Raw genomic sequence first — 461,373 nt, 5'->3', positions numbered from 1 at the left:
TTTGGTTACGATCTTTTACAGATTCTCCATCAAAACCTGTGAAATCAGATAAGTTATCACCGAAGAATAAGACAATATCATGAGTTTGAGAAACGAGTTCACGGCGTTTTTCTTTTCCTTTTTCTTTCGGATCTTGTAGTAATATATGTTCTTTCGTTGCTTGAGGAGCACCTACACGCTCAAGATTTTTAATTGTTGCATCTAGTTGATTCGTTTTACGATTTGAGATGTAGTAAATATCTACACCTTTAGACTCTGTATATTTTAAGAAATCAATTGCGCCTGGAAGGGCTTCAGCCTCAGCTTTGTTAATCCAATCATCCCATTTGTAAGGATAGCCTTTGCCTGTTTTTACGCTCATTGCCTGATGAGGACTGTTATCTAAAACAGTTTCGTCTAAATCAAGCACGATAGCAGGTTTTTTCTCTGTCCCTTTTGCAAGAATTGCATCAAGCTTTAATTGACCAATGTTGTACCCTTGGTAGTAAAGTGCTTTCGTTTCACCGGCTGTTTGATACCATAAATCAGCCATTAATTGTTGTTCTGTTAATTTTACTTTCTCTTCTTTTGCCACTGTTTTCTCTGGTGTTCCTGAACATGCTACAAGTGATGTAGATAGAACTGCTACAGATAATAAAGTGGTAATGCCCCTCTTCATCTTCATATGTATCCTCCTTGATGTTAGAAAATCATTTTATATTATATATTAAAATATAATATTTTTATATGAACATTTGCATATTGTCTTTTGTATATATAGTAGTATGTCCTATATTAGAAAGATGAGCAAAATAATAATAGTTGTTTTGACAAGTTTTATTGTCGTAATGACAATTATAATTGACAAAAAGAACTTTTTTATTTACAATTTTAACTAAATAGAGAAAATGATGGATTCATGACGATGTTTACATATAAGAGGATGAAGCGTGGTGCTATATTTTGTCTTGAATAAACATAGTCTTTGAAAGAGAGTACGAATGATACTAAAGGGGAGGCTTTATACTTGAGTTTACAAATTCAAAACTTAACGAAACAATTTGGGGAATCAAAAGCAGTTAACGGTTTGCAAATTTCGTTACCAAAAGGTGAAGTACTAGGGTTACTTGGACGAAATGGTGCAGGGAAAACAACAACAATCAAAATGCTTCTCGGATTATTAACGCCTAATGAAGGTTCGATTACATGGGATGGAAAAGCATTTGGAAATAGTGGTGTAACAATTGGGTATTTACCAGAAGAAAGAGGTTTATATACAAAAAGTAGAGTAATAGATCAGCTGCGATATTTTGGTAGATTAGAAGGAATATCGAAGAAAGAAGTAGATCATGCTATTGATCACTGGTTAGAGCGTTTAGCGATACCAGAATATAAATTTAAAACGGCTGGAGAGCTTTCAAAAGGGAATCAGCAAAAAATCCAATTAATTGCTGCTCTTCTTCATAATCCGGAACTTCTCATTTTAGATGAACCATTCAGCGGCCTTGATCCAGTTAATGCTGGGATGTTAGCTAGTATTATTGAAGAACAAGTACAGAGCGGAAAGACGATTATTTTATCAAGTCATCGTATGGAACAAGTAGAGGCCTTTTGCCAACATGTATGTATTTTGAAAAAAGGTGAAGCAGTCGTAAAAGGACAGCTAAGTGATATTAAGAAAGAATACGGTTTCCGTAATTTAACGATTGAAGATACAGTAGAGAATGAAAAGGGATTAGAAGCTATACATGTATCGTATGAAAAACAACAAGGCCTTCTTTATGTGAAAGTACAAGACGATGCGGAAGCTCTCAAGATTTTGCAACAGTTGCAAGAGCAAGGTGTTAGCTTACGACAATTCAAAATGTTAGAGCCGACGTTAAACGAAATCTTTGTAGAGAGGGCGAAATAACGATGCGTAAATTTTCTCACGTATTTTCATTTTATTTTAGGGAAGCATTTTTATCTAAAAAATCATTAATTACGAGTGCGATTTTATTTTTAGTTGTGTTTGGGATTTTTGCATTTAATCATTTTACTTCAGGCGATGATAAAAATAAGGATAAAGATAAAATTGCAGTTGTAGTAGAGAGTTCCACATATAAAGTACAAAAAGATGAGCTAAATAAGCTATTGCCATCAGCAAAAATAACAATTGGTTCAAAGGATGATTTTGATAAACTGCATAAGCAAGTAGAAGAAGGCGATTTAGATGGTCTATTCCATGTGACGGAAAAGGATGGGGCTCCATCGATTACATATATGTATAATGGATTTCCAAGCCAAGCAACTTCTGCAATTATGGCAGGATATTTAAAGCAACAATATACGATGGTGACGATTGCCAAAAATAATGTTTCAACAGAAATTGCACAGCAATTACAAACAGAAATTCAAGTAAAGCAAGAAGCGATAAAAGATCGTACATCTTCTTTCGGAATTGCCTATTTCTTTACATTTGCTTTATATATGTTTATTGTAGCGTTCGGAAATACAATCGCAATGAATATTGCATCTGAAAAGGCGTCACGTGTAATGGAAGTAATGCTTCCGAAAGTGAAGCCTCTTACGATGATGTATGCGAAAATTTTAGCGGTTGTTTCAACGGCGTTATTGCAACTTGTCATATTGGCGTGTGGTTATCTTATTCCATATTTGTTAGGTTGGGTCGATTTAGAAAGTGCCTCACTATTTGGTATTCCAATTGACTTTACGAAATTAGATGCAAAGGTTATCAGCATGTTTCTTGTTTATTTCATTACGGGATATTTACTTTATGCGATGATGTATGCTGCTGCTGGAGCTGTCGTGTCTAAGACGGAGGATTTACAAGCTGTATCTTTCCCGGTAATGATTTTAATTATGGCTGCATTCTTTATTAGTATTAAATCATTAAGTGATCCGAATAGTACTATCGTCGTTGTAAGTTCTTACGTTCCATTTTTTACACCGATGGTTACCTTCTCACGTATTGTAGCTGGTGAAGCAGGTATGCTAGAAATTACGATAACATTAGCAGTCTTATTGGCGACAATTGCGGTATTAAATGCTGTTACAAGCCGCATTTACGTAAACGGCGTAATGAATTACTCAGATAAAGTGAAATTTAAAGATTTAGCGAAATTTATAAAGCGTCAATAATGAGAGAAAAGCATGATTTCCTATTGAAATCATGCTTTTTCTTTATGTATAAATTAAAAATAGTATATAATGATAAGAGTCGTCTTTTAATAGAATGAATAAAAAGGAGGGTGTGCAGATGGGGATTAGTAGTCGTTTTACAGTAGGTGTTCATATGCTGACATTACTTGCGATAGATCGAAACTCTCGCTGTACCTCTGAATGGATTGCCGGTAGTGTGAATACAAATCCAGTTGTGATTCGTCGCATTACAGGAATGTTGAAGAGAGCAGGACTTGTTGATGTACAAGCTGGTAAAGGTGGTACGACACTTGCTCGAGATTTAGAAGAAATTACATTACTTGATGTATATAAAGCAGTGGAAGTTGTAGAAGAAGGACAGCTATTTTCCTTCCATGAAAATCCCAACATTGAATGTCCAGTAGGAGCTAATATTCAATCAGTATTAGAAATTATTTTAATGCAAGCGCAAGAAGCGATGGAAAACGTACTTGCAAATGTAACGGTAGATCAATTAGTTACAAATTTAAAGTCTAAAATGAAAGAATAAAAAAAGCGAGCTTCCTCATAATGAGGGCTCGCCTTTTTTTATTCAGAAATATTGAAAATTCTATTTTTCAGTATTTAAAATGAATTTACCTACGATAGCTGCGAAGATACCACCAAGAATTGGTGCTACGATGAATACCCATAGTTGAGAAAGTGCTTCTCCACCAACAAATAAAGCTGGTGCGATACTACGAGCTGGGTTAACAGATGTTCCAGTTAACGGAATTCCTAATAAGTGAATTAAAACTAATGTGAAACCAATTACTAGTCCAGCTAAAGAAGAACTTCCTTTTTTACCTGTTACAGCAACGATAACTAAAATAAATACGAAAGTTAAAATGAACTCAACTAAAAATGCTCCAGATAAACCAAGAGTTCCGAAACCATTTTGTCCTAAATTATCTAAAGGTGTTTTAGCAGATTTTAAAATTGTTACTAACGTTGCAGTTCCTAATAAACCACCTAAAATTTGAGCTAATACATAATAACAAAGTTCCATAGCGTTCATTCGTTTGTTGATGAACATAGCTACTGATACTGCTGGGTTAATGTGACATCCAGAAATTGTTCCGATGCTATATGCCATAGCTACAATAGATAGACCGAAAGCCATAGCGATTCCTAATGTTCCAATTCCTTCAATTCCGCCGCCAGTGACAGCTACTCCAGTTCCGAATAATACAAGTACAAATGTACCAATAAATTCAGCGATTGCTTTTTTTAACATAATTTACCTCCTATTAATGCGCATGAAACGTATTATAACATAAGTTTTAGTATAAGCAGCCAATGAAATACTATTCTGATAAGGCGAAATAGGGGGACAATAAAAAAGAGTATGGTTCATCTCTATAGAACCATACCCTTTTTTTATGCTGATTTTTTCTGTTTAACGACTGGAACAGAACGGTTTAAAATACTATTTGCAACCATTCCTAACATGATAATAATCATTCCGATGAGAGAAAGTCCTCCAGGGAGTAAACCATTTAAGAAAATGATTTCTCCAAGTACGGTAAAGACCATCGTTCCAGCTTGTGTTGCTTCAACAGCTCCAAGTAGAGCGAGGTTATCTTTTGCTAAGTCAGTAGCAAAGAAAAATGTCATCGTTGCAATAACGCCGGAACATAATGCTAACAAAAATCCTTGAAGCATTTGGTTGGATGTTGGAATGCCAGTAGTAGAAAATCCGTATATACCAAGCAAGATTGTTATAGGAAGACTTCCAATTGCCATTCCTAATACACGTTGGAACGTATCAAGGCGTCCACCAACAAGCTCCATCATTTTTCGGTTACCGAACGGATATAAGAAAGCGGCTAATACGACAGGTAAAAAACCTGAAATGAACTGAGTCATTGTAATATGGCCTGCGGCAGTTGCTTGCATACAAATTACACCAAGTAAAATAAATAATGCAACATATAAGCTACGAAGTGGAATTTTTCCACGTACAAGTTTCGTACCTGATTTTGTTTCTATTTTCACGAAAAATAGTGGTGATAGTAGTAAACCAGCTAAAATCGTAACTTGCCAAGTTCCAGCAACGAGCCAAGCTGGAGAAAAGACAGCTGCGAAACTTAATAAAGAATAAAAACCAATACCGGCAACAGAACCCCATCCGATCCATGCCAATGGATGTTTTTTTAACTCTTCCCATAATCCCCTAAAGTTTTTGCGAAATAAAACGATAAGGAATAAAATAGGAAGAGCAAATAAAAAACGGAAGGAAGCTGTCCAAGCCCAGCTCGTTCCAGATACATTCATTGCTCTATTAATAATAAAGGTTGCAGAAAAAAAGGCCGATGATAAAAGACCTAATAAAATTGCGCGCATGAAGTATAACACTCCTTTCGAAAATAAATAATTATGTATATTATGATATACTTTTAATTATTAAAAGTAAACTATTTTATACTTTAAGGTGGTTTTATATATGAAAGAAAATGAAGATATGCAAACGAAAGAAGTCATTCAACAAGTTGGACAGTTATTGAGACAAATTCGAAATGAACAGAAATTAAGTTTAGAAGAATTAGCTCATAAAACAGGAGTTAGTAAATTAACATTAGGAAAGATCGAAAGAGGGGAAACAAATCCGACACTAGCTGTCATTTGGAAAATAACGAAAGGGTTATCAATTCCTTTATCCAGATTAATGGTTGTTGGAGAACCTGTAGCTGTTGCGCGCTGTGGAGAAGGATTTGCAGTAGATGAAGGACAAGCGTGGCATTTAGAAACGATGTTCCGTTATACGAAAGAAACAGGGATGGAAATGCACCGTGCTTGTTTACGATCAAATAGTATATATGAGCCAGAAGCTCATCATGAAGGTGCGATTGAGCTTGTAACGGTAATGAAAGGGAAAGTGTCTATTCAAGTGGAGAATGATGTATACGAATTAAATGAGTTTGATTCCATTCAATTTGAAGCGAATAAGAAGCATATTTATAAAAATGAAGAAGAAGAAGTAGCGATATTACATTTAACGATGAAATATTCTTCATGAAAAAATCACCTATAGGATTCTATAGGTGATTTGCTCTTCTTAAGTATGTGAAATAATGCCGTTAGTACGAACGTGGCATAAGTAATAAACAAATGAAATAAACTAAAAATCCTGTCCCAAAACATAAAACAGCAATAACCCAAATGATACGAATAAGAGTAGAGCTAATATCAAAATATTCTCCTAAACCACCACATATACCAAATAGCATTTTATCAGTTTCGGATTTACATAACTTTTTTGACATATTCCAATCAACTCCTTTTTATATCAAACTGCATACTTTTATTCTATATGGAAATTTATGAGAAGACTATGGGGTTGTATTACATTTTTTTGTGAGAAGTGATCGTATTAATTGTCTTAATTTTCAGTGGATATTAAACTTGTAGTTATGAGGTGATTTTTAATAAAGGGTGGGGAAATAGAGATGACAGTATATTGGTTGACTAACGTAATGCTTGAATCAGGATATACATATGAAGAAGAGAGAATTTCACAAACAGAAACAGAATTATGCAGTTTACTTATTGAAGATGGTCGAATTAAAAAAATTATAAAAGGGATTGTTCAAGAGGAAGATATAGTAACTTTTGATGCTAAGAACTTATTAATGTTGCCAGCTTTCAAAGAGATGCACATTCACATTGATAAAACATATTATAGTGGCCCATGGAAAGCTTGTATGCCAGCAGAAAGTATTTTTACACGTTTTAATGAAGAAGAAAAAATTTTACCAAAGCAATTAGCGACTGCCCAAAATAGAGCGGAAAATATGCTAGAGTTACTACTGCAAAATGGTGCAACGAATATTAGAACGCATTGTAATGTCGATCCGATTATTGGGCTTGGTAATCTGGAGGCGACGTTAGCGGCATTAGAAACATATAAAAATCGAGTGTCTAGTAGAATTGTTGCGTTTCCGCAACATGGATTATTGCGCAGTAATTCTGTGCAACTCGTGAAAGATGCGATGCGTATGGGTGCTCATCTAGTCGGAGGAGTAGATCCAGCTACAGTAGATAATGACATTGAAAAGTCATTACATACAATTATGGATATCGCAGTAGAATTTAATGCGGATGTTGATATTCATTTGCACGATGCGAATAATCTTGGAACGTTTACGATGAAGAGATTGGCAAGTTTAACAGAAGAAGCAGGATGGCAAGGCCGTGTAACGATTAGTCATGCACTTGGACTTGGTGGTGTTACTGATAAAGAGGCTGAAGAAGTGGCAGAAAGACTCGCAAATGTAAATATTGATATTACTTCAACAGTGCCAATTGGTAAACAAGTAATCCCAATTCCGTTATTAGATAAAAAAGGTGTTAAGGTTGCATTAGGCAATGATAACATTACAGATCATTGGTCACCGTTTGGAACAGGTGATATGCTTCAAAAGGCGAATCGATTAGCAGAGCGTTTTGGGTGGAGTGACGAAAGGTCTTTAGGAAAAGCACTCCGCTTTATTACAGGAGGAAAAGAAACGTTAAATAATGAAGGGAAGCGAGTATGGCCGAATGTAGGGGATGAAGCGAGCTTTGTTTTGACGAATGCGACATGCGCTGCTGAAGCAGTAGCGCGTCAAACAGAAAAACGTTTAGTCGTGTATAAAGGAAATATTGTTGTTGGAAGTTTAAATGAGGTGGAATTAAATAATCTTGTGTAGAAGAATCGTTTAAATATTTTGAGGAGGGTTCTAATGGTGAGTATAGAACTCTTCTTTTTTATTCTTACAATATATTTTTATAGGAAAGCTAGAAGGGATGAAAAAATTGGACAATCAACATAACCAAAATCATATTATGGGAACTTTGCAATGGTTTATATTTTTATTAGCAAATTCAATCGCACTACCAATTGTCGTTGGCGGATTATTTCATCTTACGACGGAAGAAATATTTTATTTAATGCAGCGTACGTTTTTTATAGTTGGTATATCTTCTTTTTTACAAGGGTGGCTTGGGCATAGACTGCCAATTGCGGATGGGCCGGCTGGATCTTGGGTTGGTGTATTTACCGTACTTGCTTATGCAACGGCCGGACAGGATCAATTACATAGTACACTGCAAATTTTAGAATTAGGAATGATAATCTCCGGTGTTATTTTAATAGGATTAGGAGTAACTGGTTTTATAGGACGTATTTTATTTTTATTTACGCCGCTTGTGACAGGGACGTTTTTACTTTTATTATGTTTACAATTAAGTGGTGTATTTTTAAAAGGAATGTTAGGAATTACAGCTACTATTTCTCAAATCGACGGATTTACAGCAATGATCGCGTTTAGTATATTTCTGTTCGTTATTATACTATCTAATTTTGGAAAAGGCTTTGTCAAAAGTTATGCAGTTTTAATAGGATTAATTAGTGGGTGGATTATTTTTCTCATTGCAGGAAAAGTGACAATCCCATCTCAAGTAACTCATTTTGTGCAACTTCCACATATATTTGCTTGGGGACTTCCAAAATGGAATACAGGTATGGCTGTATCAAGTTTCGTTATGGTATGTATTTTAGTTTCGAATACGGTGGCAGCTATTATAGCAATTAATCAAGCAACTATTCATAAAGCGACTATTGAACAAAAACAGTTGAAAGATGGAACATGGGTTGGGGGGATTTCACATCTCATCTCTTCTGTATTTTCAACTGTAGGTGTCGTTCCGTTACCAGCAACGGCAGGATTTATACGTTTAACAAAACAAAAGTATATACGATCGTTCTTAATGGCATGTGCGTTACTAGTCGTAATGTCTCTTTTTCCAAGTATTATTCGTTACTTAGCATCTTTACCATCAGCTGTTGCATCGGCTGTTTTAATGGCTTCGTTCGTACAGTTAATTGGAATTGGATTTAATAATATAAAACAAGTGCCGATGAGTGAAAGGAATGTAACGATCTTAGGCGTTGCAGTATTATTTGGCAGCGGCGTAATGTTTTTACCGTCTGGAGCACTCCAATCCTTGCCGTCTATTATGCAATATATATTCGGTAATGGTTTATTTGTAGGTACGGTTGTAAGTATATTGCTAGAACAAATATGGCGCGTTGGAAAGTAAGTGGATAAAAAGAGTGTACGCACTGTATAAAAGTCTAAAATAACATAGGAAATAAAGCCCATTTTTATTCACCACCTGCACATTTCGTTCATACAATATCTTGACTAAATAAACACCCAACTTACACATACACAGCTCTGGCTTAAGCAAGGAGGGTTATACCAGTTGAAGGAAAAAGCGTATCAATCTAAACCTTTACTCACAAAGAGAGAGAGAGAAGTATTTGAATTGCTGGTTCAAGATAAAACAACGAAGGAAATTGCAGGTGAACTTTTTATAAGTGAAAAGACAGTTCGCAACCATATCTCAAACGCAATGCAAAAGCTAGGGGTTAAAGGACGTTCACAAGCAGTTGTGGAGCTTCTTCGTATGGGAGAGCTCGAATTATAAGAAAGCAGCCGACTTTTATATAAAAGTCGGCTATTTTTTGTTTGCTTCACTTGCTATATGAATGATAAGAACACTCCATACATAAATAGGTAATAAGGAGGGGATATGTTGAAAAGGATACTGTTAGTTTCAACAAGTGCTCATGATATGAATGGACACCCGACTGGTTTGTGGCTGGAAGAGCTCGCAGCTCCTTATCATGTATTTAAAAAGGCTAAGTTTGATGTTGATATTGTGTCAATAAAAGGTGGGAGAGTACCTATAGATAGAGTGTCTATTCCGAATGGTATACCTCGCGAATTCAAGCATGTAGCTTCTTTATTGCAAAATACGAGGCCGATTTCAAATGTTCATTTTTCGGATTATGATGCGGTTTTATTTGGTGGTGGGCACGGGGCGATTGTAGATTTTCCAGGTAATCCATATGTAGTAAATTTGATTGAGAATATGTATAACAATAACCGGATTGTAGCGGCTGTTTGTCACGGAGTAAGCTCCTTAGTCGGTGTGAAAAATCAGGATGGCTCGTTTTTTGTTGCGGGTAAGCGTATAACAGGTTATACAAACGATGAAGAAAGAGCTGTACATTTAGAAAAGTGTGTTCCGTTTTTGCTAGAAAGTAAGTTGAAAGAAGAAGGAGCTTTGTTTTATGTAGCCCCCAATTTTACGCCGCATGTAGTAGTAGATGGTCATTTAATTACAGGACAAAATCCACAGTCTAGCGTGGAAATAGGTAAGGCTATAAAAAGGGCTGTAAATAAATTATCGTCATTTTAATTTCTGCTCATTTCTTCTTATTAATGGGAATGTCTTCTTTTCAAAAAAAGATGGAGCAATGAATATGCACTTTATATAGAAGAAACCGACTTTCTTATAGAAGGTCGGTTATTTTTCTATCTTGCAAATTACGAAAAAAAGGAGCAAAATAAAAAAGGTCCTAGTCTATACATGGGCAAATGAAAATTTTCATACAGAAGCATTTGAAGTGAGCGAACTTAAAGTGTGTAAAATATAATGATAAACATAAAAGATGATGAATGAGAAAACGGGTGATGAAGTTGAATAGAGCAATCGGTGTTATCGATTCAGGAGTTGGCGGTTTAACAGTAGCGAAGGAATTAATTCGTCAGTTGCCGAAAGAGCGTATCATATATTTAGGAGATACAGCACGTTGTCCTTATGGTCCACGTTCTCGAGAAGAAGTACGTCAATTTACGTGGGAAATGACGGAGCATTTACTAGATTTAAATATTAAAATGTTAGTTATTGCGTGTAATACAGCAACTGCAGTTGTATTAGAAGAGATGCAAAAACAATTACCAATTCCAGTAGTAGGAGTTATTCACCCAGGATCACGTACAGCTTTAAAAGTGACAAACACGTATCACGTTGGGATTATTGGAACGATTGGAACGGTGAAAAGTGGTGCATACGAAGAGGCGTTAAAGTCTATTAATAACCGTGTTATGGTAGAAAGTTTAGCTTGTCCACCTTTCGTTGAACTTGTAGAGAGTGGGAATTTCGAAAGTGAAATGGCGTATGAAGTTGTAAGAGAAACGCTGCAACCACTGAAAAGTACCGATATTGATACACTTATATTAGGTTGTACACATTATCCGATTTTAGGACCTGTTATTAAAAAAGTAATGGGAGATAAAGTGCAACTAATTAGTTCTGGTGATGAAACAGCACGTGAAGTAAGTACAATCTTATATCATAGTAAAATGTTGAATGAAGGAGAAGAACAAAGCGATCATCTCTTCTTAACAACAGGAAAAATAGGCTTGTTTAAAGAAATTGCATCAAAATGGTTTGGTCAACCGATTGAAAATGTGAAGCATATTCATTTAGAAAAAGAATAATAGTAGAATTTATATAAGTGAGCTCCTGAGAAATCAGGAGCTTTTGTTTTATCTTGCTATTTGCTGGGTAGTAAGACCCCTGCTGATTAAAGTTTCAATTTATAAGAGGCACAGCTTGTTCTAAAACGTGAAACAGCTCGTATACATAATAGTACAAACTTAGATTTTAGGGGGGAATGGCATGCCTAAATCCACTTTTAAATGGGTTATTGGTGCTACTGTGAGCGCTGTTTTACTAACAGGGTGTGGCTTTATAAATCAAGAGAAAGCAACTGAACAAATTGATCCGCCAAAACAAGTTACGTATACAGAGGGTGGGAAGAAAGAAGTAGCTAAAAAAGATAAGCAAGGGCAAATGGTAAATAGAGAACTATACCTTGTTGATAAAAATGGTTATGTTGTACCACAAACGTTAGCTATACCTACTCCGAAAGCAAATGAGACTGTGAAGCAAACGTTAGAATACCTTGTGAAAGATGGACCGGTAACGAATTTATTACCGAATGGGTTTCGTGCAGTCATTCCGGCGAATACAACGATGACCTTAGATTTGAAAAAGGACGGAACGGCAGTTATTGATTTCTCTAAAGAAATGAAAAACTATGCGAAAGAAGAAGAGCGTCAAATCGTTGAATCTATAGCTTGGACGTTGACGCAATTTACAGAGATAAAACAAGTGCAGTTCCAAATAAATGGTGAGAAATTGGCAAAAATGCCGGTTGGTGGTACACCGCTTGGTGAAGGAGTGAGCCGTGCAAATGGTATTAACTTCGATGATGAACAAGTAACAGATGTAACAAATACAAAACCAGTCACACTGTATTTTATGGCGCAAAATAATAATAAACAGCAATACTACGTACCAGTCACACGCCGCGTTGCAGAAGGTAAAGAAAATGACTATGCAGCAATTATAGATGAGCTTGTAAAAGGCCCGATCCATCAATCGCTCCTAAATGATTTTAATCCAGGCGTTAAGCTTATTACGAATCCGAAATTACAAGACGGAAATCTTACATTAAACTTTAATGAAAATATATTTGTAAACCCAGATAAAAATATGATTTCAAATTACGTATTGAAGTCGTTAGTTTTATCTTTAACAGAAAAGAAAGGTGTGAAAAATATTTCTATTGAAGTAAATGGAAAAGCAAATCTTATAGATGAAAAGGGCGGAAAGTTAATAAAACCTGTAGATCGTCCAGAAAACGTGAATACAGGTAGTTTTTAATCGTCAATAATTTGATATACTTAAGTAAGAAAGAGGAATTGCTTTTTGGGTTCCTCTTCTTTTATTGTATACATATCATACATTTAAATTTGGCTATACTAACAAGTAGTTATGAGGAGGTTATTTTTATGCGAGTAGATGGTAGAGAGAAAACAGAATTACGCCATATACATATTCATACGAATTATTTAAAACATCCAGAGGGATCTGTATTAATTGAAGTTGGGGATACAAAGGTGATTTGCTCAGCAACAATTGAAGAGCGTGTCCCGCCATTTATGCGTGGAGAAGGAAAAGGCTGGGTAACAGCTGAATACGCGATGATTCCGCGTGCAACAGAACAACGTACGATTAGGGAGTCAAGCAAAGGGAAAGTAACAGGACGTACAATGGAAATTCAACGTCTAATTGGACGAGCATTACGTGCGGTAGTTGATTTAGAAGCGCTTGGCGAGAGAACAGTTTGGATTGACTGTGATGTCATCCAAGCAGATGGTGGAACGAGAACAGCTTCTATTACAGGTGCATATGTAGCGATGGTATTAGCTTTCGAGAAATTATTACAAGCAGAAAAAGTATCTAAAATTCCAGTAAAAGATTATTTAGCAGCAACGTCAGTAGGAATTGTTGAAGAGCAAGGTGTTGTTTTAGATTTAAACTATGCAGAAGATTCTAAAGCAGACGTTGATATGAACGTGATTATGACTGGAAAAGGCCAGTTTGTTGAGGTGCAAGGAACTGGAGAAGAAGCGACGTTTAGTAGAGCGCAGTTAAATGAACTACTTGATGCTGCGGAACAAGGCATTTTCCAACTGATTGATATGCAAAAAGAAGCTTTAGGTGACATCGTATCTCATATAGAGTAGAGGTGGAAAGTATGAAACAAGTTGTTGTAGCGACAAAAAATATGGGTAAAGTACGTGAGTTTGCTGAGTTATTTGAGAGATTTGATTTAGAAGTGAAATCATTACACGATTTTCCGCATATTGAAGAAGTCGAAGAAACTGGTGAAACATTTGAAGAAAATGCGATCTTAAAAGCGGATAGTTTGAGTAGACAGTTGAATGCAATTGTAATTGCGGATGATTCAGGTCTTATTGTAGATGCGTTAAACGGGAAACCAGGCGTGTATTCAGCTCGTTTTGCTGGAGAGCCGAAAGATGATCAAGCGAATATTGATAAAGTTTTACAAGAATTAAATGAAGTAGCGTTTGAAAAGCGTAAAGCTCGTTTCTATTGTGCATTAGCAGTTGCTTTCCCTGAAGGTGATAAAAAGCCTGTCATTGTAAACGGGACATGTGAAGGATTTATTTTAGAACAACGCCGCGGAGAAAATGGCTTTGGATACGATCCGATTTTTTATGTGGAAGAATATAAAAAATCGATGGCGGAACTAAGTTCAGATGAGAAAAATGCTATTAGCCATCGTGGCCGTGCTCTTCGTAAATTAGAAGAAAAAATCCCGGAATGGTTTTTAGGAGAATAAGGGAGAGAGAATGATGAAAGCTTTAATCGTAAGTGATAGTCATAGCTCTGTGAAGGAATTACAGCAGTTGAAAGAGAAATATGAAGGGAAAGTAGATATCATGATTCATTGCGGTGATTCAGAGCTAACGCCTGCTCATGAAGAACTGCAAGGTTTCCGTGTTGTAAAAGGAAACTGTGATTATGCTAACTTTCAAGATGAAATTGTAACTGATGTAGATGGAATTCGCTTCTTAGTTGTGCATGGACATCGCCATAATGTGAAAATGACATTACAAACGCTAGCGTACCATGCTGAAGAAGTGGGAGCGCAAGTTGCATGCTTTGGACATTCTCACGTATTAGGTGCGGAATTAATCGAGGGCGTTTTATTTATTAATCCAGGCAGTATTTTATTACCACGTCAGCGTGTAGAAAAGACATTTTCTTTATTAGAAATGGATGAAAATCAAATGGAAGTTCGTTTTGAAACGTTAGACGGACAACTAGTTGAACAAGCAGTTTTTAAAAGAGGATAAGAAAATTTATCCTCTTTTAAAAAAGGTGTTGACTTTATGTGTGGTTATACATATAATAAATATTGTCGATAGGGCAACGGCGCTAACGAAGAAAAGAAAATAACATATGCGGGTGTAGTTTAGTGGTAAAACAAGAGCCTTCCAAGCTCTGGTCGAGAGTTCGATTCTCTTCACCCGCTCCATGTCCCAGTAGCTCAGCCGGATAGAGCATACGCCTTCTAAGCGTACGGTCGGGAGTTCGAATCTCTCCTGGGACGCTAAAAAAACCTTGTTATCTTTTGATAACAAGGTTTTTTGTTTGTCTAAAATTTGATGTTTGGGTTATAGGTGTAGTTCATTCTTAATATTTGCGACCTTTCCTTTGATATTAAGCAGTTGCATATGTACTTCTTTTTCTTAAATAAAAAGAGCGCCATTTATGCGCCCCATTCCTCTTATTTAATTTAAAGAATCAATAGGTTTATGATGGAACTCAAATCCAAATTCAGATTCTCTTAATTGTTTACTTACAATATTATAAAACTCTTTACCATTCTAGTACGATTGAGCAGCAGTTATCGGAACTTATTCTCGGTAGTGTGTTACAATTAATAGAAGCGGAAAACGAGAATCTCCAATTGACTGGACCTGTGATTGGTTAGATAGTTTAAGAAGGTCGTATAAAAAAGGGAGATGGCGCAAAGATGGCGAGATCAAATGAGAATGATTTAACGGAGAAATTGGCAGAAGGTCACCGAAAATATGGTGATGGCAATTTTACAGTACAGAACATCGGTGATGAAACTAACCCGAATTGGACTGTCGTAAAAAATGTGAGAAAGGGATCGGCAGGCATTCGCGAAGGAGAAGATATATTAAGACTGCGATCAAAATATATAAAATAGTACGGAAATGGGCGGAGCGGGAGTTCGAATCTCTCCTGGGACGCTAAGAAAACCTTGTTATCTTTTGATAACAAGGTTTTTTGTTTGTTTTAAATTAGTTGTTAATAAACTTCTCAAAGACAAAACCATAATCTTTCACATTATATTGTTTCTTCGTATCAACGAGCCAGTTAAAGGCAATCTCGTTCATCTCTTTAAATTGCTCTGCTAAGTTTACTTGTGCGTTTGAAATACGGCTGAAAGCGTTAGATGCCATATCTAAACTTTTGTGTGCATATTGTAATGTAATATCGTTGTCGTATGAAATTTCTTCGATTTTAAGTAAAGCCTTATATAAATCTTTTAATTCTTCAATATGTTTTTTATGAACATCAATTGAGTAATGCTCATCGCCCATTTGAAACTTAATTTCTACATCTAAATCAATCGTTCCCGCAGTTTCAAGCGCTACGTTTTTAATTTGATATTTACTATAGCTAAAGCGGCGTAGTGTACGTTTTTTACTTGTTGCGCTTGTACCGTCTAAGTGAATTAACCCTTTGTTTGTGAAGCAATATTCATCTGATTTCGATTTAATTAGAAAGTAAATTTTCTCCCCATCTTCATGCATTACATAATCATCGGCATCGACCTTATCATAGTCTTTAGGTGTAATAACAGAACCTACATCGCTTAGTCCTAATACATCTGCGGCCATTTTTTTAAACATATATAATCCCCCTTGTAAATTAAATTCTTAATTGTACAAAAATATATTAACATGATCTTCATCCTTTGTTTTCTTGTAATACGAAAATATCTGAAGGTAAGTTAAGAAAAGTAATGAATAATTATTTTGATTCTAAATTATTTAGTAAATCTATTAGTTTAAGAGTGGATTCTCCGAAAAATAACCAAGAGAAAAAGTTAATTTTGCAAGTGATTATAAATAAATTCCGTGAAAGCACCTCAAGCGATATGAGGTGTTTTTCAATCTCTTTTTGAAATCTTACAATTCTGTAAGGTAACTGTAAGGTAGTTCGATGGTAAGAAATTGCTAATCTTTTATAATGAAGATAACAACGATAAAACGAGGAGGCAGAAATGATGAAAGGATTAGTTGTAACGGGCTTGACGGTTGCTTTTGGATTTGTAGCGTATGAGAAATTAACGTATGTAGTTGATGTTGTGAAACATTTGATTGCTTAGAGAAAACAGCCATGAGAGGGAAAGGGAATGAGTGAATGAATGGAATGGTTATTTGGAATTATAGGTACTTGTAGTGTAGTGTTATTGTTCTTTGTCCCAAGTGGTATACTTAGTTCGACAACAAGTTTGTTCTTCTTAAGTTTGTTTGCTTGTACGATGCTTATTATTATGTTTTTAATGAAGCGAAGTAAACCAATCTTCTATTTTAGCATGATTGTTATGGCAATTATTGTTCTCCAAATTATTACCCTTGTAATATACCCCACAATTATAAAAGCTTTCCATTAATGATGAATCCTCTGCGTTTGTTGCTGGGGATTTTTACTTGTACAATTTTAATTTTTAGTAGAGATTTATTTGTATTGGAATGTAAAAATTAAATATTTTCATATTTCAAACAAATAGTTTTGGGATGTTGTGTTCTCATTACGCATTTGATATATTTACTTTGAACATAATTAAAATCAAGAAAAAGAGGCGGACGTATGGATAAAAAAGAAAATACGGTCGTATTGTTTCCGCAGCTATCAGAGCGCTATATTGATGAAGGTTTTTTAGCGCTGAAAGAGCGGAAGTTCGAAGATGCATTGCGCTGCTTTGAAATATTACGTCAGTATAATGCGGAAACGGAACAAACGGAATTAGCTTCAGTTATTTGTTTACTCGAATTAAAACGTATGGAAGAAGCGAAAGACAAATGTGAACAGTTGCTTAAAACAGGAGTTGTCTTATTTGGTGATATTCTTGAAACGTACGTGACTATTTTAGTTCAAACAAATGATTATGAAGGTGTTATTGAAACTGTTGAAAAGGTTTTACAAACGAAAGATATAATGCCTGATCAAAAGGAAAAATTAGCGCAGCTTGCTTTATTTGCAGAAGGTATGCTAAATGAGGGAGACGCATCGCTAGTGGATTCAAATTTTGAGTTGGATGAGTTTACTAATGAAATTTTTGGAGAAAACTTTGGACAGAAGCTAAGAGCGATTCAGCGACTTTCGTTAAAAGACTTAGATCTTGCATTACCTGTTTTAAAGAAATTTTTAATAGACGAAGAGCAACACCCCTATTTGAAAACTTCTATTTTGTATAAAATGATAGAAAGTCAGGTAGAAGAGGAAATAGAGGTAGAAAAGTTTGGGAATACGATTAAGGTAATTCCAGCATTTACAGGTCATAATGAGGAGCAATCCAATAACATTATACATAAATTATCAAGTCGATTAGAGCAAAATTATCCGGATATATTTGAAGCGATGGTTACATATTGGAAAGAATTGCAAATTAGCATTTTCCCATTCGCTCTATTAATGGATAAAGAAGAGATTTGGTCAGCTGTTTTAGAGAGAATTGGAAGAAAGCGTTTCGGATTGGCTATTGATGAAGAAGAGCTTATGGCAGCATACAATATCGAATTGGAAGAGTTTCATATTGCCTATCAATGGTTATTACGTGTTGAAAGAGAAGGATATTTGCCCGTATAATTATGAAAAAGAATCGTTCAGTTCTTGAAACGAGCATATTCTATGTTATAATGTAAGGGTTGCAAAAGGCAGAAAACTGCCTGTTTGTAAGAGAAGAGAAGTGTAATTCTCTTACTTAATATGTTTCATATTATTCTCGAACAAAATATACCGTAGTTGTCTTCTGGGCAATTAGTAGATTGGAACATTATATCTGAAAGCTTTTGCTAGAGGATTATTTGTGTATTTGTTATTTCAAAAAAGAGATAATGAAGATCTTAATCTATAGAGGTATGTGCATACATTATTATAGTTGGAGGGAAAGAATAAATGTCTACAAAATGGGAAAAATTAGAAGGTAACGTTGGCGTTTTAACAATCGAAGTTGATGCTAAAGAAGTAAACAACTCTATCGACGCTGCGTTCAAAAAAGTAGTAAAAACAATTAACGTACCAGGTTTCCGTAAAGGAAAAATGCCTCGTCCATTATTCGAACAACGCTTTGGTATTGAATCTTTATACCAAGATGCTTTAGATATCATTTTACCAAAAGCATACGGTGAAGCGATTGAAGAAGCTGGTATCTTCCCAGTTGATCATCCTGAAATCGACATCGAGAAGTTCGAAAAAAATGCTAACCTTATCTTCACTGCAAAAGTTACAGTGAAACCTGAAGTTAAATTAGGTGAGTACAAAGGTTTAGCAGTAGAAAAAGTTGAAACAACTGTAACTGACGAAGATGTAGAGAACGAATTAAAATCTTTACAAGAGCGTCAAGCTGAACTAGTTGTTAAAGAAGAAGGAACTGTTGAAAACGGTGATACAGCTGTAATCGACTTCGAAGGTTTCGTTGATGGCGAAGCATTTGAAGGCGGAAAAGGCGAAAACTACTCTCTAGCAATCGGTTCTGGTACATTCATCCCAGGTTTCGAAGAGCAAGTAATCGGTCTTAAATCTGGTGAGTCTAAAGACGTTGAAGTATCATTCCCAGAAGAGTACCATGCTGCTGAATTAGCTGGCAAACCAGCAACATTCAAAGTAACAATTCATGAAATCAAAACAAAAGAACTTCCTGAGTTAAACGACGAGTTCGCTAAAGAAGCAGACGAAGCGGTTGCAACTCTTGATGAATTAAAAGCAAAACTTCGCACAAACTTAGAAGAAGGCAAAAAGCACGAAGCTGAGCACAAAGTACGTGACGAAGTAGTAGAATTAGCTGCTGCTAACGCTGAAATCGAAATTCCAGAAGCTATGATCAACACTGAGTTAGATCGTATGGTTCGTGAATTCGAGCAACGTTTAAGCCAACAAGGTATGAACCTTGAGCTTTACTACCAATTCACAGGTACTGACGCTGACAAATTAAAAGAGCAAATGAAAGAAGATGCACAAAAACGTGTAAGAATCAATCTTGTTCTTGAAGCTATCATTGAAGCTGAAAACATCGAAGTTACTGAAGAAGAAGTAACTGCAGAAGTTGAAAAAATGGCTGAAATGTACGGTATGCCAGTAGACGCTATCAAGCAAGCTCTTGGAAGCGTAGACGCTTTAGCTGAAGATCTTAAAGTGCGTAAAGCTGTAGACTTCTTAGTAGAAAACGCTGCATAATAAAATAACAAGGCACGATTAAAATCGTGCCTTGTTTTATAAATATAGAAATATATTTATAAAACTTTTCGATGGAGAAGGAAAAGTTCCTTTACAAGTCGAATATACATATTTCAAAAGTTTTAAAAATTTTTTATTTGTACATAACTAGTCATATTATTTGTATTTCTCGCCACGTAGTGACATAATATGTATTTACATACGATACATTTATCGTGTACATACGAAGGCAAGAGGTTAGCACTTTGTAAGGGGTGTGAAAATATGTTTAAATTTAATGATGAAAAAGGGCAATTAAAATGTTCTTTCTGTGGTAAAACACAAACGCAAGTTCGAAAGTTAGTGGCAGGTCCAGGTGTTTACATTTGTGACGAGTGTATCGAACTTTGTACTGAAATTGTACAAGAGGAGCTTGCGAAGGACGAAGAAGTAGAATTCAAAGATGTACCGAAACCGGTAGAAATTCGTGAAATCTTAGATGAGTATGTCATCGGGCAAGATAGCGCGAAAAAAGCACTAGCGGTAGCGGTATATAACCATTACAAACGCATTAATTCTAACAGCAAAATTGATGATGTAGAATTAGCGAAGAGTAATATCGCACTTATCGGGCCAACAGGTAGTGGTAAAACATTACTTGCACAAACGTTAGCGCGTATTCTAAATGTTCCATTTGCAATCGCGGACGCAACATCTTTAACAGAAGCTGGATATGTTGGTGAAGATGTAGAAAATATCTTACTAAAATTAATTCAAGCAGCTGATTATGATGTAGAGAAAGCGGAAAAAGGAATCATTTATATTGATGAGATTGATAAAGTGGCACGTAAGTCCGAAAATCCATCAATTACACGTGATGTATCTGGTGAAGGTGTGCAACAGGCACTTCTGAAAATTTTAGAAGGTACTGTAGCAAGCGTTCCACCTCAAGGTGGTCGTAAGCATCCGCACCAAGAGTTTATTCAAATTGATACAACGAACATCTTATTCATTTGTGGTGGAGCGTTTGATGGCATTGAGCCGATTATTAAACGTCGCCTTGGTGAAAAAGTAATTGGATTTGGTTCTGAGAAGAAAAATGCTGATGTAAATGAGAAGCATGTTTTATCTCACGTATTACCAGAGGATCTTTTAAGATTTGGTTTAATTCCAGAGTTTATCGGTCGTCTTCCAGTTATTGCGAACCTAGAGCCACTTGATGAAGATGCTCTTGTTGATATTTTAACGAAACCGAAAAATGCACTTGTTAAGCAATTCCAAAAACTATTGGAGCTTGACGATGTTGAGTTAGAGTTTGAAGAAGGTGCACTAATCGAAATTGCGAAAAAAGCAATTGAACGTAAAACGGGTGCTCGTGGACTTCGTTCTATTATTGAAGGCTTAATGCTTGATGTAATGTTCGAACTTCCATCTCGTAAAGATATCGAGAAGTGTATTCTTACAAAAGAAACAGTAGCTGATAATGAGCCGCCAAAATTGGTGTTACAAGACGGTACTGTACTTGATACAAAAACATCTGCATAATGCGAAAGGGAAACAGCAATTTTTATAATTGCTGTTTTTCTTTATGTTTAGCTACGTTCCTCCGCGGAAATACTAAGAGATAAAATATTGCGGGAGGAAATAAATAATGAGCTGGACAAATATATTTTTAGTTGTTCAACTTGTTTTTGGTGTAATTGTCGGATTGTATTTCTGGCATTTACTTCGAAATCAACGAACACAAAAAGTTTCAATTGATCGAGAATCGAAAAAAGAATTAGAACAACTTCGTAAAATGCGTGAGATTTCTTTAACAGAGCCGCTAGCAGAAAAGGTGCGTCCTACAACCTTTTTAGATATTGTAGGGCAAGAGGACGGGATTAAGTCGTTAAAAGCGGCTCTTTGTGGTCCGAATCCGCAACATGTAATCATATATGGCCCACCAGGTGTTGGGAAAACAGCGGCAGCACGTCTTGTATTAGAAGAAGCGAAACGAAATCCTAAATCTCCATTTCGTACGAATGCAACATTTATTGAACTTGATGCGACAACAGCTCGGTTTGATGAACGTGGTATCGCAGACCCTTTAATTGGTTCGGTGCATGATCCGATTTATCAAGGTGCTGGGGCGATGGGGCAAGCAGGTATCCCGCAACCGAAAAAAGGGGCTGTAACAGATGCACATGGTGGTATTTTGTTTATTGATGAGATTGGCGAGCTCCATCCGATTCAAATGAACAAAATGTTAAAGGTGTTAGAAGATCGAAAAGTATTTTTAGAAAGTGCGTACTATAGTGAAGAAAATACAATGATCCCAACATATATACATGATATTTTCCAAAAAGGCTTACCGGCAGATTTTCGCTTAGTTGGAGCAACGACACGTTCGCCAGAGGAAATTCCTCCTGCTATTCGGTCACGTTGCTTAGAAGTATTTTTCCGTGAATTAGATACGGAAGAAATTCAAAAAGTAGCGAAAAATGCCGCGGAAAAAGTGGAAATGCAAATAGGTGAAAATGGTATTGAGATGATTGGGATGTATGCAAGGAATGGACGAGAAGCGATTAATCTCGTGCAAATCTCTGCGGGTATGGCGATAAATGAAGAACGTTCTTTCATTAAGGATGAAGATATAGAGTGGGTTGTTCACTCAAGTCAGCTTACACCGAAATATGAAAAGCGCATTTATCCGATTCCAAGGATTGGTCTTGTAAATGGTCTTGCTGTATACGGACCAAATACAGGTGCGTTATTAGAAATTGAAGTAACAGCAATTTCGGCGAAAGATAAAGGATCGGTAAATGTTACCGGAATTGTGGAAGAAGAAAGTATTGGTAGTCAAACGAAATCGATTCGTCGTAAAAGTATGGCGAAAGGCTCTGTTGATAATGTATTAACAGTACTTCGTTCTTTAGATGTGTTGCCAGAAGGATACGATATACATATTAATTTTCCAGGTGGTATCCCAATTGATGGCCCTTCTGCAGGAATCGCTATGGCAACAGGTGTATATTCTGCGGTGCATCGCACGTATGTAAATAATGAAGTAGCGATGACAGGTGAAATAAGTATACACGGAGAAGTAAAGCCTATTGGTGGCGTATACGCAAAAATAAAAGCTGCGAAAAAAGCGGGAGCTAAGAAAGTCATTATTCCTGCTGAAAATATGCAACCATTTTTGTATACGATCAAGGGAATTGAAATTATTCCTGTTCGTAAGTTAAAAGAAGTATTTGAGTTAACGTTTATGCAAGAAAATATGCATAGAGAGCTAGATGTACATACTCACGTAGACGAAACAGATGCACAATCTATGTAAAAATAAACAATAATAAAATTTGCCAGACTTCGTTTAAGTTTGTATGCTTAATCGGAGTCTTTTTCTTTTCGTGAGGTAGAAAAACAAGCTATTTACAATTGCGCGGAATCTCAGCAATTGCATCTAGGTGTATTGTAATATAAAATAGTTGAACAGGAGTTTAATTTATTATGGAGGTGCTATGTCTAGTATGAATACGAACGAAAGAATCGTGCCCCTCCTACCATTAAGAGGCGTTCTCGTATATCCAACGATGGTTTTGCATCTTGATGTAGGACGTGATAAATCGATACAAGCACTAGAGCAGGCGGCAATGGATGAAAATATCATCTTTTTAGCAATGCAAAAAGAAATGAATATCGATGATCCGAAAGAAGATGACATATATAGTGTAGGTACAGTGGCGAAAGTGAAGCAAATGTTAAAATTGCCGAACGGTACGCTTCGTGTCCTTGTGGAAGGTTTACATAGAGCAGAAGTAATAGAGTTTATCGAAGAAGAAAATGTAGTACAAGTTTCTATTAAAACGGTAACTGAAGAAGTAGAAGATGATTTAGAAGAGAAAGCTTTTATGCGTACGTTACTGGAGCATTTCGAACAATATATTAAAGTTTCGAAAAAAGTTTCAAATGAAACTTTTGCAACGGTAGCTGATGTGGAAGAACCAGGGAGATTAGCTGATTTAATTGCTTCTCACTTGCCGATTAAAACGAAGCAGAAACAAGAGATTTTAGAGATTGTATCTGTAAAAGAACGATTACAAACACTTATTTCAATTATTCAAGATGAACAAGAGTTACTTAGCCTAGAAAAGAAAATTGGGCAAAAAGTGAAACGTTCCATGGAGCGCACGCAAAAAGAATATTTCTTACGTGAGCAAATGAAGGCGATTCAAACTGAACTTGGCGACAAAGAAGGCAAGGGCGGAGAAGTAGAAGAACTTCGTGAGAAAATTGAACAGTCAGGAATGCCGGAAGAAACAATGAAGGCGGCCCTGAAAGAATTAGATCGTTATGAAAAGTTACCAGCAAGTTCTGCGGAGAGTGGTGTTATTCGCAATTATATTGATTGGTTATTAGCGCTTCCGTGGACAGAGGCAACAGAAGATATAATTGACCTTGCTCATTCGGAAGAGATTTTAAATAACGATCATTACGGTCTTGAAAAAGTGAAAGAGCGTGTACTTGAATATTTAGCTGTACAGAAGTTAACGAATTCATTAAAAGGACCTATCCTTTGTTTAGTAGGCCCTCCTGGGGTCGGCAAAACTTCGTTAGCGCGTTCAATTGCAACATCATTAAATCGTAACTTCGTCCGTGTATCTCTTGGTGGTGTGCGTGATGAATCTGAAATTCGTGGTCACCGTCGTACATATGTTGGAGCAATGCCAGGACGCATTGTTCAAGGTATGAAAAAGGCGAAAACAGTTAATCCAGTCTTCTTATTAGATGAGATTGATAAAATGTCTAACGATTTCCGTGGAGATCCATCAGCGGCATTACTTGAAGTATTAGATCCAGAACAAAACCATAACTTCAGTGATCATTACATTGAAGAACCATATGATCTATCAAAAGTTATGTTTGTAGCAACTGCTAATACACTTTCAAGTATTCCGGGTCCATTACTTGACCGTATGGAAATCATTTCGATTGCTGGCTATACAGAACTTGAAAAAGTACACATTGCTCGTGAGCATTTGTTGCCGAAACAATTAAAAGAACATGGCTTACGAAAAGGTAATTTACAAGTGCGTGATGAAGCGCTTCTTGAGATTATTCGTTATTATACACGTGAGGCTGGTGTTCGTACGCTAGAGCGCCAAATTGCAAAAGTTTGCCGTAAAGTAGCGAAGATTATCGTTACAGCAGAACGTAAACGTATCGTTGTGACAGAGAAAAAGATTGTTGATTTACTTGGTAAACACATATTCCGTTATGGGCAAGCTGAAAAAACAGACCAAGTTGGTATGGCAACAGGTCTAGCTTACACAGCAGCAGGCGGCGATACACTTGCCATTGAAGTTTCTGTAGCGCCAGGAAAAGGGAAACTAATTTTAACAGGGAAACTTGGGGATGTTATGAAAGAATCAGCACAAGCTGCGTTTAGTTATATACGTTCTCGTGCAGAAGAGCTTCAGATCGATCCGAATTTCCATGAGAAAAATGATATTCATATTCACGTTCCAGAAGGAGCAGTTCCAAAAGACGGACCGTCAGCAGGTATTACGATGGCAACGGCACTTATTTCTGCGCTAACAGGTATTCCTGTAAGTAAAGAAGTGGGTATGACAGGTGAAATTACACTTCGTGGTCGTGTATTACCAATTGGTGGTTTAAAAGAAAAAACATTAAGTGCTCACCGCGCAGGCTTAACAAAAATTATTTTGCCAGCAGAAAACGAGAAAGATTTAGATGATATTCCAGAGAGCGTAAAAGAAAACCTTACGTTTGTGCTTGCATCTCATTTAGATGAAGTATTGGAGCACGCATTAGTAGGAGTGAAACAATGAAAGTAACAAAAGCAGATATTGTAATTAGTGCTGTTAAACCAGAACAATATCCAGACAGTGATTTACCAGAAATTGCATTAGCAGGTCGTTCAAATGTGGGGAAGTCTTCCTTTATAAATAAAATTTTAAATCGTAAAAAGTTAGTGCGTATTTCTTCTAAACCAGGAAAAACGCAAACGCTGAACTTTTTCTTAATCAATGAGATGATGCACTTTGTTGACGTTCCAGGTTATGGATATGCGAAAGTATCTAAATCCGAGCGCGCTGCATGGGGGAAAATGATTGAAACGTACTTTACAACGCGTGAGCAATTAGACGCAGCTGTATTAGTAGTTGATTTACGTCACCAACCAACAAGTGATGACGTGATGATGTATGATTTCTTAAAGCATTATGAAATCCCAACAATTATTATTGCGACGAAAGCCGATAAAATTCCAAAAGGGAAATGGCAAAAGCATTTAAAAGTTGTAAAAGAAACGCTTGCTGTTGAAATTGGCGATGAAATTGTTCTATTCTCTTCTGAAACAGGACTTGGAAAAGAAGAAGCGTGGAAAGCAATTCATAAATTTACAAAAACAAAAAACGCGTGACGAATGTCGCGCGTTTTTGTTTTGCTAAATTTTTTAGCGTACGTTTAATGTAACTTCAATATTTCCTCGTGTTGCTTTCGAGTAAGGACATACACCGTGAGCCGCTTCTACAAGTTCTTGTGCTTCGTTATGTGAAACGCCAGCCACATGTACATCAAGTACAGCAGATAGGCCGAAACCACCATCTGTATCTTTTCCGATAGAAACGTGAGCAGTTACTTCTGTACTTTCTACTTTCACACGTTTTGTACGAATGACAAGTTGTAATGCACTATCGAAACAAGCTGCATAACCAGCTGCAAATAGTTGTTCTGGATTTGTTGCTTCTCCGCCTGCACCACCTAGTGCTTTCGGCATTTTTACATCAAGATTTAATATGCCATCATCTGAAACTACTTTCCCATTTCTTCCACCTGTTGCTGTTACTGAAGCAGTATATAATTTATCCATATTTATTCCCCTTTTCCATCATTAATTGTTTTCATTGTGTCAATTAGTTTATTTAGCTGAATTAATAAAGAGCGATATTCTTGCTCTGTAATTCCTAAGTTTGTAGCCATCGTTGTCGGTAATGAACAAGCCTTTTCCTTTAAATCTTTGCCTTGTTCTGTTAATTCAATACAAACTTTTCGCTCGTCTTCTTTGGAACGAACACGTTTTACAAGTTTTAATGATTCCATGCGTTTTAACATAGGTGTTAACGTACCAGAATCTAAAAATAGACGTTCTCCAATTTCTTTTACTGTTAGTCCATCTTGCTCCCATAGTACGAGTAAAGTAATGTACTGGGGATACGTAATACCCATTTCTTCTAAATAAGGTCGATAAAAACGAGTAACCTCTCTAGAGCAGGCGTAAATAGAAAAACAAAGTTGGTTATCTAGATGCAAAGAGTCCTCTGTCATAAATAACTCCCTTCTAATTAAGTTGTGCACAATTTAATTTCGTAAAACCAATATAACGAAAAAGAAATACAATGTCAAATACATTGTATTGAGAAAGTCTTTGTTGCATTTTGGAACAATCATACATATTTTCCTTCATGATGAAAGAAGATAGGGAAGATGATGTTATAATTTATATGGAATAGTTTCCATCACTTGATTATGAGGGCTTTTTTTGGTAACGTACAAATAGAGTTATTAATTTATAATCATTATAAAGTAGAAGTTTTTTTATTAGTGTTACTGAATCTCCTTTATTACATACGGAGAATAATTAAAAAATAATCAGTTGTTCACACGATTGTCAGATTCATAAGAGGAAAGTTGTATTATGATAGTAGATAAAGTGATAAAACGGGTGAAGGGGGACATGCTGCGTGCATATTCTTGTTGTTAGTGTAAATTATCGAACAGCCCCTGTAGAATTTCGTGAGAAACTCACATTTCAGGCAGCAGAACTAGAGCGAGCGATGACTACATTACAAAATCAAAAGAGCGTGTTAGAGAATGTCATTGTATCAACTTGTAATCGCACTGAGATTTATGCTGTTGTCGATCAATTACACACGGGACGGTATTATATTAAGAAGTTTTTAGCTGATTGGTTTCAGCTTGAAATAGAAGAAGTCGCGCCATATTTAACTATTTTTGAACAAGATGGTGCAATAGATCATTTATTCCGCGTAACGTGCGGTTTAGATTCTATGGTAGTCGGAGAAACGCAGATTTTAGGTCAAATAAAAGATAGCTTTTTAGAAGCGCAACAAGTTAAAGCAACAGGCACAATTTTTAATGAATTGTTTAAGCAAGTCATTACATTAGCAAAACGTGCCCACTCAGAAACAACAATCGGGGAAAGTGCGATGTCTGTTAGTTATGCTGCTGTTGAGCTTGGAAAGAAAATATTTGGCGAGTTAACAGATTGTCATGTGCTTATTCTTGGTGCTGGTAAAATGGGCGAACTTGCACTGCAAAACTTATATGGAAGTGGTGCTCGTAAAGTAACAGTTATGAATAGGACCCTTTCGAAAGCAGAAGTAATGGCTGAGAAATATATGGGACATGCAAAATCGTTAAGCGAATTACAATGTGCATTATTAGAAGCAGATATTTTAATTAGTTCAACTGGTGCATCTGAGTATGTCATTACGAAAGAGATGATGACAAAGGTGGAGAAAATGCGCTCTGGTCGCCCTTTGTTTATGGTTGACATTGCAGTGCCACGTGATATTGATCCAGCGATTGATGAGCTAGAAGGTTCTTTCTTGTATGATATTGATGATTTACAAGGAGTAGTGGAGGCAAACCGTGCTGAGCGTTTGAAAGAAGCAGAGAAAATTCAATTTATGATTGAAGAGGAAATTGTTCTATTTAAAACGTGGTTAAGTACACTTGGTGTTGTTCCATTAATATCAGCTCTTCGTGATAAGGCACTTGCAATCCAAAGTGAAACGATGGTAAGCCTAGAGCGAAAAATACCAAACCTTAGTGATCGTGAGAAAAAAGTTATTAGTAAGCATACGAAAAGTATTATTAATCAATTATTAAAAGACCCAATTTTAGTAGCGAAAGAAATAGCTGCTGAAGAGGGAGCGAGCGAAAAATTAGCGTTATTTGCGAAGATTTTCGATTTAGAAACGGAAGACGTAGAGAATTGTGCGGAAGAAGTAGAACATAAAAAAGTGTGGACACCATCCGTTCCATCTTTATAATTTGGAAGGATGATCGGATGAGTTTTTTAAATAACAGTATTATTTATCATATTGCAATTATTCTATATGCTTGTAGCATTAGTTTATATTTTATAGATTATTTCCAAAGTAACCGAAAGGCGAACCGATTTGCTTTTTGGTTACTTTCGATTGTATGGGTCCTGCAGTCTATTTTTATGTTACTTAGGGCTACAGATTCAGAAACGAATCCTATTTTAACTTTATTATCAGGGATATATTTTTATGTTTGGTTATTGATTACGATGTCGTTAGTCATTAATCGATTTATGAGAATTGACTTTTTAGTCTTTTTTACAAATGTTGTTGCATTTGGCGTAAGCGCTTTTTCTATTTTTACACCGCTCGGAAAGATGTCGCCAGTACTTGCGGAACAATTAGTTTCAGAACTTGTATACGTGCATGTCGGTATGGCAATTATTTCTTACGCAACGTTTACTGTATCGTTCATTTTTTCTATTATGTACTTATTACAATATCGCCTATTAAAAAAGAAAAAATGGAATGCGAGATTAAGAAGATTAGGGAATTTACCGAAGCTAGAATCTATGTCTTACGGATTAAATTTATTTTCTGTTCCATTTTTCTTACTAGCAATTTTATTGGGATGTATATGGGGATATACAAAATTGGACAATTTCCATTGGTATGATACGAAAGTAATCGGATCTTTTGTCGTTCTATTTGTGTATTGCACAGGTTTATATTTACGAGCGGCAGATGTGTTGCAAGGTAAGAAAATTGTACAGTGGAATATCGGATCGTTTCTCGTAATGCTAGTAAACATTTTTCTATTAAGCAGTTTATCCAATTTCCACTTTTGGTATTTATAATGAGGAGAGAGAATTATGCGCAAAATTATTGTAGGATCACGAAAGAGTAAACTAGCATTAACGCAAACAAACTGGTTTATTGATCAGTTAAAAGCCCTAGGTCTACCATATGAATTTGAAGTGAAAGAAATTGTCACAAAAGGTGATGTTATTTTAGATGTTACTCTTTCAAAAGTAGGCGGCAAAGGCTTGTTTGTAAAAGAGATTGAACACGCGCTACTTACGAAAGAAATCGATATGGCTGTACATAGTATGAAAGATATGCCAGCCGTACTTCCAGAAGGTTTAATGATTGGCTGTACACCAAAGCGTGTTGACCCTCGTGATGCTTTTATCTCAAAAAATGGAGCATCGTTTAAAGAGTTAGCGGAAGGTGCTATTTTAGGTACGAGTAGTTTAAGACGTAGTGCACAGCTACTCGCTGCGAGACCAGATTTACAAGTGAAGTGGATTCGCGGGAATATCGATACACGTTTACGTAAATTAAAAGAAGAAGATTACGATGCGATTATTTTAGCGACAGCTGGATTACAAAGAATGGGCTGGGATGATGAAGTTATTACAGAACATTTAGATGAAACGTTATGTGTACCTGCTGTAGGACAAGGTGCATTAGCGATTGAGTGTCGTGAGGATGATAAGGATTTATTGCAGTTGTTAGCGCATATTAATGATGCGATAACAGAAAGAACAGTGGCGGCGGAGCGAGTATTTCTTCATAAACTTGAAGGTGGATGCCAAGTTCCAATCGCTGGATATGCAACCCTTACAGAAAACGATGCAATCGAATTAACAGCTCTTGTCGGCTCTATGGATGGCTCTGTTTTATTAAAAGAGACAGTAGTGGGTACTGATCCTGAGGAAGTAGGATTAGAGGCCGCGGACCGTTTAATTAAGCAAGGCGCCAAAGAACTCATTCTTGCTGCAAATAAGGAGCAACAATAAATATGAACGCTCTCGCTGGAAAAACGGTATTGATTACACGTGCCCAGCATCAAGCGAAACAAATGAGTGTAGCAGTGAAAGAAAAGAGCGGAATTCCATTGGAAATTCCGCTTTTGCGTATGGAAGGTATGTCTCATAGGCAAATTCAACATATTGAAGAGCAGCTACATTCATACGACTGGGTTATTTTTACGAGCAGAAATGGTGTAGCTTTTTTTCTAGATAGTTTAAAAAAGAAACTACCACTAACCATTAAAATCGCTGCGGTAGGTGTGAAAACAAAATTAGAGTTAGAAAAAAGGGGCTATCAAGTTCATTTTGTTCCGACTTCATTTGTTGCAGAAGCATTTGCAGAAGAGTTTCTAAAAGAATTAAGTGGAAATGAACGTATTTTATTTCCGAAAGGGAATTTAGCAAGAGAGGTAATTCCGGTTGCACTTCGGGAAATTGGTGTTTCTCTAGATGAGCTAACCGTATACGGTACGAAAGTGAATATAGAAAAAAAGCAAGAGCTTATAGCGGCATTGAAGTTAGGGAAAGTAGACATTATTACATTTACGAGCCCTTCAACTGTTACTAGTTTTGTTCGTTTACTTGAGGGTACAAACTGGAGAGAATGGACAAAAAAATGTACAATTGCTTGTATAGGACCTATTACGGAAAAAGAGGCAAGTCTTTATTTTCCGTCTGTTATTGTGCCGAAAGAGTACACTGTAGAAGCATTACTACAATATGTTTGTGAATCTATAAAATGAAAGAATGGGGATAGAAATCTATGAACTCTTTACAATTTAATCGTCATCGTCGTTTAAGACAAAGCGGGGGCATGCGTGCGCTTGTGCGTGAAACGTTTTTACATACGGAAGATTTTATTTACCCTATTTTTGTATTAGAAGGTGAAAATGTTCGTAATGAAGTTCCTTCTATGCCAGGCGTATATCAAATGTCTTTAGATTTATTGCAAGCTGAAATGCAAGAAGTTGTTGATTTAGGTATTCGTTCTGTTATTGTATTTGGTTTACCTGCTGAAAAGGATGAAGTTGGATCATCAGCATATTGTGATCATGGAATTGTACAACGTGCTATTCAGCAAATTAAAGGTGATTTCCCTGAGCTAGTAGTAGTTGCAGACACATGTTTATGTCAATTTACAAGCCATGGTCATTGCGGTGTAATTGAAGATGGTATTATTTTAAATGACGAGTCTCTTGCAGTTCTTGCGAAAACAGCTGTAAGTCAAGCGAAAGCAGGAGCGGACATTATTGCGCCATCAAACATGATGGACGGCTTTGTAACAGCAATTCGCCATGCATTAGACGAAAATGGTTTTGGACACGTGCCAGTTATGTCGTACGCTGTGAAATATTCATCAGCATTTTATGGACCATTCCGTGATGCTGCGCACGGTGCACCGCAATTTGGTGACCGTAAAACATATCAAATGGATCCGGCAAACCGTATGGAAGCATTCCGTGAAGCAGAATCAGATGTAATGGAAGGTGCAGATTTCTTAATCGTAAAACCAGCTCTTTCTTACTTAGATATCGTTCGTGATGTGAAAAACAACTTTAATTTACCAGTTGTCGCTTATAATGTAAGTGGTGAATATTCGATGATTAAAGCGGCAGCGCAAAATGGTTGGATTAATGAAAAAGAAGTTGTTCTTGAAAAATTAATTAGTATGAAACGTGCAGGAGCAGATTTAATTATTACGTATCATGCAAAAGATGCAGCAAGATGGTTACAAGAAGGAGGCGCTAAATAATGAAAAAGTTTGATAAGTCAATTGCAGCGTTTGAAGAGGCGCAAGACTTAATGCCTGGTGGCGTAAATAGCCCGGTTCGTGCCTTTAAGTCTGTTGGGATGAATCCGTTGTTTATGGAGCGTGGAAAAGGCTCTAAAGTATATGATATCGATGGGAATGAATACATCGACTACGTATTATCATGGGGTCCTTTAATTCATGGTCATGCAAATGATCGTGTTGTAGAAGCGTTAAAATCTGTTGCTGAAAGAGGTACAAGCTTCGGTGCACCAACAGAAATTGAAAATAAATTAGCAAAACTTGTTATTGAGCGCGTGCCATCAATTGAGATTGTGCGTATGGTTAACTCTGGAACGGAAGCAACAATGAGTGCACTACGTTTAGCTCGTGGTTATACAGGTCGTAATAAAATCTTGAAATTTATCGGTTGTTACCACGGTCATGGTGATTCGTTATTAATTAAAGCTGGTTCTGGTGTGGCGACTTTAGGTTTACCAGATAGTCCTGGTGTACCAGAAGGTGTAGCGAAAAATACGATTACAGTAGCTTATAACGATTTAGAAAGCGTAAAATACGCGTTTGAACAATTCGGTGATGATATTGCTTGTGTAATTGTAGAACCAGTAGCAGGAAATATGGGGGTTGTTCCTCCGCAGCCTGGATTTTTAGAAGGTCTTCGTGAAGTAACAGAACAAAACGGTGCATTGCTTATTTTTGATGAAGTAATGACAGGGTTCCGAGTAGCTTATAATTGTGGCCAAGGTTATTATGGCGTAACGCCTGATTTAACATGCTTAGGTAAAGTAATCGGTGGTGGTTTACCAGTAGGAGCATACGGTGGTAAAGCGGAAATTATGCGCCAAGTTGCGCCAAGCGGACCAATTTACCAAGCTGGTACTTTATCAGGTAACCCACTTGCAATGGCGGCAGGTTATGAAACGTTAGTGCAGTTAACGCCAGAATCATATGTAGAATTTGAGCGTAAAGCTGAAATGTTAGAAGCTGGATTACGTAAAGCAGCTGAAAAACATGGCATTCCGCACCATATTAACCGTGCAGGCTCTATGATTGGTATTTTCTTTACAGATGAACCCGTTATTAATTACGATGCAGCAAAATCTTCAAACTTAGAATTCTTTGCGGCTTACTATCGTGAAATGGTAGAACAAGGTGTATTCTTACCACCATCTCAATTCGAAGGTTTATTCTTATCGACAGCACATAGTGATGCAGATATTGAAGCGACGATTGCAGCAGCTGAAATTGCAATGTCAAAATTAAAAGCGTAATGTATTAGAGAAAATCGCTCTCCATAAGGGGAGCGATTTTTTTTATTCATAAAGTAAGCTTTCCGCACATAAATCTGTAATGACATATAGTTTGGGAGGGGGAAAAGAAGTGGCTGCAGATCATTCATTACGATTTTCATTAAAAGAATCTGTGTGGTTCCAAAAAGGACAGGAAGTCGAAGAACTTTTGTCAATTTCGTTAGATCCAGACGTTGAGATAGAAGAGCTTGATCATGAAGTAATCGTGAGAGGACAATTAGATTTAACGGGAGAGTATGTTGCACGAAAAGATGATTCGGCGTATTCATTAAGAGAACTATCGCCAGCAAAGTCAATTGATTATGTAGAAACAAGAGAAGATGGGGTTAATGAACTTGTTCATTCCTTTCCACTTGAAATATCAATTCCGAGAAATCGAGTGAAAGTAATTGAAGAGCTATATGTATCAATCGAGGAATTTGATTATGAATTAAAGGAAAATGGTTGCTTACAATTATTAGCGGATATATCTATTACCGGTTTGTGTGATGAAGAGAGAGGCGAGGATGAAGTTGAAGAGGAAGAAACGGTGTATGCTGAGTTAGAAGAAGATTCAGCGCAAGAGGATGAAAATAGACCGGCGCCGCATGTAGAAGAACCGGCATATAAGGAATCAGATGAGTGGGAAGATTACGCATTTGAACCGTTCCAATTAGAGGAAAGAAAAGAGCAGGAATTAGAAGAAGAGAAAATAGAAGAACATGAATTTGTGGAACGTGAAGAGGAGCAAGAAACAACGCCGCAATTTGAACTGTTCGGACGAAAAGATTTCAAGAAAGAAAAAGCGAAAAAGCAGGAAGAACAAGAAGAAGAGTACTCACAGCGAGATGAAAATGCGCTTTATTTAACAAAACTATTTACGAAAGAACCGGAAGAAGAATTTACAAAGTTAAGAATGTATTTCGTGCAAGAAGGAGATACAATTGAATCTATTGCAGACCGTTATGAAACGTCTGTACAAAATTTATACCGTGTTAATCAAACAGAAGATATATTTTTAAATACAGGGCAAATTATTTATATTCCCGTTTCAAGGGTAAAGACGAAATAAGGAAGTGAGTGTTTTCACTCACTTCCTTTCTTAGAGGCTATGTTTTGAATAGAAAGGGTTATTCGTATGGATATTGAGTTGCGAAATCACTATGAACCTATCGTGAGGCAATATAGATTGGATACGCAGCATATGGAAGAGCACGGAAATGTAATGAAAATTTATACGAATCAAGGTCCATATGCACTCAAGAAAATAGAAGGCAGAAAGTTAGAGCGGAATAACTTTCTGCATCATATTCAATATTTGAAGGAGAAAGGTTTTTCAAATTATGTACCTATATATCATGCGACGGATGGAAGTTATATTTTAAGTGACGGGACGTATAATTATTATTTAATGCCTTGGTTAGAACGTGCAGAAGGAAACGGTGAGGACAATGATCAATACCATAAAATGTTTCAGACACTTGGAACGTTGCATCAAAAAACTGTGAAGGAAGAAACGTATACGGAAGAAGATTTAGAAAAACATTATACAAGTATATCCGATCGTTGGGAAAATGATGGTGAGATGTTAGAAGAGTTTCTCGTAGAATCTGAATCAAAATGGTATATGTCCCCGTTTGAATTGCAATATTGTACGTACTATCATCATGTAATGAGAGCGCGTGAATTTGCAACGAAGCAATTAAATGAGTGGAACGATGCGATGAAAGAAAAAGAGAAAACGCGTATTACTTTTGTGCATGGTAATGTGTCACTTAATCATTTTTTATTTGACTATGAGCGGAATGGCTATTTTATTAGTTTAGAAAAATCGAAGTTTGCAACGCCTGTGCAAGATATAGTAGGTTTTTATTCACGGTCTTTAAACACATATCCAATCGCAAGAAGTGATCGGTTTGAATGGTTTCAAATGTATCAAAAAAATTTCCCTTTTACGAAAGAAGAGCAACTACTTATGTTTGCGTATATGACGTATCCATCGCAATTTATTCGGCAAATCCAGTCCTATAAGAAAAGAAGAGATAATCGCAACGAGGAAAATGAACTGCGCGGAGTAAAGAGTTTGCAACAATCGCATTGGCTCGTTAGCAATATAGAATATTTCCTGTCACAATTACAAGCTGCCCAGCAAGGGAACGGATAAAGTAAAGGCATTCCCCGCTGATGATTAGCCTTCACCAATTGGGCGTTTACGGGCAGCAGGGCTCCCATCTAACTTCTTTGATTCAGCTGAGTTTTGAGGTGGAGGTCTTACTGCCCGCAAATAGCGGGGTAAAGAAGATAAGTAGAGGATTCTACTTATCTTCTTTTTTGGCACGAAAAGCTGTAGTTTTAAATTTATCTTGACGAATAAGGTTTCGTTTTTTACACTATTGTATATAATAATTAACAATCATATAAATGCCTTGAAGGGGAAGAGTATAACATGAAACGTCTTCAGAGAGGAGAATCATTAGCTGGGAGATTCTCTAGATAGTTATGTTAGAAGGTAGCCCTGGAGCATCTTTTCTGAACGGAATAGTTCTTATTAGGAAAAGACGGATTTGTCCGTTATCAAATTAAGAGTATAAGCAAATTATGAATTTGTTTGTAAATAAAGGTGGTACCGCGATGTCCCTCGTCCTTTTTGGATGAGGGACATTTTTTATTTTAAGGAGGGAAAATAATGTCAAACACGGAAAAGAATTTACCAACTAAATATGATCATATGTCCGTTGAAGAAGGCCTTTATCAATGGTGGCTTGAAGGCAAATATTTTGAAGCAACAGGAGACGAGAAGAAACAACCGTATACAATTGTAATTCCACCTCCGAACGTAACTGGTAAGTTACACCTAGGTCATGCTTGGGATACAACTCTTCAAGATATTTTAACTCGTACGAAGCGTATGCAAGGATACGATGTGCTATGGCTTCCAGGAATGGACCATGCTGGTATCGCAACACAAGCGAAAGTAGAAGGAAAACTTCGTGAAGAAGGTATTTCACGTTACGATCTTGGCCGTGAAAAATTCCTTGAAAAAGCTTGGGAGTGGAAAGAAGAGTACGCTTCTCACATTCGTCAACAATGGGGAAAAGTTGGTTTAGGACTAGACTATTCTCGTGAACGCTTTACATTAGACAAAGGTTTATCAGATGCGGTTAATAAAGTATTCGTTCAATTATACGAAAAAGGCTTAATTTACCGTGGTGAATATATCATCAACTGGGATCCAGCAACACGCACAGCTCTTTCTGATATTGAAGTAATTCATAAAGAAGTTCAAGGTGCATTCTACCATATGAACTATCCGTTAACAGATGGTTCTGGTCACATTCGTCTTGCGACAACTCGTCCAGAAACGATGCTGGGTGATACAGCAGTAGCAGTTCATCCCGAAGACGATCGTTACAAACATTTAATCGGAAAAACAGTTACACTTCCAATCGTAGGCCGTGAGATTCCGATTATTGCTGATGAGTACGTAGAAAAAGATTTCGGAACGGGCGTTGTAAAAATTACACCAGCTCATGACCCGAATGACTTTGAAGTAGGTAACCGTCATGACTTACCACGCATTTTAGTAATGAACGAAGATGGAACAATGAACGAAAAAGCTGGTAAGTATAACGGTATGGATCGTTTCGAATGCCGTAAAGAATTAGTGAAAGACTTACAAGAAGCTGGCGTATTAGTAGAAATCGAGCCACATATGCATTCAGTAGGTCATAGTGAGCGTAGCGGTGCAGTTGTTGAGCCTTATTTATCAACACAGTGGTTCGTAAAAATGGCTCCACTTGCTGAAAAAGCAGTAGCGCTTCAACAAAAAGAAGAAGAAAAAGTAACGTTCGTACCAGAGCGTTTTGAAAACACATATTTACGCTGGATGGAAAATATTCATGACTGGTGTATTTCTCGTCAATTATGGTGGGGACACCGTATTCCAGCTTGGTACCATAAAGAAACTGGTGAAGTATACGTAGGTACAGAAGCACCAGCAGATATTGAAAACTGGAATCAAGATAATGACGTACTTGATACATGGTTCAGTTCAGCGTTATGGCCATTTTCAACACTTGGTTGGCCAAATGAAGATTCAGCAGACTTCAAACGTTACTATTCAACAGATGCACTAGTAACGGGTTATGATATCATCTTCTTCTGGGTATCTCGTATGATTTTCCAAGGTTTAGAGTTTACAGGAGAGCGTCCATTTAAAGATGTATTAATTCACGGTTTAGTTCGTGATGAGCAAGGTCGTAAAATGAGTAAATCTCTTGGTAACGGTATTGATCCAATGGATGTTATCGAGAAGTACGGTGCAGATGCAATGCGTTTCTTCTTATCAACAGGAAGTGCACCAGGTCAAGATTTACGTTTCAGCATGGAAAAAGTAGAATCTACTTGGAACTTCATTAATAAAATTTGGAACGCATCACGTTTCGTATTAATGAACATGGATGATATGAAGTATGAAGAAATCGATTTAACTGGTGAAAAATCAGTAGCAGATAAGTGGATCTTAACTCGCTTAAACGAAACAATCGAAAGCGTAACACGTAACATGGATAAATATGAGTTCGGTGAAGCTGGTCGTTCATTATACAACTTCATTTGGGACGATTTCTGTGATTGGTATATTGAAATGGCGAAACTTCCACTATACGGTGAAGATGAAGCAGCTAAGAAAACAACTCGTTCTATTTTAGCTTACGTATTAGATCAAACAATGCGTCTATTACACCCATTCATGCCATTCGTAACAGAGAAAATTTGGCAACATTTACCGCATGAAGGCGAGTCTATTACAGTAGCTGCGTGGCCAACAGTTCGCGAAGATTTACAAGATACGGAAGCTGCGGCAGAAATGCACCTTCTAGTTGATATCATTCGCTCTGTTCGTAACATCCGTGCAGAAGTAAATACGCCAATGAGCAAAAAAGTTCAAATGCAAATTAAAGCAAAAGATGAGGCTGTACTTGCTCAACTTACGAAAAACAGCTCTTACATTGAGCGTTTCTGTAACCCAAGCGAATTAACAATTCAAACGGACTTACAAGCGCCAGAAAAAGCAATGACTGCAATCGTATCAGGTGCAGAGTTATTCTTACCGTTAGCTGATCTTATCAATCTTGATGAAGAGAGAGCTCGTCTTGAGAAAGAACTTGAGAAGTTCGATAAAGAAGTAGAACGTGTACAGAAGAAACTTTCTAACCAAGGTTTCGTAGCGAAAGCTCCTGCAGCGGTTATTGAAGGAGAGCGTGCGAAAGAGCAAGATTACCTAGAAAAACGCGAAGCAGTTCGTCAACGTCTAGCAGATCTTGAAAAGTAAAAATGTTTTTAGAGACTCACTATATTGGTGAGTCTCTTTTCTTTGCGTATAATAGAACTATGAAAGTTGTCTTTTGAAAGGGGAAAAACATACGTGATACATACATACGAAGAAGCGATAGGGTGGATCCATAGCCGATTGAAATTTGGAATTAAGCCAGGATTAGAAAGAATGAGATGGATGTTAGAAGAACTTGGAAATCCAGAGCGTCATATAAAATGTGTTCATCTTGCTGGTACAAATGGAAAAGGTTCAACGTTAACATATATGCGTTACATGTTAGAAGGCGCGAAATATAAGGTAGGAACGTTTACCTCTCCTTACATCGAATCATTTAATGAACGCATTAGTGTGAATGGAACACCAATTGCAGACGAAGAGATTACTGAACTTGTAAAGATGGTAAAACCAGTCGTGGAAAAACTAGATGAAACGGATTTAGGGGAAGCGACAGAGTTTGAAATTATTACTGTTATGGCGATTTGCTATTTCGGTAAAGTCAATTTCTGTGATGTTGTTTTATTTGAAACAGGGCTTGGTGGACGTTTTGACTCTACCAATGTCATACACCCTGTTCTCACGATTATTACGAATATCGGTCACGATCATATGCATATTTTAGGAAATACACTAGGGGAAATTGCATATGAAAAGGCAGGGATTATTAAGTCTGGCGTGCCGGTAATTACTGGTGTACAAGATGAAGAAGCTTTGCAAGTCATTCAAAATGTTGCAAAGGAAAATCATGCAAACTTATACGAACTTAGCAAGCATTTTACAGCGTTACATAAACAGTCTAATGAAGATGGGGAACAGTTTGATTTTACTTGTCCTTTTTCCGCATTTGAAGATTTGCAAATCTCAATGAAAGGCATTCATCAAGTAGGAAATGCAGCGTTAGCACTTATGGCAGTAATGTATGTAAAAACATATTTATCATTTTTAATTGAGGAAGAGGAAATAAGAACGGGATTACTGGAAGCATATTGGATTGGGCGCTTTGAAAAGCTACAAAGTAACCCGGATATTATTATAGATGGTGCTCATAATCCAGAAGGTATCGAAAGCCTTGTGAAAACAGTAGAAGCGCATTACAAAGATAAAAATGTAATAGTGTTATTTACTGCCCTTGGTGATAAACAATTACATAACATGGTAGGCCAATTAGAAACCATTGCAGATGAAATTATTTTTACAACATTCGCCTTTGATCGTGCTATTTCTGCTGACAAGCTTGCATCATATTCACAGAAAGAATCAAAATTAGTTTTTGAAAATTGGAAAGAGGCAATTGATACAAAAGTTGAAAAGATAGCAGAAAATGATGTTTTTATCATAACAGGTTCTCTTTATTTCATTTCTGAAGTACGAAAATATATTCGCGAGAAAAACTAGATAGTCTTTGCTATCTAGTTTTTTTGTTCTACAAATGAAGTCAAATGCATACATATAAGATAAATATATAGGGTTATTTGGCGAATTCCTCTGACAAATATCTCGTTTTTTTATGAAATGAATATGATATGATGCGGACAACGATAAGAGGTGAGGTGTGAGTGTATGGACAAGCAATCACGAACGATCTCAGTGAAAGTGAATGGAACAGAAGCGAAGTATGAGGAAAAAAAGAAAGATGAATTTGAATGGATGGTAGTAGAAAGTGAACGACCGAAAAATGTTGTTCCGTTTCAAAAAGCGAAATCAATGTCTGTGGAAAAATACCGAAAGAAGTGGAGTAATACATTAATTGTAATCGTTGCAACTGCAATCATTATCGGTACAGCTTTTGGAATGGGGATGCTTCATTTACTTACTGGACAAGGAACGACAGGAGGAAGTGAAGTGACAGCTTCAAGGCCGACTGGAAATGGAGAATCAAAGGTGGGTGGAACGGCAGAACAAACACCAGCACCGAAAGAAGAAAAACAAAAAGCACAGGCAGGAACGTCATTGGATCCGATGAAATTATTTTTTGTTCAAGGGGGGCTTTATTCTTCTGAAGAAAAGGGACAGGCAGCTCTTGAAGAATGGAAAGGCAATGGGGGCATTGGTGCTTTGAGACCGAGCGGTGATAAGTATGCAATAGTTGTTGGTATTGCTAGCGATGAACAGTCTATAAATCAATTAATGACTAAGTATAAAAATGATGGTGTCTCCGTTTTAAAAAAGAGCTGGGATATAACAGATAAAGCATTGCTGAAAGATGATAAAGAAGTAGGGACATTTTTAACAAAAGTGCAGCCATTATACACTCATTTAGCAAAATATGCTTCTAGCGTACAAGTTGGTGGAAAAAGCAGCCAAAAAGATATAGAAGCAATTGAAAAAGAATGGAAAAAGGTTGAAAAAGAAGGGGAAAGTATGAAACGAGAAGAAGCAAAGAAACTGTATATGTATACGTCGGTAGCTGTACAAACAGTAAAAGATGGGAAGGTGGATAAGGAATCTTTGGCGAAATTAAATCAAGTTATTATTGATGGTTTACTCTCGTATGAAAAAATTGTTTCGTAGAAAGTGAAATGATAGGATAATAAAATGAGTAAGAAAGAAGTACATGTACTTCTTTCTTTTCTTTTGAATTTAGAGCAAAGTGCTTTCTCTATGACGGGAATATAATCGTATGCAATAAAGAAGTTTTATTTTAGTTAGAGAAATTAATATTTCTTTCATTTGTGGGCAAACTATTCCTTTGATACGATTAATATAAATTGTTCTGCTTCATGTGAGAAAGGAAGGAGAAAATATGAGAAAAATAATTTTAGCTTCAGGATCACCTCGGAGGAAGGAATTACTTGAGTTAGCTAGTGTGCCATTTGAAATCGTTGTAAGTGAAGTAGAGGAAACAATTGGTGCATATTCATCGCCTTCTGATATTGTAATGTCGCTTGCCTTGCAAAAAGCATCAGCGGTGGCAGAAAATAATAGTGATCACATTGTGTTAGGTGCAGATACAATTGTTACATATGAGTCGCGTATTCTTGGTAAGCCTTCTAATGAGGATGAGGCGAAAGAGATGTTACAATTACTATCAGGGAAAACACATGAAGTGTATACAGGTGTTGCGATTATAGCAAAAGAAAAAACGGTTACTTTTTATGAGCGTACAGAAGTTACATTTTGGGAGTTAACAGAAGAGGAAATTGATACATACGTCGCGTCGAAAGAACCTCTTGATAAAGCCGGTAGTTATGGGATTCAAGGTAAAGGATCTATTTTCGTTCAAAATATTCAAGGGGACTACTATAGTGTAGTTGGCTTACCGATCGCACGCCTCGTTCGGGAATTAAAACAATTTGATATTGATGTAACCCATGCGTAAAATTGCATGGGGTTTTCTTTGAGAGAACAAATAAAGGGGTGGAGAGATGAACGGTATTCGTGATGTTGTAAGAGAAGAACAGCCACGGGAGCGTTTATTATTAGAAGGTGCTGGAAGTTTATCCAATCGAGAGCTTCTCGCAGTGTTACTCAGAACAGGTTCTAAAGAAGAAACAGTTTTAAAGTTGTCAGATAAAATTTTACACCAATTTGATGGCTTACGTATGTTGAAAGATGCAACATTAGAAGAGCTAATTAGTATACATGGTATTGGGATTTCAAAGGCATCGCAACTTATGGCAGCCTTTGAACTAGGCAGAAGAATGGTACGTTTAGAATATCAAAATAGATATAGTATTCGAAGTCCAGAAGATTGTGCGAAATACATGATGGAAGAAATGCGTTTTTTACAACAAGAGCATTTTGTTTGTTTATATTTAAATACAAAAAATCAAGTTATACATAGGCAAACGATCTTTATTGGAAGCTTAAACACGTCAATTGTACACCCGAGGGAAGTTTTTAAAGAAGCCTTCCGTCGTGCAGCAGCCTCTATCATATGTCTTCATAACCATCCCTCAGGAGATCCCTTAAATGTAGTAACCTAAACTAGAGTACTCTAAGTATTCTAAGTTTAGGTTTTTTTAATTTCGATGCTTTAATGATTGAATATATAAAGGTAATATTTATAGTAGTTAAAGTATTTAAAGGTGGTGGAGGAATGAAAGTTCAGAAAGTAATTGTGGAGGAAAAAACATATCCGTTATACATACTGTTAGATAAAAATTTTGAAGTGGTAGAACCGGTTAAGAGATTTATAAAGTACTTGGATAATACTGGGAAAGCTCCGAATACGATTAAAACATATTGTTATCATCTCAAACTTTTCTACGAATTTATGAGACAAAGCGGAATCCGCTTAGAAGATTTACAATTTGAGGATTTAGCAAATTTTGTAGGATGGCTAAGAAATCCTACAGGGAATTTAAAGGTAGTAGATTTACGACCAAAAAAGGCTAAAAGAGAGGAGACATCGGTAAATTCCATACTTAACGCTGTAACTAGTTTCTTAGAGTATTTAAATCGTACAGAAGATTTTAAAGCTATAGATATGTCTAAAGAGGCAAGGGGAAGAAACTTTAAGGGATTTCTTCATCATATTACTAAAGGTAAATCCTATAATAAAAATATTTTAAAGCTTAGGATAAAAAGGAAACTTGTACAAGTATTAGAACATGAACAAGTCAAAGCGATAATTGATGCATGTCATACCAAAAGAGATAGGTTACTTATTATGCTAATGTATGAAGGGGGACTTAGGATAGGAGAAGTATTATCCCTTCGTATTGAAGATATTTCTACATGGGATAACCAGATTAACATTAGACCAAGAGATCACAATGAAAATGGAGCTTATATTAAATTAAAAAAAGAACGAACTATCGATGTAAGTAAGGAAGTAATGGCTTTATATATCGATTATTTAGTGCATGAATATGGGGAAGGTTTAGAGCATGATTATATATTTATCAATCTTAAAGATTCTTATTTCGGGCACCCTCTAAAATATCAAAGTGTGTTAGACCTTATAAGAAGATTGGTAAAGCGGACAGGGATTACCTTCACCGCTCATATGTTACGTCATACACATGCTACAGAGCTTATTAGAAGTGGATGGGACGTTGCATACGTACAAAAAAGATTAGGGCATGCCCATGTACAAACAACGCTTGATACGTATATCCATCTTTCTAATCAAGATATGAAAAATGAATATAACAAGTATCTTCAAGGGAGAGAAACATGACAATGAAATTTCCAAGTGTACCAACTAATCGAAAGCTTATTACTAGTACACAGATTAATAAAAAAATAACTAATATGACAAGTGTTTTAAAGGGATTTTGGGCAGCAGATAGATGGGATATAAGAATTTGTCCACATCCTAGTGCAGTTGAGTTAAGTAAGAATTCATCAGTAAGAATTCGTTGGGTAAATTTCGATAAGGTGGAAAATATCTGGTTGAAAACAGAATTAAAATATTTTTATTACCTTCACTTGAATAATGGAGTTTGGAATGCACAATCCGTTTGGATTAGAAAGGGAACTGTGATAAGTCGAATGATGGGATTTTTAAATTTAAAATATCCTAAGATTACATCGATAACTGAAGTGCCTATAAAAAAAGCTTTGACAGAATACCGAACCTACTTAGCGGAACAAAAAGTAAAAACTACGACTACTAATTACAAACTTGATGCAAATCAGCAGAAAGTTGCTGTACAAGGGAATTCCTATTATGTTACTCATCTTAAGCAGTTTATGGAATTTTATGAGGACTTCTATTTTGATGGGGAAGAATGGGAAAAAGATGTTTGGAATCGAAGAAAGCTATCATTACCAGAAGATAAGGTAAATCCAACATCCTACGAATATACAATTAACTTTAAGGGGTTTGAAAATAATTATTTTAAAGAAATAGTTAAGCGATATTGTAAACTAATGTTAAATACAGCCAGCTTTTCTCACGTAGTAGATGTAGCTTCAAAATTAAAAGAGTTTTTTAATTTCGTGAACAAAAATTGTGAAGGGATACGAAGGATTCATCAATTAACTAGAAATGAAATTGAGCAATATTTAAATTATATTAATTTAAAAGGTTTAAAACCTAGTACAGTAACTGGAAGAATATCTGCTTTAGACGTTTTTTTTACTACAATTCAAAGGTATGACTGGAAGGATAAAACCTCCAAAATTCTTATTTTTCAAGAAGATTATCCTAAAGTGCCGAAGGCATTACCACGTTATATTGATGAACATATACTCGAACAATTAAATAGGAAATTAGATAAATTGGAACCTTATATTGCTACAATGGTCATGGTACTTCAAGAATGCGGAATGCGTATCAGTGAACTTTGTACATTGAAAAAAGGGAGCATCATAACCGATAAAGAAGGTGATTGCTTTTTAAAGTATTATCAGTGGAAAATGAAGAAAGAGCATATCATTCCTATTTCTAAAGAAATTGCTGCATTGATATTAGTTCAAGAGCAAAGAGTAGTTGATGAAGTGGATGATGGATGTGTATATGTATTTCCCCGAAAAGATGGATCACCATTGAAGCAAGATACCTTTAGGGTCAAATTAAATAGATTAGCTTATGAAGAAAATATAACGGACAGCAAAGGAGAAATCTTTCGATTTCATGCTCATGCCTTTCGACATACAGTTGGCACTAGAATGATAAATAACGGGGTGCCACAGCATATTGTCCAGAAGTTCTTAGGTCACGAATCACCAGAAATGACGGCAAGATATGCACATATTTTTGATGAAACACTAAAGAGAGAATTTACAAAATTCAAAGAAACTTTGGTGACGAGTAACGGTAGTATTCTGGATCTAGGTGAGGAAAATACTGAAGCTGACAATACAGATCTTCAATGGTTTAAAAAGAATATCAATGCACAAGCGCTTCCTAATGGTTACTGTCGTTTACCAGTAATTGCTGGACCTTGTCCTCACGCAAATGCTTGTTTAGATTGTACGAATTTCTGTACAAGTAAACAATTTCTAAATGAACATGAAGAGCACTTAAACCGAACTAAAGAAATACTAAATAGGGCTAAGCAGAACCAATGGCAACGCCAGGTTGAAACTAATGAACGTGTTAAAATTAGATTAGAGCAGATTATTCATTCGTTAAAGGAGACGAATTAAGATGACTAGAAAGAGTAACACAACTGCTATAATTCAACTATCAAAAGAAAAATCGGAGAAAACAAGAAGTAGAGTTGAAAAGACAATATCAGAGATGGCATTGAAAAAAGAGAGAATTAATTTTAATTCCGTTGCACACAAAGCAAATGTTTCAAAGTCATGGCTTTACAAGCAAAAAGACATTAGAACTAGGGTGGAGACATTAAGAGGGATGCAAATAAAAGAGGTGGTTCCTCGTAAATCTAGTAAAAGTCCCCGTTCAGAGGATGTATTAATAAAGACCTTAAAAAGCCGCATAAAGGCGCTAGAAGAAGAGAATAAATGTTTAAAGAATCAGGTTCAAAAATTATATGGTAAGCTGTTTTAGCGGTTTTGTGTTTCTTATAATTAAGAGTGTATTCAAATTACCATGTTCTTGCTATAGGTATGTATTAAAATAAAAATAAAAATTAGAATTTATGAGATTGTTTTTCGACAATCGGGCCATTTGATGTAGGATGGACCTGTTTACCAATAAATAGGGGGGATTCGTTTAATAATATATAATAAAAGTAAGAATAATGAGAAATAAAATATTGTAATTTAATAGGAGAGAGAAATGAAAAGAACAATTACCATTTCAGGTCTTAATCATACAGATCCAATTTCTAAGCAGGATGAACATCATAGCGATACAATCAATATTGAAGATGAAGAAGTCATCGCTTGGGACAACTTGACCCTTTTTAATGATTTGCCGAAAAAACATGGAGTGTACATGATATATGATCATACTAACACTGTTATTTATGTAGGAAAAAGTTGGGATAAAAACGGATTTAATGGTCGTTTTTATAGCCATATGACTGATTCCGATGGTTACTTCCCTTATTGGCAATATACAGCTAAAAATATAAGATTTTATTATATAAATAAAAGGTTAGAGATGTTAACATTAGAACGCTTGAAAATCCAACAACATGAACCATCATTTAATAAAGAAGATGTGGGTTCAGCCCCATCAGATGGCCAAAGAAAGAAGATAAAGAAAGAACTTCAAGGGCAGCTCGATGTTATAAAAGACATGTTTTATGATGAGCTTCCAGTGAGTGACAAATATCTAAAATTACTTATGGTTACTGCTGGTTTCCACAAAATAGAAGAGTGGATACTTGAAGAAGCTTCTAATCCCAGATACTTAGAAAAACAGTTTTATGAGATAGATAAACCACTTAAAGCAACTAAAAAACTTCAAACAACATCAAAAGAATACAGTCGTGGATTATACGAATTTATTAGTGATTAACCAACAATATAATCACAAGAATACAAAAAGAAAAACCTAAGAATAGAATACATAGTGTCGTTGAGTGTGCGATCGATTATGAGATAATAAGATTGTATAAAAAGAATTAATTGAATTAGATTCCCCTTCAAGTCAATAATCATTCGGGAACTAAAAGGCTATGGTAGTTAAAAAGCTTATTGCCGCAATCATAATTATTATCTTGATTTTCCTCAATCGCGCGTTATTTTTTGAATAAATCTTAGATTTTTAAATTACTTTATTGTTATGTGTTTGAATACAGTGAAGTATCTTATATTAAAAATTAAACAACTATATTTTAACCGTTAGACATGTGAAAAAAGTAATTGATCATATGGCTAAGTTATTAATTGGAAATTTAATGTATTTAGAAGAGGTGATAAGAATTGAGTATTAAAGGTGTTGATAAGCTGTTTAAAGAAAAATTAACAATGTACCCTCATTTAAAAGTAATCAGAGATAATCTATGGTCTAAAGATGGCAAAAGTCGTGTTTCAGTAATGGTTGGCGCAGGTTTTAGTTTGAATGCAACTAAGATAGAGGACAATTTTTCTGGAATGGCTTTATGGAATGACTTAAAATGCATGCTGACAAAAAATTTGAATCATCATCTAGATATAGAATACAAGGATGTTTTAGAAATTGGACAATTATATGAAGAAGAATATGGAAGAGCAAGTTTAGATGAAATATTAAAAGAAGCTATACCGGATGAAAATTATGAATCTGACTTATTACATCATAAATTATTAAATCTTCCTTGGGCAGATATATATACTACCAATTATGATACTTTGTTAGAACGTACTAAAAGAAATATATATGAACGCAATTATCAAGTTATTTACGGAATCCATGATATACCTAATTCAACATCGCCTAGAATTGTAAAATTACATGGTAGTTTCCCATCTAATAGACCATTTATATTTACTCAAAATGATTATGACAGATATCCAGAACAATTTAGTCCATTTGTCAATATGGTTCAACAATCTATTATGGAAACTACCTTTGTTTTATTGGGCTTCTCAGGGGATGATCCAAATTTTGAAAGGTGGACTACTTGGGTTAAAGAAAATTTAGGTGAGCAGATGCCTAAAATATATATGATTGGTTATGGTCAAAAAAACAGACTAGGATACTTGAAATCTAAAGGGATTACATTAATTGATTTTGAAGAAATATATTCATCTAAAGAAAGACCTTATCAAGAAATGTTTACAGACCTATTTTCTTTTCTTTCTTATGAAGATAGAAAAGAAAAGACTAAATGGCCTTTTAAAAAATACTCAAAATGGAATTTGAGCCTAGAAGATTTAAAAGATAATAGAGAAAGCTTTCCAGGTTGGATAATAATGCCTAACGATATAAGGCGTTCTAATGCTGAAAGCATTAGATTTCTTTTTAATAGAAAAATAAATGATATAAAATCTTTAAAAAACAAAACTGATCTCGAGTTTATAAATGAGATTATATGGTGTTATGAACATTTTCATATTCCTTTAGATGTCCAAACGCATCTGAGACTGAAAGGATTAGTTGATGAAATAAGTGGGGATCTTAACAAAAACAGCAACGATATTTTGTTATTGTTATTAAAAGAAGCACGGTTAGATTGTAATAAAGAAGAATTTTATAAATATAAGGACTTGCTAGAAAAAACAGGCTTAAACAAATTACAATATCATAAAATAACTTTTGAAGAAATACTGTTTGATTTAGCTTTCAATAATATCGACAAAGTTAAAAGGAAATTACATATATGGCAGGTTGGGGAAAAGGAAATCGAATGGGGTATAAAAAAAGCTGCTATACTTATAAAAATAATGAGCAGAGCAGAAGCAAAAGAAATTCTTAAAGGATACTTGCAAACTATCAGAAGTTTATTAGCGATACAGATTGATGAATATAGATTGCTTTCTTTGGAAAGTATTGCATTAAATCTTTTGAGAGAAATTAATAATGAGAAAGACTACGGTTATGATAGACTTAGAAGTTTAAATTTGAAAAATTGTAACGCCAATAAAGAATACGAAAATACGCTAATATCAGTAAAAAAATATGAATATGAATTAGGCACTAAAGAAAACCCTGGTTTTGACCCAGGCGAAGGTAAGATTTCTTCGAAAATGGGAGATTATTTTAAGCGAGAACTTTTAGATTCATTTGCTGTTTTACAAATTGAAGAATTATTTAATCTTACTATGAATGATAAATCACAATATGAGTTAGCCTTAAAAAATTTAGAAATTCAATATCCATTATATTCTCAGATTAAGCGAATCCACTATTTATCTGTTAAAGAAATTGATGAATTCTTTTCAAGAGAATTTGTTTATAAGTTAGATGATTATAATTTAGAAATTTTATTGGAAATGTTAAGAGACACTATGGAAAAGGAATCAAAATCAATTATCAACAGAGATGTAGCGATAGAAATAATTTCACGTATTTATTTTGCTTTACCTCAAGAAGTAAAACTAGAATTAGATTCAAAAATTATTTGTTTTATGAACAACATAGATAATCTTAAAGCTGATATAAAAAAAGTTTTAATAAAATTAATTAAAAGAATGGTATTTGATAAAAACAGGGATGAAAAAAAAGTTTTTTGTGAAAAATTAATTGAATTAAATATTTTTAGTCAATGGGAACAAGATGAAAGTCTATACGGGCGTGAATTTTTTGAGCCAATCCTATGTATTTTTTCTAAAATAGAAGATATTGGTGTTTTGTCAGTTTCTGAAGATAAAATTTCAGAAATGCTTAGTTATTTAAAAGAAGATGGCGATCAAAGTTTAAAAGAATCTGCATTGATAAGATTAGCTTTTCTTGCTCAAAGAAATAGTCTTTCTAAAGTAAATAAGGAAGAATTTATTAAAGCTCTAAAAAGGTTAGAATTAGAAGGAAAAAGAGAACAAGGAATAAGTGATTTTATATTCAGTGTTGTGTTTGATAAAATAATTAATTCAAGTCATGAAATTAGCAATGAGGGAATAGAACTATTTTTAGGTAAGGATATTCCTAAATTTTACAACTACGATGAAACGCTTAAAGGTATGGCGTATTCTGATAATAGAAAAGTGCTCAATTATTTTAATGAAATGTACGGAGCATTTCCTGATTATATTGAAAAGAGAACAAAAAAGATACCTGGAAATGACTGTTATAAAACATGGCTTAATAAATTTTATAAGTGGTGGGATCATCAAGAAGATGGTTTATTACGTGATAGAAAAGACAGAATAGGACTTTTACCATTGCGAGATTATTTAGAAATAGTGGTTGTTCGTTTGAAAAATAACATATTGTCAGTTGCTCCCTTAGAGGTTTTTGATGATAAAGATATTGAAAAGTTAAAGTTAATTTTTAAGAAGATAGATGAAAAAAGACCAGATTTATCTTTCTACTTAGTTCCAAGTTTTACACGTTTAAAAATATCTAATCAATACTCCTTTAGAACTATATTAGATAATTTAAAATCAAAAGAAAGTTCTAAAGTAAATAAGGCACTTCATTGTGTACATGAATATTTAGCTTTTATAGACAATAAAGAGATAGAATTAGATAGTAAGGTTTTGAAACAAGAATTATTTAATATGTTATATTACTGTACGGATGATATTCTTAAAAGTACTGTGGATACTCTAACACATTGTATTAAAGGTGTCCCTACTATTTTTAATGAAGATGACTATACTTTATTATTAGAGTTCCTTAATAAATTTTTGATACTTATCAAAGATAAAATAATTAATATTTCATCGTTAAAAGATTTTGAATTGTTATCATCTGTTTCAGGATTAGTAGCTTATTTATTTCAGAATGCAGAGATGAAAATAAAGAGGGACTTAGGAGAATGGGCTGAGTATATTAAGTGGCACCGTTTACCAGAAGTAAGAAAATACAGTGATTTAATGCAGTAAAATAAATTGGTTGTGATTAAACTTTATTGTAAAGCTAAAGTTGAACAGAAAGTAAAAGAAATTCGTTTAAGTATTAATATCAGAACGGAAATGAACAAGTGTTGAAATATATATGTATAATGCACCTAAACCTCAGAAACAAGAGTTTCTGAGGTTTTTATTTTAAGCAATTATTTCGTTTTAAATGTTAGAGGTTGTAAAACATTGAATTGATATTATGTAATATTTTAAAAGAAAACAATAATTGAAGAATAACTATGTTTTTAAAACAGCTTTAATAAACATTTAACAAAGTGATTAATATATTTTGTCTTGGAATAAAGTTCGATAATTTTAAATAAAGATTGATAATTTATAGTAAAGTTTGATAATTTTAAATAAAGATAGTGGAAATGTTTTCTAGGTTTCAAAAGAAAAAGATAAAAGAGGATTGATTATTAATATGTCTATTGAAGAGGTTTTGTTAAATAAAGTTTTAGACGCGAGCTCTAATACAATTTGGGATGAATTGAAAAAGATAAGAGAGTCTTCAGAAAAAGATAAAAAGACTATTAGGCGTAGATGGATATGGGAATTAATTCAAAATGCATCAGATTGTACACCTAAAGGTAAAAAAATAGATATAAAAATCGATTATTCTAATAATCAAATTATATTTAGTCATAATGGAGTGCCATTTTCATTTGAAAATCTATTAGATTTAATCACTCAAATCTCCTCTAAACAGAGTTCAGAAGAAAAGAAAACAGGCAAATTTGGAACGGGTTTTATGTCAACTCATTTATTATCTGAAATTGTAAAGATTGAAGGGTCGTTTATTCAAAAAGATAGTAAGTACACAAAATTAGAGTTCACTGTTGATAGATCTGGAACTGATTATGGCGATATTAAGAATAAAACAAAAGTTATGTTAGAACAATTAGACCTTTTACGAAAAAATCAAGAGGAACTACAAGAAAAATATGAGAATACAAAATTCATTTATTCAATAGAGGATGATGACATAAGAGAGGCTGTAGAGAAAGGGATAGTGGATTTAAAAGAGACTATTCCTTATGTGTTAACTTTCAATGAGAATATCAACTCTATTACATATAATGGTGATTGTTACAAGAAGGGAAATGAAATAACCTCTACTAAAAATGACAAGCTAAAAATTGTCCAAATTAACGCTTCTGGTAGTAGTCAAGAGTTGCTAATATTAAATGAGAATAATGTAACTATTGGCTGTACTATTGAGTATAAAAACGATAAGTTATATTTCTTACCAATTTCCAGTACTATGCCGAAAGTTTTCTGTGAATTCCCCCTATTAGGAACTGAAGAATTTAGTTTTCCTATAGTGGTTAATTCAAATTTATTTGAAGTGGAAAGAGATAGAAATGCTATTAGAGATAGCAATCCAGTAAATAATGAATTAATAAGGGTAGCTGTCTCATTATACAAGAAATTAATAGATTTTTGTTCAGAAAGCGAAATGACAAGTGATGAATATAATATTTGTATTTTAAAACCCTCCAATTCTTCAAGCATCCAAGCTTATAGTTATAAAGAAATTAAAGAATATATTGAGAAGAGTGCAATTGTTCCTATTAATAATCAATTGGGAGGTTTAAAGCGATTAGCATTTAAAGACAATACCGGTACTGTGAGAATAGGTATACCAAAAACAAAAAAAGGCATACATAAGGACCTACTTTGGGATATTTTATCTAATTATAACGGGTTACCGATACCAACTAAAGATACTTATTTAGGTTGGGCTGCAGTTTTTCAAGAGAATGTTGGATTTTCATGGATAAACGATATTTTTAAAGATTCAAGCATTGATAAATTAGTAGTTTGGTTGAAAGATAAAAATGCATATGCAGATTGGTTAAATTCATTTTATTCTCTTTGGATTAGGGATGAAGGTGTTGAGGAAGTTATAGAATCGGCACTTGTACCAAATCAAATTAATGAATTTGTAAAATTCGATAATATTTATCTTGATAAAAATATAGATAATGAACTCAAAGAGATCTTAACATTATTGGGTGGGAAAATTAAAGAACAGCTATTAAGCCAAGATATTATTTCATTTGAAGACTATTTTGAAAAACAACCAACTAAAATTAAGACTAATGAAATATGCTCTGATCAAATTGATATTAAAGTATCACACCTTTTAAGTAAGGAAGCTATTGACAGAGTAGAAAGGAAAGAATCTACTCAAAAAATATTTAATAGATTAACTAATTGGTTTCTATCACATCCAGAAAAATCAAAAGAGTGGTTTGAAAATTTATATTCAAAGAGAATGATGTTATCATCTCCAGAAGAAAATTTAAGAAGATATAAAATAGCAGAAAAAATAGAAGAAAATAATATTAAGTATGAAGAATTAGACGAGATTATTAATAACCGAGATAAGGTAATGGAGATTATTAATAACTCCGATTTGAGTAAAGAAGATATCATCAACCAATTAAAACATGTTGTTAACTCATCCGAAGAAATGAAAAACTATGTTGATAATTTACTATGCAGAAGTATAGAAAATGTTTTTAAGTATTTAAGTAGTAGTAAAGATTATACACTTCCAGCAACTTTAGAAGAATGGAGGAATGAAAAGTATTCTGATACGGTATTTCCAGCTAAGTATAAGGGGAATGACATTAGAATCATTATTCGTCCAAGTGATTATCAAAAAATAATATTTTATTATGATGAAGAATTAGAGGCTTTAGATGACTACGCCTATCAATTGTGGACAGATAATGGAGAAAAACAAGGGATGGTCACTTTAGGCGATTTGCTTAAAACAACAGGTATATCTAAAATCCCATTAACCAAGATATAAGCGAGGTAATTTCTAGTGTTTAGAACAATTAAAGACATTGAAAATGCAATAAGTAAAAATAGTAGAGAGAATATAACATATATACATCCAATTGCGAGTCATAAAGAGATAGCGAAATTTATTGCGGCATATTCGAACTGTAATGGTGGAGATATCATTTTAGGTATAAAGGATGATGGTATAACACTAAGCATTAAAAAATTCGCTTTTAAACTTAATATAGGTGATATTCTAGATTTATTAGATGGTTCAGTGAAAATAGAATGTAGCCGCTTTACATTTAGAGGTAATAATCTCTTTCACATTTCTATTGATAAATCAGATGAGTTAGTAAAAGTAAATAATATACCTTATAAAATTAATGAAGATGGGGATGTAGAAGAAATGACAATAAAAAAGGTCTTTATTTCATATACACATAAAGATAGTGACTTAGTGGATATTCTAGAAGAAGAATTAAAACAATATGAAAATATAAAAATAACTCGTGATATAAAAGTTACAACATACAGAGATAGTTTGGACGAATTTATGAAGACTATTAGGGAACATGATTTTGTGATTTCAGTAGTGAGTAGTGCATATATCAAATCGTTAAATTGTATGTATGAAGTTATGAACTTAATGAAAGATAAAGATTATCAAGAAAAGCTATTTTTTATTATTGTTAGTAAAGATGATGTGAATTATTATAATGAAAAAAATAGATATGATGGCTTTGAAGCAAAAATTTATGATGTTATGGATAGATTAAAATATATTACTCATTGGAGAGATAAAAAAGCAGAATTAGAGCAAAGTATTAATGAAGCCGCACTTTCTCCAGATTTAATGGCCAATCTAGCAGTTGATATGCGAAAGTTAAATTCTGTAATACCTTCAATGGATGATTTCATTATGTTGTTGAGCGATAAAGTAGGCAGATCATTTAAAGACATGTATGAGGATGATTTTAAAGAAATAGTAGATACAATTAAGGGGTAATTATAATATAGCTCCCATGTATCTATGTGAGGTGATTTTAGGATATTCTATTCTAAAAAATGTTCAATCTCTTTTAGAAAACTTCACTCAACAATAAAATTAAACCCACAAATTTTGATTAAACTTTGTTCGAAATTTGTGGGTCTTTTCTCTTGAAAAATCAACACTTGTAGCTGTCCATTCAAGTTAGATTATTATTTGTTCATATTACTTCGAATATATGTATTCAAAGTGAAAAGATTGATTTTAATGAGTTATGAAAAGAATACTATTGATAAGACCCAACGCCGAGCCGTGAAGATATTGAAGTAACCAAACGCTTAGTAGAATGCGGCCAGATTATCGGAATTGAAGTGCTTGATCATATTATAATAGGTGACCATAAATTCGTGAGTTTAAAGGAAAAAGGTCATATTTAAGACTATGCTTTTTACTTATTTTGTTTTATAATGTGATTTATGAGTTTTTTGTAGAAATTTATCTACAAAAAGGATAAAGATATAAAAAACGTACTGTTTTTATAATATAAATTAAGAAAAAATGAGTCCGTGAAAACAAGAAAGGAAGATAAATAATATGTTTGGATTTGGTGGATTTACTCGCGATCTTGGAATAGACTTAGGAACTGCGAACACGCTTGTATATGTAAAAGGAAAAGGTGTAGTTTTACGTGAACCTTCAGTAGTGGCGTTACAAACTGATACGAAACAAATCGTTGCTGTAGGTAGCGACGCAAAACAAATGATTGGTCGTACACCAGGGAACGTTGTGGCACTTCGCCCGATGAAAGACGGTGTAATTGCTGATTACGAAACAACTGCAACAATGATGAAATATTACATTCAACAAGCTCAAAAATCAAACGGTTTCTTCTCACGTAAGCCGTATGTAATGGTATGTGTACCATCTGGTATTACAGCTGTAGAAAGACGTGCAGTAATCGATGCGACTCGTCAAGCGGGTGCTCGTGATGCTTATCCTATCGAAGAGCCATTTGCAGCAGCAATTGGTGCAAACTTACCTGTTTGGGAACCAACTGGTAGTATGGTTGTTGATATCGGTGGTGGTACAACAGAAGTTGCAATTATTTCTCTAGGTGGTATTGTAACAAGCCAGTCAGTCCGTGTTGCTGGTGATGATATGGACGATTCAATCATTCAGTACATTAAGAAAAGCTATAACTTAATGATCGGTGAAAGAACAGCTGAAGCATTAAAATTAGAAATTGGTTCTGCAGGCGAGCCCGAAGGTATCGAGCCTATGGAAATTCGCGGTCGTGATTTAGTAAGTGGTTTACCAAAAACAGTACTAATTCAGCCAGAAGAAATTGCAGATGCATTAAAAGATACAGTAGATGCGATTGTAGAATCAGTTAAAAATACGTTAGAAAAAACTCCACCTGAATTAGCGGCTGATATTATGGACCGCGGTATCGTATTAACAGGTGGCGGGGCATTACTACGTAATTTAGATAAAGTAATTAGTGAAGAAACGAAAATGCCAGTTCTTGTTGCAGAAGATCCATTAGATTGCGTAGCAATTGGAACAGGTAAAGCATTAGACAATATCGATCTTTTCAAAACTGCTGCTCGATAATATTGCAAAATAAAAATCAGTGAAATTAAGAGGGTGTGAACGTGCCACAGTTTTTCTTAAACAAAAGATTAATTGTTTTGTTGGTTAGTATTATTCTTCTCGTGGCATTGATTGGAATCTCATTGAAAGAACGGAACAGTTTAACATGGCCAGAGCAGTTTGTTAAAGATACTGTCGGTGTTGTAGAACGTGTATTCCAAAAGCCAGCGAAATACGTAGCTGGATTCTTCGAAAATGTAGAGGATGTAAAGCGCACGTATGAAGAGAATAAAGAATTAAAAGCAAAATTAGATAATTATGCAGGTCTATCAGGGAAAGTAAAACAATTAGAAGATGATAACAAGAAGCTACAAGAGCTAACTGGTAAAAAAGAGTTAAATAGCGGGTATACTGAAATTCCAGCTACTGTTGTTTCTCGTAATCCAGATAAATGGTACGATTTAATTGGAATTGATAAAGGGGCACAGCAAGGAATTAAAAAAGATATGGCTGTAGTAACTTCACAAGGGTTAGTTGGAAGAGTGAAAAGTGTATCTCAGTTTACATCATCAGTAGAATTACTAAGTTCTATGAGCCGAACAAATCGCGTTTCTGCTATTGTACAAGGGCAAGAGAAAATCTTTGGATTGATTGAAGGTTATGACAAAGAAAAGCAATTACTTCTTTTCACAAAGATTGGCTCTGATGCACCGGTAGAGAAAGATCAACTAGTTGTAACATCTGGACTGGGTGATATTTTCCCGAAAGGTCTTGTAATTGGAAAAATCGTTGAAGTTCAGCCGGATGCATATGGCTTAACAAAAACAGCTTATGTAAAACCTGCCGCTGATTTAAATGACGTAGAGCATATTACGGTTGCTAAACGTGCAACACCTTCAGCGCCATTAGAATAGGAGGAGAAGAAGAGATGATGAAGATATTAAAAAGAGCAGCTCTTCCTCTTTTGCTCCTTTTTGTGTTTCTATTTGAAAATATGTTTGCTACTGTTGTTCCAACGGATGTGTTTTGGAAAGACAGCATAGCAGCACCGCATTTCTTTATAATCGTATTATGTTTTATTACAGTGTATTATAGTCCGGTCCAAGGGATTTATTACGGACTATTATTTGGCTTCTTATTTGATACCGTATACACAGAACTTGTCGGGATATATATTTTTGCTTATCCGATTTTAGCTTATTTAGTATATAGTGTGATGAAAGTACTACAATTGAATTTATTTATTGTTGTTTCTATCATATTAGCTAGTGTTGTAGCACTAGAGTATTATGTGTATGGATTCTTAACTTTATTAGGACGTACTCATATGCCAGCGTATGTCTTTTTCACAGATCGTCTCCTTTCTACTTTATTGTTAAATGCTATTTTCTTATTGATAGTTTGTTTCCCACTGAGACGATATATAGTGCGTCTTTCAAAAGCGATGGAAGAAAAAGAAAAAAGGATTTTCTAATTTTATGTCGAATTGAATCGGTGGGGTGAACTTTAGTGGAAGAAAAAAAGCAACAAAATGTAACGATAAAAGGGACAAAAGATGGGATAACGCTTCATTTAGATGATTGTTGTTCATTCTCAGAATTATTGGTGGAATTAGACGAAAAACTTTCTACACATTACTACGATGGTGATGGACGCTCTCTAATTGAAGTGCATGTGAAAGTAGGAAATCGTTATTTAACAGAAGTCCAACAAGAAGAGATTCGTACGTTAATTCGTAATAAAAAGAATCTTGTTGTGGATTCAATTGAAAGTGATGTTATCACTAAAGCAGAAGCAATAGCTTGGAAAGAAGAAACAGAAATTGTCCCTATTTCCAAAATTGTTCGCTCTGGACAAGTTTTACATGTAAAAGGAAATTTGTTGTTAATTGGAGATGTTAATCCAGGCGGAACGGTTATCGCTGGGGGGAATATTTTTGTCGTAGGATCATTAAGAGGAATTGCACATGCTGGGTATTATGGGGATTCGGATGCTGTAATCGCTGCATCTGTTATGAACCCGATGCAACTTCGAATTAGTGATGTGGCAATGCGGGCTCCGGAAGAGAAAGAAGACGGAGCGGAGGCGGCAGAATGTGCGTATATTAATGAGAACAATCACATTGTTGTCGATCGCCTGCAACTTCTCACTCATCTTAGACCTAATTTAACAAAGTTAGAAAGGGGAATTGTATAGCTGTGGGAGAGGCAATAGTAATTACATCTGGAAAAGGCGGAGTAGGTAAAACTACTACATCTGCGAACATTGGTACGGCCCTAGCGTTATCTGGAAAGAAAGTGTGCTTAATTGACACAGATATCGGTCTTCGAAATTTAGACGTAGTAATGGGGCTGGAAAATCGTATTGTATTTGATCTTGTTGATGTCGTTGAAGGGCGTTGCCGTTTACCTCAGGCTCTTATTAAAGACAAACGTTTTGATGATCTTTATTTATTACCTGCAGCACAAACGAGTGATAAATCAGCGGTAACACCTGAACAAATGGATGAATTAATACAAGTATTACGTCAAGATTATGATTACATATTAATCGATTGTCCTGCGGGGATTGAGCAGGGATTTAAAAATGCGGTAGCTGGTGCGGATAAAGCAATCGTTGTTACGACTCCAGAAGTATCCTCAATGCGCGATGCGGATCGTATTATTGGGCTTTTAGAAAAAGAGGATATTGAACCACCGAAACTTGTTATTAACCGTGTACGTAGTCATATGCTTCATGAACAGGATATGTTAGATGTTGATGAAATTGTACGTACATTGTCAATCGAGCTTCTTGGTGTTGTCGAAGATGACGATGAAGTTATTCGAGCTACAAATACAGGTGAACCTGTGGCGTTGCAACCAAGCGGAAAAGCAGCGTTGGCTTATCGTAATATTGCAAGACGCTTGTTAGGTGAGAATGTACCATTACAAGCATTTGAACAAGAAAAGGTATCGGTATTTGCAAAGGTGAAAAACTTCTTTGGAATCCGTTAAGAGCACTTCGCACATATGCGAGGTGCTTTCTTTTTTCTTCACACGAATATCTTTCTTTCTTAGCTCATACATATGTACAAACTGTATACAACTGTTTCTAATGAAATTAGCTTAACGAAAGAAAGGAGACAGTATGAAGAATAGACGCGTAGAAGAAATTAAAAAGCGGATTGCAAAAAGGAAGGCCGAGCAAGAAAGGATGGAGGAAGAGCAGTATTTTAACGGAGGGAATTTTGATAGTGAAGCGGTATTTATTGAAGATGGAGAAAAGGAAATGCATCCTTTATTTCGAAAGGAAGTCTTTTTCTTCAAAGTTTTATTATCAGCAATATTAGTTCTTTCGGTTGCTATTTTATATAAGAATGCTCCTTCTTCATTCAATGGAGCTAAAGCTGTTACAGAAAAAGTGATGAAAGAGGAATTTCAGTTTGCTACTGTAGCGAAATGGTACGAAAAGCAATTTGGAAAACCGCTCGTATTCTATTCGCCGAACGAGAAAAAAGAAGGAAGTATTCAGCAAAAAGATTATGCAATTCCTGCTTCTGGAAAGGTAATGCAAGGGTTTCAAAAAAATGGCCAAGGTGTATTTGTCCAAACAGCTACAAATGCAAAAGTGGAGTCAGTAAATGAAGGGTTAGTTGTTTTTGCAGGCAAGAAAGAGGAACTTGGAAATACAGTTCAAATTCAACATGCAGATGGTACGGAGTCATGGTATGCAAACTTAAACGATATGTCAGTGAAATTATATGATTACGTTTCAAAGAAACAAAAAATTGGAACGGTGAGTAATGATACAAATGATAAAAATGGAAAGTTTTATTTCGCGATAAAAAAGAATGAAAAATTTATTGATCCGATCCAGGTGATATCATTTGATTAAATATAGGGACGTTTTAACGAAAATTTCCGTGCATCCATTATTTTGGGTTATTATTGTCATTGGTATTTTTACTGCGCGTTTTAAAGAGTTACTACTGTTATTTTGTATTGTTCTTATTCATGAACTTGGGCATGCTTTTGCAGCAGCACACTATAATTGGCGTATAAAAAGAATTCAGCTTTTGCCGTTTGGTGGCGTTGCCGAGCTTGAGGAACATGGTAATAAGTCATTGAAAGAGGAACTTGTTGTCGTAATTGCAGGACCGATTCAACATGTTTGGATGATGCTGGTAGGTTACATGTTGTTCGAAGCCGGTTGGCTGAATACAGATTTATATTATTTCTTTATGTGGAATAATATAATTATTTTAGCATTTAATTTACTCCCTATTTGGCCGTTAGATGGCGGGAAAGTATTGTTTAATGTATTATCATATCGTTTCCCTTATTTACAAGCACATGAAAAGATGATGCAATTGTCATGTGTTTTTTTTGGTGTAATATTAGGATGGCAGTTACTCTGGAATAGTAACAATATTATGATGTGGGTACTACTCATATTTTTAGCAGTGTCATTATATCAAGAGTGGAAACAAAGACGGTATGCATTTATGCGTTTTTTATTAGAACGTTATTATGGAAACAAAAGAGGAATCGAAAAGATTGCACCTATTGAAGTGCAAACGGAAGATCGTTTATATACGATCTTCACAAAATTTCGTAGAGGATATAAGCATTCTATTATCGTCCGTGGAAAATATAAAGAGCATTACACATTGGATGAAAATGAATTGCTCTATGCATATTTTACTGAAAAACGAACAACTTCATCAGTTGAAGAATTAATCGGTTAGTGTTGACGATAGCACTAACCTTTTATTATTGTAAAAGCAAAGAAGATTATAAAGTGAGGAAATAATTTTGAAAACGTTATATGTGAATTACGCTGGTTCGGAAAAGCGGGTTGCAATTGAAGAGAAGAAAAAAATTGTTGAGTTTTTATGGAAACGTAATGAAGAGCAAGAGATTGTTGGGCATATTTATGTTGGACGTGTCGTAAGAACAATTGCTGGAATGAATGCAGCTTTTGTAAACATCGGTTTAGAAAAACATGCTTACCTTTCATACGATGATGTACCATCTTCTTATCGTATACATGAAGGGCAAGCGATACTCGTACAAGTTGTAAAAGAGGCAATTGATACGAAAGGGCCTAAATTGACAGCGAATATAGAATTTACCGGGAAATATGTCGTTTATATGCCGTTTGATGAGATGCGCGCTGTTTCTCGAAAAATAAAAAATAATAAAAGAAGACAACAGTTACTCCAAATTGAAATAGAGGGAACGGGGGGATACATTTTCCGTTCTGCTTCTGAAAAAGGAGCAATTGAAGAAATACAAGCTGAAATGCAAGAGTTACAACAGTTGTATGAAGCGTTAAAAAGAAAAGAGGGCCAAGGAAAGGCGCCGTTATTACTTCATCGACCGGCGACCTTTTTAGATCGTGTATTTCAAGAGAATCCAATTGAAACCATTGAAAAAGTAGTTGTAGATACAAGAAGTATAGTAAAAGAATTAGAAGACAAAGTTGGAAAAGAAAAAGTATCTTTTTATAATGAAAAGTCTTCGATGTTTAACCATTTTGGAATAGAGCGTGAAATTGAGAAAGCACTCCAAAAAATTGTGTGGCTTCCAAATGGTGCTTATTTAATTGTAGAACAAATGGAGACGATGACTGTAATTGATGTGAATACGGGCAAGTTTACGGGAAAACAAAATTTACAAGATACAGTACTTCGCACAAATGAGATGGCAGCTGAAGAAATTGCACGCCAATTAAGACTTCGTGATATTGGTGGTATGATATTAATTGATTTTATTAATATGAAAAAAAGAGAAGATAAAGAAAAGGTAAGAGAATGTCTCATAGCTGCTATGCAAGATGACCGCACATATACAAGGGTGCTCGGCTTTACGGAGCTAGGGATTTTGGAAATGACACGTAAACGTAAAAAGCATTCTTTACGGGACGTATTATTAAAAGAGTGTGTACCTTGCAAAGCGACGGGTTATGTGATGTCGCATGAAACAATTGCGTATGAGTTAGAGAGAGAACTAATCACATATGGCAATATAGAAGATGAAGCGGTATTAATCGCTGCGCCTAAAGAACTGCAAAAACAGTTTTTGCAAAAAGAATTACAAAAAAATATTCCATTTGAAATTTATTTCAAAGATGATAATATCGAAAAGTATGCTATCGTTCGTTTTGGAAGTAAAAAAGAAATTGTAGAGCGGAAAAAATAGTTAGCAGAACATTTATTGACAACCGTCTATGATTCATGATAACATCTTTATGTTATAGTTTATAGCACCTAAACGGCTATATGCTACAACCGCACAAGACAGGTTCCCTAAAGGCATTTATGTCTACCTCGTTTTTGGCGAGTCTTAGTAATTAAGAGGAGGTGCAAGTATGTACGCAATTATCGAAACAGGTGGAAAACAAATTAAAGTTGAAGCTGGTCAAGCAATCTACATTGAAAAATTAGATGTTGAAGCTGGTGAAACTGTTACTTTTGACAAAGTTCTTTTCGTTGGTGGCGAAAACGTTAAAGTTGGTAGCCCAGTTGTAGAAGGTGCAACAGTTACTGCGAAAGTTGAAAAACAAGGTCGCGCTAAGAAAATTATCGTTTTCAAATACAAAGCGAAAAAGAACAATCGTAAGAAACAAGGTCATCGTCAACCTTACACTAAGCTAGTTGTTGAAGCTATCAACGCTTAATTCTGGTTAACATGATTAAAATTACGATAAGTCGCACGAAATTAGGAAGTATCCAATCATTTAAAATGACTGGACATGCCGATTATGCGCCACATGGACAAGACCTTGTCTGTGCTGGAACTACAGCGGTTGTGTTTGGTTCTATAAATGCAGTGGAAGAACTTTGTAATGTGCAAGCAACTATTGAACTCGGAAGTGATGGCGGATTCTTAACGTATGAATTGCCTAATGATTTAGACGTTCATACAGCAGAAAAAGCACAAACGCTTTTAGAAGGATTAGTTGTTTCGCTTAAGACGATCGAACTTGATTACGGAAAGTATATCCGTTTAATAGAAAAAGTGCAGGAGGTGTAACGTATGTTAAGATTAGATCTTCAGTTTTTCGCATCTAAGAAAGGTGTAGGTAGTACAAAGAACGGTCGTGACTCTCAGTCAAAACGTCTTGGTGCTAAACGCGCAGATGGTCAAACGGTTACAGGTGGTTCAATTCTTTACCGTCAACGCGGTACAAAAATTTATCCAGGTGTTAACGTTGGTCGTGGTGGCGATGACACTTTATACGCGAAAGTTGACGGCGTAGTACGCTTTGAGCGTCTTGGTCGTGACCGCAAACAAGTGAGCGTATATCCTGTTGCTCAAGAAGCATAAGAACTCACGGAAAACTCTAACCTGAGTGCAGGTTAGAGTTTTTCTATATTAAGGGGTATCTAAATGAATGAAAAATGGACAATTATAGATGCATTGCGCCATTCAAGACATGATTGGCTCAATCGTATGCAGATGGTGAAAGGAAACCTTTCCCTTGGAAAAGTGGAAGAAATTCATAGTCTCATCGATCGTTTTGTCCAAGAAGCGAGACAAGAATCCAATCTGATGGGGCTATCAATGCCTTTATTTTCAGAGTGGATTTTAACATATAATTGGAAACAGCAGCCGTGCTTATTGGAGTACGAAGTATTAGGGAAATTACATAACTTATCTCACTTAGATGAGACTGTATGTACATGGACGAATCAATTTTTCTCGATGCTTCAGCATAGTTTAGACGTATATGTTGAAAATTATGTTTGTATCACAATTGAATGTGACGCGGATAATGCTCGTTTCTTTTTTGATTTTCGTGGTAAGCTAACGAGTGTAGAAGAACTACAGAATTGGCTTGCGATCCAAAACAATAAATGGTGTTCCATTTCTTATACAGTGCGAGACGAAGAAGTCTCAGTTATATTACAACCAATTGAAAAAAGTGTGGTGAAATAATGTTTGTAGATCAGGTCAAGATATATGTAAAAGGCGGCGACGGTGGTAATGGTATGGTTGCGTATCGTCGTGAGAAGTATGTACCAAAAGGTGGCCCAGCAGGTGGCGACGGTGGTAAAGGTGCAGATGTTGTTTTCGTAGTTGAGGAAGGCTTACGTACATTAATGGACTTCCGCTACCAACGTCATTTCAAAGCTGATCGCGGTCAGCACGGAATGAGTAAAGGTCAGCACGGACGTAAGTCTGAAGATTTACTTGTAAAGGTTCCGCCAGGAACAGTAGTAAAAGATGAAAAAACTGGTCAAATTCTTGCCGATTTAGTAACGCATGGACAAACTGCTGTAATTGCAAAAGGTGGCCGCGGTGGCCGTGGTAACTCACGTTTTGCAACAGCTACGAACCCAGCGCCAGAAATCGCTGAGAACGGGGAACCAGGTCAAGAGCGTGATGTTATTCTAGAACTTAAAGTACTAGCAGACGTTGGACTTGTTGGATTCCCAAGTGTAGGTAAATCTACATTATTATCTGTTGTATCATCAGCGCGTCCGAAAATTGCAGAGTATCATTTCACAACAATCGTTCCAAATCTTGGTGTTGTTGAAACGGGTGATAACCGCAGCTTCGTTATGGCTGACCTTCCAGGACTAATTGAAGGCGCACATGCTGGCGTCGGACTTGGACACCAATTCTTACGTCATATTGAGCGTACACGTGTAATCGTGCATGTTATTGATATGTCTGGTTTAGAAGGCCGTGATCCATATGAAGATTACGTAACGATTAATAATGAATTAAAAGAATACAATCTTCGCTTAACTGAGCGTCCACAAGTTGTTGTTGCAAACAAAATGGATATGCCAGATGCAGAAGAAAACTTACAAGCATTTAAAGAGAAAGTGGGAGACGAAGTAAAAATCTTCCCAATCTCAGCTGTAACAAGACAAGGTGTTCGTGACTTACTGTTTGAAGTAGCGAACTTAATAGAAACAACACCAGAATTCCCAATACATGAAGTTGCGGATGAGTCTGATACAAGTGTAATGTACAAATTTGATACTGAAGGTGTTAAATTTGAAATTACACGTGAAAGTGATGGCACGTTTGTTATCTCTGGTTACGATATTGAGAAGACATTCAAAATGACAGACTTCTCACGTGATGAATCTATACGTCGTTTCGCTCGTCAAATGCGCGGAATGGGTATTGATGAAGCGCTTCGTGCACGTGGTGCGAAAGACGGAGATATTGTAAAAATTCTTGAATATGAATTTGAATTTATCGATTAAGACTGCCGAAATACGGCAGTCTTTTTTTATATCGTAAAAATCGGATTTATATAGGAAAAAATCCCCACTAATTAAATTTTCAATTTATAATAAAAAGGGGAGTGGTTTTAGAAGAATTTTTTTATGGGGAGAAAATGAACATGTATAAAATATTAATTGTAGAAGATGATGAGAAAATCGCGGGAATATTAGAAGAGCATTTAGAAAGATATGGCTATCAATCATTTAGAGCAAGTGATTTACGTCAAATAAAAGATGAGTTTGTAAAAGTGAATCCTCATCTCGTGTTACTTGATATTAATTTACCGTACTTTGACGGTTTTTATTGGTGTCGTCAAATTCGTACTGTATCGAATGCACCAATTATTTTTGTTTCTGCAAGAACAGGAGAAATGGATCAAGTAATGGCGATTGAAAATGGCGGCGATGATTATATTACGAAGCCATTCCATTTAGATATCGTAATGGCAAAGGTGAAGAGTGCACTTCGCCGTGGTTACGGAGAGTATGCTTCTGCCGCTGAGAGTGATTGTTTAGGTGTAAATGGACTGTTGTTATTCCCGTCTCAGCATATTGTTGAGTGGCAAGGACAACAAACTGAACTGACAAAAAATGAGTTTTACTTATTAGAGTGTTTAATGAAACAGGTGAATCAATATGTAACGCGTGAAGAACTGTTAGAAGCTCTATGGGATGAAGTAGCATTTGTGGATGATAATACATTAACCGTAAATGTAAAGCGTGTAAGGAAGAAACTAGAGGAGTTAGGCATTAAAAATGCAATTGTAACGAAACGTGGATATGGTTATGCGCTTTTTACGGAGTGGGGCGAAGGGCATGAAGGTTAAAAATTACCTTATGGACCGCTTTTCTTTAATTCTTTCTTATATTGTTAGCCTTTGTTTATTTGGGCTCGTTTTACAGCTGCAAAGTCTTTTAGAAAAGAAATCCATTGATTGGAGTACGTGGTTATATGGACTTTTATTAGGAACAGTTGTGTTTACTGTATACCTCATTTACGATTACCGAAAACGGAGTGTGTTTTTAAAGAGGATCGAAAAGTATGTTACTGGTGGAAATACATTACATGACTCTTTACTTATTGATGAATCTTATACATCAGAGCAAGAAATGGTCGTTGAATCTTTTACGTTATTAAGACAGCAATATATGAATGAAGTTCATAAACAGCATGCGAAAGAGCAACAGCAAATGATATTTATGAACCAATGGATTCACCAAATGAAAACACCAGTATCTGTTATTGAATTATTGCTGCAAAAGTTTGGCAAAGAGCATCGTGAGGCAAGGGCAACAGTTGAAAGTATTCGTGAAGAAAATAACCGTATACTAAATGGTTTAGATTTAGCGTTACATATGGCAAGACTAGAGCAGTTTGCGAAAGATTATAAGGTAGAAGTAGTAAATGTTATAGATGTCGTGCGAGGGATTATTAATGAAAATCGGAAATCCTTTATTCAATCGTCTGTATTTCCGAAAGTGATGTTTGAAGAAGATACTTGTATGGTTGCATCTGATAGAAAATGGCTGAGTATTGCTATAGGTCAAATTGTTGTAAACGCAATCAAGTATACAAAAATTTCAGCGGCAGAGAAAAAAGAAATTCAATTTCAAATTGAAGAGAAAAATCAAAAGGTGTTATTACATATTAAGGACAATGGAATTGGTATTCCAGAGCAAGACGTAAAGCGCATATTTGATCCATTTTTTACGGGAATAAATGGACGTAAAACGAGAGAAGCGACTGGGATGGGCTTATATATTACGAAGGAAATTTGCGATAATTTACATCATGGAATGTATGTCCAATCGGCTGAAGGAGAAGGGACAACATTCACGTTCCAATTTGCAAAAGATGAAGAATATCATACATTGATGAGAAAAATGACAAAACTGTAAGATAACAAAACGTTTTGTAAGGGAAATCACTCGTTTCTTTTTCTTATTTTTCTTATAGTAAATGTAAGAAGAAAACACGTAGGGGGATTAGAAATGAGTGTTCTTGAAGTAAAAGGATTAACGAAGGTGTACCAATCAAAAGGTTCAGTAGCGACGACTGCTTTAAACGATATAAATTTTAAAATAGAAGAAGGCGAATTTGTAGGGATTATGGGTCCTTCAGGAAGTGGGAAAACGACGCTTTTAAATTTATTAGCAACAATTGATAAGCAAACTTCAGGTCATGTGCTTGTAAATGGTGAAGAAATTAATCAAATGCGTGCTGCAAAATTAGCGGAGTTTCGCCGTACACATTTAGGGTTCATCTTCCAAGATTTTAATTTACTTGATACGTTATCCATTAAAGAAAACATTATTTTACCACTTGTAATGGCGAAGAAATCTGTAAATGAAATTGATGCGAAAGTACTGGAAATTGCGAAGTTTTTAAACATCGAAGAAATTTTAAATAAAAAAGTATACGAAGTATCTGGGGGACAACAACAACGTGCAGCAGCAGCGAGAGCAATCATTCATGAACCGACGTTAATTTTAGCAGATGAGCCAACTGGAAACTTAGACTCGAAGTCAGCAAAATCGCTAATGGGCGCTCTGCAAGATTTACACGAGCAAAAGAAAGTAACGATTGCAATGGTTACGCACGATCCAGTAGCGGCTAGTTATTGTGAACGTATCCTTTTCATACGCGATGGAGAAATTTTCTCGGAAATACATAAAGGAAGAACGAAACAAGCCTTTTTCCAAGAAATTCTGGACGTACTTGCGATGCTAGGAGGAGAATATCATGAACTTTCGCCAGCTCGCGCTTAATAACGTAAAAGGAAATTGGCGTAACTATAAAGCGTTTCTTATAAGTAGTTGTTTATCAATTGTCGTATTTTTCATGTATGCTTCTTTTATTTATCATCCAGATGTCGTAAGCGGTAATATTAGTATGAGAAAGATGATCACAAAAGGATTAGAATCGATGAATTATATTGTGGTCATCTTTTCGGCACTCTTTATTTTATATGCAAATTCAACGTTTTTACGAGCAAGAAAAAAAGAGTTTGGTCTACTAACATTAATAGGCGGAACGAAATCGCAGCTCGGCCGAATGATTATATTAGAGCAACTGATGTTAGGTAGTATTGCAATTGTAGTTGGTATTGGGGTTGGGATGCTTTGTTCAAAATTATTTTTCCAAGCGTTAAGCGTATTATTAAAAATAGATAAGACACTTCCACTTGTTTGGAATAGTAAAGCAGTTCTTATTACAGCTGGTGTATACTTTATTCTATTTTTAATCCTATCATTGTTTAGTGTTTGGACAGTAGGACGCTTGCAAATTATTGATTTATTAAGAGAGGCAAGAAAGCAAAAAGTAGAGCCGTTTGCATTTACATGGTTATGTGTAGTTGGTATAGGATGTATTATTGTTGCATATGTACTTAGCTTCCAAGTAACGTTTCTGAATTTCCTCATCCTCTTTTTACCGGTGGTAGGACTGACAATTGGCGGAACGTATTTACTATTTACACAAGGTAGTACAGTCGTATTAAAGGTGTTACAAAAACGAAAAAAATCTTTTTATACATATCCAAATATGTTCGTCCTTAGCAACCTTATTTATAAAATGAAAGATAATGCTCGTTTTCTATTTGTAATTTCTATCATTACGGCGGTAGTATCTTCAGCGGTGGGTACACTGTACGTATATTTTGAAAATATGAGTGCGAAAACGGTAGAACTTACACCACATGCTATTTCATATGAGGAAAAGGGGTTAAATACGCATAACCTTATTAATGAAGAAAAGGTACAGGAGCTTGTGAAGAGACACGGGTTTGAAGATGCGCGAAAAGTAACATACGTTAAACTACCGGCAACACAGAAAATAACGTTGTTTAATAGTGAACATGAAGTACCGATGACGATTATTTCAGAAAAAGAATATAATGCAGAAGTGCGCAAACAAAAGAGAGAGCAACCTACAGAAGTTCATAATGCACCAGGTAGTGCAACGATGGTTATGGTTGATATGTCAAATGAACTGATGAAGATAGATCGTACGAAACCGTATGAATTTATAATTGACGGACAAAAGCAGTCTGTTCAATTAAATGCCCCAACGCAGTATTCTGTTTTTAATGATAGTGAATATCTCATTGTAAATGATCAAGATTTTGAGAAATATGCAACACTCGTACCAGATGAAGAAAAGACAAAATATTATGGTTATTATATTGAGGATTGGAAAAGTACAGAAGATCTTGTATTAGATTTGAAAAATGAAATTGCACCAGAAAAGCAAGGGGAATTGAGAAATTCAGTGTTTGCGTATAAGGATATAAGAGAAGGTGGAGCAATTACAATGTTCATCGGTTTCTTCGTAGCGGTACTGTTCTTCTTCTTCGCTTGTAGTATGACATACTTTAAATGGTTTAACGATAAAGAACAAGATCGTATTCAATTTAAATCGTTAAAGAGAATTGGTATGACAGATAAAGAAATTCGCAAAATTGCGATTCGACAAATGGGAGTTATCTTCTTTATCCCAATTTTAATCGGTTCCATTCATAGTGGATTTGCTCTTCATACGTTAGGGAAAATGCTTTATATTAATTTATGGAAATCAGGTGCGCTTGTAATTGGAGCATACATTTTAGCTTCTGCCATTTACTTTATGATCGCGCAAAGAGGATATTTAAAACACGTAAAAAGCTAGGGGAACCTCTAGCTTTTTGCCTATGTAGTAAGTTACAGGAGGACGATAGATGAACATTCGGCAACTAGCGCTGCAAAATATAAAAGGAAATTGGCGTAATTATAAAGTGTTTTTCTTAAGTAGTTGTTTTGCAATATTTGCTTCTTACGCATATATGTCTGTCATTGTGCATCCATATATGCAAGAGACGATGTGGTATCAAAACGTACGCTGGGGACTTATTATATGTAATGTTATAATCATTTCTTTTTTCGTCATATTTATTTTGTACTCTACTTCTATTTTCATAGAAGCACGTAAGAAAGAATTAGGGTTATATATGTTAATGGGAGCAACGAAGTCTAACGTAATAGGAGTGATTATGACCGAGCAAATTTTAATCGGGGTCTTCGCGAATATTTTCGGTATTGGGCTTGGTATGATATTTTTAAAACTCTTTTTTATGGTATTTAGTATGTTACTGGGGCTTCCGAAAGAACTCCCTGTCATATTTGACGTAAGGGCGATTGGTGTAACATTTATTACATATATGGTCGTTTTTATTTTGTTATCTTTTATAAGTGCTTTACGTATATGGAATATAAAAATCATTCGGTTATTGAAAGAATTTCGAACAGATAAAAAAGAGAAGAAAACATCAAAGTGGCTCTGTTTATTCGGTTTTGCTTGTTTAGTGGGCGGGTATGCATTGGCGCTACAAGTGACGATGGCTACGATAGCGATATACTTTTTCCCTGTGTCTATACTTGTCTTTTTTGGAACGTACTTTTCTTTTACACATGGAGCTACCCAAATGTTAGAAATAATAAAGCGAAATAAAAAGATTATGTATACATATCCGTATTTATTTATAGTGAATCAATTGTCACATCGAATGAAGGAAAATGGTCGCTTTTTCTTTCTGATGTCTATGGCAACGACGTTTGTAGTTACAGCAACAGGTACGGTGTTCTTATATTTTTCTAGCATGCAAGATATGTGGCGAACTGGAGGGGTACACTCGTTTTCGTACATAGAAAAAGGTATTTCTACTCATGAAGTCTTTGAGGAAGGTGCGGTTGAAAAATTACTGCATCAATATGGGTATGACGATTTTCAATATATGAGTTTTGTTGGAGTGTATGCATCCTTTCAGTCTAGTAAAGGAGAAACAACAATAGTACCGCTTATAAAAGAAAGTGAATATAACCAAGAAGCAAGGAAACAAAAACAGAAAACGTATCGTCCTAAAAAAGGTACAGTGACACTCGTTTATTATAATAAATACAATAATTCGAATGTATATAATCAAAAAGAGATTCAATTGCAAGTAATGAATCAACCATATCAATTCGTATTTAACGGTCAGAAAGAAGGGGTTCAATTTAACCATCACCCTTCGTACATTAATGGTCTGTTCTTTGTTATGAATGATGAAGATTTTGATAGTATAGCAAATCAGGTTCCTGATTCTGAAACAATGATATATAGAGGCTACACATTACCAAATATCGAAAAGACGAAGAAATTAAATGAAGATTTACGGAAACATATGAAACAAGATAATAATAATGCATTTCGAAGCAATATGGAGTTGTATGTAAATATGAAAGAAGGCGGTGATATTACTCTATTTGTAGGCTCATTTATTAGTATATTATTCTTTCTTACTTCATGTAGTATCGTTTATTTTAAATGGTTCCATAATATTGCATCGGACCGAAAGCAGTATGGTGCACTCTCTAAACTTGGAATGACGAAGGAAGAAGTATGGAAAATTTCTCGTTGGCAATTATGTATGCTATTTTTTGCGCCAATTATAGTAGGGAGTATGCATAGTGCAGTTGCGTTATATACGTTTCATAATACGCTTTTTATGGATGGATCATTAAGAAAAGTAGGTTTGTTCATTCTGTTTTATATTGCAGCATGTATCATTTATTTCTTCTTCGCTCAAAGAGAATATAAGAAACATTTAGACTAGCGAACGCTAGTCTTTTTTTTAATATTCGAAATTTACATAGAAGAATATTAAAAAGTATGGTATAACAGTAAGAAAACGAAAAAGAGGGGAAAAGACGATGATTCGAGTAGGTTATTTAGGACCAGAAGCAACATTTACAAATATGGCGGTGAGTCGTTTTTTTCCGGAAGCAGAGCATGTACCATATCGAACGATTCCAGATTGTATAGATGCAGCTGCAAATGAAAATGTAGACTTCGCAGTTGTACCGTTAGAAAATGCAATAGAAGGTTCAGTGAATATAACGGTTGATTACCTTGTACATGAGCAGCCGCTTTCCATTGTAGGAGAAATTACAGTACCAATTCAGCAGCATTTACTTGTACATCCGCAGTATGCAGAAGTGTGGGATGAAGTATATGCAGTGCATTCTCATCCGCATGCCATTGCACAGTGCCATAAATTTTTAAATGAAGAATTAAAAGGAGTAACTGTTCGAGATATGACATCTACAAGTGCTGCTGCGCAATATGTGAAAGAACATCCTGAAGAGAAAATTGCCGCTATTGCAAATGAAGCGGCTGCAGAAAAATACGGATTAACAATTGTGAGACGTAGTATTCATACGCATAAAAATAATCACACACGTTTCTTGGTACTCCATAAGAAAAAGAAAGCAGTACTCCCGAATAACGGAGAGAATCGCGGAGAGAAAACGACGCTTATGATAACGTTACCTGCAGATTATGCAGGTGCCCTATATCAAGTGTTATCAGCTTTCGCATGGAGAAAATTAAACTTATCAAAAATCGAATCGCGTCCGATGAAAACAGGTCTTGGAAATTACTTTTTCTTAATCGATGTTGATAAAGCATACGATGACGTATTATTGCCAGGCGTAACGATGGAACTTGAAGCACTCGGTTTTTCTGTTACTGTGCTGGGGAGTTATTCTTCTTATTGGTTGTAGAGGGGAGCTGTTGTTAAAGTTGTTTGAAATGAAAAGCTGTTTCTCGGTTTGAGGCAGAGTAAGCTATCGATTCTATTGAAGTAAGTGATTAATTAAGCTAGCAAAATAAAGAAGCCGTCCTAAAAGATATTTAGGACGGCTTCTGTTAGGAATAGATAACTCTTTTGTCGGGTTTTTAGTACGCATCATTACAACTATTATAATAATAGGATTCATCATTGTTCGAATTACTGCAGCAAATACAATTCGTTTGTTGTATTAATAGATTGAGTGTAGATGGAGCTACAGTATCTGAGAAAGTAATACTCTCAACATCTTCTACTAAAAATGTTTTAATATCTCCTGGTATTAAGGTAAATGTAAGTGGAGAGCGATGGTTTAATCTTGCGATTGTTAATCTAATCGTTGTTGCAAATGCAGGACTGAAACTAAATTTAATAAGTGTCTTATTATGATTTTTAGTGAAGTTTTCAAATACAGTTCGAGGAATTCCAGTTGTTATATCAAGATCTTGAGGGGTATTTCCCGTACCGAAAATAGTATAGTTCTGTATAAAACAGTTATTTGAATCTGAATTTGAAGAATTACATGGACGATCATTTTTCTTATAATATTTTTTTCCATTTTTTAAGAAGTAATCCGCCATAATTAATCACTCCCTTCACATATAAGAATTAAAGGTTGTCCATATATAATATGAAATATATTTTTATATGTTTGGACGTGAAGGAAGAGAAAATAAAAAGAGTCCATCTGGTATGATGGACTCAATACTGTTTTACCTGGTGTGATTCTTTATTTTAACTTCGCAAGACGATCTTCTAACTGACCACGCCAAATATCAGCTAGTTCTGGAACGGCAAGAATTTTTTCAATACCATCTTTATCTTTTCTATTATGAAAATAAATTTCGTTAGAGAACAAGACAGAAACATTGCTCGGTTGACGTTCTAGTAATGTAATTTTAGAATCTTTACGTACAGTACCTTCTTGAAGAACGCGGCATAGGTAGCCTGTAAATCCAGTTGCTACAATGCGTGGCAGTATGCCAGGGATGCCAAGACGTTTTGAAATTGTGCTACAAGGTACTCTTGCTTGTGTCACTTGAATGATTGTTTCACCTAGTTGATATGTATCTCCGATGCAAACATCACGCTCTAACATATTTGTTACGGTAATGTTTTCGCCAAATGTGGAAGCTGGAAGCGTAGTTTGAAATTCCTCTTCCCATAGTGCGTAATGCTCGTGTGGGTACACACAAACAGCACGATCAGGACCGCCGTGATGTTTTAAATCCGCTACGTCATCACCACGAAATCCGTCTTTTGAGAGAAAGGCCTCTTCTGTAGGGTCTTTACATATACCTGTTATCATTTCTTTATCTTCGCCATATTTCATTTGTTTCGGTTTGCCAATGCTAAAGTGAACGAGTTCAATTCCCATATTTGATCTCCTTTACGATTGATTACAATATTATAGCATTAAAAAAGCACAGAGAATGATAAAAACTCTGTGCCTTACATTAATAAACGAGAAATCCTGCTTTATCTAACGCCTCACAAGCAGCATCTAACTTTTCTTTAGAATCTGCCTCAATTGTATGTAAGTGAATACCATCTGTTAGTTGTGAAAGATAGGAAGCATTTGTGTTTTCGATTTTTTGTAAATATTGCTCTACATCAAAGCGATTGCTTACCATGATGGATGCTGTTAAGTCACCGTATACAGGATGCTCAACTTTTACATCTTTAATCGTAACGCCATGGTCAACAAGCATTGTAAGTTCTTGACGTACTTCTGCTGGTTTGTGCTGGCATACGATTACGCGTTCAAAAGCTTGTTGTTTCTCTTGTGGTTTTAAATATAAATAGCCTTGGGCAGTCGCAATAATTGGTTCGTTTCGTGCTTTAAGCAAGGAAATATCTTGCACGATAACTTGTCTACTTACGTTTGTCTTCTTCGATAGTTCATTCCCAGATAACGGCTCATTTGCAGCGAGAAGCCACTGAAGGATAAGCTGTCGTCTTTCTTCGCCTAAAATCTTTTTTTGGTCATTTTGTTTCATTATGATTTAACACCTCTATAAAATTGATTTCCAATTGTGTGTAGTGCATGAATAGTAGTATCAATTTGATCTTTCGTTGTTTGTTGTCCGAAAGAGAAGCGGACATATTGTTTGGCCTCTTCATACGTTTTTCCAATTGCAAGCATAGTTTTCGAAGGTTCTTGTTTACCGACTTGGCAAGCACTTCCGGTGGAAATAGCGATACCATGGCGATTACATTCTAGCATAGTATATTGACCTTCTATTCCTTTTATTGTAACCCCAACAATATGTGGTAAACAAGAAGTAGAATGACCTTCTACTTCAATTTCTAGCGGAAGTGTTTGTATTTGCCCTAAAAAGTAGGAGCGTAACTCTTTAAAACGTAAACTTTCTTCCCATTGAGTTTTTAATATATTTTCAGCAGCTGTTAAAAAAGATGCGATGCCGGGAACGTTCACTGTACCTGGGCGAAATCCTTTTTCGTGAGAAGTTCCCGGAAATACTTGCTCCCAGCGAGATTGCGGATTTATGTAGCAAGCGCCGACACCTTTTGGTCCGTATATTTTATGTGCTGAAACAGAAAGACTATCAATGCCCATCTCAAAAACATGGATAGGCAGTTTACCAAACGTTTGCACACAATCTGTATGAAATAAAACATTATATTTTTTTAAAAGTGCCCCGATTTCTGTAATGTTTTGAACGGTTCCGATTTCAGAGTTTCCATGCTGTATACTTGCTAGCACAGTATCTTCTGTAATAGCTGCCTCTAAATCTACTAAACAAAGGAGTCCGCTTTTATCAACAGGAATTTCAGTGATCGTATAGCCTTTTGATTTTAGAGATTGAAAATAACTTCGAATGGATGCATGTTCCATAGGTGTCGTAATAATATGCTTCTTAGTTCGGGCATTTAGAAGTGATTGAATCGCAAGATAGTTTGATTCCGATCCGCCACTTGTGAAAAATACTCCTTGTTCTTTTCCTCCAATCATTTCCGCAAATGTTTTTCGGCAAACTTGTAATAAAGAAGCAGCTGTTCCTCCAATATCATGTAAACTTTGTTCATTTCCGAAGTATTGCGACGCTGCTTTCATATATGTTTGTAACGCTTCCTCGCTCATAGGTGTAGTAGCTGCATAGTCAAGATATATCATCATGTAAGTTCCTCTCTCTAGTAAGAGTTACAGTTCTTTTACTTTTTAAATGGTAGTGAAAATAAGAATTATAAAAAAACTCTTGTCATTATTTTAAAACTATGTAAATATAGGTGTCAAGACAGTTGGAAAGTGTAAAGTAGGAGGCAACAATTATGCCAAGTGCAGATGTCTTAATTATTGGAAGTGGTGTTGCGGCACTTCGTGTTGCAAAAGAGATTTGTCACGAAAAGAATGTGATTATTATCACAAAGGAGACGAAACGTAATAATAATACACATTTAGCTCAAGGTGGAATTGCCGCAGCGGTAGCTACATATGACAATCCTAATGATCATTTTGAAGATACATTAGTAGCAGGGTGTCATTATAACAATGAAGAAGTGGTCCGTTATTTAGTCGAGGAGGGACCGAAAGAAATTAATAACCTTATTGAAAGAGGAATGAAATTTGATGGAGATGAAACAGGTCCTCATCTTGGAAAAGAAGGAGCGCATCGAAAACGTCGTATTTTACATGCAGGTGGCGATGCAACAGGAAAGAATTTATTAGAGCATCTTATTCAAGAAGTAGCTCCATACGTTACGGTAGTGGAACAGGAAATGGTGCTCGATTTTATTATAGAAAAAGATAAATGTGTTGGGGCTTTAACTCGCAACAATAAAGGAGAATTGAAACGTTACAATGCAGATTGTACGGTGTTAGCTTCAGGCGGTATTGGCGGTTTATACGCCTTTACTTCTAATGATGAGACGATTACAGGCGATGGACTTGCAATGGTGTACCGTGCAGGCGGAGAGCTTGTAGATTTAGAGTTTATACAATTTCATCCGACGATGTTATACGCGGGTGGGCGTTGTTCCGGCCTCGTGTCCGAAGCTGTTCGCGGAGAAGGAGCTGTCCTTATAAATGGAAAAGGGCAGCGTTTTATGATGGATATACATTCCGAACAGGATCTAGCACCTCGTGATGTAGTCGCACGGGCTATTCATGAACAGCTACTTGCGGGTGAAAAAGTGTACTTAAACATCGAAATGATTCAAAACTTTGAACAACGCTTTCCGACCGTGTCATCGATATGTAAAACAAATGGAGTCGATATAAATAAAAAACTTATTCCAGTCGTGCCTGGTACTCATTTTCACATGGGCGGCGTGAAAACGAACTGTGATGGAGAGACGTCTATTCCGAACTTATACGCAGTCGGTGAAGTAGCTTGTAACGGAGTTCATGGTGCAAATAGATTAGCGAGTAATTCATTATTAGAAGGTCTTGTGTTTGGAAAAAGAATCGGACGACACATTTTATCTAGAGAGACAAAAGAAAAGGTGAACATGCTAGCTGAAAAGGAAGAAAAGTTTATCGTTCTGAATCATTTACCGACAAAAGAAGAAATACAAAAATGCATGATGAAATATGTTGGGATTGTGCGAACAGAGCAAAGTTTATCTTATGCGAAGAGATGGTTTAGTAAGTATGGTGTTCGAAATATGATATTACAACATGATGTTCTTACGAATGAAGAGATAACGCTTATTAATATGTTAACGGTTTGTGAGCTTATAGTTGTGTCAGCCTTGCAAAGAGAAGAAAGTATTGGCGGGCATTACCGGAGTGATTATCCAGATAGAAATATAGGAAAGAAAGAGATTGTTCGAGTAAAGAGAAAACTACAACTTGTGTGATGAGGGGAAGAGGGGCTTTATGAACACGATAAAAGTTAAAGAAGCATTAAACCGATTTTTTTTAGAAGATATAGGAGAAAGAGATGTAACATCTCAGCTTATTTTTCCAGATAACTTGCTTTCGAAAGGAACGTTTCTTGCGAAGGATACAGGGGTCTTTGCAGGATGTTTAGTAATTGAATCAGGATTTAAATTAATTGATGAGAGAATTGAAATAGAGCTTCATAAAAAAGATGGGGATCTTGTAGAAAAAGGAGAAATTATTGCAACAGTGCAAGGTCCAATCGCATCGTTATTAACAGCAGAGCGCGTTATATTAAACGTTATTCAGCGTATGAGTGGAATAGCGACGATGACGCGTAAAGCGGTTCTTGCTTTAGATAGTAGTCATACTCGCATTTGTGATACGCGAAAAACGATGCCAGGACTACGTATGTTTGATAAGTATGCAGTCGTGTGCGGCGGTGGATTTAATCATCGCTTCGGTTTATATGATGGTGTCATGATTAAAGACAATCATATTGCTTTTGCTGGTTCTATTACAAAAGCTGTTACATCAGTAAAAGAAAAGTTAGGACATATGGTGAAGGTAGAAGTGGAAACAGAAACTGAGGAACAGGTGAGAGAGGCTGTCGCTGCTGGTGCGGATATTATTATGTTCGATAATCGTACGCCAGATGAAATCCGGGAGTTTTCAAAGATTGTACCAAGTGCCATCGTTACGGAAGCTTCAGGGGGCATCACAATTGAAGATTTATCGAAATACGGAAAAACAGGGGTAGATTATATTTCACTTGGAGCGTTAACACATTCAGTGAAAGCACTTGATATTAGTTTCAATATTGAAGAGTAAGGAAAGTGGCTTAGAGGGGGAGAAACGTATATGAGTATTTTAGAAAAAGTACAGCCGATTGAAACGATGTTACCAGAGCGTTATTACACAATGTCAACGGAAGATATGGAAAAGCGTGTTCGTGAAATTAAAGAGAAAATGGGGAAAATGTTATTCATTCCAGGGCATCATTATCAAAAAGATGAAGTGGTACAATTTTCAGATGCAGCAGGGGATTCACTTCAACTTGCGCAAGTTGCAGCGAGCAATAAAGACGCAAAATACATTGTGTTTTGCGGGGTACACTTTATGGCGGAAACAGCAGATATGTTAACTACAGATGATCAAGTTGTCATCTTACCAGATATGCGTGCAGGTTGTTCGATGGCGGATATGGCAGATATTGAACAAACAGAAAGAGCATGGACAGAGCTCACTAAATTATTTGGAGATACGATGATTCCGTTAACATATGTGAACTCTACAGCTGCAATTAAAGCGTTTTGTGGTCGTAACGGAGGAGCAACAGTAACTTCTTCTAATGCAAAGCAAATGGTATCTTGGGCGTTTACTCAAAAAGAACGTCTCGTCTTTTTACCAGACCAACATTTAGGGAGAAATACAGCGTACGATCTAGGTATCCCGTTAGATAAAATGGCAGTATGGGACCCGCACACAGATTCATTAGAGTACGATGGGGATATAGAAGAAATTCAAGTGATTTTATGGAAAGGACATTGTTCTGTTCATCAAAATTTTACAGTGAAGAATATTGAGAGTGTACGAAAAAATCATTCTAATATGAATATTATTGTACATCCAGAATGTTGCTATGAAGTTGTAGCTGCTTCAGATTATGCAGGCTCAACGAAATATATTATTGATATGATTGAATCAGCGCCATCTGGTAGCAAATGGGCGATTGGTACAGAAATGAATTTAGTGAATCGAATTATTCAGCAACATCCAGATAAAGAAATTGTTTCGCTTAATCCATTTATGTGTCCGTGCTTAACGATGAATCGAATAGATCTGCCTCACTTATTATGGACACTTGAAACGATAGAAAGAGGAGAAGAAATTAACGTTATTAGCGTAGACAAACAAGTAACGGCAGAAGCAGTTCTTGCATTAAATCGTATGTTAGAGCGTGTGTAAAGCAACGGTATTCCCGTTGCTTTTTTTCATACATATAATCATAACGAGAACGAAATGGGCATACATTGTTTTGAAGAAATCATTGTGGTTCTTTATGCTTATTCCACTTCGAATGATATTGAAAATCGAAGAAGTGATAAAAGTAAAAAGAAGTTAATGTTATTTAGAAAGAGTTACTTCATGAGATTTGTTACTTATAGATAAGTTATACAGGAGGGGGAAAATTTGAAAATTCATATCGTGCAAAAAGGGGATACCCTTTGGAAAATTGCGAAAAAGTACGGAGTGGATTTTGACACGTTGAAAAAAACAAATACACAACTTAGTAATCCAGATTTAATCATGCCAGGTATGAAAATTAAAGTGCCATCAAAGAGTGTTCACATGAAACAACAGGCTGGAGCAGGTTCAGCGCCTCCAAAGCAATACGTAAAAGAAGTGCAGCAAAAAGAATTTGCAGCAACACCAACTCCGCTTGGAATAGAAGATGAGGAAGAAGTTACGTATCAATCAGCACCAATTACACAGCAGCCAGCTATGCAACAAACACAAAAAGAAGTGCAAATAAAACCGCAGAAAGAGATGCAAGTAAAGCCACAAAAAGAAGTACAGGTGAAACCACAGAAGGAGATGCAGGTAAAGCCGCAAAAAGAGGTGCAAAAAGAACAGCCAATTCAAAAAGAAAAACCAGTTGAAAAACCGTCTGTTATTCAAAAACCACCTGTGATAGAAAAACAAAAACCGGCGGAAAAAGAAAACACGAAGTTTTCGGTAAATGTATTACCGCAGCCGCCACAACCACCAATAAAACCGAAAAAAGAATATAAAATTTCAGATGTAATAAAAAAAGGAAGCGAGTTAATTGCTCCTCAAATTAGTAAAATGAAACCTAACAATATCATTTCTCCGCAAACGAAAAAAAATAATATAATATCGCCGCAAGTGAAGAAAGAGAATGTAGGGAATATAGTGTCACCACAAGTGAAAAAAGAGAATGTAGGGAATATAGTGTCACCACAAGTGAAAAAAGAAAATGTAGGAAATATAGTGTCGCCGCAAGTGAAAAAAGAAAATGTAGGAAATGTAGTGTCGCCGCAAGTGAAGAAAGAGAATGTAGGGAATATAGTGTCACCACAAGTGAAAAAAGAAAATGTAGGAAATATAGTGTCACCACAAGTGAAGAAAGAAAACGTAGGGAATATAGTATCGCCAAATGTATCGAAAGAAAATGTAGTTATTCCACAAGTCATACCACCAAATATTCAAATGCCGAATATAATGCCAATTATGGATAACAATCAACCACCGAATATAATGCCAATTATGGATAACAATCAACCACCGAATATAATGCCAATTATGGATAACAATCAACCACCGAATATAATGCCAATTATGGATAACAATCAAATGCCGAATATGATGCCAATTATGGATAACAATCAAATGCCGAATATGATGCCAATTATGGATAACAATCAAATGCCGAATATGATGCCAATTATGGATAACAATCAAATGCCGAACATGATGCCAATTATGGATAACAATCAAATGCCGAATATAATGCCGATTATGGATAATAACCAAATGCCGAATATGATGCCAATCATGGATAACAATCAAATGCCGAATATAATGCCAATTATGGATAACAATCAAATGCCAAATATGATGCCGATTATGGATAACAATCAACCACCAAATATGATGCCCTATCAAATGCCGTATCAACAGCCCATGATGCCGCCGAATCCGTATTATCAACAACCAAATCCATATCAAATGCCATATCAGCAAGGAGCGCCGTTTGAACCGCAACATACGTCTATGCCAAACCAGAATATGATGCCAATGGATAATAACATGCCGCCGCTTGTGCAGGGTGAGGAAGATTGTGGATGCGGAGGAGAAAGTAGACTATATAGTCCACAACCAGGCGGTCCGCAATATGCGAATCCTTTATATTATCAACCAACTCAGTCTGCATATGCACCACAGCCAGGAACGATGTATTATCAACCAGATCCACCAAATGTATTTGGAGAGCCCGTTTCAGAAGAAGAGGACGAAGAAGAAGTTTAAAAAGGCGGGAGTATTCCCGCCTTTTTTGCATTCTTGTTGATTAAGAAAATGCAGTTTTTTTATGAAGTGCTAGAAAATTCCCAGTGAAATATTAACAGTGTAAAAACCTTCTCTGTTACTCATCATAAGAGGGAGCTTTTCAGTAGAGAAGCTCATTCTAACAGAGGGGGTTTTTGTATTGAATACGAAAGTAAAAGTGATTGCTGCTTCTTTGTTAGTTACTAGTGCATTAGCTGCATGTGGTACACCAAAAAACAATGCAATGGATGGACGTAACTACAATTACGAGCGTACATCTTATAATGATACACACCAGTATCGTGATAATGTGACGCGTAATGATCGTTATACAGATTATGTAACATATAGAAATGGTCGTAACGATACAGGATACAATTATTACCGTGATGTAAATTACAATGGACAAATTGCTAATCCGCATCCAACTCGTAATATTACAATGAACAATTCATACATTAACAATGATGGTAAAACAGCTGAAAGAATAACAAATCGTGTGAAACGTATGAATAACGTAGACCGTGTGTCTACAGTTGTATATGGAAACGATGTAGCGATTGCGGTAAAACCACGTAACACAGTGACAAATGAAACGGCGATGGCGAACGAAATTCGTCAAGCTGTTGCAAATGAAGTTGGAAACAGAAACGTATATGTTTCTGTAAGAAATGATATGTTTACTCGTGTCGATGCAATGAGTACGCGTCTACGTAACGGTACAGTTACAAACGATTTTAATCGTGATATAGGAAATATGTTCAGAGACATTCGTTACGGTTTAACTGGTACAGTGCGATAGCAAAACAAAAGAGGAAGGGGGAGCCCTTCCTCTTTATTCATCTTCGTCTTGTAAACGACGTTTTTTAATGAAATAACTAACGGAATAAGAACCTAAAAAGCATATGAAGAGAATACCACCTGTTAAAATAGCTTCAAATAGGGGGCTTTCTGGACTGAAAATGATATAAATAATAGCCATAACGATTCCTACAATAAGAGAGCGTAAAACAATTTTGTAATAAGGAGTTAATTTTATCTCCTTTTCACTTTCTTCTACATCAATTGAAACACTTAACTGTAAATAACTAAGGATCATACTCGTAAGAATAAATACTAGCCATAATGGAGATTTCGTAATTTGATCTATTCCTTCAGTGAATCCGATATAGCCTAAAATACCGATTATACCAAGTGATTGAAAAAGAAAAGCAATACGTACGTTTTTTAACGTTTGCAGAATGAGACGTTCATCCTTTATTTTTTTCACACTACCCATCTCCTGTTTATTATAATTTCGCTGTTACATTAATTGTAACATATATATTACATTTATCAATTTATAATTTACATATAATTTGTTTAGATGAAAGAGGAAATAAAATATTTTTATAAACATGTTGCACTTATACTTTATTAATGTTATATTAGCAAAGCGATGAGCTAATTTACGTAAGACGAGAGATATGCTTAAGTGCTAAACACGCGAATGTGGTCGCCTGGTCTCTCGCCGTAAACGCATCAAGACGCCTGCTTTGCAGGCGTCTTTCATTTTATATAAAAGTAAATGATACATGCAGATGAGGTGAATCCTTATCTGCATTTTTTATATTTTCGAAAGAAATGTAATATGGATAAAACCCCCATTTCCGGAAAAACTACTAATGAAAGTATGATCTTGCCTAAAAGAGGTGAACGGAAATGAAATGGATACTGATTGCGATGCAAGCTTTCGTTATGATGTTTTGTTTCGTTTATGAAACGAATGTGAAGGCGGAAGGGCCAGTACCAAAAGTAACGAAAAAAGAACCTGAGGTTACAATTTTATTAGAGCGTATGTATGTTGATGGCGAAGTAAGCGAAGAAATACTTACAGAAAAAGTGACGGATTTAGAAAAGTTTTTACAGCAGTATAAAGAATGGCAGCTCGTTGATCGTGATGATGTACAAATTGTATTGCAAAAGAAAGTTGATGATATTTCTCCGTTATTGAAAACGAGCGGGTATTTTGGTGTTTCAGAGGAAGGGATATTACAAATTTTCAAAGGTGTGCCAAAAAATGATAATGCGATCCATTCTTTCTTTCAAATTGATATGAAAAAGCTTGAGAGCTATGAACGTGCGAAATTGAAACGTGGCATTCGTATTAAATCAAAAGAAGGTTTTGTGAAGACGATTGAAAAAATGAAGCAATACGCAGTTCAAAGTAAGAAAAAAAGCAGCTCATGGTGAGCTGCTTTTTTTCTTATTTATTTTTAGCTAAAATTTCTTTTGCGATTTCATCAATTAGCATATCTTTTCCGATTGGATTGAATGCTTTCGTATTGAAGACTTCATTTGATACTTCATATACGTGATTATTTTTAACTGCTTTATTGTCTTTCCAAACGGCACTGTTTTTGTAGTCTTCGTAAACTTTATCAGCTTCGCCGCCGAAGTTTACAATAAACATTTGGTCAGGCTGGAATGCAACTAGACCTTCTAGTGATACTTGCGCCATCGTTTGTTTTAAATCCGTACCTTTTGTTGCTGGAAGTTTTAAGTCATTAAAGATGATGTCACCGTATCCGAAGCTACCGTATACACGGAAGTTTTGTGGTGTAACTGCAACGAACATAAAGTTCTCATCTTTTGTTTTCTCTTTAATTTTTTTAGATAAAGAGTCTGCTTTCTTATCGTAGTCTGCAATCCATTTGTCTGCTTTCTTCTCTTCGTCAAATAGCTTACCTACTTCTTTAAACTTACCACGCCAGTCTTCTAAGTTTGTTTCTAGAACAACTGTAGGTGCAACCTTTTCTAGTTGATCATAAATTTTTAATTGACGGTTGTTTAAAATAATTAAGTCTGGTTTTAAAGCAGTAACAGCTTCTAAATCAACTTTAGGTGCCCAGTACCAACCTACTGCTTTTACTCCATCTAACTTGTCTGTTAAGTGATTTTGGATTTTATCTTTATATGTATTTGCTGTACCAACAGGTTTATGTCCAAGAAGTAATAGTTCTTCTGTTGATCCAGATAAGTCAACAATTCTCTTTGGATTTACTGGAATTGTAGCTTCACCTTTAGCATGTTTTACAACTTTTGTTTTCGGTTGTTCTTTTGCTTTCGATTCTTCTTTTTGAGAAGAACAGCCAACGATAGAAAGAACAACAAGCATAATAGTAAATAAAATAAATAGCTTACGTTTCATCCTGATGTAACCCCTTTAATTAGTATTGATAATCATTATCGACTTCTGTATATTAAGGTGCTTTAACCTTTCTGTCAATGGAAAATAACAGAAGTTTCAAGTGGAGAACATTTGTTGGGGCAGTCTCGCTTTTCTATCATTAAATATGTTAAAATGGAATACATGATTTAAGAGGGAGAGATCGTATTTTGTTTGAATATGTTACAGGTTACGTGGAGTATGTAGGGCCGGAATATGTCGTAATTGATCATAATGGAATTGGTTATCAAATTTTCACACCAAATCCGTATGTATTTCAAAGAAGTAAGCAAGAAATCCGTGTCTATACATATCATTATGTGAGAGAAGATATTATGGCACTTTACGGTTTTAAAACACGTGAAGAGCGTTTATTATTTACAAAGTTGTTAGGCGTGTCTGGCATTGGGCCAAAAGGCGCTCTTGCAATTTTAGCTTCTGGTCAAACAGGACAGGTCGTTCAAGCGATTGAGCATGAAGATGAGAAGTTTTTAGTGAAATTCCCAGGCGTCGGAAAGAAAACAGCACGCCAAATGATTTTAGATTTAAAAGGAAAACTAGCAGATGTCGTACCAGATGCATTTGTTGATTTATTCTCAGACACAGAACGTTTTGATGAGAATAAAGGTTCATCAGCTGAGCTTGATGAGGCACTGGAAGCTCTGCGCGCACTTGGATACGCAGAACGCGAAGTTTCTCGTGTTGTACCAGAGTTATTAAAAGAAGCATTAACGACGGATCAGTATATTAAAAAGGCACTTAGTCTTTTACTAAATGGTAAGAGGTGAGTATAATGGACGAACGTCTCCTTTCAGGGGAATCTGCATATGAAGATGCGGATTTAGAATATTCATTACGGCCACAGACGCTCCGTCAGTATATTGGCCAAGATAAAGCGAAACATAATTTAGAAGTATTTATTGAAGCGGCGAAAATGCGTGAAGAAACGTTAGATCACGTGCTTTTATATGGACCACCAGGTCTTGGTAAAACGACGCTTGCGAATATTATTGCCAATGAGATGGGCGTTAATGTTAGAACAACTTCAGGTCCCGCAATTGAAAGACCAGGAGATTTAGCTGCTGTATTAACAGCGCTTCAGCCAGGTGATGTATTATTTATTGATGAAATTCATCGTTTGCATAGATCAATTGAAGAAGTATTGTATCCTGCGATGGAAGACTTTTGCCTTGATATTGTAATTGGAAAAGGGCCCTCAGCACGTTCTGTACGCCTAGATTTACCGCCATTTACATTAGTTGGAGCAACAACACGTGCTGGAGCATTATCGGCACCGCTTCGTGACCGCTTTGGTGTACTTTCAAGGTTAGAGTACTACACAGTAGATCAGCTTTCTGCGATTGTTGAACGTACAGCAGAAGTATTTGAAGTTGAAATCGATTCGTTAGCTGCATTAGAAATTGCAAGACGTGCTCGTGGTACACCTCGTATTGCGAATCGTCTTTTAAGGCGTGTACGTGATTTCGCACAAGTTCGTGGTAATGGAACGGTTACGATGGAAATTACACAAATGGCATTAGAGCTACTGCAAGTAGATAAATTAGGTCTAGATCATATTGATCATAAATTACTGCTTGGTATTATTGAGAAATTCCGTGGCGGTCCAGTTGGATTAGAAACGGTTTCAGCAACAATTGGAGAAGAATCTCATACGATTGAAGATGTGTATGAGCCGTATTTATTACAAATTGGCTTTTTACAACGAACGCCGAGGGGCCGAATTGTAACGCCGCTTGCGTATGAACATTTCGGAATGGAGATACCAAAAGTATGACGGAGATGCCAAAGCTGCTTATTACAGCCGGGATCTTACTCATCGTTGTTGGATTAGCTTGGAAGTTCATTGGAAGGCTTCCAGGCGATATTTTTGTGAAAAAAGGAAACGTTACCTTTTATTTTCCTATCATTACATGTATTGTGTTAAGTATTGCATTATCTTTTATTATGTATATAATAAATCGATTTAAATAAGAAATAGGTGGATATAGCTATGGATATAAATCTGTTTGATTTTCATTTACCAGAAGAACTTATTGCACAAGTCCCGTTAGAAGAGCGTGAAACATCAAGATTAATGGTGTTAGACCGTGAAACAGGTGATATTGAGCATAAACATTTTACGGATATTCTTTCTTACTTACATGAGGGGGATTGCTTAGTTTTAAATGAAACGAAAGTTATGCCTGCTCGTTTGCACGGTGTGAAAGAAGATACAGGCGCGCACATTGAAGTACTTCTTTTAAAACAAGAAGAAGGTGATAAGTGGGAAACGCTTGTAAAGCCAGCGAAACGTGTAAAAGAAGGAACTGTTATCTCTTTTGGCGAAGGGAAATTAAAAGCAACTTGCACAGGAACTGCAGATCAAGGTGGACGTCAGCTTGAATTTTCATATGACGGCATCTTCTATGAAATTTTAGATGAACTTGGGGAAATGCCACTTCCTCCATATATTAAAGAGACGCTAGAAGATCGCGATCGCTATCAAACAGTATATGCGAAAGAAATCGGTTCAGCAGCAGCGCCGACTGCGGGACTTCACTTTACAGAAGAGTTACTTGAGAAGTTAAAGCTAAAAGGCGTTCAGTTAGCATTCATTACACTTCACGTAGGACTTGGAACATTTAGACCAGTTTCTGCAGACACGATTGAAGAACACCATATGCACGCAGAATATTATCATATGTCTGAAGAGACAGCGGCATTATTAAATCGTGTGAAAGAGAATGGTGGACGTATTATTACTGTAGGTACGACATCAACTCGTACGTTAGAAACAATTGCAACAGATCATGAAGGTAAGCTTTGCGCCGCTTCTGGATGGACAGATATTTTCATGTATCCGGGATATGAATTTAAAGCAATTGATGGTTTAATTACAAACTTCCATTTACCGAAATCAACATTAATTATGCTTGTAAGTGCATTTGCAAATAGAGATAATGTACTTCATGCTTATAATGAAGCAGTAAAAGAAAAATATCGTTTCTTTAGCTTCGGTGATGCAATGTTCGTTGCATCTCACGCTAAAATGAGAAACAAATAAAAGGAGTAAGTTATGACAGCAATTCGTTATGAATTTATTAAGACATGTAAACAAACGGGTGCCCGTTTAGGTCGTGTGCATACGCCGCACGGTTCATTTGATACACCAACATTTATGCCAGTTGGTACACTTGCAACAGTTAAGACAATGTCACCAGAAGAATTAAAAGCAATGGATTCTGGCATTATTTTAAGTAATACGTATCATTTATGGCTACGTCCAGGTCATGAAATTATTCGTGAAGCAGGCGGTTTGCATAAATTTATGAACTGGGATCGTGCAATCTTAACAGATTCTGGTGGTTTCCAAGTATTCAGTTTAAGTGACTTCCGTCGTATTGAAGAGGAAGGCGTTCATTTCCGTAATCACTTAAATGGAGATAAATTATTCTTATCACCAGAAAAAGCGATGGAAATCCAAAATGCATTAGGTTCAGATATTATGATGGCATTTGATGAGTGTCCACCATTCCCAGCTACTTTTGAATATATGAAGAAATCTGTAGAGCGTACGAGCCGCTGGGCAGAACGTTGCTTAAAAGCGCATGAACGTCCGCAAGATCAAGGTTTATTCGGTATTGTACAGGGGGGAGAGTACGAAGAGCTTCGTCGTCAAAGTGCGAAAGATCTTGTTTCAATGGACTTCCCTGGTTACGCTGTAGGTGGTTTATCTGTAGGTGAACCGAAAGATATTATGAACCGTGTACTTGAGTTTACAACACCACTTCTTCCAGATAATAAGCCTCGTTACTTAATGGGTGTAGGTTCTCCTGACTCGTTAATCGATGGCGCAATTCGTGGTATTGATATGTTTGACTGCGTACTTCCAACTCGTATCGCTCGAAATGGTACATGTATGACAAGTGAAGGTCGCCTCGTTGTAAAAAATGCGAAATTCGCAAGAGACTTCGGTCCGCTTGATCCAAACTGTGATTGCTACACATGTAAAAACTACTCTCGTGCGTACATTCGTCACTTAATGAAATGTGATGAAACGTTCGGAATTCGTTTAACGTCTTATCACAACCTTCATTTTCTGTTAAACTTAATGGAGCAGGTGAGACAAGCTATTCGTGAAGACCGTCTTGGCGATTTCCGCGAAGAGTTCTTTGAACAGTATGGCTTTAATAAACCGAATGCTAAAAACTTCTAATACATAATTTAAAAGGAGGAACAAAAGATGAATGCAGGTATGATGAATATCGTTATGATCGTTGCGATGTTTGCGATTTTCTATTTCTTATTAATTCGCCCGCAACAAAAACGTCAAAAAGCAGTTGCTCAAATGCAAAGTGAGTTAGCAAAAGGTGATGCTATCGTAACAATCGGTGGTTTACACGGTACAATCGAATCAGTAGATGAGACGAAAATTGTTATTAAATCTGGTGGTTCACACTTAACGTTCGATCGCAATGCGATTCGTGAAGTTGTGAAAAACTAATTTGGAAGGCCCTGCATGAAATATGCAGGGCCTTTTTTAGTTACTTTGCTTTGACATATTTACACCGAAAATACCACCGAGTGTACTCGCCCCCATTAATGCTAATTGATAAAGTAATTGTGAGTTCGATAAAGTTTGAGAAAAGCCTAAATAGTTAACTAGAAAAACGAGTATAGTGAACGTGAGACCTGTTGTGAAACCTACTAGCCAACCTTTTCCTTGAGCCTTTTTGCCGGCAGTAAATCCAGACATAAGCATAGATAAAAGAGCGAGTATAAAAATAGTAACGGTTAATGTCCCTTCGTTTATATTCGTAAACTTTAATAAAAGAGCCATAATCATACTAGTAATAGATGCGAGAATTAGTAGTGTAACAATACCGAAGCCAATTGCAGTTGATAATTTTTTCGTTCCATCCATTTATGCATTCCCCCTTTTTAATACAAGCATATTTTCCTTTTGTCTAAGTTAGACTAGTTTCTTTTTTATAGGGGAGTCTATACGTAAAAAAGGAGATGTAGAAATGGAATGGATATCAATAATTGGACGGACAATGCTTTTATATATCATCATCTTAATTATTTTTCGTCTTATGGGTAAACGTGAGATAGGAGAGCTAAGTGTATTAGATTTAGTCGTATTTATTATGCTTGGAGAAATGGCTGTAGTGGCAATTGAAAATACCGATAAATCACTTTGGCATCAATTAGTTCCGATGACTTTTCTTATGTGCATCCAAATTATTTTGTCAGTCATTTCCCTAAAGTATCAACGCTTTCGGCATTTAATAGAAGGTGAGCCGGCTATTCTTGTAAACGCGGGAAAGATTGATGAAAAGAAGATGAGAAAGCAACGTTATAATATAGATGATTTAATGATGCAATTAAGGGAACAAGGAGTTGGAGATATTCGGGATGTAGAATATGCTATTTTGGAACCGTCTGGGAAGTTATCTGTCTTTCAAAAACAAAAAAATAAACAAGATACATTGCAGTTTACGCTTCCTCTTATTATTGATGGAGAAATTCAATCTAGTCATTTACAAATGATTGAACATACAGATGCATGGCTTATTGAGAAATTAAAAAACTTAGGTTATAACGATGTAACACAAATTTTATACTGTAGTTTTCAAAACGGAAAATTTTTTGTTGATGTAAAAGAAAATTAGAGACTTATTCTTTGAAAGAGTAAGAATGATTAGTGTAACTAATAATCAGTGGAGATTACCCCACTGATTAAAGTTTCACCTTATTTCAAAAATGAAAGTTTACGAATGATAGGGAGACGACTTAACTCTTCTTTTCGAATGAGTTTGAAAGTGAAGAGAAGTACGATATAAACAATTGTTGTTAAAGTGATTTCCCATAATGTTTGTATGCCAATGGCATGAGAGAAAATAATATATTTATGAAGATAAAAACCGAAGGCGCCTGCGATACCGATGGCAAGTCCGCCGAAAATATAGTCTTTTGCGTAAATGGTAAATGTAATCTTTTTTAAAACAGTAGCGTAGTGAAGAAATGTTACTGTTACAATATTTGCTGCAATAGCGAGAGCAACCCCCATCATTTGAAATTCTGGCCTTGATGCTAGTACAAAAATAACGATTAATTTCACGATGGCTCCAATAAATGTATTCATCATTGCAGCTCTTGCTAAGTTTAAAGCTTGCAAAACAGAGGTAAGTGGACTTTGGAAATAATGAAATAAAAAGCAAGGCGCAAGAAGTTGAATGAATGCTGTTGCGCTGTCTGATCCATACATAAGAGTTAAAACAGGAGAAGCGAATACGTATAATATAACGACAGACCATCCGCCGGTAATTAATGAAATTCGAAGTGCTTGTTGTAAACGGTGCTCCACTAATTTATGTTGTCTTTTTGCCATTGCTTCACTAATAGAAGGGACGAGCGCTGTAGAGAGAGCGTATGTAATAAAGGCGGGTAGTGATAGAAGCGGGAATGCATAACCGTTTAATATACCGTATTGCTGGGTTGCAACAGAAGCAGCGACACCAGCGATTGCTAAGCTTTGCATAACGACAATAGGTTCAAAAAAATATGAAACGGAGCCGATTAAACGACTTCCTGTAGTTGGAAGGGCAATATCCATCAGAGAATAAAATGTCCCTTTGCTTTCCTTTACAGTAGTGAAAAATCCAGAGCGTATTGATAAATGTTTTTCTCGCTGAAATAACGTGAGTAAAAATAATAACGATGCAACTTCACCGAGAACAGCTGATAACATAGCGCCGGCTGCAGCGTATTCTATGCCGTAAGGTAAAAATAATTGAATGCATATAGCGATAATGGTAATGCGGACGACTTGTTCTAGAACTTGCGCATAAGCGCTAGGTTTCATGTTTTGTTTCCCTTGAAAATAACCACGCAAAACAGAAGAAACAGCAATAACAGGAACAACGGGCAAAATGGCCATTAATGGATAGTACGTTCTTTCGTCGGTTAATAATGTTTTTGCTAAAATAGGTGTGAGGAACATAATTCCGATTGTTAAAATGATACTAATAACGGATGTAACAGCTAGTGATACGGTTAATATTTTTTTAACTCTTTGTTTATCGTTCACAGCTTCCGCTTCTGCTACAAATTTTGCGATTGCGACAGGAAGACCAATTTGTGTCAATGTAATTGCTAAAATGAATGTAGGAACGGCCATCATATAAAGACCAACGCCTTCTTCTCCCAAAATACGTGCCATTACTATGCGGTTGATAAAGCCGAGTATTTTTGTAATAAAGCCGGCTATCATTAAAATAAATGCGCCTTTTAAAAAGCTTTGTCTCGTCATGTTCTTCTCCTACCTTCTCAAAATCAATGGAATGATTTACAATAATTTATATGCACGTACGAGACAAGAATGACAAGCATTTAAGAGAGTGAAATATGATAGTGCTCTTGAAAGTAGTTATTGCTGTCCATTAGAGCGGGAATAAAAGCGACTTTTCGTGCGAAATAAGAAGGAGATGTTATAGATGTTAGATAGAGAGGCTTTGGTAGAATCATACCGCGGACAGTTACAAGTCGTTTTAGAAAGTAAAGTAGAAGAGTTTCAAATGTTCGGCTACGACAGAGTGACAGATGATGACATTTGGAAGTTTCTTAAAGTGAAAAAGTGGAAGAAGATAGACAGCGATGTTAGATTGTATGAATTAGTTAATGACGTATTAACAGTAAGTGCTAATGAATATATGACATATTTAACTGTTGAAGCATATCAAGCGCCACTTTGGTCATTTGATGAATATGAAAATAAATAACCGACTGCAATTGGTTTGTTCTTCCTTTTGCAGTATAATGATAGGTATTGATAATCAGGAAATAATTATGTCTAAGATCATATATAAAGGAGGTAGTGAAGAGAGAAAACAAATAATGAAAGTGCAGGTATCGTGAAAACGTACCGGCACAGCTAGTGATGAGCTAGCAAAATTATAGAAAGGAAGTCTACTAACTAGACGTATGCACACGTGTAAAAGTGAATCGTAAGAGATTTATTTAAAGTGTTAGTAGCGGAAAGAGGGTACATATGGCAAAGCGTGGTACGAGAATTGCCGCCTTTTTCCTCATCGTTTTATTAATCGGTGGAGTAATTGGTGCGGCAGGAAAAGACATAGCAAAAGGAATTAGTCTAGGACTAGACCTTCGCGGTGGTTTTGAAATTCTGTATGAAGTAAAACCAGCCAAAAAAGGTGACAAAATCGATCGAGACGTACTTGTAAGTACAGTAGGTGCTCTTGAGAATCGTGTCAATGTTCTCGGTGTAAGTGAGCCGAACATTCAAATCGAAGGGCAAGATCGAATTCGTGTACAGCTTGCTGGTGTACAAGATCAGCAAAAAGCACGTGAAATGTTATCAACACAAGCGAAATTAACATTCCGTGATGTAGATGATAATCTTCTTATGGACGGAACGGATTTAAAAGGCGGCGGAGCGAAGCAAACATTTGATGAGCAAGGCCGTGCGAGCGTAGGTCTTACACTAAAGAGCGCTGAAAAATTCCGTGAAGTAACTGAAAAAATTTCAAAAATGCCACCACCAACGAATTTAATGGTAATTTGGCTTGATTTTGAAGAAGGAAAAGATTCGTACAAAGCAGAATCTGCAAAACCGAATCCGAAGTTCTTATCAGCAGCAACAGTAAACCAAGTATTTAACCAAGCTGAAGTATCTATCGTAGGTGGAAACTTCACAGTTGAAAGTGCGAAACAACTTTCATCTTTATTAAATGCAGGTGCACTTCCTGTTGATTTAAAAGAAATGTATTCAACATCTGTTGGAGCGAAATTTGGTCAACAAGCGTTAGAGCAAACGATTTTCGCTAGTGCGATTGGTATCGCTCTTATTTTCTTATTTATGCTTGTATTCTACCGTTTACCAGGACTTGTAGCGGTTATTATGTTAGGTTTATACATTTTCGTTACATTACTTGTCTTTAACTGGATGCATGCAGTTCTTACGTTGCCAGGTATTGCGGCGTTAGTGCTCGGAGTAGGTATCGCAGTTGATGCGAATATTATTACGTACGAGAGACTGAAAGAAGAGTTGAAAATTGGTAAGTCCATGATGTCGGCATTCCGCGCTGGTAACCATCGTTCATTAGCAACAATTCTAGATGCAAACGTTACAACTCTTGCAGCAGCTGGTGTGTTATTCGTTTATGGTAATAGCTCTGTAAAAGGATTCGCAACAAGTTTAATCGTAAGTATTTTAGTTGGTTTTATTACGAACGTATTCGGTACTCGTTTCTTACTAGGTTTACTTGTAAAGAGCCGTTACTTTGATAAAAAACCAGGATATTTTGGTGTGAAACAAAAGGATATTATTCCATTAACAAAAGGGGTAGTACATCCGCCAACGAGATTTGATCGTATTAATTTCGTAAATATCGGTCATAAATTCCTTATCTTCTCGATTGTAGTTGTAATTGCGGGTGCAATTATCTTACCAATTTTCAAATTGAATCTTGGTATTGACTTTGCGAGTGGTACACGTATCGACTTGCAATCAAAACAAGCCGTTACTGTGTCTGATGTTCATAAAGATTTTAAAGAATTGAACATTGATGTGAAGGAAGAAAATATTGTACCGACTGGAGATGACAATAAAGGTTTCGCAGTTCGTACATTAGGTGTTTTATCAAAAGATGAAATTGCGAAAACAAAAACATTCTTCCACGATAAATATGGTACAGATCCAAACGTAAGTACAGTTTCACCGACAATTGGTAAAGAAATTGCACGAAATGCATTTATCGCAGTATTAATTGCTTCTGCGGTTATCATTTTATACGTAAGTATTCGTTTCCGATTTACGTATGCGTTATCTGCAGTGCTTGCATTATTACATGACGCATTCGTTATGATTGTTATGTTTAGTATTTTCCAACTAGAGGTAGACTTAACGTTTATCGCTGCAGTACTAACAATCATCGGTTATTCTATTAATGACTCGATTGTTACATTTGATAGAAACCGTGAATTATACAAACAGAAAAAACGAGTGCGCGATATAAAAGATCTAGAAGAAATCGTAAATGCAAGTATTCGCCAAACGCTTGGTCGCTCGATTAACACCGTATTAACAGTGTTATTCCCAGTAATTGCACTGCTTATCTTCGGTAGTGAGTCACTACGTAACTTCTCGTTTGCGTTACTTGTTGGATTAATTGTAGGTACGTACTCTTCTGTTTTCGTTGCCTCTCAAATTTGGTTAATGCTTGAAAACCGTCGTTTGAAAAAGGGAAAAAACAAGAAGAAGGTTGAGAAAGTAGAATCTGAACCGCAAGTATAGAAAAGATGATGTCTCTTTATGAGGCATCTCTTTTTTCGTTTGTGGATACAATAAGATAGCAACTTTTTAACAGAAAGAAGATTGAAGAAAGTGGTGGTATTATCGCTGTTTTTGTTAAAATAAAAAGATAGGTTAAGAAAAGAAGGGATTTTAATGATGGAAAAAGATGAACGTTTTAAACAGGCTGAGTTTGGTGCTATTGTCGGGATCGTTGGTAATATTATATTAGCGATTGTAAAGGCAATAATTGGTTATATTGGGAACAGTAAAGCACTGTTAGCGGATGCGGTGCATTCTGCATCAGATGTAATTGGTTCGCTAGCTGTACTTTTTGGATTGCGAGCGGCAAAGCAGCCACCTGATGAGGATCATCCATATGGTCATGGTAAAGCGGAATCGATTTCAGCGATTATTGTTGCGGTATTATTATTTATTGTGGGACTTGAAATCGCGATTTCGTCTATAAAAGCTTTTTCGCAAGAACTAGAACCACCGAAAGGAATTACGATATTTGCTGTTGTTCTTTCAATCGTCGTGAAAGAAGGAATGTTTCAATATAAATTCCGATTAGGGAAAAGGGTAAATAGTGATGCAATTATTGCAAATGCATATGAGCACCGTTCGGATGTATTTTCTTCAATTGCAGCTTTAATCGGTATTTGTGCAGCTATACTCGGTGGTAAGCTTGGTATAGACTGGCTTGTATATGCTGATCCGATTGCAGGATTAGTTGTTTCGCTTCTTGTTGTAAAAATGGCATGGAGCATTGGAGCGGAAGCAATTCATGCAACGCTTGACCATGTTCTTCATGAGGAGGATGTTATTCCGCTTAGAGAAGCAGTTCTTCAAGTAGATGGTGTGAAAAAAATTGGTTCTTTATATGCACGGGAGCATGGTCATTATGTTATTGTCGATATTAAAGTGTCTGTAGATCCATACATTACTGTAGAAGAAGGACACCGTATTGGAAAACATGTGAAAGAAATACTTATGAAACAAGATAATGTACAAAATGTATTCGTACATATAAATCCGTATTCTCCAAATTAAACATCATTAACATTTTAGTATATAGATATTGCATCGTAGTTTGCATTATATTGTCACCCCTTAATCTGTCTTGTATAATGAACAGGTTAAGGGGTGATTTCGTGTTACAACCGAAGACGCGTTGGAAAGAAAAAGAATATAATGACGAGCGAGTGAGTGAATTAGCAAGTAAATTACAGTTATCGCCACTTGTCGTTTCATTATTCCTCGGTAGAGGACTAGATACAGAAGATAAGATTTTAGATTTTTTAAATACAGAAAATCAAGAATTTCATGATCCATTTTTATTAGAAGGAATGGATAGAACGGTAGAACGTGTAAATAAGGCGATTCAAAATGGAGAGCAAATATTAATATTTGGTGATTACGATGCGGACGGAGTAAGTAGTACGACGGTTTTATATCTTGCTCTTCAAGAATTAGGTGCAGAAGTAGAATTTTACATTCCAAATCGTTTTACAGAAGGGTATGGACCGAACGAAGAAGCGTTTCGTTGGGCGCATAGCGCAGGGTTCTCACTGATTATTACTGTCGACACTGGCATCGCAGCAGTACATGAAGCGAATGTAGCGAAAGAGCTTGGAATAGATCTAATTATTACAGATCACCATGAGCCACCGCCAGAATTGCCAGAAGCGCTTGCGATTATACATCCGAAATTAGAAGGTGGCGTATATCCGTTTCACTATTTAGCTGGTGTAGGTGTTGCGTTTAAAGTTGCGCATGCACTATTAGGCCGTGTACCAGAACATTTATTAGAGATTGCAGTAATCGGTACAGTAGCCGATTTAGTATCACTTCATGGTGAAAATAGGTTGCTAGTGAAACGCGGTTTAAAACATATGCGTATGACGAGAAATATTGGTTTGAAGGCATTGTTTAAAGTTGCTAACGTTTCGCAAAGTGAAATTACAGAAGAGAGTATTGGCTTCTCAATTGCACCTCGTATTAATGCGGTTGGGCGTTTAGAAGATGCTGCGCCGGCTGTACACCTTTTATTATCAGATGATCCAGAGGAAGCGAAAGAGTTGGCCGAAGAAATTGATGAGCTGAACAAACTGCGAAAAGATATTGTAAAGCAAATTACAGAAGAAGCTATCGCTGAAGTTGAAAATAAATTCCCGCCAGAAGAAAACAAAGTATTAGTACTTGCAAAAGAAGGCTGGAACCCAGGGGTAATTGGAATTGTTGCTTCTAAATTAGTTGAACGTTTTTATCGTCCGACGATTGTATTAAGCATCGATCCTATAAAAGAAACAGCAAAAGGCTCAGCACGTAGTATTGCAGGATTTGATTTGTTTGCAAACTTATCAGATTGTAGAGAGTTATTGCCACACTTCGGAGGGCATCCGATGGCAGCGGGAATGACGCTACATATGAATGATGTAGATGAATTACGTCGCCGATTAAATGAACAAGCAGATGCGATTTTAACAGAAGAAGATTTTATTCCAATTACAGCAGTTGATGTTTTTTGCAAAGTAGAGGATGTAACGCTAGCGGCAATTGAAGATATGCAAAAACTAGCCCCGTTTGGTATTGGAAATCCGAAACCACGTATTGCAGTAAAAGATGCAGAGTTAGAAAGCATTCGCGCAATCGGATCAGATGGTTCTCATTTAAAAATGGCTCTTCGTGATGGACAAGCAACACTGGATACAATTGGATTTGGTTTTGGTGCATATGCGAAAGAAATCTCTCCAGTTGCAAAAGTATCTGTAATAGGAGAAGCATCCATCAATGAATGGAATAATTTTAAGAAGCCACAACTAATGGTACAAGATATTGCTGTAGAGGCGTGGCAATTATTTGATTGGCGTAGTATGCGTAATGCAGAAGCAAATTTAGCAGAACTTCCGAAAGAAAAAATAACAATGGTGTATTTTTCTGAAGAGGTATTGAATAAATTTTCTTTAGAGAGCTATAAAGAAAAGCTCATGCATGCTTCAGAAGTAACGCATTTAGATGATCAATATATCGTGTTACTTGATTTACCAAAAGGAACCGATGAATTACGTGAGTTATTTAAGGCAGGATTCCCAGCGCGAATTTATACGCTATTTTATCAAGAGAATAACCACTTATTTAGTACAGTTCCGACGAGAGAACACTTTAAATGGTACTATTCTTTCTTAAGCCAAAAAACACCATTTTCTTTAAGACAATATGGAGAACAACTATGTCGTCATAAAGGTTGGTCAAAAGATACAGTAAATTTTATGACACAGGTGTTTTTTGAGTTAGAATTTGTTACAATAAAAGATGGCGTCATTTTTATGGCAGACAAAAAACAAAAGCGTGATTTAATTGAATCGAACACATATCGTGAGAAAATGAACCACTTACAATTAGAAAAAGAATTGGTTTATAGCACATATCAGCAACTATATACATGGTTTGAAACGATTCGTAATCATAAAGAAGTAGAACAGTTAGGGTAAAGGATTTGTATTTACAAACCTTTTAGATCTGAGGAGGATTCAGAAATATGGATTTCAAGCAACATATCGCAATTGTACCGGATTATCCGAAAGAAGGTATTGTGTTTAAAGACATTACACCTTTAATGAATGACGGTAAAGCATACAAAGCAGCAACAGATGCAATCGTTGAATACGCAAAAGAAAGAGATATCGATGTTGTAGTAGGACCAGAAGCTCGTGGTTTCATTATCGGTTGCCCAGTTTCTTATGCGTTAGAAGTAGGATTTGCGCCAGTTCGTAAATTAGGAAAATTACCACGTGAAGTAATTACAGTTGACTACGGTAAAGAATATGGTAAAGATGTTTTAACAATCCATAAAGATGCAATTAAGCCAGGTCAACGCGTATTAATTACAGATGACCTATTAGCTACAGGTGGAACTATCGAAGCGACAATTAAGCTAGTTGAAGAACTTGGCGGAGTTGTAGCAGGGATTGCATTCTTAGTAGAGCTTACTTACTTAGATGGTCGTAAAATGTTAGATGGTTACGATGTATTAGTATTAGAAAAATACTAATCACTATATAGGTAAAACTACGGTGATAAAAAGTACCCGTGAATCTCTTGGAGAGGAGCGGGTACTTTTGTATAATTGAACAAAAAATTATGGTGAAATGTCAGTAAAATCTTTTCCTTTTCACAATTCACAATCATTGGGTTATAATGATAGAATATAATTTATTCTATTAAATAAAGATAAAGTCAATTTTCAATAAAAGGTGATTCGATGGCAAATGAGCAGGTACTAACAGCTGAACAGGTACTCGAGAAAGCAAGTCAATATTTAGTGGATGAAGATATTGAGCTAGTAGCACGTGCCTATGAATATGCACGCGATGCGCATAGCGAACAATACAGGAAATCGGGTGAACCGTATATTATTCATCCAATTCAAGTTGCAGGTATTTTAGTTGATTTACACATGGATCCAGCTACGGTATCAGCAGGTTTCTTACATGATGTAGTGGAAGATACAGAGATTACGTTAGAAGATATTGAACGGGAATTTAACAAAGAAATTGCTATGCTTGTTGATGGTGTTACGAAGCTTGGGAAGATCAAATATAAATCTCACGAACAACAACAAGCAGAAAACCATCGCAAAATGTTTATTGCAATGGCTCAAGATATTCGAGTTATTTTAATTAAACTAGCTGATCGTCTTCATAACATGCGTACATTGAAACATTTGCCTCAAGAGAAGCAGCGTCGCATAGCGAATGAAACGCTAGAAATCTTTGCACCTTTAGCACATAGACTCGGAATTAGTACTATTAAATGGGAGCTAGAGGATACGTCACTTCGCTATTTAAATCCACAACAATATTATCGTATTGTAAATTTAATGAAGCGTAAACGTGCAGAACGTGAAGAATACTTAGACGAAGTAATGACTGGTATTCGTGAGAAATTAAAAGAAGTTGCAATTCAACCTGAGATCTCTGGAAGACCGAAACATATTTACAGTATTTATCGTAAAATGGCACTGCAAAATAAACAGTTCAATGAAATTTACGATTTATTAGCTGTACGTGTCGTTGTAAATAGTATCAAAGATTGTTATGCAGTGCTTGGAATTATTCATACGTGCTGGAAGCCGATGCCAGGTCGTTTTAAAGATTATATTGCAATGCCAAAAGCAAATCTATATCAATCTCTTCATACGACTGTAATTGGACCGAAAGGTGATCCACTTGAAGTGCAAATTCGTACGAAAGAAATGCACGAAATTGCAGAATTCGGGATCGCTGCACACTGGGCATACAAAGAAGGAAAAACAGCAGAAACAACAGGTACATTAGAGAAGAAACTCACGTGGTTCCGTCAAATATTAGAATGGCAAAATGAAGCTTCTAATGCAGAAGAATTTATGGAGTCATTAAAAATTGATTTATTCTCTGACATGGTATTCGTCTTTACACCGAAAGGCGATGTAATGGAATTACCACTTGGATCGGTTCCAATTGATTTCGCGTATCGTGTCCATTCGGAAATTGGGAATAAAACAATTGGTGCAAAAGTAAACGGGAAAATGGTGACGCTGGATTATAAATTAAAAACAGGCGATATCATTGAAATTTTAACGTCGAAACATTCATATGGCCCAAGTCAAGATTGGGTAAAACTTGCTCAAACATCTCATGCGAAAAATAAAATTCGTCAATTCTTTAAGAAACAACGTAGAGACGAAAATATTGAAAAAGGCCGTGAACTTGTTGAAAAGGAAGTACGTGGTCTAGAGTATGAGATGAAAGAAGTATTAGCGCCTGATAACTTAAAACGCGTCGCTGAGAAATTTAACTTTGCAAATGAAGAAGATATGTTTGCAGCAGTTGGATATAGCGGAATTACAGCTTCGCAAATTGTTACGCGACTAACGGACAAGTTCCGCAAGCAACGCGAAGAAGAAGAAATTGTTGAAGTTAAAGAAGTTCGTAAACCGATGAAAATTCGAAAATGGGATTCTGGTGTAAAGGTAAGCGGTGCTGATAATTTATTAATCCGTTTATCGAAATGCTGTAACCCAGTTCCGGGCGATGATATCGTTGGGTATATTACGAAAGGCCGAGGTGTATCGATTCACCGCCGTGATTGTGTAAATGTTCATACAGAAGAAGCTGTAGAACGATTATTAGAGGTAGAGTGGGAAGGTAGCCCTGAAAAAGAAATAGAGTATAACGTTGATATTGAAATTTCAGGTTACGATCGCCGCGGTTTATTAAATGAAGTACTGCAAGCTGTTACAGAGACGAAAACATACATTTCAGCTGTTTCTGGTAGAAGTGACCGTAATAAGATGGCAACAATTAATATGTCAATTTCGATTCGTAACTTACAACACTTGAAAAAAGTAGTAGAACGCATTAAACGAGTTCCAGAAATTTATGCAGTACGACGCATGATGCATTAATAGGGAGTGTAGAAAGATGAGAGTTGTTTTACAACGATCAAAGAAAGCGTCTGTCACAGTAGACGGTGAGATCGTAGGACAAATTCCGTTCGGTTTAACATTACTAGTTGGCATTACGCACGAAGATACAGAAAAAGATGCAACTTACATTGCGGAAAAAATTGCAAACTTACGTATTTTTGAAGATGAGAGCGGAAAGATGAATCATTCTGTACTTGATGTAGAAGGACAAGTTCTATCTATTTCGCAATTCACATTATACGGAGATTGCCGCAAGGGAAGACGTCCAAACTTTATGGATGCTGCGAAACCTGATTATGCAGAGCGTTTATACGATTTCTTTAATGAAGAAGTTCGTAAACAAGGATTACATGTGGAAACAGGGAAGTTCGGAGCAATGATGGATGTTTCTTTAATCAATGATGGTCCGGTGACCTTAATTGTAGAAAGTAAATAGTGTTGATAAAAAAGAGAGGGTTATATAATCCTCTCTTTTTTATACATTGTTGTATGTTTTGTTCATTTATTTGGAATCAATAGCAGTTTCGGTTATGTATAACTCTCCCATCAATATGGAACAATAAAAAGTAAAACATCCATATTGAATGTGAGGGATATACGTATGCGTATGAATGAAAAAGGGCATTCTGTTACAAATGGTGCAAATCAATTATTTAACGTGAATTTTCATGATTTTATTTCAAAAGAGCAAAACAATACTTCAATGGAGCTTGCTTCCGAGTTTGGGATTTCTCTTCAAGATGTAAAGCGTTTAAAGAAGCAGATTGAACGTTCTTAGAGCACTTGACAATCCTACTTAACAAACGTATAGTAATTTTATATTTACATATGAATATAACCGTTGATAGAGAAGAGTAAATGAGACACACATGGAAAGAGAAGAAATGTCTTAGGCTGAAAACATTTCTACATGATGACTGATTGAATGACACTCTAGAGGTTTCAACTTGAACGGCATATACGCTTAGTAGGGATGAACGCACATTTAAGCGTTATTAAAAAAGTGGAAGCATACGTGCTTCAATTAGGGTGGCACCACGGGTATAATACTCTCGTCCCTACTGTTTAAACAGTAGAGGCGGGAGTTTTTTTATTTTTATTAAGATTAAAACAATTTGAGGAGGAACTGAATATGTCTATTCAAATCCCACGCGGAACGCAAGATATTCTTCCAGGCACTGTTGAGTTATGGCAGTATATCGAAGGGCAAGCACGCGAAATTTGCCGTCGTTACAATTATAAAGAAATTCGTACACCAATTTTTGAGCACACTGAGCTATTTTTACGCGGTGTTGGTGATACGACAGATATCGTACAAAAAGAAATGTACTCATTCCAAGATCGTGGAGAGCGCAGCTTAACATTACGTCCAGAAGGTACTGCACCTGTTGTACGTTCTTACGTTGAAAATAAAATGTTTGGTGATGCAACACAACCAACGAAATTATACTATATTGGTCAAATGTTCCGTTATGAAAGACCACAAGCAGGTCGCTATCGTCAATTCGTACAATTCGGTATCGAAGCAATCGGCAGTAATGACCCTGCAATTGATGCAGAAGTAATTGCACTTGCTGTTGAATTTTACCGCGGCATGGGCTTGAAAAATATTAAAGTTGTATTAAACAGTTTAGGTGACGCGGCGAGCCGTCAAGCACACCGTGATGCGTTAATCGCACACTTTGAGCCACGTATCGATGAGTTCTGTTCTGACTGTCAATCTCGTTTAGAAAAGAATCCTCTTCGTATTTTAGATTGTAAGAAGGACCGTAACCATGAATTAATGGGAACAGCACCATCTATTACAGAATACTTAAATGAAGATTCAGCAGTATACTACGAAAAAGTTCAAGAGCTATTAACGATGATGGATGTTCCGTTTGAAAAAGATCCGAACTTAGTGCGTGGTTTAGACTACTACCAACACACTGTTTTTGAAATTATGAGTGAGGCAGACGGTTTCGGTGCGATCACTACATTAAGCGGTGGTGGCCGTTATAACGGACTTGTACAAGAAATCGGTGGACCAGAAATGCCAGGTATCGGTTTTGCAATGAGTATTGAACGTTTAATTATGGCGCTAAAAGCTGAAAACATTGAATTACCACTTGAACATAGTATTGATTGTTACGTTGTGGCGCTTGGCGAAAAAGCGAAAGACCATGCTGCAAAAGTTGCGTTCGATCTTCGTAAAGCTGGATTGTCAGTTGAAAAAGATTATTTAGATCGTAAAATGAAAGCACAATTTAAATCAGCAGATCGTCTAAAGGCGAAATTTGTAGCTGTATTAGGAGAAGATGAGCTAGATAAAGGCATCATTAACTTAAAAGATATGGCAACAGGTGAACAAGAAGAAGTAGCGTTAGATGTATTTGCTTCATACGTAGCAGAGAAATTAATATAGGGGGAACTTACAGTGGCTGAAAGAACACATGCATGTGGAAAAGTAACAGTAGAAGCTGTTGGACAAACAGTTCAATTAAAAGGTTGGGTACAAAAACGCCGTGACTTAGGTGGATTAATCTTTATCGATTTACGTGACCGTACAGGTATCGTACAAGTTGTATTTAACCCAGAAACATCAAAAGAAGCGTTAGAAGTAGCAGAAACAATTCGTAGCGAGTACGTATTACACGTAGAAGGTACAGTTGTTGAACGTGGTGCAGGCGCAATTAATGACAATATGGCAACTGGTCGTATTGAAGTACAAGCAACAAAAGTAAATGTACTAAATGCAGCGAAAACAACGCCAATCATCATTGCTGATGATACAGATGCATCAGAAGATGTGCGTTTAAAATATCGTTATTTAGACTTACGTCGCCCAGTAATGTTTAACACATTCAAAATGCGTCATGACGTAACGAAAACAATTCGTAACTTCTTAGACACAGAAGAGTTCTTAGAAGTAGAAACACCAATTTTAACGAAAAGCACGCCAGAAGGAGCTCGTGACTATTTAGTACCAAGTCGTGTGCATGATGGTGAATTCTATGCACTACCACAGTCACCACAGTTATTTAAACAGCTTCTTATGGTCGGCGGATTTGAGCGTTACTATCAAGTAGCACGTTGTTTCCGTGATGAAGATTTACGTGCGGATCGTCAACCGGAATTCACGCAAATTGATATCGAAGCTTCATTCTTAACACAAGATGAAATTTTAGATATGATGGAGCGTATGATGACGAAAGTTATGAAGGATGCAAAAGGTGTAGAAGTTAGTGCGCCATTCCCTCGTATGAAATATGCTGATGCAATGGCTCGCTACGGTTCTGATAAGCCAGATACACGCTTTGAAATGGAACTAACAGACTTATCTGAGTTTGCAGCAGGTTGTGGCTTTAAAGTGTTTACAAGTGCTGTAGAAAGCGGCGGACAAGTAAAAGCAATTAATGCAAAAGGTGCTGCAAGTAAATATTCTCGTAAAGACATCGATGCATTAACTGAATTCGTGAAAGTATACGGTGCAAAAGGTCTAGCTTGGCTTAAAGTTGAAGAAGACGGCTTAAAAGGACCGATTGCGAAATTCTTCGGTGAAGAAGATGCAAATGTGTTAATGAGCACATTAGAGGCTACTGCTGGCGACTTATTACTATTCGTAGCAGATAAGAAGAGCGTTGTTGCAGATAGCTTAGGTGCACTTCGCTTACGTCTAGGTAAAGAGCTTGAGTTAATTGACGAAAGTAAATATAATTTCCTATGGGTAACGGATTGGCCACTTCTTGAGTACGATGAAGATGCAGATCGTTACTTCGCAGCTCACCACCCATTCACAATGCCATTCCGTGAAGACGTTGAGTTACTAGAAACAGCACCAGAAAAAGCACGTGCACAAGCATATGACCTTGTATTAAACGGTTATGAGCTTGGTGGTGGATCACTTCGTATTTACGAGCGTGACGTACAAGAAAAAATGTTCAAAGCACTTGGATTCTCACAAGAAGAAGCGCAAGAGCAATTCGGATTCTTATTAGAAGCATTCGAATACGGTACACCACCACACGGCGGTATTGCATTAGGTTTAGATCGTCTTGTTATGCTGCTTGCAGGCCGTACGAACCTTCGTGATACAATTGCATTCCCGAAAACAGCAAGCGCAAGCTGCTTATTAACAGAAGCTCCAAGCCCAGTTGCAGAAGCACAGCTTGAAGAGTTAAACTTAAAATTAAGCTTAAAAGAAGAGAAGTAAGAATAGGGTCTAGATGGTTATACTATAACCGTCTAGACTTTTTTTGAGAGGTTGTTTAAAAAGTCCGGTTTAGATAACTGTCGCATCTCATCGTTGCTTCGCCAGTCCGGTGCTCGAGTAGTATTTCTACACTGCGCTCCTCCTGGCTTCAGCGCCTCGATCTGCTCGGTTCTCTGAATCCTCTTTTTTAAACGTGTATTTAGGAAGAAATGAAATTCTGGTCTATGTTTTCATTTTTGAAATATGTATTTTTAGGAATTCTATAACTTTTTCTATACAAATAGTCGGAAAAACGCTAGAATACATGGTAGACCATTTTTGTAATAGGAGTGTAGAGCTGAATGTTACATCAATTTTCACGTAATGAATTAGCCTTCGGTAAAGAAGGACTTGAAATATTAAAAAATAGTACAGTCGGTATTTTAGGAATTGGCGGCGTAGGTTCATTTTCAGCTGAAGCGTTAGCGCGTTCTGGAGTAGGACGTCTTGTATTAGTTGATAAAGACGTTGTAGATATTACAAACGTAAACCGTCAAATTCACGCTTTAGTATCTACTGTAGGACGTTCAAAAGTAGAATTAATGAAAGAGCGTATCGCAGACATTAACCCAGAGTGTGAAGTAATTGGACTAGAAATGTTTTATACAGATGAAACATATGAAGAGTTCTTTAAGCACGGTTTAGATTTCGTAGTGGATGCATCTGATACGATTACGTTCAAAATCCATTTAATTAAACAATGTTTACGTCGTAAAATTAAAATTATCTCATGTATGGGTGCAGCAAATAAAATGGATCCAACTCGTTTCCGTATTGCGGACATTTCTAAAACACACACAGATCCAATTGCGAAAGTCATTCGTACGAAGCTTCGTAAAGAGGGTATTAAAAAAGGTGTAAAAGTTGTCTTCTCTGACGAAAACCCAATCGTAATTCGTGAAGAGGTACGTAAAGAAATCGTACCAGACGAAAATGCAAAAATTCGTAAAGCGAAATTACCGCCTTCATCAAATGCATTCGTACCATCTGTGGCAGGCTTAATTATGGCAAGTCACGTTGTACGTGAACGTATTAAAAATGTAGAAGTGAAACGTGTAGGGCAAGAATAAAAGAAAAGCATATATCCATTTTGGATATATGCTTTTTTACATGTATTAAAGAAATATGGATATTTGCATTACTACTAGTTCAAATGTAAGTAAGGTTAGTAAGTAAAAATCATATTTATCTGATTTATAGGCGGATGTCTTTTTTAGACTGTTAATGGTGAAAAGAGCTAAAGTCAGGACGAGAAGGCCAAGAGTTATTTTGAAGATTATTAATGAAATAGCAACCATCCCCCTTTAAAGGTATATGTTTATAATATCATTTTAGTAAAAAATATCTAATCCGTTTTAGGAGTTTCCTTGTATGACAAGGAGGAATGTTATTGTCAATCTTTGTCGTTAAATCGTTGATATATTGCAAGTTACGATAGATATATTCGAAAAATCGTTGATATAATTTCATTTACCGACATGTATATATATGATTTACCGAAAACAAACAGGGATGTCACTCAGTCAAAAAAGTGACATCCCTGTTTTTAATTCTCAGCAGAATAAATAATATCTAAATTCCCGTTTTGATCGGTTTTGAAAATCGGGGCAATTTGCTCTTCTTGCTCTTCGACCGAAACAAGTTTTCGAGCACGATCCATAATTCGAACAAGCATCGCGTAATCTTCTTCGATTGCTTGTTGTTTTTTTGTGAGTACCGCTAATTTCGTTTCAAGTTCATGATTCGTTTTTTGCAGAGAAGTGAGCTGAGCTTGTAATACATCATTTTCAGTTTGCAACTTTGCGAGTGAAGGGTTATTATGCTCCAAGTTTTGCAAAAATGAGATGACATTTTGCATCGTAAGTTCTTGTTTACTTGGCGTAATATCTTCAGAAAACTCAGCATCGATTACGAGTTGTTTCGTTTTCGTGAACTGATTTTTTTCTATTTTAGCTTCAGAGCGCTTTAATTCTTTACGTTGTTTCTTCGCAAGCTGCACAGCATCTTCGTAATTCGGCCTTACTTCAGCATTCCATCTAAAGCCGCAAGCTGCTGAAGTCCGGTTCAACGTATCGCCGACTTCATCAAATGCTTTTATTTGTGTACTTCCGCTGCGAATATGTCGTAAAACAGTTTCTGCTAAAAGGAGATCATCTTCTTTTGTCCATGCATCTTGACGTGTTTTCATAAGCGAAGCCTCCATAATGGTGACGTTTTCGTTTATGTTACCCTTTATTTTTCGTTTTATTCGAAGTTTGTAATCTTTCATAAACAGTAGAAAGTGCTTGCTCAAATTTCCCTGTCGTTTTCGGTTTATAATATTGCTTGTTTTTTATTTTATCAGGTAAGTATTGTTGCCTTACCCAGCCGTTTGGATGGTCGTGTGGATATAAATATCCAATGCCTCTTCCAAGTGATTCTGCGCCTTTGTAATGACTATCTTTTAAATGGCTTGGAATGTCACCTGTTTGACCGTTGCGTAAATCGTGTAATGCAGCATCAAGTGCTTTATAAGCTGAATTTGATTTTGGTGATAAGCATAGCTCGATAACGGCATTTGCAAGTGGGATGCGTGCTTCTGGGAATCCAACTCGTTCAGCTGATTCAATTGCAGCTAGTGTACGTGGTCCAGCTTGTGGGCTAGCAAGTCCAATATCTTCATAAGCCATAATAAGAAGGCGTCTGCCAATACTTTGTAAATCACCTGCTTCAATAAGGCGTGCTAAATAATGGAGCGCTGCATTTACATCACTTCCGCGCACTGATTTTTGAAATGCTGATAATACGTCATAATGAGCATCGCCGCCTTTGTCGTGAACGAAGCTCTTTTTTTGTAAGCATTCTTCTGCAATCTCGAGTGTGATTTCAGCCGCTTGATCGTCTGTAGTAAAGCTAGATAATACAGCAAGCTCAAGTGCGTTATAAGCAGAACGCATATCACCACCAGAGGCATTTGCAAAGTGATGTAGTGCTTCATCTGTTACCGTTACAGCATATTCTCCAAGGCCTTTTTCTTTATCTTCTAAAGCTCTTTTTAACCCAATTAAAATATCATCTTCTGTTAGTGCGTGTAATTCGAAAATTTGACACCTGCTTCGAATAGCGGAGTTTATTGCATGGAATGGATTACTTGTCGTTGCGCCAATTAAAGTAAGAAGTCCGCTTTCTAAGTGAGGTAATAGAAAGTCTTGCTTTGCTTTATCTAGACGGTGAACTTCATCTAAAATTAAAACGAGGTGTCGATGCATCTTCGCTTCTTGCACGACAACTTCCATATCTTTTTTATTGTGAGTAACAGCATTCAATAGACGAAACGGGGTACCGGTACTTCCAGCAATTGCACTGGCAATGGATGTTTTTCCTGTACCTGGAGGACCGTATAAAATCATAGATTGAAAATGATTGGCTTGGACCATTCGCCATAAAATCTTTCCTTCACCAACTAAATGTTGTTGCCCAATAATTTCTTGAATATTTGTAGGGCGCATTCGATGTGCGAGTGGTTGTTTCATTTGGACCGTCTCCCTTAATATATAATCTCGTTCTATCGTATCATTTTTTTCTACGAAATTTGAAATAGGATGCTGTTTTATGGGAAAAATAAAGGATAATATTTTCATTTTTCTTTCAATTGTAATAATTCCCGAGTTTTTCAATGTGATTTTATGTTATCATTTTGATACACAAGTTGAAATTTCTTATAATACTATATTATGCTATAATTTCATAGGATTTTAAATTGTGTTCTTTTTATAAATAAGATATAACCAATAGAAGTGAAAATTTGAAAAGAGGTGCAAAATAGATGAAAATTTCAACGAAAGGCCGCTATGGCTTAACAATTATGATTGATCTTGCAAAAAAGTTTGGTGAAGGTCCGATTTCATTAAAATCAATTGCGCAGGCGCATGACTTATCCGAGCATTACTTAGAGCAATTAATTTCACCACTTCGTAACGCTCGTCTTGTAAAGAGTACGCGCGGGGCATATGGCGGATATGTATTATCTGATCAACCGGCTAACATTACAGCTGGGGATGTAATCCGTGTATTAGAGGGACCGATTAGTGTTGTAGAAATGATAGAAGAAGAAGAGCCAGCGCAGCGCCAGTTATGGATGCGTGTTCGTGATGCGGTGCAAGAAGTGTTAGATAGTACAACGTTAGAAGATTTAGTACGTTATGAGGAAGAAAATCACGGGGGCTATATGTTTTACATTTAATTCCTTGTGAAACGATTTGGAAAGAAGGAGATTTAATGGAACGCATTTACTTAGATCATGCTGCGACATCTCCGACTCACCCAGAAGTGGTCGAAAAGATGATTCCATATATGACAGAAATATTCGGGAACCCGTCTAGTATTCACTTTTATGGACGTCAAACTCGTCACACAGTAGATGAGGCGAGAAGAGTGTGTGCACGCAGCATTCATGCGAATCCGAATGAAATTATATTTACGAGCGGTGGTACAGAAGCTGATAATTTAGCGCTTATCGGTGTAGCACGTGCGAACCGTCATAAAGGTAACCACATTATAACGACGCAAATTGAACATCATGCGATTTTGCATACGTGCGAATTGTTAGAGCGTGAAGGGTTTGAAGTGACATATTTACCTGTCGATGAAACAGGGCGCATTCAAGTTTCTGACATACAAAAGGCATTAACAGAAGAGACGATTCTTGTATCTGTTATGTTTGGGAATAATGAAGTAGGGACGATGCAACCGATTGTGGAAATAGGAAAGCTGTTAAAAGAGCATCAAGCGTATTTCCATACAGATGCGGTACAAGCTTACGGTTTAGTAGAAATTAATGTGAAAGAGTTTGGTATTGATTTATTATCAATTTCAGCTCATAAAATTAACGGGCCAAAAGGTGTAGGTTTCTTATACGCTGGTGCAAATGTGAAATTTGAACCGTTATTAATAGGCGGAGAGCAAGAAAGAAAACGCCGTGCTGGTACGGAAAATGTGCCTAGTATTGCTGGGCTTCAGTATGCAATTCTTATAGCTGAAAAAACTCGTGAGCAAAAAAATGCCCAATATGAAGAGTTTAAAGATATAATGGTATCTGTCTTCAAAAATGAAGGCATTACTTTCGAGGTAAACGGAAACTTAGAACATCGCTTACCGCATGTACTTAATGTAAGTTTTACAGGAATGAACATTGAACCTTTCCTTGTGAACTTAGACTTAGCTGGCATTGCAGTATCAAGTGGTTCTGCTTGTACAGCTGGTTCGATTGATCCATCACATGTATTAGTAGCGATGTTTGGAAAAGACTCCGATCAAATACGTTCATCCGTACGCTTTAGTTTTGGACTTGGAAATACGAAAGAGCAAATTGAAAAAGCGGCGTACGAAACAGTGAAAATCGTGAAGCGATTAACACAAAATTAGCATGGGAGGTGACATGATGAACAAACTACCTCACGAAACACGCGTTGTCATCGGAATGTCCGGTGGCGTCGATTCATCTGTAGCAGCACTTTTATTAAAAGAGCAAGGTTATGATGTAATCGGAATTTTTATGAAAAACTGGGATGATACAGATGAGAATGGTGTCTGCACAGCAACAGAAGATTACAATGATGTAATTGAAGTGTGTAACCAAATTGGTATTCCGTATTATGCAGTAAACTTTGAAAAACAATACTGGGATAAAGTATTTACGTACTTCTTAGATGAGTACCGAGCTGGTCGTACACCAAACCCAGATGTAATGTGTAATAAAGAAATTAAATTTAAAGCATTTTTAGAGCATGCAATTGCGCTTGGTGCGGATTATGTGGCAACAGGCCATTATGCACGCGTTGCTTATATGGACGGCGAATATAAAATGCTTCGCGGTGTTGATGACAATAAAGATCAAACATATTTCTTAAATCAATTAAGCCAAGAGCAATTATCAAAAACAATGTTCCCATTAGGTGAATTAAAGAAACCGCAAATTCGTGAAATGGCGAAAGAAGCTGGCTTAGCGACAGCGGCGAAAAAAGATAGTACAGGTATTTGCTTCATTGGTGAGCGTAACTTTAAAGATTTCTTAAGTAACTACTTACCGGCACAACCAGGTGTAATGCAAACATTATCTGGTGAAGTGAAAGGGAAGCATGACGGTTTAATGTATTATACAATTGGACAACGTCATGGCCTTGGAATTGGTGGTAATGGTGATCCATGGTTTGCTGTTGGGAAAAATCTAAAAGAAAACATTTTATATGTTGATCAAGGATTCCATAACGAACTTCTATATGGTGATGAAGTTATTGCTACGAATGTAGGATGGGTAAGTAACAAAGAAAAAGAAACAGAATTTAAGTGCACGGCGAAATTCCGTTATCGTCAAGAAGACAATAAAGTAACGGTTCAAATCGTTGATGAAAATACAGTTCGTATTCTTTGTGATGAGCCAATTCGTGCAATTACACCAGGACAAGCAGTCGTTTTCTATGATGGAGATGAGTGCTTAGGCGGTGCTACAATTGATGAAGTGTACCGTAGTGGTAAGAAATTGGATTATTTAGGATAAATGAGAAGCCTCTGCCGATTAGCGGTTAGAGGTTTCTTTTACATAAAGCGAATTTTCGTTCGCTTGGAAAATACATTCTTTGTTATAATTTGTTGTAGAGGTGAAGGACATGTCAAACAAACTTGAAACAGGTATTCAATATATGCAAGAAGGAAACTGGGAAGAAGCAGCTAAAAATTTTACAGAAGCAATCGAAGAAAATCCGAAAGATGCGCTTGGGTACATTAATTTTGCAAATTTATTAGACGTATTAGGTGATAGCGAGCGAGCGATTTTATTTTATAAACGTGCACTAGAGTTAGATGATAAATCTGCAGCAGCCTATTATGGTTTAGGAAATGTATATTATGGCCAAGAGCAATTTACTGAAGCGAAAGCTGTATTTGAACAAGCAATGCAAGCTGGATTACAATCAGCTGATGTAACATTTATGTTAGGTATCACACATGTACAGCTTGGAAATGATCGTCTTGCACTACCATTCTTACAAAGAGCAACAGAATTAGATGAAAACGATGTAGAAGCTGTATTCCAGTGCGGACTTTGCTTCGCGCGATTAGAACACGTTCAAGAGGCGAAACCTTATTTTGAAAAGGTATTAGAAATGGATGAGGAGCATGCAGATGCGTATTACAATTTAGGTGTTGCGTACGTATTTGAGGAAAATAATGAGAAGGCTCTCGCTTTATTTAAGAAAGCAATTGAAATTCAGCCAGATCACTTTTTAGCGGGTAATGGCGTTCGTTTATTAGAGCAAGAAGCTGAATAAGATAAAAATATAGTTTAATGGGTAGTTATCCCTCATCTAAAAAGGTGGGGGATGTACTGCTCATTAAAGTGAAAATACTGGAAAGGAGAGGAAAAATGGGAAATCAACATGCAATGGATTTGTTTGAGGAAGAGAAAAAGTTTATAAAAGCGCAAGTTCTTCATACCATTTTCCACAACGAAGAAAACCTCTATTCCGTTGTCAGTATGAAAGTCATTGAAACGAATGAAACGTATGACGAAAAGAAAGTAATGATAAACGGTCATTTTCCCCGCATGCATGAAGATGAAGTGTTTACATTGACAGGTCATTTTAAGGACCATCCAAAGTATGGAAAACAATATATGGTTGAAACATTTAAAAAAGAATTGCCGCAAACAAAAGCAGGTATGGTGCAATATTTAGCGAGTGATTTATTTAAAGGGATAGGAAAGCGTACAGCTGAAAAAATTGTGGACCATCTCGGAGAACATGCTATTTCTAAAATTATGGATGACCCTGAGGCATTAAATGGTGTTGTTAATAAACAAAAGGCTCAGGAAATATATGAGACAATTGTTGAACATCAAGGGCTAGAGAAAGTAATGAGCTTTTTAAATGGCTACGGTTTTGGAACGAAGCTTTCTATTAAGATTTACCAGCAATATAAAGAGATGACATTAGAAGTGATTCGTAATAATCCGTATCAACTTATCGAAGAAGTGGACGGGATTGGTTTTGGAAGAGCGGATGATATAGGGCGTGCGTTAGGGATATCGGGTAATCATGACGACCGTGTACGCGCAGGATGTTTTTACACATTAGAGAATGTCTCATTACAACTTGGTCACGTTTATATGAGGAAAGATCAACTTGTAAGAGAAACGATGTCACTTTTAAACAATCAAGAAGGAAGAGTGACTGAGGAAGATATTATAGGTTGTATTGAAACGATGCAAAGTGAAGGGAAAGTCATCATAGAAGAAGAACGAGTGTATTTAGCAACGTTATTCTACTCTGAGAAAGGTGTTGTAAAGTCTATTCGCAGGCTTATGAATCAAGAAGAAACACCTTCATTTCCAGAAGCAGAAGTGTTAAAAACGTTAGGTGAAATTGAAGAACAACTGAACGTACAATATGCACCGTTTCAGCAAGAAGCAATTCAAACGGCACTTCATAAACCGATGATGTTATTGACAGGTGGACCAGGAACAGGGAAAACAACAGTTATTAAAGGGATTGTTGAAATGTATGCATCACTACACGGGTTATCGTTAAATCCGAATGAATACAGTGATGATAATCCATTTCCAATACTATTAACAGCTCCAACAGGAAGAGCAGCGAAGCGGATGAGTGAATCGACAGGACTTCCAGCTTGCACAATTCACCGTTTACTTGGTTGGACGCCAGAAGGATCTTTCCAGCGTAATGAAACGGATCCTGTCCAAGGTAAGCTCCTTATTATCGATGAATTTTCAATGGTTGATATTTGGCTTGCAAATCAGCTATTTAAGTCGTTGCCGACGAACATTCAAGTTATCGTTGTAGGTGATGAAGATCAGTTGCCATCTGTAGGACCTGGACAAGTATTAAAAGATTTATTAAATGCAGGCGCAGTTCCGACAGTGAAGCTTACTGAAATTTATCGTCAAGCGGAAGGCTCATCAGTGATTCAACTTGCCCATGCGATAAAAAATGGAACTCTACCACCAGATTTAGCACAAAATCAAAAAGATCGTTCATTTATCGGCTGTACAGGAGCTCAAATTGTTGAGGTTGTGAAAAAAGTTTGTGAAAATGCTAAAACAAAAGGCTTTAGCGCAAGAGATGTACAAGTATTAGCACCGATGTACCGCGGGCCTGCTGGTATTAATGTATTAAACGAAGCGCTGCAACAAGTATTTAATCCGAAGAGGGAAAAGAGTAAAGAAATTGCTTACGGTGATGTTGTGTACCGAAGAGGCGATAAAGTACTGCAACTCGTGAATCAGCCGGAGAGCCAAGTGTTTAATGGTGATATTGGGGAAATTGTTTCGGTGTTTTATGCGAAAGAAAACGTTGAGCAACAAGATATGATTATCGTTTCATTTGATGGAATTGAGGTAACGTATACGAAGCCCGATTTAAATCAAATTACGCATGCATATTGTTGTTCCATTCATAAATCACAAGGTAGTGAATTTCCGATTGTTATTATGCCAATCGTGAAAAGTTACAACCGTATGTTACGTCGTAATTTAATTTACACGGGCATTACAAGAAGTAAGAAGTTCCTTATTATTTGCGGAGAGGAAGCAGCTTTCCAATCTGGTGTAAATCGCCTTGATGATGCAATGCGTCAAACAACCTTAGCTAGTCGCTTGCAAGAATCACAAGGAGAAGTACAGATGGTCACAGTTAATGGCGAGGAAATGGACGTGGAAAACATTTCACCGTATGATTTCATGTAACAAGGTGAAATTATATAGTGAAACTTTCAAACGCATAGCGTTGAAAGGCTCCAGTAAAATGTATAAATGAATGCAGTTTGGACATAATGGCGAATAGAATCTGGGAGACTGTAAGGAGATGAAAGCCATATGTTTATTTGTCCAAATTGCAAAGGGAAAGACATTGGAAAAATAGGTGTCAACCAATTTTATTGCTGGAATTGTTATATCGAATTATCGGTTTCAAAGGGGAAAATCCATACGCATCAAGTTGAGGAAGATGGTTCACTAAGCTCTCTTGATGATTTATTTGATGAGAATGAAAGAACGATCGGATAACGAAAAGGGGGATTTACTTTGAATCTACGCAATTCATTAATCGCATTAGGTGTTGGAGCTGCAGCATATCAATATGCTCGTAAGCAAGATGTATTTTCAAAACGCAATATGAAAAAAGCACGTAAGATGATTAAGTCTTACTTATAATCATTTCGATAAAGTGAAAAACTCCCTTGTAGACAAGGGAGTTTTTTTATGCACCCATATGCAAATAAAAAAGTCCGATCTCTGAGAAAAGATAAGATAGACCGTAGCAGCCAACGCCAAGTATTCCATACTGCCATAATTGCTTCGCTTTTTCTTTACGTGAGGAATGAATAAAGAACCCCTTCCAAATACCGAACCCGATACAAATCCATTCAAGAATCATAAAAAGTGCTGATAATCCAAGCATAAATAAAACCATAATTAGCCCTCCTGATTATATTAATTCATGCTGTATTCTCAGGGGTGGTTGTCCTTGTTATGTTATTTATATGTACGTCTTTAAAAAACAGTATGGTCCGTATGAAAAGATTTTAAAAGTTTCGCACATAACCTACCCCATTTATTTTCAAAATAAAGGTGGAGGAGGTTTTTCATGTGAAGAATCTTAAAATCATTTGGATATATCGTTTAGGATTATTGTTACTTGTTTTTCTTTGTCTGCTCGTCTTTTTAAAAATTAAGCCGCTATGGGCACCGATTATTTTTGTATTTAAAGTAGCAATCACGCCGTTTCTTATCGCGTGTTTTATTGCGTATTTATTGCACCCTTTAATTGAAAAAATTCATAAGGAAGGGATGCCCCGTACACTTGCCATTTTGCTCATTTATATCCTTTTCTTTGGCGGAATTGGTTATGGGATTTATAAAGGAACACCAGTCGTTATTAAACAGTTACAAGAGATTAATGAACAATTTCCGCAGTTTACAAAAATGTACGATTCGTGGATGGATGGCGTTACAGAACAAACGGCGAATTTCCCTTCGTTCATTCATGAAAAGGTGAAACAACTTTTTGTGGGTGTGGAAACGAAGATTCAAGCGCTTTTAAATAAAGTGATGAGTACAGCTCGTGGTGTACTCGATTCATTGCTCATTATTTTCTTAATACCGTTCATTGTATTTTACATATTAAAAGATTATGGTGAGTTTTATCATATCTTTTGGAAACTAGTCCCAAGTAAATGGCGAGGTACGGGGCAAATGCTTGCGAAAGAAATTGATAAATCACTTGGAAGTTATATTCGAGGACAGTTATTTGTTTGTTTAGTATTAGGGGGAGTATCAGCTCTTTCTTTTTGGTTTATCGGTATGAAATATCCATTATTGCTTGGCATTATTATTGGGGTAACGGATATAATCCCGTACTTCGGTCCTATTTTAGGAGCAATCCCGACGTTAATGATTGCAGCAACAGTATCAACGAGTTTACTTATTAAGGCGGGGATCACAATTGCGATTTTGCAATTTGTGGAGAGTAACATTTTATCGCCTTACATCGTTGGTAAGTCACTTCGTATGCATCCCGTTATTATTATGCTTGCCTTACTAGTTGGGGGAGAGGTAGCTGGGATTGTAGGGTTGCTAATATCGGTTCCGATTTTAGCAGTTATTCGCACTGTCATTGTTCATGTGAGACCGCTCTTGAAAAAAGAAGATGTGTAAGTATAGAAGCCCTCTATGTAAGAAATAGAGGGCTAATCATATATTTATTTAGAAAGCTGCTCGTGTATCTTTTGAACGAGGGAGCTCACATCATTTGTTTGAATATGTTTTATTTTTTTCCATTCGTTATCATACATAAATACAATTTGATTGTTGAAAAGACGCTTTTGTTCTTTTAGATTAGAAATTTTTGCGAAAGAGTACTCTTCAAATATTGGATTCTTACTTACATCTGGCCCATAAAAGAATAGCCTTTTGTTCGTTAAAATTAGCAATCCTGGCCTTGCGACGGAACGATAAATAAATATGTCTAATGAACATGCTGCGTAAAATAATATCGTTTCGTCAGTCGCTAATATGTTTTTAGCTTTGCTAAGTAAGGTTGTCATTGTGATCGCTCCTTTATTTTATTAACAATAATTTAATTATAACAAAAAGGTAATATTTAGAAATTTTTATAAATTATTCTTATAAGGAGATTCCGATTTATTAATAAATGCATACTATATGAAAAGGCTGTTAAGAATGAATAGTAGAATACTTATGATTAATAAGTAATTAATCCAATATAAATGATTATCTACATTGACAAACTTAAGAGAATTCTATTATATTTAGTCATATAATACATTAAATCAATGACGGAACAAGTACGTTACAGTCCATTTATAGAGAGAAGCTTCCATATGGCTGAAAGAAGCTTTAAATGAAGGGTAACAGAAAGCTAATCCTGAGAGCAGCTAATCACTGCCGTCTTGCCACGTTACGGCACCATGAGGTGATGAATTGATTGTTATTGTAATCAATTCATAATTAGGGTGGTATCGCGAGTTAACTCTCGTCCCTTTTATAGGGACGGGAGTTTTTTATATTTAAGGAGGAAAATACAATGAAACAACTAACAGGCGCACAAATTCGTCAAATGTTTTTAGACTTTTTCCAAGAAAAAGGACATGCAGTAGAACCTAGTGCATCACTAGTTCCGCATGAAGATCCATCTCTTCTATGGATTAATAGTGGTGTAGCTACATTAAAAAAATATTTTGATGGACGTGTAATCCCACAAAATCCACGTATTACAAATGCTCAAAAATCAATTCGTACAAACGATATTGAAAACGTAGGGAAAACAGCTCGTCACCATACATTCTTTGAAATGTTAGGAAATTTCTCAATTGGTGATTACTTCAAAGAAGAAGCAATTACATGGGCTTGGGAATTCTTAACGAGCGACAAATGGATCGGATTCGATAAAGAATTACTATCAGTTACAATCCATCCAGAAGATGAAGAAGCATTCACAATTTGGAATGAGAAAATGGGCGTTCCAAAAGAGCGTATTATTCGCTTAGAAGAAAACTTCTGGGATATCGGTGAAGGACCAAGTGGACCGAATACAGAGATTTTCTATGACCGTGGAGAAGCTTACGGTAATGACTTTAGTGACCCAGAATTATATCCAGGCGGAGAAAACGAGCGTTACTTAGAAGTATGGAACCTTGTATTCTCTCAATTTAACCATAATCCAGACGGTTCATATACACCACTTCCTAAGAAAAACATCGATACAGGGATGGGTCTAGAGCGTATGACATCTATCGTTCAAGATGTGCCTACAAACTTCGATACAGACCTATTCATGCCGATGATTGGTGCAACAGAAACAATTTCTGGTGAAAAATATCGTAATGGCGATTTAGAAAAAGATATGGCATTCAAAGTAATTGCTGACCATATCCGTACAGTAACATTCGCTGTTGGTGACGGTGCTCTTCCATCTAACGAAGGCCGTGGTTATGTATTACGTCGTTTATTACGCCGCGCTGTTCGTTATTCGAAGAAATTAAACATCAATCGTCCATTTATGTTTGAATTAGTACCGGTTGTTGGAGAAGTAATGAAAGACTTCTATCCAGAAGTACTTGAAAAGAAAGATTTCATTGCGAAAGTTGTGAAGAACGAAGAAGAGCGTTTCCATGAAACACTTCATGATGGTGAAGCGATTTTAGCTGAAGTAATTGCAAAAGCAAAAGAAGAAAAAACAACTGTTATTTCTGGAGTAGATGCGTTCCGTCTATATGACACATACGGTTTCCCAATTGAATTAACAGAAGAATATGCAGAAGAAGCTGGCATGACAGTTGATCATGAAGGCTTTGAAAATGAAATGGAAAAACAACGTGAGCGTGCACGTGCTGCTCGTCAAGACGTTGATTCTATGCAAGTTCAAGGTGGTGTCCTTGGAGAAATTAAAGTAGCGAGCGAATTCGTTGGTTACGGTACAGTTGCAACAGAAAGTAACGTTGTTGCACTTGTGAAAAATGGCGAATACACAGACAGCTTACAAGCTGGTGAAGAAGGACAGTTAATTCTTGATGTAACACCATTCTATGCTGAGAGCGGTGGACAAATTGCAGACCGTGGTTACCTTCTTGCTGATGGCGTGAAAGTTCTTGTAAAAGACGTACAAAAAGCACCAAACGGCCAAAACTTGCATAAAGTTGTTGTTGAAGAAGGAACATTAACGAAAGATGCGGCTGTAAAAGCTATTATCGATACGAAAAATCGTAGTAGCGTTGTAAAAAATCACACAGCAACTCATTTACTACATCAAGCATTAAAAGACGTACTTGGAACACACGTTAACCAAGCAGGTTCTCTTGTAACTTCTGAACGTCTACGCTTTGACTTCTCTCACTTCGGTCAAGTACAAGCTGACGAATTAGAAAAAATTGAGCGTATGGTAAACGAGAAAATTTGGGAAAGTATTGATGTTGAGATTTCTCAAAAAGCAATCGAAGAAGCGAAAGAAATGGGTGCAATGGCATTATTCGGTGAAAAATACGGTGATGTTGTACGCGTTGTACAAGTTGGCGATTACAGCTTAGAGCTTTGCGGCGGTTGTCACGTTGATAACACAGCTTCTATCGGTATTTTCAAAATCGTTGCTGAGTCTGGTATCGGTGCAGGAACTCGTCGTATTGAAGCAGTAACTGGTAAGTCTGCATACGAATTAATGAACGATCAAGTAGGTTTATTAAAAGAAGCAGCAGGAAAAATGAAAACAAATCCGAAAGATATTTTAACAAGAGTTGATGGTCTATTTGCTGAAGTGAAACAACTGCAAAAAGAAAATGAATCTCTTGCTGCGAAATTAAGCAATATCGAAGCTGGAAACTTAACTGATTCTGTAATGACAGTTGATGGTGTGAATGTATTAGCAGCGAAAGTAAATGTTGCAGATATGAATAACTTACGTACGATGATGGATGATCTGAAAAATAAATTAGAGTCAGCAGTTGTTGTATTAGCGTCTGTTAATGACGATAAAGTAAACATCCTAGCAGGTGTAACGAAAGACTTAATTAGCCAAGGTTACCATGCTGGTAAACTTGTGAAAGAAGTAGCTTCTCGTTGCGGCGGTGGCGGTGGCGGCCGTCCTGATATGGCACAAGCAGGCGGTAAAAACCCAGCTCAAGTCGAAGAAGCTTTAGCATTTGTACAAGAGTACGTTAAATCTGTTTCAAAATAAAGAGATAGTAGTGTACAATGGTAGGGAGAGGAGAAGTTCTTCTCCCTATACTTACTATATAAGTGAGGTGCTTGAAATGGACGGTTTTGATAAAACAATGAAGTTTAGCATTCAAGATGAAAAACAGAGTGTCCATGTAAATGATGTACTTTTAACTGTGTATGATGCACTTCAAGAAAAAGGCTATAATCCGATTAACCAAATCGTCGGTTATTTATTAAGTGGAGACCCAGCATACATACCTCGCCATAAAGATGCACGTAGCATCATTCGCAAGCTTGAACGTGATGAGTTAATTGAAGAGCTTGTGAAGTCTTACTTGAAACATCATCGTGAGGAGTAGTTTATGCGGATATTAGGTTTAGATGTAGGTACAAAAACAGTCGGAGTTGCAATTAGCGACGAAATGGGCTGGACAGCACAAGGATTAGAAACAATTAAGATTAACGAAGAACGAGGTCACTTTGGTTTTGATCGTATTTCTGAGTTAGTAAAGCAGTACAATGTGGACAAGATAGTAGTAGGTTTACCTAAAAATATGAATGGTACAATTGGCCCGCGTGGTGAAGCGTGCCAACAATTTGCAGAAAACCTACGAGAGCTGTTACAATTAGACGTTGTAATGTGGGACGAGCGTTTGTCAACAATGGCAGCGGAACGTCTGCTCATTTCAGCCGATGTAAGCCGTAAGAAGCGAAAGCAAGTAATTGATAAGATGGCTGCAGTCGTAATCTTACAAGGATTTTTAGATAGTAAATAAGAGGTGACCAAAATGGAAGAAAATCAAATTACAATTGTAGACGAAAAAGGTAACGAACATTTATGTGAAATTATTTTCACTTTTGACGCTGAAAAATTTGGAAAAAAATCATACGTAGTCTTCTCTCCAATCGGTGAAGTAGACGAAGATGGAGACCAAATTTATGATGCAATGGCTTATGAGCAAAATGAAGAAGAGGGCGGAACTTTACTTCCAATCGAATCTGAAGAAGAGTGGGAAATGGTACAAGAAATGTTCAACACTCTAGCTGATGAGCAAGAAGCTGAATAATAAGTACTGAAAAGATGGACGACATACAGTCCATCTTTTTTTGTATTTATATGTAAAATGAAAGATTTTTTGTCGAAACTGTGTAAGTCTTTGTAGTATAATGAGACGGATTGTAGAAAAATAAAGTGTCAATTAAAAAAGATAAGTGAATTTTTAGCGTTTTTACATCGTGCTGTATAGAAAGGTGTACATACGGTCTACAATTAAGTAAGGAGGAAATGTTTTGATAGAGAATCAAGTGAAAAAGAAGCGTAGACGCATCTTTTTATTTTCGATTATTGCACTGCTTTTAGTTTGTGGTTCAGTCTATGCGTATATTTCATCCGCATTAGGACCAGTTGATAGCGGGAATAAAAAAGAGATTGAAGTAGAAATTCCGAAAGGATCATCTACAAGTAAAATTGGAGAAATTTTAGAAGAAAAAGGCGCTGTAAAAAACGGTACAGTTTTTAGTTTTTATACAAAGGCTAAATCGAAAAGTTTACAAGCAGGTACATATTTATTAAATCCTTCAATGAATGCTGAAGATGTGATCGAACAAATGTCATCTGGCAATGTGCATCGTCCGGCTCTTTATAAAGTGACGATTAAAGAAGGGGCGCAAGTAACTGAAATTGCAGAAACGATTGCGACAGAACTAAAGTGGAATAAAGATGATGTTACGCGTCAATTAAACGATAAAGCATTTATTCAAAAAATGCAGCAAAAGTATCCGAAGTTATTAACGGATAAAATCTTTGATAGCAATATTAAATACCCATTAGAAGGTTATTTATATCCTGCAACGTATTCGTTTTATAAGAAAGATACGACGTTAGAAGAAATTGTAATTCCAATGCTTGAGAAAACAAATGCAATCATTGTTCAAAATGAGGCGAAAATGAAAGCGAAGAATTGGGATGTTCATCAGCTTTTAACATTATCTTCACTTATTGAAGAAGAGGCAACTGGTTTTACAGATCGTCAAAAGATCTCTAGTGTCTTTTATAATCGTTTAGCAAAAGGTATGCCGCTTCAAACGGATCCAACGGTATTATATGCACTTGGAAAGCATAAACAACGTGTATTATACGAAGATTTAAAGGTCAACTCACCGTACAATACGTATGTTGTAAAAGGATTGCCGGTAGGGCCGATCGCAAACTCTGGTAAACATTCAGTAGAAGCTGCGTTAGAACCTGCGCAAACAGATTATTATTATTTCTTAGCTGCACCAAGTGGTGAAGTGTACTATGCGAAAACATTAGAAGAGCATAATGCATTAAAGCAAAAATACATTACGAAAAAATAGTGAAATGGGGAGGGATAGCGAAAAAAGTCGCACATCCCTCTTTTTTGTGGTAAAATATATCGGGTTAAAAACTGGCAGAAGAATCGTTTTTAATATCAAAACGGGACGTACAAGCTAAGGATAAAGCTGGCTTGTATTTTTATTGCATTCTATGTGTGAAAAGACGTCATAGAGGCACTTCTCCATGTAAATAAGGAGGACCATTTATGGAGGATGCAGTTAACGAGTACCTATTATCATTTATTGATCCGAAAGATAAATTAATTCTTGAAATGGAAGAATATGCAACAGAAAATCATGTGCCGATTATGGATCGACTTGGAATGGAATTTATGCTGCAATTTTTACGTTTAATTGGACCGAAAAGCATTTTAGAACTTGGAACAGCAATCGGTTATTCTAGTATTCGTATGATGCAAGCTATTCCAAATTCACGTATTGTGACAGTTGAGCGCAATCGTGAGCGATATGAAAAAGCACTTGAATATATAGAACGTTCCCCAGTAACAGATCGTATTTCAGTTATTTACGGTGATGCGTTAGAGACAGGTGAACAAGTAAAAGAACACGGGACATTTGACGTTATTTTTATTGATGCAGCAAAAGGACAGTATCGTCGCTTTTTTGACTTATATGAACCGTTATTAAATCCTGGTGGCGTAATTATTTCAGATAATGTTATGTACCACGGTCTTGTAACGACAAAAGAGAAAATTGAAAACAGACGTACACGTGGTTTAATCCGTCGTATTAAGACGTACAATGAGTGGCTTATGAACCATGAAGGATATGATACAACGATTTTCCCAATTGGTGATGGAGTAGCTGTTAGTAAAAAGAGAGGGTGACCAAGGTATGAAGAAACCTGAATTGTTAGTAACGCCAAGAGCGGTGGCGGATATCGAACAACTTGCGAAAGCAGGAGCAGATGCGGTAATGATCGGTGAGCAAAAGTTTGGTTTACGTTTAGCAGGGGAGTTTTCACGTGAAGATGTAAAACAAGCTGTGAAGATTGCACATGAAAATGGTGTGAAAGTATACGTAGCCATGAACGCTATGTTCCACAACGATAAAGTAGAAGAATTAACAGATTACGTTTCATTTTTAAACGAAGTAAATGTAGATGCAATTGTTTTCGGAGATCCAGCGGTATTAATGGCTGTTCGTGAAGTAGCACCAAATATGCAGTTGCACTGGAATACAGAAACGACAGCAACAAACTGGTTCACTTGTAATTACTGGGGACAAAGAGGATCAAAGCGTGCTGTATTAGCTCGTGAGCTTAGCTTAGATGAAATTGTTGATTTAAAAGAAAATGCTGAAGTGGAACTGGAAGTACAAATTCACGGTATGACTTGTATGTTCCAATCAAAGCGTTCATTAGTAGGAAACTACTTTGAGTATCAAGGACGTAATCTTGACATTGAAAAGAAAAAATATGAAGAGAATATGTTCTTATATGACCCAGAGCGTAACAATAAATATCCAATTTATGAAGATGAAAATGGTACTCACATTATGAGTCCGAACGACATTTGTTTCATCGATGAATTAGAGGAACTAATCGATGCTGAAGTTGATAGCTTAAAAATCGACGGTGTACTAAAAAGCTCTGAATACATTATTGAAGTAACGAAGAAATATCGTCAAGCGATTGATTTATGCGTAGAAGATCGTGATGCATATTATGACGTGAAAGATGATCTATATAAAGAAATAGAAGAAATGCAACCAGTAAATCGTCCGTTAGATACAGGATTCTTCTTTAAAGAAACGGTTTACTAAACGAGGAGGGTGTAGGAAATGACTGTACAAGAAATTTCACGAGTGATCGATGGCAAACGTGTTATTGTGAAGAAACCTGAACTGTTAATCCCTGCGGGTAACTTAGAAAAATTAAAAGTAGCTATCCATTACGGGGCAGATGCTGTATATTTAGGTGGACAAGAATTTGGTCTTCGTTCGAATGCAGGTAACTTTACGCTAGAAGAAATGGCAGAAGGCGTTGAGTTTGCAAAGAAGTATGGAGCAAAAATATACGTAACAACAAATATCTTTGCACATAATGAAAATATGGACGGGCTAGAGGAATATTTAAAAGGGATTGAAAAAGCTGGCGTAACGGGAATTATCGTTGCTGATCCGCTTATCATTGAGACTTGTAAACGCGTAGCGCCTTCTGTTGAGGTGCATTTAAGCACACAGCAATCACTATCCAACTGGAAAGCAGCACAGTATTGGAAAGAAGAAGGTTTACATCGTCTTGTATTAGCTCGTGAAGCAAGCTATGAAGAAATGAAAGAAATTAAAGAAAAAGTGGATATTGAAATTGAAGCGTTCGTCCATGGTGCAATGTGTATCGCATATTCAGGAAGATGTACATTAAGTAACCATATGACAGCGCGTGATTCTAATCGTGGTGGTTGTTGCCAATCTTGCCGCTGGGATTATGATTTAGTTCAAACAGTATCACAACATAAAGATGCAAAAGAGCTTCCTCTATTCCAAGAAGGAGATGCTCACTTTGCGATGAGTCCAAAAGATTTAAATTTAATTTTATCAATTCCAAAAATGATTGAAATCGGAATCGATAGCTTAAAGGTAGAAGGACGTATGAAATCAATCCATTACGTAGCGACTGTAGCAACTGTATATCGTAAAGTAATTGATGCGTATTGTGCGGATCCAGATAACTTTGAGTTTAAACAAGAATGGTTAGATGAGCTTGATAAATGTGCAAATCGTGATACAGCTCCTGCATTCTTTGAAGGGGTTCCAGGACATCAAGAGCAAATGTTTGGAAATCATAGTAAGAAAACAACGTATGATTTTGCTGGTTTAGTGTTAGATTATAATGAAGAAACGGGCATCGTAACGATTGAGCAACGTAATCATTTCAAACCAGGACATGAAGTGGAGTTCTTTGGACCAGAAATAGAAAACTTTACGCAAACGGTGGAGAAAATTTGGGATGAGGATGGAAACGAATTAGATGCAGCGAGACATCCGTTGCAAATCGTGAAATTCAAAGTGGATCAACGAGTGTATGTGAATAATATGATGCGCAAAAGCATACTTCAATAAGAAAGAGTGATAGTCGAATGGGGACGAATAAGCCTGTTGTAATTGGAATTGCTGGTGGTTCGGGATCAGGTAAAACGAGTGTAACGAAAGCGATTTTTGACCATTTTAAAGGTCATTCTATTTTAATCTTAGAGCAAGATTATTATTACAAAGATCAAAGCCATTTACCAATGGAAGAGCGTTTAAAAACAAATTATGATCATCCGCTTGCGTTTGATAATGATCTGTTAATTGAACATTTGCAGCAGTTGCTTGCATATGAGCAAATTGATAAGCCTGTATATGACTATACATTGCATACGCGTTCAGAAGAAATTATTCCGGTTGAGCCGAAAGATGTAATTATTTTAGAAGGAATTCTTATTTTAGAAGACCCACGTCTTTGCGAGTTAATGGACATTAAATTATTCGTTGATACGGATGCTGACCTTCGTATTCTGCGCCGCATGCAACGTGATATTAAAGAGCGCGGTCGTACGATGGATTCTGTTATCGATCAGTACGTAAATGTTGTACGTCCAATGCACAATCAATTTATTGAGCCTTCTAAGAAATTTGCGGATATTATTATCCCTGAAGGTGGACAAAACCACGTTGCAATTGATATTATGGTGACAAAAATTGCAACAATTCTTGAACAAAAAGTAAATTTGTAATAGCATAGTAAAAGATATACGGTAGGAAGGGATTTTTTCCCTTCTTATCGAATACAATGAAACATGCAACCTCATCTATATATAGGTGAGGGCATATTTATATCAACTTTCCATACATATCTTCTTTATATAAAGAAGAATTGGAAATACGGGGTTGTATGTGACAACTCCGCTAGTGCAAGGGTACTAGAAACCTCCGCTAACAATGGAAGCGGAGGAGTTTTCATATGGAACTCCTCTTTTTTTTCGGGGGATTGGTATATAAAAGGAGTGGAAAATATGTCAACAGAAAAAACATACCCTATGACGCAAGAGGGTAAGCAAAAACTAGAGAACGAACTTGAGCAATTAAAAACAGTAAGACGTAAAGAAGTAGTAGAACGTATTAAAATCGCACGTAGCTTCGGGGATCTTTCTGAGAACTCTGAGTACGATGCAGCGAAAGATGAGCAAGCGTTCGTAGAAGGACGTATTACACAATTAGAAAATATGATTCGTAACGCAGTTATCATTAAAGATACTGGCGAAATATCTACTGTTGTTACATTAGGTAAAACAGTAACATTTAAAGAATTACCAAACGGAGATGAAGAAGCGTATACAATCGTAGGTAGCGCGGAAGCTGATCCATTCGAAGGAAGAATTTCTAACGATTCTCCAATCGCAAAAAGCTTATTAGGTAAGCAAATTGGTGAGAAAGTAACAATCCAAACACCAGGCGGAGAAATGCAAGTAGAGATTGTCTCTGTAAAATAAAAAAAAGATTCTCCTATCGGGAGAATCTTTTTTTTATCCCGCTATTTGCCAGACAGTAAGACCACCATCTCAAAATTCAGCGGAAGCAAAGAAGTTAGGTGGGCGTCGGACTGCTCGTAAACGCCCGCTTGGTGAGGGCTAATTAAAGTTTCTTTTTATCTGTAGAATAGAAAAATTTGTGTAAACCTTAGAGTAATTCGACAAAAAATGTCAAAAAAACATTTTAAGCTTTGATATCATAATTAGAGACCATAGTTTTTAAAAGGGAAAAGGGGCTAATTATGAAACATAAAATCTTTACAGGATTGGTTTGTAGTATCTCTATATTAGGACTTGCTGCATGCGGAACGAATGAAGAAACTACATCATCAAAGGGAGAAAAAGTAAAGCAAGAAGAAAAAAAGGATATTAAAGCAACTGAGAGTTCAAAAGCCTTAGAAAATCCACAAGATAAAAAGGAATTTAATGATTTTGATGTAGCGTATCAATTAGCAATTGTCATGAAAATATTTCAAGATGTAACGATTAAGTATGATTACGCAATTGGGAATCCAGATTATTTATTGCGAGATTCGATGGATCAAAAAACAATAGATGATATGAAGAATATGTTACAAGAACAGGCGAAGAATAATGATAAAATTTTAAAAGATGAAGTGAATCAAGCATATACATATTTAAAACAATCGAAAGTAAGTAATAAAGATGATATTCAAAAAATAATAGATGCACAAAATAATTATTTACATATTGTAGATGAGATGATTACTTGTATTGATTCTGTAACAGTTGAGAATGCAAAAGAAAAAAGAAATGAAATGGATAATCTTAGTAAGGATTATTTAAAAATAGCGGCTAATGTAACAACCACTGTAATTGAAGTTGCTAAAAACACTGGAGTGAATGAAACTGAATTTAGATCGCTTCTTATGAAATTTTTAGAGGAGCCAAAGAAACAATAATAGCCTTATATAATATCTGTTTTTGTTTTGGAGATTGTATAAATAAAATAGTACCTCGTCTAAACTACAATAGACGAGGTGTTTTTTATGAAAATAAAACGGAGAATTACAATTGTTTTAATTTGTTTTATGAGCGTTATGTTTGTATTGCTTTGTCGTTTAATCCAAATTCAAATTATAGATACAGAATCATTTACTGATCGCAAAATAAATTTAATTGAAAAAAGTGTTACGCAACGCACACAATCCATTACAGTAGACGATGGACGTGGGCAGTTTATAGATCGTAATGGTAAAAAAATAGGTGAGGAAAAATATCCTGTTTTAATTATTTTTCCATTTTTACAAATAAAAAATGACATGTTAGAGAAAATCGCGCATATCATTGGTGTGTCGAGACAAGAGATTAGAAGACAAATGAAAAATAATAAAAATGCATTTACACTACAAGGAGAAACTGCTCCATTTCGAGTGACACGAGAGCAGATGGAGAAGGTAAATGAATTACATGTATTAGGTATTGTAGCAGCTGAAGTGCGATTAAAACAAACTGGAGAGATAAATCATTTAATTGGTGATGTAGGGGAGAACGAAAGGGAGTTTCAAAAGCGATATGGAGAATTGAAAAGAATCTCAAAACAAACGCCGATAGGTATTTCAGGATTACAGCAATCATTTGATGAATTTCTATTGACTGATGGAGAGGCAAAAGTATTATATCAAGTAGATCGGCAAGGAGAACCAATTTTCGGAAAGCAAGCGAAATACACTTCACCAGGAAATCCATTTTATCCAGTTAGGATTCAAACTACTTTACATAAAGAGTTGCAGCAAAAAGCAGAAGAAGTGATTGAAGCGAATGAAATAAAGAAGGGGGGACTAGTATTACTTGATGTAAAGACAAATGAAATATTAGCGATGGCTAGTAAGCCGTCTTTACAAGTAAGGGATGAGAATTTATATAAAACTACACTTGAAAATCAAATGTTAACGCCACATTTTCCAGGCTCTGTTTTTAAAACAGTAGTTGCAGCTGCAGTCATTGATCAAAAAGTAAATTTGTTTAATCGGACATTTAACTGTAATAAAGATTTATATGGTGAAAACGACCCGCAAGTTAGGATGGGTACACTTAACTTTAAAGAGAGCTTTGCTAGGAGCTGTAACAGGACATTTTCCGAGTTAGGTAACGAGCTATTACAAAAGGATAAGACGGTGCTAGAAACATACGTAGCAGCTTTAGGAGCAAATGAAAAGGTTGGATGGAAAGGTTCTGTATTTCATACACCTCATTTTGAGCAAATGCCAGAAGAAAAGGGTACTACTATTTGGGGGAATGAAGAAAATAAAAATAGTAAAAAAGCGGTAGAACAAACAGCAATTGGACAGAAAGATGTACGTATATCACCTCTAGCAATTGCAAATATGATGGCGACGATTGCGAGGAATGGAGAAAAGATGGAAGTGAAAGCAGTTGAAAAAATAGTATATAAAAATGGAGCGGATTTTTTTACATTTGAGAGCCATACGTTAAATGGAAAACAGCTTTCGTATGAAACAGTGAAAACATTACAAAAGTTATTAAGAGGCGTTGTAACAAGGGAGAAAGGAACAGGAACGGCATTCCGTTCGTTGCCACTAAGTGTCGCTGGAAAATCTGGGACAGCGCAAACAGGGAAAGGGACGAGGGTGAATCGCTGGTTTGCAGGTTATTTTCCGTATGAGAATCCAAGATATGCTTTAGTTGTTGTTGATCTAGAGACTGATAGCAAAGTGAATAAAGTTACACCTATTTTTAAAGATATGGTAGGAGCAATCTATCAATTGGAGAATGAAAAGTAATCTTGCAATTTATAGTGAAATGTCTTCATTTCATGAAAATATCATTGTAAATGTTCAACCTTTCTAGATTTAATGTTACAATAGCAATTAGGAAAAACTGCATGGAGGTTTGGAGAATGGCAGGAGGATCAAGATTCCAACAGAAACAACAAAAACGTCGTCAAAACGGTGTTTTAAATATTGCAATCGCTATTGTATTACTATTAGTAGCTATTGTAGCATATCAATTGTTCGTTCCTAGTACGAAAGAGCAAGCATCTTCTACTGATAAGAAAGTCTCTCAACAAACAACAAAGAATGAGAAAGCTGGAAAATCAGAAGATAAAGAATCTGCTAAGAAAAAAGAAAAAGAACAAGAGCAAGCAGAAGCTAAGAAAAAAGCTGAAGAAGAGAAGCTAAAGGCTGAAGAAGAACAGAAAAAAGCTGAAGAAGAAGCGAAAGCTAACGAGAAAGTATCAGCTGAGAAAACTGTATCTAAGGCAAAAGAGGCGTATACAAAACCTTCTTGGAAAGCTGTAGGAACAGAACAAGGTTCATCACCAGCGATGACGTTTAAACAGGGTTCATCAGATTGGAATGAGATGCAAAGTGCAATTGCTGCAGGTGTTGAAGTACCGAAAGAGCAATTAGTATTCCATTTTGTTGGAAGAGACAAAACTGGAAAGAGCAAAGCTTATGGTGATGTTCAAGATAAGCAAAGTGGGAAAAGATATTATGTAAATATTGATTGGGTAGACAATGAGGGCTGGAAACCAGTACTTGTTCAAACTCTAAACTAAAAAAGAGAGGCTCCTTAGGAGCTTCTCTTTTTTGTTAACGCAATTTCTTTAATTTAAAATGAACAACCGCGCTATAATACGGTCTTTTGCTTTCAGGATCCATAACCATTTGATGTGAGATGTGATGAACTTCAAGCATAAGTGCTTTATTATTATCAATTTGTTCACTAATTTTTCGTTCTAAAGAAGCTAAGTCTCCCGCTTCAAAAAACTCTACTTTATCTTCTAACATTTCAAAGGTAAATGACATGAAGACGGCCCCTCTCCTATGTAATCAACTATAGTGTAACAAAGAAAAGAAGGAAATACCATGTACATTTCAATTGACATTTTTAGAAAGAGGGAATATCATACTGATAAAACCGATAAGAAAAAGGGGAATTTTTATGGGTACAGAATTTAATGGTTTATTTGATGAGTGGGCTCATACGTACGACTCATTTGTACAAGGCGAAGATATACAATATAAAGAAGTTTTCGCCCATTATGAGGACATTCTAGAGGATGTAGTTAACAAGTCATTTGGTAATGTATTAGAATTTGGTGTCGGTACAGGTAATTTAACAAATAAATTATTACTTGCTGGCCGCACAGTTTACGGTATAGAACCGTCGCGTGAAATGCGCATGATTGCAAAAGAGAAATTGCCAAAAGAATTTTCAATTACAGACGGTGATTTTCTTTCGTTTGAAGTTCCAAATTCAATTGATACCATTGTAAGCACCTATGCATTTCATCATTTAACAGATGATGAAAAAAATGTAGCGATTGCGAAGTATAGTCAATTGCTAAACAAAGGTGGTAAAATAGTGTTTGCTGATACGATATTTGCAGATCAAGATGCATATGATAAAACTGTTGAAACAGCAAAACAAAGAGGTTTCCACCAGTTAGCAAACGATTTGCAAACGGAATACTATACACGTATTCCAGTTATGCAGACTATTTTTGAAAACAATGGCTTCCATGTAACGTTCACGAGATTAAATCATTTCGTTTGGGTAATGGAGGCAACTAAGCAATAGAAAGAGGGATTAGATTGAGAATTGCTGTAATTGGAGCAATGGAAGAAGAAGTACGTATTTTACGTGACAAATTAGAACAAGCAGAGACAGAAACGGTTGCAGGTTGTGAATTTACGAAAGGGCTATTAGCAGGGCATGAAGTAATCTTGTTAAAGTCTGGTATTGGTAAAGTAAACGCAGCGATGTCAACGACAATTTTATTAGAAAAATATAAGCCTGAAAAAGTAATTAATACTGGTTCAGCTGGTGGATTCCATCATTCTCTAAACGTTGGTGATGTAGTTATTTCCACTGAAGTTCGTCACCATGACGTAGATGTAACAGCATTTAACTATGAATATGGTCAAGTACCAGGAATGCCGCCTGGATTTAAAGCTGATGAGGCGTTAGTTGCATTAGCTGAGAAATGTATGCAGGCTGAAGAAAATATTCAAGTTGTAAAAGGTATGATTGCAACAGGTGATTCATTTATGAGTGATCCGAACCGCGTTGCAGCCATCCGTGATAAATTTGAAAATCTTTATGCGGTAGAAATGGAAGCAGCAGCTGTTGCACAAGTATGCCACCAATATGAAATTCCGTTTGTTATCATTCGCGCACTTTCTGATATTGCTGGTAAAGAGTCAAATGTTTCATTTGATCAGTTTTTAGATCAAGCAGCTCTTCATTCTACAAACTTTATCGTAAAAGTGTTAGAAGAGTTAAAGTAATGTAACAAAAAGGCAACTGTCTCATATAAAGAAAATACATACAGTTGCCTTTTCTTTATTGGCAAACAAGGGGGAGAACACGATGAATGTATATCGTGGAGTTCATGAGTTAATTGGTCATACACCAATTGTAGAAATTACTCGTTTTTCACTTCCGAAAGGAGTCCGTTTATTTGCAAAGCTTGAATTTTATAACCCAGGCGGAAGCGTTAAGGATCGTTTAGGAAGAGAATTAATCGAAGATGCGCTAGAAAAAGGGCTTGTGACCCAGGGTGGAACAATTATTGAACCGACTGCTGGGAATACTGGTATTGGACTGGCACTTGCAGCATTAGAACATGATTTACGTGTTATTGTTTGTGTACCAGAGAAATTTAGTATTGAAAAACAAGAATTAATGAAAGCACTAGGTGCAACGGTCGTGCATACACCGACTGAGCAAGGAATGACCGGTGCAATTGCTAAAGCAAAAGAGTTAGTAAATGAACTACCGAATTCATACTCTCCAAGTCAGTTCGCAAATGAGGCAAATCCTCGTGCATATTTTAAAACACTAGGACCTGAACTGTGGGACGCATTGAATGGAGAGATTAACATATTTGTTGCTGGAGCAGGAACTGGCGGTACGTTTATGGGGACTGCATCTTATTTGAAAGAAAAAAATATAGATATTAAAACAGTTATCGTAGAGCCAGAAGGATCTATTTTAAATGGTGGTAAGGCTGGTTCACATGAGACCGAAGGAATTGGACTGGAATTTATCCCGCCATTTTTGAAGACATCTTATTTTGATGAAATTCATACGATTTCTGATCGAAATGCATTTTTACGAGTGAAAGAATTAGCGCAAAAAGAAGGACTTCTCGTTGGGAGCTCTTCAGGAGCAGCATTTCATGCGAGCTTACTGGAGGCCGAGAAGGCAGCACCAGGTACAAATATTGTAACGATTTTTCCTGATAGCAGTGAGCGCTATTTAAGTAAAGACATATACAAAGGATGGGAATAAAAAATGAGAGCAAAGACAAAGTTAATTCATGGTATTCGCATAGGAGAACCTTCAACTGGATCTGTAAACGTACCGATTTATCAAACAAGTACGTACAAACAAGAAGCAGTTGGTAAGCATCAAGGATATGAATATTCACGTACAGGTAACCCAACACGTGCAGCTTTAGAAGAAATGATTGCTGTATTAGAAAATGGGCATGCTGGATTTGCATTTGGTTCAGGAATGGCTGCTATTACAGCGACAATTATGTTGTTCTCAAAAGGTGACCACGTTATTTTAACAGATGATGTTTATGGCGGAACATACCGCGTTATTACGAAAGTATTAAACCGTTTCGGTATTGAGCATACATTTGTAGATACAACAAACTTAGAGGAAGTTGAAGAAGCGATTCGTCCAAATACGAAAGCAATTTATGTGGAAACACCAACGAACCCACTACTAAAAATTACTGATATTAAGAAAATATCTACTCTTGCTAAAGAGAAAGACCTATTAACAATTATTGATAACACATTCATGACGCCATATTGGCAGTCGCCGATTTCTTTAGGAGCAGATATTGTGCTTCATAGTGCAACGAAATATTTAGGAGGTCATAGTGATGTAGTTGCAGGTTTAGTAGTTGTAAATAGCCCACAACTAGCAGAAGATCTTCACTTTGTACAAAACTCAACAGGAGGTATTCTTGGGCCACAAGATAGCTTCTTACTACTTCGCGGTTTAAAAACATTAGGAATTCGTATGGAAGAACATGAAACGAATTCACGTGCTATTGCTGAGTTCTTAAATAATCATCCAAAAGTAAATAAAGTATATTACCCAGGTCTTGAATCACATCAAAATCACGAATTAGCAACAGAACAAGCAAACGGGTTTGGTGCTATTATCTCATTTGATGTAGATAGTGAAGAAACATTAAATAAAGTACTTGAGAAACTACAATACTTTACACTTGCTGAAAGCTTAGGAGCGGTAGAAAGTTTAATTTCTATTCCATCTCAAATGACACATGCATCAATCCCAGCTGATCGCCGCAAAGAATTAGGAATTACAGATACATTAATTCGTATTTCTGTCGGTATTGAAGATGGTGAAGATTTAATTGAAGATTTAGCACAAGCGCTAGCATAATAAAATATGCACTGCTCTATATTAGCAGTGCGTTTTTTTATTACGTCTATTTTGTGAAACATTTCACAAAATAGACATACACAAACGAAATGATTTCATGTATATTGAATTCAGGAAACGTTACTCACGAACAAACTTGTGAAACGTTTCACAAACAATGAAATTCATGTAGGAAAGCATCTCTATTTTTTTATGTTAATTGGGACTTATTTTGACCTATAGGGACATATAAGGACCGTGATAGTAGAATAGGAGGAAATTTACATGGTAGTCAAAGAGAAAGTTGTAAATGAAATGCAGGAAGTAAAAAAGATGATTGATACGCTAGTAAATAATGGTCAACAAGCTTTACAAGCATTAGAAAGTTTTACACAAGAGGAAATTGACAACATTGTTCATGAAATGGCATTAGCAGGTGTTGATCAACATATGCCGCTAGCAAAATTGGCAGTTGAAGAAACTGGCCGTGGTGTATATGAAGACAAATGCATTAAAAATATTTTTGCCACTGAATATATTTGGCATAGTATAAAGCAAGATAAAACGGTAGGGATTATTCACGAAGATCCTCATGAAGAAATAATAGAAATCGCGGAACCTGTCGGTGTAGTAGCTGGAGTAACACCAGTAACGAATCCAACGTCGACAACAATGTTTAAAGCGTTAATTGCGATAAAAACAAGAAATCCAATTATTTTCGCATTTCATCCTTCCGCACAAAAATGTTCTGTGGCAGCAGCAAAAACCTTATATGATGCAGCGATGAAAGCTGGTGCACCAAAACACTGTATTCAATGGATTGAAAGACCGTCTGTTGAAGCGACGAAACAATTGATGAACCATGATGGTGTAGCACTCGTTCTAGCAACTGGAGGCGCTGGTATGGTGAAATCAGCTTACTCTACTGGAAAACCAGCGTTAGGCGTTGGTCCTGGTAATGTACCGTGTTATATAGAAAAATCAGCACATGTAAAACGAGCTGTTAATGATTTAATTTTATCAAAAACATTTGATAACGGTATGATTTGTGCATCGGAACAAGCAATCATTGTCGATAAAGAAATTTATGATGATGTTAAAACAGAAATGATTGAAAACAGTTGTTACTTTGTAACAGAAGAAGAAAGAAAAAAATTAGAAAAGCTTATTATAAATGAAAATACATGTGCAGTAAATAGTGATATTGTAGGGAAATCAGCACAGTATATTGCCGATTTAGTTGGGATCACTGTTCCTGGACATACAAAAATGCTTGTAGCTGAAATTCAAGGTATCGGAGCAACATATCCGTTATCCCGTGAGAAACTGAGTCCAGTATTAGCTTGTGTGAAGGCAAATTCATTAGAAGAAGGATTTACATATTGCGAAGAAATGTTGAACCTCGGTGGTTTAGGACATTCAGCAGTTATCCATTCTACAAATAAAGATGTGCAAAAGCAATTTGGGTTACGTATGAAAGCTTGCCGTCTCATTGTAAATGCACCTTCATCACAAGGTGGAATAGGGGATATATATAATGGATTTATTCCATCACTTACACTTGGTTGTGGTTCATACGGAAAGAATTCAGTTTCCCAAAATGTAACAGCGACTCATTTATTAAATATAAAAAGGCTGGCAAATAGAAAAAAGAATATGCAGTGGTTCAAACTGCCACCAAAAATTTATTTTGAAAAACATGCTACAGCTTATTTAGCAAATATGCCTAACATTTCACGTGCATTTATTGTAACGGACCCCGGAATGGTTGAACATGGCTATGTCGATACAGTCGCGCACTATTTAAACAAGCATGCAAATGATGTGAAAGTTGAAGTTTTCTTTGAGGTCGAACCAGATCCATCAGATGAAACTGTTTTTAAAGGTGCGGAAATGATGAAAAGCTTTAAGCCAGATGTAATTATCGCACTTGGTGGTGGTTCAGCTATGGATGCAGCAAAAGGAATGTGGTTATTCTATGAGCATCCAGAAACGACATTCTATGGCATTAAACAGAAGTTTTTAGATATAAGAAAACGCACATGTAAATATCCAGAATTAGGAAATAAGGCGCAGTTTGTTGCGATTCCAACGACATCAGGAACGGGATCAGAAGTGACACCATTTGCGGTTATTACAGATAAGAAAAATAATATAAAGTATCCGCTCGCAGATTATGAATTAACACCAGATGTAGCAATTGTTGATCCACAATTTGTAATGACAGTACCACCACATGTCACAGCAGATACTGGTATGGATGTTTTAACACATGCAATTGAGGCGTATGTGTCTGTTATGGCAAATGACTATACAGATGGATTAGCATTAAAAGCTATTGATCTCGTATTCAAATATTTACCGAGAGCATATAAAGATGGAAATGATGAAGAAGCAAGAGAAAAAATGCATAACGCTTCTGCAATTGCAGGGATGGCATTTGCAAATGCTTTCCTCGGTATTAATCACAGCTTAGCACATAAGATTGGACCAGAATTCCATATTCCGCACGGACGCGCAAATGCCATTCTAATGCCGCACGTAGTCCGCTATAATGCTATTAAGCCAAGAAAACACGCATTGTTCCCAAAATATGAGCACTTTGTGGCAGATGAAAGATATGCACATATAGCGAGAATGCTCGGGCTTCCAGCAAGTTCGGCAGCAGAAGGGGTGGAATCACTCGTCCAAGCAATTATTGAGCTTGGAAAAAGCTTAAATATTAATATGAGTATTGCGGGACAAGGAGTCGATAAAGAGCAATTTGAAGAGGTTGTTGGAGTATTAGCAGAAAGAGCTTTTGAAGATCAATGTACAACTGCTAATCCAAAGTTACCGCTTATTTCAGAGCTGAAAGAAATTTATATGGAAGCATATAAAGGTGAATAATGATAAAAAAAGAGCCGCAGTAAAAGCGGCTCTTTTTTTATTGGAAAACATCTCCCAGAATGGCTGTATTTACTGGTCTTTCAGTTTCATAGAATATGATACAGTGAAATGGAGGAGTGAGAATATAATGAAAGAATTAAAAGGAAAAATAGAAGATTATACTCGGTTTGGACAAATGCTTCTCGCTGTAAGTACATTGTTAATGGTTGGCTTATTGATTCCGAGTGGAGCAAAAGAGACAATCCAATTTTTTGTTATGATGGGGAGCATCGTTATATTTTTAAGCTTATCGTTCTTTTTCTTTCAGCGTGTGAAAGTGATGCGTGACCAGCTAGAGGAAAATGAATGTGAATAATATTGTTAACTAGAGCGCAGCGAAAAGAAAAAATCTTTTTGTTGCGCTTTTTGTTTTTTGTAGGAAAATATATGCGTTTCGTGTTGACAATGATAATCCTTATCAATTAAAGTATAATAGTAGTTAATGATTATCATTATCAATTAGAGGTGAAGAAATGAAAAAATCTATTACGCTATTTACAGCGATTTTATCTATTTTTTTCTTGTTAATAGGTTGCAGTGCCAAAGGGGACGAAAAAGCGTCTGCAACCAAAACAGAAAAAGGAAAAGAGAAAATCCAAATTACCGACCTATCAGGAAGAAAGGTAACATTCGATAAAGTGCCAGAAAGTTTTGCAACATTAAGTATGGGGGACATGGATATTATTCATGCTTTAGGTGGAAAAATAGTAGGTCGCCCAGATACGAAATTAACTCTTCCGGATGAGCTAAAGAAAGCACAAGTAATTGGGAATGCACATCAACCGAATTTTGAGCAAATTGCTAGTTTAAAGCCTGATGTACTTGTTGCTAACAATGGATTCCAAAAGAATGTGCCAACGGTTGAAGGACAAGGAACGCAAGTTATCATTTCTTCTGCGAATTCTGTACAAGATATTCAAAAAAATATTGAATTATATGGAACGGTAATGAAGAAAGAAGATAAAGCAAAAGAAATTAATCAAAAAATGAATGATCAAATGAAGAAATATGAGAAAAAGAGCGATGTGAAAGCATTGCTAGTGTATGGCGCACCAGGAACTTATTTAGCGGCATTACCAACATCTTTATCAGGTGATATTTTAGAAAAAACAGGCGGAAAAAATATTGCTTCTGATTTTTCAGAAACGAAAGAATATCCGCAATATGCACAGCTAAGTGTAGAACGTATTATTGAGGCGAATCCAGATGTGATTTATTTAATTACACACGGAGATCCAAAAAGTGTGAAAAAAGCATTCGAAGGCGAAATGATGAAAAATGAAGCGTGGAAAAATTTAGAGGCAGTAAAACAAAACCGCGTAGTTATTTTGCCACCTGATTTATTTGGATCTAATCCTGGTACAAAAGTTACAGAAGCAATGGACTTTATGTATAAAAGTATACAAGATGTAAGGAAATGATACTATGGAAAGTAGTGAAGTAGTAAGAGAAAAGGAACATCCTTTTGCGAAAAAAAGATGGATAATAGCAGTTACTTTAGTTGTATTAACAATCCTAGGTCTCTTTTACGGTCTTTTCGCAGGAAGTTTATCCTTTTCTGTACGAGATATTCTAACGGGTATACAAGATGAAGGTTCGACAGTTCATCGAATTGTATGGGATCTTCGCATACCGAGAGTGCTCATTGGGTTTATAGTAGGAACATGTTTAGCTGCATCTGGTACACTGCTACAAGGAGTTATGAGAAACCCTCTTGCAGATCCTGGTATTATCGGAGTTTCATCTGGGGCAGGCCTTGTAGCAATTGTCATCATGATTTTATTCCCACAGCATCTAGCTTTTTTACCACTAGGGGCGTTTTTAGGAGCTTTCATAACAGCGATGGTTATTTATGCTTTATCATGGCAAAAAGGGGCACCACCTTCAAGAATCGTCTTAGTAGGGGTGTCGATCAATGCATTAATTGGTGCAGCAACGTCAGCATTAATGTTATTACATAGTGACAAAGTACAATCGGTGTTACCGTGGCTAGCGGGTGGTATTGGTGGTGTAAGTTGGGCACATTTAAATATGATTATTTATTATGCAATATTCGCCATTATATTAGCTTTCTTTGGTATTAAGCATATTCGAGTGTTAATGCTTGGAGATGAAATGGCAAAGTTATTAGGACATAACGTGGAAAAAAGTCAGTTTTATTTAATCGTAGTAAGTACATTACTAGCTGGAATTGCAGTAAGTGTGTCTGGTCTTATTGGATTTGTCGGTCTTGTCGTACCACATATGCTACGTTTATTAGTTGGAAATGATTATAGATATTTGCTACCTTTATCATGCCTTGGCGGCGGGGTATTACTTGTTTTTGCGGATGCAATAGCTCGAAGTTGGTTTGACCCAATCGAATTGCCTGTTGGTATTTTACTGTCCTTCTTAGGTGGTCCGTTCTTCTTATATTTAATTCATAGAGGAGGAAAACAAAGTGATTTCCGTTAACAAAGTGTTTTACGCACACTCTGAAAGATTTCAAATGCAAAATATGAATGTACATATTAAGGCTGGAGAAATCGTTAGTTTAATTGGTCCGAATGGATCGGGAAAATCTACTTTGCTTCGTTTAATAGCAAGGCTACTGAAACAAAGCGAAGGGGACATCATTTTAGATGGGAAAAATATTCATATGATGAAGAGTGCTGATGTAGCGAAGCAATTAGCAATGTTACCACAAATGCATGATCATCAATTAGATTTAACAGTGAAAGAACTAATTGAGTTCGGAAGAGGTCCACATAAATCATGGAGTAGCCACTTAAATAAAGAAGATGAAGAAATTGTTGATTGGGCATTGTCTGTTACAAATCTTGAAGGGTATGAATATCGTCTTTTACATTCTTTATCAGGAGGGGAACGGCAACGTGCTTGGATTGCGATGACGCTAGCGCAACGTACAAATGTCTTATTATTGGATGAACCAACAACCTTTTTAGATATCGTTCACCAGTTGGAAGTAATGGAACTTGTGAAACGATTAAATGAGGAGTTTGGAATGACAATTATAATGGTTTTACATGACATTAACCAAGCTGCTCAATATAGCGATCGTTTACTTGTATTAAAGCGAGGAAAAATTCAGTATGATGGTATACCAGAAGAAGTACTATGCCATGAAATGTTTCAACATGTATTTGGCATAGATGTAGATATTTTTCAGGGAAGTGACAAGCCTTTTTTTACACCGAAACGAATTTCTAAAAGGGGAGAAGAGCGATGCAAACAGAAGAGCGTATTACCATTGAATTAGTAAGAGAATTTGTTATGGCAGCTCACGGGGATTTAGAGAAAGTACAAGAGCTATTGGTTGAATCACCAAGCTTACTTCACGCCTCTTATAATTGGGGTGGATCAGATTGGGAAAGTGCGTTAGGCGCATCGGCACATGTAGGTCGTAAAGATATTGCTCTTTATTTACTAGAAAAGGGTGCTCGGATGGATATTTTTGCAGCAGCTATGCTTGGTGAATTAGAAGTTGTACAAGCTATTTTAGTAGCTCAACCAGAAGCATTGCGCGCATCTGGTCCTCATGGTATTTCTCTTCTTCAACATGCACGAATGGGTGGAGAGAAATCTAAGCGTGTATATGATTATTTAGCAATACTATCTTAATGAACGAAGGAAGTTCTTATGTGCGGTAAACTTTTCACTTGAAACAATTGGAAAGTTTACCGCCCGTTAGAACGGGATAAGTATCTAGTATATTTGAAAATCCTACACCCCCCTCAATTGTAGTTTTCTTTATGCTAGTTATGATATGGATGCAGTGGACAATATTTGTCTACTGCTTTTTTTGTTTCTATAAGATTGAATATTCTGTGTTATGTGGTTGATTCATTTATAATAAATGGTAACACTTATTGTGCATACAAAATATGATTGTGAAATTAAGAAGAAATTAGTAGAAAGGAGTGAAGGAATGTTTCATACAGACCGTTTACAAATTCGTAAATATACAATGGATGATTTACAGTTCTACGCTTCACTATGGGGAAACGAAAAAGTAATGCGCTATATTGGAAATGGGAATTTAAAAACATATATGCAATGTAAAAAAAGTTTGGAAGAGTGGGTAATTCCTAGCTATAAAAACGGCCTCGGTTTATTTGTATTAATTGAAAAGGAAACGGGGATACGGATTGGTCATGCAGGATTAGTAAAGCAGCAGATAGATGGAAAAGAGGAAATTGAAATTGGTTATTGGTTATTACCTCAGTATTGGGGAAAAGGCTATGCGAGAGAAGCAGCGGCAGCATTTCGAGACTATGGCTTCCAAGCGTTACGAATGAATAAATTGATTTCTCTTATTAATCCGGACCACCCCGCCTCAATCTTTGTTGCTAGAAAAACGGGGCTTAGTTATGAGAAAACAACTTCATTTCATGGGATGGATGTTCTCGTTTATTCCATTAGGCGCGTTGGATGAAAAAAGGTTAATTGCATTTTTTGAAGAATGGTATATAAAAATAAAGGAGGGATTACATGTACATTTATCATAATGGACTTATTATTCGTGAGGGGACCAATGGTGTACCTGCATATGCAATTAAGACTTTATTCGAAGATGCCGGTTGGAGCAATGATAATATCCCTTCTTGGCAAATTGAAAAATTCACGATAGCATTTGAAAATTCAACATGGGCATTCACAATTTGGGATGAAGAAGAGATGATTGCCATGGTTAGAGTCATTTCTGATGGAATCATGGTCGCGAACATAGTAAATTTAGTTGTGAAATGTGAATATAGAGGGAAGGGATTAGGTAAGAAACTTGTCGCTCTTTGTTTGCAAAAGCTACCACATGGTGACTGGTTTGCACATACTTCTGCGAACAATTTTGATTTTTATAGAAGCTGTGGATTTGAAGTTAGAGAGCTATCGAGAAATGGAACATGTGCGTATTATGGATATCAAGTCGCGAAAAGAGATGGTCACCGATAAATGAATGAAAAGTAAAAGTTTAGCGAGGTAATTTTGAGGATTTGATAATAGAGAATGGATTGAGGCTCGTTTTATGATAAAATAAAAGAAAATTCTGTTTATTATTAGGGGGATAAAAATGAGTATAAAAGTTGGGGATGTATTTAAATATGAAAGAAGATTTACTGAGGAAGAGGTGTTTGAATTTGCAAATATTACCGGAGATAAAGGTAGACACCATGTGGAATATGATGAAAATGGAAGATTAATGGTCCATGGTTTATTGACTGCTAGCATTGGAACGAAAGTAGGCGAAGAATTACATTACATAGCAAGAGAATTAGTAAGTGAGTTTATTAGACCAGTTTTCACAGGAGATACAATCACTTGTGAATTAACTTTAACAAATGTTGAGCAAATGGAAGGTTATAAAAAAGTTTCAATCGAGTCAGTTTATCGCAATCAACACGAAAAGACTGTACTAGTGGGGACAAGTTATGGAATTATAAGGGGATAAAAAAGAAGCCTGTTTAGCAGGCTTCTTTTTTATTATTTAGTAAACACGTTTTCGATTTTCTGCATAACTAGAGATGAGTAATAATGCAGTTTCTTCTCCTATATTACGAACAATATGAGGAACGCATGCATTCCATGAGAAAGAATCACCTTCTTCTACAATTGCAATATCTTCACCGTGCTGAACTTCTAGTTTTCCGCGTAATACAAGGTGACATTCTTCCCCTTCATGGGCATTTGGTGAGTTTTCTTTCGGGAATCCAGTAGGGATTTCTACTAAAGATAGGCGAAGGCCCCCTTGCTCCGCAACATGTTCAATTCTTTGCTCATCTTTGCCGTATACACTGTATTTCCGTTCTTCTTTTTTGACAATTTTTAATCGATCTTTTTGCTCTAACAATAAATAGGGAAGGGGAACGTTTAAAAAATTGGAGATCGTTTCTAAAGTTGAGATAGATGGTGATGTTTTATTATTTTCAACCTGACTCATAAATCCTTTAGAAAGACCTGTTCCCTCACAAATTTGTGCGATTGTTATGCCCCTACGTTGACGAATTTCACGTATTGCAGAACCAATATTCATAAAATCAAGCTCCTTTTTGTAAACAACTATTTGTATCATAGCAAAAAAAATATATTTTTTCCCAGTGAAAATGAATTGACGAATAAAAAAAATTAGTGTATGTTTTGTAATGTAAATAAAAGTTTTGTATAAGAAAACTATAAAGGAGAGAAAGAAATGAATCAACATATTGGTAACTTAATTATTCGTATCGTGTTAGGGGTAACATTCTTCATGCACGGTTTAACAAAATTCCAATCAGGAATTGACAATATTGCAGGGTGGTTTACAAGCATTGGTTTACCAGGAGGACTTGCATACGGTGTAGCAACATTTGAATTAGTTGGAGGCCTATTATTAATTCTAGGTTTAGGTGTAAGATATATTGGATTATTATTTGCACTTGTTATGGTTGGAGCAATCGTAAAAGTGAAATGGTCAGCTGGTTTATTGGGAGATGGAAAAAATCCTGGTTTCGAATTAGAACTTGCATTATTAGCAATGGGTGCATACTTATTTGTTGCAAAAGCTGATGGTTTTGTAGATAATTTCTTAAAAGAAAAAATGTCAAAGAAGAACTAATTTAAATGGGGGGCTAACAAGATGAGTTTTCAACTTCATCCCGATACAACACTGGATGTTATTCATTTATACGTATCTAATGTAAAGAAATCACTAGAGTTTTATACGGAAGTACTAAGTATGAAGGTGCTAAAAGAAGAAAAAGCAGTCGTTACATTTGGGAATGAAAATGATGAACCACTTCTTATCATTGAAGAAAAGAAAGAAGCTTTTCCGAAGCAAAGAGGAAGAACAGGGTTATATCATTACGCAATTTTATTACCAAGTAGGCAGGATTTAGCGAATGTTCTTCGTCATCTTGTAGAAATGGTATATCCACTACATGGCGGGGCCGATCATTACTTTAGTGAAGCTCTTTATTTAGCTGATCCAGATGGAAACGGGATTGAAATTTATCATGATCGACAAAAAGAAGTTTGGCGTGATGAGAATGGAGAGCTCCCATTTGTTAGTAACCCGTTAGCTGGTGAAGAATTATTGCAGCAAGGAAGTACATGGAGTGGATTTCCAGCTGGTACTGTGATGGGGCATATTCATTTCCATGTAGCTGATTTAGAGGAAGCGAAACGTTTCTATGTTGATGGTCTTGGTTTTGAAGTAACAATCCCAGCTCGTAATGGAGCGTTGTTCGTATCAGCAGGTGGCTATCATCACCATATCGGTTTAAATACATGGCAAGGTGAAGGGGTACCACCGCAAATGCCAGGTTCTGTTGGTTTGAAATATTTCACAATTGTATTAGCGGATGAAAAACAAAAAGAGCAAGTATGTGAAAGCTTAAAAAATATTGGTAAGATTGCTACGTACAAAGATGGAATATTACAAGTCGAGGATCCATTTGGACATTGTATCCATTTCCAAATAAAAGGAGAAGCCTAAAAAGGCTTCTCTTTTTTATTTTCTTATAATTGCATTTTCGTTTTGTAAAAATAGTTCATCAAATTGTTTTGCAAGCTCAAAATCTAGTTTCGTTAAACCTTTTGTATTCCAAGATGACAAAGTAATAATAACTGCTTTATACTGGATAAGGATAAATGGATGGTGATTATGTTCTTCTGATAGTTTGGCGGCTTCAGAGACAAATTCGACTCCTTTTAAGTAGTCGGAAAACATATATTTTCGTTCAATCCATTTCTCATCTTTTACCATCCATTTATCTACCTTCAATAATTCCTCGTGAACTTCTTCTTCAGTTAATCTTAGCATCATTTTTCACATCCTTTATTGGAAGTAACGCAAGACCATTGTTAATAAGGCGTGTTACAGCTTCGTCAGTTGTGAAAGTAGAAAGTTGATGTAGTAATGCTGCAGATGTTTCATGCCCTTTGTTATGCTCTAAAAGTAACTCTAATACTTCAAGGCGCAGCAACCATTCTTTCGCATAAAATTTATTTAATACTTCTTGGATTGCTACTAATTGATCGATATGCGCGTCGTGTAAAATCCCCTCACTTCGAATATCTCGAACTGTTTGATACATACGTTCAAGTTCATTCAGCACAAGTGGAGCAGGAATTTCTTGAATTTCTTCATCCATTGGGAAGAATGCTGCAGCATCTGCGGCACCTGGGAATACTGAAGTGATTTGTGAGCCAACAGCCATATCAAATGCGCCCCATGAAGCATCAAATAAAACGCGGGTGTTATAAGTAACTGTGCAATCGATAAAGGAAATAAGAGCAATTTTCTTATCATTTTTCACAATATCTGTTACTGTTCCTTTTACATGAATACCACTTGCAAAAGTAAACTCAGCGATAGTTCCAATTGTAATTCCTAATGATTGTAGTTGTTCGTCTGTACAATTTTCTAATGCAATATTTTCAGTAAGTAATCCAATCGGTGTTCCAAATCCGTCATTGTGTACAGAAGTAGAATGATTCGCTAACTGTTTATTATGAAGCGCTAATGCCGTTGGCGAATTTGTTCGCATGTAAATTAATTCACCTGCATCGTTTTCAATTGTCTCGCTAAATGTACCTGTAATTTGTAATCCACTATTTAGCTCAGCTGTTGCATAGTTCTCAGAGCGAATTGCTTTTTCTAAACCTTCTTTTCCACCTGTTTTAAAGGCCATTGTTTTAGAAAATGTTTCAAGCGCATCTGTTAATTCTTCAAAGGATTCACAAACAAATAGTTGTGGTTGCATTTTTGTTACGTCATAAGTTGTCCCTGTACATGCTTCGATAGAAAATGGAACCTTTTCTACAGCGTCTGTTAAGCAATGTTTGCTTTCGCCAACAGAAGAAAGGAGACCAGCACCATATATCTTTGGATCATCTATATTTCCGATCAATCCATATTCTACTGTCCACCAGAAAAGACGTGAAATTTGTTCAGCTTCCGATAAACCAGAAACTAACTTTTGTTTTTCAATTACAGCATTTTCAGCAGCCTTAACTTCATCAGGAGTAGAAGTAGGGCTTTCTTTTACTATCGTTAATGTACGAACAGCTTCAAATGCATCATGTTCTTCTTTTGTAGAGAAAGCTTTTGCACCAATTTGCCCAAAACGTTTCACATATTTTGCATATGTAGGATCAAGTAAAATCGGTGCGTGTCCTGCGGCTTCATGTACGATATCTGGAGCTGGTGTGTACTCGATATTTTCTACTTTCCGGATATCTGTTGCAATCGGTAGTAATCCGTGTCCTTGAAAATCGAAGAATGCTACGCCAGGAATAAGTCCGTCAATTGTTACAGCGCCCCAGCCGCTTGGTGCCAAACACTCATTCATTTCTTCTACTTTTGGAATTGCATCTATATTAATACCAGATGATTGTAGTCCGTTCACATAGGCTGGATGAGCAACGTCTTTTAAGAAGCTATGATTTTGTCTCATAATGTAACGCCACACAGCGTGATTCACCGGTGTGTATTGATCATAATGTTGTGTGGATACAAATGGTTTTAAATGCGATGGAATTTCTGTTTTCTTTGTCATTTAGACATCCTCCTTTTTTTCAATAAAATTGAATATCGATTTCGTATAGCTTGTATCACCCCCTTTCATTTTTTGTAAGCGCTTATAAAATTTTATCATAAGATTCGGAATTATTTAACATATGTTTCTGTGATAAATAGAAAAAGCCCCTATCGGAAAATCCGATAGGGGCGAAAGAATCGCGGTACCACCCTATTTGTAAGTGAAAATATACTTACATCTCAATTAATGATAACGGAAAAATTCCGTCTTTTCCTTCATGCATAAAAGCACTACGAAAAAGAAGCTCCAGAATTGTAATTCATACTTATATATGTGCTAATTTCCACCGACCATTAGCTCTCTGTAACAGGGATATAAGATACTACTGCGATTCTTTCAACGCGTATATATGAAATTGTGTAAGAGGATGGATGCAAAAAAGTCCCTATCGGAAAATCCGATAGGGACGATAAAAATCGCGGTACCACCCTATTTGTAAACAACTAATTGTTTACCACTCACTTTACGATAACGGAAAGATCCGTCTTTCTCTTCATGCATAAAAAGCATTACGGGAAAGAAGCTCCAGAATTGTAATTCACGCTTGTATATGTACTGATTCGCACCAACCATCAGTTCTCTGGGACAGTGATATAAGTCGCTACTAGCATTCCTTCAAAGCCGATATATAATTCGTTAAACTAAACTATGTTTTGTATTATAAAACTATATTAAAAAAATTGTCAACAAAAATTTTTTATCCCGTGTTAATGAGCAGTAAAATTCCTACCTCAAAATTCGGTGGGAGAATAACTGCCCGTAACCCCCGATTGGTGAAGGCTAATAATCAGTGGGGATGAACAAAATCTCTACTGATTAAGGCTTCACTTTATTTCACTTCTAAATTAACAGTTAAATTAGAGGTATTGCCAGCTGCATCAGTTGCTACAATGTGAATAGTATTTTTTTCTTCGTGTAATTGAGTGCGATCGAAATAAATGTCATAGCTTTTCTCCCAAGGGTTCAGGAATGCCTGTTCCCATACACCATTTCCGTTAATTTCATATTGCATTCTCACTGGAATACCGGGTGCTATCCAACCAGATTCTGACATCCAATCTAGTAGAATATCATCAACTTTTCCTCTAATTACGAGATTTTCTTGGTCAACTTCGTGTGTTAACTTAGGTGCAGTTCGATCAAGAAATACAGCAGCTGTTTGTTTTGTTTCTCCACCAGAATTAGAAGCAACTGCTTCGATTTGATATAGCCCGTCAGCTAAAGGAGTGCCATCTGCTTTTGTACCATTCCATTTGAAAGGTTTGTATCCAGGAGTTGCATTTTTAGCTTGATGGATAATCCCTTGATACGTTACACGTTCTTTCGTAACTAAATTTGCATGTAATGTTACATCATCCACAGGCGCAACTAAATAGTAGTTGATGAGATTATCATCTAGTACGTGGTCGCCATTTGGGCTAAAAGTAGAATTAATAATTTCAAGTCCATCGATACGTTTATAATCTTTAGGATCGATACTAAATGTGAATGGAATTCGAATTTCTTCTTTAAAAAACTGCCTAAAAGATCATTTTAGGCAGTTTTTTATTGTTATTTATGCGTTTTATTTGGCTTTTTTTTCGCTGGGTTTCCGTTCCCTTGGCGCTTTCTATTTTGTTCATCTTTTGCTTGTTTTTCATGTAGTGTATCTAAAAATTCATTCGAGTTACTCATTTTTCTATCGCTCCTTTCATTTCGTCCTAATTACTATAACCATTTAGGAGGATAATCATGAGTTAGAAGTTAGGCACTTAATTTTCTTCGATAATGTAAGTAAAATATTCCATACATAACAAATAGCATGAGTAAAACTTGTAACTCTACATTTTCCTTTAAAATAGCTGCGATAGGGTCTGGTAAGTACGGTGATTTATCGTTTGTGCTTAAACCTAACCATTTATTTAAGAGGTTAATGGTACAAAACATAAAAACACCGGACCAGCTTGCCGTAATTGCTTTTTGTTTAATTTTTGTTTCACGTTCATCATCTGTAATCCAGGGATTAGCAGTTTGATCACTACTAAAGAAGCCGTTTATATATCCCCATACAATCATTCCAATAAAGACAATTATCCATTTCATATATGTAATTCTCCTTTCGGTGTAAAAAGTATTTTACATGTAATATTGTAATATTTTACAAAGATTAGTGTCAAATGTTTTTTACATATCGGTTTTTATACAGCAGGAATAAAGAATGCAATAGGGAAGAAATATGTGTGAGGATTTTATAGTAAGAGGAGGCTGAATATGAAAATCGTTTTTGTTCGGCATGGTAAAGGTGAACATACAACGGATTTACCAGAAAGTTTACAAGTGTTTGACCCACCATTGACGAGAGTAGGAAAGGCTCAAGTTAAATTACTTCAACGTGATATATCATTACAAGAAGCGGATATATTAATTGTTAGTCCTACACTTAGAACTTTGCAAACGGCGACAATATGGAGTGCGAAAGTTGCTTGTCAAAAACTAGTCCATCCATATGTATCCCCACGTATTTTTCCTTATCGAGAAGGAGCGAAAACATTACCGTGCGATTATATAGTAGATCAGGGAATGATAACAAAGTTATTTCCGCATTTTTCGATAGAGAAAAGCTCAAATAATCAGTTATGGAAGGAAGGTATAAACACTATTTCAGAGAATAGTTTTCAGCAAATAGTAGATGAATTTCTTCTTTGGTGTTATGAACTGGGTGCTGAAAGAATTTGCATTGTATCTCACGATGGAACAATTACAGCATATAGGCAATATTTACAGAAAGTCGTTTTAACTAGATCAGATTTTTTGAAAGAAACGGGCATATATGAAATGGATTTATCCCATAAAATTCTGGTTGATAAGGGCTGATTATAGGATGGGGGTTGTATGTTGAATATTGCATTAGTAGTTGGTTTTAATTCGGATTTAGAAGCGCAATCAATTCGAGCATCTCTTGAATATTTTGGTGCAAGGGTTGTGACATATTGGATTGGTAGACCGAAAGATTTTGTGGAAGTTCTTTCTGGAAAGAACTTATTTAACAATATTAATTATATTATTTTTTGCTTTCATGGTGAAGAAGGGAAGTTTGTCATGGAAGAGTTAGGCGAAGAAGTATATGAACAAGATGAACCGAGAGGGGATTTTGGTACAGAAGAAATTTATAAATATGCAAAATTGCATAATACACATATTGTAAATAGCGGGTGCACGTTAGGGGAGCAAAATCTAGCAAAATCTTTTTTACATAGTGGTGCGAAATCATATATTGGATCGATTGATTATGTAGATGGAAATGCAGCACTTATGTTTACTATACGCTTATTTTATGGGGTTATTAACCATGGGAAAACGTTAGAAGAAGCGTTTCAAGAAGCGAGTTTAATTGATGAGGAGACACATACATTTCGATTCTATAATTAGTGTGAAACACGTTTATTCTATATTCGAATAAACGTGTTTCACATTTAACTCACATTTTTTTTGCATTTTTTTTAATGAAAATGGTTATCACTTGTGGTATGATATGTTCAAGTTTTTACAGGTAATAAAAGTTACTATATAAACTTTAGTTTTTAATGTTTCATACGCATGTCACAGATTATTCATAATTAACATTTGAAAAATAAGTAACTAATGTTATTATATTATCTGTAACTAACTTAATTACAACTTTAGGAGGAAGATATGGTTATTCAATTTTTAAGAGAAAACAAAGCAGTTTCTTTTGCATTAGCAGTAATTCGAGTATATCTTGGTTACACATGGTTAATGGCTGGAATCGGTAAACTACAAGGAAAAGGATTCGATGCAACAGGTTATTTGCAAGGGGCAATTGAAAAATCTAAAGGTGCACAACCGGCTGTTCAATCTTGGTGGGCATCATTCTTACAAGAATTTGCAATTCCAAATGTAGATTTGTTTAATACACTTGTAACATGGGGAGAAATTTTAGTCGGAATTGGTTTAATTGTAGGCTGTTTAACAAAAACAGCGGTCTTTTTTGGTCTTGTAATGAACTTTTCCTATATGTTTAGTGGGTCAATTGGTGTGAACCCTGAGATGGTTATCTTATCTATGTTTGTTCTTGTTTCCGGTATGAACGCTGGGAAATTTGGAATGGATGGCTTCGTTATCCCGAAAGTATTAGGATCAAAAACTCCAAAACGCCAAAAGCAAGCTGCTTAATATATGAAAACGGGTATCTCATTTTGAGATACCCGTTTATGTTATTTTTCAACTTTAATCGGATTGTTCTTAAAGAAATCTTTTACATACCCGACAAATTCTTGTGGTTCTTGGCGAAATGGTGCATGATAACCTTTTTCAATAATATGTAAAGTGCTATTTTTTAAGAATTGATGATACGTTTCTCCTTCTTTCCAGGAAACGCTACTATCATTTCTGCCCCATATAATTAAAGTTGGCTGTTTTATTTCATTTGCATTAATTTTAAGACGTCTAGGCCATAATTTCATTTTATTATAATGCTCTTCATCATTACGTTTGAATTTCACTTTGCTTTCATCATAATCTGTAATAGAAGAAACGGCATTTAAATCAGTCGACAATTGTGGTTTTGGTGAGCCTTGTTTATTAACGAATGTATGAGGGCCACCTGTAGCATCAGTTAAAATAAGGTGAGTAACTGCTTCAGGATATAAATATGTTAAATTTAGAGAAATTTCTCCCCCCATGGAATGCCCCAGTATTGCGAATGAATCATACCCTAGTTTTTTCATTAATTTATAATACAAATTTGCATGAGTTGGAAAAGAATAATAAAAATCCATTGGCTTAGATGAGCGCCCGAATCCTAAAGCATCTACAGAAATAATTGTATGATCTTTTGCTAGATCGGAGTAAATCTTTTGAAAACCATCTGATGACCCTCCAAAGCCATGAATCATAAGTAAAGGTGGTTTTTCATTACCAATCTTTTTAAAGTAAATGGTTTGACCATCTATTTCTACCATTTTTTCCTCGGTAGCTAGTTTCGCTGTAATTGTATTTTTAACTTGTTTTACTTGTTCTACTGGCTTTTCTGCTGCACTACATCCTACTAATAGTGTAAGAGTAAGACAACCTACCATAAAATAGCTAAATCGCTTCAATTAGGTGTCTCCTTTCTAACATAACGCTGTATCTATCATAGCAAATAGCATATTACGATTTCCAGGAAGTTGGCTACCATTTTTTATCATAAGAGGTGAAAGGAGCGTTTCTTGGAAATTTTCTGTTTGAAGAAATTGACGAAATGTAAATTGTGAGTGTGGAACATCAATTCGTACTATACCATTCCAACATTCACATATCTTTTTTAATAATTGGATAGCATCTTCTTCTTGCTTGGCGATAAGTGGATTGATACATAATATATTGCCCTTTTGTATGCATAATGAAAAAGCTTCTATACAGTTATTTCTTTCAATTTTAAAAGAGTGTACGGCCCTTGGTAATAGCAAAGAGTAAAGTAGAGAACGATTCATACCAGTTGCAATTTGATCCAGAGAAGTAACAGATATAAGGTCTTCTTCTTGTACTTGTTGTAAGTGAGAAGGGTACGTCTTAATAGTTTGCTTTTCAAAACGATGAATCGTTGTTGCTGTTTGAAATCCGCATGATGTGTATAGAGGTTCGCCAGCTTTTGTCGCAATAAGTGCAATGGGTTGTTTTGGATGAATTTGTTCCAAGCAATGATTTAGCAACATGCGCCCTATTCCGCGTCCTTGAAAATTAGGGTGAACGATTAACATACCAATGGAAGCGAAGTTACTTGTAAAGGGAAATACTCCTCCAGTCGCAATGAGTTTGTTTTCATGAATGTAACCTACAAGTGTGCCGATAGAAAGATACATTTCGAATTGTTTTTTCATAAAAATTTCATCGTGTAACCATCCAACAGATTTGCAAAGATTAAGTAATTCAAAAATAAAAGATTCATTTAGCTTTACTATTTTCATAAAGGCTCACCGCATTTCTATTTATTTTCATAAACATAGAGTCAAAATGTAAAAAAAGAGATTTACGTTAAATGAAATCCAACTTGTTTATATTTAAATTGTAAAGGGCGGAATGATTGATACAAAAAGACAAACTTATACAAATTATAACTGATATTTACATAAGTTAACAAAAAATTTACATACAGCTAATTTTCTCTTAATAGTCTTCCATTAAATTTGATAGTGGGAAATGAATAACCTAATTAGGGGGACAAGACAGTGAAAAAGTTTGTGAAAAAAGCATGGCCATTTGCAGTTGTGGCATCATTAGCAGTTACTTCGGTAGCAACATGGAATTTTACTCGTTCTAGTGAGGTTAATGCAGATGAGAACGGAAGCAATGCAAAGATTAAAAATGTTATCGTATTAATTGGGGATGGTATGGGCCCTTCATATATGACGGCTCACCGTTATATGAAAGATAATCCAAAAACCTTTGAAATGGAATCTACAGAATTTGATAAGCATCTTGTAGGAACACAAAAAACATACCCAGAAGATGAACATGAAAATATTACAGACTCTGCATCGGCAGCAACAGCTATGTCAGCAGGAATTAAAACATATAATGCTGCAATTGCAGTTGATAATGATAAAGCGGAAGTGAAAACAGTTCTTGAGCAAGCGAAAGAAAAAGGGAAATCAACGGGACTCGTTGCAACTTCTGAAATTACACATGCAACACCAGCTGCTTTCGGTGCGCATGACATTAGCCGTAAAAATATGGACGCAATTGCAAATGATTATTTTGATGAGAAAATTAAAGGGAAGCATAAGGTAGATGTTATGCTTGGCGGCGGCGTAAAGAACTTTGTTAGAAAAGATCGTAATCTTACAGAAGAGTTTAAGAAATCTGGTTATAGCTATGTAACGGATCGAGATCAATTGTTAAATGATAAAAATGATCAAATTCTTGGTTTATTTGCACCAGGTGGATTAGATAAAATGATTGACCGCAATGAGAAAACACCTTCATTAGAAGAAATGACTAATGCAGCAATTGAGCGTTTGAACAAAAATAAAAATGGTTTCTTCTTAATGGTGGAAGGAAGTCAAATCGACTGGGCTGGACATGATAATGATATTGTTGGTGCAATGAGTGAAATGGAAGACTTCGAAAAAGCTTTCAAAGCAGCGATTGAGTTTGCGAAAAAAGATAAAAATACGTTAGTTGTTGCAACGGCAGATCACGCTACGGGTGGCTTATCTTTAGGTGCCAATGGCGAGTATAACTTTAAAGTAGATCCAATTAAAGCTGCAAAACGCACACCAGACTTTATGGCAAATGAGATTGCAAAAGGTGCAAATGTAGAAGAAACATTGAAAAAGTATATTGATTTACAATTAACTCCAGAAGAAATTCAAGCTGTAAATGATATAGCTCCGTCAAAAGATGTAACAAAGATTGATAATGCAATTGAAGATATTTTCAATAAGCGCTCGGTTACAGGCTGGACAACAGGTGGACATACAGGGGAAGATGTGAACGTGTATGCATTTGGTCCAGGTAAATACTTGTTCTCTGGCGTTCAAGAGAATACAAATATAGCGAAACGTGTCTTTGATATTGTTGGCGGTGGTGATCCGAATAAAGGAAGACGCTAATTAAGAGCGAAAGTGAGGCGAACTGCCTCGCTTTTCTTTTTAGGAGTTGGAAATATGAAAAAAATATTTGCGAAATTAAGATTCCTTCTAGCATTTGTAGTATTACTAGTTGGATGTCAACAAGAAGAGAATAATGTAGCACAAAAATCTACTACTAAAAAAACTGAGGAAAAGGTACAAATAACAAAAGAAGAAGAGAGATCTATTCAAGATGTTATTCATACATTTGTGCGAACGACCAATGAAAAAAATCTTGCAGAACATATGGAGTTATTTTCAAAGAAGATGCCTAGTGCTGAGGACTTAAAAACACAAAAAGAAGCCGCATTTCAAAAGGGAAATAAGAAAATTGAATTGGAACATATAGATATGAAAGTTAGTAAAGTAGGGTATGTTATTGTTGAAACGAAAGAAAAGGAAGTAGACGACAGTATTACTCTTCAAAAGAAAGTACAGTATGCCCTTGGAAAAGAAGAGGGTAAATGGAAGATTGAAGAGGTTCGAACAATAGAGAAAAAATAACGTGAAACTTTAATAAGTGTGGAGTCGTACTTCCAAAAAATGATATAAAAAAGGTTCTCATTGGCGAGAACCTTTTTTTATAGTGGTAGCATAATTTGATTTGAACATGCCTCAATATCATCAATATCTTGACGAATTGTGGCCATTTTATTATCCAGATCTTCAGCTTTCATTGCTGCATCATGTAGTTCATCTTTTAAATACTCCGGTATTTTCCCTTCATATTTATAATAAAGTTTGTGTTCTAAACTTGCCCAAAAGTCCATTGCCAGTGTACGTAACTGAATTTCTGCAAATACATCTTTTGTACCAGAATTTAGTGATAAAGGGTATTTAATGATCATGTGTAAACTTTTATATCCGTTTCGTTTTGGGTTAGCGATATAATCTTTTACTTCTATGACTTCCATATCCTCGCGTTTTTGAATGACTTCTTTCAAATGATAGATATCTTCTACGAAGCAACATGTAATACGAATACCAATAATATCTTGTAAATGTGTTTGAGCATTTTCAACTGTTGGTAATAATCTTTTGCGCTCTAGTTTTTTAATAATACTTTCAGGTTGTTTTAGTCTTGTTTTTATATGTTCAAACGGGTTGTAATCCTCTAGAAATTGAGCTTCCCGGTTCATAATTTCAAATTTAGTTTTTAACTCTTCTAAAGCAAATGTATATGGTAATACAAAAGCTTTCCAGTAGTTAACTGTTGATTGATTATATTCCATTTATATACACACCTTTTCCTATTTGCAAGTGAGGTCGTTATTATACTAAATACCAAATCATATAAGCGCAAGCAGCAAATGATGAGATCATAAAGCGATATTTAGTTTTCATACTTTCAACTCCTTTCGAGTAAGATTTTATATAAATAAACGTGATTGTTAATAAGTTCACTATGTACAGTTTCTATAGTAATAGATTCGTGTGAATTTCGTATGAACTAATTGTTTCAGCTTTTTGTCTTTTTTGCTGTTAATCATAATTATTATTCGGATTTAAAGTGTTTTTATTTGATTTATCTATTTGTATAAATTAATGTATATTTAAATTTACAGTTATCGAGGAGGATATATGGTGAACTTTGAAGAATTAGCAATTGCTAGACGTTCTGCAATGAAATTTATACAAGGTATAGAAATCCCTGATGAGGATTTTAAAAAAATATTTGAGTTAACTAAGCTTTCTCCATCTTGCTATAATTTGCAGCACACACATTATGTTGTAATTCGTGATCAAGAGCGAAAAGAAAGATTAAAAGAATTAGCTTTCGGTCAATATAAAGTATCGAGTGCATCAGCGGTAGTGCTCGTTTGTGGTGATAAAAAAGCATACCAAAATGTTGAAAATATTTACTTCGGTATGAAAGTTTTAAAAATGATTGATGAATGTGAATATGAAGATACAATTAGGCAAACGAAAGGTTTATATGAAGGAAAAGGAGAGCGTTTCATGGAGGATGAAGCGATTAGAAATGCTTCGTTAAGCGCGATGACTTTTATGTACGCAGCTAAATATTATGGCTATGATACATGTCCAATGATTGGTTTCGATGAAAAAGCAGTACAAAGTGAATTAAATATGCCGGAGCATATAGTACCTGTTTTAATGATTACGATAGGAAAAAGTGATACGACTAAAACTCGCCCACGAGGATATCGAAAGCCGATTAGTGAGTTTGTTACATACGAATCGTTTTAATAAAGTGAAACTTTTAATCAGTGGGGGGTCTTACTGCCCGTTAATGCGGGAGAAAATTTATTTAACTATAAAAACAAGGGGATTCTAAATGGAATCTTCTTGTTTTTGCAATTGACAAATGGAATGAAGTTTTATAATATATAAATCGTAATCATTACGTTTTAGTTGCGATTTTTGAAAGAAAGGAGAATTAAATATGCGTGTAAATATTACATTAGCTTGTACGGAGTGCGGTGATCGTAATTACATTTCTAAAAAAAATAAACGAAACAATCCAGAACGCATCGAATTAAAAAAATATTGTCCACGATTAAAGCGAGTAACGTTACATCGTGAAACGAAGTAGAAGACTAGAGATATCTCTAGTCTTTTTTTATAGTTCTTTGGTTTTGTTTGTTATAATTACCTTAAATTGTAATAAAGGGAGCGGTATGATGAATCAAAAAGATAAAGAAAGAAAAGAGCAAGTGGCTCATATTATTAATATTCCAGATGAATATAGTCTTGTTGTAGATGATCAAGAAGGGGTTGATGACCCGTATCATTTATTGTGGTGGGCACATAAAGATGATGAGGAGAAACAGATACAAATTACATTAAATAGACATACTGGTAATTTAATTGAATTTAAGATAGATGATGAAAATTCTTTTTCAAGTGGCAAGGAAGCGATAGAGGAGAAGAAGGCAAGAGAGATTGTAAATGCGTTCTTGAAAAAATATACAAAAGAAGGATATGAATTCTATACATATGTAACGGTTAAGGACGACAGGCGCGGTTGGAGAGAAGTAAATTATATGCAAGAAGTGAATAGCTATCCATTGCCTAATACAGGGTGCGTTGTGCGAGTGCACCCTTCAGGTAATGTTGTGCATTTTCATTACAATGGACAAAAAGCTATAGAGAAAAAACCGTTATGGCCAAGTGAAATTGTTGAGGAGAATATCGTTTTAGAAAATTTGAAAGCTAGACAAGATATGAGACTTGTATTTATAGATTTAACATACTCTTCATGTGAGTATGAAAGCGGGGAAGAAGTAAAAGGGTACCATCTTGTATATGAACCAGAGCCTAGTCATGCGTTTATTGATGCAAGTACAGGTAAAGATTTATTTGGACCAGATCATTATAAATTACCTTCGGCTGTAGCTGTTGAAAAATCGAAAAAAGGTAACGAACGAGGTGACGTATTCGAATTATTTGACTGGAATAAAGAAGGTTTTACAAAAGTAGATGAGACAGAAAATGATGATGAAATAAGGATGAAATTTGTTCCGAAAGAGGAATTACAAAAACAGAAAGAAGAAAAGGATCCATATTTAATGAATGAATTCTTTAAAAAGCATTTACCGATGTTGAAATATAATAATTTAGTTAGCGTTAAAATTGATAAATTAACCAATGAATTAACTGGTTTTATAAAACTGACAGATGATCAAGAAGTAAAGCAAATACTGTCTAGAGAGGAATGTTTACAAAAAGCACTTCAATTTTTAGAACGAGTTATTCCAGATATCACACAATATCTGCGTCTTTGGGAGGAACGTGAAGAAGCAGAAGATGGGATTGAAAGATTTATCTTTTCTGTATATATAAATGATATTCCGGCAGAGTATAACCAATTTATGATTAACATCAATGCAGAAAATGGTGCTGTTATGCACTACTCGGGGGAGTCTAGCAACTTTATAAAAGAATTGCTCACATATGAAATAACACCAAAAGTAACTAAAGAAAAAGCGTTAGAAATATACAGAGAGGCTATCCGAGTTAAATTAGAATGGTTTTTAGATCATGATGTAGAGGAAACGAAATACAAACTACTTTACAAACAAACGACAGATGAAAAACATAAAGAACCTTTTAATTGTAGGCGGGAAATTCGTTATATTGATGCCCAAGCGGGGAGAAAGATTTGGAGTAAGTAAAATAAAAAGAGTTATTTTTCAAAGAAAATAACTCTTTTTATTTTTATACTTTGCCTGTTCGTTTTTCAAAAGTAAATGTGATAGGAAGATTGGAATGAGAACTATCACTTTTAAATATTACTTTCCATTCTTTAGTATGGGCTTTAATTTCAAAATTAAGAAGATTCATCGCTCTACGTTTATCTATTTCTAAAAACATATTATGAATTTCTGGTTCTTGCTGTAAATTAAGAGCCTTTAGTGTGACTGTAAATGTGAAAAAATTCTGCCCTTCATATACTATTTTTGATATTTTTGTTTTTTGTTTATTTAACAGCACATAAAAACGGTCTGATGGAGTTAATTGTACAGAGTCATCAGTAATTTCATTTTCGCTATTATGAAGTTCAACTAAGTAAGATGTACTATGGGAAGAATCTTTTTTGCTTGTAATCTGTAATTCAGTAGGAATCATCGGTATTTCATAAAAATCATTTCTTATTATGTTGTTGTAATCCTCTGAAAATTTACGAACTTCTTTTGGAAAAGAGTCTTCTTGTGTACTTAAAAAAGTTTTGTTTTGCTTTGGAATTTTTTTACTAAAATTTAATGTTTCTTTAAAGTAATAATTGGATCCAGTTAAAAATAAACAACTACAGATTAATAAAAAAATTCGATACGGATTTTGAAAGTGAAAGAATAATAGTATACATGTAATAATTCCAATTACATAGAAAATAAAGATAAGTAGTTCTAGTTTTGAGTGAAAGGAGAAACCATAGTTATGAAAAAATTTTATTCCAGTTATAATTTGAGCTCCAAAAAATAAAGAAATTCCAAATTGAAAAAATAATAAATCAGGCCCTCTTTTAATAACAAAAGTAATGAACGAAATGAAAAGTAAAAATACCCCTAAATAAATTGTTACATTTAATAATCGTTCTAATGTAATCATGAATAGTGTCCCCTTTAATAGCATATTCATATATAAATAACAATTTTATTTAATTATAATATAACGATAAAATATTTTAAATGTTAGAAGTGTTGAGTTTTATAAATAAACTGTACAGACACAAACAACCTCACGCCCACATACACATAATAAAGACCACTATTTTGGCGGAGGTGAAAGGTTTGAGTCTATTCGCCGCAATTGGATATATGGTTCGAGAAGTGTTTGTCTTTGTTTCTTATGTGAAGAACAATGCGTTCCCGCAGCCGTTATCATCAGATGATGAGAGAAAGTACTTAGAGTTAATGGAGCAAGGTGATGCTCAAGCGAGAAATCTTTTAATTGAACATAATTTACGGCTTGTAGCTCATATCGTTAAAAAATTTGAGAACACAGGAGAAGATGCAGAAGATTTAATTTCAATTGGTACGATCGGGCTCATTAAAGCGATCGAGAGCTATTCTGCAGGAAAGGGAACGAAGCTTGCGACGTATGCAGCACGCTGTATTGAAAATGAAATTTTGATGCATTTACGTGTACTAAAGAAAACGAAAAAAGATGTTTCACTTCATGATCCGATCGGGCAAGATAAAGAGGGCAATGAAATATCGCTTATTGATATATTAAAATCAGAGTCTGAAGATGTAATTGATATGATTCAACTTAGTATGGAGTTAGAAAAAATTAAAGAGTATATCGATATTTTAGACGAAAGAGAAAAAGAAGTGATTGTGAAACGTTTTGGACTTGGGCTAGATAAGGAGAAAACACAGCGGGAAATCGCTAAGGCGCTTGGTATTTCTAGAAGCTACGTATCACGGATTGAAAAGCGTGCTTTAATGAAAATGTTCCACGAGTTTGTAAGGGCAGAGAAAGAGAAAAAAGCGAAAGAGTAAAGTGTATTAGAAGCAGCCATATTTAAAATGGGCTGCTTTTCTTATTGTAAATAAGAAAAGAAAACGCGTTATGCTAAGAAGAAATACATGTTCACTGTTGAAAATGACGGATTCTATCTGTAATATTAGAAGGTGCTAAATAATTTAAGAATAATACCATACTTAGTTTTCTGTATATATAATAAGGCTGCTTTATATGATATGTGGGAATAAGAACCAATTTTACATATGATATAGAAAGAAAAGAAGGGAAAACTAAAGTTATAGACTGATTAGGGGGTTTCGCAATTTGCGACGTACATTATATCGACTTATGATAGAACTTACAAATGGTCGCTTTACTTCTTATATATTACGTAAATTTGCACAATCTCGTTTGAGCTCTATCATTATTCCATCGTACGCGAAAGTTTTTCAAATTAATCAAGATGAGATGGAAAAGGGTTTGAAGGAATATAGAACATTGCATGAATTATTTACGCGTAAGCTAAAAGAAGGAAAGCGTAGTATTGATACAGATGCATCGAGTATCGTTAGTCCTGTTGATGGTGTTTTTGCAGATCATGGTCCTATTGAGGATACAAAAACATTTGATATTAAAGGAAAGCGCTATTCAATCGTGGATATGCTAGGTAATGAAGAACGTGCAACGCGATATGCAGGCGGTACATATATGGTAATTTATTTGAGTCCAAGTCATTATCATCGCATTCATAGTCCGCTTTCTGGTTCTGTGACTGAAAGATTTGTACTCGGTAGAAAATCATATCCGGTAAATGCAGCTGGTATGGAATACGGGAAAGAACCACTGTCAAAAAATTATCGTTCTGTTACAGAAGTAAGCAGTGATGGCGAGCATATGGCTCTTGTAAAAGTAGGTGCTATGTTTGTTAATAGTATTGAGCTTTTGCATGAGAGAGACACTGTTCAAAAAGGTGAAGAAATGGCATACTTTACATTTGGTTCAACAGTTGTGTTATTGTTTGAAAAAGATATGATAGAAGTAGTGCAGGAATTAAAGAGTGGACAAGAGCTTCGTCTTGGTGAAAAAATAGCTACTCGCTTAGCTCATAAATAAAGAAAAGCTTTTATAACCGTAAGTAAGAGTTATGGGCAAAGATACTTAATGATGAAATCCCCTAGATGGGAGTACTTGTTTATTCGAGAGCCATCGTAGGATGGCTCTTTTTACAGGGCATCTAATAATTTATCCTTTAACTGTTTGATTGGTAAGGGCTGATTAAACTTTCACTTTATATGTAATCAAGATGATTTGACAAGCTTGTCCTCTAATGAGCGTCTAATGATTTCTTGTTTTATAAGTAAAATGAAGTCGGGATTTAATTTTAGTTCTTTTGCTTTATAATAAGACTCAGTGAGTAACTCAGTGGATAACTGTTCCATATGTTTTGTTTTCAAGGTGAGTCACCTCCTAATAATATAAGGATTGATTCGTTGATGCATTTAATGTACCAAAAAAATATGACAGTCACAAACGAGTGGTTATCCACATACCTAGGTGGATAAAGTGTGTATAGTTTGTTAGTAAATTCCAAATTAACTGCAAAATTAATGTGGAAAATGTGTACAATTTTATCCACAGGTTATATATCGAAAAATGTTGTCGAAAAATTTTATGAAAAATCCTCAAAGAGGTGAAAGAAATTGAAACTATTTTTACCAAATGAATATGTGAAAAATGTATATCATGTTCAACCAGAAGATTTAAAAAAACGTGGGATTAAAGGCGTTATTACTGACTTAGATAACACTTTAATTGAATGGGATCGTCCCAATGCAACGCCGCAACTTGAAAAATGGTTCTTGGAAATGAAAGAGCAAGGCATTCAAGTAACGGTCGTTTCAAATAATAATGAGCAACGTGTGAAAGATTTTGCTGATCCATTAGGTATTCCATTTATTCATAGTGCACGTAAACCATTTGTTCGCGCATTTAAGCGTGCGATACAAGAGATGCGTTTGCAGCCAGATGAAGTTGTAGTAATTGGAGATCAGTTACTGACTGACGTGCTTGGTGGAAACCGAGTAGGCCTTCATACAATTTTAGTTGTACCGGTAGCACAAACGGACGGATTAGTAACGCGCTTTAATCGAAAAATTGAACGAAGAATTATGAAAAATATGAAGAAAAAAGGTTTAATTAACTGGGAGGAATAAAGTTTGACTGAAATAATTAAATGTATTGGTTGCGGTGTAGAAATTCAAACAGAAAATAAAAACGAAGTGGGGTATGCTCCTGCCTCATCTTTAGAGAAAGAACAAGTCATTTGTCAACGTTGTTTTCGCTTGAAGCATTACAATGAAATTCAAGATGTATCGTTAACAGATGATGACTTCCTACGCATTTTAAATGGAATTGGAAAATCAGATGCATTAGTAGTCAAAATTGTAGATATTTTTGATTTTAATGGTAGCTGGTTACCTGGCTTACATCGTTTCGTAGGGAATAATAAAGTATTACTTGTTGGAAATAAAGCTGATTTAATTCCAAAGTCAGTAAAACATGATAAAGTAAAACATTGGATGCGCTATAGTGCAAAGCAGCTAGGATTAAAACCAGAAGATGTCTTTTTAATTAGTGCAGCGAAGGGACAAGGAATTGCTGAACTAGCAGATGCTATTGAGTATTATCGCGGCGGCAAAGATGTTTATGTTGTTGGATGTACGAATGTAGGGAAATCGACATTTATTAATCGTATGATTAAAGAATTTAGTGATGAGACTGAAAATGTAATTACAACATCTCATTTCCCAGGAACAACACTGGATTTAATTGATATTCCATTGGACGAAGAGTCTTCTTTATATGATACGCCAGGTATTATTAACCACCACCAAATGGCTCATTATGTTGGAAAGCAAAGCTTAAAGCTTATTACACCAACAAAAGAAATTAAGCCGATGGTATTCCAATTAAATGAAGAACAAACGTTATTCTTTAGTGGATTGGCACGTTTTGATTATGTAAGTGGTGGTCGTCGTGCATTTACTTGTCATTTCTCGAATCGCTTAACAATCCATCGTACAAAGCTTGAGAAAGCAGATGAATTATATAAAAATCATGCTGGGGATTTACTAAGCCCACCAACGCCAGAAGAATTAGCAAATATGCCTGAGTTAGTGAAATACGAATTTAATATTCGTGAACCTAAAACAGATGTTGTATTCTCTGGATTAGGATGGGTTACTGTGAACGAACCAGGAGCAAAAATTGTTGCACACGTACCAAAAGGAGTAAGTGTTTCACTACGTAAATCTTTAATTTAATATGGAGAGGGATTTATGAAACAATTATATGGTGTAATCGGAAATCCAATTGGACATTCATTATCACCCGTTATGCATAACGATGCATTTGAACACTTGAATATGGATGCCCATTATCATGCGTTCCTTGTTGAAGAGGAATTGCTAGGGGAAGCAGTAAGAGGTTTAAAAGCATTAGGTATTTCAGGATTTAATGTAACAACTCCGCACAAGGTTGCTATTATGGAGTATTTGGATGAGATTGACCCATTGGCAAGGAAAATCGGTGCAGTAAATACAGTGGTTCATAAGGATGGAAGATTAATTGGCTATAACACAGACGGGATTGGTTTTGTTCGAGCGCTGCAGTCAATTAGTAATGAACCACTTCAAGGGAAACGTATTTTGTTACTTGGTTCAGGTGGTGCTAGCCGAGCTATTTATTTTTCTCTTGCTGATGTAGGTGTAAAAGAGATTGATGTAGCCAATCGTACAGTAGATAAGGCAAAGGAACTTATTGCTGCACGTACGGCCGATGTTAATTCTGTTGCTTTGTCATTAGAAAAAGCGACAGAAGAACAAGGAAATTATGATATTATCATTCAGACGACAACGATAGGTATGCATCCACACGTAGAACATACGCCATTACAAATTTGTTCGTTAAAAAAAGGAACGATTGTATCAGATATAATTTATAATCCATTTGAAACGAAAATTTTATGTGAGGCAAAAGAGCAAGGTGCAATCATTCAAAATGGTATTGATATGTTTGTTTATCAAGGAGCACTTGCATTTGAAATGTGGACAGGACGCACGCCAAATATCGAGAGAATGAAACAATTAGTTATAGAAAAGCTTGGAGGCTAACATATATGTTAACAGGAAAACAAAAAAGGTTTTTACGTGCACAAGCACATCATTTAACACCAATTTTTCAAGTAGGAAAAGGCGGAGTAAATGAAAATATGATTAAACAAATCGCAGATACTTTAGAAGCTCGTGAGTTATTTAAAGTAAGTGTATTACAAAACTGTGAATTTGATCGCCGTGAGGTTGCGGAAGAACTTGCAAAAGGTGCACGTGCTGAAATCGTTCAAGTAATTGGAAGCACAATCGTTTTATACAAAGAATCAAGAGAAAATAAACAAATTAAGCTTCCTCGATAAAAAGACTAGCATGCGCTATTTTTATCGTTTATGCGTAATGATGTAGAGAGCGAAACCAATTGAACTTTTATTAATAGCAACTCTCTTCATTCCTAACCGAGGAGAGTTGCTGTATATAAAAGGAAGGGGCGTTTCTTTTGAGAAAAATTGGCATCATTGGCGGTACATTTGATCCGCCTCACTATGGACATTTGCTAATTGCAAATGAAGTATATCACGCTTTGAACTTGGAAGAAGTATGGTTCTTGCCAAACCAGATTCCGCCACATAAACAAGGGCGGAATATTACAAGTGTAGAAAGTCGTTTACATATGTTAGAGCTCGCGACTGAGGCAGAAGAGCACTTTTCTATTTGTTTAGAAGAGCTAAGTAGGAAGGGCCCATCTTATACGTATGACACTATGTTACAATTGACGAAGAAGTATCCGGATGTGCAGTTTCACTTTATTATTGGTGGGGATATGGTTGAGTATTTACCGAAGTGGTATAACATTGAAGCTTTACTTAATCTTGTAACGTTTGTTGGAGTTGCAAGACCTGGGTATACATTGCATACACCATATAAGATTACTACAGTGGAAATTCCGGAATTTGCAGTTTCTTCATCCTTATTACGTGAGAGATATAAGGAGAAGAAAACGTGTAAATATTTACTTCCCGAAAAAGTACAGGTATATATCGAGAGGAATGGGTTGTATGAATCGTGAGAATGCACTGCATATTGTCAAACAACAAATGCATGAAAAACGTTATATACACACAATTGGTGTAATGGAGACAGCGATTGAGCTTGCTAAGTTATACGGTGTGGACGAAAAAAAAGCAGAGATGGCAGCTATATTCCATGATTATGCGAAATGTAGAGCAATTTCAGAGATGGAAGAGATTATTAAACGTGAAGATTTGCCGAAAGATTTACTTTGCTATAACAAAGAGTTATGGCATGCACCTGTTGGGGCATACTTAGTAGAAAAAGAAGTAGGCATTACGGATTCTGAAATTTTGCAAGCTATTACATATCATACAAGTGGTCATGAGAATATGACGATGTTAGATAAAGTGATTTATGTAGCTGATTACATTGAACCTGGGCGAAAGTTTCCAGGAGTGGAAGAGGCTCGTAAACTCGCATATACGGATATAAATCAAGCTTTATTATTTGCGTTAAAGAGAACAATTCAATTTTTAATGGAAAAAGATCAGACGATTTATCCATTAACATTCCAAACATACAATGCAGTTATCAAGGAGGAAATGAGTAAATGAACGATAAAGATTTATTAGTATTAGCGGCAAAAGCAGCTGATGATAAGAGAGCAGAAGATATGGTTGTCCTAAATATGCAAGGTATTTCACCAATTGCAGATTATTTCATTATTTGTCACGGGAATTCAGACAAACAAGTGCAAGCAATTGCACGTGAAATTAAATCAAAAGCACATGAGTTCCAAATCGACGTACAACGTATGGAAGGGTTTGACGAAGCACGTTGGGTATTAGTTGATCTTGGAGATGTAGTTGCTCATGTATTCCATAAAGATGAGCGTAATCACTATAATTTAGAGCGTCTATGGGGCGATGTGCCACGTGAAGATATTACAGAAGAGTTAGGCCAATGAAATACGAACAATTTGCATTGTTGTACGACGAACTAATGAATGATGTCCCTTATGATAAATGGGTGGAATTTACAGAGGAAAGTTTACAGCAGGCAGATATGAAAGAGGCAAAAATTCTTGATGTAGCATGCGGTACAGGTAATGTAACCCTGCCGCTTGTGCAAAAGGGTTACGATTTAATAGGTGTCGATCTTTCAGAAGAAATGTTAACAGTCGCTCAGCAAAAACTAGGAGGAGAGGGATACTTTATTCCTTTTTATCAACAAGACATGCGAGAGCTTGATGTTCCAGGTGAGTTTGATTGTGTAACCATCTTTTGTGATTCATTAAATTATGTATTGCAAGAAGATGGAGTACAAGAAACATTTAGAAGAGTATTTCATCATTTACGTCAAGATGGTTTGTTTTTATTTGATGTACATTCTTTATATAAAATACATCATGTATTTCAAAATGAAACGTATACAGTGAATGGAGAAGAAATATCTCTTATTTGGAATTGCTTCCCTGGTGAAGAATCAAATAGTGTAGAGCATGATTTAACATTCTTTGTTCAAGATCCGGAAGAAGATGTGTACCATCGGTTTGACGAATGTCACGTGCAACGTGCATATCAAGTGGAAGAGTTAACGAAATGGCTTGAAGAAGCAGGTTTTACAGTGCTTCGTGTAACAGGTGATTTTGAGCGACTTGAAGTTACAGAACAAACAGAGCGTATTTTCTTCATGGCGAAGAAAAACGGATAAAACAAAAGCAACCGAGAAGGTTGCTTTTGTTTTATAAAGAAAATGTATTTTTAGTTCTAGCATAATCTGAAGATTGTATGCGTAAAGTGTGGGAATAGTAGTTGACGTGAAAATGTATTGTAAAAAAGTAAGTATTTATAAAAAGGATTTGGAATGAAAATGACGTATTTATTATGTGTGTTTATTGAATTGCTGATCAACGCATTCTAAATCTTCATCAAATTTTTCATGTGTTCGCTCGATTAACTTATGGAACATATCTCCAACGTGTTCTTCTAAAACCCGAATGCCTTCCCCAGTAACGCCGCCTTTCACGCAAACCTTTTCTTGTAAGGTAGGTAATGTGAAGATTTCTTTTTCAAGTAATTTCCCCATCCCCACGACCATTTCACTTACTAAAGTAGTAGCCTCTTCGTGTGTAATATTTGTTTTATCTACAGCAGCGTTAATGAAGCATTGTAGTAAATAACTAAAGAAAGCAGGACCGCAACTTGCTATATCAGATGAAACGCGCGTTATATCTTCTTTTATTACAAGAGGTGTAGAAATGTTTTTGAATAGACGAAGTAGTTTTTGTTGCCATTCTTCAGAGCAATTATCTCCAAATGTAAATAGTGAGGCGCCAGAGAGAGCGCGATTTGTGATACTTGGAATGATACGCGCGACGTGGCAAGGTACGAGAGTCTCTAATTGTGATGGAGATATTGGACTTGTAATAGAAACTAAGCACGTTTCATCAGAAAAATGTTCAGCGTATTTTTTTAGGATAGGGTATATATCTATCGGCTTAACACAAATAAAAATAAGTTGTGATTGTTCGATTACTTCCGGGATTGTTTTTGCTATCTGAACAGAAGGGTATTTTTCTTTTATATGATATGCTTTTGCAGGCGTCCGATTAATGATTGTAAGGCAAGAAGGTTTGACAGCACGGGTTTCTAAAAATGCATCGATTAGTATATTTCCCATGTTTCCTGTCCCTATAATTCCTATGTTCAAAGTTTCATCCCTCCTTCGTAACAGCTTTCTCCTAAACAATATGAATGATGTTATAAATTTATGATTAGAGGTGTAAAATGATGTGGGATTTTCCGAAAAAGTGGTTAGGTTTAGTAGCTATTATTGGAACTTTACTTTTTCTTGTTTTTTGGAAAACGAATCAGAGTGTAGAACGAACGCCTATTACAATGAATGTACAAGAGAAGGAGATAGAAAAAAAGGGTAAACCGAAAATATCGGATACAAAGGAACAGAAAAGAACAATTATAATTGATGTGAAAGGAGCGGTCAGTAAAGAAGGGGTATATGAAATGAAGGAAGGAGATCGCGTAAAGGATGCGGTTCAAAAGGCTGGTGGTTTTTTATCAGAAGTAGATATGAAAAAAGTGAATTTAGCACAAATTGTACAAGATCAAATGCTTCTTTATATACCGAGTAAAAATGAGTCAGAACAAGGGGTGCTTACTTCTTCTAAGGAAGATGGTAAGATTCGAATAAATACAGCGGCGAAAGAACAACTAGAAAAAATTACAGGGATTGGCTCTCGAAAGGCAGAAAGTATTTTGAAATATCGAGAAGAACATGGTCCGTTTCAGAAAATAGAAGATTTATTAGAGATTGATGGGATTGGTGCGAAGTCTCTTGAAAAGATAAAAGATCAAATTATTATTCCGTAAAAGATTGACGAAGTTTTTCTTCTTTCGCTACACTACAAGTAGACAAAAAAGTAGGTGAAAAATATGGAACGAATTTCATGGAATCAATATTTTATGACGCAAAGCCATCTACTATCTTTGCGTAGTACATGTACAAGGCTTGCGGTAGGAGCGACGATCGTTCGCGATAAACGAATTATTGCTGGTGGGTATAATGGTTCAATTAAAGGTGGCGTACATTGTATAGATGATGGTTGTTACGTAATAGATAATCATTGTGTTCGGACAATTCATGCCGAAATGAATGCTTTATTACAATGTGCCAAGTTTGGTGCGAAAACAGAGGAAGCAGAAATTTACGTTACGCATTTCCCTTGTTTACAATGTTGTAAGGCAATTATTCAAAGTGGTATTACAGCGGTTTATTATGCGCAGGATTATAAAAATCATCCATACGCCATAGAGTTATTTGAACAAGCGAACGTAACAGTGAAGCACGTTCCGCTAGAATATGATATTGCTGCATTAGAGGAGCAAAAACGTTATACAGAGTTGAAAGAATTATTTGCGTCTTTAGAAAAAGATAATTTATCAATGGAAGAATTACAGCATGTATTCACGAAAGCAAAAATGATGCTATAAGGAGTGAGTATAAGTTGCAGGAACAATGGGGGTATGTTGCAATCTCATTTATAATAGGGGTTGCAATTGCCTTTTCCTCGTCACTTTTATTGATAGTTTTTTGCCTCTTTTTAAATGTTTTCTTCTGTTTATATCGCACTTCGCGTAAAACCTTCATTTTTTGTATTGTAGCGTGCTTTAGTAGCGCCATATACACTTCCTATGTTCAAACGTGGAATAAGCCTCTAGGGGAGTCCTATGGAGTTACAAGAGGGGTTATACAAAATGCACCGCTTGTTAATGGGGATCGCCTATCTTTTCAATTTGAAGATCAGAATAAAAATATAGTGCAGTTAAGTTATAGAATCAAATCAGTCTTGGAAAAGAAAAAAATGCAACAATTATACGCAGGGATATCATGTGTATTCGAGGGTGAGAGGAAAGAACCGGAAACAGCTCGGAATTTTCATGGTTTTAATTACCGTGATTATTTATACAAACAACATATTCATTTCACATTTGAGGCTACATATATTTCTGAATGCTATAAAACATCACTGTCGCTCACGCAATGGATTCTTCTTTTGAGGCAACAAGCAATCTCGAAAGTTACAGAAATGTTTCCAGAGCAATCAGGTGCTTTTATGAATGCATTACTATTTGGTGATAGACAACAAATGACGTTTGAAGTGGAAGAGCAATATCAACAATTTGGTCTTGTACATTTGTTAGCAATTTCAGGTTCGCACATTGTAATGTTAATGGTGATAGTATATTTTATTTTGCTAAGAAGCGGTGTGACAAGGGAGGTAGCAACAATTTGCCTTATCGTTTGTATTCCTTTGTATATGGTTTTAGCAGGGGCGTCACCCTCTGTTATAAGAGCTTCTATAACAGGAGTTTTGATGTTGATTGCTTTTATGTGCTCGATTCGTTTATCTAGTTTAGATGCTTTAAGTGTAACAGCTATATGCATGCTTATATATGACCCTTATCTTGTTTTTAATATTGGATTTCAGTTTTCTTTTGTAGGTAGCTTCGCTTTACTTTTGTCTGCTCCGTTATTGTTAGAGAGTAGCAACGGAATAATCCGAAATTCTATTTATATTTCTATCATTTCACAGCTCGTTAGTACTCCGATTTTGTTATATCACTTTGGTTATTTTTCTCCATATAGCATTCTCCTCAATCTCTTATACGTTCCGTTTTTATCTATCATTGTATTACCATGTAGCATTATTATTTTACTGTGTATGCCAATTGTCCCGTTTCTCGCAAAAGGATTTGCCGATGTATTATCAATAGGCTTGAGTATGTCTAATGATTTTCTAAGTTATTGTGAAAGTTTACCATTTACCCAGCTTATCTTCGGGGAAACGCCCTTCAATCTTGTAGCTGTATATTGCGCCAGTATTGTCAGTATATTGATGGTTTGGGAACGGAGAGCGCCGAAAAAAATAGTTTGTATAGTTGCGAGTGTATTTCTTTTTATTAGCACATGTCATTATATATATCCATATTTTAGAGGCAGCGGAAGTGTAACATTTATTGATGTTGGACAAGGTGATGCAATATTAATTCGCCTTCCGTATGATAAAGGGATTTATCTTATTGATACAGGTGGAACGCTTCGTGTAAATAAGGAAGAATGGCAACAAAAAAAGCATGAATTTTCTGTTGGAAATGATGTTTTAATACCCTTTTTACAAAAAGAAGGTATTAAAACAATTGATAAATTAATCGTAACGCATGGAGATGCAGATCATATAGGTGCTGCGCAAGAATTATTATCATATATACCTGTAAAAGAAGTGGTATTTGGCCGAAAGGGAAAAGATGCAGTATTAGAAAAAGTAGTCAAGAAACGGGCATTAGAAAAGGAAATGAAAATAACTGAAGTGGGGGAAGGGGAGAGTTGGAGTGTAAATGAAGCGGAATTTTTCGTTTTAGCTCCAAAAGGAAAAGAAAAAAGCGAAAATAACGCTTCAATTGTAATATGGGCAAAATTTGGAGGGTTGAAGTGGCTATTTACAGGCGATTTGGAAGAAGAAGGGGAAAAGATTTTAGTAGAGGCATATCCAGATTTACAAGTGGATGTTTTAAAAGTTGCTCATCATGGGAGTAATACGTCATCTATAGAGCCTTTTTTGAACGTCATACAGCCTCGTGTAGCGATTATATCTGTTGGTAAGCAGAATAGGTATGGACACCCGCATAAAGAAGTGATAGAGCGTTTTGAGAAGATGGGGAGTGCGATATGGCGCACGGACAAGCAAGGTGCTATTTCCTATGTTTTTAAAGGGGAAAATGGAACCTTTAAAAGTAAAATCACATATGATAAAACACATAATAGATGAAAAAGAGAAGACTGCCATGAAGTGGCAGTCTTTAAGAACCGATAAATTTAATAACAGTTGCAATGATGAAAAGTGTTGCGAAAAAACCAAATGAGACGATAAATCCTACCCCTGAATCAATAGCGTCATTGCGTTTACTTTGAACGTTTTGTTCAAAATCATTCATTTAGAATCCCTCCCCAACATTCCACTTTAGTATAAAATATTGTCAGAAAAAAATCTACAATTTCCATATGAAGAGAAAACGAGCTTTTTTGTTACTTGTAAATCATGAAGTAATGTGAGTTTTTCGTTTCCAAGCATGTTAACAGTTGGCACTTATACTCAAATTTTTATTGCGAATAATAAAGGGAAGGTGATTACCGCACACCAATAAGAAACCCGGGGCTTATTGCGTGGCGTTTAATATAAATAAAGGGACGGGTTATAAAGCCTGTTCCTTTGTACTTGTAAAACAAAAGCTAGGGCATTAGTATAAATATATATTGCCAAGTTAGGGAGTAGGAAAAAGTATGAGTGATATACATAAAAAAATTAAAAAGAAACAGTTTGCTCCGTTATATTTAATATATGGAACGGAAGCTTTTTTTATAAATGAAACGATAAAGCTTATTACGACAGAAGCACTTGAAGAAGAAGATCGAGAGTTTAATGTTGTGACATACGATTTAGAAGAAGCGTATTTAGAAGATGTGGTTGAGGATGCGCGTACGCTTCCTTTCTTCGGAGAACGAAAAGTACTGTTAATAAAATCACCGCTATTTTTGACTTCGCAAAAAGAAAAGTTAGAGCAAAATATAAAAATTTTAGAAGAATACATTGGTGAACCTTCTCCATTTTCTATTCTTGTTTTTGTTGCGCCTTACGAAAAACTTGATGAGCGAAAAAAAATTACAAAACTATTAAAGAAAACAGCAGATGTAGTAGAAGCGAATGCGATGCAAGTACAGGATGTTCAGAAGTGGATTGTTGCTCGTGCAGATGAAGTGCATGTGCATATTGATAACGCGGCTGTTAGTTTGTTGCTAGAGCTTGTGGGAAGTAATGTAACGATGTTGGCGAAGGAAATGGACAAGTTAAAGTTATACGTTGGTATGGGCGGAGAGATTACGACGAAACTTGTTGCAGAGCTTGTGCCAAAATCAGTTGAGCAAAATGTATTTGCTTTGACAGAAAAAGTGGTGAAAAAAGATATTGCAGGTGCAATGCAAATTTTGGATGGATTATTTACGCAGCAGGAAGAGCCGATTAAATTGCTTGCGTTATTAGTGAGTCAATTCCGCTTGTTGTATCAAGTGAAAGAGCTACAGCAACGTGGTTATGGCCAAAATCAAATTGCGTCTCATATTGGTGTACATCCGTATCGTGTAAAGTTAGCAATGAATCAAACGAAGTTTTTCTCTTTTGAAGAATTAAAAAAAGTGATTATAGAATTAGCGGAAGCTGATTATAGTATGAAGACGGGAAAGATGGATAAGAAGCTTGTGCTCGAATTTTTCTTAATGCGATTAAATCATATGTGATGACACAAAAAAGTTCATGTACTTAGTGCATGAACTTTTTTGTATATAAAAAAACGATCCAAATGGATCGTTTTTTAAACGCCTTACGCGTTTACTTGTTTCGCTAAGCGAGATTTTTGACGAGCTGCAGCGTTTTGGTGGATAAGACCTTTACGAGCTGCTTTGTCAAGTTTTTTAGAAGCAGTTTTGAAAGCTTCTTTAGCATTTTCAAGATCGTTATTAGTAACTAAAGCTTCTACAGTTTTAACAGCAGAACGCATGTCAGACTTGATAGAAGCGTTATGTGCACGACGCTCTTCGCTAAGTTTAGCGCGTTTGATAGCAGATTTGATGTTTGCCATACTTTTCACCTCCCTGGTGCAATCGAATGACTCGATTCTTACATAGAACAAGTGATATTCTATCAAACGGTGAAGAGAATTGCAATAGTATATCCATGAAATTTCACGTAAAGGAAAGAATGACCTTATATAACTTTGGGAAATCTAACGATATTTACTATGAATTACGGAGGAGATACGATGAAAGAACCATTAGATTTAAGTAAATATAGCATTAGAACTGACCTTGCTGTAGAAGCTCATCAAATGTTGCAAGAAAGCCAAGAAGAACAAAAAGGGATACAGGGAGTTATTGTAAAAGAGAGAGAAGAAGAAGGTACTATAATTACAAAAGTAACGATTGATGAAGCTGCCTCTGAAGCGATGGGGAAAAAACCTGGAAATTATTTAACACTTGAAGTACAAGGGATACGTCAGCAAGATACAGAACTTCAACAAAAAGTGGAGCGTATTTTTGCAAAAGAATTTTCTTGTTTCTTAGAAGAGGTTGGAGTTACAAAAGAAGCAAGCTGTTTAATTGTAGGTCTTGGGAATTGGAATGTAACACCAGATGCTCTTGGACCGATAGTTGTAGAAAATGTATTAGTAACGAGACATTTGTTTCAATTGCAGCCTGAAAGTGTAGAAGAAGGATTTAGGCCTGTTAGTGCAATTCGGCCGGGGGTAATGGGGATTACAGGAATCGAAACGAGCGATGTTATTTATGGAATTATTGAGAAGACGAACCCGGACTTTGTAATTGCAATTGATGCATTAGCTGCCCGTTCTATTGAACGAGTAAATAGCACGATACAAATTTCTGATACTGGAATCCATCCTGGATCGGGGGTTGGGAATAAACGTAAAGAACTAAGTAAAGACACATTAGGTATCCCTGTTATCGCAATTGGTGTTCCGACTGTGGTCGATGCTGTTTCGATTACAAGTGATACGATTGATTTTATTTTGAAACATTTTGGTCGAGAGATGAAAGAAGGAAATAAACCTTCACGATCTTTGTTACCAGCGGGATTTTCATTTGGAGAAAAGAAAAAATTAACAGAAGAAGATATGCCGGATGAAAAGAGCAGAAATATGTTTTTAGGTGCTGTTGGTACGTTGGAAGAAGAAGAAAAAAGAAGGCTGATTTATGAAGTGCTATCTCCTCTTGGTCATAATTTAATGGTAACCCCAAAAGAAGTAGATACTTTTATTGAGGATATGGCGAATGTAATAGCGAGTGGTTTAAATGCAGCGCTACATCATCAAATTGATCAAGATAATACGGGAGCATATACACATTGAGGGGAACAGATGATTATGGTTTGAGTCGCTTTGCGCTTTTGTGTATATGTAGTGTAGCTTTATGTTTATTTATGATGATAGCAGGAGTGGCACTTGCTAATCATGGTTTGAAAAGTATGAAAGGCTATCAGCAATTGTCATATGAACAAATAGCTCATATGACAGGGACAGAAAGTACAGGTGCTGAATCAGAAATTTTGGGTAGCTCGTTTTCGGCCTCAGAAAAACAACAGCAATTAGAACGTTTAAGAAGTTTTAATGTTGTAGAAGGAATTGGGATGGCGGTAGCAAGTGTAGCTTATGAAATGACGAAGTTCGGGACGGATATAGTTGTTGGGAAAATAAAAGGAATTTTTAGCTAAGAGTAACATGGGAGGCGGTTGTTTTACTGATTTGTAAGACAGCCGTTTTAAAATTTGAAAAGGGTTTGTCTCTTATGGTTTATTCGCATAAGATATAGATAGAATGATTTGTATCGTAAGCAGCACGAGTTTTCATTGAATCTTTGTTGCTCTATTGATATAATCAGTGCTAGTGTATATTGGCGAGACTATTAGGAGTTGAGAACATAGATGAATAAAGAAGAAAGAGCAAAAAGACAGTCCAAAATTCGTAATTTCTCTATTATTGCTCATATTGACCACGGAAAATCAACGTTAGCAGACCGTATTTTAGAGAAAACAAACGCGTTAACACAACGCGAAATGAAAGCTCAGTTGCTTGACTCTATGGATTTAGAGCGTGAGCGTGGTATTACAATCAAATTAAACGCAGTACAATTAAACTATAAAGCAAAAGATGGTGAAGAGTATATTCTTCATTTAATTGATACACCAGGACATGTCGACTTTACGTACGAAGTATCTCGTAGTTTAGCGGCTTGTGAAGGCGCGATTCTTGTAGTAGATGCAGCGCAAGGTATTGAAGCGCAAACGTTAGCAAACGTATACTTAGCGCTTGATAACAATTTGGAAATTTTACCAGTTATTAATAAAATCGACTTACCAAGTGCGGATCCAGAACGTGTACGTCAAGAGGTAGAAGATGTAATTGGTTTAGATGCATCAGAAGCGGTACTTGCTTCTGCGAAAGCTGGAATTGGTATTGAAGAAATTTTAGAACAAATTGTTGAAAAAGTACCAGCTCCGTCGGGTGATTCAGAAGAGCCATTACAATGTATGATTTTCGACTCTTTATATGATCCGTACCGCGGTGTAATTGCTTATATCCGTGTTGTAAATGGAACAGTAAAAGTTGGCGATAAAGTACGTATGATGGCAACGGGTAAAGAATTTGAAGTAACAGAAGTAGGTGTATTTACACCGAAAACTACGCAACGTGACGAGTTAACAGTAGGTGATGTAGGTTTCTTAGCAGCATCGATTAAAAATGTTGGTGACACACGTGTTGGTGATACGATTACACATGCGAAACGTCCAGCTGCAGAGCCGTTAGCAGGTTACCGTAAGTTAAACCCGATGGTATTCTGTGGTCTGTATCCAATTGACTCTGCTCGTTATAACGATTTACGTGATGCATTAGAAAAATTAGAGTTAAACGATTCTGCTCTTGAGTTTGAACCAGAAACATCTCAAGCGCTAGGATTTGGTTTCCGTTGTGGTTTCTTAGGGCTTCTTCACATGGAAATCATTCAAGAACGTATTGAACGTGAATTTAAGATTGACTTAATTACAACAGCGCCAAGCGTTATTTATAAAGTTTATTTAACTAACGGTGAAGATGTTATTGTTGATAACCCATCTAATATGCCAGATCCACAGTCTATCGATCGTGTAGAAGAGCCGTTTGTGAAGGCTTCAATTATGGTTCCGAATGACTATGTTGGAGCTGTAATGGAGATTTGCCAAGGTAAACGTGGAACGTTTATTGATATGCAATATTTAGATGAAACGCGTGTTACATTAACATATGAAATCCCGTTATCAGAAATCGTATATGACTTCTTCGATCAATTGAAATCAAATACGAAAGGGTATGCATCGTTTGACTACGAGTTAATTGGCTATAAACCATCTAAACTTGTGAAAATGGATATTCTTTTAAATAATGAACAAGTGGATGCTTTATCATTTATCGTACACCGTGATTCAGCGTATGACCGTGGTAAAGTAATCGTAGAGAAATTAAAAGAATTAATTCCGAGACAACAATTTGAAGTGCCAATTCAGGCGACTATCGGAAATAAAGTTGTAGCACGTTCTACAATTAAAGCGATGCGTAAAAACGTACTTGCAAAATGTTACGGCGGTGACATTTCTCGTAAGCGTAAACTTCTTGATAAGCAAAAAGAAGGTAAAAAACGTATGAAGTCTGTTGGTTCTGTAGAAGTACCGCAAGAGGCATTTATGGCTGTACTGAAAATGGATGACAACTAATATTTGAAATAAAAAAGAAGTCGTTTGTGCGGCTTCTTTTTTCTGTATAATTACTTTTTAGACATCTGAGCAGCTCTCATTTACAATAATGAGAGAGCTTTTTAGTTCATATAGAGTTAGGAGATTGTTAATGTCCGAAAATATTCGAAAAGATATTCAAGATAAAATACAAAATGGTAATTTTAATTGTGAAAAGGAATTGACGCTTTCTATTATTAGTGGAAAGTGGAAAGTTGTGATACTGTGGCACCTTGGTGTGGAAGGACCACATCGTTTCAGTGAATTACAACGGTTATTCCCAAGCATTTCTCATAAAGTTTTGTCGAACCAATTAAAAGAGTTAATGGAAGATGGAATTGTTGATCGGACAGTATATCCCGAAATTCCTCCTCGCGTTGAGTATTATATGACGGAACTAGGCATGTCGCTTTTACCGATCGTTGAAATGATGTATGATTGGGGAAAAATGCGAATGGAACAAATTCGTAATACGTTAGAGAAGTAGAGAACCCTCCGGAGTGCGGAGGTTTTCTTTTTAGAAAGGTAGGAGTTATATTTGGTACAAGCTGCATATATTCATATTCCGTTTTGTCAGCACATTTGTCACTATTGTGATTTTAATAAAGTGTTTATTGAACGCCAACCGGTTGATCAATATTTAGATTATTTAGAGAAGGAAATAATAAATACGGTTCAAAAAGTTCCGTTTGATAGTATAAAAACGATTTTTGTGGGCGGGGGAACTCCGACAGCGTTAAATATGGAACAGACAAAAAAATTACTCGAGATTATTAATCGTCATTTGCGTCCGTTCGCCCCAAATTGTGAATTAACATTTGAAGCGAATCCAGGAGATCTGCCGAAAGAGAAGTTGAATGTACTGCTAGAAGGTGGAGTGAATCGAATTAGTTTTGGTGTGCAAACGTTCCGTGATGAACTGCTTGAGAAAATCGGGCGCAAGCATACGAGGGAAGATGCATTCCTCGCGATTCGAGAAGCACAGGAAGTAGGATTTAAAAATATTAATGTAGATATTATTTATGCTTTGCCAGGACAGACGATAGAAGATGTAAAAGAAACATTAGATATTGCTTTTACGCTTGGTGTACAACATTTCTCTGCATATTCATTAATTGTGGAACCTAAAACAGTGTTTTATAACTTAATGAACAAAGGGAAATTGCGTCTTCCGGGTGAAGACCATGAAGCGAAAATGTATGAAATAGTAATGGATGAAATGGAGAAACACGGTTATAACCAGTATGAAATTAGTAATTTCTCAAAAGGTGACAATAAAAGTAGACATAATCTCACATACTGGAATAATGAAGAGTATTATGGATTTGGAGCTGGAGCTCATAGTTATGTGAACGGGGAACGTATTCAAAATGTAGGTCCGCTGAAGCAATATTTTAATAAAATTGATGAAACAGAATTTCCGTATTTAGATGTTCACAAAGTGACGGAGAAAGAAAGAATGGAAGAAGAGCTGTTCTTAGGGCTTCGAAAAACAAAAGGTGTTTCTAAAACGGCGTTCCGCAATAAATTTAATGTAGAGATGGATCAAGTTTTCGCGAAGCAGTTACAAAGCAACCAAGAGCAGGGATTGCTTGAAGAGGAAGATGGACATGTGCGTTTAACGCGAAAAGGAAAATTATTAGGGAATGAAGTATTCCAATCATTTTTGATTGACTAATTAAATGTTCCATAGGCGTGAAAAAGTTTCATTATTTCGTGACGTTTCCGTTGACAATTGAATGTCAATTTTGGTAAGTTATTAATAGATTTAGCACTCAAAGACAAAGAGTGCTAACAGAGGTGATGATGAGATGCTTACGGAACGTCAGCTCTTAATTTTACACACAATTATTGATGACTTTATTGGATCAGCGCAGCCCGTTGGGTCTAGAACGTTGGCTAAAAAAGATGAAATTACATTTAGTTCAGCTACTATTCGAAATGAAATGGCGGACTTAGAAGAATTAGGTTTTATTGAAAAAACGCACAGTTCTTCTGGACGTGTTCCTTCTGAGAAAGGCTACCGATTTTATGTAGACCATCTTTTAGCGCCGCAAAACTTACCGAACGCTGAAATTGTACAAATTAAAGATTTATTTGCTGAAAGAATTTTTGAAGCGGAAAAAATTGCACAACAATCTGCTCAAATTTTATCAGAACTTACGAATTATACGGCCATTGTTCTTGGACCGAAGTTAAGTACAAATAAACTTAAAAATGTACAAATTGTGCCGCTTGATCGTCAAACTGCTGTCGCTATTATTGTAACCGATACAGGGCATGTACAAAGTAAAACGATTACCGTTCCGGAATCTGTTGATTTATCAGATTTAGAAAAAATGGTTAATATTTTAAATGAAAAGCTATCTGGCGTACCGATGGAAGAACTTCATAATAAAATCTTTAAGGAGATTGTTACAGTTTTACGTGGGTATGTTCATAATTACGATAGTGCAATAAAAATGTTGGATGGTACATTTCAAGTTCCGTTATCGGAAAAGATATACTTTGGAGGAAAAGCAAATATGCTTTCGCAGCCAGAGTTCCATGACATTCAAAAGGTTAGATCTTTACTTACCATGATTGATAATGAAGCCGAATTTTATGACATTTTGCGTCATAAACAAGTCGGGATTCAAGTGAAAATTGGTAGGGAAAACTCTTCGACGGCTATGGAGGATTGTAGTTTAATTTCTGCAACATATTCAATCGGCGAAGAGCAACTTGGAACAATTGCTATTTTAGGTCCTACGAGAATGCAATATTCTCGTGTAATTAGTTTGTTACAGTTATTTACGAGACAATTTACTGATGGACTTAAAAAGTAAATGAGAGTAATACATTCGCTCAAGTGATGAAATTTTCATTGCTGTGTGTAATATATAATGCTTAGGTAATCATGCTACGCATGATACCTAATACCTTTTAAGGAGGTGAATATTGTGGAAGAGCGTAACGAACAAGTGGTAGAAGAAGTAAAAGAAGCGCAAGTTGAAGAAGCTGTCACGCCAGAAAACAGTGAAGAAACTGTAGAAGAAAAAAGTGAGGCTGCTCTTTTACAAGAAAAAGTAGATGAGCTACAAGCGAAACTAACGGAAACGGAAGGTCGCACATTACGTCTACAAGCTGATTTTGAAAATTATAAGCGCCGTGTCCAAATGGATAAACAGGCTGCTGAAAAATATAGAGCACAAAGTCTAGTTTCAGACATCTTGCCAGCTCTTGATAATTTTGAAAGAGCAATGCAAGTGGAAGCGACTGATGAGCAAACGAAATCCTTGTTACAAGGTATGGAAATGGTGCATCGTCAATTGTTAGAAGCGCTGACTAAAGAAGGTGTGGAAGTGATTGAAGCTGTTGGTAAACAGTTTGATCCTAATGAACACCAAGCTATTATGCAAGTGGAAGATAGTGAATTTGAATCAAACGCGGTTGTGGAAGAATTCCAAAAAGGTTATAAACTAAAAGACCGTGTGATTCGCCCATCAATGGTAAAAGTAAATCAATAATTTACATAAAACTAGGAGGATTCGCCATGAGTAAAATTATCGGTATTGACTTAGGTACAACAAACTCTTGTGTAGCTGTTATGGAAGGTGGAGAACCAAAGGTTATCCCAAATCCAGAAGGAAACCGTACAACACCTTCTGTTGTAGCTTTCAAAAATGAAGAACGTCAAGTTGGGGAAGTTGCAAAGCGCCAAGCAATTACAAACCCAAATACAATCATGTCTGTTAAACGTCATATGGGTACAGACTACAAAGTAGAAGTTGAAGGTAAAGAGTATACACCTCAAGAAATTTCTGCAATCATTTTACAAAACTTAAAAGCTTCTGCTGAAGCATACTTAGGTGAAACAGTAACGAAAGCTGTTATTACAGTACCTGCATACTTCAACGATGCAGAGCGTCAAGCAACGAAAGATGCTGGTCGTATCGCTGGTTTAGAAGTTGAGCGTATCATTAACGAGCCAACAGCAGCAGCACTTGCTTACGGTTTAGAAAAACAAGACGAAGAACAAAAAATCTTAGTATATGACTTAGGTGGCGGTACATTTGACGTATCTATCCTTGAGTTAGCAGACGGCACATTCGAAGTTATTTCAACTGCTGGTGACAACCGTCTTGGTGGCGATGACTTTGACCAAGTTATCATCGATCACTTAGTAGCTGAGTTCAAAAAAGAAAATAACATTGATTTAAGCCAAGATAAAATGGCGCTTCAACGCTTGAAAGATGCAGCTGAAAAAGCGAAAAAAGATCTTTCTGGTGTAACACAAACTCAAATTTCATTACCATTCATTAGTGCTGGAGCTGCTGGTCCATTACACTTAGAATTAACGTTAACAAGAGCGAAATTCGAAGAGCTTTCAGCAGGTCTTGTTGAAAGAACATTAGAGCCAACTCGTCGTGCATTAAAAGACGCTGGTTTTGCTCCAAGCGAATTAGATAAAGTTATTCTTGTTGGTGGATCTACTCGTATCCCAGCTGTACAAGAAGCTATTAAACGTGAAACTGGTAAAGAGCCATATAAAGGTGTAAACCCTGATGAAGTTGTAGCATTAGGTGCTGCAGTTCAAGGTGGCGTACTTACTGGTGATGTAGAAGGCGTTCTATTATTAGACGTAACTCCACTTTCTTTAGGTATTGAAACTATGGGTGGCGTGTTCACGAAATTAATCGAGCGTAACACTACAATTCCAACAAGTAAGTCACAAGTATTCTCGACAGCTGCTGATAATCAACCAGCAGTAGACATTCACGTATTACAAGGTGAGCGTCCAATGTCGGCTGACAATAAAACGTTAGGTCGTTTCCAATTAACTGACCTTCCACCAGCACCACGTGGTATTCCACAAATCGAAGTAACATTCGATATTGATGCGAACGGTATCGTTAACGTACGTGCGAAAGACTTAGGAACAAGCAAAGAGCAAGCTATTACAATCCAATCTTCTTCAGGTCTTTCTGATGAAGAAGTAGAACGTATGGTACAAGAAGCGGAAGCAAATGCTGACGCTGACCAAAAACGTAAGGAAGAAGTTGAACTTCGTAACGAAGCTGACCAACTTGTATTCCAAACAGACAAAGTTGTAAAAGATTTAGAAGGTAAAGTAGATGCAGCTGAAGTTGCAAAAGCAACAGAAGCGAAAGAAGCATTACAAGCTGCAATTGAGAAAAACGAGCTTGAAGAAATTCGTGCGAAAAAAGATGCCTTACAAGAAATCGTACAACAATTAACTGTTAAATTATACGAGCAGGCTCAAGCAGCTGCTGGTCAAGCAGAAGGTGCGCAAGGTGCACAAGATGCTGGCGCAAAGAAAGACAATGTAGTTGACGCTGAGTTTGAAGAAGTAAAAGAAGACAAGTAATTCAACTGTAAACATAATAAGTAAGATGACAAAAAGTCAAAGTCAAGCGTGCCTTGACTTTGGCTTTTTTCACGAATGAGAAGCGATGTGTGAGGATCTTAAGTTTTTCGCTTTGCATACTGTAAGTGAGGAAACTTTGTTGCAAAGCACTTTCTTTCGGTGTTAAAATTACGTTTATGTGAAAGATTCGGGGGTTGTAAATTTATGAGTAAACGAGACTATTATGAGGTCCTTGGACTTAGCAAGGGCGCTTCAACAGATGAAATTAAAAAAGCGTATCGTCGTTTGGCTAAAAAATACCATCCAGACGTAAGCAAAGAAGAAAATGCAATTGAAAAGTTTAAAGAAGTACAAGAAGCATACGAAGTGTTAAGTGATGATCAAAAGCGTGCCCAGTACGATCAATTTGGTCATGCTGGTGCAAATCAAGGATTCGGTGGATTTGGCGGCGGAGGAGACTTCGGCGGTGGCTTCGGTTTTGAAGATATATTTAGTTCTTTCTTTGGCGGTGGCGGCGGCAGACGTCGTGATCCAAATGCTCCGCGCCAAGGTGCTGACTTACAATATCAAGTCACTTTAGATTTTGAAGAAGCTATTTTTGGTAAGGAATTAAATGTGGAAATTCCAGTAGAAGATCCATGTGATACTTGTAAAGGTAGTGGAGCAAAACCAGGAACTTCAAAAGAAACATGTAAACATTGTTCAGGCTCTGGTCAAGTGAGTGTAGAACAAAACACACCGTTTGGTCGTATCGTAAATCGTCAAGCTTGTGGTCATTGTTCAGGAACTGGACAAATTATTAAAGAAAAATGTACGACATGTCACGGTTCAGGTAAAGTTCGTAAACGTAAAAAAATCAATGTTAAAATTCCAGCGGGTATCGATAATGGTCAACAAATTCGTGTGTCTGGAAAAGGTGAAGCCGGCGTAAATGGCGGACCAGCAGGAGACTTATATGTTGTCGTTCATGTAAGAAATCATGAATTCTTCGAGCGTGAAGGAGATCACATTATTTGCGAAATGCCATTAACATTTGCGCAAATGGCGCTTGGTGATGAAGTGGAAGTTCCTACTGTTCATGGTAAAGTGAAGCTGAAAATTCCAGCAGGAACACAAACTGGAACAGAATTCCGCTTAAAAGGAAAAGGTGCTCCGAACGTACGTGGATACGGCCAAGGAGATCAATATGTAGTCGTTCGTGTTGTTGTACCGACGAAATTGACTTCGCAGCAAAAAGATTTATTACGTGAATTTGCAGGACAAGAAGAGCAGGATGATAGTTTATTCGGAAAGCTTAAACGTGCTTTCAAAGGGGAATAATGGAAATAAAAAATGGAGTTGGTAAATTGTGAAATGGTCAGAAATTAGTATTCATACAACAGAAGAAGCAGTAGAAGCTGTCTCTCATATTTTACATGAAGCTGGTGCTAGTGGAGTTGCGATTGAGGATCCAGCGGAGTTAACGAAAGAGCGCGAGCAACAATATGGTGAAATTTATGCATTGAACCCAGATGAATATCCGGCGGAAGGTGTATTAATAAAAGCGTATTTCCCGCAAACGGATTCTTTACATGAAACGATTGCAGGTGTAAAATCATCTATTGATGTGCTTCCATCTTACGACATCGAAATTGGTACTGGAAATATTACCGTTAACGAAGTCAATGAAGAAGATTGGGCTACTGCTTGGAAAAAATATTACCATCCAGTACAAATTTCTGATACATTCACAATCGTACCGACTTGGGAAGAATATACACCATCTTCTCCTAATGAAAAAATCATTGAATTAGACCCGGGTATGGCGTTTGGTACAGGAACTCATCCAACAACAACGATGTGTATCCGTGCTTTAGAAAAAACAGTACAGCCAGGTGACACTATTATTGATGTAGGAACAGGTTCTGGTGTACTTAGTATTGCGGCTGCAAAATTAGGTGCGTCTTCTGTTCAAGCATATGATTTAGATCCGGTTGCGGTTGAAAGTGCAGAAATGAATGTACGTTTAAATAAAACAGATGATATCGTGTCTGTTGGACAAAATAGTCTTTTAGAAGGTATTGAAGGTCCTGTTGATTTAATCGTAGCTAACTTATTAGCAGAGATTATTCTATTATTCCCTGAAGATGCAGCAAGAGTTGTGAAGTCAGGTGGATTATTTATTACATCGGGCATTATTGCTGCGAAGGAAAAAGTAATTTCTGAGGCGTTAGAACAAGCTGGATTTACAATTGAAGAAGTGTTACGAATGGAAGATTGGGTAGCAATTATTGCACGAAATGCGTAATATAGATTTTAGTCTATAATGAAAAGGGGAGTCTCTCACTATAAGGTGAGAGACTTGCCGTTTGTTATATGAAAAATGATAACGTTTCGTTCTTTTCGTAAGTGTTGACTTACGAAAGGAACGAAACTCTACTAAGGTGATTATATGCAACGTTATTTTGTAGAAGAGAAATATGTAAATGAGACAAGTATTCGCATTGTAGGTGATGACGTACATCATATCGCAAGAGTGATGCGTATGTCAGCTGGTGATCATATTTATTGCTGTGTAAACGGAAAAACAGCAGTATGTTCAATTGATGAAATTACCAGTGAATTTATTAATACGGCTATTGTAGAATGGGTAGAGGCGTCAAGTGAACTTCCTGTTTTCGTGACGATTGCAAGTGGACTGCCAAAAGGAGACAAGCTAGAGTTAATTTTTCAAAAAGGAACTGAGCTTGGGGCAGCTGCATTCTTACCATTTCAAGCATCTCGCTCTATCGTAAAATGGGATGCGAAAAAAGCTGATAAAAAAGTTGAGCGTTTAAGAAAAATTGTGAAAGAAGCTGCGGAACAATCACATAGAAGTGAAATTCCAGAAGTACATGCTCCGGCATCATTTAAGCAATTGCTTTCAATGAGTGGTGAGTATGATGTTTGTCTTGTTGCTTACGAAGAGGAAGCAAAACAAGGTGAGAAATCTAATTTTGCGAAAGCTTTAACGACAATGAAACCAGGTCAAAAGCTATTGATTGTATTTGGCCCAGAAGGCGGTTTAGCTGAGGAAGAGATTACAGCGCTTCGTGAACATAAATTTGTACCATGTAGTTTAGGACCAAGAATTTTAAGAACAGAAACGGCGCCGTTATACGCGTTAAGTGCTGCTTCGTATCATTTTGAATTGATGGGGTGATGATCAATGTCAACTGTTGCGTTCCATACGTTAGGTTGTAAAGTAAACCACTATGAAACAGAAGCCATTTGGCAATTGTTTAAACAAGGTGGTTATGAAAGAACAGAATATGAAAAGAAAGCTGATGTATATGTTATTAACACATGTACAGTAACGAATACTGGGGACAAAAAAAGCCGTCAAGTAATCAGACGTGCTGTGCGTCAAAATCCAGATGCAGTTATTTGCGTAACGGGATGTTATGCACAAACATCTCCAGCTGAAATTATGGCGATTCCGGGTGTAGATATTGTAGTTGGTACACAGGATCGTGAAAAGATGTTAGGTTACATCGAAGAATTCCGTAAAGAGCGTCAACCAATTAATGCTGTCCGTAATATTATGAAAACACGTGTGTACGAAGAACTTGATGTACCTTATTTCACGGATCGTACACGTGCGTCTTTAAAAATACAAGAGGGTTGCAATAACTTCTGTACATTCTGTATCATTCCTTGGGCGCGTGGTTTAATGCGTTCTCGTGATGGAAAAGAAGTTATTAAACAAGCACAACAATTAGTGGATGCAGGCTATAAAGAAATCGTATTAACGGGTATTCATACAGGTGGATACGGCGAAGACATAAAAGATTATAACTTAGCTGGATTACTTCGTGATATGGAAGCGGAAGTAGACGGATTAAAACGTCTTCGTATTTCTTCTATTGAAGCGAGTCAAATTTCAGATGAAGTAATTGAAGTGTTAGATAAATCTGAAGTAGTTGTACGCCACTTGCATATTCCGTTGCAATCTGGTTCTAATACTGTATTAAAACGTATGCGTCGTAAATATACGATGGAGTTCTTCCAAGAGCGTTTAGATCGTTTGAAAGAAGCGTTACCAGGCCTTGCGATTACATCTGACGTAATCGTTGGTTTCCCAGGTGAAACAGAAGAAGAATTCATGGAAACATACAATTTCATTAAAGAGAACCGCTTCTCTGAGTTACATGTGTTCCCTTACTCAAAACGTACAGGAACACCTGCAGCACGCATGGAAGATCAAGTTCCTGAAGATGTGAAGAACGATCGTGTTCATCGTTTAATTGAGCTATCTAATCAATTAGCGAAAGAGTACGCATCAGCGTTTGAAGGTGAAGTGCTTGAAATCATTCCGGAAGAGCAATTTAAAGAGGGCGACCGTGAAGGCTTATATGTAGGTTATACAGATAACTACTTGAAAATTGTATTTGAAGGATCAGAAGAATTAATTGGTAAGCTAGTGAAAGTGAAAATTACGAAAGCTGGTTATCCATATAACGAAGCGCAATTTGTTCGTGTTCTTGAAGATGATGTAAAAAAAGAATCAGCTAGCGCATAAAAAGAGCGTGCAACCGGAAACGGTTTGCATGCTTTCTTTGTTTGAAGCGGTTAAGTACTATAAGGTGGGGAGGCGTTTCATGCATCCCTGTATGAAAAAAGATGAAATGATAAAAATATAGTTGTCTTCATCAGTAAAGGATACTAGCTATTTGCATAACTTTTGAAAAGGAAATGCTTCTATTCTTCTTTTATTCTGCCAAATAGTTGACCTGAAGTGATAAAATGTATTATAATCGTAAAAGACATGCTGAAGAAGTGTTTCTTTTTGCATGCTGAAGTTAGTATGTAAGTGTGATGTTTCGGAGGGAGGGAAAGAGAATGTCAAAAACAGTCGTTCGTAAAAACGAGTCTTTGGAGGATGCACTTCGCCGTTTTAAAAGATCGGTTTCTAAAACTGGTACACTTGCTGAAGCAAGAAAGCGCGAGTTTTATGAAAAACCAAGTGTAAAACGTAAGAAGAAATCTGAAGCGGCAAGAAAGCGTAAATTCTAAGAGAGGGTGTAAGTTATGAGTCTTCTCGGTCGTTTAAACGATGATATGAAACAAGCGATGAAGAATAAACAAAAAGAAAAATTAACCGTTATTCGTATGGTTAAGGCTGCTTTACAAAATGAAGGTATTAAACTGCAACATACTCTTACTGAAGAAGAGGAAATAACAGTTTTAGCTCGTGAAGTAAAACAGTATAAGGACTCCCTCCTTGAATTTAAAAAAGCTGGTCGTGAAGACCTTGTTAATAAACTGCAAGGTGAAATTCAGATTTTAAGCGCATATTTGCCAGAGCAATTAACTGAAGAAGAACTAGTTGATGTAATCAAGCAAGTTATTTCTGAAGTTGGTGCGACTTCTAAAGCAGATATGGGTAAGGTGATGACTGCTGTTATGCCGAAAGTAAAAGGTAAAACAGACGGATCACTTGTGAATAAGCTGGTTATCCAGCTATTAGCGTAAAAAAACGTCTCATTTCGTATGAGACGTTTTTTTATTGTTCTTATTAAGGAGAAACGCTATATTGCTTAAAAAGGGTTTCTATAAGTGATAGAAACCCCTCTAGTTAAAGTTTCAATTTATTATTTCCTTGTATAATTCCGATTCTACACCTATTCTTACTTCCTTGACTAAAACTTCTTTCGCAAATAAAAGCTAAGTACCGAACCTTCTGAAAATCAGATTGAAGTTTTATAGCTTGCTCTTCAGCATAATCCTCAAAGGTAACGAAAGAGATTCTAACTATTTTAGATTTTGCATCAGTTGCATAAAATGGCCGGATATTACTGTCGATAATTTGTTTTATAACATTCGAAATTTCTTGACTAAAGCCAATTTACTTTCGTATTTCCTCGTTTATTAATTCATTTTTTAATGAACCCTAATATTTTTTGAAATTCATATAACAACCATCTATAAAATATTCTTACTTACAACGTAACATTCAGAGTGGAGAAATTTTCTTTTTTTTGATTTTATCCCTCATTAACGGGCAGCCCGATTGGTGAGGGGGGATTAAAGTTTCACTTTATCTCATTTGTCCAATAAATGACAACTACTTATTCTATGGTCAGTATGTCACATCCAGAACGAATTGTAACAGTTTTTTTCAAGTTTCTAACTTCTCGCTAGGCTCAATTTCTTAATGTAACTTGTACTGATATCCTGTAGGGGCGCATATTCTTGTATTAATACTTCTATTATTAAAGGTAACATCCTCTGATCCATCATTGTCCTGACAAATATGATTTCATATAGCGACTGTTTTAATTAACATGATATGAACTCTTACAGAATATAGTTATGTTAGTGAAGTCGTTATAACACGATAGGCACTTGTGAAGAAATACATATATATGGGATGAGAGGGGGTCTTTCGAGATGAAGAAATTAGAACAAATGAAAAATTGGTTGACAAAACAAGTAGACCTACCAGTGGATGTATTAATGGATCTACCTCGGATTACTCTTGTTGGGCAAATACATATTTATATAGAAAATCATCGGGGGTTATTAGTGTTTTCAGATAAAGAAGTACGATTGCTTTTAAAACACGGTCAATTATTAATTAAAGGACAATCCTTTGTTATTAAAACGATTCTTCCAGAAGAGCTTTTGCTCGAAGGGATAATTGAGCAAGTAACATTTTTAGAAAATGAAAAAAAAGGTGATTGAAGTGAAACTTCCATTTGTGAAGTTTTTCTTCTTTATCCTGTAAAAGTTCCGTTGATAGAGACTGATTACAGTTTTACTCGGTTTCATTTTAGTACGAGCTATTTTAATGTTTCAAATAAAAAGTAGTATATCTACTTTTAGAAAGGTAGTGAAGGTGGTAAATGAAAAATAAATGGTTTATAAAGTGGCTTGGATATGTAAAAGTGCGAATTGAAGGTAGAGGAGCGGAACGGTTTGTTAATGAATGTGTACGGAGGAATTTATTAGTTTGGGATGTTAAAAAGATAGCTGATGAAACGTTAGTTTTTTGTATGTTGTTACGCGATGTGAAAAAAATAAAACCAATTTATAGAAAAAATGAATGTAAATTATATTTTATTGGACGTTATGGTTTTCCTTTTTGGAATAAGCGTTTAATTAAAAATAGTGGATTTTTAATTGGTTTTTTAATTTTCTTTTTTGGTGTGATTGCAATGTCAAATATGGTTTGGAAAATTGAAATTACAGGAGCAAAACCTGAAACGGAATATATATTGATGAAAGAATTGGATAAAATGGGTATTAAAAAAGGGAAACTACAATTTCAAATGCCGAATGTAGAAGATGTACAACGCCATTTGACAGATAATATTAATGCCATTACTTGGGCGGGACTAGAAGTAAGAGGAACGACGTATCATTTTAAAATTGTTGAAAAAAACGAACCGAAGAAAGAAAAGGAACAAAGGCCGCAAAATTTAGTAGCAAAAAAAGAAGCGATTATTACAAAGACGTTCGTAGAAGTTGGAAAGCCGGTTGTACTGAAAAATGATCATGTAGAAAAAGGGCAGATTCTCGTATCAGGAATATATGGTAATGAGGAAAGTCCGACGATTGTTTCAGCGAAAGGTATTGTGTATGGAGAAACGTGGTATACATCTAAGGTGGATGTCCCGTTAAAGACGCAATTCCAAGTGTATACTGGTAATGTATACAATGAACATTTTCTTAAATTTGGGGATACGAAAATAAAAATATGGGGATTTCAGCATGATAAGTATAAACGCTCTCGTACTGAAAGTGTAAAGCATGATGTGAAATTATTTGGTTTTACACTGCCGATTGCATATGAAAAAGATGTTGTGAGAGAAGAGGAAGAAGCGAATCGAGAATATACAGAAAAGCAAGCGCTGAAAGTAGCGAAAGAGATGGCCGAAAAAGAACTAAAGAAAAAATTGGATGAACATGCTATGATTGTAAGTGATAAGATTTTGAGTAAAGAGGTTGAGGCGGGTCAACTAAAGGTCACATTGCATTATACTGTGGTTGAAAATATTGCAGAGCCACAACCAATATCCGAATCCGATATTCAAGGAGACTGAGTAATGGCAGAACAATTAGTAGAAATGAACCAACAATTGGAAAATACTAACGAAGCAATCGCTCTTTTTGGAGTCAATGATGCACATTTAAAAGTAATTGAACGAGAACTGAATGTATCGATCGTAACTAGAGGAGAAACTGTTCATGTATCTGGGGCAGTTGAAACGGTGACACTCGTAGAAAAAATCTTACAGCAATTACTTGTTGTAATTCGTAAAAGTATATCAATTTCAGAGAGAGATGTTGCGTATGCAATTCAGCTTGCACAACAAGGGAAAATTGCTCAATTTGAAGAGTTATATGAAGAAGAAATTTTCAAGACTGCAAAAGGTAAATCCATTCGTGTAAAAACAATGGGGCAAAGACGATATATTCATGCGATGAAGAAGAATGATATTGTCTTTGGGATAGGGCCTGCAGGAACTGGAAAAACATACTTAGCTGTAGTAATGGCTGTGAGGGCTTTAAAACAAGGGTATGTAAAGAAAATTATTTTAACAAGACCTGCGGTAGAAGCTGGAGAAAATTTAGGTTTTTTACCAGGGGATTTGAAAGAGAAGGTAGATCCATACTTACGCCCATTATATGATGCCTTACATGATATTCTTGGACAAGAATATACGCAGCGTATGATGGAGCGAGGAGTAATTGAAATCGCGCCGCTTGCTTATATGAGGGGGCGTACGCTTGATGATTCATTTGTTATTTTAGATGAGGCTCAAAATACAACGGGTGCTCAAATAAAAATGTTTTTAACAAGATTAGGTTTTAGTTCTAAAATGGTTATTACAGGGGACCCTTCACAAGTAGACTTGCCAAAAGGGGTAAAATCAGGGCTATCTATAGCTGCTAATATTTTATCTGGTGTATCAGGTCTGTCATTTATTACATTAGAACAAACGGACGTTGTGAGACATCCATTGGTGCAACGTATTATTGAGGCATATGATAAAATGGAATGATCCTATTTGTCAGGATCATTTCTTTTTGTATGATAAGGTTGGCGAACGTCATATTTTTTACTATCATGAAAGATAAGGAAAATAAACTATAGGTACTAGTGTATAAAATGTTGCCTCAAAGTATCGTTTGGTAGAAGAAATGAAAGCTATAAATAGTTTCACTTTATTTCTGGAGAGGAGAAGGTATTGAAATCATGTCAAGATCTCAAGAAATTTCTAAGTGGTTTCGTAATTTACAACATTCGAAAAAACTAAGTTGGATTTCTTACGTTGTATTAGGAGCAGTGCTGTTTTTTGCGCTTATGAATAATGTAAAACCAGAGCAATTAGATGTTAATATGTATTCTATTGCGAAAAAGACAATCCATTCTCCTATAAAAATTGAAGATAAAGTTACAACGGATAAAAAGAAAAAAGAAGCCGCTACAAAAGTTGAAGATCAATATACATATAAAAGTGAGTATAAACAAAACAAAGTTGATATTGTGAATGACGTCTTTGCTAAAGTGGATGAAGTGGTGCAAGAGATTAAAGCTGTTGGACCGGATGATCAAAAAAAGATGACTGATGCTGAGAAAGTGGAGAAGTTAAAAAAGAAACTACCCGCTGACTTAACGAAAGAATTATCTGATTCAAACTTACTAAGTTTGATTAATGCAGATTCGAGCCAATTAGTATTAGCGAAAGATGCTGCGGTCACAGCGATTAATAGTATCATGACTGAGCATATTAAAATGGACGAATTGAAAGATGCGAAAGAACGATATGTAAGTGAGATGAATAGTGTTAATGTTGATAATGGTTTAAAAGAGTCAATTAAGGCGCTAGGAAGATATGCAATTTCAGCAAACTATTTTTATGACCCGATCTTAACGAAAGAGAAGAGAAAAGCAGAGGAAGATTTAGTTCCACCTGTTTATATTCTTCAAGGACAAGTTCTTGTTAGAGAAGGTGAAACCATTTCAAGTGATGTGTATAATCAGTTGAAATTAGTTGGTTTGTTAGAAAAAGGGAACGGCTTTCAACCTTATGTTGGATTAGCGGTACTCATTGGTGTGTTACTATACTTTATGCATAAACAATTTGAATTATTTTTAAAGAGAAAAAGAGAAGATAGACCGTATGTTTTAGCGTATATTACAATTTTGTCTATCACAATCGTCTTAATGAAAATCATTAGTTTGTTTCAAAAACTTGAATACGCGGGGATTGCATATGTTGTCCCAGTTGCGATGGGAACAATACTTGTAAAACTAATGATTGGTGATCGATTTGTCTTTTTAACGAGTATGATTTTTTCTGTATGCGGAAGTATTATGTTTAATGAAGGAGTAACGAGTACATTAAATTATAGTGTAGGGATTTACGTATTGTTAAGTTCATTATCGGTTAGTATTTTCTTGCGAGAAAAAAATCGTCGTACAATGATTTTACAAGCTGGTATACTCGTTTCTGTATTAAATGTAGTCGTATTGGCGGCACTCTTATTATTACGTAATGGGAATTTTTCGCCTCTTGAAATTGGTACGCAATTATTAATGGCTTCACTTTCAGGGATTATATCATCCGTTTTGGCTATGGGGATTTTACCATATTTAGAAAGTGGACTTGGAATCGTATCAAGCATGAAGCTTATGGAACTATCAAGTCCAAATCATCCGCTTTTACGCAGAATTTTGTTAGAAGCGCCAGGGACATATCATCATAGTGTAATGGTAGCGAATCTTTCTGAGGCTGCTTGTGAAGCAGTCGGGGCAAATGGTGTATTAGCGCGTGTAGGGGCATATTATCATGATGTAGGAAAAACAGTACAACCGCAATTTTTTATTGAAAACCAAATGGGAATTGAAAACCCGCATGATAAATTAGATCCTGTAACGAGTAAAGATATTATAATTGCTCACGTAACGGATGGAGTAAGAATGCTCGAAGAATATCATATTCCACAAGAAATTATTGATATCGCTGGGCAACATCACGGTACAACGTTACTGAAATATTTTTATTATAAAGCTATTAAAGAAGATAAAGAAAAATATACAGAAGAGATGTTCCGTTATCCAGGTTCAAAAGCAACTTCGAAAGAATCGGCAATTGTTGGTATTGCTGATAGTGTAGAAGCTGCGGTACGTTCTATGAATCACCCAACGCCAGAACAAATTAATAATTTGGTGCAAAGTATTATTAAAGATCGACTACAAGACGGTCAATTTAGTGAATGTGATTTGACGTTTAAGGAACTACAAATCGTTGGAAAAACGTTGTGTGAAACGTTAAATGGTATTTTCCATTCGCGTATTACATATCCGGAACTTCCGGAAGAAAAGGAGAAAGAATGAGTTTGTTAATTGATTTTATTGATGAAACAGAAGAAGTAAAAGAAGCGTATATGAGTTTAATTCGTGAAGTGTTAGAAAAAGCAGCTCAAATGGAAAATATCGAGGATGGTGCGGAGGTATCGGTGACATTTGTAGATAATGAGCGCATTAGAGAAATTAATCGTGATTACCGAGATAAAGATCAACCTACAGATGTAATATCCTTTGCGATGGAAGAAATGGGAGAAGGAGAAATGGAGATTGTTGGTGCAGAGATGCCACGCATGTTAGGTGATCTTATTATCTCTATTCCAAGGGCGAAAGAGCAAGCTGAAGAGTACGGACATTCTTTCGATCGTGAACTTGGATTTTTGGCATTACATGGCTTTTTACATTTACTTGGTTATGATCACATGACAGAAGAAGATGAAAAAGAAATGTTCGGAAGACAAAAAGAAATTTTAGAAGCTTTTGGATTAGGACGATGAAAAAAGGAAAACTTATAGATAGTTTTGGATATGCTATAGCTGGTATATTCTTTTGTTTTCGTCATGAGCGAAATATGAAAATCCATTATTTAGCCGCAGTCATTGTTATATGCTGCGGCTTTTATTTCCATATTACGAGAACAGAGTGGATGATATTACTTATTGTAATAGGGAGTGTAATGAGTTTAGAAATGGTAAATACGGCTGTGGAAAAAACAGTAGATTTAGCGACTGCAGATATTCATCCATTTGCAAAAATTGCAAAGGATGTTGCGGCAGGAGCGGTTTTATTGTTTGCAATTATAGCTGTTATAATTGGTGCTATTATCTTTTTACCGTATATGGTATAGTTGCATTCCGAAGCTTTTATTAAGCTTTGGAAGTGCCGTAAGGGGCTTTAATGAGAGAGTGTACCTCTTCATAGCTGTGAACAGGAAGGATGCGGGAATATGAATAGTAAACAATTAATTCTAGAAGCAATCGAAGCGCGTAAACAAGCGTACGTACCATATTCTAAATTTCAAGTAGGTGCAGCACTATTAACGCGCGATGGAAAAGTATATCGTGGATGTAATGTTGAGAATGCATCATATGGCTTATGTAATTGTGCTGAAAGAACAGCTTTATTTAAGGCGGTTTCTGAAGGAGATAAAGAATTTGTAGCCATTGCGGTTGTAGCAGATACAAAGCGCCCAGTACCTCCTTGTGGAGCATGTCGACAAGTTATGGTAGAATTATGTAAACAGGATACGAAAGTATACTTAACAAATTTACATGGTGACGTTCAAGAGACGACAGTCGGAGAATTGTTACCAGGAGCATTTTTAGCGGAGGATTTACATGAATAGAAAAGGTTATAAATCAGGTTTTGTCTCTATTATTGGCAGACCGAATGTTGGGAAATCTACATTTTTAAATCGTATTATCGGCCAGAAAATTGCTATTATGAGTGATAAGCCACAAACGACTCGTAATAAAATTCAAGGTGTATATACAGAAAATGATGCACAAGTTATTTTCATTGATACACCAGGAATACATAAACCTAAACATAAACTAGGCGACTTCATGGTGAAGATGGCGCAAACGACATTAAAAGAAGTTGATATCGTTCTGTTTATGGTTAATGCTGTCGAAGGCTTTGGTCGTGGTGAAGAATTCATCATCGAGAAGTTAAAAGAAACGAAACAACCAGTATTTTTAGTAATTAATAAAATTGACCAACTTCATCCAGAGCAATTACTAGAGTTAATTGATCAATATCGTAAACTACATGAGTTTGCAGAGATTGTACCAATTTCTGCGTTAGACGGTAATAATGTGGACGCTTTAATTGGAACAATTAAAAAGTATTTACCAGAAGGACCACAATACTATCCAGATAATCAAGTAACGGATCATCCGGAGAGATTTATTATTGCAGAGCTTATTCGTGAGAAAGTACTACATTTAACACGTGAAGAAGTGCCGCATTCTGTGGCTGTTGTTATCGATGCGATTCAAAAGCGTGAGGGCGGGGCAGTTTATATAAATGCAACGATTGTTGTTGAACGTGCATCACAAAAAGGAATCATCATCGGAAAACAAGGGAAAATGTTAAAAGAAGTTGGTAAGCGAGCTCGTTTTGATATTGAAGCGCTACTTGGTTCTAAAGTATTTTTAGAAGTATGGGTAAAAGTGCAAAAAGATTGGCGTAATAAAATGTCTCAGCTTCGTGACCTAGGTTTCCGCGAGGATGAGTACTAAAATAGAGTCAAGCTGTAATCAGTGGATGGTTGGTTCATCCACTGATTATTGGTTTTTATGAACTTTGATAAATTAGGAAAAATTTTTCTCACATGAAAATGGACAAAATGGGTCAATTTAATAACAACAAAGGAAATTGGTTTATAGGCTACGCTTATTGAGAAAGGTGGATTCTTATGCTAGATTTTACCTGGAAGTTTTTCTCCAAAACAGGAAGCATTGAAACGTACTTGCTTTTGAAAGAAATGGAAAAAGACGTAAACGATGAGATGGATCAACATGAAGAGGAGCTAGCGCATCTAGACTCTCCAATTTCTTGACCCGTTTTGTTCAAACCTTGGATGGTGACGAACATGTTTCAAAAAGTTGAGGGCATCGTTATCCGTACGACAGATTACGGAGAAACGAACAAGATTGTTACAATATTCTCAAGAGAACTTGGTAAGGTAAGTGCAATGGCAAGAGGGGCAAAAAAACCGAAAAGCCGATTAGCATCTGTGTCGCAATTAATGACACATGGCCAGTTTCTTATTCAAATGGGATCTGGGCTTGGAACATTGCAACAAGGCGAGATTATTTCAACTATGAAAGAAATTCGCGAGGATATATTTTTAACTGCTTATGCATCATTTATTGTTGAATTAACTGATAAAGCAACAGAAGATAAAAAACATAATCCGTATTTATTTGAAATGTTATATCAAACGTTGCATTATATGTGTGAGGGTGTTGATCCAGAAGTATTATCATTAATTTATCAAACGAAAATGCTTCCGGTATTAGGGATGCGCCCGTACTTTGATACATGTGCGATTTGTCATCAAGAAACAGACTTTGTCGCCTTCTCCGTTAGGGAAGGCGGTTTTCTGTGCTCACGTCATGCGGAGCAAGACCCGTATCGTATACCGGTAGGAGAAGCTGTTCATAAATTATTACGTCTTTTCTTCCATTTCGATTTACATAGGCTCGGAAATGTATCGGTAAAGGATAGCACAAAAAAACAAATGCGTTTAGTATTGAATACATATTATGATGAATATTGCGGAATTTATTTGAAATCAAGACGTTTTTTAGAACAACTTGATAAGTTTCAAATATAATTTTGGGCCGTATACGGTCCTTTTTACATACTTTCTTTTTCGAATAGCATATTTAGTATATAATATTTAAGAGATAGTATAACTTTTTTCGTTGTGCATTAAAGGTGGTGATTATCATAGAGCTGAATAAACGGCAAGAACATATAATTCAGATTGTAAAAGATCACGGTCCTATTACAGGGGAATCAATTGCAGCGCAATTGGGTCTAACACGTGCGACGCTAAGACCAGATTTAGCAATTTTAACGATGGCTGGTTATTTAGAAGCACGTCCACGCGTAGGTTATTTTTATACGGGTAAAACTGGGGGGCAGTTATTATCTGAAGCTGTTAAGAAAATTAAAGTACAAGATTATCAATCTAGACCGGTTGTAATTGATAAAAATGTTTCCGTATACGATGCAATTTGTACGATGTTTTTAGAGGACGTTGGTACATTGTTCGTTGTAGATCAGATGACTCTATTAGTTGGTGTTGTGTCTCGTAAAGATTTATTAAGAGCGAGCTTAGGAAAGCAGGATTTAACCTCTCTTCCGGTTAATATTATCATGACAAGGATGCCAAACATTGCGATGTGTCGTAGAGAGGATTCTTTATATGATATTGCGATGGAATTAATAGAAAGACAGATTGATGCAATGCCAGTTGTAAAAGATACGAAACAAGGTTTAGAAGTGATTGGGCGAATTACAAAAACAAATATTACACGTGCGTTTGTAAATTTAGTAAATAACGAATAAGTGTAATTTGTTTAAAGTGAGGTAATGTAATGGATAATAAAATCGTATATGTCGTATCTGACTCTGTAGGGGAAACGGCTGATTTGGTTGTTCGAGCAGCAATGGGGCAATTCCCGTTTGCTCCTGATATTAGACGTGTACCGTATGTAGAAGATACAGGGACATTAAAAGAAGTGATTTCGATTGCTAAGAGTAATCAAGCACTTATATGTTTTACGTTAGTTAAGCCTGATATGCGCAAATATTTAGTAACAGAGGCTGCAAAAGAAGGGGTAGAGGCATACGATATTATCGGCCCTCTTATTGATCAAATTGAAGAAATTACGGGGCAAGTGCCGAGATATGAGCCAGGCGTTGTCCGTAGGTTAGATGAAGAATACTTTAAAAAGATTGAAGCGATTGAGTTTGCTGTGAAGTATGATGACGGCAGAGATGCACGAGGTATTTTAAAAGCGGATATCGTGTTGATTGGTGTTTCGCGTACATCAAAAACACCACTTTCTCAATATTTAGCTCATAATAAACGCTTGAAAGTTGCGAATGTACCACTCGTGCCAGAAGTTGACCCACCTGAAGAACTATATCAAGTGGCAAAAGAAAAATGTTTCGGTTTGAAAATTACGCCAGATAAGTTAAATCATATTCGAAAAGAACGATTAAAATCACTTGGATTAAGTGATGGAGCAACATATGCAAATATTAATCGTATTCAAGAAGAAATTGATCACTTTGAGGAAGTAATTAGTAAAATAAATTGTCAAGTAATCGATGTATCGAATAAAGCAATTGAAGAAACAGCAAATATTATTGTGAATGCAGTGCAAAACCAAAAAATGTTTTAGCACATTTACCAAAGGTGAATGTGCTTTTTTCGCTCGTGTGAAATATGGTACCTATGGATTTTGTAATAGATTGTAGTGTAATGGTTATACTTATACTCCTTTGTCTTTTAGTATATTCAAGGTGTGAGTTTGTCATCCTGAAATGTAAGATGAAAAAATAAAGGGATATGTAGCGTAGTTGAAGAAAATATATTATAATAAAAAATTGTGATAAAAACCTATATTTTACGTTTAGACTTTAATTTTTCAGAATAAACTAGGGATAGGATTTACGAAAAAGACATGTAATTACGTTAAATCGACAAAATCTATACAAGAAAACGCACATTATGGAAGGATTCACAGAAGGGATGTAGAATACAGAAATATGCAAAGCATTGACAACATATTAGTTGGTGTGGATGTATATCCCGTGAAGGCTGAAATTGTGCAAGTTGGAGCGGAATTTCATGTCGGAATTTTGTTTGTCGCATCATATGCTCATCCTTTAAGGAAATAGCAAGGCCATTGGATCTTTGTAGATACTGAACAAAATGGAGTTGATCGTTATATGGATCAACATGAAAAAGTTACAAATCTCAAGATCAAACAGTATATGTGGCTTGCTACTCTTCTTATAAAAAGGTGTATATGTATTGTTTCTAAGAGATACATTTGTAACAGATGAGCAAATGTATACAATTTTATATAGCAAGTATGTATATGCGATTTATGCAGATAAAGGACCTATAGGAAAGGTTTAAAATCGTTTATACAATGTAATCGGCAACACTTTCTAACAAGTTTAGAAAAATATTGTCGAATTATAAAGGAATTTTTTAATTTATATCGAATACAAAATACGACACGGAGATGGAGTTATGGGGAACAGAATTCCCGAAGAAGTTGTTGAACAGATTCGGACATCATCCGATATTGTAGAAGTCATTGGTGAATACGTTCAACTTAGAAAACAGGGGCGTAACTATTTCGGCCTTTGTCCATTTCATGGTGAGAATTCTCCTTCATTCTCTGTTTCATCTGATAAGCAAATTTTTCATTGCTTCGGATGTGGAGAAGGTGGAAATGTATTTTCCTTTCTAATGAAAATGGAAGGACTGGCTTTTACCGAGGCTGTTCAAAAGCTAGGCGAAAGAAATGGAATTGCGGTTGCAGAGTATACATCAGGGCAAGGACAACAAGAAGACATATCTGATGACACTGTCATCATGCAACAAGCTCATGAATTATTGAAAAAGTATTATCATCATTTATTAGTAAATACGGAAGAGGGAAATGAAGCACTTTCATATTTATTAAACCGTGGTATTACGAAAGAGATGATTGAGAAGTTTGAAATTGGTTATGCATCACCTACTTGGGATGCAGCGACGAAAATTTTACAAAAAAGAGGTTTATCGCTGTCTAGTATGGAACAAGCTGGCCTTCTAATAAGAAGTGAGAAGGATGGTAGTCATTATGATCGCTTCCGTGGAAGAGTTATGTTCCCGATCTATACGTTACAAGGTAAGGTGATAGCGTTTAGTGGAAGGGCGTTAGGAGATGACACTCCGAAATATTTAAATAGCCCTGAAACACCGATTTTTCACAAAAGTAAATTGTTGTATAACTTCCACCAAGCAAGACCGTTTATTAGAAAGCGTGGGCAAGTGGTTCTTTTCGAAGGATATGCCGATGTACTAGCTGCGGTAAAAAGTGGTGTGGAAGAAGCTGTTGCGACAATGGGAACAGCTTTAACTGAAGAACAAGCAAAACTTCTGCGACGTAACGTTGAAACTGTTGTTCTTTGCTATGATGGTGATAAAGCAGGGCGAGAAGCGACGATGAAAGCAGGGCAATTATTGCTAAAAGTTGGTTGCCAAGTGAAAGTCACATCCTTGCCAGATAAGCTTGATCCTGATGAATATGTGCAACAATATGGGACTACTGCTTTTGAAAATCTTGTGAAATCAAGTGTGAGTTTTGTTGGTTTTAAAATAAATTATTTGCGTTTAGGGAAAAATTTGCAAGATGAGTCTGGCAAAGAAGAATATGTGAAGAGTGTTTTAAAAGAGTTATCGTTGTTACAAGATGCGATGCAGGCAGAGTCATATTTGAAGTCATTATCGCAAGAATTTTCGTATTCAATGGAAACACTTTTGAACCAATTGCACCAATATCGCAAAGAACAAAAGGTACAGCAAAAACAAATAAAGCAGGTTGCTAAACCGTCTCAAGTCGTTCAAACAAAACCGAAGTTAACAGGTTTTGAAAGAGCGGAAAGAGAAATTATTTACCATATGTTGCAAAGTGCAGAAGTAGCTGTTCGTATGGAATCCCATATAGAAGATTTTCATACAGAAGAACATAAAGGGATTTTATATGAACTATACGCATATTATGAAAAGGGAAATGAACCTTCAGTCGGAACATTTTTAAGTTGGCTCTCTGATGAAAAGTTGAAAAATATTATCACTGATATTTCGACGGATGAATTTATTAATCCAGAATACACAGAAGAAGTGTTGCAAGGCCATTTGGAGACGCTTAGACGGCATCAGGAAAAACTTGAAAAGATGGAGATCATCTTTAAAGTGAAACAAATGGAAAAAACAGATCCTGTAGAGGCTGCTAAATATTATGTAGCATATTTACAAAATCAAAAAGCGAGAAAATAGCTTTTTTGATAAAGTTTTAGTATAATGAATGTTTGTATCTCGCGTAAGGAGGGGAACAGATGGCTGACAAACCAGCTCGTTCTAAACAAATTGAAACTGAAATGACCCTTGAGCAAGTGAAAGAACAACTCACTGAGCTCGGAAAAAAACGTGGCGTTCTTACATATGAAGAGATTGCAGAACGCATGAATGGATTTGAAATTGAATCCGATCAAATGGATGAATACTATGAATATTTAGGTGAACAAGGCATTGATTTAGTTGGTGATAATGACAACGAAGAAGGCCCTAATAATCGCCAAATTACAAAAACAGAAGAAGAGTTTGACCTCAATGATTTAAGTGTACCACCTGGGGTTAAAATCAACGATCCTGTTCGTATGTATTTAAAAGAAATTGGTCGTGTAGACTTACTATCTGCAGAAGAAGAAATTCGACTTGCAACGCGTATTGAAGAAGGCGATGAAGAAGCGAAACGTCGTCTTGCAGAAGCAAACTTACGTCTTGTAGTAAGTATTGCAAAGCGCTATGTAGGCCGTGGTATGCTTTTCTTAGACTTAATTCAAGAAGGTAATATGGGTCTAATTAAAGCTGTTGAAAAGTTCGATTATCGTAAAGGTTTCAAATTTAGTACGTATGCAACTTGGTGGATTCGCCAAGCTATTACACGTGCCATTGCAGACCAAGCACGAACAATTCGTATTCCAGTTCATATGGTTGAAACGATTAATAAGTTAATTCGTGTACAACGTCAATTATTACAAGATTTAGGTCGTGAACCGTCTCCTGAAGAGATTGGTGAAGAAATGGATCTTGCTCCAGAAAAAGTACGTGAAATCTTAAAAATTGCACAGGAGCCAGTTTCTCTTGAAACACCAATTGGTGAAGAAGATGACTCCCATTTAGGTGACTTTATTGAAGACCAAGAAGCAACATCGCCTGCGGACCATGCGGCCTATGAATTGCTAAAAGAACAATTAGAAGATGTGTTAGATACGCTAACAGATCGTGAAGAAAATGTTCTACGTCTTCGTTTCGGTTTAGATGATGGACGAACTCGTACGCTTGAAGAAGTTGGGAAAGTATTCGGCGTAACGAGAGAGCGTATTCGTCAAATTGAAGCAAAAGCACTTCGCAAATTAAGACATCCAAGCCGTAGTAAGCGTCTTAAGGATTTCTTAGAATAGGTTATTTTTTAAGTTTACTTCACCTTTGTGAAGTAAACTTTTTTATTTTGTTAATTTTTGTTAAAATTTAGCTATCGGCAACGATTACAATTTCTTGTAATTTATTTTACAGAATTGTCTTTTGATTTGCAAATGCTCATTTTTCGATTTTTCGATTAATTTTGTTTATTATATACAAAAATATATGTAGAAAAGCGAAAAATATGATGAGAAACGTTAATAATTATCGAAATAATAAGCGATATGACAATAAAAAACAACAAACTGAATTTATGGAATATTTTTAACAAGTGGTAGTTTACTCTTTTCTGATAGAGCGTTTTCAAGTACAATGGAAATGACTGAATCATCTAACTATTTAGGGGTATAGAGGGGGGAGAAGAGATATGAAACGTAATCCGCTGATTCCGTTCGCTCTTATTGCAGCATTGGGTATTATCGTTATGTTTGTATTTTCATTTCAGGGGCTAAATAAATCTAAAGAGTTAGCTGATGCAAAAAATGGCGGGAAGCCAGCACAAACAGCATCAAAGCCAGAGGATATTGTGAAGCAAAGCTGTACGAGCTGCCATGGTGATCAGTTACAAGGGGCAGTTGGACCTAACTTACAAAAAATTGGTGGGAAACTTTCAAAGGATGAAATTAAAGAAATTCTTTCGAAAGGAAAAGGCAATATGCCTGCCAATATAGTTCCAGCTGATCAAGCCGCTAAAGTAGCTGATTGGTTATCGAAGAAAAAATAAAGTTCCGTATGACAAGCCTTTTGCTTATGCAAAGGGCTTGTTTTTCTATATTTTCTAAAATACGATGAATGATAGAGCGGTGAATTGTTGTTATGGGCTTGCAACAACTACTATAAATTCATTATCATGGAGACAGACTGACAAGAGAAGGAGTAATGGAAATACATGAATGAAGTAAAGCTTTCAAAACGATTAGAAGAAGTTGTACGTGAAATACCAGTAGGATCTACAGTTGCTGATATTGGATCGGATCATGCGTATTTACCGTGTTATACAATTATAAATAATATTGCTACAAAAGCAGTTGCAGGAGAGGTTGTAGATGGACCATTTCGCTCTGCGCAAGCAACTGTAGCTGAAAGTGGTTTACAAGATAAAGTAGATGTGCGTAAAGGGAATGGATTAGCTGTTATAGCGCCAGGAGAAGTAGATGTAATTACGGTTGCTGGAATGGGCGGAGCGTTAATTCGTGACATTTTAGAAAGTGGTAAAGAAAAATTAGAAGGTGTAACACGTTTAATTTTACAGCCGAATATTGCAGCGCATCATATTCGTGAATGGTTTATTGAGAATGGTTGGGAGCTTATCCATGAAAAAATCGTAAAAGAAGATGGGAAAATTTACGAAATTTTAGTAGGGGAGCGAGGAAATGTTGTAGCGCCTTACTCTGAAAATAAACAAGCTGAATTGTTTATGGGACCATTTTTAATAAAAGAAAAAAGTGAGGCTTTCGTTGAAAAATGGGAAGGAGAATTAAAAAACTTCCAAAATATTTTAAAACAGTTGGAACGTGCGGCTGATTCTGAAGAAACAAAAGCGAAGCGTGGGGAAGTAGAAGCGAAAATGAAAATGATAGGGGAGGTTTTATCATGAGTAAAATTCCAAACGGCCATGAAATTATTTCTTTATTTGAAAGTATGTATCCGAAGCATTTGGCGATGGAAGGAGATAAGATTGGCCTGCAGATTGGAGCGCTTAATAAACCCGTGCAGCACGTATTGATTGCGTTAGATGTAACGGAAGAAGTTGTGGATGAAGCAATTCAATTAGGGGCAAATGTCATTATTGCTCATCATCCTTTAATTTTTAACCCGTTAAAAGCGATTCATACAGATAAGGCGTATGGGAAAATTATTGAAAAGTGTATTAAAAATGATATTGCAATCTATGCAGCGCATACAAATGTGGATGTTGCTAAGGGCGGGGTAAATGATTTACTTGCTGAGGCGTTAGGATTGCAAAATACAGAAGTTCTAGCACCGACATATGCAGAAGAAATGAAAAAAGTTGTTGTGTTTGTGCCAGTCACTCATGCAGAAGAAGTAAGGAAAGCATTAGGAGACGCAGGTGCTGGTCATATCGGCAATTATAGCCACTGTACGTTTAGTAGCGAGGGTACAGGCACATTTGTACCTCAAGAGGGGACAAACCCTTATATCGGGGAAACTGGACAGTTAGAACGTGTAGAAGAAGTGCGAATCGAAACGATTATTCCAGTTTCATTACAGCGGAAAGTGATTAAAGCAATGGTAACGGCACATCCATATGAAGAAGTAGCATACGATGTGTACCCGCTTGATAATAAAGGTGAAACGTTAGGCCTGGGAAAAATAGGATACTTACAAGAAGAAATGACGCTTGGTCAATTTGCAGAACATGTGAAACAATCATTAGACGTGAATGGGGCAAGAGTTGTCGGTAAGTTAGATGATAAAGTGCGTAAAGTAGCTGTACTTGGTGGAGATGGTAATAAATATATAAACCAAGCAAAATTTAAAGGAGCAGATGTATATGTAACTGGTGACATGTACTATCATGTTGCTCATGATGCGATGATGCTCGGTTTAAATATAGTTGACCCAGGACATAATGTTGAAAAAGTAATGAAACAAGGTGTACAAAAGCAACTGCAAGAAAAAGTGGATGCAAAGAAATTAAATGTTCAAATTCATGCTTCGCAGTTACATACAGATCCATTCACATTTGTATAAGTAAAATAAAAACCGTTGCTCCATTAGGGCAACGGTTTTTATTATTGTTCTTTCTTCACCTTTACGCGAGGTAATATCTTTTGAAGTGGTACTTTTCTAACTCTCTCCCACGTTGTTGGATTCATTGGGTCATATTGCTCTAAGAACGCGATAACTTCTTTTGTAATCGGCGTTGGAGTAGAAGCACCTGCTGTAACAGCTACGTTTTCTACACCTTGTAGCCACTCTAATTGAATTTCGCTTACATCAGCAACTCGATATGCTTTTGTACCGGCGATTTCTTGTGATACTTGTGCTAAGCGATTTGAATTGTTACTTTTCGGATCACCAACAACAATTGTTAAGTCTGCAACATCAGCTTGTTTAGCGACAGCTTCTTGGCGAACTTGAGTAGCTAAACAAATTTCTTTATGGAATTCTGCTGTTGGGAATTTTTTTTGAATGTCCTCCATTAAATGTTGAACATCCCATTGACTCATCGTTGTTTGATTCGTTACTAAAATTTTATCTGTTGGAATTTCTAATGTTTTTAAATCATCGGCTCTTTCGATAAGGTGAACGATGTCAGGTGCAATACCAACTGCGCCTTCTGGCTCTGGATGATTTTTTTTACCGATATAAATGACATGATACCCTTCCGCTTTCTTAGCTTCGATAAGGTCATGCGTCTTGGTAACATCTGGGCAAGTGGCATCGATTGTTGTTAAACCTTTTTCTTTTGCGCGTTGTTTAACTTCTGGAGAAACACCGTGTGCTGTGAAAATAACAGTACCAGAATCAATTTTATCTAAAATTTCTAAGCGACTTGGACCGTCTAATGTGATGATTCCATCTTCTTCAAAAGCGTCTGTAACATGTTTATTGTGAACAATCATACCTAAAATATAAATGGGTCTCGGCAATGATTTATCTAATGCAGCGTTACGTGCAATTACCATTGCATCGACAACACCGTAGCAATAACCACGAGGGGAAATTTTAACAATTTTCATATGAGTAATCCTCTCCTTCTAAACAAGGGATACTTTTGTGCATAGTCTTTTACATTATAAAGGAGGAGTGGATAGAAAACAAAGGATTGTTACACATATAGTTTTGGTTTTGTTGCTGTTTGTTGAACTGGTTCTTTCGGTAACTCTTTTTCTATTACAGGTTCAATCACTATTTTCTTTCGTTTTCGTTTCTTTTTTTGAGGTGCAGGAGGCGGACTTTCTACCTCAACTGGCTCTGTTACATTTTCCGTTTGATTTTCTTCCGTACTTTTTCCAGAGGTGAGGATTTTAACAATGCTTGGTAGACTACGCATAATAGGACCATACTGTTCGACGACAGGACCTACAGATTGAACGACTTGGGATACTTTTTCGATGTTGTTTATCATATTAGTAGGATTCGAAATTAAGTTCGAAAAGAAACTGCCGATGCCACTGCTTGCTGTTGCGGCAGCTGTAGTTGCGCCGCCGCGCGTTTCATTTGATTCATACATTTGAGGCGGTATCATTTGCTCAGGATGTTGCTGCATGTATGGTTGATATTGTGGATGTTGCTGCTGATATTGTTGCTGGTATTGCTGCTGATATTGCTGTTGATATTGTGGCGGCGGTGGTGGTTGCTGATGCATCATCAGTTGCCCTTCCATTTGTCGGTAAGGTGGAACCATTTGCATAAAAGGCTCGGTTGGATCGTGTTTTTTAAAAAGCTTAGCAAGAAAACCTTTCTTTTTTTGTGCCATTGGTGGTAGTTGTGGAATTGGATATGGTGTATAAGGTTGCTGCCCTGGATTCGGATACATTTGCCTTGTAGGGGATTTCGGAAACATGTGAGAAATCCTCCTTTCTTCAGTTAGGTATATACACATACAATATGCAATAAAAGGGAAGAAGGTTAGTTTTTGAAGTGAAAACCTAAACTAAAGATGGATTTTACTTGTAGATTTCGATATAATGTAGACTTGACTGATTTGTGCGCGCAGTAGAAATTTTAGAAAGAAGGTGTAACTTATGACACAACAAACTTTTACACAGTATGATTTTAAACCATTTTTAATAGATGCAGTTCGTGAACTACGCTTTACAGAGCCGACAGGAATTCAGCAGAAAATTTTCCCGGTCGTGAAAAAAGGTGTAAGTGTAATTGGACAATCCCAAACAGGTTCTGGGAAAACACATGCATACTTACTTCCTACATTAAACAGAATTAATGCAAGTCGTGAAGAAGTACAACTTGTTATTACAGCGCCTACTCGTGAGTTAGCACAACAAATTTACGAAGAAATCGTGAAGTTAACAAAGTTTTGTGCGGCAGACCAAATGATTACAGCACGTTGTTTAATTGGTGGAACTGATAAACAACGCTCAATTGAAAAGTTGAAAAAACAACCTCATATCGTAGTTGGAACACCAGGACGTATTAAAGATTTAGTAGAAGAGCAAGCATTATTTGTTCATAAAGCAAATACGATTATTGTCGATGAAGCAGACTTAATGCTTGATATGGGATTCATTCATGATGTAGATAAAATTGCAGCACGCATGCCTAAAAACTTGCAAATGTTAGTTTTCTCTGCAACAATTCCTCAAAAACTAAAACCGTTTCTGAAGAAGTATATGGAGAATCCAGAGCATATTCATATCAATCCAAAACAAGTTGCAGCTGGAAACATTGAACACTATTTAGTGCCTTCTAAACATCGTAATAAAATTGATTTAGTGCATAAAATGCTACTTCAATTTAAACCGTATTTAGCAGTTGTTTTCACGAATACGAAAAAGATGGCAGACCAAGTTGCTGATGGATTAATGGAACGTGGCTTAAAAGTTGGACGAATTCACGGGGATTTATCACCACGTGATCGTAAAAAAATGATGAAACAAATTCGTGACCTTGAATTCCAATATATTGTTGCGACTGATTTAGCAGCACGTGGTATTGATATTGAAGGGATTAGCCATGTTATTAACTATGAGCTACCATCAGATTTAGATTTCTTCGTTCACCGCGTTGGAAGAACAGCACGTGCGGGGCATTCTGGTATTGCAGTGACGATATATGATCCAGCAAACGAAGAAGCGTTAGATAGTTTAGAAAAACAACGTCATATTGAGTTCAAGCATGTAGATTTACGCGGAGATGAGTGGGCCGATTTAGGTGAGCGTCGTCGTCGTAAGAGCCGTAAAAAACCAAATGACGAACTTGATGTTATGGCAACGAAAGTTATTAAAAAACCAAAAAAAGTAAAACCAAACTATAAACGTAAACTTGCAACAGAACGTGACAAAGTGAAGAAAAAATATGGCAATAAAAAAAGATAAGGGGTTTCCCTTATCTTTTTTTTATCCCGCTATTTGTGGGAGGTGTAATCAATATGGATAGAAAAGTATTGATTAAAGTTTCACTTAATCCAGCTAATTTAAATGAAAAGTATAGTCTGTATAAATAGTCATATAAATTTGTGTAGTGCATCTTTTGTGAACAAACAATTCACTACATATTTCTACAAATTATGCTATCATTATATCTATTGTATATTGAAGAGGTGATTGTATGTTAAAGATTGGATCTCATGTTTCCATGAGTGGTAAGAAAATGTTATTAGCAGCAAGTGAAGAGGCTGTTTCATACGGTGCAACAACGTTTATGATTTATACAGGTGCACCGCAAAATACACGAAGAAAACCAATTGAAGAATTGAACATAGAAGCAGGAAGAAAACATATGGAGCTGAACGGAATTGAGGAAATTATCGTCCATGCGCCTTATATTATTAATGTTGGGAATACAACGAAGCCAGAAACATTCCAATTAGGAGTAGACTTTCTTCGCATGGAAATTGAAAGAACATCGGCATTAGGTGTAGCGAAACAAATTGTTCTTCACCCAGGAGCGCACGTTGGTGCTGGAGCAGATGCTGGTATTCAACAAATTATTAAAGGGCTTAATGAAGTATTAACGCCAGAACAGACGGTTAACATTGCGTTAGAGACGATGGCAGGAAAAGGAACAGAATGCGGTCGTAGCTTTGAAGAAATTGCAAAAATTATTGATGGTGTAAAATATAATGAAAAGCTATCTGTATGCTTTGATACATGTCATACGCATGATGCAGGATATGATATTGTAAATGACTTTGACGGCGTATTAAACGAATTTGATAAGATCGTTGGTATAGATCGTTTACAAGTACTTCATATTAATGATAGTAAAAATGTACGCGGAGCAGGAAAAGACCGTCATGAAAACATTGGATTTGGTCACATTGGGTATAAAGCATTGCATCACATTGTACATCATCCACAGTTAATGCATGTACCAAAAATTCTTGAAACACCGTATGTAGGGGAAGATAAAAAAGATAAGAAGCCACCATACAAATTGGAAATCGAAATGCTGAAAAACGGCACTTTTGATGAAGGGCTTCTTGAAAAAATTAAAGCGCAATAAGGAGGGGGAAATCCCCTCCTTATTTTAGTAGTTGCTGAAATAATGTATTTACTTGTTGGGCAGTGGCAGGGGAAGTTACTTTTGCGATTTGTTTTAAGAGCTCTAGTCGCTCGTTGTTATCGTAGATATTAATATTTTTACCCTTCATAAGTAAAACGATTTGATCAGCTTGTGCGGCTGTAATGGGAACTTCATATTCTTTGCTATATTTTAATAACTCTTTTGTAGAAATATGATTTAATTTTTTATTAACAATTTGTTTAATGAGGTTCATCTTATTATCCTCCTTCACGCGTTCTTCTATCGAAATATATGAGCATATAGCTTGTACATATTCGTATGGAGTTTCTTTTTTCATGAGGAAAAGAAGCGTATGTTATAATATAAGGACAAAACTACAGAAAAAGAGTAAAGGGAGGACTTATGGAGCAAAAGCAACATCGAAAAGAAAGTGTTATTCATCTCATTTATCGTTTAGTTATGATTATTTTTGGAGCAGCATGCGCGGCGGTAGCAATTGAACTATTTTTAATGCCAAATAAAATTATTGATGGTGGAATTATTGGTATTTCTCTTATATTAGATTATCTTACTCCTAACATTTGGTGGTTAAGTTTTTCTACTTTAGTCGTTGTTCTCAATATCCCATTTATGTATTCCGGTTATAAGCAAATTGGAAAAACATTTATGTTATCTTCGACATTTGGTATTGTAGCGTTAGCTTTCATTGAGTCAACGTTACATGCGGTACCACCATTTACAACAGAACCTATTTTAGCGACAGTGTTTGGTGGTCTTATTTTAGGTCTTGGTGTAGGACTTGTAATTCGTCATGGTGGATCGCTAGATGGAACTGAAATTATGGGGATTTTATTAACGAAGAAATTACCGTTCTCTGTTGGTGAATTCGTAATGTTTGTGAACTTATTTATTTTTGCATGGGCAGCATTTGTGTTTGGTGTGGAACAAGCGATGTATTCTGTTATGACGTACTATATCGCATTTAAAACGATCGATACAGTAATTCAAGGGCTAGATGAAACGAAGGCGGTTTTAATTGTATCTGATCAATATGAGGAAGTATCAAACGCGATTTTGCATCGTCTTGGCCGTGGAACTACAAAGCTTGTAGCGAAAGGTGGTTACACGGATAAAGAAAAAGAAGTTATTTATGCAGTTGTAACGCGTCTAGAAGTGACGAAGTTAAAATCAATTGTGCATGAAATTGATGAAAATGCGTTTGTTACGATTATGAGCACGCAAGAGACAAATGGTGGTAAGTTTAAATCGGCTATTCACTAAAAAGTTTATAGGAATATTTTTCGAAAGCAGAGAATTTTTCTCTGCTTTTTGTTATAATAGTAGGGTTTCTTGAAAAAATAGATATATTTTAGGCAGATTGGTTTACAACTATAATAAGCTGTACTATAATTCAAATAGATATAAATCGGAATCATTCTGAATTAAAATAGGTGAGATGCTATGAATAATATATTAGAAATTGAAGGTTTAACATTCCGATACGAAGATCGGAATGTGTTAGAAAATATTAATTTGCAAGTTCCGAAGGGAGCTTTTTTAGGTTTAGTGGGACCGAATGGTTCAGGTAAATCAACTCTACTTAAGTGTTTATTAGGTGTTTTAAAGCCAAAAGAAGGAAGCATTCGCGTGTTTGGCGTTGATAGTAAGAAGTTTAAGGAATGGAACAAAGTTGGTTATGTATCCCAAAAGGCAAATAGTTTCAATTCTGGTTTTCCAGCAACTGTTTCTGAAGTTGTGTCAATGGGACTTGTTTCGAAAAAAGGGCTTTTTCGCTTTTTCACAAAAGAGGATAAGAAAAAGGTAGAAAAAGCAATTGCTGATGTAGGGATGAGTGAGTTTCAAGGTCGTAACATTGGAGAGCTTTCTGGTGGACAGCAACAGCGTGTATTTATTGCTCGTGCGCTCGTTAGTGATCCTGAATTGCTTATTTTGGACGAGCCTACTGTTGGAATCGATGTAAAAAATGTGGAAAGTTTTTACGAAATATTAGAGGATTTAAACAAAAGGCTCGGGATCACATTAATTCTTGTTACTCATGATATGGGAGCTGTTACTGAAAAAGTAACACATGTTGCATGCCTAAACCAACATCTACATTTCCATGGAAATGTAGAGAAGTTCCGAGAGTTAGAAGATGCAGAAATGTCCGTCTTATATGGACATCATGTTCATCGTTTAGAACACGAACATGAGCATCACGGGAGGATATAATGATACAAGATTTTTTACAATATGACTTTTTACGTAATTCTTTATACGCAGGTATTTTAATTGGACTTGTTGCACCGCTAATTGGTGTGTTTGTTGTTATTCGTCGTTTATCTCTTATTGCGGATGCATTAAGTCACGTGACGTTATCGGGTATTGCAGCAAGTTTATTACTTGAAAAAACCATTTTTACAGGTGGGTTTTTAAACCCCTTATATATGGGGATGATTTTCTCGATTGGTGGAGCGCTACTAATCGAAAAGTTACGAACTGTATATAAGCACTATCAAGAATTAGCAATTCCAATTATCCTTTCGGCAGGGATGGGGGTTGGAGTTATTTTCATTTCACTTGCAAATGGATTTAACACAGACTTATTTAGTTATTTATTTGGTAGTGTCAGTGCTGTAACAAGTACAGATTTAATTATTATTGGTATTGTAGCAATTGTTGTTGTTGCGACAATTATTTTATTATATAAAGAGCTGTTTCTATTATCATTTGATGAGGAATACGCAGTATCAACTGGTTTAAGAGCGAAATGGATTCACTTTATTTTCATTATATTAGTTGCTCTTGTCATTGCAGTATCAATGCGTGTAGTGGGGGTTCTTCTTGTATCATCATTAATGACGTTACCAGTTGCAGCAAGTATTCGTATTGCTAAAGGATTTAAACAAACAATTTTCTTTTCCATTTTATTCGGTGAAATTGCAGTAATTGGTGGAATGTTTGCTTCGTATCAACTTGATCTAGCGCCAGGTGGTACAATTGTTATGATAGCAGTTCTTATTTTAATCGGTGCGATTTTATGGAAGAAGAAAAAAACTGCATAAAGTAGGGATAGGTATGAATCTAACAGAAGCTTTACGCCTAATGAAAGAAAAAGGATACAAACATACTGGAAAAAGAGAAGAGATGCTCAGATTATTTGCAGCACATAATCGTTATTTAACTGCGAAAGACGTTTTAGAGCATATGAAGGACGATTATCCAGGGCTTAGTTTTGATACGATTTATCGTAACTTAACAGTTTTTGCTGAGATTGGTGTTTTAGAACAAACGGAATTAAATGGTGAAAAACATTTTCGTTTTACTTGTTCTATTATGGAACATCATCATCATTTTATTTGTTTGGATTGTGGGGGAACGAAAGAGATTACTTCCTGCCCAATGGATTTTATGAATAAAGATTTTACCGGTTATGAAGTAACGGGTCATAAGTTTGAAATATATGGTCGTTGTCCAAAATGTGCAAAGTAAAAGCTCGTCGGTTAAACTGACGAGCTTTTTTACGTAGAAAAGAAGGTTGCTCACAAATATTGTGGCAACCTTCTTTTTATTGTTCTTGTGTCTCTTTTTCTTTTTCTCGCTCAGCAGCCATTTCAGCAGCAATTACGTCGATCTCTTTTTTCAGTTCTTCTACCATTGTTTCTTCTGGTACTTTACGAACGACTTGCCCTTTACGGAATAATAATCCCTCTCCACGTGCACCGGCAATACCGATATCAGCTTCACGAGCTTCACCAGGACCATTTACAGCGCAACCAAGTACTGCAACTTTAATTGGTACTTGAAGTGTAGAGATGTATTCTTCCACTTCGTTAGCGATGCTAATTAAATCAATTTCAATACGACCACAAGTTGGACAAGAGATAAGTGTTGCTGCGTTAGACGCAAGACCGAATGATTTTAATAGTTCACGAGCAACTTTTACTTCTTCAACTGGATCAGCACTTAATGAAATACGTAGTGTATTTCCGATGCCTTTATTTAAGATTGCTCCAAGACCAGCAGCACTTTTTACAGTTCCGGCAAACAATGTTCCGGACTCTGTAATACCTAAATGTAATGGATAATCAAAAGCACGAGCAGCTTTCTCGTATGCTTCAATTGCTAAGTTAACATCAGAGGCTTTCATAGATACGATAATATCGTGGAAATCTAAGTCCTCTAAAATTTTAATATGATGTAGCGCACTCTCAACCATACCATCTGCAGTTGGGTACCCGTACTTTTCTAAAATGTGACGCTCTAATGAACCAGCGTTTACACCAATACGGATTGGAATACCGCGCTCTTTTGCTGCATTTACAACAGCTTCTACTTTATGGCGACGACCAATGTTACCTGGATTGATACGTACTTTATCAATGCCACCTTCAATTGCTTTTAAAGCAAGGCGATAATCAAAATGAATATCAGCAACAAGTGGAATGTTGATTTGTTTTTTTATATCAGCAATAGCATCTGCTGCGCGTTCATCTGGAACGGCAACGCGGACGACTTGACAGCCGGCTTCTTCTAAACGCTTAATTTCAGCAACTGTTGCTTCAACATCATGTGTTTTTGTTGTTGTCATACTTTGTATAATTAATTCATTATTACCGCCGATTGTTAAATTACCGACTTTAACTGGACGTGTTTTTGTACGATGAGTCATTTCATTCACGAATAGATCGCTCTCCTTATAAAAGAAGTTTCTTATTTAGTCCCTCATATCAATGATAGTATACGTGATATAGGGCTATAGAAACCGAAGTACTCGGTTTCACTTTTACTATTGTATCAGCGCCTTTATGTAATTGACAAGGATTAAGTGATAGCTTATTGATATAAGGGGAATTTATAAGACTTTCCAATTTGTATTTTTGTAGCAGATGTACTTTTATTTAATTGTTTAAAGTCGTCAATGACTTTTTCTATGGAAGGAATTTTTTTCTTATTAATTTGTTCTGTAATAGAAAGAACTGTCTCACCAGTTTTTACTTCAATTGTTTTATAAGATACATCTGTTTCTTTTTCTGTTTTGTTCTCTTTATTTTGTTGACTGTCTGTGTTTTCTTTTTTAATCGTTTGAGCAGCAGTTGTTTTTTTATATGAACTTAACATCGGTAAAGTACCGATTTTTATATCGTAATAAAATATATAACCGAGAACAAGCACGAATAGGAATATACCTAATCTTTTCATATTCTTCACTCCTTTGCTAGGAATATATGCTTGTCCAAAAAAAAAATGCCTATTTAGGCATTTTTTTCGTTCTTATTTTTCTTTCGGTTTTGGAACTTCTTTAATCGTTAAGTACAGAACAATTAAAACAACTGCGATATAGATGAATGTTGATCCAGGTACGACAATTTTACATGCGTCCATAATCATAAAGAAGATTGTTGGAATTGTGTAGCTGTATGCAGTTAGTGTCCAAACTTGTTTATAGGATAGTTTACGTTGACCGCTCATAGCAGAACCGATGAACGCAAGTAAAGTCACGCCTACAAAAGTAATGAATAATTGGAATAGGTACACTAAGAATCCAATAACAAATAATAAAATCGGATAAATATTATCGAATAAAGAAATAAATTCTTGTAGATCTTTTTTCTCAAGAGATGCACCTAACAAATCGTTATAAGAATACGTTTGTATTTGACCATTTCCCATAGAGACTACTTTATCTTTTAAAACAAATAAACCTGTTTTATTTTGATATTTTTCTAGGTCTGTTGAATTTGGATCAAATACGAAAAGTGCATTTCCTTCTTCTTTTTCAATAGGTTGATCAATATCGGCTTTTAGTTCGCCATTTTCAATTTTAAAATCAGGTAAATCTTTATCGATGACTTGATTTACCATGCTTACACCATCTTGGATAAAACTACCGTACAAAAAAGTTCTTGGAATAGTAGTAATTAAGCAAAGTAGCATAATATACAAAATGGTTTTACCGATTTTTTGAAAACGGAATAGCGCCATATCTTTAGGCGAGTATATGCTTTTTACGAATTGGGTAAATATGGACATAGATTCACTTCCTTTATGTATGTATAAAATCATTGTAACGTAGTAATCTAGAGAATCTCAAGATATATTATATTTACATATAGTGGAGATAACTAAATTTCTTTTATTAACTTTCTTCTTTTAAATAAGAAAAATACAATTGACACTTTTCTTTTCTATATGGTAAATTTATCTTACATTTCTTAAAGAGCATATCCGATAGGAATTCCTTTATTTGATATGTTGTTACATACATAATTGTGGACCCTTAGCTCAGCTGGTTAGAGCAGACGGCTCATAACCGTCCGGTCGTAGGTTCGAGTCCTACAGGGTCCATATCCATTTCACATGTTTATTATGTTAGCAGGAAGCTTCCTTGTAGAAGGAAGCTTTTTTTACGGAATATATGAGCATTTTAATTGAAAAGAAGTGGGAATTTTGCTACTTTAATGATAGCAAGACAATGTGATTTATTTGTTTGCACCCTATGGCAATTAGGGTAGAATGAAGTTGTATGTCACTTAAGTGGCAATACATAAACTGGGAGGAATATAACAATGGCAAAACACGAATTACCAAATTTACCTTATGCGTATGATGCTTTAGAGCCTCACTTTGACAAAGAAACAATGAACATCCATCATACAAAACATCACAACACGTACATTACAAACTTAAACGCTGCTTTAGAAGGTCATGCAGAATTAGCTGACAAAAGCGTAGAAGAATTAGTTGCAAACTTAAACGAAGTACCAGAAGCAATCCGTACAGCAGTACGTAACAATGGTGGCGGACATGCTAACCATACATTCTTCTGGACAATCCTATCTCCAAACGGCGGAGGACAACCTGTAGGTGAACTTGCAACTGCAATTGAAGCAAAATTCGGTAGCTTCGATGCATTCAAAGAAGAATTCGCAAAAGCTGGCGCAACTCGCTTCGGTTCTGGTTGGGCTTGGTTAGTAGTAAACAATGGTGAGTTAGAAGTAACAAGCACTCCAAACCAAGATTCTCCTTTAACTGAAGGTAAAACGCCAGTTATCGGTTTAGATGTTTGGGAGCATGCTTACTACTTAAACTACCAAAACCGTCGTCCAGACTACATCGGTGCATTCTGGAACGTTGTAGATTGGAACGCTGCTGAAAAACGTTACCAAGAAGCAAAATAATTGTAACAAATATAGAAAAAGCTAGGGGAGAGCCCCTAGCTTTTTTCTATGCTTTCCTTTTACATAATTGGGCTTGTCTTTGGAAGACTAGAACATGAAGTAAAGGAGAGTTGTGTATGAAATGGAAACATATAATTGGTGACGTTGAAGTGAATCGGGATTTAGTGTTATTGCTCCTTATAGGAGGTTTATACACGCTCGCAATTTCTTTATCGAATACGTTTGTAAATATTTATTTATGGAAACAAACACAAAATTATGTGAATCTTGGCTTGTATAATTTAGCCAGCGTGGTATTACAGCCTCTCACATTTCTTGTAGGGGGGAAATTAGCGAAACGTATCGATCGCTCGATTTTATTACGAATAGGGGTAGGAACGCTCGCAATTTTTTTTATCGTTGTCTTAGTAGCAGGGAAAAGTGCTTCTCAGTATATTCTATTAATGGGGGCTCTTTTAGGAGTAGGATACGGTTTTTACTGGTTGGCTTTTAACTTATTGACATTTGAAATTACAGAACCAGAAACAAGAGATTTCTTTAATGGGTTTCTTGGACTTCTTACATCCTTCTCTGGGATGATTGGACCAATAGCAGCAGGATACACAATTTCACGTATGGAGAAATGGAGTGGCTATACTGTTATATTCTTTCTTTCATTAGTTCTATTTGCAATTGCTGTCGTCTTAAGCTTCTTTTTATCTAAAAGAGAATGTGAAGGGCGTTATGAAATCGTGCAAGTATTGAAAGAACGACGGATTGATAAAAATTGGGGAAAGATTACACGAGCTCATTTTTTCCAAGGATTGAGAGAAGGGACGTTTATTTTTGTCATTTCAGTATATGTTTATTTAGCAACTAATAGTGAGTTCGCATTAGGGAAATACAGTTTAGTGAACTCTGCTGTATCCTTTGTATGTTATTACTTAGTTGCTCGTATGTTAAAGAAGGAGTGGCGAAAAAAAGCAATTTTACTTGGGGGCATTATTTTATATGCTGTCGTCTTTTTAGTTATTTTCAATGTTACATACACGAAATTACTTATTTATGCGGCATGTATTGCGATTGCATATCCTATTTTACTTGTTCCGTACGGATCAATGACATATGACGTAATTGGTAGAGCGAAAAATGCGAGAGAATGGCGTGTGGAATATGTCGTTGTTCGGGAGTTATGGTTAAACGCCGGAAGAATCTGTTCCATTTTAAGTTTTTTATGTGCTGTACTATTCTTTCCACCTGAAAAAAGTTTACCTTACTTATTATGTATTTTAGGTGCTGGACATTTTCTTATTTATTTTGCAGTTAAAAATGTCAAATATGATGAGGGAAATGCGAGTAAAACAAGTGTTGTAACGCAAGAGAACGCGCAAAACCAAACTGAACCAGAAGGTTAACTTCTCGTTTGTTTTATGCTAGAATAGAAAAAGATGTAAGACAGCAGTGAGGACACCTGTATGAGGGTGTCCCTTTCACATTACATAGCTGTTGGTAGAGGGGGTTTGTATGAGCAAGAAGCAGAAGCAAAATAAGAAAAAGACCCACGTTCCTTTTCGATTAAACGTGTTGTTTTTCTGCGTGTTTTTAATGTTCTCCGCGGTTATTGTAAGGCTCGGATATGTACAAATTGTTCGCGGTGAAGAATATAAGAATGAAGTGGAGAAGAAAGAAAACTCAACGATAAGTAATCCTGTACCGCGTGGGAAAATATTTGACCGTTATGGGCGACCTGTAGTAGATAATGCAGCCATTCGTACTATTACATTTACAAAAATGAAGGGATCAACTGCAGAGGATCGCTTAGAAACAGCGAAAAAGCTAGCAGATTTGATTGAAGTACCGACAGATAAATTAACAGATCGCGATAAAAAAGATTATTGGCTTGCTATGCATAAAGAGGAAGCTAAAGAAAAAATTACGAATAAAGATCGTCAAGAGTTTAAAGATAAAAAAATTGATGATAAAGAATTAGACGAGCGTCAGCGAAGTCGTGTAACAGAAGAAGAGATTAATCAATTATCCGCAAAAGATCTAGAAATACTAGCGATTAAGAGTAAGATGGACGGCGGATATGCAATGACACCTCAAGTTATTAAAAAGGATGCTACAGAAAAGGAATATTCGATTATTAGTGAAAACCTAGCAGCATTACCAGGTGTAGATACGAATGTTGATTGGGAGCGAAAATATACGTACGATGATTTATTCCGAAGTGTACTTGGTGGGGTGTCGACATCTGATGAAGGCTTACCGAGAGAAAGACTAGATTACTATCTTGTTCGTGATTATAATCGAAATGACCGAGTAGGAAAAAGTTATCTTGAACAACAGTATGAAGATAGTCTGCACGGTACGAAAGCAGAAGTTAGAAATGTTACAGATAAAAACGGTAATATTTTAGAAACGATTAATGTATCAAAAGGACAAAGTGGTAATGATCTGAATTTAACAATTGATATGGAATTACAAAAGCGTGTGGAAGATATTCTTGCGAAGAATTTAATGAGATTTAAAGGAAGCGAACCTCTTTTAGATCGCGCATTCGTTGTAATGATGAACCCAAAAAATGGTGAAGTTTTATCTATGGCGGGGAAACAATTAGTTAACGAAGATGGTCAAACGAAAGTAAATGACTTTGCATTAGGTACCATGACAAGTTCTTATCCGATGGGATCAACTGTAAAAGGTGCAACAGTACTTACTGGATATCAAACTGGTGCGATTCAACCAGGGGCAGTACAATTGGATGAACCAATTAAATTAAAAGGTACACCTACGAAGTCGTCTTGGAAAACGATGGGATATATTAATGACCTTACAGCTTTAAAAATGTCTTCTAACGTTTATATGTTTAAAACAGCGATGAATATCGCCGGTGTTCAGTATGTGAGAGGTGGTACGTTAGATATACCTCAAAAAGCATTTGATACGATGCGTTATTATTTCGGACAGTTTGGACTTGGTGTAAAAACAGGAATTGATTTACCGAATGAATCTGCTGGTCAGATGGGTAGAAGTAGTCAACCAGGTTTCTTACTAGATTTATCAATTGGACAGTATGATACGTATACACCGCTTCAATTAGCGCAATATATTTCGACGATTGCCAATGGCGGATATCGTATGCAACCACAAGTTGTAAAAGAAATTCGTCAACCGGCAGTGAAACCAGATGAAGTTGGGAAAGTTGTTCAATCTATGGAACCGAAAGTATTAAATCGTATTGATATGCCGGAATCGCAAATTAAACGCGTTCAAGAAGGATTTAGACAAGTGTATAATGATTCAGGTGGTACAGCTACAAAGTACTTTACAGGTGCAAAATATAAAGCTGCTGGGAAAACTGGTACAGCTCAAACTGTGTATGGTGGAGATAAAGAGATTGGTAGAAATGCAAAAGGTGAACGTGTGGAAACATATAACTTAACATTAGTAGGTTATGCGCCACTTGAAGATCCAGAAGTAGCATTCTCTGTTGTCGTTCCATGGGTACATGATGATAAGACTGGTATTAATGGATATATTGGTCGTGAAATTATGGACGCTTACTTTGATTTGAAAAACAAAGAAGTAAATGGTGAAGCTCCAAAAGATGATAAAGACAATAAAAATAAAGAGCAAGATGATGAATAAAAAAGTTGTAAAAAAGCACACTATATGAAAAGATAGTGTGCTTTTTTTTATGGTTTATGCATATCGTGTAATAAATGTGGACAAGTATACAACATTGAAAAAACGCGGCCCTATAAATGATACTTGTATATGGTGGGATAGGGGATAAATATTTTATAGGGAAATCATCAGAGGAAATGAATAGCTACTACTGAATTAAAATTGTATCGTATGTTGATTTTTGTGGAACTTTACAAAACTTTTACAAACAATTAAAACCGAATTAATAGTTTAGCAGTATTCTTATATCTGTAATCCTGTTATTTCCGGTTACTTCTAGGAGGAAGAACACGTGAAATGGATGCGTACACCGATTAAAGTTTTCGTATTATCAATATGGTTCCTCTGTTTTGAAATGTCTACTGCATTTGCTTTAAATGATACGGGAGAAGTGAGAGTTGATGGATCCTCAACGGTTTTTCCTATTATAGAAGCAGTAGCGGAGGAATATACAAAGGTGCATCCAGACGTGAAAATTTCCATCAGTATTTCTGGAACTGGGGGAGGATTTAATCGTTTCAGTAAAGGAGAAGTAGATATAAATAATGCTTCGAGAGTAATGAAACAAGTCGAGAAAAATGAAATGAAGAAAAACTCTATTCAGTTCACACCTTTTGAGGTTGCTAACGACGGTCTTACGATTGTTGTGAATCGCCATAATACATGGGTAGACGATATGTCAGTAGACGAGTTACGACTACTTTGGAGTGAAGATGGAAGAGAGAAGCGATGGTCACAAATTCATTCAACATGGCCACGTGAACAAGTGAAGTTTTATGCACCAGGCGTAGACTCTGGTACGTATGATTATTTTCAAAATGTCATCTTACAAAATCATCGCATTGTAAAAAAAGTCTCTTTGTCTGAAGATGATCAAGTTATTATGCAAGGGGTAATGAATGATAAACATGCCATTGCTTTTGTAGGATATGCTTATTATATGGCTAATCGAGATAAGGTGAAAGCAATAAAAGTAAATGGTGTATTTCCGACGAAAGAGACCATTCAATCAGGTAAGTATAAGCCGTTATCTAGGCCGCTACTTGCTTATGTGAATAATGCATCTATCCGAAATAAAATGAATGTAGCAAACTATGTTGAGTTTATGATTCAGCATGTCGGTAACCTCGCTGAAGAGGTCGGGTATGTAAAATTACGAAAAGAAAAATACAATGAACAGCTGCGTATGTTAACAGAAATAAAAAGGTAATGTCGGGGTGGAAAGGGGTTTTCATCTTTGGCTCATAATGACAAAAGTCAAATTACATTTTCTGTACAACATTTGATTGAAAGAAATATAAAGCAAAGAAAAAAAACGCAGCGAATCAATCGAATAGTGCCTTTATTACTAAAAATAATTGCTAGCGTTTCTATTGTGACGACACTTGGAATTGTTTTTACGCTCTCTAATGAAACAATCATGTTTTTTCAAAAAATATCATTATACTCCTTTGTGACAGAGAAAGAATGGTTACCATTTTTTGAATATCCTAAATTCGGTATATTACCACTTATATGTGGAACGTTCCTTGTAACTGCAATTGCCATGTTTGTAGCAATTCCTATCGGTTTAGCGTGTGCCGTATTTTTAAGCGAATATGCTTCAAATAGTACACGGAAAATATTAAAGCCGATGTTAGAGCTATTAGCAGGTATCCCGACAATTGTATATGGTTTTTTTGCATTAACAATTGTTACGCCGCTTTTACAAAGGATTATACCAGATTTACAGTTTTTTAATGCGATTAGTCCAGGAATCGTTATCGGATTTATGATGATGCCTACCGTTGCATCTCTATCTGAAGACGCGATGAGAGGTGTGGCGAAAGGGACGAAAGAAGCTTCATTAGCACTCGGAGCGACGCAGTTTGAAATGGTAAAACAAGTGGTGTTTCCGTCCGCTTTTACAGGGATTATGGCAGCAATTATATTAGCGGCTTCTCGTGCAATTGGTGAAACGATGATTGTTGTAATTGCAGCAGGATCCACACCAAATGTATCGCTTGATCCGACACATTCTATTCAAACGTTAACAGCCTATATTGTGCAAGTAAGTTTAGGTGATGCTCCGCATGGAACGATTACGTATTACAGCATGTATGCTGTAGGCGCAACGTTATTTTTGTTTACCTTTATTATGAACATCATTTCGCAGTCAATTATGCGCCGTTTTAGGAGGATGACATAATATGCGAATGTTGAATCATAAAAAAATACAAAAAAATATGGCATCACGCTTTTTAAAAGATCGAATTTACAAATTGTTATTTTATATAGCAATTTTATTTTCAATCGTAATTTTGTTTTTGTTACTGTTTCAAATTGTTGAAAAAGGTATAAGTTATCTTTCAATAGATTTCTTTACAAATTTCGCTTCACGTAATCCGAAAGAAGCTGGTATTGCTGCAGCTTTGTCAGGGACAATATTATTTATGAGTATTGTTATACCTGTTTCTTTTATATTTGGAGTTGGAACAGCACTTTATTTAGAGCAATATGCGAAGGAATCTCTATTTAAAAAAATAATAGAGATTAATAATCAAACGTTAGCAGGAGTACCATCCGTTGTATTTGGATTGCTTGGTTTAACTATTTTTGTATATGCTCTTCATTTAGGAGAGAGTATAGTTGCAGCAGCGCTGACGATGAGTCTACTCGTTTTACCAACAGTTGTTGTGGCGAGTCAAGAAGCAATTCGATCAGTACCAAGTGTATTATTAGAGGGTTCTTACGGATTAGGTGCTACAAAGTGGCAAACGATGTATCAAATTGTATTGCCATATGCTTTCCCAGGGATTATAACGGGCTGTACGTTAGCGATATCAAGAGCAATTGGAGAAGCTGCACCACTATTAGTTATTGGGGCACTTGCGTTTGCAAATTATGTTCCATTTAGTATGTTTGATAGATTTACAGTTCTACCAATTCAAATTTTTAATTGGATGAGTAGGCCACAAGAAGAATTTCAGTATGTAGCAGCAGCTGGGATGATTGTTTTGTTAGGTTTGTTGCTATTTATCAATATATTTGTTTTATGGTTACGAAATCGAAAATAAGTTGGAAATGGATGAAAGGGGAATTCAAATGGTAGCAACAGTAGTAAATGTACAGGTGAAAAACGAAGAGAAAATCGAGACTGCGCCAAAGAAGGTAGTATTTGATACGAAAAACTTAAATTTATGGTACGGGGAAGACCATGCTTTAAAAGATATTAATTTAAGTATTCATGAGAATGAAGTTACAGCCATTATCGGTCCAAGTGGCTGTGGTAAATCAACTTACTTAAAAACATTAAATCGCATGGTAGAATTAGTACCGATCGTTCGAACTACAGGTGTAATTGAGTATAGAGAACGCAATATATTTGATAAATCATATCCAGTTGAAGAATTAAGAACGCATGTAGGAATGGTGTTCCAAAAGCCAAATCCATTTCCAAAATCTATTTATGAGAATGTAGCATACGGTCCAAAAATCCATGGTATTCGTGACAAAAAGACATTAGATGAAATTGTTGAAAAAAGTTTACGTGGAGCAGCGATTTGGGATGAGTTAAAAGATCGTTTGCACGATAATGCATACGGTTTATCTGGTGGACAGCAACAGCGTCTATGCATCGCACGCTGCTTAGCTATTGAGCCAGACGTTATTTTAATGGATGAGCCAACATCGGCATTAGACCCAATTTCAACATTAAAAGTAGAAGAATTAATTCAAGAGCTAAAGAAAGATTTTAGTATTGTTATCGTAACGCATAATATGCAACAAGCAGCGCGTATTTCAGACAAAACAGCTTTCTTCTTAAGCGGGGAAGTTGTGGAGTATACAGATACAAACAAATTATTTACGACTCCTTCAGACAAGCGTACAGAAGATTATATTACAGGTCGATTTGGTTGATATCGTTTCAAAGCTAAGAGCAAGTGCCCTCTTAACAGAGGGCATTTCTTATTTTATCTTACTGTTAATAGAGAAGTAATACTTCTCCTTATCTTAAGGTTTATTACAAGTATAAAAGCCCGATTGATGAGGGTTGATTAAAGTTTCACTTTTATATAATGGCACATAATATTGAGGGGGAAGAAAAATGGTAAGAGAACAGTTTCAAGGTGATTTAAAAGCGTTACAGCAAAAAGTGATCGAGCTTGGAGAATTAGCAAATGCGGCTTTATTGATTGCTATGGAAGGTCTGCATACAAGGGATGTAGAGAAAGCGTTAGAGGTCATTGATGGTGATTACCGCATGGATAATTTAGAAGAGGAAATAAACGATCTTGCGCTTATGCTCATTACGAAGCAGCAACCTGTAGCAAGTGACTTAAGAAGGATTTTTATTTCAATTAAAACAGCGACAGATTTAGAGCGTATTGCAGATCATGCTGTTAATATTGCAAAGGCTACAATTCGTCTTGGGGAAAAAGAAGTGGCTGTTAGTTTGCACAACCTGGATGAAATGTTTGCGGTTGCAAATGAGATGTTGCATTTAGCGTTAGAAGCATATGAACAAGAAAATTTAACTTTTGCGAAACAAATTGCTGAAATGGATGATTCCGTTGATGAAATATATGGAAAAGCAATTCGTGAGTTTATATCTTCGGTTCCGGAACAACCAGAAGCAATTACGCAAATTACACAATTATCATTTGTCGCGAGATATATTGAGCGTGTAGCAGATCATATTACAAATATTGCTGAAAATGTCTTTTATTTAGTAAAAGGAAAGCATTATTTATTGAATGAGTAGGAATTAAAGTAGGTGATGGGAAATCACCTGCTTTTTTTAGTCAAAACATGACAAAAAAAGCTCGTTGTTTCCTTTAGTTTATGATGATAAGATGTATCATAATGTAATGGGAAAATTAGTATATATGTTGGTCGTTAATAAGTATTATTTAACAATTAATAGTAAGCGCTTTCTTGTTGTTTGAAATGTACGTTTTTATAGGTGAGAAATTTATTATATGGTCTTCTAAATGAGGATTTGTTTAACTAATCAAGTTTATGCTGCTAGTTCATGTGGGATAGGGAATATACATATGGTATATGAAGTTACTGAACATTATATAAGTGGAGGCTGAAGTATATGAAGGGGGTTATTTTAGCTGGAGGAAAAGGAAGACGCCTTAGACCATTAACATGTAATACTCCAAAGCCGATGTTACCATTATTAGAAAAACCAGTTTTAGAATATAATATTGAGTTATTACGCCAGCATGGTATTCGTGAAATTGCAATTACTGTTCAATATATGAGTACGACCATTAAGCAATATTTTGGTGACGGTAGTAAATGGGGAGTTAACTTGTATTATTTTGAAGACTCTCCTCCGCTTGGCACAGCAGGGAGTATTAAACAAGCAGAACAATTTTTAGATGAAACATTTGTTGTGATAAGCGGGGATGCATTAACTGACTTTCAATTATCAGAAGGAATTAGGTTTCATGAACAAAAGAAAAGAATGGTAACAATGTTTGTGAAAGAAGTAGAAAATCCACTCTCATTTGGATTGGTTGTAATAAATAAAGACCAGGAGGTTACACGATATATAGAAAAGCCGGGCTGGAATGAGGTAGTATCTAATGTTGTGAATACAGGCATATATATTATGGAGCCAGAAATCTTTTCTTACATACCGCCTAGACAATTTTGTGATTTCAGTCATGATGTGTTTCCGTTATTGGCAAACAAAAATGTATTATTCGCATATTTGTCAGAAGGTTATTGGTTAGATATCGGCACATTTAATCAATATCGACAAGCACAATTTGATTTGTTAACGAAAAAGTTACAAGTACCTATTCCTTATACGGAAGTATTACCGATGGTATGGATGGGAGAAGGGGTGACGATTGGTAAAGGGACGAAAATTCATGGCCCCTCTTTTATTGGAGAAGGAGTAAAGATTGGTACAGGAGCTGTAATTGAGCCATATTCTATTATTGGGAAAAATAGTATCGTTTCAAGTTATTCTCATCTTCAAAAAAGTATTGTTTTTGCGAATGCCCACATTGGGAAGTATTGTGAACTATTAGAAACGACAATAGGAGAGCGTACAATAGTTGAAGATGATGTTACACTGTTTCAAAAAAGCGTTGTAGCGGATCACTGTCATATCGGGAGAAGTACGGTAATTAAGCAAAAAGGAAAAGTATGGCCTTATAAGGCGATTGATAGTCATTCGATAGTAGGAGCGGCTGGTATTCAAGAGAGTGAAATGAGTGCAGGGTGGTTACAAAAAAGCCGCATTGTAGGAAGAGGGAATGTTGAAATTACTCCCCAGTTTATCGTGAAGATTGCGATGGCGTATGGTTCTCTTTTTAAAAAAGGAGAAAGTATATTAATTGGAAGTCAAGAAAATATAGAAACAACCTCTTATAAAAATTTATTTTTACATGCTATTCATGGTATAGGGATTCATACGATGGAATGTAAAGAAATGAACGAGTCACTTTTTCAATATAGTGTTCATCATTTGCAATGTGCAGGTGGTGTTTTCATTCAAGTAGAGAATGAGAATGAGATTGTTATAAAGTTATACGGTCAAGCTGGCATGCCGTTAACGTATAAGCAGCAAAAAGAGATAGAACAAGTATATATGTCCGAATTGTTTTATTACGTGATGGAGAAAGAAATGGGGCGTAATAAGCTCGTTCATGTTTCTATGAATGAGTATATAGAAGTTATATTGGAGCATATTGATATCGAGAAAATACAGATGCAGAAGTTTCATCTTCTTATTAATAAGAGAAATGATACGTTGCAACATTTACTTATGCTCTTTCTGCAAAGACTTGGTTGTACAGTTACATGGATTTATGCAAGCGAACAAAAAGATCATGTGAAAGCTTTGATGAAATCAAGTAAAGCGAATATGGCTCTTATATTTTCTGAGCAAGGAAATCATTTCGAGTTATACGATAAACATAGTAATATTTACCAAGGTACAGATTTGGAAGAGGTAGATATTCCAGATTTCTTACTCGAATCGACAGGAAATATTTACCCAATGTCTTTGAAGTTAGGGGAATGTTATCTTCTATTTTATACGCAGGATGAAAGAAAGGCGTTTCAAGTAAGGTGGAAGCGAGATATTTTATATCGGATTGGAAAATTATTTGAGCTAATAGCATTGCAAGGAAAAACGTTTCTCAGCATAGTGGAGCAATCACCTCCGCTATATTTACTTTATGATGAAGTGGTATGTTCATGGAATGAAAAAGGGGAAATTATGAGGAAATTATTGGATGATATAGAAAGGAAGGGAGAAGGTATATTTGAAGGAGTACAGTTCAAATATACTGAAAAAGAGTGGTCTTATATCGTTTCTGACACAAAACAACCAAAATTTTTGGTGTATTCACATGCTAGAAACCCAGTAATAGCAAGGGAAAACATGAAAAATCTTATAGAAAAAATTAGACAATATCAAAAGGTGTAGAATTTTTATTTTAAAAGTGGTATTATAGTATAGTCTGATTTAAGTTATTAGTACTGGAGGGAAATAAGAATGCGTGTGAATATTACTCTAGCATGTACAGAATGCGGAGATCGTAACTATATCTCAAAGAAAAATAAACGTAACAACGCTGAGCGTATCGAGCTTAAAAAGTATTGCAAGCGTGACAAGAAGTCTACGTTACACCGTGAAACAAAGTAAGCAGTAGGAATATTTTCCTACTGTTTCTTTTTTTTATTCGATTCCTATGTTAAAAGTGATACACTATCAGCATAGAGTAAAGTGTCACTGTAAGGGGGAGAGTGTGTGAAAGCAGAGAAAGTACGTTTGCGTAAACAAATAATAGAACACATGAATTCTTTATCAGAAGAACAGTATACAACTTTATCAGAACAGATTGCATTTTCGTTGTATGCGGAAAAAGAGTGGGTTGAAGCTAAAACAATTGGAATTACTCTTTCAATGGAAAATGAAGTGAATACATATCCTATTATCGAAAAAGCTTGGGAAGAAGGAAAGAAAGTTGTAGTTCCTAAGTGTAATAAAGGAACAAGAACGATGTCTTTCCGGCAAATTAATAATTTTGATCAATTAGAAACGGTGTATATGAATTTACGTGAACCGATTCCCGGGCTTACGGAAGAAGTGAATATGGATGAAATTGATCTTCAAATTGTCCCAGGCGTAGCTTATACAGAACGAGGAGAGCGAATTGGGTACGGCGGTGGCTATTATGATCGTTATCTCGTGCATTATAAAGGGAAAACGCTATCATTAGCGTATGATTTTCAAATGGTAAAACACATTCCGGTAGAGCCATTTGATAAAAATATAGAAAAAATTATTACAGAAAAAGGAACAATGCTTACAAATAAGCTTGTATAGACAAATAAAAATTGACGAGACTTTTTCTTCTTGATTATAATAAAATATGTGAACGTTTTCTTATTATAATTTTTTATAGTAAGTGAGCATAGAGGGTGATGAAATGGTATCTATTTATGATATTCAGCAATTGCTAAAGAAATTTGGTACGATTATTTATACGGGAGATCGAATTGCTGATTTACAATTAATGCAAGATGAATTGCGTGAATTAAATCAATCACAGCTAATCGATCCACAAGACTATCAAACAGCTTTATTTTTATTGAAGCAAGAAATTCAAAAAGAGCTAAATAAGAATTAGATAAAGGTAGGTAAGCAACATGGAAGAGAAATGGTTAGTTGGTGTTGACCTTGGTGGTACAACGATTAAATTAGCATTTATTAATGTATACGGTGAAATTTTACATAAGTGGGAAATCCCTACGAATACAGGTGAGCAAGGAAAACATATTACACTTGATGTTGCGAAAGCAATTGATAAAAAGCTAGAAGAATTAGGCGAATTGAAGAGCAAGTTAATTGGTATTGGTATGGGAGCTCCTGGTCCTGTACATGTGGCGTCTGGAATGATTTATGAAGCGGTTAATTTAGGATGGAAAAACTATCCGCTAAAAGATTTATTAGAAGTAGAAACAGGATTACCTGTTGTTATTGATAATGATGCAAACTTAGCAGCGCTTGGTGAAATGTGGAAAGGTGCTGGTGAAGGTGCAAAAGATTTAATCTGTATGACACTTGGTACGGGCGTTGGTGGTGGTGTAATCGCCAATGGTGAGATTGTACACGGCGTGAGTGGTGCTGCTGGTGAGATTGGACATATTACAGTCGTTACAGAAAATGCTTTCCCATGTAATTGCGGAAAGTCTGGTTGCTTAGAAACAGTAGCATCTGCGACAGGTATTGTACGTGTTGCTATGCAAAAAATACAAGAGACTAATAAAGAGAGCATGTTGCGTTCTATGTTAGCTGAAGAAGGACGTATTACATCAAAAGATGTCTTTGAAGCACTTGGACAAGGTGATGAATTAGCAGGTGAAGTAGTAGAAAAAGTAGCCTCTTATTTAGGATTAGCTGTAGCGAACCTTTCTAGTACATTGAACCCAGAGAAAATTGTTATTGGTGGAGGCGTGTCTAAAGCTGGAGATGCGCTATTAGAACCAATTCAACGCTATTTCGAGCAATATGCTTTCTCACGTGCTGTAAAGAGCACGAAGTTAGCTATTGCAACACTTGGTAATGATGCAGGTGTTATCGGAGGAGCTTGGCTTGTAAAAAAGCACAAATACGAAGCGAAGATGATATAAGTTGTGAAATATGAAAAGAGGAAGGGGGAGCCCTTCCTCTTTTTGTGTGAAATCTCGATGAAGAATAAAGTGTAAACGAATTAAGCTGCTGGTGGATACCCGTTATATAGAACAGTCATGATTGTAAACCATCCGAAAACGAGTACAGTTGCAATTGCAAAGCCGCTCGCGAAAAAGTTTTTTTCACGAAGTGTTCTAAGCGTAGCAAATACAGCTAACAGAGTGACAAGTGTAAAAATAATAACAAGGCCCATACAATATCCTCCTCTGTCTACCCATTTCTTATTATGAGTTTTTGGAATATTTACTCTTTTATATTGTACATGTTTTAAAAATGATTGTCGAGATAGCATCCTTTCTTTTCCTCAGAGAAAGAAATGTTGTATCATTAAAAGTAAGTTTAATAACTGGAGGAGATTTTCATATGAAATGGATACAAATGCCGTTAGGCCCATTACAAACAAATGCTTATATTTTAATGAACGATCAAAAAGAGTGCATTATCTTTGACCCTGGTCATGAAGGTGAAAAGCTCGTTACATATGTACAAGAAGAACAATTAAAACCATTGGCTGTTTTATTAACACATGCTCACTTTGATCATATCGGTGCTGTTGATGCGGTAAGAGACGCTTTTCATATTCCTGTGTACGTACATAAAGAAGAAGCAGATTGGTTAGGAGATGCAACTGTAAACGGCTCTCAAATTTTTATGATGAACCGCAGTATTACAGCAAAACCAGCGGATCATATAATTGATGCAGAAGGTACATTAACAATTGGATCATTTAATTTTGAAATTTTTGAGACACCAGGACATTCTCCAGGAAGTATTTCTTATTATAGTAAAGAGGCGAATGCTGTATTCTCAGGAGATGTATTGTTCCAAATGAGCATTGGAAGAACAGATTTACCTGGTGGAAGTTTCGCTGAATTAATTGGAAGTATTGAAGAGAAATTATTTGTATTACCAGATGAAACAGCGGTTTTATGTGGACATGGTCCAGAAACAAGCATTGGCTTTGAAAAAGAAAATAATCCGTTTTTACAATAAGGAGTCATTATGGGAATGGAGCTCATTTTAAGAGAATGGATGGGGAAAGAAAAGGATTATTCAATTTCATATAGTACGTATATGAACCTTGTATTGTATACAGAAGGTCATGGATATTATATGAAAGAACGTGAAAAGATTGGAAGACAAGGGGATTTTTTTACAAGTAGCAACGTATCCTCTGTGTTTGCAAAAACTTTTGCTAAACTTTTTATTCGTCTTGTTGAAAATGGTGAAGTTGCTCCGAATATTTGTGAAATTGGCGGAGGAACAGGGAAGTTTGCCTATGATGTTTTACAAGAATGGAAGCAAGTATCTCCAAAAACCTTTATTGATTTAAACTATTCAATGATTGAAGTGAGCCCCTTTCATAGAAAATTACAGCAGGAGCACCTTGGCTCATTTTCTAATGTATCGTACTATACCTCCTATAGTGAAATGGGAGATTCTTTCGAGGGAATTCTTTTTTCGAATGAGTTGTTTGATGCATTTCCTGTTGAAATAATTGAGAAAAGAAATGGTATGTTGTATGAAGTACGTATTACATATACAGAGGAAGGAAACCTTTCAGAAGTATGTAGGCCGTTAGATAAAAGAATTGGTCGCTATTTATTAAAATATAATATTCATATTGCTGAAGGGCAACGTTTTGAAGTACCAATTGTGATGGAGGAGTATATAAAAGAAATTGCGAAATGGTTTCAAAAAGGTATATGTATTACAGTTGATTACGGATACACAAAAGAAGAATGGATGCATCCAGCACACCGTGAAGGAAGTTTGCGAGGGTATTATCAGCATAAGCTAATACGTAACCCACTAGCGCATCCAGGTGAAATGGATCTTACTACTCATATTCATTGGGACGAGCTAAAGGAGATGTTTAGTATGCAAGGAATGAGTGCAGTATGGCATAAGAAACAATCTGATTTCTTGTTAGCTGCAGGGATATTAGAACAGCTTACGAGCCATCAAGATATGAATCCTTTTTCTGAAACGCAAAAACAAAATCGAGCCGTTCGTTCTATGATTTTGAATGGAGGAGTAGGGAGTGCATTTGATGTTGTTATACATACAAAAGATATGCAACATTTACATTTGGATCGGTATGTAACAATATAAAAAACAAGACACAGTATATACTGTGTCTTGTTTTTTAATACGACTTATGTAGTATTATATATTTCCTCTCATGATATATATTTATATTAAAGATATGAGATGAAAAATATAGAATACGTTCTTTTTCTTCGATTATTAGTCCCTAACCTAATAATACGCGAACGAGTTGAATGATTGTTTCATTCTCTACTTTGTAATAAATTTCCAATCCTTTTCTTTCACTAGAAACGATTTTAGCGCTTTTTAATTTTGCTAAATGCTGTGAAATTGTAGATTGTGGCATGTTTAAGCCAGTATACATTGTAGAAACGTTGCTTGGACCGCGCTCGATTAATCCTTTTACGATACATAAACGAACAGGATGAGCTAGCACTTTTAATAATTCTGCATTACTTTCATATAGTTCTAATTCTTTTTGAAAGGTTTCTAACATGTTCTTTTCCACCTCCGTGTGAGCTATTATACCATACTATACATACCAAAAATTTAAAGAAAAGAAAATAGTTGTTGCAGAAAAAAAGTCCTAAAGTAAAGAAATTGTAAGAAAAGAGACCCTGATGTAAATAAAATAGGTAAATTAGCATGTTTTTGTAAAATGACATTTTTGGGTGAAAATTTCGATGCGTTTTAAAAATTGAAAGATATAGATATATTTGTAACACAATTTTATCATGATTTTCTTATTCTTTCAAATGAATATACGAAATTTTTAAAATAATATGACAAAGGAATTATAATGATATATATAGAATATAAAACAGGTTAAAAGAAAAGAAGCTGAATCTAATTCGCTTCTTTATGGTGATAATGAAATATTTGCTTACAGCTGATAAATCTTAGGATGATCAAGTCATTAGTCATTTATTCTAAAATTTATCTTTTAGCAACGTTAAAAACCTGTGATTCCATATGTTCTCATAAAAATCAATTGTCTCTTTTGCGGACATAAAAGGATTATTCAACGTAGAGGTTGTTTTCTGTACCATAAAGTTTTCGTATCCTAGTCCGTGGGCAAACTTAATCGTAGCATCCATACAGTACTCTGTTTGGGCGCCACAAAATTCAATGCAATTTACAGATAATTGATCTAAAATTTCTTTTAAGTTTGTTTTATAAAATGAATTTGCATGTGTTTTTCTTACAAAAAATCTTGTTCTTGAACATCTAAATCGGTATGAATAGCCCAAAGTTCTTTCTCGAGTACTAAATCATCATCACAATGTTGAACAAAAAGGATTGGTTTATTTAATTTTCTGTATGAATAAATTCTTTTATTTACTTTTGTTAGTAAGTTCTGTAAATCAAATAAATGCTCCTCGCTATAACATACGCCATTTTGTAAATCGATAACGACTAAAATATCTGAACAAATATCCATTATTTTCACCCCTTTTTATTTCTTAATATATCAATTAATCCATTATTTAGAAATAGATGATATACTTTTATTTTTTTATGGACTATAAGAAAAGAAGAAATTCAAATGAATATAACTAAAACGCAGAAAAAGAAGATATGAAAACCTAATCTCATATCTTCTTTTTCTCTATGCATTTACAGGTTCTTCTACATAAGAAAGGGCATTTTCAAAATCGGATATTAAATCGTTAACATTTTCAAGACCGACTGATAACCGAAGTAATGAATTAGAGATTCCTCTTTCATCACGAGCTTCTTGCGACAGTGCTGCATGTGACATTTTTGCTGGATAAGAAAGAATTGACTCTACAGCTCCTAAACTAACTGCAAAAACAGGTAATTTTACTTTTGATAAAAATTGGCGGAGTGCATCTTCTGACTGCAAAGTAAACGATAAGACCGCTCCAGCTGATGTTGCTTGAGATTGTTGAATATCAAATCCGAGATGTGTTTGTAATCCCGGATAATAGACATTTTGTACTTTAGCGTGCTCTTGTAAATAATGTGCGATTTTATTGGCATTTTTAGCTGAATGCTCGAGGCGTACGTGCAATGTTTTTAGACCGCGAAGTACGAGAGAACAATCTTGAGGTCCTAAAATAGCACCGAATGCATTTTGTAAAAATCCAAGCTTTTGAGCGAGTTCGGCATCTTTTACTACTGCTAATCCGGCAGTAACATCACTATGACCAGCAATAAATTTTGTAGCACTATGAAGAACGACATCAGCTCCAAGTTCAAGTGGTTTTTGGAATAGTGGTGTCAAAAATGTATTATCAACAAAAGTAAGAGCGCCAATAGATTTTGCGAGTTTAGAAACCTCGCGAATATCTGTCACTTTTAAAAGTGGGTTAGAAGGTGTTTCTACATAAAAGAGCTTTGTATTTGGTTTCATGTTTTGTTTTATTTCTTCTAAATTGGTCATATCAACAAATGTATGTGAAACACCGTAACGGGAGAGTACCTCAGTTATCACTCGGTAAGTGCCTCCGTACACATCTTCTGAAATGAGTACGTGATCACCTTGTGAAAGAAGGAGGAATGCAGTGGAAATCGCTGCAATGCCTGATGCAAAGGCGAATCCTTTTGTTCCGCCTTCTAATAAAGCAATGATATCTTCAAGAGCTTCACGAGTTGGATTTCCTGACCTGCTATAGTCATATTTTCCGAACGTATCTACATCAAACTGGTGAAAAGTTGATGTGTTATAAATAGGAACGTTCACAGCGCCTGTTTGCGAGTCATGTTTATATTGGTTGTGTAGTAAGAGTGTATCTATAGAATAGCTCATATTCTTACACCTTCTTTTACGAGTTTAATGGCTTGCTTTAAATCTTGAATTAAATCGTTACTATTTTCAATGCCAACTGAGAATCGAAGAAGACGATTGCATACGCCGTTTGCTGTTCTAATTTCTTCAGGAATATCAGCATGTGTTTGCGTTGCTGGATAAGTCATTAAACTTTCTACACCACCAAGACTTTCGGCAAATGTAATTAAGGATAAAGATTGTAAGAATGGATTAATCCAAGCTTCATCTTTAAGGCGGAATGAAATCATGCCGCCTCTTCCTGGATAAAATACATCTGTCACCCCGTCTTCATCATTTAAATACGCAACAACTGCTTTCGCATTTTCTTCATGTTGTCTCATGCGAAGCGCTAACGTTTTCATACCGCGAATTAATAACCATGAGTCAAATGGGCTTAAAACTGCACCTGATGCATTATGATAATGAGCGATTTCCTCGCAAAGTTCCTTTCCTTTTGCAACGACAAGCCCGCTTAGTACATCGTTATGTCCCCCTAAATATTTCGTTGCGCTATGAAGTACAATGTCAGCACCTTCTGTTAATGGTTGCTGTATATAAGGTGTGTAGAATGTGTTGTCTACAATAAGAAGTAGTCCGTGCCTTTTCGCTACAGTTGCGACAGCAGCAATATCGGTAACTTGCATTAATGGATTAGTTGGAGTTTCTATGAAAATAGCCTTCGTTTCAGTTGTGATAGCTTGCTCAATTTGTTTAATAGACTGTGTATTTACGTATCTACATCGAACATTCCACTTTTTTTCATGCTCAGAAAATAATCGATACGTTCCCCCGTATAAATCTTCAGATACAATAAGTTCGTCTCCAGAGCGGAATAGAGAAAGGACGAGGAGAACAGCCGCCATCCCTGAACTACAGGCATAACCTTGTTCGCCATATTCTAAGTCTGCGATCGCCTGTTCTAAAAGACCGCGAGTTGGATTGCCAGTTCGTGAATAGTCAAAGCCAGTAGATTTACCAATTCCTTCGTGGCGATAAGCAGTTGAGAAATAAACTGGTGGATTAACCGTTCCAGTTGTAGTTTCACTACGATTTCCGATTTGTGCTAGTTTTGTTTCGATTGTTGACATGTGAAAATTCCTCCTTTTTAAATTGAAACATTAAGTGAATATAAAATAAAAAAAGCCTTCTAAGAAGAAGGCTTTCGGTTTGAATAGAGTCTTCTTCTCATCTGTCAAATCTTTCACAATTTGCTGGAATTAGCACCTTATTAACAAAATGTTAATGGTTGCTGAGGCGTCACAGGGCCAGTCCCTCTACCTCTCTAGATAAGAATGTTCGTATGAAATTTTTATTATGTTTTTAACTTTACAATAAAAGATAATTGAATTGCAACTTTATTTTAAATAATTTTTATTTTTCCGCAAGTGTCATTGACTTTTACTTTTGTGCATGCTAAATTTATTAAAAAATTAACAAACATTGTTAAAAGGGGAACGCATTTCCTTTTAGCTACATAAATAAAATAATAAAGACAACTCTTATTGAGAGCGGTGGAGGGAAAGGCCCTGTGAAACCCGGCAACCTTCAAACGAAATGTTTGAAACGGTGCTAATACCTGCAAAACGAATGTTTTGCATAATAAGAGGAGGAACAATTATGTCCCCCTCTTCAAAGTGAAGAGGGGGTTTTTATATTGATAGAAATGAGGGAGATTCGTGAAATTACTAGATTTATTATCAAAAGGAATTGTAATAGGTGATGGTGCGGTTGGAACGTTATTGCATTCACATGGTTTGCAAAGTAGCTTTGAAGAATTGAACGTATCTGATCCAGATCTAATTATATCCATTCATAAACAATATGTAGCTGCTGGAGCAGATGTAATTCAAACGAATACGTATGGAGCAAATGAGGCGAAATTACGTATGTATGGTTTAGAAAATCAAGTTACAAAAATTAATAGAGCGGCAGTGAAATTGGCGAAAGCATCTGTGACAGATAAAAATGCAATTTTAGGAACAATTGGTGGTATGAAACATATCGGAGCTGTTACAACGACTGATATGGAAAGGGAGTTTATGTTACTTGAACAGGCGGGGGCTTTACTAGAAGAACAGGTTGATGGATTACTATTAGAAACTTTTTATGATGAATTTGAATTACTTCATGCTGTTAAAGTGTTGCGTAAGCAAACGAATATTCCGATTGTTGCGCAATTAGCGTTACATGAAGCAGGTACGACTCAAAATGGAAATGATGTCAATGAAATATTAAAGCAGTTTATAGATTACGGTGCAAATGTTGTTGGATTGAATTGTCAACTGGGGCCGCTTCATATGACGGAAGCTTTCAAAATGATATCGATTCCGCAAAATGGCTATTTATCAGCATACCCAAATGCAGGTCTCCCGAATTATGTAGAGGGACGTTACGTATATGAGGGAAGCCCAGCTTATTTTGAAGCGATGACACCGAAATTTATTGAGCAAGGTATTCGGTTATTGGGTGGCTGTTGTGGTACGACTCCAGAACATATTCAAAGTATGAAGCGCGCTGTTGCGAATATTACCCCTGTAATAGAAAAAGAAACGATTCAAAGGCCAAAAGTCGTTCATACGCATGAGAAACGTTCGAAGGCTCACGTCACTCTAGCAGAGAAAGCAAAAAAACAAACGACAGTTGTAGTGGAATTAGATCCACCGAAAACGTTAGATACACAGCGTTTTTTTGAAGGAGCAAGAGCGTTAAAAAGAGCGGGAGCAGATGCTATTACTCTAGCAGATAATTCATTAGCATCGCCTCGTGTCTCTAATATGGCGATGGGTGCGTTATTAACGAAGCATGATATCCCAGTATTGACGCATTTAACGTGTAGAGATCATAACGTCATTGGACTACAATCTCATTTGTTAGGTTTATCGGCGTTAGGGATGGAAGAAGTGTTAGCTTTAACTGGTGATCCAGCGCGCGTTGGTGATTTTCCCGGTGCCACTTCTGTATATGATTTATCCTCTATTGAGCTTATTAAAATGATTAAAGAAATGAACGATGGACGTTCAATTTTAGGGAAATCAATTGGACCGGCGACAAGGTTTTCTGTAGGCGGCGCATTTAATCCTCACGTGAGGCACTTAAAAGCGGCGGTTAAGCGAATGGAACGAAAAATAGATGCTGGAGCGGAGTATTTTTTAACTCAGCCAATTTACGATATCAAGTTAATTGAAGAAGTGTATGAAGCGACAAAGCATTTGGAACAACCTATTTTTATTGGAATTATGCCGTTAGTAAGTAAGCGGAATGCAGATTTTCTTCATTTTGAGGTGCCGGGTATTACTCTTCCTGAAGAAATAAGAGAGAGAATGGATGGACATGAAACGAAAGAGGCAGCAATTGAGGAAGGGATTCGCATTTCACAAGAATTGGTCGACGCAGCGATGAAATATTTTAATGGTATTTATCTTATTACACCATTTTTAAAGTATGAAATTACAGAACATCTTGTTAAATATGTAAGAGAAAAGCAAGAAGTGAAAGAAGGTATTAATTGATGAAGTGTATAGAAGAAAAATTGAAAAATAGCATTTTAATATTAGATGGTGCAATGGGGACAATGATTCAGCAAGAGGATTTAACTGCTGAAGATTTCGGAGGAGAGGAGTACGAGGGCTGTAATGAATATTTAGTGGACACAAGACCAGACGTTATTTTAAAGATTCATAAAGCTTATATTGAAGCTGGAGCGGATATTATTGAAACAAATACATTTGGGGCAACGAATATTGTACTAAGTGATTATAAGCTATCTCATTTAGATGAAGAACTAAATGAAAAGGCAGCACTTTTGGCGAAGCAAGCTGTTAAAGAAAGCGGGAAGGAAGTATATGTTGCGGGAGCGATGGGACCAACAACGAAAGCAATTAGTGTTACAGGCGGTGTGACTTTTGAAGAATTAATTGAGGCTTATACAAGGCAGGCACGAGGATTATTAAAAGGAGCAGTTGATGTATTACTCGTTGAGACGAGTCAAGATATGCGTAACGTGAAAGCAGCTTATATTGGAATTCAAGCTGCTTTTGAAGAACTGAAAAAAACGGTTCCTATTATGATTTCAGGTACGATTGAGCCAATGGGAACGACTCTGGCTGGGCAAACAATTGAAGCTTTTTATTTATCAGTAGAACATATGAAACCATTATCTGTTGGGTTAAACTGTGCGACTGGTCCGGAGTTTATGAGGGACCATATTCGTTCACTATCTGATTTATCGGAGTGTTACATTTCTTGTTATCCAAATGCAGGTCTTCCTGATGAAGATGGACATTACCATGAATCTCCATCTTCTCTTGCTGAAAAGGTGAAGCGATTTGCTGAAGAAGGATGGGTTAATATTATTGGTGGTTGTTGTGGCACGACACCAGAACATATAAAAGCAATGAAATCCGTGCTAGCATCTCTTAAGCCTCGTGACCATCATGAGAGAGAAGGACATGGAATTAGTGGATTAGAAGCACTGCAATATGATGAGTCTATGAGACCGTTATTTGTAGGTGAAAGAACGAATGTTATTGGGTCACGTAAATTTAAACGATTAGTAGCAGAAGGGAAATTTGAAGAGGCTGCTGAAGTGGCAAGAGCGCAAGTGAAGAAAAATGCTCATATTATTGATATTTGTATGGCAGATCCTGATCGCGATGAAATAGAAGATATGGAAAACTTCTTAGCAGAAGTTACGAAAGTTTTAAAAGTACCGATTATGATTGATTCAACAGATGAAAATGTGATGGAGCGAGCTCTTACTTATATTCAAGGAAAAGCTGTTATTAATTCAATTAATTTAGAAGATGGAGAAGAACGATTTAAAAAAGTGACACCGCTTCTTCAGAAGTATGGTGCTGCTATAGTTGTAGGAACAATTGATGAAGACGGTATGGCGGTTAGTGCGGAGCGAAAGATAGAAATTGCGAAAAGAAGCTATGAATTACTTACAAAGAAGTATGGGATACGCCCGTCAGATATTATTTTTGATGCACTTGTGTTTCCGGTAGGGACAGGTGATGAAGAATATATTGGTTCAGCAGCAGCGACTATAGAAGGAATTCGCCTTATTAAAGAAGCGTTACCAGAGTGTTTAACGATTTTAGGGGTAAGTAACATATCATTTGGTTTACCACCGGCTGGACGTGAAGTATTAAATTCAGTCTTTTTATATCATGCTACGAAAGCAGGGTTAGATTACGCGATTGTGAATACGGAAAAATTAGAACGCTATGCGTCGATTCCAGAGGAAGAAAAACGCCTTGCAGATGCACTACTGTTTGAAACGACGAAAGAGACGTTAGAAGAATTTACAAACTTTTACCGAGTTGCTAAAAAGAAAGATATCGTTGTGCAAGAAACGTTAACGCTTGATGAAAGACTAGCAAATTATATTGTAGAAGGTACGAAACAAGGATTACACGAGGATTTAAGTCTTGCGCTTGAAGAAGGAAGAAAACCTCTTGATATTATTAACGGTCCGCTTATGACAGGGATGGATGAGGTAGGACGACTATTTAATAATAATGAACTTATTGTTGCTGAAGTATTGCAAAGTGCTGAAAGTATGAAAGCTGCTGTAAGCTATTTAGAGCCACATATGGAATCTAGTGATAGTGCGAAAAAAGGGAAAGTATTATTAGCAACTGTAAAAGGTGACGTGCATGATATTGGGAAAAATCTCGTTGAAATTATTTTAGCAAATAACGGATATGAGATTATTAATTTAGGAATTAATGTACGTTCGGATCGAATTGTTCAAGAAGTACAAGAAAAGAAGCCGGATATTATAGGCCTTTCCGGTTTATTAGTAAAATCAGCGCAACAAATGGTAACGACTGCTGAAGATTTAAAAGCAGCAAATATTGATGTTCCCATTGTTGTAGGTGGTGCAGCGTTAACGAGAAAGTTTACAGATAATCGGATTTCACCATCATATAAAGGGCTCGTTTGTTATGCGAGTGATGCGATGACGGGGCTCGATATTATTAATAAGCTTCAAAAAGAAGAAGAGCGTGAGAAGATGAAACAGGATAAAAAAGAACGTCATCTTCATATCGTAAAAAAAGAGGAGAAGAAAGTAGAAATTCCAGCAGTAATTGAGCCATTACCGAAGGCTGAAGTTATCGTGCCTGATTCAACAAAACGAATTGTATTACGCGATATTCCGGCCTTTCATCTCGCTCCATTTTTAAATAGACAAATGCTACTTGGGCATCACCTTGGATTAAAAGGAAATGTGAAGAAGCTTTTGAAAGAGGGAGATAAGAGAGCACATGAATTAAATGATTTAATAGATGAATTATTGCAGGAAGGACAATCTTGGTTAAAGCCGAAAGCAGTGTATCAATTTTTCCCAGCGCAAAGCGACGGACAAAACATTGTAATATATGATCCAGAAGATCATACGCGTGTTATAGAGCGTTTCACATTCCCTAGACAAGGAAAGGCTCCCTATCGTACTTTAGGTGATTATTTGCGCCCAATAGGAGATGAGATGGACTATGTTGCTTTCTTATCTGTTACGGTTGGGGAAGGAGTTCGGGACATTGCTGAAGAGTGGAAGGCGAAAGGTGATTACTTACGTAGTCATGCCATTCAATCGTTAGCGCTTGAATTAGCGGAAGGACTTGCTGAAAAAACACATATGCTCATTCGTGACCGCTGGGGCATTCCGGACTCACCTGAACTGACGATGGAAGAACGTTTCCGTACGAAATATAGAGGAATACGAGTGTCATTTGGTTATCCGGCGTGTCCAGAACTTGCAGATCAAGAAAAGCTATTTCGCTTAATTCATCCAGGGGAAATAGGTATTTCATTAACAGAAGGATTCATGATGGAGCCAGAAGCGTCCGTAACGGCTATGGTATTTTCTCACCCTGAGGCAAGATATTTTAGTGTATTATAGTCTAGAAGGGGGAGACGTATGAAGAAAATAGTCTTTACAGGTGGCGGTTCGGCAGGACATGTAACACCTAATTTAGCCATTATCCCATATTTACAGGAAGACAACTGGGATATCTCTTATATTGGTTCTCATCAAGGTATTGAGAAAACGATTATAGAAAAGGAAGGCATTCCCTACTATAGTATTTCGAGTGGAAAGCTACGTCGTTATTTTGATTTGAAAAATATAAAAGATCCTTTTCTTGTAATGAAGGGTGTTATGGATGCGTATGTAAGGATTCGAAAACTAAAACCAGATGTAATTTTTTCAAAAGGCGGTTTCGTATCTGTACCAGTCGTAATTGGAGGATGGCTAAATAGAGTACCAGTTTTATTACATGAATCTGATATGACACCAGGACTAGCAAATAAAATTGCGCTTCGTTTTGCTTCGAAAATATTTGTTACATTTGAAGAAGCAGCGAAACATTTACCGAAAGAAAAAGTAATATATACGGGATCTCCTGTACGTGAAGAAGTGCTGAAGGGAAATCGTGAAAAAGGTTTAGCGTTTTTAGGTTTTTCACGTAAAAAGCCAGTTATTACGATTATGGGAGGCAGCTTGGGCGCGAAAAAAATTAATGATACGGCTCGAGAAGCATTACCAGAACTTCTTAAAAAATATCAAATTGTTCACCTTTGCGGAAAAGGTAACCTTGATGAAAGTTTACAAAATAAAGAAGGATATAGACAATTTGAATATGTACATGGAGAACTGCCAGATATATTAGCGGTAACAGATTTTGTTATTTCACGCGCGGGCTCCAACGCAATTTTTGAATTTTTAACATTACAAAAGCCGATGGTTTTAATTCCATTATCGAAATTTGCAAGCCGTGGAGATCAAATATTAAATGCAGAGTCCTTTGAAAGGCAAGGGTATGCCTCCGTATTATATGAAGAAGATGTAACTGTAAAATCTCTTATAAAGTATGTCGAAGAATTGAATCAAAATAATGAGAAGTATAAAACAGCACTAAAAAAATATAATGGAAAAGAAGCAATTAAAACAATCATTCAAAATATTTCAGAGGCATGATGAAACAATCATGCCTCTTTTAGTAGGGTGAAAGATTCCAAGAATTGATATTTTTATGTTACAATAAAGTGAAACTTTAATCAGTTGGGTTCATCCCACATCTAACTTCTTTACTGTTACTAAATTTTGAGGAGGTAGTCTTACTGCCCTCAAATAGCGGGATAACAAATGGGTTAATAGGGAAATTCCAATTAATGAGGCGTGAAAATACGAATGGATTAGGAGTGACTGTGTTGGAGCTAAGTCTCTATGAAAATACTGCACTTATTATATGCTTTGTGTTGTACGTTGGTAGTGTTATTGTTTATATTTCAAGGAAATTTTCGCAAGAAAGAGAGCTTGAAAAGTCAGAGATAACAGCTGAACTAGAAATGTTAGCTGATGAAAGTTATAAAAAACAAAAAATAAAAGAAGACCATGAAGCATCCCATCATTTAAACGCAAATAAGTTTTAAAGATGGGGATTTTTTTTGAAGTTGTTCTTTATTATAGCTATAACAAATAACGCTAAAAAGGAGTTTCCCCATACATAATGAAGGAGTGTATATAAATGAATTTTTATATCGCCTCAGGTTTCCAAAATAAACATCTTGTACATTCCGTAGCAAATGAACTGAAACATGCAGGATGGCACCATACATATGATTGGACCAAAAACGAAAGAGCAGCGAATGAAGAACAATTAAGAGAAATTGGTCAGGCAGAACGAAATGCTGTAAAAGAAGCGGATGTATTTTTACTTATATTAGATGGTGGAAACGGGAGCCATACAGAGTTTGGAATGGCGATTGCACTAGAGAAAACGATATATGTATATCATGCAGGAAACCCGCTCCAAACAACGTTCTATCACTTGCCAGAAATAAATATTTTTGAAGGAGATGTAGCTGAGTTTGCATCTTTTGTTATGAATCATGTGAAATAATAGTAACTACCTAAAAGGTTATAAAAGTGATCTTTTGGGTACAGTGATGATAAGAAACGTATATAAAGGAGTACATAATATGAAATTAGAAAATGGATGGGAAACGAGCTTTTTAGAAGTCGTACAAAATAGTGAATTTAAGAAAGAGGCACTTCTTAGTCAATTGCTTTGTCAGGATAGTGAAGAAGTAGAAGAGCTTGTGGATGATTACGGCTACGAAGAACTTGTTGAACGTGAACATGATGATGAGTTAGCTGAAATCTTAGGAGAAGAACTTTTTAGTGAGATGGAACGCCAAGTATTCTTATCTTCAAATCCAGAAGAAAAACTTATTTCATTCGTCAATGGATTAGGTTTTCATGTGCTAGATTGGATCGTTCTTCTTGAAACAGAATTTGGCATTGATAGTGCAAACTTTACATCAGATGCTGTGAAGGTGTTAGAAAAGCGTTTCAGACAGTTTCCATACATAGAGGACAAGACAATTTTTGATATGACATTTGGAGAATCGATGGATGTATTAGAATCTGTTACAGGATTACAACTAAAGGAAAAGATGAACGTATAATGAAAAAAGAACGTGATTGGATCACGTTCTTTTTTTACATAATAATAATTTTATCATCTAGTTTTGTCTGCCCGGTAAGAAGTGCGTTTAAATATTCCACTTTTCTTATACAAGCTTGTATATGTCTTTCAATCTCTTGTAACTCTGCTTGGTGATGCGTTTCAATTGGATGAATTTGTACGTTGAATTTTTCAAATTGACTACTATATGTTATTTCTGCATAGCCGCTCATAATATCGGTTTCGTTATGAAATAAAAATTGCTTCGTTTTGTCACAGAATGATACATCCTGAAAGCCATATACTTTTAATGCTTCAATTACTTTTTTAATCATTTTTGTATTCATTTTTTAACCCTCTTTACGAAGTTCTACTTATATATTATAACATAAAAAATTACATAGAAAGCGCTTCCAAGTGTATTTTATTATAAACTTTACGTTTCAATCACAAAAATGAAACAAAGAAAAAATAATTGTAAAGAAGGAAGGACTCTTTTATTGTTTCGTCATATATATAGAGAAATAGTGCAATGAAAGGAAATTTTCCGAGGTGGAGATCGTATTTCCAATTTGAGCGCAGTAAAAGAGGTGAGAATTTTGAACTTTGATATTGTAGGACAAAAAGCATATATAAAAGATGGACCGCATCGGAACCGAATTGGAATTGTAAAGAAAAACGAGACAAAATTAGCATCGCAGTTTGCTATTGTAATTGGAGAACAAATCATTGATGTAGAGCTCAAGGATATCGTGTTAGTTGGAGTAGACGTAGGACAATTTCATAAATGGTGCGAACAAAATGGTTATTTGTGAAAAGGACGGGCTGTGAGATAATGAAATATATTTGAGGAAAGAGGATATGTTATTATATTCTCTTTTTCTATGTTTAAGGAGGCGAAAATGAAATATAAAGAACAGGAGTTTACGTTGGAGTTAAAAGAGAACATTCAATGTATGGAGAAGGAAATAGAGCGAATATCACTTAAACTGCATAAAGAGTATGCGCATTTATACATAGAAAAACACATGGAATTAGATATGGGATTTGCAAGAGAAAAAGAGAATCCCTTTGAGGTGGGTTATTATTCATCAGTTGCCATAGCTATATTAGATGAAGAAAAAGAGATGATTGAATTTCACTATATTCCAATTTGGAAATGCGAAAAAATCTTTTTAGGAATGTCAATTCAATCAAACATTTTTGGGAGTAAGAAAGTAGGGGAACTTGTTGATGAATCTTGTTATGAGATTGAGGAGGAGTTAAAAGAGCAACTAGAAGAATACTTGGAGTAAGAATTCTCAAGATAAAATCTATAAAGAGGGAACGGAATAAAAAAGACGCTAACAATTGTATGTTAGCATCTTTTTTTCATTATGAAGCAATTTCACCAGTTTTTGTATCATCTTGATTGTACGTATCTTGATCTAATTCACCAAGCCATTTACTTGAAATAAGACCTGCTGTCATAGAACCACTTACGTTAAGAGCTGTACGACCCATATCGATTAATGGCTCAACCGAGATAACTAGAGCAACAATACCGATTGGTAAGTTCATTGTAGATAGTACGATTAAAGCTGCGAATGTTGCACCGCCACCAACTCCGGCAACACCGAATGAGCTAATAGCAACAACAGCGATTAAAGTTAAAATAAATTGTGGTTGTAATGGATCAATTCCTACAGTTGGAGCGACCATCATTGCAAGCATTGCTGGATAAATACCTGCGCAACCGTTTTGTCCGATAGATACCCCAAATGAAGCTGCGAAGTTTGCAATTCCTTCGGAAATACCAAGCTTTTCTTTTTGAGCTTCAATATTTAATGGCATCGCACCAGCACTAGAGCGAGATGTGAATGCAAAAGTTAGTACAGGGAACACTTTTTTCAAATATTGAATTGGATTTAAACCAGACAATGCAATTAATAATAAGTGAATGATAAACATTACGATAAGTGCTACATAAGAGGCTAACACGAAGTTACCAAGCTTTAAAATAGCATTTATATCGCTACCAGCAACTGTTTTTGCCATAAGAGCTAATACGCCGTATGGAGTAAGGCGTAAAATTAATGTTACCATACGCATTACGATTGCATATACAGCATCAAGCATTTTCTTAAATAGTTCTGCTTGTTCTGGATATTTTCTTTTTACACCTATAAAGGCAATGCCGATAAAGGCTGCAAATATTACGACAGAAATTGTTGATGTTGGACGAGCGCCTGTTAAATCAAGAAACGGATTTGTAGGCAATAGCTCTAATAATTTATCTGGAATTGTTGTCTTTTCAATAGAAGTAAATCTTTCTTCAACTAGTTTCAGACGAGCAGATTCTGCATCACCTTGTTGCAAGCCTGTTGCAGATACATCAAATCCTGCACTTGCAGCGATACCGACAGCTGCAGCGATTCCTGTAGTAAGAATTAAAATTCCGATAATAAGACCACTAATTTTACCAAGGTTTTTCGTTAACTGTAATTTTGTAAATGCTGAAATAATAGATACTAAAATAAGTGGCATAACGATCATTTGAAGTAATTTCACATAACCGTTACCGATTAAGCCAAACCAAGTATTTGATTCAATAATTATTTTAGAAGTTGGTTCATAAATAAATTGTAATATAAGACCGAATATAATTCCGACTCCTAAAGCAGTAAATACACGTTTATTAAAAGATACATGCTTACGTTGCATATAATATAATACGCCAACTAAAATGAGCATGACTGCAACGTTAATTCCGACAAGCAGTGTATTCATGTTGATTCCCCCTAATTCCAATCTGTTATATAGAATATAAGGCAATAAAACCTATAAGTCAACTAGGAAATTCCGGAATTAAAAAAAGATGGCAAAATGCCATCTTTTAATGTCCAGCCCCAGGGACAAGTAAAAACGTCGTGTAGTATGTAAATCCTATGAAGAAAACAGTTAAATATGCCCCAAATACGTATATATACATACGCTCTGTTAATTTTAAATAGCTTAAAAGTACGAAGAAACCTGTTTGTCCTAAAAATAGTAGTGCGGTCTGTTGCATATCCCCTACGTAAAACATAACCGAGAAAATTCCAGTCCAAAAGCCGAGAACGCGAAACATGCGCTCCATGCCATCTCCCTCCTTTTCTAAAAAAAGTAAACCTCACCTCATTATAGTTTATTTTTCTTACTATTGTAAATATTCATTCATATAAAAAGAAGCCAATTATTATTGGCTTCTTTTTATATGAGAAATTAAATTGTTAGTTTATAATTACAAGATTTACATCCATCTAATAGACTATCATTTCGAGTTAATTCCATGTTAGGGAATAGGATTTCAAAAATTCCTTTCATCATATCTCCGTGCATGTTACAAATTTCAGTTGGATGATGAACAGCAACTTCTTTAAATGGACAATTGTGTACATCATAGAAAATTTTTGTTCCATCTGCACTTAATTCAAATGCAGGTGATAAGCCAGCTGTTGAGAAAGCTTCTTTTGCAATTTGAACTTTTTGTTCCACTGTTAAAGCATCTTCACTCACATTTAAACGTTGCATATGTTGTTGCATTAATTCAGCTCCGAATTGTTTTCCTGTTTCGTATAGCGCTTTCTCACCAGCAGCGCCAAGGCTAAGTAAAGAATTAAATGCGATTCTTGCTAACAATTGATAATCACGGAATGGAAATTGTAATTGGATAACATCTTCAGATAAGACATACAATCTGCTCGGTCGTCCGCCTTTTCCAGTTTTCTTCGTTTCCGATTTTAGCATATGAACATCTTCTAATTTAGATAAATGTAAACGCGCTACGTTTGGATGAATGTCAAACTCATCTGCAATTTCTTGTACCGTTACGTAACTATGTTTTTGCGAAATATATTTATAAATGTAATAACGAGTTGGGTCAGATAATACACCTGTAATTTTTAAAGCTTGTTCCATGAGGATCTCCACCTTTATCACTTTATCCAAGATAATAACATTATAATACAGATAAACATGAGTATAGGTAATTTCAGACAATAATTCGGAAATTGTTCATAATTTCACAAACATATTTTTCCTTTTTCCTCTATTGAAAATACAAAAGTCCAAATTTTTATTGCGAATGTTTTCATGCTATATACATAGTGAGGAGGGAAAAGTGATGAATGGGATTGAAATTTTCGCGAATACAATTTTAAAAGAAGCGTGTAGGGTACAAGCGTCAGATTTACATATTGTGCCCCGGCAGAAGGATGTAGCAGTGCAACTACGTATAGGAAAAGATTTAATGACGAGCCAGTGTATTGAAAAGGAGTTTGGAGAAAAACTTGTCTCACATTTCAAATTTTTAGCATCTATGGACATAGGAGAGAAACGGAAGCCACAGAATGGTTCGTTGTATTTGCAAATTGATGGACAAGAAGTGTATTTACGCCTTTCAACACTTCCAACAGTATATCAAGAAAGTCTCGTTATTCGCCTTCATTTACAAGCATCTGTTCAGCCCTTATCACATCTTTCGTTATTTCCAAGTACGGCAGCAAAACTACTCTCGTTTTTACGCTATTCACAGGGGCTACTCGTGTTTACTGGACCGACTGGATCTGGGAAGACGACGACAATGTATGCATTATTAGAAGTAATTAGAAAAAAGAAAACACGTCGCATCATTACACTTGAAGATCCGGTTGAAAAAAGAAGTGACGATGTATTACAAATTCAAATAAATGAAAAAGCGGGTCTCACATATGAAACAGGATTAAAGGCTATTTTACGTCATGATCCAGATATTATTTTAGTCGGTGAAATCCGGGATGAGGAAACAGCAAAAATAGCTATAAGAGCAAGTTTGACAGGACATTTAGTAATGACAACGCTGCATACGAATGATGCGAAAGGAGCAATCATTCGTTTCATGGATTATGGTATAACGAGGCAAGAGATTGAACAGTCTTTATTGGCTGTGGCTGCACAGCGACTTGTCGAATTGAAGTGTCCGTTTTGCAGAGGAAAGTGCTCAACTTTATGTAAATCAATGAGGCAAGTAAGGCAAGCAAGCATTTATGAGCTACTATATGGACATGAGTTAAAACAAGCACTTAAAGAAGCAGATGGAGAATGTGTTACTTACAAACATAAGACTTTAGAATCGTCAATACGAAAAGGATATGCTTTAGGTTTTTTAGAAGAAGATGTTTATGTTTAAGAAAACTTGGAGTTTAAGTGATCAAGTAGTATTGTTGAAACGTTTAGGAGAATTATTAGAAAAAGGCTACTCTCTTTTACAAGCATTAGAATTTTTACAGTTTCAATTACCTGTAGAAAAGAAAGTACAATTGCAGCGCATGATTGAGGGGTTAAAAGATGGGAAAAGTCTACACGATTCTTTTCATCAGTTAAAGTTTCATCAGGACATGTTAAGTTATCTATTTTATGCCGAGCAACATGGTGATATTTCTTTTGCTTTGCAACAAGGAAGTGCACTTCTTTATAAGAAAGATAAGTATAGGAGAGACATGATGAAAATAATGCAGTATCCTATGTTCTTGATGTTTTTTCTACTAATCATGCTTTTTATTTTTAACCTCATTTTATTACCTCAGGTTGAAATGGTTTATAGTTCGTTCGGTTCTAATACACCACTACTTACAGAACAAATTTTAAGTGCAATAAAACTGCTACCATACATTATTTTAACCGCTATTTTAACTGTTATTATTGGATGTAGTTTATACATGTTGTATTTTAGGAAACTTCCACATATTAGACAGGTAAAAATCATGCTTCGTATTCCTCTCATCAAAACATTTCTTATTTTAAAGCATTCACATTATTTTGCTACTCAGTTGAGTGGTTTATTAAATGGTGGACTATCAGTATGCGAAGCTTTAACAATAATGATGGAGCAAAGATATCATCCGTTCTTTCAATATGAAGCGAATCGGATTGAAAGACAATTAATTGGAGGAGAACAGTTACAATCTATCATTGCTAAAAGTGGGTATTACGAGAAAGAACTTTCTTATGTTATTACGCATGGACAAGCAAATGGCAATTTAGGGATTGAATTAGGTGACTATAGCGATCTTATTATGGAAAAGATGGAACGAAAAATTAAACATATGTTAGTTATCATTCAGCCTATTTTATTTACATGTATTGGAGGAATCGTTGTCCTTATGTATTTAGCGATGATTATGCCGATGTTTCAAATGATGAATTCTATTTAGGGGGCATTTGTATGCAGAATGAGGAAGGATTTACTCTGTTAGAGATGCTATTAGTAATGGTTGTCATAACTATATTATTACTATTAATTATTCCAAATGTAGTTACACAGCGTTCATCGGTCCAAGGAAAAGGGTGTGCAGCTTACGTGAAATCTATAGAAGCGCAAATACAAGTATATCAATTACAACATAATAAAATTCCATCGTTAAAAGAACTGGCAGATGAAAAGTATATTACAACTGATAAGTGTCCGAATGGCGAATCTATTCATATATCAGATGATGGCACAGTATCAATTAGGGCATTGTGAAACAACAAGGGTTTACTTTTTTAGAAATGTTACTTGTTTTATTTGTTATTTCTGTATTAAGTATAGTTACGTATTTTAGTGTTCATTCCTTATACGAGCGACAAAAAGTTGAACAATTTTTGAGACAGTTTTCAAATGATATTTTGTATATGCAGCAATTAGCGATAAACCATCAAAAGCACTACACATTACGTTGGCATAAAGATAGAAATATGTATGCTATAAAAGAGTCAGGTACAAAGTATTATATCGTCAAGCGAGAGTATGAAGAAGATATACAAATTGATTTGCATACGTTTCCAAATCCGATGACATATAACCCAAGTGGAAATATTAATAGAGGTGGTACGATTATAATTTCGTATAGAAATTATAAATATGAAATTGTATTTCAGCTTGGAAGAGGGAGATTTACGTATCGTGAAATGTCAAAAAGGATCCATAATGGCTGAAATGATTGTATCGTTAAGTGTTTTAATGATGGCTGTATCGTTACTACTACCGCAAACAGTATTAGTTATGCAAGAAAGAAAAAATATACAAATTCGTTATAAGGCAACTGGATTATTAAAAAAAGAAGCAGCTATATATATGTATGGAAATGAAGAAAAGCGAATAATAGAAAAGAATATAAATGGAATTGTGTATTACACATATTGGGGAGGCAATGAAGTTTGTACCATGTGGAAAGATGTGAAAGACAGAATGATGGAACAATGCTTTTATGTAGGAGAAAAAATAAATTAGAATTTGGTTTTTCATTAATAGAAATGATTGTATGTCTGTTTCTATTATCAATATTTTTTTTGCTCTTTCCCCGCCTACATTTCATTGAAATGGAAAATAAACAGTCGAAAGGGTTAAATGATTGGGAGTGGGATGTGTATTTAGGGCAAATGCAATTGGAGTTTCGTGAAGTATCATCTGGAGAACAGCTAGCATTTGAAAATGGAGAAAGTATTTTACAATTCCGATCGCGTAATGGGAGTGAAGTATCGTATGAAAAAGAGAATAGTCGTCTTATAAGAAAGGTAAATAGGCGCGGGAGGGAAGTTGTTTTACAAAATATTGGAACGGTTTCTTACAAACTAACACCTCATGTACTCATTATAAATGTGAAAGATACTAGTGGGAAAATATATGAAGGTGTAGTTATGCGATATAGCGAAATAGGAATAAACGTATGAGAAAGCAAAAGGGATTTACAATGCCTGGAACGATTATCTTTCTTATTTTATTAACTTCTTTTTTTATATACGAAACAAATATGTTGTTTACAGATAAAAATTTTTATATAGGAATAGAACAAAAATTTTTATTGGATGAATTACTTAACCGATCTATTACAGATATAAAAAAAGACTTACAGCAAAAAGAAAAAGAAGGTACATTTTTCTTTCAGTATGAAAAGGGAGAAGCGAGTGGAAATTATGTCTTTGAAAATGATTTAATTCTCGTTGCTTTGCAGTGTACACTCAAACAGGAAGCTTTCTATACGGTGAGTTTTCGGTATAGAAAAAAGGATGGGAAAATAGTCGATTGGATAGAAGGATAATATGTAAAATATATATATAGATAAACCAGGATTTCCTATTGTAAATTGAATTGATTTTTTAGAAGAAATGGACAAATATAATGATCAAAAGTTTAAATTTTCTCAAAAAAGAGAAAGGTAGAAAGAATATGATATATTCATGCTATCCAATCATTATTGTTAGGGAGAATAGGGAAATGACAAACAACAATCAAATAGGTGAAAATAAAGAACAAACTATTTTTGATCATAAAGGAAATACGATTATGACAGAAGATAGAGAAATACACATTATTTCAAAATTCGAAGAACCTCTTATTGTCGTATTAGCAAATGTACTAAGTGATGAAGAGTGTGATGAATTGATTGAAATGTCTAAAAATAAAATGGAGCGTTCTAAAATTGGTTCATCACGTGATGTAAATGATATTCGAACAAGTAGCGGTGCATTTTTGGAAGACAATGAACTTACTTCAAAGATTGAAAAACGAATTTCATCTATCATGAATGTTCCGGTGGCGCACGGAGAAGGATTGCACATTTTAAATTATGAAGTGGATCAACAATATAAAGCACACTATGATTATTTTGCGGAACATAGTAGATCAGCTGCTAACAATCGTATTAGTACGCTTGTAATGTATTTAAATGATGTAGAAGAAGGCGGAGAAACGTACTTCCCAAAATTAAATCTTTCTGTACACCCTAGAAAGGGAATGGCAGTATACTTTGAGTATTTTTATCAAGATCAATCATTAAACGAGCTTACGTTACACGGAGGGGCACCTGTAACGAAAGGCGAGAAATGGATTGCAACGCAGTGGGTGAGAAGAGGCACTTATAAGTAAAAGCGAGTGTTACGTTTTGTTCTTCATAGTATAAGAACAAAACGTTTTTTTATTAAACAAAGTAGCATCTTTCGTTATAATAACAATTAATAAATGACGATTGAGAGGACAAGAAATGAAATCTATATACATAACCGGCTATATGGGAGCAGGGAAAACAACAATTGGAAAAGCATTAAGTAAAGAACTTCATATGGATGTTGTAGATACTGATCAAAAAATCGAAGAGAAGCAAGAGAAGGCAATTCGTGATATTTTTGCCGAAGAAGGTGAAATGGCTTTTCGCGAATATGAAAGTGAAATGTTACGTTCACTACCGAGTCGTAATGTAATCATTACAACTGGTGGCGGCATCATTGAACGAGAGGAAAACCGAAAGTGGATGAAGGAAAATGGCACCATCGTGTATTTATATTGTGATCCACATGTAATTGCAGAAAGGCTTCGTGAAGATACGACACGTCCACTATTTCAAAAGAAAGATATAGATGCATTCGTAAAGAAATTTGAATCACGCCGAGCTTATTATGAAGAGGCTCACATTCATATCGATACGACAAATAAGTCTGTAAGGCAAATTATGAATGAATTAAAGGAAAAGATTAATGTATAAAAAAGTGGACATACTAATCAAGTAGAGGTGATGATAATATGTCTACTAATGATTATGTTCGCTTTGTGACGCAGCAGTTTGTGTCGTATATGGATGCTCCAAAAGAAGATCGAAAACAAAAGAAAGAACAACGCCGTGCTGAAAAAGAGCCATTTATGAATAAGTGGTTTGGTGTTATGCCGCTGAGTGCTGCTTTGTTTTACCGAAATGTAAAAAGTAAAAGAAAAAAATCAAGTTAAATTTTAGTCATATGTTTAGCAAACCAAAAATCCCCTAGTGTCGTATTACACTAGGGGATTTTTATTTACTGCACGGATTCTTGTTCTTCCGTAACGGCATGTATTTTATTGTTCACCCATACGAACCCTATTCCGATACAAATAGAAATGCCCCAGCCGACAGCGGTCATAAGGGCTCTCATTTCACCATAGCCATCTACACCAAAAACAGAGATGAAATAAATTTTTAAGAAGCTTTTTAATATAAATTGCAGCCCGAAAAATAACGTTAAATATTGCAGTGCTGGATATATACGACTATCACGATAAAGCTCACGACTTTTATCGCGGTCATGGCCTTGCAGCGCTGCAATATCCGCAGCGAAATATAACATGAGTGGTTTTTTTATGAAAATTGTACAGATGACGATAATACCGAGTACGATGTGATAATATGCATCATTCCACAACATTCGTTCAGCTGAACCAGATAATAAATCTACCGTTGTATTAGAAATGAGTGTAATTAAAATAAAGAACCCTGTCACGTTAAACTGTTTTTCTTTTTTAAAGGTATACAGTGTATAAATAATCCCCGGAACAGAGGAAAGTAACATCGCGTAATAAGGATCGATATAAGGTTTTGCAAATTTCCAAATGAGGAATGGGATTACGAGATAAAAGACAAGATCTAATATAGCTTTTTTATTTTGATTCATACAAAGCCTCCTTAAGTCATACATATATTTTATAATATAATTTCTGAAAATTGTATAAGGTTTAATGGGAAAAGAAAAAATATATCAATTTTCGAGGGGTTAGTAGATTGAAAAAAATTGCCCCTAGCGTAGTAAGTTTTTTTAGTATATAATAAAGGAAACGCTTTCATTTTTAATTTGTTCACAAAATGGACGGAAAATCACATATTTACTATCGATATGTTGCTTTATAATGAAACTAATTAAATATACATGCATACAATATTGTGAAATAAATAACATAAATAATCTATATAAATGTAAACGTTATCAAAAGAGAGAGGTGGAGACAATGAGTAAATTTTTCTTCAATCATAATCCAGCAACAGTAGAGGATGGAAGGCTTGTTAAATATGCTGAAATTATTTATGGAGAAGGTGGCCGTTCTGTATTAGAAAATTTAATGGTGAAGGCATCTATCAGATTGCGTGATCGTTATCCGAATAAATCTGACGAGCAGATCTCGAACCTAGTAAATAAAGGCATCCATGATATGTTTCAAAAATATGTGAGCGAGTAAGAGTGGCCAATGGCTGCTCTTATTTTTTTGTATAAGGATTGTAACTCTAGCTGAAAATAAACATGTATTCTGAAAAACGTAAAAAGGAGTGGGAAAGATGAGCAATGGAATTGGACGTTCGAAAGAAAACCTTCCAACTGATGCAAATCATGTGAGCGCGAAGGATCGTGCGTATCAAAAACGCATGGCAAAGCAAAAACAACAAGAGCGTAATGAGGATAGAGAATAACTCGAAATAAAGCTCCTTCTAAAGCAGAAGGAGCTTTATTTTGATAGAAAATGATTCGCGGTAACATAAAAGAGTCCACCGTTAATAATTTGCACTGTAATACGTGGTTCATACTGTTCTTGCAGAGCTTGTTTTTCAATTTCATAGCTCTCAGGAAGTTCGTCACTTTCTTCATAAAAACGGTTTAAAAGGTCTAAATCATGATTCCAACGCACTCTTGCTTCTTTTGCCCACGTATGGTCATCTTCTGCAATTATATTTTTTAAAGCGTCTTCTATGCGTTGTAAACCACTTTGAGGTTTAATGATGGGCGAGAGCGTAAAACAAAAATCAGGTATTTTTGGTGTAAGTTTAATGTTTGTTAATGTTTCATGAAAGTTTGCCATCATTGTTCCAGAAATGAGATGAATACCAATCGAGTGAAGGATGTCTTTTTTTCGATCACATTGATAGGAAACCTTTATATTAATACCGAGCCAAGGGTGGAGCGGTGTATGTGTTGCCCCATTATGTCTTACATCCTCATATAAACGTATGTATGAGCCTAATTCTTTTGTCGTTTGGAAAATTTGATGTAGACGTGGTGAACCGTAGTGAATAAGCTCACCATCATTTTCTTCATTTTCTGGATTTGTAATAAGAGTAAGGCGCATCGGATTCGGTACGCCTCCTGTTTTCTCAAGATAGTGCCAATAAAAAGGGCGATTCATTAATAATTTATCCATCTCAATTGTTAACTGTACATCTAATAAATGAGGAGAACGTTCTAAAATTTCACAGTTATTCGCCTCAAAGAAATTGTATAAGTAATTATGAATTTCATGTTGCTGCATAGCCTTGCACCTCAGCTTCATTTCGTTTCGCAAAGTCGATAATAGATGTTAAGTTTTCCATCTTAATTCTAATTTCACCTTCGCTTTTTGATTGCGCGAAAATTTCTTGAATGTGCGCGTCGATGTTTTTCATATTAATTCTCGTTAAAATTTCATCGAGTTCACCAATAACACGCTCGAATAAGTTGATTTTTTCATATAACAGTTTCAGAATATGTTCTTCAACAGTATGCTTTGTAGCTAAGTTATAAATATGAACATCATTTTTTTGACCGAGACGGTGAATACGTCCGATTCTTTGCTCAAGACGCATTGGATTCCATGGCAAATCATAATTGATCATATGGCTACAAAACTGTAAGTTAATCCCTTCACCACCAGCTTCAGTTGCAATTAATACTTGTGCGTGGTTTTGGAAAAGCTCCTTCATCCAATCTTTCTTCCCGCGTTTAAACCCGCCGCGGAATGGAACGGAAGAAATACCGTGTTGTTGTAAAAACCATTGTAAGTACATTTGTGACGCTCGATATTCTGTGAAGATAACGACTTTATCGTCAATTTCTTTTATAAGCTCAAGAGCTTTATTTGCTTTTGAGTTGAAAGGAATATGATTAATTTTGTCCATTAGCACATCGATATGTGGATCTTTTATATAATGTTCGTTTTCTTTCTGTCTTTTTTCTACATGCTTTTTCAATGAATAGTAAACAGCCTCACGACTACTACACGCTTCCCGTTTTAAAGTTAACGATGAGAAAGCAGATGTGAAGGCGTCTTGTCCTCGCCAATTTTCGATATCATTATATAGAGCTTGTTCTTGTTCATTAAACTCAACAAAAATTGTACGTACATGTCTCTTCGGCCAATCGATACCGGTATTATGTCGTCTATTTCGCACCATTACTTTATTAATGAGAGCTTTTAAGTCTTCATCTGATTCGGCTGAGCGATTTTTGGAAGCGTAATATTCTTCAAAGTTGGATTGATTGCCTAAATGTCCTGGTTTTAATAAAGAAACAAGGTTAAAAATTTCATCAATCTTATTTTGAACAGGAGTAGCGGTTAGTAATAAACAAAACTTCTTTTTTAATCGTTGTGCAAATTCATAGTTTTTTGTTTTATTATTTTTCAGTTTATGTGCTTCATCGATAATAATAAGGTCATATTCCAAGTTCAACACGATATCGCGATGTGGTGAACGTTTCGCAGTATCAATTGATGATACGATTACGTCAGCTTGTTCCCATGAGTAGCTTTTCTTTTGTGCTACAGCGGGAATGAAAAACTTTGTATTCAGTTCGTATGCCCATTGTGATACGAGAGAAGCTGGGACAAGTATAAGTACCTTTTTCACAAGCCCGCGGACCATGTATTCTTTCAAAATAAGTCCAGCTTCGATTGTTTTTCCAAGGCCTACTTCATCTGCTAGAATCGCTTTACCGTTCATTTGTTCAATCACATTTTGAGCGACTTCTAATTGATGCGGAAGCGGTGTGAAATGGGATAAATGTTTCGGTGCTTGTAGTCCATCAAAAGTAGGAACAAGTAACGATTTTTCTGTTTCATAAGCTAAGTGATATAAATCCCAGTTTGTCCAAGGACCATCTTCGTCAATTCTATTTAAAAAATTGTTTTGCCATGTCCGATCTACGGAAATATCGACATTCATTACAACTCTCCCACCTTTTATAAACTAAAGTAATTATTTTTTAATGTATGATGATTTTCCTTAAAAGAAGGCATAATTATCGTTATTAAAGGCTATATGATAGACAATAATAAAGTATTAAATCTCAAAAGCTGTATTTATTGTGTTTTAGCATAAAAAATTCTAAATTATTTTTTATGCTAGAATATTGATGAAATATAGCGAATGATGTTAGGATAATGGTGTGAAATGTGTGGAATCTTTCGTATTTTATCCAAGAAAGTGATTTTTTATTTACGCTTTCATAAAAAAATATAATGAGATTCCGTATATCCTATCTTTTCAGAATGAAAATGTTTAGAAAAGGGAAGCAACTTTTATTGATTTGTCAAAGCATAAGGGGGAGAGAGCATGATTACATTACAACGTACACCGTTATTTGATGTATACGCGAAGTATGGTGGAAAAACAATCGACTTCGGTGGTTGGGAATTACCAGTTCAATTTTCAAGCATTAAAGAAGAACACGAAGCTGTACGTACAGCTGCAGGTTTGTTCGATGTGTCTCATATGGGAGAAGTTGAAGTAAAAGGTGTAGATAGTTTAGCATTTTTACAACGTGTTGTTACAAATGACGTATCTACCTTAAAGGTAGGGGGCGCACAATATACAGCTATGTGCTACGAAAATGGTGGTACAGTAGATGATTTATTAATCTACAAACGTGGTGAAGAAGACTATTTATTAGTAATCAATGCATCAAATATCGAGAAAGATTACGAATGGTTAGCAAGTCATGTAATTGGCGATGCGACAGTAGTCAATGTTTCTAGTGAAGTTGCACAGCTTGCAATTCAAGGACCAAAAGCAGAAGGCATTTTACAAAAAGTTGTGTCAGAAGATTTGAAAGAAATTAAGTTCTTTAAATTTAAAAACGATATTCTTGTAGATGGAATTCCAGCACTTGTATCTCGTACAGGTTACACAGGTGAAGATGGATTCGAAATTTACTGTAAGAGTGAAGATGCTGCAAAACTTTGGGAGAAACTTCTTGAAGTTGGAGCAGAAGAGGGCTTAAAAGCATGTGGTTTAGGTGCTCGTGATACACTTCGATTCGAAGCAACATTACCACTTTATGGACAAGAATTATCAAAAGATATTACACCGATTGAGGCTGGAATTGGCTTTGCGGTAAAAACAAATAAAGAAGCAGACTTCTTTGGAAAAGCAACGTTAAAAGAGCAAAAAGAAAACGGTGCGCCTCGTAAATTAGTCGGCATCGAAGTAATCGAACGTGGAATTCCTCGTACGCACTACCCTGTATTTATTGGTGAAGAAAAAATTGGGGAAGTAACGAGTGGTACACAATCTCCAACGTTAAAGAAAAGCATTGGTTTAGCACTAATTGATGTAAAATACGCAGCAGTTGATACAGAAGTAGAAATTGAAATTCGTAATAAACGCGTCAAAGCAGTAGTTGTTCCAACACCATTTTACAAACGTTCAAAGTAACGGGGAGAGGGGTAGATTTCATGTTGCATCGTTATCTTCCAATGACAGAAGAAGACAAAAAAGAAATGTTACAAACGATCGGCGTTCAAACGATCGATGAATTATTCTCTGATATTCCAGAGAGTGTTCGTTTTAAAGGGGATTTAAAAATTAAAGAAGCAAAATCAGAGCCAGAGCTTTTAAAAGAGCTATCTCAAATGGCTAGTAAAAATGCTAACTTAAAAGAATACGCTTCTTTCTTAGGAGCAGGCGTATACGATCATTATGCTCCAGTAATTGTAGATCATGTTATTTCTCGCTCAGAATTTTATACAGCTTACACACCATACCAACCGGAAATTTCACAAGGGGAATTACAAGCAATCTTTGAATTCCAAACAATGATTTGTGAATTAACAGGAATGGATGTAGCAAACTCTTCTATGTATGACGGGGGTACAGCTTTAGCTGAAGCGGCAATGTTAGCAGCTGGTCATACTCGCAAAAAGAAAATTCTTGTATCTAGCGCGGTTCATCCAGAATCAAGAGCAGTACTTGAAACGTATGCAAAAGGACAAAATCTTGAAGTTGTTGAAATTAATCATAAAGATGGTGTAACAGATTTAGACGTATTACAAAGTGAAGTAGATGATACAGTTGCTTGTGTAATCGTTCAATATCCAAACTTCTTCGGACAAGTTGAAAAATTAGCTGATATTGAAAAAATCGTTCATCAACAAAAATCATTATTTATCGTTTCTTCAAATCCATTATCATTAGGCGCATTAACACCACCAGGGAAATTTGGTGCTGATATTGTAATCGGTGATGCACAACCATTCGGTATTCCAACGCAGTTTGGTGGACCGCACTGTGGTTACTTTGCAACAACGAAAGCATTTATGCGTAAAATTCCAGGACGTCTTGTTGGACAAACTGTAGACTCAGATGGTAAACGTGGATTTGTATTAACGTTACAAGCACGTGAACAGCATATTCGTCGTGATAAAGCGACATCTAACATTTGTTCAAACCAAGCGTTAAATGCATTAGCAGCTTCTGTTGCAATGACGGCACTTGGCAAACAAGGTGTGAAAGAAATGGCACGTCAAAACATTTCTAAAGCACAATATGCAAAACGTCAATTTGAAGCGAAAGGCTTCACAGTAACATTTGCTGGACCATTCTTCAATGAGTTTGTTGTAGATTGCAAACGTCCAGTGAAAGAAGTAAACGATGTATTATTACAAAAGAATATTATCGGTGGTTACGATCTAGGCCGTGATTATAAAGAGCATGAAAACCATATGCTTGTAGCAGTAACTGAGCTTCGTACAAAAGAGGAAATTGACACACTTGTAAACGAAATGGGGGCTATCCAATGAAGAACCAAGACCAAGCACTTATCTTTGAAGTGAGTAAAGAAGGACGCATAGGATATAGCTTACCCAAATTAGATGTAGAAGAAGTGAAACTAGAAGATGTGTTTGAGAGCGATTATATTCGAGTAGAAGATGCAGAGCTACCAGAAGTATCTGAACTTGATATTATGCGCCACTATACAGCACTTTCAAACCGTAACCACGGTGTGGATTCTGGATTCTATCCACTTGGATCTTGTACGATGAAATATAATCCGAAAATTAATGAGAGTGTAGCTCGTTTCGCAGGATTTGCAAATATTCATCCGTTGCAAGATGAAAAGACAGTACAAGGTGCAATGGAATTAATGTACGACTTACAAGAGCATTTAATTGAAATTACAGGTATGGATACTGTTACTTTACAACCAGCAGCTGGTGCACACGGAGAATGGACAGGTTTAATGTTAATTCGTGCATACCATGAAGCGAATGGTGACTTTAACCGTACGAAAGTAATTGTGCCTGACTCTGCTCACGGAACGAACCCAGCATCTGCAACTGTAGCTGGTTTTGAAACAATTACAGTAAAATCAAATGAAAATGGCCTTGTTGACTTAGAAGACTTAAAACGTGTTGTAAACGAAGAAACAGCAGCACTTATGTTAACAAATCCTAATACATTAGGGCTATTCGAAGAAAATATTTTAGAAATGGCAGAAATCGTCCATAATGCAGGCGGTAAATTATACTATGATGGTGCAAACTTAAATGCGGTATTAAGCCAAGCACGCCCAGGAGATATGGGATTTGACGTTGTGCATTTAAACCTTCATAAAACATTTACAGGTCCTCACGGCGGTGGTGGCCCAGGTTCTGGTCCAGTAGGTGTGAAAGCTGATTTAATTCCGTACTTACCAAAACCGATTTTAGAGAAAACGGAAAATGGTTATCACTTCAACTACGACCGTCCAGAAGCAATTGGTCGTGTGAAACCATTCTATGGTAACTTCGGAATTAACGTTCGTGCATACACGTATATTCGCTCTATGGGTCCAGATGGCTTGCGTGCAGTAACGGAGTATGCTGTATTAAATGCGAACTATATGATGAGAAGATTAGCGCCATTCTACGATCTTCCATTCGATAGACATTGTAAGCATGAATTTGTATTATCAGGTCGTCGTCAAAAGAAACTTGGTGTACGTACATTAGATATTGCAAAACGTCTGCTTGATTTCGGTTACCATCCACCAACAATTTACTTCCCATTAAATGTGGAAGAATGTATTATGATTGAGCCGACAGAAACAGAATCAAAAGAAACATTAGATGGTTTCATTGATAAGATGATTCAAATCGCTAAAGAAGTAGAAGAAAATCCAGAAGTTGTACAAGAAGCACCGCATACGACAGTCATTAAACGTTTAGACGAAACGATGGCTGCACGTAAACCAGTTTTACGTTATGCGAAGCCAGCTCCTGTACAAGTTTGATTAAAATAACAAAGGAAGAACTCGCTGAGGCGGGTTCTTTTTTTGTATGGAGAATTTGTCCCGCATTAACGGACAGTAAACTCTCAACTCAAAACAGGTGGGAGATAAACTGTCCGTAAATACCCGATTGGTTCAACTAATAATCAGTGGGAATGAACAAAAATCCCCGCTGATTAAAGTTTCACTTTATGCAGAAATAGTGAAGAAAATGTTAAAAAAATATGTTTTTTGTTTCCTAATGGTGTAAAGGTGTAGTTTTATAGGTAGTTTTGTTGAAAAAGTCGGTTTGATAAAAGTATTTATTTTTGTTAGAATTTTATTGAAATTAAGAAGATGTGATGAGGCAAAGATTACTCATTTTTATGTATATGTGAAAAAACGAACAAGACGGGGGTGAAATTTTGGGATATCGATGTTATAGAATGGTATACCATTTAGAAAATGGAGAAACAATTAAAGATGTAAAAGAATTTTGCTATCGAGACCAAGGAAAAGTGTTAGAAAGAGTAGCAAATCGTGTAATGGATAATAGAGAAGTGACGGCGATTGATAAACAAGGAACAATCATTTCAATAGCATGTGAGGACATTGTAAAGGTGGAACTTGATTACATAACAGAAAGTTAACCTTGAGTCATATCGAATTATTCGATAAAATAAACTGTTGAATGGTGAAGTGAGAAGAGAGGAGTTTATCATGGGTAGTACAAGACACTTTTATATGTTTATCTTAGCGTTTGTTCTTGTTGTGGCATTAACGATTTACTTAATTGTTGACAGCAGCTGGTACAATACAGTTCATCCGGCATTCCTTCTGTTTATGTATATAGGAATTGCAGTAGTAAGTTTCGGAATGAGAGACGAGATGTTAGATCGCTTTGAAAAGTGATACATATACGAAAGACCAACAGGAAAATGTTGGTCTTTTTTTCTTGCCAAAAATAGGATGCTGTGTATATACTGTATATATAAGGTATACACAGTATATACACACACTGGAGGAAAACATGAATATTATTATTTCGAATTCTTCCCAAGACCCTATTTATGTGCAAATAAGAAAACAATTAAGCCAGCTTATTTTAAATGGCGGTTTAAAGGGTGGAGATCAATTACCGTCTATTCGTAGCTTAGCGAAGGAATTGCAAATTAGTGTCATTACAACGAAGCGTGCATACGAGGAGCTTGAAAAAGAAGGATATATAGAAACTGTTGCTGGGAAGGGGACTTATGTTTCACGTAAAAATAATGAACTATTAAAAGAACAAAGGCTTCGCCTATTGGAAAGTAAAGCGGAAGAGATTGTGAATGAAAGTAAAGCGTTGCAGCTTTCACTTGAAGAATTACAGCAGATGATTGCGTTTTTATATAAGGGGGAATGAGAGAGATGTTAGAGTTAAAAAACGTTTGTAAAAGTTATGAAGGTTTCGCAGTGAAAAATATAAGTTTTACGTTACCACGCGGATATATTATGGGGTTTGTCGGACCGAATGGGGCCGGGAAAAGTACGACGATCAAAATGATTATGAATTTAATTAAAAAAGATAACGGAGATATAAAAATTTTTGGCAAGGACAATAAGAAAGCTGAAAAGGAAATAAAACAAAATATCGGCTTTGTATATGATGAAAATCATTATTACGAAGATTTAACGTGTGAACAAATGAAGCGTATTATTGCACCGTTATATAAAAAGTGGGACGAAGAGCAGTATCAATCGTATATGCATAGATTGCAAGTTCCAAAGTATAAAAAAATTAAAGAATTATCAAAAGGAATGAAAATGAAATTTGCGATTGCCATCGCACTTTCGCACCACGCAGAGTTTATTATTATGGACGAACCGACAGCAGGGTTAGATCCAGTTGTTCGAAGTGAATTACTTGATATGTTGCAAGAAATTGTAATGGAAGATGAAGTATCCGTATTATTCTCAACGCACATTACAACAGATTTAGAGCGCATTGCAGATTATGTTACGTTCATCAATGATGGAGAAATTATATTTACTGGTGAAAAAGAAGACTTAATGGAGAACTACGTAATCGTAAAAGGAAGTAATGATTTATTAGACCAAGAAGGAAAAGAACTATTTGTTGGATTACGAAAAAATAAATTTGGTTTCGAAGGTTTAGCGAAGGATAAACTAGGAATTATCGATTGGTTTGGAAATGAGGTTGTACTAGAAAAGCCTACATTAGATGACATTATCGTTTACACTGCGAAAGGGAGAGGTGCCTATGCGTCAGCTTGTATATAAAGATTTGTTCTTTTTTCGGGTAATGTGGTTAGTGAATTTTGTTATGCCTCTTTTGTTTTTTATGTTAGAGCCAAGTGGTGAATTTTTATTTCCGATGAGTTGTCTATTTATAACCCTCTCCTCCGTTATGACGTTAACCTTTATGGATGAAAGAAATAAAAGTGACATTATTATAAATAGTTTACCAGTAAGTCGGAAGGATATCATTATTGCTAGATATATTTCCTGTGCAATATTTATTGTCGGTGCCATGGTTTCAACTATGATAATTGTATTCCTTTTAAGAGGTATTGCTGTTATTGATGATATTGGTGTATACCATCCTAATTTTTATATTGAAATTCCATGGTATGTAGTGGTAAGTGGAGTGATTTATTCTGTAGTATTTGTGGCGACATTTTTTCCTAGTTATTATGGTACAAAATCAAAGGGCATGAGAAGTATAGTATCAGCCGCAGCAATGGGGATTGGTGTACTTCTTTGGATATTTATTAGTGATGGGCTGAATGAAACAACATCTTCATTCAGTGAGTGGATTATGAATCCAGTACATATTGGTGTATTTACAGTTGGAGGAATGATATTAGCTAGTGCCTATATCGCTTCTATGTTTCTTACAATTAAAATTTATAAAACGCGTGATTTATAGAGAGGGGAATTCATATGCAACAGTTGATTTTGAAGGAGTTTTTTTTACAGAAGAAGATGTTTCCTTTCTATTTTTTAATCCCTATTTTATCTATTTTTAAGAATTCCGTCGAACCAATGGGGATTGCAATAGGATTATTTATAACATGTAGTACGATTATATATATTTCTTTTTATTATGACGAGAAAAGTAAAGCGGAAAAAGTATTAGTGAGTTTACCTATAACGAGAAAAGAGATAATTATAGCTAAATATATTTCAAGCACATTATTTATTATGGCTGGTTTGAGTGTAACTTTTATAGTCGTAATATTAGGAAATATTTTATTGGACAGGGATATAGTCATGCCTGGATATGCAGTGTTTTCAGCGATAGTAGCAACTTTGATTTATTGTGTAGTAACGATACCGACTAATTACATTGGGGGATATAAAGTTATTACAGTCTTGAATTTGATTATGCTGTTTCCTTTAATGGGTATGATTGGTCTTATGTGCAATATTTTTGGTGATAAAACAATTATGTTAAAAGTACTTCACTCTCAAGAGGCTACACTAGCAATGGGTGTTCTTAGTATTGGAGTATTAGTGAGTATATTCATATCAATGTTCCTCTCAATGAAAATGTTTCAGCAGGCAGAGTTATAGAAGGGACATTTTCATATTAGGAGGTGCAATACATGATCAAGCAACTAATTTTAAAAGATTTCATTATTCAATGGAAATTTTTAATTTGGTACATACTGTATCCTGTTTTCTTTTATATGGCCTTAACAGATACGGAAAATTTATTCATCATTATGTCAGTAATTATTACAATTGGGGCAACAGTAAAAACGTTTGAAGCAGATAGTAAAAATAAGAGTGAAGTTATAGTAAATAGTTTACCAATATTGAGAAAACAAATTGTATTTGCAAAATATATAGTAGCAATTATTATTCTTTTTATAAGTGTAACGGTCGGTTGTTTTACGATGGGAATGAAGAATGGGGTTAACCTATTTGAATTTATTGAAACGACAATGGTTGCTAGTATTAGCTTTATTTTAGTGTATTTAAGCTTTGTTTTACCGATATCGTTTTGGTTGGCCTATAAAAAAACTATTTTTATTGCGATTTTTATACTAATAGCACCTATGGCCGTTTCTTCTATTTTCTTTGGAATCAACCTAGAACAAATTCAACTATATAACAGCTTGTTATTCATTAGTTCAATATGCATGTTCATAATATCTATCTTTGTTTCAGTAAAAATATATGAAAAAAGAGAATTTTAAAAGGTGCCTTAAAAAAGGCACCTTCTTCAATAACGACAATACGAGAGCAGTAGTTTATAAAAAGAAACGCTATTTGGTACATCTTTTGGAGTATGTAATATAAAGCTGAAAACGATAACGAGAATAAGAAAGAGGAAAAATAAAAATAGGATTTGCTTATGTATAGAATTTTGCATATTATTCACTCCTTTTTTAGGTAGTATGTCCAAAAGAAAGGAGTGTATGAAAAATTTTAGGAGGGGAGAATGATGAACAAAAGAAAATGGTTATATAGAATAGGGGTACTTTTCGTTTCAATCGGTCTCATATTAGCAAATTTTTATTCAGACATACCATCACCGTTTCCTAATTTGCATAAAGGAATTGGTATAAGTATTGTCATAGTTGGTCTTCTTTGTCTTATTGCATCTAACTTTTATAGAAAATCTGAATGAATACGAAAAAGGACAGTTACTCTTTTTCAGAAGTACTGTCCTTTTTAAATAACTTATTCCATAGCTTGGCGATACTCCATATAATGACGATTACAATGGAGGCAATAATTGACCAAGCAATAGATGCAATTTCAAGTGCCATGCTAGGAAGGAAGGTAAGAATGGATACTACTTTATGAAACAACCATTCTATTATATGAAAACTGATTTGCAATAGAATGACAATCCCGAGTGTAATCCATGCTAACAGTTGCTTCCCTTTTTCTTTCCACATGACATTCACCTCACGTTAGCTTAATAGTTTTAAGCCAACAGCGCCGCATAAAATGCAGCTTAAGAAAGCAAGACGACGCCAATCCGCTGATTCTCGGAAAATGAGAATGCCTAGAAGTGCACTTCCAGCAGTTCCGATTCCAGTCCAAATTGCGTAAGCAGTTCCCATCGGTAATGTGTTCATCGCAAGAGATAAGAAGAAGAAGCTTACGCCGAAGTTAGCGATTAAAATAACTTTTGGTGCCCAGCCTTTCTTTTCAGTGGCTACTTTCATAAAGAGTACACCAATAATTTCACAAATACCAGCTAGAATTAAAAATACCCAAGCCATTTTATGCAGCCTCCTTCGCTTCTTTTTCTTCTGTTACTCGTTTTAAACCAATTACTCCGAAGAAGATTAAACCGATTAATAAAACTTTTACGATAGAGAAAGGTTCTCCGAAAATGAAAATCTCAGTAAGAACGATTCCACCAGCTCCGATTCCTGTAAAGACTGCGTATACAGTGCCGACAGGTAAATCTTTATAAGCTCTAAATAATAAGACGAAACTAATTGTAATTAATAGAGCAACACCAGCCCATTCAAGTGGTGCCTCTGCTTTTTTTAGTCCAATCACCCAAAAGATTTCAATAATACCAGCGATGATTACATAAATCCATGCCATATGTCATTTCTCCTTCCTACCAGTCGTTAGGTAAAGGGCTTAAAAACGACGCATTGCAAAGGGCAATCCGTCAGTTTGAAAGTCCGCGCCAAAATACTTTCCAAGAAGCGTCTAAACGTGTCTCAAAACGATTTAAACCTGCGTATAATAGTTCAACCATAAGACCGTCGAGTAAGCATAGAAAAGCCTCTAAGGCGTCTTTTACTTCAATGTTATGCAGCTCATCTTGTTCGCTTGCTCTTTTAAATACAGGGAATAAAAGTTTTCCGACGTTTTCAATGTGTACATTTGCTTTATTAATAATTTGTTCGCGAAATGCATCAGGCGGAAAATAAGAAGTTCGTAACCAAAACATTGATTCTTCACTTTCACCAAATCGTTTTGCGTAGCCCTTTAGTAATTGTAAGAGCAATTCTTCAGTAGACGAATTTGAAAATTTTTCGATATCGTCAGTGAAGCTTTGTAAATCTTTTTGAAGAGCGGATTCTAAGCATATGAAATATAGCTCTTCTTTTCCTTTAAAGTGTGCGTAAATCGATGGCTTTTTAATCCCAACTTCTTGAGCAATATTTGCCAATGAAGTTCCTTCATAGCCGTAGCGTGCGAAATGAGAAAGTGCTACAGCTTTAATGCGGTTTGCTGTCATTTTTATCCCCTACCTACCGTTCGTTAGGTTCATTATATGAGATGGAACATATAAAGTCAATAGGTGAAGAGCTGAAAAAGAGCGTTATAGGTAACGCTCTTTTTAGACAGTCTCTCGCTCAATTAAATGGAATGAAAGTTCTTTTGCACTGCCGACAATTTGCTCGCTTTGAATCTGCTTATGAAATAAAGAAAAAGCATGTGAGCCCATTGCGAGACCGGGATGTTCAATTGTGGAAATTTCTAATGCCTTTGAAATTTCATGATTATCAAATCCAAGGATAGCAAGGTCTTCAGGTACTCGAATACCATGTTTTCGAGCCTCTGTTAATAAACCAGCTGCAACTTGATCGTTCGCTGTGAAAATAGCAGTTGGACGATTTGTCATATTTAAAATACGATGGAGTATTTGGGCTCCGTCCTGCATTGTATAGCATTGGTGGAAAATCCATTCAGGATGCAACGTTTTCCCTTCGTTACGAAGTGTATCGGCGAACGCTTTTTCTCGCTCCATGGAATTTACACTTGTTTTTCTTGCTAAACAAATTCCGATTTTTTCATGGCCTCTACTTAGTAAATAGGCAGTACCGAGACGGAAACCTTCATAATGATCTACGTAGATGGATGAAATGAGGGGATGCTTCATTTTTTCACATGAAATAATAGGGGCAAATTTTGCAAAAGGTTCGATTTGTTCCCAAGAGCTCGTTCGGGAGCAAATAATCATCCCATCAAATTGTTTCATTTTCATCATTTCAAGAACACGAATTTCTTCAATGCTATCGTAGTTCGTTTGACATAAATTAATGTGATAGCCAGCAGCTAACGCTTCGTTTCCGATTCCTTCAATAATCGTACTGAAGTAGGGGAGGTTAATGAAAGGAAGCATAACGCCAATTGTATATGTTTTCCCTCTTATTAAATGGACAGCATTTATATTTTTTGCGTAGTTTAATTCTTCAACAGCATCTAGAACACGCTTACGCTTTTCTTCTTTTACGTAAGGGTGATTATTCAGGACACGAGAAACAGTTGATATCGATACACCAGCAGTTTTAGCAATTTGTTTTATATTGGCCATATGTATCACCTCTTTCCCTTATTATAAAGGGAAAATAATAAGAAAGAAAAAATCTTGACCTGAAAAGCTTTTCACAAACTATGGTATTAATAAGGCTTCTTTTTATTCGCGTAACCTTTTCACTTGGGCGTAAGAATGATAGGGGTCTTTTTTGTTTGCAAAAAGTGTTGTCAAAATGTGTGAGAATAACGTGGAAAGTTTTCAAAGGTGGAGTTTGGTGACAAAGCGAATATGAAGAGAATATCAACGCTTCGTTCGTTAAGAGAGCGGTATGAAAGGGCGGAAACAAATTGAAAAAAAGAATCATTTGTTTCGTGTTTTCTAGTTTCATGCTTAGTTCGTGTTCGTTTCAGCAAACGATGCAAGAAGAAAAACACTTTGTGGGAACAACAGGAGGAGCTATGGATCGTGTTACGGATCCTATTCCGCTAAAGGAACTTCCAAAATATTTTCCGGTGAAGTTTAAAGTTCCAACGTTTTTACCGTACGACATTACAAGTGATGTGAAGGAGTCAGGTAGAAATGAGTATATTGAGTTAAATGTTGCGAACTTTCCTTATAGTTTTCCGGATCTTGTGGAAGAGAAGCGATTTCAAGAACAAATGAAACTGAATAATGGAACGTCTGCTTATTTTAAAAAGAAAGATGATTATGAACGTGGTGACGAATTTGCTACGCTTATATGGAAAGAGAAAGGAATTGAATATCAACTGCTGTATCGGAATGTAGAAGAGAACGATGAAAAGGTAATCAAGCAGAATTTATTATACATTGCGAATAAGATGAAATGAAAAAACTAGCTGATTTATTCAGCTAGTTTTTTGTATGTTATTATTTCTTTTTAATTTTGCCTGTCCAAGATTTAAATCCACCTTGTAATTGGTAGAAATCTTTGTAGCCTTGTTTTTTTAAGTATTGCGCTGCACGACCTGTACGGAATCCGCTTTGGCAATATAAGTAAACAGGTTGATCTTGACGAAGTTCTTTATGACGAAGGCGAATTTGTGATAACGGAATGTTACGTGCACCTAAAATATGCCCTGCGTTATATTCGTCTGCTTCACGAATATCGATAAGCTGTGCTTTACGGTAGCCAGCGCGAAATTCTTCTTCTGTAAGAGTTTTAATTAATTTTTTCTGATAGAAGTACATCCATACAGTGTAGCCGATAAATGCTACGATTACGGCTAATAAAATAATCCAAGTTGTTGACACGATTCTATCGCTCCCTTTTTTCTTATCCTACTTTCAATATTATAATGCCCTTATGTATTTATGCAACAGATTCATTTGCATATAAGAAGAAATTTCGTATTCTTTCACAAATTTTGTCGAATTTGGTAGACTAGAGAATGTGAAAAATAATTGGTTATATGAGGTGCAGGATGGGAAAAGAAAAATGGTGTTATATTAACTCTGGTCAATGTTCACCGGCATTTAATATGGCGTTAGATGAATGTTTATTAAATTGGCAAAGTGAAAAGAAAATGCCACCAACAATTCGTTTTTATGAATGGGAAGTACCAACATTAACAGTTGGGTATTTTCAACGTGTTGAAAAAGATATTAATATGGATGTAGTTAACGAAAAGAAATATGGATTCGTTCGTCGTCAAACAGGCGGCAGGGGTGTACTACATGACAAAGAGTTAACGTATAGTGTTATTGTGTCTGAAGATCATCCGAATATGCCGAAAACAGTTACAGAAGCGTATCGTGTTATTTCGCAAGGTTTATTAGATGGTTTTAAGGCATTAGGGTTAGAAGCATATTATGCAGTTCCAAAAACAGAAGCAGATCGTGAAAATTTAAAAAATCCACGTTCAGGCGTATGTTTTGATGCACCATCTTGGTATGAAATTGTAGTGGAAGGACGAAAAATTGCTGGTAGTGCTCAAACACGTCAAAAAGGTGTTATTTTACAGCATGGATCGATTCCATTAGAAATTGATTTAGATGAACTATATGATCTATTTTTATTCCCAAATGAACGTGTGAAGGAACGTATGAAGAGTATGTTCTCTTCTAAAGCAGTAGCAATTAATGAATTAACAGACCGTACATTTACGATAGAACAGTTAATTAAAGCGTTTGAAGTTGGCTTTGAAAAAGGATTGGATGTAGAACTTGTTCCATATGAATTAACAGAAGAACAGTTACATGAAGTTCAAACGTTAGCGAAAGAAAAGTATGAAAGTAATGAGTGGAATTATAAAAAATAAGAGGTGGCGATAGCCACCTCTTATTTTTTTATAGTAAATTAAGTACTTTTTCTACTTTGATTCCTTTATCTTGTAAAGAACGAAGGCGACTTACAACGTCCATAATTTCTTTGTCAAATGTAACGCTGATACCTTGGCTTTGTAGTTCTTCTTTTAAGCTTTCAATAGAATCATCTATGTCGATGCCAAGCTCGTAATCTTGACAAACTTCAATTGTCTTTTTCACGAGTTTAACATAATTTTCTTGTAGTTTTGAATTTGTTTCAGTCAAAGCAGGCTGCTTCGGTTTTGCAGGAGCAACCGGTGCTGTCTCTTGCTTTGTAACTGGAGTAGGGACCGCTTTTTTCACAGGCGCTGGAGTAACTAGTTCTACAGCTGCTTCTACGCTTACTGGCTTCGGTGTCGGTACCGGAGTAGGCTTAGGTGCCATAGCAGGTGTTTCCACACGCGTAACAGGCTTAGGAGCAGGCGTAATTGCTTTTGGAGCTTCTACAACTACTTCTTTTTTCGGTGCTGCTTCTACCTGTGTTTCTTCTTGCTCGGCAGCTTCTTTATTTTCTTTACTCCACATAACGCGTTCAATTTCTAGAGAAACATTGTTTTTGTTCATCGCTGTTAATGTAACTTTACCAACTTCAGCGTTTCCAGTGAAATCAACAATTTTATAAATAACACTCTTGTTCCAATCCACGTTTCCGCTCAAAAATAATTCTTCGTTACATTTCGGCGTTAAGCCCTCGATTTTAATTTCTGCGTTTACACCGTTTTCACTATATACCATAATTAGCGAAGCATTTACATCTTCGTCTGCTAACATTAGTTCACGTACCATTTTGCCGGTGCGTACTTGCGTTTTCTTCTTAACTGACATCTAATTTCTCCTCTCAAAAATTCAGTAATAATAAAAAAATCGTATAACGAAAAATAATTGCTCACGAAGATTTATGATACCGATAATAAAAGCATCACGTCAACAATTAACTTTAATTATTTTGCATTTTTCTTATTTTCTTTATGAAATTTTTCAATTTGTAAAATTAGACAGAAGAAAAAACAGCCTTTTGAAGGGCTGTTAAAAATTTGATTTTTTATATAGTAATTTATATAAAACGTAAAATAGGATAGCGATTAAAGCATTTTGCCAAAAGGTTAGATGATAAATGAGATAAGGTTGCTTTTGGAAATAAATATTTAAGAATACAGCGGAACAAAATGGAGTAGCAAATGCGAATCCAAATAGAATTCTTCTTTTCCAATTCATTTTCTGATCAAAGGAGTAACGCTTTAATAAATATAAAATAAATAGTATACCTAGTATAATTATTGAAACAGACAAAGTAGTTCCAAGGATGCTAAAAGGCGGACTTGATAATGTATTATTTTTTTCAAAGAGAAACATAAAAAATGAAATAATTGCATTTATGCCAAACTGTATAGCAAGAAGTAAGCTAACAGAAAATCCAATTAAAGAAGTTTTTTCTAACTTTGTTTGGGTTGGTAAAGCTGATATAAGTTCATCACAATAAGATTTTAAGTCATCACCAAAAATGTCATAAGCATTTTTATTTTCTACTTGTGCTTCGATAAGATGATCTAATATTTCTAACAAAAGTTCTTCCACTTGATGTTCGGGTACATTAGATAACCGAAGATATACTAACATATCACCATAAGCAATTTCGTTTTCGGAAGTTAGAAGCTCACGTTTTTTATTATTCAATTCAATCATGTCTTGTGCATTCATCCCTATCACTCCCCCTGTAATAAGTTATTTACCGTAGTAGAAACCATTCCCCAGCTTTTTTTAAATTCTTCAAGTTGTTCTAGCCCTTTATCGGTTACGTGATAATATTTTCGCTTTGGACCGAGTGAGGAAGCTTTTAATGTTCCTTCAATCAATTTTTCTTTTTGCATACGTAACAATAATGGATATATGCTTCCTTCGCTTACAAATGTAAATCCGTGTTTATTTAATTTTGTACTCAGTTCATATCCGTACACTTCTTCTTGTGAAATGATGTATAGGATGCAACCTTCTAGTACACCTTTTAACATTTGGCTGTGCATGATTTCACCACCTTTTATTCAGGTAACTTGCGTTGCAAGGTAGCTGGTATCCAAATTATAACATTCAGTAACTTACAATGCAAGTTACTGGGGTGGAAAACTTTAATGTCCCCCATACTAACGAGAGGGCGAAAAGCATATGAGACCATTTATGCCAAAGCTCGTTTACTTTGAACGAAAGGCACTTGAATATCCACTTGGTTTTATAGTTGCGCCAATTTAAATGCATGAAGAATGGGAAGAAGGATACCGTAAACTATTTGAGCGACAAAGATATGACGATACCAAATTTAACGTTTGAATTGATTCAGCATTGTTTTCCGAAACCATCGGAAAATATGTATATAAAAAAGATGATGCAGCAGTATTAAAAGAAACGATAAGAGGTTATAGAAATGAGTTTTTTCTTAATGCAGAAATACAATATTTTACTTAAGGGGAGTCTGTATGCAAATACAGATTCTTTTTTGTTTTATATATTTAGGCTCGTTTTCAACTTGTCACGTTATTCTTTCTGGTGTATCATTTTATTGATTGCTTCGTACGGAATAAGCAAAATGAACTTGGATGGAGGAAACCGATGCCTACCCCTAGTATGGAAGATTATATTGAACAAATTTATTTGTTGATTGATGAAAAGGGTTACGCCCGCGTATCTGATATTGCTGAAGCGCTTAGTGTACATCCATCCTCTGTAACAAAAATGGTGCAAAAATTAGACAAAGATGAATATCTAATTTATGAAAAATATAGAGGGCTTGTATTAACAACAAAAGGTAAAAAAATCGGAGAACGTCTCGTATATCGTCATGACTTGCTAGAGCAATTTATGCGTATTATCGGTGTGGATGAAAGTAAAATTTACAATGATGTAGAAGGAATTGAACATCATTTAAGTTGGGAAGCAATTGATCGCATTGGTGATTTAGTGGAATACTTTGAACAAGATGCAGTCCGAGTGGAAACACTTCGTGGTGTTCAAAGAGCAAATGAAGAGAAAAGTAATTAAGGGGAACGTATGGCGTTTCCTTTTTTATTTCAATTCGAAAAGGATGGGAGAATTATGAAAGCAATTATTTTTGATTTTGATGGATTAATTGTGGACACAGAAACGATATGGTTTCACTCTTTCAGAGATGCTGTTCGTGAATACGGCGGGGAACTACCTTTAGAGGAATTTGCGAAATGCATTGGAACAACAGATGAGGTACTTTATACATATTTAAATGATCAATTAAAAGAGAAGTTTAACAAAAGTGCATTAAAAGAAAAAGTGGCAACTTTACATAAAGAGAAAATGAGAATACCAGAAGCTCGTGACGGGGTAAAAGAATATTTAGAAGAAGCGAAAGAAATGGGATTAAAAATCGCACTAGCTTCTAGTTCTTCTAGAGAATGGGTTATTCATTTTTTAGAAGAGCTACAAATTCGAGAATATTTTGAAGTAATTAAAACGAGAGAAGATGTTGAGAAGGTAAAACCAGATCCAGCTCTTTATCGAGTTGCAATAGAAGAATTAGGAATTAAGCCGTCTGAAGCTGTTGTATTTGAAGATTCATTAAATGGATTGAGAGCAGCAGTTGCAGCGGGATTAACGTGCGTTGTTGTACCTAATGATGTGACACGGAATTTACCATTTGAAAATCATCATCTTCGAATTGAAAGTATGAGAGAGAAAAGTTTAAAAGAAGTGCTTCAAAGTATAAAAAAAGACCGTATTTCCTAAAAGGAAGCACGGTCTTTCTTTTTGCTTTTTTTGCCTTCAATGACAGTTAAATGAGACTGTTTTCTTTTTCGTTTCAAAGTGGAAGAATTCCCTTTTTTACTTTTGTCATTAGAAGTATTTGACTTAAAGAAAGAATTGCCTAGGGGTGCTACATTTTGTTTCCCATGTTTGCGGTTCGATTGTTTTGCCGCACGCTTATATGAGCTTTGTGAATTTGCAGAACCACTGGAATTTGTAAACATCTTGTATAGCAAGTAAAAGATACCAACAACAAGTAACATGTACCCGATATTTCTTAATACACCCATGGGATTTGTAATAACAGATGAAACAAGGCCGAATATTGCCAATCCGATAATAAGCACAAATATAGCGAAAGTAAACGAACGACCGTTCATAAGGGACACCTCCTAAAAACGTATATTAAAATTAGTATATTAACGATGAGGAAAGGAGTTGAACACCATTTTTAAATAATTATTGTTTGTTCTCTAAACGTAATAATTCTTCAAACGATGCAATTGCTACTTCCACTTGATCATCTGTTGGTTCTTTCGTTGTTAATAGTTGTAGCCATAATCCAGGATATCCAAGTACGCGTAATACGGGAATATCTCGTAATCGATTTGTAAATTGTAGTACTTCAAAAGAAATACCAAGTACAACTGGAATTAATAAAATTCGGTTTATAACTCGTGCCCAAAGAGGATCTGTAGGGACTAGGAAATAAACGAACATTCCAATAATGACTGTAAATATAATAAAGCTACTGCCACATCTATAATGGAGACGAGTTTGCTTTTGAACGTTTTCTACAGTCAGAGGAAGGTTATTCTCGTAAGCATTGATTACCTTATGCTCTGCACCGTGATACTGAAATACCCGCTTAATAAGTGGGGTTAAAGAAATAAAGTATATATAGCTCAATAATAGCATGAGCTTAATGACACTTTCGACAATAATTTGCCCAGTATGAGACGGGAAAATCGGTCTTGTTAATTCAGCTAATAGTGCAGGAACTGCTGTGAAAATGACTTTACCGAATATAAAAGATAAAACGCCAACAGCTGCAACTCCTAATACCATCGTTAATTTTGATTGTTCTTCTTTTTTATTTGCAATTTGTTCATCATCTTCTGGGTGGACGTCAAATCGTTCTGAAGCGAAGTTTAAATGCTTTGCTCCATTCGCACTTGCATCCACAATAGCGGCAATCCCTCGTAAAAATGGAATTTTTTTTAGGGTAGATAGTACTTTATTACGAACGCGTGGTAATCGATAAAATTCAATCGATTTATCTTTACGACGAACCGCTGTAACAGTATATTCTCTACCGCCAAACATAACTCCTTCTATGACCGCTTGCCCGCCATATATTTGTTTTGACTCTTCTGCCATGTTAACACCAACCTGTATTTGTTTCTCTCTTATGTAGAAAAAGAGGCAATTGTCATACTGGGTTCTGTCGTTTTGAAATAAGACAATCACCGAGTTTCCTTTATTTTATCGGCAAATACAAGTAGATGACAAGGGAAAATGTTATGAGAGTCGGACATTTCTTATTCTTTTTATAGACAAATTTCGCAGGATTTAAACATGCTTCAAAATAGTTTCGGGCATACTATTGAGCGGAGGTGTCGATGTGAGTCAAGAACAATTAGGAACAAGGAATTTTGTGCAGATTGGTTTGTTTGGTGGAATCTTTTGGGGCGGGATATGGTATTTCCTTCATATATTTTCATTCACGGAGGCGGGCCCGAATTATTTCCTTTTACCATTTGCGTTTGGAAGTTGGAAAGAGGGTGTATGGGGCAATGTGTTCGGAATAGTGTGTATGGGACTTCTTTCAATTTTGATTGTCTTTTTGTATAAAGCATTTTTTGCAAAGTTTGAAGGGATTATAGCGGGAATTATTTATGGGCTATTTTGGTGGGCACTACTGTTTTTGGGGATGGGTTTAATGGCTCCTGTTATTAAAAGTGCGCTCCATTTACCAAAAGAGACAATTGTGACGACAATATGTATTTTTATATTGTATGGTGTGTTTATAGCATATTCTGTTTCTTACGCAGTAAATAGCAATAAAGCAGAACAAGAAGGGTAAGAGAAGACGAACTATTCAAATAAGTAACTCCTATGTTAAAATATTGTATAGATATTTAATATTAAGGAGTTTTAAGAATATGAAAAAGTTACTCCTCGTAAACGGTCCTAACCTAAATCGCCTCGGTGTTCGTGAGGTAAATGTATATGGAAAGGGCACGCTAACGACACTTGAAGCAGATATGAAGCAAGAAGCAGAAACAATGGGAGTGGAGTTAGAATGTTTCCAATCGAATCATGAAGGTGCCATTATCGACATTATTCATGAAGCGGAAGATATATATGAAGGGATCATTTTAAATCCGGGAGCATTTACGCATTATAGCTATGCGATTCGTGATGCCATTGCGAGCATTTCGATTCCTGTTATTGAAGTACATATTTCTAACATTCATCAGCGTGAATCGTTCCGTCATGAATCTGTGACGGCAGCTGTTTGTGCAGGTCAAATTGTAGGATTTGGTTTTTATGGCTATAAGTTAGCGTTATTTGCATTAATGGAGAAATTGAGGGAGGCATAAAGTAATGGAGAAAATTGAAAGATTACGAAGTGCATTTGATGAGGCTGGTATTGACGGTATTTTGTTAACAAATGAACATAGTCGTAGATATATGGCTAACTTCACAGGAACAGCAGGCGTTGTTCTTATTTCAAAAGATCGTGCTCAATTTATTACAGATTTCCGTTACGTCGAGCAGGCAAGTAAACAAGCGGTTGGATATGAGGTTGTACAGCACGCAGGATTAATCATTGATGAAGTGGCAAAGCAAGTGAAAGAGCTTGGAATTCAAAAACTTGGTTTTGAGCAAGATACTCTTACATATAGTTCTTATTCAGTGCATAAGGAAGCGATTGATGCTGAATTTATCCCGACTTCTGGACTTGTAGAAAAGTTACGCTTGATAAAGACTGATTCAGAGATTAAGATATTAAAGGAAGCTGCACAGATTGCAGATGCTGCCTTTGAGCATATTCTATCATTCATTCGCCCGGGAGTATCTGAAATTGAAGTGTCAAATGAACTTGAATTTTTCATGAGAAAACAAGGAGCAACATCTTCTTCGTTTGATATTATCGTTGCTTCAGGTCTTCGTTCGGCATTACCGCACGGCGTGGCATCTGAAAAAGTGATAGAAACAGGAGATTTCGTTACATTAGACTTCGGCGCTTATTACAAAGGATATTGCTCTGATATTACTCGTACGATTGCAGTCGGTGAACCATCTGATAAATTAAAAGAAATTTATAATATCGTTTTAGAAGCACAACTACGTGGTGTGAACGGTATTAAAGCTGGTTTAACAGGTCGCGAGGCTGATGCGCTAACGCGTGACTACATAACGGAAAAAGGATATGGTGAATACTTTGGACACTCTACTGGTCATGGAATAGGTCTTGAAATCCATGAAGCACCAGGTTTAGCGTTCCGTTCTCATACAGTACTTGAACCAGGTATGGCTGTAACAGTAGAACCAGGTATTTATATTCCAGGTATTGGCGGCGTACGTATTGAAGATGATATCATTGTGACAAGTGAAGGTAATGAAGTAATTACGAAATCACCAAAAGAACTTATTATTTTGTAATACACAGGAGGATTTTTTTACATGATTTCAGTAAACGATTTTCGTACAGGTTTAACAATTTCAGTGGACAATGCCCTTTGGCAAGTACTTGATTTCCAACACGTAAAGCCAGGTAAAGGTGCTGCATTCGTTCGTTCTAAACTACGTAATCTTCGCACAGGTTCTGTTCAAGAGAAAACATTCCGTGCAGGTGAGAAAGTAGAAAAAGCACACATCGAAAACCGTCGTATGCAATACTTATACGCAAGCGGTGAGGCTCACGTATTTATGGATAACGGAACTTATGAGCAAATCGAACTTGGTGAAAAACAAATCGAGCGCGAGCTTAAATTCCTAAAAGAAAACATGGAAGTAGCAATCATGACTTACCAAGGCGAAGTACTTGGTGTTGAACTTCCAAACACAGTTGAATTACAAGTTACAGAAACAGAGCCTGGTATTAAAGGTGATACTGCTTCTAACGTAACAAAACCAGCTACATTAGAAACTGGTCTTGTTGTACAAGTACCAATCTTCATTAACGAAGGCGAAATGCTTATCATCAACACTGGTGAAGGTAAATACGTTTCTCGTGCATAGTAGAAAAGCACTCGTGATAATTCACGAGTGCTTTTTTTATAGGAAATAGGGTAGATAGTAAATAGCTGTTATTATAAAACTGACTAAAACAAGTGAAAGAGTACCCATAATAGATGGAGTCAAAACAATTTGAAATGGTTTTATTTCGCCAGTCTCAACGCCAGTTAATGTTTTACTTATTGCGTGATCTGTAATGTTATTTCTATGGTTACTCATAATAATTAACCACATAATTGCAAATATTGCTAAACTACCAAGGAAAAAGGTCTCTATAAATGACCAACCGACCAATAATGAAAAAAGATAAATAAGAGCTAATTCTACTACAACGGTTAAACTAACTTTCAATGCCTTCATATTTTTCCCCCTCATTCTGTAATTTCAACCAGTTTAAAAAATTTTCACGTGACACGACATGCAGAGAGCAAGGTGACTTTACTTCTTTCTCTAGTGCAGCGTGTTCGTCTGGAAACTTGTTTTCCACATGCAATGAAATATAAGGTAGTTTTTCTTGTGCTTTTAAAGAGCGGATATTATTCGTTTTAGCACCAGCAAATACGTAGGAAAGTTGTAAGTCTAAAAAGGCGATTTTAAAGATTTCTTTTTTAGCAGCCTCGTTATAGCCTTTTCCCCAGTACGGATAGCCGAGCCAACTACCAATGTGAGATTGCTTTTTCTCATTATTAATATGTTTAAGTGTGGTGAGGCCAATTATTTCATTTTCTTCATTCACAATCATTCTCGATAAGGACTTCTTTTGACGCTCTTCGTCTATTGCGAAAAGAAGAAATGTTTTCGTGTCTTCGATGTTTTCTACCGTTATCCCCAATGCATTTTTTATATGTGGATCACTTGATAGCTCGAAAATCACATTTGTATAGCATAAATCTAGTGGTAATAAAGTGACGTGCTGCATGGTTTAAACCTCTTTTAAACTAAATATACCATAATATACCATGAAATAATATGAATATTCAGATTGTAATTCGGAATTTAGAGAAAAATTATGTTTTTACTTCTGAAATAGACAACCTCTGCATATGGTTGTACAAATATATTCTTTTTTAGAATACGAAGTTAGTAACTGTTACGGGAGAAGGTGGAAGAATGAAACAGTGGCTAGCGGCAATGGAAACATCCGTGCTTGTTATGGGGGCACTTCGATTATTTTCAGGTAGTGCGGAGATATTTGCTGCTTTGCTTATGCTTTATGTGAATGATGCGAAGAAAGCGTTGTTTATAAATGGTATGTTGGCGTTTGTTGGACCTACCGTATTAATTTTAACAATGACAATTGGGATAGCGAGTGTAGCAAGTGAAATTTCTTTCTTGAAGCTCTTTTTTCTAGCGCTTGGAATTTGCTGTATTTTTATCGCATTACTGAAATAGTAAGTCGAGTATAGTGGGGAGAAGCCGATGAAAGAGGTATTAGAAGTTTTACCAAAAACGATGAAGTACTTAATTGAAGAATGTAAGCAATACGATGCTTTAGAGGAAATTCGTGTTCGAATTGGAAGGCCGCTAGAGTGTATTGCACACGGAAAGGTGTTTTTTTATGACTATATCACTACTGCAGAGGATGCTATTTACTTATTGAATAAGTTAAGTCAATTCTCAATTTATACGATGGAAGAGGAATTAAAACGTGGGTATGTGACGCTTCGCGGGGGGCATAGAATCGGGTTAGCAGGAAAAGTTATTACAGAAAAAAGCGCAGTGAAAATGATTCGTGATGTCTCTTCCTTTAATATTCGTATTGCTCGTCAAAAAATAGGGATTGCTGAACCGCTTTTGCCATATTTGTATGAAAAAAGGTGGTTAAACACGATGGTAATTGGCCCTCCCCAAACGGGTAAAACGACACTTTTAAGAGATGTAGCACGTTGCATGAGTCAAGGGGTAAGTGCTTCGGAAATTCCTTCCTGTAAAGTGGGGATCGTTGATGAACGGTCAGAAATTGCTGGTTGTGTGAAAGGGATCCCGCAATATGATTTTGGTACCCGAGTCGATGTGTTAGACGCATGTCCAAAGGCAGAAGGAATGATGATGATGATTCGTTCTATGAGTCCTGATATTTTGATCGTAGATGAAATTGGCCGTAAAGAAGATAGTGAAGCAATTATGGAGGCAGTGCATGCAGGTGTCCAGCTTTTTATAAGCGCACACGGATTTTCCTATGAGGATGTTGTGAGACGTCCATCGCTCAAGGCAGTGCTAGAGCTTGGTATATTTGATAGGTTTGTGGAGTTGTCAAAAGCGAGGGGTCCAGGAACGGTTATGCAGGTGAAAGATAAATATGGAAAACCAGTGTTATCAAATAGAAAGGCTGAGGGCGTATGGTGAAAATATTTGGTGCAGTGTTAATCGTTGCGGTCAGCACCTTTTTCGGGTTTTCGTATGCTAAAAGATACAGTGAGAGACCGAGGCAACTTAGGTTATTAAAATCAGCACTTCAATCATTAGAGGCAGAAATTATGTATGGACACACACCTTTATCTGAGGCTGCCGAGCGATTAGTTAAACAAATGCCAAAGCCATTAAATTGGATATTTCAAAGTTTCGCTAAAAAACTAGAAAGTGGAGAACAAACAGTAAGGGAAGCTTGGATAGATAGTTTGAAAGAGAATTGGAAGTTGACGGCTTTTCAACAAACCGAGTATGAAATACTGCAGCAATTTGGTGAAACGCTCGGGCAACATGATCGTGAATCACAACAAAAACATATTCGCTTATGTATTACACATTTGGAGAGAGAAGAAGAGGAAGCGAAAGCTTTACAACTGCAATACGAAAAAATGATTAAGAGCTTAGGGGTACTAGCAGGGCTACTTATTGTAATTTTACTGCTATAGGGGGGAGAAAGGCGATGTCCATTGATGTTGGATTAATATTTCAAATCGCCGGAATCGGCATTGTTTTAGCTTTCATTCATACTGTACTAAAAGAATTGAAGCGTGAGGATATTGCAAATTGGGTTATCCTTGTCGGTTTTGTCGTCATTTTATTTCATGTTGCATTTTTAATTAATACGCTATTCGACAAGATTAAAAGTGTCTTTCTCTTCCAGTAAAGGAGGCGGTTCGAATCGAAATTATACAAATTGTCGGATTAGGCCTCGTTGCTACGTTTTTAGCTGCTGTTTTGAACCAGCATAAATCTAGTATTACATCTTTATTTATTGTGTTCGTAGGTAGCGTGATGTTTCTTATTTTAATCGATCAAATTCATTCTATTTTACAAATGATTGAGAGAGTAGCGAGTGAAGCGAAAGTTAGCAACGTCTACGTGGAAACGTTACTAAAAATTATTGGAATTGCTTATATTGCCGAGTTTGGAGCTCAAATTACAAAAGATGCTGGTCAAGGTGCCATCGCTTCGAAAATTGAACTTGCTGGGAAAATCTTAATTCTCGTTATGGCAATTCCTATTTTGACGGTTGTAATTGAAACTATTCTCGGATTTTTACCGACGGGATAAGGGGGAGTGAATGTTGAGGAGGTTTGGAGCTAAGCTGCTATTTGCTTGCTTCCTTTTCTTTTCTTTACCGGTTGTTGTACAAGCTTCTCCTGTAGAAACAAACGTCGTTGATCAACAATTGGATAAGCTCGGAATTGAAGATGTGAAGCAATTTTGGGACGGGCTTGTTACAAAATATGGTGGCTATTTGCCAGAGAGTCAAAAAGGGAGTTTTATGGAGTTTGTAAAGGGAGAAAAAGAATTCTCTCTAAAAGAGTGGATGATAGGGTTATTAAAATATTTATTTCATGAGCTTGCAGCTAATGGAAAACTGCTTGGCACACTCATTATGCTCACAATCTTTAGTGCATTGTTGCAATCACTGCAATCCGCTTTTTCAAAAAGTAGTGTAAGTAAAATTGCTGATGCTGTTGTATATATGGTACTTATTATTTTTGCTTTAAATAGTTTTTATGTCGTTATGACATATGCAAGAGAAACGATACAAACAATGGTAGATTTCATATTAGCGCTATTGCCAATTTTATTGGCGCTTATAGCGACTGGTGGCGGGGTTGTATCTGTATCTTTCTTTCATCCGATTATCATTTTCTTAATGAATACAAGCGGGCTTCTTATGAATTATATCGTTCTACCGCTTTTATTACTGGCAACGATATTAAGTATTGTAAGTACAATGAGTGATCAATATAAAGTTACAAAATTGTCCAAGCTTCTGCAAAACGTTAGCGTTGGGATTATCGGTATCTTCTTAACGATTTTTTTAGGGGTATTATCTGTACAAGGAACAGCGACAGCCGTTGCTGATGGCATAGCTGTGAAAACTGCTAAATTTGTAACAGGAAACTTCATTCCAGTAGTTGGAAGGATGTTTACGGAAGCGGCAGATACTGTTATTAGCGCATCAGGATTATTGAAAAACACAGTCGGAATTATTGGGCTCGTCATTTTATGCTTAATTGTTGCTTTTCCTGCGATTCAAATTTTCTGTATTGCATTTATTTATAAATTCGCAGCAGCAGTATTACAACCGGTTGGTGGCGGAGCAATTATTCAATGTTTAGACATTATTGGAAGAAGCATCATTTACGTATTTGCTTGCTTAGCTATCGTATCATTTATGTTCTTTTTAAGTATTACAATTATTATTGCTGCGGGGAATATTACACTTATGATGCGGTAGGAGGTGAAGAGTATGCAATTTGTTACAGAGTGGGTCAGAAATATTATCGTTTTTTTGCTCTTAGCGACAATGCTTCATCTTATTCTTCCAAATTCGAATTTGCAAAAATACGTTAAATTTGTTGTAAGTCTTTTGTTAGTCGTATTAATTTTAACACCCCTTTTTAAACTATTGCAGACAGATGTAAATGAAGTAATTGCAAATTTTAATGAAGAAAAGTACGTAGCAGAAGGATCTGTAAAAAATTCAATAGATTCGAAGAAAAAAGAAATACAAGCTCTAACACGTGCATATAGTTTAGAAGAGATGGCTACCAAAATGAAAAAAGAAGTAGGAAAAGAGTTTGAGAAAAAGTATGGTATGGCTGTCTCTGAAATACAAATAGTCGCAGCAGAAAATATAGAAGAAGTAAAGTCAGCGAAAGATATTCAATCTGTTGTTGTGACGTTGAAAGAAAAAGAACGTAGTAAAAATGATGCAATCGAAACAGTAAAGCCAATTGAAATTAACACGAAAGAGCCTCCAAAAAAAGTGGAAGAAACGAATGGAGAAATGAAAGATTTCTTTTCAAGCAGGTGGCAACTAGAGGGTAAACAAATCCAAGTTCAAATGGAAGGGAGGACAGGTAGAGTAAATGGACAATAAAGATAAAAATTCGAAGTTCTCATTTTTTCGAAACTTATTGAATGGGGATCAAAAAGAAAGCAACGAGAAGGGTAAAAAGGTAACACCTAAGTTTTTACTTGTCCTACTCATACTTGGAATTTTGCTTATGTTTTCTAGTAGTCTCTTTTCAAGTAAAAAAGAAGAAGTACCTGTATTTAAAGAACAAAAAACTCAAAACCAAGAAAAAGACGTACCAACTTTCGGACAAAAAAGTAATGATAGTATGTCAAATGTAGAAAAATATGAAAAAGCGTATGAACAAGAATTAAAAACTGCTTTAGAAGAAATAGCAGGAGTAAAAGACGTAACGATTAAAGTGAATTTAGATTCATCTGAAGAAAAAATTTTAGAAAAAAATACAGTGAAACGCTCACAAACAACAGGTGAAACAGATAAAACAGGCGGTAAGAGAGAAGTAGAGGACGAGTCTCTTGATGAAAAGACTGTCATTATACGTGAAGGGGATAAAGAAACTCCTGTTGTTTTACGAACAGAGAAGCCGAAAGTACGTGGTGTTCTTGTCGTAGCAAAGGGAGTGGATAATATACAAGTTAAAGCAATGGTAAAAGAAGCTGTGATAAGGCTGCTAGATGTACCGGCCCATCGCGTTTCAGTTTCACCGAAAAATTGATAGGGAGGAAATAAAGTGTTAAAAAAACAAACAGTTTGGTTATTAACGATGTTAAGTTTAGTTGTTGTACTATCTGTGTATTACGTGACAACTCCTGACAAAATGAATACAGCATCGCCAGCAACAGGTGAAAAGATTGGACAAGAAAAACAAGGTACTGATAAAGCAGTAACAAACGAAGCGCCTAAAGAAACTCCGAAAAAAGAAAATACAAGCAAAGAAACAACAAATAAAGAAACAGACAAAAAAGAAAATGCAAAAAAAGAAACAAGTAAAAAAGAGGGCAATGTATCAGTTCAATCAAGTGATGAGAATTTCACAGCTTTACGTATGCAAATGGAAGATCAGCGTAGTGAACAAAAAGCAAAATTACAAGAAGTGATGAGTTCAACAAAAGCTTCAGCAACAGAAAAGAATAAAGCGAAAGAAAATTTTGATGCCATTACGACAATGGAAACGAAGCAAGAATTACTTGAGACAGTAATTAAATCTCAAGGAGGATATCCAGATGCTCTTGTAAGAGCTGATGGTACTGATATTAGAGTAACGGTTAAAGCGGCAAAACATTCACAGAAAGAAGCAAATAAAATTATTCAACTTGTAAGAAGTGAAGGCGGATCAAAAGATGTAGGTGTGAAATTTGATCCACCAGCGAAATAAGTGAAACCTTAATCCGTAGGGATTTCCCTACGGATTATTATCTTTTACTAAGCAAAGGGTATGCAAATAGTAAAATAGAGTATGTAAGTAAACGTGTGTATAGAAAAAAGCTATCATTTTCGATAGCTTTTTTCTATTTCGTCTTTGTAATTATTTTTACTATGTTCAACTCGGAATGGAGAAACACGTTGTGAGTAAAAGATTAATGGTTCATGGTACTGATGATTACTTTTTCCAGATTTGACGTGGATGCAAAGAACGCATGCCCAAACGATTACGGCAGGTAAAAAGAGAATGAGCCATATCATATTTCCACACCTCGACACAATATATTTTCTACACTTTGAACATACTATTCTTATATGAAGGAATGATGAATGGCGTGTAAACAAAAAAATAATATTTGGTAAAAATATGTTGTTGACTATAGATGTGGTGAAGAGTGGATGGCATGTTTGCTGTGTAACGTTTTGAAAAAGTAGTGAATGTTTTTTAAGAAGTGGTCTTGCCAATTTCGTGTGAAACTTGGTATTATTACTAGGTATTAAATTTTTATTGGAATAATATTTTTACAGGAGTTTCGATTTATTATAAAGAAATATAAATTGGAATGTTTAAAAAATTTATCGTAAGATGGAAATAGTAAATATTTCTATTAGTTAATGAAATATATTTTCTAATAGAATACATCGTATTTTTACAGTCAATCTAGTTTTCGTGACGAGAATCTGTAAAAACGGGACAAACAAGAGTATGGGAGTGGATTTTACATGTTTAAAATTCAAGAAGTTCGCGAATTAATTAAATTAATTGATAGCTCTAATATTGATGAATTTGAATACAAAAAAGACGGTACAACAATCAAAATGAAAAAGCGTGGTAATGAAGTTGTTGCTGTGCAAGCACCTGCAGCAAAACAAGCTATGCAACCAGTAGCGCCTGTTGAAGTTGAAACGAAAGTAGCAGCAGCACAAGCAGAAGCGCCAAAACAAGAAGAGAAGAAGGCTGTTCAAAATGAAAACCTACATAAAATCACATCACCGATGGTAGGTACATTCTATTCTTCTTCTTCGCCTGATACACCTCCATATGTAAGTGTTGGGGATAGAGTATCGAAAGATTCTATCGTATGTATTGTCGAGGCTATGAAGTTATTTAACGAAATTGATGCTGATGTAGAGGGCGAAATTGTTGAAATTCTTGTTAATAACGGACAGCTTGTTGAGTATGGACAACCGCTATTTCTTGTAAAAGCGTAATAAGGGAGTCTTTGTGATGATAAAAAAAGTATTAATAGCCAATCGTGGGGAAATTGCTGTACGAATTATTCGTGCTTGTAAAGAAATGGATATTGAAACAGTTGCAATTTATTCAGAAGCAGATAAAGAGTCACTTCACGTACAGATTGCAGACGAGGCGTATTGTGTAGGACCAACGATTTCGAAAGAAAGCTATTTAAATTTGACAAACATTATTAGCGTTGCGAAGTTAACAGGCTGCGATGCTATTCATCCGGGATACGGATTTTTAGCAGAGAATGCAGATTTCGCAGAGTTATGCCGTGAATGTAACTTGATTTTTATCGGTCCAAGTCCAGAAGCTATTTCAAAGATGGGCACAAAAGACGTTGCTCGTGATACAATGAAAGAAGCAGGGGTTCCGATTGTACCAGGTTCACAAGGGATTATTAAAAATACCGAAGAAGCGATCGAGCTTGCTAATCAAATTGGATATCCAGTTATTATTAAAGCGACTGCAGGTGGCGGTGGAAAAGGTATTCGTGTTGCACGCCATGAAGAAGAGCTTATAAAAGGAATTCAAATTACACAGCAAGAAGCTAGTACCGCTTTTGGGAACCCTGGTGTATACTTAGAAAAGTACGTTGAAGATTTCCGCCATGTTGAGATTCAAATAATGGCAGATACACACGGAAATGCCATTCATTTAGGAGAGCGTGATTGTACAATTCAGCGCCGTTTGCAAAAACTATTAGAAGAAAGTCCATCACCTGCACTTGATGAAGATATTCGCAAGCAGATGGGTGAAGCGGCAGTTAAAGCGGCGGTAGCGGTTGATTATACAGGTGCTGGTACGGTTGAGTTTATTTATGAATATAAAACGAAAACCTTTTATTTCATGGAGATGAATACGAGAATTCAGGTTGAGCATCCGGTTACTGAAATGGTAACGGGAATGGACTTAATTAAAGAGCAAATTCTTGTTGCTTCAGGAGAAAAGTTATCGTTACAGCAAGAAGAAGTACAATTTAATGGTTGGGCAATTGAATGTCGAATTAATGCGGAAAACCCTGCCAAAAAATTTATGCCATCTCCAGGTAAAGTAGAAATGTACTTACCACCAGGAGGATTTGGTATTCGCGTCGATTCAGCTGTATATCCGGGATATTCAATTCCACCTTTCTATGATTCGATGGTTGCTAAATTAATTGTTCACGGAAAAACACGTGAAGAGGCAATTGCAAAAATGAAGCGCGCACTTAGTGAATTTGTCATTGAAGGCGTACATACAACAATCCCGTTCCATTTGCAATTGCTAGATCATCCTGATTTTGTAAAAGGTGAGTTTAATACGAAATTTTTGGAAGAGCATGAACTTGTGACGCAGTGATACATTAAAGGAGGTTTTTTTCATGGCTGAACATATGTTAGATATGGGTCAAGATACAACTCTTGGTAAAGTAGAAATTGCACCAGAAGTAATTGAAGTAATTGCAGGTATTGCAGCTGCTGAAGTAGAAGGTGTAGCGGCAATGCGCGGTAATTTTGCTACAGATGTTGTTGAGAAGTTAGGTAAGAAAAATCATGGTAAAGGTGTAAAGGTTGAATTAGCAAACGAAGATATTATCGTTGACCTTTATGTTGTAATGTATTTTGGTGTAGCAATTCCAGTTGTTGCACAAAAGATTCAAGACAATATTCGCCAAGCACTCTTTACAATGACAGGACTTGAGCCAAAAGAAGTGAATGTTCACATCGTTGGCGTAACATTCGAAACACAAAAAACAGAAATCGAACCAGTGTAAGAATGAAAAGGTGCCTAGTAACATAGGCATCTTTTTTATCGTTTCATTTCTTCACAAATTACAACCCTCTAATTATTATACTATTTCAAAAAATAAGAAATAAACAAGAAAATGTGTCGTTTTTCCAAAAAACGTACATTGTGATAAGATATGGAACTTGAAGTTAATCTTTTTATTATTTTTCAGCCTTGTAACCCGTGTGTGAAACGATAAATTGTGTTATTATCATTGTATTATAAGGTTGGAAAATCAATGAAAACTGTAAGAGTAAGTGAATTGACGGCTTATAAATTATAATAATATAACAAAGTATAAGGAAAGACTTGAAGCATAAAGGAGAGTTACAATGAAACGTAGGACGGCTAGAGAAAGAGCAATGCAAGCATTATACCAAATGGATATTACAGGTGAATTAGAACCGAAAGTAGCAGTGGAAAACACGCTGGATGAAGGCGAAGAAACAAATGAGTTTCTAGAGTCACTTGTAGTAGGTTTTGTAGAAAATAAAGAAGCAATCGATGAAGCGATTCGTCAAAACTTAAAAAAGTGGAAGCTTGAGCGTATTAGTATTGTTGATCGCAGTATTTTACGTGTAGCTGTGTATGAAATGAAGTACATGGAAGAAATTCCACACAACGTAACAATTAACGAAGCAATTGAAATTGCAAAAACATTTGGGGATGAGGAATCTCGTCGTTTTATTAACGGCGTTTTATCTAATATAAAAGATACACTGTAAATTCTTTAAGGGGGAATCTTAAAATGGTAGCAGTAATCATCAAAGGAAATGAAGTTGCGGAGAAAAAACGAGCACAATTAACAGAAGAAGTTGTGAAGTTGAAAGAGCAAGGTATTGTACCAGGATTAGCAGTTATTTTAGTTGGAGAAGATCCAGCATCTCGTTCTTATGTGAAAGGAAAAGAAAAAGGCTGTGAACAAGTAGGGATTTACTCAGAGCTAATTGAACTTCCTGAAACAATTACTGAGGAACGTTTGCTTGCTGAAATCGATCGCTTAAATGGCGATGACCGTATTAATGGCATATTAGTGCAATTACCTTTACCAAAACATATTGAAGAAAAAGCTATCATTGAAAGAATTTCACCAGAAAAGGATGTAGACGGATTTCACCCAATCAGCGTGGGACGTATGATGACGGGACAAGATACATTCCTTCCATGTACACCGCATGGTATTGTAGAATTAGTAAAAGAAACAAATCTTGATATTTCTGGAAAACATGTAGTGGTAATTGGAAGAAGTAATATTGTCGGTAAACCAGTGGGACAATTGTTTTTAAATGAAAATGCCACTGTAACATATTGTCATTCTAAGACGCAAAATATGAAAGAGTTATCGAAGTTAGCTGATATTTTAATCGTAGCTGTTGGACGACCTAAAATGATAACAGCGGATTATATTAAAGAAGGAGCGGTTGTAATTGACGTTGGTGTTAACCGTTTAGAAACAGGAAAACTTTGTGGTGATGTTGACTTTGACAACGTGTTAGATGTTGCGGGTTACATTACACCTGTGCCAAAGGGTGTTGGTCCAATGACAATCACAATGCTTCTTCATAATACTGTTGAATCTGCCAAACGTGCAGGTGTCGTTTGTAAATAATTTGAGTCGGCTATGAGGAGAGAGAAATGGAGAAGCAATATTTAACCGTTACAGCGTTAACACGCTATATAAAAACAAAAATAGAATATGATCCGCATTTGCAGTCTGTTTGGTTAAAAGGTGAAATTTCCAACTTTAAAAATCATAGCCGTGGCCACATGTATTTTACATTGAAAGATGAAAATGCAAGAATCGCAGCGGTTATGTTTGCGGGCCATAATCGTAATATTAAATTCAAACCTGAAAATGGGATGAAGGTACTCGTGAAAGGGAAAATCTCTGTTTACGAGGCGAGTGGTTCTTATCAAATTTATATTCAAGACATGCAGCCTGACGGAGTCGGGAATTTACATTTAGCGTACGAACAGTTAAAAGTTCGTTTAGAAGAAGAAGGACTTTTTTCTCAAGTTTATAAAAAAGCGATTCCTCCTTACGCTAAAACAATAGGTGTGATTACGTCGCCAACAGGAGCAGCGATTCGTGATATTATAACAACGATTAAACGTCGTTATCCAATTGGGAATGTTATTGTATTTCCGGTACTTGTACAAGGGGAGTCAGCGGCTCCCTCGATTGTACAAGCGATTCGTACAGCGAATGAAATGGGAGAGATAGATGTACTAATCGTTGGTCGTGGTGGAGGTTCTATTGAGGAATTATGGGCTTTCAATGAGGAAATGGTTGCAAGAGCAATCTTTAAGAGTGAAATTCCTATTATTTCGGCAGTAGGCCATGAAACGGATTTTACAATCGCAGATTTTGTTGCAGATTTACGCGCGCCAACACCGACTGCAGCAGCTGAGCTGGCAGCACCTAACATTATAGAGTTACAAGAAAAGGTATTACAAAGAACTCTGAGATTGCAAAGAGCAATGAGAGAGTTAGTACATAAAAAAGAAGAAAAACTACAAGTGTTGCAAAAATCGTATGCGTTCCGTTATCCAAGACAAGTATATGAGCAAAAGGAAGAGCAATTAGATAGAGCGCTAGAACAGCTTGTTTTAGCGAAAGAGCGCTATATTGATAAAAAGGTGAATCAGTTAAAGCAACTTTCATTTTATTTAGAGAAGCACCACCCATCTCAAAAAATTATGCAAACGAAGGTAGCTGTTGAAACGTTGCAAAAGCAATTACAACGTGAAATGCAAACGTTACTTCAAACGAAAGAATTTGCCTTTGTAAGAGCTGCTCAAAAACTTGAAGCGTTAAGTCCGCTTAAAGTAATGATGAGAGGGTACGGGCTTGTATATGATGAAGAGAAGCAAGTGTTAAAAAGTGTGAAAGATGTAAGCCTTGGAGATGCTGTTTCAGTTCAATTACAAGATGGAATACTAGATTGTAGCGTATCAGGCATAGAGGAGCGTGAATTGAATAATGGAAAATAAATTAAGCTTTGAAGAGGCAATTTCGCAACTTGAGCATCTTGTTTCTAAGCTAGAACAAGGTGACGTACCTTTAGAAGAAGCGATTTCTTATTTTAAAGAAGGTATGGAATTATCTAAGCTTTGTGATGAGAAGCTGAAGAATGTACAAGAACAAATGGCAGTTATTCTTGGGGAAGATGGAGAGCTTGAACCGTTTACTGCTTTAGGAGATGAAGCATAGTGACGATTGCTTTTGATACTTTTTTGAAAGAAAGTAAAACTTTCGTAGAAGAAAAACTTGTAAGCTATGCAAATGAATTACAATGTCCAAATGTACTTCGTGAAGCGATGGCATATTCTTTGGAAGCGGGTGGAAAACGTCTCCGCCCGTTACTTTTGTTTGCAACATTACAAGCGTTTGGGAAAGAAAGAAATCTTGGAGTAGGTGCAGCTTGTGCTCTTGAAATGATTCATACATATTCATTAGTTCATGATGATTTACCTTGTATGGATGATGATGATTTAAGAAGAGGAAAGCCCACAAATCACAAAGTATTTGGTGAAGCGATGGCAGTTTTAGCAGGAGATGGCTTATTGACGTATGCTTTTCAAGTTATTATGGCATATGAGCAAAAAGAAATTTCTGCCGAAAAAAAAGTAAGACTTGTACTTGAACTTGCAAAAGCAGCAGGACCAGAAGGAATGGTTGGCGGACAAGTGGCAGATATGGAAGCTGAAGGGAAACGCCTTACGATTGATGAATTGGAGTACATCCATAAACATAAGACCGGAAAACTGCTTGAATTTGCTGTACTTGCGGGTGCGATACTTTCTGATGCGACAGAAGAGCAAGAAGAAAAGTTGCTTACGTTTGCCAAATATATCGGTCTAGCTTTCCAAATTCGAGATGATATTTTAGATGTCGAAGGAACTGAAGAAGAGATTGGAAAACCGATTGGTAGCGATCTTTCTAATGAAAAGAGCACATATACAACGTTGTTTACTGTAGATAGAGCAAAGGATATTTTAGAAGAAACAATTGCAGAAGCAAAAGGTGCGATTAGTTCCTTGCAATTACAAGATGAATATTTACTATCTATTTGTGATTTGATTGCAAAACGTAATAACTAATATAACAGCGTTTTCATTTGTTGAGTCATTCATCATTTTATGATATAAATGTAGGAAAAGGTTTTTCTTTTCTTGTTATTGGCAAAAATATATGTAGATTACATTGCCGTTATCACTTCGTGTTAGCGGCTATTTTTTTCATCGCCTAAAGAAATATGGTTTATAATAGGATTAGGGCGCAATAGACTGGTTAATAGCGGGACAAGACGAAAAATAGAAAAGAGAATTTCTTGTTTTGTGTAAATGTTTTTTATAATATTTGACATGTTGACAGATTATGAAATGAAAGTGAGTGATCCATGTGGATCTAACGCAAATTCAAAACCCTAGTTTTTTGAAAGATATGTCTATCAGTGAACTAGAGGGATTGAGTGAGGATATTCGTAAGTTTTTAATTGAAGAGCTCTCTCAAACAGGTGGACATATTGCACCTAATTTAGGTGTAGTAGAACTCACAATTGCTCTGCACAAATTATTTGATAGCCCGCAAGATAAATTTTTATGGGATGTAGGACATCAATCCTATGTACATAAAATTTTAACTGGACGTGCGAAAGAGTTTGGTACATTAAGGCAATATCAAGGTCTATGTGGTTTCCCGAAACGTTGCGAGAGTGAGCACGATGTATGGGAAACTGGTCATAGCTCGACTTCGTTATCGGCTGCAATGGGAATGGCTCTGGCACGTGATTTAAAGAAAACGAAAGAATATGTTATACCAATTATTGGAGATGGTGCTTTAACAGGCGGAATGGCTTTAGAGGCATTGAACCATATTGGACATGAAAAAACAGACATGATTGTTATTTTGAATGATAATGAAATGTCAATTGCACCAAACGTTGGTGCGCTTCATAATGTGCTCGGTCGTTTACGTACCGCAGGAAAATATCACTGGGTAAAAGATGAATTAGAGTATATATTAAAGAAAATCCCAGCAGTTGGCGGGAAAGTGGCTGCGACAGCAGAGAAAATAAAAGATAGTCTTAAATATTTACTAGTATCTGGTGTCTTTTTCGAAGAGTTAGGCTTTACATATTTAGGTCCAGTCGATGGGCATGATTATGAAAAGTTATTCGAAACGTTGCAATATGCAAAGAAAACAAAAGGCCCAGTGCTTGTTCACGTTATTACGAAAAAAGGAAAAGGTTATAAACCGGCTGAGAGTGACGTTATTGGAACTTGGCATGGAACAGGACCTTATAAAATTGAATCAGGTGACTTCGTTAAGCCGAAAGAAGTTGCACCAGCATGGAGTGCTGTCGTTAGTGAAACAGTACTTAAGCTAGCGAGAGCGGATGAGCGTATCGTAGCAATTACACCTGCAATGCCTGTTGGATCAAAACTTGAGAAATTCCAAAAAGAATTCCCAGATCGTATGATTGATGTAGGTATTGCAGAACAGCATGCTACAACAATGGCAGCAGGTATGGCAACGCAAGGAATGAAGCCATTCTTAGCGATTTATTCAACATTTTTACAAAGAGCATATGACCAAGTTGTTCATGATATATGCCGCCAAAATTTAAATGTTTTCATCGGAATAGATCGCTCGGGATTAGTAGGAGCAGATGGTGAAACGCATCAAGGCGTATTTGATATCTCATTCTTACGTCACTTGCCGAATATGGTGCTTATGATGCCGAAAGATGAAAATGAAGGGCAACATTTAGTTTATACGGCGATGCAATATGAAGATGGACCAATCGCATTGCGTTATGCTCGCGGTAATGGACTTGGCGTTCATATGGATAAAGAATTAAAGGCGATTCCAATCGGTACGTGGGAGACGTTAAAAGAGGGGACACAAGCAGCTATTTTAACGTTTGGTACGACAATACCAATGGCAATGGAAGCAGCTGAGCGTCTTGAAAAAGCTGGGGTTTCAGTGAAAGTAGTGAATGCTCGCTTTATTAAACCAATGGATGAAGCATATTTACATGATCTTCTAGGAAAGAATATACCGATTTTAACGATTGAAGAAGCTTGTTTAATCGGTGGTTTTGGAACAGGAGTAGTTGAATTTGCATCTGAAAATGGTTACCATAGTGCATTAGTTGAACGAATGGGTATTCCAGACCGCTTCATAGAGCACGGAAGTGTAACAAAATTATTAGAAGAAATTGGTTTAACGACAGATGCTGTTGTAGACCGTATTCATACAATGATTCCATCAAAACAAAAAAGGGCGTAACAAATGAGCGTAAAAAAAGAAAGAGTAGATGTACTATTAGTAGAGCGAGGACTTATAGAAACGCGTGAGAAAGCAAAGCGCGCCATTATGGCCGGACTCGTATATGCAAATGAGATGAGACTTGATAAACCAGGAGAGAAAATCTCGCAAGATACTGAGATTACGGTGAAGGGACAAGTTATGCCGTATGTAAGTCGTGGTGGTTATAAACTTGAAAAGGCATTAGAGACATTTCATCTTGATTTACAAGATAAAGTTATGATAGATATTGGTTCATCAACTGGTGGCTTTACAGATTGCGCGCTTCAAAATGGAGCGAAATTATCTTATGCATTAGATGTAGGATACAATCAACTAGCGTGGAAATTACGTCAAGATGAGCGTGTTGTTGTAATGGAACGAACAAACTTCCGTTACGTGACACCAGCAGACTTAGAACGTGGTTTACCTCAATTTGCAAGTATTGATGTTTCATTTATATCATTAAAGCTTATACTGCCAGTTTTAAAAACAATGCTTATGCCTAACGGAGATGTAGCAGCGTTAATTAAACCGCAGTTTGAAGCTGGAAGAGAGCAAGTTGGGAAAAAAGGTATCGTTCGTGATAGAAAAGTACATGAAGCTGTTGTAGAAATGATTGTCGAGTTTGCTTTAAAAGAAGGCTATGATGTGGAAGGTTTAACATTCTCACCAATTACGGGTGGGGATGGTAATATTGAATTTTTAATTCATCTGAAATGGCATGGTGAACGTGAGAATGGCGAAAATCATTCTCCGATTTCTATAGAGCAAGTTGTTACAGAAGCGCATGACGTTCTAAAACAAAAAGGGAAAGGGGAATAACATATGTTGTTCCTCTTTTTGCTGTAATTGTATAATGATTGTAAAAACAATTGTGTACAAGAAACGAATTATAAGTTAACATAAATAAGTGAAGTATACCAATGTTTAAACTATGGTAAGAGATAGTGTGAGGTGCAAATGTATGAATAAAGGTCAGCGCCATATTAAAATCAGGGAAATTATTGCAAACAAAGAAATTGAAACACAAGATGAATTAGTTGATATTTTACGTAATGAGGGATTTAATGTAACGCAAGCAACAGTATCGCGCGATATTAAAGAACTGCACTTAGTGAAGGTGCCATTACATGATGGGCGCTATAAATATAGCTTGCCAGCAGATCAACGATTTAACCCGTTACAAAAATTAAAACGAAATCTAGTGGATTCATTTGTAAAATTAGACACGGCAGGACATATGCTTGTGCTAAAAACATTGCCTGGTAACGCTCATTCACTTGGAGCACTTATTGATCATTTAGAGTGGGATGAGATCATCGGAACCATCTGTGGTGATGATACTTGCTTAATTATTTGCCGTACACCTGACGATACAGGTGTTGTCTCTGATCGTTTCTTAAATATGTTGTAACAAAAAATCTTGTTTGCTTTCCATCGTAAAGTGGAAAGTGAACAAGATATTTTTATTGGTTAAAAATATGAATTTTCAATTGTAATATAATATTTTGTTTGCATAAAGTTAAAAAATAGATGGATTGACCCGTAAAACAAATGTTTGGTACAATGAAGCGGGTTAGAAGAGTATATACATACAAATATATAGCATGATTATTTGAATGAAGAACTGAGAAAATCCTTTAGTAAGGGATTATTTTATAACGAGGTGAATGGGGCATTGTTATCGGAATTATCGATTAGAAACTTTGCTATTATTGAAGCATTAAATATTTCTTTTCAAAAAGGTTTAACGGTTTTAAGCGGTGAAACAGGGGCCGGAAAATCGATTATTATTGATGCAATTAGTTTACTTGTAGGTGGCCGTGGGTCAGCAGAATTTGTTCGATATGGAACAGAAAAGGCTGAGATTGAAGGGCTATTTTATGTTGAAGATGAGAAGCATCCATGTATTGAAAAGGCAGAAGAGTTAGATATAGAAATAGAAGATGGTATGATTATTTTAAAGCGTGATATTGCTGCGAACGGGAAGAGTGTATGTCGTGTAAATGGGAAGCTTGTTACACTTAGCATATTAAAAGAAATTGGGAAAACACTTGTTGATATTCATGGACAACACGAAACGCAAGATTTAATGAATGAAGAACGACATCTGTTTATGCTTGATCACTTTGATGGGGATCGAATCGTTAAACAATTAGACATATATCAAAACGTATACGCTGACTATGAAAAATTAAAAAAACAATTGAAATCGTTAAGTGAAAATGAGCAACAAATGGCACATCGCTTAGATTTAATTCAATTTCAGCACGAGGAAATTCGCAAGGCGGATTTAAAGATGGATGAAGAAAATGAATTAACTGAGGAACGATTGCAAATTTCTAATTTTGAAAAGATTTATAAAGCGTTAGGTGATGCATATCGTTCTTTAAGTGCCGACGGACAAGGATTAGATAATGTAAGAAGTGCAATGGGGCAAATGGAAAGTATTACACATTTAGATGATATGTATCAAGAGAATCATGATTCAATTGCAAATAGCTATTACTTATTAGAAGAGGTTGCCTATCAACTGAGGGAAAAGCTCGATATGATGGAATATGATCCAAATCGTTTAGATGAAATCGAAACACGTTTGAATGAAATTCGTATGCTAAAGAGAAAATATGGAAATAATGTAGAAGAGATTTTAGCGTATGCTGATAAAATTGAACAGGAAATTTTTACGATTGAAAATAAAGACGTTCATATTGAAACGACGAAGAAACAGTTGAAGGAATTAGAAAGTGTTATTATGAAAGAAGCAACGTTGTTAAGTAATATGCGTCATGAGCTTGCAGAACACCTTACAAATGCAATTCATCAGGAATTAAAAGAATTATATATGGAAAAAACGAAATTTGAAGTGAGAATTATGAAGAGAGAAGGAAATGCAGAAGAGCCCCTTGTGGAAGGTGCGCCGGTAAGACTTACGGCGGATGGTTACGATCATGTGGAATTTTATATTTCAACGAACCCAGGAGAGCCGCTAAAACCACTTTCAAAGGTTGCTTCTGGCGGAGAGTTATCTCGTATCATTTTAGCTTTAAAAAGCATTTTTTCTAAGCATCAAGGGGTTGCATCTGTTATTTTTGATGAAGTGGATACGGGTGTAAGTGGCCGGGTCGCACAGGCTATTGCGGAAAAAATTTATCGAGTATCAGTAAACTCGCAAGTACTTTGTATTACGCACTTACCTCAAGTAGCTTCAATGGCGGATTCACATTTATTTATTCGAAAACAAGTAGCGAATGATCGGACAATTACATCAGTTACTGTTTTAACTATGGAGGATAAAGTAACAGAAATAGCTCGAATGATTTCTGGTGTGGAAATCACAGATTTAACGACAGAGCATGCGAAAGAATTACTTACGCAAGCGCATCATTTTAAACAGACAGCAGAGGCTATCCAGTAATGGATAGCTTTTTTTCTCAAATGACGATTTCTTAATTCTTCCGGTTATAAATAAAGCACTGCAAGGAGAGATTAAAAAGTGAAGCCAAGAGGCTGAATGTGGGGTAGGAGCGAGGAGAGTGAACAAGTTGAAATTAGAAAAATTTCGAAAAATAATAGGTCTTTGTCTCCTTGTTTCTTTAGTTTTTATTGGATGTTTTAAACCGCTTCGAACGTTTATTTCATCACCGAAACAACTTGTTGTTTTTGAAGGGCAACAATCAGAAATATCATCATTACCAGTTTTCAAAGCTTCATCCACAAATCGTCATGTATTTACAGTGAGTTCGAATGAACAAAAACAAGGACTTATGGTAAATTCTCATCAAAATGGTGAAGCTGATATGGTATTTCAGCTTGCTGGTTTTCCAGTGAAAAAAGTAAATGTGAAAGTGTTAAAAGATTTTAAAGTGATTCCAGGTGGACAATCAATTGGTGTGAAATTAAATACAAAAGGTGTACTTGTTGTAGGCCATCATTTAATTCAAACTGAAAAAGGTAAAATATCTCCTGGTGAAACAGCAGGTGTACAAATTGGAGATATGATTACTGAAATTAATGGTAAAACAATTGAAAGAATGAGTGATGTAGCACCGTTTATTCATAATAGTGGAGAAACAGGTGAACCGCTTAATCTTGTATTGTTAAGAGATGGAAAATATATTCGTACGAAGCTAACTCCACAAAAAGACAACGGTGAATCGTCTTATCGAATTGGCTTGTATATCCGTGATTCGGCAGCTGGAATTGGAACGATGACATTTGTTCATCCAGATTCTATGAAATATGGGGCACTTGGTCATGTTATTTCTGATAATGATACGAAAAAGCCGATTCAAGTCGAAGATGGACAAATTATGCGCTCGACAGTTACATCAATTGAAAGAGGTAGTCATGGGAATCCAGGGGAGAAATTAGCAAGATTCTCACCAGACCGTGAAGTGATTGGCAATATTACAATTAATAGTCCATATGGTATTTTTGGAAAATTAAATACGAATATGAAAAACGGTATAATGGATAAAGCAATGCCTATCGCATTATCTCATCAAGTAAAAGAAGGACCGGCAAAAATATTAACAGTTATTGATCAAGATAAAGTAGAAGCGTTTGATATTGAAGTTGTTAGTACAGTGCAGCAAAAATTCCCAGCTACAAAGGGTATGGTAATAAAAGTAACAGATAAACGTCTATTAGAGAAAACGGGCGGTATCGTACAAGGAATGAGCGGAAGTCCAATTGTACAAAATGGAAAAGTAATTGGTGCTGTTACACATGTATTTGTAAATGATCCAACATCAGGATATGGTGTTCATATTGAATGGATGTTACATCAAGCTGGAATTAATATTTATGATCAAGAGAAAAAAGCGAGCTAATATATATTATTAGCTCGCTTTTTCTGTTGAAAAATTCGTTGAAATTTTGTAAAAGCTCCGCAAGAGGTGTTTTTTGTTGTAAAATAAAAGGAAAGGGTTGAACGTTTCGTTGTATTTCTATGATGGAATGTGTTGCGAAAGGGAATAAATGAACGATAAACATATTTTTTTGTGATTTTATCGGAAAGTAAGAAACTTTAAAAGGGAATTTTCACACAATTGTCGAACAATTCATGTAGCCTAGAAGGATACACATGTCGGAGAATCGATTCGGTAAGGGAGGAAAAGCTGTGGAGAAAATTAAAGTATGTCTTGTGGATGATAATAAAGAACTAGTATCAATGTTAGAGAGCTATGTAGCCGCTCAAGATGATATGGAAGTAATTGGTACTGCTTATAATGGTCAAGAGTGTTTAAACTTATTAACAGATAAGCAACCTGATGTACTCGTTTTAGACATTATTATGCCACACTTAGATGGTTTAGCTGTATTGGAGAAAATGCGACATATTGAAAGGTTAAAACAGCCTAGCGTAATTATGTTGACAGCATTTGGCCAAGAAGATGTGACGAAAAAAGCAGTTGACTTAGGTGCCTCATATTTCATATTAAAACCATTTGATATGGAGAATTTAACGAGTCATATTCGTCAAGTGAGTGGTAAAGCAAACACTATGATTAAGCGTCCACTACCATCATTCCGATCAGCCACAACAGTAGATGGAAAACCGAAAAACTTAGATGCGAGTATTACGAGTATCATTCATGAAATTGGTGTACCCGCTCATATTAAAGGATATATGTATTTACGAGAAGCAATCTCCATGGTATACAATGATATCGAATTATTAGGATCGATTACGAAAGTATTGTATCCAGATATCGCAAAGAAATATAATACAACAGCAAGCCGTGTTGAGCGCGCAATTCGTCACGCAATTGAAGTAGCTTGGAGCCGTGGGAATATTGATTCTATTTCGTCCTTATTCGGTTATACAGTATCCATGTCAAAAGCAAAACCTACGAATTCTGAGTTTATCGCAATGGTTGCGGATAAGCTGAGACTTGAACATAAAGCTAGTTGAGAGTAAAAGTAGTAAGGGATTTAAGCTTTAGTAAAGCTTAATAATTCTTGAAATTGATACTCGATATCAAATTTAAAGCCAATGAACTTTTTATTTAAAGACCAATGAATGTTATAATTCGTTGGTCTTTTTATTTTGTTGGGAAAAAGAGATTATTTGATAGTATGGAAAATAAAACCTATTTTTAGTAATATTACATGTAAGTGAGTTTTTTATAAGGCAATAAAATAGATATAGATAGGGAGAAGGGGAATGGAAAATAAAATTTCAACTTGGCTAGGAATAGTAGCAGCTATGGGAGTTCTTGCTATTGCAGTTACATTTGGAATGTTAGAACTTGCAGATAATCCCGTAGATAAAGAAGTGAGTGCTCAAATAGATAAAAAAGAAGACCAAACAATAGTAGGTAGAGAGGTAGATGGGGTCTTTGTTGATGTGTATGTTACTGAAAATTCTACTGAAAGCGAAGTCATTACAGCGATGCATCGCATGACTCATCAAAAAGTGGTGGCAGAACGAAAATCGGGCTCTATCCCAATGATTCAAAGTAATACTAAAAAATTAAAAGAAATTATAAATAAGAGTAGCTTTGCGAAGAAAAATGAACTTTTAGCAATTGCTGATAGATGGGCGAAAAAAGATTTTAGTAAAATTGTAGAAGATCACAATTATTTCTCAGATGCTCAAGAAGATAGCGTTTGTAAAGCAACTAGAGCAATGGATGCGTTAGAAGAGCAACATTATATTTTAACTACATTCGGGTAGGAAAAAGCGAAAGAACTATACGAATCAGGGGATGCTCCGCACGTTCAATAAAAAACAATATAAAGGGCTTCTAGTTTTTTATGATCGTGTTTTTAGGACGCAATGGGGACTTATAAATAAATGGTCTGCTTTCTTTATGACGTGTAACAAAAAAGAAAAGATGTGATTCATTATTAAATGATGAAGGAACGGCTAAATCACATCGTAGTACATCTGTTAAAGGATTTTAGTAGGAAAAGCATCCGTGATATAATAGAAAATAATAAAAAGTCCTGCAAAAAACAGGACTGTATTATTCTTCGTCTTTATTTTGTTTTTCTAATTCAACTAGTTTTTGAATTAAAATGTGCTGCGGCATATGCATGAGTTGTTCAAGTGGAACACCTAGTGCTTTTGATAAGCGGACTGCAGTATCTGGAGAGATTTGTAATGGTCTCATAGAAGTACCTCCTTTTTCGTATAGTATAGCATAAGATTGGGGGAGTGAGGATGACTCTTATATTTGCACATCGTGGTGCGGCTGGAACGTACCCAGAAAATACAATGATTTCATTTGAAGCAGCTGAGTCTTTTAGAGCGGATGGAATTGAACTTGATGTTCAATTAACGAAAGATGGAAAAGTTGTCGTCATTCACGATGAAACGGTGGACCGGACAACAAATGGAAAAGGTGCGGTTCGGAATTATGTATATGAGGACTTATGCAAGTTAGATGCAAGTTATAAATTTGGTGATAAAGTAGGTTTTTGTAAAATACCACTTTTAGAAGAGGTATTAGAATGGCTTGAACAAACGAGTTTGCTACTTAATATTGAACTTAAAAATAATAAAATTCCATACAGAGGTTTAGAGGAAGAAGTTATAACGCTTGTACGGAAATTTAGTCTAGAGGATCGTGTTATATTTTCTTCGTTTAATCACTACAGTATGAAACGGTGCCATATGATGGCTCCTGATATTCAAACAGCAATTTTATATCGCGAAGGTTTGCATAGTCCGTGGGCATACGCAAAAAAAATGGGGGCTACAGCAGTACATCCGAATTATCGTTATCTTCAAGATGCTATTGCCGAACTAACGATGGAAAGTGGTGTAGAAGTTCGCCCTTATACAATTAATGAAGAAACGCTTATGCGTAAATATTTTGATATGAATATATCGGCGATTATTACTGATTACCCTGAAACGGCAAGAACGTTATTGCCAATAAAAAAATGAGACCGCGTGTAACGGTCTCATTTTTTTATTTATAAATAGTGGGGCATTCCTATCTTCTAAAGCGAGCTTGTACTTTATTTCGTTTGCGATCTCGGTGCAAGACGAAGCCACCAAAGATATAAAACCCGAGCGCGAAGCAGAGAGCGCCGATTAAAAATTGTAACCACAGTATGGAAATTTGTGGAAATAGAATCCCGAATACAGTATCTCTCATTAACTTTATACCAAACACAGCTAATGAAATAGGGATGAGTGCTAATAGTAGAGCAACGTAACGCTGCATACATAACGCTCCTTTTCAGATTATTTCGTATATTTTAATGATGTTATACGGAAAGGGGGTTTGTCAAGAGGGTGCTGAACGAGTAAGATAAGGGTGTGAAAAAATTTGCAGAGTTACTTCGAGAGGAAGTGTAATATATGAAACAAAAAGTATTAATTGTTGGTGCAGGTGAAGGCGGGAGCGCGCTGCTGAATCTGTTACAAAGTTCGAATATATTTCAAATTATAGGGATTATTGATATAAATCCGTTGGCAAAAGGACTACAAATTGCTAAGGAATACGGGATTGCAATTGGAGAAAGTGTAACTCCATTTCTTTCTATGCATATCGATGTAATATTTGATATGACAGGTGAAGATGATGTACATAAAGTTTTATTAGAAAAAAAGAAAAAAGACACTCTTCTTATACCAGGTGATATCGCAAAAATTGTTACAGGATTAGCGCATGAGAAGGAAGGGCTAATTGGGCGGTTAGAGGAACAGACGCAACAAGGAGAATTAATTTTAAATTCTACACATGACGGCATGATTGTAATTGATCGAGAGGGACAAGTTCGTCTTTTTAATAAAAGTGCAGAGCGTATTATCGGATATAAAAAAGAAGAGGCGATAGGAAAGTATATTTTAGAAGTCATTCCAACTAGTAAATTACTTCGCATTATACGTACGAAACAAATAGAAGTAAATTATGAACTGACATTAGAGAATGGAAAGAAAATTATTACAACGCGTATTCCAATATTAAAAGAAGGAGGAGAGGTACAAGGGGCATTTGCAATTTTTAAAGATATAACAGAAGTTGTAGATCTTGCGGAAGAAGTTACAGACTTAAAAGAAATTCAAACACTATTAGAGGCAATTATTAACTCATCTGAAGAAGCGATTTCGGTTGTGGATGAAAAAGGAAGAGGTTTAGTCATTAACCCAGCATATACGAAATTAACGGGTTTAACAGAAGAAGATATTATTGGGAAGCCTGCTACAACTGATATTGTAGAAGGCGAAAGTATGCATATGAAAGTACTTCGAACGCGTCGTGCGGTGCGCGGAATACATATGAAGATTGGGCAAAAAAAGCGAGATGTAATTGTAAACGTAGCACCAGTTATTGTGGATGGAATATTGAAAGGAAGCGTCGGTGTTATCCGTGACGTGTCGGAAATTCAAAAATTAACAAATGAATTGAATAGAGCAAGGCAAATTATTCGTACATTAGAAGCGAAATATTCATTTGATGATATTGTCGGAAATTCAGATGAAACAACGGCAGCTATCGAACAGGCGAAGCTAGGAGCGAATACACCAGCAACAGTACTGTTACGCGGGGAATCTGGGACTGGTAAAGAATTGTTTGCACATGCAATCCATAATGGAAGTAATCGAAAATACAATAAGTTCGTCCGTGTAAACTGTGCGGCCATTTCGGAGACGTTGTTAGAAAGTGAATTATTTGGTTATGAGGAAGGGGCGTTTTCTGGAGCGAAAAGAGGCGGGAAACGTGGGTTCTTTGAGGAAGCGAATAACGGTAGTATTTTTTTAGATGAAATAGGGGAGTTGTCTGCAAATACACAAGCGAAACTCCTTCGTGTATTGCAGGAAAAAGAAATTGTAAAAGTTGGTGGAACGAAAGCGATACCTATTAATGTTCGAGTAATTGCAGCGACACATGTGAATTTAGAAAAGGCTATTCTAGAAGGGAAGTTTAGGGAGGATTTATATTATCGATTAAATAAAATTCCAATTCAAATTCCATCTCTTCGTCAACGTAAAGGAGATATACCGACAATTGCGGACAGATTGATTCAAAAAATTAATCAAGATTACGGTCGTAATGTAGAAGGGCTCACTGATTCAGCCGTTTTATATTTACAATCATACGAATGGCCAGGAAATGTGAGGGAACTTGAAAATATTTTGGGGAGAGCTATTATCTTTATGAATTATAACGAGACCTATATTGATGTACACCATTTACCGCCATTACATAACGAAGAGCAGGTGGAGTCAAAGCAATCTCATTTATTACCTGAATTAGAAGAAAAGCCACTTGAACATTTAGTGACAGAGTTTGAAGGGAATATTATTTATGAATATTTGGAGAGATTTGATGGGAATAAAACACAAACTGCAAAAGCGTTAGGAATTTCCGTTCGAAATTTATATTACAAGCTAGAAAAGTATGACCATGCAAAAAATAGCATGCAATAAATTGCGTACCGTGCAATTTATTGCATGGTATACAAAAAGCGACAAAATAAGACAGAATCTTTCGTTATTTTCCAAAGTATTGATTTTACTGCATTTTGAATGCGTTTTCATTATTGGTAAGACCACTTTTAAAAGTTGGCACGGTATTTGCTTTATAAATAGACGAGGGACGACGGAAAGGGTTGATTACAAAATATGAAGTTAGAATACTTAATTGATCAAGCAGCAGGAAAGCCTAAAAAAACTGTGGCTGTAGCAGTAGCTGAAGATCATGAAGTAATTGAAGCTGTAGCGAAAGCAATTAAATTACAGCTAGCTCAATTTCGTCTATATGGAAATCAAGAAAAAATAATGGGGATGCTACAAGAACATGGTTTACAAACTTCAGAACATGTTGAAGTGATTGCAGCAATGTCTAGTGCTGAAGCTGCAGAACTTTCTGTTAAAGCTGTGAGAAATGGTGAAGCAGATGTGCTTATGAAGGGGAACATCCCAACAGCGAATATTTTGAAGGCTGTGTTAAACAAAGAGTGGGGCCTACGTAAAGGTAGCGTACTTTCACATGTAGCAGCATTTGAAGTTCAAAATTACGACCGTCTTATTTTCGTTACAGATGCAGCGATGAACATCGCACCTGACGTAACACAAAAAGCTGCTATTATACAAAATACTGTAGAAGTTGCCCAGGCAATAGGAATCGACTTGCCCAAAGTGGCACCAATCGCAGCAGTAGAAGTTGTGAATCCAGCGATGCAGGCGACAATTGATGCAGCGATGTTAACACAAATGAATCGCCGCGGACAAATTAAAGATTGTATCGTTGATGGACCACTTGCTTTAGATAATGCAGTATCACAAATTGCAGCAGAGCATAAAGGCATAGTAAGTGATGTAGCAGGTAAGGCAGATATTTTACTCGTCCCAACGATTGAAGCTGGAAATGTGCTATATAAATCACTCGTATACTTTGCGGATGCAAAAGTAGGAGCAATGATTGCTGGCGCAAAAGCACCGATTGTTTTAACATCTCGTGCTGATTCAGCAGAAACAAAAGTATATTCATTAGCATTGGCAGTTGCGACTGCTTCAAAATAAACCAAAAAGGGTAAAACATTAGGGGGAAACGACAATGACATTAGAAATCTTCGAATACTTAGAAAAATATGATTATGAGCAAGTAGTATTTTGTCAAGATAAAGAATCTGGTTTAAAAGCAATTATTGCAATTCATGATACAACACTTGGACCGGCTCTTGGTGGAACAAGAATGTGGACATATGATTCTGAAGAAGCGGCGATTGAAGATGCATTGCGTCTTGCAAAAGGGATGACATACAAAAACGCAGCAGCTGGTTTAAACTTAGGTGGTGCGAAAACAGTAATTATCGGTGATCCTCGTAAAGATAAGAGCGAAGCAATGTTCCGTGCACTAGGACGTTATATCCAAGGACTAAACGGACGTTACATTACAGCTGAAGATGTTGGTACAACAGTAGATGATATGGATATTATCCATGAAGAAACTGACTTTGTAACAGGTATCTCACCATCATTCGGTTCTTCTGGTAACCCATCTCCAGTAACTGCATACGGTGTTTACCGTGGTATGAAAGCAGCTGCAAAAGAAGCTTTCGGTACTGACAATTTAGAAGGAAAAGTAATTGCTGTTCAAGGCGTTGGTAACGTAGCATATCACCTATGCAAACATTTACACGCTGAAGGAGCAAAATTAATCGTTACAGATATTAATAAAGAAGCTGTACAACGTGCTGTAGAAGAATTCGGTGCATCAGCAGTTGAACCAAATGAAATTTACGGTGTTGAATGCGATATTTACGCACCATGTGCATTAGGCGCAACAGTTAATGATGAAACTATTCCACAACTTAAAGCAAAAGTAATCGCAGGTTCTGCAAATAACCAATTAAAAGAAAATCGTCACGGTGACATCATTCATGAAATGGGTATTGTATACGCACCAGATTATGTAATTAATGCAGGTGGCGTAATTAACGTAGCAGACGAATTATATGGATACAATAGAGAACGTGCACTAAAACGTGTTGAGTCTATTTATGACACAATTGCAAAAGTAATCGAAATTTCAAAACGCGATGGCATAGCAACTTATGTAGCGGCAGATCGTCTAGCTGAAGAGCGCATTGCAAGCTTGAAAAATTCTCGTAGTACTTACTTACGCAACGGTCACGATATTATTAGCCGTCGCTAATCATTCATATATAACTTTTACAAAAGGCGTGGTTACCTCTTATGAGGTTTCCACTTCCTTTTGAATTTATTAGTGGAGGTAGCAACATTGTCTGTAAATCGAATTCTTGTTATTAACCCAGGTAGTACATCCACAAAAATTGGTGTTTTTGATAATGAAAGACCCGTTTTAGAAGAAACGATTCGTCATGACGTAGAACAGATTGGGAAATACAAGCGAATTATCGACCAATATGAGTTTCGAAAAGAAACGATTTTAGAAGTTCTACATTCTCATGGTATTAACATTTCAAAATTAAACGCTGTTTGTGGACGTGGTGGATTACTTCGTCCAATCGAAGGCGGTACGTATACAGTAAACGATGCGATGTTAGAAGATTTAAAAAATGGGTTTAGCGGTCATCACGCTTCAAACCTTGGAGGCATTTTAGCATATGAAATTGCTTCTGGATTAAACATTCCTGCATTTATTGTGGATCCTGTCGTTGTAGATGAGATGGAGCCAGTTGCTCGTATAAGTGGTATTGCTGGTATGGAACGTAAAAGTATCTTCCATGCATTAAATCAAAAAGCAGTTGCTCGTAAAGTAGCCGAACAGTTAAACCACAAATATGAGGATTTACATTTATTAGTTACACATATGGGCGGTGGTATTACAGTTGGTGCTCATAAAAAAGGAAGAGTAATCGATGTGAATAACGGTTTAAACGGAGAAGGACCATTTAGTCCAGAGCGTGCTGGTACAGTACCAGTAGGGCAACTAGTAGAAATGTGTTTCTCTGGTGAGTATTACCGAGATGAAATGATTAAAAAGCTTGTCGGACAAGGTGGACTTGTAAGTTTAATCGGTACAAATGATGCGATTAAAGTAGAGAAAATGGTTGAAAAAGGTGATCCTGAAGCAACTCTTATTTATAAAGCAATGGCATATCAAGTTGCAAAAGAGATTGGCGGAGCTAGCGCTGTACTTCACGGGAAAATCGATGCAATCGTATTAACTGGTGGACTGGCATACAGTAAAATTCTTGTCGATGAAATAAAAGAGCGAGTGGACTGGATTGCAGATGTTATCGTACATCCAGGCGAAGATGAGTTAGAAGCGTTAGCAGAAGGAGCACTTCGTGTATTACGTGAAGAAGAAGCTCCAAAAGAATACGTTGTACGTGAAAAAGAAACGGTAGCTAGGGGTTGAGATAATGGCAAAAGAATATGATTTAGTCATCGTTGGCGGCGGTACTGGTGGATATGTTGCTGCAATTCGTGCATCACAACTAGGGTTAAAAACTGCACTAGTCGAAAAAGAAAATCTTGGTGGTACTTGTTTACACAAAGGATGTATCCCTAGTAAAGCTCTTTTACGTAGTGCGGAAGTATATGCAACTGCTAAAAAAAGCGAAGAGTTCGGAGTTATTGCAAGCAATGTAGAACTAAACTTTGCGAAAGTACAAGAGCGTAAAGAGAAGATTGTAACGCAGCTTCATAAAGGCGTTCAACACTTAATGAAACAAGGTAAAATTGATGTGTTTGAAGGTATTGGCCGTATTCTTGGCCCATCTATTTTCTCTCCGATGCCAGGGACAATTTCAGTTGAACTTGCAAGTGGAGAAGAGAATGAAATGTTAATTCCAAAAAATGTACTTATTGCAACAGGTTCTCGTCCAAATTCATTACCAGGTTTAGAATTAGACGGAGAGTACGTAATGTCTTCAGATCATGCTCTAAAAATGGAAACGCTTCCTAGTTCGATTATTATCGTTGGTGGCGGTGTAATCGGTATTGAGTGGGCATCTATGCTTGCTGACTTCGGTGTAGAAGTTACAGTATTAGAGTATGCAAAAACAATATTACCACTAGAAGATCAAGACGTTTCAAAAGAAATGCAACGTCTATTCAAGAAAAAAGGTATTAAAGTGGTAACTGGTGCAAAAGTATTACCAGAAACATTGGTAAAAGATAATGGAGTAACAATCCAAGCTGAACACAACGGTGAAAATAAAGAATTTAAAGCAGAAAAAATGCTTGTATCTGTAGGAAGACAAGCGAATACGCAAAATATTGGCTTAGAGAACACAGATATCGTTGTGGAAAAAGGATACATTCAAACAAATGAGTTTTATCAAACGAAAGAATCGCATATTTACGCAATTGGAGATGTAATCGGTGGCCTGCAACTTGCTCACGTTGCTTCTCATGAAGGAATTGCTGCAGTAGAACATATTGCAGGGAAAGAAGTTACACCAATTGATTACTCTATGGTATCAAAATGCGTATATAGCAGTCCAGAAGTTGCTTCTGTCGGTTTAACAGAACAAGAAGCGAAAGAAAAAGGCTATAAGTTAAAAGTAGGTAAGTTCTCATTCCGCGCAATCGGAAAAGCACTTGTATACGGAGAATCAGATGGTTTCGTAAAACTTGTAGTTGATGAAGAGACAAATGACATTCTTGGTGTTCATATGATTGGACCACATGTAACAGATATGATTTCTGAAGCGGGTCTTGCAAGAGTACTTGATGCAACACCTTGGGAAGTAGCACATACAATTCATCCGCATCCATCATTATCTGAGGCGATTGGTGAAGCAGCACTTGCTGTAGATGGAAGAGCGTTACACGCATAAAAATGTGGATTTAGGAGGTTATGAAAAATGGCAGAAGTAAAAGAAAAGCGCCATGAAGAGCTTGGCTTAAGTGATGAGCAAGTATTAGAAATGTTCCGTACGATGTTACTTGCACGTAAAATTGACGAACGTATGTGGTTATTAAACCGCGCTGGTAAAATTCCATTCGTAATTTCTTGTCAAGGACAAGAGGCTGCACAAGTTGGAGCGGCGTTCGCTCTTGATAGAGAGAAAGATTATGCATTACCATACTACCGTGATATGGGTGTTGTACTAGCATTTGGTATGACAGCTAAAGAGCTTATGTTGTCTGCTTTTGCGAAAGCTGGAGATCCAAACTCTGGTGGTCGTCAAATGCCTGGTCACTTCGGTCAAAAGAAAAATCGTATTGTTACAGGTTCATCTCCAGTAACAACACAAGTACCACATGCAGTTGGTATTGCACTAGCTGGAAAAATGGAGAAGAAAGATTTAGTAACGTTCGTTACATTTGGAGAAGGTTCTTCAAACCAAGGTGACTTCCATGAAGGGGCAAACTTTGCTGGTGTACACAAACTACCTGTTATTTTTATGTGTGAAAATAACAAATATGCAATCTCTATTCCAGTTGAAAAACAATTAGCATGTAAAAACGTATCAGATCGTGCGATTGGTTACGGTATGCCTGGATATACAATAGACGGAAACGATCCACTTGCAGTATATAAAGCTGTAAAAGAAGCAGCAGATCGCGGTCGTCGTGGTGAAGGACCAACTTTAATTGAAACAGTATCATATCGTTTAACAGCACATTCTAGTGACGATGATGATCGTGTTTATCGTGATAAAGAAGAAGTAGAAGAAGCAAAGAAAAAAGATTCAATTATAACATTCGCAGCTTATTTAAAAGAAGCTGGTGTGTTAACTGAGGAATCCGAAAAACAAATGTTAGACGAAATTATGCATATCGTAAATGAAGCAACAGAATATGCAGAAAATGCTCCGTATGCAGCACCTGAAGATGCATTGAAGCACGTATACGCAGAATAGGGGGGAACGTTTCATGGCTGTAATGTCTTATATTGATGCTATTACATTAGCAATGCGCGAAGAAATGGAACGCGATGAGAAAGTATTCGTTTTAGGAGAAGATGTTGGTAAAAAAGGTGGCGTGTTTAAAGCGACACACGGTTTGTATGATCAATTTGGTGAAGATCGTGCGCTTGATGCACCGCTTGCAGAATCTGCAATTGCTGGGGTAGCAATTGGTGCAGCAATGTATGGTATGCGTCCAATCGCTGAAATGCAGTTTGCTGATTTCATCATGCCAGCAGTAAACCAAATTGTTTCTGAGGCAGCAAAAATTCGTTATCGTTCTAATAATGATTGGACTTGTCCAGTTACAATCCGTGCACCATTTGGCGGGGGTGTTCACGGTGCATTGTATCATTCACAATCTGTAGAAGCGATGTTTGCAAACCAACCAGGTTTAAAAATCGTTATCCCTTCTACACCATATGATGCAAAAGGCTTATTAAAAGCAGCCATTCGTGATGAAGATCCAGTATTATTCTTCGAACATAAACGTGCATATCGTTTAATTAAAGGTGAAGTACCAGAGGATGACTACGTATTACCAATCGGAAAAGCAGATGTAAAACGTGAAGGTGATGATATTACAGTTATCACGTACGGATTATGTGTTCATTTTGCTCTTCAAGCGGCTGAAAAGTTAGCACAAGATGGCATCTCTGCACACATTCTTGATTTACGTACTGTATATCCATTAGATAAAGAAGCAATCATTGAAGCAGCTTCTAAAACAGGTAAAGTTCTTCTTGTAACAGAAGACAATAAAGAAGGAAGCATTATGAGTGAAGTGGCAGCAATTATCGCTGAAAACTGTCTATTTGATTTAGATGCGCCAATCGCACGTCTTGCAGGTCCAGACGTTCCAGCAATGCCATATGCACCAACAATGGAAAAATTCTTTATGGTAAATCCAGATAAAGTTGAAAAAGCAATGCGTGAACTTGCGGAATTTTAATCGGGGGGACTATACATGGCTGTAGAAAATATTACAATGCCTCAGCTCGGGGAGAGCGTTACAGAGGGCACAATTAGTAAATGGCTCGTTAATGTTGGCGATCACGTAAATAAGTATGATCCGCTTGCAGAAGTAATGACTGATAAAGTAAATGCTGAAGTACCATCTTCTTTCACGGGTGTTGTGAAAGAGTTAATCGCTGGTGAAGGTGATACGTTAGCTGTAGGTGAAGTAGTTTGTGTTATTCAAGTAGAAGGCGCAGATGAAGTAGCAGCAACAGCTGTTGAGGAAAAAACAAAAGAAGAATCAAAGGCAGAAGTAGCTACGTCTGAAAAAGCACCGAAAGTAAAACAACCAACTGATGGAAAACCACGTTTTTCACCAGCTGTGTTAAAGCTTGCAGGTGAGCATAACGTTGATTTAGATCTAGTAGAAGGTACGGGAGCAAACGGCCGTATCACTCGTAAAGATATTTTAAAGCTAGTGGAATCTGGAAATATCCCACAAGCAGGTGCGGCGAAGAAAGAGGAAGCTGTAGCGGCAGTAGTAGAAGCTCGCCCAGAAGCACCAAAAGCAGCACCAGTAGCGCAAAAAGTAGAAGCTGCGAAACCAGTTTCTGTACCTACAATGCCTGGAGATATCGAAATTCCAGTAACAGGTGTGCGTAAAGCAATCGCAGCAAACATGTTACGTAGTAAACACGAAGCACCACATGCTTGGATGATGATTGAAGTAGATGTGACAAACCTTGTGTCATACCGTAACTCAATTAAAGGTGACTTTAAGAAGCGTGAAGGCTTTAACTTAACGTTCTTTGCTTTCTTCGTAAAAGCAGTAGCACAAGCGTTAAAAGAGTATCCTCAAATTAATTCAATGTGGGCTGGCGATAAAATTGTTCAGAAGAAAGATATTAACCTTTCTATCGCTGTTGCAACAGAGGAAGAACTATTTGTACCAGTAATTAAGCAAGCGGACGAGAAAACAATTAAAGGTATCGCTCGTGAAATTACAGAACTTGCAGGAAAAGTACGTACGAAATCGTTAAAAGCAGACGAAATGCAAGGTGGAACATTTACAATTAATAACACAGGATCATTCGGTTCTGTTCAATCTATGGGTATTATTAATTACCCACAAGCGGCTATTTTACAAGTTGAATCAATTGTAAAACGCCCAGTAATTATGGATAACGGTATGTTCGGTGCTCGTGATATGGTTAACTTATGTTTATCACTTGATCACCGAGTACTTGATGGTTTAATTTGTGGTAAGTTCTTAGGACGTGTTAAAGAAATTTTAGAAAACATGTCAGAAAATAATACATCTGTATATTAATAAAAAGCTCGCTTATGCGAGCTTTTTATTATCTTATTTCTTCATCTACATCCTACTATATGTATAAATATCTTTCCCAGTAATCTTACAATAAACGATTATGTATTAGGAATTTACGAAAATACATTGCTGATATATGGTATATGGATATAAAATAAGAAAAGAATAATTTTTTTGGCAAATCTTACTGATGAAACTGTAGTATAATATATTGTATTGTATGAAAAAGAGAGTTATTCTATATAAGTGTTTTATAGATAATGTGTAATCAGTCGTCAAAACATGAAGAATGTTGACTCCTGGTTTTTTATTTTTGCCGTAACAATGTTTCAGGAGGATGTCATGAAAAGAAGTACCGAGTTTCTAAAAAGTTTAGATGTAAAATTAATTTTAATTTTGTGTGCACTATGTGTGACGAGTATAGCTGCTATATATAGCAGTCAGCAAACGGGACAGTATGGAGCTGCAAACTTTGCTATGAAACAAGGTGTTAACTACATAATTGGGGTTGTATTGTTACTTCTTGTTGCAAGCATCGACTTAGATCAATTGCAAAAATTATCTTGGCCGCTTTATATTGCTGGATTTGCTTCACTTATTCTTTTGAAAGTATTACCACCATCAGGTTTTACACCTGAAAAATTAGGTGCAAAAAGATGGTTTGTTTTCCCAGTATTTGGGCAAATTCAGCCGTCTGAGTTTTTCAAAATTGCATTGCTACTTGTAGTAGCGAGTATAGCAGTGAAACATAATGCGCAGTATATGGCAAGGACATTCCAAACAGATTTAAAGCTAGTAGGTAAAATTATGCTAGTGTCACTTCCACCTATGGCGGTTGTATATAGTCAACCTGATACAGGTATGGTGTTCTTATACGCTGCTGCTATTGCATGTATTTTATTTATGTCAGGTATTCAAAAGAAATTGATAGCATTATGTACCGTTATTCCGTTGACCATATTATCTGCTTTAATATTTATTTTCTTTAAGTATCAAGACTTTTTCTATAATAATTTAGTTACTTTACTAAAGCCTCACCAACAGTCGCGTATTGTAGGTTGGTTAAATCCATTTGAAAATGCAGATCAAGGTTATCAAACACAACAATCGATTTTAGCTGTAGGTAGTGGAGGAATGGAAGGTAAAGGGTTTGGGGGAGGAAGCGTCTATATCCCAGAGAAGCATACTGACTTTATTTTCGCTACAATTGCCGAAGAAGGTGGATTTATCGTAGCAGCCTTAGTTGTCTTCTTGTTCCTATTACTACTATATCGAACAATTATTATTGGTTATTCCGCTGATAATTTATTTGGTACATTATTATGCGCTGGATCAATCGGTATATTAACAGTTCAAATATTCCAAAACATCGGTATGATCGTTGGATTAATGCCTGTAAAAGGTATTGCATTACCTTTCTTATCGTATGGGGGAAGTTCCTTATTCTCAAATATGATTATGATGGGGCTCATATTATCGGTACGGAAAACGTATAAAAAATATATGTTTTCAGTTAAGTAAAAAAAGCTGGTTCGTTTTTAAACGAACCAGCTTTTTTACATATATGCTCATAAACGTTGCAAACTAAACAGGATAGCAGTGTGAGACGGGTAAGGAGTGCAAAGTGATGCATATGCATATTTTTGAAGGAGCACGACATCTTTCTAATAGTGAATGGGTTATTCGGGCTATTATAGCATACATATTTTTAATATTAGTTGCGAAAGCGATGGGGCAAAGGTCTATCGCACAACTTCGTTTTTTAGATGTTGTATTAGTGTTATTGCTTGGTGGGAATATTTCTAACGCATTGTCTGATGAAAAAGTAGGGTTACTGGGATCGATGATTACAACGTTCATACTTGTTGTACTTCATATTATAAGCTCAGTTTTAATGCTGAAATGGGATAGATGGAGACGTTTTTTAGAGCCAGCACCTATTATTCTTATACATAATGGTTCCATTGATTTTAGCAATTTGAAAAAGGCGAGAATTACCTTGGAATATTTGTTTTCGGAACTTCGTATGCGAAATGTGAGCGATATTCAAACGATTAAATTAGCGTTATGGGAAGCAAACGGTGTCGTTTCTATATTTCGGTATCCAGAATATGAAGCAGTTTCGCGGCTTGATCTTAAAGTGGCGGGAAAAAAATCTCCAGTTTCTTTTGTATTAGTAAAGGATGGGAGGATACAGAAAGATGTTCTTGCATTATTAGGAAAAACAGAAGCGTGGGCGAGAGAATTTCTAGAGGAGAGTACAGAAGTCGAATCTATTATGTTAGCTACAGTAGATGAATCACATAAAATAAATATTTTGTTAAAAAAATGAAAAATATACGCATTTTGTCGTTTCGTACATATGATACAATAGTGTGGACAACGAAAAAGGAGGCGATACGGTGGGATATGTAGAAGAATTACGAAAAATAGTTGGTCATCGCCCTTTAATTTTAGTTGGTGCTGTTGTACTCGTTATAAATGAAAATGGATATGTTTTATTGCAGCAGCGGACAGAGCCGTACGGAAAATGGGGGCTACCTGGCGGGCTAATGGAGCTTAGTGAATCACCAGAAGAAACAGCTTATCGTGAAGTATATGAAGAGACAGGAATAAAAGTGAAGAACTTGCGACTAATCAATGTATTTTCTGGAGCGAACTACTTTACAAAATTAGAAAACGGTGATGAATTTCAATCTGTAACAACCGCCTATTATACGGATGAATACGAAGGGGATTTTGTTATGAATAAAGAAGAAGCAGTTCAGCTTAAATTCTTTTCAGTAACAGAACTACCTGACTATATTGTAGGATCGCATAAAAAAATGATTGCTGAATATATGAAGATTATGGAAAAAAAGATATAATAATAGTGAAAGAAATACAAAAACACAGCTCTGGTTGGTAGTCCAGACGCATGATTTCATGTCAGTAACCTTCCCCTCCGGGATGTCCCGTATTTCTAATCTTTTAAAGGAGGGGCTGTCAATGGATTTGACAGTATATCACGATGGCCAATTTTTTGTTGGAATCATTACATGTAAAGAAAAAGGGAAATTGTATGGGGCGAGGTATATTTTTGGGGCGGAACCGTCAGATGAAGAAGTGCTTATGTTTGTGAATGGTTCACTTTTAGAGCATTTTCAGCACTTTGCAAAATGTGGTGTAGAAGTTAAAGAAAAACAGCGTCCTAAAAACATAAAGCGTATCATACGACAAGCAGCAAAAGAAACAACTATTAAACGTTTTACTAAGGCGCAAGAGGCGATTAGTTTATCTTATGAATTGCATAAACAAGAAAAGAAACTGCAGTCTAAAGAGAAGCGAGAAGCTGAAAAAGAAAGAAGACGTTTAATGAAAGTACAAAAAGCAAAGCAAAAACATCGTGGTCATTAAAGAAAAGGTGTTAGAGCAAGAGCTCTAACACCTTTTCTATACTTAAATACAAGTAAACTTACTTGTATTTCATAAACATTAACTGGTAAGATACAAATAGGTAGTTTTAGAGGAGGGAAAAGAGTGATTAATTTTAACTTTTTTATGAATGATGTTGTCCGCCAAGCGCGTGAAGAGATTGTCTCTGCTGGATATACAGAATTGACGACGCCAGAAGCGGTAGAAGAAGCGTTTAAAAGAAATGGAACAACACTTGTAATGGTAAACTCTGTATGTGGTTGTGCAGGTGGTATTGCTCGTCCTGCTGCTGCGCATTCCGTACATTATGATAAACGTCCTAACCACCTTGTAACGGTGTTTGCAGGTCAAGATAAAGAAGCGACAGCAAGAGCGCGTGAATATTTCGAAGGGTACCCACCTTCTTCTCCATCATTTGCTTTATTAAAAGATGGAAAAATTGTAACGATGGTAGAGCGTCATGAAATTGAAGGTCATGAACCGATGCAAGTTATTGCGAAATTACAATCGTATTTCGAAGAGAATTGTGAAGAACTATAAAAAATAAGAGAAAAGGCGGCACGTCCACAATCAAGTGGATGTGCCGCCTTTTTTATTTATTATTAAAATTTCTGAGATATGCATAGTTATGTTATTTTATGCATCATTTTATACATAACAAACAGCATTTGTATTGTTATATTATTTATTTTTATTTTATATATTGCATAAAAATAAAAGTGCTGATACAATACAAACATCGAATAAATATTCTATTAAACTTTTAAATATACATTATTAGGGGGAAGAAAGATGAAGAAGTTAGTATCAATATCGTTTGCACTTATTTTAAGTGTAAGTATATTCAGCGCTTGTAGTAATGGGGAATCGAAAGAAACAAAAGGAAATAAAAAAGTACTCGTAATGGGAACTTCAGCAGATTATAAACCTTATGAATATGTAGATGCGTCAAAGAGCGATGAAATTATTGGCTTTGATGTTGATGTTGCTAAATATATCGGAAAAGAACTTGGGTATGAAGTGAAAGTGAAAGATATGGATTTTGGTGGTTTATTAGCATCTCTTAGTTCAGGAAAAGTTGATTTCGTAATGGCAGGTATGACGCCAACTGCAGAGCGTAAAAATAATGTTGATTTTACAGATATTTATTTTGTTGCGAAAAATATGGTCGTTTCTAAAAAGGATTCTAACATTAAATCTGTAGAGGATTTAAAAGGGAAAAAAGTAGGGGTACAAACAGGGTCTATTCAAGAAGAGAAAGCTGCAGAATTTAAAAAACAAGTAGATTTCCAAGTTGAGGGACGTGACCGTATACCAGAAATCGTACAAGAAATTAAAGCTGGTCGTTTTGACGCTGCAATTATAGAAGATACAGTTGCTAAAAATTATTTAGAGAAAATGAAAGATTTACAAGGAATTGAAATTAAAGAAGCACCAGAAGAAGTTGGAGCAGCAATTGCCCTTCCGAAAAACAGTGATAAAACAGCTGAATTTAATAAAGTAATTAAAAAAATGCAAGAAAATGGAGAAATGGATAAATTAGTGAAGAAATGGTTTGGCAGCGGAAAATAAGCTGCCTTTCACTTTTCTGTGAGGGGAATGAAAAGAATGAACTTAGATTTTTCGGCGATTACGCCTTCGATACCATATATACTAAAAGGTTTAGAAGTTACTTTGAAAATTGTAGCAGTATCAGCTTTAGCAGGATTTATTTTAGGAACGCTATTAGCACTTTGTAAAATTGCTAGAATACGAGCATTAAATATAGCAGCAGATTTTTATACATCAATTTTTCGTGGTACACCCCTTGTATTGCAATTAATGATTATTTATTTCGGCGTCCCACAAATAATTGGTTATGAAATACCAGCATTTTTAGCTGCTGTACTTGCATTTAGCTTAAATTCAGGTGCATACATGTCAGAAGTAATTCGTGCTGGTATTCAAGCGGTTGATAAAGGACAAACAGAAGCAGCAATGGCTTTAGGGATACCGTACGGAAAAATGATGAGAAATATTATTTTCCCTCAAGCATTAAAAAATATATTACCAGCGCTTGTGAACGAATTTGCGACACTTACGAAAGAATCGGCTGTAGTAACAGTAATAGGCGCGACTGATTTAATGCGTCGTGCTTACATTGTAGGCGGTGAGACATTTAAATATCTTGAACCATTACTTTTTGTTGGACTGATTTATTATATGTTAGTCATTATTCTTACATTAGTCGGGAAGGCAATTGAAGGGAGAATGAAGAAAAGTGATTAAAATTGAAAACCTTCATAAATCATTTGGTAAAAACGAAGTATTAAAAGGAATTACAACAACAATTGAAAAAGGGGAAGTAGTCGCAATTATAGGGCCTTCTGGATCAGGAAAATCAACATTTTTACGTTGTATGAATATGTTAGAAGCACCAACGGATGGTCACATTTGGATTGGGACGGAAGAAGTAACGAATCCGAAAACGAATGTTATGCATGTTCGTGAAAATGTCGGTATGGTATTTCAACATTTTCACTTATTTCCTCATATGACTGTATTAGAAAATATTATGTATGCTCCTATCAATGTAAAAGGGGTAACGAAGCAAGAAGCTGAAAAGAAAGCTGAGAAACTTTTAGAAAAGGTTGGATTAGTAGATAAAAAAGATACGTATCCAAATCGTCTTTCGGGAGGACAAAAGCAACGTGTAGCAATTGCAAGAGCGTTAGCGATGGAACCGGAAGTTATGTTATTTGATGAACCGACATCGGCGCTAGATCCAGAGATGGTGAAAGAAGTGTTAGAAGTTATGAAATCGTTAGTTACGACAGGAATGACGATGGCTATCGTTACACATGAAATGGGCTTTGCAAAAGAAGTGGCAGATCGTGTTCTTTTCTTGGACGGAGGAAAGCTTGTAGAAGATAGTGCGCCAGAAGAATTTTTTGCAGCGCCGAAAAGTGAACGTGCGCAACAATTTTTACAAAAAATATTGTAATATGAAAAGGTTATGTGAATAATAAGTAGAAAAGGATGACATTGTGTCATCCTTTTTTTATACTAGCTGTAAATACGTTTATACATATAGGAGTAATGATATGTTTAAAATTGGATATCGTACAGTAAAAACAGCAATAGGGACAGGTGCGGCAGTTTTTATTGCTCAGTTATTAGGGTTAGAATTTTATAGTTCAGCAGGCATTTTAGTTATTTTATGTGTACAAAATACGAAGCGCAAATCACTTCAAGTGTCGTTACATCGTTTTCTAGCGTGTGTATTATCAATGGCATTCGCGTTTTGTATTTTTGAAACGATTGGCTATACACCACTTGCAATTAGCATATTGTTACTTACATTTATTCCGACTGCAGTAATGCTTAAAATTCAAGAAGGTATTGTCACGAGTTCAGTTATTGTTATGCATCTATATTCATTGAAGCAAATTACATGGCTTATAGTTGGAAATGAAATTGCTATATTAACGATAGGGATTAGCGTGGCGTTATTAGTAAATATGTATATGCCGAGTAGTGAAAATAAGCTAAAAGAGTATCAGGATAAAATAGAGAATAATTTTAAAACGATTTTGTTTGAAATGGTTGTGTATTTACGAAATCGAGAAAGTAGTTGGAGTGGAGCAGAACTCATTGAAACCGAGAATATGTTAAATGAAGCAAGAGATTTATCGTTTAAAAAACTTGAGAATGCATTTATGCGAGAAGATGATTATTACTATCGTTATTTTAATATGCGTATGCAACAATTCGAAATTTTAGAGCGAATGATACCACTAGCAGCTTCTTTATCGTGGACATATGAACAAGCTGACATGATTGCAGATGTTGTTGAAAACATTGGTAATGCTATTAGCCCTGAGAGTACTGGCGTTATTTCCTTAAGGCAGCTTCAAGAAATGAGGGGATTATTTAGAGACATGCCATTGCCAGCTACACGCGAAGAATTTGAGATACGTGCGAAACTTGTTCAACTTGTGTATGAAATGGAACAATATTTACTCATTAAAAGTCGCTTTAAGGGAAAGGATAATATAAAAGAACTTATATAGAAGGTAGGAATTATCTATGCCGTATCTTCTCTCTATCATATTATGTCTTTCTTTATCGCCGATTTGGCCTCTTGGGGATAATCCACGTGCCGGAGATACTTTTATTATTGTAAATAAAGCAACGAATAAATTAGCTTACATTGACGATGGAAAGATTCAAAAGGTTTTTCCAGTAGCGACAGGGAAAACGAATGAATTAACTCCAGAAGGAAATTTTGATGTTGTAATGAAAGCAAAGGATCCGTATTACATTGCGAAGGATATTCCAGGTGGATCGCCAAAAAATCCACTTGGGTCAAGGTGGATTGGATTTAATGCAAGAGGAACTGATGGAAGTAAATATGGAATACATGGAACAAACCAACCGAGTTCAATTGGAAAGTATATTTCACAAGGGTGTATAAGAATGAAGAAAAACGATGTGGAATATTTGTTTGATCGCATTCCAATTGGAACGAAAGTATGGATTGTGAAATCGAAAAAATCATTTCAGCAATTGGCAAAAGAAAAAGGAGCCGTTGCATATGAAAAAGCCAACGAAAAGGTTGGCTTTTTCTATTATAATAAGTTGTCTTGACATGTGTACATAACCGTGCGTTAATGAGAGTATAGAAAGATAAAATTAGATAAAGGGGTTGCTCAAATGTACTTGAATCCAAAACTTTCGTATATGCAGTTTTTTATGGGATTTCTATTTGTTATTACATTCATATTGGCAACTTTTAATATATGTTCTTATCTTGTAGCGATTGTATGTATGGCATTACTTAATCTCACTTTTGTTATTGGGGCATTTCAGCAGAAACAATATACAAGTTTTGTAATAGCGCTTGTAATGTCATTTTCCTTTAGTATTGTAGCGATTGTGTTTTATATAAAATAAACCATCTCGATGTCGAGATGGTTTATTTTGTTATGTGTAAAAAGTAAAAAAAGGACGAACACATCGCCCTTTTTACCAAAACATACTCGCGCCAGCAAGTAATGTTGTTACAAGCATAGAAATTAGCATCACATAAACCATAACTTTTTGAGCTTTTTTATGCATCGTTATACCTCCTTGCAAATCAGTACAATTTCATTGTAACGAGAAATGAAATTATGGACAAGGGGAGAGTGAGGACAAAATTCGGGAGGGGATTGCAAAATATAACAGGAAATTTGAGAGTGTGTAGAGAATATAGTAAAAGGGTATATTGTTAATTTTTAGTTGGGCAAGCTGAAGAATGGAGATACGATGATGAAAATATACGAAACAGATCGTTTATACTTAAGGGAAATTGATGAGTCGTATGCTGAAACAGTTCTTCAATATTACGACAGAAATCGTGAATTTTTAAAAGCTTGGGAAGAGTATAGACCGGATGATTTTTTTACGCTAGATTATCAAAAGAAAAAGTTGCAAAAGGATAGAAAAGAGTTCGAAGAAGGGAAAATCATCAGACTATGGATTTTTAAAAAGGGTGATGATACGAAAATAATTGGGTGTATTTCATTTAATTTAATCGTTCGTGGCATTTATCAATCTTGTGTACTCAGTTATAAATTAGATAAAGCAGAGTTAAACAAAGGGTATACGACAGAAGCGCTTAGAAAAGCAATTCAAGTTGCTTTTGGGGAATTTCAGTTACATCGTATAGAAGCTCCGATTATGCCTCGTAATTTAGCATCTATACAAGTAGTAACGAAGATAGGTTTTCAATATGAAGGCGTGTCTAGGAAGATGTTAATGGTAAATGGCGTGTGGGAAGATCATATGCGCTGGGTATTGTTAAATGAGTAATAGAAAGCAGATGGTTATCTAGACATGTAAACCATCTGTTTTTTGTCTTGTATTTCGAAACTTTTGCGAAATTCTGTTATAATTAATAGTGTTACATACATAATGGTAGTGCAGGAGGCGCAGTCTTATGATTAATCAAGAACGTTTAGTAAATGAATTTATGGAATTAGTACAAGTAGATTCTGAAACGAAATTTGAAGCAGAAATCTGCAAAGTATTAACGAAGAAATTCACAGATTTAGGTGTAGAAGTATTTGAAGATGACACAATGGCTGTAACTGGTCATGGTGCAGGTAACTTAATTTGTACTTTACCAGCAACAAAAGATGGTGTTGATACAATTTACTTTACTTCTCATATGGATACAGTAGTTCCTGGTAATGGAATTAAGCCTTCTATTAAAGATGGATATATCGTATCAGATGGTACAACAATTTTAGGTGCGGATGATAAAGCTGGATTAGCATCAATGTTCGAAGCAATCCGTGTTTTAAAAGAGAAAAATATCCCTCATGGTAAAATTGAATTTATTATTACAGTCGGAGAAGAATCAGGTCTTGTTGGTGCAAAAGCATTAGACCGTGAGCGTATTACAGCGAAATATGGCTACGCATTAGATAGCGATGGAAAAGTTGGTGAAATCGTTGTTGCAGCTCCAACACAAGCGAAAGTGAACGCAATTATTCGCGGAAAAACAGCTCACGCTGGTGTAGCGCCGGAGAAAGGTGTATCTGCAATTACTATCGCAGCGAAAGCAATTGCGAAGATGCCACTTGGTCGCATTGACTCTGAAACGACTGCAAATATTGGGCGTTTTGAAGGTGGTACACAAACGAATATCGTTTGCGATCATGTACAAATCTTTGCAGAAGCTCGTTCTTTAATCAATGAGAAAATGGAAGCACAAGTTGCGAAAATGAAAGAAGCATTTGAAACAACTGCAAAAGAAATGGGCGGGCATGCAGACGTTGAAGTAAACGTTATGTACCCAGGATTTAAATTTGCTGATGGCGATCACGTTGTAGAAGTTGCAAAACGTGCAGCTGAAAAAATTGGTCGTACACCTTCTCTTCACCAAAGTGGTGGCGGAAGTGATGCAAACGTAATTGCAGGACATGGTATCCCAACAGTTAACTTAGCAGTTGGTTATGAAGAAATTCATACAACAAACGAGAAGATTCCTGTTGAAGAATTAGCAAAAACAGCAGAATTAGTTGTTGCAATTATTGAAGAAGTAGCGAAGTAATGAAATAGAAAAAGCGTGTAAATCAATTGTGATTTACACGCTTTTTATTTTGATTCGATTGCTTTGACAAGACGTATAAGCCAATATAAGAAAACCTATGGAAGTATATACGTTGTTGCTACATGTACTAGACGAAGGAATAATCCTAACGTATTCATATTGAAAATCGGAAGTAGTAAATAATTAATTGCAATGATTAATATAACTACAAGGAATGTATAGTTGAGTTTATCCCGCTATTTGCCGGACAGTAAGCTCCCTACCTCAAAATTCTGCGAAAGTAAAGAAGTTAAGTGGGGGCCCTGCTGCCCGCAAAAACCCGATTGGTGAGGCTGATTAAAGTTTCACTTTATTAGCTGATCTCATCATAATCAGACCCTTTCACATATATATCGATTATAAAAAAGAACAAGTAATTATTATAACTATTGTGCAAAATTTGATATAATGAAAGAACGAACGTTCTGATTAGGGAGTGAGTACTATGCGAGAAATGTATCCGAAAAATGGTCGTGTTATTTTACATGTAGATATGAATTGCTTTTTCGCATCTGTTGAAATTGCTCATGATCCATCATTACAAGGAAAGCCATTAGCGGTTGCTGGAAATGAAAAAGAGAGAAAAGGAATTATTATAACATGTAGTTATGAGGCGAGAGAATACGGAATACGTACGACGATGCCCCTTTGGGAAGCGAAAAGGTTATGCCCGCAATTAGTTGTAAGGCGTCCTAATTTCACATTATATCGCGAAGCTTCATTTCAAATGTTTCAAGTCCTTTCCCGTTTTACAGAAAAGATACAACCAGTCTCAATAGATGAAGGATATTTAGATATTACAGATTGCTACGCACTTGGTTCGCCTCTTGAAATAGCAAAGATGATTCAACAAGCACTATTAACAGAGTTGCAGCTTCCGTGTAGTATCGGAATTGCTCCAAATCTTTTCCTAGCAAAAACAGCTTCTGATATGAAAAAACCTCTCGGTATTACCGTACTTCGAAAACGTGATATTCCAGAAATGATTTGGACACTTCCAGTTGAAGCAATGCATGGGATTGGAGAAAAAACAGCTGAAAAATTAAATGAAATTCATATACATACAATTGAACAGTTAGCGAAGGGAGACGAGCATATCATTCGCGCTAAAATTGGGAAGCACGGTATTGATTTACAAAAGCGTGCAAAAGGTACGGATGATAGGGAAGTGGATCCGAGTCAAATGGGCCAACATAAAAGTGTCGGTAACTCGATGACTTTTTCAAAGGATATGGATGAAGAGAAAGAATTGCTTGATATGTTAGAACGTTTATCAAAATCAGTGAGTAAAAGATTACAAAAGCGAACCCTTGTCAGCTATAATATTCAAATTATGATTAAATACCATGATAGGCGAACAGTAACACGGAGTAAGCAATTGAAAAATGCAATTTGGGAAGAACGCGATATTTTTCAAGCAGCATCCCGTTTATGGAAGCAACATTGGGATGGTGATTCCGTTCGTTTACTAGGTGTTACAGCTACTGAAATAGAGTGGAAGACAGAATCGGTGAAACAATTAGATTTGTTTTCATTTGAAGAGGATGCGAAAAAAGAACCACTACTTGCTGTCATTGATCAAATTAATGATAAGTATGGAACACCGATTTTACAACGAGGTAGTCAACTACTACGTAAGCAAGAGAAGTCGTTTCAACAAAAGTTAGAAAATAAATTTATGTAGAAGGTGTCATGAAGTAGTAAAATCATGACACCTTTCCTATTATACAGGTACCAAGTGATACGAGAGCATTTGTCCGTAACCCAGCCATTCGGTGTCTCCATTGTCTTTCCATTCCAATGCAAGCTCCTACAATAATTGCGATAACTAATCTGAATACAATGTCGTACCATACCATCATGGTCACCTCCATATATAAATATGTGTTATGTTTTTTAGAATGAGCGGGGAATACCCACTCATTCTTATTTTTACAACCAGCTATGAAACTTTTTAATATAAAGCTTTTTTAGGAACTGTGTTAAAAAAGCGTAGCCTAATAGTATTCCTACTAACCAAGGGAAGTAGTTAAGTGGCAATGCTTGCAAACCAACGGCTGCACCAAGTGGTGAGAATGGAATATAAATCCCGATTGCCATAATAAGAGCGGTTAATAAAACGACTGGTGTTGATGCAGTGCTTTGAATAAATGGAATCTTTTGTGTTCTTATCATGTGAACAATTAAAGTTTGTGTTAACAATCCAACGACAAACCAACCGGACTGGAATAATGATTGCTCGCTCGGTGTATTTGCACCAAATACATTCCACATGACTACGTATGTGATAATATCAAATACGGAACTAATTGGGCCGATAGAAATAATGAAGCTTCGTAAGTTTGCAGTATCCCATTTTCGTGGTTTTTCTAGAAACTCTTTATCCATTTTGTCCCATGGAATAGAAAGTTGTGAAATATCATAAAGTAAGTTTTGAATTAAAAGATGAATGGCAAGCATCGGTAAAAAAGGAATGAAAGCACTTGCTACTAACACGCTAAACACATTACCGAAGTTAGAGCTAGCTGTCATCTTAATATATTTTAAAATATTTCCGAATGTAGTACGTCCTTCTAAAATACCTGCTTCTAATATAGTTAAACTTTTTTCGAGTAGAATAATATCGGAAGCTTCTTTCGCAATATCAGTAGCAGTATTAACAGATATTCCGACATCAGCTTCACGTAATGCTACAGCATCGTTAATGCCGTCTCCCATGTAACCTACAGTGTGTCCATTTCCTTGTAATGCGTGTATAATACGAGATTTTTGCATTGGATTAAGCTTCGCAAATACAGTCGTTTCTTCAGCAAGTTTTGCTAATGCTTTATCTGGTAAAGAATCAATCTCGTAACCGAGGATTGGTTCGCCGATATCTAATCCAACTTCTTTACAAACCTTTCTTGTAACAATTTCGTTATCGCCAGTTAAAATTTTCACTTGTACACCATGTTTTTGTAATGCTTGAATTGCAGCTGCTGCAGATGGTTTCGGTGGATCTAAAAAGCCGATATATCCACTGAGAATCATATCAGTTTCGTCTTTTACTGCGTACTCTGTATCATTTATTCTTCTATCTTTTTTATAAGCCACAGCAATAACTCGCATACCTTCACTATTTAGTGTCTCACTTAGTTTTTTGACATTTGAACGTATTTCCTCGGTGAGTGGAACGATTTTTTCATCCACTTCAGTGTAGTTACAAATTGATAAAATTTCTTCTACGGCACCTTTACAAACCATTGTATGTTCACCTGAAATATCCTTTACGATAACTGACATACGCCGGCGGGCGAAATCGAATGGAATTTCATCTAGCTTTTGAAAAGCTGATGGATTAAATTTATTGTTTTCCTCTGTATGCTTAATAACAGCTTTATCTATTAAATTTTTCAATCCAGTTTGATAGAAACTATTTAAATAGGCAAATTGCAAGACGCGATTGCATTCATTTCCCTTGGGATCTAAGTGACGAACAAGGACCACTTTATCTTCTGTTAAAGTTCCGGTTTTATCTGTACAAAGAATGTTCATAGCACCTAAGTTTTGAATAGAATTTAGCTGTTTTACAATTACTTTTTGTTTAGACATGTTAACGGCACCTTTAGCTAAATTAGCAGTTACAATCATTGGTAACATTTCAGGTGTAAGGCCAACAGCAACGGCAATAGCGAAGAAGAAAGCTTCTTGCCAATCTCCTTTTGTGAATCCATTAATGAGAAGGACAATAGGTGCCATAATAAGCATGAATGTAATTAAGAGCCAGCTTACTTTGTTTACACCTTTATCAAAGCTTGTCTCTACACGCTTTCCAATTACCTTATTTGCTAAAGAGCCGAAATACGTATCGGTACTTGTTGAGATGACAACAGCTTTTGCGCTGCCACTTACAATATTTGTTCCCATGAAACAAAGGTTTTCCATATCGAGTGGATTGTAATTTTTTTTCATGTTTTTCGGTAAGATATGCTTATTTTCTGTATGGTAGCAGTGTTCGTATTTTTCTACAGGAAGTGCTTCCCCTGTCAAAGAAGATTGATTAACAAATAAATCTTTAGCGGATACAACACGCACATCAGCTGGAACAATATCACCAGCTGAAAGGGAAATAATATCGCCAGGTACAAGTTCCTCAATTGGAATTTCTGTTGTGTAATTTCGGTTTAAATTCTTTACATTTTTTGTTTCATGTACAAATCCATTTATTCTAAATACGCTCGCAGTTGTTCGAACCATAGCTTTTAACTTATCGGCAGCTTTTTGAGAACGAAATTCTTGGGAGAACCGAATCGTTGCACTAAGTAGGACCATTACAGATACGACAATCGTTCCTTGCATATCATCTGTGAAAAAGGAGAGTGCTCCAAGAGCTAATAAAACGAAAATAAATGGATTTTTAAATGCCAATAGAAATTGAATGTACCACGGCGCCATTTTATTATGAGCTATTTCATTCGGACCATATAAAGAAAGTCTACGAGACGCTTCTTGTTTAGATAATCCATCTTGTGTTGTTTCTAAAAGTTTTAACGCAGAGCTTACATCTTGTGTTGCAACCTCCACTAATAATTCGTTATTTGTTTTCATGCTATCTTGCTCATAAGCATGCTTTGTTTCTTGTCTTTGTAAATTAAACATCGGTAGTTCCTCCTCTGTCATGAAGGAGGAAACAATCTGTTACCTAACTATTTGAAATGGTGAGGAACAGTTTCTTTCCTACCTACATGATGAAATATGAATGTAAAACGTATGGGTATCTGGGCCGAATCATCAATTGCCAACTGTTCCTCACCTCCGTACAATTTAGTAGTTTCTGAATATGCTATGTTTGTTTCATAGTAAGGTGCATATAGACGTAAAAAGACCTTTACTCAAAACGAGTAAAGGTCTGAATTCGCAGTTAAAAGAGTCCACAACAAAGACTGTTAGTAGATATAAATAAAAACAGTTTTTGTGTATGACAAAATACATGCACCTCTCCCTCGTTGAGTTTTAGCACTGTATAGCATAGGTACTGAAACCAGCTACGTTAAAAAAGGCCTTCATTCCGACCTTTCCTGTTGACCCATTGGCGTCTCTCGACATTTTTGGGCAGCAGCGTTTCTCTATACAGGAGCCTCACCTAACAGAGACCATATTCAATTACATGTTGATGTTAGCACTGTAAAATCTTAGTGTCAATATCTTTTTTATCTGTGTTTTTAAAATATTAAATGGATTTATAATAGATATATGGGATGAAATGCATGATATTGATTATAAATAATATGGAAAATAAATATTTTTATAAAAGGGGAATTTGTAATGGTACCACAAAATTTTATTATAAATATTGAGAATCAAAAATGGTTGTTTAATGAGCAGGAAGATTTATGTTCTCATGGAGAAATATATTTAAATATGGCTGGAACGATTATTACGCAGGCAGGTATGGATGAGGAATGGGGAATAAGTGAATCAGCTTTAGCTTTGTTACGAACTTTAGATAAAGAATATATTTGTGATATTGAAAATGAAGAGGGGCTTATTTTGCACGGATGTGGCACTATGCTAATGTTAGGATGCCCAATTTCAATTCATTGGACTATAAACCATATAGGTAAAAACGTGATTTTAAAGGACTTTGTCAAAGTTATTTCTACTGATCAAAAGGCTATATACTATGAAGGACTTCATATAGAATTGAATGAAAATGAATATAGAAGACAAATTGTTTCTTTTGCACTACAAGCAAAAGAATTATTTAATAAATCAAGTGACAAGATAATTTTAGATGAGTTTGATCAAAGGATGTATACAAACTTTTGGACGGAATATGACGATTTACTAAATAAGTATAAATAAAAAAGCACTGTAACCAGTGCTTTTTTATTTATAGATTACGAGATTGTAGGGTTTTCAAAAATAACAATCTCTGAACTGTTTGTAGTTGAAACACGTTGGGCGTAATATGTTAAAGCTGAAGAAATATATGCTGGTAACGTATCATTTGTATGTGATGTTGTATATTCATGGATTAATTCCTTTAAAGTTGTCCATTCTAATTGTGCTGGGTGATCAGACACGAAAGAACTTACCCAGCGATCAAATGAAGATGAAAAATCAGTTTGTAAACGAAATACTTCTTTCATAATAAAACGCTCCCTTAAAATGTAGTATAATCATTTTACCATAAAACACGAACGATAGCTAAATTTTTTAAGTATAATGTTCGTGTTATATAGTTGTCTAGATGATTGGTTATGTAAATTCAATTTGCCATTTGAAATAACATTCCGTAAGATGAGAGATAGAGTATATTTAGAGCTGGAGGAAAGAAAGTGGAATTTGTATTTTTAGGAACTGGTGCAGGTGTTCCTTCAAAAGGAAGGAACGTTTCAGCAATTGCTTTACAATTGTTAGAAGAACGAGGACAAACTTGGTTATTTGATTGTGGCGAGGCCACGCAACATCAAATATTACATACATCTGTACGTCCGCGCCGCATTGAAAAAATATTTATTACGCATTTACATGGCGATCATATTTTTGGATTGCCTGGTTTATTAGGTAGCCGTTCATTTCAAGGAGGAACTACGCCTTTAACGGTGTATGGACCGAAAGGAATTAAACAATTTATTGAAGTGGCATTATCGGTAAGTACGACACATGTGAAATATCCACTTGAAGTTGTGGAGATAACAGAAGAAGGTACCGTATTTGAAGATAATGAATTTTATGTAGAAACGAAAAGATTGTCACACGGTATAGAATGTTTTGGATATCGTATTGTAGAGAAAGATATACAAGGTGCTCTTTTAGTTGATAAGTTGCTTGAGATGGGGGTGAAACCAGGTCCAATCTTTAAACGTTTAAAAGATGGTGAAGCAGTTGAATTAGAGGATGGCACGATATTAAATGGAAATGAGTTTATCGGCCCACCTCAAAAAGGAAGAATTATTACTATTTTAGGTGATACGCGATATTGCGAAGCGAGTAGGGAGCTTGCGCAAGATGCAGATGTACTTGTCCATGAAGCGACTTTCGCAGCAGAAGATGAGCAACAAGCGTATGATTATTTTCATTCTACATCTAAGCAAGCTGCGAGCATTGCACTTCAGGCAAATGCGAAGCGACTAATATTAACTCACATTAGTTCTCGCTATCAAGGAGATACATATAAGGAATTATTGAAAGAGGCTAGAGAGTTGTTTTCTAATACAGAAATAGCGACGGATTTGAAATCATTCCCAGTAGAAAAATGATAATTTTATAAAAAATGGTAACGGCGGGTTACCATTTTTTTATGTCTAAAAAAATTAAAAAATAAAACTGTTATTATTTTATACTTATACTTGGATGATACAGAAAATTAGGATGGTTTGAATATATAGGATAAAAATACGAAATAATGATTATTTAGAAAAACTGTTATATAAGTCAGATGACATACAAGTGATACAAATAGCAGAAATGGACTTTTATTCAGAACTTTTAAAATTCAACAAAAGTAAGCGTTTTATAAAAAACAAGCTATAATGAGGGCAGATTATAATTTATGATAAGTCACATGTATTTTAGTCATTATCGTAACAAGTGAAGTTGACTAAATCATGAGAGAGTAACACGAGAATTATAATAGGAAAGATATTACTATTATTTGTCATAAGTCTTTTTCACTTTTTAGCTAAACGATATGATTAGCGAGTGTATCTATTGCAAGTTCCTTAGTTGAAGCTTTTTATTAATAAGGTGGTGGAGATTTAATTGGTATACCACTCTTTAAAAGAGTTCAGAACATCAGCAGGTAGTCTAGGTGGAATAGCGGATGCAAATTTAGTTGCATTAGCAATGGTTATATCACTTGTTTATGCTATGCTTGCAATGGCTTCTGTGTTAAACTTTGGATTGCTACCAGACTTTATTGTGGATTATCTTATATCATTTTTTAATAAAAATAATACTAAGAATTTTATGTATTATGATAACTGGCATTATTTCAGGTTATATTGGATTACTTTTATTCAAAAACTATCCAATTCGTACAGCAGAACAAATTCGTGGTACAACTGGAAAAGCGACAGATGTAGCAGCTTAATAGAATAGTAGAATAAATTTTTTCATAGAGGTTTAGGGGGAGTTATGATGAAGTATCGCTCAGTATTTGATATTATCGGTCCAGTTATGATTGGACCATCAAGTTCACATACAGCAGGCGCGGCAAGAATGGGGCAAGTTGCTCGCCAGCTGTTTCGTCATGAACCAGAAAGAGTAAGCATTTCATTATATGGATCATTTGCAAAGACGTATCGTGGGCATGGTACGGATGTAGCGCTAATAGGTGGGATATTAGGATTTGAAACAGATGACTTACGTATTCCAGAGGCGCTAGAAATAGCAAAAGAGCGCGAAATTGAAGTAGAATTCATTGAAGAAGATGCCAATGCACCTCACCCAAATACAGCGAGAATTCGTTTGTATAAAGGTGAAGATGAAATTGAAGTTGTTGCTTGCTCAATTGGTGGCGGTAAAATTGAAGTTGTAGAATTAAACGGATTCGATCTTCAATTATCAGGCACGAGCCCAGCACTACTTATTGTAAATAACGATCGCTTCGGTGCTATTGCAGCGGTAGCTTCAATCCTTGCGAAACATGAGATTAACATTAGTACAATGAGTGTATCTCGTAAAGAAAAAGGAAGAAGAGCGCTTATGGTCATCGAAACAGATGAATTATTAGCAGATGAAGTAATTGAAGAAATAAAAGCGCAACAAAATATTTGTCAAGTAACTATTATGGAATAATTGCAGGGGGGACACACCATGTTTCGGAACGCAGCGGAACTAGTGGCGCAAGCTAAAGAACAAAATGTAAAAATCGCAGAAATTATGATTCAATGTGAAATGGAAACAAGAAGTATTTCACGTGAAGAAGTAATTGCTGGTATGGAAAAGAACTTAGTCGTGATGGAGCAAGCAGTAGAACGTGGTATTCGCGGCGTGAAATCACCAACTGGTTTAACTGGTGGAGATGCTGTAAAAGTTCAAGCGTATATGAAGAGTGGAAAAGGCTTATCTGGAGATACGATTTTGGATGCAGTAAGCAAAGCTGTTGCAACAAATGAAGTAAACGCAGCGATGGGAATTATTTGTGCAACACCAACAGCAGGGTCTGCTGGAACAGTGCCAGGTGTACTATTTGCACTAAGAGAAAAATTGCAGCCTACACGTGAAGAAATGATTGAATTCTTATTTACAGCAGGAGCTTTCGGTATGGTTGTTGCGAATAACGCTTGTATTTCTGGTGCGGCAGGAGGATGCCAAGCTGAAGTTGGTTCAGCAAGTGGAATGGCGGCTGCAGCTGCAGTTGAGATGGCTGGTGGAACACAAGATCAAGCAGCTACAGCGATGGCAATTTCATTAAAGAACATGCTTGGTTTAGTGTGTGATCCTGTTGCAGGACTTGTAGAAGTACCTTGTGTAAAACGTAATGCAGCAGGAGCTGCAAATGCGATGATCTCAGCAGATTTAGCATTAGCTGGTGTAACGAGTACAATTCCATGTGATGAAGTAATTGAGGCAATGTTTAGAATCGGACAAACGATGCCAGTAGCACTTCGTGAAACAGCAGAAGGTGGACTTGCAGCAACGCCGACTGGTCGTCGCCTGCAAGAAGAGATTTTTGGGAAGAACAATAACTAAGTGTAATTATAGAAAAAGGAGCTCAAATAAACTTGAGCTCCTTTTTCTATTTTTCTTTTGTTAGTTGTTCTAATGTTTTTCCAAGATTATGTGATCGTTTCGTTGCCTGTGTAATACAAGAAACAAGTGCTTGGTGAAATTTATGTTCTTGTAATACTTCAATACCTGCCTCGGTAGTTCCACCAGGAGAAGTAATTTCCTTTCGCAAAATAGAAGGATGTTTGTCACTTGCTTTTAACATTTCAGCAGCACCAATCATCGTTTGAAGAATAAGTGATTTTGCAACATCTTCTTTTAAACCAATTTTTGTTGCAGCTTCTTCCATAGCTTCCACTACGTAATAAATATAAGCAGGTCCACTTCCGGATAATGCAGTGACAGCATGCATATCTTCTTCCTCTACAACAGAGACGAGACCAATCGTTTCAAATAAAGATGTTGCAGTGCGAATATGTTCCGCTGTTGCATGTTTTGAAGGGGAGATAGCGGTAGCTGATTTTAAAATGGCTGCGGATGTATTTGGCATTGCACGAATAATTGGAACGTCTTTTTGAAGTAGTTTTCTAATTGAGTCAGTAGAAACACCTGCTAGTAATGAAATAATAAGCACGTTATTATTTATGTATTCTTTAAAAGGGGTAAGCGCCTCTGCAACATCCTTTGGTTTCATTGCTAGAAAAAGAATATTTGCATCAGTAAGCAATTCTTTTTTATTATGAGTACCTTTGACACCGTATTTTTTATGTAGCTCTTGTAATCTTGTCTCGTTAGAACGATTACTTACAGTAATTTGTTCACCTTTAACAACATTTGCATGTAACAAGCCACCAATAATAGCTTCGGCAATGGAGCCTGCACCGAGAAAGGAAATGTTTTGAATAGACATGATGTTCCTCCTTTAATTTTGGTTAGAAATTCTTATAAATGTACATACATTCGTTTTTTTATAGGAAACACCTCTTTTTATCTGAAAATAATGACAAATATATATAGAAGTTGTAAACTGAAGAAGTATTCATTTTTGAACCGGAAAGAGACAGGGGGGCTAAGCATGACGGCGATTCACCGAATGGAGATTCCTGTACCATTTGCAGTGGAAACTGTGAATGTGTTTTTAGTTGAGGGGGAGACATTAACATTAATTGATACAGGGACGAATACAGAAGAGGCAAGGAATGCGTTAGAAAGTCAATTAGGTGCATTAGGACATACGCTAGAAGATATTGAAACAGTAGTCATTACGCATCATCATGCAGATCATTGTGGACTTTTAAATATATTTTCTGAGAAGACGAATATTATTGGACATCCTTGGAATGAGCCTTGGATCACACAAAATCCAGAATTTTTAAAGCGGTATCATGAATTTTTTAGAGAGACGGCCTTACAGTTTGGTGTGCCAGCAGCATTTTTGAAAGACGAGTCGTTATTGACGACGAGGACACTTAAATATTCTTGTAATAGATCGTTAACGCATACTGTGAGAGAAGGAGATCGTATTGATTCTTTGCCTGGATTTATAGTACTTGAAACACCAGGTCATGCTTCTACTCATATTTCTTTATATAGAGAATCTGATGGAATATTAATTGGTGGAGATGCTCTCATCAGTCATATTTCTTCGAATCCAATACTAGAACCACCATATGAAGGGCAAACAGAACGGGCACGCCCATTACTACAATATAATCAAACATTACAGCGTTTAAGCGAAATGAATATTTCACGTATTTTATCAGGGCATGGGGAAGATGTTCTAAATGTGAAACAACTTATTGAAACGAGATTACAAAAGCAAGAAACACGTGCTTTTAAAGTGCTTGAGTTATTAAAGGAAAAACCAATGACAGCATTTGAAGTATGTGTAAAACTATTTCCGGTATTATATAAAGAACAATTACCACTTACTATTTCAGAAACGGTTGGACAATTGGACTATTTAGCATATAATCAACAAGTGATGATTGATGAGTCATCGCAACAATTGATTTATTATGCAAAGTAGGTGACAGGAATGACAGGACGTTTACAAAATAAAGTAATCGTCATTACAGGTGCTTCTAGTGGGATTGGTGAGCAAGTTGCAATGCAAGTTGCAGCACAGGGAGCGACTCCAGTATTAATGGCTCGAACAGAAGAGAAACTACAAGCGTTAGTAGACAAAATTAAAGAAACTTATAATACGCCTTGCTATTATTATGTATTAGATGTAAGTGAAGAGATGGAAGTACAGTCTGTTTTTTCAAAGGTATTACAAGAAGTGGGACGTATTGATATATTAGTAAACAATGCGGGATTTGGTATTTTTAAAACGTTTGAAGATGCGTCAATGGATGAAGTGAAAGATATGTTCCAAGTAAATGTATTTGGATTAGTAGCATGTACGAAAGCGGTACTACCTTATATGGTAAACAAGAACGAAGGACATATTATTAATATTGCTTCCCTTGCCGGAAAAATTGCAACTCCGAAATCAAGTGCGTATGCAGCAACGAAACATGCTGTATTAGGATTTACGAATAGTTTACGCATGGAATTAGCGAATACAGATATTTATGTTACAGCAATTAATCCAGGTCCGATAGATACAAACTTTTTTGAAATAGCGGATCAATCTGGTACATATGTAAAGAATATGGGACGTTACATGTTAAAACCAACATACGTAGCAGAACAAATCGTAAAGTCGATGCACACGAAAAAACGTGAAGTAAACTTACCGAAGTGGATGGGAATTGGCCCGAAACTTTATGCTTTATTCCCAGGTTTATTTGAACGTGTAGCAGGTAAATCATTAAGTAAAAAATAGGAGATTTCCACATGGAAATCTCCTATTTTTATTGTTTTCCAGTCACATAATCATAAACAATATCCTCAATCTCCTCGTATAAATCAATTTCAATATTTGAATGAGTCACCGTTTGAATATGTTTCACTAGCATTTCCTGATCTTCTTTTGATATTGGACTGCATTGATATTGCTGAAAACTTTTTATAATCATTTTCTCAATTAATTTTTCGTTCATATTTTTTCCCGCCTGTATGTACGTATGTATTGTTTTATTGTACTTGAAGTGAAATAAAAAAACTACCATGCACTATTTTTGTATAAAAATTCGGTTGTGTATATTGTTTTTCTAGTAAAATTAAGTTTTTTAAGTTTGAGAAATTTATAAATATTTAATTGACTCTATAAATATACAATATTATAATCATACTTAATTTAAAGAATCGATTTGAGGAGGAACTTATGAAAGTCGCAATTATTGGAGCCACTGGATATGGGGGCATTGAGTTAATTCGTTTATTAGAACAACATCCATATTTTTCTATAGCATCTCTTCATTCTTTTTCACAAGTTGGTGAGTGTATAACAAATGTATATCCGCATCTTCGAAATGTCCTCGTTCATACGTTACAAGAAATTGATGTGGAGACAATAGGGAAAGAAGCAGAAATCGTATTTCTAGCAACACCAGCAGGAGTATCGGCGGAGTTAACTCCCAAGTTATTAGCTGAAGGTTTAAAAGTAATTGATCTATCTGGAGACTTTCGTATGATAGATCCTTCGTCATATGAACTGTGGTATAAAAGGCCAGCAGCGAAAGAAGAAATTCTTAGAAAAGCAGTGTATGGGTTAAGTGAATGGAAAAGGACTGAGATTCAAAAGGCAAATTTAATTGCAAACCCAGGATGTTTTGCTACAGCCACATTGCTAGCGATAGCACCGTTAGTACGTAGTAGCATGATTGAAGAAGATTCGATTATTATTGACGCGAAATCAGGGGTAACAGGAGCAGGTAAAACACCAACAACAATGACTCATTTTCCTGAGCTATACGATAACTTACACATCTATAAAGTAAACCAGCATCAGCACGTTCCAGAGATTGAGCAAATGCTTACAGAATGGAATAGTGAATTACAGCCAATTACATTTAGCACACATTTAATACCGATATCACGAGGAATCATGATTACACTTTATGCAAAAGTAAAACAAAAGATGGAAATAAAGCAACTTCAAAAATTGTATGAAGAAACGTATGAACAATCGCCTTTCATCCGAATTTGTACGCAAGGGAAATTTCCAAGTCCAAAAGAAGTGAGAGGCTCAAATTATTGTGATATTGGCATAGCTTACGATGAAAGAACAGAAAGAGTTACGGTCGTTTCTGTTATAGACAATATGATGAAAGGCGCGGCTGGGCAAGCGATTCAAAATGCAAACATAATAGCGGGACTAGAAGAGACAACAGGTTTACAACATATGCCGCTTTATCTATAAGGGGGACATGATGATTAAAGTAGCGTCTATTACAAAATTAGAAAATGGTTCGATTGTAACGCCGAAAGGCTTTTCGGCAATTGGTACTGCAAATGGTCTGAAAAAGGAGAAAAAGGATTTAGGGGCAATCGTTTGTGACGTACCAGCATCATGTGCCGCTGTGTATACAACGAATCAAATACAAGCAGCCCCTTTACAAGTAACGAAGGATAGTATAACGGCAGAAGGGAAGTTACAAGCAATTATCGTTAATAGTGGAAATGCAAATGCTTGTACTGGAATGAAAGGATTACAAGACGCATACGAGATGCGCGCATTAGGGGCGGAACATTTTGGATTGAAAGAAAATTACGTTGCAGTAGCTTCAACAGGTGTAATTGGTGTTCCGCTGCCGATGGATATAATCCGAAAGGGAGTTGCAACTCTTATACCGACGAAGGAAGAAAGTGAAGCATATTCTTTTTCTGAAGCAATTTTAACGACGGATCTTATAACGAAAGAAACTTGCTATGAAATGATTATTGATGGGAAGAAAGTGGCGATTGCGGGTGTTGCAAAAGGTTCAGGGATGATTCATCCGAATATGGCAACGATGCTTAGTTTTATTACGACAGATGCTCATATAGAGCATGACGTATTGCAAACGGCATTATCCCAAATTACGAATCATACATTTAATCAAATTACGGTAGATGGAGATACTTCTACGAATGATATGGTCATCGTTATGGCAAGTGGATTATCAGAAACAAGGCCGATAAATATGGAACATACAGATTGGGAAACTTTCGTATGTGCTTTACAGAAGGTATGTGAAGATTTAGCAAAGAAAATTGCGCAAGATGGTGAAGGCGCTACAAAGTTAATCGAAGTAAATGTGCTAGGAGCTCAAACGAATGAAGAGGCAAAAAAAATTGCAAAGCAAATAGTCGGTTCGAGTCTTGTGAAAACAGCAATACATGGTGAAGATCCAAACTGGGGGCGAATTATTAGCAGTATTGGACAAAGTGAAGTAGCTATTAATCCGAATACAATTGACATTACTCTTCAATCTATATTGGTATTAAAAAATAGTGAGCCTCAAACATTTTCTGAAGAAGAAATGAAAGAGAGATTACAAGAAGATGAAATAGTCATTAATGTGTACTTACACTTAGGAGAAGAGACAGGATCAGCTTGGGGCTGTGACTTAAGCTATGAATATGTGAAAATAAACGCTTGTTATCGTACATAAGGAGAGAGAAGATGAGCGAATATATTGTAGTGAAATGCGGCGGTAGTATGTTGAATCAATTAAATGATGTGTTTTTTGATTGTATAAAGAAATTACAGCAGAAGTATAAAGTAGTGATTGTCCATGGTGGTGGGCCAGAAATTGATGCCAAATTAAAAGATTGTAACATCAACGTAGAAAAAAGAGATGGATTACGCGTAACACCAAAAGAAGTTATGGATGTTGTTCAAATGGTGCTATGCGGAAGTACGAATAAAAAACTCGTAATGAATTTACAAAAGCATAATTTACTTGCGGTAGGTTGTTCAGGGTGTGACGGCAATTTACTTCAAGTTCAACCTGTCAGCGAAGAGATAGGATATGTGGGGGAAGTAAGTTATGTAGAAACAGCCTTATTAAAAGGATTAATAAATATGGAGTATATTCCTGTTATTGCTCCAATCGGGATAAATGGTAATGAAATTTATAACATAAATGCGGACAATGCTGCAGCTGGGATTGCGGCTGCGTTAGGGGCAAAAGAGCTTATTTTTATTACGGATGTAGATGGAATATTACATGAAGGGAATTTGGTAAAGGAAACGGATGAATCGGAAATTGCTACTTTTATAGAAACAGGTGTTATTACAGGTGGGATGATTCCGAAAGTACAGGCGGCACTAGCATCATTAAAAATGGGAGTGCAAAAGATAAGTATTGTGAATGGTACAAAAGATTTTACTGAGGTTACGGGAGAGTGTATTGGAACGACGGTAACGAAAGGTGTGAGTATTGCATGACGAGTCATCTTTTTCAAACGTATGGCAGAAGAACTATTGAGTTTGTAAAGGGAACTGGAACGAAAGTTAATGATAATGACGGTAAGGAATATTTAGATTTCACATCAGGAATTGGCGTATGTAATTTAGGACATTGTCACCCTACTGTTCTCAAAGGTGTACAAGAGCAACTTGATGATATATGGCATATATCTAACCTGTTTACAAACAGCTTGCAAGAAGAAGTTGCGTCATTATTAACAGAAAATAGAGCATTAGATTATGTGTTTTTCTGTAATAGTGGGGCAGAGGCAAATGAAGCGGCTTTAAAGTTAGCACGTAAGCATACTGGAAAATCTCTCGTCGTAACATGCCAGCAGTCTTTTCACGGTAGAACATTTGGAACGATGAGTGCAACGGGCCAAGATAAGGTAAAAGAAGGATTTGGTCCATTACTTCCATCTTTTTTACATATCCCTTTTAACGATATTAAAGCATTAGAGGAAGTAATGAATGAAGAAGTTGCGGCGGTAATGGTAGAAGTTGTTCAAGGAGAGGGAGGAGTAATACCTGCTGATCTATCTTTTTTGAAAGAGATTGAAACATTATGTAATAAGTTCGGTTCCTTATTTATTATAGACGAAGTACAAACGGGGATAGGAAGAACTGGAACACTATTCGCTTATGAACAAGTGGGAATAGAGCCTGATATCGTTACCGTTGCAAAGGCGCTTGGGAATGGGATTCCTGTCGGAGCGATGATTGGCCGGAAAGAGCTCGGAGCGTCGTTTCCTGCAGGATCACACGGTTCAACTTTTGGCGGGAATTACATCGCGATGGCTGCAGCGAAAGAAGTATTGCAAGTAAGTAAAAAACCATCGTTTTTAAAAGAAGTACAAGAAAAAGGCGAGTACGTATTAGAGAAGTTGCAAGAGGAATTACAGCATGTCGAATGTATTCAAAATATACGTGGTAAGGGGCTTATGATTGGGATTGAGTGTAAGCATGAAGTTGCAAGTTTTATAGAACAACTAGAAAACGAAGGACTTCTCGTATTACAAGCAGGTCCTAATGTGATAAGACTATTACCGCCACTCATTGTCACGAATGAAGAGTTAGAACAGGCAGTATATATAATAAAAAAAGTAGTTTGTACAAAAAACGTATCAATCATATAAGGGGGAAGTTTCATGTCAACTGTACAAGTACCGAAATTAAATACGAAAGATCTTTTAACACTAGAAGAATTAACGAAAGAAGAAATTATTTCTTTAATTGAGTTCGCTATATATTTAAAAAAGAATAAGCAAGAGCTTTTATTACAAGGCAAAATATTAGGGCTTATTTTTGATAAGCATTCCACTCGTACTCGTGTATCTTTTGAAGCAGGAATGGTACAGCTCGGGGGACATGGTATGTTTTTAAGTGGGAAAGAGATGCAAATGGGAAGAGGAGAAAGCGTTTCAGATACTGCGAAAGTATTATCGCAGTATCTTGACGGGATCATGATACGTACATTCTCACACGCGGATGTAGAAGAGCTTGCAAAAGAATCGAGTATTCCTGTTATTAACGGTTTAACGGATGATCATCATCCTTGTCAAGCATTGGCAGACCTTATGACGATATACGAAGAAACAAATACATTTAAAGGAATAAAATTGGCTTACGTAGGTGACGGAAATAATGTATGTCATTCATTGTTGCTAGCGAGTGCAAAAGTCGGAATGCATATGACTGTGGCAACGCCTGTAGGGTATGAACCGAATGAAGAGATTGTAAAAAAAGCGTTAGCAATTGCCAAGGAAACAGGAGCTGAAATTGAAGTTTTGCATGATCCTGAATTAGCAGTGAATGAAGCAGATTTCATTTATACTGACGTTTGGATGAGCATGGGGCAAGAGGGCGAAGAAGAGAAGTATACTTTATTTCAACCTTACCAAATCAATAACGAACTTGTTAAGCATGCGAAGCAAACATATCGTTTCTTACACTGTTTACCTGCCCATCGTGAAGAAGAAGTAACAGGAGAAATTATAGATGGACCGCAGTCTATCGTCTTTGAGCAAGCTGGTAATCGATTGCATGCTCAAAAAGCGTTATTAGTGAGTTTATTTAAAAATGTAGAAGAGCCTTCCTAAAAGGGAGGTTTTTTTATATTAAAATGTCGGATGTATATTTGGTTAACCATTTCGATATCATTTATAATAAAAGAGAAAACTAAATTTGTTTTTCAGAGTGTGTAAGGACATACTACATATAAAAATATAGTTAAAGAGATGATGAGGGTGAAAACAACTAAGAAAACATATTCGTTTTTCCAGCGGATGTGGAGAATATTAAAGTTTCAATATTATAAGTTGCTTCGATCGCCAGAAGGCGCAAAGAAAGTATCGTTAGGGTTTGCTATAGGATTCGGCTTAGAAATGTTAGTCATTTATACGGCATCGCTCGTATATGTAATATTTTATCCAATCGTCAGGTTAGCAAAGGGATCTTTTCCTGCGGCAGTTATTGGCAATATTATTGGGAAAATATCGTTTCTCCCAGTATTTTTATTTCCGCTTGCGTATGCGCTAGGAAAAATGATTTATCCATTTCATGTACAGAAAATTCATCATGAACCATTTACCATATCGGACTTGTTTTCAAGTCACATTTTTACGATATTAAAGAGCTTATTACAAAGTGAAGTGTATGTATTAATTGGAATGACGATTTTAGGAGTTGTGTTTGGTCTCATTTCATATTTCGTTGTGCATTATTTATACGAAAAGAACCGTAAGTTACGTTTGAAGAAAAGGAAGAAACGAGTGAGAGAACCACTTGTACAATTATAAACAATGTCACATTCATTTTCTCCTTTGAATATGTTTAAGAAAAAGGAGGAGAGGATAATGTATTATTATTACGTACCTCAAGTATATCCATATGTAAATTATTATCCGGTTTATGATACGAGTAGACAATACGAATTATATCGGCAACAACAATTACAGCAATTATCACAAATACCACAATTACCAACACAACAGCCTACACAGGAAAAAAAACCATATTTAACAACATGGCCATATTCCAATGTATACTATGGTAATTATTACGAATCATAAAGCTGCTTCTATTTAGAAGCAGCTTTATACGTTTGTTTTCAAAATTAAATTTTGAATGGTTTGAAGAGAATGAATGAGCTTTTCGCGCTCTTCCTCAGATAATGTTTGGAAATTTTCTTTTAGTTTGTCTAAAATGAATTGCTGATACTGATTTACTAATAATTTCCCTTCAGCTGTTAGGGAAATTAAAATGACCCGTCGATCTTTTTCGCTATAATGACGCTCTATTAGTTCTTCTTGAATAAGTTTGTTTAATAGAGGTGTCATGTTAGGCCGTGAAATCGCTAGCCGCTTGCCGATTTCGGAAACTGCTAATGTGCCGTTTTCATGCAAAAGCAGTAATACTTGTGTATGTGATGGCGGCATATGTCTTTGAGAAGAAAATTCTCCAGGAAGCATAAATTTGCGATAAAAAAGAGGCACTAGCGAAAGAAGATGATCAACAATACGTTCCCACTCGCGTGATTCCATATAAAGGCCCCCTTCCACTATCATTGTAACAAAAAAGACATGTTATAAAAATAGAATTGTTTCATGGTCGCTTTAATATTTGTAGGAGAACACTTGCTTTGTAAATGTATTGGCAATAATTGCATAGCCGTTATCATTTGGGTGTACTTGGTCAAATAATAACTCTTTTTTATCATTCGATATTAATTTGCGAATTGGTAAAACGATAGATGGTTGATTTGCTTTGGAAATGGAATAAACAGATTCATTCCAGCCATCTAAAAACATATCTGCATAACTTGCGATGGAGTCATCGAGTTGTAACGGGTTATAGAGTTCTGAGAGAATGAGTAAAGCGTCCGGATTTTGATCTCGAACTGTCTTTACAATACTTTTTATATCCGCTTCAAAATGGGCTTTTTCTTTATTTAACATTTTTATACCATCTATAACACCAACATCACGATTTAAACGAAATAAATTATTTCCTCCAATATTAATTGTAATTATATTTGCTGCTCTAATTTTTTCCTTTACATCTTCTGATTGAACTTTTTTAGCGAGACGATCTGTTGTAAGACCGTTTACCCCAAGGTTTTCTACTGTAATTGGTTTATGAATTTGTGCTTCTATTTGCTTAGAAGCTAATTCAGCAAATCCACCTTGTGTCGATCCATATCCTTTAGCGAGTGAATCACCTAATACAAGATGATAAAAAGATTCGTTTGTTTGCTTATCAATCCAATTTGGGGCAGATGTTTTTTCTGTTTTTTCTTCAGATTCATTTTGTTTTGTCTCGTCGTTCTTTTCAAAATAAGAATAAGAAATGATCAGAAGGAGGAGACAAACAATTGTTAAGATGACTTTTTTCATAAATTCATCCTCCTTGTAATTGGTAATTGTATCATATTCAGCAGTATTAGCAATGTAAGGGCATATTATATGTTTATGAAAAGTTTATAATAACTTTACAGAAAATTTGTTGAAGTTTGTCAAAAAATATTGACGATAGGAAAGAACTTTATATATGATAATGTCAGATAAGGTGAAACTTTAATGAGTGGGAGCTTTATTTCCTATTAATTAATAGTCTTCATCAATCGGGCGTTTAAGGGGACTACTCGTTAGCGCAGGGTGAAATGAAAATTGTGTCTCTAATAGAAGAAAAAAGGTATGTGGTTAGAGACAGATAGGGATTCATTTCATTATTTCTGGTAATTGTATAAGGGGGATTTTTTGTGAAAAAGTCAAAAAAAATGCTAGCTGGAGCAACTCTTGCGATTGGTGTTATAGCACCGCAAGTAATGCCAACAACAGCTCATGCAGATGAGAACACTGGGGAGAGTACAGTTAACTTACGAATTCTAGAAACATCAGATATTCACGTTAACTTAATGAATTACGATTATTATCAAACGAAAACAGATAATAAAGTAGGTCTCGTGCAAACTGCAACACTCGTTAATAAAGCACGTGAAGAAGCGAAAAACTCTGTCCTATTTGATGATGGGGATGCATTACAAGGGACACCGCTTGGAGATTATGTAGCAAATAAAATAAAAGATCCGAAGAATCCTGTGGATCCTAGTTATACACATCCATTATATCGTGTAATGAATTTAATGAAGTATGACGTCATCTCTCTTGGGAATCATGAATTTAACTACGGCTTAGACTATTTAAACAAAGTAATTAGTAAAACGGAATTCCCGGTTATTAACTCGAATGTTTATAAAGACGACCATGATAATAATGAAGCGAACGATGAAAATTATTTTAAACCATATCATATTTTAGAGAAAGAAGTAGTGGATGAAGCAGGCCAAAAACAAATAGTAAAAATTGGTGTAATAGGATTTGTCCCACCTCAAGTTATGAACTGGGATAAGGCAAATTTAGAAGGAAAAGTAAAAGCGAAAGATATTGTCAAAACAGCGAATAAATTAGTACCGAAACTGAAAAATGAGGAACATGCAGATATTGTCGTTGCACTAGCGCATTCAGGTGTTGATAAGAGTGGATACAACGAAGGAATGGAAAATGCATCATATCATTTAGCAACACAAGTTCCTGGCGTAGATGCAGTATTAATGGGACATTCACATACTGAAGTGAAGGATGTATTTAATGGTGTTCCAGTTGTAATGCCTGGTGTTTTTGGTAGTAACTTAGGTATTATTGATATGCAATTGAAAAAGGTAAACGGAAAATGGGAAGTACAAAAAGATCAATCTAAGCCACAACTTCGCCCGATTGCTAATAGTAAAGGTACCCCATTAGTAGAATCTGATTAAAAATTAGTTAATGAAATTAAAGATGAGCATCAAGCGACAATCGACTATGTAAATACACCTGTAGGTGAAACGAAAGCACCAATTAATAGTTATTTTTCATTAGTACAAGATGATCCTTCCGTACAAATTGTGACAAATGCGCAAAAATGGTATGTAGAACAAGAACTTAAAAAACCAGAGTACGAAAAGATTAAAGATATTCCGGTTTTATCTGCAGGCGCACCATTTAAAGCAGGTGGCCGAAACGGTGCTACATATTATACGGATATTCCAGCTGGAACGTTAGCAATTAAAAACGTTGCAGATTTATACGTGTATCCAAATACGTTATATGCTGTAAAAGTAAATGGGGCACAAGTGAAAGAATGGCTTGAAATGTCTGCAGGTCAGTTTAATACAATTGATCCAAAGAAAACAGAAGAACAGCCATTAGTAAATATAGGCTATCCTACATATAACTTCGATATTTTAGATGGCTTAAAATACGAAATTGATGTAACACAACCGGCGAAATACGATAAAGATGGAAAAGTTGTAAATGCAAATACAAATCGTATTGTAAATATGACATATGAAGGTAAGCCAGTAGCAGATGATCAAGAGTTCATCGTCGCTACAAATAACTATCGTGGAAGTAGTCAAACGTTCCCAGGTGTAAGTAAAGGGGAGGTTGTATACCAATCACAAGATGAAACACGTCAAATCATTGTGAAGTATATGCAAAAAATAAAAAATATTGATCCAGCAGCTGATCAAAATTGGACGTTTAAACCGATTGTTGCAGATAAATTACATACAACATTTGATTCTTCACCAAATGCACAAAAGTATATAAAGAAAGATGGGAACATATCATATGTTGGACCATCTGAAAATGAATTTGCTAAATATGCAATTGATATAACGAAGAAAAATGATGATAAAGAAACTGGTGAAGGAAATCCAACGACACCGCCAACAGGTGGGGGAGAAAATCCAACAACACCGCCAACAGGTAATGGAGAAAACCCAACACCACCAACAGAAGAAGGTAATAATGGTAATGAACCAAAACAAGATGGAAACAATACTGGATCTGGACAAACTACAACAGATGATCAAAATACAAAAGAAACAACAACTGTAAGTGAAAATAAAGAAGCTGAAAAAGATGAACGTGATTTACCGAAAACAGGTGCAAGTATTGCTTCTACAATTGGAGCGGGTCTTGCGTTTGTTGGAGCGGGATTACTTATGTTATTTAGAAGAAAGAAAGCGAATAGATAGTCGAGAAATATAAAAAGGATTACCGATTTGGTAATCCTTTTTGTTATATTATGAAACTGGTACTGCTTTTTCTTTTTTCCATGAAAGACCGAATCCAGTAAAGCCGACGATAATGGTTACGACTGGACATGCTAAACAGAAGATTGCGTATGGCAGGTAATCGAATGTTGGAACGCTAAGAACGTTTGTTAAGAATACGCCACTTACACCCCATGGTACGAGTGGATTAATTACTGTACCAGCATCTTCTAATACTCGTGATAAATTACGACGTTCTAAACCGACTTCATCGTATTTATTAGCAAATGCTTGTCCTGTTAAAACGATGGATAAGTACTGCTCACCGAGTAAGAAGTTTACACCAATTGCAGTTGAAGCAGTAGAAATAATTAAGCGTGTACTAGTTTTTACGAAACTAGAGATAATATTCATCAGCTGCGCTATAATACCCATTCCTTGTAATAATCCTCCCATACAAAGAGCTAGGAAAATAAGAGCAATTGACATCATCATACTTTGCAGGCCACCGCGAGATAATAAGCTATCAATATCTTTGATACCAGTTTTAGAAACGTAACCGTCTTGCATAATTTTTATTAAATCAGCTAAAGAAGTGCTAGGTTTAAAAATAAAGAGAATAATAATCCCTACCACAATTCCTGCAAGTAATGTTGGAACTGCGGGTACCTTTTTAAATGCGAATAGGAACAGTAATAAAATAGGAATTAGTGTAACGATAGAAATCGTTGCATTTTTTTCTAATGTGTTAATAAATGCTGAGAAATCAACGTTTCCACCAGATCCGCTTCCTAAAATGAAAAATGCGATAAAAGCAATAATGAAAGCTGGCACTGTTGTCCAAAGCATGTTACGAATATGTTCAAATAAATCTACACCCGTTACAGCAGGCGCTAAGTTTGTTGTATCAGATAAAGGAGACATTTTATCTCCGAAGAATGCACCAGAAATAATTGCACCAGCAATAAGAGCTGGATCGTATCCAAGGGCAGTACCCATTCCCATAAAGGCAAGTCCTACAGTTGCAGCAGTTGTAAAAGCACTACCGATACTCGTTCCAACAATTGCACAAACAACAAAAACAGTTGGAACGAAAATTTTTGGAGATACAAGTTGGAAGCCGTATACCATTAAAGTCGGAATAGTTCCAGCTGCGATCCAAACGCTAATTAATACGCCTACAAGTAAGAAAATAAATATAGATGGAATACCAGCTGAAATACTACTAATCATCCCTTTCTCCATAGTAGACCAAGAGATTCTCTTCAAGAATCCAAATGCTAATAAAAGAACGATACCAAATAAAATTGGGATGTGTGGTGAAACTTCTAATTGAATAACACTAAAACCAATACAGAAAAAGATAAAAATTGTTAAAAGAACAGACTCAATTTTTGAAACCATTGTTTTCCCCTCCTAAGTAATATGAAATAGCTCTTTTTTATATAAAATTCGCCAATATTGTATATTCCCTTCTAAAATTTAGAATTTTGTGACAAATTACCGGTAATTGTTTGTTCTTCTATATGATACGGAAAAGATTGGATAAAAAAACGTCCCTGCATATAATTATGCAGGGACGAAGAAATCGCGGTACCACCCTAGCTTGTGAAATGAATGTATCACAAAATAAAGGGTCATATGATATGCGCTTATAAAATAAAAAACGCCCCTGCAATATATGCAGGGACGAAAAATTCGCGGTACCACCCTAAATTGTGAAACAGTGTCGTTTCACCACTCTTTAGACATAACGGTCTATAACCGTCTTTCACTACTCCTCACGTTTCGTAAAAGAAGCTCCAGGGGGTAATTCATAATTCGCTCTGTACTGGTTCGCACCGACCACCAGCTCTCTGAAATCAGAAATCGAAATACTACTAAATCCTATCAACGCCGATTCATATGATGTTAGTTAAATTTTTATCATATTTTCATCTTACATGTCAATAAAAATATTAAATGTTTTTTTAGGGAAATAAAGGATAATTGTTTTTAACGCTGTAAAAATGTACGTTATAATGAATTTGAAAGGGGGAGGAAAGAGTGAAGAAAAAAATAATTCTTTTTACCACTTTATTAGTTATTGGAGGAAGTGCTGGAATTTACACAGCTTTTGCGGCTGAATCAGAGCAGTTGAAACAAAAGCAAATACAACAGTCAGAAGTGAAGAAAGTAAAAGAAATAGAAGAGAAGAAATCAATGGAAAAAGCAGCAGAAAAACTAGGAGTTTCTACTGAGGGGAAAACAAAAGAAGAGGTTACGAAAGAAGTAAATACCGCTAGATTTGAGAAGCGTCATGATTTATTAATTGAGCACGCTAAGCAACTTGGAATTGATACAGAGGGGAAAAAAGATGAAGAAATCATTTTAGAAATTGGAAAGATACAGCATGGAAAGTAGAACAACTTATCGTATGATAATTTGTTCTTTTTTAAGAACTATTTGATTTTAAAATAATTGACAGTCATTCGGATTTAATGTTAACTATATTTATAAACAAGTTAACATTAGGGGTGACAATTGTGACAATAAATAGTAAAACGATTGAAAAATCATCTTATACATATGAAGAATTAGCAGAGAAAAATAAAGCTTACGTATGGCACCCATTTACACAAATGAAAGATTATTTAGAAGAAGATCCTGTCATTATTGAACGTGGAGAGGGAAGAAAACTATACGATGTAAATGGTAATGAATATTGGGATGGTGTTTCATCTATATGGTTAAATGTTCACGGACATCAAGTACCGGAATTAGATGAAGCAATTCGTGAGCAATTAAATAAAATTGCTCATTCTACTATGTTAGGACTTGCTAACGTTCCATCTATTTTATTAGCAGAAAAAATTATTGAGGTTGTACCAGATGGATTGAAGAAGGTATTCTATTCTGATTCAGGTTCTACCGCTGTTGAAATTGCAATTAAGATGGCTTTCCAATATTGGCAGCATAAAGGGAAACGAAAGAAACAAAGATTCGTTACATTAAAAGAAGCATATCACGGTGATACAATTGGAGCTGTTTCAGTAGGAGCAATAGACTTGTTTCACCAAGTGTATAGTTCGCTCTTATTTGATGCGATTAAAATGCCGTATCCATATACATATCGTTCTCCTTACGGAAATAATAAGGAGGAAATTGTAAAAAGCCATTTAGAAGAAATGGAAGAATTGTTGAAAGAAAAGCATGAAGAAGTAGCTGCCATCATTGTAGAGCCATTAATGCAAGGTGCTGGCGGGATGATTACAATGCCAAAAGGATATTTAAAAGGACTGCGCGATTTATGTACTAAGTATAATGTATTATTTATTACAGATGAGGTAGCGACTGGATTTGGGCGTACAGGGAAAATGTTTGCGTGTGAACATGAAAATGTGACGCCAGACATTTTAACTGCTGGGAAAGGTTTAACAGGTGGATATTTACCAATTGCAGTTACGGTAACGACAGATGAAATATATAATGCCTTCTTAGGAGAATATGAAGAACAAAAAACATTTTTCCATGGACATAGCTACACAGGCAATCCGTTAGGGTGTGCCGTAGCAATCGCGAATCTAGAACTATATGAAAAAACAAATTTAATAGAAGAAGTGGCACGTAAAACGGATTATGTGGCAGTGCAATTAGAAAAGCTCTTTGCGTATAAACATGTAGGTGATATTCGTCAGTGCGGATTAATGGTTGGTATTGAGCTTGTGAAGAATAAGGAAACGAAAGAAGCGTTCGACTGGACAGAAAGAGTCGGTGTTCAAGTATGTAAACGCTCAAGAGAGCTGGGTATGATTTTGCGCCCGCTCGGCAACACGATTGTATTTATGCCTCCTCTTGCTTCTACAATTGATGAGATTGACGATATGTTACGTATTTTATATAAAGCAATCTCGGATGTTACGGAGGAAGAATAATGAGCGGTTTTTTTATAACAGCAACAGATACTGAAGTTGGAAAAACTGTAGTTACAGGTGCATTAGCAGGTGTATTTAGAGAACTTGGGTATAACGTAGGGGTATATAAACCGTTGCAAAGTGGGCATGTTGCATCAAACCCTGAGGGAGATGCGGCAAGGTTAAAAGCATTATCAGGTGTGCCGACACAAGAAAATGAAATTTGCCCTTATTCTATTGAAGAACCACTTGCTCCGAGACTTGCCATGAAAAGAGCTGGAAGAGTAGTAAAGTTAAAAGAAATTACTGATTACTATAATGAACTATTAAAACAGTTTAATAGCTTATTTGTAGAAGGGGCAGGTGGGCTTGCTGTCCCATATACAGAAGATGCTTTAGTAATTGATTTTGCAAAAGAATTACAGTTGCCTCTTATTGTAGTAGCTCGTCCTACATTAGGAACAGTAAATCATACAGTGTTAACGATTGCTTACGCAAAGGCGCATGGCTTAACCGTAGCGGGTGTCATTTTATCAGGTTGCAAAGAATGTGAAATGGAAAGAGTGCAAGAAAATAAAGAGATGATTGAAGAGCTGAGCGGGGTACCAGTTTTAGGATTATTACCATTCTTTGAAGGTGAGTTTACGAAAGAAGAAGTATTAGAATCTGCAAAAGAACATATTATGATTTCAAAATTAGAGGAGTTTATCCAAAATGAATCAAACGTGGCGGGCGCACCTTCAATGTAAATTACAACAATTACATGAGCAAGGGCAGTATCGTGATTTGCATGTAACAGAGAAGGCAGAAGAGACTTGGCTTATTCGAGATAAAAAAAGGATGTTAAATTTAGCGTCAAATAATTATTTAGGGTTAGCTGGAGATGAAAGGTTAAAAGAAGCTGCTATTGCCTGTACAAAAAGATATGGAACTGGAGCGACTGCCTCTCGTCTCGTTGTAGGAAATCATCCATTATATGAAGAGGTTGAGAGAAGCATATGTGAATGGAAAGGTACTGAAAGAGCTTTAATTGTAAATAGTGGGTATACGGCAAATATAGGTGCCATATCTTCTTTGGCCTCTCGGCACGATATTGTTTTTAGTGACAAGTTAAATCACGCAAGTATTGTTGATGGAATCATATTAAGCGGGGCAGAGCATAAAAGGTATCGTCATAATGATTTGGATCATTTAGAGAAGCTGTTGAAAATGGCTTCGCCTGAAAGCAGAAAATTAATCGTAACAGATACCGTTTTTAGTATGGATGGTGATACTGCGTATTTGAGAGATTTAGTACAGCTGAAAGAGAAATACGGGGCAATCATTATAGTCGATGAAGCACATGCGAGTGGAATATATGGAATCGGCGGAGCTGGGTTATCTCATATAGAAAAAAATCTTGCTCAAAAAATTGATATACATATGGGGACGTTTAGCAAGGCTTTAGGGTGTTATGGTGCGTATTTGACAGGTGATGAAATTTATATAGAGTATTTACAAAATATGATGAGAAGCTTTATTTTTACTACAGCTTTACCACCAAGTACGTTAGGAGCAGTGCAAAAAGCAATTGAAATTGTAAAAGAAGATAATGAAAGAAGAGAGAACCTTATAGCAAACGGAGAATACTTCAGAACTAAATTAAGGGATGCTGGTTTTGATATTGGGAATAGTTCAACTCATATTGTACCGATTGTAGTCGGTTCAAATGAACATGCTTTACGATTTAGTAAAAGGTTGCAAGAGGCAGGGATTGCGGCCATTGCAATTCGTCCGCCAACTGTGCCGGTTCATAGTTCTCGAATTCGCTTTGCAGTTACATCGCAACATACAATAGCTGATTTAAAATGGGCTATTGACCGAATTATTCACATTGCGAAAGAAGAGGAGATTTTCGTATGAACGAGCTAAAGATTATTTTTATCCCCGGATGGGGAATGGAAGAGAATATTTGGGATTTAGTACTTCCGTATTTTAAAGGATATCCTGTTGAATGCGTAGATTGGCGTAATGTGAAAGAACGAAGTGAATTTGCGGAACGAATTATAGATGTAGCGCATAACGACAACGTAATTTTAGTTGGATGGTCACTAGGAGCGTTAGCAGCAGTTGAAGCTTATAAAAAGATTCAGGCAAAAGGCATCGTATTAATTGGTGGGACTGCTAAATTTACAAATACGAGCGACTATAGTAATGGATGGAATGCTTTGCATATAGAACGGCTGAAAAGGAATTTGGCGAGAAGGAGAGAGGATACGCTCAAGCGTTTTTATGAAAATATGTTTACGAAAGATGAGCTAAAAGGGAATAAAAACTTTGAAGACATTGTAGACCGTTTTAAAGGTGATTCTATTCAGTCTTTACAACTAGGTTTGGATTATTTAATAAAAACAGATATGAGAGAAGAACTAAAAGAAATTAAAGTACCTATACTACTTATTCACGGAGAACAGGATGTAATATGCCCATTGTCTGCGGCACGTAGTATGACGGAGAATAGCAGCAGCGAGCTGAAAGTAGTAAGTGAAGCAGGGCATGCATTATGTGTAACGAATTTTGAATATTGTGCAAATGAGATAATTCAATTTGTAGAGGGGATACGACATGATCAACAAAACGTTACTACAAAAACGGTTTAATGGGGCAGCCGTATCTTACGATCGATATGCAAATGTACAAAAAAAGATGGCACATTCATTACTTTCAATCTTAAAGGAACGATATAGTGAAACGGCATCAATACGTATTTTAGAACTGGGATGCGGGACGGGGTATGTAACAGAACAATTATCAAAGTTATTTCCGAAAGCACATATTACAGCAGTTGATTTTGCTGAAAGTATGATTGCGATTGCGCAAACTAGACAAAATGTAAAAAATGTAACGTTTCACTGTGAAGATATTGAGCAATTACGATTAGAAGAATCATATGATGTTATTATTTCAAATGCTACATTTCAATGGTTAAATAATTTACAACAAGTGTTAAGAAATTTATTTCAACATTTGTCTATAGATGGGATATTACTCTTTTCAACGTTTGGACATGAAACATTTCAAGAATTGCATGCTTCGTTCCAACGTGCGAAAGAAGAAAGAAATATAAAAAATGAAATATCGATTGGTCAACGTTTTTATTCAAAAGATCAGTTGCTTCATATATGTAAGATAGAAACAGGGGATGTGCATGTTTCTGAAACATGTTACATAGAGAGTTTTACAGAAGTTAAGGAGTTTCTGCATTCTATTCGAAAAGTGGGAGCAACTAATAGCAATGAAGGATCATATTGTCAAAGTCCCTCACTCTTTCGTGCGATGCTACGCATATACGAAAGAGACTTCACGGGAAATGAAGGGATAATGGCAACGTATCATGCTTTATTTATACATATAACAAAAAAGGGGAAGAGATGAAATGAAACAAGTACAAACAAAAAGGGATTGGAAAAAACTTGCATACGACGTAGTGGAAGAGAAAATGATTACGAAAGAAGATGCAATAGCGATATTAGAAGCTGATGATACAGAAGTTTTAGAAATTATGAATGCAGCTTACATTATTCGCCATCATCACTTTGGTAAGAAAGTAAAATTGAATATGATTATTAATACGAAATCTGGATTATGTCCTGAAGATTGTGGATATTGCTCACAGTCTATTATTTCAGAAGCACCGATTGATAAATATGCATGGTTAACGCAGGAGAAGATTGTAGAAGGGGCACATGAAGCAATACGCCGTAAAGCAGGTACATATTGTATTGTAGCGTCTGGTCGTCGTCCGACGGATAAAGAGGTAAATCACGTAATTGGAGCAGTTAAGGAAATTCGTGAAACGACAGACTTGAAGATTTGTTGTTGTTTAGGTTTCTTAAATGAAGATCAAGCAGGACGTTTAGCGGAAGCAGGCGTGCACCGTTATAATCACAACTTAAATACACATGCAAATAATTACGATAGTATTTGTTCAACTCATACGTATGATGATCGTGTTGATACAGTTCAAAAAGCAAAACAAGCTGGTATTTCACCATGCTCTGGAGCAATTTTTGGCATGGGAGAAACAATTGAAGAGCGTGCTGAAATTGCATTTGAATTACAACGTATAGATGCAGATTCTATCCCTTGTAATTTCCTTGTTGCTGTAAAGGGGACACCTCTTGAAGGGCAAAAAGAGTTAACGCCAGTAGAATGTTTAAAAGTACTTGCAATGATGCGTTTTGTAAACCCAACAAAAGAAATTCGTATTTCAGGAGGACGTGAAATCAATTTACGTTCTGTACAGCCAATCGGTTTATTTGCAGCAAATTCTATTTTTGTCGGGGACTACTTAACGACAGCTGGGCAAGAGCCGACTGCGGACTGGGGTATGATTGCAGATTTAGGATTTGAGATTGAAGAATGTGCATTATAAGATAGATGAAAAAGCAAACTTGTAAAAGGGTTTGCTTTTTTTGTAAATAAAATGTAATAAATAGTTGTGAACGCTTGATATTATTGGTTTTTGAGCGAAAAAAAGAATTTTTGTGGACGAATTTTCCAAGCCCTAGTTGTACATAGTAAATATGTAATTTATATTGGGTTGGAGGATTTTACATGTACAAATACATATTAGCGATTATGACTTGTTTAATTTTAATAAAAGCAATAAGTTCTGATCCAGTTAAGGCTGCTGAAAATCCTGAACAAAAAGAGATGCAACAAAGAATCGAACAACACTTTCGAACGAAAGCTGAACATTTTGGATTGAAAACGGAAGGAAAAGATTTAAAGGAAGTTAGAAAAGAAATTACTATTATAGAAGAAGCGAAAAAAAGAGAGAATGTATGGAGAACAGCACAAGCTCTTCATATAAAAACAGAAGGAAAAACGATGAATGAATTAATAAAAGATGTACAAAAAAAGGTGAAAAAATAAAAAGAGGCCGCAGCCTCTTTTTTTTATGCCCATTGTTTTGATAAGTGAGCCATTTCAATTGCAGCAACAGCTGATTCATATCCTTTATTACCAGCTTTCGTACCTGCGCGTTCAATCGCTTGTTCAATTGTTTCTGTCGTTAATACGCCGAAAATAACTGGGATGTCCATTTGTAGTGATAAAGACGCAACACCTTTTGCTACTTCATTACAAACGTAATCGTAGTGAGTTGTAGCACCTCGGATTACAGTACCTAGTGTAATAACAGCATCATACTTTCCGCTACTAGCCATCTTTTTAGCGATTAAAGGAATTTCAAATGCACCAGGAACCCAAGCAACATCAATATCGTTTTCTTCTACACCGTGACGCTTTAATCCGTCTAAAGCGCCGCCAAGTAACTTACTTGTAATAAATTCGTTAAAACGTCCAACAACAACTCCAACTTTTAATCCTGTACCAACTAAATGACCTTCGAATACCATAATAAATCTCTCCTTTAATTATAAGTTTAGTAAGTGTCCTAATTTATTTACTTTCGTTTGTAAATACGATTTATTTTCTTCTTTTGCCGGCATTTGCAACGGTACACGCTCGACTACTTCTAAATCGTAACCTTGTAAGCCAGCAATTTTTCTTGGGTTATTCGTTAATAATCGTAAGCTTTGTAAACCTAAATCTTTTAATATTTGAGCACCGATACCGTAATCACGAAGATCAGCAGGGAAGCCGAGTTTTTCATTTGCTTCTACAGTATCGAATCCTTCTTCTTGTAATTTATAAGCGCGAAGCTTATTAAGAAGCCCAATGCCTCTTCCTTCTTGTCTCATATAAAGAAGAACACCTTTTCCTTCACGCTCAATTTGAGCAAGTGCTGCATGGAGTTGTGGTCCGCAATCGCAGCGATGTGAACCGAATACATCTCCTGTTAAGCATTCAGAATGAACACGTACAAGTACCGGTTCACCTGTTGAAATATCACCTTTTACAAGTGCGATATGTTCTTTCGTATCTAATGAGTTAGAATAGCCAATTGCGTGGAAAGTACCGAAATCTGTAGGTAATGTAATTTCCACTTCTCTCGTCACAAGTGTTTCATGATGGCGGCGATAAGCAATTAAATCTTCTATTGTAATCATTTTTATATCAAATTGTTTTGCGCATTCTATTAAATCAGGTACACGTGCCATCGTGCCGTCCTCATTTATAATTTCGCAAATAACTCCAGCTGGTTCGGCACCGCATAGCTTTGCTAAATCAACAGCAGCTTCTGTATGACCTGCACGACGCAGGACACCGCCTTCTTTCGCAATTAATGGAAAGATATGTCCAGGTCGATTGAAATCAGCGCCTTTTGATGCGGGGTTTAACAATTCTTGTATCGTAGTTGCACGTTCGTGAGCGCTAATCCCTGTTGTTGTAGAAACATGGTCAATGCTCACTGTAAACGCAGTATGATGTGAATCTGTATTATGAGATACCATTGGTTCTAATTGTAGACGTTCTGCGTACCCTGCTGTAATCGGTACACAAACGAGACCACGGCCATGTGTAATCATAAAGTTAATTGTTTCTGGTGTAATGTACTCTGCTAAAGCAATAAAATCGCCTTCATTTTCTCGGTTTTCATCATCACATACGATAACGACTTTACCTTGTTTTAAATCTTCTAGAGCTTCTTCAATACGATGAAACATTGTGCTTCCCCCTTATAGAAATCCGTTTTCTTGTAAAAAGCTTTCAGTCATTGAACCTACTCGTTTTGTAGGTTTAGTAATAAAGCGTTCGATATATTTACCAATCATGTCACACTCAATGTTTACGATATCTCCGGCATTTTTTTCCCCAATGACAGATTCGCTTACTGTGTGCGGGATGAGTGAAATCGTTATGGAAGATTCGTCTATAGCAAATATCGTTAAACTCGTTCCATCAACAGCAATGGACCCTTTCTGCAAACAATAGCGCAGCAGTTCATCAGAAATTGCTATTTTGTAATAGACGGCATTGTAATGTTGTTTTTTATTTAAAATCGTTCCGATGCCATCAATATGTCCTGAAACGAAATGTCCACCGAATCGTCCGTTTGCAGCCATTGCTCGTTCTAAATTTACTTTAGAGTGCGGTTTAAGTATACGAAGTGATGTCGACTGCATCGTTTCGGGCATTGCATCAACTGTAAATGAAGTAGTTGTAAAGTTTGTTACAGTTAAGCAAATACCGTTAACCGCGATACTATCACCTAAGTGAACATCTGATAAAATTTTCTTTGCATGAATCGTTAATTTCATCGCTTCTCCGCTTTGTTGCATGTTTGCTATCGTTCCTAATTCTTCTACAATTCCTGTAAACATTTCGTCACCTCGTTTCGGGCATTCGCAACGATTTTTATATCATCACCAATTTGTTTCATCTCTTGAATTTTCAAGGAAAGCGCATCTTGTAATTTTGAAAAACCATTTCCTCCAAATAAAGTAGGAGCATCTTTCCCACCAATTAATTTCGGGCTTATATAGGTTACAATTTCATTAAAATTGTTTGTTTTTAAGAAACTTGCATGAATCGATTGGCCACCTTCAACGAATAGAGAAAGAATTTGTTTCTCTCCAAGAAAGGAAAGAAGGTCCTCGATTTCTATATGCTTCGTTTCCATTTGGAATATAGCTATATTTTTAGATTCATAAGAAGATATCTTCTCTTTCTTTACATCCTTACCGACAATAATCCATGTCGGTGCTAAACCATCTGTTATAACATGAGAAGATGGTGGCGTTCGTAAATGGGTATCTAAAACAACGCGAATAGGATGTTTCCCACCATTTGGAATTCTTGTTGTTAAATGAGGATTATCAGCTATAACTGTATTCACTCCAACAAGAATTGCATCATGTGTATGGCGATATTGGTGAACATCAGCACGTGCTTCTTCACCTGTAATCCACTTACTTTCACCAGTTACAGTTGCTGTTTTTCCATCTAAGCTCATCGCTGTTTTGATTGTTACAAAAGGGCGTTTCGTTTTCATGTAGTGAAAAAAGTAGCGATTTAATAAAACTGCTTCTGCTTCAAGAACACCAGTAGTTACTTCAATTCTAGCTTCCTCTAATCTTCTTTTTCCGTTACCAGAAACGAGCGGATTACAATCGAGAGTAGCAATTACAACACGCTTAACTCCTTTTTCGATGAGCAATTCACAGCAAGGTGGTGTTTTTCCAAAGTGGCTACACGGTTCCAGTGTTACATAAACGGTAGCGTCTTTGGCGTTCTGACCAGCCATTTGAAGGGCATGAACTTCTGCGTGTTCTTCACCAGCTCGTAAATGAGCGCCCATACCAACGATGTTTCCATCTTTTACAACAACAGCACCAACCATAGGATTTGGACTTGTTTGTCCTGATGTTCCTTCTGCTAACTGCAGGGCAATCCTCATATATTCTTGATCTGTCATTTTCTTCACCTCTCCAAAAAAAATCAAAAAACCCCAAGGATTTAATATCCTTGGGGTTTGGGAGACGTGATTTCTAGAAATATAGTTTGAATACGAAAGCATAGGAAAGAAACCTAACGATAATTGATATTTTTGCATAAGGAAAAAACCTAGCAAAATATCGAATTTTTAAACGCTAGTTGTCTCTTTTTATTTCAGTATAAAAAATAAGTATAGAAAATTAAACATATATAAAGAATCAAAATGAATCTTTAAAAATATGCATACTGAAATAAAAGTGTATTCACTATATAAAAAACTAGAAACATATCCTTCTCCCATCCAGACTATACTGTCGGCCCTAGAGTTTCACTAGATCCACCGTTTTCGAGTTGAAAACGGGTCACGGACTTAGAAGTTTTCACTTCATCACCGCCGGTTGGGAATTTCACCCGACCCCGAAGGATGCTGTTTGCTCAAATTATAGCACAAAAAAAATAAAAGGCTAGTAAAAAATATTCGAATGTGAAGAATTGTGTGAAAATATATGCAGGCTGGAATGGAAATAAAAGTATTAGAAATGTTGTAAAGAGAAGGGATATAACGGAGTTGCTAAAAAGAAAAAACATGCACAAAAAAATGTGCATGTCACATGTAAAATTATTCTGCCTCTGGTGCTCTAACAACAGACTCGAATTTACCTTTATGCGAAGCGTCGCAATAAGGCATATTTTTTGATAAACCACAACGGCATAAAGAAAATGCCGGTTTTGCTGGGAATACATTCCCTTGTGAGTCGACTAATTCCACGTCCCCTGTAACGCGAAAAGAGCCATTATCATTTACTTTAATTTGTACTTTTGCCAACGTCATCCCTCCTTCCCAAACGCTTAATTTCATCATATAATCAAGGGAAGTGCTTGGCAATATAAAGTGAAACTTTAATTAGTGAGGGAGGCATCCCCCACTAATTATTAGTTGAACCAATCGGGCTTTTAGGGGCAGTTAATCTCTTACCTAACTTCTTTGTTTCAGCCGAATTTTGAGGTGGGAGTTTTACTGCCCGCAAATAGCGGAGAAAAAAGAGCACTTTGTTTGAGAAAGAAGAGAGTGTTATAATAGTTTTCATAACTGACTAGAGTAAGGTGACGAGAGATGGATAAACAATTACATACATTACGAAACATTGCAAATGAGCGCACGTGGGCATCATTTTTGAATGATAATCATCCATATAGTTTGTTACATTGGTCCATTGCAGGTGTAGGGCAAGAGGCAAAGGATGTTTGGTTACTTCAAGATGAAGTAACATTTCAAACGACAGAATTCCCAACGTTAGATGATGCAATGCAATGGATTTCTGAAAATATGGAACAAGTTACAGACGTTTTAGCGCAATAAAAAACAGGCTTATGCAAGCCTGTTTTTTGTTTCTTTCACATATGTGTTTAAAAATTGATCGACGGCTGCTTCGTACTCTTCTTTATTTTCGTTATAAGAGCAAGCGTGTGCACCGTGTTCTGCAATATAAAGCTGCTTATTATTTTCTTTCGCTTCATATAACGCTTTTGTCATATCAGCTAAAATATAGTCGTCATCTTTACTATGAATAAAGAGAACGGGATTGTTAATGTTTTTTATACAGTCGATTGGTGAAACTTCACGAATTGTATAACCGTCACGAACTTTCAAAAATGCGTTTGCTAAAGGTAATAAAGGCCATTTTGGTAAATGGAATTCAACCTTTAAACGGTGCTGTAATTGTCCGTGAAAATCAGAGAAAGGACAATCTGCAATATAGAAATCAGCACCATCTTCTACAAGTCCTGCGTATTGAAGAAGTGTTGCAGCTCCCATAGATTCACCATGAATACCAAGTGTAATATTGGTGCCAAAACGGTTTTTTAGCCAGTCAACTACGGATTTTAAATCATGTTTTTCATAGTATCCATAGCTTGTTGTTTTTCCGCCAGTTTTACCATGACGACGATGATCGTAAATGAGGACGTTATATCCCCTTTTTAAGAATAAGTTTGCATATTTTACAGAGTTTATTTTATTTACAGTTACACCGTGGCAAAAAACCATAAACTTATTGGTGGAATGACCAGCAGGAATGTAATATCCGTGAAGGTCGTATCCGAATTGTGAAGGGATATGAATTTCTTCTTTATGAAGAGCATCAAAATCCTCTATACGAAAATGTTTTTTCGTTTCTCTTTCGAGTACTTCTTCCTCTGTTTTTTTCTTTAAGTACATCACTTTATTTGTAAAGAAAATCCCAAGGGCAGTTATTGCACCTAGTATAGTAAACAATGCTGCAAAAAAACGTTTCATACTTTACCTCATCCTCCAAATACCGTTACATGTGATACACTTATATTGTATCACAATGATATAAAAGGGGAGAAATAGGAAATGCTGCATATACAAAAAATTACGCCAGCGATGAAAGAAACAATCCGAATGTTCATGTGTGAGAACTGGGGAAGTTCATTGATGGTTTCACGTGGTAAGGGACATCAGTTAGAAGAGTTGCCAGGATTTGTTGCGCTCTTAGATGACAGAATAATCGGAATTATAACGTATGAAGTGACCGGGAATATGTGCGAAATTGTATCGCTAGATAGCTTTGAAGAAAGAAAAGGAATAGGGACGAAACTTGTGGATTGTGTATTACAAGTTGCAGAAGAAGAACGGTGCAGACAGGTTTGGCTTATTACAACAAATGATAATATGAATGCGTTACGATTTTACCAAAAACGTAATTTTGTAATGACTAATTTATATGTGAATGCGGTAGAGGAGGCACGAAAAATAAAGAAAGAAATTCCACGTATTGGATATGATAATATCCCAATTTTACATGAAATTCAGTTGGAGTATCGTTTAGTGAAATGATGTAACAATTTTCAGAAATGTGAGTTATTAATCTTGACGGATAGTGTAATTTAGGTTACCGTAAATTTGTAATCTATTACCATATTAAGGGGTGACGATGTGGCAACTATACGTGATGTTGCAAAATTGGCAGGTGTTTCAGTCGCAACCGTTTCACGAGTTATTAATGAAAAAGGATACGTTCATGAGGACACAGTAAAACAAGTAAAGGAAGCAATTGAAGAATTACGTTATAGGCCAAACAGTGCAGCGAAGCCACTATTTAAAGAGAATTCAACGATAATTGCATTACTTGTAGATAATTTATGTAACCAATCAAACATCACTTTGCTACATTGTATTGAGGAAATAGCATATAAAGAAGGTTATCAAATCATTATTTGTAATATAGAGAATAAAGATAGATACATACATATGCTGAAGCAAAATAACATTGCAGGTGTTATTTTGACAAGAGCAGTTTTTAAAAGTGTAGGAAAAATTCCATTTCCGTTTGTTGTGATCGATGAGCAACAATCACATGGAAATTATTATGAAAGTGGACAGAGAGCTGTTTCTTTATTAAAAGAGAAAGGGTGTCACTTTCTTGCATATTTCGGTGAGGGAGAAGAAAGTGAAGAAATGGAAGATCATATAGCAGGGTTTTTAGACGCTGTTTGGGATGAAGGAATCTCTTATCGAGAAGAATGTGTACAAGGGTATACAAATAAACAATTTATTACATTATTGCAAAACAATCCGTATGTAGATGGAATTGTAGCCTCAAGTGATCAGATTGCTATTGAGTTAATTCGGTCAGCGAGATTTCTAAATATACATATACCAGATAAATTAAAAATTGTTGGACCGAACGGGAGTATAGAGTGTGAATGGATAGGTTCATCACTACCGACAATTGAAAGCTATGTCAAAGATAACGGAAAAGTAGCTTTTCAACAATTAAAAGGAAAAATAAAAAAGTAAAAGGTGCGTTTTATACGCACCTTTTCATAATGTAATTGCGGCAATAAAGCCAAATATAAGTAACGGTATATTGTAATGTAGAAAAGTGGGTACACATGTATCCCATATATGATGGTGCTGACCATCAGCATTTAAACCGGATGTTGGTCCAAGGGTACTATCCGATGCTGGAGATCCTGCGTCACCTAGTGCTCCGGCTGTACCGATAATTGCAATTGTGGCCATTGGACTAAATCCAAGCTGAATGCAAAGAGGTACAAAAATGGTTGTTAAGATAGGGATGGTTGAAAAGGATGAACCAATTCCCATCGTAACGAGAAGTCCAATAACGAGCATAAGAAATGCAGCGAGTGGTTTGTTATTTCCGATTATATGTGCACTCGTTTGCACCAGAGATTCAACATGTCCTGTTTTTCGAAGAACAGCGCCGAATCCAGCGGCAGCAATCATAACAAAGCCAATGAAGGACATCATACGCATTCCGCTTGTTAATATCGCATCTGCTTCTTTAAGTGGTAGACTGCCACTAACTGATAAGACGATAATACCTGCTAAAGCACCGAAAATCATTGATTCGGTTGTTAATTGAACAGTTAATGTAGCAATAATAGATAATAACCCGAAAGTAATGCTACGTTTTGTATAGGGAACGATTTCATTTTCGGTAGTATGAATTTGTTCTGTTTCATACGTACGAGGTTTTCGGTACGTAATGAATACCGCTACACATAATCCAATAATCATACCAATTGCTGGAATAGTCATTGCTTTTGGAATAAGTGTGACATCAAATGTAAGGCCGCTTTGCGCAGCGTTGGTTTGTAATACGTCATGATAAATTTTTCCGAATCCTGCAGGGATCCACATATAAGGAGTAATCAATCCAAATGTAATAATACATGTGACAAGTCTGCGATCCACTTTCAGCTCATTTAATACTTTTAAAAGTGCTGGAATTAAGATGGGGATGAAAGCAATGTGAACAGGAATCAAATTTTGTGAGAAACAAGCCATCGTTAAAATAATGAATAAAATAAGTATTTTAGAATAAACTTGTTTTTTCGTGTCTTGTTCATTGCCAATCCATTTTAATGCAGTTTGAATCATAGCATCTGGAAGTCCTGTTTTGGAAAGGGAAATAGCGAAACCACCAAGCATTGCATAACTTAAAGCGATTGGAGCACTATTTCCAAGACCAGTTGTAAAAGTGTTAATCGTTTCTGAAATACCGAGTCCGCCGATAATTCCGCCTGTTAAAGCTCCAACAATGATGGCGACAATGACCTGGACACGTAACAAACTAAGCAATAGCATAATTGCTACTGCGACGAGTACAGCGTTCATAATAAATGTAATCTCCCTAAATATTTATTCTGTTAAGACAAGTAAATATGAAATGTTTTGCTATGTTTATACATACTTGCGACATATTATTATAAAATGTTTTCTATGAAATGTAAAAGAGCCTTTTGTTACTAATGCTGAAAAGCTAGCTCTTGTTTAATTGATTGCAAAGAATTAGCGAATAATTCTGGTTCTTCTAAATCAGGAGAATGTGCTGAATTTGGGAACCAAATCATCTTTTTTATAGGCGCTTCAATAATATCGCAATATTCTTGAACGAGTGCATAAGGAGTTTGATAATCATAGCGACCAGAACAAAAATAAACTGGAATAGATAAACTTGAGATAGAAGAAAAGAAATCGATTGTCAGCATTTCTTCCCATAAAACGCCAGATTTTAAATTTCCTGCGAGAAACTTGAACCAATCTAATAGCGTATACTCAGGAGAAAAGAAACCTTTTCGTATGAAAGAAAAGGAAGATCCGTTTTGGATTGCGCCTCCAAATGTGCCAAGCCACTTTCTTTGAATAATGAGACGTCTCGTATCTAAAAATGGTGGTTTGCCTAATTTTAAAAGGGAAGCTAATGCCTTTTTATGATCATGTTTTTTTGCAGAATGAATTAAATGTTGATATAGCAATTCTTCATTTTGTTTCATATGTACAATTTGCCCAATACCGATGTAAGCCTCGATATAATTTGGATATTGATGTGCTATGTTAAGCCCAATAATACTTCCCCAAGAATGACCAGCGAGAAATAGTTTTTGTTTGTTGAACCTTTTAAGTACATATTGAATCACTTCTTTTGCATCGGAAACGAATTGTTCGATTGTGAAATTTGCTCCGAAATCTTTCAGTGAAAAGGATTTACCAGCCCCGCGCTGATCCCAATTAATAACAATAAATTGCTTCTCTAATTCTTTTTGAAAATGGCGAATAAATCCGATTTGTGCCATCCCAGGTCCGCCGTGACAGCATAATAAAATAGGTTGCTCTACGTTTTGTCCACGCATAAGGAGAGTTTGTTTTCGATTATTAATCATAACGCTTTCTATCGTAGCGATACTATTAGGAATGAGTTGTTTGTTTTCATTATAGAACTGAGGGGTGTAGCTACGAAAAAGCATATTGAAAACCTCCTTTTGTGAAATCGTATGAATCGCACAGGCTATTCATTTTGCATATACTGTTAGAAAATCATTGTAACATACCATACTAGTGTCATTTCAACACGGGAGGAGGGAAATTGTGACGATTGGAGAAATTATAGATGGTTTAAATAGACGTGAACCCATCGCTATTATAGCAAAACGTCTTGAAATAAGCCCGTATACATTATCGAAGAAATTAAGATTGATTGGATACGAATATGATGGAGAGCAGAAGAAACGTATTTTTGTAGGAGATGGAGAAGAACCACGTCACTTACAACTCCAAGAAGCGACCGCCCTTCAATATGAGAAAACAGATTATCAATTGTTAATTTATGAGCAATTACAAAGCATTTATGAATTATTAAGAAAAAGAGAAGAAGTAATTGTACCAATTATGAGTAAAAGTACAGAGAAGAAGAGACGAACCTTTTCTATTAATACAGAAATATTATCACAATTGGACCTTATATCAGAATCGAAAGGAGTTCAAAAATCTAAACTTGTAGAAGAGGCGTTGCACCAATTTTTACAGCAATATGAAGTTGACAAAACATCACATTTTGATAACTAAAGAAAAGGATACTATGTTCATTGGAAGAACGAGTATCCTTTTTATGATGTATATTACGTATAAAATAGAGGATCAGTATAAATCCTTTATGGCGTGAAAAATGAAATTTATTATTAGAGAAACACTTAATTTACTTTTTGAATTCTTCCATCAATAACTGGCTGAATTGGTTCTTTTAATTGTTTTACGTAATCGACTAACGCTTCAAAGTCGTTTGGACCAGTTTCTGCATTTTTACCATTTTTAAATGATACGAATCCGTCACCGCCAGAAGCTAAGAAGGCATTTGCAACTACGCTATACATTTTAGATGGAGATAATTCTTCACCGTTTGTTAAACGTATATTTGTAACTTTTTCACCGTTTGGTTTATTTGCATCCCACGTATATTGAATACCTGAAATTTGAAGCATTCTTGTTGTTCCTTTTTGCCATTGCTGATTTAAAATATCGCGAATGTCTTGACCTGTTAAATCTACTTTAATTAATTGATTTCCAAAAGGTTGAATGCCGTATAACTCACCCCACGTAATATCACCAGCATCTAAGTCATTACGAATGCCACCAGGATTCATGAGGGCGATTTGAGTTTGCATTGTTTGACGCTGAGCATCGGCAACTAAATTTCCAAGAGTGGACTCACCAGCATCATTTTGTTTACGGTCGATAGGTGCTGTAGATTTTCCGACTACTTCATTTACAAGTGGTGCAATTTTTTCTTTATATTGATCTAGTTTTTTCTTTACTTGTTTATCAGGTTCTACACCTTCATGATACGTTGTAACAACTTCAGCTTTTTTCTTTACAATATCCTTTGTTTTACGATCAATTGTTACATCCACGTCTGAGAAAGCCGTTCCGTATGAATTTGCTTGGACAATTAGTTTATTATTTACTGTACCATTTACATACGTATGACTATGTCCACCGAAAATAACATCAACTTCTGGGTCTGTTTCATTTGCAATTCGAGTAAGATCGCCATTTGTTACCCCAGACTCATCGGTTGTTCCACCGACATGAGCAAGAACGACGATAGATTTAACGCCGAGACGTTTTAATTGTTGTGTTGATTTATTAATTGCTTCTACTTCATCAGTAATTTGTACATTGTTAAGCATCGTAGGCATAACGACATTTGGTGTATCAGTTGTAACAACCCCAATGAATCCTACAGGAACACCATCTACCATTTTTACAGTAAACGGTGGTAAAAATAAGCGGCCAGTTGATTTGTTGTAGAAGTTAGCAGCTACATAGGGGAAGTTAGCTCCTTTGAAATTTCCTGTTTTTTCATGATATCCACCGTAAATGAGGCGTTGCATTTCATCAATACCTTCATCAAATTCATGGTTTCCGATTGTACCAACATCAAATTTTAAGTCATTTAAAAATTCAATTGTCGGTTCATCTTGTAATAATGCTGAAACTGGTGGACTAGCTCCGACGATATCACCAGCATGTACGAGAAGTGTATTAGGGTTTTGTTTTTTACGTTCTTTTAAATAAGTAGCTAAGTAATCAGCGCCACCAGCTTCTTTATTATTGATTTTTTTAACAGTATCTAGTTGTCCATGGAAATCATTAATACCAAGCATTTGTACGTCTATGTAGCGGTTTTGTTCAGCTGGATTCTGAGATGGGGGAGCGGCAAATACGCTTGAAAAAGTAATGGTGCTTAAAACAGCAACGGCAGGAATAATTTTTTTCCACATAATATAATTCTCCTTTTTTTATAATCTGACATCATACGACATAATTTTAATAGATTCATAGGATTATAGCTACACAAAAATTTAGTCTTTTCGAAAAATTAACATATTTACAAAAAGTGAATAATAGAGTAAAGACCCTTTTTTATTGTCGATTTCATCGTGTATCTACTATAATGGAGAAAAAAGTAAAAGGTGAGTAGCATGAAGAAAAAGAAACAAAGACAAATGCAAAGACAATCGCAAGTGAATCAACCAAAGAAAGAAACACTTACATTAGGCGATCAATTAAATGATTCACTCATGCAACAATTAAAGAGTAAGAAGAAAGAGTTGCAAGTGAGAGAAGAGGAAAAAGAGGCAGCTGAACTGGAAAGAAAGCGCCAAGAACAAAAAGAACGTGAAAAGAATAAATCATTTGAAGAACTGCTAAGTGAAAGTAACCTTACTTGGAAAGACTTTAAATAATAAAAAATGATCAGTGAAATACCACTGATCATTTTTTGACGAGCTTGTAAGAAAAGGGGAGTTAGAATGAGAAAAATTGTCGTTGTTCCACATGAAAACCATTGGAGTGAAAAATTTCAAATGGAGGCTAAAAGATTAAAATCAGCGATGCCAGAAACGGTAAAAATTCATCATATTGGAAGTACGTCAGTTCCTGGACTGGCAGCTAAACCTATTATTGATATGATCATGGAAGTAGAAAATATCGAAAGAGTAGATGGGTGGAATGAACGATTTATAGAGCTTGGTTACATCGTAAAAGGGGAAAATGGTATTTCAAGACGCCGATATTTTATTCATGGAACTGAAGAAAAACGTTCGTATCATTTACACGTGTTTGAAAAAGGAAATCCAGAGATAGTAAGGCATTTAGCATTTCGTGATTATATGATGGCTCATTGTGAAGAAGCAGAGACATATGCAACCTTAAAGAAAGAATTAGCCGAAAAGTATACATATGATGGCGCGTTATATACGGAAGGAAAAAATGAGTTTGTGCGCAATGTGGATGAAAAAGCGAAAGAATGGAGAAAAAATAACGTGAATGAATGAATGAATGAATTCACGTTATTTTTTAACTATATAAAAGTGTTATGTAAACTGTACGTATGTTTTGACTTTTGGGATGAATCTTGTTGAAATAAAGTTGTGGCTTATAAAAAATGTAACAATGAAAGGGAGACGACTGTGCATATTCCAACAACTACACTTCATAATGGCGTGAAAATGCCGATGATTGGTCTAGGCGTATATAAAGCGAAAGAAGGAGACGAAGTAAAGCAAGCAGTAAAAACAGCGTTAGAAGTTGGATACCGTTCGATTGATACAGCAACTGTATATGAAAATGAAAGCGGTGTCGGAGAGGCGATACGTGAATCAGGAATTCCAAGAGAAGATCTATTTATTACAACAAAAGTATGGAACGACGATCAAGGATATGAGGAGACACTCGTGGCATTTGAAAAGAGTTTAAAAAAATTACAAATGGACTATGTAGATTTATATTTAATACATTGGCCGGTAAGAGGGAAGTATGTTGATACGTACCGAGCTTTGGAAAAATTGTATGAAGAAGGTAAAGTGCGCGCGATTGGTGTTTCTAATTTTCATAAACATCATTTAGAACTATTATTACCAAATTGCAAAGTGAAGCCGATGGTAAACCAAGTGGAACTTCATCCGATGTTGACGCAATTTGAGTTGCGCAATTATTGTCAAGATGAGCAAATTCAAATGGAAGCATGGAGTCCGTTAATGAGGGGCGGAGAAGTATTCCAGCATCCAATCATTCAGGCTATTGCTAACAAATATGAAAAAACACCTGCACAAGTTATATTAAGGTGGGATATTCAAAGCGGGATTGTTACAATTCCTAAATCTGTTACACCATCTCGTATTAAAGAAAACTTTACTATTTTTGATTTTGCACTAACTGAAGAAGAGATACGTCAAATTAACACGTTGAATCGTGATTTACATGTAGGAACGAATCCTGATAAATATGATACGTTATAAAAAAGACTGTCTCCTGATACTGGAGACAGTCTTCTATTTATCGGTAATTCGATATTTTTAACGATGCAAAGCATATGTGTCATATTTAACAATCTTTTGAAGTTGTATATATTCTTCTTTCGTTAAAGGTAACTGTTGGCTAGCTCGTATATTTTCCTGTAATTGTTGAAGCGAGCTTGCACCAGGTATAACAGCTGCAACAGTCTTATTATGTAAGCAATATTGAATAGCTGTTCCTGTTAAAGAGCGTTCTCCAATCGTTTCTTTTACACTCGCTAGAGTTGTATGTAATTCATCGTAAGAATAAGAAAGATAATCCTTTTCCTTTACTCTTTCTATTTTTCTTGCATTGTTGTCAGTTAAAATTCCTTTTGCAAGTGGCCCGCGGGCAATGACGCTAATTTGGTGTTCATTCAGAAGTGGGAACCATTCTTCAGGGCGACGATTTAAAAGGCTATATTCCATTAGTACACTAACGATGTTTGAGCGTTTTGCATACTCACGAACGACATTTGGGCGTATAGAAGAAATACCGTAATGGCGAATAATACCTTCCTTTTTCAATTCTTCAAAAGCTTCAATTGTTTCATCTATTGGATCTTCAATCGTTCCGCCATGAAGTTGGTAAAGGTCAATATAATCAGTTTGAAGTCTACGTAAACTTTCCTTTACTTCAGTCTTTATGTAAGCTTTAGAAGGATCCCAAGACCAGCCATTTTTTTCTTCTGTCCAACGATTTCCAACCTTCGTTGTAAGTACAATTTGGTCTCTTCTTCCCTTCAAGGCTTTTCCAACAAATTCTTCATTTAATCCGTAATCATATAAATCTGCTGTATCAAAAAAATTAATTCCTAAATCGATCGCTTCATCGATAATATGCATAGCTTCTGTTTCAGATGTACCGAGAGACATACAGCCAAGGCCCATTTCTGTAACAAACAAATCTGAGTTTCCTAATTGACGTTTTTTCATAGGTCAACCTCCTTACCTTTATTGTACGAGAGGGAAAAGAGGTTGACAAACGTTTACTTTTCGCTGCGCATTAACTGCCCGTAAAAGCATGATTAATGTTTCACTTTATTTGCTGTAATCCACTCTTGTACAGTTGTATACTCTTTGCTATATTGCTTTAGCTTATGGCGAATTTGCCATGCTTTTCCGACTAAAGTGACGCGATTTGGTAAAATATAAACTTTCATTTCTATCACGCTCCTTTCAATGTGGTAAAATGTATGAGGAAAGAATAGGAAATAGAACAGGGAGATGAAGTAGTGTGAGTAATCTTGCAGAGAGAACAGTAAAAACTGAGCCGATTTTTGATGGTAGAGTTATAAAAGTTCGTGTTGATGATGTAGTATTACCAAATGGAGCAATGAGTAAACGTGAAATTGTAAATCACCCTGGTGCAGTTGCTATTATTGCTATTACTGATGAGGGGAAAATTGTGCTTGTTGAGCAGTATCGTAAAGCACTTGAAAAGGCGATTATAGAAATTCCGGCTGGCAAGTTAGAACCTGGTGAAAAACCTGAGGTAACAGCAGTTCGTGAATTAGAAGAGGAAACAGGATATGTATGTGAAAATATGGAGCTCATTACTTCTTTCTATACATCTCCAGGATTCGCAGATGAAATTTTATATGTATATAAAGCGACAGGTTTGACAAAAAAAGAAAATAAAGCTGAGTTAGATGAAGATGAGTTTGTGGAATTAATGGAAGTATCGTTAGAAGAAGCGATTACTCTTATGAAAGATCTTCGTATTCATGATGCGAAGACGATGTTTGCAGTACAATATTTACAACTACAAAAATAAACACTCGCCAAAGGCGAGTGTTTTTTAATTGATTTTTGCATATACACGTGCATCACGTAAGCTACCATCTGGTGCTAGGAAATCATTTTCCATTGTACCTTCTAGAATGAATTCTAGACGTTCTGCTAAGCTACATGCATTTATATTTGTTGCATCAGTACGAATTTCAATTCTTCTAGCGCCTAGTTTATCAAAGGCGAACTGAATTGCACCTTTAACAGCTTCGGTCATATAGCCTTGTTTTGTATAGGCACTATGTAGCCAGAAGTGAAGTGAAAACTTTGGAATATCCCAGTTTTCAGGCTTTAGTGTAATTGCTCCGATGAATGTACCAGATACTTTATCGTATAAGTGAAAATCAAGTGTTTCACGAAGTAAAAACTGTCCGTGAGCTTCGCGAACAATTTCTTCAGCACTCTCTTCTGTTTCAGCGTTAATTGGTATCCACGGTACTAAGTCTTCTAGAGAAGCTTGGATTGCTTCATATACTTCTGCACCATCACCTGGAAATGGTTTACGAACTTGCAAGCGTTCAGTTTGAAATAATGTTGGAAAATCTAATAATAATGGTTTCAAGAGAAATCCCTCCTATTCTCTACTTTTTAGTTTAGCAAAGTAGAGCGGAATTTCAATGTTAATTCGTCATACTTTTTTCTTTCTTTCATACATTTTTAATAAGAGTGTGAACGGAGGGAAGAAAAATGTGGCGAAAAAATTGGCAAGACCGTGTAATGTCTCACATACAGGAAAACTCTTCATTATATATATTTAACGCCGTTTTATTATTGATGGGAGTAATATTCGGAGCCATTCTGGTGAATAGTTTACAAATCAATCAAAAACAAGATTTATCATTTTATTTACAACGTTTTTTTGGACAAGTCTCTAAAGGAGAATTTGCTATTGCGGGCGAAATGTTTCGAGAAAGTTACTTTTCGCAATTAAAATACATCGGGTTTATTTGGATTTTAGGGATTTCAATTATTGGATTACCACTTATTTTTATTTTATTATTTGTAAAAGGAGTTGTCGTTGGATTTACAGTTGGTTTTTTAGTAAGTCAGCATGGATGGAATGGACTATTATTAGCATTTGTATCTGTTTTGCCACAAAATTTAATTATCATTCCAGTCTTTCTCGTTATGACAACTATTGCTGCAAGTTTTTCTTTACGGATGATTAGGCATCAATTTATTAGAAAAATAACCGAGCCACTATTACCATTATTAATCCGTTATACATGCTTCTTTCTCGTAATTGGAGTAGTGTTAGCACTTGCTTCTAGTGTGGAGGCTTACGCATCACCAGTTTTAATGAAAGAAGTCGTTGAGGCTATTAATAAAAAATAAATACTTTTTGAGAATAATTATCAATTTGTTTTTATTGTTTTTTCTTTTGACAGAAGCCCTTCTTCTGATATAATGGTGTAAGAGTGGCGAGGAGGGAGTAGTACCGAATGGAAGAAAGAATTGAACGAATTAAGAAGCAATTACATGCAGCGAGCTACAAATTAACACCGCAACGTGAAGCAACAGTTCGTGTGCTGCTAGAAAATGAAGAAGATCATTTAAGCGCAGAAGATGTTTACCTCCTTGTAAAAGAAAAGTCGCCAGAGATCGGATTAGCAACCGTCTATCGAACTTTAGAACTATTATCTGAGTTAAAAGTTGTCGATAAGATTAACTTCGGAGACGGTGTTTCACGCTATGACTTACGCCAAGAAGGTGCGCAGCGTTTCCACCATCATTTGATTTGTACACAATGTGGTGCTGTACAAGAAATACAAGAAGATTTACTTGGTGAAGTGGAAAGGAAAGTAGAACGAGACTGGAGCTTTAAGGTGAAAGATCATCGTTTAACATTCCATGGGATTTGTAAAAATTGTCAAGAAAATGAAACGGATGAAAAATAACCTTTTCCTATTTATCTAGGAAGAGGTTTTTTATTTGAATAAGGTATAAATTGGTGAAAGCTTGGCATATGTTGTAATAACTTATATTTTGGAGGAATTTACAATGCGCCGAGCTTTAAAATTAACTTTTGATGGAATAAAAGTATTTTTATTATTTACAAGTTGTACGATTTTGTTTTATTTCGCTATACTATGGATAAATGAAGAATATGAAAGCTATCATCGTTATGAAAAACCTAAAGAAGAGACTGTAGAAAAAGTATCAGGGAATGAAGAACCGGCAAAGGATGCTTTCGTAAATAGAATGATGTTTTTCTATGAAAATGGGGAGTAGTGTAGAGTGGAAGATCAATTAAAAGATTTTATTCATTATATGGTTGTCGAAAAAGGATTAGCAAAGAATACAGTAGTATCTTATGAACGGGATTTAAAAAGCTACGTAAAGTATTTGCAAAATGTGGAACAGACGAAAACTTTTCATGAAGTGACCCGTTTACACATTGTTAACTTTTTGCAGTATTTAAAAGAGAACGGAAAATCTTCGAAAACATTGGCGCGTCATATCGCATCAATTCGTTCGTTCCACCAATTTTTACTTCGTGAACGAGCGGTAGAACACGACCCATCCGTACATATTGAAACGCCACAAGGGGAACGGAAATTACCAAAAGTATTATCAGTTGATGAAGTAGAGGCGTTACTTCAAACACCAAAAATGACAAGTGCTTTTGGGATTCGTGATAAGGCGATGCTAGAGTTACTGTATGCGACAGGACTTCGTGTTTCAGAATTGATTGCACTCAATTTAGAAGATGTACATTTAACAATGGGATTTGTTCGTTGCATAGGGAAAGGGAATAAAGAAAGAATTATTCCACTAGGAAGTTTAGCAACGGAAGCGATTCAAAAGTATATTGAAAAAGGAAGAAGAGAATTAATGGGGAAAAAAGTAGTAGATGCACTCTTTTTAAACCATCATGGTAATCGATTATCAAGACAAGGATTTTGGAAAATATTAAAACGATTAGCGAAAGAAGCAAATATTGAAAAAGAGCTTACACCTCATACGTTGCGTCATTCGTTTGCTACGCACTTATTAGAAAATGGAGCAGATTTACGTGCTGTACAAGAAATGCTTGGACATGCAGATATTTCAACGACGCAAATCTATACGCACGTTTCAAAAACTAGATTAAAAGATGTATATAAACAGTTTCATCCGAGAGCATAGTTACTATGCTCTTTTTTTCATAGATTAAGAGGGGAAGAGCGTTTCACAGAAACTTCACAAACATTTCGTATATTGTTTTCAGCAGAAGACTGGAATATTACAATGTATTTCCTCTATACTAAATAAAGTATAAAGGAGGAAATGATGATGAAAAAACTGATTATAACTTTATTTATCGCGATGCTAGCGTTGGCTGGCTGTAATACAAACAAAGAAGAACCGAAAAAAGAACAGAAACTTGAAGCTGTAAAAGTAGCAGTACAAACAAATCCGAAAGAAATTAAACCAGGTGAAAAAACAGAAGTACAAGCACTTGTTACACAAGGGAAAGAAAAAGTAACGGATGCCGATGATGTAAAGTTTGAAATTTGGAAAGATGGCGACGAAAAGCATGAGATGTTAGATGGTAAGCATAAAGGAAAAGGTGTTTATGCAGTAGAGAAAACATTCGAAACGGATGGAGTATACCATATTATTGCTCACACAAATGCACGTGAAATGCACGTTATGCCAGAAGTGAAAGTTGCTGTAGGAAATGCGAAAGTAGAAGATGCGAAAAAAGAAAATAGTGATCACAGTGCAGGACATGGAGATCATAAAAGTGACACAATGATCCATCTTATGGCTGGAGACATAAAGGCAAATGCTGAATCTACAATGAAAGTTCATTTAAAGCAAAAAGAAGAAGCATTAACTGGTGCTGAAGTACAACTAGAGATTTGGAAAGATGGTGTTGAAAAACACGAATTTATTCCAGCGAAAGAAGGAAATAAAGGAGAGTATGAAACGAAACATACTTTCAAAGAGAACGGTGCTTACAAAGTGAAAGTACATGTAAGAAAAGGCGAATTGCATGAACATAAAGAAGAAACAATAGAAGTAAAATAAAAAGTAGCTCTTTAGAGCTACTTTTTATTTTTAATATGAAGAAATAAATCATAAAAAAATTAGCACTTCGTTGCAGAATGGATTACAATAGAAGTGTGAAGAAAATGAGAAATTCTACGAAAATGTATTAAAAAGAAAGCGTAAACATGTTATGATATCAGTATCAGATGTCTGACATCTGACTTAGAAAAAACTAGAAATGTTTTTGAATCGTTTCAAGTAAACGAAATAGGTTAGAAAATGATTTAAAGAAGTACTGTTTGACAATGAGAATTCTTTTGGATAACAGTTTCACTTTATAGCGTTTTGAACATACTACAAGAAGTAGAACTGAACTTATAGGAGGTCGCAGTTATGAATAAATATAAACGTATATTCCTAGTCGTAATGGACTCTGTGGGAATCGGTGAAGCACCAGATGCTGAGCAATTTGGTGATCTAGGATCTGACACAATTGGTCACATTGCTGAACATATGAATGGGTTACAAATGCCTAACATGGTGAAATTAGGTCTTGGTAACATTCGAGAAATGAAAGGTATCTCTAAAGTAGAGAAACCACTTGGATATTACACAAAAATGCAAGAGAAATCTACTGGTAAAGATACAATGACAGGTCACTGGGAAATCATGGGCCTTTACATTGATACACCATTCCAAGTGTTCCCAGAAGGATTCCCGAAAGAATTACTTGATGAATTAGAAGAAAAAACAGGCCGTAAAATTATCGGTAATAAGCCAGCTTCTGGAACTGAGATTCTTGATGAACTTGGTCAAGAGCAAATGGAAACAGGCTCTTTAATCGTTTATACTTCTGCTGATAGCGTATTGCAAATTGCAGCACACGAAGAAGTAGTGCCACTTGATGAATTATATAAAATTTGTAAAATTGCACGTGAATTAACATTAGATGAGAAATACATGGTAGGTCGTGTTATTGCTCGTCCATTCGTTGGTGAACCTGGAAACTTTACACGTACACCAAACCGTCATGACTATGCATTAAAACCATTCGGTCGTACAGTAATGAATGAATTAAAAGATAGTGACTACGATGTAATTGCTATCGGTAAAATCTCTGATATTTATGATGGCGAAGGGGTAACTGAATCACTTCGTACGAAGTCTAACATGGATGGAATGGATAAGCTTGTAGATACATTAAATATGGACTTTACAGGTCTTAGCTTTTTAAACTTAGTTGACTTTGATGCATTATTCGGCCACCGCCGTGATCCACAAGGATACGGAGAAGCTCTGCAAGAATATGATGCACGTCTTCCAGAAGTATTCGCAAAACTAAAAGAAGATGATCTATTATTAATTACAGCAGACCACGGTAATGATCCAATTCACCCTGGTACTGACCATACACGTGAATATGTACCATTATTAGCATATAGTCCAAGCATGAAAGAAGGCGGACAAGAGTTACCACTTCGTCAAACATTTGCTGATATTGGTGCAACAGTAGCAGAAAACTTTGGTGTGAAAATGCCAGAATACGGAACAAGCTTCTTAAACGAGCTAAAGAAATAGGGGGATAAACAAATGAATCGTGAACTTATTACAAAATCAGCTTCATACTTAAAAGAGAAATTTCAAGAGACACCACAAGTAGGACTAATCCTTGGATCAGGACTAGGTGTATTAGCAGACGAAATTGAGAACGCAGTAACAGTACCTTACAGTGAAATCCCTGAGTTCCCAGTATCAACTGTAGAAGGCCATGCAGGTCAACTAGTATTCGGTACACTTCAAGGTGTAACAGTAGTAGCAATGCAAGGACGTTTCCACTTCTATGAAGGATACGACATGCAAAAAGTAACATTCCCAGTTCGTGTTATGAAAGAACTAGGTGTAGAAACAGTTGTTGTAACAAACGCAGCTGGTGGTGTAAATACATCATTTGAGCCAGGCGATCTTATGTTAATTTCAGACCACATTAACTTCATGGGTACGAATCCATTAATCGGACCAAATGATTCTGAAATGGGCGTACGTTTCCCTGATATGTCTACGTCATATACGGTAGAACTTCGCGAAATGGCGAAACAAGTGGCAGCAGACTTAAATATTAAAGTACAAGAAGGTGTATACGTAGGAATGACAGGTCCTGTATATGAAACACCTGCTGAAATTCGTATGCTTCGTACACTTGGCGGAGATGCAGTTGGTATGTCAACAGTACCTGAAGTAATTGTAGCGCGTCATGCTGGTATGAAAGTATTAGGTATTTCTTGTATTTCAAATATGGCAGCTGGTATTTTAGATCAGCCACTTCACCACGATGAAGTAATTGAAACGACAGAACGTGTTAAAGCGAACTTCTTAGCATTAGTAAAAGCAATCGTAAAACAAATGAAGGGGTGACCTCACAATGAGAATGGTGGACCTAATTGCAAAAAAACGTGACGGACATGCATTAACGACAGAAGAAATTAATTTTATTGTTGAAGGATATACAAATGGTGATATTCCTGATTATCAAGTAAGTTCACTTGCAATGGCAATTTTCTTCCAAGATATGAACGATCAAGAGCGTGCTGATTTAACGATGGCAATGGTAAATAGCGGTGATACAATCGACTTATCAGCTATTGAAGGTGTAAAAGTAGATAAGCATTCAACAGGTGGTGTTGGTGATACAACGACACTTGTATTAGGTCCATTAGTAGCTGCTTTAGATGTACCAGTAGCGAAAATGTCTGGACGCGGTTTAGGACATACTGGTGGTACAATTGATAAATTAGAAGCAGTCCCAGGATTCCATGTGGAAATTGAAAACGATGAATTCATGCGTCTTGTAAATGAAAACAAAATCGCAGTTATCGGCCAAAGTGGTAACTTAACGCCTGCTGATAAAAAGTTATATGCACTTCGTGATGTAACAGCAACAGTAAACTCAATTCCGCTTATTGCAAGTTCGATTATGAGTAAAAAAATTGCTGCTGGTGCAGATGCAATTGTTCTTGATGTAAAAACTGGAGCAGGTGCATTTATGAAAACGGATGAAGATGCAAAACGTTTAGCAGAAGCAATGGTACGTATCGGTAATAACGTTGGTCGTAACACGATGGCAGTTATTTCGGATATGAGTCAACCACTTGGTGAAGCTATTGGTAATGCACTAGAAGTACAAGAAGCAATTGATACATTACAAGGTAAAGGGCCGAAAGATTTAGAAGAGTTATGTTTAACACTTGGAAGTCAAATGGTGTACCTTGCCGGACAAGCTTCATCTTTAGAAGATGCACGTGAAAAGCTAATTGAAGTAATGAACAACGGAAAAGCGCTAGAATCATTTAAAACGTTCTTATCAGCGCAAGGCGGCGACGCATCTGTTGTTGATGATCCTTCTAAATTGCCACAAGCACAATTTAAAATTGAAGTGGAAGCGAAAGAAGACGGATATGTATCAGAAATCGTTGCAGACGAAATCGGAACAGCAGCAATGCTTTTAGGAGCAGGACGTGCAACGAAAGAGTCTGAAATTGATTTAGCAGTTGGTCTAATGCTGCGCAAAAAAGTAGGCGATAGCGTGAAGCAAGGTGAATCCCTTGTTACAATTTACGCAAACCGCGAAAATGTTGAAGATGTAAAAGCGAAAATTTATGAGAACATGAAGATTTCTAAAGAACATGTAGATGCACCAACTTTAGTACACGGTATCGTAACGAAGTAATAAAAAAGCTGAGGAGATTTCTCCTTGGCTTTTTTTACTATTTTTTGTTTATAATAATAATGGGTGAAATTATGATTAGAATTTGTGCAGTAACAAAAACAGATGAAGTATTATATGATGTTTCTCTAGAAGAAACAAAGAAAGACCATATTGTATGGTATTGGCTAGATTTATATAAGCCAACGAAAGAAGAGTATACATATATTCTGCAAGACCATTTTAAGTTCCATCCCCTTGCAATTGAAGACTGTATAGAATATGTACAGAGGCCAAAAGTTGATTTTTATGATGGATATAACTTTTTAGTACTTCATGCATTTGGGGAAGATGGACTAGAACCGCACGAAATCGATTTATTTATTAGTGATCGTTATATTGTTTCTTTCCACTTTTCTCATAACAATGCAATCGAAAGAGTATGGAAAACACTTGGAGAAAAGAAGCGTATTAAAAATAGTCCTTTACATGTAGCTCATACAATTATCGACCAAATTGTAGATGACTATTTTGCGCCTGTATATTACATTGAGGATCATTTAAATGCAATTGATGATAATTTAACGGGGGAGACAGCAGGAAGTGTATTAGAAGAGGTATTTGATATACGTACAGATTTATCAAAGCTAAGGCGTACAATCATTCCGATGCGTGATTTATTATATCGTATTTTAAATTCGACTCGTTTTTACGGTATAAGCGATCATGAAATTTACTTTAAAGATATACATGATCATTTGCTTAAACTAACAGAAATGATTGAGGCAAGCCGAGAGTTAACAGCAGATATTCGGGATAGTTATTTTTCATTAAACTCACATCATATGAATAACATTATGAAAACATTAACTGTATTCTCGACTATTTTCATGCCATTAACATTTATTGCGGGAGTATATGGAATGAACTTTACGCATATGCCAGAGCTTGGTGGACAATATAGTTATTTTATTTGTCTACTTATTATGGCACTAATTGGCGGCGGAATGATGGCCTGGTTTTATAAAAAAGGATGGTTTAAGTAAAAAAACACCGAGGATTTCCTCGGTGTTTTTTTAACCAATAGCATGTAATACAAACATAGCTAAGAATAAGCATGTAATGATATACATAGATGGTGCGACTTCTTTACGCTTTCCAAGAGCAACTTTTAAGATAGGGTAAGCAATAAATCCGAACGCAATGCCATCAGCGATACTATATGTGAGCGGGATCATAACGATAATTAAGAATGCTGGAAATCCTTCTGAAAAGTCATTCAGAGGAATTTGTTGAATACTTGTAATCATCAGACCGCCAATAATAATTAAGATTGGTGCAATGGCACTATCAGGAATTAATTTGACAAATGGAAGAGCAAACAGTGATGCAAAGAATAGCAACCCAGTAACGATAGACGTCAGACCTGTCTTACCACCTGCAGTAATACCTGCGGCACTTTCTACTGTTGAAACGGTAGGACTTGTGCCAAATAGACCACATGTCATTGCTGAAATTGCATTGGCTTGGTAAGCACGTGGGAATTTACGATCATCTTCTAATAAACCGTGCAGAAGTCCCATGTTCTCAAAGATAAGCACCATGCTTAAAGAGAATGTTGCAATCCAAAATGGTAAGGAAGAAAGTTTCCCAAATGACATAGCTCCAAACACATCACCGTAATTAGCGAATGAGAATGAACTATTTCCCACTTGACTCGTATCCACAAGACCAAATAGCCAGGCGATACCAGTTCCTATTGCAATCGTCCATAAAAAGTTTCCACGTACGTTACGAATAAATAATACAAGTGCAATGATAAGAGTAAGTAATGTCGCAAGAACGACAGGATTACTTAATTTCCCCATTGCCACAGCAGTATTTGGGTTCGAAACGACTAAACCACCTTTTTGCAATCCGATAAACGCTAAAAATAATCCGATGCCGACAGTAATCGCTTCCTTTAATGATTTTGGAATTGATACTGATAGCACGCGAGCGATTGGTGTAAAAGCGGCAATTGCAAAAATAATACCAGAGATAAAGACAGCAGCCAATGCTTCTTGCCAAGTTAGTCCAAGCGTATGCACAGCTGTGTACGTGAAGAATGCATTTACACCCATACCCGGGACAAGAATAGCAGGTGCATTTGCCCAAAATGCCATGAGTAGACATCCGACAAATGAACTAAAAACAGTTGCTAAAATTCCAGCTTCAAGAGGAATGCCAGCATCTGATAAGATTGACGCATTTACAATCATAATATATACGATTGTGAAAAATGACGTAACTCCAGCTAAAACTTCTTGTTTTGGTGATGTTTCGTGTAAACCTAATTTAAATGTTCTTTCAAGTATTCCTTTCATGTTAAACCTTCTTTTTCATATCCCTCTCCCACCCGTGATATCTCTTTTGTAAGAGCTCACCGTTCTTTATTATATCAGAACATCATGTTTTTACAACAAGTAAAATGATAACGTTTACTTGTAAAGAGAATTCGTTATAAATATGTAAAAATAGCCCGTATGGATGAAATGATTTCTAATTCACCCGATTGAATGGGTGGGGCCGCTTGCGCATGTAAAGTAGCATAAGACGTAACCTCCCGTGGTAATTGGGCAGATTCTTCAACGAATGAGAGGGGAACAGGATTAATATTTAAATTATATGTACTCGCAATAGCACGAGCTTTTTCTACTGCTTGGTGCAGAGCTTGAATGAGAGCTTGCTCATAATATTTATTTGGATGAGATACTCGGAAACGTAACCCTTTTGCTACATTTGCGCCATTTGAAACGGCTATATCATATACTTCCCCAGCTTTTTGTACATTTAAAACGGTAATTTCATACAAATGCTCCACACGGTATCCTTGTAGCAATGCTTTATCATTTACATATTCGTATTGAGGAGTAATCGTATAAGAAATCGTTTCTATATCTTTATCGGCAATACCAAGCTGTTTAAGTGCATCCAGCAATTGTTTGGATTGCACTGCATTTTCTTCTTGAGCCTGTTTTACATTTTTATCATCTGTTCGAATGCCAAGCGTTAATATAACAACATTCGGTTTTGCTTTGACAACGCCTTCGCCTTGTACAGTAATAGTAGCTTCTTTACCAGTATTAGCTGTGCGTACGTTGTGTAAATAAGGATTCATTCCACCCTGCATTTTCCATCACCATCCTTTTTATATGTATATGTGTGAACAAAAAAGAAATTTATATGAAAAAAGTTACATAAATGAGAATGTTGAGGAAAGAAAGCATGTACAACATAGGTATTTATAGATTATAATATGTGTAAATATGATAAAAAAGGGACGAGGCTATTGAACGAAAAAAGAGAAACACTGATTTTAGATTTATCTGCATCATTTCGAAAAATGATACGTTTATTACAAAATGATATTAATACACGTTTTGCAGAACATATGCCATATAATGAATTTTCTGTATTACGTGCGTTATTTTTAAAGAGTCCACAGATGGCTTCGCAAATTGCGAGTGAAGTAAACGTAACCTCCAGTCATATTACAGCTGTTACAGATCGTCTCGTACGAAAAGGATTAGTAGAAAGAAAACGTTCTAATTCAGATCGTCGAATCGTGTATTTAGAAATTACAGAGCACGGAAGAGAAGTAACTGAAAAACTTGAAGCTGTGCGTAAAGAATATTATAAAGAGAGATTTAAAGGTTGGAGCGACCAAGAAATAGAAATGGTCTTAGAACTATTTGGCCGCGTATTATAATAAATGAGGATAGGAAGCGAAAGCATTCCTATCCTTTTTCTTTTGAATAAAAATATTTTGAAACTCCGATACTTTAATTAAAAGATCGGAGGAAAGATTATGAAATATATTGCTGCACTTACCATTTTATTTGGTGGTTTTTTCTATTTTCAAACATTTACGTACGCAGATACGCCTATCCAAGTGGTACGAAAAGAAGTGAAGTACATTGAAACCGATAATACAGTCTTATATTCGAAATTATGGGTTCGTTCTATGCAAAACGCAGTATTATTCCACCATAGCGATAATATTCGTAATCAGGACACATTACGTAATGTAACAAGTTCATCGCTTGTTAAAGCGAAACAACTATCTTTTCAGAAAGCAGCACTCTATATACCGAGACTATCGCAATACGTATCAAAAATAGGAAAAGAAAATATTCAAGTGTACTACATTGCGATTCACTATAATGTGAAAAAAGAAAATGCATATCAATTAGATGGCATGAACTATTTTCTACAAGTATTTGTGAAAGAGCGTGGGGAATGGAAAATTGCTGAAAGTGTAGTTGCACCGACAGAGCAAATTGTGCAAAATGGTGATGGATTTGGGATGAAAGAAGAGATGGTGTATGGGGATAGGAGAGAGAATGTGAAATAACCTCTTTATTTAGATAGGGACATATATAATAAAAAGCATTGCTCTTGTGCAATGCCTTTTTATTTAGTTCATATAAGAGTTAAATAATTCATAACATCTTTCTTTTGTCAGCTTCTATTAATGCCATTGTTCCGTGTTTATAGTTTCACATCTATGATGCTTTTGGAAACATGTATCCACCACCTTAATGCATATTTATTTCCCTACAAAAGCAAACTTCAATTTTAATAGACGTGTAAAAATGAAGTAACTTATGGTAGCGAATAGGAAAAATCCAACATAATAAGACAGAAGTGCATCTCGTCCGCCTAATATTCTACCACCAAGTAGTCCGAAGCATAGAACAGTGCAAATTATGAACCATTTTTGCAAGTTAGGAAACAATAGTATTTTTCCACTTTGTTCGTTCGGTGTACGTGTGTATAGAAAGGTTGCTATTGATAAAAAGGTAATGATGTAAGCAAATGGTGTTAATAGTGTCCAAGGAGAAGGTACAGAAATACGCTCCGTAGGATTGTCCTGTGATACACTGGGAAGTTTATTGCCATAGTCATCAAATGTTTCTATCGGGTGGTAATCATAAGTAATAGAAAAATATTCTAATGGTGAAATGATACCTATATGTTGTAAGTACTCATGAGTATGGTGCTCTATTTCTCCCATTGCATCTACAGACCATTGTGTGTGTGAATAAATGAATCCGGAAATTAACAATCCAAAACCGTATGGTAAAAATAATAGAATGATAGTTAAAATACTTTGAGAAAATATATGTCCAGTAAGAGTCCCGATAAATAAGGCGAATGTATAAATAGCGATAAGTACAACGGTAGCATATAGAAAGTAACTATAGAACGGAGCGAAGGTTTGATACTCATTGTGAAACGACATGTTCTTTATTCCGTACATGCTAATCCAGCAAACAATTTGTACTGTAATAATATTCAAAACACCAAGCCACCATTTTGTTAAAAAAATATCCTTTCGTTTAAAAGGCATCGAGAATAGAAAATCAGTTGATTGATTATTACGTTCCCATCCAATTAAAAGACAAGCGAGTGCAATTAGAGTAGCTCCTTGAAAGAAGACGGCACCATCAGATGTCTGAAAATAGTAGGAGTAGTAATATGCATAGTCACCAAACTTCATTTTTGATAGTTTTAGTTGCATTTGCGCTTCTTGATAATATTTATAAGGTAGTTGATATAAACTAGTTAACCAAAATAATAGAATTATATATTTTCCTTGCTTCCATTGCCTTATCCATAAAGCTTTATGAAACATGCGAATCCTCCTCAAACGTTGTGATAAAAATATCTTCGAGCGACATGGCTAATTCTTCAATGAGCAGTGGCTGTTCTTTATGAAACTTTTCTAATGTAGCTGCCACATTTCCCTCAATTAAGATTGTATATACTTTTCCTGTTTGATTTAATATTTTAATATTGCTTAAGTTTTCTAGTTTTTGAGGTAGTGAACGTTCATAAGCAACTTGTATTTTAGCAAATCGTGATTTTGCATCGTCTAGTGATGTAATAGACGAGATAGTATGGCCTTTTAATATAATAATTGTATCTGCAATTTGTTCTACTTCATCTAAATGGTGAGTGGAGATGAAAATGGTAATCTCTTTTTCTGCAACTTCTCCAACGAGAAACTGTAAAATTTTCCTTTTCACGATAGGATCAAGTCCATTTGTCGGTTCATCTAAAATGATATATTCTGCCTTTGTAGAAACGGCTAAAATGATGGCGAGCAGTGCTTTCATTCCTTTTGAATAACTACGAATTCGTTTATTTGGTAAGTTAAAACGTTCTAACAGTTCATAGAAATGTGTTTCATCAAATGCGGTATAAACTTCTTTATAAAACTTTACGATTTCTTTTATCGTATAGCCGTTCAGTATATTAGTAGAATCAGGAACATATACAATTCTTTGCTTTATTTCAGGAAACTGATGAATGTTTGTATCTTCATATGTAACAGTTCCCTCGTCTGGGTCTAAAATACCGACCATCGTTCGCAATAAAGTTGTTTTCCCCGCACCGTTTCTTCCGAGTAATCCGATGATACTCCCTCTTTGCAATGTGAAAGAAACATCGTCTAAAATTGTTTGATTATCAATTGTTTTCTTCAAGTTTGTCACTTTCAACATCCGTATTCCCTCCAATCTCTTTATAGTATGAATCTATCCAATCATGAATTTTATCTTTCGTAATACCAAGATAAGAGGCTTCTAATAGTAATTGATGAAATTGCTTTTCAACCATAGCGATTTTCCTTTCGTCTAATGTTGGGGTAATCGATTGGGATACAAATGTTCCTTTTCCTCGTAACGTTTCAATAATTCCTTGTCGCTCTAACTCTTGATACGCTTTACTCACTGTATTTGGATTTATAACGAGTAAAGAAGCGAGTTCGCGTACAGAAGGAAGTTTATCACTTGGAGCCAACATGTTTTTCAATACGAGTTCTTTTATATTTTGAACAATTTGTTCCCATATCGGAGTGTTGCTTCTTGGGTCAAGTTGAATATGCAAGAGCAATGTCTCCTTCCTCATATGTATTAAGTGTACTACTGTATGTAATACACTTAATACAATATAGGGGACGAATGTATTTGTCAACTGAAAATGTTAGAAAAATTTGGTATTAAAAAAAGGTAAATTGGAAAAAATAGGTCTGATATAGAATGGAGGGTTAGTCATGAAGCGAGTTTTTGGAATACTTGTTTGTTTCATGTTATTGCTTTCTGGAACTTCAGTGAGTTTCGCACAATCTGAGAAAACGAAGCAGGAGAAAACAGAAGAAACAACACCGAAGTTAGCGGAACAAGCGTCGTCAGCAATCGTAATTGAGCAAGATACAGGTAAAGTTTTATTTGATAAAAACCCAAATGAAAAATTACCACCTGCTAGTATGACAAAGATTATGACAATGCTTTTAATTATGGAACAAGTTGAAAAAGGAAAACTAAAACTGACCGATAAAGTTAGAGCGAGCGAACATGCAGCTTCAATGGGTGGATCGCAAATCTTTTTAGAACCTGGGGAAGAGATGACTGTAAACGAGATGTTAAAGGGTATTGCAATTGCATCTGGAAATGACGCATCTGTTGCAGTAGCCGAGCATATCGCAGGTTCAGAAGAAGGATTTGTAAATATGATGAACAAAAAGGCGAAAGATCTAGGGCTGAAAAATACACATTTTCAAAACCCAACAGGTCTTCCGGCCAAAGACCATTATTCGACAGCAAATGATATGGCTATAATGGCGAGAGAATTGATGAAGTATCCACTTATTCGTAAATACACAGGTAAGTACGAAGATTATTTACGTGAAGATACGGATAAAAAGTTTTGGCTCGTTAATACGAATAAGCTAGTACGTTTTTATCCTGGCGTAGATGGAGTAAAAACAGGTTTTACGACAGAAGCGAAATATTGTTTAACAGCATCGGCTGAAAAAAATGGCATGCGTGTCATTTCAGTTGTCATGGGAGCACCAACATCAAAAGAACGGAACAACCAAGTGACGAAGCTTCTTGACTACGCATTTGGTCAATATATGACAAAGAAATTGTATACGCGCGGCGAAAAAATTAAGACAGTTCAAGTAGGGAAAGGGAAAAAAGAAAAAGTAGATTTAGTTGCATCAGATAATGTTTCTCTTCTTATGAAGAAGGGCGAGAATATGGACAAGGTAAAACAAGAAGTAATTGCTGAAAAGAAAGTAAAAGCACCGATTAAAAAAGGTGACGCGCTTGGTACACTTGTTATTAAAAAAGATAAAGATGTTTTATTAAAACAAACAATTGTAGCAAAAGAAGATGTTGCTGCAGCGAGCTGGTGGGAGTTATTTAAAAGAAGTTTTGGGATGTTTTCAACATCAAAATAGCGGCAAATATTTTGCCGCTTTTCTATTCGTATGTAAGTGAATAATGCTGAAAGGTTTCACTTTATGACGAAATAGTTCTTCTTTTGTCAGCAGGAAGGATTCTTATTTTGTATGACGAAAATCTTTATGTATGTGAATAAGTAAAGTTTGAGCATAAGGAGGAAATCGTGTGAGTCTTTCCATGCAATTAGAAGTAAAACGTGACGTCCTATGTGTGAGACTAGAGGGTGAATTAGATCATCATACGGCTGAAGAGTTGCGAACGAAAGTAACAGATATGATTGAGACACATGGTGTTCATCATATTGTTTTGAGCCTAGAGAACTTATCTTTTATGGATAGTTCTGGTCTAGGTGTTATATTAGGCCGATATAAACACGTAAAGGGATTAGGTGGAGAAATGGTTGTTTGTGCAATTTCACCGCCTGTTAAGCGTTTATTTGAAATGTCGGGCTTATTCAAAATCGTTCGCTTAGAAGAAAGTGAAGCGCACGCGCTCGCGACGTTGGGGGTGGCATAGATGAGAAATGAAATGAACCTTCAATTTTCAGCATTAAGTCAAAATGAATCGTTCGCTCGCGTTACAGTAGCGGCTTTCATTGCACAACTAGATCCAACGATGGAAGAATTAACGGAGATTAAAACAGTTGTGTCAGAAGCGGTTACAAATGCAATTATTCATGGATACGAAGGAAATGCAGAAGGTATTGTTTATATTTCTGTAATTTTGGAAGAAGCAATGGTGAAACTCACGATTCGAGATGAAGGGATTGGAATCTTTAACTTAGATGAAGCGAGACAACCCCTTTTTACAACTAAACCTGAATTAGAGCGTTCCGGAATGGGATTTACTATCATGGAAAATTTTATGGATGAAGTAGAAGTTATTTCAAACGAATCTTTCGGGACAACAATCCATTTGACAAAATACTTATCAAATAGTAACGCTCTATGCAATTAAGGAGAATAGCCTATGGACATAGAGGTCAAAAATGAGAAGAAGAAACCTCAGTTAAAGGACCACGAGCTAAAAGCGTTAATTCAAAAAAGTCAAGATGGAGATCAACGAGCGAGAGATACAATCGTTCAAAGTAATATGCGCCTCGTTTGGTCGGTTGTACAGCGGTTTCTTAATCGAGGATACGAACCAGACGACCTATTTCAAATTGGATGTATTGGGCTCTTGAAATCGGTAGATAAATTTGATTTATCTTTCGACGTGAAATTTTCAACATATGCAGTTCCAATGATTATTGGTGAAATACAACGTTTCTTACGTGATGATGGATCAGTGAAAGTTAGTAGGTCTTTAAAAGAAACAGGAAACAAAATTCGAAAGATGAGAGATGAGCTTTCGAAAGAATTCGGAAGGGCTCCCACGATTAATGAAGTGGCAGAGGCACTAGAACTAACGCCAGAGGAAGTTGTTCTAGCACAAGAAGCGAGCCGGGCCCCTTCGTCTATACATGAAACTGTATATGAAAACGATGGAGATCCAATCACTATTTTAGATCAAATTGCAGATCAATCTGAAACGAAATGGTTCGATAAAATTGCTTTAAAAGAAGCGATTAGAGAACTAGATGAACGAGAGCGCTTAATTGTATACTTGCGTTACTATAAAGATCAAACACAGTCAGAAGTAGCAGAGCGCATAGGCATTTCGCAAGTACAAGTTTCAAGACTTGAAAAGAAAATATTAAAACAGATGAAAGATCGAATAGACGAATAATTGTCTATTCGATTTTTTTATGCCGTTAATAGGAGAGAGATGTTAATTTTCGCAAAAATTAACAGAATTTATTGATAATTTAGTCAATTTAAAATATAATCCAAGTATGAACTTGTCATAAAGGGGGAAGGAAACATGGAAACGAGGCAACAATGGGGAACGAGAGCTGGATTTATTTTTGCAGCGGTCGGATCTGCCGTTGGATTAGGAAACATATGGCGTTTTCCTTATACAGCGTATGAAAATGGAGGAGGAGCATTCTTTTTACCGTACTTATTTGCATTATTAACGACTGGTATTTCATTGTTAGCGTTTGAGTTTGCCCTTGGTCATCGTCATCGTGGTTCAGCACCACTTACATTTTTCCGTATTAGCCCGCGTGCCGAATTTATTGGATGGTGGCAAATGTGCGTAACATTTATCGTTTCAACATATTATGCAGTGATTATTGCTTGGTCTATATCGTATACATACTTTGCAATTACTGGAGCATGGGGAAAAGACACGCAATCATTTTTATTTAAAGAGTACTTACATGTTGCAGATAAGCCAGGGCAATTTGGAGGACTTGTACCGGAAGTATTAATTCCATTAGCTCTCGTTTGGATTATTGTACTTGGCGTTGCATTTAAAGGAGTTAAAAAAGGAATAGAAGTTGTTAACCGTATATTTATTCCTTTATTAGTTGTTATGTTCCTTATTATCGTCGTTCGTGCAGTGACGATGGAAGGTGCTATGCAAGGACTAGATGCATTCTTTAAACCAGATTGGAGTCGTATTTTTGATGGGAAAGTATGGCTTGCTGCTTATGGTCAAATATTCTTTAGTTTATCTTTAGCATTTGGAATTATGATTACGTATTCTAGTTATTTACCGAAAAACTCGGATACAACAAATAATGCCTTTATTACTGGATTTGCAAACTCAGGATTTGAATTATTAGCAGGTATTGGGGTCTTTGCAGCTCTTGGATTTATGGCGAATAATATGGGAGTACCGGTTGATAAAGTAGCAAGTGCTGGCGTTGGGCTTGCGTTCGTAGTATTTCCGCAAATTATTAATGAATTGCCGATGTCACCGTTGTTTGGTGTATTATTTTTCTTATCGTTAACGGTTGCTGGAATCACATCACTTATTTCACTCGCGGAAGTATGTTTTGCCGCTGTATCTGAAAAATTCAGTTTAAGTCGGGAAAAAACCATTGGAATTATGGGAACCCTTCTCGTGTTAGTTTCTCTTGTATTTGCAACACGTGGTGGGCTTATGTTCTTAGATGTTGTCGACTATTTCGCCAATAATTTCGGATTAATTACAATTGCACTTGCGGAAGTAGTGACGATAGGGCTCATTTTACGTCGTTTACCAGTTTATCAAAATCATGCAAACTTTGTATCTGATATTAAATTAGGAACGTTTTGGAGAGTGAGTTTACTCGTTATTACTCCGCTTATGTTAGGGTATATGCTAATTGATGGTACAATCCAAAATATTAAAAAGAATTATGGAGATTATCCGACTGAGTTTGTTATAACGTATGGTTGGTCGATAGCAGCAGCCTTCCTTATCGTTGCGCTAATTATTAGTCTAAAGAAATGGAATGCACAAATACATTCGGATTCTGCCAAGCTTGAAAAAGAATGGAAAGATCGAGGTGTTTCATAATGAGTGGATCAGCAATTATGATGATGGTTATTGGAATAGTAGTCATTTGGGGAGGGCTTGCATTAAGTATTGCAAACTTATTTAAGAAAAAGGCATAAGTAAAAAACATCTGTACCGAAATGGTGCAGATGTTTTTTTATGAAAAAATTGTATTAGAAAAAAATTCAATAACCATACTACAACTACGAGGAAGAGTGAAGGGGTGAATGAAAGTTGGAACAAACGATTTATATTAAAATGCGCAATCGTTTAAAAGTTTCTCCTACTTATGAAGTAAAGCTGGGCGATGTTGCTCAACTTGCCGGAGATTCTTCCGTAGTTGAGTTGTTACAAAATGAGATAGTTTACAAAATAACAGCGCATGATAAGACGCATGTTGTAATTGATGTTATGAAAGTAATTGAGATTATTCAACAGAAAGCATCTCATCTACAAATTAATTTACTCGGTTCTGGACAAACTCTTGTTGAAATTATATACGAAAAAAAGAAGACACACCCAATTTTTTTCGGGCTTGTATGGCTGTTACTTTTCATTGGAGCGGCCCTTGCGATCATTTATTTCCATGAAGATGTAAGTATGCAACAAGTACATCAACGGTTATATTACATGATTACTGGAGAATTTAATGCGCAACCACTTTTATTTCAAATTCCTTATTCTTTAGGTCTTGGCTTAGGGATGGTTTTATTCTTTAATCATGTATTTCAAAAGCGAATTAATGAAGAGCCGAGTCCGCTAGAAGTTGAGATGTTTCAATACCAACAGTCACTTGATCAGTATGTAATCGTTAATGAAAACAAGGATAATATGAAACAACTTACCGATGATTGAGTATGGATTTGTTATTTTAATTGGTTTAGCTGGAGGGATTGCGGTAGGTAGCGGATATGTCGCATTTTTAGCTGTACTTGGTATAATCCCCCGTTTAGCCCAATTAACGAGAAGTGGAAAGCATATTCAATATTTTGAGTGGGCAGTCATTGCAGGTACTTTAACAGGGGCTTGGTGCAGTTTGAAAAACATTACATTTCAAACGTCGCAATATTGGCTCGTTATATTAGGGATATTTTGTGGCACGTTCATTGGAATGCTTGCTGCAGCATTAACAGAGGTGTTAAATGTTCTACCTATTTTAGCGAAACGAGTAGGGGTAGAGGGGAAGATTATTGTTTTACTCGTTGCTCTTGTACTTGGGAAAGTAATAGGATCGTTGTTTCACTGGATTTATTTCGTAAAGTAGGAGGCAGTATATAAATGACAAGTCAGAAATTGAAGGATGATTACATAAATAAAGTGAAGGAGTATCATCCAAAGCCAAACTATTTACTAAATTGTATCAAAGCATTTCTTGTAGGTGGACTCATTTGCACAGTTGGAGAAGTATTGATGAAATTTTATATACATTATTTTCACTTTAGTGAACAAGAGGCAGGAAACCCAACTGTTGCAACCCTTGTTTTATTATCCGCGATTTTAACAGGGTGTGGTGTATATGATAAAATCGGTCAATTTGCTGGAGCAGGATCAGCGGTACCGGTAACAGGATTTGCAAATTCTATGGCGAGCGCTGCCTTAGAACATAAGAGCGAAGGGGTTGTTCTAGGGATTGCTACAAATATGTTTAAACTGGCAGGAAGTGTGATTGTATTTGGGGTTGTTGGTGCATATATCATTGGGTTAATAAGGTATACCTTTAAAATTTTTATGTCTTAAAGGAGGGGCTAGTATGAGGTTGACCGGAAAACAAACGTGGGTATTTCAAAATGATATATATGTGAATGCAACGGGTACTGCTGTCGGTCCGAAAGAAGCTGAGGGCCCTCTTGGGAAAAAATTTGATATTTCATATGATGACTTGCATTGTGGAGAAGAAAATTGGGAGCTCGCCGAACGAAGATTAATGTCAGACTCAATTCAACAAGCAGTGCAAAAAGGGAATATAAAAACATCGCAAATTGATTTCTTTTTAGCGGGAGATTTATTAAATCAAACAGTGACAGCAAATTATGTTGCGCGTAAGTGGGGCATTCCTTTTTTAGGAATGTTTAGCGCTTGTGCAACGTCTATGGAGACTTTAGCAGTTGGCTCAGCTTTTATAGACGGTGGATTTGCAAATCGTGTCTTAGCTACAGTAAGCAGTCATAATGCAACGGCTGAAAGACAATTTCGCTATCCAACAGAGTACGGTGGGCAAAAACCAGGGACAGCAAATTCAACTGTGACTGGTGCAGGATCTATATTAATTAGCAATGAAAAAAGTGCAATTAAAATTACGTCAGCTACAATCGGAAAAGTGCAAGATTTAGGAATTACAAATCCTTTGGATATGGGGGCAGCGATGGCTCCAGCAGCAGCTCATACAATTCAACAACATTTTGAAGATTTAAGAAGAAGTGCCGATGATTATGATTTGATTGTTACGGGTGATTTATCAGCTGTTGGGACGCCGATTGCGAAACAACTTTTACTTGAGGAAGGTTATGATCTTGGGCATATATACAATGATTGTGGATTGATGATTTATGAATCAAGTCAAGAAGAAGTGTTTGCAGGTGGTAGTGGTTGCGCTTGTTCAGCAGTTGTTACGTATGGCCATTTATTACACGAGATGCAAAAAGGGAATTTACAACGAATTTTTGTCGTTGCGACTGGTGCATTATTAAGCCCGATGATGATGCAACAGAAGGAAACAATTCCAACAATTGCACATGGTGTCGTATTTGAGAGAGTTAAAGGAGAGTGAATTGTGGATTTTATATATGCATTTCTTGTAGGTGGAGCTATTTGTTTAATTGGGCAACTATTGTTAGATTTCGTAAAGTTAACACCAGCTCATTTAATGGCAACTTTTGTAGTCATCGGAGCAATTTTAGATGGATTTGGATTGTACGATAAACTAATAAAATTTGCAGGTGCTGGAGCGACAGTCCCTATTACAAGTTTTGGACATTCACTATTGCACGGAGCAATGCATGCAGCAGAAAAACATGGATATTTAGGAATTGGTATTGGCATGTTTAGTTTAACGTCTGCGGGCATTTCCGCAGCGATATTGTTTTCATTTTTTATAGCACTTATATGTAAACCGAAAGGATAAATCAAATGAGACGAAGGGTTGTTTTGGTCACAGATGGAGATGAATATGCAAAGCGGACAATTGAGCTTTTAACGAAGGAATTTGGGGGAAGGTGTATTTCAGCATCACAAAGTAATCCAACCAAATTGACAGGGAAAAAAGTTGTTGAGCTTATTATGCAAACGCCATATGACCCTGTATTTGTTATGTTTGATGACAGTGGATTTATTGGAGAAGGATCTGGTGAAAAGGCATTAAAATATGTGGCTACCCATAAACAAATTGATGTGCTCGGTATTTTAGCAGTGGCGTCTAATACGCATCATTGGGAATGGGCACGTGTAGATGTAAGTGTAGATCGGAACGGGAATTTAACCGAATATGGTGTTGATAAATTTGGACTTCCAGATGGTGAAATTGGCAGAATTAGCGGAGATACAATATATTGTTTAGACGATTTAAATGTTCCTGTCATTGTTGGAGTCGGTGATATTGGTAAAATGTGCGGAAATGATGAATGGGAGAGAGGGTCACCTATTACAAAGAAAGCAATTCAATTAATTTTGGAAAGGAGTGGTTTTTATGACGAAGCCTAAAAAAGTGGATATCCCTATATCAACTTTCATAAGTGACAATGAAAATTATTTAAAGCAGACAGTTGGACTAGGCGTTACATACGATGTTGGCATTCGTAAATTTCAAATTTTGAATAAAGAAATTGGTGTGTTATTTGTAAACGGACTTTGTGATACAAATTATATTATCCCTATTTTAGAAGAAGCAGTGGATACAAATGAGATAAGGGATGTAGAAGAAGATACAGTGAAGCTTTTAGAGAATCGCTTAATCCATCAACAAGTAAGTAAAGTGAAAACGATGGATGAGGTAATGCTCCAAGTATTATCAGGACTCATCGTGATATTTGTGGAAGGTGAAACGGAAGCGTTCGCGATCGATGTTCGTAGTTATCCAGGGCGAACACCGACAGAACCAGATACCGAAAAGGTAGTACGAGGTGCGAGGGATGGATTTGTTGAAAATATCGTTGTAAATACAGCGTTAATTCGTAGGAGAATTCGAGATCCACGTCTTCGAAATGAAATGGTTCGAGTAGGAGATAGATCGCAAACGGATATTTGTATTACATACGTTCAAGATGTTGCAAATCCAGATTTAGTAAAGATTATAAAACAAGAATTAAATAACATCGATGTAGATGGAATTACGATGGCGGATAAAACAGTAGAAGAATTTGTTGTAAAGCAAAGCTATAACCCATTCCCACTTATTCGATATACAGAAAGGCCAGATGTAGCAGCAAATCATCTACTAGAAGGACATGTGTTAGTACTTGTTGACACATCGCCAAGTGCTATGATTACACCGACAACATATTTTCATCATTTACAGCACGCGGAAGAGTTTAGACAAAATCCAGCTGTCGGTACATTTTTACGCTGGGTGCGCTTTTTAGGTGTTATATTCTCGTTATTTTTATTACCATTTTGGTTAGTGTTTGTATTTGATCCAACTCTTTTGCCAGCAAATCTTGCTTTTATTGGACCGACTAAGATGACGCATTTACCAATTTTATTACAGGTGTTAATGGCAGAGGTCGGACTTGAGTTTTTAAGGATGGCAGCCATTCATACTCCAACGCCGTTATCGTCTGCAGCAGGGTTAATTTCCGCTATATTAATTGGTCAAATTGCAATTGATGTAGGTTTGTTTGTGCCAGAAGTAATTTTGTATGTAGCAGTTTCGATGGTTGGTGCATATGCAACACCGAGTTATGAACTAGGATTAGGGAATAAGGTTGGGAAATTGTTTGTTATTATTTTAACAGGTCTCTTCCATGAGATGGGATTTGTAATTGGTATGACGATATTAATTTTATTTTTAACGTCTATAAAAAGTTTACAAACACCTTATTTATGGCCGTTTTTACCATTTGATTGGGGCGCGTTAACAAAAATTTTACTCCGTCCAACGATGTCTAGTTTAAAAGTACGACCAAGTATTGTAAGACCTCAAAATGTAAAAAGACAAAAATAAACGGGATTATACACCCGTTTATTTTTTTTTGCAAAAATTTATTATTTTTTAACAAAAATCAAACATTTTTTGTGTACACTTAGAGTAGATATTGTGTATGAAAGGGGAAGAGGACATGATTAAATTATTTGTAAGTGATTTAGATGACACGCTCGTTTACGATGTGAATCATATGCAAAAAGAAGATGAACGTGCGCTGTGTTGGTTAGCTGAGAAAGGGACAAATATTTGTTTTGCCTCTGGCCGCTTTACACACAGAATTGATGAAGTTGTAAAAAGGTTTGCATTCCCATATTACACAACTGGCTTAAATGGAGCGACAATGTTACTTCCAGATGGAAATTTATTTCATGAATCGAGTTTTGAAAATGTGGTTGCCCAGGAAATATATCGATATATACATAAAAAAGGACTAGCGGATATTGTTTGTGCAAATGAGCAGCGATATACAAAAAGGAAGAATGAACATCACCATAATTTTGAAGCATATATGGGCGTGCATATCGCTGAAATTGAAGCGTTAGAAGAAGAGTTTGGTAAGACTGTACACCCTGCAAAATTGTTTGTTTTTGGAGAAGAAGAGAAAATTGTGACGTTAGATCAAGAGCTACGAGATACGTTTCAAGGCGAAGCGGAAGTTTTTATATCAGGTAAACGCTATGTTGATATTATGCCAAGAGGCGTGAGTAAGGGGAGTGCTCTAAAGCGACTAATGGATCATTTGCAAATTGAAGCAAATGAAGTTGCTTGTATTGGAGATTCTTTCAATGATATTTCTATGTTTGAAGTAACCCCGCATTCATTTACTCTTCATCATGCCCATCCATATGTAAAGGAGAAAGCAAATCATATAGTGCGTTCGGTTGAAGAGGCTGTTATGAAATTACCGTTACTTGTATAAAAAAGAAGCCCGTCATTGGCGGGCTTCTTTTTTACTTGAATAAAGATTTAACAAAATCAATGATACTTGAGAAGAAATCTTTCACTTTATCTAGAAAACTTTGCCCTTCTTCAGATCCTAAAAAGGCAGAAACATGTTCTTTTGCTTTGTTTAATTGACTACCAACTTGATTCCAATCGATATTAAGATTCTTCATTTTATCAAATAACGATACTAAGTTATCTAACTGTTCATCTGTTAATGTAATGCCGAGTTGGTCAGCAATTTTTTTAATTAATGAACGTAAATCTTCTGTTGTTTTTGGCTGTTCTTTTGCAATTTCTTCTTTAATTTTTGCAACAAGTTGAACTGCTTTTTCTTCACCAATTTTATCACCAAGCTGGGCTGTTTGTACCATTTCTTCATTCGCTACTTTTTTAACTTCTTCAGGAATTTGTTTATTGGACGCAGTTTCGTATGCTTTCATTAATCCAGTTAAAGCTGCAGTTCCTGAAACTTTAAAAGGTGCAGTAATTTGAATTTCTGCATCTTTTACACCTGCTGTAATCAAAGCGTTAGTGTACATTGCATCTGTTACCCAGTTAATGTTCTTTGATCGTACAATAAGACCAGATCCTGGTTTTGTGTATGTAATCATAGAAGAAGAAATTGCTCTCGTACCAATTTGTGCTTTTGGAACAATGCCTTCTAGAAATTTATGTTCTTCCGCATTAGATACAGTGATAATTGTAGCATCTTTTGGTGCTTTCATTTCTTTTAACAGATCTTGTTTTTGTTGTTCGGATAAGTTCTCTCCTAATGTAACAATTGATTCTCCCTCGATGATGTCTGCAAATGAAGCTGTTGGCATCATAAATACCGTTACAGCTAATAGCAGAGCTAATAATTTCGTTTTCACGAAAAATCGCTCCCTTTCTCTTTCTAAAATTTTCGGGCAACAAAGTTATTATAGTATATATTTCTTATTTGTCACCTAGCTTTTTCCACATTTCAAAAAAGAAGTATCTAGATTGTCGGATTCTTTTTGTTTCTAGTCATGAATGTGGTAATATAGTGCTGAGATAATTGAAAGGAGACATATACGCATGAAAACTTTAGGATACATATTAATGGAAAACGGTGAAAAAATCGACTTGGAATTTTTCCCAGAAGAAGCACCGAAAACAGTAGAAAACTTTAAAAAATTAGCAGAGCAAGGATTTTATGATGGTGTGACATTCCACCGTGTTATTCCTGGCTTCGTAAGCCAAGGTGGAGACCCAACAGGTACAGGTGCAGGTGGCCCAGGTTACTCTATTCCATGTGAAACTGATGGAAACCCTCATAGACACCTTGTAGGATCACTTTCTATGGCTCACGCTGGCCGTAACACAGGCGGTAGCCAATTCTTTATCGTTCATGAGCCACAACCGCATTTAGATGGTGTTCATACTGTATTTGGTAAAGCAACAAGCGGTATTGAAACAGTATTAAAAATGCGTCAAGGCGATGTAATGAAAGAAGTTAAAGTTTGGGAAGAATAAGGTAAGGAAAAAGAGAGCTTTGCTCTCTTTTTTATTTTTAATGAAATCGAGTACTTCTTCTACAGCTCATCATCCAAGTAGTGCTGTTGCTAAAATATATTGCTTGTGAGAACAAACCTTTAACAAATTACATAGAATACATTACATTATATGTTTCAATAAATATTTTTTGTTATATTAATTTTGCTAGAATTGTGCTGCTTTAGGGTAACTATGAATGAAGTGCTGTTGAATGATATGTTTCTTTCCATTCCATATAAAATTTTCTTTTTTTAACTCTATTTATTAAAGGAATAGTGCTGAAACATAGATTTGACTTTCTTCTTTTCGCTTTGTATGATTATCAAGTTGTTTTAGACTCTTCTCACTCTGTTGAAAATATTGTAAAATGAATGTGATATGAAAAGAGTGATTGAGGGGATTACTAGTTTGTAACTTTTGTAAGAAGGGATAAGGGTTATGTTAATTCGTTTTAAAAAAAGTTATGAAAAAATTGCAATGGGGCTTCTTTCGTTTATGCCAACTGAAAAAGATGTGAAAACATTACAATTGACAATGAAAGAATATGAAGCAAAAGATGATTGGCAATTGTATTTGTGGAAAGAAAATGAAGATTTTGTTGGAATAATGGGGATTGTAAAAAAAGAGAATCAAGTATTAGAAATTCAGCATTTGAGTGTGAACCCGTCTCACCGTCATGTGGGGATTGGGACGAAGATGGTTCAAGAGTTAAAGAGTAAATTTCTTGAGTTTACAATTTGCGGAAATGAGCAAACGGCAAGTTTTTGCGAAAAATGTAAAGGGCTAGAACAAAATATACATTCGTGAAAGCAGAGATAAGTAGTTTATTATCTCTGCTTTCTTTTTTGTAATTGTTCGTTTCGTTCAGTAATGACCTCTGTGCGATCACGCATAGTGTGCTTGTTTATAATATATTCACCTGGGATAGCATTCAAGTCTTTCCAAGAGAGGTTTTGTTTTTGACATAACTTTATGCACTGCTTCTCTAACGATGGATCTGATAAGGGTAAAAATAAAGGTACAAAACGTTCTTTTTTATGGATAGATTGCAATCTTTCATTGAGCAAGGAAAGAAGTTGTACTTGATTAATTCCTAAACGTTGTAAAGGCACACCGCTTTTTTCTAAAATTGTGATTGCGCTTTTCATCATTTTTGTGGAACCATTCCAATTAGCACGTCTTTGGTGGTATAAAGAAACTGCGATTTGAATGAGACCAACTAAGTAATGATCACGATTACCTCTTGGTTTTGTTTTCCAATACTCTTCTAGTATTTCGTGGCATTCAAAATAGTCATAATCTCCATGGAAATGAATTAAAAATTGTATGTATTCGGTAGGATACATGTTTTCTCGCTCCTATCTAACGGTTATACATATAAGTGTATCATAGAAATATGAACAATAAACGACTAGGAGGTTTCCCCCTAGCCGTTATTGTTCATATTAGCAGAAGCAAGCTGCTCCTACAATAATTAGTAAAATAAACAGTACAACAAGTAATGCGAACCCACCGCTAAAACCACAATCAACGTGACCCATAGTTTTTTGACCTCCTACATTGTTCTTACTACACTGTTATCATATGAAGTGGTGGGCATGATGACATAGGCATCGGTCTATTTTTAATTAAATTTCTTAAAAAGGTTGGATAGAACATGAGTATGCTCTATACTTATGTTGTTATAGAAAAAATGTGGTGGGATGCTTTGTGCAATATAATTTTAAAGTAGAGGCTTTTGAAGGGCCGTTAGATCTATTGTTACATTTAATACATCGTTATGAAATTGATATATATAATATTCCTGTAGCAGATATTACAGAGCAATATTTATCTTATGTGCATACGATGAAAGAACTTCAATTAGATGTTGCAAGTGAGTATTTAGTAATGGCTGCAACGTTATTACAAATTAAAAGTAAGATGTTGTTGCCGAAACATGAAGAAGATGTACTTGATAACGGTGATGATTTTATAGATGATCCTCGTCAAGAATTGATGGAGAGGTTAATTGAATATAAGAAATATAAGCAAGTTGCTACTGAGTTAAAAGAAAGAGAACAAGAAAGAGCACAGCTATATACACGTCCACCAATTGACTTTACATCGTTGCAACAAGAAGAGGAGACAAGCTTACCTCTTGATGTTACGTTATATGATATGCTAGCAGCATTTCAAAAATTAATGCGCCGTAAAAAGGCAAAAAAACCTGTAACAACACGTATTACTCGTCAAGAAATACCAATTGAACAGCGAATGACTGATATTTTAAAGCAGTTAAAAATAAAGGGTGGTCGCCAAAGTTTTTACGATTTGTTTGTTGATGATGAACGTGAAATAATGGTTGTAACATTTTTAGCAGTTCTGGAACTTATGAAAAATCAACAAATCATAATTGAGCAAGAACATAATTTTGATGAAATTTTCGTATCAAGCTCTAATAAATCTGCATAGAGCAAGTATGTGAAAATGGGATAGAAACATTTTATCTCATGCTATGTTTTAATGTATCGTTTGGAACAAGAGAAAAAATATTGAACCGAACGCATTAATTGTGATTCGGTTTTTTGATGTGTATTTTTATGGGAAAATAGAAGGAAGGAGCTCGTGAAATGGATAGGAAAGAACAAAAGTCAATTATTGAAGGCCTTTTATTTGTTTCTGGTGATGAAGGGATTTATCCAGAACAAATAGCAAAAGTTCTTGAAATCGAAATGAATGAAGTAATTAATATTTTAGAAGAAATGCAACAAGAATGTGAAGGTGCAAACCGTGGTTTGCAAATTGTACAGTATGCAAAAGTATATCGTTTTGCTACAAAGAAAGAACATGCTTCATATTATCAAAAATTAATAGATACACCAACAGCTGCTTCACTCTCACAAGCTGCCCTCGAAACTTTAGCGATTGTTGCATATCGCCAACCAATCACAAGGACTGAAATGGAAGAGATTAGAGGAGTTAAAACCGATAAGGCGTTACAAACGTTGGTTTCACATTTACTTATAAAAGAAATGGGAAGAGCAGAAGGACCAGGGCGTCCTATTTTATACGGAACAACAAAAGAATTTTTGGACACATTTGGATTGAAAACATTAGATGATTTACCACTGCTTTCTGAAGAGAATGAACAAATGAATGAAGCTGATTTATTCTTCGGTTCCTTACAAGAGATATCGAAATAAAAGCTTAGCATTTTGCTAAGCTTTTTTTGTATATCAATTATTTACAGTGCCATACTAAATGAAAAAAGGAGACGAGTTATGAGAGGTATGCGGATTATTTTATTATTAGTTTCTGTTTTATTATGTTTTTCTTTAAATAGCGCATCAGCTAAAAGGTATATGATGTCCATTCATACTACGTCTCCTTTACATATGCATCGGCAACATCTTAGTAAAATGAAAGTGAGCTTTTTAAAAGTGGGGCAAGGTGACGCAACACTTATTATAATGCCAAATGGACAAACAATGTTAATTGATGGAGGACCTTATGAAGCAGGAGAGGTTATTATTCAGAAATTAATTGAGAAAGGGATTAATCATTTAGATGTAATTGTCAGTACGCATCCCGATATGGATCACATAGGGGGGTTAATTCCAATTGTAGAGCAAATGCCGGTATCGCTTATATTAGATAGCGGAAAAACATATAGTTCTCTTACTTATCATACGTATCGGAATAATATTAAAAAAAGAGGGATACCTTTCGTTTCAGTAAAGGAAGGACAATATATACCGCTGGATCCACATGTTTCTATACAAGTATTAAACAACGGGAAATCAAAAGATGAAAATAATGAATCCTCAATTGTTTTAAAGGTGCGATATGGAAAAGCGGATTTTTTATTAATGGGTGACGCGGATGTACGGACAGAACATGAAATATTAAAACAATTTGATGTCCATGCAGATGTGTTAAAAGTGGGGCATCACGGCTCATATACTTCAACAAGTGAAACGTTTATAAAAAAAGTGGAACCGCAGTTTGCTATTTTGTCGTACGGGAGTAGTAATCCGTATGGACATCCTCATCAAAGTGTAGTGAAACGCTTAAAAAGGCACGGTATAATGGTATATAGAACGAATAAACGTACAGTAGAAATGGAAACAGATGGTGAACATATTATGTTAGAATCTAGCGGGTTAATGCCATTATTGAAGTGATTTCTAGATTAGGGGGCAATACTGTCCCTTTTTGGAAAAATGAATAATATATATTATAATTATAATTATAAGAGACGTAAGAAATTTCCTTTTCTGTTGAATAAAAAGGAAATTTCATTAGAATGTATAGACAACTACTCGTGCGTATATTAAGATGGAACTAGGCGAATAAGGTAATAATAACAAGTAGGTAATTCATGGGAAAGGATCGATGAAAATGAAAACGCAAATTGTCATCAATGCCAAAATTTACACAGGTCAAGAAATAGTGGAAAACGGATTTATTCGTTACGCAGAAACCATTAAAGAAATTGGTTTGATGGCTCAATATGTACCACAAGAAAATGAAACTGTTTTTGATGCTACAGGGAAGATTGTAATTCCAGGTATGATCGATGTTCATATTCATGGTGGATACGATATTGATGCGATGGATGCAAATAGCGATGGGTTAGTAACTCTAGGTAAAGAAATGTTAAAAGAAGGGGTTACAACTTACTTCCCAACAACAATGACACAAGCTCCAGAGGCAATTGAAGCAGCGTTAACTGCTGCAAAAGAAGCAAAAGAAAAAGGAGCGCATTTCGAATATATTCACTTAGAAGGACCTTATGTTTCAAAGAAACGTGCAGGTGCACAACCACTTGAACATATCGTTCCTGCAAATATTGAGCAATTTAAACAATGGCAAGAAGCAAGTGGGAATTTAATTAAATTAGTAACATATGCACCAGAAGAAGAGGGAGCGTTAGAGTTTGAACAATATCTTGCTGAAACTGGTGTAGTTGGCACAATGGGGCATACAGATGCAATTGATGCGCAACTAAAAAATAGAAAGATTACACATGCGACACATTTATACAATCAAATGCGTGGATTACATCACCGTGAACCAGGAGTTGTTGGTCATGTGTTATTAAATCCAGATGTAATGGTTGAAGTAATTACAGATGGCATTCATATTCACCCTGATATGGTGAAATTAGCATATAAGTTAAAAGGACCAAAAAAAGTAAGTGTTATCACTGACGCAATGCGTGCAAAAGGTCTTGAAGATGGATTATATGAGCTTGGCGGACAGCCAGTACATGTAAAAGATGGTAGTGCTCGATTAGAAGATGGAACGTTAGCTGGTAGTATTTTAAAAATGGATCAAGCTTTCCGAAATGTAATTGAATTTACAGGTTGTTCAATCGAAGATGCAGTACTGATGACATCAGTTAACCAAGCAGAAGAGTTTGGATTAAATAATAAAGGTGCATTAGCGGTAGGAAAAGATGCAGACTTTGTTGTGATGAATGAAGATTTACATGTATATGATACGGTTCGTTTAGGAATTCATATGAAGGAAGGGAAGTAATTAAATGAATATTCTTGTTGTAAAAACTCCAGAAGAACTAGCAGAAGCAGGTTATAAATTAATTGAAGAAGTTGTAAAAACAAAAGAAAATCCAACGTTAGGAATGGCTACAGGAAGCTCTCCATTAGGTATTTATGCAGAAATGCGAAAAAATAAACTTGATACAAGCCGTGTAACCACTGTAAACTTAGATGAGTACGTAAATTTACCACATGAAGATAAAAACAGCTATCACTATTTCATGCAAGAACAGTTGTTTGATCATCTTCCATTTAAACAAACTTATGTACCAAACGGGATGGCAAGTGATTTAGAGGAAGAGTGCAAACGTTACGAGAGCATTCTAGCTGCTAACCCAGTTGACCTACAGATTCTTGGAATCGGTGAAAACGGTCACATCGGATTTAATGAGCCAGGAACACCGTTTAATTCTCCAACAAACATTGTTGAATTAACAGAATCTACACGCCAAGCAAACCTTCGCTTCTTCGAAAAAGAAGAAGATGTGCCAACTCATGCGATTACAATGGGAATTGGAAGCATTATGAAAGCGAAACAAGTTCTACTTGTTGCTATGGGTTCTAAAAAGGCAGAAGCTGTTAAAGAATTATTGCAAGGTGAATATAGTGAAGAGTGTCCGGCTACAGTTTTACAACGTCATCCGAATGTAACCGTAATCGCTGATCAAGAAGCTCTATCTTTATGCAGTGAGGCGATTGCTGATGAACATCGACAAGTATTCACCATTTCCGATCTATTATCAGATTCAAGAGTGGGTGAAACAGCTAATTGAGGACGGCGAATGGAAGCCGGGAGATAAAATCCCATCTGAGAATGAACTTTGTGATAAGTTCGAAGTGAGTCGAATGACAATCAGACAGGCGATTAATAATTTAGTGGAACAAGGCTATTTATATCGGAAGCGTGGAATTGGAACATTTGTCCAACTTCCGAAAGTGGAACAAAAATTGCAAGGAATGACGGGATTCACAGAAGACATGATTTCTCGTGGGATGAACCCAAGTAGTCAATTACTTAGTTTCCGCCTAGTTCCAGCTACTGCGAAAATAGCAGACCGGTTGAGAATACAGGAGGGGGAATCGGTTTATGAAGTGAGGCGTATTCGCTTAGCTGATGATGAACCGATTGCTTTTGAGACGACATATTTGTCGCCAGCTCTTGTAAAAGATATTAACGAAGAGATATTGCAACAATCTTTATATGAACATTTAGAGAAAAAACTGGGCTTTAAACTTGTTAGCGCTACTCAGTCAATTGAAGCTTCCGTTGCGACGGAAAATGAAGCTGAACATCTGCATATTCCTAAAAAGGCGCCTGTACTTGTAATGCGTCAATGGTCATATTCAGAAGGTGAGGTACCGCTAGAGTACGTGAAATGTATTTATCGTGGAGATCGTTATAAATTTATTACGAATATCGCACGTAACAAATAGTATATTTCAGTTTGTGAAGTACAGTGGAATTGAAAATGGTTAACATGTAAAGAAATAAAAATACGACTCATCCTTATAAGGAATGAGTCGTATTTTTATTATGAGCAATTACGTGGTTAACAGCATCTTTGACGTGATTTACTACATAGTGAGCGTGATTTTTTACTGCATCATCTGCTTGTGACATAGCAAAACTGTGAGGAGTTAAAGAAAACATAGGAATATCATTGTAAGAATCCCCTATACAAGCAATTTCCTCAGGTTTTATTTGAAACTCATTTAATAAAACAGAAATGGCAGAGCCTTTACTAACATTCGGTGGCATTACATCTAAACATTGTTCTGCTGAGATGAAAGTACTAACTTTCCCGTGGAATTTTTCATCAATTTTTTTCTGAAGGAGTTGCAAGCTCTCCTTTGTTCCACCGACAGAAATTTTATTTGGGAAAATTGTATCATCAATCTTCTGTAGTAAGTTTGGTTCTTCAACAGAAGTCATAGTTACTTGTTGTTCAAGTTCTTGAATAAAAGGTGTTTTCTCTTCAATGTAATAATTATGCTCATCACTTACATAACGGAAATAAGGATCTTCATTCGTCATAGCTAACAAATCGGGAAGTATGCTGGAATCAAAAGTTGCAGATAATAGTTGTTTATTTTCATGTGTATATACAAAAACACCATTTACACTAATGCGATGAAAATTTGTATTTACAGCTTTCATTAAGTCTGCAATTTCATTATCAAGTCTTCCGGAAGCGAAGCAAAGAATAACATTTTGTTCGGCAAGGCTGCGTAGTGCCGCAACATCTTGTTCATCAATAAGACCTCCGTGTTGCATCATTGTACCATCGATATCACTTACAAACATTTTAATCATGCTGTTATCTCCTTTCTATGTACAGTTGCTCTTACATTATACGCATCATATATAAACATGTCTAAAAAATGAATTTTTATTAAATGGCAGATGTTTTACATTGACGACAAAGAAGAATATTCTGTAACATGAAAGTAGGCTATTTAAGTACGAGGGTGGTGTTATATGAATAATTATCTAGAAATTAAAAAAGTTTTAAATAATAATGTCATCATTGCTAGCCATCCTGAACACGAGGAAGTAGTAGTGATTGGAAAAGGAATTGGATTTGGGAAAAAAGCGAAAGATGTATTGGAGCAAGAACAAATCGAAAAAATGTTTGTCTTAAAAAATGAACGTGATCGTGAACAATATAAATTATTAGTGCCGCATATTAGTGAAAAATTAATTGAATTGATGAACGATATTATGCTGTACATTCAAGAAAAAGCGAAATCTCCACTAAATGAACATATTCATATTGCGTTAACGGATCATATTTCATTTGCGATTAAAAGGTTAAAACAAGGACTTACAATTGATAACCCTTTTTTAGTTGAAACAAAAATGCTCTATCCAGAGGAATATGCAATTGCGGAAGGTGTTGTACAACTTTTAAATTCTCGTTTGCAAATTACATTGCCAGAAGGAGAAATTGGTTTTATTGCACTTCACATTTACAGTTCGCTTACAAATTCTGATTTATCTTCAGTTAATCAAAACTCCCGTCTCATTGCACAACTTGTATCTTTAATTGAGACAAACTTACAAATTACATTAGACCAAGAGAGCATTCATTATTTACGCCTTATTCGTCATCTTCAATATGCTATTGAGAGGGTGAAAAAAGGAGAAAAAGTAGAAGAATCGCAAAGTTTTGCTGATTTATTAAAGGCGGAGTATCCAGTTTGCTATAACTTGGCTTGGAAGCTAGTTAAGGTCATGCAAAAAGAGTTGCAACTACCTGTATATGAAGCTGAAAGTATTTATTTAACGATGCACTTGCAACGCTTAGTGAAGGCAGAGCATGTGTAAAAGGTCATATATTTTTGTCTAAAATGAAAACGTTAAAAAAAATGATTGAATCGCTTACAATAGTTATGTATAATAACTATTGCAAAGTTATACAAATTTCGACAAACACATTAAGGTGAGTAACGAAAACGTTTGCCTTAATTATAGTGAACTTATACGTAAACCTATTTTTGACACGTGTTACTGATTCGATCAGGCATGAGTGGAGAAAAGTAAGGAATGTAAGCTAGAGAAAGGGATATACTACCCTTTGTATAGCTATCGTTCTATCTTTTTTTCCTCATGTCTTTTTGGCGTTTGTCGGAAGGTATCAATATAGATAAGAGAGGAAGGGTTTCCATGTTTAAGAAGATCTTTGGTGTTCTTCAAAAAGTCGGAAAAGCGTTAATGCTTCCAGTAGCGATTTTACCGGCGGCAGGTATTTTACTTGGATTTGGTAATGCATTTCAAAATCCACAGTTAACAAATGTTATTCCTGCTTTAAAAGCAGATTGGTTCGTAATGGTTGCAAAAATTATGGAACAATCTGGTGATATTATTTTCGCTAACCTTGCATTATTATTCGCAGTTGGGGTAGCAATTGGTTTAGCTGGTGGAGACGGAGTAGCTGGTTTAGCAGCATTCGTCGGCTACTTAATTATGAACAAAACGATGAGTGTGTTCTTAGAAGTAGATAAGCTAGTGAAAGTAACAAGTTCTGGAGCAGACCCAGTAAAAATTGGATTTGCAGATCCAGCGTATGCAAACGTATTAGGTATTCCAACGCTACAAACAGGAGTATTTGGTGGTATTATCGTCGGTATAGTAGCGGCATATTGCTATAATAAATACTTCAACATTGAATTACCATCATACTTAGGTTTCTTTGCAGGTAAGCGCTTCGTACCGATCGCAACTGCAACATTCTCTTTAATAGTAGGTATTATCATGTGCTTCATTTGGCCATACATTCAAGGTGGCTTAAACACGTTCTCACATCAAATGATTGATGCAAATAGAACAATCGCAGCATTTATATTCGGTTTAATTGAACGTTCATTAATTCCATTTGGATTACATCACATTTTCTATTCACCGTTCTGGTTCGAATTCGGTCAGTATACAAATGCAGCTGGCGAATTAATCCGTGGTGACCAAAAAATCTTTATGGCACAGTTAAAAGACGGTGTAGAATTAACAGCAGGTACATTTACAACTGGTAAGTATCCGTTCATGATGTTTGGTCTTCCAGCAGCAGCTTTAGCAATGTACCATGAAGCACGTCCAGAAAATAAAAAATTAGCAGCAGGTATTTTAGGTTCTGCAGCATTAACATCTTTCTTAACAGGTATTACAGAGCCACTTGAATTTTCATTCTTATTCGTAGCGCCAGTATTATTTGGAATTCACGCTGTATTTGCTGGTCTATCATTTATGACAATGCAAATTTTAGGTGTTAAAATTGGTATGACATTCTCTGGTGGTTTAATTGACTTCCTATTATTCGGTGTATTACCAGGCCGTACAGCATGGTGGTGGGTAATTATTGTTGGTCTTGTACTAGCAGTTATTTACTACTTCGGATTCCGCTTTGCAATTCGCAAATGGAATCTAAAAACACCTGGTCGTGAAGTGGCAAATGCAAATGACGGCGCAGGAAAAGCAGAAGCAGGCGAACTTCCTCGTGAAGTATTAGTAGCACTTGGTGGTAAAGAAAACATTGCTTCTTTAGATGCTTGTATTACTCGTTTACGTGTTCAAGTTAACGAACAAAAGAATGTAAACAAAGACCGCTTAAAAGAACTTGGAGCAGCTGGTGTACTTGAAGTTGGAAATAACATTCAAGCTATTTTCGGGCCGAAATCTGACACATTAAAATCACAAATTCATGATATTATGTCAGGGCGTACACCTCATGTTGAAAAAGAAGAACCTGTAAAAGTGGAAGAAACTCCTCAAAAAGTTGATGAAAATGAAACAATTGTATCACCAATCGAAGGAAAAATCTTACCAATTACAGAAGTACCTGACCAAGTATTCTCAGGAAAAATGATGGGAGACGGATTTGCAATTGAACCAACTGAAGGAACAGTAGTTTCTCCAGTGAACGGTGAGATTGTCAATGTATTCCCTACAAAACATGCGATTGGCATTCAATCTGAAGGCGGAAAAGAAATTTTAATCCACTTCGGTATTGATACTGTAAAATTAAATGGTGAAGGTTTTGAAGCGCTTGTAGCACAAGGCGACAAGGTGAAACAAGGCCAACCATTATTAAAAGTAGATCTTGCATTTGTAAAAGAAAATGCACCATCTATCATTACACCAATTGTCTTTACAAACTTACAACAAGGGCAACAAGTCGAATTGAAAAAAGATGGAAATGTTAAGAAGGGCGAAACCGCTATTATTGACATTCAGTAGGAATTTGACGCAAAATGTTTATAATTATAATAGGCGATGTGGTTGACCGAACATCGCCTATTATATACAATAGATGGTGTAGTACTCACGTCTATACAACTAAAAAATACTGTAATTTAAAGGAGATAAATTATCATGGAAAAAATCTTTAAAGTAACTAGCGACTCAGGAATTCATGCTCGTCCAGCAACTCTACTTGTAAACACTGCAAGCAAATTCGGTTCTGACATTAACTTAGAGTATAACGGAAAGAACGTTAACTTAAAATCAATCATGGGCGTTATGTCTTTAGGCATTCAACAAAACGCAGAAATTAAAATCACTGCAAATGGTGATGATGCAGCTCAAGCACTAGCAGCTATCGAAGAAACTATGAAAAATGAAGGATTAGGAGAATAATGACTCTTAACATTCAAGGGATCGCTGCATCAAGTGGGATTGCTATTGCAAAGGCTTTCAGACTTGAAAATCCTGAATTTAACATCGAAAAGAAATCAATTACAAACGAAGCTGCAGAAATTGCACGCTTAGACGCTGCGCTTGAGAAAGCAAAAACTGAATTAGAAGCTATTAAGGACCACGCATTTGCTGAACTAGGTGCTGACAAAGCTGCGATCTTTGAAGCACATTTATTAGTGTTAAATGATCCAGAACTAGTAAACCCAGTAAAAGATAAAGTAAATAGCGAAAAAGTAAATGCTGAATTTGCAATGGATGAAGTTGCATCAATGTTTATTTCTATGTTTGAAAACATGGATAACGAATATATGAAAGAACGTGCTGCGGACATTCGTGACGTAACAAAACGCGTTCTTGCACATTTACTAGGAATTAACTTCTCAAATCCTGGTACAATTTCTGAAGAGGTAATCATCATTGCTGAAGATTTAACACCATCTGATACAGCTCAGTTAAACCGTAAGTATGCAAAAGGTTTCACTACTGATATCGGTGGACGTACATCTCACTCTGCAATTATGGCTCGTTCTATGGAAATTCCAGCTGTTGTTGGTACGAAAGTTGTTATGGAGAAAATCCAAAACGGCGATATCGTTATCATTGACGGTTTAGATGGAGAAGTAATTGTAAATCCATCAGAAGAAACTCTTCGTTCGTTTGAAGAAAAGAAAGCGAAATTTGAAGAGCAAAAAGCTGAATGGGCTAAATTAAAAGACCAAGCTACTGTAACAAGTGACGGACATCACGTTGAGCTTGTTGCAAATATCGGAACACCAAATGATGTACAAGGTATTATCGATAATGGCGGAGAAGGCGTTGGCTTATACCGTACAGAATTCTTATACATGGGCCGTGATAATCTTCCAACAGAAGAAGAGCAGTTCGAAGCGTATAAAGCAGTTCTTGAAGGTGTAAAAGAAGGTCAACCAGTCGTTGTTCGTACACTTGACATCGGTGGAGATAAAGAGCTTCCATACTTACATTTACCAAAAGAAATGAACCCATTCTTAGGATACCGTGCAATTCGCTTATGTCTTGATGAGCAAGATGTGTTCCGTACACAACTTCGTGCATTACTTCGTGCTAGCGTATACGGTAACTTAAAAATTATGTTCCCAATGATTGCAACTCTTGATGAGTTCCGTCAAGCGAAAGCGATTTTATTAGAAGAGAAAGCGAAACTTGTAGAAGCGGGTACAACTGTTTCTGATTCTATTGAAGTTGGTATGATGGTTGAAATCCCAGCTTCAGCAGTATTAGCAGATCAATTCGCGAAAGAAGTTGACTTCTTCTCTATCGGAACAAATGATTTAATCCAATACACAATGGCTGCAGACCGTATGAACGAACAAGTATCTTACTTATACCAACCATATAACCCATCTATTTTACGTCTTGTAAAAATGGTTATCGATGCTGCTCATAAAGAAGGCAAATGGGCTGGTATGTGTGGTGAGATGGCGGGCGATTCACTTGCTATCCCATTATTATTAGGATTAGGTTTAGATGAGTTCAGTATGAGTGCAACATCTATTCTTCCTGCAAGAACACAGCTAAGCAAGTTGTCAAAAGCAGAAATGGAAACATTAGCAGAAAAAGCATTAATGATGTCAACTGCTGAAGAAGTTGTTGAACTAGTTAAAAGCATATAAACAATAAAAAAACCTGAGCCGATTTGAAATCGGTCTCAGGTTTTTTCTATGAGAAAAGTAAATCTTATTTGCTTACTATTGAGGATAAGAGACAGAATTAGATAGCGATTGCAACGATATCAGTTGGGCATACACGTAAAATACCAGTAAAAGTATTTCGATTTTGATTGTTCTTATCGTCTTTATTGTTATCTTTGTCGTCTTTGTTATTACGAGCTAAAGCAGAGAAAAGAGCAACACCGTTAGCGAAACCTTCAAAAATTACATTATTGAAAGTGCCATTACCTCTAATGCTTAAAAGAGAAAGCTCTGTTCCAACTGAAATGCTAGCAAGTACGTTACATACAGCTGGTTGTTGTGGTCTAACTACTTCTCTCTCTTTCTCGCGATGTTCGCGATGGTCACACTCTCTTTCACGATGATGACAGTCTCTAAAGTTATCACAGCATCCAAATGATCCAAACATAATCCTCATCACCCCCTTCACACTTATAATCTATGTAAGTTCGGTAGTTAGTGACTGGACAGAGAGTGGAATTTTTTCTAGGGGATTTTCTCATTTTAAATGACTAGCTGGGTGTTTAGTATGGAATGATGTTTAAAATAGGGGGAATATAACAAAAAAATGTAAAAACCACCGAAATAAATGAAATGGGTAGCCTTTACACTTTTTTACTTTTATATAAAACGATGATATATACAGGAAGAGCTAGGAGTAGTGGCACAATGGATCGTGCAGTATGTTTTTCTGATTCTAATTGGAATGCTTCTTCTTTTGGAAATTGTAAAATGGAGATGTTTGCGGCATCACCAATAAAATATAGAAGCAGTACAGTTACTATGTAACATAAAAGTGCGATAAAGCTTCCGTATGAACTCAATGAAAATCCCTCTCTTGTTATCTATTTGTTATCATTGTATCACAATTGTAACAAAAATACACAGGTATATTTCAACACCTTAACAAAATTCGACACGAAACGTCACGTTTATTTATGAGGAGGGAATAGAATATACTTTTCCATAAGTATAAATGTCGAATGATTTGTAGTAATATTACAAAAGTATGACAGGAAATAAAAAAACGAAGGCAACGTAGTTACCTTCGTTTTTTATTATTTTGCCCACTCACTCACTTGCTCTACGCTCATGCGAGGTGCAGGGTGGCCTTTTAAAGTTGATTCACCAATTGTAATAAGCATAATTGGAACGTAACGAGATGAAACGTTAAATTCGTCTGTCAGTGCTTGTGGATTGAAGCCACCAATAGCACAAGTATCCCAACCAGTTGCTTTAGCTGCAAGCATAAGTTGCATTGCTGCTAAAGATGCATTTGAAAAGGCAGCATCTCTTGGGAATTGTTCACGAGCATATGCAGATTCAATATTTTTAGCTAAGCGTTCTTTTGCTTCTTCTTTCATAAATCCTTGTTCTACAATTGGACCATATACCGGCTCAACATTTTTATAAGCTTCTAAATCGCCTAAAATAGCGACTACTGCAGAAGCATCAAGAATTTGTTGTTGGTTATAAGCTATTGGGTGTAATCGTTTTTGTACATCTTCACCTTGAAAAACAAGGAATTTCCAGTGTTGTAAGTTCCAAGCGGAAGGTGCTTGTGCTGCGGCTTTTAAAATCTCATGTAATTCTGTAGATGAGATTTCTTTATTTGGGTTGAATGCACGTGTTGATGTGCGTTCATATAGAACATCAAAAAAGTTGTCGTTTGTCATTGTATATCCTCCAAATTGTATATCGAATTATCTTCAAAAAAATAATATACACTACTTACATTTTGTAAGTTATCGAATTTAAGAATATAATATCTTTATTTTAATTGTCAAGTTTTAAAAATTAGCTAGGGCATTCATACAAACGATACAATTCCTACAATCATACACTAAAAAAGGAATTTATAGAGTGAAAAGCGAAGATAACATTCTCAATTAGCTTGTTAATATGTATCTCTCACAAATTAAAGTTTATTGGAGACCAGTCTTTTAAAAAAGTTTGTGAGGAATTCAGTAGAACAAGATATATGAAGTGAGTGAAGACTAGTGATGAACATACTACATTTTTTATTAGAGAATACGGTTTTCCAAAATGTGTTACAAGATCTGCAGTTAAATGTCCTTTATATAGAAAATGGATGTAAGCATCAACAAACGGTAGAAAATATCCATCCCAAATGTATGTTTATAGCAAATAGTTTTGAAGAGGGCGAACTATTATTTCAAAGAACGAAACCACACATTATCATTACGTATGTAACAGATTATTCTCAAATAAAATATATAAAGAATATGTATACTCCGCACAGTACATTCATTGTCATTTGGGATCAACAAATAACAAAAGAATTCACAGATGTACTTGCATTAGGAATACGTAATATTGTAATAGCTCCTGTAACTCCGCAAGCAGTGTTAGAGGAAGTGAATAAGAGTTTGTATCAACTTTCTTTAGTAAGGCAAGTTAGTTTGCAGCAGGAATTGCTTCAAACGATGTTTGATTTTCAAAATGATCTATTATTTATAGTAGAAGATGATGAAATAGTTGATTGTAATACAAATTTTTTAGCTTTTTTCGGATATGAAAATTTGTTTGCCTATCGTGAGCAACATTTAGTATTTGCTGAACATTTTATTAGAGAAAATGGATACTACTCGACGACGCATGATATAACATGGCTAGACGATACTTTATCTAGTGGTAGAAGAATTAAGATGTTAAATTATGAAGGGGCAGTATCTACTTTTCTATTACGTGCGACACCATTGCCAGAAGATTTATCAAGATTTATTGTAAAGTGCACGGAAATTACAGAATTAGATGAAATCTATCAAGAACAAGAAAGACTTGCTATGATAGATTCATTGACAGAGATTTATAATCGTTTAAAGTTTCAACAAATACTAGAGGTAGAATGGGAAAAGGTAATACGTAGTGATGAGAAAATAGCAATCATTTTATTTGATATAGATAATTTTAAAACAGTTAATGACACATATGGTCATGATTTTGGCGATTTAGCATTAATACAACTTGCAGAGCTTATGAAATCTAAAGTGGAGCAGCAACATGTATTTGCAAGATGGGGAGGAGAAGAATTCATTATATTAGTGACAAATACAGTAGAAAAGGAAGCATTTCAAGTTGCGGAGTCATTACGATTCTTTATTGAAACAAAGCAATTTACTGGAATTTCGAAGTTAACGGCTAGCTTTGGAGTTGCGTTATATGAACAAGGAACTACAAGAGAAGAATTAATGCAACGAGCGGACATTGCATTATATGAAGCGAAAAAAAATGGAAAGAATCAAGTATGTGTGTATAGAAAAGAAAAAATGTAATTTTTCGCAACAAATTGTTGCGATTTTTTTTTATTGTTTGATAATAGAATAGGGGGGATAATTTTTAGCGAAGGAATTATGGAGGATCAATATGATAAAAAAAGTAATGGTGATGGCTTCACTGTCTGCTATAGTTGGCAGCGGAGTATACTATTTTCTTGTTAGCCCCAATATAAAGGAAAACACTGTATTAACAACTAAAGTGAATCCTACTATTGAATCGGAAGTACAAGGGAATATAGAAGAAAAAGAAGAACAACAAATTGATTATGCTAGTATATCTCAAAAATTAGATCAATATTTAGTCGGAAAGCAATTTAATGGAACAGTTTTGGTAACAGATAAAGAGCGTGTTATATTGAATAAAGGATATGGGTATGCTGATGTTCAAAATAAAATAGAAAATACCCCTCAAACAAAATATCGTATCGGTTCTATTACGAAAACAGTTGTTGCCACATCTATTTTACAGTTGCAAGAACAAGGTAAATTGAATATTCAAGATAATGTAAATAAATATATTCCTTCATTTCCGGAGAATAAAAATATTACACTATATCATTTATTAACGCATACCTCTGGTTTACCTGAACATGCGAAAGGAAATGTGAATGCTGCTTCCCGTTTACAGTTAATTAATTGGATTGGACGTCAAAATTTAGAATTTCCTGCAGGAACAGGTTGGAGATATACAGATTATAATTATATGGTTCTTGCTTATATAATAGAACATATCTCCAAAAAACCTTTAGGAGATTACATAAAAGAAAACATATTTTTAAAAGTAGATATGCATGAATCCGGTATGGGAAATATGGTACCTGGAGATAAAAATTTTGCAAAGGGTTATGTGAAAAAAAATCAAGATCTTGTACCAGCGCAGAAGTTAGGCATGGATTGGCTATATGGTTGTGGTGAGATGTATACGACAGTTGGAGATATGAAGAAGTTAGACGAAGCTATTATAAATGGAAAACTTCTTTCTGAACAAAGTATACAAGCAATGTTTTCGCCTTCAGCAGAACGGAAATATGCATTTAGTTTTTATATATATCCAGATTATTTTCATAATCATGGTGTATTATCTGGTTGGAACACTTTCAATAATTTTAATAAAGAAAAAGGAATTTTTGTTATGTTATTTTCAAATGTGAAAAATAGTATGGATGATGACTTTAATAAAGAGTTCCGAAAGATGGTAAATGATTTATTAGAACAAAGGGGATGAGAAAATGGAACATAAAACTGTATCAATAGGTTTCATTGGTATTGGCGTAATGGGAAAAAGTATGGTTTATCACTTAATGCAAGATGGTCATAAAGTATATGTATATAATAGAACGAAAGCAAAAACAGATTCTTTAGTGCAAGCTGGTGCACATTGGTGTGATACGCCAAAAGAGTTAGTGAAGCAAGTTGATATTGTAATGACAATGGTTGGATATCCACATGATGTAGAAGAAGTGTATTTTGGTATAGAAGGAATTATAGAACATGCAAAAGAAGGTACGATAGCAATTGACTTTACGACATCTACACCTACTTTAGCAAAACGTATTAATGAAGTTGCAAAAAGTAAAAAAATATATACGTTAGATGCACCTGTCTCAGGAGGAGATGTTGGCGCGAAAGAAGCAAAACTCGCAATTATGGTAGGTGGAGAGAAAGAAATATATGATAGATGCTTACCTTTACTTGAAAAGTTAGGAACAAACATTCAATTACAAGGACCAGCTGGGAGTGGACAACATACAAAAATGTGTAATCAAATTGCCATTGCTTCCAATATGATTGGAGTATGTGAAGCTGTTGCTTACGCGAAGAAGGCTGGACTGAATCCAGATAAAGTGTTAGAGAGTATTTCAACAGGGGCAGCAGGTAGCTGGTCATTAAGTAATTTAGCTCCTCGAATGTTAAAAGGAGACTTTGAGCCAGGATTTTATGTAAAGCATTTTATGAAAGATATGAAAATTGCTTTAGAGGAAGCAGAAAAATTACAATTACCAGTCCCAGGCTTAAGTTTGGCGAAAGAATTGTATGAAGAGTTAATTAAGGATGGCGAAGAAAATAGTGGAACACAAGTATTATATAAAAAATATATAAGGGGGTAAACGAGGTGGACCTTCAAAAGTTTGATGAGATGATTGATACTGTACAGCGAGCTACTTGTATGCAAATTAATGAAAGACAAAAAGAAGCTTTTAAACAAAAATATGATTTTGAACCAGAATTTGAATATGGAAGAGATGAGAAGGGGCATTATGTAATTCGAACCTCAAAAAAGATGTTAGAAGAAATGGAGTTTTATTTAGCATTGAAATATGATCGTGATGGAGTGGATCTTTATATGCAAGCTGAGATTGACGGCATATTTCATGTATCTGTTAGCTATGGTGAAGATGCCCTACATTTACAAGAATTGTTTCAATTTCTAGAAGAAAATAAATAAAAGTCCTCAAATGAGGACTTTTATTTATTTAGTCATCTTTAATTTTTATAATTATAAGTTAGAAGCCCGGCGGCATCGTTCAACCGGGAACGGGATAATTTGTGCGATGTGATTAGGGCCAAATTGTTTTGTACGAGCATGGCGTATTATATAAAAAGCACACAGAATTGAAACAGGAATAGCGCCGAATAAACCAAAAAATAAAGCGCTTACACAAGATGCGACAAATCCTAAAACACCAATTTCTAACTCTTCCATAATAGCTCCTAAAATAACAGGAAATGCTCCACATGTAACTCCAAGTATAAGTGCGATAAGTAAGCTCATGATTATCCCCCTCTGTTTGCGATATTATTTTCCTTCTTAGTTAATTGTAGTATATCACATATAAAACAGAATTTTCAGAAAAAATTCAAAAAATGTTCAAAAAATGCACTTGAAAAATCAAGGTGTTAAACTTGTGATGAAATGGTACTTTCAAGTAAATAAAAAATCAGGCTTATTTCAAAATGAAATAAGCCTGTTCCATAGGAGGATGTATATATGTAGAGTGAATAAAAGTTTGGAAAAGGGGGTCCAAGTCCTTTTATTCAACTAACTACCTTAATAGATTGGAACCCAGCCTTCAGTTGTCACAAAAATACGAATAGCTACAACTTGGCGATCATCTTGCAAGGTAAAATAATGTCTTGCATTTTCAGGAACAGATATTAAATCGCCTGGCTCAAGTTCAACATCAAAGAATTTCCCATCTTTACCTTCAATAGCGAAAATGCCATGACCACTGACGATAAAACGAACTTCGTCATCTGTATGATGGTGTTCCTTTTGGAAATTAATTAATAATTCGTCAAGGTTAGGGGTGCTATTTGAAAGTGAAATTACATCATGTGCTTTATAACCACGGCGTGCTGAAACATCAGCGATTTCTTTTGAAAACACAGCTAATACTTCAGCTTTGTTTTCATCTGTTAAAGAATAATTTTCATTTAAATGAGTAGGAAGTTTAGAAATATTCCATTTCTCATATAAAACGCCTTCCTCTTGTAGAAATTTAGATACTTCCACTTCATTTTCAATACGAGTATTTACTTCATGAATACGAATTTGCGCCATTAGAAACGCCTCCTTGAATTGATAATAGTTTTATATGAAATTGGAATAAAAACTCATAAGCTTCTAATCTCTTCTTTGCATCAAAGCTATCTCGACCCCATACGGTAATACCGTGGTTACGGATTAATACTGCACCCGAATCTCCTTGTATATGCTTTCGGAAGTTTTCTCCAAGCGTTGGGATATGGGCATGGTTTTCAATAATAGGAATTTGAATTGTTGCACCTTCTTCCCAAATATCGAGAGCTTTAATAATTTCTTGATTTTGAAGGGTGACTGCATCACTATATAAATTTGTGATGACATTATTATCAGTTGTATGAACATGAAGTACGCACCCGGCATTCGTATTGTTATAAATGTGTGTATGCAATATTGTTTCTGCTGAAGGGCGTAATTCAGTCTCTAAAACGGGAACTCCTACATGATCTACTAATAGAAAATCATCTGGAGTGGTTTTTGTTTTATCTTTACCGCTTGCTGTAATAAGAAAAGTAAGTGGTTCATGGCTAACCTTTATAGAAATATTACCACTTGTTGCTGGAAACCAATTTCGTGTTGTTAACTCTTTTTTTAACTCGCTTAAGTCATACCATTGACGAAAAAGTTGTTTCATGCCTTCACCTCCAACAAAAGTTTTAATTCAGCTTGCACATCTTGAAATGTTTCAAACGGTGTATAAGCAATATGATTTTCTTCACACTTTGTAATAAGAAAATCGCGAGCGAATACTTTATCAGCTTGTTTCGCGGCTTGTAAATCAGTAATAGAATCTCCAATTACAATATGAAAGTCATTTGTATCACTTAATTTACGGATTAATGATGATTTACATAATCCGCAATGATTTTGACAATGATCATCACAAGAATGAGGCCATTTAACTGTAATAAACTCTGCTGAAAAGTCTGTTTCATTACAATAAATTTGCTCTTTTGGAATGATTCCATGTAAGAGTGGATAGACGAAGAAATCCATTCCACCTGATATCACGTAAAAAGAAATGTTATTTTTCTTTACGAATTGTATAAACTCATGAAAACCACTACGGATTTCAGCAGTTTCTATTAAAAATTGAATAATATCATCGTGCAGATTAGTAGGTATGAATTGAAATAATTGAGAAACACCTTCTTGAATGGATAGTTCTTGTGATAAAATTTTATTCTTTACTTCTTCGGCTTCTGGTGGTGCGAATTTTTCCATAATGGACATAATGTTATCATTATTTGTAATCGTGCCATCGAAATCACAAAATACTTGAATACTCATAATTTCACCTCATAAGAGGGATTTCCCCATATTTGTAGTGCACTATGCAAATTTATGTCGTCTACTTCATGGAGTGGTTTATTTTGCAAAGTAGCATCAATTGCAGTACGGAAAGCTTTACCGCCGCCTTGCGCTCCATTTGGATGTCCGTGTATCCCGCCGCCAGCATTAATAACAACATCTTTACCGAAATCTCGTACAATAAAGGGAACGAAACCAGGATGAATACCAGCAGACGGAACAGAAAAGCTCTTCTTGAAAAATGCATCGTCTTCAGTTAAATATTTTGAGATAGCAAGAGCCTCCTCTTTTTCTAGCGCAACACTTCCGTATGGAGATGGGAATAATGAAAAGTCAGCCCCAGCATAACGTAGTAGCTTTCCAAGTAATAATGGTGATGAAACTCCATATAACTTGGATGCTGAATAAGCACCACTTACAGCAGGATGTGCCATAATAGGAACTGGGATTTCATCATCTTCTGCAAGTGATTGTAGTACATCTAGTCCGTAAGCAAATACGTTAAATAATAGAATATCAGCTCCAGCTTGCACTGCACGTTTAGCATTTTCTTTTAAATCAAAAGTTCGTCCTGTTAAATTTAAGGCATATAACGTTTTATGACCGTATGTTTCGTAGACAGATTGTAAAACTTCTTTTCCAGATACAATGCGTTTCGTAAGTGGTGTTAATGCATTTTCAAATAATATTTCATCATCTTTTACTATATCTACACCACCAATTGCTTGATCGCGTAATTGCGTTTTTAAATACCCAATGTTTCGTCCAATCATTCCTTTAAAAATACTCATTAAAAGGGGACGATCATGCACTTGTAAAAGATTTCGAATACCATCTATCCCGAATTTTGGACCAGGAAAATGTTTTTTTAACTCGTCTGAAAAAGTTAAGTCAATTAGTTTTACTTCGCCATCAAGTGATAGCTTTCCAAATGTAGTCGTTAAAATCGCTGGTAAATCTGGACTGAAGTTTAATAGCGGATATTCGATTTTAATAATTCCGCGTTTTACTTTTTTACGTAAATACGAGTTGGTATATTCATGTTCAGCTAATTCCTCAACATGAATGACGTTGCCTTTATGCTGCTTTAATTGTTCTTGCAATAAGTGTGGCAAATGAGTCCAAGAGCCAATTGTTAAACCGAGTGCAATTTGCTCAGCTTTTTTTTCTAAGTTATGTGAATCATCATGGATTAAATACGTCGCTATAATTCCGCTCATTGTTATAACCTCCTAGTTAAATAAAAAAACCTCTCAGCTAAGGAGAGGTTTTTTTACAACCAGCTCCTTATCTGTCAGCGTAATGCTGCGAGAATTAGCACCGTGTCTACAATTGTAGATCGGTTGCCGGGTTTCGTCGGGCTCGTCCCTCCACCTGCTCTTGATAAGAAGTATTTAGAAATGTTTAAATTTTTAAGATAACTGAATTTTGTCAGATATTTTTCGTGTTGTCAATTACTTTTTGAAAAAATTTAATTTATCAATTCGATTAATGGCTTCTCGTAATCTATCTTCTGCATGCAAGAGACCAACACGGACATACCCTTCCCCATGCTCACCAAATCCAACACCAGGAGCAACTGCGACATGTGCTTTTTCTAGTAAAATATCAGAAAATTGCTCAGAGGTATATCCTTTTGGAACGGGAAGCCATGCAAAGAATGATCCTTTTGGAATGTCTACATTCCAACCAATTGAGTGACAGGCTGAAATAAGAGCGTTTCTTCGAGATTCGTAACTATTTACAAGGTCTATTACGCAAGACTGTGAACTTAATAGCGCTTCTCGAGCAGCATCTTGAACTGCACCGAATATACTAACATACATATGATCTTGTAATAGGTTAATTGTTTCAATCACACTTTCATTCCCTACAGCAAAAGCGATGCGCCAGCCAGCCATATTGAAAGTTTTTGATAATGTGTAAATTTCAATTCCTATATCTTTCGCACCATCTGCTTGCAAGAAACTAACAGGCTTTTGACCATCAAATCCGATAGCGCCATAAGCAAAATCGTGAACAACTAATATATTATGTTTATTAGCAAAGTGAATGGTTTCATCAAAAAAATCTTTTGATGCAGTAGCACCGGTAGGATTATTTGGATAGTTTAAAAACATTAATTTTGCACGCTCTGCAATAGAGTCATCAATGTTCGTATAATCTGGTAAAAAGTTATTTTCTGCAATAAGCGGCATTGTTTCAAAGTGTGCTTTTGCTAAAGCAACCCCGGATAAATAATCTGGATAACCTGGATCCGGAACGAGAATCGTATCACCAGGATTTGTAAAACAAATCGGTAATTCTACTAGTCCAGCCTTCCCGCCAAACAAAATAGCAACTTCAGTTTTTGGGTTTAATTCGACGCCGTATTCACGTTTATAGAATGTAGCCACGGCTTCCTTTAAGCTTTCATGTCCGCGAAATGGCGGATATTTATGATGAATGGTCTTTTCGGCAGCATTTTGTAAAGCTTTTACGATATGCTGCGGTGTTGGTTGATCTGGATTACCTTGACCTAGATTAATAACATCGTGACCAGCTGCAACGACTTTGTTAACTTTTGCAACAAGTGAAGCGAAAAATTGTGTTGGCAATGATGTTACTATCTCAGAAGGTTGAAATAATTTCATACTTTCCACCTCTTTTGAAAGTTGTTACAATTCTAGTGACAAATGATATAATCTTTCCAGTATTTTGTAAAGAGAAAAATAAGAATGGGGCTGAAAAAATGAAAGTCGCATGTATTCAAATGGATATTGTTTTTGGAGAGGTAGAAAAAAATATTGAAAATGCTAAAAATAAAATAAGCGAAGCTATGAAGGAAAGGCCAGATGTTATCGTCTTACCAGAACTATGGACAACAGGATATGATTTAACGAGACTTTCTGAAATTGCAGATAAGGATGGAGTGGAAACGAAAGAAAAGTTAATAGAATGGGCGAAGCAATATAATGTACATATTGTTGGTGGGTCCATAGCGAAGCAAACGGATCAAGGCGTTACAAATACGATGTATGTTGTAAATAATGAAGGACAGCTAGTCAACGAATATAGTAAAGTACATTTATTTCAGCTTATGGATGAACATAAATATTTAATAGCTGGTAATGGTACGGGCGAATTTAAGCTAGATGATGTTGAATGCGCTGGAACAATTTGTTATGACATTCGTTTTCCAGAGTGGATGCGTGTCCATACTGCTAAAGGGGCAAAAGTATTATTTGTTGTAGCTGAATGGCCATTAGTTCGTTTAGCACATTGGCGTTTGCTATTGCAAGCAAGAGCAGTTGAAAATCAATGTTATGTTGTTGCGTGTAATAGAGCAGGAAAGGATTCGAATAATGTGTTTGCAGGTCATTCTTTAATTGTGGATCCTTGGGGTGAAGTTGTAGTAGAGGCGAATGAAGAGGAATCAATTTTATTTGGAGAGCTTGTATTCGAGAAAATTAAAGAAGTACGTAAAGGAATTCCAGTTTTTGCGGATCGCCGTCCAGAATTATACAAATAAAATGTTGACAAGTGATTTTTATTCTTGGTATAGTCTTCAACATAAAGTTAAAAATTCAAAAAATTATACAACTCTTATCAAGAGCAGGTGGAGGGATTTGGCCCGATGAAGCCCAGCAACCGACCGTAATACCATTGTGAAATGGGGCGTTTATTACGCCAAAAGGCACGGTGCTAATTCCAGCAGAAAGTAAAACTTTCTGGCAGATAAGAGGGGAGAAGATAAACTTCAAACCTCTTTCTTAGTGGAAAGAGGTTTTTCTATGTTAGAAAAACCTCTGAATTTAAAAAGGGGGAGAAGACGATGGGATATTATTCATTAACAGAAATAACAGCTGTACAATATGCGAAAGATCATGGCTATTTTGAAGAGAAGGCAAATGTCATTTGTCATGAAATTGGAGATGGAAACTTAAATTACGTGTTCAAATTAGATGATGGAGAGAAATCCATTATAATAAAACAAGCACTGCCTTATGCTAAAATAGTTGGTGAAAGCTGGCCATTGTCTATAAAAAGAGCAACGATTGAAAGAAAGGCACTGCAAATTTTTGCGCAGTATGTACCGGATTATGTTCCAGTAGTGTACAGTCATGATGAAGAGCTAGCGATAACGGTAATAGAAGACTTATCAAGACTAACAATTACAAGAAAAGGATTAATAGACGGAGAAGAATATCCGCTTTTATCCCAGCATATTGGTCGTTTTCTAGCACATGTTTTATTTTACACTTCAGATTTTGGTTTACAGTCAGAAGAGAAGAGGGTACTAGAAGGTACCTTTGTAAATCCGGACCTTTGTAAAATTACAGAGGATTTAGTGTTTACAGATCCATTTGGACATTATGATACAAATGATTATGAGCCAGATTTACAGCTCGTGGTTGATGAACTTTGGAGTGATAAAACTTTAAAACTAAAAGTAGCACAATATAAATATAAGTTCTTAACAAGAAAAGAAACTCTTATTCATGGTGATTTACATACTGGTAGTATTTTTTCGTCACCTTCTGAAACGAAAGTGATTGATCCAGAATTTGCGACATATGGCCCATTTGGATTTGACATAGGTCAATTTATTGCAAATCTATTATTAAATGCTTTATCTAGAGAAGAAGAAAAGAGAAGAGTACTATTTTTTCATATAGAAAAGACGTGGAGTTATTTTGTAGAGACTTTTACAAAGTTATGGATTGGGGAAGGTGTAGAAGCATATACGAAAGAAAAACAATGGTTACCAATTATTTTGCAAAATATCTTTACTGATGCTGTTGGATTTGCCGGATGTGAACTAATTCGTAGAACAATTGGTTTAGCTCATGTAGCAGATTTAGATGAAATAGAAAATAAAGAAACAAGAATTCAAGCTAAGAAACAAGCGCTATCCTTAGGAAAAGAACTAATAAAATATGAATCTAAAAGTGCTGATATTCAACTGTTTCGAACATTATTTCAACAGACAGTTTCAAGGGGTGTAAAAGTATGAGTACAATCGTTACTGTTCCGAGATCTGTAAGTTGGAAAGGTGATGCAATTGCGGTATTAAATCAAACGAAATTGCCACATAGCACAGAATACAAAACATTAACGACTATTGAAGAGGTTTGGAAAAGTATCATAATGTTAGAAGTACGCGGAGCGCCTGCAATTGGAATTGTAGCTGCATTTGGTTTGGCGCTTGCAGCGAAAAAATATAATACTTTACATATCGAAGAATTTCAAAAGAAGTTTAATAGAGACTGTAACTATTTAGGGACATCACGCCCAACGGCAGTAAATTTATTTTGGGCAATTGATCGTATGAGAGAATCTATTCGAGAGATTACTACAATAAAAGAAGCACAAAAAATATTAGAAGAAGAAGCGCTTCGCATTCAGCAGGAAGATGAAGAGGTGTGCCGAAATATTGGGGAATATGCGTTAACATGTTTTAAAGATGGCGATAATATTTTAACAATCTGTAACGCTGGAAGTATCGCAACTGCCAGATATGGAACTGCATTAGCTCCCTTTTATATTGGAAAAGAGAAAGGTGTGCGTTTACATGCATATGCGTGTGAAACGAGACCAGTTTTACAAGGTGGTCGCTTAACGACGTGGGAATTGAAGCAAGCAAATATTGATGTGACCCTTATTACAGATAATACTGCAGCTCATGCTATTCAAACGAAAGAAATAAATGCAATTATTGTAGGGGCGGATCGAATTGTCGCAAATGGAGATACGGCAAATAAAATAGGGACAATGAATTTAGCTATTTTAGCAAAGCACTTTAATATCCCATTTTACGTTGCTGCTCCACTGTCAACATTTGATGTTACGAAAGAAACTGGAGCTGAAATTATTATTGAAGAAAGAGATGAAACAGAAGTTACGAAAATCTTTGGAAAACAAGTAGCACCAATTGGAACGGATGTTTATAATCCAGCATTTGATATAACGCCGAATGAATTAATTACAGGAATTATTACTGAGAAAGGTATTATACGCGGGGACTATAAACGAGAAATTGCATCATTATTTGAAAAACAAGCTAATACATAATAGCTTGTTTTTTTATGCCTAAATGCAGTGTTTTCTCTTACTTATATAATGAAAGGAGGGGAAGAGGATGGAAGAGTGGATCAAGATGATAGGTAATGTAGGGTTTCCGATTGTTGTAACATTATATTTACTCCACCGTATTGAAAGTAAATTAGAGGGGGTAATTGTTGCAATTGAGAAGCTCCCGCGGCAATTACTAAAGTACGAAGATCCTCGGGATAAAAAATAAAGTTTGCTCTTCTTGAGCAAACTTTATTTTTATTGAGCGGTATAACCACCATCGATAACGACAGCTTGACCAGTTATACCTTTAGCTTTTTCACTCGCTAAAAACATCGCATAATCTGCAATTTCTTGTACTTGTAATAAGCGCTTTTGTGGAACGAGTGGATAAATAACATCTTCTAAAACATTTTCAAGTGGTACATTTCGTGTAGTAGCTAAGTCTTGTAGTTGATTACGTACAAGGGGGGTATCAACATAACCAGGGCAAAGGGCATTAACAGTAATACCATGCGTAGCACCTTCTAAAGCGGCAACTTTTGTTAATCCAATTACGCCATGTTTTGCACTATTGTAGGCAGCTTTTCCAGCAAACCCGACAAGGCCGTTAATAGAAGCGACATTAATAATACGACCATATTTTTGTTGTTTCATAATCGGAAAGGCATGCTTAATTGCAATAAACGGAGCAATTTGCATAATTTGAATTAGTAGCTCGAACTTTTCAGTTGGAAAGTCTTCAATGGGTGAAACGTGTTGCATTCCTGCGTTGTTAATTAATATATGTAATGAACCGAAATGATCAACTGTTTGAGAAATTGCTGCTGTAATTTCCTCTTCAGATGTAACGTCACATTTTAAACCGATAGCTTGAAAACCTTCATTTTGTAATTGTTCAGCAGCTTCTTTTGCACGTTCTTCAAGCCGATCGGTAATCACAACTTTTGCACCTTCTTTTGCAAAAGCCTTTCCCATTTCATAACCAATGCCACTTGCAGCACCTGTTAAAAAGACAACTCGATTTGTAACCATGATGAAAAACATCCCTTCATAATAAAGTTTTCATAGTGCTCTATTTAGAGAAGCTATAATGAAATTCCTGCAAACATTTGGAAAAAATATCGTTAGCTATCTTGTTTTGCAAAATAGTCTTTGCTATACTATTTTGTAAAGCAAGATACTTACGCTTATCTATCTTGTAAAGCAAGATAGTAGGAGGATTTGAATTATGTCGACAAGTCAAATGCTGAAAGGGATTTTAGAAGGATGCTTACTTGCTATTATTTCTGAAGGCGAAATATACGGTTATGAAATGAGTGAAAAGCTAGCGAAGTATGGTTTTACAATGGCGAGTGAGGGAAGTATTTATCCGTTATTAATACGAATGCAAAAAGAAGGACTAATAACAAGCGTAATGAAGGAATCTCCATCTGGTCCAAAGAGAAAATATTATACATTAACAGAAAAAGGCGAGGAAGCACTTGATGAATTTATGGATCGCTGGGAAACGATGCAAAGTAGTGTAGAACGTCTACTTGAAGGGAAGGGAAGGAGAAAATAATGCTATCAAGTGAAGCGCGAAAGTTTTTGTTAGATATGAGATTATTTTTGACGGCAAAGAGTGTGAAAGAAAGCGATATTGAAAATTTTATAGAAGATGCGGAACTCCATTTAATTGAGGGTGAGAGTGATGGGAAAAGTGTAGAAGATATTTTCGGAAGCTCACCGAAAGAATATGCAAATGAACTTGTAAAAGTGATGGAAAGAGATAGACAGGAAACGTGGAAGCAAATTGGTTTTACAGTAATGAATATCGTATCGTTTTGGATTATTGCTTCTATCTTAATAGTGAATCATGGAATGTTACAGATTTCACTTATTCAGTGTATCGGTTATAGTTTTTCATTTATTTTAGTTGTTATAGGTCCTAATTTTCTACTTCGCAAAATGACTTTTGTAACAAGTTTTTCAAAAACGTGGTTTTCTATGTGGTTTTTAGTAATGATAGCGCCAATGTTTTTAATGGGAGTTATTATGGTACTAGATGTGATATATCCTACAAAAATGTTTATATTCACTCAAATGCAAAGTTATTTATTGGCTGGTGGTATTTTTATTATTACAGTAGCGGTAAATATGTATTTTAATGGATGGTTTAAAAACTTATATTTAATTATTCCACTTTCAATTATGTTAGTGTTTAAAACATTTACATCGGAAGATCTCGTGCCAATTTTATTTCAAATTATATGTTTATATGGAAGTTTATTCATTTTAATTTTTGTTGAAATTATGATAAAGACGAATAGAAGAGAAATGATTAAATAAGGGAGGGGTTATAATGAAGATTTCTAAAGAAGGTGAAAAGTTTTTAATCGATACGAAAGTATATTTAATAACAAAAGGTATTAAAGAAGAAGATGTGGACGCTTTTCTAGAAGATGCAGAGCTTCATTTAATAGAAGGTGAAAAAAAGGGAAAGACAGTAAGTGACATATTTGGTGACTCACCAAAAGAGTATGCGGAAGAATTAGCGAAAGAGATGGAGAAGGATAAAAGTGGGAGCATAAAAAGTATTTTAGGGATGATTATTGGTATTGGTGGATATTGGTTACTGACAAATATTTTATTTGGAAGTCCAGATCAACAATTTACGTTAACAAATATACAGTTAATTGGTTATCCTATCGTTTTAATCATTACGATTATTGGAACGATTGTTGCATTTAGAATGTCTTCTTTTAAAAGTAAATTAGTAGAATTTGGAATAATTTATGTAATAGTAATGGTTCCTATTTTATTATTGGTGTTATTGATGTTTATGAATAAATGGTATGGGACACCTGTATTGCAATTGGCGACAATGCAAACATATATATTAGCAGCAATTATCTTTTTATTACTTCTTATTGGTGAAGTATATGTTCTTGGCTGGATGGGTGTTTTTGTACTAATTGTTCCTCTTATGATTATGTTCTTATTTAAAGACTTAGAAGAAAGTAATGTATTTTGGGGAATTGCAAAGGTCTTACTTATGTATGGAAGTATATATGGATTAATGAAATGGTCTTTAAAAATTGAAGAAAGAAAAAGTATGAACTAGAAATTCAATAAAAAGCGGCTGCTCTGGATATACCAAAAATTATTTCCAAAGAAATATTATATAGGGATTTTTAGAGGGATTACATTTACATTTAGTTGTCTATTTTTATTTCTAGCAGCCGGGATTTGTTTTGTTGATTGGAATAAGTTGTTTTAAACAGTAACATGAGGGTTACTGTTTTTTTCTTTGCAATAAAGAGCTTTGTAAAGAGAGTGTTTTTTGTTCTGCTGTTAATAAGGAATGAATATGAACGTTTTCTGGACGAGGGACTATCGGATACATAAGATTTGTTGGAGAAGGGTGGTGCTCCGAGCCGGTTGGAGAATGAGGATCTGCATGAGTAAGTTTTCCATGAATACGTCTTGTAAATAAAATATGACCAATTTCGTGAGCGAGCGTATATATATTTTTCATAGGAGCAGCCGAATTTGTTAAAACGATATAACCGGTAAGTTGCTGTTGTTTTGCTAAAGAATAAGCGCAGGCAATTACTGCTGTTTCTTTGAAATAATCACTGCCAATATAACAAATATAAAGGTCGCATTCAGGAGCTTCATTTACACATGTTTGGAAAAAGGATGCCAGCTTTTCTTGACTTTGAATGGAATTTTTATAACTGATTTCACGATCGGAAAAACGGAAAAGTTCATTTAATACAATTACTTCTTGAATTTGAAATGTAATAGGGTGCCAAATTGATTCTGCAACAGCTAAATCTTTTGCGATGCGGTCATCAGAAATATCGGCGCCGGGAGTAATGCAAATACATATATTGACGTATGGATCCATAAGGAACACCTCAAATGAAAAAAAGTTCTTCCTATAATATATGTGGGAAAAAGATGTCATGTATGGATAAACGCCTTCTTTATTGAATATATAGATGACAAGTCGAAAAAATTTCATAGTTCTATAACATGGTGTGGTCGTCTTTTTGATATAGTAAAGGAAAGGGGGAGAATATATGTATACATTAAAAATCGTTTCAGACAGAGAAGCACTTTATCAATTTGCGAGTTATGTAAGAGTTGTACAAGGGGTTGAAGATGTATATGTAGAGGTGGGAGAACCTTTATATGAACATCCTTTAATGAAGTTTTATGTACATATTAAGCTGAAAGAAACATATGAGCAGCATAAAGCGTTACAGGAAATAGCAAGATTAGTAGAATTGGGTCGTTTTACATATGTCCATTATCGTAATGATGAAATTGAGGAAGCTTTTGAAGCTGTAAAATATGAAAGTTTTAAGAAATAAAGGTGAAAAAAAGGAGGCGAAAGCTTCTTTTTTTCTTTAAAATTACATGAACAAAAAGAGCAAAATTTTGTTATGATAAGGGAGGTTAGGGAAAGGGGAATTTACATATGGGGTATATTGAAGAGTTACGAAAAGTCGTTGGTACAAGGCCGCTTATTCTCGTAGGATCAGCAATTATTATATTAAACGATAATCAAGAAGTATTGCTTCAATATCGTTCAGATACATATGATTGGGGTGTACCTGGTGGGGCGATGGAACTGGGCGAAACGACAGAAGAAACTGCACGTAGAGAGTTATTTGAAGAAACGGGGTTAACTGCAAAAATAATGCAATTTCTTGGTGTTCTATCAGGAAAAGAAGTATATTTCCGTTATCCGAATGGCGATGAAATTTTCAATGTCATTCATCTGTATCAGGCACATCATGTGAGCGGGGAATTAAAGCTCGATCATGAAGGGTTGAAACTTCAATATTTTCCAGTAGATAAGTTGCCAAAATTGAATGAAACAACAGAGAAAATTTTACAAAAGTTTTTATATGCACTAACAGAATAGAAGGTTAATTCCTTCTATTTTTATTATATCAAATATTTTGATTTTTTAGTATGTTTATAGTATGATAGTTATAGATATACATCTTATGGAATTTCACCTAAAAACTTACTAGGGTACATAAGAGAGGGGCAAGTGCAAAATGCATAATGTTGTTATTACAGCTGCAGTTCGTTCGCCAATTGGAACTTTTGGAGGAGCGCTAAAAAATGTAACGCCAGTAGAATTAGCTGTTCCTGTACTTCAGGAAGCTGTAAAACGAGGCGGGGTAGAACCACATGAAGTTGATGAAGTAATTTTAGGTCATTGTATTCAAAGAACTGATGAAGCAAATACGGCGAGAACAGCTGCATTAGCGGCAGGATTTCCTGACACAGTTACGGGATATACAATCCAACGCCAATGTTCTTCAGGTATGCAAGCAATTATGTCAGCTGCAATGCAAATCCAATTAGGTGTAAGTGATGTTGTTGTTGCAGGTGGAGTAGAAGCGATGAGTTCGAGCCCTTATGCATTGAAACAGCACCGCTGGGGACAACGTCTACAGCACGGAGAAATTCGTGATACGGTGTGGGAAGTGTTAGAAGACCCGATTCACCATATTATGATGGGTGAAACAGCGGAAAATTTAGTTGAACAATATGAAATTACAAGAGAGGAACAAGATGAAGTTGCTCTTCGCAGTCATACATTGGCACTGAAGGCAATCGAGTCTGGATACTTTGACGATCAAATTGTTCCTATTACAATAAAAGAGCGTAGAAAAGAAGTTATATTTTCGAAGGATGAACATCCACGTGCAGATATTACAGCTGAAAAATTAGCTGGATTGAAGCCGGCATTCCGTAAAGATGGATCAGTGACTGCGGGGAATGCATCTGGCCTTAATGACGGGAGTGCAGTTCTAGTATTAATGAGCGAAGAAAAAGCGAAAGAAAAAGGTTTACAACCGTTAGCTAGAATTGTTGGATATTCAGTAGCTGGAGTAGATCCAAAAATTATGGGTATTGGACCAGCACCAGCAATTCGTAAAGGTTTAGAAAAAGTAGATTGGTCATTGGAAGATGCAGATTTACTTGAAATTAATGAAGCTTTCGCGGCTCAATATTTAGCTGTAGAGAAAGAGTTAGGCTTAGACCGTGAAAAAGTGAACGTAAACGGTAGTGGCGTAGGACTTGGGCATCCAATTGGTTGTACAGGGGCTCGTATTACAGTAAGTTTAATTCACGAATTAAAAAGACGTGGGTTAGAAAAAGGAATTGCCTCTTTATGCGTCGGTGGCGGTATCGGGGTTGCCTTATTTATAGAAGCACTATAAAAAAGAAGCAGCTATTGCTGCTTCTTTTTTTACGACTCAAATAGATGATGAAATAATCGATCACGATTTTCAAAGAAAAGTTTCGTCGTTTGGTAATGCTCAGTTTCTTCTAATGTGGATTCGTGAATCCCTTCTTGTGTTAAAGAATATATAGTGGATTCAGGGTAGGCCATTAAAATAGGAGAATGCGTCGCAATAACAAATTGTGAACCTTGTTCCGCTAGCTCGTGCATTCGAATGAGCATGGAAAGTTGTCTCATTGGTGATAAAGCTGCCTCAGGCTCATCTAAAATGTATAAACCTTGTCCTGAAAAACGATTCATAAATAATGAGAAGAACGATTCGCCGTGTGATTGTTCGTGTAGTGAAACGCCGCCGTAAGATTTTATAGCATCTATTTCATCAATATAAGAAGCAACGTTATAAAATGATTCAGCGCGAAGAAAGAAACCGTCGTTTGGTGTATTGAAACTTTTTGAAATTCGAAGGTATTCATGTAAAGATGAATGGGAATCGTTTGTGCTAAAGCGGAAGTTCTTCGTTCCACCTTCTGCATTAAAACCTAACGCAATTGCAATTCCTTCAAGTAATGTTGATTTACCTGTTCCGTTTTCTCCAATAATGAATGTTACATTTGGATGGAAAGCTAGTGATTGTAATGTTCGGATAGCAGGTAAGCAGTAAGGATATGCGGAAAAACTAGGGATATTTTCTTTTTTTAATGTGACATTTTGTAAAAAAGGTACGTCAATCAATATATAAACCTCAATTCATAACGGATTTTGAATTTAAAAAGGCAGAAAATACAAGTGTTAATGACACCTGAATCCCTTCCTTATTTTCTGAATATTTTATGTGGATTATATCATTTAAACTATCATATTCCAATGTGAAAATAAATATTGCATGAAGATCCATTCTCTCGTTATGATATATGGTATTCTATTGAAAATGTGAGAAGGAGTTAAAGTATGCCGTTTACATTTGCACATCCAGCAGCAGTTCTTCCTTTTGCGAAAAAGCATTCTAAACATATTTCAGTAACGGCTCTTATATTAGGTAGTATGGCGCCTGACTTTGAATATTTCTTACACTTTAGACCGTATGGTGTAATTGGGCATACGTGGCTTGGATTCTTATATTTCAATTTACCACTTGTCTTTTTGTTAGCATACATATATCATTACATTTTAAAAAAGCCGTTTATAACGCATTTGCCTAAACCGTTTGCTGGTTATTATTCATATGCAATAGATGAGAGGTGGGGGCTATATACATGGAAAGAATTCTTTGTATTTTGCTATTCTGCATTATTCGGTATGCTCACGCATGTCGTTTGGGATGCATTTACTCATAATACAGGCTATTTTGTTATGAAAATACCATTATTACAAAGAGAATGGTACGGTATCTCTGTTTATAAATATATGCAACATGGAAGTACATGTATTGGTGTTCTACTATTAGTATACGTTTTATGGAAGTATAGAAATGAAATGGGTAAAGATCTTATTTTAGCTTCGGAAAAAAGAAAGTATTGGGTTTCAGTAATTGTTGTAGCAACTATTATATTTATCGTGCACGCGTTCCTAGATCCCTATTTTCATATTTTCCAAATTGGAGGTATAATAGTATCTGGACTGACAAGTTCATTTTGTGGACTTGTCATTGTTTCTATAGTTTACAAAGCCAGGGACTAATTTTATATTCATGAATGATAGCGTTAGGAGAAATGAAATGATGAAAGCATGGAAAAGTATTTTTGTTTTATGTAGTTTTCTTCTTATGTTAAGTGGTTGCTTCCATCAAGAAGAAAAGAAAGCTGAACCAAAGAAGAAAGAATCTATTCCTGAAACAAAAGAATATGGTGGGCGTGAGCTGAAAAAAGTAGGACAAAAAGTGAAAGAAACAGGATGGGGTACTTTCAAGTTAGAGCAGATGCATTCTGTGAATCAAACATTTGAAGTAGCGCCAATGAAAATTCACGTACAAGATGTGAAAGTAATTTCTTTATCACAGATGAGTGAAAAGGCAAAAAAAACATTGAAAGTATACACGGCACTAACCCCTGAAGAAGTAAAACGGAGATTAGGGGATAAAGTAAGCCAAGAAGATGCAGAATTATATGCATCGCTAAGTGGAACAGAGATTAGTAATACAATTCGTTACGTTGAGATTACATATAAAGTGGAGAATAGCGGAAATAAAAATATGCAATTTTTCTCTATGAATGATGTTATGATTAATGGTAAGCAACATTTTAAAGTAGCCACTCAAAACTTTTTATATGACGAAGATACGTTAGTTGGTACAAAAAATGTATCAAGAGAAGACTATAAGCCTGGTGAAACAAGAGATGGTATTATTGGTTTAATACTTGACGATGGAAAAGACAAGGTAAAGGATATTCAGTTTACAACTGATGATTTACTTGCAGGGGATTCAGAAACACAAGATGTTGTAAAAGAGCCACAAACGTTTAACATCTCACTAAAATAATGTAAGACAAAACAGTCAGCATTCAAATATTATGCTGACTGTTTTTTTATTTCTTTTATGTATGAATCTACATTTTGAAAAGGCACCTTAATTTTAAACGCATCTTTTTGTTCATTAAATTGCTTTTCATTGTAGGGACCGAAACGTTTATTGTGCTTTACGTCAATAATCCAATAATGTTCACTTTTTTTATTTGCAATTGCTGCGTCAGGGTTATTCGGATCTGATTTTTCCTCGGTTTGTTTTGCAATAATGTATTTATCATCCCAAGCAATGTCTGTAATTTTTGCAGGGATGTATTGTGTGGCATATACAGCATCTTGCGAGGGGAAAAGTTCAAATGCATTTCCAGAAGTACGTATGAGTTCGTATTCATCGTTAACCGTATAAGTTAAGTGACCTGTGTTTCCTGCACAACCAGTTAATAGGAAGGCGACGAATAGGATTATCCATTTTTTCAATATGGGAACCTCCTTTATAATGCTATTGTAACAAATTGTACAAGAAAAGTAAGAGAAACGCTAGTTTACAATGTTTTTTAGAAGTGGTACGATGAGACGGGTAAAGAAGGATATGAAGGAGTCGACATAAAATGAAGTTAAAGATGCATCGTCCAGCGCTTGTAATGAATCGCATAGGTGCTTCCCTAATTGACATGTTTTTAATCTCGGTTATGTATGGTGCAGTAGTAGCTATTATGACCGGAAACTATAGTGCTATGTTTAAGCGCTTTAATATAAGCTTAGGTGATTTTAGATATGATTTCGCAGTAGTTTTTATATTAATGGCGATATATTTTATTGTGTTACCCTTTATTTGGAACGGTGTTACACTTGGAAAAAAGGTAACGAGAATAAAATTAATTTCATTGAAGAGTGAAAAGCTAACGTTGCAAACATTAATTATAAGATTTTTTGTAGTGTTATTACCGAACGTATTGCTATTAGGAATTCCATTAATATGTAATATATATATGATGTTGTTCCGCAAAGATAATTGTGGTTTTCAGGATTTAATTACAAAAACGAAAGTAATAAGTCTTGTATAATGAAAAAAAGACCTTTTTATATATAAAAGGGTCTTTTTGATTTTATAAGTATATGGGGAATGTTTACAGTAAGGAAAAGCTAAAATGTGTTAATTCTATTTATAATAGATTGAAAATTAAGAAAATGATATAATGATTAAAAATAATATCTTTATTCCGCCATATTGGGGCTGATTAAAATTTCACTTTATATAATAAGGGGGAGATTAAAATGACTGGAGGTAGTGTAATCTTTTGGGGGATTTTAATTTTCATCGGTTTAGTTTTCGATCAGCGTAATAATAAGAAAAAAGAAGGATAAAAAGTAAACGTTTACAAGTAAAATAGCAATTTTTCTTGCTTGCAGATTAATCTTATAAAGGAGTATACTGAATGACGGTAAGACTTATAGAAGGGGTAATGAAAATGAAGCTTGCAGGAAAAGTTGCTATCGTAACTGGCGGTGGCATCGGTATTGGACGTAATACAGCTCTTTTGTTGGCTAAACAAGGCGCAAAAGTTATTGTGACGGACATTGATCAAGAGAGTGGACAAGCAACAGTGGAGGAAATTATGAATCTAGGCGGAGAGGCACTTTTTGTATCCTATGATATGGGAAAGCAAGGAGATTGGCAACGCGTTATTAGCATTACTTTGAATGCATTCAGTCGCATTGATATGCTTTTTCAAAATGCAGGTTTATATAAAATAGATTCTATTTTTTCTCGCCAACAAGAGAACGATTCCAATGTACTTTGTATTAATGACGTTTGGATAGAGATAAAACAATTAACGTCATCTTTTATGAAACAGCAAGAAGAAGTGGTGCTTAGTGATTTACCGATTTTCGGTATTATTAGCACAAAAGGACAATCATTTCATACAGTAGAAGCCCTAGTATAATAATAAAAACCGCCCTCAATATATGTGGACGGTTTTTTTGTATGTGTATAGTAAAGATAAATTTTTTAGCGAATACGTTGTTCAGTTTGGTTATCAAAGAAATGTGCTTTATTCATATCAAATGCTAATTTAATTTGATCACCAGGTGAAAATGTATGTCTTGCATCTACACGTGCTGCAAAATCTTGATTTCCAAGTTTCATATATAAAATGGATTCAGCACCTAATAATTCAGCGACTTCAATTTTTGTTGTGAAGGCAGTAGATTGCGAAGCTTCTAAAAATAGTAGTTCATCATGAATGTCCTCTGGGCGAATACCTAAAACAATTTCCTTATTTACATAGCCTTGTTCACGTAGCATCTTCATTTTTCCTTCAGATACTTTAATTTTTATAGTATTGTCTATAACGAAATCGGTTTCAGTCAATTTACCACGGAAGAAATTCATCGCTGGTGAGCCGATAAATCCACCCACGAAAATGTTTTCTGGCGTTTCGTATACTTCTTTTGGAGTTCCAATTTGTTGGATTTTTCCATCCTTCATAACGACAAGACGCGAAGCCATAGTCATTGCTTCTGTTTGGTCATGTGTTACATAAATTGTTGTTGTTCCAAGGCGATGATGTAGCTTAGAAATTTCTGAGCGCATTGCAACACGGAGTTTAGCATCTAAGTTTGATAATGGTTCATCCATTAAGAAAACTTTTGCATCTCGAACGATTGCTCTACCTAACGCAACACGTTGGCGCTGTCCACCTGATAATGCTTTCGGTTTTCTATCTAAATATTGTTCAAGTCCTAAAATTTTTGCTGCATCTTTCACACGACGATCGATTTCATCTTTTGGTATTTTTCGAAGTTTTAATCCAAATGCCATATTATCATATACACTCATATGTGGATAAAGAGCGTAGTTTTGGAATACCATAGCGATATCTCGATCTTTTGGAGGAACATCATTCATTAGTTTACCATCAATTGAAAACTCGCCTTTTGAAATATCTTCAAGTCCAGCTACCATTCGTAATGTTGTAGATTTTCCGCATCCAGAAGGACCGACAAATACAATAAATTCTTTATCTTGAATGTGTAAATTAAAATCAGTTACAGCTGTTACGTTATTATCATATATTTTATAAATGTTTTCTAATTTAAGTTCTGCCATGGTATTTCCCCCTAGAAATAATTATGCAAACGTTTTCTTTGAGTTCATTATAAACGAATAGATTCAAAAAATAAATAAAAAAATAAAACGTTTTCATTTATTGGAGATTTATTAGTGGTTTTCATATGTTTTCTTAGAAAAAGAACAATAAAAATTGTAAGCGCTATTTTAAATTGAGATAGAATCTGTTATCATTCATTAATGAAAACGTTTGCGCCTTAAAAAAGAGAAAAATGAATGATGAATGAAATGGGGTAGCATAATGGAAAAACAATGGTGGAAAGAAAGTGTAGTATATCAAATTTATCCTCGTAGCTTTATGGATAGTAATGGTGATGGTATAGGAGATCTTCAAGGGATTATTTCAAAGCTAGATTACTTAAAAGAGTTAGGGATTGATGTGATTTGGTTATCACCAGTCTATGAATCTCCAAATGATGATAATGGTTATGATATAAGCGATTATTGTAAAATTATGAACGAGTTCGGAACAATGGAAGATTGGGATGAGCTATTATATGAAATGCATGAACGTAATATGAAACTTATGATGGACTTAGTTGTTAATCATACTTCGGATGAACATAATTGGTTTATTGAATCACGTAAATCAAAAGATAATAAATATAGAGATTACTATATATGGCGCCCTGGAAAAGAAGGGAAAGAACCGAACAACTGGGGAGCTGCTTTTAGTGGATCTGCATGGCAGTATGATGAAATGACGGATGAATATTATTTACATCTGTTTTCTAAAAAACAGCCAGATTTAAATTGGGATAATGAAAAGGTAAGACAAGATGTTTATGAAATGATGAAGTTTTGGTTAGAAAAAGGAATTGATGGCTTCCGTATGGATGTTATTAATTTTATTTCTAAAGAAGAGGGATTACCAGCTGTTGAAACAGAAGAAGAGGGGTATGTTTCAGGTCATAAGCATTTTATGAACGGTCCAAACATTCATAAATATTTACATGAAATGAATGAGGAAGTATTATCGCATTATGATATTATGACGGTTGGTGAAATGCCTGGTGTAACGACAGAAGAAGCGAAATTGTATACTGGAGAAGAACGAAAAGAGTTGCAAATGGTATTCCAATTTGAACATATGGATTTAGATTCAGGAGAAGGTGGAAAGTGGGATGTAAAACCATGCTCACTTCTTACTTTAAAAGAGAATTTAACAAAGTGGCAAAAAGCATTAGAGCATACCGGATGGAATAGCCTTTATTGGAATAATCATGATCAGCCTCGCGTTGTATCTCGTTTTGGTAATGATGGAATGTATCGCATTGAATCAGCAAAAATGTTAGCGACAGTTCTTCATATGATGAAAGGAACGCCATATATTTATCAAGGAGAGGAAATTGGAATGACGAACGTTCGATTCCAATCAATTGATGAATATCGAGATATTGAAACGTTAAATATGTATAAAGAAAAAGTGATAGACCATGGTGAAGATATAGAAAAAGTAATGGAATCTATTTATATAAAGGGTCGTGATAATGCTAGAACTCCGATGCAGTGGAATGATCAGAATCACGCTGGATTTACAAAAGGTGAACCTTGGATTACTGTAAATCCTAACTATAAAGAGATTAATGTGAAACAAGCAATCCAAGATGAAGGTTCAATTTTTTATTACTATAAGAAATTAATTGAACTACGCAAAAATAATGAAATAGTTGTGTATGGATCATATGATTTAATATTAGATAATGACCCTTCTATTTTTGCTTATGTAAGAACATATGGAGATGAAAAACTACTTGTCATTGCAAACTTTACTGCGGATGAAAGTGTATTTGAAATGCCTAAGGATATTAGTTATAGTGAATCAGAGTTATTTATACACAATTACGATGTAGAAATCGGATCAATAGATAACATTCCATTACGTCCGTATGAAGCGATAGTGTTCAAATTGAAATAAGAAAAAGCCTTATGCCATTTCGAACTTGGCATAAGGCTTTTTTGGATTACCATTTTAATATGGAGAATCCATATGGAGGAAGTGTAACTTGTAATACACTTGCTTCCGCTGAAAATTCTTCGTTTGTATAAATGTTAATTATTTTCTTACCAGTAACATGAAGAGGGAGTGAAACTGTAACTTCACTATTAGTAGGGTTTAAAACGAAAAAGATGGTTTCATCCTCATATGTTTTCGTATAAGAAATATAATTATGTTCATCATTTGCTTCGATGAATTGAAAAGTACCATGTCCTCCAAATGCTTTATGTTGTTTACGTAATAAAATCAATGTTTGTATATGGGTAAATAATGCATGATCTTGTTCTTTAGTATCCCAAATCATACATTTACGGCAATCAGGGTCCATGCCGCCATCCATACCAATTTCATCCCCGTAATAAATACAAGGAGAGCCGATGAAAGAAAGATGGAATACATAGAGCAATTTCAACTTATTTTTATCTCCGTTGCATGTTGTTAAAATTCTTGGAGTATCATGGCTGTCTAATAAATGAAATGCTGCTTCATTTACATTCATAGAGTAGGAATGTAGAGATTCTGTAATTTGCTTCATGAATTCACTTGCTTTAATGGAATCGTTAGCAAAGTAAGAAAGTAGAGCATTTGTAACAGGATAGCTCATGACAGCATCAAATTGATCGCCTTGTAGCCACGGAAGGGCATCGTGCCAAATTTCTCCCAAAATATATACTTCAGGATTTAGTGTCTTTATTTCAGTTCGGAATTCTCTCCAAAAGTTGTGATCGACTTCATTGGCGACATCAAGGCGCCAGCCATCTATATTGAATTCTCGTACCCAATAACGTCCTACTTCAAGTAAGTATTCTTTTACATCTGGATGAGCTGTATTTAATTTAGGCATATACGGTGTAAAGGCGAAAGTATCATAATTTGGAAGTGGTTCGGTTATAATCGGAAATTCATGAATGTGGAACCACTCTTTATATGCGGACTTCTCACCATTCTCTAGTACGTCTTGAAATTTCTCGAAAAAGTATCCACTATGATTAAACACAGCATCGAGCATTACTTTTATACCGTGCTTATGACATTCTTCAACGAGCTCTTTAAAAGTTTCTTTTGTCCCAAATTGTGGGTCAATTTCCATATAGTCAATTGTGTCATATTTATGGTTTGAATGAGCTTTGAAAATAGGTGTGAAATATATTCCGGAAATGCCAAGCTTAACAAGGTAATCAAGGTTTTGAATAACACCAGAAAAATCTCCGCCGAAAAAATTAGTTGGAGTTGGATTCGCACTTCCCCAAGGAAGGGTGTTTTCTGGATTCAGCGTACTATCGCCATTAGCGAATCGCTCAGGGAAAATCTGATACCAAATGGTGTCTTTAATCCAAGATGGTGCTTTGAATACATCATCTGCATGAATAAATGGAAAACAGAAAAAGTTACCAACATCATCATTTGGAATGCTAGAAAAGAATCCTCGCTCTGCATAAATAAGAGTGTCTGTTTCAGATTTTAATTCAAACCCATAACGTAAGCGCTTAAATTTTGGTTCAATTGCAATGGACCAATAATCAAATAATGCAGTAGAACCCGTTTTTTTCATGGGTGTACTTGCTGATATCCATTTCCCGTCTTTCCATTCGTAAGGATCACCGTAAATAAGATCGGCGCTTTGAATATCATCTCTCTTAGTACGTACTCGGATGTGAATTGTTTGTTCATCATAAGCGTATGCATAATTATCTTTCGGCCTATGATAAATGGCTTCTTTAAACATATAGAAAATCCCCCTTCAATATCTCTATACATAGTATTCCCTTAAGTGTAATAATAAAGCCTGTATTGCAAACGATTGCCTTTCTCGTAGCTTTAATATTGCTTATAAGAGTAGTATTCATTTTATATAAAGTCAATGTATAAAGAGTATAATGACATAATTTTTAAATTAATATTTGCAAAATGAATAAAAGAATGTATAATGATAGACAAATAGCGCAAACGTTTTCATAGATTGAGATATTGTTTGCGCTTCAATTAAACTATTAAATGCAAACGTTTTCAGTTACTGAGGTACATAGACAATTTAGGGAGGTTTTTGGGATGAAGAAAGCATTATCATTATTAACGGTTTCAGCATTATCTATTGGTATGTTATCTGCATGTGGACCGAAAGATTCAGGGAAAAAAGAGGAAAGTAAAGCGAAAAAAGACTATGATCTTCTTGTTTGGGAAGATGATAAAAAAGGTGTTGGTTTAGAACCAGCAGTGAAAAGCTTTGAGGAAAAATATAAAGTAAAAGTAAAAGTTGTTGAAATGCAAATGACAGATCAAGTGAAGAAGTTACGCCTTGATGGGCCAGCGGGGACTGGACCAGATGTTGTAACATTGCCACACGATCAAATCGGAAATGCAGTAACAGAAGGTTTACTTTCTGAAGTGAAAGCAGATGATGCTGTAAAGAGTAAATTTACTAATTCATCAATAGAAGCACAGACATATAACGGAAAATTATATGGTTTACCAAAAGCAATTGAGACACCAGTCTTTATTTACAATAAAAAACTAATGCCAAAAGCGCCAGAAACGATGGACGAGCTGTTTAACTTCTCAAAAGAATTTACGAAAGATGGCAAGTACGGATTTTTAGCATTAGGAGATAACTTCTACTTTGCTAATGCATTCATGGCAGGTATGGGCGGTTATGTATTTGGTGAAAAAGATGGAAAGCCAAATGCAAGTGATGTTGGATTAAATAATAGTGGAGCAGTACAAGGTGCTGAATATCTTCAAAAATGGTACAAGGAAAAATTATTCCCAAAAGGTATTATCGGTGAATCAGGTGGGCCTGCTGCTGATGGACTATTCAATGAAGGAAAAGCAGCTTCTATCATGAATGGCCCATGGGCGTTCCAAGCAATGGAAAAGAACGGGATTGATTATGGCGTTGCTCCAATGCCAAAATTACCAAATGGTCAACCAATGAAAACGTTTGTTGGGGTTAAAGGATGGCATGTAACAAGTTTCTCTAAACAAAATGATTTAGCTACAAAATTCACTGAGTGGGTAACAAATGAAGAAAACGCAAAAATTCGATTTGAGAAAACAAAAGAAATTCCTCCAGTAAAATCAGTAATGGAAGATCCAATTATTAAAGATAACGAAGCTGCAAAAGCAGTTGCAACGCAATCTGAAAATGGAATTCCAATGCCAAACATTCCAGAAATGCAAGAAGTTTGGAAACCAGCTGGAGATGCGCTTCAATTAGTTGTTACAGATAAAGAGGCACCAAAAGCGGCGCTTGATAGTGCAGTGAAACAAATTAAAGGTAATATTGAGGCAAATCATAACAAGAAAAAATAAGGTGAAATTCGTGCCTCTAATATGAGAGGCACGAATTCTCTCCCTTCCATGTAGGAAGAAAAAAGGGGGAAGGAACATGCAAACATCTATGGAACCAGCAAATGGGTTAAACCATTCAAAGCATAGGAAAATGGCAACCATGTTATCAATCATTCCAGGCGTGGGCCAAATGTATAATAAACAATTTGTAAAAGGTCTTATTTTTCTAGTATTAACAGGTTCTTTTATTGTAGCCTTTGCTGATTTATTAAATATGGGATTATGGGGTATTGTAACGCTTGGTACAGAAGTTCCACGTGACCATTCTGTTTTTCTATTAGTAGAAGGAATCTTGGCCCTTATCGTTATCGCTTTTGGGCTCGGCATATATGCATTTAACTTATATGATGCATACCAAAATGGAAAGAAACGTGATAGCGGAACACCGTTAAATTCTGTAAAAGAGCAATATCGTAATTTGTTAGATCAAGGTTTTCCTTATTTAATGGTTTCACCAGGTTTTCTACTACTTATCTTTGTGGTCGTATTTCCAATCATCTTCGTAATTTTAATTGGATTTACAAACTATGATTTATATCATTCTCCTCCAGCTAAATTAGTAGATTGGGTGGGCTTTAAAAACTTTATTGATATTTTCACTTTACCGATGTGGAGAGAGACATTTGTAAGTGTATTCTCTTGGACTGTCATTTGGACATTCGTTGCAACAACATTACAAGTTGCACTTGGTATTTTCTTAGCGATTATCGTAAATCAGCCTGGTATTAAAGGAAAGGCGATTATTCGAACAATCTTCATTTTACCGTGGGCGGTTCCAGCATTCGTATCTATTCTTGTTTTCTCTGGTATGTTTAATGAAACATTCGGAGCGATTAACAATCAAGTATTAGCTTTATTCGGAATTGAAAAGATTGCTTGGATGACAGATCCATTTTGGGCGAAGATTGCTTTAATTATGATTCAAACGTGGCTTGGGTTCCCGTTTATCTTTGCGATGACAACAGGTATACTGCAATCGATTCCGGGAGAATTATATGAAGCGGCTACAGTAGATGGAGCGACAGCTTGGCAACAGTTTCGTAAAATTACATTGCCACTTGTGTTATATGCAACAGCACCAATATTAATTACGCAATATACGTTTAACTTTAATAACTTTAGTATCATCTATCTATTTAATGGTGGAGGTCCTGCTGTAGCTGGACAAGACGCAGGTGGAACGGATATTTTAATTTCATGGATTTATAAGTTAACGATGACTTCAGCGCAGTACGGAAAAGCAGCAGCTCTTACAATGATATTATCGTTAATTGTTATTACAGTTGCGTTATGGCAATTTAAGAGAACAAAATCATTCCAAGAAGAGGATATGATGTAAATGAATATTAAAAGACAGAAGATGTTACGTCTCTCATTAAGTTATTTAGTTATTTTCGTAATGTGTGTCATCATTTTCTATCCGTTATTATGGATTATTGGCTCATCGTTTAATCCAGGTGATAGTTTATCTGGATCAAGTATTATTCCACAAAATGCAACGTTAGATCATTATCGTAAGTTATTAGATCTAGAGAATAGTAATTACTTACTATGGTATAAAAACACATTAAAAGTAAGTGTTTTAACGATGATTTTCTCAGTGTTAGCAATTAGTTTTACCGCTTATGCATTTTCGAGATATCGTTTTGTTGGAAGAAAAAATGGTTTATTAACATTTTTAATTCTGCAAATGATTCCAAACTTTGCAGCGTTAATTGCTTTATACGTATTAGCTCAATTAACAGGATTAATTGATACACACCTTGCATTAATTTTAATTTATGTAGGCGGGGCTATTCCGATGAATACATGGCTTATGAAAGGGTATTTTGATACGATTCCGAAAGAACTGGATGAATCAGCTCGAATGGATGGAGCAGGACATTTTCGTATTTTTTGGCAAATCATTATGCCACTTGCAAAGCCAATCGTAGCGGTTGTAGCGTTATTTACTTTCATTGGTCCATTTACAGATTTCATTTTAGCGAGTATTATTTTGCGAACACCAGAAAATTATACTTTAGCAGTTGGATTATATGAAATGGTTGCGAAGAAATTCGGTAATGAATTTACAACGTTTGCAGCGGGTTCTGTGTTAATTGCAATCCCAATTTCAATTTTATTCCTATCACTACAAAAATACTTTATTTCTGGTTTAACAGCTGGAGGTACAAAAGGATGAAAAATGGGACATTACGTCCCATTTTTCTTTTCATCTCCCTATAAATAAGTTTATAGGGAGATGAAAAGAGATTTGACATCACATGTGAAAAGAAGTGAAATAAATAGTATATTATAGTATAGGAAAAAATAGCTATATCCCTTACAATACATGAAGAGGGAGAATAGGATTAGTTTTGCAAGATATAAGAAATGAAAGTTTATGACTTGCAATGAGTGCGAGATAAAATATATGAAAAATGGCAGAGAAATGAGAGGAGGGGGATTTTTATGACAGTTACAATTAAAGATGTGGCGAAGCAAGCGAATGTGGCACCATCAACAGTTTCTCGTGTAATTGCTGATAATCCAAGTATAAGTGAAAAGACAAAGCGCCGTGTTAGGAAAGTGATGAGTGAATTAGGGTATCATCCCAATTTAAATGCGAGAAATCTTGCGAACCAAACGACGAAAACACTTGGTCTTGTTATGCCAAGTTCTGCAAGTAAAGCTTTTCAAAATCCATTTTTCCCAGAAGTTATAAGAGGGATTAGTTCATTTGCACACGTAGAAGGTTATGCGCTTTACATGTCGACAGGTGAAACGGAAGAAGAAATTTTTAATGGTGTCGTAAAGATGGTACAGGGACGCCAAATTGGTGGCATTATTCTTTTATATTCAAGGGAGAATGATCGGATTATTCAATATTTACATGAACAAAATTTCCCGTTTGTTTTAATAGGAAAACCATATGATCGAAAAGATGAAATTACATATGTAGATAATGACAATTATACAGCTGCAAGAGAAGTGGCAGAATATTTAATTTCATTAGGGCATAAGCAAATCGCGTTCATTGGTGGTGGATCAGATTTACTTGTAACGAGAGATCGTTTAGCTGGTATGAGTGATGCCTTGAAATTAGCAGACATTGTATTACCAAAAGAATATATTTTACATTTTGATTTTTCGAGGGAAAGTGGTCAACAAGCTGTTGAGGAATTAATGGGACTGCAGCAACCGCCAACGGCAATTATGGCAACGGATGACTTAATTGGACTTGGTGTGTTAAGTGCTCTTTCTAAAAAAGGATTCGTTGTACCGAAAGATGTTTCTATTGTAAGCTTTAATAATGCTTTATTATCAGAAATTGCGAGCCCTCCACTTTCGACAGTTGATGTGAATATTTATCAGCTAGGATATGAGGCAGCAAAAGCTTTAGTTGATAAAGTAGAGAATGCAGAATCCACTGCAAAGTGTATCATTATTCCTCATAAATTACTAAAACGTCAAACTTGTGATCATTATGCATAAAAAAGCTAAGAGTTTAACTCTTAGCTTTTTTCATTAGAAAGGCTTCTAATCGGTCGCAGCCTTCTTTTAAAGTTTCGATACTATACGCATAGGACAAGCGAAGGTAGCCTTCACCGTATTCAGAGAATGCTGTTCCAGGAACTACAGCTAGTCCCGCTTCTTTGACAAGATCAAGTGCAAAATCAAATGATGAAGATGTTAAATGACCAACATATGGGAATAAGTAAAATGCACCTGTTGGCTTTTCAACTGTTAATCCCATTTGAGTGAGTCTATTATATACGTAATCACGGCGTTTTTTATATTGGTAGCGCATCATTTTTGGTGCGTCTTTAGCTGCTGTTAATGCTTCAATTGCAGCGTATTGAGCGATTGAAGTAGCACACGTTACATTGTATTGATGAACTTTTAATATGTGTCCTGCTAAATAACTTGGTGCAAATAAAAGTCCAACACGCCAGCCAGTCATAGAATGTGATTTAGATAAACCGTTAATGACAATTGTTTTTTCACGCATTTCTGGGAAATGAGCGATAGATGTATGCTTTTGTTCATATACAAGCTCGCTATAAATTTCATCTGAAAGGACGAAAATATTTTTATCTTTTAAAACATCTACAATATCTTTTAGCTCTTCTGTTGATAAAGTTACACCGGTTGGGTTAGAAGGATACGGTAGTACGATACATCTTGTTTTTTCTGTAATAGCATTTTTAAGCGCTTCAGCTGTTAAACGAAATCCAGTTTCACGAACATCTACAAAAATAGGCGTTGCACCGCATAATCGAATAATAGGTTCGTAGCCTGGATAAATAGGAGCAGGTAAAATTACTTCTGTTCCTGGCTCTAAAATCGTTCGGAATGCAACATCAATTGCTTCGCTAGCACCGATTGTAACGATGGTTTCGTTTTCAGGTGAGTAATGTAAATCGTAGTTATCTTTTACGAAGTTACAAGCTGCCTTACGTAATTCTAGTAAACCAGCGTTATGTGTATAGCTTGTATAGTTTTCTGTAATAGCCCGTTTTGCCGCTTCTTTCACGAGAGAAGGTGTAGGGAAATCGGGTTGTCCAATTGTTAAAGAAATCAAATTACCATAGTTTTGAATCATGTTAGAGAATTGACGGATTCCAGAAATTTGGATATCCTTCACTCTAGGGTTAATGAATTGTTCCATTGTATCTCCCTTTCTTCCGTTTGAAAATTAAGTTCATTTTATCATATTTTCTATGATTACGCTTTGTATATGTTATTTAGAAAGAGAGAGAAAAGAGAAAAAAAGCCGCTATAAGCGACTTTTTAATATCCGTATTCCCAATCTATTTCATCTTCATTCCAGAGTACAGAGGATACCTTGCCAAGGTGAACAACTGATTCGTTCACAGCACATGTGCAGTTTTCTTCTCCCGCTTTATGCTGTAACTCTTCATATACTGATTTTTCAACATTTTCTAGAACAACCAAATTTTCTTCTTTTAAAACAAGCGTAGTACCCGCCATATTTATCTTCCTCCTACTAAAGTAATGATCACTTATTTGTAAACATAGATAGTATGGATTATATGCTGTATTTTGCTATAGTTGTCCGTCTAAAAAAGTATTTTTATATTTTCTTTGTAATCCGTATTCATTGTATACTGCACGAAGGAAATTTGGTACAGGGTTTACAATCATTTCGAAAATCTGTAACAATTATTATGAGTTGTTAACAAAGAATTAACAAATATGTTAAGAAAAATCAAAATTTTAAAACAAATACACCTATAAAATGATATAATCATATCAAAATACATATAGGGGATGAGAGGTTATGGAGCTTATCCGTGATTTATTGATTCAAATTGCCATCATAATTTTGCCACTATTTTTATATGAAGCGATTCGTTTAAATCGCTATCAAGAAATGCCTCCGAAGCCAAATCGTTACTTTATTATGTTTTTATCTAGCGTTACGCTCGTTCTCTCCATGACATACTCTATTTGTTTTGGCAATGTGTGTGGGTATAACTTTCACCCCATTCCAATTGTCAGTGGTTTTTTATATGGTGGGATTGTTGGTTTAATCCCAGCGGTTATTTTTGTTGCATATGAATGGTTACTAAAGGGAATGAGCTTTCTTCCAGTTTTAGAAGTAATATTTTTATTGATAGTTCCGCTATTTTTATCAAAGAAATGGTCTCTTTTTTCAAGGGATAAGAAATTAATTTTAGCATTTATGATTTCATCATTTTATGTGCTTGTTTCTTTAGTATTAGGCATGATTAATGTTCTTTTGGAAACAGGATTTACACCGTATATTTCGCAAATATATAGCGGATTTATATTTGCCTCGCTTATCATGGTCATGACAATGGTATTCCAGGTGTATTTAACTGAATATTTAAATGAAAATGCATTGCTACGTACAGAGATGCAAAAATCAGAAAAGCTTAATATTGTAAGTGAGTTAGCAGCAAGTGTGGCACATGAAGTTCGAAATCCACTAACTGTTGTTCGTGGATTTATCCAATTGCTAGAAAGTACGGAAGATGTGAAGAATAAGGATTATATGCGTCTCGTATTAGCTGAATTGGATCGGGCGGAACAAATTATTTCAGATTACTTAAATTTAGCAAGGCCGCAAATTGAGAAAAAAGAACACATTTGTTTATCAGCCCAATTAATAGAAATGACCACTCTTATGTCGTCATTTGCAGCGATGCAAGGTGTATATTTACAAGTTGAAATTTCAGAAAGTCTTTATACGATTGGTGATAAGACAAAATTGAAGCAAGCTATTATGAATGTTGTTAAAAATGGTATTGAAGCAATTCAAGGAAATAAAGGATATTTAAAAGTAACAGCTATTCAAAAAGATGAAACAATCATAATAAGAGTTAAAGATAGTGGTGTTGGTATGACGAAAGAACAGTTAGCAAGGCTTGGGCAACCATATTATTCTTTAAAAGAAAAAGGGACAGGATTAGGACTTATGGTAACATTTAGTATTTTACAAGCGCATAATGGTACATTGGAATATAAGAGTGAAAGTGGAAAAGGCACTGAAGCAATTATTATATTACCAGCTGTACAAAATAAGGAATAAAAGTTACCGATGAAAGGTAACTTTTTATTTTATATTGTTTATTCATTTGTTTTTTCTTGTTTTGCTCGGCTAAATAAACTTTTAAATGATTGAAAGAAGCTTTGCTCTTTTGAGGCAGCAACCATTCTTTTTGTTTCTTGAATTTCTCGAATAACTTGCATAAGCTGTGCATCACGGTTACTGTCTTTGTTATAAATTTGACTAACAAGTTTATTCATTTTTTCTTCCTGTTTGGATTCTCGTTTATACATATGATTCATTAATAAGTCCATCTTTTCTTTTTGCAGTGCATCTGTTTGAGCGGCGTGATCGACTAACTCTTGAAGCATTTTTTCTTGAGAGCCTTCTTTTACATAAACTTGTTGCATCAATTCGTCTAGTTTCTCATCCTTTAAACGATTTTGTGTAATTAGAGTAGAATTTTGATGAATAATTGCTTCATTTAATTGAGCTAGCATTTCAAGTTTTAACATGAACTCCTCAAAGTTACGCCCATCTTCTTTTTCTTTCGTTTGTATCTCTTGCTTATCTTGTATAACTGGTACAGGTGGGGCCTCTTTTTCTTTTAAAATAATCGGTATCGTTTCTGAAATATCTTCTTGTAATGTAGCAGCTCTTTCGTGTATAGATTTCAATAATTTTAAATCATCAAGTTTATAAATACGAGCATCAGCTGTTTTGGAAATCATATAACCATGTTCCTCTAACAGTTGACTATATTTGCGAACTATATGTTTTGGGATGCCTGTTTTATTCGTGACATCTTTCGTTTTATAGGTAGCTTCCATCATATTTCCTCCCCAAAAAGTATCGTATATATCATTTCAATCTTTTATGAGGACTTCCTTTGAAAAAGAATGTCGGAAGGCTATTAGTTTTCTACAGCATTAGTGAAAAAATGAAAATTTTTGGCGGAATGGCAAGGAATAACTAAAATAATGTCTGAAAACATATACAGGAGAAGTTTGTTATAATAACGGAGGAAAAGAAACTGGTAGAAACATGGAGGTATACATGAAGCAATTAAAAGGTATTATCATTTCAATTATCGCAATTCTGTCTATTTTAGTAGCAGTTTATGAAGTACTTGTGCCAGAGGAAACAAGTGTAAAGAAAACGAATACGTATGATCAAGTGTTAGAATTTCCGAAAGAACGTTATCCAGAGACAGGAAAACATATTACGGATGCTATAAAAGAAGGGCATTCAGAAGTTTGTACAATCGATCGTGGTGGTGCTGCAGATAGAAGGAAATTGTCGTTAGCACCATATCCATCAAAAAAAGGGTATGATCGTGATGAATGGCCAATGGCGATGTGCAAGGAAGGCGGAAAAGGAGCACATATTGAATATATAAGTCCGGCGGATAACCGTGGAGCAGGCTCTTGGGTAGGGAATAAGTTAGATAAATACCCAGATGGTACGCGAGTAAAATTTGAAGTGAAGTAGTAGTTGTATATTTCATAATGAAGGAGAAGGGGAACTATGGAGTTAACGATTTCTTATTCGCAATTAATGTTGATGAACTATGACGGTGAGCAGCCTTATGTAGATTGGACTGATGAAGATTTTGAAAGAGGTTATGCTAAGGCAGATGGAACTGTTATTTTTGAAGCACTTTCTGATTATACTTGTGAAGTGAAAGTGACCCCAGGGAAACATATTGAAAAAGAAGAAGTAGTTAGAACGATTACGGTTCCTTTTACAGTTGAAAATGGAAGTATCGTTATAACGAGTATTCTTTCTAATAAATTTCAAATACCTATTCCAAATGGTGAGTATACAGTTGTATTACAAGCAATTCCTCTTGAAGAGCCAACGGATGATGAATTATATAAAATACAATATGAATTCTTTTTTGAAAGTAAAGAATAAAAAATGGGTTATCCTGAGAAAAGGATAACCCATTTTTGTTATGCGTTTGTTTTTAAAAGGGAACGAGCATCTTTCGCTGCTTGCACCATATGTTCTAAAGCTGGAATAACTTCTTCTGTTCTTCTCGTTTTTAAACCACAATCGGGATTAATCCAGAAATATTTAGGATCACATACTTCTAAAGATTGTTCTACGATTTTATACATTTCATCTTTACTCGGTACACGTGGGCTATGAATATCATATACACCTAGGCCAATGCCTTTTTCATATGTTGTATGTTTTAATGTATCAATAAATTCTCCGTGACTTCTTGATGTTTCGATAGAAATTACATCTGCATCTAATGCGCGAATCGCGTCAACAATATCTTCGAAGTTACTGTAACACATATGAGTATGAATTTGTGTTTCATTTGCTACAGAAGAAGTTGCTAAAAGGAAGGATTGTACTGCCCATGTAATATAAGCATCCCAATCTTTTTCTTTTAGTGGCATTCCTTCACGAAGTGCGGGCTCATCGACTTGGATTACTCTAATTCCGGAAGATTCAAGTAGTTCAATTTCGTGACGAAGAGCTAGTGCAATTTGATACGAAACTTCTTTTCTTGGAATATCATTTCGAACGAAGGACCAATTTAAAATTGTAACAGGTCCGGTTAACATTCCTTTTACAACTTTCTCTGTTAAGCTTTGTGCATAAACTGTTTCCTTAATAGTCATGCCGTTAATAAAGGCTACATCACCATAAATAACAGGTGGTTTTACGCAGCGGGAACCGTAAGATTGTACCCAACCGTTTTTAGTGAATGAGAAACCAGCAAGGCGCTCACCAAAATATTCGACCATGTCAGTTCTTTCAAATTCACCATGTACAAGTACATCAAGCCCAATTTCTTCTTGGTAACGAATCCATTTTTCTGTCTCTTTTTCAATAAATTGTTCATATTGTTCATTTGAAATAACACCGTTACGCCATTCTTTTCGCGTTTGACGAACTTCAGTTGTTTGCGGGAAGCTACCAATAGTCGTTGTTGGTAATAGCGGTAACTCCAGGGCAACTTGTTGTAATTCGTATCGTTTTGCAAATGGAAGAGGACGTGAAAAATCTTCTTCTTTTAGTGCTGTTCGTGCTGCTTTGACATCTTCTCGGTTACGTGCAGCAGATGAACGAATTGTATGATGTACGTTTCGATATGTTTCCAGCTCATTACTAATGCTTTCTGTACCTTGAGTGAGAGCGGAATGAATAAGAACTAACTCTTCTAATTTTTGATTTGCAAATGCTAACGCATCAAACAGCTCAGTCGATAAGTGAGTTTCTTCTGTTTTATCGATTGGTGTATGCAATAAGCTACAAGAAGGCTGAACGATAATATCTTTCGTTTGGACTTGTTTTTGTAACGTTGTAAATAACTCAAGAACTTCATCAAGGTCAGCTCTCCAAATGTTACGGCCGTCTATACAACCGACAGCTAAAGTTTTATCAGCTGGGAACCCATATTTTGAAATAGCATTTAAATTGCCTTCTTTACCATGAATGAAATCTAATCCAATACCGGATACCGGGAATGTAATAATTTCTTCATAGTTTTCTTCTACGCTATCAAAATATGTTTGTAAAAGAAGAGTCGCATTTGGAACTTCTTTACGAATAGCTTCATAAATTTCTTTTGCTTGTTGAACTTCTTCTTTCGTTAAAGAAGCGAAAATCGGTTCATCAACTTGAATGGCTTGTGCCCCAGCTGCATGTAGTTCTGAAAGCAGTTGTACGTAAGGTACAACTAACTGTTTTAAAATGGTAGAAAATTGTTCTTGTGTATAGCCTTTAGCTAATTTTAAGAAAGTATATGGTCCTAAAATAACAGGCTTTCCATCTACTCCTAATTCTTGTTTTGCCTCTTCGTATAAGCGAAGTGGACGATTATCTTTTAAAGAGATTTGTAATCCCTCTTCATATTCAGGAACGATATAGTGATAGTTTGTGTTAAACCATTTTGTCATTTCGGAAGCTACGTGATCTTTAGAGCCACGCGCCATTGCGAAATATACATCAAGGTAAGATGTAAACTCAGAAAAACGTGATGGAATAAATCCTAGCATATAGGCAGTATCCAAAACGTGATCATAATATGTAAAGTCGCCAATTGGAATGAGTTCAATCCCTTTTTCTTGCTGTACTTTTACGTGTTGAAGGCGAATTTCTTTCATTGTTGTTAAAAATTGTTCTTCATCGATTTTATTGGACCAAAATGCTTCCAATGTTTTTTTCCACTCTCGTTGTAGTCCGATACGTGGATAACCTAAGTTACTTGTTTGAATTGCCATTTTAAATTCCTCCCTAATTGAAAGTAAGCATTTCCGTTTACTAGGAAATACCTATAACAAAAAGTACAAAGACATAGAAAATAAGCCTTCCTTTTTGTTTTAACACCTCATCATCATCCGTGAATCTATCAGTGTTGTTAAAACAGGCAGGTCTCCTGACTTATGCTTCATATAATTTCTTTCACCTTCCCGTTTTCACAGTGGTACTAAAAAGAAATCTCAGCATTTACAGTGGCGGGACCGTGTTGGAGTTTCACCAAGCTTCCCTTTTAAACACGAAACGAAACTTTCGTGTACCTATTTTCCTTTTGAAAGGAACTTAACAAGCGATATGATATTGAAACAAATTCTAACACAATTTTTGGAATTTTGTCTACTGTTTTGAAATAAGAAAATTCTAAAGTTTTTATTTCTTATTATTCTGAATTTTTATTCTGAATTAATTAATAATAGTACTGTATAAAAAGAGAAATTGAGCTATGAAAGAAGTAGGGATGTCTTCTTTCATAGCTCAATTTTCATCTATAGCAACTTCTGAAAGTCGGCCTGCTATAGCATCTTTAAGGAGGGTGTTTAACCATTGTAATTCAACTGTAATATGCTCAATTACACTTTGCAAAATATATAGTTGTGCACGTGGAACCTTTCCTTTATTACAATCATATATCGTTTGCATAGTATGTAAATATTGAAGAGTATCGTTTTTCTTTTTTTCTAAAATAGGAACTAATTCGTGATCATTGCTAAAGTGAGCGAAAGATAATGCTGAATAAATAGGTTTATATATTTGGTTTTTGGCTTCAAATTGTTTTAATAGTAAAGTATGGAATAGTTTTTTGCCTTCTTCTGTTATATGAAAAATCGTTTTGTCCGGTCGATTTGTGTCTCTAATTACATTTGTAATATGAATTGCACCTTGCTTTTCTAATTGCTCGAAGGCGTAATAAAGTGATCCTTTAGCATATTTAATGTAACAATCCATTTGTCGTTCTTTCATAATATGCTGCACTTCATATGGATGTTTATCTCCTTCGAGTAGCAAGCCGAGAATGACTAATTTCATGCTCATGCTGTCTCAACTCCTGTATACAAAAACTTTATCCCGCATTAACTGCCCGTAAAAACCAGATTGGTGAGGGCTAATAATCAGTGGGAGATGAACAACCCCCACTGATTAAAGTTTCACTTTATACATATTATAAACGGCATATCCTTTTTCATAAAGGAATATGCCGCTTCTTTTTTATATTAACTAACTTGCTTTTGTTTTTCTTTCTTTTTAGGGCCAGTAAAGAGGCGTTCATTTCCCATAAGTAAAATACAAATAATACTTAGTACAGCCGGGATGAGTGCCCAGAAGAATGTATTCGCAATAGATGTAGCGAGAGCTTCTTTAATACCCGCTAATATTTCAGCAGGAATTTTTGCGGTAGCGCCTGGTGATAATAAGAAACTTGTGTCTCCGCCTTTTGGAGCTAATTTTGCTAGTTCAGGGGGGAATACAGAGTTTAGTTTATCTGTAAAAATATGATTTTGAATTGTACCGAAAATCGTTACACCAAGAGTCATACCGAGTGATCGGAAGAATGAGTTTGTTGATGTCGCCGAACCACGGTCTCGCATTTCCAACTTGTGAATAGAAGACATACTTAATACTGAGAATGAGAAACCGACACCAAGCCCAGCGAGAATCATAAATAGTGTTACGAGTAAACGAGGTGTGTCCATTGTTAAAGTACTTAATAAATAAATACCAAGAACGAAGAAGACACCAGATACCATCATAATGTTACGATAGCTTGTTCGAGACGCTAATTGTCCTCCTGTTTGACTTCCAATTACAGAACCAACCATCATTGGTGTTAAAATTAATCCAGCATTAGAGGCGGAACCTCCAAGAACGCCTTGAATGAAGATTGGAATATAAACTGTACAGATAATAAAAGCGGCACCATAGAAAAAGGCAACTCCTTGACTAGCTGCGAATAAAGGTTTTTTAAATAGATGGAACGAAATAATAGGCTCGGTTGCTTTTCGTTCTACAAAGAAGAAAATAATAAGCGTAATAACTACTGTTGTAAATAAGCCAATAATTACAGTAGAATTCCAGGCATATTCTTTACCACCAAGTTCTAATGCGAACATTAAGCAAACGATACTTATGACAAGTGTAATAGCACCAGCCCAATCAATTTTTTGTTTTCTAAATTCTAGAGACTCACTGTAGTATTTAGTAATGAAGAAAAAGGAGATAAGTCCTAATGGAATATTAATATAGAAGACCCAATGCCAACTTATATAGTCTGTAATATAAGCACCTAATAAAGGACCGAATACACTAGATGTCCCGAAAACAGCACCGAATAGTCCTGTCATCTTTCCGCGTTTTTCTGGTGGGAAGATATCGTACATAATTGTGAAGGCGATAGGCATAAGGGCACCACCACCGATACCTTGAATAGCTCTATAAATACTTAATTGCTCAATACTTGAAGCTGTTCCGCAGAGCGCAGAACCGAATAAGAAAAGAATGAGGCCACCAATATAAAAACGTTTCCGTCCGTACATATCAGAAAGTTTCCCGAAGATAGGCATCCCTGCCATTGTTGCTACCATATAAGCTGATGTGACCCAAACAAACTTATCAAATCCTCCTAGGTCTCCAACGATTGTTGCCATTGCGGTTGCAACGATTGTATTATCCATTGCGGCCATTAATATACCAAGCAGTAAACCAGCAACAACAAATTTTGTCTTGTTGGCGTCTTTTTTTAATGGTTGAGTTTCCAAATATAACCCTCCTTTAGAAATAAGTAAACTATATTAAGTTTTGAGTGCAGTGGATAAAAAATTTTAATGTATAGTTGATTTTAATTTCTTTTCCATAAGTGCACTGATATGCCATAAAGAATATTATAGTCAAATTTGACTATAAGGCAAACTTTTTCTTCCGTCAAAATATTCTTTCGTATGAGTAGAGAACGAGTGAGCCATACTGAATATTGCTATAAAGGAAATGAAGTAAATTGTAAAAAAATTTCATAAAGAACACCTTCTGTTAATAGATGAAAAATGGTTTTTTCTTCATATTGTCGAATAGGATAAAAGGAAGAGAAATATTAAACATTGCTTGTAGCAAGCTTTAGTAATTTGGGGAATTCATTGTGTGTATGTTACATCTGAAATGAGGTGAATATATATTATGAAAATATGGGGACGAATTTCGGATACAGGAAAGT

The 461,373-nt window shown here is 35.8% G+C and carries 490 protein-coding genes, 3 tRNA genes, 8 pseudogenes, 7 riboswitches and 7 other annotated features (2 of these 515 cut by a window edge); of the genes and pseudogenes, 381 read left to right on the top strand and 120 right to left on the bottom strand.

Annotated features, from left to right (window positions below):
• On the bottom strand, positions 1–664 hold the 5' portion of the coding sequence (locus NST27_RS22055; RefSeq protein WP_000782765.1) for a 5'-nucleotidase, lipoprotein e(P4) family. It extends 164 nt beyond the left edge of the window; only the first 664 of its 828 coding nucleotides appear in the window; it begins with the start codon at positions 662–664; its stop codon lies beyond the left edge, outside the window.
• 342 nt (positions 665–1,006) lie between these two features.
• Here NST27_RS22055 and NST27_RS22050 point away from each other — a divergent pair, with 342 nt between their 5' ends.
• From NST27_RS22050 to NST27_RS22040, 3 genes are all read left to right on the top strand, one after another.
• Positions 1,007–1,891: an ABC transporter ATP-binding protein gene (locus NST27_RS22050; RefSeq protein WP_000058114.1), complete on the top strand. Its 885-nt coding sequence runs from the start codon at positions 1,007–1,009 to the stop codon at positions 1,889–1,891.
• Positions 1,892–1,893: 2 nt separating this feature from the next.
• Positions 1,894–3,120 carry an ABC transporter permease gene (locus NST27_RS22045; protein WP_001224977.1) on the top strand — a complete coding sequence of 409 codons (1,227 nt, stop codon included), beginning with the start codon at positions 1,894–1,896 and terminating at the stop codon, positions 3,118–3,120.
• Positions 3,121–3,238: 118 nt separating this feature from the next.
• Complete coding sequence (locus tag NST27_RS22040) at positions 3,239–3,670, top strand: Rrf2 family transcriptional regulator (protein ID WP_000512998.1); 432 nt, start codon at positions 3,239–3,241, stop codon at positions 3,668–3,670.
• A 60-nt stretch (positions 3,671–3,730) separates the two neighbouring features.
• Here NST27_RS22040 and NST27_RS22035 read toward each other — a convergent pair whose 3' ends face one another.
• Both NST27_RS22035 and NST27_RS22030 read right to left on the bottom strand, forming a co-directional pair.
• Entirely contained in the window at positions 3,731–4,396 is a 666-nt protein-coding gene (locus NST27_RS22035) for an aquaporin (RefSeq protein ID WP_000913213.1), read from the bottom strand.
• Positions 4,397–4,539: 143 nt separating this feature from the next.
• The gene (locus NST27_RS22030; protein ID WP_001201628.1) at positions 4,540–5,505 is read right to left on the bottom strand and encodes a DMT family transporter; all 966 of its coding nucleotides are present in this window, start codon (positions 5,503–5,505) and stop codon (positions 4,540–4,542) included.
• Between the two features lie 100 nt (positions 5,506–5,605).
• Between NST27_RS22030 and NST27_RS22025 the strand changes: the two genes are divergently transcribed.
• Entirely contained in the window at positions 5,606–6,178 is a 573-nt protein-coding gene (locus NST27_RS22025; protein ID WP_000661923.1) for a helix-turn-helix domain-containing protein, read from the top strand.
• A gap of 61 nt (positions 6,179–6,239) precedes the next feature.
• Here the strand turns inward: NST27_RS22025 and NST27_RS22020 are convergent, their stop codons facing one another.
• Positions 6,240–6,425, bottom strand: a complete 186-nt coding sequence (locus NST27_RS22020) for a PspC domain-containing protein (protein ID WP_000038411.1) — start codon at positions 6,423–6,425, stop codon at positions 6,240–6,242.
• A 183-nt stretch (positions 6,426–6,608) separates the two neighbouring features.
• Between NST27_RS22020 and NST27_RS22015 the strand changes: the two genes are divergently transcribed.
• The 12 genes from NST27_RS22015 (at position 6,609) to NST27_RS21960 (ending at position 15,613) form a co-directional block, all read left to right on the top strand.
• Positions 6,609–7,850 carry an amidohydrolase family protein gene (locus NST27_RS22015; protein ID WP_000219561.1) on the top strand — a complete coding sequence of 414 codons (1,242 nt, stop codon included), beginning with the start codon at positions 6,609–6,611 and terminating at the stop codon, positions 7,848–7,850.
• 97 nt (positions 7,851–7,947) lie between these two features.
• The gene (locus NST27_RS22010; RefSeq protein WP_033689398.1) at positions 7,948–9,243 is read left to right on the top strand and encodes a purine/pyrimidine permease; all 1,296 of its coding nucleotides are present in this window, start codon (positions 7,948–7,950) and stop codon (positions 9,241–9,243) included.
• A 165-nt stretch (positions 9,244–9,408) separates the two neighbouring features.
• Positions 9,409–9,633: a spore germination transcription factor GerE gene (gene gerE, locus NST27_RS22005; RefSeq protein ID WP_000659484.1), complete on the top strand. Its 225-nt coding sequence runs from the start codon at positions 9,409–9,411 to the stop codon at positions 9,631–9,633.
• A gap of 105 nt (positions 9,634–9,738) precedes the next feature.
• On the top strand, positions 9,739–10,410 hold the full coding sequence (locus tag NST27_RS22000; protein WP_001986672.1) for a type 1 glutamine amidotransferase domain-containing protein: 672 nt from the start codon (positions 9,739–9,741) through the stop codon (positions 10,408–10,410).
• A gap of 275 nt (positions 10,411–10,685) precedes the next feature.
• Positions 10,686–11,495 (top strand): glutamate racemase, encoded by an 810-nt coding sequence (gene racE, locus NST27_RS21995; protein WP_000774005.1) that lies wholly within the window; start codon positions 10,686–10,688, stop codon positions 11,493–11,495.
• A 181-nt stretch (positions 11,496–11,676) separates the two neighbouring features.
• Positions 11,677–12,726 (top strand): spore germination protein GerM, encoded by a 1,050-nt coding sequence (gene gerM, locus NST27_RS21990; protein WP_001126736.1) that lies wholly within the window; start codon positions 11,677–11,679, stop codon positions 12,724–12,726.
• Positions 12,727–12,854: 128 nt separating this feature from the next.
• Complete coding sequence (rph, locus tag NST27_RS21985) at positions 12,855–13,592, top strand: ribonuclease PH (protein WP_001261765.1); 738 nt, start codon at positions 12,855–12,857, stop codon at positions 13,590–13,592.
• An 11-nt stretch (positions 13,593–13,603) separates the two neighbouring features.
• Positions 13,604–14,212, top strand: coding sequence for an XTP/dITP diphosphatase (locus tag NST27_RS21980; protein WP_000815944.1), 609 nt, complete (start codon positions 13,604–13,606; stop codon positions 14,210–14,212).
• 13 nt (positions 14,213–14,225) lie between these two features.
• On the top strand, positions 14,226–14,729 hold the full coding sequence (locus NST27_RS21975; RefSeq protein WP_000645507.1) for a metallophosphoesterase: 504 nt from the start codon (positions 14,226–14,228) through the stop codon (positions 14,727–14,729).
• A gap of 108 nt (positions 14,730–14,837) precedes the next feature.
• Positions 14,838–14,911 (top strand) — tRNA-Gly (locus tag NST27_RS21970).
• A 1-nt stretch (position 14,912) separates the two neighbouring features.
• A tRNA-Arg gene (locus NST27_RS21965) sits at positions 14,913–14,986 on the top strand.
• A gap of 426 nt (positions 14,987–15,412) precedes the next feature.
• Entirely contained in the window at positions 15,413–15,613 is a 201-nt protein-coding gene (locus NST27_RS21960) for a hypothetical protein (RefSeq protein ID WP_000124460.1), read from the top strand.
• Between the two features lie 94 nt (positions 15,614–15,707).
• Here NST27_RS21960 and NST27_RS21955 read toward each other — a convergent pair whose 3' ends face one another.
• Positions 15,708–16,322, bottom strand: coding sequence for a PH domain-containing protein (locus NST27_RS21955; protein WP_000473869.1), 615 nt, complete (start codon positions 16,320–16,322; stop codon positions 15,708–15,710).
• A 518-nt stretch (positions 16,323–16,840) separates the two neighbouring features.
• Between NST27_RS21955 and NST27_RS21950 the strand changes: the two genes are divergently transcribed.
• The 7 genes from NST27_RS21950 (at position 16,841) to ysxC (ending at position 26,278) form a co-directional block, all read left to right on the top strand.
• Complete coding sequence (locus NST27_RS21950) at positions 16,841–17,089, top strand: hypothetical protein (protein WP_001983650.1); 249 nt, start codon at positions 16,841–16,843, stop codon at positions 17,087–17,089.
• A gap of 197 nt (positions 17,090–17,286) precedes the next feature.
• On the top strand, positions 17,287–18,285 hold the full coding sequence (locus tag NST27_RS21945) for a hypothetical protein (RefSeq protein WP_000358274.1): 999 nt from the start codon (positions 17,287–17,289) through the stop codon (positions 18,283–18,285).
• Between the two features lie 309 nt (positions 18,286–18,594).
• Positions 18,595–19,872, top strand: a complete 1,278-nt coding sequence (tig, locus tag NST27_RS21940) for a trigger factor (protein WP_000105215.1) — start codon at positions 18,595–18,597, stop codon at positions 19,870–19,872.
• A gap of 264 nt (positions 19,873–20,136) precedes the next feature.
• On the top strand, positions 20,137–21,396 hold the full coding sequence (clpX, locus tag NST27_RS21935; RefSeq protein ID WP_000472289.1) for an ATP-dependent protease ATP-binding subunit ClpX: 1,260 nt from the start codon (positions 20,137–20,139) through the stop codon (positions 21,394–21,396).
• A gap of 106 nt (positions 21,397–21,502) precedes the next feature.
• The gene (gene lonB, locus NST27_RS21930) at positions 21,503–23,173 is read left to right on the top strand and encodes an ATP-dependent protease LonB (RefSeq protein ID WP_000119182.1); all 1,671 of its coding nucleotides are present in this window, start codon (positions 21,503–21,505) and stop codon (positions 23,171–23,173) included.
• 181 nt (positions 23,174–23,354) lie between these two features.
• Complete coding sequence (lon, locus tag NST27_RS21925; RefSeq protein ID WP_000097286.1) at positions 23,355–25,685, top strand: endopeptidase La; 2,331 nt, start codon at positions 23,355–23,357, stop codon at positions 25,683–25,685.
• On the top strand, positions 25,682–26,278 hold the full coding sequence (ysxC, locus tag NST27_RS21920; protein ID WP_000869116.1) for a ribosome biogenesis GTP-binding protein YsxC: 597 nt from the start codon (positions 25,682–25,684) through the stop codon (positions 26,276–26,278). The genes lon and ysxC overlap by 4 nt, the downstream gene beginning before the upstream one ends.
• Positions 26,279–26,311: 33 nt before the next feature.
• On the opposite strand, the gene NST27_RS21915 is transcribed toward ysxC, so the two are convergent.
• Together NST27_RS21915 and NST27_RS21910 are read right to left on the bottom strand one after the other, a co-directional pair.
• A complete protein-coding gene (locus NST27_RS21915) occupies positions 26,312–26,728 on the bottom strand; it encodes an organic hydroperoxide resistance protein (RefSeq protein ID WP_000359779.1) in 417 nt (138 codons plus the stop codon).
• Between the two features lie 2 nt (positions 26,729–26,730).
• The gene (locus NST27_RS21910) at positions 26,731–27,183 is read right to left on the bottom strand and encodes a MarR family winged helix-turn-helix transcriptional regulator (RefSeq protein ID WP_000133916.1); all 453 of its coding nucleotides are present in this window, start codon (positions 27,181–27,183) and stop codon (positions 26,731–26,733) included.
• A gap of 416 nt (positions 27,184–27,599) precedes the next feature.
• On the opposite strand from NST27_RS21910, the gene hemA reads away from it, so the two are divergent.
• The 40 genes and pseudogenes from hemA (at position 27,600) to pheA (ending at position 73,621) form a co-directional block, all read left to right on the top strand.
• Positions 27,600–28,934 (top strand): glutamyl-tRNA reductase, encoded by a 1,335-nt coding sequence (gene hemA / locus NST27_RS21905; protein WP_000547866.1) that lies wholly within the window; start codon positions 27,600–27,602, stop codon positions 28,932–28,934.
• A gap of 17 nt (positions 28,935–28,951) precedes the next feature.
• Positions 28,952–29,785, top strand: a complete 834-nt coding sequence (locus NST27_RS21900; protein WP_000008999.1) for a cytochrome c biogenesis protein — start codon at positions 28,952–28,954, stop codon at positions 29,783–29,785.
• Positions 29,786–29,800: 15 nt separating this feature from the next.
• Positions 29,801–30,730, top strand: coding sequence for a hydroxymethylbilane synthase (hemC, locus tag NST27_RS21895; RefSeq protein ID WP_001226399.1), 930 nt, complete (start codon positions 29,801–29,803; stop codon positions 30,728–30,730).
• 2 nt (positions 30,731–30,732) lie between these two features.
• Positions 30,733–31,485, top strand: coding sequence for a uroporphyrinogen-III synthase (gene hemD, locus NST27_RS21890; RefSeq protein WP_000992349.1), 753 nt, complete (start codon positions 30,733–30,735; stop codon positions 31,483–31,485).
• Positions 31,486–31,505: 20 nt separating this feature from the next.
• A complete protein-coding gene (gene hemB / locus NST27_RS21885; protein WP_001087065.1) occupies positions 31,506–32,495 on the top strand; it encodes a porphobilinogen synthase in 990 nt (329 codons plus the stop codon).
• Complete coding sequence (gene hemL, locus NST27_RS21880; RefSeq protein WP_000712943.1) at positions 32,495–33,784, top strand: glutamate-1-semialdehyde 2,1-aminomutase; 1,290 nt, start codon at positions 32,495–32,497, stop codon at positions 33,782–33,784. Before hemB ends, hemL begins: the two co-directional genes overlap by 1 nt.
• A 79-nt stretch (positions 33,785–33,863) precedes the next feature.
• Positions 33,864–34,874 (top strand): stage VI sporulation protein D, encoded by a 1,011-nt coding sequence (spoVID, locus tag NST27_RS21875; protein WP_128267123.1) that lies wholly within the window; start codon positions 33,864–33,866, stop codon positions 34,872–34,874.
• A 66-nt stretch (positions 34,875–34,940) separates the two neighbouring features.
• A complete protein-coding gene (ysxE, locus tag NST27_RS21870) occupies positions 34,941–35,966 on the top strand; it encodes a spore coat protein YsxE (RefSeq protein ID WP_000350658.1) in 1,026 nt (341 codons plus the stop codon).
• A 253-nt stretch (positions 35,967–36,219) separates the two neighbouring features.
• Positions 36,220–36,451: a binding site (T-box leader), on the top strand.
• A 37-nt stretch (positions 36,452–36,488) separates the two neighbouring features.
• The gene (locus tag NST27_RS21865) at positions 36,489–39,134 is read left to right on the top strand and encodes a valine--tRNA ligase (RefSeq protein WP_000072250.1); all 2,646 of its coding nucleotides are present in this window, start codon (positions 36,489–36,491) and stop codon (positions 39,132–39,134) included.
• 93 nt (positions 39,135–39,227) lie between these two features.
• The gene (locus tag NST27_RS21860) at positions 39,228–40,529 is read left to right on the top strand and encodes a bifunctional folylpolyglutamate synthase/dihydrofolate synthase (protein ID WP_000582067.1); all 1,302 of its coding nucleotides are present in this window, start codon (positions 39,228–39,230) and stop codon (positions 40,527–40,529) included.
• A gap of 165 nt (positions 40,530–40,694) precedes the next feature.
• Positions 40,695–41,645 carry a hypothetical protein gene (locus tag NST27_RS21855; RefSeq protein WP_000361011.1) on the top strand — a complete coding sequence of 317 codons (951 nt, stop codon included), beginning with the start codon at positions 40,695–40,697 and terminating at the stop codon, positions 41,643–41,645.
• A 232-nt stretch (positions 41,646–41,877) separates the two neighbouring features.
• Positions 41,878–42,453: a Maf family protein gene (locus tag NST27_RS21850; protein WP_001226291.1), complete on the top strand. Its 576-nt coding sequence runs from the start codon at positions 41,878–41,880 to the stop codon at positions 42,451–42,453.
• A 46-nt stretch (positions 42,454–42,499) separates the two neighbouring features.
• Positions 42,500–43,060 carry a RadC family protein gene (gene radC, locus NST27_RS21845; protein ID WP_047386900.1) on the top strand — a complete coding sequence of 187 codons (561 nt, stop codon included), beginning with the start codon at positions 42,500–42,502 and terminating at the stop codon, positions 43,058–43,060.
• 113 nt (positions 43,061–43,173) lie between these two features.
• On the top strand, positions 43,174–44,259 hold the full coding sequence (locus tag NST27_RS21840; RefSeq protein WP_047386897.1) for a tyrosine-type recombinase/integrase: 1,086 nt from the start codon (positions 43,174–43,176) through the stop codon (positions 44,257–44,259).
• Positions 44,260–44,261: 2 nt separating this feature from the next.
• Positions 44,262–46,175: a tyrosine-type recombinase/integrase gene (locus NST27_RS21835; RefSeq protein ID WP_047387061.1), complete on the top strand. Its 1,914-nt coding sequence runs from the start codon at positions 44,262–44,264 to the stop codon at positions 46,173–46,175.
• Between the two features lies 1 nt (position 46,176).
• Complete coding sequence (locus NST27_RS21830; RefSeq protein ID WP_047386893.1) at positions 46,177–46,542, top strand: DUF6262 family protein; 366 nt, start codon at positions 46,177–46,179, stop codon at positions 46,540–46,542.
• A gap of 231 nt (positions 46,543–46,773) precedes the next feature.
• Entirely contained in the window at positions 46,774–47,460 is a 687-nt protein-coding gene (locus NST27_RS21825) for a GIY-YIG nuclease family protein (RefSeq protein ID WP_047386889.1), read from the top strand.
• A 407-nt stretch (positions 47,461–47,867) separates the two neighbouring features.
• A complete protein-coding gene (locus tag NST27_RS21820; RefSeq protein ID WP_080296765.1) occupies positions 47,868–51,410 on the top strand; it encodes an SIR2 family NAD-dependent protein deacylase in 3,543 nt (1,180 codons plus the stop codon).
• Positions 51,411–51,852: 442 nt separating this feature from the next.
• On the top strand, positions 51,853–54,252 hold the full coding sequence (locus NST27_RS21815; RefSeq protein ID WP_047386887.1) for an ATP-binding protein: 2,400 nt from the start codon (positions 51,853–51,855) through the stop codon (positions 54,250–54,252).
• A gap of 15 nt (positions 54,253–54,267) precedes the next feature.
• Positions 54,268–55,236: a TIR domain-containing protein gene (locus NST27_RS21810; protein WP_047386884.1), complete on the top strand. Its 969-nt coding sequence runs from the start codon at positions 54,268–54,270 to the stop codon at positions 55,234–55,236.
• Positions 55,237–55,514: 278 nt separating this feature from the next.
• Positions 55,515–55,655 (top strand): annotated as a pseudogene (locus NST27_RS21805) (JAB domain-containing protein); the annotation flags it as partial.
• A 157-nt stretch (positions 55,656–55,812) separates the two neighbouring features.
• On the top strand, positions 55,813–56,832 hold the full coding sequence (mreB, locus tag NST27_RS21800) for a cell shape-determining protein MreB (protein ID WP_000466736.1): 1,020 nt from the start codon (positions 55,813–55,815) through the stop codon (positions 56,830–56,832).
• A 41-nt stretch (positions 56,833–56,873) separates the two neighbouring features.
• Positions 56,874–57,725 carry a rod shape-determining protein MreC gene (mreC, locus tag NST27_RS21795; RefSeq protein WP_001135488.1) on the top strand — a complete coding sequence of 284 codons (852 nt, stop codon included), beginning with the start codon at positions 56,874–56,876 and terminating at the stop codon, positions 57,723–57,725.
• A 14-nt stretch (positions 57,726–57,739) separates the two neighbouring features.
• Complete coding sequence (gene mreD, locus NST27_RS21790; protein WP_000975766.1) at positions 57,740–58,285, top strand: rod shape-determining protein MreD; 546 nt, start codon at positions 57,740–57,742, stop codon at positions 58,283–58,285.
• 35 nt (positions 58,286–58,320) lie between these two features.
• A complete protein-coding gene (gene minC, locus NST27_RS21785) occupies positions 58,321–59,007 on the top strand; it encodes a septum site-determining protein MinC (RefSeq protein ID WP_000391525.1) in 687 nt (228 codons plus the stop codon).
• Between the two features lie 2 nt (positions 59,008–59,009).
• Positions 59,010–59,807 carry a septum site-determining protein MinD gene (gene minD, locus NST27_RS21780; protein WP_000503309.1) on the top strand — a complete coding sequence of 266 codons (798 nt, stop codon included), beginning with the start codon at positions 59,010–59,012 and terminating at the stop codon, positions 59,805–59,807.
• 133 nt (positions 59,808–59,940) lie between these two features.
• Positions 59,941–60,687 (top strand): stage IV sporulation protein SpoIVFA, encoded by a 747-nt coding sequence (spoIVFA, locus tag NST27_RS21775; protein WP_000797471.1) that lies wholly within the window; start codon positions 59,941–59,943, stop codon positions 60,685–60,687.
• Positions 60,680–61,540 carry a stage IV sporulation intramembrane metalloprotease SpoIVFB gene (gene spoIVFB / locus NST27_RS21770; protein WP_000599054.1) on the top strand — a complete coding sequence of 287 codons (861 nt, stop codon included), beginning with the start codon at positions 60,680–60,682 and terminating at the stop codon, positions 61,538–61,540. Before spoIVFA ends, spoIVFB begins: the two co-directional genes overlap by 8 nt.
• A 67-nt stretch (positions 61,541–61,607) precedes the next feature.
• Complete coding sequence (locus NST27_RS21765) at positions 61,608–62,996, top strand: Rne/Rng family ribonuclease (protein ID WP_000855485.1); 1,389 nt, start codon at positions 61,608–61,610, stop codon at positions 62,994–62,996.
• A 77-nt stretch (positions 62,997–63,073) separates the two neighbouring features.
• Positions 63,074–63,151, top strand: a sequence feature (ribosomal protein L21 leader region).
• 14 nt (positions 63,152–63,165) lie between these two features.
• Positions 63,166–63,474: a 50S ribosomal protein L21 gene (gene rplU / locus NST27_RS21760; RefSeq protein WP_000270907.1), complete on the top strand. Its 309-nt coding sequence runs from the start codon at positions 63,166–63,168 to the stop codon at positions 63,472–63,474.
• Positions 63,475–63,485: 11 nt separating this feature from the next.
• Positions 63,486–63,830 (top strand): ribosomal-processing cysteine protease Prp, encoded by a 345-nt coding sequence (locus NST27_RS21755; protein WP_002001054.1) that lies wholly within the window; start codon positions 63,486–63,488, stop codon positions 63,828–63,830.
• Between the two features lie 3 nt (positions 63,831–63,833).
• Positions 63,834–64,124 carry a 50S ribosomal protein L27 gene (gene rpmA, locus NST27_RS21750; protein WP_000944958.1) on the top strand — a complete coding sequence of 97 codons (291 nt, stop codon included), beginning with the start codon at positions 63,834–63,836 and terminating at the stop codon, positions 64,122–64,124.
• Between the two features lie 63 nt (positions 64,125–64,187).
• Complete coding sequence (locus NST27_RS21745) at positions 64,188–64,736, top strand: sporulation initiation phosphotransferase B (RefSeq protein ID WP_001003582.1); 549 nt, start codon at positions 64,188–64,190, stop codon at positions 64,734–64,736.
• A complete protein-coding gene (gene obgE, locus NST27_RS21740; protein WP_000497127.1) occupies positions 64,736–66,022 on the top strand; it encodes a GTPase ObgE in 1,287 nt (428 codons plus the stop codon). The genes NST27_RS21745 and obgE overlap by 1 nt, the downstream gene beginning before the upstream one ends.
• Positions 66,023–66,162: 140 nt before the next feature.
• Positions 66,163–66,870, top strand: coding sequence for a response regulator transcription factor (locus NST27_RS21735; protein WP_001986640.1), 708 nt, complete (start codon positions 66,163–66,165; stop codon positions 66,868–66,870).
• Positions 66,860–67,942: a HAMP domain-containing histidine kinase gene (locus tag NST27_RS21730; RefSeq protein ID WP_000865401.1), complete on the top strand. Its 1,083-nt coding sequence runs from the start codon at positions 66,860–66,862 to the stop codon at positions 67,940–67,942. Before NST27_RS21735 ends, NST27_RS21730 begins: the two co-directional genes overlap by 11 nt.
• A gap of 93 nt (positions 67,943–68,035) precedes the next feature.
• Entirely contained in the window at positions 68,036–68,812 is a 777-nt protein-coding gene (locus NST27_RS21725) for an ABC transporter ATP-binding protein (protein WP_000114529.1), read from the top strand.
• A complete protein-coding gene (locus tag NST27_RS21720; RefSeq protein WP_001011425.1) occupies positions 68,787–70,709 on the top strand; it encodes an ABC transporter permease in 1,923 nt (640 codons plus the stop codon). The genes NST27_RS21725 and NST27_RS21720 overlap by 26 nt, the downstream gene beginning before the upstream one ends.
• A 49-nt stretch (positions 70,710–70,758) precedes the next feature.
• Complete coding sequence (locus NST27_RS21715) at positions 70,759–72,672, top strand: ABC transporter permease (protein ID WP_001026365.1); 1,914 nt, start codon at positions 70,759–70,761, stop codon at positions 72,670–72,672.
• Between the two features lie 97 nt (positions 72,673–72,769).
• On the top strand, positions 72,770–73,621 hold the full coding sequence (gene pheA / locus NST27_RS21710; protein ID WP_000621701.1) for a prephenate dehydratase: 852 nt from the start codon (positions 72,770–72,772) through the stop codon (positions 73,619–73,621).
• Positions 73,622–73,796: 175 nt separating this feature from the next.
• On the opposite strand, the gene NST27_RS21705 is transcribed toward pheA, so the two are convergent.
• The 4 genes from NST27_RS21705 to NST27_RS21690 form a co-directional block, all read right to left on the bottom strand.
• On the bottom strand, positions 73,797–74,267 hold the full coding sequence (locus tag NST27_RS21705) for a hypothetical protein (RefSeq protein ID WP_000796368.1): 471 nt from the start codon (positions 74,265–74,267) through the stop codon (positions 73,797–73,799).
• A 149-nt stretch (positions 74,268–74,416) separates the two neighbouring features.
• Complete coding sequence (locus tag NST27_RS21700) at positions 74,417–75,064, bottom strand: MOSC domain-containing protein (RefSeq protein WP_000510668.1); 648 nt, start codon at positions 75,062–75,064, stop codon at positions 74,417–74,419.
• Between the two features lie 79 nt (positions 75,065–75,143).
• Positions 75,144–75,686: a transcription repressor NadR gene (locus NST27_RS21695; RefSeq protein WP_000812240.1), complete on the bottom strand. Its 543-nt coding sequence runs from the start codon at positions 75,684–75,686 to the stop codon at positions 75,144–75,146.
• Positions 75,686–76,828: an IscS subfamily cysteine desulfurase gene (locus NST27_RS21690; RefSeq protein ID WP_000973759.1), complete on the bottom strand. Its 1,143-nt coding sequence runs from the start codon at positions 76,826–76,828 to the stop codon at positions 75,686–75,688. Before NST27_RS21690 ends, NST27_RS21695 begins: the two co-directional genes overlap by 1 nt.
• Before the next feature lie 152 nt (positions 76,829–76,980).
• Between NST27_RS21690 and nadB the strand changes: the two genes are divergently transcribed.
• The 5 genes and pseudogenes from nadB to NST27_RS21665 all read left to right on the top strand — a co-directional run bounded on the left by nadB (position 76,981) and on the right by NST27_RS21665 (position 83,405).
• The gene (nadB, locus tag NST27_RS21685; RefSeq protein ID WP_001138536.1) at positions 76,981–78,510 is read left to right on the top strand and encodes an L-aspartate oxidase; all 1,530 of its coding nucleotides are present in this window, start codon (positions 76,981–76,983) and stop codon (positions 78,508–78,510) included.
• A gap of 19 nt (positions 78,511–78,529) precedes the next feature.
• Positions 78,530–79,363, top strand: a complete 834-nt coding sequence (gene nadC, locus NST27_RS21680) for a carboxylating nicotinate-nucleotide diphosphorylase (RefSeq protein WP_001092207.1) — start codon at positions 78,530–78,532, stop codon at positions 79,361–79,363.
• Between the two features lie 30 nt (positions 79,364–79,393).
• Positions 79,394–80,500, top strand: coding sequence for a quinolinate synthase NadA (gene nadA / locus NST27_RS21675; protein WP_000025306.1), 1,107 nt, complete (start codon positions 79,394–79,396; stop codon positions 80,498–80,500).
• A 225-nt stretch (positions 80,501–80,725) separates the two neighbouring features.
• A pseudogene (gene safA / locus NST27_RS29640) lies at positions 80,726–80,882 on the top strand (SafA/ExsA family spore coat assembly protein); the annotation flags it as partial.
• Between the two features lie 1,881 nt (positions 80,883–82,763).
• A complete protein-coding gene (locus tag NST27_RS21665; RefSeq protein WP_001093541.1) occupies positions 82,764–83,405 on the top strand; it encodes a YhcN/YlaJ family sporulation lipoprotein in 642 nt (213 codons plus the stop codon).
• 33 nt (positions 83,406–83,438) lie between these two features.
• Here NST27_RS21665 and NST27_RS21660 read toward each other — a convergent pair whose 3' ends face one another.
• Positions 83,439–83,873 carry a hypothetical protein gene (locus NST27_RS21660; protein ID WP_000721244.1) on the bottom strand — a complete coding sequence of 145 codons (435 nt, stop codon included), beginning with the start codon at positions 83,871–83,873 and terminating at the stop codon, positions 83,439–83,441.
• Positions 83,874–84,304: 431 nt separating this feature from the next.
• Here NST27_RS21660 and NST27_RS21655 point away from each other — a divergent pair, with 431 nt between their 5' ends.
• Positions 84,305–84,835 (top strand): BofC C-terminal domain-containing protein, encoded by a 531-nt coding sequence (locus tag NST27_RS21655; RefSeq protein ID WP_000871178.1) that lies wholly within the window; start codon positions 84,305–84,307, stop codon positions 84,833–84,835.
• Between the two features lie 13 nt (positions 84,836–84,848).
• On the opposite strand, the gene NST27_RS21650 is transcribed toward NST27_RS21655, so the two are convergent.
• Entirely contained in the window at positions 84,849–85,793 is a 945-nt protein-coding gene (locus NST27_RS21650; RefSeq protein ID WP_000823606.1) for an iron-hydroxamate ABC transporter substrate-binding protein, read from the bottom strand.
• 188 nt (positions 85,794–85,981) lie between these two features.
• Here NST27_RS21650 and ruvA point away from each other — a divergent pair, with 188 nt between their 5' ends.
• From ruvA to yajC, 6 genes are read left to right on the top strand one after another with little or no spacing between them, the layout of a single operon-like run.
• On the top strand, positions 85,982–86,599 hold the full coding sequence (gene ruvA / locus NST27_RS21645; protein ID WP_000464513.1) for a Holliday junction DNA helicase RuvA: 618 nt from the start codon (positions 85,982–85,984) through the stop codon (positions 86,597–86,599).
• A gap of 5 nt (positions 86,600–86,604) precedes the next feature.
• Positions 86,605–87,606, top strand: coding sequence for a Holliday junction branch migration DNA helicase RuvB (gene ruvB, locus NST27_RS21640; RefSeq protein WP_000344449.1), 1,002 nt, complete (start codon positions 86,605–86,607; stop codon positions 87,604–87,606).
• Complete coding sequence (locus NST27_RS21635) at positions 87,603–87,803, top strand: DUF2905 domain-containing protein (protein WP_000138161.1); 201 nt, start codon at positions 87,603–87,605, stop codon at positions 87,801–87,803. Before ruvB ends, NST27_RS21635 begins: the two co-directional genes overlap by 4 nt.
• A gap of 19 nt (positions 87,804–87,822) precedes the next feature.
• Positions 87,823–88,875: a tRNA preQ1(34) S-adenosylmethionine ribosyltransferase-isomerase QueA gene (queA, locus tag NST27_RS21630; protein ID WP_000354027.1), complete on the top strand. Its 1,053-nt coding sequence runs from the start codon at positions 87,823–87,825 to the stop codon at positions 88,873–88,875.
• A gap of 12 nt (positions 88,876–88,887) precedes the next feature.
• A complete protein-coding gene (gene tgt, locus NST27_RS21625) occupies positions 88,888–90,027 on the top strand; it encodes a tRNA guanosine(34) transglycosylase Tgt (protein WP_000125365.1) in 1,140 nt (379 codons plus the stop codon).
• A gap of 27 nt (positions 90,028–90,054) precedes the next feature.
• Positions 90,055–90,315: a preprotein translocase subunit YajC gene (gene yajC / locus NST27_RS21620; protein ID WP_000991115.1), complete on the top strand. Its 261-nt coding sequence runs from the start codon at positions 90,055–90,057 to the stop codon at positions 90,313–90,315.
• Positions 90,316–90,351: 36 nt separating this feature from the next.
• Here the strand turns inward: yajC and NST27_RS21615 are convergent, their stop codons facing one another.
• Entirely contained in the window at positions 90,352–90,735 is a 384-nt protein-coding gene (locus tag NST27_RS21615; RefSeq protein WP_000349148.1) for a TIGR04086 family membrane protein, read from the bottom strand.
• 103 nt (positions 90,736–90,838) lie between these two features.
• On the opposite strand from NST27_RS21615, the gene NST27_RS21610 reads away from it, so the two are divergent.
• A complete protein-coding gene (locus NST27_RS21610; protein WP_000454818.1) occupies positions 90,839–91,486 on the top strand; it encodes a DUF421 domain-containing protein in 648 nt (215 codons plus the stop codon).
• An 80-nt stretch (positions 91,487–91,566) separates the two neighbouring features.
• Here NST27_RS21610 and spoVB read toward each other — a convergent pair whose 3' ends face one another.
• Positions 91,567–93,126: a stage V sporulation protein B gene (gene spoVB, locus NST27_RS21605; RefSeq protein ID WP_000198299.1), complete on the bottom strand. Its 1,560-nt coding sequence runs from the start codon at positions 93,124–93,126 to the stop codon at positions 91,567–91,569.
• A gap of 184 nt (positions 93,127–93,310) precedes the next feature.
• Here spoVB and NST27_RS21600 point away from each other — a divergent pair, with 184 nt between their 5' ends.
• From NST27_RS21600 to NST27_RS21550, 11 genes are all read left to right on the top strand, one after another.
• A complete protein-coding gene (locus NST27_RS21600; RefSeq protein ID WP_000886978.1) occupies positions 93,311–93,595 on the top strand; it encodes a post-transcriptional regulator in 285 nt (94 codons plus the stop codon).
• Positions 93,596–93,864: 269 nt separating this feature from the next.
• Positions 93,865–96,129 (top strand): protein translocase subunit SecDF, encoded by a 2,265-nt coding sequence (gene secDF, locus NST27_RS21595; protein ID WP_001119066.1) that lies wholly within the window; start codon positions 93,865–93,867, stop codon positions 96,127–96,129.
• Between the two features lie 156 nt (positions 96,130–96,285).
• Positions 96,286–97,179: a cation diffusion facilitator family transporter gene (locus NST27_RS21590; protein WP_033689428.1), complete on the top strand. Its 894-nt coding sequence runs from the start codon at positions 96,286–96,288 to the stop codon at positions 97,177–97,179.
• A 101-nt stretch (positions 97,180–97,280) separates the two neighbouring features.
• Complete coding sequence (gene recJ, locus NST27_RS21585) at positions 97,281–99,620, top strand: single-stranded-DNA-specific exonuclease RecJ (protein ID WP_000941237.1); 2,340 nt, start codon at positions 97,281–97,283, stop codon at positions 99,618–99,620.
• Between the two features lie 47 nt (positions 99,621–99,667).
• Positions 99,668–100,180 carry an adenine phosphoribosyltransferase gene (locus tag NST27_RS21580; RefSeq protein WP_000346215.1) on the top strand — a complete coding sequence of 171 codons (513 nt, stop codon included), beginning with the start codon at positions 99,668–99,670 and terminating at the stop codon, positions 100,178–100,180.
• Between the two features lie 210 nt (positions 100,181–100,390).
• Entirely contained in the window at positions 100,391–102,574 is a 2,184-nt protein-coding gene (gene relA / locus NST27_RS21575) for a GTP diphosphokinase (protein WP_001262812.1), read from the top strand.
• 16 nt (positions 102,575–102,590) lie between these two features.
• Positions 102,591–103,031 carry a D-tyrosyl-tRNA(Tyr) deacylase gene (locus NST27_RS21570; RefSeq protein WP_001266965.1) on the top strand — a complete coding sequence of 147 codons (441 nt, stop codon included), beginning with the start codon at positions 102,591–102,593 and terminating at the stop codon, positions 103,029–103,031.
• Positions 103,032–103,196: 165 nt separating this feature from the next.
• Positions 103,197–103,373 carry a hypothetical protein gene (locus tag NST27_RS21565; RefSeq protein WP_001242605.1) on the top strand — a complete coding sequence of 59 codons (177 nt, stop codon included), beginning with the start codon at positions 103,197–103,199 and terminating at the stop codon, positions 103,371–103,373.
• A gap of 54 nt (positions 103,374–103,427) precedes the next feature.
• Positions 103,428–103,658: a binding site (T-box leader), on the top strand.
• A gap of 69 nt (positions 103,659–103,727) precedes the next feature.
• A complete protein-coding gene (hisS, locus tag NST27_RS21560; protein WP_000027077.1) occupies positions 103,728–104,999 on the top strand; it encodes a histidine--tRNA ligase in 1,272 nt (423 codons plus the stop codon).
• 12 nt (positions 105,000–105,011) lie between these two features.
• Complete coding sequence (gene aspS / locus NST27_RS21555) at positions 105,012–106,787, top strand: aspartate--tRNA ligase (RefSeq protein WP_000840886.1); 1,776 nt, start codon at positions 105,012–105,014, stop codon at positions 106,785–106,787.
• A 341-nt stretch (positions 106,788–107,128) separates the two neighbouring features.
• Entirely contained in the window at positions 107,129–107,896 is a 768-nt protein-coding gene (locus tag NST27_RS21550) for a tRNA threonylcarbamoyladenosine dehydratase (protein WP_000903182.1), read from the top strand.
• A gap of 476 nt (positions 107,897–108,372) precedes the next feature.
• Here the strand turns inward: NST27_RS21550 and NST27_RS21545 are convergent, their stop codons facing one another.
• Both NST27_RS21545 and NST27_RS21540 read right to left on the bottom strand, forming a co-directional pair.
• Positions 108,373–109,014: an RsfA family transcriptional regulator gene (locus tag NST27_RS21545; protein WP_000857722.1), complete on the bottom strand. Its 642-nt coding sequence runs from the start codon at positions 109,012–109,014 to the stop codon at positions 108,373–108,375.
• 37 nt (positions 109,015–109,051) lie between these two features.
• The gene (locus tag NST27_RS21540; RefSeq protein WP_000812919.1) at positions 109,052–110,338 is read right to left on the bottom strand and encodes a replication-associated recombination protein A; all 1,287 of its coding nucleotides are present in this window, start codon (positions 110,336–110,338) and stop codon (positions 109,052–109,054) included.
• A gap of 293 nt (positions 110,339–110,631) precedes the next feature.
• Here NST27_RS21540 and cymR point away from each other — a divergent pair, with 293 nt between their 5' ends.
• From cymR to NST27_RS21505, 7 genes are all read left to right on the top strand, one after another.
• On the top strand, positions 110,632–111,048 hold the full coding sequence (cymR, locus tag NST27_RS21535; protein ID WP_000704116.1) for a cysteine metabolism transcriptional regulator CymR: 417 nt from the start codon (positions 110,632–110,634) through the stop codon (positions 111,046–111,048).
• 35 nt (positions 111,049–111,083) lie between these two features.
• Positions 111,084–112,229 (top strand): cysteine desulfurase family protein, encoded by a 1,146-nt coding sequence (locus tag NST27_RS21530; protein WP_000439893.1) that lies wholly within the window; start codon positions 111,084–111,086, stop codon positions 112,227–112,229.
• 16 nt (positions 112,230–112,245) lie between these two features.
• Complete coding sequence (gene mnmA, locus NST27_RS21525; RefSeq protein WP_001038010.1) at positions 112,246–113,361, top strand: tRNA 2-thiouridine(34) synthase MnmA; 1,116 nt, start codon at positions 112,246–112,248, stop codon at positions 113,359–113,361.
• A gap of 109 nt (positions 113,362–113,470) precedes the next feature.
• Positions 113,471–114,130 carry a tetratricopeptide repeat protein gene (locus NST27_RS21520; RefSeq protein WP_000066407.1) on the top strand — a complete coding sequence of 220 codons (660 nt, stop codon included), beginning with the start codon at positions 113,471–113,473 and terminating at the stop codon, positions 114,128–114,130.
• Positions 114,131–114,225: 95 nt separating this feature from the next.
• Positions 114,226–116,562: an SF1B family DNA helicase RecD2 gene (gene recD2 / locus NST27_RS21515; protein WP_000528086.1), complete on the top strand. Its 2,337-nt coding sequence runs from the start codon at positions 114,226–114,228 to the stop codon at positions 116,560–116,562.
• A gap of 129 nt (positions 116,563–116,691) precedes the next feature.
• Entirely contained in the window at positions 116,692–116,880 is a 189-nt protein-coding gene (locus NST27_RS21510; RefSeq protein ID WP_000469281.1) for a hypothetical protein, read from the top strand.
• Positions 116,881–116,898: 18 nt separating this feature from the next.
• Positions 116,899–117,027 carry a YrzQ family protein gene (locus tag NST27_RS21505; protein WP_001053553.1) on the top strand — a complete coding sequence of 43 codons (129 nt, stop codon included), beginning with the start codon at positions 116,899–116,901 and terminating at the stop codon, positions 117,025–117,027.
• Positions 117,028–117,073: 46 nt separating this feature from the next.
• On the opposite strand, the gene NST27_RS21500 is transcribed toward NST27_RS21505, so the two are convergent.
• Complete coding sequence (locus NST27_RS21500; protein WP_000242535.1) at positions 117,074–117,286, bottom strand: hypothetical protein; 213 nt, start codon at positions 117,284–117,286, stop codon at positions 117,074–117,076.
• A 176-nt stretch (positions 117,287–117,462) separates the two neighbouring features.
• On the opposite strand from NST27_RS21500, the gene NST27_RS21495 reads away from it, so the two are divergent.
• Entirely contained in the window at positions 117,463–118,530 is a 1,068-nt protein-coding gene (locus NST27_RS21495) for an AI-2E family transporter (protein WP_000793128.1), read from the top strand.
• A gap of 44 nt (positions 118,531–118,574) precedes the next feature.
• Here NST27_RS21495 and NST27_RS21490 read toward each other — a convergent pair whose 3' ends face one another.
• Positions 118,575–118,919 (bottom strand): PH domain-containing protein, encoded by a 345-nt coding sequence (locus NST27_RS21490; protein ID WP_000209579.1) that lies wholly within the window; start codon positions 118,917–118,919, stop codon positions 118,575–118,577.
• Positions 118,920–119,159: 240 nt separating this feature from the next.
• Positions 119,160–119,379, top strand: a binding site (T-box leader).
• 40 nt (positions 119,380–119,419) lie between these two features.
• On the opposite strand from NST27_RS21490, the gene alaS reads away from it, so the two are divergent.
• The 13 genes from alaS (at position 119,420) to NST27_RS21425 (ending at position 132,483) form a co-directional block, all read left to right on the top strand.
• Positions 119,420–122,062 (top strand): alanine--tRNA ligase, encoded by a 2,643-nt coding sequence (alaS, locus tag NST27_RS21485; RefSeq protein ID WP_000811825.1) that lies wholly within the window; start codon positions 119,420–119,422, stop codon positions 122,060–122,062.
• Positions 122,063–122,138: 76 nt separating this feature from the next.
• Positions 122,139–122,405 carry an IreB family regulatory phosphoprotein gene (locus NST27_RS21480; protein ID WP_000348590.1) on the top strand — a complete coding sequence of 89 codons (267 nt, stop codon included), beginning with the start codon at positions 122,139–122,141 and terminating at the stop codon, positions 122,403–122,405.
• 3 nt (positions 122,406–122,408) lie between these two features.
• Entirely contained in the window at positions 122,409–122,822 is a 414-nt protein-coding gene (gene ruvX / locus NST27_RS21475; protein ID WP_001221193.1) for a Holliday junction resolvase RuvX, read from the top strand.
• Positions 122,823–122,834: 12 nt separating this feature from the next.
• Positions 122,835–123,113, top strand: a complete 279-nt coding sequence (locus NST27_RS21470; protein ID WP_000392247.1) for a DUF1292 domain-containing protein — start codon at positions 122,835–122,837, stop codon at positions 123,111–123,113.
• Positions 123,114–123,336: 223 nt separating this feature from the next.
• Positions 123,337–124,404 carry an endolytic transglycosylase MltG gene (gene mltG, locus NST27_RS21465; protein WP_000572137.1) on the top strand — a complete coding sequence of 356 codons (1,068 nt, stop codon included), beginning with the start codon at positions 123,337–123,339 and terminating at the stop codon, positions 124,402–124,404.
• Between the two features lie 206 nt (positions 124,405–124,610).
• Positions 124,611–125,252, top strand: coding sequence for an O-methyltransferase (locus NST27_RS21460; protein WP_000389102.1), 642 nt, complete (start codon positions 124,611–124,613; stop codon positions 125,250–125,252).
• 7 nt (positions 125,253–125,259) lie between these two features.
• Positions 125,260–126,189 (top strand): peptidase U32 family protein, encoded by a 930-nt coding sequence (locus NST27_RS21455; protein ID WP_000742807.1) that lies wholly within the window; start codon positions 125,260–125,262, stop codon positions 126,187–126,189.
• Positions 126,190–126,207: 18 nt separating this feature from the next.
• Positions 126,208–127,488, top strand: a complete 1,281-nt coding sequence (locus NST27_RS21450; protein WP_000217974.1) for a peptidase U32 family protein — start codon at positions 126,208–126,210, stop codon at positions 127,486–127,488.
• A gap of 17 nt (positions 127,489–127,505) precedes the next feature.
• Positions 127,506–128,144, top strand: coding sequence for a uridine kinase (udk, locus tag NST27_RS21445; RefSeq protein WP_000537078.1), 639 nt, complete (start codon positions 127,506–127,508; stop codon positions 128,142–128,144).
• 279 nt (positions 128,145–128,423) lie between these two features.
• Complete coding sequence (gene greA, locus NST27_RS21440; RefSeq protein ID WP_000102590.1) at positions 128,424–128,900, top strand: transcription elongation factor GreA; 477 nt, start codon at positions 128,424–128,426, stop codon at positions 128,898–128,900.
• Between the two features lie 281 nt (positions 128,901–129,181).
• On the top strand, positions 129,182–129,862 hold the full coding sequence (locus tag NST27_RS21435; protein ID WP_047386868.1) for a hypothetical protein: 681 nt from the start codon (positions 129,182–129,184) through the stop codon (positions 129,860–129,862).
• Between the two features lie 87 nt (positions 129,863–129,949).
• Complete coding sequence (locus NST27_RS21430) at positions 129,950–131,704, top strand: peptidoglycan D,D-transpeptidase FtsI family protein (protein WP_000695156.1); 1,755 nt, start codon at positions 129,950–129,952, stop codon at positions 131,702–131,704.
• A gap of 116 nt (positions 131,705–131,820) precedes the next feature.
• Positions 131,821–132,483: a YrrS family protein gene (locus tag NST27_RS21425; RefSeq protein ID WP_000897099.1), complete on the top strand. Its 663-nt coding sequence runs from the start codon at positions 131,821–131,823 to the stop codon at positions 132,481–132,483.
• A gap of 34 nt (positions 132,484–132,517) precedes the next feature.
• Here NST27_RS21425 and NST27_RS21420 read toward each other — a convergent pair whose 3' ends face one another.
• Positions 132,518–132,733, bottom strand: a complete 216-nt coding sequence (locus NST27_RS21420) for a YrzA family protein (RefSeq protein WP_000010984.1) — start codon at positions 132,731–132,733, stop codon at positions 132,518–132,520.
• Between the two features lie 136 nt (positions 132,734–132,869).
• On the opposite strand from NST27_RS21420, the gene NST27_RS21415 reads away from it, so the two are divergent.
• The 13 genes from NST27_RS21415 (at position 132,870) to NST27_RS21355 (ending at position 144,714) form a co-directional block, all read left to right on the top strand.
• Positions 132,870–133,508: a class I SAM-dependent methyltransferase gene (locus NST27_RS21415; protein ID WP_000536315.1), complete on the top strand. Its 639-nt coding sequence runs from the start codon at positions 132,870–132,872 to the stop codon at positions 133,506–133,508.
• A gap of 14 nt (positions 133,509–133,522) precedes the next feature.
• Positions 133,523–134,218, top strand: a complete 696-nt coding sequence (mtnN, locus tag NST27_RS21410) for a 5'-methylthioadenosine/S-adenosylhomocysteine nucleosidase (RefSeq protein ID WP_001217024.1) — start codon at positions 133,523–133,525, stop codon at positions 134,216–134,218.
• A gap of 82 nt (positions 134,219–134,300) precedes the next feature.
• Positions 134,301–135,224 carry an O-acetylserine dependent cystathionine beta-synthase gene (locus tag NST27_RS21405; RefSeq protein WP_001103881.1) on the top strand — a complete coding sequence of 308 codons (924 nt, stop codon included), beginning with the start codon at positions 134,301–134,303 and terminating at the stop codon, positions 135,222–135,224.
• A 3-nt stretch (positions 135,225–135,227) separates the two neighbouring features.
• Complete coding sequence (locus tag NST27_RS21400) at positions 135,228–136,361, top strand: bifunctional cystathionine gamma-lyase/homocysteine desulfhydrase (RefSeq protein WP_001201908.1); 1,134 nt, start codon at positions 135,228–135,230, stop codon at positions 136,359–136,361.
• 264 nt (positions 136,362–136,625) lie between these two features.
• Positions 136,626–139,229 carry a bifunctional acetaldehyde-CoA/alcohol dehydrogenase gene (adhE, locus tag NST27_RS21395; protein WP_000260495.1) on the top strand — a complete coding sequence of 868 codons (2,604 nt, stop codon included), beginning with the start codon at positions 136,626–136,628 and terminating at the stop codon, positions 139,227–139,229.
• A gap of 127 nt (positions 139,230–139,356) precedes the next feature.
• On the top strand, positions 139,357–139,584 hold the full coding sequence (locus NST27_RS21390; protein ID WP_000661265.1) for a YrhC family protein: 228 nt from the start codon (positions 139,357–139,359) through the stop codon (positions 139,582–139,584).
• Between the two features lie 157 nt (positions 139,585–139,741).
• Positions 139,742–140,689, top strand: a complete 948-nt coding sequence (locus tag NST27_RS21385; RefSeq protein WP_000748473.1) for an ABC transporter substrate-binding protein — start codon at positions 139,742–139,744, stop codon at positions 140,687–140,689.
• Positions 140,690–140,693: 4 nt separating this feature from the next.
• Entirely contained in the window at positions 140,694–141,722 is a 1,029-nt protein-coding gene (locus NST27_RS21380) for a FecCD family ABC transporter permease (protein ID WP_000445962.1), read from the top strand.
• Positions 141,709–142,527 carry an ABC transporter ATP-binding protein gene (locus NST27_RS21375; RefSeq protein WP_000626525.1) on the top strand — a complete coding sequence of 273 codons (819 nt, stop codon included), beginning with the start codon at positions 141,709–141,711 and terminating at the stop codon, positions 142,525–142,527. The genes NST27_RS21380 and NST27_RS21375 overlap by 14 nt, the downstream gene beginning before the upstream one ends.
• Positions 142,494–142,889: an ankyrin repeat domain-containing protein gene (locus tag NST27_RS21370; protein WP_001192763.1), complete on the top strand. Its 396-nt coding sequence runs from the start codon at positions 142,494–142,496 to the stop codon at positions 142,887–142,889. The genes NST27_RS21375 and NST27_RS21370 overlap by 34 nt, the downstream gene beginning before the upstream one ends.
• Before the next feature lie 235 nt (positions 142,890–143,124).
• The gene (locus NST27_RS21365) at positions 143,125–143,703 is read left to right on the top strand and encodes a GNAT family N-acetyltransferase (protein WP_000258037.1); all 579 of its coding nucleotides are present in this window, start codon (positions 143,125–143,127) and stop codon (positions 143,701–143,703) included.
• Positions 143,704–143,759: 56 nt separating this feature from the next.
• The gene (locus tag NST27_RS21360) at positions 143,760–144,218 is read left to right on the top strand and encodes a GNAT family N-acetyltransferase (RefSeq protein WP_000276114.1); all 459 of its coding nucleotides are present in this window, start codon (positions 143,760–143,762) and stop codon (positions 144,216–144,218) included.
• Positions 144,219–144,336: 118 nt separating this feature from the next.
• Positions 144,337–144,714, top strand: a complete 378-nt coding sequence (locus tag NST27_RS21355) for a MaoC/PaaZ C-terminal domain-containing protein (RefSeq protein WP_000025015.1) — start codon at positions 144,337–144,339, stop codon at positions 144,712–144,714.
• A gap of 36 nt (positions 144,715–144,750) precedes the next feature.
• Here NST27_RS21355 and NST27_RS21350 read toward each other — a convergent pair whose 3' ends face one another.
• Complete coding sequence (locus NST27_RS21350) at positions 144,751–145,296, bottom strand: helix-turn-helix domain-containing protein (protein WP_001020693.1); 546 nt, start codon at positions 145,294–145,296, stop codon at positions 144,751–144,753.
• 156 nt (positions 145,297–145,452) lie between these two features.
• Between NST27_RS21350 and NST27_RS21345 the strand changes: the two genes are divergently transcribed.
• Both NST27_RS21345 and NST27_RS21340 read left to right on the top strand, forming a co-directional pair.
• Positions 145,453–145,857 (top strand): DoxX family protein, encoded by a 405-nt coding sequence (locus NST27_RS21345; protein ID WP_001071553.1) that lies wholly within the window; start codon positions 145,453–145,455, stop codon positions 145,855–145,857.
• Positions 145,858–145,878: 21 nt separating this feature from the next.
• Entirely contained in the window at positions 145,879–146,736 is an 858-nt protein-coding gene (locus tag NST27_RS21340) for a VOC family protein (RefSeq protein WP_000009812.1), read from the top strand.
• Between the two features lie 15 nt (positions 146,737–146,751).
• Here NST27_RS21340 and NST27_RS21335 read toward each other — a convergent pair whose 3' ends face one another.
• The 5 genes and pseudogenes from NST27_RS21335 to NST27_RS21315 form a co-directional block, all read right to left on the bottom strand.
• On the bottom strand, positions 146,752–147,066 hold the full coding sequence (locus NST27_RS21335; protein ID WP_000979539.1) for a 4a-hydroxytetrahydrobiopterin dehydratase: 315 nt from the start codon (positions 147,064–147,066) through the stop codon (positions 146,752–146,754).
• Positions 147,047–148,801, bottom strand: coding sequence for an aromatic amino acid hydroxylase (locus tag NST27_RS21330; protein WP_000163183.1), 1,755 nt, complete (start codon positions 148,799–148,801; stop codon positions 147,047–147,049). Before NST27_RS21330 ends, NST27_RS21335 begins: the two co-directional genes overlap by 20 nt.
• Positions 148,802–148,964: 163 nt before the next feature.
• Positions 148,965–149,192 (bottom strand) — a binding site (T-box leader).
• 50 nt (positions 149,193–149,242) lie between these two features.
• Positions 149,243–149,471 (bottom strand) — a binding site (T-box leader).
• 201 nt (positions 149,472–149,672) lie between these two features.
• Positions 149,673–150,353, bottom strand: a pseudogene (locus tag NST27_RS21325) (FlgD immunoglobulin-like domain containing protein); the annotation flags it as partial.
• A gap of 41 nt (positions 150,354–150,394) precedes the next feature.
• Positions 150,395–150,517, bottom strand: a complete 123-nt coding sequence (locus tag NST27_RS21320) for a DUF4023 domain-containing protein (protein WP_000071866.1) — start codon at positions 150,515–150,517, stop codon at positions 150,395–150,397.
• A 69-nt stretch (positions 150,518–150,586) separates the two neighbouring features.
• Positions 150,587–150,925, bottom strand: a complete 339-nt coding sequence (locus NST27_RS21315; protein WP_000871152.1) for a hypothetical protein — start codon at positions 150,923–150,925, stop codon at positions 150,587–150,589.
• A gap of 168 nt (positions 150,926–151,093) precedes the next feature.
• Between NST27_RS21315 and NST27_RS21310 the strand changes: the two genes are divergently transcribed.
• From NST27_RS21310 to NST27_RS21300, 3 genes are all read left to right on the top strand, one after another.
• Positions 151,094–151,696, top strand: a complete 603-nt coding sequence (locus tag NST27_RS21310) for a histidine phosphatase family protein (RefSeq protein WP_000706252.1) — start codon at positions 151,094–151,096, stop codon at positions 151,694–151,696.
• A gap of 18 nt (positions 151,697–151,714) precedes the next feature.
• Positions 151,715–152,251 (top strand): hypothetical protein, encoded by a 537-nt coding sequence (locus tag NST27_RS21305; protein WP_000931928.1) that lies wholly within the window; start codon positions 151,715–151,717, stop codon positions 152,249–152,251.
• 264 nt (positions 152,252–152,515) lie between these two features.
• Entirely contained in the window at positions 152,516–153,016 is a 501-nt protein-coding gene (locus tag NST27_RS21300) for a DoxX family protein (RefSeq protein ID WP_000236592.1), read from the top strand.
• 41 nt (positions 153,017–153,057) lie between these two features.
• Here NST27_RS21300 and NST27_RS21295 read toward each other — a convergent pair whose 3' ends face one another.
• Positions 153,058–153,942, bottom strand: a complete 885-nt coding sequence (locus tag NST27_RS21295; RefSeq protein WP_000819810.1) for an alpha/beta fold hydrolase — start codon at positions 153,940–153,942, stop codon at positions 153,058–153,060.
• 15 nt (positions 153,943–153,957) lie between these two features.
• Complete coding sequence (locus tag NST27_RS21290) at positions 153,958–154,791, bottom strand: GNAT family N-acetyltransferase (RefSeq protein ID WP_000706696.1); 834 nt, start codon at positions 154,789–154,791, stop codon at positions 153,958–153,960.
• A 261-nt stretch (positions 154,792–155,052) separates the two neighbouring features.
• Between NST27_RS21290 and NST27_RS21285 the strand changes: the two genes are divergently transcribed.
• Positions 155,053–156,438, top strand: coding sequence for an alkaline phosphatase (locus NST27_RS21285; RefSeq protein WP_000714912.1), 1,386 nt, complete (start codon positions 155,053–155,055; stop codon positions 156,436–156,438).
• Positions 156,439–156,492: 54 nt separating this feature from the next.
• Positions 156,493–156,960, top strand: a complete 468-nt coding sequence (locus NST27_RS21280; protein ID WP_000717907.1) for a hypothetical protein — start codon at positions 156,493–156,495, stop codon at positions 156,958–156,960.
• Positions 156,961–157,037: 77 nt separating this feature from the next.
• Here NST27_RS21280 and NST27_RS21275 read toward each other — a convergent pair whose 3' ends face one another.
• Positions 157,038–157,688 (bottom strand): GTP pyrophosphokinase, encoded by a 651-nt coding sequence (locus tag NST27_RS21275; RefSeq protein ID WP_000456228.1) that lies wholly within the window; start codon positions 157,686–157,688, stop codon positions 157,038–157,040.
• Positions 157,689–158,037: 349 nt separating this feature from the next.
• On the opposite strand from NST27_RS21275, the gene NST27_RS21270 reads away from it, so the two are divergent.
• The 3 genes from NST27_RS21270 (at position 158,038) to NST27_RS21260 (ending at position 160,592) form a co-directional block, all read left to right on the top strand.
• Entirely contained in the window at positions 158,038–158,664 is a 627-nt protein-coding gene (locus tag NST27_RS21270; RefSeq protein ID WP_000245978.1) for a nitroreductase family protein, read from the top strand.
• 196 nt (positions 158,665–158,860) lie between these two features.
• The gene (rpmG, locus tag NST27_RS21265; RefSeq protein WP_001265617.1) at positions 158,861–159,010 is read left to right on the top strand and encodes a 50S ribosomal protein L33; all 150 of its coding nucleotides are present in this window, start codon (positions 158,861–158,863) and stop codon (positions 159,008–159,010) included.
• Between the two features lie 88 nt (positions 159,011–159,098).
• A complete protein-coding gene (locus NST27_RS21260; protein ID WP_001072070.1) occupies positions 159,099–160,592 on the top strand; it encodes a YcdB/YcdC domain-containing protein in 1,494 nt (497 codons plus the stop codon).
• 43 nt (positions 160,593–160,635) lie between these two features.
• Here the strand turns inward: NST27_RS21260 and NST27_RS21255 are convergent, their stop codons facing one another.
• Positions 160,636–161,556 carry a hypothetical protein gene (locus NST27_RS21255; RefSeq protein WP_002005744.1) on the bottom strand — a complete coding sequence of 307 codons (921 nt, stop codon included), beginning with the start codon at positions 161,554–161,556 and terminating at the stop codon, positions 160,636–160,638.
• Between the two features lie 152 nt (positions 161,557–161,708).
• On the opposite strand from NST27_RS21255, the gene sigK reads away from it, so the two are divergent.
• Together sigK and NST27_RS21245 are read left to right on the top strand one after the other, a co-directional pair.
• Complete coding sequence (sigK, locus tag NST27_RS21250; RefSeq protein ID WP_000051382.1) at positions 161,709–162,422, top strand: RNA polymerase sporulation sigma factor SigK; 714 nt, start codon at positions 161,709–161,711, stop codon at positions 162,420–162,422.
• Between the two features lie 289 nt (positions 162,423–162,711).
• The gene (locus NST27_RS21245) at positions 162,712–163,500 is read left to right on the top strand and encodes a phosphatidylserine decarboxylase (protein ID WP_001255000.1); all 789 of its coding nucleotides are present in this window, start codon (positions 162,712–162,714) and stop codon (positions 163,498–163,500) included.
• Between the two features lie 185 nt (positions 163,501–163,685).
• Here NST27_RS21245 and NST27_RS21240 read toward each other — a convergent pair whose 3' ends face one another.
• Complete coding sequence (locus NST27_RS21240) at positions 163,686–163,841, bottom strand: sporulation histidine kinase inhibitor Sda (protein ID WP_000850094.1); 156 nt, start codon at positions 163,839–163,841, stop codon at positions 163,686–163,688.
• A 246-nt stretch (positions 163,842–164,087) separates the two neighbouring features.
• On the opposite strand from NST27_RS21240, the gene NST27_RS21235 reads away from it, so the two are divergent.
• From NST27_RS21235 to NST27_RS21200, 8 genes are all read left to right on the top strand, one after another.
• Complete coding sequence (locus NST27_RS21235; RefSeq protein WP_000765314.1) at positions 164,088–164,600, top strand: YqeG family HAD IIIA-type phosphatase; 513 nt, start codon at positions 164,088–164,090, stop codon at positions 164,598–164,600.
• 3 nt (positions 164,601–164,603) lie between these two features.
• Entirely contained in the window at positions 164,604–165,710 is a 1,107-nt protein-coding gene (yqeH, locus tag NST27_RS21230) for a ribosome biogenesis GTPase YqeH (RefSeq protein WP_047386853.1), read from the top strand.
• A 15-nt stretch (positions 165,711–165,725) separates the two neighbouring features.
• Positions 165,726–166,559 carry a shikimate dehydrogenase gene (aroE, locus tag NST27_RS21225; protein WP_000812076.1) on the top strand — a complete coding sequence of 278 codons (834 nt, stop codon included), beginning with the start codon at positions 165,726–165,728 and terminating at the stop codon, positions 166,557–166,559.
• Between the two features lie 5 nt (positions 166,560–166,564).
• Positions 166,565–166,858 (top strand): ribosome assembly RNA-binding protein YhbY, encoded by a 294-nt coding sequence (gene yhbY / locus NST27_RS21220; RefSeq protein WP_000955224.1) that lies wholly within the window; start codon positions 166,565–166,567, stop codon positions 166,856–166,858.
• A 137-nt stretch (positions 166,859–166,995) separates the two neighbouring features.
• Positions 166,996–167,565 carry a nicotinate-nucleotide adenylyltransferase gene (gene nadD / locus NST27_RS21215; RefSeq protein ID WP_001226048.1) on the top strand — a complete coding sequence of 190 codons (570 nt, stop codon included), beginning with the start codon at positions 166,996–166,998 and terminating at the stop codon, positions 167,563–167,565.
• Positions 167,555–168,124 (top strand): bis(5'-nucleosyl)-tetraphosphatase (symmetrical) YqeK, encoded by a 570-nt coding sequence (yqeK, locus tag NST27_RS21210; RefSeq protein WP_001078477.1) that lies wholly within the window; start codon positions 167,555–167,557, stop codon positions 168,122–168,124. The genes nadD and yqeK overlap by 11 nt, the downstream gene beginning before the upstream one ends.
• Positions 168,121–168,477 carry a ribosome silencing factor gene (gene rsfS, locus NST27_RS21205; RefSeq protein WP_000998173.1) on the top strand — a complete coding sequence of 119 codons (357 nt, stop codon included), beginning with the start codon at positions 168,121–168,123 and terminating at the stop codon, positions 168,475–168,477. Before yqeK ends, rsfS begins: the two co-directional genes overlap by 4 nt.
• Positions 168,474–169,223, top strand: coding sequence for a class I SAM-dependent methyltransferase (locus tag NST27_RS21200; RefSeq protein ID WP_000873069.1), 750 nt, complete (start codon positions 168,474–168,476; stop codon positions 169,221–169,223). Before rsfS ends, NST27_RS21200 begins: the two co-directional genes overlap by 4 nt.
• Before the next feature lie 171 nt (positions 169,224–169,394).
• On the opposite strand, the gene comER is transcribed toward NST27_RS21200, so the two are convergent.
• Positions 169,395–170,222, bottom strand: coding sequence for a late competence protein ComER (gene comER, locus NST27_RS21195; RefSeq protein WP_001020560.1), 828 nt, complete (start codon positions 170,220–170,222; stop codon positions 169,395–169,397).
• Positions 170,223–170,299: 77 nt separating this feature from the next.
• On the opposite strand from comER, the gene NST27_RS21190 reads away from it, so the two are divergent.
• The 3 genes from NST27_RS21190 to NST27_RS21180 all read left to right on the top strand — a co-directional run bounded on the left by NST27_RS21190 (position 170,300) and on the right by NST27_RS21180 (position 173,856).
• Positions 170,300–170,899 carry a helix-hairpin-helix domain-containing protein gene (locus tag NST27_RS21190; protein WP_000989937.1) on the top strand — a complete coding sequence of 200 codons (600 nt, stop codon included), beginning with the start codon at positions 170,300–170,302 and terminating at the stop codon, positions 170,897–170,899.
• A 63-nt stretch (positions 170,900–170,962) separates the two neighbouring features.
• A complete protein-coding gene (locus NST27_RS21185) occupies positions 170,963–171,520 on the top strand; it encodes a ComE operon protein 2 (protein ID WP_047386852.1) in 558 nt (185 codons plus the stop codon).
• Positions 171,521–171,534: 14 nt separating this feature from the next.
• Positions 171,535–173,856: a DNA internalization-related competence protein ComEC/Rec2 gene (locus tag NST27_RS21180; protein WP_025966341.1), complete on the top strand. Its 2,322-nt coding sequence runs from the start codon at positions 171,535–171,537 to the stop codon at positions 173,854–173,856.
• Between the two features lie 31 nt (positions 173,857–173,887).
• Here the strand turns inward: NST27_RS21180 and NST27_RS21175 are convergent, their stop codons facing one another.
• Complete coding sequence (locus NST27_RS21175; RefSeq protein WP_000997609.1) at positions 173,888–174,022, bottom strand: YqzM family protein; 135 nt, start codon at positions 174,020–174,022, stop codon at positions 173,888–173,890.
• 346 nt (positions 174,023–174,368) lie between these two features.
• On the opposite strand from NST27_RS21175, the gene holA reads away from it, so the two are divergent.
• Positions 174,369–175,379 carry a DNA polymerase III subunit delta gene (gene holA, locus NST27_RS21170; protein WP_047386846.1) on the top strand — a complete coding sequence of 337 codons (1,011 nt, stop codon included), beginning with the start codon at positions 174,369–174,371 and terminating at the stop codon, positions 175,377–175,379.
• Between the two features lie 83 nt (positions 175,380–175,462).
• On the opposite strand, the gene rpsT is transcribed toward holA, so the two are convergent.
• Positions 175,463–175,720 carry a 30S ribosomal protein S20 gene (rpsT, locus tag NST27_RS21165; protein WP_001274011.1) on the bottom strand — a complete coding sequence of 86 codons (258 nt, stop codon included), beginning with the start codon at positions 175,718–175,720 and terminating at the stop codon, positions 175,463–175,465.
• A 180-nt stretch (positions 175,721–175,900) separates the two neighbouring features.
• Between rpsT and gpr the strand changes: the two genes are divergently transcribed.
• The 31 genes from gpr to NST27_RS21010 all read left to right on the top strand — a co-directional run bounded on the left by gpr (position 175,901) and on the right by NST27_RS21010 (position 207,630).
• Positions 175,901–177,004, top strand: a complete 1,104-nt coding sequence (gene gpr / locus NST27_RS21160) for a GPR endopeptidase (RefSeq protein WP_000662616.1) — start codon at positions 175,901–175,903, stop codon at positions 177,002–177,004.
• Complete coding sequence (locus NST27_RS21155; protein WP_001215033.1) at positions 177,001–177,366, top strand: YqxA family protein; 366 nt, start codon at positions 177,001–177,003, stop codon at positions 177,364–177,366. The genes gpr and NST27_RS21155 overlap by 4 nt, the downstream gene beginning before the upstream one ends.
• A 210-nt stretch (positions 177,367–177,576) precedes the next feature.
• Positions 177,577–179,400 carry an elongation factor 4 gene (gene lepA / locus NST27_RS21150; protein WP_001030951.1) on the top strand — a complete coding sequence of 608 codons (1,824 nt, stop codon included), beginning with the start codon at positions 177,577–177,579 and terminating at the stop codon, positions 179,398–179,400.
• Positions 179,401–179,530: 130 nt separating this feature from the next.
• Positions 179,531–179,905, top strand: coding sequence for a winged helix-turn-helix transcriptional regulator (locus NST27_RS21145; protein ID WP_001293539.1), 375 nt, complete (start codon positions 179,531–179,533; stop codon positions 179,903–179,905).
• Positions 179,906–179,956: 51 nt separating this feature from the next.
• Positions 179,957–181,096, top strand: a complete 1,140-nt coding sequence (gene hemW / locus NST27_RS21140) for a radical SAM family heme chaperone HemW (RefSeq protein WP_000249426.1) — start codon at positions 179,957–179,959, stop codon at positions 181,094–181,096.
• 133 nt (positions 181,097–181,229) lie between these two features.
• Positions 181,230–182,246, top strand: coding sequence for a heat-inducible transcriptional repressor HrcA (gene hrcA, locus NST27_RS21135; protein WP_000954937.1), 1,017 nt, complete (start codon positions 181,230–181,232; stop codon positions 182,244–182,246).
• Positions 182,247–182,360: 114 nt separating this feature from the next.
• The gene (grpE, locus tag NST27_RS21130) at positions 182,361–182,927 is read left to right on the top strand and encodes a nucleotide exchange factor GrpE (protein ID WP_000392711.1); all 567 of its coding nucleotides are present in this window, start codon (positions 182,361–182,363) and stop codon (positions 182,925–182,927) included.
• 26 nt (positions 182,928–182,953) lie between these two features.
• Complete coding sequence (gene dnaK, locus NST27_RS21125; protein ID WP_000034706.1) at positions 182,954–184,789, top strand: chaperone protein DnaK; 1,836 nt, start codon at positions 182,954–182,956, stop codon at positions 184,787–184,789.
• A 204-nt stretch (positions 184,790–184,993) separates the two neighbouring features.
• Positions 184,994–186,109, top strand: a complete 1,116-nt coding sequence (dnaJ, locus tag NST27_RS21120; protein WP_000043947.1) for a chaperone protein DnaJ — start codon at positions 184,994–184,996, stop codon at positions 186,107–186,109.
• A 28-nt stretch (positions 186,110–186,137) separates the two neighbouring features.
• Positions 186,138–187,076, top strand: a complete 939-nt coding sequence (gene prmA, locus NST27_RS21115) for a 50S ribosomal protein L11 methyltransferase (protein ID WP_000872112.1) — start codon at positions 186,138–186,140, stop codon at positions 187,074–187,076.
• A 144-nt stretch (positions 187,077–187,220) separates the two neighbouring features.
• A complete protein-coding gene (locus tag NST27_RS21110) occupies positions 187,221–187,970 on the top strand; it encodes a 16S rRNA (uracil(1498)-N(3))-methyltransferase (protein ID WP_001190159.1) in 750 nt (249 codons plus the stop codon).
• A gap of 6 nt (positions 187,971–187,976) precedes the next feature.
• Positions 187,977–189,329, top strand: a complete 1,353-nt coding sequence (gene mtaB, locus NST27_RS21105) for a tRNA (N(6)-L-threonylcarbamoyladenosine(37)-C(2))-methylthiotransferase MtaB (protein WP_000108676.1) — start codon at positions 187,977–187,979, stop codon at positions 189,327–189,329.
• 320 nt (positions 189,330–189,649) lie between these two features.
• On the top strand, positions 189,650–189,823 hold the full coding sequence (gene rpsU / locus NST27_RS21100; RefSeq protein ID WP_000048061.1) for a 30S ribosomal protein S21: 174 nt from the start codon (positions 189,650–189,652) through the stop codon (positions 189,821–189,823).
• A 15-nt stretch (positions 189,824–189,838) separates the two neighbouring features.
• The gene (locus NST27_RS21095; RefSeq protein ID WP_341035171.1) at positions 189,839–190,282 is read left to right on the top strand and encodes a GatB/YqeY domain-containing protein; all 444 of its coding nucleotides are present in this window, start codon (positions 189,839–189,841) and stop codon (positions 190,280–190,282) included.
• Between the two features lie 918 nt (positions 190,283–191,200).
• Complete coding sequence (gene yqfC, locus NST27_RS21090) at positions 191,201–191,494, top strand: sporulation protein YqfC (protein WP_000732269.1); 294 nt, start codon at positions 191,201–191,203, stop codon at positions 191,492–191,494.
• 161 nt (positions 191,495–191,655) lie between these two features.
• Positions 191,656–192,855 carry a sporulation protein YqfD gene (yqfD, locus tag NST27_RS21085; RefSeq protein ID WP_000792499.1) on the top strand — a complete coding sequence of 400 codons (1,200 nt, stop codon included), beginning with the start codon at positions 191,656–191,658 and terminating at the stop codon, positions 192,853–192,855.
• 3 nt (positions 192,856–192,858) lie between these two features.
• Positions 192,859–193,818 (top strand): PhoH family protein, encoded by a 960-nt coding sequence (locus NST27_RS21080; protein ID WP_000840520.1) that lies wholly within the window; start codon positions 192,859–192,861, stop codon positions 193,816–193,818.
• A gap of 194 nt (positions 193,819–194,012) precedes the next feature.
• Positions 194,013–196,157 carry an HD family phosphohydrolase gene (locus NST27_RS21075; protein WP_000091514.1) on the top strand — a complete coding sequence of 715 codons (2,145 nt, stop codon included), beginning with the start codon at positions 194,013–194,015 and terminating at the stop codon, positions 196,155–196,157.
• Positions 196,154–196,624 carry an rRNA maturation RNase YbeY gene (ybeY, locus tag NST27_RS21070; protein ID WP_000054679.1) on the top strand — a complete coding sequence of 157 codons (471 nt, stop codon included), beginning with the start codon at positions 196,154–196,156 and terminating at the stop codon, positions 196,622–196,624. The genes NST27_RS21075 and ybeY overlap by 4 nt, the downstream gene beginning before the upstream one ends.
• Entirely contained in the window at positions 196,621–196,974 is a 354-nt protein-coding gene (locus NST27_RS21065; protein ID WP_000715469.1) for a diacylglycerol kinase family protein, read from the top strand. Before ybeY ends, NST27_RS21065 begins: the two co-directional genes overlap by 4 nt.
• Positions 196,975–197,073: 99 nt before the next feature.
• Positions 197,074–197,472: a cytidine deaminase gene (locus NST27_RS21060; RefSeq protein WP_001086282.1), complete on the top strand. Its 399-nt coding sequence runs from the start codon at positions 197,074–197,076 to the stop codon at positions 197,470–197,472.
• Positions 197,465–198,370 carry a GTPase Era gene (gene era / locus NST27_RS21055; protein WP_001080229.1) on the top strand — a complete coding sequence of 302 codons (906 nt, stop codon included), beginning with the start codon at positions 197,465–197,467 and terminating at the stop codon, positions 198,368–198,370. The genes NST27_RS21060 and era overlap by 8 nt, the downstream gene beginning before the upstream one ends.
• Before the next feature lie 176 nt (positions 198,371–198,546).
• The gene (locus NST27_RS21050; protein ID WP_000883924.1) at positions 198,547–198,690 is read left to right on the top strand and encodes a YqzL family protein; all 144 of its coding nucleotides are present in this window, start codon (positions 198,547–198,549) and stop codon (positions 198,688–198,690) included.
• 33 nt (positions 198,691–198,723) lie between these two features.
• Positions 198,724–199,470, top strand: coding sequence for a DNA repair protein RecO (gene recO, locus NST27_RS21045; protein WP_000487013.1), 747 nt, complete (start codon positions 198,724–198,726; stop codon positions 199,468–199,470).
• Between the two features lie 107 nt (positions 199,471–199,577).
• Positions 199,578–200,210 carry a helix-turn-helix transcriptional regulator gene (locus NST27_RS21040; protein WP_000583756.1) on the top strand — a complete coding sequence of 211 codons (633 nt, stop codon included), beginning with the start codon at positions 199,578–199,580 and terminating at the stop codon, positions 200,208–200,210.
• 29 nt (positions 200,211–200,239) lie between these two features.
• Positions 200,240–201,052, top strand: coding sequence for a pyruvate, water dikinase regulatory protein (locus NST27_RS21035; RefSeq protein WP_000368936.1), 813 nt, complete (start codon positions 200,240–200,242; stop codon positions 201,050–201,052).
• A gap of 860 nt (positions 201,053–201,912) precedes the next feature.
• Positions 201,913–203,709, top strand: coding sequence for a DNA primase (gene dnaG, locus NST27_RS21030; protein ID WP_000528224.1), 1,797 nt, complete (start codon positions 201,913–201,915; stop codon positions 203,707–203,709).
• A 59-nt stretch (positions 203,710–203,768) separates the two neighbouring features.
• Positions 203,769–204,896 carry an RNA polymerase sigma factor RpoD gene (gene rpoD / locus NST27_RS21025; protein ID WP_000764066.1) on the top strand — a complete coding sequence of 376 codons (1,128 nt, stop codon included), beginning with the start codon at positions 203,769–203,771 and terminating at the stop codon, positions 204,894–204,896.
• A gap of 386 nt (positions 204,897–205,282) precedes the next feature.
• Positions 205,283–205,639, top strand: coding sequence for a cytochrome c550 (gene cccA, locus NST27_RS21020; protein WP_000828141.1), 357 nt, complete (start codon positions 205,283–205,285; stop codon positions 205,637–205,639).
• Between the two features lie 165 nt (positions 205,640–205,804).
• Positions 205,805–206,512, top strand: coding sequence for a tRNA (adenine(22)-N(1))-methyltransferase (locus NST27_RS21015; protein ID WP_001006544.1), 708 nt, complete (start codon positions 205,805–205,807; stop codon positions 206,510–206,512).
• Positions 206,509–207,630: a Nif3-like dinuclear metal center hexameric protein gene (locus NST27_RS21010; RefSeq protein ID WP_000036221.1), complete on the top strand. Its 1,122-nt coding sequence runs from the start codon at positions 206,509–206,511 to the stop codon at positions 207,628–207,630. The genes NST27_RS21015 and NST27_RS21010 overlap by 4 nt, the downstream gene beginning before the upstream one ends.
• Before the next feature lie 41 nt (positions 207,631–207,671).
• Here NST27_RS21010 and NST27_RS21005 read toward each other — a convergent pair whose 3' ends face one another.
• Both NST27_RS21005 and NST27_RS21000 read right to left on the bottom strand, forming a co-directional pair.
• Positions 207,672–208,622, bottom strand: a complete 951-nt coding sequence (locus NST27_RS21005; protein WP_000706660.1) for a 4-hydroxy-3-methylbut-2-enyl diphosphate reductase — start codon at positions 208,620–208,622, stop codon at positions 207,672–207,674.
• Positions 208,623–208,711: 89 nt separating this feature from the next.
• Entirely contained in the window at positions 208,712–209,449 is a 738-nt protein-coding gene (locus NST27_RS21000) for a YqfQ family protein (protein WP_000484162.1), read from the bottom strand.
• Between the two features lie 181 nt (positions 209,450–209,630).
• On the opposite strand from NST27_RS21000, the gene NST27_RS20995 reads away from it, so the two are divergent.
• Positions 209,631–210,941, top strand: coding sequence for a DEAD/DEAH box helicase (locus NST27_RS20995; RefSeq protein ID WP_000194014.1), 1,311 nt, complete (start codon positions 209,631–209,633; stop codon positions 210,939–210,941).
• A 232-nt stretch (positions 210,942–211,173) separates the two neighbouring features.
• Complete coding sequence (locus tag NST27_RS20990) at positions 211,174–212,070, top strand: deoxyribonuclease IV (RefSeq protein WP_000912460.1); 897 nt, start codon at positions 211,174–211,176, stop codon at positions 212,068–212,070.
• A gap of 19 nt (positions 212,071–212,089) precedes the next feature.
• Here NST27_RS20990 and NST27_RS20985 read toward each other — a convergent pair whose 3' ends face one another.
• Positions 212,090–212,344: a DUF2624 domain-containing protein gene (locus tag NST27_RS20985; protein ID WP_001048954.1), complete on the bottom strand. Its 255-nt coding sequence runs from the start codon at positions 212,342–212,344 to the stop codon at positions 212,090–212,092.
• A gap of 149 nt (positions 212,345–212,493) precedes the next feature.
• Between NST27_RS20985 and NST27_RS20980 the strand changes: the two genes are divergently transcribed.
• The 4 genes from NST27_RS20980 to NST27_RS20965 all read left to right on the top strand — a co-directional run bounded on the left by NST27_RS20980 (position 212,494) and on the right by NST27_RS20965 (position 215,583).
• On the top strand, positions 212,494–213,372 hold the full coding sequence (locus NST27_RS20980) for a YitT family protein (RefSeq protein ID WP_000435963.1): 879 nt from the start codon (positions 212,494–212,496) through the stop codon (positions 213,370–213,372).
• Between the two features lie 180 nt (positions 213,373–213,552).
• On the top strand, positions 213,553–214,323 hold the full coding sequence (locus tag NST27_RS20975) for a metal ABC transporter ATP-binding protein (protein ID WP_001059662.1): 771 nt from the start codon (positions 213,553–213,555) through the stop codon (positions 214,321–214,323).
• A complete protein-coding gene (locus NST27_RS20970; RefSeq protein WP_000613815.1) occupies positions 214,323–215,156 on the top strand; it encodes a metal ABC transporter permease in 834 nt (277 codons plus the stop codon). Before NST27_RS20975 ends, NST27_RS20970 begins: the two co-directional genes overlap by 1 nt.
• A 13-nt stretch (positions 215,157–215,169) precedes the next feature.
• A complete protein-coding gene (locus NST27_RS20965; RefSeq protein ID WP_001054516.1) occupies positions 215,170–215,583 on the top strand; it encodes a Fur family transcriptional regulator in 414 nt (137 codons plus the stop codon).
• A 76-nt stretch (positions 215,584–215,659) separates the two neighbouring features.
• Here the strand turns inward: NST27_RS20965 and ispG are convergent, their stop codons facing one another.
• The 3 genes from ispG to yqgB all read right to left on the bottom strand — a co-directional run bounded on the left by ispG (position 215,660) and on the right by yqgB (position 218,124).
• A complete protein-coding gene (gene ispG, locus NST27_RS20960; protein ID WP_153577907.1) occupies positions 215,660–216,763 on the bottom strand; it encodes a flavodoxin-dependent (E)-4-hydroxy-3-methylbut-2-enyl-diphosphate synthase in 1,104 nt (367 codons plus the stop codon).
• 164 nt (positions 216,764–216,927) lie between these two features.
• Positions 216,928–217,293 (bottom strand): protein YqfZ, encoded by a 366-nt coding sequence (yqfZ, locus tag NST27_RS20955; protein ID WP_000825416.1) that lies wholly within the window; start codon positions 217,291–217,293, stop codon positions 216,928–216,930.
• 72 nt (positions 217,294–217,365) lie between these two features.
• A complete protein-coding gene (gene yqgB, locus NST27_RS20950; protein WP_000021899.1) occupies positions 217,366–218,124 on the bottom strand; it encodes a protein YqgB in 759 nt (252 codons plus the stop codon).
• Between the two features lie 241 nt (positions 218,125–218,365).
• On the opposite strand from yqgB, the gene NST27_RS20945 reads away from it, so the two are divergent.
• The 14 genes from NST27_RS20945 (at position 218,366) to glcK (ending at position 232,589) form a co-directional block, all read left to right on the top strand.
• Positions 218,366–218,439: transfer RNA gene (locus NST27_RS20945), tRNA-Ile, on the top strand.
• Positions 218,440–218,660: 221 nt separating this feature from the next.
• Positions 218,661–219,272 carry a superoxide dismutase [Mn] gene (gene sodA / locus NST27_RS20940; RefSeq protein ID WP_001052031.1) on the top strand — a complete coding sequence of 204 codons (612 nt, stop codon included), beginning with the start codon at positions 218,661–218,663 and terminating at the stop codon, positions 219,270–219,272.
• A 116-nt stretch (positions 219,273–219,388) separates the two neighbouring features.
• Positions 219,389–220,666 (top strand): MFS transporter, encoded by a 1,278-nt coding sequence (locus NST27_RS20935; RefSeq protein ID WP_000871385.1) that lies wholly within the window; start codon positions 219,389–219,391, stop codon positions 220,664–220,666.
• A 109-nt stretch (positions 220,667–220,775) separates the two neighbouring features.
• Complete coding sequence (locus tag NST27_RS20930) at positions 220,776–222,902, top strand: peptidoglycan D,D-transpeptidase FtsI family protein (RefSeq protein ID WP_000038985.1); 2,127 nt, start codon at positions 220,776–220,778, stop codon at positions 222,900–222,902.
• A 331-nt stretch (positions 222,903–223,233) separates the two neighbouring features.
• Positions 223,234–224,151 (top strand): PstS family phosphate ABC transporter substrate-binding protein, encoded by a 918-nt coding sequence (locus NST27_RS20925; protein ID WP_000871828.1) that lies wholly within the window; start codon positions 223,234–223,236, stop codon positions 224,149–224,151.
• Positions 224,152–224,178: 27 nt separating this feature from the next.
• Complete coding sequence (gene pstC, locus NST27_RS20920) at positions 224,179–225,129, top strand: phosphate ABC transporter permease subunit PstC (protein WP_000940893.1); 951 nt, start codon at positions 224,179–224,181, stop codon at positions 225,127–225,129.
• A 1-nt stretch (position 225,130) separates the two neighbouring features.
• A complete protein-coding gene (pstA, locus tag NST27_RS20915) occupies positions 225,131–225,997 on the top strand; it encodes a phosphate ABC transporter permease PstA (protein ID WP_001242557.1) in 867 nt (288 codons plus the stop codon).
• A gap of 28 nt (positions 225,998–226,025) precedes the next feature.
• Entirely contained in the window at positions 226,026–226,841 is an 816-nt protein-coding gene (gene pstB / locus NST27_RS20910; protein ID WP_000226681.1) for a phosphate ABC transporter ATP-binding protein, read from the top strand.
• 187 nt (positions 226,842–227,028) lie between these two features.
• Complete coding sequence (gene phoU / locus NST27_RS20905) at positions 227,029–227,685, top strand: phosphate signaling complex protein PhoU (RefSeq protein WP_000251240.1); 657 nt, start codon at positions 227,029–227,031, stop codon at positions 227,683–227,685.
• A gap of 339 nt (positions 227,686–228,024) precedes the next feature.
• On the top strand, positions 228,025–230,379 hold the full coding sequence (locus NST27_RS20900) for a sugar phosphate nucleotidyltransferase (protein WP_000679333.1): 2,355 nt from the start codon (positions 228,025–228,027) through the stop codon (positions 230,377–230,379).
• A gap of 69 nt (positions 230,380–230,448) precedes the next feature.
• Positions 230,449–230,598 (top strand): 50S ribosomal protein L33, encoded by a 150-nt coding sequence (gene rpmG, locus NST27_RS20895; protein ID WP_001265616.1) that lies wholly within the window; start codon positions 230,449–230,451, stop codon positions 230,596–230,598.
• 105 nt (positions 230,599–230,703) lie between these two features.
• Positions 230,704–231,282, top strand: a complete 579-nt coding sequence (locus tag NST27_RS20890) for a 5-formyltetrahydrofolate cyclo-ligase (protein ID WP_000642746.1) — start codon at positions 230,704–230,706, stop codon at positions 231,280–231,282.
• Between the two features lie 103 nt (positions 231,283–231,385).
• Positions 231,386–231,586 carry a YqgQ family protein gene (locus NST27_RS20885; RefSeq protein ID WP_000253699.1) on the top strand — a complete coding sequence of 67 codons (201 nt, stop codon included), beginning with the start codon at positions 231,386–231,388 and terminating at the stop codon, positions 231,584–231,586.
• A gap of 19 nt (positions 231,587–231,605) precedes the next feature.
• Positions 231,606–232,589, top strand: a complete 984-nt coding sequence (glcK, locus tag NST27_RS20880) for a glucokinase (RefSeq protein ID WP_000391701.1) — start codon at positions 231,606–231,608, stop codon at positions 232,587–232,589.
• A gap of 80 nt (positions 232,590–232,669) precedes the next feature.
• Here glcK and NST27_RS20875 read toward each other — a convergent pair whose 3' ends face one another.
• Positions 232,670–232,843 (bottom strand): DUF2759 domain-containing protein, encoded by a 174-nt coding sequence (locus NST27_RS20875; RefSeq protein ID WP_000524852.1) that lies wholly within the window; start codon positions 232,841–232,843, stop codon positions 232,670–232,672.
• Between the two features lie 170 nt (positions 232,844–233,013).
• Here NST27_RS20875 and NST27_RS20870 point away from each other — a divergent pair, with 170 nt between their 5' ends.
• Positions 233,014–233,643 carry an MBL fold metallo-hydrolase gene (locus tag NST27_RS20870; protein WP_000871237.1) on the top strand — a complete coding sequence of 210 codons (630 nt, stop codon included), beginning with the start codon at positions 233,014–233,016 and terminating at the stop codon, positions 233,641–233,643.
• A gap of 9 nt (positions 233,644–233,652) precedes the next feature.
• Positions 233,653–234,765 carry a class I SAM-dependent methyltransferase gene (locus NST27_RS20865; protein WP_000525143.1) on the top strand — a complete coding sequence of 371 codons (1,113 nt, stop codon included), beginning with the start codon at positions 233,653–233,655 and terminating at the stop codon, positions 234,763–234,765.
• 142 nt (positions 234,766–234,907) lie between these two features.
• Here the strand turns inward: NST27_RS20865 and NST27_RS20860 are convergent, their stop codons facing one another.
• The 4 genes and pseudogenes from NST27_RS20860 to metI form a co-directional block, all read right to left on the bottom strand.
• On the bottom strand, positions 234,908–235,198 hold the full coding sequence (locus tag NST27_RS20860; RefSeq protein WP_000894377.1) for an ArsR/SmtB family transcription factor: 291 nt from the start codon (positions 235,196–235,198) through the stop codon (positions 234,908–234,910).
• A gap of 433 nt (positions 235,199–235,631) precedes the next feature.
• A pseudogene (locus tag NST27_RS20855) lies at positions 235,632–236,143 on the bottom strand (cysteine hydrolase family protein).
• 168 nt (positions 236,144–236,311) lie between these two features.
• A complete protein-coding gene (gene metC, locus NST27_RS20850; RefSeq protein ID WP_000122301.1) occupies positions 236,312–237,475 on the bottom strand; it encodes a cystathionine beta-lyase in 1,164 nt (387 codons plus the stop codon).
• Positions 237,472–238,584 (bottom strand): cystathionine gamma-synthase/O-acetylhomoserine thiolyase, encoded by a 1,113-nt coding sequence (gene metI, locus NST27_RS20845; protein WP_000103889.1) that lies wholly within the window; start codon positions 238,582–238,584, stop codon positions 237,472–237,474. Before metI ends, metC begins: the two co-directional genes overlap by 4 nt.
• A gap of 94 nt (positions 238,585–238,678) precedes the next feature.
• Positions 238,679–238,789, bottom strand: a riboswitch (SAM riboswitch).
• Positions 238,790–238,992: 203 nt separating this feature from the next.
• Positions 238,993–239,102: riboswitch (SAM riboswitch) on the top strand.
• A 70-nt stretch (positions 239,103–239,172) separates the two neighbouring features.
• Here metI and NST27_RS20840 point away from each other — a divergent pair.
• The 6 genes from NST27_RS20840 to NST27_RS20815 all read left to right on the top strand — a co-directional run bounded on the left by NST27_RS20840 (position 239,173) and on the right by NST27_RS20815 (position 246,973).
• Positions 239,173–241,005 (top strand): bifunctional homocysteine S-methyltransferase/methylenetetrahydrofolate reductase, encoded by a 1,833-nt coding sequence (locus NST27_RS20840; protein WP_000770360.1) that lies wholly within the window; start codon positions 239,173–239,175, stop codon positions 241,003–241,005.
• Positions 241,005–244,403 (top strand): methionine synthase, encoded by a 3,399-nt coding sequence (gene metH / locus NST27_RS20835; RefSeq protein ID WP_061661720.1) that lies wholly within the window; start codon positions 241,005–241,007, stop codon positions 244,401–244,403. The genes NST27_RS20840 and metH overlap by 1 nt, the downstream gene beginning before the upstream one ends.
• An 18-nt stretch (positions 244,404–244,421) precedes the next feature.
• On the top strand, positions 244,422–245,480 hold the full coding sequence (murG, locus tag NST27_RS20830; protein ID WP_000724777.1) for an undecaprenyldiphospho-muramoylpentapeptide beta-N-acetylglucosaminyltransferase: 1,059 nt from the start codon (positions 244,422–244,424) through the stop codon (positions 245,478–245,480).
• A gap of 194 nt (positions 245,481–245,674) precedes the next feature.
• Complete coding sequence (locus NST27_RS20825) at positions 245,675–245,935, top strand: DUF3966 domain-containing protein (RefSeq protein ID WP_001250699.1); 261 nt, start codon at positions 245,675–245,677, stop codon at positions 245,933–245,935.
• 95 nt (positions 245,936–246,030) lie between these two features.
• On the top strand, positions 246,031–246,405 hold the full coding sequence (locus tag NST27_RS20820; protein ID WP_001012333.1) for a nucleoside 2-deoxyribosyltransferase: 375 nt from the start codon (positions 246,031–246,033) through the stop codon (positions 246,403–246,405).
• A gap of 79 nt (positions 246,406–246,484) precedes the next feature.
• Positions 246,485–246,973, top strand: a complete 489-nt coding sequence (locus tag NST27_RS20815; RefSeq protein WP_000764267.1) for a hypothetical protein — start codon at positions 246,485–246,487, stop codon at positions 246,971–246,973.
• A gap of 34 nt (positions 246,974–247,007) precedes the next feature.
• Here NST27_RS20815 and NST27_RS20810 read toward each other — a convergent pair whose 3' ends face one another.
• The gene (locus tag NST27_RS20810) at positions 247,008–247,319 is read right to left on the bottom strand and encodes a hypothetical protein (protein ID WP_001093237.1); all 312 of its coding nucleotides are present in this window, start codon (positions 247,317–247,319) and stop codon (positions 247,008–247,010) included.
• Between the two features lie 252 nt (positions 247,320–247,571).
• On the opposite strand from NST27_RS20810, the gene NST27_RS20805 reads away from it, so the two are divergent.
• Positions 247,572–247,787 (top strand): DUF3912 family protein, encoded by a 216-nt coding sequence (locus tag NST27_RS20805; protein ID WP_001008326.1) that lies wholly within the window; start codon positions 247,572–247,574, stop codon positions 247,785–247,787.
• 87 nt (positions 247,788–247,874) lie between these two features.
• Positions 247,875–248,267 (top strand): hypothetical protein, encoded by a 393-nt coding sequence (locus NST27_RS20800; protein WP_047386827.1) that lies wholly within the window; start codon positions 247,875–247,877, stop codon positions 248,265–248,267.
• Positions 248,268–248,346: 79 nt separating this feature from the next.
• Here NST27_RS20800 and NST27_RS20795 read toward each other — a convergent pair whose 3' ends face one another.
• The 3 genes from NST27_RS20795 to NST27_RS20785 all read right to left on the bottom strand — a co-directional run bounded on the left by NST27_RS20795 (position 248,347) and on the right by NST27_RS20785 (position 250,911).
• Positions 248,347–249,741: an L-cystine transporter gene (locus tag NST27_RS20795; RefSeq protein WP_047386824.1), complete on the bottom strand. Its 1,395-nt coding sequence runs from the start codon at positions 249,739–249,741 to the stop codon at positions 248,347–248,349.
• 106 nt (positions 249,742–249,847) lie between these two features.
• Complete coding sequence (locus NST27_RS20790) at positions 249,848–250,090, bottom strand: DUF2626 domain-containing protein (RefSeq protein ID WP_000440721.1); 243 nt, start codon at positions 250,088–250,090, stop codon at positions 249,848–249,850.
• Between the two features lie 125 nt (positions 250,091–250,215).
• Positions 250,216–250,911: a helix-turn-helix transcriptional regulator gene (locus NST27_RS20785; protein ID WP_000434125.1), complete on the bottom strand. Its 696-nt coding sequence runs from the start codon at positions 250,909–250,911 to the stop codon at positions 250,216–250,218.
• Positions 250,912–251,116: 205 nt separating this feature from the next.
• On the opposite strand from NST27_RS20785, the gene comGA reads away from it, so the two are divergent.
• The 10 genes from comGA to NST27_RS20735 all read left to right on the top strand — a co-directional run bounded on the left by comGA (position 251,117) and on the right by NST27_RS20735 (position 256,729).
• A complete protein-coding gene (comGA, locus tag NST27_RS20780; RefSeq protein WP_047386821.1) occupies positions 251,117–252,160 on the top strand; it encodes a competence type IV pilus ATPase ComGA in 1,044 nt (347 codons plus the stop codon).
• Positions 252,153–253,184 carry a competence type IV pilus assembly protein ComGB gene (gene comGB / locus NST27_RS20775; RefSeq protein WP_000475188.1) on the top strand — a complete coding sequence of 344 codons (1,032 nt, stop codon included), beginning with the start codon at positions 252,153–252,155 and terminating at the stop codon, positions 253,182–253,184. The genes comGA and comGB overlap by 8 nt, the downstream gene beginning before the upstream one ends.
• Positions 253,185–253,195: 11 nt before the next feature.
• Positions 253,196–253,495: a competence type IV pilus major pilin ComGC gene (gene comGC / locus NST27_RS20770; protein ID WP_001178686.1), complete on the top strand. Its 300-nt coding sequence runs from the start codon at positions 253,196–253,198 to the stop codon at positions 253,493–253,495.
• Positions 253,492–253,947, top strand: a complete 456-nt coding sequence (gene comGD / locus NST27_RS20765) for a competence type IV pilus minor pilin ComGD (RefSeq protein WP_000813142.1) — start codon at positions 253,492–253,494, stop codon at positions 253,945–253,947. The genes comGC and comGD overlap by 4 nt, the downstream gene beginning before the upstream one ends.
• Positions 253,940–254,242 (top strand): hypothetical protein, encoded by a 303-nt coding sequence (locus tag NST27_RS20760; protein WP_000829473.1) that lies wholly within the window; start codon positions 253,940–253,942, stop codon positions 254,240–254,242. Before comGD ends, NST27_RS20760 begins: the two co-directional genes overlap by 8 nt.
• Positions 254,212–254,682 (top strand): competence type IV pilus minor pilin ComGF, encoded by a 471-nt coding sequence (gene comGF / locus NST27_RS20755; protein WP_000923099.1) that lies wholly within the window; start codon positions 254,212–254,214, stop codon positions 254,680–254,682. The genes NST27_RS20760 and comGF overlap by 31 nt, the downstream gene beginning before the upstream one ends.
• The gene (comGG, locus tag NST27_RS20750) at positions 254,679–255,050 is read left to right on the top strand and encodes a competence type IV pilus minor pilin ComGG (protein ID WP_001231273.1); all 372 of its coding nucleotides are present in this window, start codon (positions 254,679–254,681) and stop codon (positions 255,048–255,050) included. Before comGF ends, comGG begins: the two co-directional genes overlap by 4 nt.
• A 176-nt stretch (positions 255,051–255,226) precedes the next feature.
• Positions 255,227–255,877 carry a 2OG-Fe(II) oxygenase gene (locus NST27_RS20745; protein ID WP_000183860.1) on the top strand — a complete coding sequence of 217 codons (651 nt, stop codon included), beginning with the start codon at positions 255,227–255,229 and terminating at the stop codon, positions 255,875–255,877.
• Between the two features lie 115 nt (positions 255,878–255,992).
• Positions 255,993–256,490, top strand: coding sequence for a shikimate kinase AroK (gene aroK, locus NST27_RS20740; RefSeq protein WP_000836633.1), 498 nt, complete (start codon positions 255,993–255,995; stop codon positions 256,488–256,490).
• 38 nt (positions 256,491–256,528) lie between these two features.
• Complete coding sequence (locus NST27_RS20735) at positions 256,529–256,729, top strand: YqzE family protein (RefSeq protein ID WP_000106083.1); 201 nt, start codon at positions 256,529–256,531, stop codon at positions 256,727–256,729.
• A gap of 65 nt (positions 256,730–256,794) precedes the next feature.
• Here NST27_RS20735 and NST27_RS20730 read toward each other — a convergent pair whose 3' ends face one another.
• Positions 256,795–257,427 carry a VC0807 family protein gene (locus NST27_RS20730; protein WP_061661940.1) on the bottom strand — a complete coding sequence of 211 codons (633 nt, stop codon included), beginning with the start codon at positions 257,425–257,427 and terminating at the stop codon, positions 256,795–256,797.
• A 141-nt stretch (positions 257,428–257,568) separates the two neighbouring features.
• Positions 257,569–257,685 carry a hypothetical protein gene (locus tag NST27_RS20725; RefSeq protein WP_001987222.1) on the bottom strand — a complete coding sequence of 39 codons (117 nt, stop codon included), beginning with the start codon at positions 257,683–257,685 and terminating at the stop codon, positions 257,569–257,571.
• Between the two features lie 73 nt (positions 257,686–257,758).
• Between NST27_RS20725 and NST27_RS20720 the strand changes: the two genes are divergently transcribed.
• Both NST27_RS20720 and NST27_RS20715 read left to right on the top strand, forming a co-directional pair.
• Positions 257,759–257,986, top strand: a complete 228-nt coding sequence (locus NST27_RS20720) for a hypothetical protein (RefSeq protein ID WP_000032702.1) — start codon at positions 257,759–257,761, stop codon at positions 257,984–257,986.
• A gap of 97 nt (positions 257,987–258,083) precedes the next feature.
• Positions 258,084–258,215 carry a hypothetical protein gene (locus tag NST27_RS20715; protein WP_000064668.1) on the top strand — a complete coding sequence of 44 codons (132 nt, stop codon included), beginning with the start codon at positions 258,084–258,086 and terminating at the stop codon, positions 258,213–258,215.
• 35 nt (positions 258,216–258,250) lie between these two features.
• Here NST27_RS20715 and NST27_RS20710 read toward each other — a convergent pair whose 3' ends face one another.
• Positions 258,251–259,048 carry a YqhG family protein gene (locus NST27_RS20710; protein WP_001183964.1) on the bottom strand — a complete coding sequence of 266 codons (798 nt, stop codon included), beginning with the start codon at positions 259,046–259,048 and terminating at the stop codon, positions 258,251–258,253.
• A complete protein-coding gene (locus tag NST27_RS20705; protein WP_001100037.1) occupies positions 259,035–260,717 on the bottom strand; it encodes a DEAD/DEAH box helicase in 1,683 nt (560 codons plus the stop codon). Before NST27_RS20705 ends, NST27_RS20710 begins: the two co-directional genes overlap by 14 nt.
• Before the next feature lie 390 nt (positions 260,718–261,107).
• Between NST27_RS20705 and gcvT the strand changes: the two genes are divergently transcribed.
• The 11 genes from gcvT to NST27_RS20650 all read left to right on the top strand — a co-directional run bounded on the left by gcvT (position 261,108) and on the right by NST27_RS20650 (position 269,662).
• Positions 261,108–262,208: a glycine cleavage system aminomethyltransferase GcvT gene (gene gcvT, locus NST27_RS20700; protein WP_000631769.1), complete on the top strand. Its 1,101-nt coding sequence runs from the start codon at positions 261,108–261,110 to the stop codon at positions 262,206–262,208.
• Positions 262,209–262,228: 20 nt separating this feature from the next.
• Complete coding sequence (gene gcvPA / locus NST27_RS20695) at positions 262,229–263,572, top strand: aminomethyl-transferring glycine dehydrogenase subunit 1 (protein WP_047386816.1); 1,344 nt, start codon at positions 262,229–262,231, stop codon at positions 263,570–263,572.
• On the top strand, positions 263,569–265,044 hold the full coding sequence (gcvPB, locus tag NST27_RS20690; RefSeq protein WP_000795702.1) for an aminomethyl-transferring glycine dehydrogenase subunit 2: 1,476 nt from the start codon (positions 263,569–263,571) through the stop codon (positions 265,042–265,044). Before gcvPA ends, gcvPB begins: the two co-directional genes overlap by 4 nt.
• Positions 265,045–265,466: 422 nt before the next feature.
• Positions 265,467–265,670 (top strand): DUF3929 family protein, encoded by a 204-nt coding sequence (locus NST27_RS20685; RefSeq protein WP_000262496.1) that lies wholly within the window; start codon positions 265,467–265,469, stop codon positions 265,668–265,670.
• 70 nt (positions 265,671–265,740) lie between these two features.
• Positions 265,741–265,932, top strand: a complete 192-nt coding sequence (locus NST27_RS20680; RefSeq protein ID WP_000535933.1) for a hypothetical protein — start codon at positions 265,741–265,743, stop codon at positions 265,930–265,932.
• 118 nt (positions 265,933–266,050) lie between these two features.
• Complete coding sequence (locus NST27_RS20675; protein ID WP_001021353.1) at positions 266,051–266,425, top strand: GntR family transcriptional regulator; 375 nt, start codon at positions 266,051–266,053, stop codon at positions 266,423–266,425.
• A 5-nt stretch (positions 266,426–266,430) separates the two neighbouring features.
• Entirely contained in the window at positions 266,431–267,303 is an 873-nt protein-coding gene (locus tag NST27_RS20670; protein ID WP_047386814.1) for an ABC transporter ATP-binding protein, read from the top strand.
• Positions 267,284–267,952, top strand: coding sequence for an ABC-2 transporter permease (locus NST27_RS20665; RefSeq protein ID WP_001249567.1), 669 nt, complete (start codon positions 267,284–267,286; stop codon positions 267,950–267,952). Before NST27_RS20670 ends, NST27_RS20665 begins: the two co-directional genes overlap by 20 nt.
• Positions 267,953–267,966: 14 nt before the next feature.
• On the top strand, positions 267,967–268,599 hold the full coding sequence (locus NST27_RS20660) for an ABC-2 transporter permease (RefSeq protein ID WP_001186558.1): 633 nt from the start codon (positions 267,967–267,969) through the stop codon (positions 268,597–268,599).
• A gap of 32 nt (positions 268,600–268,631) precedes the next feature.
• Positions 268,632–269,228: an ABC-2 transporter permease gene (locus NST27_RS20655; RefSeq protein WP_047386812.1), complete on the top strand. Its 597-nt coding sequence runs from the start codon at positions 268,632–268,634 to the stop codon at positions 269,226–269,228.
• A 248-nt stretch (positions 269,229–269,476) separates the two neighbouring features.
• Positions 269,477–269,662 carry a hypothetical protein gene (locus NST27_RS20650; protein ID WP_042969072.1) on the top strand — a complete coding sequence of 62 codons (186 nt, stop codon included), beginning with the start codon at positions 269,477–269,479 and terminating at the stop codon, positions 269,660–269,662.
• 16 nt (positions 269,663–269,678) lie between these two features.
• On the opposite strand, the gene NST27_RS20645 is transcribed toward NST27_RS20650, so the two are convergent.
• The 5 genes from NST27_RS20645 to NST27_RS20625 all read right to left on the bottom strand — a co-directional run bounded on the left by NST27_RS20645 (position 269,679) and on the right by NST27_RS20625 (position 272,326).
• Positions 269,679–269,936: a DUF3975 family protein gene (locus NST27_RS20645; RefSeq protein WP_061662028.1), complete on the bottom strand. Its 258-nt coding sequence runs from the start codon at positions 269,934–269,936 to the stop codon at positions 269,679–269,681.
• 15 nt (positions 269,937–269,951) lie between these two features.
• A complete protein-coding gene (locus tag NST27_RS20640; RefSeq protein WP_000312623.1) occupies positions 269,952–270,266 on the bottom strand; it encodes a DMT family transporter in 315 nt (104 codons plus the stop codon).
• Between the two features lies 1 nt (position 270,267).
• Entirely contained in the window at positions 270,268–270,600 is a 333-nt protein-coding gene (locus NST27_RS20635) for a DMT family transporter (RefSeq protein WP_000312339.1), read from the bottom strand.
• 70 nt (positions 270,601–270,670) lie between these two features.
• Entirely contained in the window at positions 270,671–271,252 is a 582-nt protein-coding gene (locus NST27_RS20630; RefSeq protein WP_131100719.1) for a TetR/AcrR family transcriptional regulator, read from the bottom strand.
• A gap of 96 nt (positions 271,253–271,348) precedes the next feature.
• Positions 271,349–272,326 carry a LacI family DNA-binding transcriptional regulator gene (locus NST27_RS20625; RefSeq protein WP_001273983.1) on the bottom strand — a complete coding sequence of 326 codons (978 nt, stop codon included), beginning with the start codon at positions 272,324–272,326 and terminating at the stop codon, positions 271,349–271,351.
• Between the two features lie 314 nt (positions 272,327–272,640).
• On the opposite strand from NST27_RS20625, the gene NST27_RS20620 reads away from it, so the two are divergent.
• Positions 272,641–273,117 carry a hypothetical protein gene (locus NST27_RS20620; protein WP_047387056.1) on the top strand — a complete coding sequence of 159 codons (477 nt, stop codon included), beginning with the start codon at positions 272,641–272,643 and terminating at the stop codon, positions 273,115–273,117.
• A 40-nt stretch (positions 273,118–273,157) separates the two neighbouring features.
• Here NST27_RS20620 and NST27_RS20615 read toward each other — a convergent pair whose 3' ends face one another.
• On the bottom strand, positions 273,158–273,541 hold the full coding sequence (locus NST27_RS20615) for a rhodanese-like domain-containing protein (protein WP_000108653.1): 384 nt from the start codon (positions 273,539–273,541) through the stop codon (positions 273,158–273,160).
• A 170-nt stretch (positions 273,542–273,711) separates the two neighbouring features.
• Here NST27_RS20615 and NST27_RS20610 point away from each other — a divergent pair, with 170 nt between their 5' ends.
• On the top strand, positions 273,712–274,548 hold the full coding sequence (locus tag NST27_RS20610; protein ID WP_000514081.1) for a lipoate--protein ligase family protein: 837 nt from the start codon (positions 273,712–273,714) through the stop codon (positions 274,546–274,548).
• A 28-nt stretch (positions 274,549–274,576) separates the two neighbouring features.
• Here the strand turns inward: NST27_RS20610 and NST27_RS20605 are convergent, their stop codons facing one another.
• The 3 genes from NST27_RS20605 to NST27_RS20595 form a co-directional block, all read right to left on the bottom strand.
• A complete protein-coding gene (locus tag NST27_RS20605) occupies positions 274,577–275,419 on the bottom strand; it encodes a hypothetical protein (RefSeq protein ID WP_000111900.1) in 843 nt (280 codons plus the stop codon).
• A gap of 201 nt (positions 275,420–275,620) precedes the next feature.
• Positions 275,621–276,292 (bottom strand): DUF1129 family protein, encoded by a 672-nt coding sequence (locus NST27_RS20600; protein WP_000993590.1) that lies wholly within the window; start codon positions 276,290–276,292, stop codon positions 275,621–275,623.
• Between the two features lie 5 nt (positions 276,293–276,297).
• Positions 276,298–276,615: a PadR family transcriptional regulator gene (locus NST27_RS20595; protein WP_000556081.1), complete on the bottom strand. Its 318-nt coding sequence runs from the start codon at positions 276,613–276,615 to the stop codon at positions 276,298–276,300.
• Between the two features lie 190 nt (positions 276,616–276,805).
• On the opposite strand from NST27_RS20595, the pseudogene NST27_RS20590 reads away from it, so the two are divergent.
• The 3 genes and pseudogenes from NST27_RS20590 to NST27_RS20580 all read left to right on the top strand — a co-directional run.
• Positions 276,806–277,051, top strand: a pseudogene (locus NST27_RS20590) (spore photoproduct lyase family protein); the annotation flags it as partial.
• Between the two features lie 144 nt (positions 277,052–277,195).
• Positions 277,196–277,624, top strand: a complete 429-nt coding sequence (gene mntR, locus NST27_RS20585; protein WP_001143083.1) for a transcriptional regulator MntR — start codon at positions 277,196–277,198, stop codon at positions 277,622–277,624.
• A 54-nt stretch (positions 277,625–277,678) separates the two neighbouring features.
• Positions 277,679–278,341, top strand: coding sequence for an HAD family hydrolase (locus tag NST27_RS20580; RefSeq protein WP_025966333.1), 663 nt, complete (start codon positions 277,679–277,681; stop codon positions 278,339–278,341).
• On the opposite strand, the gene NST27_RS20575 is transcribed toward NST27_RS20580, so the two are convergent.
• Positions 278,338–278,739 carry an SA1362 family protein gene (locus tag NST27_RS20575; RefSeq protein WP_001014463.1) on the bottom strand — a complete coding sequence of 134 codons (402 nt, stop codon included), beginning with the start codon at positions 278,737–278,739 and terminating at the stop codon, positions 278,338–278,340. The two genes, NST27_RS20580 and NST27_RS20575, sit on opposite strands and share 4 nt — an antisense overlap.
• A 79-nt stretch (positions 278,740–278,818) precedes the next feature.
• Complete coding sequence (locus tag NST27_RS20570) at positions 278,819–279,739, bottom strand: DUF1385 domain-containing protein (RefSeq protein ID WP_000807121.1); 921 nt, start codon at positions 279,737–279,739, stop codon at positions 278,819–278,821.
• 244 nt (positions 279,740–279,983) lie between these two features.
• Between NST27_RS20570 and NST27_RS20565 the strand changes: the two genes are divergently transcribed.
• The 4 genes from NST27_RS20565 to efp all read left to right on the top strand — a co-directional run bounded on the left by NST27_RS20565 (position 279,984) and on the right by efp (position 282,610).
• A complete protein-coding gene (locus tag NST27_RS20565) occupies positions 279,984–280,445 on the top strand; it encodes a YqhR family membrane protein (protein ID WP_000076882.1) in 462 nt (153 codons plus the stop codon).
• Between the two features lie 79 nt (positions 280,446–280,524).
• A complete protein-coding gene (gene aroQ, locus NST27_RS20560; protein ID WP_000735147.1) occupies positions 280,525–280,965 on the top strand; it encodes a type II 3-dehydroquinate dehydratase in 441 nt (146 codons plus the stop codon).
• 4 nt (positions 280,966–280,969) lie between these two features.
• Complete coding sequence (pepQ, locus tag NST27_RS20555) at positions 280,970–282,031, top strand: Xaa-Pro dipeptidase (protein WP_000411041.1); 1,062 nt, start codon at positions 280,970–280,972, stop codon at positions 282,029–282,031.
• 21 nt (positions 282,032–282,052) lie between these two features.
• The gene (efp, locus tag NST27_RS20550) at positions 282,053–282,610 is read left to right on the top strand and encodes an elongation factor P (RefSeq protein WP_000626516.1); all 558 of its coding nucleotides are present in this window, start codon (positions 282,053–282,055) and stop codon (positions 282,608–282,610) included.
• A gap of 36 nt (positions 282,611–282,646) precedes the next feature.
• Here the strand turns inward: efp and NST27_RS20545 are convergent, their stop codons facing one another.
• Both NST27_RS20545 and NST27_RS20540 read right to left on the bottom strand, forming a co-directional pair.
• Positions 282,647–282,967 carry a hypothetical protein gene (locus tag NST27_RS20545; protein WP_000645695.1) on the bottom strand — a complete coding sequence of 107 codons (321 nt, stop codon included), beginning with the start codon at positions 282,965–282,967 and terminating at the stop codon, positions 282,647–282,649.
• Entirely contained in the window at positions 282,948–283,526 is a 579-nt protein-coding gene (locus tag NST27_RS20540) for a GNAT family N-acetyltransferase (protein ID WP_001164984.1), read from the bottom strand. Before NST27_RS20540 ends, NST27_RS20545 begins: the two co-directional genes overlap by 20 nt.
• A gap of 191 nt (positions 283,527–283,717) precedes the next feature.
• Between NST27_RS20540 and NST27_RS20535 the strand changes: the two genes are divergently transcribed.
• Genes NST27_RS20535 through NST27_RS20495 form a run of 9 tightly spaced genes read left to right on the top strand, consistent with a single transcriptional unit; the run spans position 283,718 to position 289,227 of the window.
• Positions 283,718–283,999, top strand: coding sequence for a YqhV family protein (locus tag NST27_RS20535; RefSeq protein WP_000816050.1), 282 nt, complete (start codon positions 283,718–283,720; stop codon positions 283,997–283,999).
• Between the two features lie 27 nt (positions 284,000–284,026).
• Complete coding sequence (spoIIIAA, locus tag NST27_RS20530) at positions 284,027–284,953, top strand: stage III sporulation protein AA (RefSeq protein WP_000665905.1); 927 nt, start codon at positions 284,027–284,029, stop codon at positions 284,951–284,953.
• Positions 284,947–285,462 carry a stage III sporulation protein SpoIIIAB gene (spoIIIAB, locus tag NST27_RS20525; protein WP_000238702.1) on the top strand — a complete coding sequence of 172 codons (516 nt, stop codon included), beginning with the start codon at positions 284,947–284,949 and terminating at the stop codon, positions 285,460–285,462. Before spoIIIAA ends, spoIIIAB begins: the two co-directional genes overlap by 7 nt.
• 14 nt (positions 285,463–285,476) lie before the next feature.
• The gene (gene spoIIIAC, locus NST27_RS20520; RefSeq protein ID WP_000020914.1) at positions 285,477–285,680 is read left to right on the top strand and encodes a stage III sporulation protein AC; all 204 of its coding nucleotides are present in this window, start codon (positions 285,477–285,479) and stop codon (positions 285,678–285,680) included.
• A gap of 23 nt (positions 285,681–285,703) precedes the next feature.
• Positions 285,704–286,087: a stage III sporulation protein AD gene (spoIIIAD, locus tag NST27_RS20515; RefSeq protein WP_077393170.1), complete on the top strand. Its 384-nt coding sequence runs from the start codon at positions 285,704–285,706 to the stop codon at positions 286,085–286,087.
• A 10-nt stretch (positions 286,088–286,097) separates the two neighbouring features.
• Positions 286,098–287,270, top strand: coding sequence for a stage III sporulation protein AE (gene spoIIIAE, locus NST27_RS20510; RefSeq protein ID WP_000946110.1), 1,173 nt, complete (start codon positions 286,098–286,100; stop codon positions 287,268–287,270).
• 12 nt (positions 287,271–287,282) lie between these two features.
• Positions 287,283–287,915 carry a stage III sporulation protein AF gene (spoIIIAF, locus tag NST27_RS20505; RefSeq protein ID WP_047386803.1) on the top strand — a complete coding sequence of 211 codons (633 nt, stop codon included), beginning with the start codon at positions 287,283–287,285 and terminating at the stop codon, positions 287,913–287,915.
• On the top strand, positions 287,905–288,567 hold the full coding sequence (spoIIIAG, locus tag NST27_RS20500; protein ID WP_000368890.1) for a stage III sporulation protein AG: 663 nt from the start codon (positions 287,905–287,907) through the stop codon (positions 288,565–288,567). Before spoIIIAF ends, spoIIIAG begins: the two co-directional genes overlap by 11 nt.
• Before the next feature lie 15 nt (positions 288,568–288,582).
• A complete protein-coding gene (locus NST27_RS20495) occupies positions 288,583–289,227 on the top strand; it encodes a SpoIIIAH-like family protein (protein ID WP_000914710.1) in 645 nt (214 codons plus the stop codon).
• A gap of 113 nt (positions 289,228–289,340) precedes the next feature.
• Here the strand turns inward: NST27_RS20495 and NST27_RS20490 are convergent, their stop codons facing one another.
• Positions 289,341–289,535, bottom strand: coding sequence for a hypothetical protein (locus tag NST27_RS20490; RefSeq protein ID WP_002000935.1), 195 nt, complete (start codon positions 289,533–289,535; stop codon positions 289,341–289,343).
• Positions 289,536–289,997: 462 nt separating this feature from the next.
• On the opposite strand from NST27_RS20490, the gene accB reads away from it, so the two are divergent.
• The 15 genes from accB to NST27_RS20415 all read left to right on the top strand — a co-directional run bounded on the left by accB (position 289,998) and on the right by NST27_RS20415 (position 305,288).
• On the top strand, positions 289,998–290,486 hold the full coding sequence (gene accB, locus NST27_RS20485) for an acetyl-CoA carboxylase biotin carboxyl carrier protein (RefSeq protein WP_000472859.1): 489 nt from the start codon (positions 289,998–290,000) through the stop codon (positions 290,484–290,486).
• Between the two features lie 16 nt (positions 290,487–290,502).
• Positions 290,503–291,855 (top strand): acetyl-CoA carboxylase biotin carboxylase subunit, encoded by a 1,353-nt coding sequence (accC, locus tag NST27_RS20480; RefSeq protein WP_000592870.1) that lies wholly within the window; start codon positions 290,503–290,505, stop codon positions 291,853–291,855.
• Between the two features lie 22 nt (positions 291,856–291,877).
• Complete coding sequence (locus NST27_RS20475) at positions 291,878–292,270, top strand: Asp23/Gls24 family envelope stress response protein (RefSeq protein WP_000807630.1); 393 nt, start codon at positions 291,878–291,880, stop codon at positions 292,268–292,270.
• Between the two features lie 346 nt (positions 292,271–292,616).
• Entirely contained in the window at positions 292,617–293,009 is a 393-nt protein-coding gene (gene nusB / locus NST27_RS20470; RefSeq protein ID WP_000830247.1) for a N utilization substance protein NusB, read from the top strand.
• A gap of 23 nt (positions 293,010–293,032) precedes the next feature.
• Positions 293,033–293,893: a bifunctional methylenetetrahydrofolate dehydrogenase/methenyltetrahydrofolate cyclohydrolase FolD gene (folD, locus tag NST27_RS20465; protein WP_000226732.1), complete on the top strand. Its 861-nt coding sequence runs from the start codon at positions 293,033–293,035 to the stop codon at positions 293,891–293,893.
• Between the two features lie 26 nt (positions 293,894–293,919).
• Positions 293,920–295,278, top strand: a complete 1,359-nt coding sequence (gene xseA / locus NST27_RS20460; RefSeq protein WP_000415249.1) for an exodeoxyribonuclease VII large subunit — start codon at positions 293,920–293,922, stop codon at positions 295,276–295,278.
• Positions 295,268–295,498, top strand: a complete 231-nt coding sequence (xseB, locus tag NST27_RS20455) for an exodeoxyribonuclease VII small subunit (protein WP_000428423.1) — start codon at positions 295,268–295,270, stop codon at positions 295,496–295,498. Before xseA ends, xseB begins: the two co-directional genes overlap by 11 nt.
• On the top strand, positions 295,498–296,388 hold the full coding sequence (gene ispA / locus NST27_RS20450) for a (2E,6E)-farnesyl diphosphate synthase (RefSeq protein ID WP_000150374.1): 891 nt from the start codon (positions 295,498–295,500) through the stop codon (positions 296,386–296,388). Before xseB ends, ispA begins: the two co-directional genes overlap by 1 nt.
• Before the next feature lie 301 nt (positions 296,389–296,689).
• On the top strand, positions 296,690–298,582 hold the full coding sequence (gene dxs / locus NST27_RS20445) for a 1-deoxy-D-xylulose-5-phosphate synthase (RefSeq protein WP_000366454.1): 1,893 nt from the start codon (positions 296,690–296,692) through the stop codon (positions 298,580–298,582).
• Between the two features lie 3 nt (positions 298,583–298,585).
• Entirely contained in the window at positions 298,586–299,425 is an 840-nt protein-coding gene (locus tag NST27_RS20440) for a TlyA family RNA methyltransferase (protein ID WP_000111874.1), read from the top strand.
• A 142-nt stretch (positions 299,426–299,567) separates the two neighbouring features.
• Positions 299,568–300,017 (top strand): arginine repressor ArgR, encoded by a 450-nt coding sequence (gene argR, locus NST27_RS20435; protein WP_001032580.1) that lies wholly within the window; start codon positions 299,568–299,570, stop codon positions 300,015–300,017.
• Positions 300,018–300,281: 264 nt separating this feature from the next.
• Positions 300,282–302,021, top strand: coding sequence for a DNA repair protein RecN (recN, locus tag NST27_RS20430; RefSeq protein WP_047386797.1), 1,740 nt, complete (start codon positions 300,282–300,284; stop codon positions 302,019–302,021).
• A gap of 118 nt (positions 302,022–302,139) precedes the next feature.
• Positions 302,140–303,438, top strand: a complete 1,299-nt coding sequence (gene spoIVB / locus NST27_RS20425; RefSeq protein ID WP_002098091.1) for a SpoIVB peptidase — start codon at positions 302,140–302,142, stop codon at positions 303,436–303,438.
• 290 nt (positions 303,439–303,728) lie between these two features.
• Positions 303,729–304,523 carry a sporulation transcription factor Spo0A gene (gene spo0A / locus NST27_RS20420; protein ID WP_021727703.1) on the top strand — a complete coding sequence of 265 codons (795 nt, stop codon included), beginning with the start codon at positions 303,729–303,731 and terminating at the stop codon, positions 304,521–304,523.
• A gap of 252 nt (positions 304,524–304,775) precedes the next feature.
• Entirely contained in the window at positions 304,776–305,288 is a 513-nt protein-coding gene (locus NST27_RS20415; RefSeq protein ID WP_052133340.1) for a PRK06770 family protein, read from the top strand.
• 292 nt (positions 305,289–305,580) lie between these two features.
• Here the strand turns inward: NST27_RS20415 and NST27_RS20410 are convergent, their stop codons facing one another.
• The gene (locus NST27_RS20410; protein WP_001247671.1) at positions 305,581–305,727 is read right to left on the bottom strand and encodes a YycC family protein; all 147 of its coding nucleotides are present in this window, start codon (positions 305,725–305,727) and stop codon (positions 305,581–305,583) included.
• 50 nt (positions 305,728–305,777) lie between these two features.
• On the opposite strand from NST27_RS20410, the gene NST27_RS20405 reads away from it, so the two are divergent.
• A complete protein-coding gene (locus tag NST27_RS20405; RefSeq protein WP_000172580.1) occupies positions 305,778–306,506 on the top strand; it encodes a glycerophosphodiester phosphodiesterase in 729 nt (242 codons plus the stop codon).
• 49 nt (positions 306,507–306,555) lie between these two features.
• On the opposite strand, the gene NST27_RS20400 is transcribed toward NST27_RS20405, so the two are convergent.
• On the bottom strand, positions 306,556–306,789 hold the full coding sequence (locus NST27_RS20400; protein WP_061661820.1) for a DUF2627 domain-containing protein: 234 nt from the start codon (positions 306,787–306,789) through the stop codon (positions 306,556–306,558).
• Between the two features lie 137 nt (positions 306,790–306,926).
• Between NST27_RS20400 and NST27_RS20395 the strand changes: the two genes are divergently transcribed.
• The 19 genes from NST27_RS20395 (at position 306,927) to NST27_RS20305 (ending at position 325,556) form a co-directional block, all read left to right on the top strand.
• Positions 306,927–308,999 (top strand): sigma-54 interaction domain-containing protein, encoded by a 2,073-nt coding sequence (locus NST27_RS20395; RefSeq protein WP_000810974.1) that lies wholly within the window; start codon positions 306,927–306,929, stop codon positions 308,997–308,999.
• Between the two features lie 195 nt (positions 309,000–309,194).
• Positions 309,195–310,094 carry a phosphate butyryltransferase gene (yqiS, locus tag NST27_RS20390; protein ID WP_000764670.1) on the top strand — a complete coding sequence of 300 codons (900 nt, stop codon included), beginning with the start codon at positions 309,195–309,197 and terminating at the stop codon, positions 310,092–310,094.
• Between the two features lie 34 nt (positions 310,095–310,128).
• Positions 310,129–311,229, top strand: a complete 1,101-nt coding sequence (locus NST27_RS20385; RefSeq protein ID WP_000171357.1) for a leucine dehydrogenase — start codon at positions 310,129–310,131, stop codon at positions 311,227–311,229.
• Between the two features lie 87 nt (positions 311,230–311,316).
• Positions 311,317–312,420, top strand: a complete 1,104-nt coding sequence (gene buk, locus NST27_RS20380) for a butyrate kinase (RefSeq protein WP_047386789.1) — start codon at positions 311,317–311,319, stop codon at positions 312,418–312,420.
• Between the two features lie 4 nt (positions 312,421–312,424).
• Entirely contained in the window at positions 312,425–313,846 is a 1,422-nt protein-coding gene (gene lpdA, locus NST27_RS20375) for a dihydrolipoyl dehydrogenase (protein ID WP_001051289.1), read from the top strand.
• Positions 313,847–313,873: 27 nt separating this feature from the next.
• Entirely contained in the window at positions 313,874–314,875 is a 1,002-nt protein-coding gene (gene bfmBAA / locus NST27_RS20370) for a 3-methyl-2-oxobutanoate dehydrogenase subunit alpha (RefSeq protein ID WP_000852551.1), read from the top strand.
• A 13-nt stretch (positions 314,876–314,888) separates the two neighbouring features.
• Positions 314,889–315,872, top strand: coding sequence for a 3-methyl-2-oxobutanoate dehydrogenase subunit beta (gene bfmBAB / locus NST27_RS20365; RefSeq protein WP_000290071.1), 984 nt, complete (start codon positions 314,889–314,891; stop codon positions 315,870–315,872).
• Between the two features lie 15 nt (positions 315,873–315,887).
• The gene (locus NST27_RS20360) at positions 315,888–317,207 is read left to right on the top strand and encodes a dihydrolipoamide acetyltransferase family protein (protein WP_000257681.1); all 1,320 of its coding nucleotides are present in this window, start codon (positions 315,888–315,890) and stop codon (positions 317,205–317,207) included.
• A gap of 342 nt (positions 317,208–317,549) precedes the next feature.
• Positions 317,550–318,728 (top strand): FtsW/RodA/SpoVE family cell cycle protein, encoded by a 1,179-nt coding sequence (locus NST27_RS20355; protein ID WP_000831181.1) that lies wholly within the window; start codon positions 317,550–317,552, stop codon positions 318,726–318,728.
• A gap of 106 nt (positions 318,729–318,834) precedes the next feature.
• Positions 318,835–319,539, top strand: coding sequence for a DUF421 domain-containing protein (locus NST27_RS20350; RefSeq protein WP_047386786.1), 705 nt, complete (start codon positions 318,835–318,837; stop codon positions 319,537–319,539).
• Positions 319,540–319,609: 70 nt separating this feature from the next.
• Complete coding sequence (locus NST27_RS20345; protein ID WP_000542555.1) at positions 319,610–320,074, top strand: NUDIX hydrolase; 465 nt, start codon at positions 319,610–319,612, stop codon at positions 320,072–320,074.
• Positions 320,075–320,195: 121 nt separating this feature from the next.
• The gene (locus tag NST27_RS20340) at positions 320,196–320,603 is read left to right on the top strand and encodes a YjdF family protein (protein ID WP_000366585.1); all 408 of its coding nucleotides are present in this window, start codon (positions 320,196–320,198) and stop codon (positions 320,601–320,603) included.
• A 144-nt stretch (positions 320,604–320,747) separates the two neighbouring features.
• Positions 320,748–321,161 carry a BrxA/BrxB family bacilliredoxin gene (locus tag NST27_RS20335; RefSeq protein WP_001979317.1) on the top strand — a complete coding sequence of 138 codons (414 nt, stop codon included), beginning with the start codon at positions 320,748–320,750 and terminating at the stop codon, positions 321,159–321,161.
• Positions 321,162–321,413: 252 nt separating this feature from the next.
• Complete coding sequence (locus tag NST27_RS20330; protein WP_000737680.1) at positions 321,414–322,193, top strand: transporter substrate-binding domain-containing protein; 780 nt, start codon at positions 321,414–321,416, stop codon at positions 322,191–322,193.
• 36 nt (positions 322,194–322,229) lie between these two features.
• The gene (locus NST27_RS20325) at positions 322,230–322,889 is read left to right on the top strand and encodes an amino acid ABC transporter permease (protein ID WP_001046915.1); all 660 of its coding nucleotides are present in this window, start codon (positions 322,230–322,232) and stop codon (positions 322,887–322,889) included.
• Entirely contained in the window at positions 322,882–323,604 is a 723-nt protein-coding gene (locus NST27_RS20320) for an amino acid ABC transporter ATP-binding protein (RefSeq protein WP_000590199.1), read from the top strand. Before NST27_RS20325 ends, NST27_RS20320 begins: the two co-directional genes overlap by 8 nt.
• 100 nt (positions 323,605–323,704) lie before the next feature.
• On the top strand, positions 323,705–324,673 hold the full coding sequence (locus NST27_RS20315) for an aromatic acid exporter family protein (RefSeq protein WP_000472666.1): 969 nt from the start codon (positions 323,705–323,707) through the stop codon (positions 324,671–324,673).
• 16 nt (positions 324,674–324,689) lie between these two features.
• Entirely contained in the window at positions 324,690–325,250 is a 561-nt protein-coding gene (locus tag NST27_RS20310; protein WP_001146570.1) for a L,D-transpeptidase, read from the top strand.
• Between the two features lie 66 nt (positions 325,251–325,316).
• Positions 325,317–325,556: a DUF3894 domain-containing protein gene (locus NST27_RS20305; RefSeq protein WP_000281167.1), complete on the top strand. Its 240-nt coding sequence runs from the start codon at positions 325,317–325,319 to the stop codon at positions 325,554–325,556.
• A 72-nt stretch (positions 325,557–325,628) separates the two neighbouring features.
• Here NST27_RS20305 and prli42 read toward each other — a convergent pair whose 3' ends face one another.
• Positions 325,629–325,721 carry a stressosome-associated protein Prli42 gene (prli42, locus tag NST27_RS20300; protein WP_000549040.1) on the bottom strand — a complete coding sequence of 31 codons (93 nt, stop codon included), beginning with the start codon at positions 325,719–325,721 and terminating at the stop codon, positions 325,629–325,631.
• A 189-nt stretch (positions 325,722–325,910) separates the two neighbouring features.
• Here prli42 and NST27_RS20295 point away from each other — a divergent pair, with 189 nt between their 5' ends.
• The 3 genes from NST27_RS20295 to NST27_RS20285 all read left to right on the top strand — a co-directional run bounded on the left by NST27_RS20295 (position 325,911) and on the right by NST27_RS20285 (position 329,425).
• Positions 325,911–326,456 (top strand): GNAT family N-acetyltransferase, encoded by a 546-nt coding sequence (locus NST27_RS20295; protein WP_001987197.1) that lies wholly within the window; start codon positions 325,911–325,913, stop codon positions 326,454–326,456.
• Between the two features lie 127 nt (positions 326,457–326,583).
• Positions 326,584–327,702, top strand: a complete 1,119-nt coding sequence (locus NST27_RS20290) for a tripeptidase T (RefSeq protein WP_000609803.1) — start codon at positions 326,584–326,586, stop codon at positions 327,700–327,702.
• A gap of 484 nt (positions 327,703–328,186) precedes the next feature.
• Positions 328,187–329,425, top strand: coding sequence for a DNA polymerase IV (locus NST27_RS20285; protein WP_001208860.1), 1,239 nt, complete (start codon positions 328,187–328,189; stop codon positions 329,423–329,425).
• A gap of 40 nt (positions 329,426–329,465) precedes the next feature.
• Here the strand turns inward: NST27_RS20285 and NST27_RS20280 are convergent.
• Positions 329,466–329,600, bottom strand: a pseudogene (locus NST27_RS20280) (MgtC/SapB family protein); the annotation flags it as partial.
• A gap of 73 nt (positions 329,601–329,673) precedes the next feature.
• Entirely contained in the window at positions 329,674–332,379 is a 2,706-nt protein-coding gene (gene mgtA / locus NST27_RS20275; RefSeq protein ID WP_000482690.1) for a magnesium-translocating P-type ATPase, read from the bottom strand.
• A 331-nt stretch (positions 332,380–332,710) separates the two neighbouring features.
• Positions 332,711–332,878: riboswitch (M-box (ykoK) riboswitch) on the bottom strand.
• A 167-nt stretch (positions 332,879–333,045) separates the two neighbouring features.
• Between mgtA and NST27_RS20270 the strand changes: the two genes are divergently transcribed.
• Positions 333,046–333,585, top strand: a complete 540-nt coding sequence (locus tag NST27_RS20270) for a hypothetical protein (protein WP_000249056.1) — start codon at positions 333,046–333,048, stop codon at positions 333,583–333,585.
• A gap of 35 nt (positions 333,586–333,620) precedes the next feature.
• Here the strand turns inward: NST27_RS20270 and NST27_RS20265 are convergent, their stop codons facing one another.
• The gene (locus NST27_RS20265) at positions 333,621–333,872 is read right to left on the bottom strand and encodes a DUF3932 family protein (protein WP_000665709.1); all 252 of its coding nucleotides are present in this window, start codon (positions 333,870–333,872) and stop codon (positions 333,621–333,623) included.
• Between the two features lie 189 nt (positions 333,873–334,061).
• Between NST27_RS20265 and rnz the strand changes: the two genes are divergently transcribed.
• The 3 genes from rnz (at position 334,062) to sdaAA (ending at position 337,422) form a co-directional block, all read left to right on the top strand.
• Complete coding sequence (rnz, locus tag NST27_RS20260; RefSeq protein WP_000397453.1) at positions 334,062–334,985, top strand: ribonuclease Z; 924 nt, start codon at positions 334,062–334,064, stop codon at positions 334,983–334,985.
• Positions 334,986–335,865: 880 nt separating this feature from the next.
• Positions 335,866–336,525, top strand: a complete 660-nt coding sequence (gene sdaAB, locus NST27_RS20250) for an L-serine ammonia-lyase, iron-sulfur-dependent subunit beta (RefSeq protein WP_000877445.1) — start codon at positions 335,866–335,868, stop codon at positions 336,523–336,525.
• Positions 336,526–336,543: 18 nt separating this feature from the next.
• The gene (gene sdaAA / locus NST27_RS20245; RefSeq protein WP_000489461.1) at positions 336,544–337,422 is read left to right on the top strand and encodes an L-serine ammonia-lyase, iron-sulfur-dependent, subunit alpha; all 879 of its coding nucleotides are present in this window, start codon (positions 336,544–336,546) and stop codon (positions 337,420–337,422) included.
• A gap of 46 nt (positions 337,423–337,468) precedes the next feature.
• Here the strand turns inward: sdaAA and proI are convergent, their stop codons facing one another.
• The gene (gene proI / locus NST27_RS20240; RefSeq protein ID WP_000027251.1) at positions 337,469–338,308 is read right to left on the bottom strand and encodes a pyrroline-5-carboxylate reductase ProI; all 840 of its coding nucleotides are present in this window, start codon (positions 338,306–338,308) and stop codon (positions 337,469–337,471) included.
• A 165-nt stretch (positions 338,309–338,473) separates the two neighbouring features.
• Here proI and NST27_RS20235 point away from each other — a divergent pair, with 165 nt between their 5' ends.
• Positions 338,474–339,427 carry an MBL fold metallo-hydrolase gene (locus NST27_RS20235; RefSeq protein ID WP_000125122.1) on the top strand — a complete coding sequence of 318 codons (954 nt, stop codon included), beginning with the start codon at positions 338,474–338,476 and terminating at the stop codon, positions 339,425–339,427.
• A 9-nt stretch (positions 339,428–339,436) separates the two neighbouring features.
• On the top strand, positions 339,437–340,231 hold the full coding sequence (locus tag NST27_RS20230; protein ID WP_000147791.1) for an SDR family NAD(P)-dependent oxidoreductase: 795 nt from the start codon (positions 339,437–339,439) through the stop codon (positions 340,229–340,231).
• A gap of 28 nt (positions 340,232–340,259) precedes the next feature.
• Here NST27_RS20230 and NST27_RS20225 read toward each other — a convergent pair whose 3' ends face one another.
• The gene (locus NST27_RS20225) at positions 340,260–340,448 is read right to left on the bottom strand and encodes a YqzH family protein (RefSeq protein ID WP_001003222.1); all 189 of its coding nucleotides are present in this window, start codon (positions 340,446–340,448) and stop codon (positions 340,260–340,262) included.
• A 224-nt stretch (positions 340,449–340,672) separates the two neighbouring features.
• On the opposite strand from NST27_RS20225, the gene argC reads away from it, so the two are divergent.
• The 7 genes from argC to NST27_RS20190 all read left to right on the top strand — a co-directional run bounded on the left by argC (position 340,673) and on the right by NST27_RS20190 (position 346,815).
• On the top strand, positions 340,673–341,710 hold the full coding sequence (gene argC / locus NST27_RS20220) for an N-acetyl-gamma-glutamyl-phosphate reductase (RefSeq protein ID WP_000861250.1): 1,038 nt from the start codon (positions 340,673–340,675) through the stop codon (positions 341,708–341,710).
• A 10-nt stretch (positions 341,711–341,720) separates the two neighbouring features.
• Positions 341,721–342,944, top strand: coding sequence for a bifunctional glutamate N-acetyltransferase/amino-acid acetyltransferase ArgJ (gene argJ / locus NST27_RS20215; protein WP_000598380.1), 1,224 nt, complete (start codon positions 341,721–341,723; stop codon positions 342,942–342,944).
• A gap of 11 nt (positions 342,945–342,955) precedes the next feature.
• Positions 342,956–343,723 (top strand): acetylglutamate kinase, encoded by a 768-nt coding sequence (gene argB, locus NST27_RS20210; protein ID WP_000006081.1) that lies wholly within the window; start codon positions 342,956–342,958, stop codon positions 343,721–343,723.
• Positions 343,720–344,880 (top strand): acetylornithine transaminase, encoded by a 1,161-nt coding sequence (locus NST27_RS20205; RefSeq protein WP_000200561.1) that lies wholly within the window; start codon positions 343,720–343,722, stop codon positions 344,878–344,880. Before argB ends, NST27_RS20205 begins: the two co-directional genes overlap by 4 nt.
• Before the next feature lie 12 nt (positions 344,881–344,892).
• On the top strand, positions 344,893–345,843 hold the full coding sequence (gene argF / locus NST27_RS20200; protein WP_061661688.1) for an ornithine carbamoyltransferase: 951 nt from the start codon (positions 344,893–344,895) through the stop codon (positions 345,841–345,843).
• A gap of 138 nt (positions 345,844–345,981) precedes the next feature.
• The gene (locus NST27_RS20195; protein ID WP_002005691.1) at positions 345,982–346,542 is read left to right on the top strand and encodes a DUF2062 domain-containing protein; all 561 of its coding nucleotides are present in this window, start codon (positions 345,982–345,984) and stop codon (positions 346,540–346,542) included.
• A gap of 57 nt (positions 346,543–346,599) precedes the next feature.
• Complete coding sequence (locus tag NST27_RS20190; RefSeq protein ID WP_000291957.1) at positions 346,600–346,815, top strand: hypothetical protein; 216 nt, start codon at positions 346,600–346,602, stop codon at positions 346,813–346,815.
• Positions 346,816–346,839: 24 nt separating this feature from the next.
• Here the strand turns inward: NST27_RS20190 and NST27_RS20185 are convergent, their stop codons facing one another.
• Positions 346,840–347,286, bottom strand: a complete 447-nt coding sequence (locus NST27_RS20185) for a MarR family winged helix-turn-helix transcriptional regulator (protein WP_000445819.1) — start codon at positions 347,284–347,286, stop codon at positions 346,840–346,842.
• A gap of 72 nt (positions 347,287–347,358) precedes the next feature.
• On the bottom strand, positions 347,359–348,138 hold the full coding sequence (locus NST27_RS20180; protein ID WP_047386778.1) for a GDSL-type esterase/lipase family protein: 780 nt from the start codon (positions 348,136–348,138) through the stop codon (positions 347,359–347,361).
• Between the two features lie 365 nt (positions 348,139–348,503).
• On the opposite strand from NST27_RS20180, the pseudogene cpdB reads away from it, so the two are divergent.
• Positions 348,504–350,825 (top strand): annotated as a pseudogene (gene cpdB, locus NST27_RS20175) (bifunctional 2',3'-cyclic-nucleotide 2'-phosphodiesterase/3'-nucleotidase).
• Between the two features lie 48 nt (positions 350,826–350,873).
• Here cpdB and nhaC read toward each other — a convergent pair.
• A complete protein-coding gene (nhaC, locus tag NST27_RS20170; protein WP_000253736.1) occupies positions 350,874–352,247 on the bottom strand; it encodes a Na+/H+ antiporter NhaC in 1,374 nt (457 codons plus the stop codon).
• A gap of 278 nt (positions 352,248–352,525) precedes the next feature.
• Positions 352,526–352,746, bottom strand: a binding site (T-box leader).
• A gap of 143 nt (positions 352,747–352,889) precedes the next feature.
• On the opposite strand from nhaC, the gene NST27_RS20165 reads away from it, so the two are divergent.
• From NST27_RS20165 to NST27_RS20130, 8 genes are all read left to right on the top strand, one after another.
• Positions 352,890–353,246, top strand: a complete 357-nt coding sequence (locus NST27_RS20165; protein ID WP_000726902.1) for a hypothetical protein — start codon at positions 352,890–352,892, stop codon at positions 353,244–353,246.
• 77 nt (positions 353,247–353,323) lie between these two features.
• Positions 353,324–354,757 carry an adenosylmethionine--8-amino-7-oxononanoate transaminase gene (gene bioA / locus NST27_RS20160; protein WP_052133339.1) on the top strand — a complete coding sequence of 478 codons (1,434 nt, stop codon included), beginning with the start codon at positions 353,324–353,326 and terminating at the stop codon, positions 354,755–354,757.
• Positions 354,757–355,485 (top strand): dethiobiotin synthase, encoded by a 729-nt coding sequence (gene bioD, locus NST27_RS20155; protein WP_047386772.1) that lies wholly within the window; start codon positions 354,757–354,759, stop codon positions 355,483–355,485. Before bioA ends, bioD begins: the two co-directional genes overlap by 1 nt.
• Positions 355,451–356,638, top strand: a complete 1,188-nt coding sequence (bioF, locus tag NST27_RS20150) for an 8-amino-7-oxononanoate synthase (RefSeq protein ID WP_001077290.1) — start codon at positions 355,451–355,453, stop codon at positions 356,636–356,638. Before bioD ends, bioF begins: the two co-directional genes overlap by 35 nt.
• Positions 356,635–357,375: an alpha/beta fold hydrolase gene (locus NST27_RS20145; protein WP_047386770.1), complete on the top strand. Its 741-nt coding sequence runs from the start codon at positions 356,635–356,637 to the stop codon at positions 357,373–357,375. The genes bioF and NST27_RS20145 overlap by 4 nt, the downstream gene beginning before the upstream one ends.
• Positions 357,341–358,150 carry a malonyl-ACP O-methyltransferase BioC gene (bioC, locus tag NST27_RS20140; RefSeq protein WP_000608907.1) on the top strand — a complete coding sequence of 270 codons (810 nt, stop codon included), beginning with the start codon at positions 357,341–357,343 and terminating at the stop codon, positions 358,148–358,150. The genes NST27_RS20145 and bioC overlap by 35 nt, the downstream gene beginning before the upstream one ends.
• Position 358,151: 1 nt before the next feature.
• Positions 358,152–359,150, top strand: coding sequence for a biotin synthase (bioB, locus tag NST27_RS20135; RefSeq protein WP_000815856.1), 999 nt, complete (start codon positions 358,152–358,154; stop codon positions 359,148–359,150).
• Between the two features lie 182 nt (positions 359,151–359,332).
• Complete coding sequence (locus NST27_RS20130) at positions 359,333–359,653, top strand: hypothetical protein (RefSeq protein WP_000280032.1); 321 nt, start codon at positions 359,333–359,335, stop codon at positions 359,651–359,653.
• Positions 359,654–359,676: 23 nt separating this feature from the next.
• Here the strand turns inward: NST27_RS20130 and ribH are convergent, their stop codons facing one another.
• From ribH to NST27_RS20105, 5 genes are all read right to left on the bottom strand, one after another.
• Positions 359,677–360,138: a 6,7-dimethyl-8-ribityllumazine synthase gene (gene ribH / locus NST27_RS20125; RefSeq protein ID WP_000230895.1), complete on the bottom strand. Its 462-nt coding sequence runs from the start codon at positions 360,136–360,138 to the stop codon at positions 359,677–359,679.
• Positions 360,139–360,156: 18 nt separating this feature from the next.
• Entirely contained in the window at positions 360,157–361,350 is a 1,194-nt protein-coding gene (gene ribBA, locus NST27_RS20120) for a bifunctional 3,4-dihydroxy-2-butanone 4-phosphate synthase/GTP cyclohydrolase II (RefSeq protein WP_000468983.1), read from the bottom strand.
• Positions 361,351–361,362: 12 nt separating this feature from the next.
• Positions 361,363–362,007: a riboflavin synthase subunit alpha gene (ribE, locus tag NST27_RS20115; protein WP_000493898.1), complete on the bottom strand. Its 645-nt coding sequence runs from the start codon at positions 362,005–362,007 to the stop codon at positions 361,363–361,365.
• Positions 361,989–363,101 (bottom strand): bifunctional diaminohydroxyphosphoribosylaminopyrimidine deaminase/5-amino-6-(5-phosphoribosylamino)uracil reductase RibD, encoded by a 1,113-nt coding sequence (gene ribD, locus NST27_RS20110; protein ID WP_000131988.1) that lies wholly within the window; start codon positions 363,099–363,101, stop codon positions 361,989–361,991. Before ribD ends, ribE begins: the two co-directional genes overlap by 19 nt.
• A 305-nt stretch (positions 363,102–363,406) precedes the next feature.
• Positions 363,407–363,550: riboswitch (FMN riboswitch) on the bottom strand.
• Positions 363,551–363,740: 190 nt separating this feature from the next.
• Positions 363,741–363,947, bottom strand: coding sequence for a CDGSH iron-sulfur domain-containing protein (locus NST27_RS20105; RefSeq protein ID WP_001151582.1), 207 nt, complete (start codon positions 363,945–363,947; stop codon positions 363,741–363,743).
• Positions 363,948–364,235: 288 nt separating this feature from the next.
• On the opposite strand from NST27_RS20105, the gene NST27_RS20100 reads away from it, so the two are divergent.
• The gene (locus NST27_RS20100; protein ID WP_000360793.1) at positions 364,236–364,481 is read left to right on the top strand and encodes a DUF2552 family protein; all 246 of its coding nucleotides are present in this window, start codon (positions 364,236–364,238) and stop codon (positions 364,479–364,481) included.
• A gap of 9 nt (positions 364,482–364,490) precedes the next feature.
• Here NST27_RS20100 and NST27_RS20095 read toward each other — a convergent pair whose 3' ends face one another.
• Positions 364,491–365,417, bottom strand: a complete 927-nt coding sequence (locus NST27_RS20095) for an alpha/beta hydrolase (RefSeq protein ID WP_000819234.1) — start codon at positions 365,415–365,417, stop codon at positions 364,491–364,493.
• An 81-nt stretch (positions 365,418–365,498) separates the two neighbouring features.
• Between NST27_RS20095 and NST27_RS20090 the strand changes: the two genes are divergently transcribed.
• Entirely contained in the window at positions 365,499–365,981 is a 483-nt protein-coding gene (locus NST27_RS20090; RefSeq protein ID WP_044584830.1) for a GNAT family N-acetyltransferase, read from the top strand.
• 99 nt (positions 365,982–366,080) lie between these two features.
• Positions 366,081–366,944, top strand: coding sequence for a LacI family DNA-binding transcriptional regulator (locus NST27_RS20085; RefSeq protein ID WP_000201351.1), 864 nt, complete (start codon positions 366,081–366,083; stop codon positions 366,942–366,944).
• A gap of 24 nt (positions 366,945–366,968) precedes the next feature.
• On the opposite strand, the gene NST27_RS20080 is transcribed toward NST27_RS20085, so the two are convergent.
• Positions 366,969–368,288, bottom strand: a complete 1,320-nt coding sequence (locus NST27_RS20080; RefSeq protein WP_000994808.1) for a Na+/H+ antiporter family protein — start codon at positions 368,286–368,288, stop codon at positions 366,969–366,971.
• A gap of 131 nt (positions 368,289–368,419) precedes the next feature.
• Complete coding sequence (locus NST27_RS20075) at positions 368,420–369,418, bottom strand: alpha/beta fold hydrolase (RefSeq protein WP_047386766.1); 999 nt, start codon at positions 369,416–369,418, stop codon at positions 368,420–368,422.
• Between the two features lie 121 nt (positions 369,419–369,539).
• Here NST27_RS20075 and NST27_RS20070 point away from each other — a divergent pair, with 121 nt between their 5' ends.
• Entirely contained in the window at positions 369,540–370,016 is a 477-nt protein-coding gene (locus tag NST27_RS20070; protein WP_000151927.1) for a ribbon-helix-helix domain-containing protein, read from the top strand.
• A 125-nt stretch (positions 370,017–370,141) separates the two neighbouring features.
• Here the strand turns inward: NST27_RS20070 and NST27_RS20065 are convergent, their stop codons facing one another.
• The gene (locus NST27_RS20065; RefSeq protein WP_000265548.1) at positions 370,142–371,731 is read right to left on the bottom strand and encodes a bifunctional metallophosphatase/5'-nucleotidase; all 1,590 of its coding nucleotides are present in this window, start codon (positions 371,729–371,731) and stop codon (positions 370,142–370,144) included.
• A 201-nt stretch (positions 371,732–371,932) separates the two neighbouring features.
• On the opposite strand from NST27_RS20065, the gene NST27_RS20060 reads away from it, so the two are divergent.
• The 3 genes from NST27_RS20060 (at position 371,933) to NST27_RS20050 (ending at position 373,750) form a co-directional block, all read left to right on the top strand.
• Positions 371,933–372,196: a YqkE family protein gene (locus tag NST27_RS20060; protein WP_000727561.1), complete on the top strand. Its 264-nt coding sequence runs from the start codon at positions 371,933–371,935 to the stop codon at positions 372,194–372,196.
• A gap of 66 nt (positions 372,197–372,262) precedes the next feature.
• A complete protein-coding gene (locus NST27_RS20055; RefSeq protein ID WP_001227188.1) occupies positions 372,263–372,787 on the top strand; it encodes a GrpB family protein in 525 nt (174 codons plus the stop codon).
• A gap of 135 nt (positions 372,788–372,922) precedes the next feature.
• On the top strand, positions 372,923–373,750 hold the full coding sequence (locus NST27_RS20050; RefSeq protein ID WP_047386761.1) for an aldo/keto reductase: 828 nt from the start codon (positions 372,923–372,925) through the stop codon (positions 373,748–373,750).
• Between the two features lie 57 nt (positions 373,751–373,807).
• Here the strand turns inward: NST27_RS20050 and NST27_RS20045 are convergent, their stop codons facing one another.
• Positions 373,808–374,722: an aldo/keto reductase gene (locus NST27_RS20045; RefSeq protein WP_000747213.1), complete on the bottom strand. Its 915-nt coding sequence runs from the start codon at positions 374,720–374,722 to the stop codon at positions 373,808–373,810.
• 92 nt (positions 374,723–374,814) lie between these two features.
• The gene (mciZ, locus tag NST27_RS20040) at positions 374,815–374,949 is read right to left on the bottom strand and encodes a Z-ring formation inhibitor MciZ (RefSeq protein ID WP_000870302.1); all 135 of its coding nucleotides are present in this window, start codon (positions 374,947–374,949) and stop codon (positions 374,815–374,817) included.
• A 74-nt stretch (positions 374,950–375,023) separates the two neighbouring features.
• On the opposite strand from mciZ, the gene NST27_RS20035 reads away from it, so the two are divergent.
• Positions 375,024–375,563 (top strand): NUDIX hydrolase, encoded by a 540-nt coding sequence (locus NST27_RS20035; RefSeq protein ID WP_000067041.1) that lies wholly within the window; start codon positions 375,024–375,026, stop codon positions 375,561–375,563.
• Between the two features lie 24 nt (positions 375,564–375,587).
• Here the strand turns inward: NST27_RS20035 and NST27_RS20030 are convergent, their stop codons facing one another.
• Positions 375,588–376,139 carry a GNAT family N-acetyltransferase gene (locus NST27_RS20030; RefSeq protein WP_000803479.1) on the bottom strand — a complete coding sequence of 184 codons (552 nt, stop codon included), beginning with the start codon at positions 376,137–376,139 and terminating at the stop codon, positions 375,588–375,590.
• A gap of 155 nt (positions 376,140–376,294) precedes the next feature.
• Here NST27_RS20030 and spoIIM point away from each other — a divergent pair, with 155 nt between their 5' ends.
• The 9 genes from spoIIM to corA all read left to right on the top strand — a co-directional run bounded on the left by spoIIM (position 376,295) and on the right by corA (position 384,301).
• Positions 376,295–376,912, top strand: a complete 618-nt coding sequence (gene spoIIM, locus NST27_RS20025) for a stage II sporulation protein M (RefSeq protein WP_013142149.1) — start codon at positions 376,295–376,297, stop codon at positions 376,910–376,912.
• A gap of 107 nt (positions 376,913–377,019) precedes the next feature.
• Positions 377,020–377,475 carry a ferric iron uptake transcriptional regulator gene (gene fur / locus NST27_RS20020; RefSeq protein WP_000392657.1) on the top strand — a complete coding sequence of 152 codons (456 nt, stop codon included), beginning with the start codon at positions 377,020–377,022 and terminating at the stop codon, positions 377,473–377,475.
• 103 nt (positions 377,476–377,578) lie between these two features.
• Positions 377,579–377,809: a YqzK family protein gene (locus NST27_RS20015; RefSeq protein WP_001250432.1), complete on the top strand. Its 231-nt coding sequence runs from the start codon at positions 377,579–377,581 to the stop codon at positions 377,807–377,809.
• A 6-nt stretch (positions 377,810–377,815) separates the two neighbouring features.
• On the top strand, positions 377,816–378,706 hold the full coding sequence (gene xerD / locus NST27_RS20010; RefSeq protein WP_000390088.1) for a site-specific tyrosine recombinase XerD: 891 nt from the start codon (positions 377,816–377,818) through the stop codon (positions 378,704–378,706).
• A 147-nt stretch (positions 378,707–378,853) separates the two neighbouring features.
• On the top strand, positions 378,854–379,594 hold the full coding sequence (locus NST27_RS20005) for a FixH family protein (protein WP_000733456.1): 741 nt from the start codon (positions 378,854–378,856) through the stop codon (positions 379,592–379,594).
• Positions 379,595–379,948: 354 nt separating this feature from the next.
• Positions 379,949–381,133, top strand: a complete 1,185-nt coding sequence (deoB, locus tag NST27_RS20000) for a phosphopentomutase (RefSeq protein WP_001046079.1) — start codon at positions 379,949–379,951, stop codon at positions 381,131–381,133.
• Positions 381,134–381,145: 12 nt separating this feature from the next.
• Positions 381,146–381,967, top strand: coding sequence for a purine-nucleoside phosphorylase (locus NST27_RS19995; protein WP_001078446.1), 822 nt, complete (start codon positions 381,146–381,148; stop codon positions 381,965–381,967).
• A gap of 7 nt (positions 381,968–381,974) precedes the next feature.
• Positions 381,975–383,279 carry a pyrimidine-nucleoside phosphorylase gene (locus NST27_RS19990; protein ID WP_001243069.1) on the top strand — a complete coding sequence of 435 codons (1,305 nt, stop codon included), beginning with the start codon at positions 381,975–381,977 and terminating at the stop codon, positions 383,277–383,279.
• A gap of 59 nt (positions 383,280–383,338) precedes the next feature.
• Complete coding sequence (gene corA, locus NST27_RS19985; protein ID WP_002005674.1) at positions 383,339–384,301, top strand: magnesium/cobalt transporter CorA; 963 nt, start codon at positions 383,339–383,341, stop codon at positions 384,299–384,301.
• Between the two features lie 30 nt (positions 384,302–384,331).
• Here corA and NST27_RS19980 read toward each other — a convergent pair whose 3' ends face one another.
• Positions 384,332–385,621 carry an NCS2 family permease gene (locus NST27_RS19980; protein ID WP_000676240.1) on the bottom strand — a complete coding sequence of 430 codons (1,290 nt, stop codon included), beginning with the start codon at positions 385,619–385,621 and terminating at the stop codon, positions 384,332–384,334.
• Between the two features lie 134 nt (positions 385,622–385,755).
• Positions 385,756–386,427: an SIMPL domain-containing protein gene (locus NST27_RS19975; RefSeq protein WP_001161448.1), complete on the bottom strand. Its 672-nt coding sequence runs from the start codon at positions 386,425–386,427 to the stop codon at positions 385,756–385,758.
• A 159-nt stretch (positions 386,428–386,586) separates the two neighbouring features.
• Between NST27_RS19975 and NST27_RS19970 the strand changes: the two genes are divergently transcribed.
• On the top strand, positions 386,587–387,006 hold the full coding sequence (locus NST27_RS19970; RefSeq protein WP_001003305.1) for a MarR family winged helix-turn-helix transcriptional regulator: 420 nt from the start codon (positions 386,587–386,589) through the stop codon (positions 387,004–387,006).
• Between the two features lie 99 nt (positions 387,007–387,105).
• Positions 387,106–387,651 carry a hypothetical protein gene (locus tag NST27_RS19965; protein ID WP_000873785.1) on the top strand — a complete coding sequence of 182 codons (546 nt, stop codon included), beginning with the start codon at positions 387,106–387,108 and terminating at the stop codon, positions 387,649–387,651.
• Between the two features lie 195 nt (positions 387,652–387,846).
• On the opposite strand, the gene NST27_RS19960 is transcribed toward NST27_RS19965, so the two are convergent.
• Genes NST27_RS19960 through NST27_RS19950 form a run of 3 tightly spaced genes read right to left on the bottom strand, consistent with a single transcriptional unit; the run spans position 387,847 to position 390,191 of the window.
• The gene (locus NST27_RS19960) at positions 387,847–388,935 is read right to left on the bottom strand and encodes an ABC-2 transporter permease (protein WP_044584826.1); all 1,089 of its coding nucleotides are present in this window, start codon (positions 388,933–388,935) and stop codon (positions 387,847–387,849) included.
• A complete protein-coding gene (locus tag NST27_RS19955) occupies positions 388,925–389,806 on the bottom strand; it encodes an ABC transporter ATP-binding protein (RefSeq protein ID WP_044584825.1) in 882 nt (293 codons plus the stop codon). The genes NST27_RS19960 and NST27_RS19955 overlap by 11 nt, the downstream gene beginning before the upstream one ends.
• A complete protein-coding gene (locus NST27_RS19950) occupies positions 389,772–390,191 on the bottom strand; it encodes a GntR family transcriptional regulator (RefSeq protein WP_000548027.1) in 420 nt (139 codons plus the stop codon). The genes NST27_RS19955 and NST27_RS19950 overlap by 35 nt, the downstream gene beginning before the upstream one ends.
• Positions 390,192–390,357: 166 nt before the next feature.
• Between NST27_RS19950 and dacF the strand changes: the two genes are divergently transcribed.
• From dacF to NST27_RS19880, 14 genes are all read left to right on the top strand, one after another.
• The gene (gene dacF, locus NST27_RS19945) at positions 390,358–391,548 is read left to right on the top strand and encodes a serine-type D-Ala-D-Ala carboxypeptidase DacF (RefSeq protein ID WP_000831998.1); all 1,191 of its coding nucleotides are present in this window, start codon (positions 390,358–390,360) and stop codon (positions 391,546–391,548) included.
• 169 nt (positions 391,549–391,717) lie between these two features.
• Positions 391,718–392,068, top strand: a complete 351-nt coding sequence (spoIIAA, locus tag NST27_RS19940; protein WP_000059135.1) for an anti-sigma F factor antagonist — start codon at positions 391,718–391,720, stop codon at positions 392,066–392,068.
• The gene (spoIIAB, locus tag NST27_RS19935) at positions 392,069–392,509 is read left to right on the top strand and encodes an anti-sigma F factor (protein ID WP_001243398.1); all 441 of its coding nucleotides are present in this window, start codon (positions 392,069–392,071) and stop codon (positions 392,507–392,509) included.
• Positions 392,510–392,521: 12 nt separating this feature from the next.
• Positions 392,522–393,280: an RNA polymerase sporulation sigma factor SigF gene (sigF, locus tag NST27_RS19930; protein ID WP_000350731.1), complete on the top strand. Its 759-nt coding sequence runs from the start codon at positions 392,522–392,524 to the stop codon at positions 393,278–393,280.
• Positions 393,281–393,415: 135 nt separating this feature from the next.
• Complete coding sequence (locus tag NST27_RS19925) at positions 393,416–394,942, top strand: sodium-dependent transporter (RefSeq protein WP_000450087.1); 1,527 nt, start codon at positions 393,416–393,418, stop codon at positions 394,940–394,942.
• Complete coding sequence (locus NST27_RS19920; RefSeq protein ID WP_000016826.1) at positions 394,942–395,040, top strand: methionine/alanine import family NSS transporter small subunit; 99 nt, start codon at positions 394,942–394,944, stop codon at positions 395,038–395,040. Before NST27_RS19925 ends, NST27_RS19920 begins: the two co-directional genes overlap by 1 nt.
• A 115-nt stretch (positions 395,041–395,155) precedes the next feature.
• The gene (locus tag NST27_RS19915; protein ID WP_000438366.1) at positions 395,156–395,776 is read left to right on the top strand and encodes a stage V sporulation protein AA; all 621 of its coding nucleotides are present in this window, start codon (positions 395,156–395,158) and stop codon (positions 395,774–395,776) included.
• Positions 395,769–396,185, top strand: coding sequence for a stage V sporulation protein SpoVAB (gene spoVAB, locus NST27_RS19910; RefSeq protein ID WP_000575191.1), 417 nt, complete (start codon positions 395,769–395,771; stop codon positions 396,183–396,185). The genes NST27_RS19915 and spoVAB overlap by 8 nt, the downstream gene beginning before the upstream one ends.
• A gap of 14 nt (positions 396,186–396,199) precedes the next feature.
• Positions 396,200–396,658, top strand: a complete 459-nt coding sequence (spoVAC, locus tag NST27_RS19905) for a stage V sporulation protein AC (RefSeq protein ID WP_000203810.1) — start codon at positions 396,200–396,202, stop codon at positions 396,656–396,658.
• Between the two features lie 13 nt (positions 396,659–396,671).
• The gene (spoVAD, locus tag NST27_RS19900) at positions 396,672–397,688 is read left to right on the top strand and encodes a stage V sporulation protein AD (protein ID WP_001241163.1); all 1,017 of its coding nucleotides are present in this window, start codon (positions 396,672–396,674) and stop codon (positions 397,686–397,688) included.
• A 3-nt stretch (positions 397,689–397,691) separates the two neighbouring features.
• Positions 397,692–398,042, top strand: a complete 351-nt coding sequence (gene spoVAE / locus NST27_RS19895; RefSeq protein ID WP_000345904.1) for a stage V sporulation protein AE — start codon at positions 397,692–397,694, stop codon at positions 398,040–398,042.
• Between the two features lie 5 nt (positions 398,043–398,047).
• Complete coding sequence (locus NST27_RS19890; RefSeq protein WP_001254415.1) at positions 398,048–398,617, top strand: stage V sporulation protein AE; 570 nt, start codon at positions 398,048–398,050, stop codon at positions 398,615–398,617.
• Entirely contained in the window at positions 398,604–400,076 is a 1,473-nt protein-coding gene (gene spoVAF / locus NST27_RS19885) for a spore germination protein SpoVAF (protein WP_000165596.1), read from the top strand. The genes NST27_RS19890 and spoVAF overlap by 14 nt, the downstream gene beginning before the upstream one ends.
• A gap of 97 nt (positions 400,077–400,173) precedes the next feature.
• Positions 400,174–400,977, top strand: a complete 804-nt coding sequence (locus NST27_RS19880) for a Cof-type HAD-IIB family hydrolase (RefSeq protein ID WP_001987215.1) — start codon at positions 400,174–400,176, stop codon at positions 400,975–400,977.
• Between the two features lie 31 nt (positions 400,978–401,008).
• On the opposite strand, the gene NST27_RS19875 is transcribed toward NST27_RS19880, so the two are convergent.
• Positions 401,009–401,875, bottom strand: a complete 867-nt coding sequence (locus NST27_RS19875; RefSeq protein WP_000850515.1) for a DUF1002 domain-containing protein — start codon at positions 401,873–401,875, stop codon at positions 401,009–401,011.
• 187 nt (positions 401,876–402,062) lie between these two features.
• Here NST27_RS19875 and NST27_RS19870 point away from each other — a divergent pair, with 187 nt between their 5' ends.
• Both NST27_RS19870 and ribT read left to right on the top strand, forming a co-directional pair.
• On the top strand, positions 402,063–402,500 hold the full coding sequence (locus NST27_RS19870) for a peptidylprolyl isomerase (protein WP_000853782.1): 438 nt from the start codon (positions 402,063–402,065) through the stop codon (positions 402,498–402,500).
• 459 nt (positions 402,501–402,959) lie between these two features.
• Entirely contained in the window at positions 402,960–403,328 is a 369-nt protein-coding gene (gene ribT, locus NST27_RS19865) for a GNAT family N-acetyltransferase RibT (RefSeq protein WP_000908401.1), read from the top strand.
• Between the two features lie 20 nt (positions 403,329–403,348).
• On the opposite strand, the gene NST27_RS19860 is transcribed toward ribT, so the two are convergent.
• Together NST27_RS19860 and NST27_RS19855 are read right to left on the bottom strand one after the other, a co-directional pair.
• A complete protein-coding gene (locus NST27_RS19860; protein ID WP_000283594.1) occupies positions 403,349–403,867 on the bottom strand; it encodes a DUF309 domain-containing protein in 519 nt (172 codons plus the stop codon).
• 99 nt (positions 403,868–403,966) lie between these two features.
• A complete protein-coding gene (locus tag NST27_RS19855) occupies positions 403,967–404,062 on the bottom strand; it encodes a YjcZ family sporulation protein (protein WP_000510194.1) in 96 nt (31 codons plus the stop codon).
• A gap of 169 nt (positions 404,063–404,231) precedes the next feature.
• On the opposite strand from NST27_RS19855, the gene scpA reads away from it, so the two are divergent.
• The 6 genes from scpA (at position 404,232) to phnF (ending at position 409,501) form a co-directional block, all read left to right on the top strand.
• Entirely contained in the window at positions 404,232–404,975 is a 744-nt protein-coding gene (scpA, locus tag NST27_RS19850) for a segregation/condensation protein A (RefSeq protein ID WP_001199753.1), read from the top strand.
• A 158-nt stretch (positions 404,976–405,133) separates the two neighbouring features.
• On the top strand, positions 405,134–405,706 hold the full coding sequence (scpB, locus tag NST27_RS19845; RefSeq protein WP_000375170.1) for a segregation/condensation protein ScpB: 573 nt from the start codon (positions 405,134–405,136) through the stop codon (positions 405,704–405,706).
• A gap of 78 nt (positions 405,707–405,784) precedes the next feature.
• Entirely contained in the window at positions 405,785–406,687 is a 903-nt protein-coding gene (locus NST27_RS19840) for a ComEC/Rec2 family competence protein (RefSeq protein WP_001214829.1), read from the top strand.
• Between the two features lie 217 nt (positions 406,688–406,904).
• On the top strand, positions 406,905–408,047 hold the full coding sequence (gene nagA / locus NST27_RS19835) for an N-acetylglucosamine-6-phosphate deacetylase (RefSeq protein ID WP_001987227.1): 1,143 nt from the start codon (positions 406,905–406,907) through the stop codon (positions 408,045–408,047).
• 4 nt (positions 408,048–408,051) lie between these two features.
• Positions 408,052–408,840 carry a glucosamine-6-phosphate deaminase gene (nagB, locus tag NST27_RS19830; protein WP_001024210.1) on the top strand — a complete coding sequence of 263 codons (789 nt, stop codon included), beginning with the start codon at positions 408,052–408,054 and terminating at the stop codon, positions 408,838–408,840.
• Positions 408,770–409,501 (top strand): phosphonate metabolism transcriptional regulator PhnF, encoded by a 732-nt coding sequence (gene phnF, locus NST27_RS19825; RefSeq protein ID WP_021727649.1) that lies wholly within the window; start codon positions 408,770–408,772, stop codon positions 409,499–409,501. The genes nagB and phnF overlap by 71 nt, the downstream gene beginning before the upstream one ends.
• Positions 409,502–409,574: 73 nt before the next feature.
• On the opposite strand, the gene NST27_RS19820 is transcribed toward phnF, so the two are convergent.
• Positions 409,575–410,381 (bottom strand): Cof-type HAD-IIB family hydrolase, encoded by an 807-nt coding sequence (locus tag NST27_RS19820; RefSeq protein WP_000594244.1) that lies wholly within the window; start codon positions 410,379–410,381, stop codon positions 409,575–409,577.
• Positions 410,382–410,546: 165 nt separating this feature from the next.
• Here NST27_RS19820 and glcT point away from each other — a divergent pair, with 165 nt between their 5' ends.
• From glcT to ptsP, 4 genes are all read left to right on the top strand, one after another.
• The gene (gene glcT, locus NST27_RS19815) at positions 410,547–411,395 is read left to right on the top strand and encodes a glucose PTS transporter transcription antiterminator GlcT (RefSeq protein WP_001067317.1); all 849 of its coding nucleotides are present in this window, start codon (positions 410,547–410,549) and stop codon (positions 411,393–411,395) included.
• A gap of 339 nt (positions 411,396–411,734) precedes the next feature.
• A complete protein-coding gene (gene ptsG, locus NST27_RS19810; RefSeq protein WP_000473174.1) occupies positions 411,735–413,798 on the top strand; it encodes a PTS glucose transporter subunit IIABC in 2,064 nt (687 codons plus the stop codon).
• A gap of 135 nt (positions 413,799–413,933) precedes the next feature.
• The gene (gene ptsH, locus NST27_RS19805) at positions 413,934–414,197 is read left to right on the top strand and encodes a phosphocarrier protein HPr (protein ID WP_000411080.1); all 264 of its coding nucleotides are present in this window, start codon (positions 413,934–413,936) and stop codon (positions 414,195–414,197) included.
• Positions 414,197–415,909, top strand: a complete 1,713-nt coding sequence (ptsP, locus tag NST27_RS19800; protein ID WP_000174207.1) for a phosphoenolpyruvate--protein phosphotransferase — start codon at positions 414,197–414,199, stop codon at positions 415,907–415,909. Before ptsH ends, ptsP begins: the two co-directional genes overlap by 1 nt.
• Positions 415,910–416,006: 97 nt before the next feature.
• Here the strand turns inward: ptsP and NST27_RS19795 are convergent, their stop codons facing one another.
• The 3 genes from NST27_RS19795 to NST27_RS19785 all read right to left on the bottom strand — a co-directional run bounded on the left by NST27_RS19795 (position 416,007) and on the right by NST27_RS19785 (position 417,642).
• On the bottom strand, positions 416,007–416,375 hold the full coding sequence (locus NST27_RS19795; RefSeq protein WP_000468038.1) for a DUF3915 domain-containing protein: 369 nt from the start codon (positions 416,373–416,375) through the stop codon (positions 416,007–416,009).
• A gap of 196 nt (positions 416,376–416,571) precedes the next feature.
• Positions 416,572–416,790, bottom strand: coding sequence for a hypothetical protein (locus tag NST27_RS19790; RefSeq protein ID WP_000100485.1), 219 nt, complete (start codon positions 416,788–416,790; stop codon positions 416,572–416,574).
• A 234-nt stretch (positions 416,791–417,024) separates the two neighbouring features.
• Positions 417,025–417,642, bottom strand: a complete 618-nt coding sequence (locus NST27_RS19785; protein WP_000180372.1) for a nitroreductase family protein — start codon at positions 417,640–417,642, stop codon at positions 417,025–417,027.
• Positions 417,643–417,969: 327 nt separating this feature from the next.
• Between NST27_RS19785 and NST27_RS19780 the strand changes: the two genes are divergently transcribed.
• The 4 genes from NST27_RS19780 (at position 417,970) to NST27_RS19765 (ending at position 421,711) form a co-directional block, all read left to right on the top strand.
• On the top strand, positions 417,970–419,262 hold the full coding sequence (locus NST27_RS19780; protein ID WP_001023189.1) for a GGDEF domain-containing protein: 1,293 nt from the start codon (positions 417,970–417,972) through the stop codon (positions 419,260–419,262).
• A gap of 91 nt (positions 419,263–419,353) precedes the next feature.
• On the top strand, positions 419,354–420,490 hold the full coding sequence (locus NST27_RS19775; protein WP_000592905.1) for a serine hydrolase domain-containing protein: 1,137 nt from the start codon (positions 419,354–419,356) through the stop codon (positions 420,488–420,490).
• A 4-nt stretch (positions 420,491–420,494) separates the two neighbouring features.
• Entirely contained in the window at positions 420,495–421,373 is an 879-nt protein-coding gene (locus NST27_RS19770; protein WP_000400471.1) for an NAD(P)-dependent oxidoreductase, read from the top strand.
• A gap of 5 nt (positions 421,374–421,378) precedes the next feature.
• Positions 421,379–421,711 carry a DUF3909 family protein gene (locus NST27_RS19765; RefSeq protein WP_000365622.1) on the top strand — a complete coding sequence of 111 codons (333 nt, stop codon included), beginning with the start codon at positions 421,379–421,381 and terminating at the stop codon, positions 421,709–421,711.
• A 51-nt stretch (positions 421,712–421,762) separates the two neighbouring features.
• On the opposite strand, the gene NST27_RS19760 is transcribed toward NST27_RS19765, so the two are convergent.
• The 6 genes from NST27_RS19760 to NST27_RS19735 form a co-directional block, all read right to left on the bottom strand.
• Positions 421,763–422,038, bottom strand: a complete 276-nt coding sequence (locus tag NST27_RS19760) for a hypothetical protein (RefSeq protein ID WP_000054658.1) — start codon at positions 422,036–422,038, stop codon at positions 421,763–421,765.
• A 276-nt stretch (positions 422,039–422,314) separates the two neighbouring features.
• Positions 422,315–422,827, bottom strand: a complete 513-nt coding sequence (locus NST27_RS19755; RefSeq protein ID WP_047386750.1) for a 1,2-dihydroxy-3-keto-5-methylthiopentene dioxygenase — start codon at positions 422,825–422,827, stop codon at positions 422,315–422,317.
• Entirely contained in the window at positions 422,805–423,443 is a 639-nt protein-coding gene (locus tag NST27_RS19750; protein WP_000811347.1) for a methylthioribulose 1-phosphate dehydratase, read from the bottom strand. The genes NST27_RS19755 and NST27_RS19750 overlap by 23 nt, the downstream gene beginning before the upstream one ends.
• The gene (locus NST27_RS19745) at positions 423,440–424,099 is read right to left on the bottom strand and encodes a 2-hydroxy-3-keto-5-methylthiopentenyl-1-phosphate phosphatase (protein ID WP_000027457.1); all 660 of its coding nucleotides are present in this window, start codon (positions 424,097–424,099) and stop codon (positions 423,440–423,442) included. Before NST27_RS19745 ends, NST27_RS19750 begins: the two co-directional genes overlap by 4 nt.
• Positions 424,096–425,340, bottom strand: coding sequence for a 2,3-diketo-5-methylthiopentyl-1-phosphate enolase (mtnW, locus tag NST27_RS19740; protein WP_000014192.1), 1,245 nt, complete (start codon positions 425,338–425,340; stop codon positions 424,096–424,098). Before mtnW ends, NST27_RS19745 begins: the two co-directional genes overlap by 4 nt.
• 64 nt (positions 425,341–425,404) lie before the next feature.
• A riboswitch (SAM riboswitch) is annotated at positions 425,405–425,510 on the bottom strand.
• Between the two features lie 64 nt (positions 425,511–425,574).
• Positions 425,575–426,753, bottom strand: coding sequence for a pyridoxal phosphate-dependent aminotransferase (locus tag NST27_RS19735; protein ID WP_000765543.1), 1,179 nt, complete (start codon positions 426,751–426,753; stop codon positions 425,575–425,577).
• A gap of 14 nt (positions 426,754–426,767) precedes the next feature.
• On the opposite strand from NST27_RS19735, the gene NST27_RS19730 reads away from it, so the two are divergent.
• From NST27_RS19730 to NST27_RS19715, 4 genes are all read left to right on the top strand, one after another.
• Positions 426,768–427,631: a carbon-nitrogen family hydrolase gene (locus NST27_RS19730; protein ID WP_047387054.1), complete on the top strand. Its 864-nt coding sequence runs from the start codon at positions 426,768–426,770 to the stop codon at positions 427,629–427,631.
• 71 nt (positions 427,632–427,702) lie between these two features.
• A riboswitch (SAM riboswitch) is annotated at positions 427,703–427,844 on the top strand.
• A 90-nt stretch (positions 427,845–427,934) separates the two neighbouring features.
• Positions 427,935–429,116 (top strand): S-methyl-5-thioribose kinase, encoded by a 1,182-nt coding sequence (gene mtnK / locus NST27_RS19725; RefSeq protein WP_000542680.1) that lies wholly within the window; start codon positions 427,935–427,937, stop codon positions 429,114–429,116.
• Positions 429,113–430,174, top strand: a complete 1,062-nt coding sequence (mtnA, locus tag NST27_RS19720; RefSeq protein WP_000104601.1) for an S-methyl-5-thioribose-1-phosphate isomerase — start codon at positions 429,113–429,115, stop codon at positions 430,172–430,174. Before mtnK ends, mtnA begins: the two co-directional genes overlap by 4 nt.
• A 67-nt stretch (positions 430,175–430,241) precedes the next feature.
• Positions 430,242–430,403, top strand: a complete 162-nt coding sequence (locus tag NST27_RS19715) for a YvrJ family protein (protein WP_000393336.1) — start codon at positions 430,242–430,244, stop codon at positions 430,401–430,403.
• Positions 430,404–430,432: 29 nt separating this feature from the next.
• Here NST27_RS19715 and NST27_RS19710 read toward each other — a convergent pair whose 3' ends face one another.
• The gene (locus NST27_RS19710) at positions 430,433–431,209 is read right to left on the bottom strand and encodes a 3-hydroxybutyrate dehydrogenase (RefSeq protein WP_000258428.1); all 777 of its coding nucleotides are present in this window, start codon (positions 431,207–431,209) and stop codon (positions 430,433–430,435) included.
• Between the two features lie 196 nt (positions 431,210–431,405).
• Between NST27_RS19710 and NST27_RS19705 the strand changes: the two genes are divergently transcribed.
• The 4 genes and pseudogenes from NST27_RS19705 to NST27_RS19690 form a co-directional block, all read left to right on the top strand.
• The gene (locus NST27_RS19705; RefSeq protein WP_000107982.1) at positions 431,406–431,738 is read left to right on the top strand and encodes a PadR family transcriptional regulator; all 333 of its coding nucleotides are present in this window, start codon (positions 431,406–431,408) and stop codon (positions 431,736–431,738) included.
• Positions 431,738–432,505, top strand: coding sequence for a DUF1129 domain-containing protein (locus NST27_RS19700; protein WP_000952884.1), 768 nt, complete (start codon positions 431,738–431,740; stop codon positions 432,503–432,505). The genes NST27_RS19705 and NST27_RS19700 overlap by 1 nt, the downstream gene beginning before the upstream one ends.
• 13 nt (positions 432,506–432,518) lie before the next feature.
• Positions 432,519–433,280, top strand: coding sequence for a DUF1129 domain-containing protein (locus NST27_RS19695; protein ID WP_030027768.1), 762 nt, complete (start codon positions 432,519–432,521; stop codon positions 433,278–433,280).
• 12 nt (positions 433,281–433,292) lie between these two features.
• Positions 433,293–433,436 (top strand): annotated as a pseudogene (locus NST27_RS19690) (DNA-binding protein); the annotation flags it as partial.
• A gap of 15 nt (positions 433,437–433,451) precedes the next feature.
• Here NST27_RS19690 and NST27_RS19685 read toward each other — a convergent pair.
• Positions 433,452–434,069: an ImmA/IrrE family metallo-endopeptidase gene (locus tag NST27_RS19685; RefSeq protein WP_000371615.1), complete on the bottom strand. Its 618-nt coding sequence runs from the start codon at positions 434,067–434,069 to the stop codon at positions 433,452–433,454.
• 175 nt (positions 434,070–434,244) lie between these two features.
• Here NST27_RS19685 and NST27_RS19680 point away from each other — a divergent pair, with 175 nt between their 5' ends.
• The 3 genes from NST27_RS19680 to NST27_RS19670 all read left to right on the top strand — a co-directional run bounded on the left by NST27_RS19680 (position 434,245) and on the right by NST27_RS19670 (position 436,410).
• The gene (locus NST27_RS19680; protein WP_000288330.1) at positions 434,245–434,538 is read left to right on the top strand and encodes a DUF3928 family protein; all 294 of its coding nucleotides are present in this window, start codon (positions 434,245–434,247) and stop codon (positions 434,536–434,538) included.
• Between the two features lie 107 nt (positions 434,539–434,645).
• Complete coding sequence (locus NST27_RS19675) at positions 434,646–435,095, top strand: NUDIX hydrolase (RefSeq protein ID WP_000540529.1); 450 nt, start codon at positions 434,646–434,648, stop codon at positions 435,093–435,095.
• Positions 435,096–435,234: 139 nt separating this feature from the next.
• Complete coding sequence (locus NST27_RS19670; RefSeq protein WP_000552076.1) at positions 435,235–436,410, top strand: acetyl-CoA C-acetyltransferase; 1,176 nt, start codon at positions 435,235–435,237, stop codon at positions 436,408–436,410.
• A 29-nt stretch (positions 436,411–436,439) separates the two neighbouring features.
• Here the strand turns inward: NST27_RS19670 and NST27_RS19665 are convergent, their stop codons facing one another.
• Complete coding sequence (locus NST27_RS19665; RefSeq protein ID WP_000568001.1) at positions 436,440–437,165, bottom strand: AAA family ATPase; 726 nt, start codon at positions 437,163–437,165, stop codon at positions 436,440–436,442.
• Positions 437,166–437,381: 216 nt separating this feature from the next.
• Between NST27_RS19665 and NST27_RS19660 the strand changes: the two genes are divergently transcribed.
• Both NST27_RS19660 and NST27_RS19655 read left to right on the top strand, forming a co-directional pair.
• Positions 437,382–438,110: a DUF4184 family protein gene (locus NST27_RS19660; protein WP_001116848.1), complete on the top strand. Its 729-nt coding sequence runs from the start codon at positions 437,382–437,384 to the stop codon at positions 438,108–438,110.
• A 37-nt stretch (positions 438,111–438,147) separates the two neighbouring features.
• Complete coding sequence (locus NST27_RS19655) at positions 438,148–438,909, top strand: hypothetical protein (protein ID WP_000973894.1); 762 nt, start codon at positions 438,148–438,150, stop codon at positions 438,907–438,909.
• Positions 438,910–438,938: 29 nt separating this feature from the next.
• Here the strand turns inward: NST27_RS19655 and NST27_RS19650 are convergent, their stop codons facing one another.
• Positions 438,939–439,370 carry a DUF3997 domain-containing protein gene (locus NST27_RS19650; protein WP_000758785.1) on the bottom strand — a complete coding sequence of 144 codons (432 nt, stop codon included), beginning with the start codon at positions 439,368–439,370 and terminating at the stop codon, positions 438,939–438,941.
• A 131-nt stretch (positions 439,371–439,501) separates the two neighbouring features.
• Between NST27_RS19650 and NST27_RS19645 the strand changes: the two genes are divergently transcribed.
• The 3 genes from NST27_RS19645 to NST27_RS19635 all read left to right on the top strand — a co-directional run bounded on the left by NST27_RS19645 (position 439,502) and on the right by NST27_RS19635 (position 440,839).
• Positions 439,502–439,957: an RDD family protein gene (locus NST27_RS19645; protein WP_000769079.1), complete on the top strand. Its 456-nt coding sequence runs from the start codon at positions 439,502–439,504 to the stop codon at positions 439,955–439,957.
• Positions 439,958–440,168: 211 nt separating this feature from the next.
• On the top strand, positions 440,169–440,258 hold the full coding sequence (locus NST27_RS19640) for a hypothetical protein (RefSeq protein WP_000145650.1): 90 nt from the start codon (positions 440,169–440,171) through the stop codon (positions 440,256–440,258).
• 71 nt (positions 440,259–440,329) lie between these two features.
• The gene (locus NST27_RS19635) at positions 440,330–440,839 is read left to right on the top strand and encodes an SDR family NAD(P)-dependent oxidoreductase (protein ID WP_000218410.1); all 510 of its coding nucleotides are present in this window, start codon (positions 440,330–440,332) and stop codon (positions 440,837–440,839) included.
• A gap of 65 nt (positions 440,840–440,904) precedes the next feature.
• Here the strand turns inward: NST27_RS19635 and NST27_RS19630 are convergent, their stop codons facing one another.
• Positions 440,905–442,005 carry an ABC transporter ATP-binding protein gene (locus NST27_RS19630; RefSeq protein WP_000818931.1) on the bottom strand — a complete coding sequence of 367 codons (1,101 nt, stop codon included), beginning with the start codon at positions 442,003–442,005 and terminating at the stop codon, positions 440,905–440,907.
• 262 nt (positions 442,006–442,267) lie between these two features.
• On the opposite strand from NST27_RS19630, the gene malL reads away from it, so the two are divergent.
• On the top strand, positions 442,268–443,944 hold the full coding sequence (gene malL, locus NST27_RS19625; protein WP_000415182.1) for an oligo-1,6-glucosidase: 1,677 nt from the start codon (positions 442,268–442,270) through the stop codon (positions 443,942–443,944).
• A gap of 46 nt (positions 443,945–443,990) precedes the next feature.
• On the opposite strand, the gene NST27_RS19620 is transcribed toward malL, so the two are convergent.
• A complete protein-coding gene (locus tag NST27_RS19620; RefSeq protein WP_000471776.1) occupies positions 443,991–445,751 on the bottom strand; it encodes an alpha-glycosidase in 1,761 nt (586 codons plus the stop codon).
• A 323-nt stretch (positions 445,752–446,074) separates the two neighbouring features.
• On the opposite strand from NST27_RS19620, the gene NST27_RS19615 reads away from it, so the two are divergent.
• The 4 genes from NST27_RS19615 to malR all read left to right on the top strand — a co-directional run bounded on the left by NST27_RS19615 (position 446,075) and on the right by malR (position 450,847).
• The gene (locus tag NST27_RS19615) at positions 446,075–447,334 is read left to right on the top strand and encodes an extracellular solute-binding protein (RefSeq protein ID WP_000709923.1); all 1,260 of its coding nucleotides are present in this window, start codon (positions 446,075–446,077) and stop codon (positions 447,332–447,334) included.
• A gap of 76 nt (positions 447,335–447,410) precedes the next feature.
• Complete coding sequence (malC, locus tag NST27_RS19610; protein ID WP_001194996.1) at positions 447,411–448,712, top strand: maltosaccharide ABC transporter permease MalC; 1,302 nt, start codon at positions 447,411–447,413, stop codon at positions 448,710–448,712.
• Complete coding sequence (malD, locus tag NST27_RS19605) at positions 448,713–449,555, top strand: maltosaccharide ABC transporter permease MalD (protein WP_001022610.1); 843 nt, start codon at positions 448,713–448,715, stop codon at positions 449,553–449,555.
• A 269-nt stretch (positions 449,556–449,824) separates the two neighbouring features.
• Positions 449,825–450,847, top strand: coding sequence for a maltose operon transcriptional repressor MalR (gene malR, locus NST27_RS19600; protein WP_000219053.1), 1,023 nt, complete (start codon positions 449,825–449,827; stop codon positions 450,845–450,847).
• 13 nt (positions 450,848–450,860) lie between these two features.
• Here malR and NST27_RS19595 read toward each other — a convergent pair whose 3' ends face one another.
• Entirely contained in the window at positions 450,861–452,024 is a 1,164-nt protein-coding gene (locus NST27_RS19595) for an aminotransferase A (RefSeq protein ID WP_000434601.1), read from the bottom strand.
• Positions 452,025–452,146: 122 nt separating this feature from the next.
• Positions 452,147–452,347, bottom strand: coding sequence for a hypothetical protein (locus NST27_RS19590; RefSeq protein WP_000929280.1), 201 nt, complete (start codon positions 452,345–452,347; stop codon positions 452,147–452,149).
• Positions 452,348–452,657: 310 nt separating this feature from the next.
• On the opposite strand from NST27_RS19590, the gene kinB reads away from it, so the two are divergent.
• Complete coding sequence (gene kinB / locus NST27_RS19585; RefSeq protein ID WP_000420369.1) at positions 452,658–453,932, top strand: sporulation sensor histidine kinase KinB; 1,275 nt, start codon at positions 452,658–452,660, stop codon at positions 453,930–453,932.
• Between the two features lie 38 nt (positions 453,933–453,970).
• On the opposite strand, the gene NST27_RS19580 is transcribed toward kinB, so the two are convergent.
• Entirely contained in the window at positions 453,971–454,720 is a 750-nt protein-coding gene (locus tag NST27_RS19580; RefSeq protein WP_000388471.1) for a DUF3967 domain-containing protein, read from the bottom strand.
• A 226-nt stretch (positions 454,721–454,946) separates the two neighbouring features.
• Here NST27_RS19580 and nucA point away from each other — a divergent pair, with 226 nt between their 5' ends.
• Together nucA and comJ are read left to right on the top strand one after the other, a co-directional pair.
• Entirely contained in the window at positions 454,947–455,381 is a 435-nt protein-coding gene (gene nucA, locus NST27_RS19575) for a DNA-entry nuclease (protein WP_000811494.1), read from the top strand.
• 36 nt (positions 455,382–455,417) lie between these two features.
• A complete protein-coding gene (comJ, locus tag NST27_RS19570; protein WP_000424031.1) occupies positions 455,418–455,807 on the top strand; it encodes a competence protein ComJ in 390 nt (129 codons plus the stop codon).
• Between the two features lie 38 nt (positions 455,808–455,845).
• Here the strand turns inward: comJ and metE are convergent, their stop codons facing one another.
• The 3 genes from metE to NST27_RS19555 all read right to left on the bottom strand — a co-directional run bounded on the left by metE (position 455,846) and on the right by NST27_RS19555 (position 460,924).
• Positions 455,846–458,134 carry a 5-methyltetrahydropteroyltriglutamate--homocysteine S-methyltransferase gene (gene metE, locus NST27_RS19565; protein ID WP_001007612.1) on the bottom strand — a complete coding sequence of 763 codons (2,289 nt, stop codon included), beginning with the start codon at positions 458,132–458,134 and terminating at the stop codon, positions 455,846–455,848.
• A 128-nt stretch (positions 458,135–458,262) separates the two neighbouring features.
• Positions 458,263–458,450, bottom strand: a riboswitch (cobalamin riboswitch).
• 195 nt (positions 458,451–458,645) lie between these two features.
• Positions 458,646–459,203, bottom strand: coding sequence for a PadR family transcriptional regulator (locus NST27_RS19560; RefSeq protein WP_000062063.1), 558 nt, complete (start codon positions 459,201–459,203; stop codon positions 458,646–458,648).
• Positions 459,204–459,382: 179 nt separating this feature from the next.
• The gene (locus tag NST27_RS19555; RefSeq protein WP_000449901.1) at positions 459,383–460,924 is read right to left on the bottom strand and encodes an MDR family MFS transporter; all 1,542 of its coding nucleotides are present in this window, start codon (positions 460,922–460,924) and stop codon (positions 459,383–459,385) included.
• Between the two features lie 412 nt (positions 460,925–461,336).
• On the opposite strand from NST27_RS19555, the gene NST27_RS19550 reads away from it, so the two are divergent.
• Positions 461,337–461,373, top strand: the beginning of a protein-coding gene (locus NST27_RS19550; RefSeq protein WP_047386733.1) for a hypothetical protein. The gene runs 464 nt beyond the window's last position; 37 of the gene's 501 nt are visible here — the first part of the coding sequence; the start codon lies at positions 461,337–461,339; the stop codon falls past the right edge of the window.

It is taken from the genome of Bacillus sp. FSL W8-0770, from assembly GCF_038008705.1.
In the GTDB taxonomy this organism is placed as follows: Bacteria; Bacillota; Bacilli; order Bacillales; family Bacillaceae_G; genus Bacillus_A; species Bacillus_A cereus.
The sequence above is the reverse complement of the archived record's forward strand: the minus strand, read 5'-3'. Positions and strand labels throughout refer to the sequence as shown.

What these genes read in the sequence shown, in the direction of transcription:
- NST27_RS22045 (WP_001224977.1), top strand. Translation starts at nt 1,894, where the DNA reads ATGCGTAAATTTTCTCACGTATTTTCATTTTATTTTAGGGAAGCATTT.
- NST27_RS22040 (WP_000512998.1), top strand. Translation starts at nt 3,239, where the DNA reads ATGGGGATTAGTAGTCGTTTTACAGTAGGTGTTCATATGCTGACATTA.
- NST27_RS22035 (WP_000913213.1), bottom strand. Translation starts at nt 4,396, where the DNA reads ATGTTAAAAAAAGCAATCGCTGAATTTATTGGTACATTTGTACTTGTA.
- NST27_RS22030 (WP_001201628.1), bottom strand. Translation starts at nt 5,505, where the DNA reads ATGCGCGCAATTTTATTAGGTCTTTTATCATCGGCCTTTTTTTCTGCA.
- NST27_RS22025 (WP_000661923.1), top strand. Translation starts at nt 5,606, where the DNA reads ATGAAAGAAAATGAAGATATGCAAACGAAAGAAGTCATTCAACAAGTT.
- NST27_RS22020 (WP_000038411.1), bottom strand. Translation starts at nt 6,425, where the DNA reads ATGTCAAAAAAGTTATGTAAATCCGAAACTGATAAAATGCTATTTGGT.
- NST27_RS22015 (WP_000219561.1), top strand. Translation starts at nt 6,609, where the DNA reads ATGACAGTATATTGGTTGACTAACGTAATGCTTGAATCAGGATATACA.
- NST27_RS22010 (WP_033689398.1), top strand. Translation starts at nt 7,948, where the DNA reads ATGAAAAAATTGGACAATCAACATAACCAAAATCATATTATGGGAACT.
- NST27_RS22000 (WP_001986672.1), top strand. Translation starts at nt 9,739, where the DNA reads ATGTTGAAAAGGATACTGTTAGTTTCAACAAGTGCTCATGATATGAAT.
- racE (WP_000774005.1), top strand. Translation starts at nt 10,686, where the DNA reads ATGAAGTTGAATAGAGCAATCGGTGTTATCGATTCAGGAGTTGGCGGT.
- gerM (WP_001126736.1), top strand. Translation starts at nt 11,677, where the DNA reads ATGCCTAAATCCACTTTTAAATGGGTTATTGGTGCTACTGTGAGCGCT.
- rph (WP_001261765.1), top strand. Translation starts at nt 12,855, where the DNA reads ATGCGAGTAGATGGTAGAGAGAAAACAGAATTACGCCATATACATATT.
- NST27_RS21980 (WP_000815944.1), top strand. Translation starts at nt 13,604, where the DNA reads ATGAAACAAGTTGTTGTAGCGACAAAAAATATGGGTAAAGTACGTGAG.
- NST27_RS21975 (WP_000645507.1), top strand. Translation starts at nt 14,226, where the DNA reads ATGAAAGCTTTAATCGTAAGTGATAGTCATAGCTCTGTGAAGGAATTA.
- NST27_RS21960 (WP_000124460.1), top strand. Translation starts at nt 15,413, where the DNA reads ATGGCGAGATCAAATGAGAATGATTTAACGGAGAAATTGGCAGAAGGT.
- NST27_RS21955 (WP_000473869.1), bottom strand. Translation starts at nt 16,322, where the DNA reads ATGTTTAAAAAAATGGCCGCAGATGTATTAGGACTAAGCGATGTAGGT.
- NST27_RS21950 (WP_001983650.1), top strand. Translation starts at nt 16,841, where the DNA reads ATGGAATGGTTATTTGGAATTATAGGTACTTGTAGTGTAGTGTTATTG.
- NST27_RS21945 (WP_000358274.1), top strand. Translation starts at nt 17,287, where the DNA reads ATGGATAAAAAAGAAAATACGGTCGTATTGTTTCCGCAGCTATCAGAG.
- tig (WP_000105215.1), top strand. Translation starts at nt 18,595, where the DNA reads ATGTCTACAAAATGGGAAAAATTAGAAGGTAACGTTGGCGTTTTAACA.
- clpX (WP_000472289.1), top strand. Translation starts at nt 20,137, where the DNA reads ATGTTTAAATTTAATGATGAAAAAGGGCAATTAAAATGTTCTTTCTGT.
- lonB (WP_000119182.1), top strand. Translation starts at nt 21,503, where the DNA reads ATGAGCTGGACAAATATATTTTTAGTTGTTCAACTTGTTTTTGGTGTA.
- lon (WP_000097286.1), top strand. Translation starts at nt 23,355, where the DNA reads ATGTCTAGTATGAATACGAACGAAAGAATCGTGCCCCTCCTACCATTA.
- ysxC (WP_000869116.1), top strand. Translation starts at nt 25,682, where the DNA reads ATGAAAGTAACAAAAGCAGATATTGTAATTAGTGCTGTTAAACCAGAA.
- NST27_RS21915 (WP_000359779.1), bottom strand. Translation starts at nt 26,728, where the DNA reads ATGGATAAATTATATACTGCTTCAGTAACAGCAACAGGTGGAAGAAAT.
- NST27_RS21910 (WP_000133916.1), bottom strand. Translation starts at nt 27,183, where the DNA reads ATGACAGAGGACTCTTTGCATCTAGATAACCAACTTTGTTTTTCTATT.
- NST27_RS21900 (WP_000008999.1), top strand. Translation starts at nt 28,952, where the DNA reads ATGAGTTTTTTAAATAACAGTATTATTTATCATATTGCAATTATTCTA.
- hemC (WP_001226399.1), top strand. Translation starts at nt 29,801, where the DNA reads ATGCGCAAAATTATTGTAGGATCACGAAAGAGTAAACTAGCATTAACG.
- hemD (WP_000992349.1), top strand. Translation starts at nt 30,733, where the DNA reads ATGAACGCTCTCGCTGGAAAAACGGTATTGATTACACGTGCCCAGCAT.
- hemB (WP_001087065.1), top strand. Translation starts at nt 31,506, where the DNA reads ATGAACTCTTTACAATTTAATCGTCATCGTCGTTTAAGACAAAGCGGG.
- hemL (WP_000712943.1), top strand. Translation starts at nt 32,495, where the DNA reads ATGAAAAAGTTTGATAAGTCAATTGCAGCGTTTGAAGAGGCGCAAGAC.
- spoVID (WP_128267123.1), top strand. Translation starts at nt 33,864, where the DNA reads ATGACATATAGTTTGGGAGGGGGAAAAGAAGTGGCTGCAGATCATTCA.
- ysxE (WP_000350658.1), top strand. Translation starts at nt 34,941, where the DNA reads ATGGATATTGAGTTGCGAAATCACTATGAACCTATCGTGAGGCAATAT.
- NST27_RS21865 (WP_000072250.1), top strand. Translation starts at nt 36,489, where the DNA reads ATGTCAAACACGGAAAAGAATTTACCAACTAAATATGATCATATGTCC.
- NST27_RS21855 (WP_000361011.1), top strand. Translation starts at nt 40,695, where the DNA reads ATGGACAAGCAATCACGAACGATCTCAGTGAAAGTGAATGGAACAGAA.
- NST27_RS21850 (WP_001226291.1), top strand. Translation starts at nt 41,878, where the DNA reads ATGAGAAAAATAATTTTAGCTTCAGGATCACCTCGGAGGAAGGAATTA.
- radC (WP_047386900.1), top strand. Translation starts at nt 42,500, where the DNA reads ATGAACGGTATTCGTGATGTTGTAAGAGAAGAACAGCCACGGGAGCGT.
- NST27_RS21840 (WP_047386897.1), top strand. Translation starts at nt 43,174, where the DNA reads ATGAAAGTTCAGAAAGTAATTGTGGAGGAAAAAACATATCCGTTATAC.
- NST27_RS21835 (WP_047387061.1), top strand. Translation starts at nt 44,262, where the DNA reads ATGAAATTTCCAAGTGTACCAACTAATCGAAAGCTTATTACTAGTACA.
- NST27_RS21830 (WP_047386893.1), top strand. Translation starts at nt 46,177, where the DNA reads ATGACTAGAAAGAGTAACACAACTGCTATAATTCAACTATCAAAAGAA.
- NST27_RS21825 (WP_047386889.1), top strand. Translation starts at nt 46,774, where the DNA reads ATGAAAAGAACAATTACCATTTCAGGTCTTAATCATACAGATCCAATT.
- NST27_RS21815 (WP_047386887.1), top strand. Translation starts at nt 51,853, where the DNA reads ATGTCTATTGAAGAGGTTTTGTTAAATAAAGTTTTAGACGCGAGCTCT.
- mreB (WP_000466736.1), top strand. Translation starts at nt 55,813, where the DNA reads ATGTTTGGATTTGGTGGATTTACTCGCGATCTTGGAATAGACTTAGGA.
- mreD (WP_000975766.1), top strand. Translation starts at nt 57,740, where the DNA reads ATGATGAAGATATTAAAAAGAGCAGCTCTTCCTCTTTTGCTCCTTTTT.
- spoIVFA (WP_000797471.1), top strand. Translation starts at nt 59,941, where the DNA reads ATGAAGAATAGACGCGTAGAAGAAATTAAAAAGCGGATTGCAAAAAGG.
- rplU (WP_000270907.1), top strand. Translation starts at nt 63,166, where the DNA reads ATGTACGCAATTATCGAAACAGGTGGAAAACAAATTAAAGTTGAAGCT.
- NST27_RS21755 (WP_002001054.1), top strand. Translation starts at nt 63,486, where the DNA reads ATGATTAAAATTACGATAAGTCGCACGAAATTAGGAAGTATCCAATCA.
- rpmA (WP_000944958.1), top strand. Translation starts at nt 63,834, where the DNA reads ATGTTAAGATTAGATCTTCAGTTTTTCGCATCTAAGAAAGGTGTAGGT.
- NST27_RS21745 (WP_001003582.1), top strand. Translation starts at nt 64,188, where the DNA reads ATGAATGAAAAATGGACAATTATAGATGCATTGCGCCATTCAAGACAT.
- obgE (WP_000497127.1), top strand. Translation starts at nt 64,736, where the DNA reads ATGTTTGTAGATCAGGTCAAGATATATGTAAAAGGCGGCGACGGTGGT.
- NST27_RS21735 (WP_001986640.1), top strand. Translation starts at nt 66,163, where the DNA reads ATGTATAAAATATTAATTGTAGAAGATGATGAGAAAATCGCGGGAATA.
- NST27_RS21730 (WP_000865401.1), top strand. Translation starts at nt 66,860, where the DNA reads ATGAAGGTTAAAAATTACCTTATGGACCGCTTTTCTTTAATTCTTTCT.
- NST27_RS21725 (WP_000114529.1), top strand. Translation starts at nt 68,036, where the DNA reads ATGAGTGTTCTTGAAGTAAAAGGATTAACGAAGGTGTACCAATCAAAA.
- NST27_RS21720 (WP_001011425.1), top strand. Translation starts at nt 68,787, where the DNA reads ATGAACTTTCGCCAGCTCGCGCTTAATAACGTAAAAGGAAATTGGCGT.
- NST27_RS21715 (WP_001026365.1), top strand. Translation starts at nt 70,759, where the DNA reads ATGAACATTCGGCAACTAGCGCTGCAAAATATAAAAGGAAATTGGCGT.
- pheA (WP_000621701.1), top strand. Translation starts at nt 72,770, where the DNA reads ATGATTCGAGTAGGTTATTTAGGACCAGAAGCAACATTTACAAATATG.
- NST27_RS21705 (WP_000796368.1), bottom strand. Translation starts at nt 74,267, where the DNA reads ATGGCGGATTACTTCTTAAAAAATGGAAAAAAATATTATAAGAAAAAT.
- NST27_RS21700 (WP_000510668.1), bottom strand. Translation starts at nt 75,064, where the DNA reads ATGGGAATTGAACTCGTTCACTTTAGCATTGGCAAACCGAAACAAATG.
- NST27_RS21695 (WP_000812240.1), bottom strand. Translation starts at nt 75,686, where the DNA reads ATGAAACAAAATGACCAAAAAAAGATTTTAGGCGAAGAAAGACGACAG.
- NST27_RS21690 (WP_000973759.1), bottom strand. Translation starts at nt 76,828, where the DNA reads ATGATGATATATCTTGACTATGCAGCTACTACACCTATGAGCGAGGAA.
- nadB (WP_001138536.1), top strand. Translation starts at nt 76,981, where the DNA reads ATGCCAAGTGCAGATGTCTTAATTATTGGAAGTGGTGTTGCGGCACTT.
- nadC (WP_001092207.1), top strand. Translation starts at nt 78,530, where the DNA reads ATGAACACGATAAAAGTTAAAGAAGCATTAAACCGATTTTTTTTAGAA.
- nadA (WP_000025306.1), top strand. Translation starts at nt 79,394, where the DNA reads ATGAGTATTTTAGAAAAAGTACAGCCGATTGAAACGATGTTACCAGAG.
- NST27_RS21655 (WP_000871178.1), top strand. Translation starts at nt 84,305, where the DNA reads ATGAAATGGATACTGATTGCGATGCAAGCTTTCGTTATGATGTTTTGT.
- NST27_RS21650 (WP_000823606.1), bottom strand. Translation starts at nt 85,793, where the DNA reads ATGAAACGTAAGCTATTTATTTTATTTACTATTATGCTTGTTGTTCTT.
- ruvB (WP_000344449.1), top strand. Translation starts at nt 86,605, where the DNA reads ATGGACGAACGTCTCCTTTCAGGGGAATCTGCATATGAAGATGCGGAT.
- NST27_RS21635 (WP_000138161.1), top strand. Translation starts at nt 87,603, where the DNA reads ATGACGGAGATGCCAAAGCTGCTTATTACAGCCGGGATCTTACTCATC.
- queA (WP_000354027.1), top strand. Translation starts at nt 87,823, where the DNA reads ATGGATATAAATCTGTTTGATTTTCATTTACCAGAAGAACTTATTGCA.
- tgt (WP_000125365.1), top strand. Translation starts at nt 88,888, where the DNA reads ATGACAGCAATTCGTTATGAATTTATTAAGACATGTAAACAAACGGGT.
- yajC (WP_000991115.1), top strand. Translation starts at nt 90,055, where the DNA reads ATGAATGCAGGTATGATGAATATCGTTATGATCGTTGCGATGTTTGCG.
- NST27_RS21615 (WP_000349148.1), bottom strand. Translation starts at nt 90,735, where the DNA reads ATGGATGGAACGAAAAAATTATCAACTGCAATTGGCTTCGGTATTGTT.
- NST27_RS21610 (WP_000454818.1), top strand. Translation starts at nt 90,839, where the DNA reads ATGGAATGGATATCAATAATTGGACGGACAATGCTTTTATATATCATC.
- spoVB (WP_000198299.1), bottom strand. Translation starts at nt 93,126, where the DNA reads ATGACGAGACAAAGCTTTTTAAAAGGCGCATTTATTTTAATGATAGCC.
- NST27_RS21600 (WP_000886978.1), top strand. Translation starts at nt 93,311, where the DNA reads ATGTTAGATAGAGAGGCTTTGGTAGAATCATACCGCGGACAGTTACAA.
- secDF (WP_001119066.1), top strand. Translation starts at nt 93,865, where the DNA reads ATGGCAAAGCGTGGTACGAGAATTGCCGCCTTTTTCCTCATCGTTTTA.
- NST27_RS21590 (WP_033689428.1), top strand. Translation starts at nt 96,286, where the DNA reads ATGGAAAAAGATGAACGTTTTAAACAGGCTGAGTTTGGTGCTATTGTC.
- NST27_RS21580 (WP_000346215.1), top strand. Translation starts at nt 99,668, where the DNA reads ATGGATTTCAAGCAACATATCGCAATTGTACCGGATTATCCGAAAGAA.
- relA (WP_001262812.1), top strand. Translation starts at nt 100,391, where the DNA reads ATGGCAAATGAGCAGGTACTAACAGCTGAACAGGTACTCGAGAAAGCA.
- NST27_RS21570 (WP_001266965.1), top strand. Translation starts at nt 102,591, where the DNA reads ATGAGAGTTGTTTTACAACGATCAAAGAAAGCGTCTGTCACAGTAGAC.
- NST27_RS21565 (WP_001242605.1), top strand. Translation starts at nt 103,197, where the DNA reads ATGCGTATGAATGAAAAAGGGCATTCTGTTACAAATGGTGCAAATCAA.
- hisS (WP_000027077.1), top strand. Translation starts at nt 103,728, where the DNA reads ATGTCTATTCAAATCCCACGCGGAACGCAAGATATTCTTCCAGGCACT.
- NST27_RS21550 (WP_000903182.1), top strand. Translation starts at nt 107,129, where the DNA reads ATGTTACATCAATTTTCACGTAATGAATTAGCCTTCGGTAAAGAAGGA.
- NST27_RS21545 (WP_000857722.1), bottom strand. Translation starts at nt 109,014, where the DNA reads ATGAAAACACGTCAAGATGCATGGACAAAAGAAGATGATCTCCTTTTA.
- NST27_RS21540 (WP_000812919.1), bottom strand. Translation starts at nt 110,338, where the DNA reads ATGAAACAACCACTCGCACATCGAATGCGCCCTACAAATATTCAAGAA.
- cymR (WP_000704116.1), top strand. Translation starts at nt 110,632, where the DNA reads ATGAAAATTTCAACGAAAGGCCGCTATGGCTTAACAATTATGATTGAT.
- NST27_RS21530 (WP_000439893.1), top strand. Translation starts at nt 111,084, where the DNA reads ATGGAACGCATTTACTTAGATCATGCTGCGACATCTCCGACTCACCCA.
- mnmA (WP_001038010.1), top strand. Translation starts at nt 112,246, where the DNA reads ATGAACAAACTACCTCACGAAACACGCGTTGTCATCGGAATGTCCGGT.
- NST27_RS21520 (WP_000066407.1), top strand. Translation starts at nt 113,471, where the DNA reads ATGTCAAACAAACTTGAAACAGGTATTCAATATATGCAAGAAGGAAAC.
- recD2 (WP_000528086.1), top strand. Translation starts at nt 114,226, where the DNA reads ATGGGAAATCAACATGCAATGGATTTGTTTGAGGAAGAGAAAAAGTTT.
- NST27_RS21510 (WP_000469281.1), top strand. Translation starts at nt 116,692, where the DNA reads ATGTTTATTTGTCCAAATTGCAAAGGGAAAGACATTGGAAAAATAGGT.
- NST27_RS21500 (WP_000242535.1), bottom strand. Translation starts at nt 117,286, where the DNA reads ATGGTTTTATTTATGCTTGGATTATCAGCACTTTTTATGATTCTTGAA.
- NST27_RS21490 (WP_000209579.1), bottom strand. Translation starts at nt 118,919, where the DNA reads ATGACAACCTTACTTAGCAAAGCTAAAAACATATTAGCGACTGACGAA.
- alaS (WP_000811825.1), top strand. Translation starts at nt 119,420, where the DNA reads ATGAAACAACTAACAGGCGCACAAATTCGTCAAATGTTTTTAGACTTT.
- NST27_RS21480 (WP_000348590.1), top strand. Translation starts at nt 122,139, where the DNA reads ATGGACGGTTTTGATAAAACAATGAAGTTTAGCATTCAAGATGAAAAA.
- ruvX (WP_001221193.1), top strand. Translation starts at nt 122,409, where the DNA reads ATGCGGATATTAGGTTTAGATGTAGGTACAAAAACAGTCGGAGTTGCA.
- NST27_RS21470 (WP_000392247.1), top strand. Translation starts at nt 122,835, where the DNA reads ATGGAAGAAAATCAAATTACAATTGTAGACGAAAAAGGTAACGAACAT.
- NST27_RS21460 (WP_000389102.1), top strand. Translation starts at nt 124,611, where the DNA reads ATGGAGGATGCAGTTAACGAGTACCTATTATCATTTATTGATCCGAAA.
- NST27_RS21455 (WP_000742807.1), top strand. Translation starts at nt 125,260, where the DNA reads ATGAAGAAACCTGAATTGTTAGTAACGCCAAGAGCGGTGGCGGATATC.
- NST27_RS21450 (WP_000217974.1), top strand. Translation starts at nt 126,208, where the DNA reads ATGACTGTACAAGAAATTTCACGAGTGATCGATGGCAAACGTGTTATT.
- udk (WP_000537078.1), top strand. Translation starts at nt 127,506, where the DNA reads ATGGGGACGAATAAGCCTGTTGTAATTGGAATTGCTGGTGGTTCGGGA.
- greA (WP_000102590.1), top strand. Translation starts at nt 128,424, where the DNA reads ATGTCAACAGAAAAAACATACCCTATGACGCAAGAGGGTAAGCAAAAA.
- NST27_RS21435 (WP_047386868.1), top strand. Translation starts at nt 129,182, where the DNA reads ATGAAACATAAAATCTTTACAGGATTGGTTTGTAGTATCTCTATATTA.
- NST27_RS21430 (WP_000695156.1), top strand. Translation starts at nt 129,950, where the DNA reads ATGAAAATAAAACGGAGAATTACAATTGTTTTAATTTGTTTTATGAGC.
- NST27_RS21425 (WP_000897099.1), top strand. Translation starts at nt 131,821, where the DNA reads ATGGCAGGAGGATCAAGATTCCAACAGAAACAACAAAAACGTCGTCAA.
- NST27_RS21420 (WP_000010984.1), bottom strand. Translation starts at nt 132,733, where the DNA reads ATGTCATTTACCTTTGAAATGTTAGAAGATAAAGTAGAGTTTTTTGAA.
- NST27_RS21415 (WP_000536315.1), top strand. Translation starts at nt 132,870, where the DNA reads ATGGGTACAGAATTTAATGGTTTATTTGATGAGTGGGCTCATACGTAC.
- NST27_RS21405 (WP_001103881.1), top strand. Translation starts at nt 134,301, where the DNA reads ATGAATGTATATCGTGGAGTTCATGAGTTAATTGGTCATACACCAATT.
- NST27_RS21400 (WP_001201908.1), top strand. Translation starts at nt 135,228, where the DNA reads ATGAGAGCAAAGACAAAGTTAATTCATGGTATTCGCATAGGAGAACCT.
- adhE (WP_000260495.1), top strand. Translation starts at nt 136,626, where the DNA reads ATGGTAGTCAAAGAGAAAGTTGTAAATGAAATGCAGGAAGTAAAAAAG.
- NST27_RS21390 (WP_000661265.1), top strand. Translation starts at nt 139,357, where the DNA reads ATGAAAGAATTAAAAGGAAAAATAGAAGATTATACTCGGTTTGGACAA.
- NST27_RS21385 (WP_000748473.1), top strand. Translation starts at nt 139,742, where the DNA reads ATGAAAAAATCTATTACGCTATTTACAGCGATTTTATCTATTTTTTTC.
- NST27_RS21380 (WP_000445962.1), top strand. Translation starts at nt 140,694, where the DNA reads ATGGAAAGTAGTGAAGTAGTAAGAGAAAAGGAACATCCTTTTGCGAAA.
- NST27_RS21370 (WP_001192763.1), top strand. Translation starts at nt 142,494, where the DNA reads ATGCAAACAGAAGAGCGTATTACCATTGAATTAGTAAGAGAATTTGTT.
- NST27_RS21365 (WP_000258037.1), top strand. Translation starts at nt 143,125, where the DNA reads ATGGTAACACTTATTGTGCATACAAAATATGATTGTGAAATTAAGAAG.
- NST27_RS21360 (WP_000276114.1), top strand. Translation starts at nt 143,760, where the DNA reads ATGTACATTTATCATAATGGACTTATTATTCGTGAGGGGACCAATGGT.
- NST27_RS21355 (WP_000025015.1), top strand. Translation starts at nt 144,337, where the DNA reads ATGAGTATAAAAGTTGGGGATGTATTTAAATATGAAAGAAGATTTACT.
- NST27_RS21350 (WP_001020693.1), bottom strand. Translation starts at nt 145,296, where the DNA reads ATGAATATTGGTTCTGCAATACGTGAAATTCGTCAACGTAGGGGCATA.
- NST27_RS21345 (WP_001071553.1), top strand. Translation starts at nt 145,453, where the DNA reads ATGAATCAACATATTGGTAACTTAATTATTCGTATCGTGTTAGGGGTA.
- NST27_RS21340 (WP_000009812.1), top strand. Translation starts at nt 145,879, where the DNA reads ATGAGTTTTCAACTTCATCCCGATACAACACTGGATGTTATTCATTTA.
- NST27_RS21335 (WP_000979539.1), bottom strand. Translation starts at nt 147,066, where the DNA reads ATGATGCTAAGATTAACTGAAGAAGAAGTTCACGAGGAATTATTGAAG.
- NST27_RS21330 (WP_000163183.1), bottom strand. Translation starts at nt 148,801, where the DNA reads ATGACAAAGAAAACAGAAATTCCATCGCATTTAAAACCATTTGTATCC.
- NST27_RS21320 (WP_000071866.1), bottom strand. Translation starts at nt 150,517, where the DNA reads ATGAGTAACTCGAATGAATTTTTAGATACACTACATGAAAAACAAGCA.
- NST27_RS21315 (WP_000871152.1), bottom strand. Translation starts at nt 150,925, where the DNA reads ATGAAATGGATAATTGTCTTTATTGGAATGATTGTATGGGGATATATA.
- NST27_RS21310 (WP_000706252.1), top strand. Translation starts at nt 151,094, where the DNA reads ATGAAAATCGTTTTTGTTCGGCATGGTAAAGGTGAACATACAACGGAT.
- NST27_RS21305 (WP_000931928.1), top strand. Translation starts at nt 151,715, where the DNA reads ATGTTGAATATTGCATTAGTAGTTGGTTTTAATTCGGATTTAGAAGCG.
- NST27_RS21300 (WP_000236592.1), top strand. Translation starts at nt 152,516, where the DNA reads ATGGTTATTCAATTTTTAAGAGAAAACAAAGCAGTTTCTTTTGCATTA.
- NST27_RS21290 (WP_000706696.1), bottom strand. Translation starts at nt 154,791, where the DNA reads ATGAAAATAGTAAAGCTAAATGAATCTTTTATTTTTGAATTACTTAAT.
- NST27_RS21280 (WP_000717907.1), top strand. Translation starts at nt 156,493, where the DNA reads ATGAAAAAAATATTTGCGAAATTAAGATTCCTTCTAGCATTTGTAGTA.
- NST27_RS21275 (WP_000456228.1), bottom strand. Translation starts at nt 157,688, where the DNA reads ATGGAATATAATCAATCAACAGTTAACTACTGGAAAGCTTTTGTATTA.
- NST27_RS21270 (WP_000245978.1), top strand. Translation starts at nt 158,038, where the DNA reads ATGGTGAACTTTGAAGAATTAGCAATTGCTAGACGTTCTGCAATGAAA.
- rpmG (WP_001265617.1), top strand. Translation starts at nt 158,861, where the DNA reads ATGCGTGTAAATATTACATTAGCTTGTACGGAGTGCGGTGATCGTAAT.
- NST27_RS21260 (WP_001072070.1), top strand. Translation starts at nt 159,099, where the DNA reads ATGAATCAAAAAGATAAAGAAAGAAAAGAGCAAGTGGCTCATATTATT.
- NST27_RS21255 (WP_002005744.1), bottom strand. Translation starts at nt 161,556, where the DNA reads ATGAATATGCTATTAAAGGGGACACTATTCATGATTACATTAGAACGA.
- aroE (WP_000812076.1), top strand. Translation starts at nt 165,726, where the DNA reads ATGAAACAATTATATGGTGTAATCGGAAATCCAATTGGACATTCATTA.
- yhbY (WP_000955224.1), top strand. Translation starts at nt 166,565, where the DNA reads ATGTTAACAGGAAAACAAAAAAGGTTTTTACGTGCACAAGCACATCAT.
- yqeK (WP_001078477.1), top strand. Translation starts at nt 167,555, where the DNA reads ATGAATCGTGAGAATGCACTGCATATTGTCAAACAACAAATGCATGAA.
- rsfS (WP_000998173.1), top strand. Translation starts at nt 168,121, where the DNA reads ATGAACGATAAAGATTTATTAGTATTAGCGGCAAAAGCAGCTGATGAT.
- NST27_RS21200 (WP_000873069.1), top strand. Translation starts at nt 168,474, where the DNA reads ATGAAATACGAACAATTTGCATTGTTGTACGACGAACTAATGAATGAT.
- NST27_RS21190 (WP_000989937.1), top strand. Translation starts at nt 170,300, where the DNA reads ATGATGTGGGATTTTCCGAAAAAGTGGTTAGGTTTAGTAGCTATTATT.
- NST27_RS21185 (WP_047386852.1), top strand. Translation starts at nt 170,963, where the DNA reads ATGGAACGAATTTCATGGAATCAATATTTTATGACGCAAAGCCATCTA.
- NST27_RS21175 (WP_000997609.1), bottom strand. Translation starts at nt 174,022, where the DNA reads ATGAATGATTTTGAACAAAACGTTCAAAGTAAACGCAATGACGCTATT.
- holA (WP_047386846.1), top strand. Translation starts at nt 174,369, where the DNA reads ATGAGTGATATACATAAAAAAATTAAAAAGAAACAGTTTGCTCCGTTA.
- rpsT (WP_001274011.1), bottom strand. Translation starts at nt 175,720, where the DNA reads ATGGCAAACATCAAATCTGCTATCAAACGCGCTAAACTTAGCGAAGAG.
- gpr (WP_000662616.1), top strand. Translation starts at nt 175,901, where the DNA reads ATGAAAGAACCATTAGATTTAAGTAAATATAGCATTAGAACTGACCTT.
- lepA (WP_001030951.1), top strand. Translation starts at nt 177,577, where the DNA reads ATGAATAAAGAAGAAAGAGCAAAAAGACAGTCCAAAATTCGTAATTTC.
- NST27_RS21145 (WP_001293539.1), top strand. Translation starts at nt 179,531, where the DNA reads ATGTCCGAAAATATTCGAAAAGATATTCAAGATAAAATACAAAATGGT.
- hrcA (WP_000954937.1), top strand. Translation starts at nt 181,230, where the DNA reads ATGCTTACGGAACGTCAGCTCTTAATTTTACACACAATTATTGATGAC.
- dnaK (WP_000034706.1), top strand. Translation starts at nt 182,954, where the DNA reads ATGAGTAAAATTATCGGTATTGACTTAGGTACAACAAACTCTTGTGTA.
- dnaJ (WP_000043947.1), top strand. Translation starts at nt 184,994, where the DNA reads ATGAGTAAACGAGACTATTATGAGGTCCTTGGACTTAGCAAGGGCGCT.
- NST27_RS21110 (WP_001190159.1), top strand. Translation starts at nt 187,221, where the DNA reads ATGCAACGTTATTTTGTAGAAGAGAAATATGTAAATGAGACAAGTATT.
- mtaB (WP_000108676.1), top strand. Translation starts at nt 187,977, where the DNA reads ATGTCAACTGTTGCGTTCCATACGTTAGGTTGTAAAGTAAACCACTAT.
- rpsU (WP_000048061.1), top strand. Translation starts at nt 189,650, where the DNA reads ATGTCAAAAACAGTCGTTCGTAAAAACGAGTCTTTGGAGGATGCACTT.
- NST27_RS21095 (WP_341035171.1), top strand. Translation starts at nt 189,839, where the DNA reads ATGAGTCTTCTCGGTCGTTTAAACGATGATATGAAACAAGCGATGAAG.
- yqfC (WP_000732269.1), top strand. Translation starts at nt 191,201, where the DNA reads ATGAAGAAATTAGAACAAATGAAAAATTGGTTGACAAAACAAGTAGAC.
- yqfD (WP_000792499.1), top strand. Translation starts at nt 191,656, where the DNA reads ATGAAAAATAAATGGTTTATAAAGTGGCTTGGATATGTAAAAGTGCGA.
- NST27_RS21080 (WP_000840520.1), top strand. Translation starts at nt 192,859, where the DNA reads ATGGCAGAACAATTAGTAGAAATGAACCAACAATTGGAAAATACTAAC.
- NST27_RS21075 (WP_000091514.1), top strand. Translation starts at nt 194,013, where the DNA reads ATGTCAAGATCTCAAGAAATTTCTAAGTGGTTTCGTAATTTACAACAT.
- ybeY (WP_000054679.1), top strand. Translation starts at nt 196,154, where the DNA reads ATGAGTTTGTTAATTGATTTTATTGATGAAACAGAAGAAGTAAAAGAA.
- NST27_RS21065 (WP_000715469.1), top strand. Translation starts at nt 196,621, where the DNA reads ATGAAAAAAGGAAAACTTATAGATAGTTTTGGATATGCTATAGCTGGT.
- NST27_RS21060 (WP_001086282.1), top strand. Translation starts at nt 197,074, where the DNA reads ATGAATAGTAAACAATTAATTCTAGAAGCAATCGAAGCGCGTAAACAA.
- era (WP_001080229.1), top strand. Translation starts at nt 197,465, where the DNA reads ATGAATAGAAAAGGTTATAAATCAGGTTTTGTCTCTATTATTGGCAGA.
- NST27_RS21050 (WP_000883924.1), top strand. Translation starts at nt 198,547, where the DNA reads ATGCTAGATTTTACCTGGAAGTTTTTCTCCAAAACAGGAAGCATTGAA.
- recO (WP_000487013.1), top strand. Translation starts at nt 198,724, where the DNA reads ATGTTTCAAAAAGTTGAGGGCATCGTTATCCGTACGACAGATTACGGA.
- NST27_RS21035 (WP_000368936.1), top strand. Translation starts at nt 200,240, where the DNA reads ATGGATAATAAAATCGTATATGTCGTATCTGACTCTGTAGGGGAAACG.
- dnaG (WP_000528224.1), top strand. Translation starts at nt 201,913, where the DNA reads ATGGGGAACAGAATTCCCGAAGAAGTTGTTGAACAGATTCGGACATCA.
- rpoD (WP_000764066.1), top strand. Translation starts at nt 203,769, where the DNA reads ATGGCTGACAAACCAGCTCGTTCTAAACAAATTGAAACTGAAATGACC.
- cccA (WP_000828141.1), top strand. Translation starts at nt 205,283, where the DNA reads ATGAAACGTAATCCGCTGATTCCGTTCGCTCTTATTGCAGCATTGGGT.
- NST27_RS21015 (WP_001006544.1), top strand. Translation starts at nt 205,805, where the DNA reads ATGAATGAAGTAAAGCTTTCAAAACGATTAGAAGAAGTTGTACGTGAA.
- NST27_RS21010 (WP_000036221.1), top strand. Translation starts at nt 206,509, where the DNA reads ATGAGTAAAATTCCAAACGGCCATGAAATTATTTCTTTATTTGAAAGT.
- NST27_RS21005 (WP_000706660.1), bottom strand. Translation starts at nt 208,622, where the DNA reads ATGAAAATTGTTAAAATTTCCCCTCGTGGTTATTGCTACGGTGTTGTC.
- NST27_RS21000 (WP_000484162.1), bottom strand. Translation starts at nt 209,449, where the DNA reads ATGTTTCCGAAATCCCCTACAAGGCAAATGTATCCGAATCCAGGGCAG.
- NST27_RS20995 (WP_000194014.1), top strand. Translation starts at nt 209,631, where the DNA reads ATGACACAACAAACTTTTACACAGTATGATTTTAAACCATTTTTAATA.
- NST27_RS20990 (WP_000912460.1), top strand. Translation starts at nt 211,174, where the DNA reads ATGTTAAAGATTGGATCTCATGTTTCCATGAGTGGTAAGAAAATGTTA.
- NST27_RS20985 (WP_001048954.1), bottom strand. Translation starts at nt 212,344, where the DNA reads ATGAACCTCATTAAACAAATTGTTAATAAAAAATTAAATCATATTTCT.
- NST27_RS20980 (WP_000435963.1), top strand. Translation starts at nt 212,494, where the DNA reads ATGGAGCAAAAGCAACATCGAAAAGAAAGTGTTATTCATCTCATTTAT.
- NST27_RS20975 (WP_001059662.1), top strand. Translation starts at nt 213,553, where the DNA reads ATGAATAATATATTAGAAATTGAAGGTTTAACATTCCGATACGAAGAT.
- NST27_RS20970 (WP_000613815.1), top strand. Translation starts at nt 214,323, where the DNA reads ATGATACAAGATTTTTTACAATATGACTTTTTACGTAATTCTTTATAC.
- NST27_RS20965 (WP_001054516.1), top strand. Translation starts at nt 215,170, where the DNA reads ATGAATCTAACAGAAGCTTTACGCCTAATGAAAGAAAAAGGATACAAA.
- ispG (WP_153577907.1), bottom strand. Translation starts at nt 216,763, where the DNA reads ATGACTCATCGTACAAAAACACGTCCAGTTAAAGTCGGTAATTTAACA.
- yqfZ (WP_000825416.1), bottom strand. Translation starts at nt 217,293, where the DNA reads ATGAAAAGATTAGGTATATTCCTATTCGTGCTTGTTCTCGGTTATATA.
- yqgB (WP_000021899.1), bottom strand. Translation starts at nt 218,124, where the DNA reads ATGTCCATATTTACCCAATTCGTAAAAAGCATATACTCGCCTAAAGAT.
- sodA (WP_001052031.1), top strand. Translation starts at nt 218,661, where the DNA reads ATGGCAAAACACGAATTACCAAATTTACCTTATGCGTATGATGCTTTA.
- NST27_RS20935 (WP_000871385.1), top strand. Translation starts at nt 219,389, where the DNA reads ATGAAATGGAAACATATAATTGGTGACGTTGAAGTGAATCGGGATTTA.
- NST27_RS20930 (WP_000038985.1), top strand. Translation starts at nt 220,776, where the DNA reads ATGAGCAAGAAGCAGAAGCAAAATAAGAAAAAGACCCACGTTCCTTTT.
- pstA (WP_001242557.1), top strand. Translation starts at nt 225,131, where the DNA reads ATGCGAATGTTGAATCATAAAAAAATACAAAAAAATATGGCATCACGC.
- pstB (WP_000226681.1), top strand. Translation starts at nt 226,026, where the DNA reads ATGGTAGCAACAGTAGTAAATGTACAGGTGAAAAACGAAGAGAAAATC.
- phoU (WP_000251240.1), top strand. Translation starts at nt 227,029, where the DNA reads ATGGTAAGAGAACAGTTTCAAGGTGATTTAAAAGCGTTACAGCAAAAA.
- NST27_RS20900 (WP_000679333.1), top strand. Translation starts at nt 228,025, where the DNA reads ATGAAGGGGGTTATTTTAGCTGGAGGAAAAGGAAGACGCCTTAGACCA.
- rpmG (WP_001265616.1), top strand. Translation starts at nt 230,449, where the DNA reads ATGCGTGTGAATATTACTCTAGCATGTACAGAATGCGGAGATCGTAAC.
- NST27_RS20885 (WP_000253699.1), top strand. Translation starts at nt 231,386, where the DNA reads ATGGTATCTATTTATGATATTCAGCAATTGCTAAAGAAATTTGGTACG.
- glcK (WP_000391701.1), top strand. Translation starts at nt 231,606, where the DNA reads ATGGAAGAGAAATGGTTAGTTGGTGTTGACCTTGGTGGTACAACGATT.
- NST27_RS20875 (WP_000524852.1), bottom strand. Translation starts at nt 232,843, where the DNA reads ATGGGCCTTGTTATTATTTTTACACTTGTCACTCTGTTAGCTGTATTT.
- NST27_RS20870 (WP_000871237.1), top strand. Translation starts at nt 233,014, where the DNA reads ATGAAATGGATACAAATGCCGTTAGGCCCATTACAAACAAATGCTTAT.
- NST27_RS20865 (WP_000525143.1), top strand. Translation starts at nt 233,653, where the DNA reads ATGGGAATGGAGCTCATTTTAAGAGAATGGATGGGGAAAGAAAAGGAT.
- NST27_RS20860 (WP_000894377.1), bottom strand. Translation starts at nt 235,198, where the DNA reads ATGTTAGAAACCTTTCAAAAAGAATTAGAACTATATGAAAGTAATGCA.
- metC (WP_000122301.1), bottom strand. Translation starts at nt 237,475, where the DNA reads ATGAGCTATTCTATAGATACACTCTTACTACACAACCAATATAAACAT.
- metI (WP_000103889.1), bottom strand. Translation starts at nt 238,584, where the DNA reads ATGTCAACAATCGAAACAAAACTAGCACAAATCGGAAATCGTAGTGAA.
- metH (WP_061661720.1), top strand. Translation starts at nt 241,005, where the DNA reads ATGAAGTGTATAGAAGAAAAATTGAAAAATAGCATTTTAATATTAGAT.
- murG (WP_000724777.1), top strand. Translation starts at nt 244,422, where the DNA reads ATGAAGAAAATAGTCTTTACAGGTGGCGGTTCGGCAGGACATGTAACA.
- NST27_RS20825 (WP_001250699.1), top strand. Translation starts at nt 245,675, where the DNA reads ATGAGGCGTGAAAATACGAATGGATTAGGAGTGACTGTGTTGGAGCTA.
- NST27_RS20820 (WP_001012333.1), top strand. Translation starts at nt 246,031, where the DNA reads ATGAATTTTTATATCGCCTCAGGTTTCCAAAATAAACATCTTGTACAT.
- NST27_RS20815 (WP_000764267.1), top strand. Translation starts at nt 246,485, where the DNA reads ATGAAATTAGAAAATGGATGGGAAACGAGCTTTTTAGAAGTCGTACAA.
- NST27_RS20810 (WP_001093237.1), bottom strand. Translation starts at nt 247,319, where the DNA reads ATGAATACAAAAATGATTAAAAAAGTAATTGAAGCATTAAAAGTATAT.
- NST27_RS20800 (WP_047386827.1), top strand. Translation starts at nt 247,875, where the DNA reads ATGAAATATAAAGAACAGGAGTTTACGTTGGAGTTAAAAGAGAACATT.
- NST27_RS20795 (WP_047386824.1), bottom strand. Translation starts at nt 249,741, where the DNA reads ATGAATACACTGCTTGTCGGAATTAACGTTGCAGTCATGCTCATTTTA.
- NST27_RS20790 (WP_000440721.1), bottom strand. Translation starts at nt 250,090, where the DNA reads ATGGAGCGCATGTTTCGCGTTCTCGGCTTTTGGACTGGAATTTTCTCG.
- NST27_RS20785 (WP_000434125.1), bottom strand. Translation starts at nt 250,911, where the DNA reads ATGGAACAAGCTTTAAAAATTACAGGTGTATTATCTGACCCAACTCGT.
- comGA (WP_047386821.1), top strand. Translation starts at nt 251,117, where the DNA reads ATGAATGGGATTGAAATTTTCGCGAATACAATTTTAAAAGAAGCGTGT.
- comGB (WP_000475188.1), top strand. Translation starts at nt 252,153, where the DNA reads ATGTTTAAGAAAACTTGGAGTTTAAGTGATCAAGTAGTATTGTTGAAA.
- comGC (WP_001178686.1), top strand. Translation starts at nt 253,196, where the DNA reads ATGCAGAATGAGGAAGGATTTACTCTGTTAGAGATGCTATTAGTAATG.
- NST27_RS20760 (WP_000829473.1), top strand. Translation starts at nt 253,940, where the DNA reads ATGGCTGAAATGATTGTATCGTTAAGTGTTTTAATGATGGCTGTATCG.
- comGF (WP_000923099.1), top strand. Translation starts at nt 254,212, where the DNA reads ATGCTTTTATGTAGGAGAAAAAATAAATTAGAATTTGGTTTTTCATTA.
- comGG (WP_001231273.1), top strand. Translation starts at nt 254,679, where the DNA reads ATGAGAAAGCAAAAGGGATTTACAATGCCTGGAACGATTATCTTTCTT.
- NST27_RS20745 (WP_000183860.1), top strand. Translation starts at nt 255,227, where the DNA reads ATGACAAACAACAATCAAATAGGTGAAAATAAAGAACAAACTATTTTT.
- aroK (WP_000836633.1), top strand. Translation starts at nt 255,993, where the DNA reads ATGAAATCTATATACATAACCGGCTATATGGGAGCAGGGAAAACAACA.
- NST27_RS20735 (WP_000106083.1), top strand. Translation starts at nt 256,529, where the DNA reads ATGTCTACTAATGATTATGTTCGCTTTGTGACGCAGCAGTTTGTGTCG.
- NST27_RS20730 (WP_061661940.1), bottom strand. Translation starts at nt 257,427, where the DNA reads ATGAATCAAAATAAAAAAGCTATATTAGATCTTGTCTTTTATCTCGTA.
- NST27_RS20725 (WP_001987222.1), bottom strand. Translation starts at nt 257,685, where the DNA reads ATGCATGTATATTTAATTAGTTTCATTATAAAGCAACATATCGATAGT.
- NST27_RS20720 (WP_000032702.1), top strand. Translation starts at nt 257,759, where the DNA reads ATGAGTAAATTTTTCTTCAATCATAATCCAGCAACAGTAGAGGATGGA.
- NST27_RS20715 (WP_000064668.1), top strand. Translation starts at nt 258,084, where the DNA reads ATGAGCAATGGAATTGGACGTTCGAAAGAAAACCTTCCAACTGATGCA.
- NST27_RS20710 (WP_001183964.1), bottom strand. Translation starts at nt 259,048, where the DNA reads ATGCAGCAACATGAAATTCATAATTACTTATACAATTTCTTTGAGGCG.
- NST27_RS20705 (WP_001100037.1), bottom strand. Translation starts at nt 260,717, where the DNA reads ATGAATGTCGATATTTCCGTAGATCGGACATGGCAAAACAATTTTTTA.
- gcvT (WP_000631769.1), top strand. Translation starts at nt 261,108, where the DNA reads ATGATTACATTACAACGTACACCGTTATTTGATGTATACGCGAAGTAT.
- gcvPA (WP_047386816.1), top strand. Translation starts at nt 262,229, where the DNA reads ATGTTGCATCGTTATCTTCCAATGACAGAAGAAGACAAAAAAGAAATG.
- gcvPB (WP_000795702.1), top strand. Translation starts at nt 263,569, where the DNA reads ATGAAGAACCAAGACCAAGCACTTATCTTTGAAGTGAGTAAAGAAGGA.
- NST27_RS20685 (WP_000262496.1), top strand. Translation starts at nt 265,467, where the DNA reads ATGGTATACCATTTAGAAAATGGAGAAACAATTAAAGATGTAAAAGAA.
- NST27_RS20680 (WP_000535933.1), top strand. Translation starts at nt 265,741, where the DNA reads ATGGGTAGTACAAGACACTTTTATATGTTTATCTTAGCGTTTGTTCTT.
- NST27_RS20675 (WP_001021353.1), top strand. Translation starts at nt 266,051, where the DNA reads ATGAATATTATTATTTCGAATTCTTCCCAAGACCCTATTTATGTGCAA.
- NST27_RS20670 (WP_047386814.1), top strand. Translation starts at nt 266,431, where the DNA reads ATGTTAGAGTTAAAAAACGTTTGTAAAAGTTATGAAGGTTTCGCAGTG.
- NST27_RS20665 (WP_001249567.1), top strand. Translation starts at nt 267,284, where the DNA reads ATGCGTCAGCTTGTATATAAAGATTTGTTCTTTTTTCGGGTAATGTGG.
- NST27_RS20660 (WP_001186558.1), top strand. Translation starts at nt 267,967, where the DNA reads ATGCAACAGTTGATTTTGAAGGAGTTTTTTTTACAGAAGAAGATGTTT.
- NST27_RS20655 (WP_047386812.1), top strand. Translation starts at nt 268,632, where the DNA reads ATGATCAAGCAACTAATTTTAAAAGATTTCATTATTCAATGGAAATTT.
- NST27_RS20650 (WP_042969072.1), top strand. Translation starts at nt 269,477, where the DNA reads ATGAACAAAAGAAAATGGTTATATAGAATAGGGGTACTTTTCGTTTCA.
- NST27_RS20645 (WP_061662028.1), bottom strand. Translation starts at nt 269,936, where the DNA reads ATGTGGAAAGAAAAAGGGAAGCAACTGTTAGCATGGATTACACTCGGG.
- NST27_RS20640 (WP_000312623.1), bottom strand. Translation starts at nt 270,266, where the DNA reads ATGGCTTGGGTATTTTTAATTCTAGCTGGTATTTGTGAAATTATTGGT.
- NST27_RS20635 (WP_000312339.1), bottom strand. Translation starts at nt 270,600, where the DNA reads ATGGCATGGATTTATGTAATCATCGCTGGTATTATTGAAATCTTTTGG.
- NST27_RS20625 (WP_001273983.1), bottom strand. Translation starts at nt 272,326, where the DNA reads ATGGCCAATATAAAACAAATTGCTAAAACTGCTGGTGTATCGATATCA.
- NST27_RS20610 (WP_000514081.1), top strand. Translation starts at nt 273,712, where the DNA reads ATGGGAAAAGAAAAATGGTGTTATATTAACTCTGGTCAATGTTCACCG.
- NST27_RS20605 (WP_000111900.1), bottom strand. Translation starts at nt 275,419, where the DNA reads ATGTCAGTTAAGAAGAAAACGCAAGTACGCACCGGCAAAATGGTACGT.
- NST27_RS20600 (WP_000993590.1), bottom strand. Translation starts at nt 276,292, where the DNA reads ATGAATGCACAAGACATGATTGAATTGAATAATAAAAAACGTGAGCTT.
- NST27_RS20595 (WP_000556081.1), bottom strand. Translation starts at nt 276,615, where the DNA reads ATGCACAGCCAAATGTTAAAAGGTGTACTAGAAGGTTGCATCCTATAC.
- mntR (WP_001143083.1), top strand. Translation starts at nt 277,196, where the DNA reads ATGCCTACCCCTAGTATGGAAGATTATATTGAACAAATTTATTTGTTG.
- NST27_RS20580 (WP_025966333.1), top strand. Translation starts at nt 277,679, where the DNA reads ATGAAAGCAATTATTTTTGATTTTGATGGATTAATTGTGGACACAGAA.
- NST27_RS20575 (WP_001014463.1), bottom strand. Translation starts at nt 278,739, where the DNA reads ATGAACGGTCGTTCGTTTACTTTCGCTATATTTGTGCTTATTATCGGA.
- NST27_RS20570 (WP_000807121.1), bottom strand. Translation starts at nt 279,739, where the DNA reads ATGGCAGAAGAGTCAAAACAAATATATGGCGGGCAAGCGGTCATAGAA.
- aroQ (WP_000735147.1), top strand. Translation starts at nt 280,525, where the DNA reads ATGAAAAAGTTACTCCTCGTAAACGGTCCTAACCTAAATCGCCTCGGT.
- pepQ (WP_000411041.1), top strand. Translation starts at nt 280,970, where the DNA reads ATGGAGAAAATTGAAAGATTACGAAGTGCATTTGATGAGGCTGGTATT.
- efp (WP_000626516.1), top strand. Translation starts at nt 282,053, where the DNA reads ATGATTTCAGTAAACGATTTTCGTACAGGTTTAACAATTTCAGTGGAC.
- NST27_RS20545 (WP_000645695.1), bottom strand. Translation starts at nt 282,967, where the DNA reads ATGAAGGCATTGAAAGTTAGTTTAACCGTTGTAGTAGAATTAGCTCTT.
- NST27_RS20540 (WP_001164984.1), bottom strand. Translation starts at nt 283,526, where the DNA reads ATGCAGCACGTCACTTTATTACCACTAGATTTATGCTATACAAATGTG.
- NST27_RS20535 (WP_000816050.1), top strand. Translation starts at nt 283,718, where the DNA reads ATGAAACAGTGGCTAGCGGCAATGGAAACATCCGTGCTTGTTATGGGG.
- spoIIIAA (WP_000665905.1), top strand. Translation starts at nt 284,027, where the DNA reads ATGAAAGAGGTATTAGAAGTTTTACCAAAAACGATGAAGTACTTAATT.
- spoIIIAB (WP_000238702.1), top strand. Translation starts at nt 284,947, where the DNA reads ATGGTGAAAATATTTGGTGCAGTGTTAATCGTTGCGGTCAGCACCTTT.
- spoIIIAC (WP_000020914.1), top strand. Translation starts at nt 285,477, where the DNA reads ATGTCCATTGATGTTGGATTAATATTTCAAATCGCCGGAATCGGCATT.
- spoIIIAE (WP_000946110.1), top strand. Translation starts at nt 286,098, where the DNA reads ATGTTGAGGAGGTTTGGAGCTAAGCTGCTATTTGCTTGCTTCCTTTTC.
- spoIIIAF (WP_047386803.1), top strand. Translation starts at nt 287,283, where the DNA reads ATGCAATTTGTTACAGAGTGGGTCAGAAATATTATCGTTTTTTTGCTC.
- spoIIIAG (WP_000368890.1), top strand. Translation starts at nt 287,905, where the DNA reads ATGGACAATAAAGATAAAAATTCGAAGTTCTCATTTTTTCGAAACTTA.
- NST27_RS20490 (WP_002000935.1), bottom strand. Translation starts at nt 289,535, where the DNA reads ATGATATGGCTCATTCTCTTTTTACCTGCCGTAATCGTTTGGGCATGC.
- accB (WP_000472859.1), top strand. Translation starts at nt 289,998, where the DNA reads ATGTTTAAAATTCAAGAAGTTCGCGAATTAATTAAATTAATTGATAGC.
- accC (WP_000592870.1), top strand. Translation starts at nt 290,503, where the DNA reads ATGATAAAAAAAGTATTAATAGCCAATCGTGGGGAAATTGCTGTACGA.
- NST27_RS20475 (WP_000807630.1), top strand. Translation starts at nt 291,878, where the DNA reads ATGGCTGAACATATGTTAGATATGGGTCAAGATACAACTCTTGGTAAA.
- nusB (WP_000830247.1), top strand. Translation starts at nt 292,617, where the DNA reads ATGAAACGTAGGACGGCTAGAGAAAGAGCAATGCAAGCATTATACCAA.
- folD (WP_000226732.1), top strand. Translation starts at nt 293,033, where the DNA reads ATGGTAGCAGTAATCATCAAAGGAAATGAAGTTGCGGAGAAAAAACGA.
- xseA (WP_000415249.1), top strand. Translation starts at nt 293,920, where the DNA reads ATGGAGAAGCAATATTTAACCGTTACAGCGTTAACACGCTATATAAAA.
- xseB (WP_000428423.1), top strand. Translation starts at nt 295,268, where the DNA reads ATGGAAAATAAATTAAGCTTTGAAGAGGCAATTTCGCAACTTGAGCAT.
- NST27_RS20440 (WP_000111874.1), top strand. Translation starts at nt 298,586, where the DNA reads ATGAGCGTAAAAAAAGAAAGAGTAGATGTACTATTAGTAGAGCGAGGA.
- argR (WP_001032580.1), top strand. Translation starts at nt 299,568, where the DNA reads ATGAATAAAGGTCAGCGCCATATTAAAATCAGGGAAATTATTGCAAAC.
- NST27_RS20415 (WP_052133340.1), top strand. Translation starts at nt 304,776, where the DNA reads ATGGAAAATAAAATTTCAACTTGGCTAGGAATAGTAGCAGCTATGGGA.
- NST27_RS20410 (WP_001247671.1), bottom strand. Translation starts at nt 305,727, where the DNA reads ATGAGACCATTACAAATCTCTCCAGATACTGCAGTCCGCTTATCAAAA.
- NST27_RS20405 (WP_000172580.1), top strand. Translation starts at nt 305,778, where the DNA reads ATGACTCTTATATTTGCACATCGTGGTGCGGCTGGAACGTACCCAGAA.
- NST27_RS20400 (WP_061661820.1), bottom strand. Translation starts at nt 306,789, where the DNA reads ATGCAGCGTTACGTTGCTCTACTATTAGCACTCATCCCTATTTCATTA.
- NST27_RS20395 (WP_000810974.1), top strand. Translation starts at nt 306,927, where the DNA reads ATGAAACAAAAAGTATTAATTGTTGGTGCAGGTGAAGGCGGGAGCGCG.
- yqiS (WP_000764670.1), top strand. Translation starts at nt 309,195, where the DNA reads ATGAAGTTAGAATACTTAATTGATCAAGCAGCAGGAAAGCCTAAAAAA.
- NST27_RS20385 (WP_000171357.1), top strand. Translation starts at nt 310,129, where the DNA reads ATGACATTAGAAATCTTCGAATACTTAGAAAAATATGATTATGAGCAA.
- lpdA (WP_001051289.1), top strand. Translation starts at nt 312,425, where the DNA reads ATGGCAAAAGAATATGATTTAGTCATCGTTGGCGGCGGTACTGGTGGA.
- bfmBAA (WP_000852551.1), top strand. Translation starts at nt 313,874, where the DNA reads ATGGCAGAAGTAAAAGAAAAGCGCCATGAAGAGCTTGGCTTAAGTGAT.
- bfmBAB (WP_000290071.1), top strand. Translation starts at nt 314,889, where the DNA reads ATGGCTGTAATGTCTTATATTGATGCTATTACATTAGCAATGCGCGAA.
- NST27_RS20360 (WP_000257681.1), top strand. Translation starts at nt 315,888, where the DNA reads ATGGCTGTAGAAAATATTACAATGCCTCAGCTCGGGGAGAGCGTTACA.
- NST27_RS20355 (WP_000831181.1), top strand. Translation starts at nt 317,550, where the DNA reads ATGAAAAGAAGTACCGAGTTTCTAAAAAGTTTAGATGTAAAATTAATT.
- NST27_RS20350 (WP_047386786.1), top strand. Translation starts at nt 318,835, where the DNA reads ATGCATATGCATATTTTTGAAGGAGCACGACATCTTTCTAATAGTGAA.
- NST27_RS20340 (WP_000366585.1), top strand. Translation starts at nt 320,196, where the DNA reads ATGGATTTGACAGTATATCACGATGGCCAATTTTTTGTTGGAATCATT.
- NST27_RS20335 (WP_001979317.1), top strand. Translation starts at nt 320,748, where the DNA reads ATGAATGATGTTGTCCGCCAAGCGCGTGAAGAGATTGTCTCTGCTGGA.
- NST27_RS20330 (WP_000737680.1), top strand. Translation starts at nt 321,414, where the DNA reads ATGAAGAAGTTAGTATCAATATCGTTTGCACTTATTTTAAGTGTAAGT.
- NST27_RS20325 (WP_001046915.1), top strand. Translation starts at nt 322,230, where the DNA reads ATGAACTTAGATTTTTCGGCGATTACGCCTTCGATACCATATATACTA.
- NST27_RS20315 (WP_000472666.1), top strand. Translation starts at nt 323,705, where the DNA reads ATGTTTAAAATTGGATATCGTACAGTAAAAACAGCAATAGGGACAGGT.
- NST27_RS20310 (WP_001146570.1), top strand. Translation starts at nt 324,690, where the DNA reads ATGCCGTATCTTCTCTCTATCATATTATGTCTTTCTTTATCGCCGATT.
- NST27_RS20305 (WP_000281167.1), top strand. Translation starts at nt 325,317, where the DNA reads ATGTACTTGAATCCAAAACTTTCGTATATGCAGTTTTTTATGGGATTT.
- prli42 (WP_000549040.1), bottom strand. Translation starts at nt 325,721, where the DNA reads ATGCATAAAAAAGCTCAAAAAGTTATGGTTTATGTGATGCTAATTTCT.
- NST27_RS20295 (WP_001987197.1), top strand. Translation starts at nt 325,911, where the DNA reads ATGATGAAAATATACGAAACAGATCGTTTATACTTAAGGGAAATTGAT.
- NST27_RS20290 (WP_000609803.1), top strand. Translation starts at nt 326,584, where the DNA reads ATGATTAATCAAGAACGTTTAGTAAATGAATTTATGGAATTAGTACAA.
- NST27_RS20285 (WP_001208860.1), top strand. Translation starts at nt 328,187, where the DNA reads ATGCGAGAAATGTATCCGAAAAATGGTCGTGTTATTTTACATGTAGAT.
- mgtA (WP_000482690.1), bottom strand. Translation starts at nt 332,379, where the DNA reads ATGTTTAATTTACAAAGACAAGAAACAAAGCATGCTTATGAGCAAGAT.
- NST27_RS20270 (WP_000249056.1), top strand. Translation starts at nt 333,046, where the DNA reads ATGGTACCACAAAATTTTATTATAAATATTGAGAATCAAAAATGGTTG.
- NST27_RS20265 (WP_000665709.1), bottom strand. Translation starts at nt 333,872, where the DNA reads ATGAAAGAAGTATTTCGTTTACAAACTGATTTTTCATCTTCATTTGAT.
- sdaAB (WP_000877445.1), top strand. Translation starts at nt 335,866, where the DNA reads ATGAAGTATCGCTCAGTATTTGATATTATCGGTCCAGTTATGATTGGA.
- sdaAA (WP_000489461.1), top strand. Translation starts at nt 336,544, where the DNA reads ATGTTTCGGAACGCAGCGGAACTAGTGGCGCAAGCTAAAGAACAAAAT.
- proI (WP_000027251.1), bottom strand. Translation starts at nt 338,308, where the DNA reads ATGTCTATTCAAAACATTTCCTTTCTCGGTGCAGGCTCCATTGCCGAA.
- NST27_RS20235 (WP_000125122.1), top strand. Translation starts at nt 338,474, where the DNA reads ATGACGGCGATTCACCGAATGGAGATTCCTGTACCATTTGCAGTGGAA.
- NST27_RS20230 (WP_000147791.1), top strand. Translation starts at nt 339,437, where the DNA reads ATGACAGGACGTTTACAAAATAAAGTAATCGTCATTACAGGTGCTTCT.
- NST27_RS20225 (WP_001003222.1), bottom strand. Translation starts at nt 340,448, where the DNA reads ATGAACGAAAAATTAATTGAGAAAATGATTATAAAAAGTTTTCAGCAA.
- argC (WP_000861250.1), top strand. Translation starts at nt 340,673, where the DNA reads ATGAAAGTCGCAATTATTGGAGCCACTGGATATGGGGGCATTGAGTTA.
- argJ (WP_000598380.1), top strand. Translation starts at nt 341,721, where the DNA reads ATGATTAAAGTAGCGTCTATTACAAAATTAGAAAATGGTTCGATTGTA.
- argB (WP_000006081.1), top strand. Translation starts at nt 342,956, where the DNA reads ATGAGCGAATATATTGTAGTGAAATGCGGCGGTAGTATGTTGAATCAA.
- NST27_RS20205 (WP_000200561.1), top strand. Translation starts at nt 343,720, where the DNA reads ATGACGAGTCATCTTTTTCAAACGTATGGCAGAAGAACTATTGAGTTT.
- argF (WP_061661688.1), top strand. Translation starts at nt 344,893, where the DNA reads ATGTCAACTGTACAAGTACCGAAATTAAATACGAAAGATCTTTTAACA.
- NST27_RS20195 (WP_002005691.1), top strand. Translation starts at nt 345,982, where the DNA reads ATGATGAGGGTGAAAACAACTAAGAAAACATATTCGTTTTTCCAGCGG.
- NST27_RS20190 (WP_000291957.1), top strand. Translation starts at nt 346,600, where the DNA reads ATGTATTATTATTACGTACCTCAAGTATATCCATATGTAAATTATTAT.
- NST27_RS20185 (WP_000445819.1), bottom strand. Translation starts at nt 347,286, where the DNA reads ATGGAATCACGCGAGTGGGAACGTATTGTTGATCATCTTCTTTCGCTA.
- NST27_RS20180 (WP_047386778.1), bottom strand. Translation starts at nt 348,138, where the DNA reads ATGAAAAAAGTCATCTTAACAATTGTTTGTCTCCTCCTTCTGATCATT.
- nhaC (WP_000253736.1), bottom strand. Translation starts at nt 352,247, where the DNA reads ATGGTTTCAAAAATTGAGTCTGTTCTTTTAACAATTTTTATCTTTTTC.
- bioA (WP_052133339.1), top strand. Translation starts at nt 353,324, where the DNA reads ATGTTAACTATATTTATAAACAAGTTAACATTAGGGGTGACAATTGTG.
- bioD (WP_047386772.1), top strand. Translation starts at nt 354,757, where the DNA reads ATGAGCGGTTTTTTTATAACAGCAACAGATACTGAAGTTGGAAAAACT.
- bioF (WP_001077290.1), top strand. Translation starts at nt 355,451, where the DNA reads ATGAATCAAACGTGGCGGGCGCACCTTCAATGTAAATTACAACAATTA.
- NST27_RS20145 (WP_047386770.1), top strand. Translation starts at nt 356,635, where the DNA reads ATGAACGAGCTAAAGATTATTTTTATCCCCGGATGGGGAATGGAAGAG.
- bioC (WP_000608907.1), top strand. Translation starts at nt 357,341, where the DNA reads ATGATCAACAAAACGTTACTACAAAAACGGTTTAATGGGGCAGCCGTA.
- bioB (WP_000815856.1), top strand. Translation starts at nt 358,152, where the DNA reads ATGAAACAAGTACAAACAAAAAGGGATTGGAAAAAACTTGCATACGAC.
- NST27_RS20130 (WP_000280032.1), top strand. Translation starts at nt 359,333, where the DNA reads ATGTACAAATACATATTAGCGATTATGACTTGTTTAATTTTAATAAAA.
- ribH (WP_000230895.1), bottom strand. Translation starts at nt 360,138, where the DNA reads ATGGTATTCGAAGGTCATTTAGTTGGTACAGGATTAAAAGTTGGAGTT.
- ribBA (WP_000468983.1), bottom strand. Translation starts at nt 361,350, where the DNA reads ATGTTTCATCGTATTGAAGAAGCTCTAGAAGATTTAAAACAAGGTAAA.
- ribE (WP_000493898.1), bottom strand. Translation starts at nt 362,007, where the DNA reads ATGTTTACAGGAATTGTAGAAGAATTAGGAACGATAGCAAACATGCAA.
- ribD (WP_000131988.1), bottom strand. Translation starts at nt 363,101, where the DNA reads ATGACAGATCAAGAATATATGAGGATTGCCCTGCAGTTAGCAGAAGGA.
- NST27_RS20100 (WP_000360793.1), top strand. Translation starts at nt 364,236, where the DNA reads ATGGATAAACAATTACATACATTACGAAACATTGCAAATGAGCGCACG.
- NST27_RS20095 (WP_000819234.1), bottom strand. Translation starts at nt 365,417, where the DNA reads ATGAAACGTTTTTTTGCAGCATTGTTTACTATACTAGGTGCAATAACT.
- NST27_RS20090 (WP_044584830.1), top strand. Translation starts at nt 365,499, where the DNA reads ATGCTGCATATACAAAAAATTACGCCAGCGATGAAAGAAACAATCCGA.
- NST27_RS20080 (WP_000994808.1), bottom strand. Translation starts at nt 368,288, where the DNA reads ATGAACGCTGTACTCGTCGCAGTAGCAATTATGCTATTGCTTAGTTTG.
- NST27_RS20075 (WP_047386766.1), bottom strand. Translation starts at nt 369,418, where the DNA reads ATGCTTTTTCGTAGCTACACCCCTCAGTTCTATAATGAAAACAAACAA.
- NST27_RS20065 (WP_000265548.1), bottom strand. Translation starts at nt 371,731, where the DNA reads ATGTGGAAAAAAATTATTCCTGCCGTTGCTGTTTTAAGCACCATTACT.
- NST27_RS20060 (WP_000727561.1), top strand. Translation starts at nt 371,933, where the DNA reads ATGAAGAAAAAGAAACAAAGACAAATGCAAAGACAATCGCAAGTGAAT.
- NST27_RS20055 (WP_001227188.1), top strand. Translation starts at nt 372,263, where the DNA reads ATGAGAAAAATTGTCGTTGTTCCACATGAAAACCATTGGAGTGAAAAA.
- NST27_RS20045 (WP_000747213.1), bottom strand. Translation starts at nt 374,722, where the DNA reads ATGAAAAAACGTCAATTAGGAAACTCAGATTTGTTTGTTACAGAAATG.
- mciZ (WP_000870302.1), bottom strand. Translation starts at nt 374,949, where the DNA reads ATGAAAGTTTATATTTTACCAAATCGCGTCACTTTAGTCGGAAAAGCA.
- spoIIM (WP_013142149.1), top strand. Translation starts at nt 376,295, where the DNA reads ATGTCTCACATACAGGAAAACTCTTCATTATATATATTTAACGCCGTT.
- fur (WP_000392657.1), top strand. Translation starts at nt 377,020, where the DNA reads ATGGAAGAAAGAATTGAACGAATTAAGAAGCAATTACATGCAGCGAGC.
- NST27_RS20015 (WP_001250432.1), top strand. Translation starts at nt 377,579, where the DNA reads ATGCGCCGAGCTTTAAAATTAACTTTTGATGGAATAAAAGTATTTTTA.
- NST27_RS20005 (WP_000733456.1), top strand. Translation starts at nt 378,854, where the DNA reads ATGAAAAAACTGATTATAACTTTATTTATCGCGATGCTAGCGTTGGCT.
- deoB (WP_001046079.1), top strand. Translation starts at nt 379,949, where the DNA reads ATGAATAAATATAAACGTATATTCCTAGTCGTAATGGACTCTGTGGGA.
- NST27_RS19995 (WP_001078446.1), top strand. Translation starts at nt 381,146, where the DNA reads ATGAATCGTGAACTTATTACAAAATCAGCTTCATACTTAAAAGAGAAA.
- NST27_RS19990 (WP_001243069.1), top strand. Translation starts at nt 381,975, where the DNA reads ATGAGAATGGTGGACCTAATTGCAAAAAAACGTGACGGACATGCATTA.
- corA (WP_002005674.1), top strand. Translation starts at nt 383,339, where the DNA reads ATGGGTGAAATTATGATTAGAATTTGTGCAGTAACAAAAACAGATGAA.
- NST27_RS19980 (WP_000676240.1), bottom strand. Translation starts at nt 385,621, where the DNA reads ATGAAAGGAATACTTGAAAGAACATTTAAATTAGGTTTACACGAAACA.
- NST27_RS19975 (WP_001161448.1), bottom strand. Translation starts at nt 386,427, where the DNA reads ATGCAGGGTGGAATGAATCCTTATTTACACAACGTACGCACAGCTAAT.
- NST27_RS19965 (WP_000873785.1), top strand. Translation starts at nt 387,106, where the DNA reads ATGAAATATATTGCTGCACTTACCATTTTATTTGGTGGTTTTTTCTAT.
- NST27_RS19960 (WP_044584826.1), bottom strand. Translation starts at nt 388,935, where the DNA reads ATGTTTCATAAAGCTTTATGGATAAGGCAATGGAAGCAAGGAAAATAT.
- NST27_RS19955 (WP_044584825.1), bottom strand. Translation starts at nt 389,806, where the DNA reads ATGTTGAAAGTGACAAACTTGAAGAAAACAATTGATAATCAAACAATT.
- dacF (WP_000831998.1), top strand. Translation starts at nt 390,358, where the DNA reads ATGAAGCGAGTTTTTGGAATACTTGTTTGTTTCATGTTATTGCTTTCT.
- spoIIAB (WP_001243398.1), top strand. Translation starts at nt 392,069, where the DNA reads ATGAGAAATGAAATGAACCTTCAATTTTCAGCATTAAGTCAAAATGAA.
- sigF (WP_000350731.1), top strand. Translation starts at nt 392,522, where the DNA reads ATGGACATAGAGGTCAAAAATGAGAAGAAGAAACCTCAGTTAAAGGAC.
- NST27_RS19925 (WP_000450087.1), top strand. Translation starts at nt 393,416, where the DNA reads ATGGAAACGAGGCAACAATGGGGAACGAGAGCTGGATTTATTTTTGCA.
- NST27_RS19920 (WP_000016826.1), top strand. Translation starts at nt 394,942, where the DNA reads ATGAGTGGATCAGCAATTATGATGATGGTTATTGGAATAGTAGTCATT.
- spoVAB (WP_000575191.1), top strand. Translation starts at nt 395,769, where the DNA reads ATGATTGAGTATGGATTTGTTATTTTAATTGGTTTAGCTGGAGGGATT.
- spoVAC (WP_000203810.1), top strand. Translation starts at nt 396,200, where the DNA reads ATGACAAGTCAGAAATTGAAGGATGATTACATAAATAAAGTGAAGGAG.
- spoVAD (WP_001241163.1), top strand. Translation starts at nt 396,672, where the DNA reads ATGAGGTTGACCGGAAAACAAACGTGGGTATTTCAAAATGATATATAT.
- NST27_RS19890 (WP_001254415.1), top strand. Translation starts at nt 398,048, where the DNA reads ATGAGACGAAGGGTTGTTTTGGTCACAGATGGAGATGAATATGCAAAG.
- spoVAF (WP_000165596.1), top strand. Translation starts at nt 398,604, where the DNA reads ATGACGAAGCCTAAAAAAGTGGATATCCCTATATCAACTTTCATAAGT.
- NST27_RS19880 (WP_001987215.1), top strand. Translation starts at nt 400,174, where the DNA reads ATGAAAGGGGAAGAGGACATGATTAAATTATTTGTAAGTGATTTAGAT.
- NST27_RS19870 (WP_000853782.1), top strand. Translation starts at nt 402,063, where the DNA reads ATGAAAACTTTAGGATACATATTAATGGAAAACGGTGAAAAAATCGAC.
- ribT (WP_000908401.1), top strand. Translation starts at nt 402,960, where the DNA reads ATGTTAATTCGTTTTAAAAAAAGTTATGAAAAAATTGCAATGGGGCTT.
- NST27_RS19860 (WP_000283594.1), bottom strand. Translation starts at nt 403,867, where the DNA reads ATGTATCCTACCGAATACATACAATTTTTAATTCATTTCCATGGAGAT.
- NST27_RS19855 (WP_000510194.1), bottom strand. Translation starts at nt 404,062, where the DNA reads ATGGGTCACGTTGATTGTGGTTTTAGCGGTGGGTTCGCATTACTTGTT.
- scpB (WP_000375170.1), top strand. Translation starts at nt 405,134, where the DNA reads ATGGATAGGAAAGAACAAAAGTCAATTATTGAAGGCCTTTTATTTGTT.
- NST27_RS19840 (WP_001214829.1), top strand. Translation starts at nt 405,785, where the DNA reads ATGAGAGGTATGCGGATTATTTTATTATTAGTTTCTGTTTTATTATGT.
- nagA (WP_001987227.1), top strand. Translation starts at nt 406,905, where the DNA reads ATGAAAACGCAAATTGTCATCAATGCCAAAATTTACACAGGTCAAGAA.
- nagB (WP_001024210.1), top strand. Translation starts at nt 408,052, where the DNA reads ATGAATATTCTTGTTGTAAAAACTCCAGAAGAACTAGCAGAAGCAGGT.
- phnF (WP_021727649.1), top strand. Translation starts at nt 408,770, where the DNA reads ATGAACATCGACAAGTATTCACCATTTCCGATCTATTATCAGATTCAA.
- NST27_RS19820 (WP_000594244.1), bottom strand. Translation starts at nt 410,381, where the DNA reads ATGATTAAAATGTTTGTAAGTGATATCGATGGTACAATGATGCAACAC.
- glcT (WP_001067317.1), top strand. Translation starts at nt 410,547, where the DNA reads ATGAATAATTATCTAGAAATTAAAAAAGTTTTAAATAATAATGTCATC.
- ptsG (WP_000473174.1), top strand. Translation starts at nt 411,735, where the DNA reads ATGTTTAAGAAGATCTTTGGTGTTCTTCAAAAAGTCGGAAAAGCGTTA.
- ptsH (WP_000411080.1), top strand. Translation starts at nt 413,934, where the DNA reads ATGGAAAAAATCTTTAAAGTAACTAGCGACTCAGGAATTCATGCTCGT.
- ptsP (WP_000174207.1), top strand. Translation starts at nt 414,197, where the DNA reads ATGACTCTTAACATTCAAGGGATCGCTGCATCAAGTGGGATTGCTATT.
- NST27_RS19795 (WP_000468038.1), bottom strand. Translation starts at nt 416,375, where the DNA reads ATGTTTGGATCATTTGGATGCTGTGATAACTTTAGAGACTGTCATCAT.
- NST27_RS19785 (WP_000180372.1), bottom strand. Translation starts at nt 417,642, where the DNA reads ATGACAAACGACAACTTTTTTGATGTTCTATATGAACGCACATCAACA.
- NST27_RS19780 (WP_001023189.1), top strand. Translation starts at nt 417,970, where the DNA reads ATGAACATACTACATTTTTTATTAGAGAATACGGTTTTCCAAAATGTG.
- NST27_RS19775 (WP_000592905.1), top strand. Translation starts at nt 419,354, where the DNA reads ATGATAAAAAAAGTAATGGTGATGGCTTCACTGTCTGCTATAGTTGGC.
- NST27_RS19770 (WP_000400471.1), top strand. Translation starts at nt 420,495, where the DNA reads ATGGAACATAAAACTGTATCAATAGGTTTCATTGGTATTGGCGTAATG.
- NST27_RS19760 (WP_000054658.1), bottom strand. Translation starts at nt 422,038, where the DNA reads ATGAGCTTACTTATCGCACTTATACTTGGAGTTACATGTGGAGCATTT.
- NST27_RS19755 (WP_047386750.1), bottom strand. Translation starts at nt 422,827, where the DNA reads ATGGCGCAAATTCGTATTCATGAAGTAAATACTCGTATTGAAAATGAA.
- NST27_RS19750 (WP_000811347.1), bottom strand. Translation starts at nt 423,443, where the DNA reads ATGAAACAACTTTTTCGTCAATGGTATGACTTAAGCGAGTTAAAAAAA.
- NST27_RS19745 (WP_000027457.1), bottom strand. Translation starts at nt 424,099, where the DNA reads ATGAGTATTCAAGTATTTTGTGATTTCGATGGCACGATTACAAATAAT.
- mtnW (WP_000014192.1), bottom strand. Translation starts at nt 425,340, where the DNA reads ATGAGCGGAATTATAGCGACGTATTTAATCCATGATGATTCACATAAC.
- NST27_RS19735 (WP_000765543.1), bottom strand. Translation starts at nt 426,753, where the DNA reads ATGAAATTATTTCAACCTTCTGAGATAGTAACATCATTGCCAACACAA.
- mtnK (WP_000542680.1), top strand. Translation starts at nt 427,935, where the DNA reads ATGGGATATTATTCATTAACAGAAATAACAGCTGTACAATATGCGAAA.
- mtnA (WP_000104601.1), top strand. Translation starts at nt 429,113, where the DNA reads ATGAGTACAATCGTTACTGTTCCGAGATCTGTAAGTTGGAAAGGTGAT.
- NST27_RS19715 (WP_000393336.1), top strand. Translation starts at nt 430,242, where the DNA reads ATGGAAGAGTGGATCAAGATGATAGGTAATGTAGGGTTTCCGATTGTT.
- NST27_RS19710 (WP_000258428.1), bottom strand. Translation starts at nt 431,209, where the DNA reads ATGGTTACAAATCGAGTTGTCTTTTTAACAGGTGCTGCAAGTGGCATT.
- NST27_RS19705 (WP_000107982.1), top strand. Translation starts at nt 431,406, where the DNA reads ATGTCGACAAGTCAAATGCTGAAAGGGATTTTAGAAGGATGCTTACTT.
- NST27_RS19700 (WP_000952884.1), top strand. Translation starts at nt 431,738, where the DNA reads ATGCTATCAAGTGAAGCGCGAAAGTTTTTGTTAGATATGAGATTATTT.
- NST27_RS19695 (WP_030027768.1), top strand. Translation starts at nt 432,519, where the DNA reads ATGAAGATTTCTAAAGAAGGTGAAAAGTTTTTAATCGATACGAAAGTA.
- NST27_RS19685 (WP_000371615.1), bottom strand. Translation starts at nt 434,069, where the DNA reads ATGGATCCATACGTCAATATATGTATTTGCATTACTCCCGGCGCCGAT.
- NST27_RS19680 (WP_000288330.1), top strand. Translation starts at nt 434,245, where the DNA reads ATGTATACATTAAAAATCGTTTCAGACAGAGAAGCACTTTATCAATTT.
- NST27_RS19675 (WP_000540529.1), top strand. Translation starts at nt 434,646, where the DNA reads ATGGGGTATATTGAAGAGTTACGAAAAGTCGTTGGTACAAGGCCGCTT.
- NST27_RS19670 (WP_000552076.1), top strand. Translation starts at nt 435,235, where the DNA reads ATGCATAATGTTGTTATTACAGCTGCAGTTCGTTCGCCAATTGGAACT.
- NST27_RS19660 (WP_001116848.1), top strand. Translation starts at nt 437,382, where the DNA reads ATGCCGTTTACATTTGCACATCCAGCAGCAGTTCTTCCTTTTGCGAAA.
- NST27_RS19655 (WP_000973894.1), top strand. Translation starts at nt 438,148, where the DNA reads ATGATGAAAGCATGGAAAAGTATTTTTGTTTTATGTAGTTTTCTTCTT.
- NST27_RS19645 (WP_000769079.1), top strand. Translation starts at nt 439,502, where the DNA reads ATGAAGTTAAAGATGCATCGTCCAGCGCTTGTAATGAATCGCATAGGT.
- NST27_RS19640 (WP_000145650.1), top strand. Translation starts at nt 440,169, where the DNA reads ATGACTGGAGGTAGTGTAATCTTTTGGGGGATTTTAATTTTCATCGGT.
- NST27_RS19635 (WP_000218410.1), top strand. Translation starts at nt 440,330, where the DNA reads ATGACGGTAAGACTTATAGAAGGGGTAATGAAAATGAAGCTTGCAGGA.
- NST27_RS19630 (WP_000818931.1), bottom strand. Translation starts at nt 442,005, where the DNA reads ATGGCAGAACTTAAATTAGAAAACATTTATAAAATATATGATAATAAC.
- malL (WP_000415182.1), top strand. Translation starts at nt 442,268, where the DNA reads ATGGAAAAACAATGGTGGAAAGAAAGTGTAGTATATCAAATTTATCCT.
- NST27_RS19620 (WP_000471776.1), bottom strand. Translation starts at nt 445,751, where the DNA reads ATGTTTAAAGAAGCCATTTATCATAGGCCGAAAGATAATTATGCATAC.
- NST27_RS19615 (WP_000709923.1), top strand. Translation starts at nt 446,075, where the DNA reads ATGAAGAAAGCATTATCATTATTAACGGTTTCAGCATTATCTATTGGT.
- malC (WP_001194996.1), top strand. Translation starts at nt 447,411, where the DNA reads ATGCAAACATCTATGGAACCAGCAAATGGGTTAAACCATTCAAAGCAT.
- malD (WP_001022610.1), top strand. Translation starts at nt 448,713, where the DNA reads ATGAATATTAAAAGACAGAAGATGTTACGTCTCTCATTAAGTTATTTA.
- malR (WP_000219053.1), top strand. Translation starts at nt 449,825, where the DNA reads ATGACAGTTACAATTAAAGATGTGGCGAAGCAAGCGAATGTGGCACCA.
- NST27_RS19595 (WP_000434601.1), bottom strand. Translation starts at nt 452,024, where the DNA reads ATGGAACAATTCATTAACCCTAGAGTGAAGGATATCCAAATTTCTGGA.
- NST27_RS19590 (WP_000929280.1), bottom strand. Translation starts at nt 452,347, where the DNA reads ATGGCGGGTACTACGCTTGTTTTAAAAGAAGAAAATTTGGTTGTTCTA.
- kinB (WP_000420369.1), top strand. Translation starts at nt 452,658, where the DNA reads ATGGAGCTTATCCGTGATTTATTGATTCAAATTGCCATCATAATTTTG.
- NST27_RS19580 (WP_000388471.1), bottom strand. Translation starts at nt 454,720, where the DNA reads ATGGAAGCTACCTATAAAACGAAAGATGTCACGAATAAAACAGGCATC.
- nucA (WP_000811494.1), top strand. Translation starts at nt 454,947, where the DNA reads ATGAAGCAATTAAAAGGTATTATCATTTCAATTATCGCAATTCTGTCT.
- comJ (WP_000424031.1), top strand. Translation starts at nt 455,418, where the DNA reads ATGGAGTTAACGATTTCTTATTCGCAATTAATGTTGATGAACTATGAC.
- metE (WP_001007612.1), bottom strand. Translation starts at nt 458,134, where the DNA reads ATGGCAATTCAAACAAGTAACTTAGGTTATCCACGTATCGGACTACAA.
- NST27_RS19560 (WP_000062063.1), bottom strand. Translation starts at nt 459,203, where the DNA reads ATGAGCATGAAATTAGTCATTCTCGGCTTGCTACTCGAAGGAGATAAA.